General features: G+C 71.0%; 393 protein-coding genes and 5 pseudogenes (2 of these 398 running past the window's edge). 198 read left to right on the top strand and 200 right to left on the bottom strand.

The window, feature by feature from the left end:
* Nucleotides 1-385: the 5' portion of a Clp protease N-terminal domain-containing protein gene (locus ACZ7MX_RS03890; protein WP_472129034.1), read on the bottom strand. 380 nt of this gene lie to the left of the window's left edge; 385 of the gene's 765 nt are visible here — the first part of the coding sequence; it begins with the start codon at nt 383-385; its stop codon lies off the left edge, out of view.
* Nucleotides 386-547: 162 nt separating this feature from the next.
* Between ACZ7MX_RS03890 and ACZ7MX_RS03885 the strand changes: the two genes are divergently transcribed.
* Entirely contained in the window at nt 548-772 is a 225-nt protein-coding gene (locus tag ACZ7MX_RS03885) for a hypothetical protein (RefSeq protein WP_472129032.1), read from the top strand.
* Between the two features lie 126 nt (nt 773-898).
* Here ACZ7MX_RS03885 and ACZ7MX_RS03880 read toward each other — a convergent pair whose 3' ends face one another.
* Nucleotides 899-2518, bottom strand: coding sequence for a M4 family metallopeptidase (locus ACZ7MX_RS03880; RefSeq protein ID WP_472129030.1), 1620 nt, complete (start codon nt 2516-2518; stop codon nt 899-901).
* 426 nt (nt 2519-2944) lie between these two features.
* Between ACZ7MX_RS03880 and ACZ7MX_RS03875 the strand changes: the two genes are divergently transcribed.
* Nucleotides 2945-3406, top strand: a complete 462-nt coding sequence (locus tag ACZ7MX_RS03875) for an SRPBCC family protein (RefSeq protein WP_472129028.1) — start codon at nt 2945-2947, stop codon at nt 3404-3406.
* Nucleotides 3407-3430: 24 nt separating this feature from the next.
* Here ACZ7MX_RS03875 and ACZ7MX_RS03870 read toward each other — a convergent pair whose 3' ends face one another.
* Complete coding sequence (locus ACZ7MX_RS03870) at nt 3431-4171, bottom strand: class I SAM-dependent DNA methyltransferase (protein ID WP_472129298.1); 741 nt, start codon at nt 4169-4171, stop codon at nt 3431-3433.
* Nucleotides 4172-4315: 144 nt separating this feature from the next.
* Nucleotides 4316-5242: a hypothetical protein gene (locus tag ACZ7MX_RS03865; RefSeq protein ID WP_472129026.1), complete on the bottom strand. Its 927-nt coding sequence runs from the start codon at nt 5240-5242 to the stop codon at nt 4316-4318.
* A 388-nt stretch (nt 5243-5630) separates the two neighbouring features.
* On the opposite strand from ACZ7MX_RS03865, the gene ACZ7MX_RS03860 reads away from it, so the two are divergent.
* Complete coding sequence (locus ACZ7MX_RS03860) at nt 5631-5969, top strand: LppU/SCO3897 family protein (protein ID WP_472129025.1); 339 nt, start codon at nt 5631-5633, stop codon at nt 5967-5969.
* A gap of 78 nt (nt 5970-6047) precedes the next feature.
* On the opposite strand, the gene ACZ7MX_RS03855 is transcribed toward ACZ7MX_RS03860, so the two are convergent.
* Nucleotides 6048-6581 carry a hypothetical protein gene (locus ACZ7MX_RS03855; RefSeq protein ID WP_472129024.1) on the bottom strand — a complete coding sequence of 178 codons (534 nt, stop codon included), beginning with the start codon at nt 6579-6581 and terminating at the stop codon, nt 6048-6050.
* Complete coding sequence (locus tag ACZ7MX_RS03850) at nt 6578-7333, bottom strand: 2OG-Fe(II) oxygenase (protein ID WP_472129022.1); 756 nt, start codon at nt 7331-7333, stop codon at nt 6578-6580. Before ACZ7MX_RS03850 ends, ACZ7MX_RS03855 begins: the two co-directional genes overlap by 4 nt.
* Nucleotides 7334-7560: 227 nt before the next feature.
* Here ACZ7MX_RS03850 and ctaD (ACZ7MX_RS03845) point away from each other — a divergent pair, with 227 nt between their 5' ends.
* A complete protein-coding gene (gene ctaD / locus ACZ7MX_RS03845) occupies nt 7561-9282 on the top strand; it encodes an aa3-type cytochrome oxidase subunit I (protein ID WP_472129020.1) in 1722 nt (573 codons plus the stop codon).
* Nucleotides 9279-9668, top strand: a complete 390-nt coding sequence (gene ctaF, locus ACZ7MX_RS03840) for an aa3-type cytochrome oxidase subunit IV (RefSeq protein WP_472129019.1) — start codon at nt 9279-9281, stop codon at nt 9666-9668. Before ctaD (ACZ7MX_RS03845) ends, ctaF begins: the two co-directional genes overlap by 4 nt.
* Nucleotides 9669-9725: 57 nt before the next feature.
* Here ctaF and ACZ7MX_RS03835 read toward each other — a convergent pair whose 3' ends face one another.
* The 15 genes from ACZ7MX_RS03835 to ACZ7MX_RS03765 all read right to left on the bottom strand — a co-directional run bounded on the left by ACZ7MX_RS03835 (nt 9726) and on the right by ACZ7MX_RS03765 (nt 22121).
* Nucleotides 9726-10757 (bottom strand): NAD-dependent epimerase/dehydratase family protein, encoded by a 1032-nt coding sequence (locus tag ACZ7MX_RS03835; RefSeq protein WP_472129017.1) that lies wholly within the window; start codon nt 10755-10757, stop codon nt 9726-9728.
* A gap of 9 nt (nt 10758-10766) precedes the next feature.
* Nucleotides 10767-12419 carry a cytochrome bc1 complex cytochrome b subunit gene (gene qcrB / locus ACZ7MX_RS03830; protein ID WP_472129015.1) on the bottom strand — a complete coding sequence of 551 codons (1653 nt, stop codon included), beginning with the start codon at nt 12417-12419 and terminating at the stop codon, nt 10767-10769.
* 140 nt (nt 12420-12559) lie between these two features.
* The gene (locus ACZ7MX_RS03825; protein ID WP_472129013.1) at nt 12560-12976 is read right to left on the bottom strand and encodes a phage holin family protein; all 417 of its coding nucleotides are present in this window, start codon (nt 12974-12976) and stop codon (nt 12560-12562) included.
* 152 nt (nt 12977-13128) lie between these two features.
* Nucleotides 13129-13698: a hemerythrin domain-containing protein gene (locus tag ACZ7MX_RS03820; protein WP_472129011.1), complete on the bottom strand. Its 570-nt coding sequence runs from the start codon at nt 13696-13698 to the stop codon at nt 13129-13131.
* A gap of 3 nt (nt 13699-13701) precedes the next feature.
* Nucleotides 13702-14241, bottom strand: coding sequence for a YciE/YciF ferroxidase family protein (locus ACZ7MX_RS03815; protein ID WP_472129009.1), 540 nt, complete (start codon nt 14239-14241; stop codon nt 13702-13704).
* Between the two features lie 25 nt (nt 14242-14266).
* The gene (locus ACZ7MX_RS03810) at nt 14267-14398 is read right to left on the bottom strand and encodes a hypothetical protein (RefSeq protein WP_472129007.1); all 132 of its coding nucleotides are present in this window, start codon (nt 14396-14398) and stop codon (nt 14267-14269) included.
* Nucleotides 14395-15162, bottom strand: a complete 768-nt coding sequence (locus tag ACZ7MX_RS03805) for a hypothetical protein (RefSeq protein WP_472129005.1) — start codon at nt 15160-15162, stop codon at nt 14395-14397. The genes ACZ7MX_RS03810 and ACZ7MX_RS03805 overlap by 4 nt, the downstream gene beginning before the upstream one ends.
* On the bottom strand, nt 15159-16220 hold the full coding sequence (locus ACZ7MX_RS03800; protein ID WP_472129003.1) for a hypothetical protein: 1062 nt from the start codon (nt 16218-16220) through the stop codon (nt 15159-15161). Before ACZ7MX_RS03800 ends, ACZ7MX_RS03805 begins: the two co-directional genes overlap by 4 nt.
* The gene (locus tag ACZ7MX_RS03795; RefSeq protein WP_472129296.1) at nt 16208-16870 is read right to left on the bottom strand and encodes a DUF6084 family protein; all 663 of its coding nucleotides are present in this window, start codon (nt 16868-16870) and stop codon (nt 16208-16210) included. Before ACZ7MX_RS03795 ends, ACZ7MX_RS03800 begins: the two co-directional genes overlap by 13 nt.
* A 69-nt stretch (nt 16871-16939) precedes the next feature.
* Nucleotides 16940-17149, bottom strand: a complete 210-nt coding sequence (locus tag ACZ7MX_RS03790; RefSeq protein WP_472129001.1) for a hypothetical protein — start codon at nt 17147-17149, stop codon at nt 16940-16942.
* A gap of 18 nt (nt 17150-17167) precedes the next feature.
* Nucleotides 17168-17806 carry a DUF5947 family protein gene (locus ACZ7MX_RS03785; RefSeq protein ID WP_472129000.1) on the bottom strand — a complete coding sequence of 213 codons (639 nt, stop codon included), beginning with the start codon at nt 17804-17806 and terminating at the stop codon, nt 17168-17170.
* Nucleotides 17803-18336 (bottom strand): NifU family protein, encoded by a 534-nt coding sequence (locus ACZ7MX_RS03780; protein ID WP_472128998.1) that lies wholly within the window; start codon nt 18334-18336, stop codon nt 17803-17805. Before ACZ7MX_RS03780 ends, ACZ7MX_RS03785 begins: the two co-directional genes overlap by 4 nt.
* Before the next feature lie 8 nt (nt 18337-18344).
* Nucleotides 18345-20132: a nickel-dependent hydrogenase large subunit gene (locus ACZ7MX_RS03775; protein WP_472128996.1), complete on the bottom strand. Its 1788-nt coding sequence runs from the start codon at nt 20130-20132 to the stop codon at nt 18345-18347.
* A gap of 106 nt (nt 20133-20238) precedes the next feature.
* Complete coding sequence (locus ACZ7MX_RS03770) at nt 20239-21288, bottom strand: NADH-quinone oxidoreductase subunit B family protein (protein ID WP_472128995.1); 1050 nt, start codon at nt 21286-21288, stop codon at nt 20239-20241.
* A 344-nt stretch (nt 21289-21632) separates the two neighbouring features.
* Nucleotides 21633-22121: a TetR/AcrR family transcriptional regulator gene (locus ACZ7MX_RS03765; protein WP_030417210.1), complete on the bottom strand. Its 489-nt coding sequence runs from the start codon at nt 22119-22121 to the stop codon at nt 21633-21635.
* A 109-nt stretch (nt 22122-22230) separates the two neighbouring features.
* On the opposite strand from ACZ7MX_RS03765, the gene ACZ7MX_RS03760 reads away from it, so the two are divergent.
* Nucleotides 22231-23295: an FAD-dependent monooxygenase gene (locus ACZ7MX_RS03760; RefSeq protein WP_472128993.1), complete on the top strand. Its 1065-nt coding sequence runs from the start codon at nt 22231-22233 to the stop codon at nt 23293-23295.
* Nucleotides 23296-23529: 234 nt separating this feature from the next.
* Here the strand turns inward: ACZ7MX_RS03760 and ACZ7MX_RS03755 are convergent, their stop codons facing one another.
* Entirely contained in the window at nt 23530-24099 is a 570-nt protein-coding gene (locus tag ACZ7MX_RS03755; RefSeq protein ID WP_472128991.1) for a SixA phosphatase family protein, read from the bottom strand.
* Between the two features lie 402 nt (nt 24100-24501).
* On the opposite strand from ACZ7MX_RS03755, the gene ACZ7MX_RS03750 reads away from it, so the two are divergent.
* From ACZ7MX_RS03750 to ACZ7MX_RS03730, 5 genes are all read left to right on the top strand, one after another.
* Nucleotides 24502-24783 carry a hypothetical protein gene (locus ACZ7MX_RS03750; protein WP_472128989.1) on the top strand — a complete coding sequence of 94 codons (282 nt, stop codon included), beginning with the start codon at nt 24502-24504 and terminating at the stop codon, nt 24781-24783.
* Nucleotides 24784-24873: 90 nt separating this feature from the next.
* Nucleotides 24874-25029 carry a hypothetical protein gene (locus ACZ7MX_RS03745; protein ID WP_472128987.1) on the top strand — a complete coding sequence of 52 codons (156 nt, stop codon included), beginning with the start codon at nt 24874-24876 and terminating at the stop codon, nt 25027-25029.
* Nucleotides 25030-25299: 270 nt separating this feature from the next.
* Entirely contained in the window at nt 25300-26055 is a 756-nt protein-coding gene (locus tag ACZ7MX_RS03740) for a VC0807 family protein (protein ID WP_472128986.1), read from the top strand.
* 177 nt (nt 26056-26232) lie between these two features.
* Entirely contained in the window at nt 26233-27129 is an 897-nt protein-coding gene (locus ACZ7MX_RS03735) for a DMT family transporter (RefSeq protein WP_472128984.1), read from the top strand.
* Between the two features lie 286 nt (nt 27130-27415).
* Complete coding sequence (locus ACZ7MX_RS03730) at nt 27416-27688, top strand: hypothetical protein (protein WP_472128983.1); 273 nt, start codon at nt 27416-27418, stop codon at nt 27686-27688.
* Nucleotides 27689-28036: 348 nt separating this feature from the next.
* On the opposite strand, the gene ACZ7MX_RS03725 is transcribed toward ACZ7MX_RS03730, so the two are convergent.
* A complete protein-coding gene (locus tag ACZ7MX_RS03725) occupies nt 28037-28318 on the bottom strand; it encodes a DUF6355 family natural product biosynthesis protein (protein ID WP_472128981.1) in 282 nt (93 codons plus the stop codon).
* A 529-nt stretch (nt 28319-28847) separates the two neighbouring features.
* Between ACZ7MX_RS03725 and ACZ7MX_RS03720 the strand changes: the two genes are divergently transcribed.
* Both ACZ7MX_RS03720 and ACZ7MX_RS03715 read left to right on the top strand, forming a co-directional pair.
* Entirely contained in the window at nt 28848-29924 is a 1077-nt protein-coding gene (locus ACZ7MX_RS03720; RefSeq protein ID WP_472128979.1) for a mechanosensitive ion channel family protein, read from the top strand.
* A 250-nt stretch (nt 29925-30174) separates the two neighbouring features.
* Complete coding sequence (locus ACZ7MX_RS03715) at nt 30175-31086, top strand: NAD(P)H-binding protein (RefSeq protein WP_472128977.1); 912 nt, start codon at nt 30175-30177, stop codon at nt 31084-31086.
* Between the two features lie 27 nt (nt 31087-31113).
* Here ACZ7MX_RS03715 and ACZ7MX_RS03710 read toward each other — a convergent pair whose 3' ends face one another.
* A complete protein-coding gene (locus ACZ7MX_RS03710) occupies nt 31114-32616 on the bottom strand; it encodes a DUF4419 domain-containing protein (RefSeq protein WP_472128975.1) in 1503 nt (500 codons plus the stop codon).
* A 295-nt stretch (nt 32617-32911) separates the two neighbouring features.
* On the opposite strand from ACZ7MX_RS03710, the gene ACZ7MX_RS03705 reads away from it, so the two are divergent.
* Nucleotides 32912-33556, top strand: coding sequence for a DUF3159 domain-containing protein (locus ACZ7MX_RS03705; RefSeq protein ID WP_472128973.1), 645 nt, complete (start codon nt 32912-32914; stop codon nt 33554-33556).
* 92 nt (nt 33557-33648) lie between these two features.
* Nucleotides 33649-33921, top strand: a complete 273-nt coding sequence (locus ACZ7MX_RS03700) for a hypothetical protein (protein ID WP_472128971.1) — start codon at nt 33649-33651, stop codon at nt 33919-33921.
* Nucleotides 33922-33964: 43 nt separating this feature from the next.
* Here ACZ7MX_RS03700 and ACZ7MX_RS03695 read toward each other — a convergent pair whose 3' ends face one another.
* Nucleotides 33965-35254: a hypothetical protein gene (locus ACZ7MX_RS03695; protein ID WP_472128969.1), complete on the bottom strand. Its 1290-nt coding sequence runs from the start codon at nt 35252-35254 to the stop codon at nt 33965-33967.
* Nucleotides 35255-35409: 155 nt separating this feature from the next.
* Here ACZ7MX_RS03695 and ACZ7MX_RS03690 point away from each other — a divergent pair, with 155 nt between their 5' ends.
* Nucleotides 35410-36111, top strand: a complete 702-nt coding sequence (locus ACZ7MX_RS03690) for a Clp protease N-terminal domain-containing protein (RefSeq protein ID WP_472128968.1) — start codon at nt 35410-35412, stop codon at nt 36109-36111.
* 384 nt (nt 36112-36495) lie between these two features.
* Nucleotides 36496-37443 carry an EamA family transporter gene (locus tag ACZ7MX_RS03685; protein ID WP_472128966.1) on the top strand — a complete coding sequence of 316 codons (948 nt, stop codon included), beginning with the start codon at nt 36496-36498 and terminating at the stop codon, nt 37441-37443.
* A gap of 119 nt (nt 37444-37562) precedes the next feature.
* On the opposite strand, the gene ACZ7MX_RS03680 is transcribed toward ACZ7MX_RS03685, so the two are convergent.
* Together ACZ7MX_RS03680 and ACZ7MX_RS03675 are read right to left on the bottom strand one after the other, a co-directional pair.
* Nucleotides 37563-38441 (bottom strand): alpha/beta fold hydrolase, encoded by an 879-nt coding sequence (locus ACZ7MX_RS03680; protein ID WP_472128964.1) that lies wholly within the window; start codon nt 38439-38441, stop codon nt 37563-37565.
* Entirely contained in the window at nt 38438-38887 is a 450-nt protein-coding gene (locus tag ACZ7MX_RS03675; protein WP_472128962.1) for a helix-turn-helix domain-containing protein, read from the bottom strand. The genes ACZ7MX_RS03680 and ACZ7MX_RS03675 overlap by 4 nt, the downstream gene beginning before the upstream one ends.
* A gap of 260 nt (nt 38888-39147) precedes the next feature.
* Between ACZ7MX_RS03675 and ACZ7MX_RS03670 the strand changes: the two genes are divergently transcribed.
* Nucleotides 39148-39897, top strand: a complete 750-nt coding sequence (locus tag ACZ7MX_RS03670) for a hypothetical protein (protein ID WP_472128960.1) — start codon at nt 39148-39150, stop codon at nt 39895-39897.
* A gap of 25 nt (nt 39898-39922) precedes the next feature.
* Here ACZ7MX_RS03670 and ACZ7MX_RS03665 read toward each other — a convergent pair whose 3' ends face one another.
* The 5 genes from ACZ7MX_RS03665 to ACZ7MX_RS03645 form a co-directional block, all read right to left on the bottom strand.
* On the bottom strand, nt 39923-40501 hold the full coding sequence (locus ACZ7MX_RS03665; protein ID WP_472128958.1) for a GNAT family N-acetyltransferase: 579 nt from the start codon (nt 40499-40501) through the stop codon (nt 39923-39925).
* A 133-nt stretch (nt 40502-40634) separates the two neighbouring features.
* The gene (locus tag ACZ7MX_RS03660) at nt 40635-41468 is read right to left on the bottom strand and encodes a class I SAM-dependent methyltransferase (RefSeq protein WP_472128956.1); all 834 of its coding nucleotides are present in this window, start codon (nt 41466-41468) and stop codon (nt 40635-40637) included.
* 97 nt (nt 41469-41565) lie between these two features.
* Complete coding sequence (locus ACZ7MX_RS03655) at nt 41566-42987, bottom strand: MFS transporter (RefSeq protein WP_472128954.1); 1422 nt, start codon at nt 42985-42987, stop codon at nt 41566-41568.
* Nucleotides 42984-45389 carry a PEP/pyruvate-binding domain-containing protein gene (locus ACZ7MX_RS03650; RefSeq protein WP_472128952.1) on the bottom strand — a complete coding sequence of 802 codons (2406 nt, stop codon included), beginning with the start codon at nt 45387-45389 and terminating at the stop codon, nt 42984-42986. Before ACZ7MX_RS03650 ends, ACZ7MX_RS03655 begins: the two co-directional genes overlap by 4 nt.
* Nucleotides 45386-46882, bottom strand: coding sequence for an ATP-grasp domain-containing protein (locus ACZ7MX_RS03645; protein ID WP_472128950.1), 1497 nt, complete (start codon nt 46880-46882; stop codon nt 45386-45388). Before ACZ7MX_RS03645 ends, ACZ7MX_RS03650 begins: the two co-directional genes overlap by 4 nt.
* 341 nt (nt 46883-47223) lie before the next feature.
* Between ACZ7MX_RS03645 and ACZ7MX_RS03640 the strand changes: the two genes are divergently transcribed.
* Nucleotides 47224-48819 (top strand): helix-turn-helix transcriptional regulator, encoded by a 1596-nt coding sequence (locus tag ACZ7MX_RS03640; RefSeq protein ID WP_472128948.1) that lies wholly within the window; start codon nt 47224-47226, stop codon nt 48817-48819.
* Between the two features lie 191 nt (nt 48820-49010).
* Nucleotides 49011-49877, top strand: coding sequence for a dienelactone hydrolase family protein (locus tag ACZ7MX_RS03635; protein WP_472128946.1), 867 nt, complete (start codon nt 49011-49013; stop codon nt 49875-49877).
* Between the two features lie 60 nt (nt 49878-49937).
* Here the strand turns inward: ACZ7MX_RS03635 and ACZ7MX_RS03630 are convergent, their stop codons facing one another.
* Nucleotides 49938-50369, bottom strand: coding sequence for a VOC family protein (locus ACZ7MX_RS03630; protein WP_472128944.1), 432 nt, complete (start codon nt 50367-50369; stop codon nt 49938-49940).
* A gap of 468 nt (nt 50370-50837) precedes the next feature.
* On the opposite strand from ACZ7MX_RS03630, the gene ACZ7MX_RS03625 reads away from it, so the two are divergent.
* From ACZ7MX_RS03625 to ACZ7MX_RS03615, 3 genes are all read left to right on the top strand, one after another.
* A complete protein-coding gene (locus ACZ7MX_RS03625) occupies nt 50838-52286 on the top strand; it encodes a glyceraldehyde-3-phosphate dehydrogenase (RefSeq protein ID WP_472128942.1) in 1449 nt (482 codons plus the stop codon).
* 178 nt (nt 52287-52464) lie between these two features.
* Entirely contained in the window at nt 52465-53049 is a 585-nt protein-coding gene (gene lspA, locus ACZ7MX_RS03620) for a signal peptidase II (RefSeq protein WP_472128940.1), read from the top strand.
* A 225-nt stretch (nt 53050-53274) separates the two neighbouring features.
* On the top strand, nt 53275-55830 hold the full coding sequence (locus ACZ7MX_RS03615; protein ID WP_472128938.1) for a SpoIIE family protein phosphatase: 2556 nt from the start codon (nt 53275-53277) through the stop codon (nt 55828-55830).
* A 15-nt stretch (nt 55831-55845) separates the two neighbouring features.
* Here ACZ7MX_RS03615 and ACZ7MX_RS03610 read toward each other — a convergent pair whose 3' ends face one another.
* The gene (locus ACZ7MX_RS03610; RefSeq protein ID WP_472128936.1) at nt 55846-56238 is read right to left on the bottom strand and encodes a VOC family protein; all 393 of its coding nucleotides are present in this window, start codon (nt 56236-56238) and stop codon (nt 55846-55848) included.
* A 45-nt stretch (nt 56239-56283) separates the two neighbouring features.
* Nucleotides 56284-56766, bottom strand: a complete 483-nt coding sequence (locus ACZ7MX_RS03605; protein ID WP_472128934.1) for a hypothetical protein — start codon at nt 56764-56766, stop codon at nt 56284-56286.
* A gap of 154 nt (nt 56767-56920) precedes the next feature.
* Between ACZ7MX_RS03605 and ACZ7MX_RS03600 the strand changes: the two genes are divergently transcribed.
* From ACZ7MX_RS03600 to ACZ7MX_RS03590, 3 genes are read left to right on the top strand one after another with little or no spacing between them, the layout of a single operon-like run.
* Nucleotides 56921-58174 (top strand): sensor histidine kinase, encoded by a 1254-nt coding sequence (locus ACZ7MX_RS03600; RefSeq protein ID WP_472128932.1) that lies wholly within the window; start codon nt 56921-56923, stop codon nt 58172-58174.
* Nucleotides 58159-58806, top strand: a complete 648-nt coding sequence (locus tag ACZ7MX_RS03595) for a response regulator transcription factor (RefSeq protein ID WP_472128930.1) — start codon at nt 58159-58161, stop codon at nt 58804-58806. Before ACZ7MX_RS03600 ends, ACZ7MX_RS03595 begins: the two co-directional genes overlap by 16 nt.
* A gap of 54 nt (nt 58807-58860) precedes the next feature.
* Complete coding sequence (locus ACZ7MX_RS03590) at nt 58861-59742, top strand: STM4015 family protein (protein WP_472128928.1); 882 nt, start codon at nt 58861-58863, stop codon at nt 59740-59742.
* Nucleotides 59743-59760: 18 nt separating this feature from the next.
* On the opposite strand, the gene ACZ7MX_RS03585 is transcribed toward ACZ7MX_RS03590, so the two are convergent.
* Both ACZ7MX_RS03585 and ACZ7MX_RS03580 read right to left on the bottom strand, forming a co-directional pair.
* Entirely contained in the window at nt 59761-61404 is a 1644-nt protein-coding gene (locus ACZ7MX_RS03585; RefSeq protein ID WP_472128926.1) for a penicillin-binding transpeptidase domain-containing protein, read from the bottom strand.
* Between the two features lie 79 nt (nt 61405-61483).
* The gene (locus ACZ7MX_RS03580) at nt 61484-62464 is read right to left on the bottom strand and encodes a CE1 family esterase (RefSeq protein WP_472128924.1); all 981 of its coding nucleotides are present in this window, start codon (nt 62462-62464) and stop codon (nt 61484-61486) included.
* Nucleotides 62465-62549: 85 nt separating this feature from the next.
* Here ACZ7MX_RS03580 and ACZ7MX_RS03575 point away from each other — a divergent pair, with 85 nt between their 5' ends.
* The 3 genes from ACZ7MX_RS03575 (at nt 62550) to ACZ7MX_RS03565 (ending at nt 65798) form a co-directional block, all read left to right on the top strand.
* Nucleotides 62550-63530, top strand: coding sequence for a LysR family transcriptional regulator (locus ACZ7MX_RS03575; protein WP_472128922.1), 981 nt, complete (start codon nt 62550-62552; stop codon nt 63528-63530).
* Entirely contained in the window at nt 63527-64399 is an 873-nt protein-coding gene (locus ACZ7MX_RS03570; RefSeq protein WP_472128921.1) for a serine hydrolase, read from the top strand. Before ACZ7MX_RS03575 ends, ACZ7MX_RS03570 begins: the two co-directional genes overlap by 4 nt.
* Before the next feature lie 184 nt (nt 64400-64583).
* Nucleotides 64584-65798, top strand: coding sequence for a beta-ketoacyl-[acyl-carrier-protein] synthase family protein (locus tag ACZ7MX_RS03565; RefSeq protein ID WP_472128919.1), 1215 nt, complete (start codon nt 64584-64586; stop codon nt 65796-65798).
* A 51-nt stretch (nt 65799-65849) separates the two neighbouring features.
* On the opposite strand, the gene ACZ7MX_RS03560 is transcribed toward ACZ7MX_RS03565, so the two are convergent.
* The 3 genes from ACZ7MX_RS03560 to ACZ7MX_RS03550 all read right to left on the bottom strand — a co-directional run bounded on the left by ACZ7MX_RS03560 (nt 65850) and on the right by ACZ7MX_RS03550 (nt 70158).
* Nucleotides 65850-66932 carry a PP2C family protein-serine/threonine phosphatase gene (locus tag ACZ7MX_RS03560; protein ID WP_472129294.1) on the bottom strand — a complete coding sequence of 361 codons (1083 nt, stop codon included), beginning with the start codon at nt 66930-66932 and terminating at the stop codon, nt 65850-65852.
* 120 nt (nt 66933-67052) lie between these two features.
* Nucleotides 67053-67250 carry a hypothetical protein gene (locus ACZ7MX_RS03555; RefSeq protein ID WP_030797773.1) on the bottom strand — a complete coding sequence of 66 codons (198 nt, stop codon included), beginning with the start codon at nt 67248-67250 and terminating at the stop codon, nt 67053-67055.
* Nucleotides 67251-67356: 106 nt separating this feature from the next.
* Nucleotides 67357-70158 carry a winged helix-turn-helix domain-containing protein gene (locus tag ACZ7MX_RS03550; RefSeq protein ID WP_472128917.1) on the bottom strand — a complete coding sequence of 934 codons (2802 nt, stop codon included), beginning with the start codon at nt 70156-70158 and terminating at the stop codon, nt 67357-67359.
* Nucleotides 70159-70449: 291 nt separating this feature from the next.
* On the opposite strand from ACZ7MX_RS03550, the gene ACZ7MX_RS03545 reads away from it, so the two are divergent.
* On the top strand, nt 70450-72048 hold the full coding sequence (locus tag ACZ7MX_RS03545) for an MFS transporter (protein ID WP_472128915.1): 1599 nt from the start codon (nt 70450-70452) through the stop codon (nt 72046-72048).
* Here the strand turns inward: ACZ7MX_RS03545 and ACZ7MX_RS03540 are convergent.
* On the bottom strand, nt 72034-73365 hold the full coding sequence (locus tag ACZ7MX_RS03540) for a diacylglycerol/lipid kinase family protein (protein WP_472128913.1): 1332 nt from the start codon (nt 73363-73365) through the stop codon (nt 72034-72036). The genes ACZ7MX_RS03545 and ACZ7MX_RS03540 overlap by 15 nt on opposite strands.
* Before the next feature lie 239 nt (nt 73366-73604).
* On the opposite strand from ACZ7MX_RS03540, the gene ACZ7MX_RS03535 reads away from it, so the two are divergent.
* Both ACZ7MX_RS03535 and ACZ7MX_RS03530 read left to right on the top strand, forming a co-directional pair.
* A complete protein-coding gene (locus tag ACZ7MX_RS03535; RefSeq protein WP_472128911.1) occupies nt 73605-74597 on the top strand; it encodes a hypothetical protein in 993 nt (330 codons plus the stop codon).
* Entirely contained in the window at nt 74594-75994 is a 1401-nt protein-coding gene (locus tag ACZ7MX_RS03530) for a DUF2252 domain-containing protein (protein WP_472128909.1), read from the top strand. Before ACZ7MX_RS03535 ends, ACZ7MX_RS03530 begins: the two co-directional genes overlap by 4 nt.
* 27 nt (nt 75995-76021) lie before the next feature.
* Here ACZ7MX_RS03530 and ACZ7MX_RS03525 read toward each other — a convergent pair whose 3' ends face one another.
* Nucleotides 76022-77332, bottom strand: coding sequence for a cation:proton antiporter domain-containing protein (locus tag ACZ7MX_RS03525; protein WP_472128907.1), 1311 nt, complete (start codon nt 77330-77332; stop codon nt 76022-76024).
* 342 nt (nt 77333-77674) lie between these two features.
* Between ACZ7MX_RS03525 and ACZ7MX_RS03520 the strand changes: the two genes are divergently transcribed.
* Both ACZ7MX_RS03520 and ACZ7MX_RS03515 read left to right on the top strand, forming a co-directional pair.
* Nucleotides 77675-79117, top strand: a complete 1443-nt coding sequence (locus tag ACZ7MX_RS03520; protein WP_472128905.1) for a hypothetical protein — start codon at nt 77675-77677, stop codon at nt 79115-79117.
* 82 nt (nt 79118-79199) lie between these two features.
* Nucleotides 79200-79601 (top strand): SHOCT domain-containing protein, encoded by a 402-nt coding sequence (locus ACZ7MX_RS03515; RefSeq protein ID WP_472128904.1) that lies wholly within the window; start codon nt 79200-79202, stop codon nt 79599-79601.
* A gap of 23 nt (nt 79602-79624) precedes the next feature.
* On the opposite strand, the gene ACZ7MX_RS03510 is transcribed toward ACZ7MX_RS03515, so the two are convergent.
* The 4 genes from ACZ7MX_RS03510 to ACZ7MX_RS03495 all read right to left on the bottom strand — a co-directional run bounded on the left by ACZ7MX_RS03510 (nt 79625) and on the right by ACZ7MX_RS03495 (nt 82690).
* Nucleotides 79625-80497, bottom strand: coding sequence for a DUF4231 domain-containing protein (locus ACZ7MX_RS03510; protein ID WP_472128903.1), 873 nt, complete (start codon nt 80495-80497; stop codon nt 79625-79627).
* A gap of 167 nt (nt 80498-80664) precedes the next feature.
* A complete protein-coding gene (locus tag ACZ7MX_RS03505) occupies nt 80665-81276 on the bottom strand; it encodes a hypothetical protein (RefSeq protein WP_472128901.1) in 612 nt (203 codons plus the stop codon).
* Between the two features lie 66 nt (nt 81277-81342).
* On the bottom strand, nt 81343-81807 hold the full coding sequence (locus ACZ7MX_RS03500) for an SRPBCC family protein (protein ID WP_472128900.1): 465 nt from the start codon (nt 81805-81807) through the stop codon (nt 81343-81345).
* Nucleotides 81788-82690 carry an RNA polymerase sigma-70 factor gene (locus ACZ7MX_RS03495; RefSeq protein ID WP_472128898.1) on the bottom strand — a complete coding sequence of 301 codons (903 nt, stop codon included), beginning with the start codon at nt 82688-82690 and terminating at the stop codon, nt 81788-81790. Before ACZ7MX_RS03495 ends, ACZ7MX_RS03500 begins: the two co-directional genes overlap by 20 nt.
* A 223-nt stretch (nt 82691-82913) precedes the next feature.
* On the opposite strand from ACZ7MX_RS03495, the gene ACZ7MX_RS03490 reads away from it, so the two are divergent.
* Entirely contained in the window at nt 82914-83654 is a 741-nt protein-coding gene (locus ACZ7MX_RS03490) for a DUF6333 family protein (RefSeq protein ID WP_472128896.1), read from the top strand.
* A gap of 17 nt (nt 83655-83671) precedes the next feature.
* Here the strand turns inward: ACZ7MX_RS03490 and ACZ7MX_RS03485 are convergent, their stop codons facing one another.
* The 3 genes from ACZ7MX_RS03485 to ACZ7MX_RS03475 form a co-directional block, all read right to left on the bottom strand.
* On the bottom strand, nt 83672-86557 hold the full coding sequence (locus ACZ7MX_RS03485) for a BTAD domain-containing putative transcriptional regulator (protein ID WP_472128895.1): 2886 nt from the start codon (nt 86555-86557) through the stop codon (nt 83672-83674).
* Nucleotides 86558-86605: 48 nt separating this feature from the next.
* Entirely contained in the window at nt 86606-87394 is a 789-nt protein-coding gene (locus ACZ7MX_RS03480) for an SDR family NAD(P)-dependent oxidoreductase (protein ID WP_472128893.1), read from the bottom strand.
* 367 nt (nt 87395-87761) lie between these two features.
* A complete protein-coding gene (locus ACZ7MX_RS03475) occupies nt 87762-88169 on the bottom strand; it encodes a chaplin (protein ID WP_472128891.1) in 408 nt (135 codons plus the stop codon).
* A gap of 388 nt (nt 88170-88557) precedes the next feature.
* Here ACZ7MX_RS03475 and ACZ7MX_RS03470 point away from each other — a divergent pair, with 388 nt between their 5' ends.
* Entirely contained in the window at nt 88558-89544 is a 987-nt protein-coding gene (locus tag ACZ7MX_RS03470; RefSeq protein WP_472128889.1) for an LLM class flavin-dependent oxidoreductase, read from the top strand.
* A gap of 153 nt (nt 89545-89697) precedes the next feature.
* On the opposite strand, the gene ACZ7MX_RS03465 is transcribed toward ACZ7MX_RS03470, so the two are convergent.
* The 3 genes from ACZ7MX_RS03465 to ACZ7MX_RS03455 form a co-directional block, all read right to left on the bottom strand.
* Nucleotides 89698-90825 carry a tetratricopeptide repeat protein gene (locus ACZ7MX_RS03465; RefSeq protein ID WP_472128887.1) on the bottom strand — a complete coding sequence of 376 codons (1128 nt, stop codon included), beginning with the start codon at nt 90823-90825 and terminating at the stop codon, nt 89698-89700.
* Nucleotides 90822-92198: an ATP-binding protein gene (locus tag ACZ7MX_RS03460; RefSeq protein ID WP_472128885.1), complete on the bottom strand. Its 1377-nt coding sequence runs from the start codon at nt 92196-92198 to the stop codon at nt 90822-90824. Before ACZ7MX_RS03460 ends, ACZ7MX_RS03465 begins: the two co-directional genes overlap by 4 nt.
* 130 nt (nt 92199-92328) lie before the next feature.
* Nucleotides 92329-92745, bottom strand: coding sequence for a hypothetical protein (locus ACZ7MX_RS03455; protein WP_472128883.1), 417 nt, complete (start codon nt 92743-92745; stop codon nt 92329-92331).
* A gap of 189 nt (nt 92746-92934) precedes the next feature.
* Between ACZ7MX_RS03455 and ACZ7MX_RS03450 the strand changes: the two genes are divergently transcribed.
* The 4 genes from ACZ7MX_RS03450 (at nt 92935) to ACZ7MX_RS03435 (ending at nt 96677) form a co-directional block, all read left to right on the top strand.
* Entirely contained in the window at nt 92935-93654 is a 720-nt protein-coding gene (locus tag ACZ7MX_RS03450; protein ID WP_472128882.1) for a TetR/AcrR family transcriptional regulator, read from the top strand.
* A gap of 58 nt (nt 93655-93712) precedes the next feature.
* Nucleotides 93713-94951, top strand: a complete 1239-nt coding sequence (locus ACZ7MX_RS03445) for a cytochrome P450 (protein ID WP_472128880.1) — start codon at nt 93713-93715, stop codon at nt 94949-94951.
* 21 nt (nt 94952-94972) lie between these two features.
* Complete coding sequence (locus tag ACZ7MX_RS03440; RefSeq protein ID WP_472128879.1) at nt 94973-95500, top strand: hypothetical protein; 528 nt, start codon at nt 94973-94975, stop codon at nt 95498-95500.
* Between the two features lie 112 nt (nt 95501-95612).
* Entirely contained in the window at nt 95613-96677 is a 1065-nt protein-coding gene (locus ACZ7MX_RS03435; RefSeq protein WP_472128878.1) for an NAD(+)/NADH kinase, read from the top strand.
* Between the two features lie 77 nt (nt 96678-96754).
* Here ACZ7MX_RS03435 and ACZ7MX_RS03430 read toward each other — a convergent pair whose 3' ends face one another.
* From ACZ7MX_RS03430 to ACZ7MX_RS03420, 3 genes are all read right to left on the bottom strand, one after another.
* Entirely contained in the window at nt 96755-98128 is a 1374-nt protein-coding gene (locus tag ACZ7MX_RS03430) for a WD40 repeat domain-containing protein (protein ID WP_472128876.1), read from the bottom strand.
* Between the two features lie 28 nt (nt 98129-98156).
* The gene (locus ACZ7MX_RS03425) at nt 98157-99209 is read right to left on the bottom strand and encodes a WD40 repeat domain-containing protein (protein ID WP_472128874.1); all 1053 of its coding nucleotides are present in this window, start codon (nt 99207-99209) and stop codon (nt 98157-98159) included.
* 278 nt (nt 99210-99487) lie between these two features.
* On the bottom strand, nt 99488-99937 hold the full coding sequence (locus tag ACZ7MX_RS03420) for a GNAT family N-acetyltransferase (protein ID WP_472129292.1): 450 nt from the start codon (nt 99935-99937) through the stop codon (nt 99488-99490).
* A gap of 287 nt (nt 99938-100224) precedes the next feature.
* Between ACZ7MX_RS03420 and ACZ7MX_RS03415 the strand changes: the two genes are divergently transcribed.
* Nucleotides 100225-100836: a TetR/AcrR family transcriptional regulator gene (locus ACZ7MX_RS03415; RefSeq protein ID WP_472128872.1), complete on the top strand. Its 612-nt coding sequence runs from the start codon at nt 100225-100227 to the stop codon at nt 100834-100836.
* Between the two features lie 51 nt (nt 100837-100887).
* The gene (locus ACZ7MX_RS03410) at nt 100888-101715 is read left to right on the top strand and encodes an alpha/beta fold hydrolase (protein ID WP_472128870.1); all 828 of its coding nucleotides are present in this window, start codon (nt 100888-100890) and stop codon (nt 101713-101715) included.
* Between the two features lie 154 nt (nt 101716-101869).
* On the opposite strand, the gene ACZ7MX_RS03405 is transcribed toward ACZ7MX_RS03410, so the two are convergent.
* The gene (locus tag ACZ7MX_RS03405) at nt 101870-102229 is read right to left on the bottom strand and encodes a chaplin (RefSeq protein ID WP_472128868.1); all 360 of its coding nucleotides are present in this window, start codon (nt 102227-102229) and stop codon (nt 101870-101872) included.
* A 239-nt stretch (nt 102230-102468) separates the two neighbouring features.
* On the opposite strand from ACZ7MX_RS03405, the gene ACZ7MX_RS03400 reads away from it, so the two are divergent.
* Nucleotides 102469-103518, top strand: coding sequence for a bifunctional class I SAM-dependent methyltransferase/NUDIX hydrolase (locus tag ACZ7MX_RS03400; RefSeq protein ID WP_472128866.1), 1050 nt, complete (start codon nt 102469-102471; stop codon nt 103516-103518).
* A 32-nt stretch (nt 103519-103550) separates the two neighbouring features.
* Nucleotides 103551-104660, top strand: coding sequence for a hypothetical protein (locus ACZ7MX_RS03395; protein ID WP_472128864.1), 1110 nt, complete (start codon nt 103551-103553; stop codon nt 104658-104660).
* A 40-nt stretch (nt 104661-104700) separates the two neighbouring features.
* Here the strand turns inward: ACZ7MX_RS03395 and ACZ7MX_RS03390 are convergent, their stop codons facing one another.
* Nucleotides 104701-105804 carry a PP2C family protein-serine/threonine phosphatase gene (locus ACZ7MX_RS03390; RefSeq protein WP_472128862.1) on the bottom strand — a complete coding sequence of 368 codons (1104 nt, stop codon included), beginning with the start codon at nt 105802-105804 and terminating at the stop codon, nt 104701-104703.
* Nucleotides 105805-106064: 260 nt separating this feature from the next.
* The gene (locus ACZ7MX_RS03385; protein ID WP_472128860.1) at nt 106065-106811 is read right to left on the bottom strand and encodes an AraC family transcriptional regulator; all 747 of its coding nucleotides are present in this window, start codon (nt 106809-106811) and stop codon (nt 106065-106067) included.
* 54 nt (nt 106812-106865) lie between these two features.
* Here ACZ7MX_RS03385 and ACZ7MX_RS03380 point away from each other — a divergent pair, with 54 nt between their 5' ends.
* Nucleotides 106866-108194, top strand: coding sequence for an MFS transporter (locus ACZ7MX_RS03380; protein ID WP_472128859.1), 1329 nt, complete (start codon nt 106866-106868; stop codon nt 108192-108194).
* Between the two features lie 29 nt (nt 108195-108223).
* Nucleotides 108224-108985 carry a class I SAM-dependent methyltransferase gene (locus ACZ7MX_RS03375; RefSeq protein ID WP_472128858.1) on the top strand — a complete coding sequence of 254 codons (762 nt, stop codon included), beginning with the start codon at nt 108224-108226 and terminating at the stop codon, nt 108983-108985.
* Nucleotides 108986-109002: 17 nt separating this feature from the next.
* Here the strand turns inward: ACZ7MX_RS03375 and ACZ7MX_RS03370 are convergent, their stop codons facing one another.
* Nucleotides 109003-109596, bottom strand: coding sequence for a TetR/AcrR family transcriptional regulator (locus tag ACZ7MX_RS03370; RefSeq protein WP_472128857.1), 594 nt, complete (start codon nt 109594-109596; stop codon nt 109003-109005).
* Nucleotides 109597-109747: 151 nt separating this feature from the next.
* On the opposite strand from ACZ7MX_RS03370, the gene ACZ7MX_RS03365 reads away from it, so the two are divergent.
* Nucleotides 109748-110590 (top strand): class I SAM-dependent methyltransferase, encoded by an 843-nt coding sequence (locus tag ACZ7MX_RS03365; RefSeq protein WP_472128856.1) that lies wholly within the window; start codon nt 109748-109750, stop codon nt 110588-110590.
* Nucleotides 110591-110624: 34 nt separating this feature from the next.
* Here the strand turns inward: ACZ7MX_RS03365 and crcB are convergent, their stop codons facing one another.
* The 10 genes from crcB to ACZ7MX_RS03315 form a co-directional block, all read right to left on the bottom strand.
* Nucleotides 110625-110999: a fluoride efflux transporter CrcB gene (crcB, locus tag ACZ7MX_RS03360; RefSeq protein ID WP_472128855.1), complete on the bottom strand. Its 375-nt coding sequence runs from the start codon at nt 110997-110999 to the stop codon at nt 110625-110627.
* On the bottom strand, nt 110996-111349 hold the full coding sequence (locus ACZ7MX_RS03355) for a DUF190 domain-containing protein (protein ID WP_472128853.1): 354 nt from the start codon (nt 111347-111349) through the stop codon (nt 110996-110998). Before ACZ7MX_RS03355 ends, crcB begins: the two co-directional genes overlap by 4 nt.
* On the bottom strand, nt 111346-111810 hold the full coding sequence (locus ACZ7MX_RS03350) for a fluoride efflux transporter FluC (RefSeq protein ID WP_472129291.1): 465 nt from the start codon (nt 111808-111810) through the stop codon (nt 111346-111348). Before ACZ7MX_RS03350 ends, ACZ7MX_RS03355 begins: the two co-directional genes overlap by 4 nt.
* A gap of 220 nt (nt 111811-112030) precedes the next feature.
* Nucleotides 112031-112339 carry a hypothetical protein gene (locus tag ACZ7MX_RS03345; protein ID WP_472128851.1) on the bottom strand — a complete coding sequence of 103 codons (309 nt, stop codon included), beginning with the start codon at nt 112337-112339 and terminating at the stop codon, nt 112031-112033.
* Between the two features lie 99 nt (nt 112340-112438).
* Complete coding sequence (locus ACZ7MX_RS03340; protein WP_472128849.1) at nt 112439-113098, bottom strand: class F sortase; 660 nt, start codon at nt 113096-113098, stop codon at nt 112439-112441.
* A 142-nt stretch (nt 113099-113240) separates the two neighbouring features.
* The gene (locus ACZ7MX_RS03335; RefSeq protein ID WP_472128847.1) at nt 113241-113711 is read right to left on the bottom strand and encodes a hypothetical protein; all 471 of its coding nucleotides are present in this window, start codon (nt 113709-113711) and stop codon (nt 113241-113243) included.
* Nucleotides 113712-114007: 296 nt separating this feature from the next.
* The gene (locus ACZ7MX_RS03330; protein WP_472128846.1) at nt 114008-114685 is read right to left on the bottom strand and encodes a DUF5825 family protein; all 678 of its coding nucleotides are present in this window, start codon (nt 114683-114685) and stop codon (nt 114008-114010) included.
* A 50-nt stretch (nt 114686-114735) separates the two neighbouring features.
* On the bottom strand, nt 114736-116667 hold the full coding sequence (locus tag ACZ7MX_RS03325) for a RiPP maturation radical SAM C-methyltransferase (protein WP_472128844.1): 1932 nt from the start codon (nt 116665-116667) through the stop codon (nt 114736-114738).
* Nucleotides 116668-116913: 246 nt separating this feature from the next.
* Entirely contained in the window at nt 116914-118797 is a 1884-nt protein-coding gene (locus ACZ7MX_RS03320) for a S9 family peptidase (protein ID WP_472128842.1), read from the bottom strand.
* The gene (locus ACZ7MX_RS03315) at nt 118794-120149 is read right to left on the bottom strand and encodes an MFS transporter (RefSeq protein WP_472128841.1); all 1356 of its coding nucleotides are present in this window, start codon (nt 120147-120149) and stop codon (nt 118794-118796) included. The genes ACZ7MX_RS03320 and ACZ7MX_RS03315 overlap by 4 nt, the downstream gene beginning before the upstream one ends.
* A 358-nt stretch (nt 120150-120507) precedes the next feature.
* Between ACZ7MX_RS03315 and rox the strand changes: the two genes are divergently transcribed.
* Nucleotides 120508-121935 (top strand): rifampin monooxygenase, encoded by a 1428-nt coding sequence (gene rox / locus ACZ7MX_RS03310; RefSeq protein WP_472128839.1) that lies wholly within the window; start codon nt 120508-120510, stop codon nt 121933-121935.
* Nucleotides 121936-122050: 115 nt separating this feature from the next.
* Here rox and ACZ7MX_RS03305 read toward each other — a convergent pair whose 3' ends face one another.
* The 3 genes from ACZ7MX_RS03305 to ACZ7MX_RS03295 form a co-directional block, all read right to left on the bottom strand.
* On the bottom strand, nt 122051-124012 hold the full coding sequence (locus ACZ7MX_RS03305) for a collagenase (RefSeq protein WP_472128837.1): 1962 nt from the start codon (nt 124010-124012) through the stop codon (nt 122051-122053).
* A 184-nt stretch (nt 124013-124196) separates the two neighbouring features.
* Nucleotides 124197-125156, bottom strand: coding sequence for a LysR family transcriptional regulator (locus ACZ7MX_RS03300; RefSeq protein ID WP_472128835.1), 960 nt, complete (start codon nt 125154-125156; stop codon nt 124197-124199).
* A gap of 151 nt (nt 125157-125307) precedes the next feature.
* Nucleotides 125308-125808 (bottom strand): peptidylprolyl isomerase, encoded by a 501-nt coding sequence (locus tag ACZ7MX_RS03295; protein WP_472128833.1) that lies wholly within the window; start codon nt 125806-125808, stop codon nt 125308-125310.
* 1216 nt (nt 125809-127024) lie between these two features.
* On the opposite strand from ACZ7MX_RS03295, the gene ACZ7MX_RS03290 reads away from it, so the two are divergent.
* The 6 genes from ACZ7MX_RS03290 (at nt 127025) to ACZ7MX_RS03265 (ending at nt 169432) form a co-directional block, all read left to right on the top strand.
* Nucleotides 127025-128233: a cytochrome P450 gene (locus ACZ7MX_RS03290; RefSeq protein ID WP_472128831.1), complete on the top strand. Its 1209-nt coding sequence runs from the start codon at nt 127025-127027 to the stop codon at nt 128231-128233.
* 62 nt (nt 128234-128295) lie between these two features.
* On the top strand, nt 128296-129645 hold the full coding sequence (locus tag ACZ7MX_RS03285; protein ID WP_472128829.1) for a serine hydrolase domain-containing protein: 1350 nt from the start codon (nt 128296-128298) through the stop codon (nt 129643-129645).
* Between the two features lie 147 nt (nt 129646-129792).
* Nucleotides 129793-148413, top strand: coding sequence for a non-ribosomal peptide synthetase (locus ACZ7MX_RS03280; RefSeq protein ID WP_472128827.1), 18621 nt, complete (start codon nt 129793-129795; stop codon nt 148411-148413).
* Nucleotides 148414-148424: 11 nt separating this feature from the next.
* Nucleotides 148425-168473, top strand: coding sequence for a non-ribosomal peptide synthase/polyketide synthase (locus ACZ7MX_RS03275; protein WP_472128825.1), 20049 nt, complete (start codon nt 148425-148427; stop codon nt 168471-168473).
* A gap of 64 nt (nt 168474-168537) precedes the next feature.
* Nucleotides 168538-168741, top strand: a complete 204-nt coding sequence (locus tag ACZ7MX_RS03270) for an MbtH family protein (protein ID WP_472128823.1) — start codon at nt 168538-168540, stop codon at nt 168739-168741.
* A 145-nt stretch (nt 168742-168886) separates the two neighbouring features.
* Nucleotides 168887-169432 carry a GNAT family N-acetyltransferase gene (locus tag ACZ7MX_RS03265; RefSeq protein ID WP_472128821.1) on the top strand — a complete coding sequence of 182 codons (546 nt, stop codon included), beginning with the start codon at nt 168887-168889 and terminating at the stop codon, nt 169430-169432.
* A gap of 66 nt (nt 169433-169498) precedes the next feature.
* Here ACZ7MX_RS03265 and ACZ7MX_RS03260 read toward each other — a convergent pair whose 3' ends face one another.
* Entirely contained in the window at nt 169499-169888 is a 390-nt protein-coding gene (locus ACZ7MX_RS03260; RefSeq protein WP_472128819.1) for a VOC family protein, read from the bottom strand.
* Nucleotides 169889-170116: 228 nt separating this feature from the next.
* On the opposite strand from ACZ7MX_RS03260, the gene ACZ7MX_RS03255 reads away from it, so the two are divergent.
* Entirely contained in the window at nt 170117-170617 is a 501-nt protein-coding gene (locus ACZ7MX_RS03255; protein ID WP_472128817.1) for a hypothetical protein, read from the top strand.
* Between the two features lie 44 nt (nt 170618-170661).
* Here ACZ7MX_RS03255 and ACZ7MX_RS03250 read toward each other — a convergent pair whose 3' ends face one another.
* A complete protein-coding gene (locus ACZ7MX_RS03250; protein ID WP_472128815.1) occupies nt 170662-171468 on the bottom strand; it encodes an amidohydrolase family protein in 807 nt (268 codons plus the stop codon).
* A gap of 98 nt (nt 171469-171566) precedes the next feature.
* On the opposite strand from ACZ7MX_RS03250, the gene ACZ7MX_RS03245 reads away from it, so the two are divergent.
* Complete coding sequence (locus tag ACZ7MX_RS03245) at nt 171567-171968, top strand: MerR family transcriptional regulator (protein ID WP_472128813.1); 402 nt, start codon at nt 171567-171569, stop codon at nt 171966-171968.
* 37 nt (nt 171969-172005) lie between these two features.
* On the opposite strand, the gene ACZ7MX_RS03240 is transcribed toward ACZ7MX_RS03245, so the two are convergent.
* The gene (locus ACZ7MX_RS03240; protein ID WP_472128811.1) at nt 172006-172215 is read right to left on the bottom strand and encodes a hypothetical protein; all 210 of its coding nucleotides are present in this window, start codon (nt 172213-172215) and stop codon (nt 172006-172008) included.
* A 103-nt stretch (nt 172216-172318) separates the two neighbouring features.
* Here ACZ7MX_RS03240 and ACZ7MX_RS03235 point away from each other — a divergent pair, with 103 nt between their 5' ends.
* Nucleotides 172319-172453 (top strand): hypothetical protein, encoded by a 135-nt coding sequence (locus tag ACZ7MX_RS03235; RefSeq protein WP_467568373.1) that lies wholly within the window; start codon nt 172319-172321, stop codon nt 172451-172453.
* 57 nt (nt 172454-172510) lie between these two features.
* Here the strand turns inward: ACZ7MX_RS03235 and ACZ7MX_RS03230 are convergent, their stop codons facing one another.
* A complete protein-coding gene (locus tag ACZ7MX_RS03230) occupies nt 172511-173068 on the bottom strand; it encodes a TetR/AcrR family transcriptional regulator (RefSeq protein WP_472128809.1) in 558 nt (185 codons plus the stop codon).
* Nucleotides 173069-173158: 90 nt separating this feature from the next.
* Between ACZ7MX_RS03230 and ACZ7MX_RS03225 the strand changes: the two genes are divergently transcribed.
* The 6 genes from ACZ7MX_RS03225 (at nt 173159) to ACZ7MX_RS03200 (ending at nt 181518) form a co-directional block, all read left to right on the top strand.
* Complete coding sequence (locus ACZ7MX_RS03225) at nt 173159-174316, top strand: FAD-dependent monooxygenase (protein WP_472128807.1); 1158 nt, start codon at nt 173159-173161, stop codon at nt 174314-174316.
* A gap of 696 nt (nt 174317-175012) precedes the next feature.
* A complete protein-coding gene (sbnA, locus tag ACZ7MX_RS03220; protein WP_472128805.1) occupies nt 175013-175996 on the top strand; it encodes a 2,3-diaminopropionate biosynthesis protein SbnA in 984 nt (327 codons plus the stop codon).
* 17 nt (nt 175997-176013) lie between these two features.
* Complete coding sequence (sbnB, locus tag ACZ7MX_RS03215; RefSeq protein WP_472128803.1) at nt 176014-177015, top strand: 2,3-diaminopropionate biosynthesis protein SbnB; 1002 nt, start codon at nt 176014-176016, stop codon at nt 177013-177015.
* Entirely contained in the window at nt 177009-178952 is a 1944-nt protein-coding gene (locus tag ACZ7MX_RS03210) for an FAD/NAD(P)-binding protein (protein ID WP_472128801.1), read from the top strand. Before sbnB ends, ACZ7MX_RS03210 begins: the two co-directional genes overlap by 7 nt.
* Complete coding sequence (locus tag ACZ7MX_RS03205) at nt 178949-180151, top strand: trans-sulfuration enzyme family protein (protein WP_472128799.1); 1203 nt, start codon at nt 178949-178951, stop codon at nt 180149-180151. Before ACZ7MX_RS03210 ends, ACZ7MX_RS03205 begins: the two co-directional genes overlap by 4 nt.
* Nucleotides 180148-181518, top strand: a complete 1371-nt coding sequence (locus tag ACZ7MX_RS03200) for a benzoate/H(+) symporter BenE family transporter (RefSeq protein WP_472128797.1) — start codon at nt 180148-180150, stop codon at nt 181516-181518. The genes ACZ7MX_RS03205 and ACZ7MX_RS03200 overlap by 4 nt, the downstream gene beginning before the upstream one ends.
* 179 nt (nt 181519-181697) lie before the next feature.
* Here the strand turns inward: ACZ7MX_RS03200 and ACZ7MX_RS03195 are convergent, their stop codons facing one another.
* Nucleotides 181698-182693 carry an SMI1/KNR4 family protein gene (locus ACZ7MX_RS03195; RefSeq protein WP_472128795.1) on the bottom strand — a complete coding sequence of 332 codons (996 nt, stop codon included), beginning with the start codon at nt 182691-182693 and terminating at the stop codon, nt 181698-181700.
* Between the two features lie 157 nt (nt 182694-182850).
* On the opposite strand from ACZ7MX_RS03195, the gene ACZ7MX_RS03190 reads away from it, so the two are divergent.
* Nucleotides 182851-183813 (top strand): quinone oxidoreductase family protein, encoded by a 963-nt coding sequence (locus ACZ7MX_RS03190; protein WP_472128793.1) that lies wholly within the window; start codon nt 182851-182853, stop codon nt 183811-183813.
* A 5-nt stretch (nt 183814-183818) separates the two neighbouring features.
* On the opposite strand, the gene ACZ7MX_RS03185 is transcribed toward ACZ7MX_RS03190, so the two are convergent.
* Together ACZ7MX_RS03185 and ACZ7MX_RS03180 are read right to left on the bottom strand one after the other, a co-directional pair.
* Entirely contained in the window at nt 183819-184412 is a 594-nt protein-coding gene (locus tag ACZ7MX_RS03185) for a hypothetical protein (RefSeq protein ID WP_472128791.1), read from the bottom strand.
* Between the two features lie 99 nt (nt 184413-184511).
* Complete coding sequence (locus ACZ7MX_RS03180) at nt 184512-185180, bottom strand: sigma-70 family RNA polymerase sigma factor (protein WP_472128789.1); 669 nt, start codon at nt 185178-185180, stop codon at nt 184512-184514.
* A gap of 77 nt (nt 185181-185257) precedes the next feature.
* Between ACZ7MX_RS03180 and ACZ7MX_RS03175 the strand changes: the two genes are divergently transcribed.
* Together ACZ7MX_RS03175 and cpt are read left to right on the top strand one after the other, a co-directional pair.
* Nucleotides 185258-186097 (top strand): alpha/beta fold hydrolase, encoded by an 840-nt coding sequence (locus ACZ7MX_RS03175; RefSeq protein ID WP_472128787.1) that lies wholly within the window; start codon nt 185258-185260, stop codon nt 186095-186097.
* A 111-nt stretch (nt 186098-186208) separates the two neighbouring features.
* On the top strand, nt 186209-186742 hold the full coding sequence (cpt, locus tag ACZ7MX_RS03170) for a chloramphenicol phosphotransferase CPT (protein ID WP_472128785.1): 534 nt from the start codon (nt 186209-186211) through the stop codon (nt 186740-186742).
* A 119-nt stretch (nt 186743-186861) separates the two neighbouring features.
* Here the strand turns inward: cpt and ACZ7MX_RS03165 are convergent, their stop codons facing one another.
* Nucleotides 186862-187395 carry a CGNR zinc finger domain-containing protein gene (locus tag ACZ7MX_RS03165; RefSeq protein WP_472128783.1) on the bottom strand — a complete coding sequence of 178 codons (534 nt, stop codon included), beginning with the start codon at nt 187393-187395 and terminating at the stop codon, nt 186862-186864.
* A gap of 26 nt (nt 187396-187421) precedes the next feature.
* On the opposite strand from ACZ7MX_RS03165, the gene ACZ7MX_RS03160 reads away from it, so the two are divergent.
* Together ACZ7MX_RS03160 and ACZ7MX_RS03155 are read left to right on the top strand one after the other, a co-directional pair.
* Nucleotides 187422-187943 (top strand): GNAT family N-acetyltransferase, encoded by a 522-nt coding sequence (locus tag ACZ7MX_RS03160; RefSeq protein ID WP_472128781.1) that lies wholly within the window; start codon nt 187422-187424, stop codon nt 187941-187943.
* A gap of 133 nt (nt 187944-188076) precedes the next feature.
* Nucleotides 188077-189387, top strand: a complete 1311-nt coding sequence (locus ACZ7MX_RS03155; RefSeq protein ID WP_472128779.1) for an MFS transporter — start codon at nt 188077-188079, stop codon at nt 189385-189387.
* A gap of 96 nt (nt 189388-189483) precedes the next feature.
* Here the strand turns inward: ACZ7MX_RS03155 and ACZ7MX_RS03150 are convergent, their stop codons facing one another.
* Nucleotides 189484-189645, bottom strand: a complete 162-nt coding sequence (locus tag ACZ7MX_RS03150) for a hypothetical protein (RefSeq protein WP_472128777.1) — start codon at nt 189643-189645, stop codon at nt 189484-189486.
* Nucleotides 189646-190030: 385 nt separating this feature from the next.
* On the opposite strand from ACZ7MX_RS03150, the gene ACZ7MX_RS03145 reads away from it, so the two are divergent.
* Nucleotides 190031-190840, top strand: coding sequence for an SDR family oxidoreductase (locus ACZ7MX_RS03145; protein ID WP_472129289.1), 810 nt, complete (start codon nt 190031-190033; stop codon nt 190838-190840).
* Nucleotides 190841-190906: 66 nt separating this feature from the next.
* Here the strand turns inward: ACZ7MX_RS03145 and ACZ7MX_RS03140 are convergent, their stop codons facing one another.
* Nucleotides 190907-191221 (bottom strand): hypothetical protein, encoded by a 315-nt coding sequence (locus ACZ7MX_RS03140; protein WP_472128775.1) that lies wholly within the window; start codon nt 191219-191221, stop codon nt 190907-190909.
* 59 nt (nt 191222-191280) lie between these two features.
* Nucleotides 191281-191724 carry a MarR family winged helix-turn-helix transcriptional regulator gene (locus tag ACZ7MX_RS03135; RefSeq protein WP_472128773.1) on the bottom strand — a complete coding sequence of 148 codons (444 nt, stop codon included), beginning with the start codon at nt 191722-191724 and terminating at the stop codon, nt 191281-191283.
* Between the two features lie 247 nt (nt 191725-191971).
* On the opposite strand from ACZ7MX_RS03135, the gene ACZ7MX_RS03130 reads away from it, so the two are divergent.
* Nucleotides 191972-193015 carry an SMP-30/gluconolactonase/LRE family protein gene (locus tag ACZ7MX_RS03130; protein ID WP_472128771.1) on the top strand — a complete coding sequence of 348 codons (1044 nt, stop codon included), beginning with the start codon at nt 191972-191974 and terminating at the stop codon, nt 193013-193015.
* Nucleotides 193016-193071: 56 nt separating this feature from the next.
* Here the strand turns inward: ACZ7MX_RS03130 and ACZ7MX_RS03125 are convergent, their stop codons facing one another.
* The 8 genes from ACZ7MX_RS03125 to ACZ7MX_RS03090 all read right to left on the bottom strand — a co-directional run bounded on the left by ACZ7MX_RS03125 (nt 193072) and on the right by ACZ7MX_RS03090 (nt 208254).
* Nucleotides 193072-193650: a hypothetical protein gene (locus ACZ7MX_RS03125; RefSeq protein WP_472128769.1), complete on the bottom strand. Its 579-nt coding sequence runs from the start codon at nt 193648-193650 to the stop codon at nt 193072-193074.
* Between the two features lie 166 nt (nt 193651-193816).
* Nucleotides 193817-196801, bottom strand: coding sequence for a condensation domain-containing protein (locus ACZ7MX_RS03120; RefSeq protein WP_472128767.1), 2985 nt, complete (start codon nt 196799-196801; stop codon nt 193817-193819).
* Nucleotides 196791-198773, bottom strand: coding sequence for an amino acid adenylation domain-containing protein (locus tag ACZ7MX_RS03115; protein WP_472128765.1), 1983 nt, complete (start codon nt 198771-198773; stop codon nt 196791-196793). The genes ACZ7MX_RS03120 and ACZ7MX_RS03115 overlap by 11 nt, the downstream gene beginning before the upstream one ends.
* Nucleotide 198774: 1 nt before the next feature.
* The gene (locus ACZ7MX_RS03110; RefSeq protein WP_472128763.1) at nt 198775-200799 is read right to left on the bottom strand and encodes a non-ribosomal peptide synthetase; all 2025 of its coding nucleotides are present in this window, start codon (nt 200797-200799) and stop codon (nt 198775-198777) included.
* A complete protein-coding gene (locus ACZ7MX_RS03105; RefSeq protein WP_472128761.1) occupies nt 200799-204119 on the bottom strand; it encodes a non-ribosomal peptide synthetase in 3321 nt (1106 codons plus the stop codon). The genes ACZ7MX_RS03110 and ACZ7MX_RS03105 overlap by 1 nt, the downstream gene beginning before the upstream one ends.
* Nucleotides 204120-204306: 187 nt before the next feature.
* Nucleotides 204307-205668: a non-ribosomal peptide synthetase gene (locus ACZ7MX_RS03100; protein WP_472128759.1), complete on the bottom strand. Its 1362-nt coding sequence runs from the start codon at nt 205666-205668 to the stop codon at nt 204307-204309.
* Nucleotides 205669-205748: 80 nt separating this feature from the next.
* Nucleotides 205749-207089: an MFS transporter gene (locus tag ACZ7MX_RS03095; RefSeq protein WP_472128757.1), complete on the bottom strand. Its 1341-nt coding sequence runs from the start codon at nt 207087-207089 to the stop codon at nt 205749-205751.
* 286 nt (nt 207090-207375) lie between these two features.
* Nucleotides 207376-208254 carry a TetR/AcrR family transcriptional regulator gene (locus ACZ7MX_RS03090; RefSeq protein WP_472128755.1) on the bottom strand — a complete coding sequence of 293 codons (879 nt, stop codon included), beginning with the start codon at nt 208252-208254 and terminating at the stop codon, nt 207376-207378.
* Between the two features lie 88 nt (nt 208255-208342).
* Here ACZ7MX_RS03090 and ACZ7MX_RS03085 point away from each other — a divergent pair, with 88 nt between their 5' ends.
* Nucleotides 208343-209020, top strand: a complete 678-nt coding sequence (locus ACZ7MX_RS03085) for a hypothetical protein (protein ID WP_472128753.1) — start codon at nt 208343-208345, stop codon at nt 209018-209020.
* Between the two features lie 165 nt (nt 209021-209185).
* Here ACZ7MX_RS03085 and mmsB read toward each other — a convergent pair whose 3' ends face one another.
* From mmsB to ACZ7MX_RS03055, 6 genes are all read right to left on the bottom strand, one after another.
* Complete coding sequence (mmsB, locus tag ACZ7MX_RS03080; protein WP_472128751.1) at nt 209186-210406, bottom strand: multiple monosaccharide ABC transporter permease; 1221 nt, start codon at nt 210404-210406, stop codon at nt 209186-209188.
* Between the two features lie 9 nt (nt 210407-210415).
* Complete coding sequence (gene mmsA / locus ACZ7MX_RS03075) at nt 210416-212056, bottom strand: multiple monosaccharide ABC transporter ATP-binding protein (protein ID WP_472128749.1); 1641 nt, start codon at nt 212054-212056, stop codon at nt 210416-210418.
* The gene (gene chvE, locus ACZ7MX_RS03070) at nt 212053-213156 is read right to left on the bottom strand and encodes a multiple monosaccharide ABC transporter substrate-binding protein (RefSeq protein WP_472128747.1); all 1104 of its coding nucleotides are present in this window, start codon (nt 213154-213156) and stop codon (nt 212053-212055) included. Before chvE ends, mmsA begins: the two co-directional genes overlap by 4 nt.
* A gap of 4 nt (nt 213157-213160) precedes the next feature.
* Nucleotides 213161-214135, bottom strand: a complete 975-nt coding sequence (locus tag ACZ7MX_RS03065) for a hypothetical protein (RefSeq protein WP_472128745.1) — start codon at nt 214133-214135, stop codon at nt 213161-213163.
* Nucleotides 214136-214308: 173 nt separating this feature from the next.
* Nucleotides 214309-215391, bottom strand: coding sequence for a zinc-dependent alcohol dehydrogenase (locus ACZ7MX_RS03060; RefSeq protein WP_472128743.1), 1083 nt, complete (start codon nt 215389-215391; stop codon nt 214309-214311).
* A complete protein-coding gene (locus tag ACZ7MX_RS03055; RefSeq protein WP_472128741.1) occupies nt 215388-216542 on the bottom strand; it encodes a mandelate racemase/muconate lactonizing enzyme family protein in 1155 nt (384 codons plus the stop codon). The genes ACZ7MX_RS03060 and ACZ7MX_RS03055 overlap by 4 nt, the downstream gene beginning before the upstream one ends.
* Nucleotides 216543-216746: 204 nt before the next feature.
* Between ACZ7MX_RS03055 and ACZ7MX_RS03050 the strand changes: the two genes are divergently transcribed.
* The 3 genes from ACZ7MX_RS03050 (at nt 216747) to ACZ7MX_RS03040 (ending at nt 219689) form a co-directional block, all read left to right on the top strand.
* Nucleotides 216747-217523 carry an IclR family transcriptional regulator gene (locus ACZ7MX_RS03050; RefSeq protein ID WP_472128740.1) on the top strand — a complete coding sequence of 259 codons (777 nt, stop codon included), beginning with the start codon at nt 216747-216749 and terminating at the stop codon, nt 217521-217523.
* The gene (locus tag ACZ7MX_RS03045; protein WP_472128738.1) at nt 217520-218356 is read left to right on the top strand and encodes an SMP-30/gluconolactonase/LRE family protein; all 837 of its coding nucleotides are present in this window, start codon (nt 217520-217522) and stop codon (nt 218354-218356) included. The genes ACZ7MX_RS03050 and ACZ7MX_RS03045 overlap by 4 nt, the downstream gene beginning before the upstream one ends.
* A gap of 130 nt (nt 218357-218486) precedes the next feature.
* Nucleotides 218487-219689, top strand: a complete 1203-nt coding sequence (locus ACZ7MX_RS03040) for a CaiB/BaiF CoA transferase family protein (RefSeq protein WP_472128736.1) — start codon at nt 218487-218489, stop codon at nt 219687-219689.
* Between the two features lie 85 nt (nt 219690-219774).
* On the opposite strand, the gene ACZ7MX_RS03035 is transcribed toward ACZ7MX_RS03040, so the two are convergent.
* Nucleotides 219775-220608: a helix-turn-helix transcriptional regulator gene (locus ACZ7MX_RS03035; RefSeq protein WP_472128734.1), complete on the bottom strand. Its 834-nt coding sequence runs from the start codon at nt 220606-220608 to the stop codon at nt 219775-219777.
* 101 nt (nt 220609-220709) lie between these two features.
* Here ACZ7MX_RS03035 and ACZ7MX_RS03030 point away from each other — a divergent pair, with 101 nt between their 5' ends.
* From ACZ7MX_RS03030 to ACZ7MX_RS03010, 5 genes are all read left to right on the top strand, one after another.
* The gene (locus ACZ7MX_RS03030; protein WP_472128733.1) at nt 220710-221417 is read left to right on the top strand and encodes an SDR family NAD(P)-dependent oxidoreductase; all 708 of its coding nucleotides are present in this window, start codon (nt 220710-220712) and stop codon (nt 221415-221417) included.
* 137 nt (nt 221418-221554) lie between these two features.
* Nucleotides 221555-221704: a hypothetical protein gene (locus ACZ7MX_RS03025; protein WP_472128732.1), complete on the top strand. Its 150-nt coding sequence runs from the start codon at nt 221555-221557 to the stop codon at nt 221702-221704.
* A gap of 165 nt (nt 221705-221869) precedes the next feature.
* Complete coding sequence (locus ACZ7MX_RS03020) at nt 221870-222205, top strand: hypothetical protein (protein ID WP_472128730.1); 336 nt, start codon at nt 221870-221872, stop codon at nt 222203-222205.
* Nucleotides 222206-222365: 160 nt separating this feature from the next.
* Nucleotides 222366-223259, top strand: a complete 894-nt coding sequence (locus tag ACZ7MX_RS03015; RefSeq protein ID WP_472128728.1) for a DUF2268 domain-containing putative Zn-dependent protease — start codon at nt 222366-222368, stop codon at nt 223257-223259.
* A 79-nt stretch (nt 223260-223338) separates the two neighbouring features.
* Nucleotides 223339-224496: a winged helix DNA-binding domain-containing protein gene (locus tag ACZ7MX_RS03010; protein WP_472129287.1), complete on the top strand. Its 1158-nt coding sequence runs from the start codon at nt 223339-223341 to the stop codon at nt 224494-224496.
* 19 nt (nt 224497-224515) lie between these two features.
* Here ACZ7MX_RS03010 and ACZ7MX_RS03005 read toward each other — a convergent pair whose 3' ends face one another.
* On the bottom strand, nt 224516-225403 hold the full coding sequence (locus tag ACZ7MX_RS03005) for a LysR family transcriptional regulator (RefSeq protein WP_472128726.1): 888 nt from the start codon (nt 225401-225403) through the stop codon (nt 224516-224518).
* Between the two features lie 152 nt (nt 225404-225555).
* Between ACZ7MX_RS03005 and ACZ7MX_RS03000 the strand changes: the two genes are divergently transcribed.
* A complete protein-coding gene (locus tag ACZ7MX_RS03000) occupies nt 225556-225951 on the top strand; it encodes a tautomerase family protein (protein ID WP_472128724.1) in 396 nt (131 codons plus the stop codon).
* Nucleotides 225952-225970: 19 nt separating this feature from the next.
* Here the strand turns inward: ACZ7MX_RS03000 and ACZ7MX_RS02995 are convergent, their stop codons facing one another.
* From ACZ7MX_RS02995 to ACZ7MX_RS02985, 3 genes are read right to left on the bottom strand one after another with little or no spacing between them, the layout of a single operon-like run.
* Nucleotides 225971-226543 (bottom strand): TetR/AcrR family transcriptional regulator, encoded by a 573-nt coding sequence (locus tag ACZ7MX_RS02995; protein ID WP_472128723.1) that lies wholly within the window; start codon nt 226541-226543, stop codon nt 225971-225973.
* Between the two features lie 28 nt (nt 226544-226571).
* Nucleotides 226572-227999: an amidase gene (locus ACZ7MX_RS02990; RefSeq protein ID WP_472128721.1), complete on the bottom strand. Its 1428-nt coding sequence runs from the start codon at nt 227997-227999 to the stop codon at nt 226572-226574.
* Nucleotides 227983-228222 carry a hypothetical protein gene (locus ACZ7MX_RS02985; RefSeq protein ID WP_472128719.1) on the bottom strand — a complete coding sequence of 80 codons (240 nt, stop codon included), beginning with the start codon at nt 228220-228222 and terminating at the stop codon, nt 227983-227985. The genes ACZ7MX_RS02990 and ACZ7MX_RS02985 overlap by 17 nt, the downstream gene beginning before the upstream one ends.
* A 233-nt stretch (nt 228223-228455) precedes the next feature.
* Here ACZ7MX_RS02985 and ACZ7MX_RS02980 point away from each other — a divergent pair, with 233 nt between their 5' ends.
* The 5 genes from ACZ7MX_RS02980 (at nt 228456) to ACZ7MX_RS02960 (ending at nt 233488) form a co-directional block, all read left to right on the top strand.
* Nucleotides 228456-229382, top strand: coding sequence for an MBL fold metallo-hydrolase (locus ACZ7MX_RS02980; protein ID WP_472128717.1), 927 nt, complete (start codon nt 228456-228458; stop codon nt 229380-229382).
* Nucleotides 229383-229761: 379 nt separating this feature from the next.
* On the top strand, nt 229762-230928 hold the full coding sequence (locus ACZ7MX_RS02975; protein ID WP_472128716.1) for an MFS transporter: 1167 nt from the start codon (nt 229762-229764) through the stop codon (nt 230926-230928).
* A 178-nt stretch (nt 230929-231106) separates the two neighbouring features.
* Entirely contained in the window at nt 231107-232015 is a 909-nt protein-coding gene (locus ACZ7MX_RS02970) for a helix-turn-helix transcriptional regulator (RefSeq protein ID WP_472128714.1), read from the top strand.
* 103 nt (nt 232016-232118) lie between these two features.
* Entirely contained in the window at nt 232119-232925 is an 807-nt protein-coding gene (locus ACZ7MX_RS02965; protein ID WP_472128712.1) for an SDR family oxidoreductase, read from the top strand.
* A gap of 164 nt (nt 232926-233089) precedes the next feature.
* Nucleotides 233090-233488 (top strand): hypothetical protein, encoded by a 399-nt coding sequence (locus ACZ7MX_RS02960; protein WP_472128711.1) that lies wholly within the window; start codon nt 233090-233092, stop codon nt 233486-233488.
* 64 nt (nt 233489-233552) lie between these two features.
* Here the strand turns inward: ACZ7MX_RS02960 and ACZ7MX_RS02955 are convergent, their stop codons facing one another.
* Nucleotides 233553-235046: a hypothetical protein gene (locus ACZ7MX_RS02955; protein ID WP_472128709.1), complete on the bottom strand. Its 1494-nt coding sequence runs from the start codon at nt 235044-235046 to the stop codon at nt 233553-233555.
* A 332-nt stretch (nt 235047-235378) separates the two neighbouring features.
* Here ACZ7MX_RS02955 and ACZ7MX_RS02950 point away from each other — a divergent pair, with 332 nt between their 5' ends.
* The gene (locus ACZ7MX_RS02950; protein WP_472128707.1) at nt 235379-235972 is read left to right on the top strand and encodes a hypothetical protein; all 594 of its coding nucleotides are present in this window, start codon (nt 235379-235381) and stop codon (nt 235970-235972) included.
* A 42-nt stretch (nt 235973-236014) separates the two neighbouring features.
* Here ACZ7MX_RS02950 and ACZ7MX_RS02945 read toward each other — a convergent pair whose 3' ends face one another.
* The 3 genes from ACZ7MX_RS02945 to ACZ7MX_RS02935 form a co-directional block, all read right to left on the bottom strand.
* The gene (locus ACZ7MX_RS02945) at nt 236015-237142 is read right to left on the bottom strand and encodes a permease (RefSeq protein WP_472128705.1); all 1128 of its coding nucleotides are present in this window, start codon (nt 237140-237142) and stop codon (nt 236015-236017) included.
* 147 nt (nt 237143-237289) lie between these two features.
* Entirely contained in the window at nt 237290-238087 is a 798-nt protein-coding gene (locus tag ACZ7MX_RS02940; RefSeq protein WP_472128703.1) for an SOS response-associated peptidase, read from the bottom strand.
* 75 nt (nt 238088-238162) lie between these two features.
* Complete coding sequence (locus ACZ7MX_RS02935) at nt 238163-239011, bottom strand: MerR family transcriptional regulator (RefSeq protein WP_472128701.1); 849 nt, start codon at nt 239009-239011, stop codon at nt 238163-238165.
* A gap of 181 nt (nt 239012-239192) precedes the next feature.
* On the opposite strand from ACZ7MX_RS02935, the gene ACZ7MX_RS02930 reads away from it, so the two are divergent.
* Entirely contained in the window at nt 239193-240428 is a 1236-nt protein-coding gene (locus ACZ7MX_RS02930) for a macrolide family glycosyltransferase (RefSeq protein ID WP_472128699.1), read from the top strand.
* 274 nt (nt 240429-240702) lie between these two features.
* Here the strand turns inward: ACZ7MX_RS02930 and ACZ7MX_RS02925 are convergent, their stop codons facing one another.
* Complete coding sequence (locus tag ACZ7MX_RS02925; protein WP_472128697.1) at nt 240703-241233, bottom strand: hypothetical protein; 531 nt, start codon at nt 241231-241233, stop codon at nt 240703-240705.
* A 240-nt stretch (nt 241234-241473) separates the two neighbouring features.
* Here ACZ7MX_RS02925 and ACZ7MX_RS02920 point away from each other — a divergent pair, with 240 nt between their 5' ends.
* From ACZ7MX_RS02920 to ACZ7MX_RS02890, 7 genes and pseudogenes are all read left to right on the top strand, one after another.
* On the top strand, nt 241474-241884 hold the full coding sequence (locus ACZ7MX_RS02920) for a RidA family protein (protein WP_472128695.1): 411 nt from the start codon (nt 241474-241476) through the stop codon (nt 241882-241884).
* Between the two features lie 638 nt (nt 241885-242522).
* The gene (locus tag ACZ7MX_RS02915; protein WP_472128693.1) at nt 242523-244283 is read left to right on the top strand and encodes an ABC transporter ATP-binding protein; all 1761 of its coding nucleotides are present in this window, start codon (nt 242523-242525) and stop codon (nt 244281-244283) included.
* Nucleotides 244280-245800 carry a serine/threonine-protein kinase gene (locus ACZ7MX_RS02910; protein WP_472128691.1) on the top strand — a complete coding sequence of 507 codons (1521 nt, stop codon included), beginning with the start codon at nt 244280-244282 and terminating at the stop codon, nt 245798-245800. The genes ACZ7MX_RS02915 and ACZ7MX_RS02910 overlap by 4 nt, the downstream gene beginning before the upstream one ends.
* A gap of 134 nt (nt 245801-245934) precedes the next feature.
* Nucleotides 245935-246501, top strand: a pseudogene (locus ACZ7MX_RS02905) (RNA polymerase sigma factor); the annotation flags it as partial.
* Nucleotides 246502-246760: 259 nt separating this feature from the next.
* Nucleotides 246761-247510, top strand: a complete 750-nt coding sequence (locus tag ACZ7MX_RS02900) for a hypothetical protein (RefSeq protein ID WP_472128689.1) — start codon at nt 246761-246763, stop codon at nt 247508-247510.
* A gap of 205 nt (nt 247511-247715) precedes the next feature.
* A complete protein-coding gene (locus tag ACZ7MX_RS02895) occupies nt 247716-247910 on the top strand; it encodes a DUF1918 domain-containing protein (RefSeq protein WP_472129285.1) in 195 nt (64 codons plus the stop codon).
* Nucleotides 247911-248129: 219 nt separating this feature from the next.
* The gene (locus ACZ7MX_RS02890) at nt 248130-249149 is read left to right on the top strand and encodes a hypothetical protein (protein WP_472128687.1); all 1020 of its coding nucleotides are present in this window, start codon (nt 248130-248132) and stop codon (nt 249147-249149) included.
* 64 nt (nt 249150-249213) lie between these two features.
* Here ACZ7MX_RS02890 and ACZ7MX_RS02885 read toward each other — a convergent pair whose 3' ends face one another.
* A complete protein-coding gene (locus tag ACZ7MX_RS02885) occupies nt 249214-249645 on the bottom strand; it encodes a nuclear transport factor 2 family protein (protein ID WP_472128685.1) in 432 nt (143 codons plus the stop codon).
* 422 nt (nt 249646-250067) lie between these two features.
* Nucleotides 250068-251072, bottom strand: coding sequence for a zinc-dependent alcohol dehydrogenase family protein (locus ACZ7MX_RS02880; protein ID WP_472128683.1), 1005 nt, complete (start codon nt 251070-251072; stop codon nt 250068-250070).
* A gap of 214 nt (nt 251073-251286) precedes the next feature.
* On the opposite strand from ACZ7MX_RS02880, the gene ACZ7MX_RS02875 reads away from it, so the two are divergent.
* Together ACZ7MX_RS02875 and ACZ7MX_RS02870 are read left to right on the top strand one after the other, a co-directional pair.
* Entirely contained in the window at nt 251287-251625 is a 339-nt protein-coding gene (locus ACZ7MX_RS02875) for an ArsR/SmtB family transcription factor (protein ID WP_472128681.1), read from the top strand.
* A 223-nt stretch (nt 251626-251848) separates the two neighbouring features.
* Nucleotides 251849-252610, top strand: coding sequence for a hypothetical protein (locus ACZ7MX_RS02870; RefSeq protein WP_472128679.1), 762 nt, complete (start codon nt 251849-251851; stop codon nt 252608-252610).
* Nucleotides 252611-252630: 20 nt separating this feature from the next.
* On the opposite strand, the pseudogene ACZ7MX_RS02865 reads toward ACZ7MX_RS02870, so the two are convergent.
* The 7 genes and pseudogenes from ACZ7MX_RS02865 to ACZ7MX_RS02835 all read right to left on the bottom strand — a co-directional run.
* Nucleotides 252631-252786: pseudogene (locus ACZ7MX_RS02865) on the bottom strand (transposase); the annotation flags it as partial.
* Between the two features lie 54 nt (nt 252787-252840).
* Nucleotides 252841-254922: a hypothetical protein gene (locus ACZ7MX_RS02860; protein WP_472128677.1), complete on the bottom strand. Its 2082-nt coding sequence runs from the start codon at nt 254920-254922 to the stop codon at nt 252841-252843.
* Entirely contained in the window at nt 254919-255818 is a 900-nt protein-coding gene (locus ACZ7MX_RS02855) for a hypothetical protein (RefSeq protein WP_472128675.1), read from the bottom strand. The genes ACZ7MX_RS02860 and ACZ7MX_RS02855 overlap by 4 nt, the downstream gene beginning before the upstream one ends.
* A 184-nt stretch (nt 255819-256002) precedes the next feature.
* On the bottom strand, nt 256003-256269 hold the full coding sequence (locus ACZ7MX_RS02850) for a DUF3761 domain-containing protein (protein ID WP_472128673.1): 267 nt from the start codon (nt 256267-256269) through the stop codon (nt 256003-256005).
* A 449-nt stretch (nt 256270-256718) separates the two neighbouring features.
* Nucleotides 256719-257114 carry a nuclear transport factor 2 family protein gene (locus ACZ7MX_RS02845; protein WP_472128672.1) on the bottom strand — a complete coding sequence of 132 codons (396 nt, stop codon included), beginning with the start codon at nt 257112-257114 and terminating at the stop codon, nt 256719-256721.
* 304 nt (nt 257115-257418) lie between these two features.
* Nucleotides 257419-258363 (bottom strand): RNA polymerase sigma-70 factor, encoded by a 945-nt coding sequence (locus tag ACZ7MX_RS02840; RefSeq protein WP_472128671.1) that lies wholly within the window; start codon nt 258361-258363, stop codon nt 257419-257421.
* Nucleotides 258360-259661, bottom strand: a complete 1302-nt coding sequence (locus ACZ7MX_RS02835) for an NAD(P)/FAD-dependent oxidoreductase (RefSeq protein ID WP_472128669.1) — start codon at nt 259659-259661, stop codon at nt 258360-258362. Before ACZ7MX_RS02835 ends, ACZ7MX_RS02840 begins: the two co-directional genes overlap by 4 nt.
* A gap of 210 nt (nt 259662-259871) precedes the next feature.
* On the opposite strand from ACZ7MX_RS02835, the gene ACZ7MX_RS02830 reads away from it, so the two are divergent.
* The 4 genes from ACZ7MX_RS02830 (at nt 259872) to ACZ7MX_RS02815 (ending at nt 264254) form a co-directional block, all read left to right on the top strand.
* Nucleotides 259872-260684 carry a DUF6333 family protein gene (locus ACZ7MX_RS02830; protein ID WP_472128667.1) on the top strand — a complete coding sequence of 271 codons (813 nt, stop codon included), beginning with the start codon at nt 259872-259874 and terminating at the stop codon, nt 260682-260684.
* 147 nt (nt 260685-260831) lie between these two features.
* Complete coding sequence (locus ACZ7MX_RS02825) at nt 260832-261530, top strand: hypothetical protein (RefSeq protein ID WP_472128665.1); 699 nt, start codon at nt 260832-260834, stop codon at nt 261528-261530.
* Between the two features lie 298 nt (nt 261531-261828).
* Nucleotides 261829-263322, top strand: a complete 1494-nt coding sequence (locus ACZ7MX_RS02820) for an alpha/beta hydrolase family protein (protein ID WP_472128663.1) — start codon at nt 261829-261831, stop codon at nt 263320-263322.
* Nucleotides 263323-263420: 98 nt separating this feature from the next.
* Nucleotides 263421-264254: a PaaX family transcriptional regulator gene (locus ACZ7MX_RS02815; protein WP_472128661.1), complete on the top strand. Its 834-nt coding sequence runs from the start codon at nt 263421-263423 to the stop codon at nt 264252-264254.
* Here ACZ7MX_RS02815 and ACZ7MX_RS02810 read toward each other — a convergent pair.
* From ACZ7MX_RS02810 to ACZ7MX_RS02795, 4 genes are read right to left on the bottom strand one after another with little or no spacing between them, the layout of a single operon-like run.
* Nucleotides 264245-264700: a MaoC family dehydratase gene (locus ACZ7MX_RS02810; protein WP_472128659.1), complete on the bottom strand. Its 456-nt coding sequence runs from the start codon at nt 264698-264700 to the stop codon at nt 264245-264247. The two genes, ACZ7MX_RS02815 and ACZ7MX_RS02810, sit on opposite strands and share 10 nt — an antisense overlap.
* 27 nt (nt 264701-264727) lie before the next feature.
* Nucleotides 264728-266227, bottom strand: coding sequence for an o-succinylbenzoate--CoA ligase (gene menE / locus ACZ7MX_RS02805; RefSeq protein WP_472128657.1), 1500 nt, complete (start codon nt 266225-266227; stop codon nt 264728-264730).
* A gap of 10 nt (nt 266228-266237) precedes the next feature.
* On the bottom strand, nt 266238-267113 hold the full coding sequence (locus ACZ7MX_RS02800) for an amidohydrolase family protein (RefSeq protein ID WP_472129283.1): 876 nt from the start codon (nt 267111-267113) through the stop codon (nt 266238-266240).
* 11 nt (nt 267114-267124) lie between these two features.
* Nucleotides 267125-268042 carry an SDR family NAD(P)-dependent oxidoreductase gene (locus ACZ7MX_RS02795; RefSeq protein ID WP_472128656.1) on the bottom strand — a complete coding sequence of 306 codons (918 nt, stop codon included), beginning with the start codon at nt 268040-268042 and terminating at the stop codon, nt 267125-267127.
* Nucleotides 268043-268271: 229 nt separating this feature from the next.
* On the opposite strand from ACZ7MX_RS02795, the gene ACZ7MX_RS02790 reads away from it, so the two are divergent.
* Nucleotides 268272-268697, top strand: a complete 426-nt coding sequence (locus tag ACZ7MX_RS02790) for a MarR family winged helix-turn-helix transcriptional regulator (protein ID WP_472128654.1) — start codon at nt 268272-268274, stop codon at nt 268695-268697.
* Nucleotides 268698-268909: 212 nt separating this feature from the next.
* Here the strand turns inward: ACZ7MX_RS02790 and ACZ7MX_RS02785 are convergent, their stop codons facing one another.
* Nucleotides 268910-270175, bottom strand: a complete 1266-nt coding sequence (locus ACZ7MX_RS02785; RefSeq protein ID WP_472128652.1) for a hypothetical protein — start codon at nt 270173-270175, stop codon at nt 268910-268912.
* 235 nt (nt 270176-270410) lie between these two features.
* Between ACZ7MX_RS02785 and ACZ7MX_RS02780 the strand changes: the two genes are divergently transcribed.
* The 6 genes from ACZ7MX_RS02780 (at nt 270411) to fabV (ending at nt 282316) form a co-directional block, all read left to right on the top strand.
* Nucleotides 270411-271244, top strand: a complete 834-nt coding sequence (locus ACZ7MX_RS02780; protein ID WP_472128650.1) for a hypothetical protein — start codon at nt 270411-270413, stop codon at nt 271242-271244.
* Nucleotides 271245-271823: 579 nt separating this feature from the next.
* Nucleotides 271824-274802: a hypothetical protein gene (locus tag ACZ7MX_RS02775; RefSeq protein WP_472128648.1), complete on the top strand. Its 2979-nt coding sequence runs from the start codon at nt 271824-271826 to the stop codon at nt 274800-274802.
* 21 nt (nt 274803-274823) lie between these two features.
* On the top strand, nt 274824-279728 hold the full coding sequence (locus ACZ7MX_RS02770; protein ID WP_472128646.1) for a peptidoglycan-binding domain-containing protein: 4905 nt from the start codon (nt 274824-274826) through the stop codon (nt 279726-279728).
* A gap of 151 nt (nt 279729-279879) precedes the next feature.
* The gene (locus ACZ7MX_RS02765; RefSeq protein WP_472128644.1) at nt 279880-280296 is read left to right on the top strand and encodes a nuclear transport factor 2 family protein; all 417 of its coding nucleotides are present in this window, start codon (nt 279880-279882) and stop codon (nt 280294-280296) included.
* Nucleotides 280297-280373: 77 nt separating this feature from the next.
* Nucleotides 280374-280826: a hypothetical protein gene (locus ACZ7MX_RS02760; protein ID WP_472128642.1), complete on the top strand. Its 453-nt coding sequence runs from the start codon at nt 280374-280376 to the stop codon at nt 280824-280826.
* 272 nt (nt 280827-281098) lie between these two features.
* Entirely contained in the window at nt 281099-282316 is a 1218-nt protein-coding gene (gene fabV, locus ACZ7MX_RS02755; protein WP_472128640.1) for an enoyl-[acyl-carrier-protein] reductase FabV, read from the top strand.
* A gap of 33 nt (nt 282317-282349) precedes the next feature.
* On the opposite strand, the gene ACZ7MX_RS02750 is transcribed toward fabV, so the two are convergent.
* The gene (locus tag ACZ7MX_RS02750; protein WP_472128638.1) at nt 282350-283552 is read right to left on the bottom strand and encodes a carboxylate-amine ligase; all 1203 of its coding nucleotides are present in this window, start codon (nt 283550-283552) and stop codon (nt 282350-282352) included.
* 221 nt (nt 283553-283773) lie between these two features.
* Between ACZ7MX_RS02750 and ACZ7MX_RS02745 the strand changes: the two are divergent.
* Nucleotides 283774-284597, top strand: a pseudogene (locus ACZ7MX_RS02745) (PIG-L deacetylase family protein).
* A 251-nt stretch (nt 284598-284848) separates the two neighbouring features.
* Nucleotides 284849-285205, top strand: coding sequence for a hypothetical protein (locus ACZ7MX_RS02740; protein ID WP_472128636.1), 357 nt, complete (start codon nt 284849-284851; stop codon nt 285203-285205).
* 210 nt (nt 285206-285415) lie between these two features.
* On the opposite strand, the gene ACZ7MX_RS02735 is transcribed toward ACZ7MX_RS02740, so the two are convergent.
* Together ACZ7MX_RS02735 and ACZ7MX_RS02730 are read right to left on the bottom strand one after the other, a co-directional pair.
* Nucleotides 285416-285850: a hypothetical protein gene (locus ACZ7MX_RS02735; protein ID WP_472128634.1), complete on the bottom strand. Its 435-nt coding sequence runs from the start codon at nt 285848-285850 to the stop codon at nt 285416-285418.
* A gap of 514 nt (nt 285851-286364) precedes the next feature.
* The gene (locus ACZ7MX_RS02730) at nt 286365-287366 is read right to left on the bottom strand and encodes a GlxA family transcriptional regulator (RefSeq protein WP_472129281.1); all 1002 of its coding nucleotides are present in this window, start codon (nt 287364-287366) and stop codon (nt 286365-286367) included.
* A gap of 348 nt (nt 287367-287714) precedes the next feature.
* On the opposite strand from ACZ7MX_RS02730, the gene ACZ7MX_RS02725 reads away from it, so the two are divergent.
* Nucleotides 287715-288305 carry a cysteine hydrolase family protein gene (locus ACZ7MX_RS02725; protein WP_472128633.1) on the top strand — a complete coding sequence of 197 codons (591 nt, stop codon included), beginning with the start codon at nt 287715-287717 and terminating at the stop codon, nt 288303-288305.
* Nucleotides 288306-288466: 161 nt separating this feature from the next.
* Here ACZ7MX_RS02725 and ACZ7MX_RS02720 read toward each other — a convergent pair whose 3' ends face one another.
* Nucleotides 288467-289075, bottom strand: a complete 609-nt coding sequence (locus ACZ7MX_RS02720; RefSeq protein ID WP_472128631.1) for a GNAT family N-acetyltransferase — start codon at nt 289073-289075, stop codon at nt 288467-288469.
* 205 nt (nt 289076-289280) lie between these two features.
* Nucleotides 289281-289808, bottom strand: a complete 528-nt coding sequence (locus ACZ7MX_RS02715) for a TetR/AcrR family transcriptional regulator (protein ID WP_472129279.1) — start codon at nt 289806-289808, stop codon at nt 289281-289283.
* Between the two features lie 278 nt (nt 289809-290086).
* Here ACZ7MX_RS02715 and ACZ7MX_RS02710 point away from each other — a divergent pair, with 278 nt between their 5' ends.
* Nucleotides 290087-290908: an SDR family oxidoreductase gene (locus tag ACZ7MX_RS02710; RefSeq protein WP_472129277.1), complete on the top strand. Its 822-nt coding sequence runs from the start codon at nt 290087-290089 to the stop codon at nt 290906-290908.
* Between the two features lie 56 nt (nt 290909-290964).
* Here the strand turns inward: ACZ7MX_RS02710 and ACZ7MX_RS02705 are convergent, their stop codons facing one another.
* A complete protein-coding gene (locus ACZ7MX_RS02705; RefSeq protein ID WP_472128629.1) occupies nt 290965-291360 on the bottom strand; it encodes a VOC family protein in 396 nt (131 codons plus the stop codon).
* A gap of 245 nt (nt 291361-291605) precedes the next feature.
* On the opposite strand from ACZ7MX_RS02705, the gene ACZ7MX_RS02700 reads away from it, so the two are divergent.
* Nucleotides 291606-292292 carry a hypothetical protein gene (locus ACZ7MX_RS02700; RefSeq protein ID WP_472128627.1) on the top strand — a complete coding sequence of 229 codons (687 nt, stop codon included), beginning with the start codon at nt 291606-291608 and terminating at the stop codon, nt 292290-292292.
* A gap of 144 nt (nt 292293-292436) precedes the next feature.
* On the opposite strand, the gene ACZ7MX_RS02695 is transcribed toward ACZ7MX_RS02700, so the two are convergent.
* Nucleotides 292437-293090: a phosphotransferase-like protein gene (locus ACZ7MX_RS02695; protein WP_472128625.1), complete on the bottom strand. Its 654-nt coding sequence runs from the start codon at nt 293088-293090 to the stop codon at nt 292437-292439.
* A 331-nt stretch (nt 293091-293421) separates the two neighbouring features.
* Between ACZ7MX_RS02695 and ACZ7MX_RS02690 the strand changes: the two genes are divergently transcribed.
* Entirely contained in the window at nt 293422-293724 is a 303-nt protein-coding gene (locus ACZ7MX_RS02690) for a hypothetical protein (protein WP_472128624.1), read from the top strand.
* Nucleotides 293725-293896: 172 nt separating this feature from the next.
* On the opposite strand, the gene ACZ7MX_RS02685 is transcribed toward ACZ7MX_RS02690, so the two are convergent.
* The 4 genes from ACZ7MX_RS02685 to ACZ7MX_RS02670 all read right to left on the bottom strand — a co-directional run bounded on the left by ACZ7MX_RS02685 (nt 293897) and on the right by ACZ7MX_RS02670 (nt 297273).
* On the bottom strand, nt 293897-294772 hold the full coding sequence (locus tag ACZ7MX_RS02685; protein ID WP_472128622.1) for a barstar family protein: 876 nt from the start codon (nt 294770-294772) through the stop codon (nt 293897-293899).
* A gap of 73 nt (nt 294773-294845) precedes the next feature.
* Nucleotides 294846-295994: a hypothetical protein gene (locus ACZ7MX_RS02680; RefSeq protein WP_472128620.1), complete on the bottom strand. Its 1149-nt coding sequence runs from the start codon at nt 295992-295994 to the stop codon at nt 294846-294848.
* A 354-nt stretch (nt 295995-296348) separates the two neighbouring features.
* Nucleotides 296349-296663, bottom strand: a complete 315-nt coding sequence (locus ACZ7MX_RS02675) for a hypothetical protein (protein WP_472128618.1) — start codon at nt 296661-296663, stop codon at nt 296349-296351.
* Between the two features lie 139 nt (nt 296664-296802).
* On the bottom strand, nt 296803-297273 hold the full coding sequence (locus ACZ7MX_RS02670; RefSeq protein ID WP_472128616.1) for a DUF5959 family protein: 471 nt from the start codon (nt 297271-297273) through the stop codon (nt 296803-296805).
* Nucleotides 297274-297641: 368 nt separating this feature from the next.
* Between ACZ7MX_RS02670 and ACZ7MX_RS02665 the strand changes: the two genes are divergently transcribed.
* Nucleotides 297642-298676, top strand: coding sequence for an MDR/zinc-dependent alcohol dehydrogenase-like family protein (locus ACZ7MX_RS02665; protein ID WP_472128614.1), 1035 nt, complete (start codon nt 297642-297644; stop codon nt 298674-298676).
* Between the two features lie 212 nt (nt 298677-298888).
* Here the strand turns inward: ACZ7MX_RS02665 and ACZ7MX_RS02660 are convergent, their stop codons facing one another.
* The 3 genes from ACZ7MX_RS02660 to ACZ7MX_RS02650 form a co-directional block, all read right to left on the bottom strand.
* Nucleotides 298889-300220, bottom strand: coding sequence for an MFS transporter (locus ACZ7MX_RS02660; RefSeq protein ID WP_472128612.1), 1332 nt, complete (start codon nt 300218-300220; stop codon nt 298889-298891).
* 116 nt (nt 300221-300336) lie between these two features.
* Nucleotides 300337-301029: a helix-turn-helix domain-containing protein gene (locus ACZ7MX_RS02655; RefSeq protein WP_472129275.1), complete on the bottom strand. Its 693-nt coding sequence runs from the start codon at nt 301027-301029 to the stop codon at nt 300337-300339.
* 327 nt (nt 301030-301356) lie between these two features.
* Complete coding sequence (locus tag ACZ7MX_RS02650) at nt 301357-302226, bottom strand: MBL fold metallo-hydrolase (RefSeq protein WP_472128611.1); 870 nt, start codon at nt 302224-302226, stop codon at nt 301357-301359.
* Between the two features lie 626 nt (nt 302227-302852).
* Here ACZ7MX_RS02650 and ACZ7MX_RS02645 point away from each other — a divergent pair.
* The 5 genes from ACZ7MX_RS02645 (at nt 302853) to ACZ7MX_RS02625 (ending at nt 308144) form a co-directional block, all read left to right on the top strand.
* Entirely contained in the window at nt 302853-303791 is a 939-nt protein-coding gene (locus ACZ7MX_RS02645; RefSeq protein WP_472128609.1) for a hypothetical protein, read from the top strand.
* A 232-nt stretch (nt 303792-304023) separates the two neighbouring features.
* Complete coding sequence (locus ACZ7MX_RS02640) at nt 304024-304299, top strand: hypothetical protein (protein WP_472128607.1); 276 nt, start codon at nt 304024-304026, stop codon at nt 304297-304299.
* Nucleotides 304300-304618: 319 nt separating this feature from the next.
* Nucleotides 304619-306151 carry a phytoene desaturase family protein gene (gene crtI / locus ACZ7MX_RS02635; protein WP_472128605.1) on the top strand — a complete coding sequence of 511 codons (1533 nt, stop codon included), beginning with the start codon at nt 304619-304621 and terminating at the stop codon, nt 306149-306151.
* Nucleotides 306148-307137 carry a phytoene/squalene synthase family protein gene (locus ACZ7MX_RS02630; RefSeq protein WP_472128603.1) on the top strand — a complete coding sequence of 330 codons (990 nt, stop codon included), beginning with the start codon at nt 306148-306150 and terminating at the stop codon, nt 307135-307137. The genes crtI and ACZ7MX_RS02630 overlap by 4 nt, the downstream gene beginning before the upstream one ends.
* On the top strand, nt 307134-308144 hold the full coding sequence (locus tag ACZ7MX_RS02625) for a DUF5914 domain-containing protein (protein ID WP_472128601.1): 1011 nt from the start codon (nt 307134-307136) through the stop codon (nt 308142-308144). The genes ACZ7MX_RS02630 and ACZ7MX_RS02625 overlap by 4 nt, the downstream gene beginning before the upstream one ends.
* Nucleotides 308145-308216: 72 nt before the next feature.
* Here ACZ7MX_RS02625 and ACZ7MX_RS02620 read toward each other — a convergent pair whose 3' ends face one another.
* The gene (locus tag ACZ7MX_RS02620; RefSeq protein ID WP_472128599.1) at nt 308217-309785 is read right to left on the bottom strand and encodes an FAD-dependent oxidoreductase; all 1569 of its coding nucleotides are present in this window, start codon (nt 309783-309785) and stop codon (nt 308217-308219) included.
* A 28-nt stretch (nt 309786-309813) separates the two neighbouring features.
* On the bottom strand, nt 309814-311007 hold the full coding sequence (locus ACZ7MX_RS02615; protein WP_472128597.1) for a lycopene cyclase family protein: 1194 nt from the start codon (nt 311005-311007) through the stop codon (nt 309814-309816).
* 178 nt (nt 311008-311185) lie between these two features.
* Here ACZ7MX_RS02615 and ACZ7MX_RS02610 point away from each other — a divergent pair.
* Nucleotides 311186-311341: pseudogene (locus ACZ7MX_RS02610) on the top strand (cytochrome P450); the annotation flags it as partial.
* Between the two features lie 156 nt (nt 311342-311497).
* Nucleotides 311498-311980, top strand: a complete 483-nt coding sequence (locus tag ACZ7MX_RS02605) for a hypothetical protein (RefSeq protein WP_472128596.1) — start codon at nt 311498-311500, stop codon at nt 311978-311980.
* Between the two features lie 57 nt (nt 311981-312037).
* On the opposite strand, the gene ACZ7MX_RS02600 is transcribed toward ACZ7MX_RS02605, so the two are convergent.
* Entirely contained in the window at nt 312038-312475 is a 438-nt protein-coding gene (locus tag ACZ7MX_RS02600) for an Lrp/AsnC family transcriptional regulator (protein WP_472129273.1), read from the bottom strand.
* 100 nt (nt 312476-312575) lie between these two features.
* On the opposite strand from ACZ7MX_RS02600, the gene ACZ7MX_RS02595 reads away from it, so the two are divergent.
* The gene (locus ACZ7MX_RS02595; protein ID WP_472128594.1) at nt 312576-313493 is read left to right on the top strand and encodes an SMP-30/gluconolactonase/LRE family protein; all 918 of its coding nucleotides are present in this window, start codon (nt 312576-312578) and stop codon (nt 313491-313493) included.
* Nucleotides 313494-313498: 5 nt separating this feature from the next.
* On the opposite strand, the gene ACZ7MX_RS02590 is transcribed toward ACZ7MX_RS02595, so the two are convergent.
* Complete coding sequence (locus tag ACZ7MX_RS02590) at nt 313499-314155, bottom strand: response regulator (RefSeq protein ID WP_472129272.1); 657 nt, start codon at nt 314153-314155, stop codon at nt 313499-313501.
* A gap of 62 nt (nt 314156-314217) precedes the next feature.
* Complete coding sequence (locus tag ACZ7MX_RS02585) at nt 314218-315378, bottom strand: sensor histidine kinase (RefSeq protein WP_472128592.1); 1161 nt, start codon at nt 315376-315378, stop codon at nt 314218-314220.
* A gap of 190 nt (nt 315379-315568) precedes the next feature.
* Here ACZ7MX_RS02585 and ACZ7MX_RS02580 point away from each other — a divergent pair, with 190 nt between their 5' ends.
* The gene (locus ACZ7MX_RS02580) at nt 315569-316195 is read left to right on the top strand and encodes a hypothetical protein (RefSeq protein ID WP_472128590.1); all 627 of its coding nucleotides are present in this window, start codon (nt 315569-315571) and stop codon (nt 316193-316195) included.
* 68 nt (nt 316196-316263) lie between these two features.
* Here the strand turns inward: ACZ7MX_RS02580 and ACZ7MX_RS02575 are convergent, their stop codons facing one another.
* The 7 genes from ACZ7MX_RS02575 to katG form a co-directional block, all read right to left on the bottom strand.
* Nucleotides 316264-317184 carry a TauD/TfdA dioxygenase family protein gene (locus ACZ7MX_RS02575; RefSeq protein ID WP_472128588.1) on the bottom strand — a complete coding sequence of 307 codons (921 nt, stop codon included), beginning with the start codon at nt 317182-317184 and terminating at the stop codon, nt 316264-316266.
* An 83-nt stretch (nt 317185-317267) separates the two neighbouring features.
* Nucleotides 317268-318638, bottom strand: coding sequence for an LLM class flavin-dependent oxidoreductase (locus ACZ7MX_RS02570; RefSeq protein ID WP_472128587.1), 1371 nt, complete (start codon nt 318636-318638; stop codon nt 317268-317270).
* Between the two features lie 42 nt (nt 318639-318680).
* A complete protein-coding gene (locus ACZ7MX_RS02565; protein WP_472128585.1) occupies nt 318681-319697 on the bottom strand; it encodes an ABC transporter permease in 1017 nt (338 codons plus the stop codon).
* Nucleotides 319694-320560, bottom strand: a complete 867-nt coding sequence (locus tag ACZ7MX_RS02560; RefSeq protein WP_472128583.1) for an ABC transporter ATP-binding protein — start codon at nt 320558-320560, stop codon at nt 319694-319696. Before ACZ7MX_RS02560 ends, ACZ7MX_RS02565 begins: the two co-directional genes overlap by 4 nt.
* A 3-nt stretch (nt 320561-320563) precedes the next feature.
* Nucleotides 320564-321652, bottom strand: coding sequence for an ABC transporter substrate-binding protein (locus ACZ7MX_RS02555; RefSeq protein ID WP_472128581.1), 1089 nt, complete (start codon nt 321650-321652; stop codon nt 320564-320566).
* Nucleotides 321653-321959: 307 nt separating this feature from the next.
* A complete protein-coding gene (locus tag ACZ7MX_RS02550) occupies nt 321960-322043 on the bottom strand; it encodes a putative leader peptide (RefSeq protein WP_472129270.1) in 84 nt (27 codons plus the stop codon).
* Between the two features lie 234 nt (nt 322044-322277).
* Nucleotides 322278-324500 carry a catalase/peroxidase HPI gene (gene katG, locus ACZ7MX_RS02545; protein WP_472128580.1) on the bottom strand — a complete coding sequence of 741 codons (2223 nt, stop codon included), beginning with the start codon at nt 324498-324500 and terminating at the stop codon, nt 322278-322280.
* Nucleotides 324501-324556: 56 nt separating this feature from the next.
* Here katG and ACZ7MX_RS02540 point away from each other — a divergent pair, with 56 nt between their 5' ends.
* The 9 genes from ACZ7MX_RS02540 (at nt 324557) to ACZ7MX_RS02500 (ending at nt 331577) form a co-directional block, all read left to right on the top strand.
* The gene (locus ACZ7MX_RS02540; RefSeq protein WP_472128578.1) at nt 324557-324844 is read left to right on the top strand and encodes a hypothetical protein; all 288 of its coding nucleotides are present in this window, start codon (nt 324557-324559) and stop codon (nt 324842-324844) included.
* A 407-nt stretch (nt 324845-325251) separates the two neighbouring features.
* A complete protein-coding gene (locus ACZ7MX_RS02535; protein ID WP_472128576.1) occupies nt 325252-325668 on the top strand; it encodes a Fur family transcriptional regulator in 417 nt (138 codons plus the stop codon).
* 261 nt (nt 325669-325929) lie between these two features.
* Nucleotides 325930-326277 carry a DUF1330 domain-containing protein gene (locus ACZ7MX_RS02530; RefSeq protein ID WP_310724422.1) on the top strand — a complete coding sequence of 116 codons (348 nt, stop codon included), beginning with the start codon at nt 325930-325932 and terminating at the stop codon, nt 326275-326277.
* A 183-nt stretch (nt 326278-326460) separates the two neighbouring features.
* Nucleotides 326461-327039: a carboxymuconolactone decarboxylase family protein gene (locus ACZ7MX_RS02525; protein WP_472128574.1), complete on the top strand. Its 579-nt coding sequence runs from the start codon at nt 326461-326463 to the stop codon at nt 327037-327039.
* Nucleotides 327036-327887, top strand: coding sequence for an RNA polymerase sigma-70 factor (locus ACZ7MX_RS02520; RefSeq protein WP_472128572.1), 852 nt, complete (start codon nt 327036-327038; stop codon nt 327885-327887). The genes ACZ7MX_RS02525 and ACZ7MX_RS02520 overlap by 4 nt, the downstream gene beginning before the upstream one ends.
* A 95-nt stretch (nt 327888-327982) precedes the next feature.
* Nucleotides 327983-328870, top strand: coding sequence for a GNAT family N-acetyltransferase (locus ACZ7MX_RS02515; protein ID WP_472128570.1), 888 nt, complete (start codon nt 327983-327985; stop codon nt 328868-328870).
* 52 nt (nt 328871-328922) lie between these two features.
* Nucleotides 328923-329705, top strand: a complete 783-nt coding sequence (locus ACZ7MX_RS02510) for an aminotransferase class IV family protein (protein WP_472128568.1) — start codon at nt 328923-328925, stop codon at nt 329703-329705.
* Between the two features lie 103 nt (nt 329706-329808).
* Nucleotides 329809-330357 (top strand): nitrobindin family protein, encoded by a 549-nt coding sequence (locus ACZ7MX_RS02505; RefSeq protein WP_472128566.1) that lies wholly within the window; start codon nt 329809-329811, stop codon nt 330355-330357.
* Between the two features lie 77 nt (nt 330358-330434).
* A complete protein-coding gene (locus ACZ7MX_RS02500) occupies nt 330435-331577 on the top strand; it encodes a hypothetical protein (RefSeq protein WP_472128564.1) in 1143 nt (380 codons plus the stop codon).
* 51 nt (nt 331578-331628) lie between these two features.
* On the opposite strand, the gene ACZ7MX_RS02495 is transcribed toward ACZ7MX_RS02500, so the two are convergent.
* From ACZ7MX_RS02495 to argG, 3 genes are all read right to left on the bottom strand, one after another.
* Nucleotides 331629-332060 (bottom strand): GNAT family N-acetyltransferase, encoded by a 432-nt coding sequence (locus ACZ7MX_RS02495; protein WP_472128562.1) that lies wholly within the window; start codon nt 332058-332060, stop codon nt 331629-331631.
* A 39-nt stretch (nt 332061-332099) separates the two neighbouring features.
* Entirely contained in the window at nt 332100-332729 is a 630-nt protein-coding gene (locus tag ACZ7MX_RS02490) for a dihydrofolate reductase family protein (RefSeq protein WP_472128561.1), read from the bottom strand.
* A 144-nt stretch (nt 332730-332873) separates the two neighbouring features.
* Nucleotides 332874-334319, bottom strand: coding sequence for an argininosuccinate synthase (gene argG / locus ACZ7MX_RS02485; RefSeq protein WP_472128560.1), 1446 nt, complete (start codon nt 334317-334319; stop codon nt 332874-332876).
* Between the two features lie 162 nt (nt 334320-334481).
* On the opposite strand from argG, the gene ACZ7MX_RS02480 reads away from it, so the two are divergent.
* Nucleotides 334482-335159: a DUF899 family protein gene (locus ACZ7MX_RS02480; protein ID WP_472128559.1), complete on the top strand. Its 678-nt coding sequence runs from the start codon at nt 334482-334484 to the stop codon at nt 335157-335159.
* 137 nt (nt 335160-335296) lie between these two features.
* The gene (locus ACZ7MX_RS02475) at nt 335297-336589 is read left to right on the top strand and encodes a M20 metallopeptidase family protein (RefSeq protein WP_472128557.1); all 1293 of its coding nucleotides are present in this window, start codon (nt 335297-335299) and stop codon (nt 336587-336589) included.
* Between the two features lie 53 nt (nt 336590-336642).
* Here the strand turns inward: ACZ7MX_RS02475 and ACZ7MX_RS02470 are convergent, their stop codons facing one another.
* The 3 genes from ACZ7MX_RS02470 to ACZ7MX_RS02460 are packed head-to-tail and all read right to left on the bottom strand — an operon-like array spanning nt 336643 to nt 340068.
* Nucleotides 336643-337518: a geranyl diphosphate 2-C-methyltransferase gene (locus ACZ7MX_RS02470; RefSeq protein ID WP_472128555.1), complete on the bottom strand. Its 876-nt coding sequence runs from the start codon at nt 337516-337518 to the stop codon at nt 336643-336645.
* A 31-nt stretch (nt 337519-337549) separates the two neighbouring features.
* Complete coding sequence (locus tag ACZ7MX_RS02465; protein ID WP_472128553.1) at nt 337550-338608, bottom strand: family 2 encapsulin nanocompartment cargo protein terpene cyclase; 1059 nt, start codon at nt 338606-338608, stop codon at nt 337550-337552.
* A gap of 17 nt (nt 338609-338625) precedes the next feature.
* A complete protein-coding gene (locus ACZ7MX_RS02460; RefSeq protein ID WP_472128551.1) occupies nt 338626-340068 on the bottom strand; it encodes a family 2B encapsulin nanocompartment shell protein in 1443 nt (480 codons plus the stop codon).
* 279 nt (nt 340069-340347) lie between these two features.
* Here ACZ7MX_RS02460 and ACZ7MX_RS02455 point away from each other — a divergent pair, with 279 nt between their 5' ends.
* Together ACZ7MX_RS02455 and ACZ7MX_RS02450 are read left to right on the top strand one after the other, a co-directional pair.
* Complete coding sequence (locus ACZ7MX_RS02455) at nt 340348-340881, top strand: RNA polymerase sigma factor (RefSeq protein WP_472128550.1); 534 nt, start codon at nt 340348-340350, stop codon at nt 340879-340881.
* On the top strand, nt 340878-341333 hold the full coding sequence (locus tag ACZ7MX_RS02450) for a hypothetical protein (protein ID WP_472128548.1): 456 nt from the start codon (nt 340878-340880) through the stop codon (nt 341331-341333). The genes ACZ7MX_RS02455 and ACZ7MX_RS02450 overlap by 4 nt, the downstream gene beginning before the upstream one ends.
* Before the next feature lie 47 nt (nt 341334-341380).
* Here the strand turns inward: ACZ7MX_RS02450 and ACZ7MX_RS02445 are convergent, their stop codons facing one another.
* From ACZ7MX_RS02445 to ACZ7MX_RS02430, 4 genes are all read right to left on the bottom strand, one after another.
* Nucleotides 341381-342337: an alpha/beta fold hydrolase gene (locus tag ACZ7MX_RS02445; RefSeq protein ID WP_472128546.1), complete on the bottom strand. Its 957-nt coding sequence runs from the start codon at nt 342335-342337 to the stop codon at nt 341381-341383.
* A 118-nt stretch (nt 342338-342455) separates the two neighbouring features.
* Complete coding sequence (locus ACZ7MX_RS02440; protein ID WP_472128544.1) at nt 342456-343673, bottom strand: hypothetical protein; 1218 nt, start codon at nt 343671-343673, stop codon at nt 342456-342458.
* Nucleotides 343674-343791: 118 nt separating this feature from the next.
* Nucleotides 343792-344217 (bottom strand): pyridoxamine 5'-phosphate oxidase family protein, encoded by a 426-nt coding sequence (locus ACZ7MX_RS02435; RefSeq protein ID WP_472128542.1) that lies wholly within the window; start codon nt 344215-344217, stop codon nt 343792-343794.
* 88 nt (nt 344218-344305) lie between these two features.
* The gene (locus tag ACZ7MX_RS02430; protein ID WP_472128540.1) at nt 344306-345544 is read right to left on the bottom strand and encodes an MFS transporter; all 1239 of its coding nucleotides are present in this window, start codon (nt 345542-345544) and stop codon (nt 344306-344308) included.
* Between the two features lie 102 nt (nt 345545-345646).
* Here ACZ7MX_RS02430 and ACZ7MX_RS02425 point away from each other — a divergent pair, with 102 nt between their 5' ends.
* Together ACZ7MX_RS02425 and ACZ7MX_RS02420 are read left to right on the top strand one after the other, a co-directional pair.
* Entirely contained in the window at nt 345647-346063 is a 417-nt protein-coding gene (locus ACZ7MX_RS02425; protein WP_472128538.1) for an acyl-CoA thioesterase, read from the top strand.
* Nucleotides 346064-346546: 483 nt separating this feature from the next.
* Nucleotides 346547-346861: a hypothetical protein gene (locus ACZ7MX_RS02420; protein ID WP_472128536.1), complete on the top strand. Its 315-nt coding sequence runs from the start codon at nt 346547-346549 to the stop codon at nt 346859-346861.
* A gap of 199 nt (nt 346862-347060) precedes the next feature.
* On the opposite strand, the gene ACZ7MX_RS02415 is transcribed toward ACZ7MX_RS02420, so the two are convergent.
* The 4 genes from ACZ7MX_RS02415 to ACZ7MX_RS02400 form a co-directional block, all read right to left on the bottom strand.
* The gene (locus ACZ7MX_RS02415; protein WP_472128534.1) at nt 347061-347534 is read right to left on the bottom strand and encodes a carboxymuconolactone decarboxylase family protein; all 474 of its coding nucleotides are present in this window, start codon (nt 347532-347534) and stop codon (nt 347061-347063) included.
* Nucleotides 347535-347652: 118 nt separating this feature from the next.
* Complete coding sequence (locus ACZ7MX_RS02410) at nt 347653-349746, bottom strand: protein kinase domain-containing protein (RefSeq protein ID WP_472128532.1); 2094 nt, start codon at nt 349744-349746, stop codon at nt 347653-347655.
* A 36-nt stretch (nt 349747-349782) separates the two neighbouring features.
* The gene (locus ACZ7MX_RS02405; RefSeq protein ID WP_472128530.1) at nt 349783-351966 is read right to left on the bottom strand and encodes a protein kinase domain-containing protein; all 2184 of its coding nucleotides are present in this window, start codon (nt 351964-351966) and stop codon (nt 349783-349785) included.
* Nucleotides 351967-351970: 4 nt separating this feature from the next.
* Nucleotides 351971-352846 carry a protein kinase family protein gene (locus ACZ7MX_RS02400; protein ID WP_472128528.1) on the bottom strand — a complete coding sequence of 292 codons (876 nt, stop codon included), beginning with the start codon at nt 352844-352846 and terminating at the stop codon, nt 351971-351973.
* A 289-nt stretch (nt 352847-353135) separates the two neighbouring features.
* On the opposite strand from ACZ7MX_RS02400, the gene ACZ7MX_RS02395 reads away from it, so the two are divergent.
* Complete coding sequence (locus tag ACZ7MX_RS02395; protein ID WP_472128527.1) at nt 353136-353981, top strand: SDR family oxidoreductase; 846 nt, start codon at nt 353136-353138, stop codon at nt 353979-353981.
* A gap of 62 nt (nt 353982-354043) precedes the next feature.
* On the opposite strand, the gene ACZ7MX_RS02390 is transcribed toward ACZ7MX_RS02395, so the two are convergent.
* Together ACZ7MX_RS02390 and ACZ7MX_RS02385 are read right to left on the bottom strand one after the other, a co-directional pair.
* A complete protein-coding gene (locus tag ACZ7MX_RS02390; RefSeq protein WP_472128525.1) occupies nt 354044-355075 on the bottom strand; it encodes a D-alanine--D-alanine ligase family protein in 1032 nt (343 codons plus the stop codon).
* A gap of 80 nt (nt 355076-355155) precedes the next feature.
* Entirely contained in the window at nt 355156-355620 is a 465-nt protein-coding gene (locus ACZ7MX_RS02385) for a GNAT family N-acetyltransferase (protein WP_472128523.1), read from the bottom strand.
* A gap of 153 nt (nt 355621-355773) precedes the next feature.
* Here ACZ7MX_RS02385 and ACZ7MX_RS02380 point away from each other — a divergent pair, with 153 nt between their 5' ends.
* The 3 genes from ACZ7MX_RS02380 to ACZ7MX_RS02370 all read left to right on the top strand — a co-directional run bounded on the left by ACZ7MX_RS02380 (nt 355774) and on the right by ACZ7MX_RS02370 (nt 358649).
* Complete coding sequence (locus tag ACZ7MX_RS02380; RefSeq protein WP_472128521.1) at nt 355774-356505, top strand: DUF7873 family protein; 732 nt, start codon at nt 355774-355776, stop codon at nt 356503-356505.
* A gap of 661 nt (nt 356506-357166) precedes the next feature.
* Nucleotides 357167-357640 (top strand): carboxymuconolactone decarboxylase family protein, encoded by a 474-nt coding sequence (locus ACZ7MX_RS02375; RefSeq protein WP_472128519.1) that lies wholly within the window; start codon nt 357167-357169, stop codon nt 357638-357640.
* An 82-nt stretch (nt 357641-357722) separates the two neighbouring features.
* On the top strand, nt 357723-358649 hold the full coding sequence (locus tag ACZ7MX_RS02370) for an RNA polymerase sigma-70 factor (RefSeq protein WP_472128517.1): 927 nt from the start codon (nt 357723-357725) through the stop codon (nt 358647-358649).
* Between the two features lie 38 nt (nt 358650-358687).
* On the opposite strand, the gene ACZ7MX_RS02365 is transcribed toward ACZ7MX_RS02370, so the two are convergent.
* Nucleotides 358688-360073 carry an SMI1/KNR4 family protein gene (locus tag ACZ7MX_RS02365; protein ID WP_472129268.1) on the bottom strand — a complete coding sequence of 462 codons (1386 nt, stop codon included), beginning with the start codon at nt 360071-360073 and terminating at the stop codon, nt 358688-358690.
* A 70-nt stretch (nt 360074-360143) separates the two neighbouring features.
* The gene (locus tag ACZ7MX_RS02360) at nt 360144-360869 is read right to left on the bottom strand and encodes a DUF6333 family protein (protein WP_472128515.1); all 726 of its coding nucleotides are present in this window, start codon (nt 360867-360869) and stop codon (nt 360144-360146) included.
* A gap of 179 nt (nt 360870-361048) precedes the next feature.
* Here ACZ7MX_RS02360 and ACZ7MX_RS02355 point away from each other — a divergent pair, with 179 nt between their 5' ends.
* On the top strand, nt 361049-361780 hold the full coding sequence (locus ACZ7MX_RS02355) for a dienelactone hydrolase family protein (RefSeq protein ID WP_472128513.1): 732 nt from the start codon (nt 361049-361051) through the stop codon (nt 361778-361780).
* Between the two features lie 165 nt (nt 361781-361945).
* On the opposite strand, the gene ACZ7MX_RS02350 is transcribed toward ACZ7MX_RS02355, so the two are convergent.
* A complete protein-coding gene (locus ACZ7MX_RS02350) occupies nt 361946-362398 on the bottom strand; it encodes an Lrp/AsnC family transcriptional regulator (RefSeq protein WP_472128511.1) in 453 nt (150 codons plus the stop codon).
* A 115-nt stretch (nt 362399-362513) separates the two neighbouring features.
* On the opposite strand from ACZ7MX_RS02350, the gene ACZ7MX_RS02345 reads away from it, so the two are divergent.
* The 9 genes and pseudogenes from ACZ7MX_RS02345 (at nt 362514) to ACZ7MX_RS02305 (ending at nt 371585) form a co-directional block, all read left to right on the top strand.
* Nucleotides 362514-363146, top strand: coding sequence for a LysE family translocator (locus ACZ7MX_RS02345; protein ID WP_472128509.1), 633 nt, complete (start codon nt 362514-362516; stop codon nt 363144-363146).
* Nucleotides 363147-363198: 52 nt separating this feature from the next.
* Nucleotides 363199-363476: pseudogene (locus ACZ7MX_RS02340) on the top strand (PaaI family thioesterase); the annotation flags it as partial.
* A gap of 356 nt (nt 363477-363832) precedes the next feature.
* Entirely contained in the window at nt 363833-365539 is a 1707-nt protein-coding gene (locus tag ACZ7MX_RS02335) for a PucR family transcriptional regulator (protein ID WP_472128507.1), read from the top strand.
* 269 nt (nt 365540-365808) lie between these two features.
* The gene (locus ACZ7MX_RS02330; RefSeq protein WP_472129266.1) at nt 365809-366891 is read left to right on the top strand and encodes a M20 family metallopeptidase; all 1083 of its coding nucleotides are present in this window, start codon (nt 365809-365811) and stop codon (nt 366889-366891) included.
* The gene (locus ACZ7MX_RS02325; RefSeq protein WP_472128505.1) at nt 366888-367670 is read left to right on the top strand and encodes a GNAT family N-acetyltransferase; all 783 of its coding nucleotides are present in this window, start codon (nt 366888-366890) and stop codon (nt 367668-367670) included. Before ACZ7MX_RS02330 ends, ACZ7MX_RS02325 begins: the two co-directional genes overlap by 4 nt.
* A gap of 40 nt (nt 367671-367710) precedes the next feature.
* Nucleotides 367711-368820 carry an o-succinylbenzoate synthase gene (gene menC / locus ACZ7MX_RS02320; RefSeq protein WP_472128503.1) on the top strand — a complete coding sequence of 370 codons (1110 nt, stop codon included), beginning with the start codon at nt 367711-367713 and terminating at the stop codon, nt 368818-368820.
* Nucleotides 368821-369219: 399 nt separating this feature from the next.
* Nucleotides 369220-370155, top strand: a complete 936-nt coding sequence (locus ACZ7MX_RS02315; protein WP_472128501.1) for a ketopantoate reductase family protein — start codon at nt 369220-369222, stop codon at nt 370153-370155.
* Nucleotides 370155-370763: a DUF6817 domain-containing protein gene (locus tag ACZ7MX_RS02310; protein ID WP_472128499.1), complete on the top strand. Its 609-nt coding sequence runs from the start codon at nt 370155-370157 to the stop codon at nt 370761-370763. Before ACZ7MX_RS02315 ends, ACZ7MX_RS02310 begins: the two co-directional genes overlap by 1 nt.
* A gap of 66 nt (nt 370764-370829) precedes the next feature.
* Nucleotides 370830-371585, top strand: a complete 756-nt coding sequence (locus ACZ7MX_RS02305; RefSeq protein WP_472128497.1) for a VOC family protein — start codon at nt 370830-370832, stop codon at nt 371583-371585.
* Nucleotides 371586-371656: 71 nt separating this feature from the next.
* Here ACZ7MX_RS02305 and ACZ7MX_RS02300 read toward each other — a convergent pair whose 3' ends face one another.
* The 4 genes from ACZ7MX_RS02300 to helR form a co-directional block, all read right to left on the bottom strand.
* Nucleotides 371657-371968, bottom strand: a complete 312-nt coding sequence (locus tag ACZ7MX_RS02300) for a hypothetical protein (protein ID WP_472129264.1) — start codon at nt 371966-371968, stop codon at nt 371657-371659.
* A gap of 118 nt (nt 371969-372086) precedes the next feature.
* Nucleotides 372087-372611: a GNAT family N-acetyltransferase gene (locus ACZ7MX_RS02295; protein WP_472128495.1), complete on the bottom strand. Its 525-nt coding sequence runs from the start codon at nt 372609-372611 to the stop codon at nt 372087-372089.
* 675 nt (nt 372612-373286) lie between these two features.
* Nucleotides 373287-374111 carry a hypothetical protein gene (locus tag ACZ7MX_RS02290; RefSeq protein ID WP_472128493.1) on the bottom strand — a complete coding sequence of 275 codons (825 nt, stop codon included), beginning with the start codon at nt 374109-374111 and terminating at the stop codon, nt 373287-373289.
* A gap of 262 nt (nt 374112-374373) precedes the next feature.
* Complete coding sequence (gene helR, locus ACZ7MX_RS02285; RefSeq protein ID WP_472128491.1) at nt 374374-376548, bottom strand: RNA polymerase recycling motor ATPase HelR; 2175 nt, start codon at nt 376546-376548, stop codon at nt 374374-374376.
* 727 nt (nt 376549-377275) lie between these two features.
* Here helR and ACZ7MX_RS02280 point away from each other — a divergent pair.
* On the top strand, nt 377276-378877 hold the full coding sequence (locus ACZ7MX_RS02280; protein WP_472129262.1) for a CocE/NonD family hydrolase: 1602 nt from the start codon (nt 377276-377278) through the stop codon (nt 378875-378877).
* Nucleotides 378878-379057: 180 nt separating this feature from the next.
* Here the strand turns inward: ACZ7MX_RS02280 and ACZ7MX_RS02275 are convergent, their stop codons facing one another.
* From ACZ7MX_RS02275 to ACZ7MX_RS02265, 3 genes are all read right to left on the bottom strand, one after another.
* Complete coding sequence (locus ACZ7MX_RS02275; RefSeq protein WP_472128489.1) at nt 379058-379222, bottom strand: hypothetical protein; 165 nt, start codon at nt 379220-379222, stop codon at nt 379058-379060.
* A gap of 178 nt (nt 379223-379400) precedes the next feature.
* Nucleotides 379401-380138: an SDR family NAD(P)-dependent oxidoreductase gene (locus ACZ7MX_RS02270; protein WP_472128487.1), complete on the bottom strand. Its 738-nt coding sequence runs from the start codon at nt 380136-380138 to the stop codon at nt 379401-379403.
* A gap of 134 nt (nt 380139-380272) precedes the next feature.
* Nucleotides 380273-381787: a transferase gene (locus tag ACZ7MX_RS02265; protein WP_472128485.1), complete on the bottom strand. Its 1515-nt coding sequence runs from the start codon at nt 381785-381787 to the stop codon at nt 380273-380275.
* 501 nt (nt 381788-382288) lie between these two features.
* Between ACZ7MX_RS02265 and ACZ7MX_RS02260 the strand changes: the two genes are divergently transcribed.
* From ACZ7MX_RS02260 to ACZ7MX_RS02230, 7 genes are all read left to right on the top strand, one after another.
* Nucleotides 382289-382939 carry a hypothetical protein gene (locus ACZ7MX_RS02260; protein ID WP_472128483.1) on the top strand — a complete coding sequence of 217 codons (651 nt, stop codon included), beginning with the start codon at nt 382289-382291 and terminating at the stop codon, nt 382937-382939.
* A gap of 143 nt (nt 382940-383082) precedes the next feature.
* Nucleotides 383083-383826, top strand: a complete 744-nt coding sequence (locus tag ACZ7MX_RS02255) for an IPT/TIG domain-containing protein (RefSeq protein WP_472128481.1) — start codon at nt 383083-383085, stop codon at nt 383824-383826.
* A 177-nt stretch (nt 383827-384003) separates the two neighbouring features.
* Nucleotides 384004-385317, top strand: coding sequence for an IPT/TIG domain-containing protein (locus ACZ7MX_RS02250; protein WP_472128479.1), 1314 nt, complete (start codon nt 384004-384006; stop codon nt 385315-385317).
* Between the two features lie 23 nt (nt 385318-385340).
* Nucleotides 385341-386408 (top strand): class I SAM-dependent methyltransferase, encoded by a 1068-nt coding sequence (locus ACZ7MX_RS02245; protein WP_472128477.1) that lies wholly within the window; start codon nt 385341-385343, stop codon nt 386406-386408.
* 37 nt (nt 386409-386445) lie between these two features.
* Nucleotides 386446-387669: a glycosyltransferase gene (locus tag ACZ7MX_RS02240; RefSeq protein ID WP_472128475.1), complete on the top strand. Its 1224-nt coding sequence runs from the start codon at nt 386446-386448 to the stop codon at nt 387667-387669.
* A gap of 290 nt (nt 387670-387959) precedes the next feature.
* A complete protein-coding gene (locus tag ACZ7MX_RS02235) occupies nt 387960-388367 on the top strand; it encodes a hypothetical protein (RefSeq protein WP_472128473.1) in 408 nt (135 codons plus the stop codon).
* Nucleotides 388368-388782: 415 nt separating this feature from the next.
* Nucleotides 388783-389412 (top strand): IPT/TIG domain-containing protein, encoded by a 630-nt coding sequence (locus tag ACZ7MX_RS02230; protein ID WP_472128471.1) that lies wholly within the window; start codon nt 388783-388785, stop codon nt 389410-389412.
* 108 nt (nt 389413-389520) lie between these two features.
* Here the strand turns inward: ACZ7MX_RS02230 and ACZ7MX_RS02225 are convergent, their stop codons facing one another.
* On the bottom strand, nt 389521-390483 hold the full coding sequence (locus ACZ7MX_RS02225) for a tyrosine-type recombinase/integrase (protein WP_472128469.1): 963 nt from the start codon (nt 390481-390483) through the stop codon (nt 389521-389523).
* A gap of 760 nt (nt 390484-391243) precedes the next feature.
* Here ACZ7MX_RS02225 and ACZ7MX_RS02220 point away from each other — a divergent pair.
* From ACZ7MX_RS02220 to ACZ7MX_RS02205, 4 genes are all read left to right on the top strand, one after another.
* A complete protein-coding gene (locus ACZ7MX_RS02220; protein WP_472128467.1) occupies nt 391244-391549 on the top strand; it encodes a DUF5988 family protein in 306 nt (101 codons plus the stop codon).
* Between the two features lie 77 nt (nt 391550-391626).
* Nucleotides 391627-392958, top strand: coding sequence for a beta-ketoacyl synthase N-terminal-like domain-containing protein (locus ACZ7MX_RS02215; RefSeq protein WP_472128465.1), 1332 nt, complete (start codon nt 391627-391629; stop codon nt 392956-392958).
* Nucleotides 392959-392988: 30 nt separating this feature from the next.
* Nucleotides 392989-399330 carry an SDR family NAD(P)-dependent oxidoreductase gene (locus ACZ7MX_RS02210; RefSeq protein WP_472128463.1) on the top strand — a complete coding sequence of 2114 codons (6342 nt, stop codon included), beginning with the start codon at nt 392989-392991 and terminating at the stop codon, nt 399328-399330.
* Between the two features lie 323 nt (nt 399331-399653).
* A complete protein-coding gene (locus ACZ7MX_RS02205; protein WP_472128461.1) occupies nt 399654-400181 on the top strand; it encodes an ATP-binding protein in 528 nt (175 codons plus the stop codon).
* A gap of 146 nt (nt 400182-400327) precedes the next feature.
* Here the strand turns inward: ACZ7MX_RS02205 and ACZ7MX_RS02200 are convergent, their stop codons facing one another.
* From ACZ7MX_RS02200 to ACZ7MX_RS02180, 5 genes are all read right to left on the bottom strand, one after another.
* Nucleotides 400328-401740 (bottom strand): transcriptional regulator, encoded by a 1413-nt coding sequence (locus tag ACZ7MX_RS02200; RefSeq protein ID WP_472128460.1) that lies wholly within the window; start codon nt 401738-401740, stop codon nt 400328-400330.
* 832 nt (nt 401741-402572) lie between these two features.
* Nucleotides 402573-403010 carry a GNAT family N-acetyltransferase gene (locus ACZ7MX_RS02195; RefSeq protein ID WP_472128458.1) on the bottom strand — a complete coding sequence of 146 codons (438 nt, stop codon included), beginning with the start codon at nt 403008-403010 and terminating at the stop codon, nt 402573-402575.
* Nucleotides 403011-403145: 135 nt separating this feature from the next.
* A complete protein-coding gene (locus ACZ7MX_RS02190) occupies nt 403146-403709 on the bottom strand; it encodes an aminoglycoside adenylyltransferase domain-containing protein (protein ID WP_472128456.1) in 564 nt (187 codons plus the stop codon).
* 328 nt (nt 403710-404037) lie between these two features.
* A complete protein-coding gene (locus ACZ7MX_RS02185) occupies nt 404038-405126 on the bottom strand; it encodes an NAD(P)-dependent alcohol dehydrogenase (protein ID WP_472128454.1) in 1089 nt (362 codons plus the stop codon).
* A 113-nt stretch (nt 405127-405239) separates the two neighbouring features.
* Nucleotides 405240-405716 (bottom strand): DUF4334 domain-containing protein, encoded by a 477-nt coding sequence (locus ACZ7MX_RS02180; protein WP_472128453.1) that lies wholly within the window; start codon nt 405714-405716, stop codon nt 405240-405242.
* Between the two features lie 203 nt (nt 405717-405919).
* Between ACZ7MX_RS02180 and ACZ7MX_RS02175 the strand changes: the two genes are divergently transcribed.
* The 3 genes from ACZ7MX_RS02175 to ACZ7MX_RS02165 all read left to right on the top strand — a co-directional run bounded on the left by ACZ7MX_RS02175 (nt 405920) and on the right by ACZ7MX_RS02165 (nt 408112).
* Entirely contained in the window at nt 405920-406480 is a 561-nt protein-coding gene (locus ACZ7MX_RS02175; protein ID WP_472128451.1) for a hypothetical protein, read from the top strand.
* A gap of 221 nt (nt 406481-406701) precedes the next feature.
* Nucleotides 406702-407847: a carboxylate-amine ligase gene (locus ACZ7MX_RS02170; RefSeq protein ID WP_472128449.1), complete on the top strand. Its 1146-nt coding sequence runs from the start codon at nt 406702-406704 to the stop codon at nt 407845-407847.
* Between the two features lie 166 nt (nt 407848-408013).
* A complete protein-coding gene (locus ACZ7MX_RS02165) occupies nt 408014-408112 on the top strand; it encodes a KGG domain-containing protein (RefSeq protein WP_472128447.1) in 99 nt (32 codons plus the stop codon).
* 71 nt (nt 408113-408183) lie between these two features.
* On the opposite strand, the gene ACZ7MX_RS02160 is transcribed toward ACZ7MX_RS02165, so the two are convergent.
* Nucleotides 408184-409617: a carboxylesterase/lipase family protein gene (locus tag ACZ7MX_RS02160; protein ID WP_472128445.1), complete on the bottom strand. Its 1434-nt coding sequence runs from the start codon at nt 409615-409617 to the stop codon at nt 408184-408186.
* Between the two features lie 145 nt (nt 409618-409762).
* Here ACZ7MX_RS02160 and ACZ7MX_RS02155 point away from each other — a divergent pair, with 145 nt between their 5' ends.
* From ACZ7MX_RS02155 to ACZ7MX_RS02145, 3 genes are all read left to right on the top strand, one after another.
* Complete coding sequence (locus tag ACZ7MX_RS02155) at nt 409763-410557, top strand: restriction endonuclease (RefSeq protein ID WP_472128443.1); 795 nt, start codon at nt 409763-409765, stop codon at nt 410555-410557.
* A gap of 344 nt (nt 410558-410901) precedes the next feature.
* Entirely contained in the window at nt 410902-412503 is a 1602-nt protein-coding gene (locus ACZ7MX_RS02150; protein WP_472129260.1) for an FMN-binding glutamate synthase family protein, read from the top strand.
* Nucleotides 412504-412586: 83 nt separating this feature from the next.
* Nucleotides 412587-413468: an RNA polymerase sigma factor SigF gene (locus ACZ7MX_RS02145; protein WP_472128441.1), complete on the top strand. Its 882-nt coding sequence runs from the start codon at nt 412587-412589 to the stop codon at nt 413466-413468.
* A 142-nt stretch (nt 413469-413610) separates the two neighbouring features.
* Here the strand turns inward: ACZ7MX_RS02145 and ACZ7MX_RS02140 are convergent, their stop codons facing one another.
* The 4 genes from ACZ7MX_RS02140 to ACZ7MX_RS02125 form a co-directional block, all read right to left on the bottom strand.
* Nucleotides 413611-413784, bottom strand: coding sequence for a CsbD family protein (locus ACZ7MX_RS02140; protein ID WP_472128439.1), 174 nt, complete (start codon nt 413782-413784; stop codon nt 413611-413613).
* Nucleotides 413785-413909: 125 nt separating this feature from the next.
* Nucleotides 413910-414200, bottom strand: a complete 291-nt coding sequence (locus tag ACZ7MX_RS02135; RefSeq protein WP_472128437.1) for a DUF5133 domain-containing protein — start codon at nt 414198-414200, stop codon at nt 413910-413912.
* 216 nt (nt 414201-414416) lie between these two features.
* The gene (locus ACZ7MX_RS02130; RefSeq protein WP_030410393.1) at nt 414417-414587 is read right to left on the bottom strand and encodes a hypothetical protein; all 171 of its coding nucleotides are present in this window, start codon (nt 414585-414587) and stop codon (nt 414417-414419) included.
* A 216-nt stretch (nt 414588-414803) separates the two neighbouring features.
* The gene (locus ACZ7MX_RS02125) at nt 414804-415559 is read right to left on the bottom strand and encodes a class I SAM-dependent methyltransferase (protein ID WP_472128435.1); all 756 of its coding nucleotides are present in this window, start codon (nt 415557-415559) and stop codon (nt 414804-414806) included.
* 194 nt (nt 415560-415753) lie between these two features.
* Here ACZ7MX_RS02125 and ACZ7MX_RS02120 point away from each other — a divergent pair, with 194 nt between their 5' ends.
* Nucleotides 415754-416353, top strand: coding sequence for a TetR/AcrR family transcriptional regulator (locus ACZ7MX_RS02120; RefSeq protein WP_472128433.1), 600 nt, complete (start codon nt 415754-415756; stop codon nt 416351-416353).
* A 137-nt stretch (nt 416354-416490) separates the two neighbouring features.
* Here ACZ7MX_RS02120 and ACZ7MX_RS02115 read toward each other — a convergent pair whose 3' ends face one another.
* From ACZ7MX_RS02115 to ACZ7MX_RS02105, 3 genes are all read right to left on the bottom strand, one after another.
* Nucleotides 416491-416895: a VOC family protein gene (locus ACZ7MX_RS02115; protein WP_472128431.1), complete on the bottom strand. Its 405-nt coding sequence runs from the start codon at nt 416893-416895 to the stop codon at nt 416491-416493.
* A gap of 125 nt (nt 416896-417020) precedes the next feature.
* Nucleotides 417021-417659, bottom strand: a complete 639-nt coding sequence (locus ACZ7MX_RS02110; RefSeq protein WP_472128429.1) for a TetR/AcrR family transcriptional regulator — start codon at nt 417657-417659, stop codon at nt 417021-417023.
* Between the two features lie 9 nt (nt 417660-417668).
* Nucleotides 417669-418529 carry a HipA family kinase gene (locus tag ACZ7MX_RS02105; protein WP_472128427.1) on the bottom strand — a complete coding sequence of 287 codons (861 nt, stop codon included), beginning with the start codon at nt 418527-418529 and terminating at the stop codon, nt 417669-417671.
* Between the two features lie 128 nt (nt 418530-418657).
* Between ACZ7MX_RS02105 and ACZ7MX_RS02100 the strand changes: the two genes are divergently transcribed.
* Both ACZ7MX_RS02100 and ACZ7MX_RS02095 read left to right on the top strand, forming a co-directional pair.
* Complete coding sequence (locus ACZ7MX_RS02100) at nt 418658-418876, top strand: hypothetical protein (RefSeq protein WP_472128425.1); 219 nt, start codon at nt 418658-418660, stop codon at nt 418874-418876.
* A 109-nt stretch (nt 418877-418985) separates the two neighbouring features.
* The gene (locus ACZ7MX_RS02095; protein ID WP_472128423.1) at nt 418986-419393 is read left to right on the top strand and encodes a DUF3224 domain-containing protein; all 408 of its coding nucleotides are present in this window, start codon (nt 418986-418988) and stop codon (nt 419391-419393) included.
* An 86-nt stretch (nt 419394-419479) separates the two neighbouring features.
* Here ACZ7MX_RS02095 and ACZ7MX_RS02090 read toward each other — a convergent pair whose 3' ends face one another.
* Nucleotides 419480-421747 carry a WD40 repeat domain-containing protein gene (locus tag ACZ7MX_RS02090; protein WP_472128421.1) on the bottom strand — a complete coding sequence of 756 codons (2268 nt, stop codon included), beginning with the start codon at nt 421745-421747 and terminating at the stop codon, nt 419480-419482.
* A gap of 410 nt (nt 421748-422157) precedes the next feature.
* Between ACZ7MX_RS02090 and ACZ7MX_RS02085 the strand changes: the two genes are divergently transcribed.
* The 5 genes from ACZ7MX_RS02085 to ACZ7MX_RS02065 all read left to right on the top strand — a co-directional run bounded on the left by ACZ7MX_RS02085 (nt 422158) and on the right by ACZ7MX_RS02065 (nt 425520).
* Nucleotides 422158-422397 (top strand): hypothetical protein, encoded by a 240-nt coding sequence (locus tag ACZ7MX_RS02085; protein ID WP_472128419.1) that lies wholly within the window; start codon nt 422158-422160, stop codon nt 422395-422397.
* A gap of 341 nt (nt 422398-422738) precedes the next feature.
* Entirely contained in the window at nt 422739-423353 is a 615-nt protein-coding gene (locus ACZ7MX_RS02080; protein ID WP_472128417.1) for a DUF1326 domain-containing protein, read from the top strand.
* Nucleotides 423350-424108 carry a DUF2182 domain-containing protein gene (locus ACZ7MX_RS02075; protein ID WP_472128415.1) on the top strand — a complete coding sequence of 253 codons (759 nt, stop codon included), beginning with the start codon at nt 423350-423352 and terminating at the stop codon, nt 424106-424108. The genes ACZ7MX_RS02080 and ACZ7MX_RS02075 overlap by 4 nt, the downstream gene beginning before the upstream one ends.
* Before the next feature lie 292 nt (nt 424109-424400).
* Nucleotides 424401-424964: a ferritin-like domain-containing protein gene (locus ACZ7MX_RS02070; RefSeq protein ID WP_472128414.1), complete on the top strand. Its 564-nt coding sequence runs from the start codon at nt 424401-424403 to the stop codon at nt 424962-424964.
* Nucleotides 424965-425130: 166 nt separating this feature from the next.
* Nucleotides 425131-425520 (top strand): STAS domain-containing protein, encoded by a 390-nt coding sequence (locus ACZ7MX_RS02065; RefSeq protein ID WP_472128412.1) that lies wholly within the window; start codon nt 425131-425133, stop codon nt 425518-425520.
* A gap of 101 nt (nt 425521-425621) precedes the next feature.
* Here the strand turns inward: ACZ7MX_RS02065 and ACZ7MX_RS02060 are convergent, their stop codons facing one another.
* Nucleotides 425622-426092 carry a hypothetical protein gene (locus ACZ7MX_RS02060; RefSeq protein WP_472128410.1) on the bottom strand — a complete coding sequence of 157 codons (471 nt, stop codon included), beginning with the start codon at nt 426090-426092 and terminating at the stop codon, nt 425622-425624.
* A 214-nt stretch (nt 426093-426306) separates the two neighbouring features.
* Nucleotides 426307-427284: a quinone oxidoreductase family protein gene (locus ACZ7MX_RS02055; protein ID WP_472128408.1), complete on the bottom strand. Its 978-nt coding sequence runs from the start codon at nt 427282-427284 to the stop codon at nt 426307-426309.
* 161 nt (nt 427285-427445) lie between these two features.
* On the opposite strand from ACZ7MX_RS02055, the gene ACZ7MX_RS02050 reads away from it, so the two are divergent.
* Nucleotides 427446-427790 (top strand): ArsR/SmtB family transcription factor, encoded by a 345-nt coding sequence (locus ACZ7MX_RS02050; RefSeq protein ID WP_472128406.1) that lies wholly within the window; start codon nt 427446-427448, stop codon nt 427788-427790.
* A 47-nt stretch (nt 427791-427837) separates the two neighbouring features.
* Here ACZ7MX_RS02050 and ACZ7MX_RS02045 read toward each other — a convergent pair whose 3' ends face one another.
* The gene (locus ACZ7MX_RS02045) at nt 427838-428353 is read right to left on the bottom strand and encodes a GNAT family N-acetyltransferase (RefSeq protein WP_472128404.1); all 516 of its coding nucleotides are present in this window, start codon (nt 428351-428353) and stop codon (nt 427838-427840) included.
* A gap of 287 nt (nt 428354-428640) precedes the next feature.
* On the opposite strand from ACZ7MX_RS02045, the gene ACZ7MX_RS02040 reads away from it, so the two are divergent.
* On the top strand, nt 428641-431127 hold the full coding sequence (locus ACZ7MX_RS02040) for a HEAT repeat domain-containing protein (protein ID WP_472128402.1): 2487 nt from the start codon (nt 428641-428643) through the stop codon (nt 431125-431127).
* A 178-nt stretch (nt 431128-431305) separates the two neighbouring features.
* Here the strand turns inward: ACZ7MX_RS02040 and ACZ7MX_RS02035 are convergent, their stop codons facing one another.
* The gene (locus ACZ7MX_RS02035) at nt 431306-432019 is read right to left on the bottom strand and encodes an SDR family oxidoreductase (RefSeq protein ID WP_472128400.1); all 714 of its coding nucleotides are present in this window, start codon (nt 432017-432019) and stop codon (nt 431306-431308) included.
* Between the two features lie 112 nt (nt 432020-432131).
* On the opposite strand from ACZ7MX_RS02035, the gene ACZ7MX_RS02030 reads away from it, so the two are divergent.
* Complete coding sequence (locus ACZ7MX_RS02030; protein ID WP_472129258.1) at nt 432132-432971, top strand: helix-turn-helix domain-containing protein; 840 nt, start codon at nt 432132-432134, stop codon at nt 432969-432971.
* Between the two features lie 63 nt (nt 432972-433034).
* Here the strand turns inward: ACZ7MX_RS02030 and ACZ7MX_RS02025 are convergent, their stop codons facing one another.
* Entirely contained in the window at nt 433035-433592 is a 558-nt protein-coding gene (locus ACZ7MX_RS02025) for a DinB family protein (RefSeq protein ID WP_472128398.1), read from the bottom strand.
* A 345-nt stretch (nt 433593-433937) separates the two neighbouring features.
* On the opposite strand from ACZ7MX_RS02025, the gene ACZ7MX_RS02020 reads away from it, so the two are divergent.
* From ACZ7MX_RS02020 to ACZ7MX_RS02005, 4 genes are all read left to right on the top strand, one after another.
* Entirely contained in the window at nt 433938-434840 is a 903-nt protein-coding gene (locus tag ACZ7MX_RS02020; protein ID WP_472128397.1) for a GNAT family N-acetyltransferase, read from the top strand.
* Nucleotides 434841-435073: 233 nt separating this feature from the next.
* Nucleotides 435074-436063 carry a BtrH N-terminal domain-containing protein gene (locus tag ACZ7MX_RS02015; RefSeq protein ID WP_472128395.1) on the top strand — a complete coding sequence of 330 codons (990 nt, stop codon included), beginning with the start codon at nt 435074-435076 and terminating at the stop codon, nt 436061-436063.
* A gap of 219 nt (nt 436064-436282) precedes the next feature.
* A complete protein-coding gene (ctaD, locus tag ACZ7MX_RS02010) occupies nt 436283-438022 on the top strand; it encodes an aa3-type cytochrome oxidase subunit I (protein ID WP_472128394.1) in 1740 nt (579 codons plus the stop codon).
* Nucleotides 438019-438396: a hypothetical protein gene (locus tag ACZ7MX_RS02005; protein ID WP_472128392.1), complete on the top strand. Its 378-nt coding sequence runs from the start codon at nt 438019-438021 to the stop codon at nt 438394-438396. The genes ctaD (ACZ7MX_RS02010) and ACZ7MX_RS02005 overlap by 4 nt, the downstream gene beginning before the upstream one ends.
* A gap of 69 nt (nt 438397-438465) precedes the next feature.
* Here the strand turns inward: ACZ7MX_RS02005 and ACZ7MX_RS02000 are convergent, their stop codons facing one another.
* Nucleotides 438466-439137 carry a TetR/AcrR family transcriptional regulator gene (locus ACZ7MX_RS02000; RefSeq protein WP_472128390.1) on the bottom strand — a complete coding sequence of 224 codons (672 nt, stop codon included), beginning with the start codon at nt 439135-439137 and terminating at the stop codon, nt 438466-438468.
* A gap of 111 nt (nt 439138-439248) precedes the next feature.
* On the opposite strand from ACZ7MX_RS02000, the gene ACZ7MX_RS01995 reads away from it, so the two are divergent.
* The 3 genes from ACZ7MX_RS01995 (at nt 439249) to ACZ7MX_RS01985 (ending at nt 440740) form a co-directional block, all read left to right on the top strand.
* Nucleotides 439249-440142, top strand: coding sequence for an alpha/beta fold hydrolase (locus tag ACZ7MX_RS01995; RefSeq protein WP_472128388.1), 894 nt, complete (start codon nt 439249-439251; stop codon nt 440140-440142).
* 110 nt (nt 440143-440252) lie between these two features.
* On the top strand, nt 440253-440429 hold the full coding sequence (gene rpmF / locus ACZ7MX_RS01990; RefSeq protein ID WP_472128386.1) for a 50S ribosomal protein L32: 177 nt from the start codon (nt 440253-440255) through the stop codon (nt 440427-440429).
* Nucleotides 440426-440740 (top strand): GTP-binding protein, encoded by a 315-nt coding sequence (locus tag ACZ7MX_RS01985; protein WP_472129256.1) that lies wholly within the window; start codon nt 440426-440428, stop codon nt 440738-440740. The genes rpmF and ACZ7MX_RS01985 overlap by 4 nt, the downstream gene beginning before the upstream one ends.
* A 264-nt stretch (nt 440741-441004) precedes the next feature.
* Here ACZ7MX_RS01985 and ACZ7MX_RS01980 read toward each other — a convergent pair whose 3' ends face one another.
* Entirely contained in the window at nt 441005-441334 is a 330-nt protein-coding gene (locus tag ACZ7MX_RS01980; RefSeq protein ID WP_472128385.1) for a hypothetical protein, read from the bottom strand.
* 245 nt (nt 441335-441579) lie between these two features.
* The gene (locus ACZ7MX_RS01975; RefSeq protein WP_472128383.1) at nt 441580-442056 is read right to left on the bottom strand and encodes a MarR family winged helix-turn-helix transcriptional regulator; all 477 of its coding nucleotides are present in this window, start codon (nt 442054-442056) and stop codon (nt 441580-441582) included.
* A gap of 111 nt (nt 442057-442167) precedes the next feature.
* Between ACZ7MX_RS01975 and ACZ7MX_RS01970 the strand changes: the two genes are divergently transcribed.
* From ACZ7MX_RS01970 to ACZ7MX_RS01945, 6 genes are all read left to right on the top strand, one after another.
* The gene (locus ACZ7MX_RS01970) at nt 442168-442902 is read left to right on the top strand and encodes a dienelactone hydrolase family protein (protein WP_472129255.1); all 735 of its coding nucleotides are present in this window, start codon (nt 442168-442170) and stop codon (nt 442900-442902) included.
* A gap of 268 nt (nt 442903-443170) precedes the next feature.
* Nucleotides 443171-444904: an alpha/beta hydrolase gene (locus tag ACZ7MX_RS01965; protein WP_472128381.1), complete on the top strand. Its 1734-nt coding sequence runs from the start codon at nt 443171-443173 to the stop codon at nt 444902-444904.
* 132 nt (nt 444905-445036) lie between these two features.
* Complete coding sequence (locus tag ACZ7MX_RS01960) at nt 445037-445543, top strand: helix-turn-helix domain-containing protein (RefSeq protein WP_472128379.1); 507 nt, start codon at nt 445037-445039, stop codon at nt 445541-445543.
* 2 nt (nt 445544-445545) lie between these two features.
* Entirely contained in the window at nt 445546-446115 is a 570-nt protein-coding gene (locus ACZ7MX_RS01955) for a toxin (protein ID WP_472128377.1), read from the top strand.
* Entirely contained in the window at nt 446108-447298 is a 1191-nt protein-coding gene (locus ACZ7MX_RS01950; RefSeq protein ID WP_472128375.1) for an MAB_1171c family putative transporter, read from the top strand. The genes ACZ7MX_RS01955 and ACZ7MX_RS01950 overlap by 8 nt, the downstream gene beginning before the upstream one ends.
* The gene (locus ACZ7MX_RS01945; RefSeq protein ID WP_472128373.1) at nt 447295-448494 is read left to right on the top strand and encodes a cytochrome P450 family protein; all 1200 of its coding nucleotides are present in this window, start codon (nt 447295-447297) and stop codon (nt 448492-448494) included. The genes ACZ7MX_RS01950 and ACZ7MX_RS01945 overlap by 4 nt, the downstream gene beginning before the upstream one ends.
* Before the next feature lie 39 nt (nt 448495-448533).
* Here the strand turns inward: ACZ7MX_RS01945 and ACZ7MX_RS01940 are convergent, their stop codons facing one another.
* On the bottom strand, nt 448534-449418 hold the full coding sequence (locus ACZ7MX_RS01940; RefSeq protein ID WP_472128371.1) for a hypothetical protein: 885 nt from the start codon (nt 449416-449418) through the stop codon (nt 448534-448536).
* A 403-nt stretch (nt 449419-449821) separates the two neighbouring features.
* On the opposite strand from ACZ7MX_RS01940, the gene ACZ7MX_RS01935 reads away from it, so the two are divergent.
* Nucleotides 449822-450508: a CBS domain-containing protein gene (locus ACZ7MX_RS01935; RefSeq protein ID WP_472128369.1), complete on the top strand. Its 687-nt coding sequence runs from the start codon at nt 449822-449824 to the stop codon at nt 450506-450508.
* 48 nt (nt 450509-450556) lie between these two features.
* On the opposite strand, the gene ppk2 is transcribed toward ACZ7MX_RS01935, so the two are convergent.
* Complete coding sequence (ppk2, locus tag ACZ7MX_RS01930) at nt 450557-451375, bottom strand: polyphosphate kinase 2 (RefSeq protein ID WP_472128367.1); 819 nt, start codon at nt 451373-451375, stop codon at nt 450557-450559.
* A gap of 218 nt (nt 451376-451593) precedes the next feature.
* On the opposite strand from ppk2, the gene ACZ7MX_RS01925 reads away from it, so the two are divergent.
* Together ACZ7MX_RS01925 and ACZ7MX_RS01920 are read left to right on the top strand one after the other, a co-directional pair.
* A complete protein-coding gene (locus ACZ7MX_RS01925) occupies nt 451594-452277 on the top strand; it encodes a CBS domain-containing protein (RefSeq protein WP_472128365.1) in 684 nt (227 codons plus the stop codon).
* Nucleotides 452274-452891 (top strand): CBS domain-containing protein, encoded by a 618-nt coding sequence (locus tag ACZ7MX_RS01920; RefSeq protein ID WP_472128363.1) that lies wholly within the window; start codon nt 452274-452276, stop codon nt 452889-452891. The genes ACZ7MX_RS01925 and ACZ7MX_RS01920 overlap by 4 nt, the downstream gene beginning before the upstream one ends.
* A 45-nt stretch (nt 452892-452936) precedes the next feature.
* On the opposite strand, the gene ACZ7MX_RS01915 is transcribed toward ACZ7MX_RS01920, so the two are convergent.
* Nucleotides 452937-453512: an Rv1733c family protein gene (locus ACZ7MX_RS01915; RefSeq protein ID WP_472128361.1), complete on the bottom strand. Its 576-nt coding sequence runs from the start codon at nt 453510-453512 to the stop codon at nt 452937-452939.
* Nucleotides 453513-453675: 163 nt separating this feature from the next.
* On the opposite strand from ACZ7MX_RS01915, the gene ACZ7MX_RS01910 reads away from it, so the two are divergent.
* Nucleotides 453676-454383 carry a response regulator gene (locus ACZ7MX_RS01910; protein WP_472128359.1) on the top strand — a complete coding sequence of 236 codons (708 nt, stop codon included), beginning with the start codon at nt 453676-453678 and terminating at the stop codon, nt 454381-454383.
* A gap of 48 nt (nt 454384-454431) precedes the next feature.
* On the opposite strand, the gene ACZ7MX_RS01905 is transcribed toward ACZ7MX_RS01910, so the two are convergent.
* Nucleotides 454432-455309: the 3' portion of a sensor histidine kinase gene (locus ACZ7MX_RS01905; protein WP_472129253.1), read on the bottom strand. 841 nt of this gene lie beyond the right edge of the window; only the last 878 of its 1719 coding nucleotides appear in the window; the start codon falls outside the window, past its right edge — the gene reads right to left on this strand; the stop codon is at nt 454432-454434.

Here is a 455309-nt window from a genome sequence, read left to right as displayed (position 1 = left end):
CGAGGTGCACGGTGCCGATCTCACCGTTGCCCGCCGCATGGGCCTCCTTCTGGGAGGCCACCACGACGCTCCTCGCCCGCGGGGTGTACCGGCTGAAGCCCTGGCTCGGATCGAGGTCCGAGTCGCCCGACGTCTTCGGCACGAACCGCTTCTGCGCGGCCTGGCGGGTGACGCCCATGCTCTTGCCGATGTCCGTCCAGCTGGCGCCGGAGCGCCGGGCCTGGTCCACGAAGTGGCCGATGAGGTGATCGGCGATGTCGCCGAGGTGGTCAGCGGCGATCACCGCGTCGGTGAGCTGGTCGAGGGCGTCCGGGTGGGCCTTCTTGATGGCCTCGATCAGGTCGTCGAGGCGTACGGGATGGGTGGATCCGCCTGGATTCGTCATGTGACAACCGTAGGTTGACAGCAGGGAGAGTGTCAACCCGTGGTTGACGATGGCTGGATCCGGGACGAAATCGGGTCGCGCGAGGTCCGCGGAGGAGGTCACGATGGCGTGCGATGCCGGTCCGGGGCGACTCTCCCAGGACGGTGACGAAGGGGGCGATCGGTGTCGGGAGCGCGGGGTTTCGCGTACGAAGAGCGGGGTGACGGCGTCGTGGTGTGGCACCACGGGCGACGGGCGGCGGTGCTGCGAGGCGAGCGGGTCGCTCGGTTCCTGCGCGAAGTGGCCTCCGGTGACGCCCAGTTGGTGATGGCCCGGTGGACGGGCAACTACCGCCGGGGGAACGAACGGTCGGCGCGCCGTCATCCGCGCCATGCCGCCGGCCGCTGAGGCATTCGCCGGGCACCGACGAAAAGCGTCCCGGCGCCGACGCCGACCTCGATGTCCGTTCCTGCCCATCGAGGTCCGCGCGGTGCCGGGACGCCCTGGTGCCTGGTGCCCCGTGCCGGCTGGGGGCTACTTCACGTTCACGCCCGCCCAGGCGGCGCCCACTGCCTGGTACTCGGCGCTGGTCGTGCCGTACAGGTCACCGGCCGCCTGCAGGGTCGCGGTGCGCGCGGCCTGGTAGTTGGTGGTGGAGGTCATGTACGTGGTGAGGGCCTTGTACCAGATCTTCTCGGCCTTGTCCCGGCCGATGCCGGTGACCTTGGAGCCGTCAACGGTCGGGCTGTTGTAGCTGACGCCGTTGATGGTCTTGGCGCCGCTGCCCTCGGAGAGCAGGTAGAAGAAGTGGTTGGCGACGCCGGACGAGTAGTGCACGTCCTTGTTGCCGACCGTGCTCGACCAGTAGTCCGCCGACCCGCCGTCCTTGCTGGGCTTGTCCATGTAGCGCAGCGGGGTGCCGTCACCGTTGATGTCGATCTTCTCGCCGATGAGGTAGTCGCCCGGGTCGGCGGCGTTCTTGGCGTAGAACTCGGCCGAGGTGCCGAAGATGTCGGACGTCGCCTCGTTGAGACCGCCGGACTCACCGCTGTAGTTGAGGCCGGCGGTGGCCGCGGTGACGCCGTGGCTCATCTCGTGGGCGGCCACGTCGAGCGAGGTCAGCGGGTGGGTGTTCCCGCTGCCGTCGCCGTATGTCATGCAGAAGCAGCCGTCGTCCCAGAACGCGTTGACGTAGCTCCTGCCGTAGTGGACGCGGGAGTACGCGCCCTTGCCGTCGTTGCGGATGCCGTTGCGGCCGAAGGTGTTCTTGTAGAAGTCCCAGGTGACCGCCGCACCGTAGTGGGCGTCGACGCCGGCGGTCTGCCGGCCGCCGCCCCACACGTCGTCCGTGTCGGTGAACAGCGTCCCGGTGCCGGACGTCCGCTGGTTGAGGTCGTACGTCTTGTGGCCGCCGCGGGAGCCATCGGTGAGCTGGTAGGCGGTGCTGCCCTTCGTGGTGGTCAGCGGGACCGTGCCGCTGTAGGTGCTGGTACCGGTGCCGGTCTCGATCGCCTCGTCCTCGAACAGCTTCTTGCCGGTGGCCGCGTCCGTGATGACGTGCAGTGCGCTGGGGGTGCCGTCCTTCTGGGTGCCGGTGACGACGGTCTCGTACGCGAGGACCGGCTTGCCCGAGGCGGCCCAGATCACCTTGCGCGGCGTGCCGGAGGTGCCGGTCTTGGTGTCCTTCTTCGCCGCGGCAGCGCTGAGGGCGCTCTTCTTCGCGGCGGAGGGGGCGAGCGCGGCGGTCGTACTGGCCACGGATATCCGGGACTTGGTCGCCTTGGTGACGCTGCGGGTGCCGTTCTTGGCCTGGTGCACCACCAGGTCACCGCCCAGAACGGGCAGGCCGGCGTAGGTGCGGTCGTAGCGGGTGTGCACCGTGCCGTTCGCGTCCTTGATGACGTCCCGGACGACGAGCTTCTCCTTCGCGCCAAGGCCGATCTTGGCGGCGATCGTGGAGGCGCTGCTCTGCGCCTCCTGCAACGCGGAAACCCGCTGCGCTGCGGAGAGTTGGACCGCCGACGCGCCGGTCGCGCGGTCCGCCTGCGCACTGGCCGACCCGGCCTGGACGCCGACCGCGACCATCGCGGCGGAGGCGACCAGGGCGGCAGCGCGGAGGGTGTTCTTGCGGGGGGTGGACGAAGTCCGTCTCAACTCGGTCTCCCTTGTGAGGACCGCGGGGTCGCGGCCCAAGATGTGGGGCCGGGCAGCCGAGGGGTGGGGTGCCCGGTGGAGGAGTGAATCGACCGAAGATTGCCACGAGTTGAGATCGATTGACAGATGTTCAACAAGCAAGAAACTGCGAATTTACGAATCGGCCCGCTTGCTGACAGGTTTTGTCCCGCAGTGCGGCGTCTTGTGGACACCCGGCTGTGCTCGCGGCCTTCGTGGACCCACCCCCTGCTGCTCACACCCCCCACGTGCCGCAGCTCTCACGCCCACGACCGCCCGCAGAAGCAGAGCGCATCGGCACGCTTACCGACCGTGTGCCGCCCGAGGGAGGGCATTCCTGCACCTGCCAACCACGACGCAGCGCCCTAGGCTGAACGCCAAGGCACACGGTGAGGCGGTGGCGTGCCCATGGCACTACGGCACCAGCTGATCAGGACCCGGCGGGACACGGTGTGGGCAGTCCTGGCGGACGGTTCGCGCTACCAGGACTGGGTGGTGGGAACGGTCCATTCGCGCCCCAAGGACGACAACTGGCCACGGCTCGGCTCCGCCCTTGAGTACACGGTGCGGCTGGGGCCGTGGGAACTCGACGGCCAGACCATCGTCCGGTGCAGCGAGCCCCCGCGACGGCTCGAGCTGGAGATCGACAGTGGACGGCTCGGCACCGCACGCATCGCCCTGGAACTGCGCCCATGGGGCGAGCACACCGTGGTCATCGCCGACGAGCACCCGCTGACCGGTCCGAGCGGACGGCTGCACAATGCCGGCGTCGACATGCTGCTCCAGCTGCGCCACCGCCGCATGCTCGCCAACCTGGCCAAAGTGGCGGAAGACGCCGACCAGGGAGCGAACGAGGCGGGGGACAGGTAGCGCTGCCCGGCGGGAAGCGCGCGGTCAGTCGGCGGGCTTCTCCCATACGGAGACGTGGCGTTGGCTGTCGCTCGTGAAGGGCCCCTTCCCCCAACCGTCCCACCGCTCGCGCAGCCGCAGCCCCGCCAGCTGAGCCATCAGATCGAGTTCCGAGGGCCAGACGTAGCGGAAGGGGATCGACCGGTACTCCCCGCGGCCGTCGACGACGTCGATGTAGTTCGAGCTCATGGCCTGGGTGGCGACGTCGTAGAGATCGAAGGCCCAGTTGGTCGGGCTCACCTGGAAGGGCACGACGTTCTGGCCGGGGGGCAGCTTTCTCAGCTCCGGAACCCCGACCTCGATGACGAAACAGCCGCCCGGTTCGAGGTGGGCCGCGGCGTTGCGGAAGCAGGCCACCTGTGCCGCCTGGGTCGTCAGATTCATGATCGTGTTGAACACGAGATACGCGAGGGAGAACGTCCCCGGTACGCGCGTCGTCGCGAAGTCGCCGATCGTCACGTCGATCGCCTCGGCGCCCGGCTTGTCCCGCAGCCGCGCGACCATCGCCCGTGACATGTCGATACCGTGCACCGGAACCCCGCGGCGCGTCAGCGGCAGGGCGATCCGCCCCGTCCCGATGCCCAGCTCAAGGGCCCGGCCTTCACCGGCCAGACCCGCCAGCACGTCGACCGTTTCCGCCACGGCGTGCGGGGCGAACATGTCCCCCGAGGATGCGTCGTACTTCGCGGCGACCTGCTCTCCGAAGTACCCGTCCTTATCGTCCAGTTCATCCACCACACGACCGTACTGCGGAGCCGATTTCTCACGCTCCTCATTTTCGGCGGCCGGGCCGGGTCAGGGCCGGGCCGGGTCCTGGCCTCGGGCTCGGCCTCGGACTCGCTCCCGGCCCGGTGCGGGACCGCACAGGCGTCAGTCGCGCATCGGCCGGTCGAGGAGCGGGGTGAGCTCGGCATCGGTCGCCGGCCTGAGGGTCGTCAGCAGGTGCCGGGCCCCGGACAGACCGGTGCGGCCGCTGCCCTGGACGGTCACCGTGTGGACCAGCCCGTTGCGGCGCAACCGCAGTTCCCGCCGCTTGTAGTCGCCCTCATAGAGGACCAGTTGGCGGCCCTCCCCGTCGTTGGAGCAGTGGATCGTTTCGCCGAACGGGACGGGACAGCCGCGCGCATCGGCACGCCGGGTGTCGTGCCCGCTCCGCTCCACGGAGAGGTGCAGGTCCGGGGCGCCGGGGCGGGTGTAGGTCGCGCCGAAGGAGCTCTCGCTCGCTCCGACGTCTTCCAGCGCGTATCCGGAAGGAGGTTCACCGACCCGCAGCAGGGCGCGGTCGACACCGTTGGCGGTGAGCCACTCGGTGAGCGTGGGCGGCTGGGCGGCCTGCCAGGCGAGGTACGAGCCGCCGGCCGCGAGGAGGGCCGCGGCGACGAGCGTGGCCAGCCGGGTCCGGGCGCCCGGGAGGAAGCCGGCGGCGCCCAGCGCGTACCAGAGGCCGGCCCAGGGATGCAGCAGCACGCCGATGTGCAAGCCGTCGTCGCGCAGGTTCGCCGCGACGGCTGCCACCGCCCCCGCCGTGCCGCAGGCGTAGACGCCCGCCGCCCAGGCCCACCGTCCGCGCGCTCGGCGGGTGAGCGGCACGAACGCGCGGACGGAGGTGGCGAGGGCGGCGAGCGACGTCATGCCCAGGACCGGCCCGGCGACCAGGACGGCCACGAGCGCCGCGGTGCTCTCGGCGAAGAACGCGATCAGCACCGCCTGGAACTGGACGGCGGTCAGCACACACCCGACGAACGCGACGGCTGCGAGGTGGGCGAAGACGCTCCCCGCGGCAAGCTTCCGGACCATACTTCCTGATCACGCGGCGGCGGGCGCGGCGGTTCCGCACCGACGGGACTCAGGTCAGGTCCAGCCCGTCGGGTCACCGGAGGGTGGGTCGAGGACCGTGACCCCCTCGCCGCATCGTCGAACAGGCAGGGGCGTAGCCTGCCGTACCGAACATCGAACGGCGAGGGGGAACACTCTGTCCGCGTACACACCGCCGCCTCCCGGCGGTCCGTCCCCGCATGACCAGAACGGCCCGAACCCCTATGGTCCGCCGCCCGGACCGGCCCCCTACGGGCAGAGCGGCCCCGCCCCGTACGGGCCACCCGCAGCGGCCCCCTACGGCCAACCTGCGCCGCAGCAGTGGGGCCAGCAGCAATGGGCGCAGGTCCAGCCGCCGCCGGGCGCTCGCGTGTTCGTGCCGACCGGGCCGAATCCGCGGCAGTGGCTCAGACCGGTGATCGCGCTGGTCGTCGTGGCCGCTCTCGGCACGGTGTTCTGGCTGCTCAGCGACGGCAAGGAGCCGGCGAAGACCGCCCGTGAGGCCGGCGTCGGGGACTGCCTGGAGAACCGGGGCACGCACGCCAAGCCGGTGCTGTTCACCGTCAACTGCACCGATCCCAAAGCGGATTACAAGATCCGGTTCACGCCCGGGCCGCGCGGCGAGTGCCCCGCTGAATTCACCCAGTACGAGGAGAGGGGCGGCAGGCTCGGGGACACCACGCTCTGCCTGACCCACGTCGACCACTGACACTCCCCGGTCACTGGCACCTACCAGGCCTGACGCCCCAACAGGCGCCGGTCGGGGCGGCCGGCAGCTGTGCGTGCGTCACCGCTGGGCCTCGGTCGTCGTCGCCGGCGCGTAGTGGGTGGTCCAGCCCCGGCGCAGCTCCCAGGTGCCGCCGTCCCGCGAGGCGCCGCGCAGCCCGTGGACGGAGTCGGCGCCGGCGAGTTCGACGAGCCGGGGCGTGCCGAGGGAGGCGAAGCCGACGGTGCGGGTGGGATCCCATTCGGTGGAGCGGCGCAGGCGCCGGACCAGGTGGGCGACGCCGGCCGGCGCTCCGGCCAGCACCCAGGCGTCCGGGGACTGGGCGGTCAGCCGCCGGGCGGGGCGCAGCCACGAGGCCGCGTCCTCGGGCCAGTCGACGACCGCGAGGACGTCCTTGCCGAGCGTCTGCCAGGCCGCGGTGAACGCCTGCGCGGCGGCGCGGGAATGCCCGTCCCGGCCGTGGCCGACGGCGACGGAGCGGATCCGCGAGCGGTGTGCGGTCAGCAGCCCGATCAGGGCGGCAAGCTCCGCGTCGGTGTGCGGGGCGGGCAGGCCCTCCCTATACGGCCGGGGGCCGGTGGCGGGCTCGTTCATGACGCGTCGTGGAAGACGAGACCGAGCGTCCGTCGCACGCCGGAGCGGACCGTGCTCACGCCGTGCCGCATGGGCCCGACGGACCAGCCGCGGCGGGAGGCCACCGGCCGGTCGCGGGTGGTGAAGACCAGTGCGTGGCCCTGGGGGAGCGTGGTCGACGATCCGCGGGACTGGGCGCGTGGGCGCTGTTCGGTCATCAGGAACTCGCCGCCGGTGAAATCGACACCGGGTGCGTCGAGGCCGATGACGACCTGGAGCGGGAAGACCAGCTCGCCGAACACATCGCGGTGCAGCGCGTTCCAGTCGCCCGCGCCGTAACGCAGCAGGATCTGGGCGGACTTGGCCTGCCCGGCCCGGTGGCACGTCGCCAGCCACCCGCCCAGGTCGTCCGGCCACGGGGCGCTCCGCCCGAGCCTGCCGGCCCAGTCACGGGCGATCGGCAGCAGGTGCGGGTAGAACGCCTCGCGCAGTTCCCGGACGGCGTCCGGCAGGTCATGGGTGAAGTAGCGGTACTCGCCGGAGCCGAAGCGGTGGCGGGCCATGTCGACGGTGGTGCGGAACCGTTCGGCCTCGTCGTACAGGGCGGCGATCTCATGGCACTGGCCGGGGGCGAGCAGCGGTCCGGTCAGCGCGCTGCCGTACTCGTCGACCTCGTCGGTGAGGGCGTTCCAGTCGGCGGCGTCGACCCGTGCGGTGAGGCTGCCGTCCGGTCGGGTGGCGCCGGTCCCGGTAGGGGGCAGGGCGTCGGTCATCGTGGGGGTCCTTCGTTACGTGTGCGTGGTTCCAGGGACCAGCCTGCGAGGTGCACCGCACCGGGGCCGGCGGTATTCGGACGTGGTATCGGGATGACGTGCGGTGGGACCCGGCGCGCGGGTCTGGATGGTCGACAGGAGGTTTGGCTGCCAACGGTTGCGGCTACACAGTGAGGCGCGGTGTTGGGCCGGAACGCGCCGCCGGCCGCCAGTGTCTCGGAGGGGCGATGTCGCAGCTGGACCACGACCGGCGGCGGGAGCCGCTGGACGCCTCCCGGAATCCGCGCGTCAGGGCGGGCAGCAGGATCCGGAAGTACGTGACGACCACCGATCACAAGGTGATCGGCAACATGTATCTCGTCACGTCCTTCGGGTTCTTCCTGTTCGCCGGCATTCTGGCGATGCTGATGCGCGCGGAGCTGGCCAGGCCGGGTATGCAGATCGTCAGCAATCAGCAGTACAACCAGCTGTTCACCATTCACGGCACGGTCATGATGCTGCTTTTCGCGACCCCGACGTTCGCCGGGTTCGCCAATGCCGTCATGCCTCTGCAGATCGGCGCCCCCGACGTCGCCTTTCCCCGGCTCAATGCCCTGACGTACTGGCTCTTCCTCTTCGGCGGGCTGATGGTGGTGTCGGGTTTCGTCGTGCCGGGCGGTGCGGCGCCCTTCGGATGGTTCGCCTACGCGCCGCTGAACAGCGAGGTGTTCTCGCCGGGTGCGGGCGGTGACCTGTGGGCGGCGGGCCTGGTCGTCGCCGGTCTCAGCACCACCCTCGGTTCGGTCAATTTCATCGCCACCATCATCACGCTGCGCGCCCCCGGAATGACGATGTTCCGGATGCCGATCTTCACGTGGAACATCCTTTTCACCTCCATCCTGGCGCTGCTCGCCTTTCCCGTGCTCACCGCGGCACTCCTCGTGCTGCTGGCCGACCGCAGGATGGGTGCGCATGTCTATGACGCGGCCAATGGCGGGGCGCTGCTGTGGCAGCACCTTTTCTGGTTCTTCGGCCACCCCGAGGTCTATATCGTCGCGCTGCCGTTCTTCGGTGTGGTGACGGAGATCGTGCCGGTCTTCAGCCGCAAACCGGTCTTCGGGTACGTCGGCATGGTCGGCGCGACGATCGCCATCACCATGCTGTCCGCCACGGTGTGGGCGCACCACATGTTCGCCACGGGCGCGGTGTTGCTGCCGTTCTTCTCCCTGATGTCCTTCCTGATCGCGGCGCCGACCGGGGTGAAGTTCTTCAACTGGATCGGGACGATGTGGCGGGGCAGCCTGTCGTTCGAGACGCCGATGCTCTGGGCCGTGGGATTCATGGTGACCTTTCTCCTCGGGGGTCTCAGCGGCGTTCTGATCGCCTCACCGCCCATGGACTTCCATGTCACCGATACGTACTTCATCGTCGCGCACCTGCACTATGTGCTGTTCGGCACGATCGTCTTCGCGATGTTCGGCGGTTTCTATTTCTGGTGGCCGAAGTGGACCGGCCGGATGCTCGACGAGCGGCTGGGGAAGATTCACTTCTGGACGCTGTTCGTCGGCTTCCAGACCACCTTCCTCGTCCACCACTGGCTCGGCGAGATGGGCATGCCGCGCCGGTACGCCGACTATCTCGCCGCCGACGGCTTCACCCTGCTGAACACCATCTCCTCCATCGGTGCGTTCCTGCTGGGCCTGTCGACGCTGCCGTTCCTCTACAACGTCTGGAAAACCGCGAAGTACGCGCCCAGGGTGGAATCCGACGACCCATGGGGATTCGGGCGGTCGCTGGAGTGGGCCACTTCCTGTCCGCCGCCCCGCCACAACTTCGTGGCGCTTCCCCGGATCCGCTCCGACTCGCCCGCCTTCGACCTCCATCACCCCCAGTACCTCGAACAACTCGCCCCGGGTGAACGCGGCACGTCCGAACCGACCCCGGACACGTTCGGAGGCGAGCAGAAATGAAAGCCGAGGCATATCTCTTCGCGGGCGTGGCCCTTTTCTTCCTGCTCACCGACGCGGTGTACATCTGGTTCGCCCGGGAACCGGCCGGCATTGCCGCGCTCACGGTGTCCTGTTTCATGGCGGTCGTCATCTCGTTCTTCTGCGCCATGAACTACCGCCGCAAGGGCGAACGGCCGGAGGACCGGCAGGAATCGGAGATCCAGGAGCGCAGCGGCCCGCTGGATTTCTTCCCGCCGCACAGCGGCTATCCGATCGTGGTCGCGCTGGGTGCGGCACTGCTCGGACTCGGCCTGGTCTACGCGGTGTGGCTGCTCCTCATCGGGCTCGGCGTCACGGTGTCCGCCGTCTTCGGCATGGTCTTCGAATACGCCCGCCGCGACGACTGAGCGGCGTGGTGACTGAGCGGGCGGGACGACCGAGCGGGGCCGCCGAGCGTTCTCGCCTCATCGGGGCGGCCGTAGCGGCGCGGTGGGCAGGCCGGCGTGTTCCCGTAGGCCGCGCAGGAAGTCCTCGATGGCGTCCTGGGCGCTGCGCCGGGGAGCCCAGCCCAGTTCCTGCCGGGCCCGGGCGGTGTCCATCAGGGGCAGCCGCAGCACCGCGTCGAAGAGGTGCGGCGAGGCCGGCAGCAGGCGCAGATGCCAGGCAGCCGACAGCAGCGCACGCGGCGGTCCGGCCGGCAGCCGCACGACGCGGGCCCCCAGGAGGTCGCCCAGCAGCGCGGCGTCGACCACCGGCTCGGCGGCCAGGTTGAACGCCCCGGAGACCGGCCGCAGCACGGCCAGCCGGTAGGCGTCGGCGACGTCGTCGGCGTGCAGCACCTGGAACCGCAGACCGGGCAGGTCGGGCACCACGGGGAGAAGCCGCTTGGAGGCCAGGGCACGCGGCGGTGTGAAGCCCGCGAACAGTCTGCTCTGCGCGCAGGCCGCGGCCCGCTGGAAGATGAAGCCCGGCCGCAGCCGTACGACGCGGACCTGGGGATGCGCGGACGCGAAGCCGTCGAGGAAGCGCTCCAGATAGGCCTTCTCGCGGCAGTAGGCGGCATTCGGCCAGCCGTGCGTGGGCCACGACTCGTCGACCTGCCGGTCCTTGGGCCCGGGCGAGTAGGCGCCGACCGACGAGGCGTACACCAGCGCTCCGACACCGGCCGCGGCCGCCGCCTGGAAGACCCGGATGCTGCCCAGGACGTTGTTCCGCCAGGTGCGGACCGGGTCGCGGGTGGGCTGGAACAGCCAGGCGAGGTGAATCACCGCATCGGCGCCGGCGAAGTGCCCGGTCAGGTCGTCGTCGGTGACGTCCACGGCGGCCCACGTCGTCCTGGCGCAGGACCACTGCGGCCTGCGCCGCGCCAGCCCCAGCACCGACGCGACGGCGGGCTCGGCGCTGAGCGCCCGTACGACGCTCGTGCCCACGTTGCCGGTCGCACCGACGACCACGACGCGCAGCCCCGCGGCGTCCTGGGGAGCGTCGGCAGCCATGGCTTCCTCCTAGGGGGGTTCTTCCTCGCCCGCGCGGCCCGCGCCGGCCACCGGATCCATCGTCCTTCCGGAAATCTGCAGGCGCTCCTCCGCGGTGGTCGGCATGTCGACCCGGTCGCGGTAGTACCAGGCGCTCAGCGCGGCGCGCAGCCGCTGCCGTCGCGGTGCCCGCCCGCCCGGATGCTCCAGCGGCGCGGGCACGTCCCTCACCAGCAGGCGGTACCGCTGCTCGGTGCCGAGCGGACGGTGGCTCTCGCTGATTCCGCCGTAGACGTTCTGGCTGACCTGACCGGTCTCCTCGCCCTCCTCCAGCAGCTGACGGTCATGGGCCTGCAGGGCCAGGCAGAAGCGCTTGGTGACCAGGAACGCGAGGATCGGGCCGACGATCACCGCGATGCGGAAGATCCAGGTCAGCGCCTCGACCGACACCTCGAAGACCGCGGCGACCACGTCATTGCCGCCGGCCACCAGCAACACGGCGTAGAAGACGATCGCGGCGACCCCCAGGCCCGTACGGGTGGGACGGTCGCGCGGCCGGTCACAGAGGTGATGCTCCATCAGGTCACCCGTCACCCACTTCTCGAAGTACGGGTAGAGGTAGAGCACGAGGAAGAGCACACCGGGCAGCACCACCGCCGGGAGGAAGACGTTCCACATGATGGTGTGCCCCGCCACATTGGTCTCCCACGGGGGCATCAGCCGCAACGCCCCCTCGAGGAAGCCCACGTACCAGTCCGGCTGGGCGTCGGTGGACGCCTGGTCCGCCACGTAAGGGCCGTAGTCCCACACCGGGTTGATTTGGGCGACCGCCCCCAGCCAGGCCACCACCCCGGAGACCATCAGGAACAGACCGGTCGACTTGGCGGTGAACTGCGGGAACATCGGCTGCCCCACGGCGTTCCGGTTGGTCTTCCCCCGGCCCGACCAATGAGTGTGTTTCAGATAGACGACCATCACCAGATGCGCACCGAGCAGGGCGATCAGGATCCCCGGTACGAACAGCACATGCACGGTGTACAGCCGGGAAATCAGGATGTGGCCGGGGAACGAACCGCCCCACAGGAAATAGCTCAGGTACGTCCCGACGACGGGGATGGACAGCACGATGGTGTTCGCGGTGCGCAGCCCCGTGCCGGACAGCAGATCGTCGGGGAGGGAATAGCCGGCGAACCCCTCCAGCAGGGCGAGCAGGAAGAGCGTCACCCCGATCATCCAGTTGAATTCACGGGGACGGCGGAAGGCCCCGGTGAAGAACACCCGCAGCATGTGGACGCCCAGCGCGGCCACGAACACCAGGGCCGCCCAGTGGTGCATCTGCCGGATCAGCAGCCCGCCCCGGACATCGAAACTGATGTCCAGGGTCGACGCATAGGCGTCCGTCACCACGAGCCCGTCCAGAGGGTGGAACGCACCGTGATAGGTGCTCTGGCTCATGCTGGGTTCGAAATACAGCGTCAGATAGCTTCCGGTCAGCACCAGCACCACGAGGCTGTACAGCGCGATTTCACCCAGGAGGAAGGACCAGTGGTCCGGGAAGGCCTTGCGCAGCAGTTCCTTCGCCAGTTCCGAGACCGGGGCCCGGCGGTCCAGCGCGCTGTAGCTGGTGACGGCCGCCTGGCGGGTCTGCGCCGCAAGCCGGGCCTTCCGCTTCTGGAACAGCATGCTCCACTCCCTCTTCGCCCCTAGGGGTGCCTCCCTGGGCCCGGCGCCGCACCGACGAGCACGGACCCGGGTACCCGCCCCGCACGGAGCCAACCGATCCGGACCCGATGGCCGCCACCGGCGCACTCCGGCGTACGGGCTCAGTCGGCCGTCCGGTCGGGGACCATGTGCGCCAGCGCCTCACGCGAGGCGGCGCGGGCCTTCCGCAGCCGCCACCAGCCGAAGGAGGCGAACGCCGCGGCGCCCGAGGCGTAGCCGAGCCCCACGAGGGTGGCGGCCCGCTGCGGCGGCGGCCAGTGGCGTTCCGCCGCGCGCAGCAGGGCCTCATGGCCCGACAGCAGGGCCAGCGCGGCACAGACACCACCGGCGGTCAGGGCCAGGGAGCCCAGGCCCGTCTCACGGGCCGTTTCGGTCAGCTCGTTCCTGGCCCGGTCGAGCTCCGCCCGGACCAGGGCGGCCATCTCCTCGGACAACCGCCCCGCAGCCTCGGAGAACCTGCCCGCCGGGTCCGGCGGATCGGGCACGCCACCGTCTTGGTCCGGATGCTGCTCGGTCATGACACGAGCCCTTTCTCGACGCACACCACAAGCGCACCGCCTAGCCGTAACACCTCCACGGCACGGCCAAACGGGCCGGGCCCCGCCGCCACCCGCCTGGCGCGCCGCTTTCCGGCGCATGGCCGCCGCCCGGGCACCGGTCACTGACCGGGTCAGGAGCGCCGGGCACGGCCCCGCCGGGTGAAGAAGTCCCGTACGCCGTCCAGCAGACCGAGGCCGGGGCTCACCGCCCGGGTGGCCGGCGCGGAGTCCGGTGCGTGGGGCCGGGGGTGGGTCGGGGCGCTGTTCCTCGCCCGCCGGACCTTCTCGCCGAGCTCCCGCCGGGTGTCCGCGGGACAGGTGGCCTGCAGCCGGGGGAAGAGCCGTTGTTCCTCGTCGAGGATGTGGCTGGTCACCCGGGTCGACAGGGCCAGGACCAGGATGGTGAACTCCTCGTCCTGCGGCTCCCGCCGCTCCAGATCGTGCAGCAGCTCCTCGATGCGCTCGTGGTCGGACAGCTCCTTCTCGGCCCACCGCCGCCCGTGCGCCACGTGCTCCCGCACGGCCGGGTACAGATGCTCCTTCTCCGCGACGGAGTGCCGGACCAGGGCCGCGGACACCTGCTCGACGAGGGCCTTGCGGGCGGCACTTCCCGGTTCGGCGGCGCGGATGCGGTCGAACAGCCGCTGTACCGCGCGGTGATCGGCGGTGAGTTCCTCGATGACGTCCGGGGCAGGTCCCATCGGTCAGCGTTCCTTCGCGTAGGTGTGAGGAGGCTTCACCGGCGGCGCGGCCATGACGCCGGCGTGGCGCAGCGAGAGATCGGCCACCAGGTCCCACTTGGTGTCGATCAGCGCGGCGGCCGCCCGCTCCTCGGCGATGTGCTGCTCCAGCAGTCTCGCGGTCTGTTCGTCACCGTTGCGCACCGCGAGGTGGTGCAGCATCTCGTACCCCGCGAGCACCAGGTGGATGAGGGTGTAGGCGTCGCGGGCGTGCTTTCCGGCATGGTCGCGCCGGGTCCGGGCGAGCAGCGCATAGCCCGTCCCGACGAGCCGCAGGGTCAGGTCCTTCACGGTCGACGGCTCCTCGCGGTACGCGTGCAGCCGACTGCCGAGGGCGGTGATGTGCCGGCGGGTCACCTCACGGTGGGCCTCCAGCGGTTTTCTGAGTTCCGGGGCGTGGGTCGAGGCGATGAGGGAACCCAGGGCGGTGTCGATCAGCCGCTCCAGGGAGCGGGTTTCCTTGAGGTGACGCAGGTACTGGTCCTCTGCCGTTTTCTCGCTCATCGACGCACCGCCCTCGGATGGTCCTTCACATCATTTCCATCTTGATGTAGCGCACCGCGTCGGGCGCGCTGAAGGCGAGGGCGGTCAGCGCGGCGGCGGCCAGGGCGCCGACGGTGATGCGTACCACGATCGCGGGGATGAAGATGCCGTTCTTCATGGCGTGTTCTCCCTATGGGTGACGGGATTCCTGCGGGAAAGCGGTCTGTTGCACAGGCCGCCGAGGAGGTCTGCCAGCAGCTCCACGGCCTCCTCGACCGCCTGCCCGTTCCGGGCCGGGGAAGGCTCACAGGTCAGGACGAAGAGTGGGGGCAGAGGCGTCTGCCGGGCACGGGCCAGGCGCTCGGCGGCGGCCAGCAGGCGGAACGGCCCGGCCGACTCCGCCGCGCCCGCAGTTCCGTTGGCCGCCGTGGCGCCGCCGTACTCGATGAGGTCCAGGGTGCCGGCCGGTCTGCCGAGCGACGCCGTGCCTACCACGACCGCCGATCCGTAGCCGGCCAGGAGGCGGTGCGCCAGGTCGGCGCCGCGGATCCCGAAGTCGACGAGGTGCACCTCGTCGGGCAGCGGGAGTTCGCCCAGGGCGGTGAGGAGCGCGGAGCCGAAGGCGTCGTCGGCGGCGAAGGAGTCGCCGGTGGCGGCGACGAGGACGCGCGAATCGCCCGCGGGCCCGCCGACCGGTTCGACCTCCTCCGGTGCGAAGAAGAAACGGTGCCCCAGCCCGGTGGGAAAGTCCCGGCCCTCGTCGTCCACGAGGGTGACGACGAGATGCGTCTGCCCCTCGGAGTCCTCTTCGACGGCGTCGACCTCGGCCAGCCGGCCGGCCAGGGCCAGGTCGAAGATGTCGCTGCGGCGGCCGGGGCGCAGCCGTACCCGGCTCCCCGGCCGCAGGGGCCCCGGCCGCCCGGCGAGGCGGGGCCCGGTCATGCGTCTTCCTTGATCGTCCGGCGGCTCCGGATGGTGCCGCGCAGGGCGAGCAGGTCCTCGGGGGACAGCGCGGCGCAGCGATCGAGGATCTCCCGGGCCCGGGGATCGGTGGCGCGGGCCTCCCGCTGTTCCGCGGGCGTCAGGCTCAGCACGTTGAGGATGAGGAGGTGGTCGATCTCGCCGCCGTCGAAGAGGTCGCCGGGGCTCTCCGGCGCGACCGCGGGAAAATCGGAGAGGGTGACGGGCGACGAGAGGACCGTGGGGGACCGGTGGGGGTCGCGGTCCGCTGCGGGCGCGTCGCCGATCAGCACCGGCCAGGTGCCCTCGTTGCGGCAGCCGCCGGCCGCCTCCGCCAGTTCTGCCGGCGGGTCGGCGAGCGAGACGAAGCTGCCGTCGTGGGCGGTGAGCACGGTGTGGGTGGAGACGAACGCGTACGGGGCGAGCCTGTCGCGGCCCTCGCGCGGATCACCGGTGTGCGGGGGACACGGGGTGGTGTTGGTGAAGGTGACCGCCAGCCGGACGGTGTCCTCCGGCCCGCTGCCCGGACCCGGCTGGGCGTCGACCTCCACGGTGCCGTGCAGCCGCTTCCAACGGCGTACGAGCATGCCGGCGGCCCGCCCGTGCTCGTCGCGCAGCGGCTCCTCGTGCGCGCCGTCCGGCAGGTCGACGACGTCGAGGGTGCGCCCGTCCGAAGGCGACCAGACGGGCAGCACCCATTCGCGTTCCGCGGCCTCGTGCCAGGTGAGGTGGGTCTGGCCGGCGACGGTGAGGGTGTCGACCGGCCGGTGCTCCCCGTCGTCCCGGCGGTAGACCTGCCGCTCGACGACCTGGAGGAACCGCAGGCGGATCGTGACGGAGGTGCCGGGGGCGGTCTCCAGGAGGGTCTCGGTGCGCATCCGGGCCGGTTCGCCGAGGGCTTCCGCCTCGCCCTTCGGGTAGACGCCGCCGAACGTCCAGCGCTTGGTGTTCTTGAGCGCCGACCGCCGGTAGGGCCACAGCAGGTAGCCCTCGTACAGGCAGGTGCGCGCGATCTTCTCGACCGAGGCTAGGGGGTCCATGTCGCTTCCGTGGTCTGTGCGGGCCGGGGCAGGGCGGTGTCCAGGAGGGCGCTGACGGCCTGCTCGGCGTCGGTCAGGCCGTGTGACATCTGGTAGGCGCTGAGCCTGTCGTGGGTCCCGGGGGACAGGCGCAGCCAGGAAGTGGCGCCGTAGTAGCGGCTCATGAGGTCGTGCCAGAGTTCCGCGGGCAGTCGGCAGGCGGCCTCCTTGTCCCAGGGGATCTGGGCGGTGGCCAGCCGCCCGCCGGGGTCCGTGTGGAAGACGGTGCCGCGGAAGAGGAGGTTTAGGGGGACCTCGCCGTCGCGCACGGCGCGCAGATAGGTGACGACGGCGAGCCCGGCGTCGCCGCCGCACGGGATCGCGAGGTCGATCTCGGTCCGCTCGTCGAAGGGCGGGACCACGGATGTGACCTGCGCCCAGGACAACGGCTGCATGCTCGTGGCCCATTGGTCGGGCTGCCCGAACACCTGGGCCAGGGCGAGTGCTTCCGCGGGCGCGTAGCTCCGGCGCGCGGCATCGATCCGGACGGTGGTGGACAGCGAGAGGGACCGGACCGGGCCACCGCCGGTGCGGGCGACGGCCAGCTTGAGGACGAGGGTGGGCACCGCGGCGTGCGGCAGGGCGCTCACGCCGGTCACCGCGAACGCCAGGTCGGGCAGCCCACGGTGCGCCTCCCGCCCCGCTCACCGTCCGCCCGCCGCTCACTTGGGTGCTGCCGGTCATGCCGGTGACAGGTTGGGCATGCCGGGCAGGATGGGGTTCTTGGTCTTCGGATGGACCCCGGTGGACCGGCGCGAGGTCGACCTCCCGTACGGGAGGTGGCCGGGCTGGCGCTTGTAGTGGCCCTCGTGGTTGCCCTGGCGCACTCCGGGGACGTGGGCGGTGAAGTCCGGTCGTACCTGTCGCTTTCCGACGGTGATGTCAGTCATGGCTCTCCTCGGGTCCTGTTAGGCGTCCGGATCGACGGGGGTGAGGTGGTCGAAGAACTGCCGCACGTGCTGCCACACCTCGTCCCCGCCGGCCAGTCCGCTCCAGTGGGTGCGCAGCAGGGCGGCGAGCCGGTAGCAGTCGTCCAGCGGCACGATCCAGTGCTCCTGACTGCCGCCGGCCCGGTTGACCAGCAGCGCCTCGGTACGCGGAACGAGGGTGGCGAGGGCCGGCCGACCGGCTTCGATGCCGGCCCACACCCCGCGGTCCACGGGGGCGCGGATCACGCCCATCGGGCCGGGGTAGCCGGCGGTGATCTCGTCGTCGGGCGGGCCGCCGCGCAGGAAGAACGCGAGCCCGACCGGCACCCGCAGGGCGGCCCACTGCCGCGCATCGAGCCGCATGCCGTCCAGCCGCCGCCGGCGTTCGGAGATCAGCAGGTAGGGCCGGCGGCCGCCGCTGTGCCGGTCGGTGTCGAAGAGCAGCGCGCACGCCCGGCAGGTGCACAGCAGGGTGTCCGCGGTCGTGTCCAGCAGATGCCGGTGTTCCGCCGGAACGGGCTCCGCGCACAGCTCGCACCGGTCCTCGTCCCGCGGTTCCGGCAGCGGGCGGCGGGCCAGGTCCCGCAACGCCGAGGCGGTGGAGACCACGGTGCTCATGAGCGCGCCCCGCCCGTCCGGGCGCCGCCGCGCGACAGCGCCTCCACGGGGATCAGCGGGGGTTCGACGGTCGCCGCGGCCGCCTCCTCGATCTCCACCCGCTCGATCTCCGGCGCGGCCCAGGCCACCGCCTCCTGCACCGCCGTACGGAGCGCCTCGCCGGAGGACCCGCAGCCCCGGGCCCGTACCCGGACCCGGGCCAACGGCCCTTCCACCGCGCCGAGTTGGGCTTCGCCCAGGCCGCGCAGACCGGCGAGGGCCGTGCGGATGCGGTCCTCGACCGGTTCGGGGTGCAGCCCGTGCACGAGCAGCAGATGCCCGACGAGTTCGTCGTCCGCGACGGCCCGGGCGGTGTCCGCGCCGGCCAGCGCCATGACCCGGGCCAGGCATTCCCCGTAGAGCGCGACGAGTGCCTGGGCGGCCTCGGTCGCCCGGTCCCGCGCGGCCGGGTCGGACAGCGTCGAGAGCGAGGTCAGCAGCGTCTCGGTGCGGACCACGTGGTCCCGTGCCTGCCGGTCGTCCCAGGTCATGACGCTCCTCACGCCCGGTGGCCGAAGGTCGGGGAGTGGCTCTGCGTCAGGGTCCGGCCGTCGCCGAGGTACATGTGGACGCCGCACGGCAGACACGGGTCGAAGCTGCGGATCGTCCGCATGATGTCGATGCCCTTGAAGTCCTCCCGCCCGTTCTCCTCGAAGATCTGCAGCCCCTGCACCGCGTCCTCGTACGGGCCGGGGGTGCCGTAGGAGTCGCGGGGGCTGGCGTTCCACGGGGTCGGCGGGTACGGGTGGTAGTTGGCGATCTTCTTGTCCCGGATCACCAAGTGGTGCGAGAGCACGCCCCGTACGGCCTCGTGGAACCCGACCCCGATGGCCTCCTTGGGGACTTTGAAGTCCTCGAAGACCTTGGTGCGGCCGGCCCGGACCTCGTCCAGGGCCCGCTCGACGAAGTACAGCGCCATCCCGGCGGCGTAGGCCACGAAGTACATCCGGGCCCGGTCGCGCTCGATGGTGTTGGGGAACGGCGGTGGCGTCCATTCCAGCCGGACTTCCGGGCTGTTGGGCGTCTGCGGGAGGTCGATCTCCACGCTGTGGCCGGTCGAGCGCACGTAGGGCGTACGGACCTTGCCGGCGAGCGCCGTGGCCCACAGGCGGGCGATCGGTCCGCCGCCGGTGTCGAGCGCCAGGTGGTCGCCGGTTCGTTTGTCGAACCAGCGGGGGCTCATCACCCAGCTGTAGTTGCCGCCGTCGAGGTCCCGCTTCTGCGGCTTCGGCACGGTGGTCTGGTTCCACGGATGGCGCTGGTCGACGGGGTTGCCGAGGGGGTCCCGGTCGACGTACGTCTCCTCGCCCGTCCAGTCCTGGTAGTAGGAGCTGCCGAGCAGGATGCGCATGCCGAGGTTGATGTCGACGAGGTCGGTGGTGACCAGTTCGTTGTCCACGATGATGCCGGGGGTCACGAACATCGCGTTCCCCCAGGTGTTCATGGTCCGGTAGTCGTAGTCGACCACCTCGGGGTCCTGGAAGCAGCCCCAGCAGGCCAGCAGTGTGCGGCGGCGGCCCACCTCCTCGTAACCGGGCAGCGCCTCGTACCAGAAGTCGAAGACGTCGTCGTTCATGGCCACCGCGCGTTTGACGAAGTCCAGACAGCGGGTCAGCCGCACCAGGTAGTCCGTGAATACCTGTGGGGTGGCGACGGTGCCCACGCCACCCGGGTACAGCGTCGAGGGGTGGACGTGCCGGCCCTCCATCAGGCAACACATCTCCCGCGTCAGCCGGCTCATCTGGAGCGCCTCTTTGTACGTCTGCCCCTCGAAGGGGTTGAAGGCGCGCATGATGTCGGCGATGGTCTTGTGGCCGTGGGTGTCGGCGTGCGGGGCCGGGGTGCGTTCGGCTCGCTCCAGGACACCGGGGTTGGTCTCCTTCACCATGCGTTCGCAGAAGTCGACGAACACCATGTTGTCCTGGAAAATCGTGTGGTCGAACATGAATTCGGCGGCTTCGCCCAGGTTGATGATCCAGTCGGCGAGCGGGGGCGGCTTGACGCCGTAGGCCATCTGCTGGGCGTAGAGCGAGCAGGTGGCGTGGTTGTCGCCGCAGATGCCGCAGATCCGGCTGGTGATGAAATGCGCGTCGCGCGGATCCTTGCCCTTCATGAACACGCTGTAGCCGCGGAAGAGCGAGGAAGTGCTCCGGCATTCCACGACTTCCCGTGCCGCGAAGTCGATTTTGGTGTAGATGCCGAGGTTTCCGATGATGCGGGTAATGGGGTCGAAGGCGACCTCGGTGAGTTCGCGTCGCTCCGCATCGGTGTTCTGGACGGTCGCCACGGGGTTTCCTCTCGCGGATGGCGTGGTGGTCGTGGGGGCCTGCTGGGGCGTCGTGGGTCTCGTGCGCGTGCCGGACGTGCTGGACGTGGGCGTGCTGGGCGGGAAACTATTTACGTCCGGTCCAGTGCGGGTCGTAACCGCTGGTCAGCGCATCCTCGTTATGGCGCCACTTGGGCTCTTTGTTGGCGGTGATATTGGTGAGGGAACGCAAGGTGCGGATGAACGGCCCGTACACGCCCATCAGGGCGGAGGACACCGTGCCACCGGGCGGCTCGTCCATGAACGGCATGAATTTGTCCGGGAATCCCGGCATCGTGCAGCCGATGCAGATGCCGCCCACGTTGGGGCAGCCGCCCACCCCGTCCATCCAGCCGCGTTTGGTGACGTTGCAGTTGACCACCGGGCCCCAACAACCCACCTTTACCTGGCACTTGGGTGAGTTGTAGTCCTTCGCGAAATCCCCCTGCTCGTAATACGAGCCCCGGTCGCACCCCTCGTGCACGGTCTTGCCGAACAGCCAGGTGGGCCGGAGCTGCTCGTCCAGCGGAATGGGCGGAGCGAGCCCGGCGGCCTGGTGCAGGACCCACAGCAGGGTCTCCATGAAGTTGTCCGGCTGAACGGGGCAACCCGGGACGTTCACAATGGGCAAGCCGCCGGCCGACCGGAAGTCCCATCCCAGATAGTCGGCCAGTCCCATACACCCGGTCGGGTTACCCGCCATCGCATGGATGCCGCCGTACGTCGCACAGGTGCCGATGGCCACGACCGCCCACGCCTTGTGAGCAAGCCGGTCGATCCATTCGTTCACCGTGATGGGCTCGCCCGTCTCCGGATCATTGCCCATCGCCGACCAATAGCCGTCACCATTGATGTTCTCATTGGGAATGGAACCTTCGACGACGAAGATGAACGGCCCGAGCTCATCGCGGGCCGCCTGGTGAAAGGCCGCCATGAAATCGTCGCCGGTCTCGTAGGCCAGCACCTTGTTGTGCAGATGCACCTTCGGCAGACCGGGAATCGCGCCGAGCACCACGTCCTCCAGGCTGGGCAGCGTCGCCGCGGTGACCGAAACGGTGTCCCCGTCGCAGCTCATGCCCTCCGAGGTCCACAGGATGTGCACCTCGTCCAGGCCCGGCGTCATCGGTTCAAAGCCCATGGTTCGTCCCTTCGGCTGCCACCGGGGCCGACCGGCGGACTCCGAGAACCTCAACACCACCAAATTTCACATAGCTCGTAGATGGCCACAAATGGGGCGATATGTGTGGGTGGTGGTGGCGGGTGATGGCGCGTGATGGCGGTGGTGGCGGGGACGGTGGCGATGGGGGCGGGGAGGGTGCGTGTGAAGGGATGTGGGTGAAGGGGCGGGGCGATGGGGGGTGTAGGGGCGGAGGTGAAGCGGCGGGGGTGAAGGGGGGCTTCGAGGGGTGCCAATCCATGGGCCGGCCCATGACGGTCAGCCCATGGGCCGGCCAGCCCATGGGCCGGCCGGCCCCCGTGTCGTCAGTCCAGGGACGTCGAGCGCAGTTCCGCGATGACTTCCGCGCCCGACGGTGCGTTCTCCGGGTCCACCAGCCACTGCAGCATCAGACCGCTCAGCAGGGCGAGCGGTACCGAGCCGCCCAGCCCCTCCCGTGCCATGCGCTGCCCCTCGGCGAGGTGCGCGCGTACCTCCGGTGACCGCTCGGCCTGCACCGCAGCCTCCAACTGGGCCACCCACAGCGCCCGGTGGGTGGTGAAGCTGTCGATCAGTGCTTGCCAGCGCTGTTCCGGCGTGCCTTCGGGTGCGCGACTCGCGAGCTCGTCACCGAGTTCGTCCACGGCCTTCACGAGCGCCTGGGTGAGCAACGCGTCCCGAGAGCCGAAGTGGTAGCCGATGGCGGCGTGGCTGACACCGGCCGCTGCCGCGATGTCCCGGACCGTGGTCCGTGCCCAGCCGCGTTCGATCAGGCACTGCTTGGCGCCGGCGAGAAGGTCCTCTCGATTTCCCATGTCCGCAGGGTATCCGAGGGTTGTCCGCTTGGTTCATCCGCCTGGTTCATCCGCACGGTTTATCCAAATGGTTTGTCCATATGGTCAAATCCTGGCTATGGTCGGTCTCATGACTCACGCAACGGTTCTGATCTCGGGTGCGAGCGTGGCCGGACCCGCCCTCGCCTACTTCCTGCGCCGCGACGGGTACGACGTCACCGTGGTCGAACGCGCCCCGGACCTCCGGGACAGCGGATACGCGGTCGACTTCCGCGGCGCCGCGTTCGACGTGCTCGACGACCTGGGCATCCTCGCCGAGATGCGCGCCCACGAGACCAAGATGCGCGGCACCGCCCTGGTGGACGAGACCGGCACCGAGACCGGAATGTTGCCGGCCGAAGCCTTCGCCGGCGAACTAGAGGTACCGAAGCGCGACGTGACCCGGATCCTGCACCGGATCACCACGCACGACGTGGAGTACGTCTTCAACGACTCGATCAGCGCGCTCACCCAGCACGACTCCGGCGTCGCCGTTGAGTTCGAGCGCGGCGCGCCCCGCACCTTCGACCTCGTCATAGGCGCGGACGGGGTCTACTCGAAGGTCCGGCGGCTCGCGTTCGGCCCGCACGGCGACGTGGTGCGTCACCTCGGCCTCTCCGGCGCCGGCTTCAGCACCGCGAACTACCTCGGCCTCGACCACAGCGGGGTGCTCCAGCATGCACCGGACACGGCGATCTACGCGTTCAGCGCGGGCGACGCGGACCGGCTGACGGTCAGCCTCTCGTTCGCCACCCCGACGCCCGCGCTGGACCGGTGCGGCCGGGAAGAACAGCAGCAGGCGCTGCGCACCGCGTTCGCGGGACGCGGCTGGGAAGCTCCACGGCTGCTGGACGCCATGACCGAGGCCGACGACTTCTACTTCTCCTCGGCCTGCCAGATCCACCTGGACCGTTGGTCGCACGGCCGGGTCGCCCTGCTCGGCGACGCGGGCTACTGCGCAGCCCCCACCAGCGGTATGGGCACCTCCCAGGCTTTGATCGGCGCGCGGACACTGGCCCGACACCTGGCCGCGGCGAACGGCGACCACACGGCCGCCTTCGCCGCCTACGAGGCGGAGCTGCGGCCGTACGTGGCGCAGAACCAGGCGACGGGCGTGGAAGGGGCGGCAATGTTCGGGGGCGGTGGGGGCCGGTGATTGCTGGCGGGTGACTGCGGGCGGGGCCGGTGGGTGGTGTCGTTCGCCGGTGGCTGCGGTCGGCGGCTGCGGGCTGCGGGCTGCGGGCTGCGGGCTGCGGGCTGTGGACTGTGGACTGTTGGCCGTTGGCGGTCGCTGCTGGCGGGTGACTGCGGGCTGGTCACCGATGGTCGGTCGGTGGGTGATGAAGGGGGAGTGGAAGTAGAAGTAGAAGTGTGAGCTGAGCGTTCCGGGTCACTTCCCGGGAGCTTCGCCGCGCGGGACGGTGAACCCCGTGAGGGTGGCGGTCCCCGGCGCGAGGTCCGCCCAAGCGCCCGACAGGGCCAGGACCGCAACCCCGGAGGTCGGGAACTTCGCCCGCACCCGCGCCAACGCTCCCTCGCTCCCGCCCCCGTGTCCCTCCGCCTCTCCCTCTCCTTCTCCCTCTTCCGCCAGCGACAGCACCACGTCCTGAACGCCCGGCTGGTGACCGATCAGCAGCACCGTCCGCCGCTGCTCCGGAACCTCGCGCAACACATCGAGCAGCTCGGCAGCGCTCGCTCCGTACACCCGCGGCTCGAAGACCACCTCCGGTCGGCCACCGAGCTCCGGTGCGACCAGGTCCCAGGTCTCCTGGGTGCGGCGGGCCGTGGAGCACAGCACGAGGTCGGGTACGCACCCGTCCGCGAGCAGTTGGCGCCCGGCCGCCGGTGCATCCCTGCGGCCGCGCTTGGCCAGTGGACGCTCGTGATCAGGCACATCCGGCGGCCAGGCGGACTTGGCATGACGCAGGACCACCAGCCGGGCGGGAAAGGGCGACGTCATGGCTCCATTGTCCTCCGGGGCACGGTGGGCGCGAGCCTTGCACTCCGGTCCCTGTTCACGCTCACGCTGCTGTTCGCTGTTCGCTGCTCGTGGGGACGGGCGATACGTGGACCAGCGGCCGTTCGCGGGCTAAGTACGTGACCCCACCCAGATCAGCCCACCTGAGTAGGCGCCCCCTGGCAACCATGCTCCCCAGCCACGTTGACTCATCCCATGACCGACAATGCAACTGCTCTGCCGCCTCAACCTGCCCCCACCCCCTACGCGCCAGAGCCCGTTGCCCACCCCCATGCCGCACCTGCCACCGTGCCCGCGCCGCCCTACCCTGCCGTTCCCCTGCCCCATGCCGTCCCCGCCTCGGCGCGGCGGCTCCGTGATCCGTTGTGGTGGTGCCCACCGTTGGTGGCAGTCGGGGTGATCGGCGGTCTCTTCATGCCGGCCTTCACCCTCTACGCCTTCGCAACCATGGCCACGGATTCCTGCGGCCCGGACCAATGCCCGGCCAGCGTGACCATCCCCCTGATCAGCGCACCCTTCCTCTACGCGACCGGCGCATGCCTCGCCCTCTTCTCCTTCGCCTTCCCCTGGACCGTACGTTGGCGCAAGGCGCGGCTTTCGGTCGCTTGGATCGGTACCGCAGCCTCCGCCTCGGTCGTGCCGCTGCTTCTCTTCGTCATGGTCTGAAGCGCCGGTGAGTGTCGATGGCGGGTCGACACGGCCGCCACCTGACGTGACATCCCATCTCGTAACGTCACATCCCGAGGTGCGACCAAGGTGCACGAGACGCCATTGACCCGTACCGGCGCCGGTTTCGAGCACTGCGGGAGCGGCTACGTCCCCCTCCTCACCTGGACAGCCGTCCTCCTCGCCAACGCCCACACCGCGATGAAGTGTGCGCGACGCCGGAGCAGGACGCAGCAGATCCCCTGAGGCCGCCCCTCTGCCTGCCGCTGCAAGTGAGGGCCGTCGTCTCGCCGAACGTGTGCCGGCTGTCGGCCAGCAGGTCGAGGTCCACCCACCGGTTGAGGAGCACGGGTGGAGAGCCAGGACCGCTGGACCAACCCTGGGGCCGACGCCTCTCCACCCTCCCGACGCCTAACGTCGACGCATGTGGTCGTGAGCGATTGCGCTGCACGGCCAGACGGCCATCCAGCCACACACCTCGTCATCTTTGCTTCGTTCGGACCGCTGGGGGACCTCATGAACACCGTGGAGGACAGGAAAACCATCGAGGAGGCGAAGGCCATGGAAACCGTTGCCGGCACGGAAGCCACGGGAGGCGCGGTAGTCACGGAAGCCACGGGAGGCGCGGCAGTCACGAATGCGCACGGCACACACCGACGGCGTGCCTTCCTCATCCCGCTGATCGTCAACCTCCTCCTGCCATTCGTCGTGTACTACGTGCTACGCGCTCAGGACATCGCCCAGTGGCAGGCGCTGTTGCTGAGCGGTGCCCTTCCGGCGGCGCACGCAGTAGGCACCGCCGTGGTACGACGACGCGTCGAATTCTTCGACCTGCTGGTGGTCGCCCTGCTGGTGGTATCTGCCGTCACCTCACTGATCAGCGGCAGTCCACGGGTCCTGCTGCTGAAGGACGCCGCCATCCCCGCGGTCCTAGGGATATGGATCCTGAGCTCGCTGCTCGCGGCCCGGCCGTTGGCGTACCAGTTCGGACGCCGACTACGCGGTTCGGGTGCAGAGCAAGCGGCGGAACGCACCTGGCGCGAACAGCCGGACTTCCGTGCCGCGCTCCGCAGCCTCACGGTGCTGTGGGGAAGCGCGCAGCTGCTCGACGCCGCATTGAGCACCGTCGAGGCATTGACGCTGCCCGTCGACCTGGTGCCGGTCGTCGGCCGCTTCCAGTCCCTCGGCATCCTGGCTGCCACGGTGGCACTCACCGTGCGCCACAGCCGCGCCTTCCATCGGCGCTGCGGCATACCCCTCTTCGGCCCATGAGCAGCGGTCACCACGCCCTGGGCCGGGGAGGGACAGGTCGCTGACAGAGGGGAGTTTTCCGGCTGTGGTGTGGTCGTCTTCGTCATCTGGTGGCGTGCCGTGCTCCGCGCGTTGCGGATTGCTCTGCCACGGTTGCTGAGAGGGACCGATGGCCCAACGACCCGAGGGGATCGCACGGTGGCGGCTGTGTTGTCTGCGCTGTTCGCGCTGCTGGCGGCCGTGGGGAATGCCACGGGTACCGTGCTCCAGCGTGTGGCCGCACGTACCGTCCCGGCGGGTGATGCCTTCAGCCCCAGGCTGGTCCGGCACCTGGTGCGGAATCCGGCTTGGCTCGGCGGGATCGCCGTCGTGGTCGGCGCTGCGGCGTGCCAGGCGCTGGCCCTGGCGCTGGGGTCGCTCGTCCTGGTCCAGCCGATCCTGGTGACCGAACTTCCACTGGCGCTCGTGATCGCGTGCGCGCTGGCTCGCCGACGGCTTCCGGCGGCGGGCTGGGCCGGTTCCCTGAGTGTCGCCGTCGGGCTCGGTCTGGCGCTGGCCGCTGCCGCACCGTCCGGTGCGGGCACCGAGGTCTCGTCGGCCACGTGGGTGGTGACGCTGCTGGCCACCGTCGGTGCCATCACACTGTGCGCGTCGGCCGCGGCCCCCCGCCCGCGCGGGAAGGCCCGCGCGGCCCTCTTCAGCGCTGCCTCAGCGATCGGTTACGCCCTGACGGCGACATTGATGAAGTCCGCGACCGACACCTTCGACATGCACGGCCCGGGCGCCTTCTTCGCCTCCTGGCAGACCTACGGCTTCGTGGCAGCCGGCGCATGCGCGCTGTTTCTGCTGGCCAACGCCCTCGAATCGGGCCCGCTGGTGGTCTCCCAGCCCGTCCTCACCCTGGGAGAGGCCCTCGTCAGCCTGGCCCTGGGCATCGTGGTGTACGGGGACCGCGTACGCACCGGGTGGTGGCTGATTCCGGAGGCGATCGGGGCGGTGCTGGTCACTTGGGGTGTGCTCGTCCTGTCAAGGGTCCAGATGGAGGACGAGGGAGAAGGGCAGGGAGAGGGGGAGGGGGCGGGGGCGGGGGAGTAGGGACGTCCGCGGGATGCACCGCCACCTGACGGGTCTGCACGTACCTGTGCAGTCCTCGTACCTACCGCCGGCCCCGCCGGGGCCGCTGGCCGCGCGGGGGCCGGGGCCTGCGCGACCTGGATAACCTCGCTTACCGCTTACCGCTTACCGCTTACCGCTTACCGCTTACCGCTTACCGCTTACCGCTGAACGTTTACCGCTTACGCTCACCCCCACTGCCTGCGAGGCCGTCTCCCCGCCGCGGGCACCCGCTCGTAGTCCCGATCGGCCCCGTAGGGTTGCGGTCATGGGCAAGGGAACGGGGCGGTGGCCCGAGGGGGATTTGGACAGCGGTGTCGAGGACGCGACGCTGCTCATCCTGGAGTGGCTCGGTGAGCAGGGGATTGGGGCCATGATCCGCGTCGATGCGGAGCGCCTGCGGGAGGGCCGGCCAGCATGGACCTTCGCCGCCAGCGGTGGGCCGTTGCCGGCAATGAGAGCTGACGGCGCCTCGGCTGCCGAGTGCATGAGCCGGGCTCTGAGCCGACTGCGGGAGGCTGGGATCGCCGTCCCCTTCTGAGTCGGCGACCGCGGTACCCCGATTGGTGCGCTAGATGATTGTGCGGCGCCCTGCACTTCATCCGTTGGGTACACCACTTCATCCGTTGGGTAGTGCACCTCACCCTTTGGGTCCACGAACTCGCAGACCAGCACCACGAAGTTTCGTCCGCTCTCAAGTGTGCGCTGCGTATGGCATCTACGGCGGCAGCGGTATCCCCAAGTGCAGTGACGTCTACGGGGGCCACAGGGGCACGCAGTCCACGGCCTTGTCCCGCAGAGTGCGTACAAGCGGTAGAGGTAGAGGGAGAGGTAAAGGCAGAGGCTAGGTAAAGGGACGCCGCGCTGTCGGCGTGCAGCTCGTCGCTGGTCAGCAGGTGCGCCCCACGTAGTGTGCGCCCTGGATTCTGGAGGCGGAGCCCAGCCACGTACGGCCGGGGCCCACGCAGCGTTCGTAGTCGGGGGCCCAGGCGACTTCCACCTTGATCACGACGTTGGAACCGTTGCTGGTGCAGTGGCGGTAGTACGCATCACTGCCCGTCTTGTAGAAGCCACATGGTTCTTGGGCCAGGGCGATGGCTTGACCGGGCGCGGCGGCGACCGTTCCGCAAAAGGCGGCGGCACCGAGCATCAGAGCGGCAAAGTGGCGCATGGAACACCCGTCCTCAAGGCGCTGCTTGGTCCTTTTTGGTCTTTCACCCGACCCAAGGCGGCCCTTCTCAAAACACCAGTTGGTCCACCGCCGTGTCGGTCGATGTGTGCGGCTCCGCATGCCTCCCCCTCACGGAATCGTCCATGCACAGGACCGCACGTGTGGGTGACGGCAAAACGGGCCAGATCGGGGTTCGGAGCGTGGGGTGGGGTTCGTAGCGGGTGCACGCGTGACGAAGGCAGCGGACAGGGGTGGTTGGTTTCTCCTAGGGTGCCCGCTGTGTGCCACGTCGCGTGCGGCAGGATGGCTGATCGCGTCAGGACGACTACGTCTGCGGGACGTCTGCGTTTACGTTTGCGTCTCGTCTTCGTATGCGTCCACGTCCCGTCCATGTCCCGTCGACGTCTGTGGTCGGGTCCCCGGCGCGTTCGAAGTCCTAGAGACAAGCAGGTAAGAACCGAATGATGGAGCATCACATGCGATGCGTGGCAGTGGCCGGGCCGCAGTTCCCGGGAGTGGGGGTCGACCGGTGAACCGTGCTGTCACGCTGCATGACCTGATCCTTGCCGGTGCCGCGCTGGTTGCCGGTATCGTCGCCGGGCTGTTGTGCAAAGCGGTTTTGCGGTGGCTGGGAAAGCACGCGAGCAGAACGCGTTGGAGTGGCGACGATGTCATTGTCGATTCGCTGCGGTCCGTGGTGCCCTGGGCGGCGATATCTGGCGGTCTGGCGGCCGCGGCCGCTGCGTTGCCGCTGACACCTACGGTCGGACGGAACGTCAACCGGACGCTGACCGTGCTGCTCATCCTGGTCGTCACGCTGACCGCGGCCCGGATGATCACCCGACTCGTGAGGTCCCTGGCGCAGTCACGTTCCGGCGTGGCCGGATCGGCCACCATTTTCGCCAACATCACCCGCATCGTGGTGCTGGCAATGGGCGTTCTCGTCATCCTGCAGACCTTGGGCATTTCCATAGCCCCTCTGCTCACCGCGCTCGGTGTGGGTGGCCTGGCGGTCGCCCTGGCACTGCAGGACACCCTCGCCAATCTCTTCGCCGGCGTACACGTATTGGCTTCGAAGACCGTACAGCCCGGTGACTACATTCGGCTGAGCAGCGGGGAGGAGGGATACGTCGTCGACATCAACTGGCGTAACACCGTGGTGCGCCAGCTCTCCAACAATCTCGTGATCATCCCGAATGCCCAGCTGGCCGGCACCAACATGACCAACTTCACCCGACCGGAACAGCAGTTGTCGATCCTCGTCCAGGTGGGCGTCGGCTACGACAGTGATCTCGAACACGTCGAGCGGGTCACCATGGAGGTCGTCAAGGGCGTCATGACCGATGTCAGCGGCGCCGTTCCGGAACATGAACCGGCTGTTCGTTTCCACACCTTCGGAGACTCTCGGATCGGCCTTACGGTGATTCTGGGGGTGGGCGAATTCAGCGACCAGTACCGGATCAAGCATGAATTCATCAAGCGGCTCCACCAGCGGTACCAGGCGGAGGGCATCAGGATTCCCGCGCCGACACGGACGGTGGCACTGCAGCAGCCCGGAGACGTGGGGATTCCGCAGCAACGGGGCACGTCCGACCCGGTGCTGTAGGGCGTCGGTGAGGTGAGGTGAGGTGAGGTGAGGTGAGGTGAGGTGAGGTGAAGTGAGGCGGGGCGGGGCGGGGCCCTGCCTCACCTTCCTGATCACGGCTCAGAAGAATGACGGTAACCGTCGTCACGACCCTCGACATGCCGGTATCCGCCACTCTCTCCGCGGTGGTGGCTGGCCCCAGAACTCCGTTGCGCACTGTGGACGGCGACAAGTGGGCCAGACATCGACTGAAGAGGGAGTAGTGAGTGTGATGGACACGGATGCGGCGATGAACAGGGCGGCGGAGGGCATGGCAGAGCCCACCGTGCTGGTTACCGGTGCGACGGGGAACGTGGGCCGGCAGGTCGTCTCGCAGTTGTTGGTATCCGGTGTACGAGTACGCGCCCTGACGCGGCATCCGGACTCGGCTGGCCTGTCGTACGGCGGCGTCGACGTACGGGCCGGCGACCTGGCCGACCCACGCGGCCTGGAAGAGGCCCTGAAGGGCGTCGATCGGGCTTTCCTCATGTGGCCCTTCCACACGGCTGAGGCCGCGCCCGATGTCGTCGAGGCGCTACGGCGGCACGTGGAACACGTCGTCTTTCTCTCCTCGGGGGCCGTCCAGGACGGGCTGCCCCCCGAGCAACAGCGGCACCCGGTAGGCCGCTCCCACGCCGAGGTGGAGCGCCTCATCGAACGGTCGGGGCTGCGCTGGACCCATCTACGACCCAGCACCTTCGCCAGCAACACCCTCTGGTGGGCCGACCAGATCCGCGCCGGTGACGTGGTGCGCGGCGCTTTCGGAGCGGTTCCCATGGCTCTGCTGCACGAGGCCGACATCGCCGCCGTCGCCGTACGCGCCCTGACCGAGGACGGCCACGACAAGGCGGTCTACACACTGACCGGGCCCGAGGTCCTGACCCAGGTCGACCAGGTGCGCATCCTCGGTGAGGCCATCGGACGGCCTCTCCGGTGGGAGGAACTGTCGCGGGAGGCTGCCCGGCAGCAGCTGCTCGCGGACGACACCTTCCCCGATTCCTTCGTGGACACCCTGCTGGACGGGTACGCCGAGATGCTTGACGCCCCGCCTCCGGTCACGACCACGACGGTCGAGGAAGTCGCCGGGAGGCCGGCACGCACCTTGCGGCAGTGGGCGGTTGACCACGCCGCCGACTTCCGCTAGCCCACCCCGCCCCGGTGCCCCGCCCCGCTAGAGAGCGCGCAGTGCGTCGCCAAGGTCCGGGCCGTAGGAGGCCCAACACTGGATGTCTCCGGCGTCGGAGACCAGATCGCCCAGATGCCAGTCGCCGTCGCCGTCGTCATTCCCGTCGCCGGCGGCCCGGACTGCCCGGACCGCGCAGATGCCGTCGAGGTTGATCACGCAGTCGGCATGGAGGGGCCTGCCGTGGTGAGTAACGACGCCGACGGTGGTGAGCAGATGGGCTTGTGGGCAACCGGTGAGGCCCTGGACGTCCGCCAACGTCCAGGGCGCGGGCAGGCGCATGCCATACGGCCTGTCCTGCGGTTCGTCGTTGGGTTGGCCGCACGGTTGGCCGTCCGGTTGGCCGTACGGTTCGGTATGCGGTGCGTCGTACGGATCGGTGGCGGGCCTGGGTCGCTTGGGTGATGGGGACAACTCGGCGACTGCGTAGCCGAGTCGCGGACGGACCCACTCTTCCTCGCGCTCAATGCCGAGGACGCCTCCGAGGAATGCCATGTCCAATGTTCCCGTGGGGGTTTCCCAGCGGAACGGGACCTGGGAGACGTGGGAGGGGAATTCGTCCTCGGCGGTCGTGCCGGGCCCGAACGACTGCTTCGGGCGCGGCCCTTCGTCGGTGTATCGGTGGGCAAAGAAAGCGGTGATCCACCCGGTGACCCGGTCGCCGCCCGAGGCCGACTCCCATTTGTAGAGGGAACGCCAGAATTTCTGGTCGATCCCCCACCCTGAGGCCGTCGCCCAGATCGCGTCCAGCACCGGCTGCAGTGCCGTGAACCACGGCCGCAGCCCTTCGAACCAGTCCGCCAGTTCCCGCACCCGGGCCGCCAGCAGACGCCAGTCCCGGTCCGTGCCCTCCAGCCGGATCCGCGGAATGCCGCAGAGGGTTTGCCACCGAAAGCGGTAGTACGGGCTGACCACGTCCATCAGCGCCACCAGCATGGCCGTGGCGTCCGTGTCCGTGGTGGTGGAGAAGGTGGGCTGGAAGAGGTCGGCGACCTCGTCACCGATCCGGGCGCGCAGGGGCTTGTGGACCAGGTTGATCGAACGCTCCCAGTCCAGCGCGGCCAGGTCGTCCCGTACGGCGATGGTCTGCCGGTGTCCCGGCGTCTCCGTAAAGATTCCCTCGTACGTCTTCGGGTTCAGCCGGACGTGCACGGCCACCTCGTGCACGACTGCGTACCAGAGGAGGTCGGGGGAGAGGCTCAGGGGGAGGTGAGCGGTGAAGCAGGTGTGAAGGGCGCGGAGCAGGAGACTGGTGGTGGGTTCGGCGATGTCTGGGGCGTCAGTGGACCAGCCTATGAGGCGGTCGGTGCTGCGGTGGTGGAAGCATGCCGGCGGCTGATCGCGGAGCACCGCCCGTAGGAAGCCTTCATTGCCGAGTTCGGTGAGTTCCGCGGTGAGCCGGGCGGCCTCGTCGCCGGCTGCGTTTCTTTCTTTGTCTGGTGCGTCCTCTTCGCGTTCTTCGTCCAGCGGCAGGTCTATGTCACATGCCATCGGTCCCCCTCCGATTACGCCCCCAGAACGGCGGTCTGAACGGCCATAGGAATGGCGCTGTGAAGGGCGTCATGAACAGTAGCGTCGGCCAATGGCCACTTGCCGTAGTAACGGCCGGCCACGTTCCGTGGTCCGGCCACCCTTCCGCGGTCCGGCCGCCTTTTTTCTGTAGTACGGCCACCTTTCCGTAGTGGCGGGTCGGCGAGCCGAGGGGCCGTACGGGATGCGACTCCCGTCCGGGGAGCACAGCATGGCAGCAGGGACGCCGGACCGGAGGGCCGACCGGAGGTTTCGTATGACTCACCCTGACACGACGCCCAAGCCTGACGACGCGCCGTCGCCGAGCGACGCGCAACCTCCCGACGGCACACGCGGTGTCAATCTCTTCCTCGGCTTCGCCCCCTGGATCATTTTCGCCGTGGTGGCGAGCCCCAGCTCGTGGGGGCTTGCCGCGCTGGCCGCGCTCATCACGGCGATCGGGGCCAGCATCCCGGACATCAGGCGCCGCAGCTTGAAGATCCTGGACATCGCCGGCCTGCTCTTCTTCGCCGTCATCTGCATCCTGTCGCTGGTCCTCGACCGCCACGACCTGATCTGGCTGGAGACGTACGCCCAGACCCTGTCCGGCGCGGTCCTGGCCGCCGTCGCCTTCACGTCCCTCGCCTTCATGCCGTTCACCGAGCAGTACGCGCGGGAGTCCGTGCCCCGTGAGTACTGGGGAAGCCCACTCTTCCGGCATGTCAATCGGGTACTGACGGCGGTGTGGGGCGCGGTGTTCCTGCTGACGGCCCTGCTCGGCGTCCTCGCCCTGCACGTCACGTCAGGGGCGGACTGGTTGAACTGGATCATTCCGATCGCGTTGTTCGTGGGTGCGGTCCGCTTCACGAGGTGGTACCCGGATCAAGCACGGGCGCGAGCTCGGCAGGCAGCTGCCCGGTAGGCGTCGGGCGGCCTTCGAGTCATCGAGGCGGGCGCCGGGATTCACCCGTACGTGTGCTGCACCTCAATTCGAACATGTGATGCAATCTTCGTGTGACTCCTCCCTACGCCTTCCCTGACGATCTCGTGCAGGCTCAGCGCGCCTGGTACACCGCGTACCGCGAGCTTTCGCATGAGGAAAATCCGTCCCAGACCACGGTGCTGCGGCGCAGACTGCAGCAGTTGTCCGTGCGGATCGCCACGCACCCGTACTGGGCGAGCATCCCCGGCCGCGCACCGGCCGCACGCATGGCGCTCAAACAGCAGACCTGGGAGCTGGAGCTGGAGCTGGAGCGGGAGCCTGGGGCTGAGGAGGTCAGGCCGTGAAAAATGAGCGAGCCCCACCGTGCTCCCCTGGCGGGACGGGCCCCTACGAGGCTGACTCCGCACCCGCACCCGCACCCGCATTGGTATCCGCACCCGCGCGTGGGGGCGAGATGTGGGGGAGTCCCGGTTCTACCCGGCAGAGCCGGGCCGGTGCGCCGTCGCGGCGGATGTCTTCCTCAAGGAGTTCGGCCCAGTTCGGGCGCCAGTGGGCAGCTCGGCGTGCCATTTCGAGGCGGACGGTGTGGGGCAGGGTGGCGACGACTCCGCGTCTGGCCGGCCACCAGTCCGGGAGGCAGTCGTAGCCGCGCTCGATGGTGCGGTTGGCGGCAGTATCCGTATCCGTATCGGTGCCGGTTCCGGTGCCGGTGTTGGTGGTGGTCTTCGCGCCAGTGTTGGTGTCAGTGTTGGTGGTGGAATGGGTGTCGGGGACTGTTACGCGGATGTACAGCCAGCGGCCCCGTTCCGGGTCGGATTCCGCGTCTCGTAGGGCGGCCAGCAGGGTGGCTGCCTCGCCGAAGATGCGTCGGCCCAGTTCGTCCAGGAATCCGTCCGCACCGCGACCGTAATCGGTGTCCCCGGCGTCCACGAACGCAGCCGAGAGCACCGAACTCCCGGCCGCCTCAGCCCTGTTGGTGTGCAGCCAGGCGATCAGCCGTTCCTGTTCCGATGTGACCGGCGGTGCCGGGCGGTCGAGTTCGGTGGCCGCCTTCATCTCCACGGCGAGTACCGCGGCGTGCTGCTCGGGCAGCCAGCACGGGACCCTCCGGTCGGCGGGCTCGCCATGGCCGGCCGGCAATGCCGCGAACTCGTTCGGGAGGGTGGCCGTCCGTCGGTGCGCCGCCTCGCGCTCGCGTACGGCGGCCGGGTCCGCACCGTCGGCCACCAGGTCGGCGCAGACCTGCCGCACCTCGCTGTCGTCCGCCGGGACCATGCTGTGTACGCCGTCGTCGTGCACCTCGGCGGGGTATGGCGCCCGCCCCCACGCCCGGCCGTCCCACCAGTACACAAAGCCGATCTCTTCGCCGCCGGCGATGACCTCGTCGAGCCACTGCCATGGCAGCCAGGAAGGTCCGTCGGCCAGGAGGTCGAGGGGCGGGGACAGGCTGACGGTGTCGCTGTAGTCGTGGTCGATGCCGTAGAGGACGGCCCGTCCGTTCTCGACCCAGGACAGGGCCCACCAACCGTTCCCCACGTCCTCGGAACGCAGTCCGGCCTCGTCATAACGGTAGTTGTGCACGGGGAGCTGTTGCTCGGCACTCCAGGCGGCGAGGGTGGCGGCGTGGGACCAGAGGACGTCGGGCGCCGGGAGGTAGGAGGTTCCGTCCGTGGTCACCGCGCCGCACCGTTCGGAACGGGGGCGGGGAGGTGGGTGAGTGGAGGAGTGGAGGAGTGGGGGAGTGCTGGCATCGGGGCAGCGTACGCGACGTTGGGCGAGCAGGAAGGCAAGTGCGCATTGACAAATGGCAATTGTCAAGGCGTACTTGCCTCATGCCTCTTCCCGACTTGGATGACCTGATAGCGGAAGTAGACCGGACCTGCGATGCCGCGCACCGACCCGGCGGGCAGGAACAGCCGGACTGGCTCGCACTGCTCACGGTGGCGGCGAACCTGGCCGGTCAACTGCAAGCACTGGCGGACGACTTGGTCGAAGACTATGTCGAGCACTGCCGGATGCACGGAAGCTCGTGGACGGACATCGGGACGGCGCTCGGTGTGACCAGGCAGGCGGTGCAGCAGCGCTTTCACGCGCCCCACAAGCGCTACGGTCCCGAGACCATGACTGACGACCTACGCCAGGCCATGGTGCAGGTGAAGCAGGCCGCGGTGCATCACCGCAACAACTACATCGGGACGGAACACCTGCTCTGGGGCCTCACCGCGGAGGACAACACGGCTACGCGTCTGCTGCGGGCCGCAGACGTATCGCCCGAGGACGTGCACCGGGCCGTCGGGGCGCGACTGAGCATGGGGGCGTCGCAAGCGGCCGAGCGGATTGCCTGGACGCCTTACTCCCGTAAGGCCATGGCGATCGCGGAAGAGCGGGCCGAGGCGGCGGGTTCGGCGCGTATCGACTGTGACCAGTTGCTTCTGGGGCTCGCTCAGATCGGTCGGGGAGTGGCCGCAGGGGTGCTCAGTGATGCGGGAGTGGAGCTGGCGACACTCGATGAGTGTCTTCGTCGTTCCGGCTGAGCTGCCGTGGCGGACGCGGTGGACGTGGTGGACGCCGTGGGCTCCGGGGGCCTGCAAAGTCCCCGCAAAGAACCTGAGTCGGCTGTCTTCTCCACCCACGGAAAACTGACCGGTCAACGCCGCTGCAATGTGCGGCGCTGCTGCATAAACGCCAGGTCAACGGGCCTGGGAGGATGCGGATTTCGTTGAGTGGCGAGGGGTTGTGGGCGTGGTTTCGACGTGCCACATTTCACGTCGTCGCGACGCCGAGATTCTTCGCCTGACTGGATGCACCCGCTCGCGATGGGCGGTCGGCGCCCGCCTGGTGGACTGGCACCGGGGCGGACGGCGTATCGGCGGCGGGCATGGGCCGCAAGACCTGGCGCTGCCGGCCTGCCAACTGCCTTGTCTTCGGTCGTTCCGCATCTGGAGGAGGGCATCATCAGCCAGCTCGCCAGCCGCCGTGAGCATGCTGTGGCCCTGATCAGCCGGGGGCTGGGCGGAGTGCCGGCCCCCGGTCTGGTCGTGGGTGGTGTGCTCGGTCTGCAGTGCGGGGCCGCGCTGACCACTCGACTCTACCCCGTCGTGGGCCCGGCGGGGGTGGTGAGCCTGCGCCTGTGTCTGGCCGCCCTGGTCCTCACTGCCCTGTGGCGCCCTGGGCTGTGCTGGGATCGCACCACCCTCGGTGTCGCGGCGATCGCCGGAACCCTGCTCGCCGTCCACCACCTCAGCTACTACGAAGCGGTCGACCGTCTCCCTCTGGGCGCCGCCACCACGCTGGAGTTCCTCGGTCCGTTCGCCATCGCGCTGTTCGGCTCACGCCGGGTCGCCGACCTGCTGTGGGCGTGCCTGGCGGCGGTGGGTGTCGTGCTGCTCAGCCACTCCGGCATTCCGCTCGACGCAACGGGACTGGCCTGCGCCCTTCTCGCCGGATGCTGCTGGGGCGGCTACATCCTGGTCGGCAAGCGGCTCGCTGAACGGGTCCCGGACGGCCGCGGTCTGGCCCTTGCCGTCACCTGGGGCGCCCTCCTGAGCCTCCCGTACGGCATCGCCCAGGCGGGCAGCAGTCTCCTCGGCCCCACCACCCTCGCCCTGGCGGCCGCCGTCGCCCTCCTCTCCAGCGTCCTGCCGTACACCTTCCATCTCGAGGCCCTCCGCCGGCTGCCGCCCCGCGCCTTCGGCGTCCTCACCAGCCTCGAACCCGCCGTCGGTGCCCTCATCGGCCTCGTCGTCCTCGGCCAGCACCTGGCCGTCCCCCAATGGGCCGGCGTCCTGGCCGTAGCCCTGGCCTCCATCGGCGCCACCCGCACGCCGGAACGCTCCGGTCTTGAGAGGGGAGTTGGCAGCCCGTGAGGAGGGTGGTTTGAGTTGGGTGACGTGTGGGTTCCCTTCGGGGATGAGGTCGCCTGGGGTGGTGCCGTCGCGGTGGAGAGGGGGGTCGGTGTTGCCCGCCTGGCGCCCCACGAAGGGGGTCAGTCGGCGCGGAGGAAAGTGAGGACGGAGTCGGTCTGGTTGAGGAGGGCGTGACCGGCCTCGGGCAGGACGTTCACGGTCGCGTGGGGGAGGCACTGGCGTACGCGCCGGGCGGTGTCCTCGGAGTCGAAGAGGGTGTCGCGGCTGCCGACCGTGACCAGCGTGGGCATGGTCAGTCGGCGCAGCGCACTGTCGGGGAAGAGGGGGAGCCGCTCGGTGCGTGGCTTGAAGTGAGTGAAGGTCAGCACGACGTGGTCGAGGAGGTGTTGGACCTCGGGTGCTTCCAGGCCCGTACCGATCGCCACTGACCGGCGCACTCCCTGACGTCCCCACGCGCGCAGGAGTACGGCCTTGAACAGCCACGCCATCTTCTGCCTGCCCAGACCGCCGGGGCAGAGCAGGGCCAGGCGGGTCACTCGGTCCGGCCGGCGGGTGGCGTAGTCCAGTGCCACCCATCCGCCCAGGGAAGTGGCGACGATCGCCGTGCGGGCCACGCCCAGATGCTCCAACACCTCGTCCAGCCATAGTGCATGGGCGTCGGAGGACAAGGGCGGGCGGGAGGCGGCACTCAGACCCGGCTCGCCTATGAGGTCGAGGGCGTATGTCCGGAAGTGCTGGGACCAGGAGGCGATGTCGTCCTGCCACATCGTGGTGTTCGCTCCCGATCCGTGGAGCAGCAGTACGGGCGGCGCGTCCTTCGGACCGGAGACGAGGACGAAGGTTTCGCCTTCCCGGGTCGGTATCCGTACCTCCTCGGCGGGGACCGGCCAGGCTTGGAGCATCTCCCGGTAACGCTGCTGGATCTCCCTCGCGCCGGCTTCGGTCTTGTAGATCGTGGTGGTGCTGGCGTTCGTGTGCCTGTTGGTACTCGTGCTCATGTCCCGAGCACTCCTTCCACGTAGTCGAAAATCCGGGCCGTGTCGGCGAGACCGCCCAGGACGATGACCTTCATCCGGGCCCGTCCCTTGTCGTAGGCCGTCTCGATCCGCAGGGGCGCATGGCCCGGGCCGCGGTGGGTGGCCAGGCTCATCAGGAGGGCGGTCAAGCGGTCGGCCGTCTCGGGGGTGATCGCGTCGATCTCGACGATGCTGGAGACCTCGGTGTGCGGTTGCTGCTGTTCTTGCGGTCGCCGTCCGTCCGCGTCGCCCGGGGGCACGGGTGCCGGGCGGCCGGTGAAGGCTTCCAGGTCCTCGTGGGCGATGCGGTACTGCTTGCCGATGCGGACCGCGTGGAGACGTCCGTCCCGCACGTAGTTCCGGATGGTGCGGACATGCAGACCCAGGTGCTCCGCCACTTGTTCCACGGAGTAGAAACGGTCAGGCATGAAAGTACCTTAACTTTCCCTGTGCGTAAGCACAATGAGGAAGTTTAGGGAACGTAAGGGAAGGGAGGGGAGTGGGGGAGCGATGGAGAGTCGTTGGGGGTGACTGGGGGTGGCTGGGGGTGGTTGGGCGTGCTGGGGTCCCTTGCCTCGGTGCTCAGGGACTTCGGAGGCTTCAGGGGCTGTAAGCCATCTCAGTGGCCATGGAGGGAAGCCGGTGGCCGTGCGGCCGGTCGGGGATGAGGTGCCGCCACGATGGGGCGATGGAGGAGAGACGCTCTCTTGAGGCCACGTCGGGCAGGGTGCTGCGTACACCGCGGGCGGCCGGTGCGGCGGGAGTGCTGGCGGCGCTGCTGCTGGCCGCCGTACTCACGATCGTCCGCATCAGCCTGCCCTCCGCGATCCCGGCCCACGCGGGGGAGTGGCCGTCGCGCTCACCCCACCGGCAGGTCCTGGAAATCGCCCTGAGCCTGCTGCCGTTCGCCGGCATCTTCTTCCTGTGGTTCATGGGTGCCGTACGGGACTACGTCGGGCGCACGGAGCGGGGCACCGGCCCTCGGGCGAGCGCCGTCTCGGGAACTGCGGAAGGGGCCGACTCGGGAACTGCGGAAGGGCGGGCGGAGAACAGGTTCTTCGGGACGCTCTTCCTGTGCAGCGGGCTGATGTTCACCGCCTTGGTGCTCGCGGCGGGGGCCGCCGCCGGTGGCCTGCTCGCCATCACCGGCAACATCCCGGCTGGCGCGCAGGACCTATGGACCTACGGGCGGACGGCGCTCACCTTGCTCGCGAGCTACGCCATGCGGATGGCCGCGGTGTTCACGCTGTCCGCCACGACCATCGGACTCGCCTTGCGCGTCTTCCCGCGCTGGCTCGCTTGGCTCGGCTGCGCGGCCGCGCTTGTGCTGCTGTTCGTCGTCGGTACGGTCCCCTGGACCGAACTGGTCTTTCCCCTCTGGATGCTGGCCACCAGCACGTACATCCTGGGGGCCTCCTTCCGGCGGGGTGACGGATGAGTGAGCCGCGAGGGCTCCCGGCCCCTTAGCCTCCCCGTTTCGCCGCGCGCCACTCAGGGGCCAGTACCGACCAGACTTCGATGTCGTGCCGCTCGCCCCGGTAGAGGTAGCCCTCGCGCAGCACGCCCTCCTTGGTCATCCCCAGTCGCCTGGCCACCGCGATACTGGGTTCGTTGGCCGCCGAGACCAGCCACTCCACACGGTGGATGCCCCGCTCCTCGACGGCCCAGTCGATGAGCACGCGTACGGCACGGGTCACCAGCCCCTTGCCCACCGCCGACGGCTCCAGCCAGCAGCCCGCCTCGGCAGTGCCCTGCTGAACGTCCATGGTGCGGAAGAGGACCCCGCCGACCAGCCGGCCGTCCAGCCAGATGCCGCAGATGCGGCCGGTGTCGGCGGCGGCCTTCTCCGCGTACGAGTGGAGGTACGAGCGGCTCGTGTCCAGATCCACGATCAGGTCCGGCAGCCCGATGTACTGCCCGATGAACTCCCGCCCCCGGTCGATGTGGGCGAGGAATTCCCCGGCCTGCCACGGCTCCAGCGGACGCAGCACGGCGCGGTTGCCGCTGTTGGCAGCGTCGCCACTCAGGGGTATCGCGTACATCGGTCACCTTCCGCTCGGGCACTCGACCGCTCGGGCACTCGGACCGCTCGGACACTGGGCCACTCGGAGTGCCAGGGGCTGGAGTGCGGAGGGGCTGGCGTGTCGGGGAGGCCAGGGACTACTGCCACATTGCTCATGGGTGTGGTGAGGGTGTCGGGGAGGCGGGGTGCCGGGGTTTCCAGCCCCAGGCGGTGAGCATTCCGGGGGAGAGGGCGGCGGAGTGCGGGGAGGACAGGGCCTGGCGGGCCTGTTCGAGTAGGGGCTCGTCCATCTGGCCGGTGGCGAGGAGGGCGTCGTGGGTGCGCTGCCAAGTGTCCTCCCAGAAGCGGCTGATGGGGCTGCCGGGCAGCAGCGGGGGAACGTGGATTTCGGCGGCCACGGAGTGCAAGCCCTCCTCCAGCAGGAAGGAGGGGTAGTCGGGCACCCAGGAGATGTCCGTACCGATGGTCGTGCGCAGGGCCTGCCACATCGCGCGCATGACCTGGATGTACGGGGTGGCCGGGGCGGAGGAGGTCGTCAGGTCGACGGCGTCGCTGAGCACGAGGACGCCGCCCGGGGCGAGCAATGAGCTCAGCTGGTTGATCATGCGTCGCCACGGACGTAGGTGCATCAGTACGAAGCGGGCGTGGACCAGGTGGAAGCGGCCGGGGTCGAAGCCGGGCGCGGTGACGTCGGCGGTCTGGGCCACGAGCCCGGTCGGGGCATCGGCGGTGAGGAAGCGGGTGTCGCGGTCGATGGCCAGGACGGACGTGACATCCGCCGACTCCAGCAGCCACCGGGCGACGGTGCCGGTCCCGGCGCCTATGTCGAGGCAGTGCCAGCCGGGGCCGGCGCCCAGCGCCGTCAGCCGTGCGGTGCTCACCGCGTCGTAGGCGAGCGCTCCCAGGTCGATGCGGTCTGCCTCGCCGGCTTCCTCCGGGCGGAAGGCGTCTTCACCGTAGTGCCCGGCAGCCGGTCCGGAAGGCACAGCCGGTCCGGAAGGCACAGCCGGTCCAGCAGGCCCAGCTGGCCGTTCCGGCTGTCGCGCCCCTCCAGTACGCACCCCTCCAGTATGGGCGCGGGAGTCAGGGCTTTCCTGCTGTGGCGAGCGGACGGATCTCGTCGGTACGGCCCGTCTCCCCTTGGCCGCCCTCCGTGTGTACCCCGCCGTTCTCCGTACGGGCCCCGCCGTTCTCCGTACGGGTCCCGCCGTTCTCCGCACGGGCCCCGCCCTCCTGTGTACGGGCCTTGCCGTGACGTCGTAGGAGCAGGTGGAGGACGGCCAGCAGGACGGCGGTGGCCAGCGCGCTGTGCCACAGCAGGGCGTCCAGGCGGTGCGCCGAGAGGTACGCGCCTGCGGCGACGGCCGCCAGGGCGCACACCGCGCGGTCGACGAGGCTCTCGACCGACAGCAGGGTGGCGCGGGGTGCGCCCGCGGGGACCGCGTCGTTGACCAGCTTCCGCTGGAGGGGAGACGCGAGGCCGGTGGCGGCGGCGAACACGCAGAGCAGCGCGATGGTCGTCCACGGACCGCCGAGCGTGCTGCCCGCCAGAGCCGCCGCCATCGCGAGGCTGAGCAGCGACACCCATGCCACCGGGGAGAGCCGCGAGGTGAGCCATTGCGGACGGGCCGAGGCCACCGCCTCCGCGACGGTCATGGCGGCCAGCACGGTGCCGTGCGAGCTCTCTCCGATGCCGTGGTCGAGCAGTACCGGCTGGAAGAGATTGACCTGGCAGATACGGGCGAGGGTGAACAGGGCCACCCCCTGCACCATGACCAGGGCGAGCCAGGGCGTGCTGCGGACGGCGCGGAGGGCGACGGCCGCCTCGTGGCCCGTGGCGCGCTTGCGGCCCCCGGCGGGGTCGGCCGCGGCCTGGCGGGGCAGCAGTACGGCGCAGACCAGGGAGGCGCCCGCGCTGGCCGCGCTCAGGACGTACGGTGCGGAGTGCGCCAGGACCATCAGCGGACCCAGCAGCGGCCAGCACAGCACCTTCGCGGCGAGGCCGAGCGCGCGGGCCTGCCCCTCGGCCTTCAGATAGTGGGCGCCCGCGCCCTCGGCCCGCAGGCCCTCGTAGAGGTACGCACTGGCGGCGCCGGAGGTCAGGGAGCGGCCGGCGGCGATGAGCAGGAAGTGGACGAGGAAGCCGGTGTAGCTGGGGGCCCAGACCGGGGCGAGGTTGGCGGCGGTCATGACGATCGCGCCGGCCCGCAGGCAGTTGCGGGTGCCGATGCGGTCGGCGATCAGTCCGGTGGGGATCTCGAAGAGGCAGAACGCGGTGTAGTAGATGCTCTGGATGCCGAAGATCTGGCCGTCGGTGAGTCCCGCCTGCCGTTGGTAGGCGTAGAACACCGGCATCCACCAGAGCAGGTTGAACAGGAGCTGGAAGCCGTTGTTGAGGCGGATGATGCGGCGGGCCCGGGGCGACAGGGGCGGCGCGTCCGTCGTGGCGTTCGCGCGCCCGCCCGCACGACTGAGGCCCCGGGGGCCGGGGAGGTGGCGGCTCATCGGGCGGCGTAGGGGCGGATCTGGACCAGGTGGAAGTCGCCCTGATCGGTCATCAGCCACTCGATGTCCAACGGCCGGTCCACGTCAACGTCCACGTCCACGTGCACATCCACGTCCACATCCCTGTTCAGATCGGCGTTCCTGTGCGTGTTGAGGTCCGCGTTCAGGTCCATGTCTGGGCCGTCAGTGGGGGTTGTACCGCTGAAGTGGGACTGCAGCAGCCGACCGGTCAGGGCGAGGTCCGCCAGTCGTTCGCGGGTGGCGGCCGGCAGGTCCTCGGCGGACGAGCCCAGTGCGACGGTGCGGCCGCCGCCTTCGACCGTGTTGTACAGGTACTGCAGCGGCAGCGCGGTGCCGTCGACGACGTTCTCCGGGCTGCCGGACGAGCAGTTGAGGTAGACGTTGCGGAAGTCCGCACGCCGGGTCGGGTTGCAGGTCACCAGGACGCCGCCGAGGTCCGCGGGCTGGTAGCGCTGAATGATCACGCCCATGTAGGTGTCGTCGGGAGAGATGCCCGCCTGTTGGCGCAGCCGGACGCTGCGCGGCGAGAGCAGGGACGCCCACACCTGGCGTACCGCGGCGAGGAGTTCGTCCGCACCGTGCACCGCCGTGACCGAGTCGTACACCCCCGCCGCGGAGAACCCGGGCAGGTCCTCGGCGTTCGAGGACGAACGCACCACGAGCCGGCCGGGGGCACCGGACGGGTCGGAGGGCAGCGCTTGGGCGGCGGCCGTGATGGCACGGGCCACGTCGTCGGGCATCGGGGCGGCGTGCTGGATGAGGTGCTGTAGCCGCCGGCAGAGCGGGTCGATCGCGTCGATCGTGTGGACGGTCTCGCGCTCCAGGGCGGCCTTCAGCTCGCTGATGCCCTGCTGTATGGCGGGGGAGGAGGTGAGGAAGCGATGCTGCAGGGCGAACGGGAGGGCCATGCCGTCGGGAGCGGTGACCGTGGCGCGGACGAAGTCCCGTGCGGCGGCGCGGAGTTGTGCGCCTCGCGCGCCCTCCGAGAGGTCAGAAGGCCCAGGAAGGGCCGGAAGGCCGGACAGGCCCGGGCGGGCGGTGAGGCGGGCGGTGAGGTGGGCGTAGAGGTTGGCCCGCGGAGGCCGGGGGCGACCGTAGTACGCGGTCAGGTCGATGGTGCGGTCGGGCCCCTGGCCGGCGTGATCGGGCTGACCGGCCGGAATGTCCTCGCCACCGGCCAGGACGTGGTGCAGCTCCCCGAGGTTGGCCGCCTTGGTGCCGTAGCGGTTCCGGTCGGTGCGGCGCAGTTGGTGCAGGGGCAGTGCGGATATGTCGGCGTGCAGCAGCGGGGGTTCCAGCCGGATCCGGGGCGCCGGCCGCCGGTCGGACGCGCCCGGTGCCGATGCCTGGGGGAGCGCCGCAGACGACTGGGCAAGCAGGGGGGAGGGTGTGGAGTCCGGCGCCTGGTGGAGCGGCGCCAGCGCCTGAGGGAGCCGTACGAGGGTGATGTCGTCGTCATGCACCTCGTAGCGGACCCAGGCGCCCGCGAGTTCCTCCGCCTCGATGAGCTGGTCCAGGTCGCGGATGATGGCGTTGGGGATGCCCCAGCCGGACGCGAGGACGTTGGTGTGCGAGAGCGGGGTGGTGGGCGCGGTGTTGATGAAGCCGGCGACCCTCGGTACGTCGTCGGGCAGGCACGGCATGGCGACGATGTCGGACCCGCCGAGCGGGCCGGCACCGGCCGCGTACTCCTCGTACTCCCGTGGGGTGCGGAAGTGGCGCAGCCGGCCGACGGCCTCGCCGGGGTTGAGCGGGGTGCGGGTGCGGCTGCCGAACAGCTGGTGGCTGAGGATCCGCGGCACCCGGACGTCACTGATCGCGGCGAGGGCGTGCTCCTGGCCGTGGTTCGCGGGCTTCAGCAGCAGCGGCAGCCGGCTGTCGAGCCGGTGGCGCACGAACGTGTAGAACTCCTCCAGCATCGGGCCGCTCATGGTGTCGGCCTCGGTCGTCTCCAGGACGAGGAAGGGGCGTGCCTGGCGGCCGGTGGGCAGGTGGGTGCCCGCCTCCGCCCCCGCGCCCGCCGTGCCCGCACCCATGTCGGTGTGCAGGGAGAGCACGCCCAACAGGAACCTGCGCTCAGGGTCGGCGTAGACCGAGGCGTTGAACGCGTCCAGGCAGGCGTCGAGTTCCGCCAGCTCCATGCCCAGGACGCGGGTGGCGATGTAGTCGACGTGGAAGGGGTGGACGGCGGAGTCCAGCAGGTGCCAGGTGTTCTCGGCGCGGTCGACCACGACCTTCAGGTAGGGGTGGCCGGCCAGGGTGCCGCAGAGGGTGTGGAAGAGCGGGAGGGCCAGGTGCGCGCCGATGGTCGTACGGTCGACGACGGTCGAACGGTCGCCGGCGGTCGTGTGGTCGTGGGCGGTGGTCATGGTGAGGGTCATGAGCGCGCCTCCGCGGTCTCCGTCGTGCACTGCCGGTTCTTCTGGGCCTTCTCGGTCTTCTCGTGCCTCTCCTCGTGGGGGAGCACAGACCTCTCCTTCTGCGGGAGCGCCGAACCCTCCTTCTGCGGGAGCGCGGACCTCTCCTCCTCGGGGAGCACCGACGGCAATGCGTCCACCAGGGTCCGGAAGTCGTGGAGCACGGTTTCGGGGTCGGTGGCGGACAACAGGCACAGCGCCGCCATCGTGTTGGCGCCCGCGGCCGGGTCGTACACCGGGACCGTCGATCCGTCCGGGAGCGAGTTCTCGGCCACTACGGAGAGCCGGCTGCCGGCACTGAGCGGCACCGCGTCCCGTACGGTCGGGAAGTCCCACCGCCGCCGGTCCGGCCAGGCGTCACCGGCGCCGTCCACGGCCAGTACGACGAGGGAGCCGGCCGCGCCGCGCGCTTCCTGCGGGGTGAGGGCCCGTGCGGGCCAGGACACCGGGCGGCCCAGCAGATGGTCGACGAGCATGCCGATGAGGTCCAGGCCGAAGACCTCCTCGATCTGCGGCACGGTCATCGCCCCGCCGAACCGGGCGGCGGTCTCGATGACCCACATCCGGCCGTCGGCGCCGAGCTTGATCTCGGTGTGCGTACCGCAGTTCTCCAGCCCCAGCGCGTCGACGGCCTGGCGGGCGAGGGCCACCACGCGCTGCTGGGCGTCGGCCGGCAGCGCGGCCGGGGTGATGCCGGCGCGTTCGGTGAACGGTTCCACCGTCGGCATCCGGCCACTGAGGCAGACCGGTCGGAACACGCCGTCGACGACGACGCCCTCGACGCTGACGTAGTCTCCCCAGCCCGGCTGGTCGAACCAGCCGTCCGCGGTGCCCGGCACGATCTCCTCGACCAGGAAGTCGGCCCCGGCGTCGGCCACGTGCAGCTCCGCGTAGCCCAGTTCGGCGGATTCGGCCATCACCTCGCGGGCCCGCCGCCAGGCAGCCGGGACCTCCTCGGTGGAACGGATGATCCGGTGCGCGGTGGAGCCGGCGCTCCAGGCGGCCTTCAGCAGTACGGGGAGGCGGAGGGCGGCAGCCGCGTCCTGCAGCTCCCGCTCGTCGGCCACCGGGCAGAACCGCGGCTGGGCGATGCCCTGCCGGTCCCAGGTACGGCGCATCAGCCGCTTGTCACGGGCGAGTGCGCAGGAGGCGCCGGCGCCGGCCAGGCCGAGCTTCTCGCAGGCCTCGGCGACCGCGACGACGGCGTACTCGGAGAAGGTGATGACCGCGTCCGCGCCCACGGCCTGGGCCCGGGAGACGATCAGGGACACCAGGTCGCCCCGCTCGGGCCCGGTGGCGGTCCGTACGGACGCGCACCGGCGCTCGGCGGTGGCGGCGACGGTGGGCGGAAGCGTGCTGAGTGCCAGCAGGTGCACTGCCGACCGAGCGGCGACCCGTGACAGGGCATACCCCAAGGGCGGACCGCCCTTGGCATACACGAACAGCACCGTGCTCACTGAAATCCGACTCCTTCACAGGCGGGGAGCGGCCGTGGGAACGGCCGTTGAGGACGCGGCGGCTGACGCCTCGCCGCGGTACTTCCAGAGAACCAGCCGGACGGTGCCCGATCTGCCGTCACGGGCGCCGAACGCTCAGGCAAACGCCAGAGTTGTGCAGTTCGCCGAACGGCTGTGAAGGTTCTGTGATGCCGTATGGGACCCCGCGCCCACAGATCGGCCGAGAACCGGGCATACGGCGTAGTGGCGGGGGATACGCATGCCAGGGGCGAGCCGGCCCGGGACGCCAGGTGGCCGGACGCCCCGCCATCTCTCCGTCTCTTCGTCACAGAGAGGCCGTCGTGGACGAGACCGGTCTGAAGTCGCTGCTCCAACACCTCCCGGTGTCCTGGTGGGAGGCCGACCGCGAGCTACGGGTGATCGACAGTGGAGGAGGAGCCTTCGACGACACCCGCACCGCCCAGCGCTTCCTCGACACGGTCACGGGCCAGTGGCAGGCCCTCGACCAGCCCCAGGCCGCCCCTCGGTCGCAGCCCACGGACCAAGGGCGAACCAGCGACCCCTCACCGGCGACTGCCGCCTCACGGGCGACTGACGGCTCGCAGGCGACTGACGCCTCACGGGCCGCAGGCACATCACGAGCCACAGGCGCATCGCGGGCCACCGACGCATGGCGGACCGGCGACCACCGGCGGACCGGTAACCACTGGCGGGCGCGGTTCGACGGTCGGCTCTTCGACGTGAACTGGCCACTCGACCCATCCCGACAGGACCGCCTCCGCGGCATCGCCGTCGAGGTAACCCCGGAACCGCGCACGGAACCGGCCCCGGAACCGGCCACGGAACCGGCCCAGGAACGGTCCCCTGAGCCGGCTTCAGCCCCTGGCCGGGAGCCGACCCCGACCCCGACCCCGCCCCCGGCTCCCGCCCCTGCTTCCCCGCCCGCCACCACCCGCCGCTACGACGCCTTCGCCGACCTCGCCCCCGCCGCGGCCTTCATCCGTGACCCCAACGGCCTCTACGTATGGGCCAACCACGCCTACGCGCACCTCTACGGAACCACCCCCGAGCACGTCATCGGCAAGGACGTACGCCAGGTCGACGCCCCGGCCGACGCCGACCGGGTGCTCGCCCTGGACCAGGAGGTATTGGCCCGTGGCAAACCGGTGCGGCACACCCTCACCTACCACCGCGCGGACGGCACCACCGGCCACGCGGCCGGCCACCGCTTCCCGGTACGCGAGGGCACCCAGACCTGTGTGGCCGGTATCTACATCGACATCAGCGACCACACCCGCGCCCTCCACCAGCGCCAGCAGGCCGAGGAGAACCTGTACGCGCTGCGCGACCACAGCGGTCTGCCGTGCGCCCTGATCTCCGCCGGAGGAAGGATCCTCCAGGCCAGCGCGGCAGCCGCGGAACTCCTGCAGACCCGGCTCTCCGACCTCGTAGGCCGCCGGGCCCACACCCTGCTCGCGCCCGCCCCGGACTTACCCGCACTCCGGCGGAGCTGGCACGCCCTGATAGCCCGCCGCAGCCGGCGCATCGAGACCTCCACGGTCCTCGTCGACGGCCGCGGTCGCCAGCGCCGCGCCCAGCTGCACCTGACCACTGTGGGCCGGGGCCCGTCCCGCGCGGCCAGCGTCTGGGCAGTGATCACCCACCAGAGCCTCGCCCACGAACCCCATCCCCCGCTGACGGCTAGTCAGGTACGCATCCTCTCCCTCCTGGCCGCGGGCCGCAGCAACGCCGAGATCGCCACCTCGCTCCGCCTCTCCCGCCAAACCGTCGACTACCACCTCAGCCGCCTGCGCGACCTCCTCAACGCCCCCACCCGGTGCGCCCTGGTCGCCCGCGCCTACGTCCTCGGCATCCTCGCCCCCCAGTCCTGGCCACCCCGCTCGGCAACGGCAGGCCATCCGCAGAGCGCCACTTGAGGGCCAGGGGCGCGGCAACCCGGCCCGCAACCGCGCTGCCACGCCCCTCGCCCCCGCCATGAACCGCACCCCCGCCGTGATCCTCACCACTGCCGTGATGCTCACCGCTGCGCTCCCGCAGCGGGACCGGCATCATGATCCAACTCCCAAGGCATTCCGCGGCACGTGACCAGGACAGAATGGGGCACTCCATGGCAGCAGATCAGCACCCGACCGGCTTCGACCGCGACGCCTTCACCCACGACGGAGTCACCCGCGAGCTCCTGCGTCGCGGCACCGGTCCCGCGGTGATCGTGATGGCGGAGATACCGGGGATCACGCCCAAGGTGCTGCGCTTCGCGGAACGGGTGGCCGCCATCGGCTGCACCGCCGTCCTCCCGGTGCTCTTCGGCACGCCCGGCCGCCCCGCCGACTTCGCGGCCGGCCGCCGGCTCAAGTCCGCCACGTACCTGGCCTCTTCCCTGGGAAAGGTGTGCGTGAGCCGCGAATTCACCATGCTGGCCACCGGGAGGTCCTCCCCCGTGGTGACCTGGCTACGGGCTCTGGCCGCCCATGAGCACCAGCGCTGCGGCGGCCCCGGCGTCGGCGCCGTCGGCATGTGCCTCACCGGCGGCTTCGCCCTGGCCATGGCCGCCGACGAGCGCCTCGTGGCCCCCGTCCTGTCCCAGCCCTCGCTGCCCCTGCCCGTCACCAAGAGCCGCGCCGTCGGCATCGACATCTCCCGCGAGGACCTCGCCGCCGTCCGCACCCGCTGCGAACGCGACGGCCTACAGGTCATGGGGCTGCGCTTCCGCACGGACCGCTTGGTGCCGGGCGACCGGTTCGCCTTCCTCCGCCGCGAACTCGGCGACGCGTTCCTCGCGGTCGAACTCGACGACGCCGCCGCGAACCCCGACGCCGTGCTGCGGCCGCACTCCGTACTCACCGAGCACCTCATCGACGAACCGGGCCAGCCGACCCGCGCAGCACTGGACGGCGTGCTCGACCTGTTCCGCAACCGCTTGCTGGAGGGACACGACGCCACCCCCGCCGCCACCGCGGAAACGCCGGCCGGTTAGGCCGTGAACCGGCCCTGCCGGCCCGGGCGTTGACCCGGACCGGCAGGCGTGGCGACGACCCTACGGGCGGATGTAGGGCCGGGTCATGATCTCCATGTTGTGGCCGTCGGGGTCGGCGAAGTACGCGCCGCGGCCGCCGAAGAGGCGGTTTATCCGGCCGGGTTCGGTGTGGTGGGGGTCGGCGAAGTAGGTCACGCCGACCGTTTCGAGACGGTCGATCATGGCGTCGAACTGCGCGTCCGGCACGAGGAAGGCGTAGTGCTGCGGCTGGATCGGTTCGTCGCGCTTCTCGAAGTAGTCGAGTGTGACGCCGTTGCCGAGGTCGAGGGGAAGGAAGGGGCCGAACGGTGCGCTGACCTTGAGGCCCAGGATCGCGGCGAGGAACTCGGCCGACAGCCGGCGGTCGCTGGCGTAGACGGCGGTGTGGTTGAGCTGGGCGACGGCGGTCGCCGGCTCGGACGTGTGGGGGTGCTGGTTCGGGTCGTACGGCATGGTGGGGCGTTTCTCCGGGTCTTGGTAAGTGCTGGGAAGGGCGCCGCGTGGGGGCGCCGGAAGCGAGAAGACGCGGAGAAAGGGGGCGGGGCTCTTGCCCGCCTCGTGCTCACGCCGAGGCCGGGAGCCTCACTGTGGAATGGCCCATGGCCGACCCGGCAGTCACCCGGCTGACCTTAGTGATCATCGGCGTGCTGGAGCAACCGCGTTTTTCGGTCCGCGCGGTGTGGTGGTCCGTCGGGCCGGGGGAGGCGGGTCGCATCGGGTGCCGCCCGGGGCCGGGAGCGCGACCGGGTGGAGGGGGTGAATCGCCTCACAGCGCACTGTAGTTATGCGGCAAATGGGGACATTTCGCTCACCGGTGCGTCATGGGCGCCATGGCGGGGTGCCGTTCAGGTGGGACCGCTTGAATGATCAAAAAGTCGAGGGGTTAGCATATGAGCACCGCCTAGCTCGAAAGATAAACCTGTGACTGTCAACGACGACTCGTTCACCAACTGGATAAACCGCGAGGAGATCGCGGAGTCGATGATCCCGATCATCGGGAAGCTGCAGAGGGAGCGGGACGTCACGGTCCTGCTTCACAGCCGCTCCTTGGTGAACAAGTCGGTGGTCAGCATCCTCAAGACGCACCGGTTCGCCCGGCAGATCGCCGGTGAGGAGCTCTCGGTCACCGAGACGATGCCGTTCCTCCAGGCCCTCGCCGCGCTCGATCTCGGTCCTTCCCAGATCGACCTCGGCATGCTCGCCGCGATGTACAAGGCCGACGACCGCGGCCTCTCGGTGGCGGAGTTCACCGCCGAGGCCGTCGCCGGTGCCACGGGTGCCGACAAGATCGAGCGCTGCGCACCGCGGGACGTCGTCCTCTACGGGTTCGGCCGCATCGGCCGCCTCGTCGCGCGCCTGCTCATCGAGAAGGCCGGCTCGGGCAACGGCCTGCGGCTGCGCGCCATCGTCGTCCGCGGGGGCGGCGAGCAGGACCTCGTGAAGCGGGCCTCGCTGCTGCGCCGTGACTCCATCCACGGCCAGTTCCAGGGCACGATCACCGTCGACGAGGCGAACAGCACGATCATCGCCAACGGCAACGCGATCAGGGTGATCTACGCCAACGACCCCTCGGAGGTCGACTACACGGCGTACGGCATCAAGGACGCCATCCTCATCGACAACACCGGCAAGTGGCGCGACCGCGACGGCCTGTCGAAGCACCTGCGCCCCGGTGTCGAGAAGGTCGTCCTGACCGCCCCGGGCAAGGGCGACGTGCCGAACATCGTGCACGGCGTCAACCACGACACGATCAAGCCGGACGAGCAGATCCTGTCCTGCGCGTCCTGCACCACCAATGCGATCGTGCCGCCGCTGAAGGCGATGGACGACGAGTACGGCGTGCTGCGCGGCCACGTGGAGACCGTCCACTCGTTCACCAACGACCAGAACCTGCTGGACAACTACCACAAGGCCGACCGCCGCGGCCGCTCCGCGCCGCTCAACATGGTCATCACCGAGACCGGCGCCGCCTCGGCCGTCGCCAAGGCGCTGCCCGACCTCAAGGCGCCGATCACCGGCAGCTCGATCCGGGTGCCGGTGCCGGACGTCTCGATCGCGATCCTCAGCCTGCGGCTCGGCCGCGAGACCAGCCGCGAGGAGGTCCTCGAATACCTCCGCGGCGTCTCCCTGCACTCGCCGCTGAAGCGCCAGATCGACTTCACCACCGCCCCCGACGCCGTCTCCATGGACTTCGTCGGCTCGCGCCACGCCTCGATCGTGGACGCCGGCGCCACCAAGGTCGACGGCGACAACGCGATCCTCTACCTCTGGTACGACAACGAGTTCGGCTACTCGTGCCAGGTGATCCGCGTCGTCCAGCACGTCTCCGGGGTGGAGTACCCGACCTACCCGGTCCCGCCGGCGGTCTGATCCGGCGGACCGTCCGGTCGCACCTCTCCGCTCCCTCTGATCCGGCCTGTCTTCCGGTCTTCCGGAAGGCGGGCCGGAGGTGTTCGGGCCGGGCGGAGCGAGTCGCGGGGTATGCCCCGGCCCCGCGGGCGGCATGCGCGATCATGGGCGGGACATACAGACGTCGAGGGGACCGAAAGTGACGAATCCGGGGCGGGGCGCGGCGGCGGGTGACCGGGGCGAGCGCGGGGAAGCGGAAACCCACGGCAAACGGCGTATCCCGCTCCTCCTGGCGGTGGCGTGCCTGGCCTACGCGGTCGACCTGTTCAGCAAACTGGCCGTGGTGGCGAAGCTGGAACACCACGACCCGGTGAACGTGCTGGGTACCTGGCTGCAGCTGCGGGTGATACGCAATTCCGGTGCGGCGTTCGGAATGGGCGGGGCGAGTACCGTCGTCTTCACGGTGATCGCTGTGGCCGTCGCCCTGGCGATCGTTCGTCTGGCGCGCCGTCTCTACAGCGTCCCGTGGGCGATCGCCCTGGGTCTCCTGCTGGGCGGCGCACTGGGAAACCTGACGGACCGTCTCTTCCGGTCTCCCGGCCAACTCCGGGGCGCGGTGGTCGACTTCCTCTCCGTCCGCGGTTTCAGCGTGATGAACCTCGCCGACTGGGCGATCGTCTGCGGGGGCGTCCTGATCGTGTTCTTCACCTTCCGAGGGTGGGAACTGGGCCAACCCCGCGAAGAGTTGGCCGACAAGGGCCCCTCCGCGCCCGCGCAGCCCTGACACACGAAGCCCTGACACGCGCGGCCCTGCCGCGTGCAGCTCTGGCACCCGCTGCCCCGACGCCCACACGGACAAGCGGCCTCGTCGGCAGACGCTCGCCCAGGCACTGATCGGGCCGCCCGGTGCCTTCGGCCTCCCGATACCCCTCGCGCACCCCCGGTAGTCGACCCCTCGCATCGGGTCACCGTCTGGGCCGCCGGGCCCGCCTCTGCGCACACTGGAGGCATGGGCCGGTCGACCGTGCGCGAGGAGACGGCGGAGCGCGACGACCTGCTGGCGGCAGCCGCCGTCAAGGCCGTTCAGGGGGCGGGCGCCTACGCCGGCAGCGTCTTCCTGCGTTCCCGTGACCGCCGTTCCCTGGTGCTCGCCGCGACCTGCGGGGTGCCGCCGTCCCTGCTGGGCGGCTGGGGCCTCATTCCGGTGAGCAGCCCGATACCGGTCGCGGTCGCGTACGGCTCCGGGCGCACGGTCCACCTGGCCGACGCCGACGAGACCATGCGCCGCTTCCCCCAGCTCGCGGTGGCCCTGCCGTACGCCTTCGGCTCCTGCTCCGTGCCGGTGGGCGCGGGCGGGGAGACCTTCGGTGCGCTCGCGGTCGTATGGGCCGCGCCGCCCGGCAGCGACGGGCTGACCAAGACCCAGCGGCGCCATCTGCGGGCCGTCGCCAACCGCCTCGGCGCATCCCTGGCGGCCTTGCGGGACCGCACCGGCGACCCCTTGGAGGGCGATGCGGGCACGGCCCCGGTCGAGACGCCGTCCCCCTCCGCCCCGGCCGTGCGGGCCGGTCTGTTCGACTGGGACCTGGCCGCGGGCACCGTCACCGCGGACGGCGATTTCTGCGCGATCTTCGGCCTGGACCCCGAAACCTTCGACGCGCGGGCGGACACCCTGGCCTCGCGTCTCCATCCCGGTGACCGTGCCGCGTTCCGTGCCGCGGCCCGTACGGCGGCTGCCGAGGGACGGGTGGTGTCCCGGACCCTGCGGGTACGCGAGGGCGCGGGCGCCGGGCCGGGCGGTGGCGCGGAAGGCGGCGGGGAGGGTCACGGCAGCAGCGAGGGGTACCGCACCGTGGTGCTCTGGGGCCGGGTCCCCGATCTGCCGGACGAGCGGGCGCGCACCCACCTCGTCGGAGTGGTCATCGACGCACGGGCCGGCCGCGCGGCGGCCGCGGCGGTCGAGCGTCTGCGGGACGGACTGTTCTCCCTCACCCCCGACGGCCGGGTCAGTTACGCCAACCGCAGCCTGGAGCAGTTGCTGGACGTCAGCGACGAGGAGGTGGTCGGGCACTGCCTGTGGGACGCCCTGCCGTGGCTGTCCGACCCAGCGATCGAGTACCAGCACCGGTCCGCGATGGTCTCGCAGACGCCGACGTCCTTCCTCGTCTGCCGCCCGCCCGACCAGTGGCTCGCCTTCTCCCTCCACCCCGACCCGAGCGGCGTCACCGGCCGGGTCGTTCCCACCGGACGCCCTGACGCCGCCCCCGAACCCGCCGGGCCGCCCACCGCGACCGCACCGCCACAGCCGACCGCGCCGGCCCCCTCCACCACCGCGGCTGCCGCACCGGCCCGGCTGGGCGTCATGTACCACGTCCTGCAACTGGGCAGTGCGCTGACCGAGGCGGTCACCACGCACCAGGTTTGCGAAGTCGTCGCCGAGCAGCTCCTCCCGGCGTTCGGCGGCCAGCAACTCGCCCTCTACGCGGTCCGCGACGGCACGATGCAGCTGATCTTCCACACCGGCCACCACGAAGGCTTCCTCGACTGGCTGCACGGCATGCCGCTGCACGCGCCGCTGCCCGGCACGGAAACCCTGACCTCCGGCGTCCCGCTCTTCATCGAGTCACAGCAGAGCCTCTCCCAGGGCTACCCCGGCATCCCGGTCGGCGGGGTGAACTCCTGGGCGTACCTTCCACTGATCGCCTCCGGCCGCCCCGCCGGCACCTGCGTCCTGGGCTTCGACGAGATCCATCACTTCACGGCCAAGGACCGCAGCGTCCTCACCGCGCTCGCCGGCCTGATCGCCCAGGCCCTGGAACGCGCACGGCTCTACGACTCCGAATTCGCCCTCGCCCGCGGCCTCCAGCAGGCCCTGCTGCCGCACCGGCTCCCGGTCCTCCCCGACCTGCGGACGACGGCCCGCTACCTCCCCTGCACCAGCGGCATGGACATCGGCGGTGACTGGTACGACGTCATCCCGGCCGGCGAGGGCGTGTCCCTGGTCATCGGGGACGTCGAGGGACACAGCATCGCGGCGGCCGCCACCATGGCCCAACTCCGCAGCGCGGTACGGGCGTTCGTCGCGGTGGGGCACGCTCCCGGCGATGTCCTGGCGGGCGCCAACCGCACCCTCATCGACCTCGGCACCGGCCTCCTCGCCAGCTGCTGCTACCTCCATCTCGACCCCGCCGGCCACCGTGCCTGGGCCGTCCGGGCGGGTCACCCGCCGCCCCTGCTCCGCCATCCCGACGGGCACACCGACGTACTGGAACTGGAGACCGGCCCCCTCCTCGGCGTGGACCACTCCAGCGACTATCCGCAAACCCCCGTCGACCTGCCACCCGGCTCCACGCTCGCCCTCTACACCGACGGCCTGGTCGAGGAACGCGGCATCCCCATCGACGTGGGCATCGACCACCTCCGCGCCTCGATGGCCCACGCCCGCGCCGACTCCCTCGACGAACTCGCCGACCGCCTCCTCCATCACGCCCAGCGCTCCTCCTACCGCGCCGACGACATCGCCCTCCTGCTCACCGAATACCGACCGGCGGTGACGGGCCGATAGCCACGGAGGAGGCGTTCAGCCGCCGAGGTAGTGCGCGTGCCCGTCGTCGTCGACCTCGAACGGCCCGGGCGGAATGACGCAGAATTCGTTCCCCTCGGGATCGGCCATGACCAGGAACCCGCCCGCCGTGTACGCGTCGAGCCGCCGGCCGCCGAGCGCCTCGATCCGCGCCTGCTCGGCCGCCGGGTCCGCCGAGGCCAGGTCGAAGTGGAGGCGGTTCTTGCCGCCCTTGGGCTCGGCGACCTTCTGGAAGCCCATGCCCGGGCCCTCGCCACGGGCGAGCCAGACGTACGGGCCCGTTCTGGCCGCGACCGGTCTCCCGAGGAGCTCCGCCCAGAACGCGGCCAGCCGTTCCGGGTCCACACAGTCGATGATGAGGTCCTTGATCTTCGGATGAGTGCCTGCCATGCCTGGATCTTGGCAGGCACAACGGCGTTGTCAGAAGATCCGTTCCTAGGAGCTCTTGGGGAAGGCAGCCCGCAGTCGGGACCCGTTGCTGACGAAAGCGGCTGCGGCGAGGGGGAGGGCGGAGGCGGCCTGGCTCAGGGCGAACCACGGCGGACAGATGCCGGGGATCAGATCGATGCCGACGATCACGATCGGCATGAGGACGGAGAGGATGCGCACGCGGACGTATGCCCATCGGGTTCCGCGTGCGGCGAGGACGGTCATCCAGTAGATCACCGCGGCGCTCGCGAGCACTCCGCCCGATCGGCCCCACATGAACGAGGTCACCGGATGTCCCGTGCTCGCGAGGACGGCGACCGTGCTCAGGACGACGGTGCTGAGCGCACCGTAGGCCGCGACGAGGTTCTTCGCCGTGCCGAAGTCCCGCTGGGTGCGCGGATGCTGGAGGTGGCCCGCAGCGGCCGAGGGGTGGCCGGTGGTGCCCAGGGCGTGGGTGCTGGTGTCGTTCGTGCTTCGTGTCGTCGTCATGGTGTCGACGCTAGGGAGCCCATGAGCGGCGCGGTATGCGCCTGGACGTACGGGTGGGTGGGGTCAGACCCACTATCGGGCCGATCCGGCGGGGATCAGGCTGTGCGCAGCGCAGAGTGGAAGCACTGGCGTGGAGAAGCGACAAGGGACGGTCATGCGAAAACTGGGGTTGTGGGTGGCGGGTGCCGGGGTGGGGTTCGTCCGGGCGTGTGGGGTGGCGGCCGTCAGCATGCTGGTGCCGGCCGTGTGGGCCGCCGTCGTGCTGGGGGTCTGGTGGGCGGGGAACCCATGGGCGTGGACAGCGGTGTTCGTGTGGGCGGGCATCGGCACGTTCGCCGTGTCCAGGCCGTTCTCCCGGACGGTCCGCCACCTCGTCGCGAAGTGGACGGGCACCGTCATCCCCGCCGGATACCGGCAGGCCGAGCCGGTGGTGCGGATGTCCACCGGATACTGGTGGAACGGGTTCTCCTACCGGCGCAGCAGCCGGGACGCCCGCCAGGAGCAGCGCTGGCGGCTCTGGTGGAGCGATCCCGCGACCTGGCGCGACCTGCGGTTCATGGCGATCGCACCGCTCACCATCGGCGTGACCGCGGCCGTCCCGCCGGCCGGAGTCGCGGCGGCGGTCCTCGGCTTCGGCCGGTCGGAGCTCCCCCTGCGCCTGGCCGGGGTGCTCGGCCTGGTCCTGGCCGTCGCGACCGCCCCGTACGCCTGGCGCACCGTCGAGCCGGTGGCCGTCCGCTTCCTGCGCCCGTCGCCCGCGATGGCGCTGGCGGACCGGGTGGACGAGCTGACGGCCCAGCGCGCGGACACGACCATCGCGCAGGCCGCGGAGATCCGCCGGATCGAGCGGGACCTGCACGACGGTGCGCAGGCCCGCCTGGTCTCGCTCGGGCTCTCCCTGGCGACTGCGGAGAAGCTGATGGAAAGCGACCCCGACCGGGCCAAGGCACTGATGCGGGAGGCACGGGCCGGCGCCGCCACGTCACTGACCGAACTGCGCGAACTGGTCCGGGGCATCAACCCACCGGTGCTCAACGAGCGCGGGCTGATCGACGCCGTGCGCGCCCTCGCCCTGGACAGCCCGCTGGAAGCGGACGTCCACGCCGACCTCCGGCTCCGCCTGGACCCGCCGATCGAGTCCGCCGTCTACTTCGGTATCGCCGAACTGCTGACCAACGCGGTCAAGCACGCCCGGGCGACCCGGGCCCGGATCTCCCTCGCACGGGACGGCACCGGCCTCGTCGTCGAGGTGGAGGACGACGGCCGCGGCGGAGCCGGCGAGCGTGCGGGCGGGGGACTTGCGGGGCTGCGCCGCCGTCTCGCGGTCTTCGACGGCACCCTGGAGATCAGCAGTCCGGCAGGCGGCCCGACCTGCGCAAGAATGGTGGTGCCATGCGAATCGTTGTAGCCGAAGACCTCTACCTCCTGCGCGACGGGATGGTCCGCCTCATCGAGGCGTACGGACACCAGGTGGTGGCGACCGCGTCCACCGGACCCGAGACGCTCGATGCGCTGCTGACGTGGCGGCCGGATGTGGCCGTCGTCGACGTCCGCATGCCGCCGGCGCAGTCGGACGAGGGCCTGCGGGCGGCCCTTGCCGCCCGCCGCGAACTGCCCGGGCTGCCGGTCCTGGTCCTCTCCCAGCACGTGGAACAGCTGTATGCCCGCGAGCTGTTGGCCGACGGCGCCGGCGGCATCGGCTATTTCCTCAAGGAGAGCGTGTTCGACGCCGATCAATTCATCGATGCGCTGGAACGCGTGGCCGGCGGCGGGACGGCGATGGACCCGGCCGTCATCGCCAAACTGCTGTCCAGCGGCTCCTCGAACCGCCGCCTGGAACGGCTCACCGCACGCGAACATTCCGTGCTCGGCCTGATGGCGGAAGGACTGTCCAACCAGGCCATCGCCCAGCGGCTCTTCCTCAGCGACAGCGCCATCAGCAAGTACACCACCTCGATGTTCGGCAAACTCGGCATCACCGACGATGACCACAACAACCGCCGCGTCCTCGCGGTCCTGGCCTATCTGAACAAGGCGTGAACGGGAGCATTGATGTACGGGTATCGGCGCACCGGGGAATTCCACGGCCAACCGGTGACGGAATTCGATCCGGACGGTGCTGCCGATGCCGACCCGCAAGGACGGGCCTGGCATCTCAGCGCTGCGGTCTCCGGACCGCCCGAATTCCCCGAGGTCTTCGAGCGCTTCGTGCAGACCGTCGACACCACCCGGGTGACCACCCTGGTCCTGGGCTTCACGGGCTTCGACGGCCCGGCCGCCGCCACGCATCTGCTCGATGCCGCGGAGCGGTTCCCGCGGCTGCGGGCGCTGTTCCTCGGGGACGAACAGGACTTCTCCTGCATCTACCAGACCGACCTCACACCCGTCCTCGAACGCTTCCCCCTGCTGGAGAGGCTGGACGTGCGGGGAAAGCAGGGGTGGGAGCTGAGCCCGTTCCGCCATCCCGTGCTGAAGACCTTGCGGTGTGAGTCCTGCTGTCTGCCGTCCGGCGTGCTGCGGGCGGTGGCGGCCAGCGACCTGCCCGGGCTGGAACGTCTGGACCTCTGGCTCGGTGTCGATGACGGCGAGGGCGAGGTGGCCGACGCAGGCGACCTGGCGCCGATCCTCAGCGGTGAGCGGCTGCCCGCACTGCGGTCCCTCGGCCTGGAGAACAGCGACATCCAGGACGAGATCGCCGAGGAGATCGCGAAGGCCCCCGTCGTACCCCGGCTGCGGTCGCTGAGCCTGGCGTTGGGCACGCTCACCGACCGGGGCGCGGAAAGCCTGCTCACCGGCCGGCCGCTGACCCACCTGGAGCGGCTCGACCTGCATCACCACTTTCTCTCCGACGCCATGATGGAGCGGCTGCGGGCCGCCCACCCGACCACGGACATCGACCTCAGCGCGGCCCGCGGCGAACTCCACGGTCCCTTCGACGAGGCCTACAACCTGGTCGCGGACGGGCGGGACTTCTGAGCGGGGCGGCCGCTGCCGTCACGAGGGATCGGTGGGCACGGCGCTCAGCAGGTCGCGGATGACGGGACCGGCCGAGCCGCCGCCGGTCACTCCCTGTTCGACGACACAGGCAACGGCGACGTTGCCGCGGTGGGCCGCGAGCCAGCCGTTGTTGGGTTCGTCGTCGGAGACCTCGGCGGTGCCGGTCTTCGCGCCGATGTCGCCGGGCAGACCGGCCAGGATCCGCGCCGTGCCGTCCGTGACGGTGGTGCGCAGCATCGTGCGGAGTGGGGTGACGACCTTGCGGGGCAGCGGTGTGGTGGTCGTCGTGTCCCGGTTCCCGTGGGTGATCGAAGGCTGGTGGAAGGTGCCGGAGACCGCGGTGGCGGTGACCGACGCCATGATCAGCGGGTTGGCCTGGATCCTGCCCTGCCCGATCATCGAGGCGGCCTGTTCGGTCTCGTCGCGCGGCACCGGCACGGACCCGTCGTACGAGGCGATGCCCACGTGCCACTTCTGGCCGACGCCGAAGTACTTGCCGGCGACGTCGCCCAGTTCCCGGTCGCCGAGTTTGCCGCGCAGGCTGATGAAGGCGGTGTTGCAGGACTCGGTGAAGTCCTTCAGGAAGGTCGCGTTGCGGTGTTCGGAGGTCTCCACGTTGTGGAACTCCTTGCCCACTGTGAGGTACTTGGGACAGTCGACGACGTCGGAGGGGGCGACGGCGCCCTTGAGCAGCAGGGCGCTGCTGGTGACGATCTTCCATGTGGAGCCGGGCGCATAGGTGCCGGAGACGGCACGGTTGAAGCCGGACGACGGGGAGTTGGCCATCGCGAGAATCTCGCCGTTGTCGATCCGCAGGGCGACGAGCGAGGCGTTCCTGCCGTGGGCACCGGAGGCGAGGGCCTTCTCCGCGGCGGCCTGCCAGGTGGCGTCGAGCGTCGTGCGGACGGGCCGGTGGGCCGGCCGGTCGGGCTTCTTCGCGAAGGTGGCTTCCGTGCGTTCGACCTTCCCGGTGGTCCGGTCGACGAGCTGGATCGCCCCGCGCGCGCCGCCGCCCGTACCGGCGTCGAGCTGGTGCAGAACGGGGCCGAGCGAGGGGAACCTGGCGGCCGACAGGGACGCGCCCGTGCGGTCGGTGACGTCCGGGGCGGCGCCGGTGTCCTCGCGTTCGAGGTGGAACCTCTTGGTGCCGCTCAGCCGCGGATGGACGACCGACAGCGACCAGGCCACCTTCCAGCTGCCGTCGGACTGTTGACGGAGCGGCAGCTTCGACCGGTACGTCCAGGTGCCCAGGCCGGCTATGGGCATCGTGGCGGTGAACGGCACGTCGACGGTGTCGTCCGCGGACTGGGTGGGCGCCGCCGCGGCGGTCAGCGTGGGGCGGCGGATGTCGAGGCCGGCGGTGAAGTTGCGCAGCACTTCCTGCGCCGTGGCGGGGCTGGTGGTGCGGCCGGCCGCGTTCGGCAGGCGCCCGGCGGCCCAGTCGGCGAGGAACGCCCGCGCCTGGGCCAGGGCCGCGGGCTCGGGGTCGGTGGCGCCCCGGGCGAAGGGGCCGAGCCCGGCCGCGTAGGACCCGCCCACGACGACCGCGCTCACCACCGCCACCGAGGTCACGGTGCGGACCACGGGGCGCGGTCTGCGACGGCGGGTAGTGGCGGAGGCGGCGTAGCCGGATCGGGGCATCGGAAAGTCCTTGTCTGGCAGGGAGGTTGGTCGGTCGCGGCGTCTGGGCCGGTCGGCCGGGCGGGCCGGAGTCCGGGGTTCAGAGGTGGAAGAAATCGAGGATCGTGCGGGTCGCGTTCAGCGCGGTGCTGGTGCGTCCGAAGCCCGCCGGCGGCTTGATGCGCGAGCCCGGCCAGCTGTGTCCCGCGTTGTGCATGACGAGGAGTTGGACGGTCGCTCCGGGGGCCGCCAGGCGCCATACGGTGCGGTCGTAACCCGCGGCCTTGGTGGTCGAGGGGGCCGATGCGGTGGCCCCGCCCGCCGCCGCGAACGCCGCGGCGCTGTCGTGCGCCGACATGGTCGGGGTGACCGGTTCCTCGCCGGCGGGGGCCGGGGAGGGGTGGGGCATGCCGGCGAGCGGGCGCACGGGATCGTCGGCGCCGTAAATGATCATGAGGGGCACGGATCCGGTGGGCTTGACCGCGGCGTTCCCGGTGGGGAGTTCGCCGGACACCGCGGCCGCTCCCGCCAGCAGGCCGGGGCTCTGGGCCGCCACGCGCAGGGCCATCGAGCCGCCGTTGGAGAACCCGACGACGTAGACCCGCTTGGGGTCGGCCCGCTCCGTGCGCACCAGTTCGGCGATGAGGGCCTTGGTGAACCGCACGTCGAGGTCCGGATCCGGCCGCCGCGCGGTCGCCCGGGTGCCGGCTCCCCACAGCTTGTCCAGGCCCTCGGGGTAGGCGATCAGCATGCCGCGGGCCCTGGCGTCCTCGTCCAGGCGGGTCTGCTCGCGCAGGTACGAGGCGGTCGAGCCGCGGCCGTGGAAGGCGATGACCAGGGGCAGGGACCGGCCGTCGGGCACGGTGGGACGGTGCAGCTGGTACTCCCGCGTGCGGCCGTCCACCCGCAACTGCTGGTGGGCGGTGTCGGCCTTGGGGGCCGGGGAGTCGGCGGCCTTGGCGGGTGACTCCGGCCGCTCGGTCGTACCGCATCCGGCGAGGGCCGGTCCGAGCAGCAGGGCGAGGGCGAGGTACCAGGCGCGGGCGGGGCGGCCGCGGCGCGGCGTGGGGAAGGCATCCATGCCTTGAGGAGAGCAATGCCCACTGCATCCTGTCCAAGACCGATATCGATCTCGGATCAATCAATTGCCGATATGATCGCTGGCCATGGACCTGGTTCGGCATCTGGAGTGCTTCGTGGCTGTTGCAGAACAGTCACACTTCGGCCGTGCCGCGGCCCGGCTCGGCATCGCCCAGCCGCCGCTGTCGCAACGCATCCAGCGGCTGGAGCGGGAGCTGGGGGTCCGGCTGTTCGAGCGCACCAGCCGGCAGGTGACGATCACCGAAGCCGGCACGCTGCTGCTGGCGGAGGCCCGTGAACTCCTCGGCCGGTCCGAGGCGTTCATGGCCACCGCCCGCCGCATCCGGGACGGCGAGACCGGCCTGCTGCGCGCCGCCCTGCTGCCCGACCTCGCCGGCGAGACCGTCGCCGCGGTCCTGGCGGACTTCCCCCGGCGCCGTGCCGGCCTGGAACTGGAGCTGCACGAGCTGTCCACCGCTCAGCAACTCGCCCGGTTCGCCTCGCAGGACCTGGACGTCGGCGTCATCCACCACCCCTGCGACGTCGCCGGTCTGGAGCTGGGCCCGGTCCTGCGCCGGGAGTTGGGGGTGCTGCTGCCGCACAGCGCCGCCGCGGCCGCGCTCGACGAGGTGCCGCTCGCCTCGCTCACCGGCTACGACCTGATCCTCTTCCCCCGCACCAGCGCCCCGGCGCTGTACGACGACCTGCTGACCACCTGCGCCCGCAACGGCTTCACCCCCGCCGCCGTCCGGCACGGCCAGGGCGCGAGTTTCGTCCGCGGGCTGGTCCTGTCCGCCGGGGCGGTGGCCTTCGGCCCGTACGACACCCAGCCCGCGGACGTCCGCGACCCGGGCGCGGACACCGGGTCGGGGGTCGTGTGGCGTCCGCTCGCCGGTGCCCCGCTGGCCTGGCGGCACTCCGTGGCCTGGCCGAAGGGGCGTGGCGACGCCGCCGTGGGCGCGTTCGCGGACGCGGCCACGCAGGCGCTGCGCACGACCGCCGGCGCGCGGGCCGAGGTGCCCTCGCGACCGCTGCACCTTCGCCCGGCATCGGAGTACTGGCTGTGACCGACACCCCCGCCCGCATCCGGGCGGCCTTCGCCGAAGCCGGTGTCACCGGCTGGCTGCACGCCCTCGACATCGACTCCGGCGCACAACTCGATGCGGGCGCCGACCAGTTGGTCTGCACCGCCAGCGTCCACAAACTCTGTCTGCTCGTCACCCTGCACCAACTGGCCGCTACGGGCGCCCTGGACCTCGGCGAACACATCGAGTGCCCGCCGGCCGGCCGCACGCCGGGCCCCACCGGACTGGCCGCGATGCTCGACCCCGTCCGGATGTCCGTGCGCGATGTCGCGTACCTGATGATGGCGGTGAGCGACAACGCCGCCGCCGACCTCCTGCTGGGGCGCGTCGGCCTCGACGCCGTCAACCGCACCACGCGACGCCTCGGCCTCGCCGGCACGCACGCCGTCCACACCTTCGGCGAACTCTTCGCCACCATACGGGCGGACGCCGGCCCCAGTGGCGCACGAGCGCTGACCGACCCGCACGTCATCACCCGGCTCCGGGCCCTCGATCCGGCGCGCACCAACCACAGCACCCCGCGCGACATGACCCGCCTGCTCGGCGCCGTGTGGCGCGACGAGGCCTGCACCCCCGAGCACGGGACCGCCATCCGCCGCATCCTCGGCCTACAGGTCTGGCCGCACCGGATGGCCTCCGGCTTCCCCTTCGACGACGTGCACGTGGCGGGCAAGACCGGCAGTCTGCCGACCGTGCGCAACGAAGTCGGCGTCGTCGAGTACCCCGACGGCGGCCGCTACGCCGTCGCCGTCTTCACCCGCACCGCCCACACCGCCGCCACCCTGCCCGCGGCCGACGCCGTCATCGGCACGGCCGCCCGCATCGCCGTCGATGCCTTGCGGGCGCCGTAGCCGGCCTTCCTGCCGCCGCCTTCCCGTCCCGGTATTTGTCTGGACCTGCCTTGTTCGGTTTCCACAACTCCGGGGTCGTCGAATCGATCCCATTTCCCGATCTTTTCGCTGGTGGATCGCTGCCATGATCGAGACAGGTCGTTGCAGACCTTGTCAGTTTCCTATGGATTTTGGAGGAGCAGGGATGGCCGCGACGGATCAGGTGCTGGTGACCGGTGTCGGTGCGACCACACCCTTGGGCGGTGACGCGCCGTCGACCTGGTCGAACCTGCTGGCGGGGAAGTCCGGCGTGCGGGCCCTGAACGAGGAGTGGGCCGCGGACCTCCCGGTCCACATCGCCGCCGGGCTCTCCGACGACCCGGCGGCCGCGCTGTCCCGGGCCCAGGCGCGGAAGCTGGACCGCGTCGAGCAGATCGCCCTGGTCAGCGCGCGTGAAGCCTGGCAGGACGCCGGCGCCCCGGACGTCGACCCGGTACGGCTCGCCGTCGTCATCGGCACCGGGACCGGCGGCATGCTGACCACCCTCGGCCAGGACGACCTCTTCGAGAAGTCCGGCGCCCGCCGGCTCTCGCCGTTCGCCGTCCCCATGCTCATGCCCAACGGCCCCGCCGCCTGGGTGAGCATGGACCTCGGCGCCAAGGGCGGCGCCCGCACCCCGGTCAGCGCCTGCGCGTCGGGCGCCGAAGCACTGGCCATGGCGCTGGACCTGATACGTGCCGACCGGGCGGACGTGGTGGTGGCCGGCGGGGTGGAGGCATGCCTGCACCCCTTCACCCTCGCCGCCTTCGCCCAGATGAAGGCCCTCTCCCCGCAGCACGAGCACCCCGAGTGCGTCTCCCGGCCCTTCGACGCGGCCCGCAGCGGCTTCGTCATGGGCGAGGGCGGATGCGTGATGGTGCTGGAGCGCGCCGAGTTCGTCCGCGCCCGGAGGGCCCGCACCTACGGCACGCTGGCCGGGGCCGGCATCGGTTCGAGCGCGGACCACATCACGGCCTCCACCACGGAGGGCCAGGTCCACGCCATCGGCGCCGCGCTACGGGACGCCGGGGTGAGCCCCCGGGACATCGGCCATGTCCATGCGCACGCCACCTCCACCGAGTCCGGCGACCTGGCCGAGGCGCGGGCCATCGGCCTGGCCGTCGGGGACCACGCCCCGGTCACCGCGACCAAGTCGATGACCGGTCATATGCTCGGCGCCTCTGGCGCGGTGGGCGCCCTGTCGGCGCTGCTCACCCTCCGGGACGGCATCGCACCCGCCGTACGCAACCTCGAACGGCTCGATCCCCGGGTGGAGTTGGACGTGGTGCGGGGCGAGAACCGCACCGGCCGGTGGCACGCCGCGCTCGCCAACTCCTTCGGCTTCGGCGGCCACAACGTCAGTCTCGTGTTCACCGACTGATCCACCGGTCGACGGCCCGGCGGATCCCTCCGCCGCCGTCCCCGCCCGGTATCACCGGGTGCGGGGAGGGCGGCCCCGCCGGGTGACCACCAGGATGGCCATATCGTCCGCGCGCTCGCCCTCGGTCCACCGCCCGACGTCCTCCGTCAGGGCCGCCACCAGCTCCTCGGGGTCGTCGAACCGCCGGTGCAGACGCTCCGAGGAGACCGGGTCGTAGAACGTCCCGTGCCCGTCCCGCGCCTCCGTGACGCCGTCGGTCACCAGCAGCAACGAGGCCCCCGGGGGCAGCCGCACCCCGTCGACCGGCACGGCACCGGCCGGAGCGAGCTCACCCAGCCCCACCCCGAGGGGCAGTTGCGGGACGGCCGGGTCGAGCCGCACGATCCGGCCGTCGTGCACCAGGTACGGCGGTGGATGCCCGCGGTTCACCAGGCTCAGCGCCTCGCCGTCGGCGGAGACCTCGGCCAGCACGGCCGTGGTGAAGCCCTCCGTCGAGATGACCGGGCCGCTCCGGGCCGCCTCCCTGGCCAGCGCCTCGTCCATCCGCTGCGACAGCGCGGCCAGGGTGGGGGCGTACTCGGCCTCCTGGCGGAACGCGCCGATCGCGACGGCCACCGCGGCGACGGCCGCGATCCCCTTGCCCCGCACGTCCCCGATGATCATCCGCACCCCGAACGGCGTCTCCTGGACCGCGAAGAGATCGCCACCGATCCGCGCCTCGGCCTGCGCCGCCGTGTACCCCGCGGCCACGCACACCGGGCCGACCTCCCGCGGCGGGTCCGGGAGCACCGCCCGCTGGGCCGCCTCCGCGATGTCCCTGGCCCGCGCCAGATCGAGCCCCTGCCGCACCATGAGCCGGTTGACCACGAGGGCCAGCACACCGATCAAGCCGACCACCGCCAGATCGACCAGCAACGGCGTCGCCGGGCGTCCCCGTTCGACGTCCACCGCCACCGAGACCACGCAGGTGACGCACACGACGGCGAACGCGGAGCGGAAGGACAGCGTGGCACCCGCGATGAGCGGGGCGGCGGCCAGCAGCGGAAGCCCCGTGTACGGCTCGGGCGCCAAGAGATCCAGCAGCACACCGGCCCCCAGGACCAGCGCCGCCAGCATCCACGGCACCTTCGTCAGCGTGGGTTGCAGGCCGTTCACCGCGTCTCTCCTGCTGCCGGGCCGCGCTCGCAAACCGGAGGGTACGGGCCCGCTGCCCCGGACGTGGACGGGCAGGTCCCTCCTCCCGGGCAGGCTCCCTCATTCCGGCAGACGGCGCATCTCCTCGACGCGGAGGCCGAGGTCCTGGAAGCGGGCGAGGAGCCCGTACAGGTGGGCCTCGTCCGAGACCGTGCCGAAGAACAGCGTCTCCCGGCGGGCCGGTTCCGTCCGCAGTTCGGGGAACGCCTCGGACAGGAGACGCGAGACGTCGCCGGTCACGCGGAATTCGTAGCGCATGGTCGTATTGCTCCCCACCGCCGGGGCACGTTCAGCAGCAGCGTGCGGCCGGCGGCGGCCGATGCCACCACCCGGAACAGGTGGGACTCGGCGGACGGTCCCGGTCTCACAGCACGTGCAGTTCCCTGGCCCGTTCCACCGCGTCCCGGCGCCGGGAGACGCCCAGCTTGCGATAGACGCTGCGCAGGTGGGTCTTGACGGTGTTGACGGAGAGGCGGAGCTCGTCCGCGATCTCCTCGACGGTCATCATCCTCTGCACACACCCGAGCACCTCGCGTTCCCGGCCGCTGAGGGGAGCCACCGGGTACGGGAGGGCCGCGCCTCCCCGTGCGGTGAGCCAGGCGCCCCGGGCCGGTGCGGCGGCGGTGCCGTTGATGCCGCCCAGCAGATGGCGCAGCCAGGGGCCGGCGTCGATGAAGGGCCGGCGCAACCGCTCGGGCCGGGCGGCGTCCAGCGCGTCGACGAGCAGACGCTGAGCGGTCGTCCGGTCGCCCGCCAATACGGCGGCATGGGCGCGGACGAGCTGTGCGGCCACCCGGTCCGGCAGGCTCAACCCGGGGGAGCCGCACGCACGGTCCAGCAGCCGCCGGGCGCGGTCCGGGCGACCGGCGACGAGGTGGGTGCCGGCCAGGGCGATGAGGGGGGCCGGCCCGTCGGCGGGGATGTCGTGCACGGCGGCGACGGCGGCCCGGTGGTCCCCGCGGGCCAGTGCCACGACCGCGCGGGTGAGGGCGAGCCGCTGGGCGGGCCACCGCTCACCGGCGGCTCCCGGACCGGGGAGCGCGCCGAGGGCCGCCTCCCAGCGCCCGCAGGACAGTTCCAGGCGGGCCCGCAGCACGGCTGCCTCGGCGGCCAGAACCGGGTCGTCGGGCACGTCGGGGCAGGCAAGGGCCTGTTCGAGGCGGCGGTGCGCGGCCTCGCGGTCCTCGCGTTCGTCCCGTTGGAGCGCGACCGCGGCCAGGGCGAGGCAGCCGGCCCCCGAGTCCGGGCCGACGCCTTGTCCCTCGGTGAGGGCCAGGGCCCGCAGCGCATGGTCCTCCGCGGACGTCAGGGCGCCCTCGATGCTCTCGGCCAGCGCGAGCAGGCCCAGCGCCCGGTGGCGCAGCGGCAGGGTCGCTTCGGTCGTGCAGGCGTCGACGGCCTCGGCGCCGAGGCGGCGGGCCTCGCCGAGACGACCGGCACCGAGGAACGCCCGGGCGAGCCCGTGCAGCCGTAGCGCCTCGACCTCGGGATGCGCCCGGACCAGCCCGACCGGTAGCTGCCGCTGCAGGTCCGAGACGGCCTGGGCGGCTTCCTCGGCCGCCCTGAGCCGTCGGCCGTCTCCGCCGTCGCCGTTGCCGTCCCCGCGCCCGCCACCCTGTGGGCCGTGCTCACCGACCCTTCCGTGCTCGTCTCCGTGCTCGTCCCGCTCGCCGTCCCCCGGCCCGCACAGCAGCCGGAGGAGGACATGGGTGAGCGCGACCTCCGGGTCCGGCTGCGGGGCCTTCCTGTGCGGGTGCGGGTGCGGGTGCGGCCCGGCCGGGCGTCGCCCGCCCCACTCTCGTTCGGCCACGGCGAGGTGCGTACGGCAGCCGGCGCGGTCCTGTTGCGCCAGCCGGCACGCGGCGGCCACCAGGGCCGGTTCGGCTCCCGGCACGGAGGACGGCATACCGGCGAAGGCGCCCGCCACCCGCTCGGCCTCCGGCGTGGCGAGCAGGGACCCGACCAGCAGCTGACGGAGGGCGAGCGAGGCGGCGTACGGCCAGTCCCCGGCCTGTCCGGCGTGCTCCAGCGCCTCCGTGACACGGCCCGCACCGGCGAGCCAGCGGGCGGCACGGGCATGGAGGCGGGGAGCGAGATCGGGATGCCGGATCCGCAGCTGGGTGCGGAGCACCTCCGCGAACAGGGGGTGGACCCGGCACCAGGTGGTGCCGGGCACGGGCTCGACGAAGGCGTTCTCGCGCGTGAGCCGGGCCAGGATCGCCTCCGCGTCACCCGCGCCGCCGAGGGCGTTCGCCAGGTCCGGGTGCAGGCGGTCGAGCACGCTGGTGCGCAGCAGCAGGTCCGTCGTGGCGGCGGGCTGGGCGTCGAGCACCTCCGCGAGCAGATAGCCGGAGACGGCCTGCTCGGAGCTGACCAACGAGCGGACGAAGGCGGCCGGATCGTCCGTCCGGCCCATGGCCAGGGCGCACAGCCGCAACCCGGCGGCCCATCCCTCGGTGCGCCGCGTGAGGGCCGGTACGACGTCGTCCGGCGGTCTGAGACCGTGCCGGCGCAGCAGCACCGCCACCTCGTGCGGGGTGAAGGCCAGGTCGGCACCCCGGATCTCCGTGAGCCGGTCCTCGGCCCGGTAGCGGTGGAGCGGCAGCAAGGGCTCGACACGGCTGGTGATGACCAGTCGCCACAGCGGCCCGGCGTGGTCGAGGAGGAACTCCAGACCGGCCGGGACGCGCCGGCCCGCCACCTTCTCGAAACCGTCGAGGACGAGGACCACGGGCGCGGGCAGCCGCTCCGTCGCGGCGGCGAGCCGGGTCAGCAGGGAGGTGCCGGCGTCGCCGGGGGCGGACGGCATCCCGATGCCGTCGGGCAGCCGGGGGAGGGCCCGCCGCAGGGCCTCCACGACGTAGCTCCAGAAGACGCCCGGCGTGCGGTCGTTCGTGTCGAGCGTCAGCCAGGCAACCGGCCCGGGGGGCCCGCCGTCCCGCGCCCAGGCGGCGGCGAGCGTCGTCTTTCCGGTGCCGGCCGGCCCGGTGATCAGCGTCAGCGGCCCGGCCGCCCCCGCACCCAGCCCGTCGAGCAGCCGGTGCCTGGCGACGTGGGCCCGCGGGGCGGCGGGCACCGTCAGCTTGGCGTCGAGCAGGGGATCGCCGGACCAGGGCAGCGTCGTCCGCGAACCGGCGTCCGGGAGCGCGCGTCCGCTCGAAGCCATCCGATCACCACCGTGCGACGGGCCCGCGGCCCCGCCTTCGCACCCGTGCACCACACCGGGCCCGGCTGCTCGGCGAACGCGGCCCCGTCAGGTCCCTGCCCGCCCGTCATGTCCCCGCACGTCCATTTCGCCACCGCCGGCCGGTGATCGCACGACGGCTGCGCGGCGGCCCTGGCCGGGCGGGTGACACGCCCGTGGCCGGGCGACCGTCGGGCACCGGACGGCTCTAGGGTGCGATCAAGAGTCGCTCGCCCCTCATCGGGGAGCACCGGAACGCGGAGAGGTGCAGGCATGCAGCGATGGCGGGCCTTGATCGTGCTCGGGACGGCGCAGTTCCTGATGGTGCTGGACACCTCGGTGATGAACGTCTCCATCAGCAGGCTGGTCGAGGACTTCGACACCGAGGTCACCGCGATCCAGGCCGTCATCACCCTCTACACACTGGTCATGGCCGCCTTCATGATCACGGGCGGGAAGCTCGGCGACGCGTTCGGGCGCCGCCGGACCTTCACCGTGGGACTGATCGTCTACGCGGTCGGCTCCGCCCTCACCTCGCTGGCGCCGTCCCTATGGGTGCTGACCCTGGGCTGGTCCGTGATCGAGGGACTCGGTGCCACGCTCGTCCTCCCGGCCCTCGCGGCGCTCGTCGCCGGCGCGTACCGGGGCCGGGACCGGTCGGTCGCCTACGGCGTCATCGGTGGTCTGGCCGGAGCCGGCATCGCGGTGGGGCCGCTGCTCGGCGGATGGGTGACGACGTATCTGACCTGGCGGCTGGTGTTCGCCGGTGAGGTCGTGCTGGTCGTCGCCATGCTGTGCGTGATCCGGTGGATCCCGGACGCCCCGCCGGGGCCGCGCACCAAGCTGGACGTGGGGGGCGTCGCACTGTCCGCGGCCGGGCTCGCCCTCGTCGTCCTGGGCGTGCTGCAGAGCAGCTCCTGGGGATGGCTGAAACCGCGCAACCCGCCCTTCCTCCTGTTCGGCTTCGCCCCGACCCTGTTCGTCATCGCCGCCGGAGCCGCCGTGCTGTGGCTGTTCTGCCGGCGGGAGCGGCGACAGTACGAACACGGGCGGAACCCGCTGGTCCGGCTGTCCCTCTTCGCCATCCCACCGCTGCGCTCCGGCCTGACCATGCTGCTCTGCCAGAACCTCGTGCTGCTCGGTCTGTTCTTCGTCATCCCGCTGTACCTCCAGGTCGTCCAGGGCCTCAACGCCTTCGAGACCGGAGTCCGCCTGCTGCCGGTGTCGGTCGCCATGCTGCTGTCCGCCATGAGCGGCCCCCTCCTCGGCCGGATCGCGGCACCGCGCACGGTGGTGCGATGCGGTCTCCTCGTGCTCGTCGTGGCGGCCGGGTGGCTCCTCGCGACGATCGAGCCCCGGATCGACAACCTCTCCTTCGGCCTGGCGATGGCCGTCCTCGGCCTCGGCATGGGACTGCTCGCTTCGCAACTCGGCAACATCGTGCAGTCCAGCGTCGGGGAGGGCGAACGCAGCGAAGCGGGCGGCCTGCAGTACACCGCGCAGAACCTCGGGTCGTCCCTCGGCACCGCGCTCATCGGATCCCTGCTGATCGGCGCCCTGGTCAGTGCCTTCACCACGCAGATCGAGGACAACCCGAAGATCTCCGACGCGGCACGTCACGAGGCGGGCATCGCCATGGAGGCCGGGGTCAGCTTCGTGAGCACGGACCATGTGCGCGCGGCGGCGGAACGCACCGGGCTGCCGCCGTCCGAGACCGATGCGCTGGTCGACTCCTACGCCACGGCGCAGCTGAACAGCCTCAAGGCCGCCGTCCTGGCAGCCGCGGCCGTCCCGCTCGCCGCCTTCCCGTTCACCCGCCGACTGCCCGCCGAGCGACCGGCCAGGGAAGCCGCCCGCTCAGCCGGCGGCTGACCCACGGCCGGCGGGGAGGGCGAGCGTGCCGAGCCGCCGCCAGTCCAGCCGCGGCCGGGCCGGCGGGACGCCCGGACGGTGCCGGGGCACCCGGACCCGGAGCGCGGCCGGCTCCGAGACGCAGCGCACGGGGGTGGGAAGCGCCAGCGACTCGCCGTCGACCCCGACCCTCACCTCCGGCCGGTCGGCGTCGACCACGAGGGCCTCGGCGGTCAGCGAGACCAGCCCTTGCGCATGCCGGCCGCGCAGCAGACCGGCCGCCTGGACCGCACTGTCGACCGTCACGCTCACCATGCCCAGCACACCCCCGTCGAGCCGGTCGCGACGGCCCAGCCCGGCGCGATCACCGACCCGGTACGGGTTGTTGCTGACCAGCACGGCCTGGGGCCCGTCGACGCCGACGTCCCCGGCGCTGACCGACAGCCGGGGCCCGTGCTGGTGGGTCAGCACCTCCGGCAGCAGCCGCAGCAGCGTGCCGACCTTGTCGTCGCGGTACGCCGGGCTCTGCACGACCTCCGCATACGCACCGAAGGAGGCGTTGTTGACGAAGGCGCGTCCCCCGACCCGCCCGAGGTCCACCCGAACCTCCACCCCGTCGGTCAACGCCGCGAGACTCTGCGACGGGTCGTCCCGGTCGAGCCCCAGATCCAGCGCGAAATGGTTGCGCGTCCCCGCCGGGATCACCATGAACGGCACGTCGTGCTCCGCCGCCACCGCCGCCACCAGCGCCTGCGTCCCGTCACCGCCCGCCACACCGAGCAGGTCGGCACCACGGGCGAGGGCGTCGCGGGCGAGCCCGGCCACGTCATCGTGGCGGGCGGTGTCGAGCAGCAGTACCTCCGCGCCCAGCGCCTCCGCCTTCTCCCGCAACCCGAAACGCCCCACCTTGCCCCCACCGGAGCGCGGATTCATCAGGAGGAAGGCCCGCCCGGGCGGGGGGACCGCACGACCGGGGGACGCCCGCGCGACGGCATCCGCCCGCAGTGCGGCCCAGCCCGCGGCGGCGGCCAGCACCCACAGCCCCAACGAGACCAGCACGAGCCAGAGCAGGTGCGCCGCCACATACGACACGAGCACCGCCACCGGCGCCAGCACGGCCAGGACCAGCGCCACACCGCGCGCCACACCCCGGCGGGACAGTGCCCACCAGCCGGCCGCCGCCGAAACCACCAGCCCCGCCATCCCCATGGCGACCAGCACCAGGCTCCGCAGCCCCGCCACGGACAGCAGGAGCACCGCCGCGCCGGCGCTCGCCACGATCGCCAGCCGCGCGCTCCAGCGCTGCCCCGCCCGCCCGGGCGTGACGACACCTCGCATGGCCTCTCCTGGGCTCATGGGCCCCATGGTGGCGGCCCGATGGAGCCGCCACCGTCACCCGCAACGGGTGAGGCAGGCCGGACGGGCGGCCCGCACAGTGGCAGTGCCGCCGGGTGCAGGCCGTACCAGTGGCGGCGGACCGCACCAGCCGTCCCCCGCCGGGGCACCACCACAGCCCGGACCACCACGGCCGAGGAGGGGGCCCGGCGCCACGCAGACAGCGGAGGAACTGGAGCCGGATGAACGGCGGCAGACGGACCACCGACGGGTCGCGGCCGGCCCGGCCGGACGACTCGACGAGGGTGCAGGCCCAGGCGCTGTTGCCGATGATCTGGGCCGACCCCCGGCACATGCCCGAGCAGCTGGCCTTCTTCGCGGTGCGGCGGTTCGGTCCGCGGGCCGCGGCCGCCACGGAGCGGCGCAGGCAGCGCAAGCCTGAGGCCGGGGACGCCGAGCTCGCCGGGGACACCATCGCCCACGGAACGCGGCTGACCATCGCCGACGGCGCCGCGCTCGGCGGGCCCTTCGTGGTCCTCATGCCGGTCAGTTTCGTGGCGGCGCTGCTCGCCCAGGCGCACATGATCCTCGAACTGGCCGCGCTCGCCGGACAGGACCCCCGCAGCGAACGACGCGTGGCGGACCTGCTGGTCCTGCAGGACGTGTACCCGTCGACCGAGGCGGCCGAGGCCGCGCTGCCCGAGGTGCCGCGCCACCCGCAGGGCGGCCGGGGCCGGCTCCCCCGCCGGACGCGGTGGTCCCTGGTCGTCAGGATGGCGGCGATCCTCGGCATCACCGGGGGCGGCGAGAAGCCCGGCACACTCCAGCGGGTGATGTCGACGGCCCTGATCACGGCCCTCTTCCTCGTGGGCATGGTGGTGCCGTTGATCTGGGTGCCGGCACTCGCGTGGTTCTACCGGCAGAACAGCCTGCGGCTCGGTGCGAAAGCCGTGCAGTACTACACCCCGGGGGCCACCGGGGACCGGGTCCGGCACCGGCGTGGGATCACCCGGGTGCCCCGGGCGGCCGGCATCGCCGCCATCCTGCGCTTCCTCGCCCTCACCGTGGTGCCCTTCCTCGCCGCCGCCGCGGTCGTGCTGGCCGGCGTACGGGTCGTCGGCGGATTCTGGGGGACCGCCCTCCTCGTCCTCGTCGTGGCGTCCTTCCTGGCGGCCGGCGCCTGGTTCGTACGGCACCGGTCACGGCTGGCCGACGGAGGGAGGGACGGGCCGTGAGGACGGACGGATCCCTCCCGACACCGGCCGAACGCGCCAGGCGCGGCAAGGCGGTGCGCGAACGCCTGCCGCGCTCGTCCCACGCCGCATTCGAGCCCGGCCCGGACCGGCCCGACCCGGTCGAGACGCTCGACCGGCAGAGCGCCGGACGCGTGCCGGACCTCGTGCCCCTCCGCTACGGGCGGATGCTGGAGTCGCCGTTCGCCTTCTACCGCGGCGCCGCGGCCCTCATGGCCGCGGACCTCGGCACCCGCCCGTGTACCGGGATCGAGACCCAGCTGTGCGGTGACGCCCACCTGCTGAACTTCGGGCTCTACGCCTCGCCCGAGCGCCAGCTGGTCTTCGACCTCAACGACTTCGACGAGACCCTGCCCGGCCCGTGGGAGTGGGACGTCAAACGCCTGGCCGCCAGCATGGCGATCGCCGGCCGCGCCAACGGCTTCGCGGCCGAACAGCGCCGGGACGTCGTCCGTGCCACCGTCCGCTCCTACCGGCAGACGATGCGCGGCTTCGCCGGTATGCGCCACCTCGACGTGTGGTACGCCCGGTCCGGCACCGATGACCTGCGCGTGCTGTTCGCCGACCGGCTCGGCAAGCGGGGACGCCGCCGGTTCGCCCGGACGCTGGAGACCGCACACAGCCGCGATCACCTGCAGTCCTTCGAGCGGCTCACCGAGGTCGTCGACGGCACCCGGCGGATAGCCGCCGACCCGCCCCTGATCGTCCCGCTGGGCGACCTGATGACCGGAACCGACCGCGCCGCACTCGAAGGACACCTCCGCCTCCTCGTCGCACGCTACGGCCAGAGCCTCCCCGCCGACCGCCGGCACCTCCTCCGACAGTTCCGGATGGTCGACGCGGCCCGCAAGGTCGTGGGTGTCGGCAGTGTGGGCACCCGATGCTGGATCGTGCTGCTGCTCGGCAGGGACGCCGACGACCCCCTGTTCCTGCAGGCCAAGGAGGCCGGCCCGTCGGTCCTGGCGCCGTTCACGGACCCGACGGGGTACGCCAACGAAGGCCAACGCGTGGTGCACGGCCAGCAGTTGATGCAGTCCGTCAGCGACATCTTCCTCGGCTGGGAACGCGTTACCGGCATCGACGGGCGTCAACGCGACTTCTACGTACGGCAGTTGCACGACTGGAAGGGCAGCGCCCACACCGAGCGGATGCCGCCCGGCCGGATGCGGCTCTACGGCGAGCTGTGCGGCGCGACACTGGCCCGCGCCCACGCCCGGTCCGGCGACCGGATCGCCATCGCGGCCTACCTGGGCGGCAAGGACGTCTTCGACCGGGCCCTGGCCGAGTTCGCCGAAACCTACGCCGACCAGAACGAGCGCGACTTCCGGGCACTCGCCGAGGCCGTGCACCGCGGCCGGATCACCGCCCGGCCGGACTGACCGCCGGGGCCCGCCGGCGCGCCGTGGTCACTCGCTCTTCCACTCGGCCGGCCGGCGCTCGTCGAGCAGCCGGTCCGTCACGCTCTCGCGGAGCGACGGCCGGCGGGCCGCGGCTCCCTCGTACCACCGCCCGTACCGGTCCGCCAGGACGACGGACGAGAGCCCGTGCAGCAGGATGCTGAGCCCGACGGTGAGGGCGACCACGGTGCCCGTCGGCAGGGCCCCGGGTGCCGCCTCGGTCGCCACGAGCAGACCGAGGACGAGGGAGGGCAGACCGCGGGAACCGAACCAGGCGGTGTACCACACGGTGGGCGCACGCAGCCCGCTGCCCGCGAACGCGAGGAGGGTGGGCAGCAGCCGGACGACGGTCAGGCTCAACACCGCGTAGCCGACGGCGTGCCAGCTCAGACGCGTGAGCGCGGGGCCGAGCAGCACCGCGCCGAAGACCAGGAAGCTCAGCGCGGCCAGCAGCGCGGCCAGGTGCTCGACCGCATCAAGGGTGCCGTCCTCGCCGTCCCGACCGGTGCCGGGCCGGGCCGCCGGGCGCAGGGCCACCGAGAAGACGAAGCCCGCCACCCAGGCCGCGACGAAGGGACTGCCCTCCGTGACCGCCGCGAGCGCGCCCGCTCCGGTGGCGAGGGCCAGCGGAAGGATGCGTCGCCAGTCAGGAGTGATCCGGTCCGCGGCACGCGACCGGAGCAGCAGCCACCCACCGACGCCACCGACCGCCAGCCCCAGCGCGGGACTGAGCAGAAGCACCCGCTGGAGAGTCCCCAGTACTCCCTGGTGCGCGGCCGCCGTCCCGGGCAGCCCGGCGAGGAGGACGGCGAAGAGCGGCAGGACCAGGCACTCGTTCAGGCCGCACTCGGCGTTGAGCCCGTGCCGCACGACCGCGGGGATGCGCGGGGCGAACACCGCGCTCTTGCTCACGGACGCGTCGGTGGGCGCGAGGATCACGGCGACCAGCGCCACTTCCCAGCCGCTCAGCCCCGGCAGCAGTGCCCACGCCAGCAGGGCGCCGCCCACGATCGTCAACGGCAGTCCGACGGCGAGCAGACGGGCGGGGAAGAACCAGCCGCTGCGGATCTCCTCGGAGCGCACGGTGGCGGCGTCGGAGAACAGGACCAGCGCCAGGGCCGCCTCGACGAGGGTGAGCACCGGGCCGGCGTCGTGCTTCAGATCGAGCAGCCCGAGACCGACCGGACCGATGACCACGCCGGCCGCGGTGAACACCATCGGGGCCGATACCGAGAATGCGGCCAGTCGCCGGGAGACCAGAGCGTATCCGCCGGTGACGGCGGCTACCGCAGCGATGGCCCACCCGCCGTTTCCGCTCACCTGTGCTCCTTCGGCCGGGCGCGGCGGGTGCCGGGCCTCGGGCACCGTGGGCTCCGGCCCGCCTGTTCGCTCGCGGGTTTCGCGGTCGCACGGAGCGTAACGTCGGCAGCCCGCGCCGGGCCGCAGCACGGGCGGCGCCCGGCGGCCGAGTCCCCTGAGTGGAGGCGGCTGCCGCCCCGCCGGCAGCGCCAAGGCCACCTGGAACGGGTGATGGCCGCCCTGCCCGGACGCGGCAGCCTACGAGGGAATTCTGCTGGCCCGCGCCCCCGAGTTGCGGGCCGCGCCCGGGCGGGACCCCGTGCGGGCGCCTCAGGGCAAGGGCCGGCCAGGGAGGAGCCGCGCATGTCCACGTCCGCCACCCCCGGCCCGAACGGTCCCGACCGCCCGGAGGACCGCCGCCCCCTCAGCTCCGCCGAGCGCCACGAGTACGAGCGGCTCCGGCGCGCCTCGCACGTACAACACCGGAAGCTGCGCACCGCCAGCGCGGCCGTCCTCCTCGTCCTGGCCTTCCTGCTGGCTCCGCTCGGTGCCGTGGCCGCCTGGGCGCAGTCCCAGGTCTCCGACGCCCACCGTTACGTGCAGACCGTCGCCCCGCTGGCCCGTGAGCCGGCGATCCAGAACGCGGTGACCACGAGGCTGACCAACGACGTGGTCAAGGAGCTCGACGTCAAACGGGTCACCGACGCCCTCGCCAAGTCGCTCGCCCAGCGCAACGCGCCGCCCGTGGTGGTCAACCAGACCAGGCGACTGGGCGGCCCGCTGGAGAACGCGGTGACCGACGTGGTCCACAAAGTGGTCTACAAGGTGGTCACCAGCGAGGAGTTCGCGAAGGTCTGGGACGCCGCCAACCTGCGCGCCCATGCGGCCGTGGTCAAGGTCCTCACAGGCGAGGGCAACAGCGCGATCCAGGCCCGCGGCAACACCGTCGTCCTGAACATCGGGACCGTCGTGGACAAGGTCCAGCAACGGCTCATCGACCGCGGCTTCGACAAGGCCAAGTACATCCCCGACGTCGACCGGCAGGTCGTCCTGCTGAAGACGGACAAGCTCCAGCAGGCGCAGAACGCCATGATGGTGCTCGACATCGTCGGTGTCTGGCTGCCCGTGACGGTCCTGGTGCTGGTCGTGCTGGCGGTGTGGACGGCGCCGGCCCACCGGGCCACGCTGCTGACGGCGGGCGTCGGACTCGCCGTGCTGATGCTGCTGCTCGTGGTCGGGATCGCGTTCGCGCGCCGCCAGTACCTGGATTCGGTGCCCCCGAGCACCCAGACCCAGCAGGCCGCGGCAGCCGTCTTCGACACGCTGGTGCGCTTCCTGCGGAACAGCACCTGGACGGTGTTCGTGGTCGCCGTGATCACCGCGATCGCCGCCTACCTCTACGGACCCGGCCGCCCGGCCCGCGCGGTACGCTCCGGCACCGCCAGGGCCACGGGCGCGGCCGGCAGGCGGCTCGCCCACGTCGGCGTGCGCACCGGGGGAGTGGGCCGGTGGCTGGATGCCCACCGGGCCTGGACGACCGGGATCGTCATCGCGATCGGTGCGCTGGTCCTGGTGCTGTGGAACTACCCGACACCGGCCTCGGTCGCCCTCGTCCTCGGCATCGTCCTCGTCGTGCTGGTGCTGCTGGGCGTGCTCGCCGCAACCGGTACTCCGCCGTCCGCTGCCCCACCGGCACCAGCGCCGGCCGGCACCCCATCCGGCCCCGGCACCCGTGCGGACGACTCCCCACCCGGCCCCGGCCCCCGTGCGGACGACTCCCCGCCCGACCCGCCGGTTCGCCCGTAGCGGGTGATGCCGTCGGCGGCCGGCGGGCGCGACGGTGAGGGCGTACCACTGGTGTCTTTCGGCTGGTGATCAGGAGAGAGCGATGGAGTACTTGGCGTACGACTATCCGGTCCTCGGTGCCTTCTGGACCGTGATGTGGATCTTCCTGTGGATATGGTGGCTGGTCCTGCTGTTCCGGATCATCGTCGACATCTTCCGCGATCGGAAGATGAACGGCTGGGCGAAGGCCGGCTGGCTCATCTTCGTGATGCTCGTCCCGTTCCTCGGCGTGCTGGTCTACGTGATCGCGCGCGGCCGTGAGATGGGTGAACGCGAGATCAACCATGCGCGGGCGCAGCAGGAGGCCATGAACGCCTACATCCGGGACGTGGCGGGAGGCCCCGCCGAAGACGTGGACAGGCTGGCCAAACTCTCCGAGCTCAAGAGCAGGGGCGACATCACCGAGGCGGAATTCCAACGGGCGAAGGAAAAGATCCTGCACTAGAGGGCGGCCGCCGTGGCCGCCCTCTAGACCGCGCCGCGGGACGCCCGCCACATGGTGTGCTCCCGGCTGATGGCCTCCTCCGCGTCGGCCACCTCTTGCGCCCACCCTGACTCGTCGTGCACCGCGGTCAGCCGCTGGTGCACGATGCTCAGTTCGGTCGCCGCGAAGGTGTAGGCCCGGCCGAGCGACTCGTACTGCCGGACCGCGAACCACGCGGCCCCGGCGCCCAGCACCGCCGCCAGAACGCCGGGCAGGTCGAACGGGATGATTTTCAACAGGCGCAGTACGGCGGCGAGTACGCCCAGCCCCTCGATGGTGATCAGGCCGATCCGCCAGCGGCGGGCGAGGGTGATGTTCATGGTGGCCTTGGTCCCGTACCACTGCTGTTGATCGGCGATGCGTCCGGTGAGGTAGGCCTGTTTGCGGTCCGCGAACGGGCCCCGGCGCAGCTCGGCCATGACCTCGGTGGCGGCCATCGAGCCGACCGGGACCATGCTGTCGCTGGGCGCCTCCCGCAGCAGCAGTGCCAGGCGTTGGTGGAACCTGCGCTCCGCGGTGTCCGCGGGCAGGTCGGCGGGGAAGGGATCGCCGGCCACCGCGTACCGCCAGGACAGCGTCTTCGCCGACTCGGCCAGGGCACGCCCGTCGTACCAGGCCCGCTCCGGCCGCTCGGTCAGCATCCAGACCTCTAGATAGACGGTCGCCAGGAACGCCAGGAGCACCATCGCCACCGCCGCGTCCGCGCTCGACACCGCGCAGCCCGCGGCGGCGATCGCCAGCAGCAGCCGCCATTTCGTACCGGTCAGGTAACGCCGCTGCCCCGACAGGGAAGCGGTGTCGGCCGACCGGAACATCGCCGGGAAATCCTCGTCCCCGAGTGTGCGCACCTCGCCCATCCGCAGCCCGCCCCCCGCCCCGCAGAGTGAGTCCGACTTACCAGAGGAAGGTGAAGTCTAGAGGCGATCGGAGACGGCCGGGCGGGAACGCCGATCGTGGCCCGCGACGGCGCGACCTCCCTTCGCCGGAGGAGCCTTGCCGAACTGCCCGGTGAGTGGCCTCGCCGTCAGTGCGCGAAGGGCGGTTCGAAGCAACCCGACTCCGGGTACGGCCCGTTGACCTGCACCTGGTAGTTGGTCTTCTGCACGAACGCGGTGACGCAGGCGTCGTTGTGGACGCGGAGGCCGATACGGGCGCCTTCGTGCGTGACGTAACGGTCGCCCTCGAAGCGGGGTTCCATGCCCCGCACGTCGAGCTTCCCGCCGAACTGCTCGCCCTTGGAGCCGGTCCGCTGCTCCTCGTACCCGAGCGCGAGCATCGCCGAGCGGACGCTCTTGGGGTCCCACTTCCCCTGCTGCCAGAGGCGTTTGAGGACCGGCTCGATGCGGTGGGCCTCCCGCTGCGCGTCCTTCTCGCCGGCCGGGGACATCTCGCGGGACTGCCGGCCGGCGTTGTTCTCGTTGTAGTGCGGGGCTCCGTCGTGGGCCCCTGGTTCCACGTAGGGAGAGGCGCCGGGCCCGGGCGGGGTGGGGCGGGAGGCGGGACTCGCACCGGCGGATGTGCTCGGCGCACCGGCTGCGACGCGCTGCTGACCACAGGCCGTCAGGGGTAGCGCGGCGCCCAGGAGGAGAAGTGCGGCGGCGAGGCGTCTTCGCCCTTGCGGCGTGGAGAGTGACATGCGATCACTCTGCCACGACCGCCGACGGTGCGGCGGTCGTGGCCTCGGTCCCGGCACCAACGGTGGTCACACCCGGTTCCGTTGGGGCTGTGGGGTCAGCGCAGTGGTGGCGGCGCTGAGGATGTTGCCGAAGGCGCGGGTGAGGAGCGGCCGTACGAGGAGCCGGGTGAGCGGACGACCGAGCAACGGGAGGCGGATCTCGGCGCGGGTGGTCCAGCGCACCTCGGTGCCGCCGTCGACCTCGGTGAACGTCATCCGGCCGAGTTCGTGCCTCGACGGCGGCAGGCTGCGTTCGACGACGTACTCGGTGGCGTACGGCGGGTCGTAGTGCGTGATGCGCTCCCGGAACCAGCCCACCCACCAGAGATGACTGCGCACCGCGCCGACCCCGTAGGGCGCGCCCTCGCCGTGCCGGGTCAGCCGGCAACGCACCACCAAGGGCGAGCTCGTGTAGTGGGTGGTCGTGGTGAGCCAGGCGAAGACCTCGTCGATCGGGGCGTCGATGACGCGTTCAACGGTCACGGTTTCCACGGCTGGGTACTCCTCTGTCGAGTGGGCACACCGCATCCGCGCGGTGCAGCTTGTCCGGGTTGCGCATGCCGTAGAGGCCGGTGATCCGTCCGTCGTGGATCTCGAACGCCACCAGCCAGTCGAGCGTGTCGCCGGTGACGAACCGGGCCGCGGGCATGCCGTTGTACGTGGCCGGCTCGGCGCGGGACGTGGCGGCGCTGGTGCGGACCACGCCGAGGACGAACCGGGCGACGTCGGCGGGGCCGACGATCGGGCGGCGGGCGGCGGACACCTTTCCGCCACCATCGGAGAGCACCACGACATCGGGTGCCAACAGGTCCATCAGAACTTGCACTTCGCCGGTCGTCGCGGCGAGCAGGAACCGCTGGGCGATCTCCCGGCCGGCGACGGCATCGGGTGCGAAGCGGCGGCGCCGTGCGTGGACGTGCCCGCGTGCGCGGTGGGCGATCTGCCGGACGGTGACCTCGGTCTTGCCGATCGAGGCGGCGATCTCGCCGTGGGTGTAGCCGAACACGTCGTGCAGCACGAACACCGCCCGCTCGGTCGGGTTCAGCGTCTCCAGGACGAGCATCATGGCCATCGACACCGACTCGGCCAGGATCGCGTCCTCGCCCACCTCCGGTGCGGTGCGGAGGGGCTCGGGCAGCCAGGTGCCGACGTACTCCTCCCGCCGCGCCTTGACCGCGCGCAGGTGGTTCAGGGCCTGCCGGGTCACCGTACGGACCAGGTAGGCGCGCGGATGCTCGACCGCGGCCGGATCGACCGCGCGCCACCGCAGATAGCTCTCCTGGAGCACGTCCTCGGTGTCGGCCGCGCTGCCCAGCATCTCGTAGGCGAGGGTGAACAGCAGCGGACGGTGTGCGGTGAAGGCATCCTCAGCCATGGCCCGCCCCCACCGTGCGTACCCATCGACACCTCGGCATCACACCCGGCTCCTCTCTTCGGCTGCCCATCGAGACACTCCGCACCGGCAAACCGTGACAGCCCCCCGTTGTGATGCGCTTCACAGCTCGCGGAAGCCGTGCCGGTCACCACCCCGGTGCACCGCCCGGCGCCCAACTCACCGCGCCCCGACGCCCGTTCGCGGGAGCGTTAATGTGACGCCCATGACGGACTCCGGACTCACCGAATCCTCCTTCTGGGACCTCCCGCCGGACGCGGACGTCGTCCGGTACGGCGCATACGAGCTCACCCTCGTCCGGCCCGGAGTCCCCACGGACGCGACCGGTCTCCCGGCGCACGACCCGGTCGCGGCCCGCCGGTTCGCCGAGTCCTTCGGCACCATCGACGCGGTCCTCGAAGACCTGGGAACCGTCCCGGCGACGGATGACGCATTCGCCGGCACCCGCGCGGACCTGGAACTGGTCCGGGTCGGATGCTGGGGCGGCGTCACCGAGATCACCGACCCCGGTCTCGTGCAGTGCAACGGCAGCTATCCGGTCGAGAAGGAAGCGGAATCCCTCGCCGAGCGCTTCCCGGACGCGGTGATCATCGCCTCGTGCACGGTCGAGGACCGGCTGACCTACGGTGCCTACAAGATCATCCACCCCAGCGGGGTCCGGCTCTTCGCCGCCGGTCAGTACGCAGCAGGCCAGGAGTACTGGGACGCCGAAGGTTCACCGGCCGACGTGGCCGCCGCCTTCGGCATCACGGCAGCCGAACTGTCCGACGCCTATGTCGACCTGGACGCCGCCGCCCACGAATTCTCCTGGGAGGGCCTGTGCCGCCTCGCCCTCAAGAAGGTCGCGCCCCTCGACCACACCGGCCGCATCACCTCCCTCTTCCGCGTGCGGCACACCGAAGACGTCACCGGCCACATGGAAGAGATGTGGCTCGAAGAAGAGTGACACGCATGTCCGCGCTGTCATCCGCCGCTGACCGCCTCGACCCACGACTCGGGCAGTCCCAGGAAGCGCAGCGCGTCGGGCAGGGTCGCTCCGGGGACGGCGGCGGCCCGGGCGGCCCGTTGGTAGTGGGCCCGGGCCTCGGACCGGTCGCCGCGGGACTCTGCCGCGCGGCCGAGTCCGGCCAGCGCCCGGACCCGGTGGCCGAGCCCCTTGATCCAGTGCGGGTCGAGCTGCGCCAGGGCCTGTGCGTACAGCTCTTCCGCCGCGGTCGGATCCCCGGCCAGGAGGGCGAGGTCGCCGAATGCCCGCTGAGTGGCCGCCGCGGCCGAGGCGCTGCCGGCCCGTCGGGCGAACTCGGCGGCCTGGGCGTAATCGGCGCGCGCCGCGGCCGGGTCGGCGTCCATGCGGTGGTCGCCCCGGCTGACCAGCAGGTCGGCACAGTCTTCCCAGGCGCCCAACTGCTCGGCGAGGGCGAGGGCTTCTTCGGTGAGCGCGAGCGCCTCCTCGCGGGCGCCGCGCGCGCCCGCGAGACCGGCCAGCGCGTCCAGGGCCAGCGCGGCACCCCATCGCTCGCCCAGCGCGCGGAATCCTGCCACCGCGGTACGCAGTGCCGGATCGGCCTTCTCCCCCTGCCCGTTGCCGAGGAAGCCGAAGGCGGAGACGTAGTGCGCGACCGCGCGCACCCACGGCTCGGGCCGGTCGCATTGGGCGGAGACGAGGGCGAGGGCCGCGGGCCCGTCGCCGTCACCGGCGTTGTGCATCATCCAGAGCAGCAGAGCGGCCGGGTAGCGACCCGCCTCGGGGCCCGACCACGCCGCTGCCAGGGCCCTTCCGGCCGCGGTCCGGTGACGGCGCCACACCTCGCGGCCCGCCGGTCCGGACGCCGCGAGCAGCACACAGATCGCGTACGCCTCGCCGTGCCCGGCCGGTGGAGCGTCGCCCACGGCGTCGAGCAGCGCGACCGCCGGTGGCGCCAGCGCGCCGGAGACACCCCGGAACCACCCGTACGTCGAGGCCGAGGCGAGCAGCTCAGCGGCGGTCCCGGCCTCCCCGGCCGCCACCGCCCACTGCACGGCCGCGAGCAGATCGGAGTGCTCGGCCGCGAGGACGGCCAGCCACTGGAGCTGCTCCTGCCGGCGCAGCCACGGTTCGGCGTCGCGGGCCAGCTCCAGCAGCGTCCGGGCGTGTGCCCGCCGCACCGCCGCCGTTTCGCCCGCGGCCGCCAGCCGTTCGGTGGCGTAGGCGCGGATCGTCGCCAGCATCCGGTAGCGGCCGCCCGCCCACTCCAGCAGCGACTTGTCGGCCAACGACTCCAGCGTTTCCTCGTCGGTGTCACACACCCGCACCGCGGACGCGACGCTCGCCCCCTCGGCGAACACCGCGAAGCGCCGCGCGGCCCGCATCTCCGGCTCGGACAGCAGCTCCCAGCTCCAGGCGATCACCGAGCGCAACGTCCGGTGCCGCTCGTCCACCGTCCGGGCGCCACGCGCGGCCACGGCGAGCCGGTCGGGCAGCTGCGCCGCCAGCTCGTCGAGACCGACCGTGCGCAGCCGGGCCGCCGCGAGCTCGATGGCCAGCGGCAGGTTGTCCAGCGCCAGGCACACCCGCCGTACGGCCTGCGGGTCCGGCACGAACCCGCGCCGCACCGCGCGCGCCCGGGCGGTGAACAGCTCCACGGCCGCCCCGTCGTCGAGCGGCCGTACGGGATGGAGGTGCTCACCGATGACGCCCAGCGGCTCCCGGCTGGTCGCCAGCACCTTCAGCCGGGGAGACGCCGCCAGCAGGCGCGCCGCCAACGCGGCGATCTCCTCGACGAGATGCTCGCAGTTGTCCAGGACGAGCAGGAGCGCCCGCCCCGACAGTGCCGCGACCAGGCGCTCCAGCGGATCCCGGTCACCGGCCGCCACATGCAGTCCCCGCTCCCGCAGGCCGAGGGCGCGCAGCAGGGCCGGCGGTACGAGCGCGCCCTCGCGCAGCGCGCCCAGCTCCACGAAGCAGACCTGCTCGGTCTCCGTCGCGCAGACCTCCACCGCCAGCCGGGTCTTGCCGACACCACCCGGCCCGGTCAGCGTCACCAGCCGTGCCTCGCGCAGGAGTTGGGCGATCGCCGCCACCTCGCCGGCCCGGCCGACGAAGGCCGTCAGCGGGGCGGGCGGCGCGGTGGGGGAGGGGGACGGGTCGGACTTGAGCAGTTCGTGGTGCAGTCCGACGAGTTCGGCCGACGGATCGGTGCCCAGCTCGTCGACGAGGTGCCGCCTGGTTTCCTCGAACACCACCAGCGCCTCGGCCTGCCCGCCGTCGGCGAACAGCGCCCGCATCAGCAGCCCGGCCAGCCGTTCCCGGAGCGGATGACGGTCGTGGAGTTCACGCAACTCCGGTACGACGGCGCGGTGTTCGCCCAGCCGCAGCGCGGCCTCGATCCGGTCCTCGTGCACGGAGAGCCTGAGCTCCTCCAGCCGTGCGGCGGCGGCCCGGGCCGGCTCGCTGTCGGCGGCGTCGGCGAGCGCCGGTCCCCGCCACAGCTCCAACGCCTCGCGCAGCAGGGCGGCCGCCCGCTGTGCCTCGCCCTCCCGTAGCGCCGTCCGGCCCTGCTCCGCCAGCCGTTCGAACCGCCCGGCGTCGACGTCGTCGGCGGGGACGACGAGCCGGTAGCCCGCTCCGGTCCGCTCGATCGCCGCCGCCTCGCCCAGGGCCGAGCGCAGCCGGGAGATCTGGGACTGCAACGCGTGCGGCGACGGGGTGCCCTGCGGCCCGGTGCCGTCGGCCAGCCGGTCGGCCGGGACGACCTCGCCGGGCCGGACGAGCAGCAACGTGAGCAGTGCGCGCCGTGCGGGTCCGCCCAGGGAGACCTCCGCCCCGTCGTCGCCCCACATCAGCGTCCCGCCGAGGATTCCGAAGCGCATGGGGGTGATTATCCACAGCGCCTGCGGGTGGTGAGCCACCCGCACCGGTCAGACGATCGGGCCGAGGTACGTACCGCCGGAGACGTCGATGGTCCGGCCGGTGATCCACCGTCCCTGCGGTCCCGCCAGGAATCCGACGACGTCGGCCACGTCCTCGGGCTCGCCGAGGCGCCCCAGCGCGGTGACCGCCTCCAGCCCGGCGACCACCTCGGGCACGGACGTATAGGCGGCGGTCAGGTCGGTCCGCACCGCGCCCGGTGCGACCGTGTTCACCGTGATCCCGCGTCGGCCGAGCTCATTGGCCAGCGACGGGGCCAGGGACTCCAGTGCCGCCTTGGTCACGGTGTAGCCGATCTGCGTGGAGACGGCGAACCGGCTGGCCGTGGAGCCCATGTTGATGATGCGGCCGCCGTCGTTCAGCAGCGGCAGGGCCCGCTGGATGACGAAGAACGGTGCGGTGACGTTGACCGCGAGCAGCCGGTCCCATTCCTCACGGGTCACCTGCGCCACCGAATTCCCCGAAGAGATGCCCGCATTGTTGACCAGGATGTCCAGCCCCCGCCCCGCGAGCCCGGCCGTCAGCTCCTCGAACAGCCGGTCCACCGCGCCGTCGTCACCGAACCGGGCCCGCACGGCGAGGGCCCGTCCGCCCGCCCCCTCGATCCGGGCCACCGTCTCCCGGGCCGCCTCCTCGTTGTCCCCGTAGTGGACCGCGACCCACGCGCCCTCGGCAGCCAGCCGCAGCGCCACCGCCCGGCCGATGCCCCGGGACCCGCCCGTCACCAACGCCGTCCTACCCGTCAGTGCACCCGTCGTCGCACCCGTCATTGCAGCCATCGCAGCCATCGTCAGCCCCTCACTCGGCGGCCGGTCCGCTCTGTGGAACCGGCGATGCCCCCACACTGCCGACGCCGCCTCACCGCACACTCACCGTCCGCTCACCGGCCTGCGGCAAGGAAAGGGGAAACGCATCAGCCCGGGCACGCAGAATTGCCCGGGCGCACAAAGCTGCCCGGGCACCCCTGTGTGCCCGGGCGGAAAGAACTGCCCGGGCACACAAAAATGCCCGGGCCGGGCCGTCTCCTCCGGTGAAAGTGGAAGGGCTGTCGGAGGAAGCGACCCGGTCCGGGTGTTGTGCTACGGGCTTCAGTGATATCCCGGGTGGTGCTGTGACCGGGGGGCCACTCCCAGGACGGCTCCCGTTTTAGCTGGCCATGCCGCCGCCACCGGTGTGGATGCCACCGGACGGCTGGTGGTGGTGCTTCTTCTTCATGTGCTTCTTCTTCTTGTGGTGCTTCTTCTCGACGTGCTTGGCGTAGTGGTGGTGCTCGAAGTGACGGTGCTCGTCGTGGCGGAGAAGCACCAGGCGCCGGGACTCGTTGATGCAGGTGTTGCCGAAGGCCGGGTTCAGCAGGCCAACGATGTTGATCGTGTTGCCGCACAGGTTGATCGGAATGTGGATCGGGACCTGAAGGACGTTGCCTGACAAAATTCCCGGCGATCCGACCGCCTGGCCGGCCGCCTCACTGTCTGCGAACGCAGTCGACATGCCGCCCAGCGCAGTGCTTGCCGCAATAGCGGCAATAACAGTCACTCGCGTGAAGCGTGACATAGCAATTTCTCCCGATCGATCGCGGCGGCTCGCTACCGCCTCCTGTCACTTCTCTTCGGCAGTCGTGAGCTTCTGGTTAAGGGTTTGAGATCTTTTCACTCTTTCGATTCACCCTGAGTGCTCTACCTGGACGCGGGCGGCCAGTAATGCTCGCGTCCGCCGTAGGTCGGGGTGCTTGCCGGTACTCGCAGGGTTGACGGCGAAAACGGACGGGGAGGCAGGCTGGATCGATGGGTGGCGCCGCTGCGGCCCGGACGTCCGGGCCACAGCCGGCGGCGCCGCACGCGCGCAGGCCGGCGGTTTGATGCCCCAAGCGTCAGCGTCACTCATTGACGTCGAATCAGTAGATCGAGGCATCTCATCGAACACGCGTCCCTATGCTGAGGGCATGATCGATGTACGCCTTTCGGCGCTGGAAGTCGCGATGGTCCAAACGGGCACCCGGGCCGAGGAGACCCTGCGTGACACCGCCGCCTTCGCACGGGAAATGGAACGGCTGGGCTACCACCGGATCTGGTACGCCGAGCACCACCACTCCCCGGCCATCGGCGCCTTCCCACCCGTCGTGCTGACCGCGCACGCCGCCGCCTCGACCTCGACCATCCATCTCGGTTCGGGCGGAGTGCTGGCACCCAACCACGCCCCCCTCATGCTGGCCGAGCAGTTCGGAGCGCTGGCCGCCCTCCACCCGGACCGCATCGACCTGGGCATCGGCCGCGGCCCCGGCACCTTCGACGAGGCCATCGCCCGGGCGCTACGCCGCGGAGCAGGCCCGACGACGGACGCCGAGTACCACGACGACGTGGCCGCGACCCTGTCCTTCCTCGTCGACGAGGTCGCACTCGAACCGCTGCCGGAACCCTGGCTGCTGTCGTCCAGCACCGCGGGTGCCGCACTCGCCGCACGCCTCGGCCTGCCGATCGCCCTCGCCCACCACATCCGGCCGGACAACACCCGGGCGGCGGTGGAGCGTTACCGGGCGGAGTTCACCCCCTCACGCTGGAGCGAGCGCCCTCGGGTGCTGGTGTGCGTGGAGACGGTCTGCGCCGAAACGGAAGAAGAAGCCGCGTGGCGCATCGGGCCGATGAACGTCGTCAAGGCGGGCCTCCTCAAGGGCCGGAGCGAGATCCCCTTCCCCACGCCCGAGGAAGCGGCCACCCACCCCTTCACGGCACAGGAGCAGCAGGCCCTGGCCGGCTTCCGCGCCCAGCAAGCCGTCGGCACACCCGAGACCGTCCTGCGCCGGCTTGCCCAACTTGCCGAGGAGACCGGAGCGGACGAACTGATGCTGACCACACCGGTCTACGACCTCCGCGACCGCGTCCACTCCTACGAACTCATCAAGAAGTACACGGGGGCCACGACAGCACCGTAGGAACCGTGTGCCGCGGCGGAATCGCCTGCAGTCGCTCCCGCCCCGGCGGACGAACGGACGGCAGGCGCAGGACCCCAGTCATGGTGGAGAGACGCGTCCGAGACCCATCCGGTGCGGCGCGCCCTTCGTGCACGGACGAACGCCGCCGTCGCGTCAGCGGTTCCTGGGCCGGTCGAACCAGACCGTGGCGAGCGTCGGCGCGAGCCCTGCCCAGAAGAGCACCTGCGGCAACGGCCGTTCGGTCCAGGGGACTTCGGCGATCAGCAGGGCGCACAGCATGGCCCAGGCCGCCTGGGCCACCACGACGCGGGACCATCCGTGGCGGCGGATCAGCGAACGCACGTTGAGCCGGACGCCGGCGCGGCGGCGCCGGTAGCGCAGCAGTGCGCCGACCAGCCAGATGGCGGTCATCGGCACGAGGTACCACAGGCGCTGGCCGAGCGGCAGCGGCAACTCCCGCTGCACCTCGCCGTCGACGGCGAACAGGTCCACCATCGCCCCGGCGAGGCCGACGCAGAGCAGGGCGAGCCACCGCACCCCACGCAGCATGCGGTACGTCGCCCGGTCCAAACCGCGTTGCAGCTCGGCGGAGTCCGGTACGGCGGCCAGCCCGCCGGCGTACAGGTCGGCGGCCTGCGCGGCCCGGACGCCCGGGGCCTCGGCGGCCTGCCGGGTCTGCCGGGCCAGGGCCTCGGCGTGCGTGGGGTCGATCCGGAGGATGCCGCGGTTGAGTTGCTCGGCGAGCGTCCGGTTGCCCGAGAAGTCGGCGATCTGCTGGGCGACTTCGTGGGCGTAGACCTCCTCGGGGCCCAGTCGCAGTGCCTCCCTCGCCAGGTCGGCCGCCTCGCGCAGGACCTCGGCCATGTCCTCGTGCCGGAGTTCCTGGGCGCCGGTCGCCCGGGCGTGGCGGACCATGGACATACGGCTCACGGCGTCGGCGAGCATGGCGTAACCGAACCAGTGGTGCGGGTCGGCCCGGACCGCCTCGCGCAGTACGGGCTCCGCCTCGCGCCACGCCCTGTCGGGTATCCGGGTCAGTGCCCGAGCGTGCAGGATGAGCCCGCCGAATTCCCCGGGAGTCAGGGTGAGCGCCTCGGCAGCCGCGTCGAGGGCTCGTTCCGGCTGTCCGGTGTTCAGGTGGCAGTAGCCGATCTTGATCCAGGCGCCCGTGTCGTCGGGGTTTTCGGCCAGGTGCTGCGCGAGCAGGGCCAGGGCCTGGTCGTAGCGGTCGAAATCGATGAGCGCCTGGGCCTTCTCGACGGCCGGGTGCACAGTGGTCACAGCTTGCGCCTCTTCTTCAGATAGGCCACGAGGTCGTCGTACATCCCGCCGTCGTTCGCGTACATCGCCACATTGCGGGCGGCCGCGAACCACGGCTCCGTCGAAGGCGCGACCTGCCCCGCCGCGGACAGCAGGTCCGTCATCCCGATCATGCGCACGGTCCCGGTACGCGCCGAGTCCAGCAGCGCGTGCTCGGCCGCCGCCTCGCACACATGGGCCAGATCGGCGCCGGACAGCCCGGCCGTGGCCTTGACGAGCTTGCCGAGGTCGACGTTCTCGATGGGCCGCTCCCGGAGGTGGTAGCGGAGGATCGCCTCCCGGGCCGGCGCGTCGGGCGGCAGCACCAGCAAGGTCCGGTCCAGCCGGCCGGGCCGGCGCAGGGCGATGTCCACGTCCCAGGGCACGTTGGTGGCGGCGAGCACGAAAACGCCCTCGTTCGCCTCCGCCTCGACACCGTCCAGCTCGGTCAGCAACTGGTTGACGGTGTTGCGCATTCCGGCGCTCTGCGTGCGGCTGCGCTTGCCACCGAGCGCATCGAGTTCGTCGAGGAAGACCACGCACGGGGCCTGGCGGCGCGCCGTCTGGAAGAGCTCGTGCATATTGCGCTCGGAGTTGCCGATCCACATGTCGAGCACATCGCTGACCGATACGGACAGGAAGCTCGCCCCCAGCTCACCGGCGACGGCCCGCGCGATGAAGGTCTTGCCGCAGCCCGGCGGCCCGTACAGCAGAAGCCCGCCGCGCAGACTCTTGCCGTACAGGCGGCGCAGCTCCGGATTGCGCAACGGCGCCAGGAAGGCGGCCTCCAGCCGCTCCTTGACCTCCTGCATGCCGCCCACGTCGGCGAGCCGGACGGCTCCGGGTCGCTCCACGTCCCAGGCGGCCGCCTCCCCGGGATCACCGCTGCCGTCCACACTGAGCGGCGCCTCCACGAACCGGGGCGGAACCATGTCTCCCACCTGGTCCTCGGCGGCCTTCCAGTCAAAACCGGGGCGCGGGGCCGTGGTGGGTGTGGGTGTGGGAGGGGGATCGGAAGTGACGGTGGGGGAGAGGGGGGTGGAGGCGGAGTCCGCGGCGGGGCCGGTCGCGGGGGCCTGTACGGGCTCGGTCGGCGCCGGGGGCTGCGGTGGGTGGGGGAGTACAGCCTCGCCGGGGCCGGTTGCCGACGTGCCGGTCAGCGCACGGATCATCAACTCCCGTGCCTGGCCGTCACCGGGAGCGTGCTGCAGTGCCACCGCAACCTCGCCCACCGCGGCCTCGCCGAGGCCCGCGGTCAGCAGCAACTCGGCGAGGTGCAGCCGCAGGGGAACGTCATCGGGCGCCGCGGCAACGGCCGCACGCATGCTCTGTATCAGGGGTGATTCCGCCGACATGACCCACACTTTACGGAGCCGGTCACGGCGGCGACCGTGGGGGTGAGCCCGCCGACCGGGTGCGAGTGACGTAAATCGTCGTGCGGATCGAGTGACGTGGGCTACCGAGCCACACCGTGGCCCGACGGCATCAGACCTGGGCCCATCTGCCGTCCAGGTTGAACACATGGATCGGCGTCTCGAACTGCACGCTCCACGTTCCCATCAGAAACCCACCCAGGAACAGTTTCACGCGCTGGACGTCCAGAGCCGAGGTGGGTTCGGCCTCCGAGAACGTCCTCAGATTGGCATCGGGCTCCTGTGCGGGAATGGGGAAGTCCGAACTCTCCAGGATTCCGGCGTCCAACCGCTGGCTATCGTTGGAAGTTGAGATGCCGGTGACATCCGAACTGAAGAAGTTGAAAGCCGCGGCGAAGGTGCTGCCCAAGCCCGGGACCCCCGAATCCGTGAACTTCTGGAACGCGAACCGTACTTGGGGGCTTCCGTCGTTGTCCTCGATCTTCATCTCTACCGGGAAGAGTCCCACCTTGTCAGTCGGCACGAACATGATTCTCTCCCTCGACCAGTCCGCTCAGTCCGCCCAGTCCGTCCAGTCATTTTCATGGAACGCCCGATGGATCCGGTCCGCCAGTCGGACCGTCGGCCGGTCCTCGGTCGGGGCCCGCTCCCGACACTGCGCCCGCTCTGGATACTGTCCGCTATTGACATAGCGGTGGCTATTCGTAGTGTGGAGGGTATGAGCGCGGATGCCGACCACACACCGAAGCGCCGGCCGACCAGGGCGGAGGCCAAGGCCCGCACCAGGCAGCTGCTGCTGGACGCCGCGGCGCGCACGTACGCGCGCAAGGGGTTCGCCGCGGCTTCCGTGGAGGAGATCGCCGAGGCGGCGGGCTTCTCCATCGGCGCGGTCTATTCCAATTTCGGCAGCAAGGAGCGGCTCTTCGTCGAGCTGCTGAAGGAGCGTGCCAGCCAGCAGGTGTCCCGGGCGACCGAGATCGTGGCCGAGGCACAGCACGGCGATGATCCGGTCCCGGCACTCGGCCGGCTGCTGGCGAACGCCGCCGACAAGGACCCCGACTTTGCTCCGCTCCAGGCCGAGTTCTGGCTCTACGCGGTGCGCAATCCGCCGCTGTTGGAAACCCTTGCGGAGGAACTGCGCGGGCCCCGGGCCGAGTTGGCGAGCCTCATGGCTGAAGCGCTGCGCCACATCGGGGCCCCCGAGACCGTCTCCGCCGATGCGGTGGCCACCATCGCCATGGCGCTCTTCCAGGGACTGCTGCGCCAGCGCCGGATCGACTCCGCCAGCGTGCCGGACGAGCTGCTGGGCCAGGCGATGCGGTGGCTGTTCGCCGGCATCGCGGCCACCGGCACCACGGGCGCCGCCACGGCCGCCCCCACGAACGACGCCGCCCCCACGAACGACGCCGCCCCCACGAACGACGCCGCGCCCGCATAGACACCGGCCGCCGGCCCGCCCCCCCCGCTGACCGGCCCGAGGACGACGAGGAGAACCGATGACCCACGTCGACGCCACGGCCGCACTGCCGTCGTTGCAGGACCTGCTCGACCCGCGTCATCGGGCCGACCCCTACCCGCTCTACTCCCGCTGGCGCGCGCAGGCGCCGCTCGCGCGGCCAGCCGAGCAGCTGTGGGTGCTCACCCGGTACGAGGACTGCGCCGCGGTCCTGCGCGACGGACGGTTCGGGCACGCGGACACCGACGACCCCCGCTTCACCGGACGGGCCCGCCCGTCCCTCCAAGTCCTGGTCGATGACGACGGCCGCCCCGTGCGCGGCTTCCTGGGACTGAATCCGCCCAGCCACACACGGCTGCGCTCGCTGGTCTCCCAGGCGTTCACCAGGCGACGCGTGGAGCTTCTGGCGCCGCGGATCGAGGAGCTCACCGCCGAGTTGTTCACCGCCATGGAGAGCGCGCCGGGGCCGGTCGACCTCATCGAGGGACTGGCCACGCCCCTGCCCGTAGCGGTGATCAGCGAACTGCTCGGCGTGCCCGATGCCGACCGCCCCCGGATGCTGAGGTGGTCGCACGCGGTGGCGCGTGCCCTCGTCCCCGACTTCCTCCTCCCGCCCGGCGCCGCCGAAGAGGAGGCGCAGGCCCGCCGGGAGTTCACCGACTACCTGCGCGAACTCGTCGTCAAGCGTCGTCGCGCACCGGGTGACGACCTCCTCTCGGCGCTGGTCGGCGTGCACGACGGCGGCGACACCCTCACCGAGAACGAACTGCTGGCCACCTGCACGCTGTTGCTGATCGCCGGTCACGAAACCACCGTCAACCTGATCGGCAACGGCACTCTCGCCCTGCTCCGCCACCCCGACCAACTGGAGCGGCTGCGCAGTGACCCGGACCTGATCGACAACGCGGTCGAGGAGCTGCTGCGCTACGACTCGCCGGTCCAGCTCACCGTCCGTTTCGCCCTGCAGGACGCCGAGGTCGCCGGGGTCCCGGTCCCGGAGGGCACCACACTGCTGCTGCTCATCGGCGCGGCGAACCGTGACCCCGCGGCGTACGAGGACCCCGAGCGGCTGGACATCGGCCGCGCGCCCGTACGGCACCTCGCGTTCGGTCAGGGCATCCACTTCTGCCTCGGTGCTCCGCTCGCCCGCCTCGAAACGCGGATCGCTCTGCGGGCGCTGCTCCAGCGCGCCCCACAGGCCCGGCTGGCCGGCGAGCCCGAATGGAAGGACCACATCACCCTCCGCGGCCTGCGCCACCTTCCCCTCTCACTCGGCTGACGCCCCCTCCAGGAGGCAGCCATGCCCACCCCCACGCGTCACCCTCCGCCCGGCCCCCTCAGCAGCGCTCCGCGATCCCCTGCGCGAGCCACGGACCCTCGTAAGAGGGGGCATCCGACCAAGCCCTACCCGGCCTATCTCACCGCCGGACTCGTCATAGGCGTCGCCTGGGCGCTGAACGAGGGAACGCCGCCCCGGGAGCACGCCGCGAAGCTGCTGGTCCTCCTGTTCGTCGCCGCCCCGCTGTTGCACCTGGCCCGCCGACGCCGCGCGGCCCGACGTACAGATCACCGGCCCGTGCCACCACAGCCGCCGCGGGACCGGCCCCCGCACCACCGGCCCCCTCTGTCGTTCGTCCGGCTGGCCGTCGCCAAAATCGCCCTGCTGGCGCTCGCGCTCGCCGCCGTCCGGCTGCTGGACGACTCGCTCGCCCACCCCGACCGCGCCGTCGCCGTCGGACTGGCCGCCGTCGTCGGCATCCTCGGACCTCTCCTCCACCGCTTCCTGCTGATACGTGCGCCGGACGCCCTCCCATGCCCGAGAAGGTAGACAAAAGGCGTGAAATGTGACGTTATCGATCCATGGGTGGTGGTCGGTGTTCGGCAGTGCCTCCATGGTCACGCGCAGCCGAACAGGGGCACCCGGAGGGAAAGGACGCTGGGTGAGCGTGCAACGGGTGGGAGTCGTCGTCCACGGGGGTCGTCCGGGCGCCGTGGCGGCCGCCGATGTCGTCCGACGATGGTGTGCGCGTCAGGAGGTCGGCTGCGTCGCCATCGATGTGTGGGGTGAGGGCGAACAACGGCGGGATGCGGGGGAGGAGGTCGACGCTGCCGGCTGCCCCGATCTGGTCGTCACGCTAGGCGGAGACGGCACCTTCCTGCGCGGAGCCCGCCTGGCCGCCCAGAACGACGCGCTCGTCCTCGGCGTGGACCTGGGCACCCTCGGCTTCCTGACCGAGGTTCCGGCCGACGACGTCGAATGCGCGCTGGACACCATCCACCGCGGCCAGGCCGACGTCGAGACCCGCCTCATGCTGACGATGCGGGCGTCCTGCCCGCTGGAACTCCCCGACGGAATGGAGACGCTCCTGCGCTACGGGCGGGGCCCCGCGCTGCCGCCTCCACCGGTGCGCCCCGAGTGTGCCGTCGCCCTGGACTGGGGGGTGGCCCTGAACGTGACGGCCCTCAACGACATCGTGCTGGAGAAACTGGCACGCGACCGGCAGGTCGCCCTCGGCGTGTACCTCGCGGGCCGACTGCTCGCCTCTTACTCCGCCGACGCCGTCCTGGTCGCCACGCCCACCGGATCCACCGCCTACAGTTTCGCCGCCGGCGGCCCCGTCCTCTCCCCCCGGGCGGATGCGATCATCTTCACCCCCGTCGCCCCGCACATGACCTTCAACCGCTCGGTGGTCGCCGCCCCCGACGAAGCCGTCGCCCTCCGCGTCCTGAGGCACTCCGGCCGCGCGGCGGTGAGTGTCGACGGACAGTTGCGCGGTGTGCTGGATCCGGGGGACTGGATCGGTGTCTACGCGGCTCCCCGGCGCCTGCGCGTCGCGCGGCTGGGGCCCACCGACTTCTACGGGAGGCTGCGCGAGCGGATGCGCCTGACCGATGCCCCCGCAGCCGTCGACGCCGACGTCACCCCCATGTGGCCGCACACCACTCCGGCCCCCGATGACCTCGCCCACCTGCGCCTGCCACCCCTGCCCGCGGACGTCGACTGATCTGCGGCTCCGCAGAGCTGCCGACCTGCCGACCTGCCCACCGGCCCCGACGGCTCCGTGACCCGGCCCGCCTGGCGTCAGCCGATGGCGGCGGGCGGCTCGGGGGTGGCCAGGCCCGCGAGGAACCAGACCTCGATGGCCTCGTTGACGGTCACCATCGCGTGCCCGTCGGGTGTGAAGGACATGGTCTGCTGGTTCGGGTCCGCCCAGAGCGTCCGCGCGGTCGAGTCGAAGAGCACCGAGCCGTTGCCGGTCCGAACGAAGGCGCACGGACCGCGGTCGGTCCACACGGCGCGGGTGCCGGAACCGGCGAGGGCCGAATGTCTGCCGATCTTGACCGGGAAGTCCGTCGGCCGGATCAACTCGCCGACCGTGGGAGCGGGATCCAGGCTCATCAACTGGGCGGCGGGTGTGGAGTCGTCGGCCACAGCCCCCACCGCGAACACGGCGGTGCCCTCTGGGGAGATGGCGAGGGCGTGCAGCTGCCTGAGCCGGGTCGGGGCGGTGGCCAGTACGGCGCCGCTGTCGACCTCGCGGACCACCACACGGCCTTCCGGCGACGTGTGCGCCAGCAGCCGGCCGCTGGTGTCCAGTGCGACGGGTCCGAACGCCTCCTCCTCGGCCGGGACGGTGAGCACCACCCGGCCGGTATCCGCCTCCATAACGGCGACCCGGCCCGACACGCAGGTACCGGTGGCCACCCGACTGCCGTCGCCACTGAAACCGATCCGGACGGGGTCATCCATGCCGAGGCTCACCTCGTCCTCGAAGTCGTCCTCATCCTCGTACTCGTCCTCGTCCCCCTCCTCATCAGCGAAGTCCTCCTCGTCCTCCTCATCCTCGTCGTTCCGGTCGGAGGGCCCGGAGGACACCGGAAGGGCCCACAACTGCTCCCCGGTCGCGGCGGACCAGGCGTGCAGGCGGCCTTCGACGGACGTCACCACTGTCCGACCGTCCGGGCTGACCTGCATGTCGTGGGGCTCGTCGTGATAGTCGGCTCCGTGGAGGAACCAGGTCAGCCGGTCCTTCTCCACGGTGTCCCAGCGGACGATGTCGCCGCCGTTGTGGTGCCACTCGGCCGCCGCGCCCAACGCCACCCAGGACAGGTCGGAGGGCACCGCCACCGCGGTCGCCCCGTGGTAGAAGTACGCCTCGCCGAGCCCCGTCTCCTCGGCCTCCTCCGCGTCCTCGCCCACCTCACCCTCGCCCTCCGCAACACCAAGGCGTCCGAGGTGGCGCACGCCGGCGAGGGAGTGGTACGGACGCACGTCGCCCGCCGTCCACCGGGCCCACCAGTCGTCGGGCATCGGGCGCTGCTGCGCGGGCCAGGCCAGCACCCGCGGCCCGACGGCGGCCAGTCCCTCCTCGTCCAACTCGGCCAGGCGCAGGCAGACTTCGTGCCAGACCTGCTTGGTCGGGCGCGCCTTCAGCAGTTCGTCAAGGGAGCTCATCGCAACGGCGTCCTACGTGGTGCGGAGGTCAGGGAAGGGGGTGGGCGTGCACACCGTCGTCGGGCGAAGCGATCACCAGGTGCCGGCCGTCGGGCGTGAGCGTGGCGGCGATCCGCGGGCCGGGAACGTCCACCGCGAGGAGGGGGGAGCCGCCGGCAAGGTCCCAGACGGTGACGCGGTTCCGGTCCACGATCGGTACGCGCGGTTCGGCGCCGCACCATACGGGCCGCAGATTGACCCGGTCGACGCGTTGATCGGTCGGCAGGACGAGCGGATCCGGGTCGTCGGCCGGGTCGTTCAGGTCGACGACCGTGGCCACCGTTTGATTTGGGCGGGCGCCGACGACGGCGAGCGCGGCACCGTCCGGACGGAACGCCAGGCCGTTCGCCCACGGGATGCCGGTCCGGTGCTCGGCGTACGCCCCGCTGCCGATTCCCTGGCCGCTACCGATTTCCTGTCCGCTGCCGATCTCCTGGACGACGACACCCTCGTCCTCCGTCACGAACGAGCGGCGAGCGCGGCTGAAGGCCAGGCGGGAGCCATCGGCACTCAGGGCGACGGTTCCCTCGCCCACCACCCGGTCGTCGTACGCGAGGTCCTTGAACGTTTCGTGGATGTCATGGCGGACGCTGCAGGTCTGCGCGTCCCACACGACGACGTTCTGGGTGAACGCGTTGGCGGTGGCGAACCACCGTCCTCCGAATGCGACTTGGGCGAGCGGCAGGTCGTGCGATCCACCGCTCCCGGGCATGCCCAGCGGCCACCGCTCGCCGGTGCCGTCGAGCGCCCAGCGGTGGATGGAGTTGCCGCTGACCATGGCGGTCAGCGCCGATCCATCGGGGTCGAAGAGGAGATCCTGGACACGTCGCCGATCGGGCACGGCCAGCCGGGTCACGGCCCCGTCCGTCAGCACCAGCACCTCGCTGAACGCGCGGAACCACGGCGCGGCCGTCGCGATCGCCGTCCGGCTCAGGTCCGTGGTGACCGCGACCGCGGTGATCCGCTGGGGGACGGGCGAACGCGCGGGGAGGGGGTGCGGCGTCTCCAGGTCTTCGGGCGCAGCGAGCCGTCGGACCGACATGGCATCTCCGATCGGCCGTATTGATCAACAAGTCGCCGAAAGTATAGAGATCACCACTGACAATCTCAGGCCGTCACGGAATCCCGTCGTGAAGTGGACTGGCCCTCAGGAACGGAACCAGGTGCCCTGCCGGACGGCGCCCGGTTCCTGCCCAACAGGCATGGATACAGCGCCCGTTACCGGCTCAACCCCAACGGTCACCACCTCGGCCCCCGCCCGGGACGTCCTCGCGGCGGGCCTCCAGAGCACCAGCTCCAGGACCCGCACTTCTCTTCTCCTCACGTCCCGAGGGCGCCCGTGCCCGCACCCGGTCGTCGCACCATATGGACGTCGATCGGGTCCTGGGCCTCCATGGTGAACCCGTGACGCTCGTACAGCCGCCGGGCGGCGCTGCCTTGCAGGACGTGCAGGTGGACGGGCACGCCGTCGGCATCGGTCCGCTCCAACAGGGCCCGCAGCACAGCCGATCCGAGCCCCCGTCCCTGCAGGCCCGGCGCGAGATAGAAATGCTCCAGCCAGCGCCCGTCCTCGGCCGGGCGCACCGTGACGCAGCCCGCGAAGGCGTCATCGGCCACGATGACCGACGTGTACCGCGAGGAAAAGGAGTCCCGCAGTCGCTGCCGGACCCGGTGCTCGTCGAACCGCCCCAGCCGCTCCAGGTCCGGGCGCATCACCGTTGCCCGCAGCTCCGCGATGACCTCGACGTCCGCCGGCCGGGCGGAACGCAGCGCCCACTCCCTCGGACGGCCCGACGCGTTCGCCGGTCCCGGCACCGGGCTCGACCGCCCCGCCCGACCTGGCCGTATCTCGTCCGTCCTCGCCCTCGTCCCCATGGCCGGAGTATGTCAACCCGCCACCGCGAGGCCGCGCCGAATATCGTCCGCAGCAGCCTCCCTAACCATGCTAGCTTTCCACCTAGAGGCCCTAGGAAACGCGAACGGCCTGACCGCATCACGACCTGACGGAAACCGACCGGGTTTCAAGGCCTGGGCTGGGAACGGAAATTGGAGGCTGCATGGTGCGCGCGGGGGTCAATGCCGCCAGGCTGACGCGGGCGGCCGCGGAGCTGGCCGACGAGGTCGGAATGGACAAGGTCACGGTGTCCGCGCTCGCGCGGCACTTCGGCGTCAAGGACGCCAGCCTGTACTCGCACATCAAGAACCGGCGCGACCTGTGCGTCCGGGTGGCCCTGCTGGCGTCCGAGGAGATGACGGACCGGATCGCCGCGGCGGTGGCGGGCCGCTCCGGCAAGGCCGCGCTCGTCGCCTTCGCCAACGCCTACCGGAGCTACGCGCTGGAACACCCCGGACGTTACGCGGCGACCCAGATACAGCTCGATCCCGACGAGGTCGGCGACTCCACAGGATTGCGCCGCAGCGTCGAGCTCACCTACGGCATGCTGCGCGCCTACGACCTCACCGAGCCGGACCTGACCGACGCCGGCCGCCTGCTGCGCAGCACCTTCCACGGCTACATCCACCTGGAGTTGAGCGGCGGCTTCGGCCACCCGCGCGCCGTCCAGGAGTCCTGGTCCCGCTCCCTCGACGCACTGCATGTGCTCCTGGAGAACTGGCCGACCCAACCCGAATCGACCCAACCCGAATCGACCCGACCCGACCGGACCTGACCTGCCTGATCCGGCCCGACCTGGCCCGATCGATCCCGAGGGGGAACGACGATGAACGAGCCCACCACCGGCACCCTCGACGTGCCCGGTGCCACTCTCCATTACGAACGGCGCGGCCGCGGCCCGGTGCTGCTGCTGATACCCGGCGGCGCCGCGGACGCCGGACTGTACGCGGCCATGACCGACGATCTGGCCACCCGCTACACCGTGGTCTCCTACGACCCGCGCGGTCTGTCCCGCAGTCGCCTCCACGGTCCGCTCACCGACCAACGGGTCGAGGTCTGGAGCGACGACGCCCACCGGCTGCTGGAACTGCTCTCGCCGAACGAGGAGGCGTCCGTCCTCGGCAGCAGTTCAGGGGCCATCGTCGCCCTCGACCTGCTCGCTCGGCACCCCGAGCGGCTCCACCGGGTCGTCGCCCACGAACCGCCGCTGCTGGAGCTCCTCCCGGACCCCGCCCCGCACCGGGCGCTGTTCGCCGAGGTACGCGAGACGTTCCGCACCCAGGGCGTCGCCGCCGCGATGGCGCGCTTCAGCGAAGGGCTGGGAGGCCGGCCGGAGGACCGGGAATCGGTGACCGAACTACCGCCGGAGATCCAGGAGATGGCGCCGCGGATGCACGCCAACCTGCCGGTCTTCCTGGAGCACGTCCTGTGTCCGTTCTCGGGCTCTGTGCCCGACGTCGCCGCACTGCAGCGCGCCGCCGCCCGCCTGGTGCCGGCGGTCGGCCGGGATTCGCGTGCGCAGGAGGCGCTGTACGGGCCGGCCACCCGGCTCGCCGAACTGATCGGCGGAAAGGCCGTGGAATTCCCCGGCGGGCACGTCGGCTGCACCGAGCACCCGAAGGAGTTCGCCCGGCAACTCCTGGCCGTGCTCTGAAAGAACACCCGATACGCTCCGGAAAAGCACCGGGCCGCACCATGCCCTGCATGGTGCGGCCACGGAACGCCGCCCGAAGGCGGGCCGATCCCGCCGGGAAGAGTGGAAGGGCTATCGGAGGGGGACGGCCCGGGCCCGGTCGCGGTGGCGCCGGTTACTTGCTGTGGCTGTGGTGCTTGGAGCCGCTCTTGCCGTGGTGGCCCTTCTTGTGCTTCCCCTTGAAGTCGTGGTGGTGATCGTGCTTCACGACGCGGTGGATGATCAGCGCCCGCTCCGAACTGTTGAGGCAGTTGTTGCCGAAGGCCGGGTTCAACAGGCCCACAATGTCGACGGTGTTGCCACAGACGTTGATCGGAATGTGGATCGGGACCTGGATGAGGTTGCCCGACACCACCCCCGGGGAACCAACAGCGCCGCCGACCGCGTTGCTGTCGGCGAATGCAGCCGATGTACCGCACACAGCGGTGCCTGCCGCGAGAGCAGCCAGAGCGGTCATCCGCGTGATCCGTGACATACCGAACCTTCCGATTAATGCAAGCGACCCTTTGCCGCTTCCTGTTCTCCCCTTTCGGCATACACGTGCGCAAAGTGAGGCCGGTGGAGCACTTTTCACCCATTCGTGGCGGGAATGCGCACGGGGCGGTGAGGGCGATACCGATGTTTCCAGGGGACGTTCACTCAGACGTGCTGAGGTGAAGACTGGCGACAACGGATCGAGGAAGGGCCGACGGCGGCCGGAAGGTGGGAGGCGTTGTGGGATACACCGCACAGCACGAAGGGGATGCGCACTACGGCGACGGGAAGTCCTTCCGCCCCCTCGGTGACGTGGAACGGGCTCTGCTCCACGCCCTCGTGCCGGCACCGGACGGTGGCGGTCGGGCACTGGACGTGGGGTGCGGGCCCGGGGAGCTGGCCCGCCACCTGGCGGCCGACGGCTATGAGGTTGACGCGATCGACCACGCCCCGGCGGCCCTCCGGCTCGCCGCGGCCCAGCCGCCCGTACGAGCGGGGACGGGCGTGCGCTTCGTCCGGTGCGACATCGAGAGCGACGCGCTGGACGGGCTGCGCAGCGGGTACGACCTCATCACCCTGCGCCTGTCCCTGGCGTTCGTCCGGGACCGCACCCGCGTCCTGAATCGGCTGCGCGAACGCCTGCGTCCCGGTGGTGCCCTTGTCGTCATCACGCCCCTCGCCGATTCCGTACCCGACGACAGGCGCGAGACCGCCCTCGATGAGGCGGAGATCGCGCTGCTGACCGCCGGCTGGCGCACCGTCGAACGCCGGGACGTCGAAGGGCTCGCCGTCCTCGTGCTGCGTACTCCGGTTTCCTGGCCGGTGGCGTACGGCAACAAGGGGCGCCCGTCCCCGCACGCGCTGTCGGGAGCCGGCGTGGTGGTCACGGACGCGGCCGGCCGCGTGCTCCTCGGGCACTCCGTCCGAGGGGGCTGGGAGCTTCCGGGCGGGAAGAACGACGCGGACGAGTCGTTCACCGAGGCCGCCGTCCGGGAGTTGGCGGAGGAGACCGGGCTGCGGGCGGGGCTCGGCGACGCACGGCTGTTGGCGATCCTGATGGACTCCACCCACGGCATCCCGCGGCTGACCGCCGCCGTGCGGGTCACCGCCTTCACCGGCGAGCCGGTCGTACGGGAACCCCATCTGATCCGCCGCTGGGAGTGGCACGAGATCAACGACCTGCCGGCCCTGGCGTCCGGGCTGTTCACGCCGAGTGCGCAGGTGCTGGACACGGTCTGGCCCGGTCTCCTGCCCGACCTGCCGCCCGTGCACCGCCACCCCGTGGCTTAGTCGGCGCTCCGGGCGTACGACAGAATCGGCGTATGACGGATCGACACCTCACCCATGCCGGCGAACCGCTGGCCGAACTCGCCCTTCGTCTCCGCGCGGCCGAGACCGGAGGCTGGACCGAGGACGGCGCCCGCGCCCTCGTCGAGGGTCTGGGACGGCGTTGGGACGAGGTCGTGGGCCAGGCGTCGACGGGCGACGCCGGGACCCGCGAGGCGAAGGCGGGTGACCTGAGGTTGCGGCCCGTCGGGCCGGCCGAGGAGCGGTATGTCGAGAAGGAGACTTATCTCGAACTCGTGGCGAGCGTAACGACGACCGCGCCTCAAGCCGGCCCCGCAACCGCCACCGCACCCGAGCCCGACCCCGTGTGGCAGGCGGAGATGTTCCGTGCCGCGAAGGACGAACTCGACGACGTGCTCGGCGAGCCGTCGGCCATCGGCTCGTACGGGTCCACGGGTCCGTACTACGCCACCACGCCGGCCTGGGGTGCGCCGTTCCTGCGGTGGCGCGGGAGGCGGGACACCCTGGAACTGCGGGCGGGCAGCCGCGGGCCGGAGCTCGTCCTCGCGCCCACCGCCCCCGTCGAGAACTGGCTGTGGAGCCTCGGCCACGGCGAAGAGCACGCGATCAGCGGCTACTTCGGCAGCCGGCCGGGACCCGCCAACACCGGTCTGAGCCTGCCCGGCCGCTGGTCGGTACGGAGTTGGGAAACGCTGACCGACGCGCTGGCGGCCTTCTTCACCACCCTGCCCGCCGAGTTCGCCGCACTCGGCATCGCCCGGGTCATCCCGGTCTACGGCCGGGTCGGCGGCTCCGCACCGATCCTGTTCGACATCGACGCCGACCACCGCCTGATGCTGGCCTCCTATGCGGAACGCGATATCGACCCGGCATCGTTCGGCTGGGGCACCGTTGCCGAGCACCCCAGGAGCCGGGACACCTGGCAGGACGACCACGACCCGAGGTGGCGCTTCGACGCGGGCGGCCCAGGGGAGCCGCGGGGCCGGGCACTGGCGGAGATGGTCGTGGCGACGGCACGTGCGGAAGGCGTGGCGTCCCCGCACGACCTGCTGATCGGCGGCGAGGGCGAGGACCTCCGTCCGTACACGGTGCGGTTCTACGGTCTGGGGCTGGCCACCGTCTGATCCCCACCGCCCCGGTTCACCGGCTCACCGGTTCACCGACTCACCAGCGGGAGCCGTCGGTCCGGCTGAAGATTCCCACGCGGTGGCGGGGCCCGGGGACGGGCGTGCGCTGGATGGCGATGAGGGCCGCGTCGTCACCGAGGTGTCCGCTGCAGTGGGCGAGGAGGTCGCGGCGGATGTGGTGCAGGAGTGCCTCGGGATCGCACCTGGGCCAGCGGGCGACGCGCTGGGCGAGGGGGTAGAAGGTGCCGTGCCGGTCCCGGGCCTCGGTGACGCCGTCGGTGTACAGCAGCAGCGTGTCACCGAACTCGAAGGTGATCTCGTCCATGGGGTAGCTGCCCGCCCCCATTCCGCCCATGCCCAGTGGCGGAGCGGGGTGGGGGCTCGGGACGGGGCTGACGTGCCCCTGGCTCAGGAGCAGGGGCGGAGGGTGCCCGCAGTCGGTCATCCGGGTCGCGGGGCCCTCGTCGGGGATCTCCAGCAGCAGCGCGGTGATGAAGTGCTCGGGGATGTCGCGGTCCGATTCGATGAAGTCGGTCAGATAGCGGCAGACGCTGCGGTCGAGTGCGGCGGCGAGGGCGGGCAGCGTCAGGTTCTGGTGGGCCGTCTCGCGAAAGGCGCCGAGCAGCAGGGCGGACTCGCCGATGGCGGCCAGGCCCTTTCCCCGTACGTCACCGATGATCAGCCGGGTTCCGCCGGCGGTACGGGTCGCGGTGTACAGATCACCGCCGATCTCCGCCTCCTGCTCGGCGGCCAGATAGAACGAGGCGATGTGCAACGGGCCGATGCGGTGGGGGAGCGGACGGAGCAGCGCCTTCTGGGCGGCCTCGGCCACCGACCGTACCTTCGCCAGTTCCTGCCGGCGTCGTTCGCGCACCACGCAGAAGAACACGATCAGGGCCGACAGCGCGGCCAGGGCGAGCACCTGCACCATCACATTGCGTTCCGTGAAGAGCACGCCGAAGTGCAGCCCGATGTACGCCTGGGCCAGCACGGCCAGGAAGCCGACGAACCCGGTGAGCCAGGGGCCGGCGAACGAGGCGGTGAGCGCGGGAGCGACGACGAGCAGCGGCCCCAGATGGACATCGGCGGGGACCACGATGTCGACGACGGTGATCACCGCGATGAGCACAAGCGGAATCATGACCAGCGCATGACTGGCTTGCCACGGCTGCCGCAGATCGCCAAAGCGCCGCCGGAGGCCCACGCCTTCCACTCTGCACCCTGAGCGCCCGACGGACGAGTGCGCCGCGGGACGGCCGCGTCCGCCTTTCCGGCCGCGCATCGAGGCCGGCCGGCCGCGCGTCACTCTCGGTGATGCCGGGCGGCAGGCCCGGGGCACCGGCCGACACTCGACGGCCGACGGCCGGGTGGCGCACGGCGCTCCACCGCAGCCGGCGGGCCTCAGGAGCGACGGTTGTGGGTACCCGGCGTGTATCCGAAGGAGCGGCGGAAGACGTCGATGAAGGCGCTGGTGGAGGACCAGCCGCAGCGGTGGGCGACGGTGGTGACCGGGGTGTCGTCGGCCAGCATCCGCAGTGCGTGGTAGAGGCGGGACTGGGTGCGCCATTGCGGAAAGGTCATGCCGAGCTCCGCGCGGAAGAGGCGGCTGAGAGTGCGTTCGCCGGTGCCCGTCGCGGTGGCGAGGGCGGCCAGGCTGCGCGGTTCCGCGGGGTTGTCGTGGAGCAGCGCGCAGACGGCCGTCAGTCGCGGGTCGGTGGGGGAGGGCAGGTGCACGGGCTGCTGTGGCGAGGCCCGCAACTGGTCGCGCAGGACGGCGCGCAGGCGGCGGCGTTCGGGGCCGTTGTCGTCGGGGGCGGTGGTGTAGGCGCGGATCAGTTCGCGGAGCAGCGGGCTGACGGTCAGTACGGTGGGGGCGTCCAGGCGGAGCGGGTTGTCGGTGGCGGGCAGACCGACCAGGTGCAGGTCGAGGTGGCCGTGCGCGCGGTGGGCGTGCACCGTTCCCGCGGGCACCCAGAGGGCGCGGGTCCCGGGCGCGAACCAGGTGCCCGCGTCGGTGGTGACGGCCACGACACCGGAGCCCGCGTAGACGATCTGGTGGTCGTCGTGGCGGTGCGCGTCGATGATTTCTCCGGCGGCCAGCGACTGGACACGGGTGGGGGCTTCCGGCAGATGGCGGATTCTCGGCATGGGTTGGCAATTTATCGGAAGCGCGACATGCGGGGGTGTCGCGACGATCGACGAGTGACCACGACCCACCACCACACCACCGCGCCGCGCAGCACTTCCCTCACGCTCCTGGCCCTGAGCCACGCCTGCGTGGACGTCTACCAGGGAGCGGTCGCCGCACTGGTGCCGTTCTTCGTCTCCGAACGCGCCTACACCTACGCGGCGGCCTCCGGCATCGTGTTGGCCGCCTCGTTGTTGTCATCGGTGATACAGCCGCTGTTCGGGGCGCTCACCGACAGGTGGGCCCTGCCGTGGCTGCTGCCGGTGAGCACCGTGGTGGGCGGTGTCGGCGTCGCCCTGAGCGGCATCGTCGGCTCCTACGCCCTCACCCTGGCCGTGGTCGCCGTCTCCGGCATCGGCGTGGCCGCCTACCACCCCGAGGCGGCCCGCGTCGCACGCCATGCCAGTCGCGGCAGCCACACCGCGATGGGCTGGTTCTCCCTCGGCGGCAACCTCGGCTTCGCCGCCGCCCCGTTGATGGTCTCCGCCGTCATCGCCACGGGCGGCCTGCACGCCTCCCCGCTGCTGGCCGTCCCCGCCGTCGCCGGCGCCGCACTGTGCACGGCCGCCCTCCGGGCCCTGCGGGCCCGGGATGCGGGGGCGACGACGGCAGCCGGTGCTCGCGGCGGCGCGTCGGGACTTGCGGCGGCGACATCAACCGGCGTGCCTGAGGCTGCAGTTGGTGACCGGAAGTCCGTCGTCGGCAGTCCGGACGACGTGGTCGGCAGCCGTGACGACTGGGCCTCCTTCGGCAAACTGTCCGGAGCCATCGTCTGCCGCTCGGTCGTCTTCGTCGGCCTGAGCGCCTTCATCTCGCTCTACGTGCGCCAGCGCACCGGTGGAGGCGACGGCTCCGGTACCGCCGCCCTGTTCGTGCTCTACCTCGGCGGCGCGGTCGGCACGGTGGCCGGCGGCAAGCTCGCCGGCCACTACGGACGGATCCGGGTCGTCCAGTGGTCCTACGCGCTGACCGTCCTCGCCGTGGCCGGCGTCGTCTTCGTCCCCGGCCCGCTCCTCTACGTACTGGTCGCCCTCACCTCGGCCGGCCTGTACGTGCCCTTCTCCCTGCACGTCACCCTCGGCCAGGACTACCTGCCCCGGCGCGTCGGCACGGCCAGCGGCGTCACCCTGGGCCTGACCGTCAGCATCGGCGGCATCGCCAGCCCCCTCCTCGGCGCCCTCGCCGACGCGACCTCCCTCCGGACCGCCCTCACCCCCCTCATCGCCCTGCCCGCCCTCGGCTGGCTCCTCCTGCGCACCTTGCCCGAGCCCGTGATGCCGGAGGGGATCCCTGGTGCGTCATCCACCGGGACGGCGTCCCCAACAACGGCCGCGGGAAGCTGACTTCAGGGTGGTGGCGGCATGATGGGCGGATGACTGCCGTTTCGCGCGCCCGAGCATTCGACAAGGCCGCTGCCGCCTACGCGACGAGCCGCCCCTCGTACCCGCCGGCCCTCTTCGACGTCATCGAGGAGCTTCTGGGACGCCCCCTCGCAGGGGCCCGGGTCGCCGACGTCGGGGCGGGGACGGGTATGGCCACCGCGCTGTTGTCCGAGCGCGGTGCCGAGGTGATCGGCGTGGAGCCCGGTGAGGGGATGGCGGCCCAGTTCCGCGGTGCCCTTCCCGGCGTGCCGATCGTCCGGGGTGACGGCAATGCGCTGCCGCTGGCCGACGGCTCCCGCGATCTCCTCACGTACGCCCAAGCCTGGCAGTGGACCGATACCGACCGCTCCGTGCCGGAGGCACTGCGCGTGCTGTCCCCGGGTGGCGCGCTCGCGGTGTGGTGGAACACCCACGCCCTCGACGTGCCGTGGATCGCGGCGCAGCGCGAGCGGATCGCGCGCCACTGCGGGGTGACGTCCCCCGCCGGGACGCGGCTGAGTGACGGCGAGGCCACCCGGCTCGCGGGACTTGCGGGGCTCCAGGTCGCGCGGCGCCAACTGAGGTGGAGCCGTACCGTCCCCCTCGACACCCACCTCGCGAACATCGGCAGTCGTTCCGCGTTCCTCGTCCTCGGCGAAGCCCGCAACCGGGCCTTTCTCACGGACGAACGCGGTCGGCTGCGCGGCCTCTTCCCCGATGAGATGGTGACGGAGACCTACGTGGTCGACCTCCTGCTGGCCCGACGTCCCTGAACTGCCCTTTCGGCGCCTCAGCTGCCGGCGCCGCCGACGAGTTGGGCCACCAGCGCCTCGACCTGTTCCTGGGGGTCCGGTGTGCCGGCCCAGCCGGTCATCAGGAGGTGGTGGACGGACCCGACGACGGCGAGCGCGACCGCGTGGCTGTCGGTGTCGTTCGCCAGACGCCCGAGCTGCCGCTCGGCATCCAGGTACTCCGCGATCGCGTCCTGGATCGCACCGAAACCCGGAGCGCCCGCCGCCAGCGCCTGACGGACCGCCAGTGAGGCGGTGGGGCGGGTCATGGCGAGGCCGGCGACCGTCGGGTTCACGGACCTCAGCAGGGCGAGAGCGACCTTCCGGAGGTTCTCGGCCACGGTGGCGGTGCCCGCCTGGCCGGGGAGTCGTCCGGCCTGTCCTGCGATGCGCGCGAAGCGGTCCAGGACGAGCGCGGCGATGAACTCGTCCAGTCCCGCGAAATGCGCGTGCAGCAGCCCCTTGGCGCAACCCGCCTCGGTGGTGATCGCCCTGCTGGTCAGGGCGGACGGGCCGGCGCCGGCCAGGACGCGTTCCGCGGCGTCGAACAGCCGGTCGCGCACGTCGGGGATCGCTATTCCACGGGGTGACATGAGCCTCTCCTGAGGGTGGGCGGAACGCCGAACTGCCCGAAGGGGATTGCCAGTATGGGCGGTTGCCCATACTGTTTGGGCGCACGCCCATACTAATCCGACGGCAGGTCCGCGCCAGTGCACGGTTCACGCCCGGCAGCAGGAGGTACGCATGTCACGCGTCGTCAACGTCGAACAGGCCGCGGCCTGGAACGGTTACGAGGGCGCCTACTGGGCCGAGAACCAGGAGCGTTGGGACGCGGTGAACGGGGGCTTCAACGAGCCGCTGCTGACCGCCGCCGCGGTCGGCGAGGGTGACCGCGTCCTGGACGTCGGCTGCGGAACCGGGCAGACGACGAGACTGGCCGCGCGCCGGTCCCGTAGTGGCCAGGCCCTGGGCCTCGACCTGTCGGGACCGATGCTGGCGCGTGCCCGTGACACCGCCGAGCGCGAGGGGCTCGGCAACGTCCGCTTCGAAGAGGGCGACGCGCAGGCCCACGCCTTCACGCCGGAGACGTTCGACGTTGTCATCAGCCGCTTCGGGGTGATGTTCTTCGCCGATCCGGTGGCCGCCTTCACCCACCTGGGACGGGCGGTGCGGCCCGGCGGCCGGATGGCCTTCATCTGTAGTGCGGACCCCGGGGACAACGAGTGGCTCCAGGCGATCTCTGCACTGAGCGACCTCCTCCCCGTCGGGGACTTCGGCGCGCCGGGAGCTCCGGGCATGTTCTCCCTGGCGGACCCGGACCGCACCAGGGACGTGCTGTCCGCCGCCGGGTGGCAGCACGTCACCGCGGAGCGCGTACGGGTGGAGGGACGGTGGGGCCGTGACGCGGACGATGCGGCGGCCTTCCTGCTGGACTCCGGTCCGGGGCGCCACCTGACCAGCCAAGTTTCCCCAGAGGTTCAGGACCGCGCGCGGCAGAAGCTCACGGACATCCTGCGCGCCCACGAGGAGAACGGCGCGGTACGGCTCCGCAGCGGGGCGTGGTTGGTCACCGCCGCTCGGCCGTGATCCGGCTCGTGAAGGCCGGGACGACCCGGATGCCCTAACCCCAGAGGACCCGGGCCAGCGCAGCGCCGGTGAAGGCGGCGCCGAGGCCCACCACCACGCTCGCCACGACGTTGGCCAGGGCGAAGAAGCGGGCGCCGTCCTCCGCCAGCCGCAGCGTCTCGTACGAGAACGTGGAGTACGTGGTCAGGGCGCCGCAGAAGCCGGTGCCGAGCAGCAACTGCAGCTGGGAGGAGGCCGCCCCGGCCACGGTCGCTCCCGTGACCAGGCCCAGGATCAGCGAACCGACGACGTTCACGGTGAACGTGCCCCAGGGGAACAGGGTGTCGTGCCGGGCCTGCACGGCACGGTCGGTGAGGTAGCGCAGCGGGGCCCCGACCACTGCTCCGGCTATCACGAGCAGCCAGTTCACCGCTCCCGTCCCTCCTTGCTACGACCCGTGTAACGGATGACCTCGCACTCGTCGAGGATGACCAGCCCCTCACCGACGAGCTCGTCCAGTTGCGGGAGGAAGGCGCGGATCCGGTCCTCGGTGTCGACGATCACGACGGCCACCGGGAGGTCCTCGCTCAGCGACAGCAGGCGGGTGGTGTGGATCAGGGACGACGCCCCGAAGCCTTCGATGCCGCGGAAGACGGACGCGCCGGCCAGGCCGGCCCGATGGGCGCGGTGGACGATCTCGGTGAAGAGCGGCTTATGGTGCCAGGTGTCGTTCTCCCCGATGAAGACGGTGACGCGCAGGGCGGGGCCGGTGAGTCTCACTGCTGCCTCCACTCGACGATGCGGCGGGTCAAGGTGGCCGTGATCCAGACGGCGGCCAGCGCGGCGAGGGGGGTGAGCGCCAGGTACGCGAGCCCGGCGCCGGCCCCGCCCCGGGCCAGCAGGCGCTGGAGATCCACGGCGTAGGTGGAGAACGTCGTGAAGCCGCCGAGGACACCGGTGCCGAAGAACGGGCGCACGAGCCTGTGGGCTGCCCACACGTCGGTGATCACGACCATGAAGATACCCATGATCGCGCACCCGACGGCGTTGACGACCAGCGTCGTCCAGGGGAAACCGCCGGACGCCGTGGGCCACAGGAGAGCGGCCCCGTAGCGCGCGGCCGCTCCCACGCCCCCGCCGATCGCCACCGCCGCCACCACCGGGCCCTGCCGCGCCGGGAGGGTCTTGCGGCGGACGGGCTCGCGGAGGTCGAGGTCAGGATCGACGGGTTCGTTCAGCATCGAGGGGCGGGGCTTCGGCACGTACGTCTCCTACTCGCTGGGCATGGGTGGGATTGCCCACATGCGGGTCGCAAGTAGGGACCGTTGGCGGCATCGTCGCCGCGGTTGGGGGACGGCGGGCCCCACCGCCGTAACGATGAGCACAAGGCCACCGCCGCAGGCCAGCTTACCGTCCGGCCTGGGCGGGGGATCCGTGCGGCCGGCAGGCCGGCCGACCCCGCTACCGCGGGAAGAGCTCGTAGGAGAGCGTGTAATACGCGTCGTCCTCGGTGAACTTCATCTCCCCGACGCCGGAGAGCGGGACCTGCTCGCCGAGGAGGTCGTCGTCACCGATGTCGTCGCTCTCGTACAGGCGGACCGTGGCGACGTCGCCCTCGAAGTGGAAGGTCCGGTTGATGGTGACCTTGTCGTCCTCCCCCATGCGGGCGGAGTAGACCCGGTGCCCGTTGATCGTGAGGTAGATGTCGTCCTTACCGTTCCAGTCCTCCTGCTTGACGCACTCAAGATGGAAGAACTTCACCGCAGCCATGGGCTGCTCCCCTCGCATCGGTGGTGGGACCTGGTGCGGAGGATCCTGCCGGGAAAGGATCAACGGGCACTGAACGGAGGCGTTGAGGGCGCGGGCGGGTCAGGCGATGGCGGTCAGGCTGGCGAAGACGACGACGTTGCCGAGGTATTCGTGGTGGGTCCGGTCGTAACCGCCGCCGCAGGTGAGGACGCGGAGCTCGGGGTGTGCCGAGGCGCCGTAGACCTTCTGGTCGGGGAAGTGGGTGCCGCTGAAGACCTCCACGGCATACACCGTGAAGACCGCCGTGCGACGGTCCTTGCGGACCACGCGGATGGTGTCGCCCTTCTTCAACGCACCGAGCGAGTAGAAGACCGCGGGGCCGGTCTTGGTGTCGACGTGTCCGGTGATCAAGGCGGTTCCCGTGTCACCGGGGGTCACGCCGTCCTGGTACCAGCCGGCCAGATTGCGGTCGTCGGGAGGCGGGACGTCGAGATGCCGGTCGCGGTCCAGTCCGAGCCTCATCAACGGTGCGTCCACGCCGGTGCGCGGGATCCGCACGCGCACCGGTTCGGATTCCGGAAGCGGCACGGGGCCTGGGCGGCTCCCGGCTTCGGTGTCCGGTTGCCGGGTCAGCGTTTCGGCCCGCGAGGGCTGGGGCGGTGGGGCGGAGCGAGGGCTGTGCCATCCCCACACCAGGCAGGCGATGCCGGCGGTGGCCAGGAGGAGGGCCACGATGCGGGCGGTGCCACGGGGGAGGGACGCAGGCGCGATGCGTTTCACGAGGTGTCTTTCACGAGATGACGTTCCCAGGAGGACCGGCGCGGTGGGGTGGCTGCGGGACGGAGCCCTGCCCCCCGGGGCCCGGCGGCAGGTGCCACGACCGGGCGGTGGGGGCAGAGCTCCTGTGACCGGAGAATCCGGGTCAGCCGAGCTCTTCGTCGTCCCGGCGGCGCAGCAGCCACACCCCGGCCGCACCCGCGACCAGCGCCGCGGACGACGTCAGGGCCAGGTCCGAAGGACCCGACGTGGCACTCATGGCCCCGGAGCCGGCCTTCACCTTGCCGTGCGGCATGACCTTGGGGCGGGGCTTGGCGGGCATCGACTTCTTGGGCATGGACTTCTTGGGCTTCCCGCAGGTCCGGTTCGCCATGGAGGACGCGTCGTCGGACTTCATCCGGAGCCTGCCCAGGTGGTCGCGCTGCGACCGGTCCGGGTGTCCGCCCTGGTTGGTGAGGTCCCTGAGCTCCCTGTCGTAGGAGTCGTACATGGACTTGGCCTTCTTGGCCGTGGCCATCGCGCCGGAGCACGAGCCCTTGGCCGTCTCGGCATGTACGACCGGGCTGCTCAGGGCCAGCGCACCGCCGACGACCACGACACCGCAGAGAGCGGACATGGAACGCATGAGTTCCTCCAAGAGGGATGAGACTGCGGGAGGGCGTCTCCCACCTTCAGGACATGCGTTCTCCCTTCCGTCCGCCAGTTGGCCGAAGCGCGCACCGGGCCCGCGCCGAAGGCCCCGCCGAGGAGCCCGCGCGGCGGCGCGTACGGTGCCCCGGACCGGGGATGAGCAGGGGAATTCCCGGGGTGGGGAGGAGCCGGGAGAGCCCGCGCGGGATCGTCCCTACCGGTGGGTTGCCGCCCCGGCCAGGTGTCACCCGCATGGCCCCGCGAGACCCCGGGGCGGGCCGGTCAGATCGCCATCGCCTCCTGGATCCAGCGGTTCACCCGGTACGGCAGCCACCACAGCAACGGGCCGGTGCGGCTGACCAGGCGTTCGGTCAGGAAGTCGGCGGCGATGGCTTCCGGGACCGCGGACGTCGGCGCGCCGTAGGACAGCCGGGCGATCGCCTCGCGGTAGGCGGGCTCGTCGGCGGTGAAGCGGCGCAGGTCGCCCCACCGGCGGTCGCGGATCTGCACGAAACCGGGGCCCTGCCGCCACAGGCACTTGCAGAGGTAGTGCTCGTCGCGCCATTGCGTCAGTGCGGCCTCGGCATCGTCGGGCCCGGTCAGGACCGTGGGCGGCTGGAGGTGGCTGAGGTCACGCCAGGCGTCGTCGCCGGTGTCGGCGGGCAGCCGTAGGCGCCAGTGGACGAGTACGGCGTGCGCCGTGAGGTCGCGGATCAGGCACAGCCGGCGGACGGCGTGCGCGGCGGCGTCAGGGGATTCCACCGCCGTCAGGTCGATCTCGTCGGTGAACTGCACGCGGCGGGCGCCGAGTTCCCACAACTGCGCGGCCTGTGCGTCGGCGGGGCCGGTCAGGTCGAGCCGGCCCAGGCTCATTCCCGGCAGGGCGCACGCCTGCTCGTCGTAGTCGCGCCAGGCGTGCAGCGTCAGCGGTCGGTGGGTGGCGGTGAGGACGGGAGTCATGCGGTCTCCTGGGAAGTGCGAAGTGCTCGGCGGGAGCGGAGGGGCGGGGCTCAGGCGCGGGCGATGGCGGGGGCCTTCGCGCCGGGCTCCGGCCGCCCGGTGGCCGCCCCCTGGCTGTGCCGCATGAAGTCGAGCCGGAGCAGGTCCTCGTTGACCGCGGCGGGCGCGAGGTGGACGTACTGGCCGCCGTCGGTGAAGACCAGTCCGAGCGTCACCCAGTGCTGGAGCAGGGCGTGCACGGTGGCGGCGTCGACGGTGTGCTCGGGCAGGCGCGCAGCGAGCTTGCGGGCCAGCGCGGCCGGTGCGTGCGGCTGGTCGAGGAGGCGGAAGGCCTCGGTCTCGACCGGGTCGGTGAGTTCCCGGGTGCCCCAGTCGAAGGCGTGCCGGCGGCTGACGAGCACGATCCGGTCACCGAGGTCGGCATGGGTGAGCCTGCTGTCCACGTGGCGTTTCTTCCAGGCGGCCAGTGCCTCGTTGAGCGCGGTGACGGTGGGCTCGCCGATACCGCGTTCCGGAGCCTCGAAGACGTAGGCCAGATCAAGGAGTTCGCTCTCGGGCAGGTCGTACGTGAAGCGGTAGTGCTCCTCGGGGCGCAGCCCGGTGAAGCCGAGCTCGGGCTGGTTGAAGTACGGGCTGAAGCGCTCGATGGCGATCCGCGCGGACAGGTCGACCGGCGGGTTGAGGTGTTCCAGGGCCGGGATCTGGGCGATGACCGGCTCGTAGTCGGCGGCGGTCTCGCCGGGGAAGCCGTGCAGGTAGTTCCAGGAGACGGAGAGCCCGGTCTCGGCCCCGTCGCGGAGCATGCGGACGTTCTGGCAGCCGCTGACCCCCTTGTCCATCAGGTCGAGCACCCGGCTGTTCAGGCTCTCGATGCCCGGCTGGACGTAGATCATGCCCGCGTCGGCGAGGGTGCGCAGTTGCGGCCGGCGCATATTGGCCTTGATCTCGATGTGCATCCGCAGGTCGTAGCCGCTGTCGATGATGCGCGGCAGGACGGTGCCGAGGTAGCCCATGTCGAGGATGTTGTCGACGACGTACATGTCGAGGACGCGGTGCCGGCGCGCCAGGTCCATGATCTCGGTGTAGAAGGTGTCCGGGCTCTTGCTGCGGAACTGCATGAACGAGCCGTTGAGGCCGCAGAAGGTGCAGTGGTGCTTCTCGCCCCACCAGCAGCCGCGCGCCCCTTCGACGACGAGTTTGGGCTCCACCCAGTTACGGGCGACACAGGAGGCCAGGCGCTCGAAGTAGCCGCTGTAGTCGGGCGGCAGGATGGCCGCGGGCGGCAACGGGCTGGTGCTCATCGGGTTGGCGGTGCTCGTGCCGTCGGCGCCGCGGTGGCACAGCCCGGGAACGGCCGCCGGGTCCGTGCCCTCGTCGAGCGCGGTCAGCAGCTGGGGGAAGGCGGCCTCGCCCTCGCCGCGGACCACGAAGTCGAGGAAGGGGAAGTTGCGGTGGGCGGCGGCGCCCTGCTCGGCGTCGCAGTTGGCACCGCCCATGACGGTCCGGATGTGCGGCGCGAGCCGTTTGACGTACTTGGCGGCGGCGAGCGCGGCGGTGTTCTGCTGGAAGGTGGAGGTGAAGCCGACGACATCGGGCCCCGCGGCCACGATCCGCTCGGCGATCTCCTGGACGAACTCCGGTACCACCCGGTGCAGTTCGTGCGACATGCGCAGCCGTCCGGCCTTCAGTTTGCCGCGCATCGCGGCGCTGAATTCCGCCGTGCGCCACTCGGGATCGTCGTAGAGCGCGGACGAGAACACCCAGTCGCCGCACCCCATGAAGTACGAGGAGAGCGCGTAGAACTGGTAGTCGTCACCGGTGAAGTCGGTGCGCCGGGTGATCCAGTCGGTGAACTCCAGGTTGGCGTGCAGCACGTCGGCCTGTCCCGTGGTGCGTTCGTCGACGCTGCGTCGGAGGATGCCGAGCGCCAGGGACGGCAGATCGATCGGGGACCAGGGCATGTTGACCAGCAGGACGCGCATGTCGGCTCCTCGTGGGCGGTGACGGGGACGTGAGGTGGCCGGCGGGTGCGAGCGGGCCGGCGGGGCGAGGTGGCCGGCCGGCCCGGTGGTGTACCGGGCCGGCCGGGGAGGTCACTCCTCCTCGGTGTCTTCCGCGGTACGGAACGGGACGGTCACCGTGATGCCGATGCCCGGCTTGCGGTTCTCCTCGTCACCCGCGAGCGGGTCGTTGTGGATGATGTCCTTCTGCATGGCTGACTCTCCTTGTCAGTGAACGGAGTTCGGGTCGTGCGATCCGGGAGCACCGGATGGGCCGGTGCTTCCGGATACCCCGCTCTCGGGGAAGCGGGGAGCTTGGTGGGCCGCCGGGGCCGGGCGCAGGTGCCGGTCGAGGAAGTCCAGGGCGCGCCGCAGGACGGCCATGTGGTCGGCGCCGGTGTATCCGTCGTGTCCGGTCTCCAGCCACATCGACTCGTGCGCGATGCCGGCCGTCCGCAGTGCGGTGAGATAGCTGCGGACCTGGCCGGGCGGGCACTTGGCGTCGAGGCTCGCGGCGACCACCAGTACCGGGTCCCGGACGTCGGCGGCGTAGTGCAGCGGCGAACTGCGCCGGTAGCGGTCGGGCACGGTCTCGGGGGTGCCGCCGAACAGCCGCTCGTCCAGGGCGCGTAACGCGGGGGTGCCGGCACGGTACGCCGCCGCGCAGTCGGCGACCGGTTTGACGGCGACGCCCGCCCGCCACAGCCCGGGCCGGGTGCCGAGCGCCAGCAGGGTCAGATAGCCGCCCCAGGAGCTGCCCCACAGGCCGAGGGCGTCCTCGCGCGCCAGGCCGCGGCGCAGCAGATCGGCACGTACCGCGACCAGGTCGGCGACCTGGGCGAGTCCGACGCCCTCGGCGTACGCGGTGTGCCAGCGGGGTCCGTAGCCGGTGGAACCGCGGTAGTTGACCCGGGCGACCGCGAAGCCGGAGGCGACCAGGGAGTGCACCTGCGGGTCGTAGGCGTCGCGGTCGTGGTCGGCGGGACCGCCGTGGACGAGGAAGACCAGCGGGGGCGGTGGACCGGGCGCCGGGTCCGGTCGGCTCAGCAGGGTGTGCACCGGGCCGTCCGGGCCGGGCGTCCACAGGTCGCGGTGCCGGCCGGGTACGGGTGCGGGCAGGCCGCCGAGCGTGGGCAGCCGGGTGCCGGCGGTGGAGCGCAGCCGCGGGGGAGTGGTGGTGTCGGTCCAGAGGTAGTGCACGTCGTCGCCCGGGTGCGGGGCGGCGTCCAGCAGGGTGCCGGGTGGCGTGGGCACCGTGGTGAGGGTGCACCGGTCGAGGTCGGCGGTGGCGAGGGTGGAGCGGCCGTGCCGGTCCTGCCGGACGAGGACCCGGCGTCCCTCGGGGTACCAGCGCGCCGTGATCTCGGTGTCGAAGCAGCACCAGGGGTGGCTCCGCAGTCCGGTGCCGGGACGCCAACCGGCAAGCAGATAGCCCTCGTTGGCCTCTTGTACGAGCAGCAGCTCGTCGTCCGCCGCCGCCCCCGGGGCGAAGCCGAGCGCCCACAGCCGCCCGCGCCTTCCGGACAGTCGGGCGACCTCCGCCACCTCCCCACCGGAGCAGCCCACGAGGGTGACCGCCCGATCGGAGCCGGCCGGTCCCGACACCGCCAGCAGCCGGCCCGTGGGCGAGATGCCCGTGAGCAGTGCGGGGCCGTCGACGGTCAGCACCGGACGGCCCGGTCCGCCCGCGGGGCCGAGGTGCACGGTCGTCCGGCGGCCGTCGCCCAGGCCGATCGCCGCCGTCCCGGTGTCGTTGACGGCGAGGCCGTGCGGCAGTCCCGGTCGGAGACCGGCCAGGCCCGGGACGGCCGGCCCGCCGTCGAAATCCTGGAAGTACCACCGCCCCCGCCCGCTCCGGTCCTCCGCGAACCACCACACCCGGGCGTCCGCGTCGACCGCGCAGTGCAGCGTCCCGTCGCGGCTGTCGGTGACCCGGCGGGCGGTGCCCGTACGGGCGTCCCAGGTGAAGATCTCGCACCGGCCGTCGGCGTCCGCGGCGAGCGCCATCCGCGCCGGGTCGCGCGGGCAGACCTCGGGGAGCGCCGGCCGGTAGACCTGGAAGCCCGTCCCGGGGGCCTGGAGCGGGCGGGCGTGTGCCGCGGACGCGTTCATGCCCGCTCCTTCGGGGCGGCGGGGGATTCCTGCGGGCCGAGGCGCGACGCCGCCGCGTCGCGACGGGACGCCGGGGCGTAGTGCGCGTACAGCGCGAGTCCGGCCAGCACCACGGCGCAGCCGGTGGAGGTGGCGACGGCCCCGGCCTGTTCGGTGACCAGCCCGGCGACCGCCGGCGCCACGACCGCGGCCGTACCCGACGCGGTGGCCAGCACGGCCCCGGTACGGGCCTGCAGTTCGGGCGGGACCACGTGGAGGACGCGGGCCTGGAGCGCAACGGTGGCGAGCGGGGTCAGCGCACACAGCAGACCGAAGAGGAGGCCGAACTGCCAGGCGTCGCGGGCCACCGCCAGGGCCGCGGCGGGCGGCACCAGCAGCCAGGACACCGTCCCCAGCACCTGCGTCGCGGAGCGCCGGGCGGCCAGGCGGGGCGCGGCGAGCGCACCGGCAAGACCGGCCGCCCCGGCCAGCGCGAGGACCAGACCCAGCGGAGCCGCAGCCCGGCCGTGGTCCTGCAGGGCGAAGACCGCGGTGTAATACAGCGCGGCGAGCACGGCGTTGACGGTCGCGATCCATATCAGCGCCAGCCGGAGAAAGGGCTCCCGGCGTACCACGCCGAGTCCCGCCCCGGCTTCGGCGGCCGGCGCCCACCAGGGCCGGGAGGGTCCGCCGGCCGTCGGGCGTTGGGTGTGCTGCGGCGACAGCCCGGCCCGCATGCCCGCGACGCAGGCCGCGGCGACGACGTACGACACCGCGTCCAGGGCGAACGGCAGCCAGCGGCCGGCGTGGAAGAGCAGTCCGCCCAGTGCGGGCCCCAGGACCAGGGCGGCCCGTTCTCCCGCCTGTAATCGCGACAGGACGCGGCGGTGGTCGGCGGGGGCGCACACCAGGGCGACGGTGCCGAGGGACGCCGTCTCGTAGCAGGCGGTCGCCGACCGTTCGACGAGCACGAGGGCGAGGAGCACGGCCAGCGGGGCCGAGCCGGACCATGCCGCTGCGGTGACGGCGGTCATCGAAGCAGCAGACATCACCGCGGAGCCGACCATGACACGCTTGCGCGCCCCGCGATCGGCGGGGACGGCGGCGAGCGGGCCGAGCAGCAGGGTCGCTGCCGCGGAGAGGCCCGCGACGGCGCCGACCTCGGCGGGCGAGTGGCCCAGGCTCAGCAGCAGCAACGGCAGGACGAGCCCGGACGCCTGGCTGCCCAGCGCGTCGGAGGTGCCGGCCCACCAGAAGAGCCGGATGTCGCGACGGGCAAACGGCGCACGGCCGGTGAGGACGCCCGGCCCGGAGCCCTGCGGTAAGTCGTACGGGGAGTCGCCTGTTGAGGGCCCCGCCGGTCTTCGTTCCATGCGAAGCCACCCCACGTCTGTGCGCCGATCGTGAAGATCGACACACGTTTAGGTCAACTTGCGAAGGAAATGTGCTCGAAGCGTGCCGGAGCTTAGCCACACCGTGACGCAGGCCACAAGGCCCCGAAGGGGGAGTCTTGGCGGTGCTGATCCGCCGCGCCGCACGGAGGTCGTCCGTCTGCAGCGGACGGCAGAAGAGGGGCGCAGAAAACAGCGGCGCAAACAAGAAAGGCAAGGAGCGCAACCGCTCCCTGCCACTCCCAACATATAGCGCACGGGGGGCCTTGCGGCAAGGCCCCCATCGTGCCGCACAATCCTCGTCTCAAGGCCATGACCTGCGGAAACAGACGGGGATTTCATGATCGACGTGATCGTTGCCGGCGCCGGACCGACCGGCTTGATGCTGGCCGCCGAATTGCGGCTGCACGGTGTGCAGGTGGTCGTGCTGGAGAAGGAGGCGGAGCCGACCGGCTTCGTCCGCGCGCTCGGCATGCACGCCCGCACCATCGAGGTGATGGATCAGCGCGGTCTGCTGGACCGGTTCCTCGCACACGGTCAGAAGCACGAGGTCGGCGGCTTCTTCGCCGGCATCGGCTCGACGTGGCCCACCCACCTCGACACCACGCATGCGTACGTCCTCGGCATCCCGCAGACCACCACCGACCGCCTGCTGGAAGAGCGGGCCGTGGAGCTCGGCGCCGAGATCCGGCGCGGCCGCGAACTGGTCGGGCTGAGCCAGGACGAGGACGGGGTGACGGTCGAGCTGGCCGACCGGACGCAGCTGCGCGCCCGCTACCTCGTCGGCTGTGACGGCGGCCGCAGCACGGTGCGCAGGCTGCTCGGCGTCGACTTCCCCGGCGAGCCCACCAGGACCGAGACGCTGATCGGCGAGATGGAGGTGGGCGTGCCACCGGAGACGGTGGCCGCCGTGGTGGCCGAGGTCCGCAAGACCCAGAAGCGGTTCGGCCTCATGCCCTTCGGCCAGGGGGTGTACCGCGTCGTCGTGCCCGCCGAGGGGGTGGCCGAGGACCGCACGGTCCCGCCGACCCTGGAGGAGTTCCGGAAGCAGCTGCGGACGGTGGCCGGCACCGACTTCGGCGTGCACTCACCGAGCCGGCTCTCCCGCTTCGGCGACGCCACCCGGCTGGCCGAGCGCTACCGGGTCGGCCGGGTGCTGCTGGCCGGCGACGCGGCCCACATCCATCCGCCGACCGGTGGGCAGGGGCTCAACCTCGGCGTCCAGGACGCGTTCAACCTCGGTTGGAAACTGGCCGCCCAGGTGGGTGGTTGGGCACCGGAGGGGCTGCTGGACAGCTACCACACCGAACGGCACCCGGTGGCCGCCGAGGTCCTGGACAACACCCGTGCGCAGATTCAGCTGATGTCCACCGAGCCAGGGCCGCAGGCGGTGCGCCGGCTGCTGTCGCAACTGATCGAGTTCGAGAACGTGAACCGGTACCTGATCGAGAAGATCATCGCGATCGGGGTCCGCTACGACTTCGGTGACGGTCACGAACTGCTCGGCCGGCGGCTGCGGGACGTGAAGCTGGAGCAGGGGCGCCTCTACGAGCTGATGCGCGGCGGCCGCGGACTGCTGCTCGACCGGACCGGCAAGCTTTCGGTGGCGGGCTGGGCGGACCGGGTCGACCACGTCGTCGGCACCAGCGAGGAACTGGACGTGCCCGCGGTGCTGTTGCGGCCGGACGGCCATGTGGCGTGGGTCGGTGACGACCAGCAGGAGCTGGTCCGACACCTGCCCACGTGGTTCGGCACCGCCGGCGGTTGAGAGCGCGGCCGCGGCCGGAAGGGCGGACCGTGAGCAGCCCCTCCCGGCCGACTCCGTCGTGGGTCGGCCGGGAGGGGCGCCGGCATGCTCCGCGCAGCGGGAGGTGCCGCGTCGGTCAGAGGTGCTTCGCCTTGGCGGCGCAGCCGCCGGAGGCGCACGCGGTGAGCCAGGAGTCGAAGTCGGCGTCGTAGCGGGTGCCGATGGTGTCGTGGTAGACGGCGTAGCCGGCCTTGTAGTCGCCGGTGCGGAAGTGGCCCAGCATGGTGGCGACGTCGTCGGGGTGCTTCTCGATCATGTAGCGCGCCGCGAGGTAGCCCCAGGGGTAGGTCCGGGTCACGTCGCTGTTGTCGTAGGTGCTCTCGAAGAGTGTGCTCAGCTTGTAGGTGTGCTTCCCGGCCTCACGGACCGCCTCGTCGTCGGTGATCTTGCGGTAGCCGTACGAGACGTACTCGGCGAAGCCCTCGATCCACCAGACGTCCGGAACCGCCGTCTGCTGGCCGAAGTCGCCCTTCATGTCGTCGCGGGCGTCTATGTAGTGCGTGTACTCGTGGTTGAGGTTCCAGATCCGGGCCGGGAAACCGTTGTCGTCGCTCCTCTGGTACATGATGGACATGGGCTTGTTGTCCGGCTTGGTGGGATCCCCGATCATGGTGATGCCGCCGTTGTTGGTGTCGACGCCGAAGATGGCCCCGGCGTAGGTCTGATAGTCCCCGCGACTGCCGAACACCACGAGCTGCACGGTCGATTCGTACTGGCCGGGGATCGGGCCGTTGTTCTTCACCAGGTCGTGGACGTACGCGTCCTGGCGCAGGACACTGGCGCAGGTGGCATCGAGCTCCGCGGAGGTCAGTGCCTGGGTCTTGATGGTGTGGGTGGCATCGCACTCGTGGGTGACCGGCAGCGCCGCCTTGGTCAGCTGGTCGGACAGCTCGCAGACACCGAAGTACGAGCAGTTGTCCTTGTCGTAGGCGTCCGCCTGGGAGGCGACGGTGACCCACAGGGGCGCCGTCGGGCCGGTGATCTTCGAGGCGCCCAGCAGGCCCTTCATGAACGGCCGGACCTTGTCCCGCAGGGCCGGGTGCTCGACGTAGCGCGCGACATTCATCCCGGCGTTGGAGTCGAGGTAGGAATGCGCGGTGCCCAGCAGGTCCAGGTGGGCGAGCGCGAACTTGTTGAGGGTGTCGATGATGCTCGGGTCGGCGGTGACCGCCTTGACGTAGTCGGGGTTCCAGTTGCCGCGCCACAGCGGGGTGTAGACGTTGTTGACGGCGGCCAGCATGCTGGGGATCTTGTCGTAGGAGCTGTTGTAGCCGCTGAGCAGCTGCTTGTAGGTGCCCAGGTAGCGGCCTTGCTCGTTGGCGCTGTCGGTGAGGATGACGACCTCGCTCAGGACGTCGCCGTTGCCCGAAGTGACGTCCTTGGAGTGCGAGTTGGCGAAGAACGCGTCCAGGCTGCCCTCGCTGGCCGCTGCCAGGTTCCGGCCGTAGTCGCCGACGTCGTCCGGATGATTGGACTGCACGTAGTAGCCGGCGCGCAGGAACAGCACGAGCTGCAACACGTTGTTCGCGTTGTCGCCGGGGTAGGCCGTGGCGCCGCTCTTGAAGGCGTTGGCCACGGTGACCATCTGGTCCTCGCGGAAGACCTTGCGGGCGTCTTCGCCGGTGATGCTGAACAGCGTGTTGACGCACTCCGTGGTCGAGGCCTGGACGAACGCGACCAGTTCCGACCCGGTGCGGCTGCCGAAGTCGCCCGGGCTGCAGGAGCCCTTGGGGCCCGGCTTGCGGGTGTGGTGACGTCCCGCACCGGTCGAAGAAATGGGGGGCTTCTTCGCGCTGAGCGGGGGGAGTTGGGGGACGCTGAGGGGGTGGCGCTGCAGCGCGGGCCGTTCGTTCGCGCCGACGGTCGGACCGGTCGGCGGTACGGAGTGGGGGGTGGCGCTCCGGGAGGCGGACACGGCCTGGTCCGGGGCGGCCGACGGGGGTGGTGCCGCCAGTGCCGGTGCGGCCAGGAGACCGGCCAGGGTGGCGCAGGCGGCCAGGGCGGTCAGGTATCTGGGCAGGGGGAAGCGGTAGCGCATCCATGCTCCTTCGTGGGGGGTCAGATGCGCCTCGAACAGGGCTGAGGCGCGGCTCGCACCTTCTCAGCGGCACGCCGGCCGCGACAATACGGTGTGACATAGCACATGGCACACCCTCGGCATAACCTTCGGACCCAGGGACCCCAGGAACCCCAGCGGCCCAACAGGAGTTGGGGCCGTCCGGCTACGGTCTGGTCGTCACGTTCCAGGTGCGCGAGGCCCAGGAGCGGAAGTGCGGTGACTGGGCGATGAGCGCGCGGTACGCCGCGGCTGCGGAGGTGAAGAGGGTGTCCGCGACCTCGTCGGCGGGGCTTCCGCGCCGCCAGGCCAGCACGTAACGGCACCACAGGGGCGTGCCGGCCAGCGGTTTGACGAGAACACCGGGGATCGGCCGGAACGTCGCCTGCACGATGGACGCCCCCAGTCCTTCGGCGATCATGTTCTGCAACTGCTGCTGGTCGCCGAGGAATTCATGCACCGCCGCCGGGGTGAAGCCGGCCGCGTCGCAGGCCGCGTAGAAGACTCCCGGCCAGCCCGCGCCGTCGTCCGGGGTGAGGAACCACGGGTCGTCGGCCAGGTCGGCGAGTGCCACCTCCTGGCAGTGCCGGAGCCGGTGCCCGGACGGCAGGGCGACGAAGTTCGGCTCGGTGACGATCCCGCGGTGCGTCACGGCGGCGGAGTGCCGCAGCTCGCGTCCGGGGTAGTCCGCGGCGATCGCGGCGTCCACCTCGCCGCGCTCCAGGAGTTCGACGATCTCCGAGGACGGATACACGCTGCTCACCGTGAGCGCGAGATCGGACAGCCGGCTGCGCAGCCGGACGAGCATCCCGGCGAGGACCGGCGAGTTGGTCGCCGCGAGGCGGAGCGGCCGGCCGGCGCCGGTGCCCGCGGTCGGCAGGCGCCCGATCGCGGCCGCACGGGCCAGGACGTCACGGGCCTGCGCCAGGACCTCCGTGCCGTACCGCGTCAGCTCGACGCCCGAGGGGTGCCGCTCGAAGAGCGGTCGGCCGAAGTACCGCTCTATCCGCCGGAGTTGGGTGCTCATCGCGGGCTGCGAATACCCCAGTTCCGAGGCCGCCCGGCCCACGCTCCCGGCATCGGCGATCGCGCACAGCACCCTCAGGTGCCGAAGCTCCAACTCCATGCCCGCGCTCCTCCCGTCCGTGTGGAAGCCACCTCATCGCGCTCCGGGCGCCGGCGCCAGAGCCGAGAACGACCTGCCGGCCGTCGGACGGGCGGAAAGGCCGAGCGCCCCTGCGGGAGGGGCGCTCGGGCTCGATCTTTCGGGGGGAGGGCTACTGGCCCACCACGCCCGACTTGGCGATGACGATGTCGGCGCTCGTGGCACCGCTGCGCGAGCCCAGGGCCTCGATCTTCTTCACGACGTCCATGCCCTCGACGACCTCGCCGAAGACGACGTGCTTGTTGTCGAGCCAGTCCGTGACGATGGTGGTGATGAAGAACTGCGAACCGTTGGTGTTCGGGCCCGCGTTGGCCATCGACAGCTGACCGGGCTTGGTGTGCTTGAGCTGGAAGTTCTCGTCGGCGAACTTCTCGCCGTAGATGCTCTTGCCGCCGGTCCCGTCGCCGGCCGTGAAGTCACCGCCCTGGAGCATGAAGGCCGGGATGACCCGGTGGAAGCCGGAGCCCTCGTAGCCGAAGCCGTGCTGGCCGGTGGCGAGCTCGCGGAAGTTCCGTGCGGTCTTGGGGACCACGTCGTCGAACAGGGTGAAGACGATCCGGCCGGCCGGCTCGCCGTCGATGGTGATGTCGAAGTACACGTCGTTGTTGCTCATGGTGGCATCTTCACATCCCGCCGCTCCAGGCCGCGCGCGGGGCCCACCCTGACGCGGTGGGCGACCCCTCCGGACGCCGTCCTGCGGCGAACCGTGCCTCGCCAGGGCATTCCGGTAAACCCGGCCGCGTGCCCACTACTCCGGCGTACGCCTCCTGGCAATGCATGCAATTCGGCCATGAATAGGCCGTCGAAAGTCAGACATCGGGTGCAGCCTCTCTCTGGCTGGACGGGCACTGCAGAATCTGCCCCGTGAGGAACTGTGCTCGCGTACACTTCCGGCCCGCCGGGGAAGCCCGATGGGGCTGCCGGTCTGCGGTCTCGTTCGAACGGGCGGACGATTCACTCGTCCCATGTGCAACGGAGACCTCCGGGGTTGGCGGGCGTTAAAGTAAATGAGGGTAAAAGTTACCCTCGGTTAGTCTTGGTGGGGGTTGCTAGCGCGTGACCGGGGGTGAGACTGTGGCCAAGTTGAACTGGCGCAAAAAGCTTCTACAGCACGGATCGCGGAGAATGCCGAACGGTACTTGCCGGTAATACGTACGCTTCTCTCGTTCCTCTTTTCGGGTGTCGCCGGCTCGTATGCAATGGGCCGGGACGTGCTGCGGGGAGTCTCGTGCGCGTCGGTTGTCAGCAGCTCTTATGTGGGGGGTCTGTGATAGCGAGCCGGGCCATGGTGCATACGCCTCCGGGCGTCCTCGCGGGGACGCGGAGCGGGGAAAAGACCCCGCGGATGTCCGCATCGCATTGGATGTGTGCGTCGAGGCGGAGGGGGTACACGGCGTGGCCTGGACGGTATCTCGTCGGCTGTCCGCGCCCGGGCGCATATGCGGCCGTCGCGGGTGGCCCATGGCACCGCCCGACCCGCACATCCGCATAATCCCGTCGGCCACCGGGCCGGGGCGCTGACGGGCGCGTACGGTGCGCCATTTCCGTCGGTGCCACCGGTGACATCGTGAATACCGCTACCGCCGTTCCGGCTGCGGTCATTTCGCCATGGGCGGCACGGCGCGGAGCGCATGCATAACGACAACTCGGCAGCAGCAACAGGATCTGGAGTTGGTGACAGTGAGTTCCTCGACTTCCTCATGCCGTTCGGAAAGGTGCTTATCCGGCGGTATACCCGGCTGCCGGCCGATAGGGGTACCGCCCGCGCGCGGGGAACGCTCCATTTCCTGCCCCGCCACCCGTTTCCGTCCGGCCTTCAGGGAGAAGCGGTGACCAGTCAGCAGGTGAGCCAGGCGCCCTTCGCCTTCGACGCGCTCGTCGACCGGTGGAGAACCCGGCGGGAGGCCGGCCCGGTCCGTTACGACGAGGACCAGAAGCTGTGGCAGGTGGCGGATCACCGCGGGGTGACCGCCGTGCTCGCCGACCCGGCGACGTACTCCTCCGACTTCTCGGGCCTGGTCCCGACCCAGGAGGATTTCGAGACCTTCCGCCGGGGGAACTTCGTCGGGATGGACCCGCCGGCGCACCGCACCCTGCGGACCCTGGTCAGCCAGGCGTTCACCCCGCGCGTGGTGGCCGGGCTGGAACCGAGGATCGAGGCCATCACCGGGGAGCTGCTGGACGCCGTGGCGGACCGCGACCGGTTCGACCTGGCGGACGCGCTGGCCTACCCGCTGCCGATCATCGTGATCGCCGAGCTGCTGGGCGTGCCGGTCAGCGACCGCGGGATGTTCCAGGACTGGGCGACCACCCTCTTCGCCGGGGACGGCATCGGTGAAGCGCTGGACATGGCCGATGTGGAGCAGGCGCTGGACGCCATCGCGCCGACCGTCCGCGAGATGAACGGCTACTTCCTGGACCACATCCGGCAGCAACGGAAGGCCCCGGGCGACGGGTTGATCGGCCGGCTGCTGGCGGCCGAGGTGGACGGCACCCGGCTGGCGGACCAGGAGATCGTGGGATTCGTGGCCCTGCTGCTGGTGGCCGGGCACATCACCACGACCGCCCTGCTGGGGAACGCCGTGGTGAGCTTCGACCGGTACCCGGAGGCCGCCGCGCTGCTGCGGGCCGAGCCCGGCCGGCTGCCGGACGCCATCGAGGAGGTGCTGCGCTGGCTCCCGCCCTTCCCCGAACTGGGCCGCCGCACCACCCGTGAGGTCGAGCTCGCCGGCCATGTCGTCCCCGCGAACTCCGTCGTGATGGCGAACCTGGCCACCGCCAACCGCGATGCCGACCGGTTCGCCGACCCCGACGTCTTCGACGTGACCCGCAGCCCCAATCCCCACCTGACCTTCGGGCACGGCATCCACTTCTGCTTCGGTGCCCCCCTGGCCAGGCTGGAGGCCCGGATCGCGCTCCGGCAGCTGATGGATCGTTTCTCCGCTCTGGCGATCCCTTGTCGCGACGAGGTCGAGCTGCAGAATCCGGCCGTCATCGTCAGCGTGCGCCGCCTGCCGGTGGAGGTGCAGCGGCGATAGCCCCGCCCGGCGGGCCCGCGCATCACCCCTCCTTCGTCCCCGATTACGGGAGTTCCCTTCTCATGCCCTACGCCACGCCTGCTCCGGTCACGACCAGGCAGCCGACGCAGATACGACGCCTCTTACAGGAGCGTCTCGACACCCTCGCCCGCGCCCACCAGGTGCCGGGAGCCCAACTCGCGGTGCATACGGGCGGGGTGACGTACGCGGTGCACACGGGTGTCGCGGACGTCACCACCGGGGAGCCGGTGGGCAGCGGCACCGCGGTGCCGCTGGGGTCCGTCACCAAGGTCTACACCGCGGCCGTGGTCATGCTGCTCGTCGCCGACGGCGACCTGTCGCTGACCGACCCCGTCGGCACGTACGTACCGGAGCTGGCGCGGTTGCCGCGGATGACCGTGCGGCAGCTGCTCAGCCACACTGCCGGTCTCCCGACCGGACCCGACTCGGACGACGCGGCGGCGCTGACCCCGGCCCGCTATCTGTCCGGCCACGCCACCGACACCGTGTGCCCGCCCGGCAGCGGCTTCTCCTACTCCAACGCCGGATACGTCGCCGCCGGACGGCTGATCGAAGAGGTGACCGGCATGTCCTGGCAGGAGGCCGTACGCGCCTTCCTCCTCGAACCCCTGGGCACCGCCCCGGCCTTCCTCACCGGCCCCGCACCGGTCAGACCGGTGGCGCGCGGCCATTCCGCGAACGCCCTCACCGGCCGCGTCCGCCCGGTGCAGCAGACCCTGGCACCGGTGGAGGCACCGGCCGGCGCGCTGCTGGCCAGTGCGCTCGATCTGGTCGCACTGGGGCGGGTGTTGACCGGTGACGGCCCCCGTACGGTGCTCACGGAGGAGGACGCCGAGGAGATGCGCCGCCCCGTCCCCGGCGCCCACCCCGGGGTGCTCGCGGACGCCTGGGGCCTGGGTCTGGCGCTCTTCCAGGACGGCGGGCCGCAGTGGTGCGGTCACGACGGCAACGCCCAGGGCACGTCCTGCTTCCTGCGGGCCGAACCGGACCGCGGCGATGTCGTCGCCTTCACCAGCAACGCCAACAGCGGCACCGCCCTGTGGCACGAACTGGCCGACGACCTCGACCGGATCGCCGGCGTGAGCGTCCCGCCCGCCCCCGGCCCGCGCGACGGCACCCCCGTCCGCGCACTTCCCCAGTGCGCCGGGACGTACCGCAACGGCACCGTCGACTACCGCGTCACGGCCGACGAACGGGGCTCCCTGACCCTGTCCGTCAACGGCGACAGCCCCGCCCCGCTGGTCTGCCACCCGGACCTGAGCTGCGACCTGGTGGACCCCGCCACCGGCCGCCGGCTGCCCGGCGGACGCTTCCTGCGCGATCCGGACACCGGCGCCATCGACCGGCTCCAGATCTCCGGCCGGATGGCCCGCCGCACCGACCTCGGCTGACCGCTACCGGCCCGGCGGTTCCGCGCGCCTCCCCCTTCGTGCGCCGGACCCGCCCGTACTACCCCCCCACCCGTCCGGGACCGCTCACCCGGGCCGCTCGGCGCACCGCTGCACCCTTTCCGTCCCCGCCTCGAAGGACTGACCTCCATGCCGGACCAGCCCCAGAACTCCGTACCCGCGTCCGCGCCAGCGCAGGACCGGACCGTTTCGCAGGTTCCCGGGGCCGACCCGGTCCGTCCGGTGCCGCGCTCCCCGCTCGGTGAGCTGTTCGCGGCGTGGGTCGCCCGCACCCCCGAGGCGCCCGCCGTGACGGACGGCCGGCGGACCTGGTCCTACCGCGAGGCCGACGCCTGGGCCAACCGCCTCGCGCACGAGCTGATCGCGCAGGGCGTGGGCCCGGAGCGCACGGTGGCGCTGGTGCTGCCGCGCTCGGTCGAACTGATCGTGGCGGAACTCGCGGTGGCCAAGGCCGGCGGTGCCTTCCTGCCGGTCGACCCGGCGTACCCCGCCGAACGCCGGGAACTGCTGCTGTCCGACGCCGCGCCGGCGGTGGTCCTCGACGACCCGGCCCGGATCCGGCGTGCGACCGGCCCGGAACACGCCCCGCAGGACACCGACCGGCTCGCCCCGCTGCGCCCCGGGCACCCGGCCTACGTCATCTACACCTCCGGCTCGACCGGCGCCCCCAAGGGTGTGGTGGTGACCCATACCGGACTGGGTGCCTTCACCGCCGCGGCGCAGGAACGATACGCCGTCGGACCGGGCGACCGGGTGCTGCAGTTCTCCTCGCCCAGCTTCGACGCCGCCGTCCTGGAGCTGTGCATCTCCCTGCTGTCGGGCGCGACCCTGGTCATCCCGCCGGACGGCCCGTGGCTGGGCGACGAACTCGCCGAGGTGCTGCGGGACCACCGGATCAGCCATGCGCTGATCCCGCCCGCGGCGCTCGGCACGCTGCCCGGCCCGGCGGACGGCAATCCGCTGCCCGACCTGCGCACCCTGATCGTGGGGGCCGAGGCCTGCCCGGCCGACCTGGCCGATCGCTGGGCGGCGGGCCGCCGGCTGATCAACTCCTACGGCCCCACCGAGGCCACGGTGGTCGCCTCCTGGACCGGACCGCTGGCCGTCGGCGCCGGCACCCCGCCGATCGGCCGGCCGCTGCCCCGCACCCAGGTCCACCTGCTCGACGCGGCGATGCGGCCGGTGCCCACCGGGACCGCCGGCGAGCTGTACGTCGGCGGCGAAGGAGTGGCCCGCGGCTACCTCGGCCGCCCGGGCCTGACCGCCGCGCGCTTCGTCGCCGATCCGTACGGGCCGGCCGGCAGCAGGCTCTACCGCACCGGCGACCTGGCGCGCCGGAACACCGACGGTGAGCTGGAGTTCCTCGGGCGGACCGACCACCAGGTCAAGATCCGCGGCTTCCGCGTCGAACTCGGCGAGATCGAGGCCGCGTTGGCGCGTCAGGACGGGGTGGGCGAGGCCGTCGTCGTGGTGCGCGAGGACGAGCCCGGACGGCAGCGGCTGGTCGGCTACGTCACGGCCGGCGACCCGGCCGCGCCCCCGCCGCCCGGGACGCTGCGGACGGCACTCGCCCGCACCCTGCCGGCCCACATGGTCCCGTCCGCCGTCGTCGTCCTGGACGCCCTCCCGCTCACCGCGCACCACAAGGTCGACCGGCGCGCCCTGCCCGCACCCGGCCCGCTGCACGGCACCGGCCACACCCCGCCCCGCACGCCCGCCGAGCGGACCGTCGCCGGCATCTGGTCCGACGTCCTGGGCATCCACCCCGTCGGCGCCGACGACGACTTCTTCGCCCTCGGGGGCGACTCCGTGGTCGCCGTCCGCGCGCTGTCCCGCATCCGGGACGAACGGGCCGTCCGGCTGACCGTCCGCGACCTGTTCACCGCCCGGACGGTGGCCGGGCTGGCCGCCCTCCTCGACGCGGCGGAACCGCACGACCCGTCGGGACCGGTCACCGCGGCCCCGCGCACCGGCCCGCTGCCGCTCTCCCGCGCCCAGCAGCGCCTGTGGTTCCTCGACGACCTCACCCCGGGCGGCACCGAGTACCACACCGGCGTGGGGTTACGGCTGCACGGCCCGCTGGACACCGGTGCGCTCGGCCGCACCCTGGACCGGCTCGCCGCCCGCCACGACGCCCTGCGCACCACCTTCACGACGGTCGACGGGCGCGTGGTGCAGCGGGTCGACGGCCCCGCATCCCTCCCGCTGCGTACCGCCGACCTGCGCACCGTGCCGGCCGCCCGGCGCCCCGAGGAGACCGAGCGCCTGCTCACCGAGGAACTGCAGCGCGCCTACGACCTGGACCGGGGACCGCTCACCCGGGCCCTGCTGATCCAGCTGGACGAGGACGAGCACCTGCTGCTCCTGGCCCAGCACCACATCGTCACCGACGGCTGGTCGGTCGGCCTCCTGGTCCGCGAACTGGCCGCGCTCTACGCCGCGGAGGTCGAGGGAACGCCCGACGGCCTGCCCCAACCCGCCCTGCAGTACCCGGACTTCGCGATCTGGGAGCAGGGCCGGCCGGCCCCGGAGCGGCAGGCCGACGACCTCGCGTACTGGAAACGGCAGCTGGCCGGCCTGCCGCAGCTGGACCTGCCCGCCGACCGGCCCCGGCCGCCGGTGCGCACCACGGCGGGTGCCGCACACCGGCACGAGCTGCCCGCCGACCTCACCGACCGCCTGTCCCGGCTCGCCCGGGCCAAGGGCACCACCCTGTTCACCCTGTTCTCCGGCGCGGCCGCGGTGCTGTTCTCCCGCTACACCGGCCAGCGGGACATCGTCTTCGGCACCGTCACCAACGGCCGCGACCGCCGGGAACTGGAGGAGGTGGCCGGCTTCTTCGTCAACACCGTGGTGCTGCGCAGCGACGTCGACGGCAGTGCCACCGTCGACCGCTTCCTGGACACCATGCGGGGGACGCTGCTGGACGCCTTCGCCCACGACGGGGCGCCCTTCGACCGGGTCGTCGAGGAGCTCGCGCCGCCCCGCGACCCCAGCCGCACGCCGCTGGTGCAGGTCCTCGTCGTCCAGCAGACCGCCATGGTGCCTCCCGGGCGGGCCGGCGGCGTCCGGATCGACGAGCACCCCCTGCCGCGCCCGGCCGCCCGCTTCGACCTGGTGCTGGAGTTCCTGCCGCGCGGCGACGGGTCGTTCGGGCTGACCGTCGAGTACAACACCGACCTGTTCGACGCCCCGACCGTGGCCCGGCTGGCCCGCCATCTGCACCTCCTGCTGGAGGGCATGGCCGACGGCCCGCACCGGACCGTCGCCGAACTGCCGCTGCTCACCGACGACGAGCGGCGCACCATGCTCGACGCCTGGAACACCCCGCAGGCGCCCGGCCGCGAGACGACGCTGCCGGCGCTCTTCGAGGAGCAGACCGCCCGTACCCCCGACCGCACCGCCGTGGTCTGCGGGGAGACCCGGCTCAGCTACGCCGAGGTGAACCGGCGCGCCAACCGGCTGGCCCGGCTGCTGGCCGGGCGCGGAGTCGGTCCCGAGTCCCTGGTGGCGCTGGCCCTGCCGCGCTCGGCCGACCTGGTCACCGTCCTGTGGGCGGTGCTCAAGGCGGGCGCCGGCTACCTCCCGGTGGACCCCGGCTACCCGGCCGACCGCATCCGCTTCATGCTCGCCGACGCCCGCCCGGCCGTGGTCCTCACCACCCGCGAGACGGCCGGCTGCCTGCCCGACGGCACCGAGGCGCTGGTACTGGACGAGCCCGGCACCGCCGACGCGCTCGCCGCCCGCCCCGCACACGACCTGACCGACGCCGAACGGGTCCGGCCGCTGGACCCCGGCCACCCCGCCTACGTCATCTACACCTCCGGCTCGACCGGCCGGCCCAAGGGCGTGCTGGTCACCCACCGCAGCGTGGCGGACCTGGCGGCCTGGGCGGGGGAGCGGTTCGGCCCGCAGCGGCTGGCGCACGTGGTGGCCTCCACCTCGCTCAACTTCGACGTGTCGGTCTTCGAACTGCTCTGCCCGCTGCTCTCCGGCGGCAGCATCGACGTGGTGCCCGACCTGCCGGCCCTCGCCGACGGACCGTCCGAGGGCGCTCCGCGGCAGGCCGGGCTGATCAGCGGCGTGCCCTCGGTGCTGTCCCGGATGCTCACCCGGGACGCCGCCGTACGGGCCGGCACCGTGGTCCTGGCCGGCGAGGCACTGCCCGCGCAGACCGTACGGGAGATCCGCCGGACCATGCCGGCCTGCGAGATCGCCAACATCTACGGCCCGACCGAGGCCACCGTGTACGCCACGGCGTGGTTCGCCGGCGACGGCACCCCCGAGCAGGCCCCGCCGATCGGCCGGCCGGTCGCCCGGACCCGCGCCTACGTCCTCGACGCCCGGCTACGGCCCCAACCCCCAGGTGTAGCAGGGGAGTTGTACCTCGGGGGCGGCGGGCTGGCCCGGGGCTACCTCCGCCGGCCCGGCCTCACCGCCGCCCGGTTCGTCGCCGACCCGTTCGCCGGGCCGGGCAGCCGGATGTACCGCACCGGCGACCTGGCGCGGTGGACCGCCGACGGCGAGCTGGAGTACCTCGGCCGGGCCGACCACCAGGTCAAGGTGCGGGGCTTCCGGATCGAGCTGGGCGAGGTCGAGGAGGCGCTGCTGGCCTGCGACAACGTCGCTGAGGCCGCCGCCACCACCCGGGAGGGCGACGGCCACAAGCGGCTGATCGGCTATGTCGTCCCGGCGCCCGGAACCCACGCCGACCCGGACGCGATCCGCCGCGCGCTCGGCCGCCGGCTGCCCGACTACATGGTGCCCGCCGCGATCGTCGTCCTGCCGACGATGCCGCTCAACCCCAACGGCAAGCTGGACCGCGACCGGCTGCCCGCCCCGGACTGGTCCGCCGAGGCCACGACCGACTACGTGGCCCCGCGCACCGCCACCGAGCGGGCACTGGCCGCGGTCTGGGCCGAGGTGCTGCGGGTGGAACGGGTCGGCGTCGACGACAACTTCTTCACGCTGGGCGGCGACTCGATCCTCAGCATCCAGGTGGTCGCCCAGGCGCGGCAGGCCGGCCTGGCCGTGACCTCACGCGACGTCTACCGGCACCAGACGGTCGGCGCGCTCGCCCAGTGCCTGGACGCCGCCGACCGCCCCGCCGAGCCCGCCCGTGCCGACGAGGCCGCCACCGGCGACGCCCCGCTCACCCCGATCCAGCACTGGCTCTTCGAGAGCGACGCCGAGCGGGCCGGCCACTTCGGTCAGACGCTCTCCGTCGAACTCCCCGACGACCACGACCCGTTGGCGCTGGAGCAGGCCCTGCGGGACGTGGTCGCCCACCACGACGCGCTCCGTTCGCGCTTCGACCGCGACCACGACGGCCGCCGCCGGCAGCACATCGACGCCGAACCGCCCCACCTCGTCCTGCACCGGCACACCGGGCCCGACGACGACGCACCCCACCTGGGCCCGTTCGACCTCGCCCGGGGGCCGCTGCTGCGCGCCGTCCTGCACGACCGCACGGACCACCGCCCCGCCGTCCTCCACCTGACCGTTCACCACCTGGTCGTCGACGGCGTCTCCTGGCGGCTGCTGCTGACGGACCTGGACCACGCCTACCGGGCCCGCCGCGAGGGCGCACCCGCCGCCCTGCCGCCGAAGTCCACCCCGCTGCGCCACTGGGCGCGACGGCTGACCGCATACGCGCACTCCGGTGGCTTCGACGACGAGGCCGGCTACTGGACGGAGCTGGCCGCCGGCTGCGACCCCGCGCTGCCGACCGACCTCGACGGTCCCAACACCTATGCCTCGGCCCGCTCGGTGACCGTCCGCCTCACTCCCAAGACCACCGCCGTCCTGCTGCACACCCTCCCCGCCGCCTACCGCACCCAGGTCAACGACGTGCTGCTGAGCGCGCTGGGCCGGACGCTGCGCGACTGGACCGGCCGCGACCGGACCCCGGTGGACCTGGAGGGCCACGGCCGCGAGGAGCTCTTCGAGGACGTCGACCTCAGCCGTACGGTCGGCTGGTTCACCACCCGCTACCCGGTCGCCCTGACCGTGGCGCCGGACGCGGACTGGGGCACCGTGCTCAAGTCCGTCAAGGAACAGTTGCGCGCGGTGCCCCGCCGCGGCCTCGGCCACGGCGTCCACCGTCATCTGCGCGGCACGGCCGGCCTGCCCGACGCACCGGCCGCCGGCCTCAGCTTCAACTACCTGGGCCAGTTCGGCCTGCCCGGCGGTGAGGGCGGCCTCTACCGCGGCCTGCACCGCGGACTGTCACTGGACGCCGACCCGGCCGCGGCACGGCCGCACGCACTGGAAGTCGTCGGCCAACTCGACGGTGACGCCCTGGAATTCACCTGGTTCTACTCGGCGAACCTGCACCACGAGGAGACCGTCGCCCAGCTCGCCGGGCGGTTCGCCGGGGCGCTGGAGGAGATCGCCCGGCATGGTGCCCGGCCCGGGGCGGGCGGACGCACCCCGTCCGACTTCCCGCTGGCCGACCTCGACCAGCCCACCGTGGACCGGCTGGTGGGACACGGCGGGACCGTCGAGGACATCCACCCGCTCACCCCCACCCAGGCCGGCATGCTCTTCCACCGGCTGTCCCAGGACGACCAGAGCGTCTACCACCAGCAGCTCACCTTCGTGCTCGACGGCGTGCCCGACCCGCAGGCGCTGGCCGCGGCCTGGCAGCGGGTGACCGACCGGACCACGGTGCTGCGCGGTCATGTGGTCTGGCACGACGTGCCCGAGCCGCTGTTCGTCGTCGCCCGCCGCGCCGAGGTGCCGGTCACCCACCTGGACTGGCGCGGCCTCACGGACGGCGAACGGCAGCAGCGGCTGCGGGACCTCACGGACCGGGACCGGCGGCGCGGCATCGACCTGGACACCGCCCCGCTGCAACGCCTGACCCTGGCCCGGCTGTCCGCCACCGAAGTGCAGGTCGTGTGGTCCTTCCACCACCTGATACTCGACGGCTGGAGCCTGTTCCAGGTGCTGTCCGACGTCTTCCGCTGCCACGCGCTGCTGCGCGACCCGGCCGCCGGCGACGACGGCACCGCCACGGACACCGGCCTGCCGGCCCGCCGGCCGTTCCGTGATTACGTCGCCTGGCTGCGCGACCGCGACCGGGCCGAGGCCGAACGGCACTGGCAGGACCGCCTCGCCGGGTTCGACGAACCCACCGCGCTGCCCTACGACCGCGAACCCACCGAGACCCACCGCGCGGAGTCCTCCGCGGCGGTACGGGTCACCCTTCCCGCCGCCACCTCCCGCCGTCTGGACGACCTGGCCCGCAGCGCCGGCCTGACCGTCAACACCCTCGTCCAGGGCGCCTGGGCGCTGCTGCTGGCCCGCCGGACCGGCCGGCCGGACGTCGTCTTCGGCACCACCGTCTCCGGACGGCCGCCCGAGCTGCCCGGCGTCGAGGCGATGAACGGCCTGTTCATCGCGACCGTCCCGACCCGGCTGACGGTCCCCGCCGACGGCACCGTGCGGGACTGGCTGCGCCGGGTGCAGGAGATCCAGACCGACGACCGGCGCTTCGACCACGTACCGCTCGCCCGGCTCAAGGCCCTCACCGAACTCCCCGAGCAGGTCCGGCTGTTCGACAGCATCGTGGTGTTCGAGAACTATCCCGTGGGCGACGACCTCGCCGCCGCGCACGGCCTGCGGCTGACCGGACTCGACGGCATCGAGACCACCAACTACCCCCTCAGCCTCGTCGCCTACCCCGGCCCCGAAATGGCCCTGCGGCTGGGCTACGACCCGGAGCTGTTCGACGCCGCCACGGTCGAGCGGATGGCCGAGTACCTCACCGTGCTGCTGACGGAGATGGCCACCGACGCCGAGCGCCCGCCCGCGCGGCTGCCGGTCCTCGGCGCCGCCCGCCGCCGGCAGGTGCTGGAGGAGTGGAACGACACCGCCACCGCACTCCCCGAGGACACCGTCGCCGGACTGTTCGCCGCCCAGGTCCGGCGCACCCCCGACGCCCCCGCCCTGGACACCGGCGACGAAATCCTGAGTTACCGCGAACTCGACGCGCGCGCCGCGGAGTTGGCCCAGCGGCTGCTCGCCCTCGGGGTGCGCCCCGAGCGCCCCGTCGCCGTCCTCATGGACCGTTCGGCCGCTCTGGTCGTCGCCCAGCTGGCGCTCGCCCGGACCGGCGGGGTGTACGTCCCGCTGGACGGCCGCGCACCCGAGCAGCGGCTGCGGCAGGTGCTGGCGGAGAGCACCGCGGACCTGGTCCTCACCGACGCCGCCTGGCAGGACACCGCCGCGGCGGTGGCACCCGGCGGGCGCACCCTGCTGGTGACCGGCGGGTCCGGCGACCTGGCCCCGGTCGGCCTGCCCGCACCCGCGGTCCACCCGGACCATGTGCTCCAGCTGATGTTCACCTCCGGGTCCACCGGGCGGCCCAAGGGCGTCGCGGTGCGCCACCGGGACGTCGTGGCGCTCGCCGCGGACCGCGCCTTCGCCGGACACGACCGGGTCCTGCTGCACTCCCCGCAGGCCTTCGACGCGGCCACCTACGAGCTGTGGGTGCCGCTGCTGCGCGGCGGGCGGGTCGTCCTGGCGCCGCCCGCGGACGTGGACGCCACCACGGTCCGCCGGGCCCTCACCGAACAGGGCGTGACCTGCCTCTGGCTGACCGCCGGGCTGTTCCGGCTGCTGGCCCAGGAGGACCCCGGCTGCCTGCGCGGCGCGCGGGAGGTGTGGACCGGGGGCGAGGCCGTACCGGGCGGGGCCGTGCGCCGCGTCCTGGCGGCCTGCCCGGACCTCACCGTGGTCGACGGCTACGGCCCCACCGAGACGACGACCTTCGCCACCCGGCGGGTCTTCCGGACCGGCGACCCGCTGCCCGCCACCCTCCCCATCGGACGCCCGCTGGACAACACCCGGGTCTACGTCCTCGACGGCGCCCTGCAGCCCCAGCCGCCGGGCATCCCCGGCGAGCTGTACATCGCCGGGGCCGGACTCGCCCGCGGCTACCACGGCCGGCCCGGCGCCACCGCGGAACGCTATCTCGCCGACCCCTTCGGCCCGCCCGGCAGCCGGATGTACCGCACCGGTGACCTCGTGCGCTGGAGCCCGGACGGCGAACTGCACTTCGTCGGACGGGCCGACGACCAGATCAAGATCCGCGGCTTCCGCGTCGAACCGGCCGAGATCGCCGACCGGCTCATCCGCCACGACGCCGTCGCCGAGGCCGTGGTGGCCGTCCCCGCGGACGGCGGCCGCAAGCGGCTGGTCGCCTACCTCGTGCCCGCCGCCGGCGCGAGCCTGCCACCGGCGGACGAACTGCGCGCCGCGCTCGCCGCCGAACTGCCCGACTACATGGTCCCGGCCGCGTTCGTCACCCTGGACGCGCTGCCGCTCACCGCCAACGGCAAGGTCGACCACCGCCGGCTGCCGGCCCCCGACCCGTCCGCGGCCGGTGCCGGGGACCACGTGGCGCCCCGCACCGGGACCGAGCGGATCCTCGCCGGGATCTGGTGCACCCTGCTGGGCGTGGAACGGGTCGGTGTCCACCACAACTTCTTCACGCTGGGCGGCGACTCCATCCTCAGCATCCAGGTCGTCTCGCGCGCCCGGAAGGCGGGGCTGACCCTCACGCCCCGGGACGTGTTCCGGCACCCGACCGTCGCGGCCCTGGCGGCCGCCACCGGCTCCGCCGCGCCCGTCACCGGCACCGGCCCGGTCGACGGGGACGTCGACCTCACCCCCATCCAGCACTGGTTCCTCGACGCCGACCCGCAGCGCCCCGGGTACTTCAACCAGTCCGTCGTCATCGACCTGGCCGAGGAGCCCGACCCGGAGGCGCTGGAGACGGCACTGCACGCGCTGTGGCGTCACCACGACGCGCTGCGGGCCCGCTTCGAACGGCGCCCGGACGGCACCTGGCACCAGTACTGCCCCGGCCCGGACGCACCGGACCCGCAACTGCTGCGGACCCACCACCTGACCGGGCGCACCGCCGAAGAGTGCACCGCCGAGGCCGACGCGGCCATGGCCGAGGCCGACGGCGGCTTCCGGCTCACGGACGGCCCGCTGCTCGCCGCCCGGCTCTTCGTCGGAGGACAACTCGCGTCACCAAGACTCTTTCTGACGGCGCATCACCTAGTGATCGACGGCGTCTCCTGGCGGGTCCTGCTGGAGGACCTGGAGACCGCATACCGCCAGGCACGCACCGGCGAGCCGGTCCGCCTGCCCGCCCGTACCACCTCCGTACAGGAGTGGGCCCGGCGGCTGCGGGCCCACACCGAAGCCGGCGGATTCCGCGGCGAGAGGGCCCACTGGGACGCGGTGGCCGAACACTGCGCGGCCCCGCTGCCGGTCGACGCCGACAGCGGCAACACCATCGCCGACCTGCGCTCGGTCACCGTCCGCCTGGACCCGCGGGACACCGCCGACCTGCTGCACAAGGTGCCCGGCGCCTACCGCACGCAGATCAACGACGTCCTGCTCACCGCACTCGGCCGGGTGCTGGCCGACTGGACCGGCCGCCGCACCGTCGCCATCGGCCTGGAGGGCCACGGCCGCGAGGACCACCTCTTCGACGGCGTCGACCTGTCCCGCACGGTCGGCTGGTTCACCAGCCTGTTCCCGGTCGCCCTCGACGTACCGGCCGGCGGCTGGGCCGAGGCGCTCAAAGCGGTCAAGGAGCAGCTGCGCGCGGTCCCCGGCCGGGGCCTCGGCCACGGCGCGCTGCGCCACCTCACGCCCACCGCGGGGATCGCCGACGGACCCCTGCCGCCGATCAGCTTCAACTACCTGGGCCGGTTCGACTGGTCCGCCGACGGCGGCGGGCTGATCCGCGCGGTACGCGGCGGACTCGGCGGCGCCGCCGCACCCGAGTCCGTACGGCCGCACCTGCTCGACGTCGTGGGCCGGGTCGAGGACGGCAGCCTGGAACTCACCTGGCACTACAGCCGCGGCGTGCACCGCGAGGAGACGGTCACCGCCCTGGCCGAGGGCATGCGCACCGCGCTGACCGAGCTCATCGCGCACTGCGCCGCACCGGGCGCCGGCGGCCGCACCCCCTCCGACTTCCCGCTGGCCCGCCTCGACCAGGCGGCCGTGGACCGGGTCGTGGCGGACGGCCGCAGCGTGGAGGACGTCTACCCGCTGACCCCGATGCAGGCCGGCATGCTCTTCCACGGCCTGATGGACCCGTCCTCCGACGCCTACTTCAACCAGGTCCAGCTGCTGCTGACCGGCGTCACCGACCCCGCGGCGCTGGCCACGGCCTGGCAGCACACCGCCGACGCCAACCCCATGCTCCGCACCCGACTGGTGTGGCAGGAGACCCCCGAACCGCTGCAGATCGTCCAGACCCGGGCCACCGTCCCCGTCACCCACCACGACTGGACCGGCCGCAGCACCGAGCGGTGCGAGGAAGCCCTGACCGCCCTGCTCGCCGAGGACCGGGCGGCCGGCCTCGACCTCACCACCGCACCCCTGATGCGGCTGACGCTCATCAGGCTCTCCGCCGACCAGGTCCGTCTCGTGTGGACCTTCCACCACATCCTGCTCGACGGCTGGAGCGCGGCCCAGGTCGTCGACGAGGTCTTCGAGCGCTACGCCGCACTCACCGCCGGCCGCCGCCCCGAGATCCCCTCGCGCGCCCCGTTCGCCGGCTATCTGCGCTGGCTGGCGGAGCAGGACGACACCCACGCCGAGCAGTACTGGCGCCGCACCCTGGCCGGCTTCACCGCGCCCACCGAACTGCCCCGCGACCGCACGCCGTTGGAGGCCCACCGCAGCGCGTCCTCGGACACCGTGCACCTCACGCTGGACGCGGCGGCCTCCGCACGGCTGCGGGAGACCGCGCAGCGGGCCGGCCTCACCATGAACACCGTGCTCCAGGGCGCCTGGGGCCTGCTGCTCGGCCGCTACGGCAACACCGACGACGTGGTCTTCGGCAGCACCGTCTCCGGCCGGCCCGCCGACCTGCCCGGCGTGGAATCCATGGTCGGCGTGTTCATCAACACCCTGCCGACCCGGGTGCGGATCGACGCCGACCGTCCGCTGCTGGACTGGCTGCGCGAGGTGCAGACCGCCCAGTCGGAGTCCCGCCGGCACGACTTCGTCTCCCTGGCCCAACTCCAGAACTGGAGCGAACTCCCTGGCGGCGTCGGCCTGTTCGACAGCATCGTGGTCTTCGAGAACTACCCGTTCGACCGCGACGCCCTCGCCCGGCACGGCCTGCGCGTGGCCCAGCAACGCGAGCTGGAGCCGACCAGCTACCCGCTCAGCGTGGTCGTCGCCCCCGGCGAGCGCCTCACCATCGCCCTGGACTACGACCCGGCCGCCTTCGACGCCGCCACCGTCGAGCGGCTCGGCGGCTGCCTGCGCGTGCTGCTCACCGAGATGGCCGCCGACCCGGAGCGGCGGCTCGCGGACCTGCCGCTGCTCACCGCGGAGGAGAGCGACCGCCTCCTCGACCGGTCCGGCACCCTACCCGCCGCGACGCCGCAGCGGGTACTGCCGGAGGTCTTCGCGGAACAGGCGGCCCGCACCCCCGACGCCCCGGCCGTGGTGGCCGGGACCGAACGCCTCACCTACCGGGAACTCAACGCCCGGGCCAACCGGTTGGCCCGGCTGCTGATCGCCTCGGGCGCCGGCCCGGAACGGTTCGTCGCCCTCGCACTGCCGCGCACCGCCGACCTGCCCGTGGCCCTGCTGGCCGTCCTCAAGAGCGGCGCCGGCTACCTGCCGGTCGACCCGGCGTACCCGGCCGAGCGGATCTCCTTCCTCTTCGACGACGTCCGCCCGGACATCCTCCTGACCACCACCGACCTCGCCGCCCGCCTGCCCGACGGGCCCACCGTCCGCCTCGCACTGGACGACCCCGCGCTGGCCGGCCGCCTCGCGGAGCAGTCCGCCACCGACCCCACCGACGCCGAACGGGCCGGCACCCTGCTGCCCGCCCACCCCGCCTACGTCATCCACACCTCGGGCTCCACCGGCCGCCCCAAGGGCGTGGTCGTCACCCACGGCTCGGTGGTGGCACTGGCCGACTGGGCGGCCAGCGCGTTCGGCAGCCGGGGCCTGTCCCACGTCGTCGCCTCGACCTCGCTCAACTTCGACGTCTCGGTCTTCGAGCTGCTCTGCCCGCTGCTCTGCGGCGGCTGCATCGACCTGGTACCGGACCTGCTGGCGCTGGCCGAACGCACCGAGCCCTGGACCGCGAGCCTGCTCAGCGCCGTGCCCTCCGCCCTCGGCCGGCTGCTCGCCGAGGACACCGTCCACGTCACCGCGGACACCGTGGTCCTCGCCGGCGAAGGGCTCGCCGCCCGCACCGTCCGCGACGTCCGCGCGGCCGTCCCCGGCTGCACGGTCGCCAACATCTACGGCCCCACCGAGGCCACCGTCTACGCCACCGCCTGGACCTGCGACCCCGCGGACCCGGACCGCACCCCGCCCATCGGCAGCCCCGTCGGCGGCGCCCGCGCCTACGTCCTCGACGCCCGGCTGCGACCGGTACCCGTCGGCGTACCCGGCGAGCTCTACCTCGCCGGAACCGGCGTGGCCCGCGGCTACTTCGCCCGGCCCGGCCTGACCGCCCGCCGGTTCCTCCCGGACCCGTACGGCCCCGCGGGCGCCCGGATGTACCGCACCGGTGACCTCGTACGCCGGGACGCCGACGGCCAGTTGGTGTACCTCGGACGGACCGACGACCAGGTCAAGGTGCGCGGCTTCCGGATCGAACTCGGCGAGGTCGAGGCGGCGCTGACCCGCCACCCCGACGTGGCCGAGGCCGCCGCGCGGGTCGTCGAGACCGACGGCCACAAGCGCCTGATCGGCTACGCCGTCGGCCGGGGCGGGACCCGCCCCGACCCCGTCGCGGTCCGCGCCTTCCTCGCCGCGCGCCTGCCCGACCACCTCGTCCCCGCGGTCGTCGTCCCCCTGGACCGGCTGCCGCTGGGCACCACCGGCAAGCTCGACCGGCGCGCCCTGCCCGCCCCCGACTGGACCGCCCCCACCGGCGGCCAGGTGGCTCCGCGCACCGACACGGAACGGACGCTGGCCGCCATCTGGGCCCAGGTGCTGGGCGTGGACACGGTCGGCGTGGAGGACAACTACTTCACCCTCGGCGGCGACTCGATCCTCAGCATCCAGATCGTCTCCGCGGCCCGCCGCGCCGGCCTCGACCTGGCACCCCGGCACCTGTTCGTCCACCAGACCGTCGCCGCCCTGGCCGCCGCCGTCGGGCAACTGCCGGCCCCGGCGACCCCCACCGACCGGGGCCCGGTGGTGGGCGAGGTGCCGCTCACCCCCGTCCAGCACTGGCTGTTCGAGACCCTGCCCGGCACCGCGGCGCACTTCACCCAGTCGCTCTCCTACGAACTCGCCGCCGACACCGACGAGGCCGCGCTGCGCACCGCGCTGGCCGCGGTGCTGGAACACCACGACGCGCTGCGCTCCCGGTACGAACCGGCCGCCGACGGCCGGTGGCGGCAGCACACCGAAGCCCCCGGCGCGGCGCCCGCACTGGAGGTCCGCGACCTGCCCGGCCGGGACCCGAAGGACCGGGCCGCGGCACTGCGCGCCCTGTCCCATGAGCTCTGCGCGGGCTTCGACCTGGCCCACGGCCCGCTGCTCAAGAGCGTGCTGTGCCGCCCGGCCGACGACGAGGAGGCCCGCCCGGTGCTGCTGCTGGCCGCGCACCACCTGGTCGTGGACGCGGTGTCCTGGCGCATCCTGCTGGAGGACCTCGACACCGCCTACCGCGCGGTGCGCGCCGGGGGCCGGGCCGGGCTCGGGCCCCGGACGACCTCCTTCCGCGACTGGGCGCAGCGCCTCCGGGACCACACCGCGGCCGGCGGCTTCGACGACGAACTCCCGTACTGGGCAAGGACGCACGCCCCCGCCGCCCTGCCCACCGACCGCACCGGCCGCAACACCGCCGCCTCCGAGGACACCGTGACCGTCCGCCTGGAGGCCGAGGAGACCCGCCGGCTGCTCCAGGACGTCCCCGACGCCTACCGGACCCGGATCAACGACGTCCTGCTGTGCGCCCTGGGCCGCGTACTGGCCCGCTGGACCGGGCACGACCGGGTGCTGGTCGGGCTGGAGGGCCACGGCCGTGAGGAGATCTTCGACGACGTCGACCTGTCCCGCACCGTCGGCTGGTTCACCACCATGTTCCCGGTCGCGCTGGACGTGCCGCCCGGCGCCGGGCTCGCCACCGCCCTGAAGTCGGTGAAGGAGGGACTGCGCGCACTGCCCCGGCACGGCCTCGGCCACGGCGCACTGCGCCACCTCCGCGCCCCCGCCGCCCCGGGCCTCCCGGACACCCCGCAGATCGGCTTCAACTACCTCGGCCAGCAGGACTGGCACGCCTCCGCGGGCGACGGCCTGCTGCACGCGCCCCACGGTCCGCTGGAGGGCGGCATGGACCCGGCGGCCGAACGGCCCCAGCTGATCGACGTGGTCGGCCGGGTTGCGGACAAACGGCTGGAGTTCACCTGGTCGTACTCGACCGAGCGGCACCTGCGGTCCACCGTGGCCCGGCTGGCCGAGGAGATGGCCGCCGAACTGCGGGACATCGTCCGGCACTGCGCCGAACCGGGCGCCGGCGGCCGTACGCCCTCCGACTTCCCGCTGGCCCGCCTCGACCAGCACACCGTCGACCGGCTGGCCGGCAACGGCCGGGACGTCACCGACCTCTACCCGCTGACCCCCACCCAGACCGGCATGGTCTTCCACGGCCTCGACGCCCCCGAGGAGGGCCTCTACGTCGAACAGGCCACCTTCGTCGTGGACGGTGTGCGCGACCCGCGGCGGCTGGCCGCGGCCTGGCAGCACGTCGTCGACCGCACCCCCGTCCTGCGCACCGCGGTGCTGCTGCACGAGGCGCCCGTCCCGCTGCAGGCCGTGCACCGCACCGTCACCCTGCCGGTGACCGAGCTGGACTGGAGCGACCTGCCGCCGGTCGAGCGGGCGGCCGCGCTGGAACGGCTGCTCGCCGAGGACCGGGCCCGCGGCATGGCCCTGGACCGGCCGCCGCTGCTGCGGCTCACCCTCATCCGGCTCGCCCCGGCCGAGGTGCGGGTCGTATGGACCTTCCACCACGTCCTGCTCGACGGCTGGAGCGTCTTCCAGGTGCTCGCGGACGTCTTCGCCTGCCACGCCGCGCTCACCGCCGGCACCGAGCCCCGGCTGCCGGACCGCAGACCGTTCGCGGACCACGTCGCCTGGCTCGCCGCCCAGGACCCGGCCCCGGCCGAGGCGCACTGGCGCCGGGCACTGGCCGGGCTCACCGCCCCCACCCCGCTGCCCTACGACCGGCGCCCGGCACCGGGCGCCGCCACCCGCTCCGGCACCTGGCTGTCACTCCACCTCGACGAGGAACACACCGCGGCCCTGGCGGACTTCGCCCGGCGCCACCACCTCACCCTCAACACCGTCGTCCAGGGCGCCTGGGGCCTGCTGCTCTCCCGCTGGAGCGGGGAACGGGACGTCTGCTTCGGCTCGACGGTCTCCGGCCGGCCCGCCGGCCTGCCCGGCGCCGACGCCATCCCGGGCCTGTTCATCACCACCCTGCCGGTACGCCTCGACGTCAGCGGCGACACGCCCCCGGAAAAGTGGCTGCGCGGCGTCCAGGCCGCACAGGCCGACGCCCGCGGATATGAGCATGTCGCGCTGTCGGACCTGCACGACTGGAGCGAACTCGCCGCCGGAACCCCGCTGTTCGACAGCCTGGTGGTCTTCGAGAACTACCCGATCACCACCACGGCCGCCACCGCGCACGGCCTCCAGGTGCGCGATCTGCACGCGCTGGAGGCCACCAACTACCCGCTGACCGTAGTGGTGTCGCCCGGTGACCGGCTGACCGTCGAACTCGGCTACGACCCGCGGTACTTCGAGGAGGTCACCGCCGGGTCCCTGGCCGGACAGCTCGTGCACACCCTCGGCGCACTGGCCGGTCCCGGCGCGGCCTCGCTGGACGGGATCGACGTGCTGCCGCCGGAGGAGCGGGCCCGGCTGACCGGACGGCCCCACGGCGCGGCGGTACCGCCGGCCACCCTGGCCGCGCTGATCGAGGCCGCGGTGGACCGGTGGCCGGACCAGTCCGCCTTGGAAGAGCCCGAACTACACCTCACCTACGCCGAATTGGAGAGACACGCCAACCGGCTCGCACACCGCCTGATCGCCCGCGGAACCGGCCCCGGCGACCTCGTCGCCCTGGTGCTGCCCCGCTCGGCCGACATGGTCGTCGCCCAACTGGCCACCGCCAAGGCGGGCGCCGCCTACCTGCCCGTCGACCCCGGCTACCCGGACGAGCGGATCGCCCTGATGCTGCGCGACGCGGCACCCGCCGTCACCCTGCGGGCCCCGGACGTCCAGGACCTGCTGGCGGCCGGCCCGGACGACACCCCGTCCCACCGCCCCACCGACCACGACCGGACCCGCCCGCTCGACCTCGACGACCCGGCCTACGTCATCTACACCTCCGGGTCCACCGGCACCCCCAAGGGCGTCGTCGTCACCCACCGCGGACTGGCCGGCTTCGCCGCCGCCGAGGCCGACCACTACCAGGTCCGGCCCGGGGACCGGGTACTGGCCTTCGCCACGCCCAGCTTCGACGCCTCCGTGCTGGAGCTGTGCATGGCACTGCCAGCCGGCGCCTGCCTGGTGGTACCGCCGCCCGGCCCACTGCTCGGCGTGCAACTCGCCGACGTACTGCGGACCGCCCGCATCACCCACACCCTGCTGCCGCCCGCCGCGCTCGCCACCGTGCCGCCGGACACCCCCGGCACCCTGCCGGACCTGCGCACCCTGATCGTCGGCGCGGACACCTGCGGCCCCGAACTGGCCGCCCGCTGGGCCCCGCACCACCGGATGATCAACTCCTACGGGCCCACCGAGACCACCGTCGTCGCCACCTGGTCCGGTCCGCTGCGCGCCGACGGCGGCACGCCCCCGATCGGCCGCCCGCTGCCCGCCACCGGTGTCTACGTCCTCGACGCCCGGCTCCGGCCGGTCGCCGACGGCGTCCCCGGGGAACTGTGGATCAGCGGCCCCTCCCTGGCCCGCGGCTACCTGGGCCGCCCCGGCCTGACCGCCGCACGCTTCCTCGCCGACCCCTACGGCCCGCCGGGCACCCGCATGTACCGCACCGGCGACCTGGTGCGCCGCGACGCCCACGGCGACCTGCACCACCTCGGCCGCACCGACCACCAGATCAAACTGCGCGGCCACCGCATCGAGGCGGGCGAGGTCGAGGCCGCGCTCGCCCGCCACCCGGCCGTCCGCGACGCCGTGGTGACCCTGCGGGAGGACGAACCCGGACAGCCACGGCTGGTGGCCCATCTGCTCGCCGCACCCGGGGCCGACACCCCCACCGGGCCGGAACTACGGGCGTTCGCCGCGCGTACGCTGCCCGCCCACATGGTCCCCGCCGCCTACGCCGTCCTGGAACGCTTCCCGCTCACCGAGAACGGCAAGACCGACCGCGCCGCCCTGCCCGCGCCGGAACCGGAACCCGACGGGCCCGCCGGGCACACCGCCCCGCGCACCCCCACCGAAGAGGTCCTCGCCGAGATCTGGGCCCAAGTGCTGGAGACGGCGCTGGGCGTCGAGGACGACTTCTTCGCCCTCGGCGGCGACTCCCTGCGCAGCCTGCACATCGCCGCCCGCGCCAACGAGACCTTCGGCGTGGCCCTGACCCCCCGGGACGTCCTGGCCTCCCGCACCGTCGCCGCCCTCGCGGAGCTGGTGGAGGAGCACGTCCTGCGCGAACTCGAAGACGCCGCACGCGGCGACCACGACCCCGACGAACGGTGAGGACCGACGACATGACGTCTTCGAAGGAAGGCCGCGCCGCGGCCCTGCCGCAGGACCTCCAGGAAGCCCTGCGCCGTCGTCTCGCCGGCAAGGCCGGCGGCCCGGCGGCCGGCGCCCGGCCCGCGATCCCCCGCGCGGACCGGTCCGGGCCGCTGCCGCTGTCCTTCGCCCAGCAGCGGCTGTGGTTCCTCGACCAGCTGCGGCCCGGCGACGCCCGCTACAACAGCGCGGTCGCGCTGCGGCTCACCGGCGGCCTGGACCGGGCCGCGCTCTCCCGGGCGCTGGACGCCGTGGTCGAACGCCACGAGGCACTGCGCACCACGTTCGACGACCACGACGGCCGGCCCGTACAGACCGTGCAGCCTCCGGCCCCGGTGCCGCTGCCGCTGCGGGACCTCGCGGACGAGCCGGACCGCGCGTCCGGGGATGGCGCGGAGACGGCGCTCGACGCGCTGCTGCTCGCCGAGTACTCCCGCCCGTTCGACCTGCGCACCGGGCCGCTCCTGCGCGCCCTGCTGATACGCACCGCCGCCGACCAGCACGTCCTGCTGCTCACCGCGCACCACATCGTCACCGACGGCTGGTCGATGGGCGTGCTGCTGGAGGAACTCTGCACGCTGCACGACGCCTTCGCCGCGGGGGAGCCGCCCGCCCTGGCGCCGGTGGCGACGCAGTACCCCGACTTCGCCGTGTGGCAGCGCGGCCGGCTGTCCGGCGCCCTGCTCCAGGAGCAGCTGTCCTACTGGACCAAGCAACTGGACGGAGCGGTACCGCTGGATCTGCCGCTCGACCACCCCCGCGACGGGGCGGAACCGGCCGGCGGCGCGGTGCACACCTTCCACGTCCCGGCACGGACCACGGCCCGCCTCAGGAAGGTGGCGGCCGACCAGCACACCACCCTCTTCACCGCGCTGATCGCCGGCTGCCAGGCGCTGTTCGCCCGCTGGTCCGGCCAGGACGACATCACCCTCGGATCCCTGACCCCCGGGCGCGGCCGCACCGAACTGGAGCGCGCGGTCGGCTTCTTCGTCAACACGGTCGTGCTGCGCTGCCCCGTCGACACCGCCCGCCCCTACCGCGACCTGCTGGACACCGCGGCCGCCACCGTCCTCGACGCCTTCGCGCACGACGACACCCCCTTCGAACGGCTGGTGGAGGCGGTCGGCACGACCCGGGAAGCCGGCCGCAACCCGCTCTTCGACGTCATGGTCCTGCTCCACCCCGCCCCGCCCGCAGCCGCCGGCCTGCGCGGACTGACCGCCGAGAACGTCACCGTGCCCCGCCGCTCGGCGACCTTCGACCTCAGCGTGGAATTCGTGCCCGACGGGGACGGCCTGACCGGACTGCTGGAGTACCGCACCGACCTCTTCGACGCCCCGACCGTGACGCGGATGGCCGAGCAACTGGTCCTGCTGCTCGACGGGGTGGCCGCCGAACCCGACCGGCCGCTGGGCGAGCTGCCGCTGCTCGCCGCGGACGACCGGCGGCGGCTGACCACCGAGTGGAACGACACCGCCCTGCCCGTCGCCCCCGCCACCTACCCCGGCGTCTTCGAGGACCGGGCCGCCCGCACCCCGCACCACACGGCACTGGTCGCCGGCGGCACCACCCTGGACTACGCCGAACTCAACGCCCGCGCCAACCGGCTCGCCCACCACCTCATCCGCCGGGGCGCCGGCCCCGAACGGCTCGTCGCGCTGCGGCTGCCGCGCACCGCGGACATGATCGTGGCCCTCCTCGCCGTCCTCAAGTCCGGCGCCGGCTACCTGCCCATCGACCCCGAACTGCCCACCGAACGCGTGGAGTTCCTGCTCGCCGACGCCCGGCCGATGCTGGTGCTCGACGAGCCCGCGCTGCGCGCGGTACCCGGCGACATGCCGGCGACGAACCCCACCGACGCCGACCGCCGCACCCCGCTGCACCCCGGCCACACCGCCTACGTCATCTACACCTCCGGCTCGACCGGCCGCCCCAAGGGCGTCGCCGTCGAGCACCGGTCCCTGATGAACCTGCTGGCCGCCCACCGGCACGGCTTCGTCGCCGAGGCCGGCGGCGGACCGCTGCGGGTCGCCCTGACCGCGTCGTTCTCCTTCGACACCTCGCTGGAGGGCGTCCTGCTGATGGCCGACGGCCATCAACTGCACCTCGTCGACGAGACCACCCGGCTCGACCCGGCCGCGCTGGTCGAGTACGTCGTCACCCATCGCCTCGACTTCCTCGACCTCACCCCCTCCTACCTGCGGCAACTGCTGCCCGCAGGACTGCTCGGCGACCCCCGCCACCGGCCCCGGGTGCTGATGCTCGGCGGCGAGGCCGTCGGCCCCGCGCTGTGGCGGGAGCTGGCCGCGCTGCCCGACACCGCCGCGTACAACTTCTACGGCCCCACCGAGTGCACCGTCGACGCACTGGCCGGCCGCATCACCGGCGCCGGACGCCCCGTGGTGGGCCGGCCGCTCGCCAACGTGCGCGCCTACGTCCTCGACGACCGGCTGCAGCCGGTACCGCCCGGCGTCGGCGGCGAGCTGTACCTCGCGGGCGCCCAGGTCGCCCGCGGCTATCTGCACCGCCCCGGCCTGACCGCCGCCCGCTTCACCGCCGACCCCTACGGGCCGCCCGGCAGCCGGATGTACCGCACCGGCGACCTCGCCCGCTGGACGGCCGACGGACGGATCGACTACCTCGGCCGCGCCGACGACCAGGTCAAGATCCGCGGCCACCGCATCGAACCCGGTGAGATCGAGGCGGCCCTGCTGGCCCTGCCGGACGTCGCCGAGGCGGCCGTCCTCGCCGTCGACACCGGCCAGGGCCACGCCCGACTGGCCGCCTACGTGGCGCCCTCGGCCACCGGACGGCCCACCCCGTCCGCCCTGCGCGACGCCCTCGCCCGCACCCTGCCCCGCCACCTGGTGCCCGCCGCCTTCGTCGTCCTCGACGCCCTGCCGCTCAACAGCAGCGGCAAACTGGACCGGCGCGCCCTGCCCGCCCCCGACCTCGACGCGGCCCCGCGCGAGCGGGAGTTCGTCGCACCGCGCACCCCGGCCGAGCGCGAGCTGGCCGCCATCTGGTCCGAGGTCCTCGGCCTCGCCCGGGTGGGCGTGACGGACAACTTCTTCGAGCTGGGTGGCGACTCGATCCTCAGCATCCAGGCGGTCTCCCGGGCCCGCGCCGCCGGCTGGCAGCTGACCTCCCGGGACGTCTTCCGGCACCAGACCGTCGCCGACCTCGCCGCCGCGGTCACCCCGCGCACCGCCCCGGCCACCGCGCCCCGGCCGCAGCACGACGCCGGCCCGGCCCCGCTCACCCCCATCCAGGAGTGGTTCTTCGCCACCCACGGGCCGCAGCGGCACTTCACCATGTCGATGCTGCTCGACCTGCCGCGCGACCTCGACCGGGCCGCCCTGGAACAGGCCCTGCACGCCCTCGCCGCACACCACCCCGCGCTGCGCACCCGCTTCGTCCGCACCGGCGACACCTGGCGCCAGCACCCCGGAGCCCCCGTGGCACCCGGCCTGCTGACCTGCCACGACCTGTCCGGCACCAGCGGCACCGCCCGGGACACCGCCCGCACCGAGGCGGCCGACGCCGCCCGCGCCGCCCTGGACCCGGCCGCCGGCACCCTGCTGCGCGCCGCCCTGTTCCTGCCCGGCCCGGACGAGCGCCCCCAGCTGTTCCTGACGGCCCATCACCTGGCCGTCGACAGCGTCTCCTGGCGCATCCTCCTCGCCGACCTGGAAACCGCGTACCGCCAGGCCGCCGCCGGCCAGCAGGTCCAACTGGAGCCCACCGGCACGCCGTTCACCACCTGGGCGGCCACCCTCGTCCACCATGTCCGGAACGGCGGCCTCGACGACGACCTCGCCTACTGGAGCGCGCAGACCGCCGTACCCCGCACCCCGCTGCCGGTGGACCGCGCCGGCACCCCGGTCGCGGGGTCGATCCGCACCGTGCGTGCCCGCCTCGACCGCGACACCACCGAGGCCCTGCTCCGCCGGGTCCCCGGCGTGTACCGCACCCAGGTCAACGACGTCCTGCTGAGCGCACTGGGCCGGGTCCTCGCCGACTGGACGGGCACCGACCGGGTGACGGTGGCACTGGAGGGCCACGGCCGCGAGGACCTCCCTGCCGAGGGCGACCCGGCCGCCGCCGACGCCCCCGACCTGTCCCGGACCGTCGGCTGGTTCACCACCCAGTACCCGGTCACCCTCACCCCGGCCGGACCGGCGGCCGACCCGGACTGGGGCGGCACGCTCAAGGCGGTCAAGGAACAGCTGCGGGCCGTCCCGCGCCGCGGCCTCGGCTACGAGGCGCTGGCCCGCCTCGGCTCACCCGACCCGGCCGCCCGCGCCCTGCGCGACCGGCCGCTGCCCGAGGTCTGCTTCACCTACCACGGCCAGTGGGAGGCCCCGCAGGACGCCGACTTCGCGCCCGCCGGCCCGGCCCCCGGCCGCGACCTGGCCGCCGACGCGCGGCTCGACCACCTGCTGGACGTCTCCGCCGTAGTGGCCGACGGCGTGCTGGAACTGACCTGGCACTACAGCGACCAGGTGCACCACGAACACACGGTCCGCGAGCTGGCCGACGGCACGGTCCGCGCCCTGGCCGGGATCGTCGCCCACTGCGCCCGGCCCGAGGCCGGCGGCCGCACCCCGTCCGACTTCCCCCTCGCCGGACTGGACCAGGCCGGCCTCGACCGCCTCATCGGCGACGGCCGCGACATCGAAGACCTCTACCCCCTGACGCCCCTCCAGGAGGGCATGCTCTTCCACCGCCTCATCGGCGGGGACGACGGGGCGGGCGGCGGTGGTGACGTCTACCTCGACCAGGCCGCCCTGCTCCTCGACGGGGTGACCGAACCGGAGACCTTCGCCCGGGCCTGGCAGCGGGTGGCCGACCGGACCCCCGTCCTGCGCACCTCCGTCGTCTGGGACGGCGTACCGGCACCGCTCCAGATCGTGCACCGCCGGGCCACCGTGCCGGTCGTCCACCTGGACTGGCGCGACCTTGACGACGCCACCCGCACGGACCGGCTGGCCCGCCTCCGCGCCGACGACCTGGCGCAGGGCCTCGATCTCGGCACCGCACCGCTGATGCGCCTCACCCTCATCCGGCTGCCCGGCGGGCAATTGCGGCTGCTGTGGACCTCGCACCATCTGATCCTGGACGGCTGGAGCCTGGCGCAGGTGCTGACCGAGGTGTGCGAGGAGTATGCCGCCCTCACCACCGGCCGGGACACCACACCGCCGGTCCGCCGCCCCTTCGCCGACCACGTCCGTTGGCTCGCCACCCGCGACGGCCGCGCCGCCGAGGAGCACTGGCGCACGGTCCTCGCCGGCTTCGCCACCCCGACCCCGCTGCCCTGCGACCGCCCGCCGCGCGAGGCCCACCGCGCCCGCTCCGCCGACGTCCTGGCCGCCGGACTGACCCCCGAGCGGTCCCGCGCGCTGGAGGACGCCGCCCGGCGCAGCGGCCTGACCCTCAACACCGTGGTGCAGGGCGCCTGGGCCCTGCTGCTGGCGCGCTACAGCGGGGAGCCGGACGTGGTGTTCGGCACCACCGTCTCCGGCCGCCCCGACGAACTGCCCGGCGTCGAAGCCATGGTGGGCATGTTCATCAACACCCTGCCCACCCGGGTACGCGTCGAAGGACACCGCACGGCCGCCGACTGGCTGCGGGACCTCCAGGACGCCCAGTCCGAGTCCCGCCGCTTCGAGACGGTCTCGCTGGCCCAGCTGACCTCGCTCAGCGACGTACCGGCCGGCACCGCCCTCTTCGACAGCATGGTCGCCTTCGAGAACTACCCCTTCGACGAGGCCCGGACCTCCGGCGCCGGCGTGCGCATCCTGGACGTCTCCTCCCTGGACGCCACCAACTTCCCGCTGGTGCTCCGCGCCCACCACGGCGACCGCCTCGGCTTCGACCTCGCCTACGACCCCGCCCTCTTCGACGAGGACACCGTCCGCTCCCTCGCCGACCGGCTGTGCCTGCTGCTCGACGAGATCGCCGCCGACCCCGAACGGCCGCTGCGCGACCTGGCCTGGACGACCGCCGAGGAACGCCGGCGGATGCTGGTGGACTGGAACGGCTCCGCGCACGGCCGGCCCGACCGGACGCTGGTCGACCTGTTCGAGGCCCAGGCGGCACGCACCCCCGACGCCCCCGCCGTGACCTGCTCGGGCGACACCCTCAGTTACCTCCAACTCAACGACCAGGCCCAGCGGTTGGCGCACCGGCTGGCCGCGTCCGGAGCCGGCCCCGAGCGCTTCGTGGCGCTCGCCCTGCCCCGCTCGACGGACCTGCTCGTGGCGCTCGTGGCGGTGCTCAAGACCGGCGCGGCCTACGTACCCGTCGACCCGGACCTTCCCGGCGACCGCATCGCCCACCTGCTCGCCGACGCCACCCCCGCCCTGCTGGTCACCACCACCGCGGTCGCCGGGCGGCTGGGCGGCAACGCCGTGCCGCGCCTCCTCCTCGACGACCCCGAGGTCCGCGCCGACCTGGCCCGGCGCCCCGCCACCGGCCTCGCGCCGGAGCACCGCCCGCTGCCGGAGAGCCCCGCCTACGTCATCTACACCTCGGGCTCCACCGGCCGGCCCAAGGGCGTGGTCGTCCCGCACGCCAACGTGGTGCGGCTGTTCTCCACCACCCGCGACCGGTTCGGCTTCGACGCGCACGACGTGTGGACCCTGTTCCACTCCTACGCCTTCGACTTCTCCGTGTGGGAGATCTGGGGCGCCCTGCTGCACGGCGGACGCCTGGTCGTCGTCCCGCACGACATCGCCCGGTCCCCGGCGGACCTCCTCCGCCTGCTGGCGGACGAGCGGGTCACCGTGCTCAACCAGACGCCCTCCGCGTTCTACCCGCTGATGCGCGCCGACGCCGAACACCCCGAAATCGGCCGCGAGTTGAATCTCCGCTACGTCATCTTCGGCGGCGAGGCCCTCGACCTCGGCCGGCTCACCGACTGGTACGAGCGGCACCCGGACACCGCCCCGGCCCTGGTCAACATGTACGGCATCACCGAGACCACCGTGCACGTCACCCACGCACCGCTCGACCGCGCCACGGTGACCGGGGCCACCGGCAGCGCCATCGGCTCCGGCCTGCCCGACCTGCGGCTCCATGTGCTCGACGCCGACCTGGCCCCGGTGCCGCCCGGCGCCGTCGGCGAACTGTACGTGGCCGGCGAGGGCCTGGCCCGCGGCTATCTCCACCGCCCCGGCCTGACCGCCGCACGGTTCGTCGCCAACCCCTTCGGGCCGCCCGGCACCCGGATGTACCGCACCGGCGACCGCGTCCGGTGGCGGCGCGACGGCACGCTCACGTACCTGGGCCGGGCCGACCAGCAGGTCAAGATCCGTGGCTTCCGCATCGAACCCGGCGAGATCGAGGCCGCGCTGAACGCCCACCCCGCGATCGGCGCGTCCGTGGTCTCCGTGCGCGAGGACACCCCCGGCGTACGGCGGCTGGTCGCCCATGTCGTCGGCACCGGCCGGCAGGCCCCGCCGTCCGCCGCAGCCCTCCGCGCCCACCTGGAACGGACCCTGCCCGCCCATATGGTCCCCGCGGCCTATGTGGCCCTGGACGCGCTGCCGCTGACCGTCAACGGCAAGCTCGACCACCGGGCGCTGCCCGCCCCCGGCCCGGACGGGTTCGCCGCCGGCGAGCGGCACACCGCCCCGCGCACCGCGGCGGAACGGCTGGTCGCCGGCGTCTGGGCCGAGGTCCTGGACACCGACGAGATCGGCGTCGAGGACAGCTTCTTCGCGCTGGGCGGCGACTCGATCCTCGCCATCCGCGTCACCTCCCGGCTGCGCGCCGCCTTCGGCGTGGACGTCTCGCCGCGGCTGCTGTTCACCCGGCCGACGGTGGCCGCCCTGGCCGCCGCACTGCCCGACCCGGCCGCGGACCGCCGGCCACCGGCCGACCCGATCCCGCCGGCCGACCGCGACAGCGCCCTCCCGCTGTCGTTCGCCCAGCAACGCCTGTGGTTCCTCGACCACTTCGAGCCCGGCAGCACCGAATACCTCACCTTCTTCGTGCTGCGCCTGCGCGGCCGGCTCGACGCGGCCGCACTGCACACCGCCCTGGACGGCCTGGTGGCCCGGCACGAACCGCTGCGCACCACCTTCGCCGAGCAGGACGGCCGCGCCCGCCAGCACGTCCACCCGCCCCGCCCGGTGGACCTGCCGACGCACGACCTGTCCGCCGTACCGGCCGACGCGCGCCCGGGCGCCCTCGACGAACTGCTCACCCACGAGGCCGCCACCCCCTTCGACCTGGGCCGCGGGCCGCTGCTGCGCACCCGGCTGATCCGCCTCGCCGCGGACGAGCACGTACTGACCCTGGCCCTGCACCACATCGTCACCGACGGCTGGTCCACCGCCGTCCTCGGCCGGGACCTGGGCGAGCTGTACGCCGCGGCCCTGCAGGACCGCTGGCCCGACCTGCCCCCGCTGCCCGTCCAGTACGCCGACTACGCCGCCTGGCAACGCGCCCGCTCCGCCGACGCCGAGCAGCAACTCGACTACTGGCGCGAGCAGTTGGCGGACATCACCCCGCTGGAGCTGCCCACCGACCGGCCCCGGCCCGCGGTGCGCACCAAGAACGGCGCACTGCTGGAGTTCTCGCTGCCCGCCGCGCTGACCGAACGGCTGCGGGAGACCGGCCGGCGCGCCGACGCCACCCTCTACATGACCCTGCTCGCGGCCTGCCAGGTCCTCCTCGCCCGCTGGGCCGGCCAGGAGGACATCGCCGTCGGCACCGTGACCGCCGGCCGCGAACGCCCCGAACTGGAGCACCTGGTCGGCATGTTCGTGAACACCCTCGTGCTGCGCAGCCGGGTGCGCGCCGAGGAGCCGTTCGACGCGCTGCTCTCGCGGGTGCGCGGCACCGTGCTGGACGCCTTCGGCCACCAGGACGTGCCGTTCGAGCGGGTCGTCGACGCGCTCCAGCCGGAACGGGACACCAGCCGCACCCCGCTGTTCCAGGTCATGGTCGCCCTGCACAACCTGGGCGGCAGGGCGCCGCAGCTGCCCGGACTGGACGTCGAGACGGTCCAGCCGCCGGTCCGGAACGCCACCTTCGACCTCGGCCTCGACTTCGTCGAGCAGGACGGCGGCGGCCTCACCGCCTTCGTCGAGTACCACACCGACCTGTTCGACCGGGACACCGTCGAGCGGCTGACCGGCCGGCTGCGCCTGCTGCTGGAAGCGGTCGCCGACGACCCCGGGCGCCCGGTGGGCGCTCTGCCGCTGCTGTCCGACGCGGAGCGCCACCAGGTGCTGGAGGAGTGGCAGGGCGCCGCGCTGCCCGTTCCGGACGCCACGTTCCCGGAGCTGTTCGAGGCCCAGGTGGCCCGTACCCCGCACGCCACCGCACTGGTGGCGCGGGACGCCACCCTCGACTTCGCGGAGCTCAACACCCGCGCCAACCGGCTGGCCCACCACCTCATCTCGCTCGGGGTCGGCCCCGAGCGGGTGGTCGCCGTCCAACTCCCGCGCACCACCGAGATGTTCGTGGCCCTGCTGGCCGTCCTCAAGGCCGGCGGCACCCAGCTGTCCGTCGACCCGGAGCTGCCCCCGGACCGGGTGGCGTACCTCCTCGCGGACGCCGCACCGCAGACCGTCCTCACCCCCGACGCGCTGCGCGACGCCCCGCTGGACCGGCAGCCCACCCACAACCCCACCGACGCCGACCGCATCGCCCCGCTGTACCCCGCCCACACCGCCTACCTCACCTACACCTCCGGCTCCACCGGCCGCCCCAAGGGCGTCGCCGTCGAACACCGCCAGCTCGTCAACCTCTGCCACGACCACCGCGAAGGGCTGGTCGTCCCGCACACCACCGACGGCACCCCGCTGCGCGCCGCGCTGAGCGCCGCCTTCTCCTTCGACACCTCCTGGGAGGGCCCGCTGCTGCTGGCCCTCGGACAGCAGGTGCACCTGATCGACGAGGACGTACGGCTCGACCCGGCCGCGTTCGTCGCCGAGATCGCCGCCCACCGCCTGGACTGCCTCAACGTGACGCCGTCCTTCCTGCACGAGCTGCTGGCCGCCGGGCTGTTCACCGCCGACGGCCACCGCCCCCGGATCGTCCTGATCGGCGGCGAGGCCGTCGGCACCGCCGCCTGGCAGCAGCTCCGCGCGCTGCCCGGCGTCACCGCGTACAACATCTACGGCCCCACCGAATGCACCGTCGACGCCGTCTACGGACGCTTCACCGACCACGCCACCCACCCGGTCATCGGACGGCCCGGCCGCAACCTGCGCGCCTACGTGCTCGACGGCGCGCTGCGGCCCGTACCGGTCGGTGTGCCCGGTGAGCTGTACCTGGCCGGCGCGCAGGTCACCCGCGGCTACCGGGGCCGGCCGGGTCTGACCGCCGGGCGCTTCGTCGCCGACCCGTTCGGCCCGCCCGGCACCCGGATGTACCGCACCGGCGACCGTGCCCGTCGGCACTCCGACGGACTCCTGGAATTCCTCGGCCGCACCGACGACCAGGTCAAGATCCGCGGCTTCCGCATCGAGCCCGGCGAGGTCGAGGCGGCCCTCCTCGACCACCCCGAGGTGGGCGACGCCGTCGTCGCGGCCCGCACCCAGGCCGGCCGCACGATGCTGGTGGCCTACGTCGTGCCGAGCGGCACCCGGCAGCCCGCCGCCGACGAACTCCGCGTCCACCTGCGCCGTACGCTGCCCGACTACATGGTCCCCGCGGCCTTCGTCCCGCTCGCGCGGGTGCCCCGGACCAGCAGCGGCAAGACCGACCGGCGCGCCCTGCCCGCACCCCCGCTCCAGCCGGACACCGACACCCCGTACGTGGCCCCGCGCACCGCCACCGAAACCCTGCTCGCCGGCATCTGGGCCGAGGTGCTCGGCACGCCCCGGATCGGCGTCGAGGACAACTTCTTCGCCCTCGGCGGCGACTCGATCCTCAGCATCCAGATCGTCTCGCGGGCCCGCCAGGCCGGACTCGCCCTCACCTCCAAGGACGTCTTCCGCCACCAGACGGTCGCCGAACTCGCCCTGCGCACCGGCTCGGTGGCCGCCCCGCCGGCCGAGGCCGCCCCGCCGGCCGGACCGGCGCCGCTCACGCCCATCCAGCGCTGGTACCTCGACGGCCGCCGGCCCGGCGACCGGCTGCACTTCACGATGACCCAGCGGCTGGAACTGGCCCGCGGCACCGACCCGGAGGCCCTGCGCCGCGCCGTCGACGCCCTGATCGCCCACCACCCGGCACTGCGCACCCGGTTCCGCCACACCGACGGCACCTGGCACCAGGAGGTGCTGCCCGCCGCACCCGGGGACGTCTTCGCGCACCACGACCTGACCGGCCTCGACGACCGCGCGCAGGAGGACGCCGTCCAGCGCGCGGCCACCGACGCCCAGACCTCCCTGGACCCCACCGAGGGCCGCGTGGTGCGCGCCCTCCTCTTCGACCGCGGCCCCGTACGTCCGCCCCAACTCCTGCTCACCGCACACCACTTGGTGATCGACGGGGTGTCCTGGCGCATCCTGCTGGCCGACCTGGAGGCCGCCTACCGCACCACCTCCGCCGGCCGCCCGGCCGCCCTGCCCCCGGCGAGCACCGGCTACACACAGTGGGCCGACCGCCTGCAACGGCACACCCGCTCCGGCGCCTTCGCGGGCGACCTGCCGTACTGGACCCGGGTCTGCGGCACGCCCCACACCCTCCCCGTCGACCGGCCCGACACCCAACCGCAGGGCGCCGCCGCCACCGTGACCGTCCACCTGGGCCGGGACGCGACCGACGCCCTGCTGCGCCAGGTACCGGACGTCTACCGCACCCAGGTCAACGACGTGCTGCTCAGCGCCCTCGGCCGCACCCTGAGCCGCTGGAGCGGCCGGGACACCGTCCTCCTCGGCATCGAGGGCCACGGCCGCGAGGACCTCTTCGACGACCTGGACCTGTCCCGCACCGTCGGCTGGTTCACCGCGGAATTCCCGCTCGCCCTGACCGTCGACCCGGACGCCGACTGGCGCGACACCGTCCGGTCCGTCAAGGAACAACTGCGGGCCGTCCCGCGGCGCGGACTGAGCTACGGCGCGCTGCGCCACCTCGCCCCGGACGCCCCGCTGCCCGCCGCGCCCCGGCCGCGCATCGGCTTCAACTACCACGGCCGGTGGGACGTCGCCGCCGCGGACCGGCCGGCGGACGACGGGCTCTACCGCGCCGCCCTGCCGCCCGCCGGACAGGACACCGACCCCGCCGAGGAACGCGCCTATCTGCTGGACGTGACCGGCGTGGTCCAGGACGGCCGGCTCGAACTGGGCTGGACCTACCCGCCCGCCGTCTACGACGAGTCCACCGTGCGCCGCCTCGCCGAGGACACCCTCGCGGCGCTGGCCGAGATCGTCGCGCACTGCGCCCGCCCGGACACCGGCGGCCGCACCCCCTCCGACTTCCCGCTCGCCGGACTCGACCAGCACCAGGTGGACCTGCTCGCCGGCGACGGCCGCGACGTGGCGGACATCCATCCGCTGACCCCGCTCCAGGCCGGCATGCTCTTCCACCAACTCGTCGACGACGCAGGCGCCTACTTCGACCAGATGGCGGTCCGGATCGCCGGCATCGCCGACCCGGACGCCTTCGCCGCGGCCTGGCAGCGGGTCGCCGACCACACCCCGGCCCTGCGCAGCAGCGTCCACTGGCACGGCCTGCCACACCCCGTCCAGGTCGTCCACCGGCACGCCGTGCTGCCCGTCACCCACCACGACTGGCGGGGGCTGACGCCCGGCGAACGCGACCGGGCGCTGGAGAAGCTGCTCGCCGAGGAACGCGCCACCGGCGTGGACCTCACCCGCGCCCCGCTCAGCCGGATCGCGGTGGCCGCGCTCCCCGGCGACGAGATCGTCCTGGTGTGGTCCTCGCACCACCTGATGCTCGACGGGTGGAGCACCGGCCAGATCTTCACCGACGTGTGCGCGCAGTACGCCGCCGCGGCCCGCGGCGCCACCGTCCGCCCGCCGGCCCGCCGCCCGTTCCGGGACTTCCTCCAGTGGCTGGCGGACCAGGACGAGGAGCAGGCCGAGCGGCACTGGGCCGAAGCACTGGCCGGCTGCACCGCCCGCACCCCGCTGCCGTACGACCGGCGGCCCACCGAGGCGCACCGCGCCCGGGCGACCGACAGCGTCGCCGTCGAACTGACCCCCGAGGTCTCCGACCGGCTGCGCACCATGGCCAAACGCCACGGGCTCACCGTCAACACCGTCGTCCAGGGCGCCTGGGCGCTGCTGCTGGCCCGCTCCGGCGGCCGCCGCGACGTGGTGTTCGGCACCACCGTCTCCGGCCGCCCGGCCGAGCTCGCCGGTGTGGCGTCCATGGTCGGCATGTTCATCAACACCGTCCCGACCCGGGCCCGGATCGACGGCGCCCGGACCGTACCGGACTGGCTGCGCGACCTCCAGGAGCAGCAGAGCGACTCCCGCCGCTACGACTTCGTCTCCCTCGCCCGCATCCAGGCACTGAGCGAACTGCCCGCGGGAGAGCCGCTGTTCGACAGCATGGTGGTCTTCGAGAACTATCCCTTCGACGAGACCGCCGCGGCCGGCGCCGGCATCCGCATCACCGACGTGCGCGCCGACGACGCCCCCACCTTCCCGCTGTGCCTGCGCGCCTACCTCGCCGACCGCCTCGGCTTCGGCCTCGCCTACGACCCGGCGCTGTTCGACCGCACCACCGTGGAACGCACCGCGGACCGGCTGCGGGCCCTGCTCACCGCCGTCGCCGACGGCACCGCCCGCACCGTGGACGACCTCGACCCGCTCACCGACGCCGACCGCGCACTGCTGCACCGGTGGAACACCCCGGCACGCCAGGCGCCGGCCGGTTCACCGGTGGCCGGCTTCGCCGAGCAGGTGCGCCGCACCCCGGACGCCCTCGCCGTCACCGACCACGAACAGGAGGTGACGTACCGTCAACTCGACGACTGGGCGGACAAGGTGGCCCATCGTCTGCGTGCCGCGGGGCTGCCCGCCGAGGGCCGGGTGGCGCTGCTCATGGAGCGTTCGGTGGCGCTGGTCGTCGCCCAGCTCGCGGTCCTCAAGGTCGGCGGCGCCTACGTCCCGGTGGACGTCCGCGCCCCCGAGGAGCGCCGCCGCACCCTGCTCCGGCAGGCGGGGGTCACGGTGCAGCTGACCGACCGGGACGTGACCGACGCCCGCACCGACGGCCCGGCCGGCCCACCGCCGGCACCGGCCACCGACCCCGACCGCCTCGCCTACGTGATGTTCACCTCCGGATCGACCGGTGAGCCCAAGGCCGTCGGCGTGCGCCACCGCGACGTGGCCGCGCTCGCCACCGACAGCCGCTTCCAGGGCCCCGTCTGCGCGCGGGTTCTGCTGCACTCTCCGGTGGCGTTCGACGCCGCCACCTTCGAGGTCTGGGCGCCGCTGCTGAACGGCGGCCGCATCGTGGTCGCCCCGCCGGGCGCCGTCGACGCGGCCCTGCTGCGGCGGCTGGCCGGCGGGGGAGAGGTGACCGCGCTGTGGCTGACGGCCGGGCTGTTCCGGCTCCTCGCGCAGGACGCGCCGGACTGCTTCGCGGGGCTCGGCCAGGTGTGGACCGGCGGCGACGTGGTCCCGGCCGCGGCCGTGCGCCGGGTCCTCGACGCCTGCCCCGGCCTGACCGTCGTGGACGGCTACGGCCCGACCGAGACCACCACCTTCGCCACCGCCCACGCCATGACCGACGCCGCCGCGGTAGCCGACCCGGTGCCCATCGGACGGCCGCTCGACGACATGCGGGTGCACGTCCTCGACGCCCGGCTGCGGCCCGTACCGCCCGGCACGGCCGGCGAGCTCTACCTGGCCGGCGAGGGCGTCGCCCGCGGCTATCTCGGCCGGCCGGGAGCGACCGCCGAACGCTTCGTCGCCGACCCGTCCGGCCCGCCCGGAGCCCGCATGTACCGCACCGGCGACCTCGCCCGACGGCACCCCAACGGCACCGTCGAGTTCCTCGGCCGCGCCGACGACCAGGTCAAGATCCGCGGCTTCCGCGTCGAACCCGGCGAGGTCGAGGGCGCCCTCGCCGCCCACCCGGCCGTCGCGGACGTGGCCGTGGTGGCCCGCGAAGGACGGTCCGGCGCGAAACAGCTCGTCGCCTACGTGGTCGGACACGACGGACTCGACCCCGACGCGCTGCACGCCCACGCCCGCCGCACCCTGCCCGACTACCTCGTGCCCACCGCCGTCGTCCCGCTGGATGCCCTGCCGCTGAGCACCAACGGCAAGGTCGACCGGGCTGCCCTGCCGGCGCCCGACGCCGCCACCGGCCGGGCGGAAGCCGTCGCACCGCGCACCGACGCCGAACGCCGCACCGCCGCCATCTGGGCCGACGTCCTCGGCGTGCCCGAGGTCGGCGTGACGGACGACTTCTTCGCCCTCGGCGGCGACTCCATCCTCAGCATCCGGCTCACCTCGCGGCTGGCCGAGGCGTTCGGCACCGAGCTGACCCCGCGGGCGGTGTTCGCCCACCCGACCCCGGCCGCCCTCGCCGCCCTGCTCACCGCGCCCGAACAGCCCACCGGCCGGCCGGGCCCCGCCCTGGTCCCGGTCGGCCGCGACACCCCGCTGCCGCAGTCCTTCGCCCAGCAACGCCTGTGGTTCCTGGACTCGTTCGCGCCGGAGAGCACCGAGTACCTCACCCCGCTCGCACTGCGGCTGCGCGGCCGGCTGGACACCACCGCGCTCGCCGCCGCGCTGACCGCACTGGCGGCCCGGCACGAGTCGCTGCGCACCACCTTCGACTCCGTCGACGGCCAGGGCGTCCAGATCGTCCACCCGCCGCAGGACGTCCCGCTGCCGCTGCACGACCTGACGGAACTGCCGCCCGGCGACCGCCCGGCGCGGCTGGCGCAGCTGCTCGCCGACGAGCGCACCCGCCCCTTCGACCTGCGCCGCGGGCCCCTGCTGCGGGCCGGGCTGATCCGGCTCGCGGACGACCACCACGTCCTGACCCTGACCCTGCACCACATCGTCACCGACGGCTGGTCGACCGGGATCCTCACCGGCGACCTGGCCCACCTCTACCGCGCCGCGCTGACCGGCACCCCGGCCACGCTGCCGCCACTGCCCGTGCAGTACGCCGACGTCGCCCAGTGGCAGCGCACCGCGCTCACCGGCCCGGCCGCCGAGGACCAACTGCGCTGGTGGAAGGAGCGGCTGACCGGCATCGAACCGCTCCAACTGCCCACCGACCGGCCCCGGCCGCCGGTCCGCACCCGGCACGGCGCCACGACCGGACTCGTCCTGCCGCCGGAAACCGCCCGCCGGCTCACCGAGTTCGGCCGGAGCCGGCAGACCACCCTGTTCATGACCCTCGTCGCCGCGGTCCAGACGCTCCTCGCCCGGCTCTCCGGACAGCGGGACATCGCCGTCGGCACCGTCACCTCGGGCCGCGAACGCCCGGAGACCCAGCGGCTGATCGGCTTCTTCGTCAACACCCTGGTGCTGCGGTCCACCGTCGAACCGGAGCGGTCCTTCCCGGACTTCCTCGCCGAGGTCCGCGACACCGTGCTGGACGCCTTCGCGCACCAGGACGTGCCGTTCGAGCGGGTGGTGGACGAGGTCCAGCCGGACCGCGACACCAGCCGCACCCCGCTCTTCCAGGCCATGGTGGTGCTGCAGAACGCCCCGGGCGCACCGATGGACCTGCCCGGCCTCCAGGTCAGCGACATCGAGCCCGAGCGGGAAGAGGCGCCCTTCGACGTCACCCTGGAGTTCGCCGAGGCGGATTCCGGCGCCCTGCACGGGCTGCTCACCTACCACACCGACCTGTTCGACGCGGACACCGCACACCGGATGGCCGACCAGCTCACCACCCTGCTCACCGCCCTCGCCGACGATCCCGAACGTCCCCTCGGCGCGCTCCCGCTGGCGCCCGCCGAGGACCTGCGGCGCCTGCTCACCGACCGGCACGGCGACGCCCCCCAGGTCCCGCCGGCCACCCTGCCCGAGCTGTTCGCCCGGCAGGTCACCCGGCGCCCCGACGCCCCCGCCGTCGCCGACGGCGACCGCGTGCTGACCTACGCCGAGCTGGACACCGCCGCCAACCGCCTCGCCCACCGGCTGATCTCCCGCGGGGTCGGCCCCGAGCGCCTGGTCGCGCTGGCGCTGCCACGCGGATGCGACATGGTCGTGGCGCAACTGGCGGTGGCGAAGGCCGGCGGCGCGTTCCTGCCCGTCGACCCCGCCTACCCGGCCGAACGACGGGAGTTCATGGTCCGCGACTCCGCGGCGGCCCTGGTCCTCGACGACCCGGCGGACGTGTGGTGCCCCGACGGCCCCACCACCGCCCCCACCGACGCGGACCGCCTCGCCGCCCTCGCCACCGACCACCCCGCCTACGTCATCTACACCTCCGGCTCCACCGGCACCCCCAAGGCCGTGGTCGTCACGCACACCGGACTCGCCGGCTTCGCCGCTGCCGCCGCCGACCGCTACGACGTCCACCCCGGCGACCGGGTCCTCCAGTTCGCCTCGCCCAGCTTCGACGCCTCCGTCCTGGAGCTGTGCATCTCCCTGCTCGCCGGCGCCACCCTGATCGCGGGGGAGGAGGGACCGCTGGTCGGCGACCGGCTCGCCCAGGTGCTCGCCGACCGGCGGATCACCCACACCCTGATCCCGCCCGCCGCACTCGCCACCGTCCCGCCCGAAACCGCACGCGCCCTCCCGGACCTGCGCACCCTCATCGTCGGCGCCGAGGCCTGCCCGGCCGACCTCGTCGACCACTGGGCCCCGGGCCGCCGCATGATCAACTCCTACGGCCCCACCGAAGCCACCGTGGTGGCCACCTGGACCGGCCCCCTCACCCCCGGAGCGGGCGCCCCGCCCATCGGCCGCCCCATCGACGGCACCCGCGTCTACGTCCTGGACGGCGCCCTGCGCCCCGTACCGGTCGGCGTCACCGGCGAGCTGTACGTGGCCGGCGCCGGACTCGCCCGCGGCTACCTGGCCCGCCCCGGACTGACCGCCGCCCGCTTCCCGGCCGACCCCTACGGCCCGCCCGGCAGCCGGATGTACCGCACCGGAGACCTGGTGCGGTGGGGCGCCGACGGCCAACTGCGCTACGCCGGACGCACCGACGACCAGGTCAAGGTCCGCGGCTACCGCATCGAACCCGGCGAGATCGAAAGCGCACTGCGGCGCGCCCCGCAGGTCCGGGACGCCGCTGTCGTGGTCCGCACCAGCGGCACCTCGGGCGCCGAGCCCCCCGCCCCCGGCCGGCTGGTCGCCTACGTCGTCCCCACCGACGGGCCACCGGAGGCCCTGGACGTCCAGGAACTGCGCACCGGCCTCGCCCACACCCTCCCGCCCCACATGGTGCCGTCGGTGTTCGTCCCGCTGACGGAGCTGCCGCTGACCCCCAACGGCAAGACCGACCGCCGGGCCCTTCCCGCACCCGCCCCGTCCACCGTCCCCACCGCCCACCACGTCGCTCCGCGCACGGACACCGAACGCCGCATCGCCCGGATCTGGGCCGAGGTCCTCGGCCTCGACACCGTGGGCGCCGACGACAACTTCTTCGCCCTCGGCGGCGACTCCATCCTCAGCATGCAGGTCGTCTCACGACTGCGCCGCACCGGACTGCACCTCGCGACCAAGGACCTGTTCACCCATCAAACGGTCGCCGAACTCGCCACCGTGGTGACCACCGGACCCGACCGGACCGACGACGGCCCGGTCACCGGCGACCTGCCCCTCACCCCCATCCAGCACTGGTTCCTGACCACCCCCCGCGCCAACCACCACCACTTCAACCAGTCCGCCCTGCTCGAACTCGACGGCGCACCCGACCCCACCGCACTGGAAACGGCACTCACCGCACTCCTCACCCACCACGACGCCCTCCGCCTGCGCTTCACCGAACAGGACGGCCGCTGGCACCAGCACAACCCGCCCCCGCCCGCCGCCCCGGACCGCCTCCTCTCCCACCACGACCTGACCGGCCTCACCCCCGACCGGACCGACACCGTCCTCCGCACCACCGCCGACACCCTGCACACCGGCTTCGACATCGGCCGCGGCCCGCTGCTCCGCGCCGCACTCTTCACCGGCGGCCAGGACCGGCCCGCCTATCTGCTCCTGGTGGCCCACCACCTCGTCATCGACGCGGTGTCCTGGCGGATCCTCCTGGACGACCTGGACACCGCCTACCACCAGGCCGCCCAGGGCCACCCGGTCACGCTCGGCGCCCGCACCACCTCCTTCCGCGACTGGGCACGCGGCCTCGCCGCACACGTCGCCGCGGGCGCCCTGGACCACGAACTCCCGTACTGGGAAGAGGCATTGGCCTCCGCCCCGCTCCCCGTGGACCACACCCCGGAGCCCGCCGGCGCCGCCGAAACCAGGACCCTGACCCTCAGCCTGGACGAGCCCGACACCACCGCACTCCTCCGGGCCGCCCCCACCGCCTACCGCACCCGCATCAACGACGTCCTGCTCGCCGCCCTCGCCCTCGCCCTGGCCCGCTGGACCGACCGGGACCGGGTCTCCGTGGACCTCGAAGGGCACGGCCGGGAGGACGTCCTGGACGGCGTCGACCTCTCCCGCACCGTCGGCTGGTTCACCACCGTCCATCCGGTCGGCCTGCACATCCCCGACCGCGCCGACCTCGGCCCCACCCGGGACTGGCGCGCCCTGGTCAAGTCGGTCCGACGGCAACTGCGCACCGTCCCCGGCAACGGCCTCGGCTTCGGCGCCCTGCGCACCTACGGCACCCCGGACATCCGACGACGCCTGGAGCGCACCGGACACGGCCAACTCGTCTTCAACTACCTTGGCCAATGGGACTCCCGCCGCACGGGCAGCGACACCGGCGGCGGCCTGATCCGCACCGAACACGGCAGCTTCGGCCAGGACCACGACCCCCGAGACCCCGGCTCCCACCTCCTGGAGGCGGTCGGTGCCGTCCAGAACGGCCGCCTCACCTTCACCTGGCACTACCGCCCCGACACCCACGAGGAGACCACCGTCCGCGCTGTCGCCGAGGACTTCACCGAGGCCCTCCACCAGATAGCCCGGCACGCCCGTAACAGCCTCTGAACCGCACCCACCGGCAGAATCCTTCAACCCACCTCAACTCAGCTCACCACCAAGGAGAATCGACATGGACGAGAACGCCCGCTACCAGGTCCTGCGCAACGATGAGGACCAGTACTCGCTCTGGCTCGCCGACCTGGAGGTCCCCGCCGGCTGGCACGCCGTCGGCAAGGAGGGCACCCAGGACGAGTGCTCCGCCTACGTCGACGAGGTCTGGACCGACATGCGCCCCCGCAGCCTCCGCGAGCGCATGGAGAACGCCGGCGCCTGACCACCCGTCACCGGCAGCCGTGGGGCGCGGCACCCGCCGCGCCCCACGCCGTCCGGATGACCCGTCCCCCCACACCCCGCACCCCTCGGATATCGCTATGTGGCCCTTCGCCCGCGGCCCTCCCGTCGAGACAAGGACGTCTGCCATGACCCCGACCCTGCGTACCGCCCGACTGCTCTTCCTCCCCTACCGTCCCGAGGACGAGAACGTCTTCGTCGAGCTCCTCAGCGACGAAGTGGTCTGTCGCTGGATGGGCCAGGAGAGATGCTCCGAAGCGGAGATCCGCACCATCTACCGCTCGATCCTCACCGACGTCTACGGCAAGAACCTCTTCGACGTATGGGGCGTGTGGTCCGACGGCGACTACATCGGCCACGCCGAGATCAAGAAGACCGGCAACGTCGACGGCCACGAGGCCATCGCCGCCCTGGTCAGAAAGCACTGGGGCCGGGGCCTCGGCCGCGAACTCGTCCAGGGCCTGCTGACCTACGCCGCGGACACCCTCGGCCTCAAGGAGGTCTACGGCATGGTCGGCGCCGAGAACACCGCCAGTCTCGCCCTCTGCGAACGGCTCGGCTTCCGCCACGTACGCGACGTCGTCTCGGACACCGGAGGCGTCACCAAGATGCTGGTGGTGTCCACGGTCCAGGACACCCCGGAACCCTCCCCGAGCGGCCACCTGACCCGTTGAGCCCCACGCCGGGCAGGTCGCCGAAGGCCGCACCCCGCGCCGGGGTGCGGCCTCCGGCTCAGCTGCCTACGCGGCCCACCCGCCGTACGGCACGGTGATCAGCTCCATCGCATGACCCGCCGGGTCCAGGAAATACACGCCCCGGCCACCGTCGTTGTGGTTGATCGAGCCGGGCTGTCGCTGGTGCGGATCGGCCCAGTGCTCGATGCCCAGCTGCTTGATCTGCGCGTACGCCCGGTCGAACTCCTCCTCGGAGATCAGGAAGGCGTAGTGCTGCGGGGTGATTCTGTCCGCGGGGATCGTGGCGAAATCCAGCGTGACGCCGTTGCTCAGACCGACGGCGAGGAACGGGCCCCATTCCGCGGTGATGGCAAGGCCCAGCAGTTCCGCGAAGAAGGCGGCGGACTCCCGGTTGTCCCGGGCGTGGATGATCGTGTGGTTCAACTCGACCGACAAGGAATGCCTCCGAAGGCATCTCCCGACACCTCCATGCCTCACCCAGCCAGTAACCGACACGCGATGTCGCCGCAGAGCGTAACCGACCTCCTGGCGGAGCGCATCGGTCTTCCTGCGGCCCCGGCGTGCGGATCTGCTCGTTCCGGCAAAGGCTGGAGGGAGAGAGCCGCGGCGGTGGCCGCTCAGCGCCCGCTGCCCGTGGGCACCGCGCCCCAGTGAGGAGGACCCATGGACGCGTCCCGGCCCGGATACACCGCAGAGCTGCTGAGGCATTTCGCCGATCTCCGTGACGGTACGCACGAGCGCGCAGTTTCCCGTGAGGACAAGGAGCGTCTCTTCGCCCGGACGGTCGAGCTCCTCGACCCGTACGCGCGGCAGGCACTCGGCGAGATCAACGAGGACCTGCTCCTGGGCACCGGAGAGATCCTGGCCACCGGGATGCGGACGGACGACGCGGGCGCCGATGCGGTCTGGTCCCTCACCTGGCCCGAGCAGCGGGACGCCGGCGTCAGCCCGATCGTGCTGCACGCCTTCTTCGGCGCCGCGTTCCACCATCCGCACCTGCGCGGTGGCCCCTTGCGCGACTGGCCGCTCAACGTCTTCACCGAGGAGCAGGCCGCCGCCAAGCTGTCGGCCCTGCGCGAGATCGCGGCCGCGGAGCTCCACAACATCGTCTTCGAACGGGACTACCGGATCATCCCGGCCACGGTGCAGGAGCACGCCCACTGAGCACCCCCACCGAGCGCGCCGCCTGAGCGCCCCCACTACGTGGGTCACTCCAGGCCCAGCAGCTCCGCCAGATTCCCGCCCAGCGCCCGCTCCCGGACCTCGCCGGGCGGCGTGACCCGCTCCACGGTGGCGCGGGACAGCACGGGGTCGCCGTACGGGGCGTCGGAGCCGAAGAGGGTGCGGGTGGGGAGTGCCTGGATGGCCAGGCGGACGGCGAAGACGATGTTCGCCGTGGACAGTTCCAGGTAAACGTTGGGTGTGACCTGGGCCAGTTCGATCGCTGCCATCCAGTGCGCCCCGGCCAGTTGGCTGATCACCAACGGCACCTTCGGGTAGCGGTCCGCCAGTCCCGCCAGGGTCCGCACGTCCGCCGCGGTCGTGGGCGGGTAGCCGTGGACGACCACGGGGAGCCCGCCGTGGTCGTGGGCCGCCCGGAGCACCGGCTCGACCAGCGCCGCCCGGTCCGGGGGCGGGGTGAGCTCCCCGATGCCGTGCAGTCCGCGGCCGGCCACTTCCCGCGCCACCCACGCCGCGGTCCCGGCCTCATCGAGGCCCAGGGGCACCGAGCCGAAGCCCAGGAAGCGGGTGGGGTGGGCGGCCAGCGCCTCGTCCAGCTCCCGCCACGCCGCGGCGTACCCGTCGTCACCGGCCGGGGCCGTACGACCGTCGGTGCCGCCGCTCAGCGCGCGTTCCAGGACGCCCATCTCGTGACGGAGGGAGGCCAGGTCCGTGGCCCGTTCCGGGTGCGGACGGGTGGGGAAGAGGACCGTCCGCTCCACGCCCGCGTCGTCCAGCGCGGCCAGGTGGAGGTCCAGCGGGTCGTGGACATGGCTGTGGGCATCGATGATCATGTGCGCCTTCCCGGGGTGCGGGCCACCGGCGGAATGCGGGCGGCGGGGCCAGTGTTGATCCCTGACACCGTGGGAAGGTCAAGCGAGAGGGGGAGGCCGTGCTGATCGGGGAGCTGGCCGAGCGGACCGGGACCAGCGAGCGGCTGCTGCGCTACTACGAGCGGGCCGGGCTGCTGCGGCCCGAGCGGCTGGCCAACGGCTACCGGGCCTACGCGGACTCCGACGCCGTCGCCGTACGCCGCATCCGTGCCCTCCTCGCGGCCGGGCTGCCCACCCGGGTCATCCGTCAGGTGCTGCCCTGCACCACCGGCACGGCCGCCGTCCAGCCCTGCCCCGGCGTGCTCGACGCGCTCCGGGAACAGCTGCGCGCCCTCGACCAGCGGTCCGCCGAGCTCGCGGCGGCCCGTGCGGCGCTGCGGGAGACGCTCGCGGGCGCGGAGGGTCGCCGCGGGGACGAACGGACGACACCACCCGGTGAGCGGACGGCACCACCGCGGTGAAGCCCACTCAGCCCTCGGCCCGTGAGCCGATGGTCCCTCACTCGTCGTCTTCGGCCCGGCGCTCGCCCTCCGCCTGGGAAGGCTGGGTCCGCATCGTCTCGGGGTGCTGCGGCTGGCCCGGATCCATGTCCTCCTCCAGCCGTTCGCCCTCGGCCTGCGACGGAGTCGTGTATTCGTCGTACTGGCTCATGGCCGCCTCCGCGTACTGGCTCGTGGCCGCCACTGCGGTCGGAACGCCTGCCTCCATCGAGCGTAACCCTTCCGGTGACCGGCGGCCCGTGCTGGCCGGTGACCCTCGCCACCGGCACCCCGCCGCACACTCCGGGCAAGGCGAGGAGGAGAATCGAGCCATGGCAAACAGCGCAGGGGCCAAGGCAGTTGTGATCGGAATCGCCGCACTCGGCGTGGTCGCGGCGCTCGCCGTGCTGTGGGTGCTCAGCATCTTCGGGGCGCTCTTCTTCGGCTGGGAGCCCCTCGGGCCGTGAGCGGCTGAGCGGGGGCGGCCGGGCAGCGTCCTCCCCGCGACCGCTTCCCTGGCGGGGCTACCGCAACGCGGCGGCGATCAGCCCCCGGATCTCCTCCTCCAGTACGCCCCCGCCGACCGGCAGACGGTCGAAGACCAGCCCGTCCACGCAGGCCAGCAGGGTGAGCGTGCGGCCTTCGGCATCGGCCACGCCCTGCGCGGCCAGGAAGTCGCGCACGGTGTCCCGTCCGGCGTTCTCCCGCGGCACCAGGATCTCGCGCAGCTCAGGATGGCGTGCGCTTTCCAGGACGCACGCATAGCGCGCGAGGGACCGCTGCCGCCCTTCGCCCGTGAGCCGCTGCTCGACGAACCCGGCGATCTGCCCGGCCAGTTCGTCGGCATCGCGCGGCGCGGGCGTCTCGTCCCCCGCTCTCTGCAGCTCCGCCTGGTCGCGTACGACGAGCCGCCGGACCAGCGCGGTGAGCAGCGCCTGCCGGGTGCGGTAGTACGCGGAGGTGGTGCCCGGCGGCAGGTCCGCCGCGCGGTCCACGGCCCGGTGGGTCAGTCCCCGCATCCCGGCCTCGGCGAGCACCTCGATGGCGGCGTCGGCGAGAACGGTACGTCGATCTGTGGTCACCCCTCCTTTCTACACCTGTAGAGGTGCGGGGTACGATCTTCTACATCTGTAGAAGCCTGCGGAAGCTGACAGAAGACAGAGGGGGCCGTCGTGGGGAACAGTGCAGTGGTGGTCGGCGGAGGCATCGGCGGGCTGGCCGCGGCGATCGGCCTGCGCCGGATCGGCTGGGACGTGACCGTCGTCGAACGCGCCCCCGTCCTCGACGACGCCGGTGCGGGCATCTCCCTGCACGCCAACGGCATCCGAGCCCTGGACGCCCTCGGGGTCGGCGCAGCGGTTCGCGCCGCCGCACGGCCGCAGTACGTCGGCGGCACCCGTACGCCGGACGGAGGCCGGCTGGCCCGTATGGACGGCGTCGCGCTGGAGCGTGAACTGGGCACCCCGATCGTCGGCATCCCGCGCGCCGCGCTCCACCGGGCGCTCCGCGAGGCCCTGCCGCCGGAGTCTCTCCACATCGGCGCCGAAGTGACCTCCGTGGACCGCTCCGACCCGGCCCGGGTGCGGATACCGCTGGGGGAGACCCGCCTCGAAGCGGATCTGGTCGTGGCCGCCGACGGCATCAACAGCCGGCTGCGCGGCCAGCTCTTCCCCGGCCACCCCGGCCCGGCGTACAGCGGCTCGACCGTACTGCGTGCCATCACCGAGCACCCGGTCGAGCTGCGCACCGACTTCGAACTGACCTGGGGCCCGGGCGCCGAGTTCGGCCACATCGCCTTCACGGACGGCCGCGCCGAGTGGCATGCGGTCCTCAACTCGCCCGCCGGCGTGCGGTTTTCCGACCCGCTCGCAGAGCTGCGCCGCCGATTCGCCGACTGGCACGACCCGATTCCGGCGCTGCTGGACGCCACCCGTCCCGAGGCCGTCCTGCACCACGACATCAACGAACTGGCCACCCCCCTGCCCACCTACGCCGTGGGCCGCATCGCCCTGCTCGGCGACGCGGCCCACGCCATGACCCCGAACCTCGGCCAGGGCGCCTGCCAGGCGCTGGAGGACGCGGCCACACTCGCCGCCGCCTTGGCCGCCGAACCCCGTGTCGAGGCGGCGCTGACCCGCTACGACGCGGAACGCCGCCCCCGCAGCCAGTCCGTCGCCCGCGCAGCCCGCCAGGCCGGCCGGATGGGCCAGCAACTGACCCACCCCTTGGCCATCGCCCTGCGCAATACCGCACTCCGCCTCGCCCCGTCCCGCGCCACCGTCCGCACCGCCCTGCGCCATGCCGACTGGACGCCGCCGCGACTGCACTGACGGGGACGTACGGATGCGCTGACGCGGTACGTACCGAAGGCGAACTGGCCAGGCGCACCGGTCTCACGGTCAAGACCATCCGCTTCTCCTCCGACCGCGGCATCGTGACGCCGACCGACCGCAGCCCGGCCGGCTGACGAGGATCTCGCAGCAGCCGTGGTACCGGCCGTTGTTCACGGCGTCGTGGACGTGGTGCAACGGCCACAGGAAGGTCCGGCCGTCGACGACGAGGCGTCGGGCGGCCTTTTCACTGCGCGGCACCGGCAGAGGGTAGCCGCATCCGGGTGCCGGCTCGCCGGCGGACAACCCGTAAATGGAGACTGGAAATCCATTTTCGTTATGTGTGGGAGTGCGACGGAGGATGTGGCGTGGGACGCGTGGGAAGCGCCTCCGATCTGCACATTGCCACTCCCTTCAAAATGTTGAGTTCTGAAGCATATTTGGAATGCCGAATTCCGGACGGGTCGGAACCTGGTGAAACGCCCCTAGTCGAAAAAATGTCCTGTACGAACCGTGCTGGCGTGTGGCACCATTTGAGCGTCGCGGACTCGGGGGACAAGTAGGCGACAAACGGGGGGAAACCATCTTCTGCATGTCTGCGTATTGACCGGGCGCAGTGAGCACGCCCATGGGTTCTCGCAATTTCGGCCTCGGTCGCGCAATCTGCGTGCCCGCACTCAACAGTGTTGGATTTCCGTGATAGCAGAAGACATTTATGATCTGGTATTGGATGACTTGTTCATCCGGGCCGATCATCTCGTACCTGGAAGTTCAGTCTTTCTCAAACTAGAGGGCCTCAATCCGGCAGGCTCGGTCAAGCTCAAGACGGCCATCGCGCTGGTGGCCCAGGCCGAGGACTCGGGGCGTGAATTTCCGCGTACCCGCCTCATCGAATCGACCTCGGGGAATCTCGGCGTGGCCCTCGCCATGGTCTGTGCGGCCAAGGGGTACCGCCTGACCTGTGTGACGGACCCCAATGCCAACGCGCAGTCCGTGCGGCTGATGCAGGCGCTCGGCGCAGAGGTCGTCGTCATCGACATCCGCGACGGCAACGGCGGATATCTGCAGTCCCGCATCAACTACATCCACGACCGCCTGGCATGCGAACCCGACGCGTACTGGCTGAACCAGTACGCGAATCCGGCCGGCCCCCAGGTGCACCGTGACCGCACCGGACGCTCCATCCTGGACGAGATCGGCCACGTCGACTACGCCTTCATCGGGGCCGGCACGACCGGGACCCTGATGGGGTGTGCGGAGTACTTCCGGCAGCACAGCCCGGCCACCCGGATCATCGCCGTCGACGCCGTCGGCTCGGTGTCCTTCGGTGGCCCACCCGCCCGGCGCCACATCCCCGGACTCGGTACCAGTCGGCGTCCCGAAATCCTCGACGAGCGCCATATCGACGAAGTCGTGATGGTGTCCGAAGCGGATGCCGTGGAAATGTGCCGGATGCTGGCCGAGGAACGCGGGCTGCTGCTCGGCGGATCCAGCGGGACGGTGCTGTCCGCGGTACGGGCCAAGGCCAAGGAAATCCCCGAGGGAAGCGTCGTGGTCGCCCTTTCACCGGACTTCGGTGAACGCTACCTGGAGACGATCTACAACGACTCCTGGGTGGCCGCCCGTTGGCCCGAACTCATCTGCTCGGAAATTTCGGAAGTTTCTCAGGCCGGCGCCTGAGGAGAGGTGTGTTTTTCATGTTCGACTTCGACGTGGTGGCGGGCGAGACCGTACGCGAGATCCTGAGCGACCAACGGGCCGAGGTCCTCGGCATCGTCAGCCAGGCATATCGCAGCCATGAGGCCGGGGAAAGCATCAACCCCGACAGCTATTTCCTCCGGTTTCCGGAGAAGCCCGACTCCCGGATCATCGCGCTGCCCGCCTACCTCGGCGCCGACGTCCAGCTCGCGGGCATCAAGTGGATCGCCAGCTTCCCCAAGAACACCCAGGTCGGGAAGCCCCGCGCCTCGGCCGTGCTCATCCTCAACGACTATGAGACCGGCTACCCGATCGCCTGCCTGGAAGCCGCCAACATCAGCGCCGCCCGCACCGCCGCGTCCGCCGCCGTGGCCGCAACCACCCTGCGCCCGGGCGGCTTCGAGGGCACGCGGATCGCGATCGTCGGCGGCGGTGTCATCGCCCGCAACATCTGCGACTACCTCCACGCCGCAGGCGCAGCCCCGGACGCCTACCTCGTGCACGACCTCCACCAGGAGTCGGGCCAGGCCCTCGTCGACCATCTGCGCACCACCCAGCAGCGCCCCGCCTCCTTCACCGCCGACCTCGGTACGGCGCTGGAGGCCGAGACCGTGGTCTTCGCCACCACCGCACTGGAGCCGTACGTCACCACGCCGTTCAAGCCGGGCCAGCTCGTGCTGAACATCTCGCTGCGGGACCTCGCGCCCGAGGTGGTGCTGGCGGCGGACAACGTCCTCGACGACGTCGACCACTGCCTGAAGGCCAACACCTCACCGCACCTCGCGGAGCAGCTGACCGGCTCGCGGGACTTCGTGACCGGCACGCTCGCCGGCGTCCTGAACGGCGAGGTGACGGTGTCCGAGGAACGGCCGGTGATCTTCTCGCCGTTCGGCCTCGGCGTCCTCGACCTGGCCGTCGGCGCGTACGTCCTGCGCCAGGCCCGGGAAGCCGGCTCGGCCATCGCGGTTCCCAACTTCTTCGGGGAGACCAGCCGGTGGTAGCCACGGAGCAGTACACCGCACACGCACAGCGTGCGGGGGCCCCGTCGGCCACCCCGGCCGGCTCCTGGGACGCCGAACGGCCCGCCACCCTCGCGATCGTCGGGGCCGGATCGCGCGGACTGGGCCTCGTGGAGCGGCTCGTCAGCCAGTGCCTGGCGGAGCCCTTCCCGGTCACCGTCCACCTCGTGGACCCCCAGCCCCTCGGCCCCGGCTTCCACCTCCGCGACCAGCCCGACCACCTCCTGCTCAACACCGTGTGCGCGCAGATCACCGCCTTCGCTGACGGCGAGATGGTGGACGGCCCCACGCCCATCGCCGGCCCTTCCCTCCACACCTGGTGCCAGGAGAGGGACCTGCGACTGGGCGCGGACGGCTGCACCGTACGGGCGGGGGAGGGGCGGCAGATCCGGCCGAACGACTTCCTGCCCCGCAGGCTGCTGAGCGAATACCTCACCTGGGCGGCCGAACGCATCGTCGCCGCCGCACCGCCCTGCTTCGTCCTGATACGGCACGCCACCACGGCCACCGACATCCGACCCGGCGAAGACGGCGGCGAGGTCGTGCTCCTCGACGACGGCACCCACCTGGAGGCCGACGCGGTCTTCGTGACCGTCGGACACCACACCCTCCACCTCCCGGTCGCCTCCCGGCCCGAACCGCCCGCCGGACCCGGCCTGATCACCCGCCCCTACCCGCTGCCCACCGCCCTGGACAGCATCGGCCCCGGCGACGACGTCGCCGTGCTGGGCATGGGGCTGACCGCCATGGACGTGATCGCCAGCCTGACGCTGGGCCGCGGTGGCCGACACGAACCGGCGGACGACGGCGGGCGGCTGCGTTACGTACCCAGCGGCCGCGAGCCGCGGATCGTGCTGGTCAACCGCTCCGGGCTGCCCTCGCGCAGCCGGCCGCACCTCAACCCGGGCCGGACCCGCTCCGCGGCCCTGGCCCTGACCACGGACCGGATCGCGACCCTGCGCCGGCAGCGTGCGGACGGACGGCTCAACTTCCTCGACGACGTACTGCCGTTGGTGGAAGCCGAGATGGAACTGACCTACTACCGCACCGTCCTGGCCGGCAGGACGGGCGACGCCGCGGGCGCGGGCGCCGAGTTCGCCCACCGGGTGGCCACCTCGGGCGTCGACCGGGCGCTGGCCGCCGCACGGGAGGAGTTCGGGCCGTACCCGCTGCACGGCGTGCTGACCGAGGAGCCCGCCGACCGGCAGTGGGCCGACACGGAGGCGTACGCCGAGTGGTTCGCCGCCCGGGTCGCGGAGGACCTGGCCGAGGCCCGCGAGGGGCTGGGCGCCAGCCCCGTCAAGGAAGCCCTGGAAGTGCTGCGCGACCACCGCGACGCCCTCCGGGCCGTCATCGACCCGCCGGGCGTCGACGACCCTTCCTTGGACCACTTCTTCGGTGAGTTCAACTCCGCCGTCAACCGCCTGGTGATCGGCCCGCAGCTGGACCGGTCGGCGGAACTGCTGTCGCTGCTGGACGCCGGCGTCCTCCGGCTCGGCCCCGGACCGCGCCCGAAGGTCATCGCGCCGAGCGGCCAGGGCCCCTGGCGCCTGGAGTCCACCTGCCTGGCCGGCCCGGAGAGCGTCGAGGTCGGACACGTCGTACACGCCCATGTCGCCGAGCCGAGCGCGGACCGGCTGCCCGCCTCGCTGCTGGGCCGGCTCGTCGCGGCCGGCCGCGTCTCCACCCTGGCCCGGCGCGGCACCCGGGTCACCGGACTCCACGTCACCCGCGAGGGACAAGGCATCGGCCCCGCCGGGGAGATACGGCCCACGCTGTTCTTCCTCGGCCCGCACACCGAGGGGTCCAGCTACTACAACCACTACGTCCCCTCGCCCGGCGCACCGTCCCGCGCGTTGAAGGACGCCGAACTCGCCCTCCGTACCGCCCTGCCGGCCCTGACCAAGAGGACATCATGAGCAACCGCGAGACCTACACTCCCTGGACCCGGGAGTACCGCATCGAGACCCGGGCCGCGCAGGGCGACGGCTGGCGCTGCCCGACCACCGGTGCCGTGCCGCCGCCGGTGAGCATGGGGGCGACCTACGCCCGCGACGACCAGTACCGCACCCCGGCCGGCCTCGCCTACCTGCGCGACCAGGGCACCCCGGGCTACGAACAGGTCGAGAACGTCGTCGCCGGGCTGGAGGGCGGCTCCGACGCGCTGGTGTTCTCCTCCGGCATGGCCGCCGCCACCGCCGTCTTCCAGGTCCTGCCCGCCGGGGCCCGGGTCGTGGTGCCGCAGACCATGTACTTCGGCCTCACCAAGTGGCTGCTGGAGTTCGGCACGCAGCGCGGCCTGGAGGTCGTACGCGTCCCGATGGACGATCTGGACGCGGTGGCCCAGGCGGTCGAGGCGGCGCCGACCGCCCTGCTGTGGGCGGAATCCCCGGCCAACCCCACCTGGCTGGTCACCGACCTCGAAGCCTGCGCCGACATCGCCCACCGGGCCGGCGCGCTGTTCGGCGTGGACAACACCGTCCCCACGCCGGTGCACACCCGGCCGTTCGAGCTCGGCGCCGACCTGATCATGCACTCCGGCACGAAGTACCTGAACGGCCACAACGACGTGGTGGCCGGTCTCCTCGTGGCCGCGCCGGACCTGACCGAGGAGCGCCAGGCGCTCTGGGAGCGGCTGCGCCTGCACCGCAGGCTGACCGGCCCGATCCTCGGCCCGTGGGAGACGTACCTGCTGCTCCGCGGCATACGGACGCTCTTCCCGCGCATGCGCCAGATATCGGCCTCCGCCATGACCCTGGCCGAGCACTTCTCCGCCCACCCCCTGGTCAGCCGGGTCGCCTACCCGGGCCTGCCCACCGACCCGGGGCACAAGGTCGCCTCCCGGCAGATGACCGGCGGCTACAGCGGCATGCTCTCGCTGCACATCGCCGGGGACTGGACGCGTTCGCTGCGCGCGGCCGAACATTGCGAACTGTTCATTCGCGCCACATCCCTGGGTGGGGTGGAAAGCCTGATCGAACACCGCTACACATTCGAGGGACCGGACAGCACATCACCCAAGGACATGCTCCGGCTGTCCATCGGCGTCGAGGACCCGGCCGACCTCATCGCCGATCTGGAGCAGGCACTGGAACGCGCCGCGAAGGACGCCCCGTGAGCTCAGACACCAGCAACACCAGCACCACCGACAGCACCACCACAAGTACCAGCACCACCGGCAACACCAGCACAAGCACCAGCACCCCGACCGGGGAGAGCACCGGCACGACGGGCAGTGGCAGCCCGGCACCCACGGAATCCGGCCAACCTGCCGCCCGTCGGGGCCTGGTGGGTGACCTCTCGCTGTCCGCGGTCCTCGCCGGGTTCGTGGCGGTCGTGGTCTCGTACTCCGGCCCGCTGGTCATCGTGCTCGCCGCCGCCACGGCCGGCCACCTGAACCAGGCGCAGACCGGCTCCTGGGTCTGGGCCATCTCCATAGGCAGCGGCCTGACCTGCATCGGGCTCAGCCTGCGCACGAAGATGCCGGTCATCACCGCCTGGTCGACGCCCGGCGCGGCCCTGCTGGTCACCAGCCTGGGCGCCTACTCGTACCCGGAAGCCATCGGCGCCTTCCTCGTCACCGGTGTCGTGATCACCCTGGTCGGGCTGACCGGGGTGTTCGGGTGGCTCATCCGGCAGGTCCCCACGGCCGTGGTGTCGGCCATGCTCGCGGGCATCCTGTTCTCCTTCGGCACCGGTGTCTTCACCTCCCTGAAGACCGCGCCGTGGATCGCCGGGCCCGTCCTGCTGGCCTATCTGCTCGGCAAGCGGTGGCTGCCGCGTTACGCCGTGCTGATCGCGCTGGCCACCGGCGTGGTGTGCAGCGCCGTCACCTCGCGCCTGCACATCAACCTGCACAGCATCGAGCTGGCCCGCCCCGTGCTGACCACTCCCGAGTTCTCGGTCGCCTCGCTCATCGGCATTGCGGTGCCCATGATCCTGGCCACTCTGGCCTCGCAGAACGCCCCTGGAATGGCGGTCCTCACCGCGTCCGGATACCGGCCCAAGGACCGGCTGCTGATCGGCTCGACCGGTCTGGTGTCCACGCTGCTCGCCCCGTTCGGGTCGCACGCCATCAACCTCGCGGCCATCACCGCGGCGATCTGCACCGGACCCGAGTCCCACCGCGACCCCAAGCGCCGCTACGTCGCCGGCGTCGCGTGCGGAGCGTTCTACCTCCTGATCGGCGCCTTCGGCACCACCCTCGTGGTCTTCTTCGCGGGCCTGCCCAAGGAACTGGTCGCCGCCATCGCCGGCGTCGCCCTGCTCGGGGCGCTGGCCGGCGGCCTGACCGGAGCGGTCACCGAGGAGAAGGACCGCGAGGCCGCCCTGATCACCTTCCTCACCACCGCCTCGGGAGTCACCCTCCTCGGCGTGGGCTCGGCCTTCTGGGGCCTGGTCTTCGGCGTCGTGTCGCACCTCGTCCTCACCCGCTGGCGCACCACCCGCGCCGGTACGAAGACCCCGCAGCCCGCTGCCAAGTAACCGCACAGCACAGGCGATTACCGACCCGCCACACCTTCAGCGGCCGCTCCGACCACCCGGTCGGGGCGGCCGCTGCCGTGTGTCCAACCCGCGCCCCGGCCGGCGAAGGCCCTTCGCTCGGGTCGGGGGTCCTTCGGCTTTCCGTCTAGTCCTCAGCTTCGGTCTGGTCCTCGGTCCCGCTACTCGCCGTTACTCCCGCTACTCCCGTAACTCTCGAACCAGTGGGTGTCGAAATAGCGGGCCGTGTTGAAGGGGTGCTGCCGGTCGGTGAGCATGCGGTAGATGAATTCGGTGGTCGTTCCGTCGAAGCGGACCCAGGAGTCGTGGGTGTCTTCCGTGATGAGGATGGGCCACCGGTCGGGGTCGGTGCCCTCGGTGAGCCAGAAGAACGCATCGGCCTGTTCGCTGCTCGCCCACTGCAGGAGCCCGCCGGGCGCGGGGTACAGCTCGTACGGTTCCCATAGGCCGCTGCTTCTCGCGCTTGCCCACTCGCTCAGCCACGCGGTCCGCCGGACGATGTCAGTGCTCTTGAAGCAGGAACCGGGTGTATGGGGTTGGAGGTAGCCGTCGAAGGCGCCGTCCCCGAAGATGCCGACGAGGCGTTTGTAGTCACTGGGCAGGGGAGTCCCGAGGCGGGCCTCGGTCTCCGCCCAGTCGACCGTATGCCTCCCGGAGGCGTCCCATCCGGTCACGGCCACGACCCCGTCCACCCAGGAAGAGCCCTCCGGTACGTCCGCGGCCGGATCCTGCCCCTCCGCGACCAGCACCACGGGCCGTATGCCGTCGTCGAAACGGGCGCTACCGCAGCCGATCCACCGGCTCCCGTGCGCCCAGGCGCGCATCTCGACGAGCCGTTCACCGAACGGGGCCAGGAGCGGCAGCCCCGTCCGCCGGGTGACGGTCGGATCGGTGTACCCGTCCATCGCCAGACTGCGCGGCCGCCCGTAGCGTCCACTGAGCGCCTCTTGGAGGGCGGAGAGGTCGGGCCGGTGCGAAGGGTCCGGAGAGTTCGGGAAGCCCGCAGGGTTCACCGGCCCCGACGGCACCGCCAGACAGACGTGTCCCGTAGGGTGCCCGGCCTCTTCACACACCAGCTCGCCGGTGCCCGGCCAGGCCAGGCGGTGGACGGCCGAGAGGAGTGCTTCCTGACCGGCCTGTTCGTCGCATGCGTTCATGACAGGCATTGAAGCGGACGCCACTGACAGCGGTGCCGGCCGGCGGCTTCGGGCTTCGGCGCGTGGGCTGCTGAACGAGGTCTCTCGTGGCCGATGGCAGCTCGCAATGAGTGACACTGAGGCGAGGCGTGATGATCGGTACGGCGAGAGGTGTGGCATGCGCGCGATGCAGTACGAGCGGTTCGGCGGCCCCGAGGTCCTGCGGGAGGCCGATGTGCCGGACCCCGTGGCAGGGCCGGGCGAGAGCCTCGTGGAGGTGGCGGCTGCCGGCGTCAACTTCGGTGACATCAAGCAGCTCGCCGGCGAGCACACCGAGGGCCCGTACGCACCCAAGGGGCCGTTACCGCGCATCCCCGGCATGGAGGTCGTCGGCCGCACCGCGGACGGCCGACGGGTGCTGGGCTATGTGACACAGGGCGGATACGCCGCGAAGACGGTCGTCGCCGACCGAGACCTCGTCGCGCTGCCGGACGGCGTGAGCGCCGGCGAGGCCCTGGCACTGCTCGTCCAGGGGCTGACGGCGTGGCATCTGCTGCGCTCGGTCGCCCGGATACGGCCCGGCGAGAGCGTGGTGGTGCATGCCGCCGCAGGCGGGACGGGCAGCCTCGCCGTGCAACTGGCCCGGGAGTTCGGAGCCGGGCGCATCATCGCCACGGCGTCCTCCGACGAGAAGCGCGCCTTCGCCCTGGAACGGGGCGCGGACGCGGCGATCGACGGTGGCGCGGAGGGCTACCGGGAGCGCGTCCTTGACGCCAATCACGGACGCCCGGTCGACATCATCCTGGACGCCATCGGCGGCCCCGTCCTCGACGCCGCACTGGACGCACTCGGATACCTGGGACGCCTGGTGACGTACGGCGCCTCCTCCCGGCAGGCCGCCGCTGCCATCGACCCCGGACGGCTCGCGGTGGACAGCATCACCGTCGCCGGCTTCTGGCTCATCCCGCTGATCGCCGCGAAGGGAGCCGGTGGCCCGGCACTTGAGGAACTGCTCGACCTCGCCGCGCGGCGCCGCCTGCGGCCGCTGGTCGGTGCCGCATACGACCTCGGGCACGCCCGCGAGGCCCACGAGGACCTCTTGGCCCGCCGCACCAAGGGCAAGCTGATCCTTTCCCCTTGAGACCGTTACGCCGCGAGTGACGTGCCGATCGGCTGGTCCGTGGCCGCCCGGCGGCGGTACAGCGGCGCGAAGGAGACCAGCAGGAGTGCGGCCCCGAGCGGTATGAGGTCCTTGTCGGCGAAGGGCAGTGTGGTGTCGATGAGGACGAGGAGGGGGGCCCATGGCTTGAGGATGCGCCGGACGGCGAGTTGGGCGACGAGGACGAGCTGGCCGACGAAGAAGAGCAGGGGCCCGTAGTCGTAGAACACCGGAAGCACTCCGGGTATCGCCTGGATACGGGCGAACATCTCCTGCATGGCGCCGTGGTCGGCAGAGAGGAACCCCACTGCGAGGTCGATGAGGAACTGCCCCGCGACGGCGACGGCTCCCGCTGCGCCGGTCCAAAGACCCACCGTGGCCAGCCGGTTGCGACCCGCCCACGCGCGCATCATGCCGAAGCCTCGAACGAAGAAGACGAGCCCGCCGAGGAAACACAGGTGGCCGGCGGTCCATGCCGCGCCCGGTCCGCGGCTGCCGTCGAGGCCGTCGATGATGCGGAGCACGCCGTACGCGCCCGTCAGGAGAGGGGCGGTGAGGAATGCGATGCGTGGTGAAGTCATGATCAAAAAGTACGGACTCGGCACCCTGAGCCACATCAGGTACCGACCCTGACGCATCCCCGAGATCCACCCCTGAGGTCGCTTGCGAGGCGGCCGCGTTCAGACATCACCCCGGAGCCGGTCACGCTGGATCTGACAGGCGAGGGTCCGCCGCGCGGAGGGCGATGCGGAGGCCGATGCGGCGGGCGGTGCGCTGGGGTTGGCGGCGCCTGCGGCAGACGGGACCTTCGCGGGGACGTCGAGCGCCCGGCTGATCTGGTCGTAGGCGTCCCGATGGCTGCCGGGCAGGATCGACCGGTGCAGCCTCAGGTCCTCCTCGACGAGGCGGCGCAGCTCATCGACGTTTTGGGGGGTGAATCGCTTGCGCCCTCGAGCGAGGGCGTTGACGTAGCGGGTGCAGCGCGCGGCGTCGTGGCAGGTCTCCGAGATCTCCTCGGCGAGGCCCCACAGACGCCCTTCGAGCCAAGGGGCGTCGCGCTGGTCGAGGGAGAGGTCCATCGGGGGCGGTGGGTCGCCCCTCCTCGACTTCGCCACCTGCTTGGACACGGCGGGCTGGCTCATCTCGGTGAGCTGCGCGATCTTGTCCTGGGTCCAGCCCAGGCCGGCGAACATCTTGATCATTTCGGTGCGCAGCTTCCGCATCTCCTCGCCCGCACGGATGACCTCGTTCATGCCGGCGAGCATCCGCGCGGCCTGCTCCTCGGTGAGCGTCTGCGAGGCCCGGTGCGCGCCGTCGTCGTTCGGGTCCCTGGTGTCGTTGCCTCCCACAACTCGGTTATACACCTTCCCGGTTCGTCGCCATAACCCGGTTGTACAACCGGGTTATGGCTGTCACGATGCGCGTCATGTCTCTTACCTTCTCTGCGCCCGATGGCACCCAGCTCGCCTACCGCATCCAGGGCGAGGGCCGCCCGGTGGTCTGCCTCCCGGGCGGTCCCGTGGATTCCCGCTATCTCGGCGACCTCGGCGGCCTGCCGGCGCACCACCAGGTGATCTTCCTGGACCTCCGCGGCACCGGTGGGTCCGCGATTCCCGAGGACCCTTCCACCTACCGCTGCGACCGCCTCGTCGACGATGTGGAGGCCCTCCGCAGACACCTCGGACTCGCCCGGATCGATCTGCTGGGTCATTCCGGCGGCGCGAACCTCGCGACGCACTACGCGGCCCGCTATCCGGACCGCGTCAGCAAGCTCGCTCTGATCGCCCCCGGTACTCGCGCCGTCGGCATCGCGATCAACGGCCAGACCCGACGTGAGCTGGCGCAACTACGGCAAGGCGAGCCGTGGTTCCCGTCGGCCTTCGCCGCCCTGGAGGCGATCACCGAGGGCACGGGCAGCGACTGGGAGGCCATCGCCCCCTTCTTCTACGGCCGGTGGGACACCGCCGCGCAGCACCACTACGCGGCCAGCCTGCCGAGCAACCAGGAAGCCGTCGCTCTCTTCGCGGCCGAGGGCGCCTTCACCCCGGAGGCCACACGTGCGGCACTCGCCGCCTACGAGGGCCCCGCCCTGCTGCTCGCGGGAGAACTCGACCTGAACAGCCCGCCACAGGCGGTCGCGGAGTTCGCGGGGCTGTTGCCCGACGCCACGCTCTCCGTGCAGCCGGGAGCGGGCCACTACCCCTGGCTCGACGACGCCGCCCGGTTCGTGGCGACCACTGCGGCGTTCCTGAAGCAAGCCGCCTGATCACCTTCCTGAGGCGGCCCGTGCGCCTGTTGTCCCGGTGCGAACGGGCCGCGGAGCAGTGTGTGCCGATATTCGTTTCCTGCCGTGGGGGTAGCGCCCTACTGTGGCGCGGTGACGACTCAGATGATCATTCTCAACGGTGGTTCCAGTTCGGGGAAGTCCGGGATCGTACGGTGTCTACAGTCCGTATTGCCGGACCCGTGGCTGGCGTTCGGGTGCGACTCGTTCGTCGACGCCCTGCCCGCGAGGATGCAGGCGTCGGACGGGGGGATCGTGTTCGCGGCGGACGGCGGGGTGAGCGTCGGGGCGGATTTCCGGGCACTGGAGGCGGCCTGGACGGAGGGCATCGTGGCGATGGCCCGGGCGGGCGCCAGGATCATCGTCGATGACGTCTTCCTCGGCGGACCGGCCTCCCAGCAGCGGTGGCGGAAGGCACTTGGCGAACTGGGCGTGCTGTGGGTCGGTGTCAGGTGTGAGAGTGCGGTCGCTGCGGCACGGGAGGTCGCACGAGGAGACCGCATCCAGGGGATGGCCGCGGCGCAGGCGGACGCGGTTCACCAGGGAGTGCGCTACGACCTGGAGGTGGACACCACGCATACCGAGTCTCTGGCGTGTGCGCGAACCATCGCCGCCCACGTCAGCTGATCGCCGGATCGGAGCCCCCGGCCCTCCCTCCTGTGCGGGTGGCGGTCGTGGCCAATTCCCGGTCTGCGGCATTGCGTTGTGCGGGCGACCGTGAGCTTTGGCACTGAACTCCGCCTATCTCACGGTCTGCTCACCACCTGGCGCGCGCGGTGCCGGCGTACCGCGTCGCGGTTGGTGCACCGCGGGGAGCAGTAGCGCTGCCGCCCGGTGGGGGAGGTGTCGGCGAAGATCAGGGCGCACTCGGTCACGGCGCACCGTCGGAGCCGGTGCATGCCCCGCCCCACCAGATGCAGCGCGGTGCCCACGGAGATGAGGGCGAACAGCAAGGAGCCGAGCGGCTGGTCGGCGTCGCGGTAGTGCAGGTGCCAGCCACTGCCCGCGTGGTCGGTCAGCCGCGGGTGGGCGGCGGTCGCCCTCAGCATCTCGTTGAGCCGCGCGGCGCGCTCACGCTCGTCGTCGGAGGCGTCGACGACCTTCTCCCATGCCTCCAGTGCGACGCCGACACGCTCCACGTCCCATGGCGTCACGGGAAGTTCGAGCACCAGCCCGGCGGCGCGGCAGCGGTCGGCGAGCTCCTCCGGGCTCGTCGGGCGCCGGTTGGCCAGGTCCGCGGCCAGGTTCACGGCATCCTCGCCGTAAGGGTTGAGGTGCATAAGACCATTACATCATCGTGCTCGGCATGGCACATCACATGCACCACCCACGCCACCAACCCGACACCGGACACGCCGGCGAGGTGCGTCGGGCACGGCAGGACGACATCGCGGAACTGGTACGCCTGCGGGCCCTGCTGTTCGAGACGCTGGGCGGGGAATTCTTCAACCCCTCCTCCGCGGACGATGATTGGCGATCCGGCCTGGCCGAGGTGCTGGCGGAGAAGCTGGCCGCGACGGACCTCGTACGGATCCTCGTCGTGGAGGGCGACGACGGGCTCGCCGCCTGCGGTATCGGTACCGTCGAGCGGTGGTTCCCCGGCCCGCACAACCGCAACGGTTCGGTCGGGCATGTGATCGGCGTGGTCACCGACCCGGCGTACCGTCGGCGCGGGCACAGTCGCGCGATCATGCAGGGCCTGCTCGACTGGTTCCGGGAGCGCGAGGTCTCCCGGGTGGACCTGTACGCCTCGGTCGACGGTGAACCGCTCTACCGCGCGCTGGGTTTCGTCGACCACCCCGACCCGTCGCTGTACTGGCGACCGTGAGAGGTGGTCGGCCATGACATCCCTGGATCCTCGACAGCCTGGGCGCGCAGGGCGACCACACCCCCGTCTGCCTCACCCGCCTCCGCATCGGCCTCGGCCGTCTCGGCGATGCGTCACCCCGGGCCCCGGGCCGATGACCGCTGACCCGCCGACGCGCCGCGCAGGGCGGTACCGCTGGATCGTCCTCGGCATCGCCACCTTCACCCAGGCCGCCTCCGCCTTCTTCGTGCAGGGCATCGGGGCGATGGGCATCGACCTGCAACGGGAACTGCACCTGAGTACGGCCCAGTTGGGCCTGCTGCTTTCCGCGGCTCAACTACTGCCGCTGGTCGGGCTGTTGGTGGCAGGAGAACTGCTGGACCGCTACAACGAGCGCTGGGTCGTCGGGATCGGCGGCTGCGTCGTCGCCGCGGGTCTGCTCGTGGGGAGTGCGGCGCCGGGATATCTGTCACTGCTGCTCGTACTGCTGGTGGTCGGCGCCGGCTACAGCACGGTTCAGCCCGGCGGGAGCAAGTCGGTGGCGTCCTGGTTCGACGCGTCCCGGCGAGGGCTCGCGATGGGCATCCGGCAGGCCGGGCTGCCGCTGGGGGCGGCGCTGGCCTCCGCCGTACTGCCCCTGCTCGCCGCCGTTGCCGGCTGGCGGGCGACACTCGTGGCCGGTGGCCTGGTCGCCCTGCTGGGAGCCGGCGTTTTCCTGGGCTTCTACCGGCAGCCGCCCACCCGAGCCGCCCCGCAGGAGGAAGGCCCGTCGGCTTCTCGCAGCCCGTCGGCCCTGCCCCGGTGGTCGTCCTCGCTCAGGGTGCAGTGGGGTGCTCGGCTGCGGATGCTGCGCGAACCGGCCATGGTGCGGATCATGCTCTCCGGAGCCAGCCTGATTTCGGTGCAGACGGGCGTGGGAATCCTGACCATGCTGCATCTCCACGAGCGGGCGTCCGTGGGGGCCGGCGCGGCGGCCCTCGTCCTGGTGGCCGCGCAGGGGGCGGGCGCGGTCGGACGGATCTTCCTCGCGTGGTGGAGCGACCGACGGAGGCCCGGTCGCCACCTGCCCGGTCGCTACATCTCTGGTCGTTACGTCTCCGTCGTGACCTGCATGATCGCCGTGATCGCGGGACTGATCCTGCTGATGACGCCCGTGGGGAGCTCACCCGTGGCGGCCTGCGCGGTGTTTGTCTGGCTCGGGTTCTTCGGTCTCGGCTGGTACGGCCCGTGGGTCGCCTACGTGACCGAATCAGCCCCGCCGGACAAGACGGGCTTCGCTCTCGGCCTGGCCATGTCCGTCAACCAGGTCGCCATCGTGGTGATGCCGCCCGTCCTCGGTCTGCTCAAGGACGGCACGGGCAGCTTCACGCCGGTCTGGGGTCTGCTCTCCCTGCTGACCGCTGTCGCCCTGATGCTCACGGCCCGCGGTGAACGTCGGGCGGCGGGACAGTCGGGAAAGCCGTAGCGGTCGGCGTACTCCTGCGGTGGGGCGGAACCGCGCGATATGACGCACGCCGTCGTACCCGGCCGGAGTCTCCGGCTCCGGCCGGGAGACGGCGCTTCACCGTTTCGGTGCTCGCTTCGGCTTCTTGCCGCGTACCGACGGCTGATCCGCGTTCACTTCCTCGGCGCTTCGGTCGCGCTCGTCCTTGGGCGGCTGCCGCTTCAGGGCCTGGCCCGATTCTTCCTGGTGTTCCTGCCGTTGTTTGCGCTTCTCGGCCATGCTGACTGACTCCTGAGGTGCGACGACGAGCCGGAATGTGGTCTCCACCACCGCTGTCCATCACCGCACGCCGCAGGGGGACGGGCAACTCGGTGACCGCCATTCCGACCACCGTTCCGGCTCCGCTGTGTGCCCCGCCCTTGCTCGACAGGGTTGTGCCGCGCCTCGCCGGGCAGCCGCCTGAAAGCCCGGCGGATTGCTGAGGCATTGACGGACCGTTCACGTTCCGGTCCGTACGCGCAGGACGAACGGGAGACCACACCTGACGAGCCTGACGAGGAGAGGGAGACCACCGGTGACCACCACTTCGGCAAGCACGTCCGCAACCACTTCGGCAAGCACCCCCACGACCACCTCGGCAAGCACGTCCGCCAAGTCCCGCCAGCTGGCGTCCCTTCCTCTCCTGAAGGGGCAGAAGGCGCTGGTCACCGGTGCCAACTCCGGGATCGGCAGGGCGACCGCCGTTGCGCTGGGGCGGGTGGGGGCCGATGTCGTGGTCAATTACGTCGCAGGCCGCGAAGCCGCCGATGAGGTCGTCCGGGAGATCGAGGGCTTCGGGGTGCGGGCGTATGCGCATGAGGCGGACGTGTCCCAGGAGGACGAGGTCAGCGCGATGTTCGCGCGCATGGCCGAGGAGTTCGGCACCATCGACGTCCTCGTGGCCAACGCCGGGCTGCAGCGGGACGCGCCCAGCACCGACATGACCCTCGACCAGTGGAAGAAGGTCCTCGACGTCAATCTCGCCGGACAGTTCCTGTGCGCCCGTGAGGCGGCCAGGGAATTCCGGCGCCGCGGGGTGGTCCCGGAGGTCTCCTCCTCCGCGGGGAAGATCATCTGCATGAGCTCGGTCCACCAGGTCATCCCCTGGGCGGGCCACGTGAACTACGCGGCCTCCAAGGGCGGCGTACTGATGATGATGGCGACCCTGGCCCAGGAGCTCGCACCCCACCGGATCAGGGTCAATGCGGTGGCCCCCGGAGCCATCCGTACGCCCATCAACCGCAGCGCCTGGGAAACTCCCGAGGCCGAGGAGGAACTGCTGCGCCTGATTCCCTACCGGCGGGTCGGCGACCCCGAGGACATCGCCAACGCCGTCGCCGTACTCGCCTCCGACCTCATGGATTACGTCGTCGGCAGCACCCTGTACGTGGACGGCGGGATGACCCTCTTCCCCGGCTTCGCCACGGGAGGATGACCGGGCGACGGAGCGCGGGCCGCCTTTGCCCCGGGGCGACGCACGGTGCGCGCGGTGGTGGCGGTGTCACCACGGCAGCCGCTCATCGTTGATCGTCCAGTCGTCGCCCAGCTCCTGCCGCAGAGCCTTGAGTGCCGCGTCCGACTGCTGGTCGAAGAGCTCCCGGTCTGCGTCGGACCACGGGGACGGGCCGGCCGGGTCCTTCCAGTCCAGGGAGGACTGGAACCACTCGCACAGCCGCGTGAGTTCGGCGCGGGAGGCCGAGCTGATCGGCAAACGTTGCAGGTCGGTGGGGTAGCCGTAGGGGCTCTTGAGCTCGTGGGGCCACAGCGGGGTGTGCGGGACGCCGGCTTCGAAGAAGTAGCGCAGGTGCTTGGACATGCTGCAGCCTCTCACGACGGAGGGGAGGTCCCGCCCTCGTTTTTTCGCCCGGGGTCCCGTCAGTCCGGGCGTACGGAGTCGAGGAGGGTGGCGCAGCGGCCGAGCAGGGCCACCAGCGTTGCCCGCTCCTCGTCCGTGAACTCCGCGGCCAGTGCGCGCTCGACGCGGATGGCGCGTGCGTCGGCGTCGTTCATCACCGCCCGGCCCTGGTCGGTGAGCCGGGTTTCCAGGACGTTCCGGTGCCACTCGTGCGGGGTGCGCTCGATGAGACCGCGCTCCTGGAGGTTCTTGAGCACCGTGTTCATGGTCGGCGGCGTCACCCCGCAGGACCGCGCCAGTGCGGCCGCGGAGATCCCGGGGTTCTCGGAGAGGTAGAGCAGGGCCGCGTACTGCGGAACCGTCAGACCGGCCGGCTTGAGCGCCGCGTGCTTGGCGCTCTGGAGCGCCCGCTCGGCGAGCTTGAGGGAGGATCCGAGGCGCTCGGAAGCGGGCATGGACGTCATCTCCGCATCGTAATGGCTGTGCCGAGGGGGAGACTCCCACGGTTGGGTGAGGGTCTACATGTGGGTGAGGATCTGTACGCGGATATGAACCTTGACGAGCATTAGAGTTCTAATCTAGGTTCGTGTTCATCGCCGGTGGGGGCTCTGCGGTCCCCGTTCCGCGCGTTTTCCGGTTCCTGACTTCTTGCGCCGGATCCCTGTCTGCTATCGAGAGGCACTCACGTTGTCCCGAGAGGCATCCACCTTCTTGTCCCGCACCAACCGGCGCCGGCGTCATCTGCTGGGCGCCGCAGCCCTGGCCCTGACGGCCGCCTCCGCCTCCGTCACCGTCGCCGCCACGGCCCGGGCGGACGTGCCCGCCTCGCACCCGGCCGCCGCCCGGCAGGACGCCCATGCACGGGTTTCCGCCGCGTACGACCTGCCGGGTGACCGCGTCTACCCCGAGGGCATCGCCGCCGACCCGGTGAGCGGTGACCTCTACGTCGGCTCGTACGCGACCGGCGCCGTGTACAAGGCGACGCCCGGTCACCGCACCGCCGCACTCTTCCTGCCGGCCGGTACCGACGGACGTACCACCGCCAACGGCCTCAAGGTCGACCGGGCCGGTCATCTCTGGGTGACCGATTCGACGGCCGGTGTCGCCGTGTATGACCTGCGGAGCCGCGCGCTCATCGCGCGGTTCGACGTCACGGGGCCGGCCAAGTCCTTCGTGAACGACCTCGCGATCACGCCTGAGGGGACCGCGTATCTGACGGACAGCTACCGGTCCGTGCTCTACCGGGTCACACCGCGGCAACTGGCAGCGGCCGCGGCGCACGGCCGACGGGCCGAGCTGACCACCGCGTACGACCTGACCGACGCGCTCGGCCCGCGCCCGGCGGACGCCGTCACGCTGAACGGCATCGCGGCCGATCGCTCAGGCCGCTATCTGCTGACCGTCGACATGACCGCCGGGACGCTGTACCGCGTCGACCTGCGCTCCGGGGCGGTGCGCCGGGTCGCGCTGCACGGCGGGAACGTCCTGCACGGCGACGGTCTGGAGCTGCGCGGCAATACGTTGTGGGTCGTCCACAACGTCACCAACACGATCAGCCGCTGGCACGTCTTCGACGACGGCGCGTCGGCGCGCCTGGAGCGCAAGGTCACCGACGAGGCGCTGCAGATCCCGACCACCATGGTGCGCAGCCACGGGCGCACGCTCGTCGTGCGGTCCCAGTTCGACAAGGGCGGCCCCATGGGGCCGGGAACGCCGCAGATACCGTTCACCGTGGCGACGGTGAACGGTATCTGAAGCGGAAGCCCGAGGTGGGCGCCGGCCGGGCCTGCGGCCGGCGCCGGGCCGCGGGCTCAGGGGTGCCAGATCTCCTTGATGCTGTTGATCTGGCCTTCGGAGTCCACGGTGATGTCGTAGATGTTCCCGGAGCAGGTGTAGGGCGGCTTCACGGCGCTCTGGTTCGTCATGCAGTCGCCGGCGTGCATCCACAGCTGGCCGACCGGAACCGACTTCGTGCGGCCGGGCCCGGTGGACAGTTCCGCCTTGACGTCTGCGGCGAAGAGGTAGTACTTGGCCTTGCCCTGACCGTGGTAGATCCAGTCGTTGGGCGTGCAGACCGGCTTGGCGTCCTTGGCGGACAGGGAGCCCTTCGACGGGGGCACGGCGGGCTCGACCCTCTTGTGCCCGGCCGGCAGCTTCGGCGGCGTGCCGCAGTCGCCGGGGCCGTCGGCCTGGTCCGAGGCCTTGTCGCTCGGGGCCTTGTCGCTCGGGGCCGGCTTCTTCGACGGCTGGGCGGAGGCGCTGGAGCCGCCGGAACCGTGGGAGCCGGCGCTGTCGCCGTAGGGGTCGTCCTCCGGGCCGCAGGCGGTGAGGCCGACGCCGAGCGTGGCGACGAGCGCAAGTGTGCTGACGAGTCGTTGAGTTGGCTTCATACCGCAAGTCCCCCGTGCTGCGCAGAATGACGTGATCATGATTGATCGGGAGAGTTCTACACCAGGGAGTGGTGCGAGAGCCAATCGCGGGGACGGTGTCTGCCGGAACCCGCACACCACCCGGCGGACTCCTCCGGTCACGTCCGGAGGAGTCCGCGCCTCGCGGTCATGTCCGGCTGGGCTGCCGGTCCTCGGACGGGGTGATCATTGCGGCGAGGACGGAACGGAGGTCTTCGCCGGGTAGCGGGCGCAGGGGGCGCGCCAGGCGGTCGGAGTGGTAGTGCCAGTGGTGGTTGAGGTCGGGGTGGATGTCGTCCGATTCTTCGAAGTCGGCCGGGGCGCCGAGGAGTTGGGAGAGTTCGGTGCCGAGGTCGTGCCAGGTGACATGGCCGCTGACGGCGTTGGCCACGCCGTGTACGGGGGCGTCCAGGCAGGAGACCACCGCTCGGGCCAGCGCCGCGGCGTGTACCCAGGCAGCGCCGTACCAGTCGTGGCCGCCGGCGCCCGGGCGGGGGACGGCCAGCGGCCGGCCCTCGCGGATGGCCTGGTAGAGGACCCCCGTGGCGCCCCAGCGCAGCTGGTCGCGGAGCCGGTCGTGCGGGCCCCAGACGAGCGGGGAACGGACCGCGCTCGCGCCGCCCCGCCCCGCGGTGCCGGCCGCCCGGAGCAGCCGCGCCTCACAGTCGAGCTTCGCCCGGCCGTAGGGGCTCAGCGGTTCGTGCGAGGGGGACTCCTCGGCCACGTGGCCGCCGTCGGGATGCCCGTACGCGTCCACGCTGCTGACGAAGACGAACGGGCCCCGCGACCAGGCGTCCACCATGGCGTCCATCGCCGCCACATCCACCTCGGGACGGGTGAAGGTGCAGGCCGCGTGGATGACGGCGTCCGCGTCCTCGACGGCCTTGCGCAGCCCGTCGAGGTCGGTGAGGTCGCCCTCGATGACCTCCACGCCGTCCGCCGCGACCAGGTGCGCGGATTCGGGACGGGCCAGGGCCAGTACGGGGCGTCCCTGGGCGGCGAGTTCCCGCACGAGGAAGCTGCCGACGCCACCGGTGGCGCCGGTGACCAGTACGGTGCCCTCCCGCGCCCGGCCCGTCCGCAGTGCCGGCTGTCCCGGGCGGGTGGACGGTCGGAGGGATGCGGCGGCGCGTTCCGCCGCCCGTGCGTCGAGCAGGGCGGAGACCGCGCGGGGAGTGCGGGCCTGCATGATGTCCAGGCCGGTCAGGGGCAGGGTCAGCGCGCGACGCAGGCGTTCGGCGAGCTGCACGGCGACGAGCGAGTGGCCCCCGAGGGCGAAGAAGTCGTCGTCCGGGGCGGGCGTGCGGCCCAGGAGCGCCGCGAAACCCTCGCGTACGGCGTCGGCGTGCGGCCCTTCGGGTGCGGGCAGCGCGGGGAGGCCGGGCAGATGCGCCGGGTCCACCGTGCCGTCGGCGGCGCGGGGGAGGACGTCGAGCAGGGTGACGGCGGCCGGGACGAGGCCGGGCGCCAGGCGCTCCCGCAGATGGACGCGGAGCTCGGCGGGCGACGGGCCGCCGATCTCCCGCAGGACCGCGTAGGCGAGCAGCGGGCCTCCGGCAGGGGAGACCACCGTGGCGTCGGAGAGGTCGGGGTGGCAACGCAGGAGCCGCTCGGCCGGATGCGCGTCGCTTTCCTGCAAAGTGTCCAGGGCAGAAGGGAGTTGAACGCCGGCGCCCTTGGCGAGTTGGGAGAGCGGCAGGTCGCTCGGGGTGCCCGCGAGCGCGGTGAGGACGGCCGCGTAGGTCGCGCCGAAGGCGGTGGCCGCCTCCTCGTCCAGTGCGGCGCGGCGGTACTGGACCAGGGCGGCCGGCCGATCGGTGTCCACCAGGCCGAAGGAGAGGTCGAACTTGGCCTCGCCCACGCCGACGTCGACGTACTCCGCGTCCGTCCCGGGCAGGCGCAGCGTCGTCGGCGTGCCGAGGACGTCCGCGGTCACCCGCACCAGGGACGTACCGTCCGCACCGCGGGCGGCGGCACCGATCCGGTCCACGATGCGGTCGAACGGCACGTCGGCGTGCTGCTGGGCATCGAGCAGGGCGGCACGCACCCGCGTCAGCAGCGTGCTGAAGGCCGGGTCGCCGGAGGTGTCGACGCGCAGCGGGAGGGTGTTGACGCACAGCCCGACCAGTCCGCGCATGGCCGTTCCCCGGCGGTGCGTACCGGCGATGCCGATCACCAGGTCGTCCTGCCCGGTACAGCGGTGCAGGGCGGCGAACGCGGCGGTGAGCGCCACGGTGAACGGCGTGGCGTGGTGCCGCCGGCCCAGCTCGCGCAGGGCGGCCGGTACCTCCGGGGCGAGGGGCGTGGTGTGTGACCCGGTGGGCCGGGCGGTGAGGTCGGCGGGCGGCTGGTTGGGGGCGGGGAGGCGAGGGGGAGCGGCGCCTTCGAGGAGGGCGTGCCAGTGGCGCAGCCCCTCGTCGAGGCCGTCGGCCGCGGCTCGGTGTTCCTGCCGGGCGAAGTCGGCGTACTGGGGCGGTTGGGCCTGCGGCTGTGGCTTTGACAGCGGCAGTGCGGGTGGCTGGGCGGGGTCGGCCCCGGGTGCCGGAGCGGCGGCTTCCCGAGGTCGGGCGGCGGTCTCGTACAGTGCGGCGAGTTCCTCCGCCACGATCTCCAGGGACGGTCCGTCGAGCGAGATGTGATGGAACGTCAGGAGCACGGTGTGGTCCTGCGGGCCGTGTCGCAGGACGAGTGCGCGGGGCACGGTCCCCGCGGCGAGGTCGAACGGGCGGCGGGCCTCCGCCGCCAGCAGCGGCGGGGCGTCCGCCGGGTCGGCCGGGACCACCGGCACCGCGAACGACCCGGGTGCCGGCAACACCTCCTGGCACGGCTCGCCGTCCCGCTCCACGTAACGGGTGCGCAGGATCTCGTGCCGGCGGACGAGCTCGGTCAGCGCGGAGGCCAACGCCTCGACGTCGAGCGGGCCGCGCAGCCGGGTGGCGAACGGCACGCTGTACGAGGCGCCGTCATGGCCGAGCCGGTCCATCAGCCACATGCGGTGCTGGGCGCGGGAGAGCGGTGCCGGGCCGCGGTCGGCGGAATCGGGGCGGGCGGCGGGACGGGCCGCGGCGCGTTCCCGTGCCCGGCGCAGCAGCTCCTCCTGGAAGGAAGGGGCGGCGGGGCGGTCAGTGGCCATCGGTGTCCTCCGGGGCGTGCGGGTGAAGATCACCGTGCGCGGCGAGCAACGCCCGCTCGACCAGGGCGGCCTGGCCGGCCACGGTGGGGGAGCCGAAGAAGTCGGCGAGCGACAGTTCCACGCCGAGTTCCTCGCGGAGGTCGTCGGTGACGGCGAGCGCGAGCAGCGAGTGGCCGCCGAGAGCGAGGAAGTCGGCGTCCGGGCGGGTCACTTCGCAGCCGAGGGAACGGCTCCAGACGTCGGCGACGGCCTGCTCCAGTGGCATCAGCGGTCCGTCCGGGGCCGACGTCGGCTGCCCGTCCGGCTCATCTGAACCACCTGAGACAGCTGAACCACCTGAATCATCAATTCCCTTCGGGGTGAGCAGGTCGGCCAGTGCGCGGCGGTCGACCTTGCCGGAGGGGTTGAGCGGCAGGTCGACGACGACGGTCAGTTCGTCGGGTACCAGATGGGCGGGCAGGGCCGCGGCCAGCCGGTCGCGCAGGGCGTCCGGCCGGGGGACGGGACCGGGTGCGGCGACGACGAAGGCGACCAGCCTGGCGTCGTCCGGGGCGGGGCGGTGCACGGTGACGGCCGCATCGGCCACCTCCGGCTGCTCCCGCAGCGCGTACTCGACCTCCCCCGGCTCGATCCGGAAGCCGCGCACCTTCACCTGGTCGTCCGTGCGGCCGTGGTAGTCGAGCACACCGTCCGGGCGTCGGGAGACCAGATCGCCGGTGCGGTAGAGGCGGCCCCGGTGGGGGTGGGTGGTGAAGCGTTCGGCGGTCAGCTCCGGACGGCCGGTGTAGCCCAGCGACAGCCGACTGCCGCCGACCCACAGTTCGCCGCGCTCGCCGTCCGGGACGGGCCGGCCGGCCTCGTCCAGGACGTGCGCGGTGGCTCCGGCGATGGGACGGCCGATCGGTATCTGTCCGGCGCAGTCGGCGGCGGTGACCCGGTGAGCGGTGGCGAACGTCGTCGTCTCCGTCGGCCCGTAGCCGTTGACCAGCTCCAGCCAGGGGAACGCCCGCAGCACCTCACGGGCATGGTGCGCGGCGAGCGCCTCGCCGCCGACCACGACCGTGCGCAGCGGCGCGAAGATCCGGGAGCGGCGCACCGCCAGCTGGTGGAAGAGCGCGGTGGTGAAGAAGGCCACCGTGACGCCGTGCCGCTCCGCCTGCCGGGCCAGGTCCTCCAGCGAGGGCCGCTCGACGGTGCACACCACGACGCCGGCGCCGTTGGCAAGGGCGCTCCACACCTCGAAGGTCGACGCGTCGAAGGTCAGCGGCGAATGGAACAGCACCCGGTCGCGGGGCGTCAGGGTGAGGTACGCCGGGTCGCTGACCAGCTCGGCTATCGCGCGGTGGGCGATCGCCACGCCCTTGGGGCGACCGGTGGAGCCGGAGGTGAACATGATGAACGCGGCGGCGTCGGGGAGGGGCCCGTCGGCCTGGGTGCCCTCCGCCTGCGGCTCGTCAAGCCGCACCTCTTCCACCTGCGGTTCTTCCGCCTGCGGTTCTTCCGCCTGTGGCCCGTCGGGCAGGGCAAGGGTCGGGCCGGCCGGAGCGGTGGATTCCAGCAGCTTGGCGTCGCCGACGGTCAGCGTCACGCCGGCCTCCGCGGCCAGCGCCTCGCTCCGCGGGCGCGGATGCGCCGGATCGAGCGGTACGCACACCGCGCCGGCCCACCACAGCGCGAGCTGGGTGATGACGGTACGGGCCGAGCGGGGCGTCAGCAACGCCACGGCGTCACCCCGGCGGACTCCCCGCCGGCGCAGATGCCCGGCGAGCGCACGGGCGGCGCGGACCAGCTCCGCGTACGTCAGCGTGGTGTCGCCGTCCGCCACGGCCAGGGCGTCCGGGGTGCGTTCGGCGTGCCGCGCCACGAGGGCCGGGAGGCTGGTCGGAGCGGGCTCGCTCGACCTGGGGCTTTCGGTGGGCACGGGCCCTTCCTTCCAGGTGTCGTCGGGGTGCGGAGACAGCGGGACGGTCATCTCAGTCCCGCCCCGGCTTCGGGTCCGCGTCCGCAGCTGCCAGGCGGGCGTCCACCAGGGCCGCCACGGCGCGCAGATCGGGCTGACGGAGCAGCTCCGGAGCGCGCAGCCGTACGCCGGTCTCCTGCTGGATGGCGGTCAGCAGACGGGCGGCGATCAGCGAGGTGCCGCCCGCCGCGGTGAAGTTCTCGGCCAACGTGGTCTCCGGCCGGGCCAGCAGATCGCGCACCGTGCCGAGCACCAGCCGTTCCCCGGGGGTGGACCCGTCGGGGAGCACCTCGGACTCGGACGGCGCCGCCGGGTGGGACGAAACGGGGCGGGCCGAACCGGGGCCGGGCGGTACCGGCGAGGCGCCCTCCTCGGCCGCCCGGCGCACCAACTCCGCCCGGTCCACCTTGCCGTTGGCGTCCAGGGGGAAGGCGTCGACGATGCGTACGGCCGAGGGGACGGCCTGCTCGGGGAGCCAGGCCCGGACCGCCGTCAGCAAACCCTCCGCCGTCGGGGCGGCGCCGCCGGCCGGCCGTACGTACGCCACCAGGCGAGTGCGGCCGTCGGGCGTCCGGGGTGCGACGACGACGGCGCTGCGCACCGCCGGGTCCTGCTCGAACGCGGCCGCCACCTCCGCCGGTTCGATCCGCACGCCGCTGATCTTGACCTGGTCGTCGAGGCGTCCGAGGAACTCCAGCAGCCCGTCGGCCCTCATCCGCACCCGGTCCCCGGTGCGGTACAGCCGGTCCACGCCGGGCGGCAGGGCGAGGCCCGCGGGCGGGGTGGTGAAGCGGCGCGCGGTCAGGTCGGGGTCCAGGTAGCCCAGCGCCAGGCACCGTCCGCCGAGACGCAACTCGCCCTCGGCACCGCGGGGTACGGGGCGGCCGTCGTCGTCGGTGACCACCACGGTCACGCCCGGCACCGGCCCGCCGATCGGCGGCGCGCTCTCCCCGTCCGCCGTCCGGGCGGCGTCCGTGCCGCGCATGGCGAACGAGGTGGCGAGGACGGTGGCCTCGGCGGGGCCGTAGGCGTTGTGGACGGTAGCCGTCACGTCCGCGGCCGGACGGCGGCGCAACCGGTCACCGCCGACCATGAGGTGACGGAGCGTCAGCCCGCTGGGCCAAGGGCGGTCGAGGAGGGGCTCGATCATCGGGGTGGCCCCGATCGACACCGATACCTCGGCCTCGCGCCACCAGTCGGTGAGCACCTCCGAGTCCCAGCGGACCTCGTCCGGGGCGGGTACCAGCGCGGCGCCGGACGTCAGTCCGGCCCACAGTTCCAGCACGTGCGGGTCGAAGGCGACGCCGATGAGCAGGGAGTGGCGGTCGCCCGGGGCCAGACCGGTTTCCGTGCGGTACCAGTCGAGCAGGGTGCCGAGGGCCGCCTCGGCGACCGCGACCGCCTTGGGACGGCCGGTGGAACCGGAGGTGAGGACGGCGTAGAACGCCTCGGCGGGCGCGCGACGGGCTCCCGCGCCGGGTCCGTCAGCGAACGCCGCGACGGCCTTCGCGGGGGCATTGGCACCCTTCACCGGCAGGGGCAGCACCACCTGGTCGACCGGTCCCGCCCCGCTCCGTTCCCCCTGCCCGGACGTCCGGAAACGGGGCGGCAGCAGCGCCGGATCGCCGATCAGGCAGGCCACGTCCAGGTCCTGGGTGACGGTCTCGACACGGCGTTCACCGGGCTGCGGGCCGAGCGGCAGGTAGACCGCGCCGAGACGGGCGAGCGCGACGGCGGTCACCACCAGCGCGGCCGAACGGTCCAGGCAGACGCCGACCAGGTCGCCGGGCCGGACCCGGTCGCGGAGCGCGTCCGCCACCGCGTCGGCGGCGGTGCCGATCTCCCGGTACGTCCAGGTGTGCGCGCCGTCGAGCACCGCGGGTGCCTCGGGCGAACGGGCGGTCCACTCCGCGAAGCGGGAGAGCACCCCGGCCGGGGCGCCGGCCGCGGGCGGGGCGCCGTGGGCGATGCTCAGCGGGCCGTCCTGGGCCCGGGAGGTCTGGGGGGCCTGGAGGGTCGGGGTCGAGGTCGGGTGCATCACGCCTCCGTCGCAGTGGTCGCAGCAGTCACAGGGGTCACGACAGGGGTGCCCGTGGTGGTCGTAGGAGCCGCGGCCGTCGTGGACGCGGCGGCGAACGCCGCGAGGGCGCCGGCCTGGTCGGCGAGTACCGGGTTGCGGAACAGCAGCCGCAACGGCGGGCGCTCGCCCAGGTGGGGCTCCAGCCAGGCGGCCAGCTGCGCGGCGAGCAGCGAATGACCGCCGACGTGGAAGAAGTGCGAGGTCGCGTCGAAGCGGCGGTGGTCCAGGACCTCCTGCCAGCCGTCGGCGAGCAGTGCCGTCAGCGGGTCGTCGGACACCGGGCCGGTGGCGTCGCCCTCCCCGGCCGCGGAAGCCACCGCGGCCACCGGAACCGTCGGCTCCGGTGCCGCGGCCCTACGGGACAGCGCCACCCGGTCCGGCTTGCCGCCGGCCAGCCTCGGCAGCACGTCCAGCCGCGCCCACCGCCCCGGCACCAGAGCGGCCGGCAGCCGGCGGCTCAACTCCGTGTGCAGGGCCTGCTCGTCCCACTCCGCGCCCGGTGTGCCCGTCGTGGCCGGGCCGGTGTTCTCCAGGAAGCCGACGAGCCGGGGCCCGCCGGGCGCCTCGCGGTCCAGGACGACGGCGCAGGACCGGCCGCCGAGCACGGCCGAGGCGGCGGACTCCACCTCCTCCAGCTCGATGCGGTAACCGCGCAGCTTGACCTGGTTGTCCCGGCGGCCCAGGAAGTAGAGCAGCCCGTCGCGGCCCCGGTAGCCGAGGTCGCCGGTGAGGTAGACCCGTTCCCCGCCGAGCGCGTCGACCGTGACGAACCGGGCGGCGGTGGCCTCCGGGTTGCCGACGTACCCCTCGGCGAGTCCGGCCCCGGCGATCGCCAGCTCGCCGACCGCGCCGTCCGGCAGCGGACGGCGCCCGGCGTCCAGGACGTGGATCCGCTCGCCGGGCAGTTCGGTGCCCAACGGGATCTCCGCGCCCTCGGCCAGGCCGTCGCGGGTGATTTCGTGGACGGTGGAGCTGATGGCGGCCTCCGTCACGCCGTAGACATTGAGCACCGTGGCGTCGGTGTCGGCGAGGAAGGCGTGCATCACCTCGGCCGGGAGGCGCTCCCCGCCGAGGACCAGCAGCCGGGGGGCCCACCGGCCGTCGCGCAGGGCGGGGGCCATGTCGTCACGGGTGGCGAGGAAGTAACTGGTGGGCAGGTTCGCCACGGTGACCCTGGCGGTGGTCAGCAGCTCGGTCAGCTCGGCCCCGGTCGGCACCTCGTACTCGGGCACGACCAGGCACGCCCCGGCGTGCAGCGACGGCAGCACCTCCTCCAGCGCCACGTCGAACGACGGCTGGGCGAATAGCAGCGCCCGGTCGCCGGGCGCCAGGCCGAACCGCTCGGCCGCGCCGGTCAGATGGTTCGCCAGCGCCGCCCGTCCGACGGCCACGGGCTTGGGCACACCCGTCGAGCCCGAGGTGTGGATGATGTACGAGGCGCCGGGCACCACCTCCGCCTTCCGGGCCCGGGGAAGGACCGGCGCGTCGACCGGGGCCACCGGAAGACCGGCAGGGACGGAGGGGGCCGAGAAGCCGGCCGGGCCGGTGGCCGGGGCCTCGGCGGGGGTCAGTACCAGGGCCGGGGAGAGCCGCTCCAGCAGAAGCTCCAGACGCGCCGGCGGGTCGGACGGCGACAGCGGGCAGTACACCGCTCCGCTCCGCAGGCACGCCAGCAGCGTCACGACCGAGTCGAGGCCGCGCGGCAGCACCGCGGCCACCGGCTGACCGGCCGTCACCCCCGCGGCGCGCAGCCGCTCCACCAGCGAGTCCACCTGCGCGTCGAGGTCGCCGTAGGTGATCCGGCGGGCGCCGACGAGCAGCGCCGGCAGCGACGGGTCATGGGCGGCGGCGGGGTCCAGCGGATCACGGGCGGCGCCGTCCTGGGCGGCCGGTGCGAGGGGCGTGCCCGCCGAGGCCGGGACCGGCTCGGGAGCCGACGGCAGCGCCAGGTCGGCGAGGACGGTGCCGGGGGCGTCGAGGTAGGCCCGCAGCAGGTCGAGGAACCGCCCGGCGAGCAGCTTCGCCACGTCCTCCCCGAACATGTCGGCGTCGTAGTCCCACACCAGCGTCATGCCCGGCGCACCGTGCCGCGGGGTGACCCCGCGCCGGTCGTCCGGCAGCAGCACCACGTCCAGGTCGAAGCGTGTGGTGCCGGTGTTGAAGCCCTCGAACAGCGTGATGTCCAGACCGGGCACGTCGATCTCGGGCAGCTCCGCGTCGTGGGCGCTGAACATGACGCTGAACAGCGGGTTGTCCGCACCCGAGGTGTGCAGACCGAGCGCCCGGGTCAGCTCCTGGACCGGCACCTCCTGGTGCGGCAGCGCACGGATCAGGGTGTCGGTCACCTCGTCCATGGAGTCCTCGGCCGGTGCGTCCGGATCCAGCCGGAGCGGGAGCGGGATCGTGTTCACGAACATCCCGACCGCGTCCTCGAACCCGCGCGGGCGGTTGCCGACCGCGGTGCCGATGACCATCTGCGTGCGGCCGCTGTGCCGGCGCAGCAGCTCGGCGAAGAGCCCCAGCAGCGCGGCGAACGGCGTCAGACCGCGCGCACGGGCGTGCTCCCGCAGCCGGCCGGCCAGGTCGGCGCCGATCGACTGGCGCAGCTGCCCGCCGTGGTGGCGGCGCCGCGACCCCGGCCGGGTCAGCCCGGGCAGCGGCATGTCGTAGGAGAAGTCGCGCAGTTCCCCGGCCCAGAACTCAAGGCCGGCCCGCCGCTCCTCGTCATCCCCGGCAGCGCTCTCCCGCTGCACCCGGACGTGCTCGGCATACGAGGACGCGGCGGGCAACTCGACCGGCTCGCCCAGGACATGGCCCCGGTAGACGGTGAAGACGTCGCGCAGCAGGATCGCGAAGGAGTGGCCGTCGTGGATCAGATGGTGCTCGACGTGGATGAGCCGGTGCCGGTCCTCCGCCAGCCGGACCAGCGTCCAGCGCAGCAGCGGCGCCTGATAGGTGTCGAGCGGGGTCTCCGCCTCGGTGCGCAGCAGCTCCTCGAAGGCCCGGTCGGGGTCGTCCGCCCCGCTCAGGTCCACCGTCCGCAGCCGCGGCGCACAGTTCTCGGCGACCCGCTGGCCGGGCATCGCGCCGGGGACGGCGACGAGTTCCAGCCGCAGACCGGGGTGCCGGTCGAGGACGGCGGCGAGCCCGCGGCGCAGGGCCTCGGCGTCGAGGGTGCCCCACAGATCGAGTGCGGCGGTGAAGTTGTACGCGCGGCTGCCCGGCTGCACCTGTTCGTGCAGCCAGACGATCTCCTGCGAGGAGGAGAGCGGAAGCATGGGCGGTCCTTGATGTGTGGTCGGATCGGAAGTGGCGTGGCCGGGCATGGTCGGGCCGGCCGCGTAGTGCGCAGGCCGGGCCGCGGATCACCCGGCCGGCCATGAGGTGGCTTCAGGAGCGAGGGGGCAGACGAGGAAAGAAGGGAAGAAGGGCAAGGAGGGAAGGGCGGGGAGGGAGGCGGCCGGTTCAGCCGGCCGCGGCAGCCGGGGCACCCAAGGCACCGGTCAGCGCGGCGAACGCGTCCTCGGCCGTCCCGTCGGAATGCACCGCGCGGTCCCACACCATGCGCAGCCGCAGTTCCGGTCCCTGGGTGACGGACACCGCGAAGGGGCCGCGTACCGCTCTGCCGTCGATGTGGATCTCCCGGCCGGTGACACCGCCGAGCCGGAGCGGGGGCCGCCGCCGGGCGTCGTCCACGGTCAACAGCCCGTCGAGACCGCCCCGCCAGCCGGACCCGGCGGCCCGTGCCGCGTGCACCACCGCGTCGAACGGCGTGCCGGCGTGGTCCAGATCGTCCCACCACGCGCCGGCCGTCTCCTCCGGCGTCACCGGGCCGGTGCCGGTCGCGGTGGGGAAGACCACGGTGTTGAGGAAGCAGCCGAGCACCGGTGCGGCGCCGGCGGGACGGCCGCCCCACGGATAGCCGAGCGGCACCACGTGGCCCTTCCCGTACAGCACCTCCGCGGCGGCGCGGCAGGCGTCGAGCAGTTGGGGGAAGGAGGTACCGGTCTCCGGCGCGGGTATCCGCCGCTCGGCCGAACCGCTCGGCAGCCCGTCCCGCGCCGGGCCCTGCGGCCCGTTCGCGGGCCGCGTCCGTTCGCACACCGCGCGGAGCCGGTCGCCCCAGTACGCCATCGCGGCCGGCGAACCCGCCCGTTCCTCCGCGGCCAACTGTAGGAGTACGGCCTCCCGGTAGGCGTCCAGCTCGGCGGCGGCGTCGGCGGGCGACGGGCCGTCCGCCGCGCGGCCCGCGGCGTAGGCGGCGCCCAGTTCCTCGACGATCCGGTTCAGCGACTGGCCGTCGCACGCGGTGTGCTCCAGCACCACGGCGAGCACTTCCCGTGGCCCTTCGGCACCCGGTCCGTCCGGTCCGTCCGGCCCCTCCGCGCCGTCCAGGCCGTCCGCTGCCAGGAACAGCCGCAGCGGTGCCCCCTGCGGGGCCCAGTCGTGCAGGACCCGCCGCAGCGCGGCCGCCGCGTCCTCCCCCGGCGCGCGGGAGACCCGCGTCACCGGCACCTCCGGCGACCCCGGTCGGAGCACCGGGGTACCCCGCAGCACCTCAGGACGGGCGCGCAACACGGGATGCAGTACGGCGAGGCGCCGGGCCGCCGCGGCGAGGCGCGCGAGGTCCACCGTGCCGCGCGGGAAGGAGAAGAACATCGGCACCAGATCGGGCCGCCCGGCCGGGTCCATGGCCCGTATGAGGACGAAGCGCCGCTGAGCACCGGTGACCGGCAGCAGGGCCGGTGCCCCGTCGCCGGCGGCACCCCCGACGCCGTCGTCGAGCCGGCGGAAGCGGGCCAGGTACTGGCTCGTGATGCTGTGCACGGAAGCCTCTCTGGGCAGGGAGAAGTGAGGTGGGGAGGGAGGCGGGGAGAACGGGGACGAGGGCTCGGGCACGGCGCGCGCTAACCGCGCCCGGCGGCCTCGACCCGCTGGCCGGCACCGGCACCGGCATCGGCGCCCTCGTCCGGCTTCTCAGCGGTGTCACTCAACTCAACATCGGCCGACGGGAGTTCACGCATCCTCCGCAGCGGCGAGAGCAGCAGCGGCAGCGGTACGACGAGGAATCCCGCCGCGCACCACACCAGCGCCGCACGGGCGCCGTACGCATCGGCCAGGGCACCGCCGACCAGCGCCCCGAGGGGCAGCGTGCCCCACATCACGAACCGCAGGGTGGCGTTCATCCGGCCGAGCAGCCCGGGCGGGCAGACCGTCTGCCGGAAGCTGACCTGGGCGACGTTGTAGACGACCGCCCCGAAGAAGACCACGCCGGAGCCGAGCGCGAACAACGAGGCGCCCGCGCCGCGCCCGGACAGCGGCCACAGCACCGCGAACGGCCCGGTGACCAGGGCGGACAGCCAGATGATCCGGGCCCGGCCGAGCCGCGCGGCGAGCGGGCCGGCACACAGGGCGCCCGCCAGGCCGCCGAGCGCGGCGGCGGACAGCACCAGGCCGACCGCCGCGGGCGCCAGCCCCAGCTCCCGTACCAGGAAGACGGACTGGGTGGCCATCAGCATGGCGGAGAAGAGGTTGGCCAGCCCGGTGGCCAGGGCGATCACCCGAAGCAGGCGGTGGCCGAACACGAAGCGCAGCCCCTCGCCGACGTCCTTGCGGAGCGAGGCCCCCGGAACGCGTTCCGGGAGGCTCTCCGGCCGCTTGATGCGCCACAGGAAGAGCGCGGAGAGCGCATAGCCGCAGGCGTCCGCCACGATGGCCAACGGCGCGCCGAGCAGCTGCACCAGGCCGCCGCCCAGCCCGGGGCCCGCGACCTGGGCCGAGGAACGGACGGTCTCCAGCGCTCCGTTGCCGGCGACCAGCTGCTCCTTGGGCAGCAGTTGCGGTACGAAGCTCTGGTGGGCGACGTCGAAGAAGACCGTCGCCACACCGGTGACCAGGGCGACGACGTACAGCTGGGCCATCGTCAGCACCCCGGCGACGGCGGCCAGGGGGATGCTCGCCATGGCCACGGCCCGCACCACATCGGCACGGATCAGCAGCGGCAGCTTCCGCATCCGGTCGACCCAGGCTCCCGCGGGCAGGCCGACCAGCAGGAACGCGGCGGTCTCGGCCGCGGTGAGCAAACCCACCTGGAACGCGGGCGCGTGGAGCTGGAGTACTGCGACGAGGGGCAGCGCGACCAGGGTGACCTGGGAGCCGAAGAGTCCGGCCGCGGCTCCGGTGAGGAGCAGGCGGAACTCGGGCATGCGCAGCGGGCCGCTTGTGGCGGCTCGGGGTCTGACGGGCATGACGATGACATTCGGGGACCCGGCGATCTCCGGTCAACACGAGGAGCGCAGTTTCAGACGGTTTTCTTCACCAATTACGCACACGCGCCGGAAATTTTCCGCCAGATTCTGGCAACGACGGGATGTCCGGCGTCTGTGCGGCCCTGGTGCATGGGCAGGTCCGGTCGGGCCGGTGGCGGATCAGGGTCCCTCCGGTCTGCACGCAACGTCACGAGTCGGAATCTGACCGAAAACCGCACTCGATGTCCCTTTATGAACGGAACCCCTCGCTTCACCCGCTATGCGGTCACCGTCCCCGCTCGCGGAGCTCGCGGTGATCGGCGACAGCCTCACCGGCGACGAGATCGCCGCTACCTTCGCCCAGGTCGCGGGCACCCCCAGCGCCTACCTCCCGATGCCGCATGACGACCTGCGCGCCGCCGTCCCCGACTTCAGCCACGACTACGTGGCGATGTTCCGGTTCTTCGCCGACCGTGATCTCTACGCCCGAGATGCGCGGCGAGACCCTACACCTGCGACGCGTCGGCTGCGGCGGGGGAGTCCCCCCGATGAGGGTGACGACAGCTCGGCACAGCAGGTGCACGCTGCGCCGGAACTTCTCGTCCTGGCTCAGTCGGGGCATCTGTGTGAGCAGGAGCGGGAAGCGCGCATGCAGGTCCGCGTAGACCTCTTCGGTGACGGGGGCCATCTGTGCCCCGCTCTGTTCCTGGAGGGCGAAGCCGGTGAGGTGGCTGAGCAGGGTGTCGGCGGCGGTGCCGGCGTGTTCGGCGGGGACGCCTGCGTCGAGGAGGGTGTGCAGGAGACGTTCCATCAAGGACAGCCCGCCGGTGCTGAGCATCCTGGGGCTGTCGACCAGCAGGAGCGCTCCACCCGGGTGCTTGAGCAGGGCTTGGCGCAGGGTGGTGGCCTGGGCCTCGATCCGGTCCTGCCAGGTCGCCCCGGGCGGCAGGGCGGCCAGCGCGGTGCTGCCGTCGTCGTAAGCCTGTTGGCAGACCCGGTCGGCCATCAGGGCGAGCAGGTCGTCCTTGCTGCGCACGTGGTAGTAGAGGCTGCCCGCGTGCGCCCCGAGCCGGTCGGCCACCTGGCGCATGGACAGGGCGTGGTAACCGACCTCGGCGAACGTGGCCATACCGGCATCGATGATCCGCTCCTTGGTGAGCTTCATCCTCTTACCGTAAAGCTTTTCCAACGCTGTTCGAAAGCTGTGCTAGCCTCCGGCCGACCATTTCGAACGGTGTTGCAGGGGGCGGGACATGGACGGGCTGCTGTTCAACGTGACCACGGCCGCGTTGATGGTGATGATCATCAACAGCGGGCTCGGCGCGGTCGGACGTGACACGCTGCGCGGGCGCCCCGTCCCGTGGGCCGCGATCGCCCTGACCACCCTCGCGGTGGCCGGTGTGGTCCTTCAGCTGTGCTGGTCGGGCGCGATGGCCGCCCTCGACAACGACCCCGCCAAGAGCGGCTGGTGGCGGGAGCTCACCTCGGTCTTCCTGCAGAACGGCGGCCCGGGCGGCGCCATCTGGAACATCGCGACCCTGGCCATCGTGGCCGCGCTCGCGCAGTGGCTCTGGGGCGGCACGCTGACCCTGGTCTTCTTCGCCGCCGGCATCCTCCTGCCGGAGCACCTCGACGCGCTGCTCGGAATCGGCGGCGGCCCCAGCACGGACCCGCGCAACTTCGCCGGCAGTTCGGGCGCGACCTACTTCCTGGGCGCCACCCTGGCCCTGGTTCTCCTGACCCGCACCCGCGTCAAGAAGCAGCAGGCCCTCGCGATCGCCGTCCCGGTGCTCGGCCTGGCGATGTGGCTCGCGCAGGAGAACGGCCACGGCCTGGTCACCGTGTACGGCTTCGCGCTCGGTGCGCCGGCCTGGGCGGTACGCCGCTTCCTGGGCCGCACGGAGACCGGGCCGTCGCCGCACTCCGCGTAACGGGCGGCCGGGCGAAGGCGATCGGCGTCAGCGCACGGTGAGCACGATCTTCCCCGTGACGCGGCCGGTCTCGCTGAGCTCATGGGCCTGGCGGCCTCCTCCAAGGGCAGTGCCTGGTCCACGACCCGCCGGCACCGGTGCGGTGAGCACGCCCCCGGAAGGTCCCTAACGCCCCGCCCTGCGCTTGTTCCAGACGTCGAAGCCGACCGCGGCGAGCAGTACGAGGCCCTTGATGACCTGCTGGTAGTCGGTGCCGATGCCGACCAGCGACATGCCGTTGTTGAGGACACCGAGGACCAGGCCGCCGATGACCGCACCCATGACCGTGCCGACGCCGCCACTCATGGAGGCGCCGCCGATGAACGAGGCGGCGATGGCCTCGAGTTCGAAGTTCAGGCCGGCCTGCGGGGTACCCGCGTTCAGCCGGGCCGCGTAGACGCAACCGGCGAGCGCCGCCAGGACACCCATGGTGACGAAGACGGCGAACGTGATGCGCTTGTCCTTGACGCCGGACAGCTGTGCGGCCGCCTTGTTGCCGCCGAGGGCGTACACATGCCGTCCGACGACCGCGTTGCGCATCACATGACCGAGGGCGAGCAGCAGGCCGCCCATCACCAGCATCACGACCGGCACGCCGTGGAAACTGGCCAGCGTCAGGGTGAAGGCCCCGACGGCGGCGGTGAGCGCGGTGCATCTGGCCACCCACAGGCCGGTCGGCAACACGTCCAGCGCCAGGGCGAGTTGGCGGGTGCGCTGCCGTCCTTCCCGTAGCAGGAGGAGCACGACGGCGCAGAGGCCCAGCGCGAGGGTGGGGTTGTGGTACTGCGTGTACGGGCCCACTTCCGGGAGGAAGCCCTTGGCGAGGTCCTGGAAGCCGTCCGGGAACGGCGCCAGGGACTGCCCCTCCAGCACGATCTGCGTCGCGCCGCGGAACAGCAGCATGCCGGCCAGCGTCACGATGAACGACGGGATCCCGAGGTACGCGATGAAGAAGCCCTGCCAGGCCCCCGCGACCGCCCCGATCAGCAGCGAGAGGAGCAGGGCGGGCACCCAGGGCAGGTCGTGCTTGACCATCAGAACCGCGGCCATCGCGCCGACGAAGGCGACCAGCGAACCGACGGACAGGTCGATATGGCCCGCGACGATGACGATCATCATGCCCATGGCCAGGATGAGGATGTAGCTGTTCTGCTGGATCAGGTTGGAGACGTTGTTCGGCAGCAGCAGCGTGCCGTCGGTCCAGATCTGGAACAGCACGACGAGGAAGACCAGGGCGATGAGCATGCCGTACTGGCGCAGGTTGGCCCGGGCACTGCGGAACAGCAGCGCCATGGCCGGTGCCGACGCGGGCGGGTCCTCGGGGGGAGTGCTCGTGGTGGTGGTCATGGCGGGGCCTCAGCTCCCGTTCCTGGTCGTACGGGGCATGGTCATATGGCGCATCAGTACTTCCTGGGTGGCCTCTGCCCGGGAGACCTCACCGGTCAGCCGGCCCTCGGCCATGGTGTAGATCCGGTCGCACATCCCGAGCAGTTCGGGCAGCTCGGAGGAGAGGAAGAGCACCGCCTTGCCGCGGGCCGCGAGTTCGCCGATCACGGTGTAGATCTCGTACTTCGCGCCGACGTCGATGCCGCGCGTCGGCTCGTCGAGGATCAGCACCTGCGGGTCGGCGTGGATCCACCTGCTCAGCACGACCTTCTGCTGGTTGCCGCCGGACAGTCGGCCCACCTGCTCGGCGACCGTGGGGGTCTTGATGGTGAGGGCCGTGCGGTAGTGCTCGGCGACCCGGCGTTCGTGGTGTTCGTCCACGAAGCCGCGCATGCCGTGCCGCCGGCCGGCGTCGTGGCGCCGCATGCGGGGGAGCGAGGCCAGGGAGATGTTGCGCTGCACGGTGTCGAGGAGGTTCAGGCCGTAGCGCTTGCGGTCCTCGGTGACGTAGGCGAGACCCGCGGCGATGGCCGCCGGTACGGTTCTGGTGTCGACCTCGCGGCCGCCGACGGCCACCGTGCCGCGGACGTACTGCCCGTAGGAGCGCCCGAAGACGGACATCGCGAGTTCGGTGCGGCCCGCGCCCATCAGCCCGGCGATGCCGACGATCTCGCCGCGGCGCACGGTGAGCGACACCTCGTCGACGACCGTGCGCCGAGGGTCGACCGGATGCCGTACGGTCCAGCCACCGACGGCGAGCGCCACCTGGCCGGCGTCCTCGCCCTGGTAGGGAGTGCGGTCGGGGAAGCGGTGGTCGAGGTCGCGGCCGACCATGCCCTGGATGAGGCGTTCCTCGGACAATTCCGGTGCAGCAGAAGGCGTATGACGTACCGTCAGCGTCTCGACGGTCCGGCCGTCGCGCAGGATGGTCACCGAGTCGGCGATCGCCCGGATCTCGTGGAGTTTGTGGGAGATGACGATGCCGGCCACGCCCTGTGCGCGCAGCTGGCGGATCAGTTCGAGCAGCTGAGCGCTGTCCTGGTCGTTGAGCGCCGCCGTGGGTTCGTCCAGGATGAGCAGCTTCACCTCCTTCGACAGGGCCTTGGCGATCTCCACCAGCTGCTGCTGTCCCACGCCCAGCTCCGCGACCGGCGTCTGCGGCCTTTCGCGCAGCCCGACCCGCTCCAGCAGCCGGCTCGCCTCGCGGTAGGTGGCGTTCCAGTCGAGGGTGCCGCGGGCCGATCGCCGTTCGTTGCCGAGGAAGATGTTCTCGGCGATCGACAGCTGCGGCACCAGCGCCAGCTCCTGGTGGATGATGACGATGCCGCGCTGTTCACTGGCCCGGATGTCCTTGAAGGCCACCGGCTCGCCCTCGAAGCGGATCTCGCCCCCGTAACTGCCGTGCGGATGCACCCCGCTGAGGACCTTCATCAAGGTGGACTTCCCGGCGCCGTTCTCCCCGCAGACGGCGTGGATCTCGCCGGCCCGCACGGTCAGATGCACATCGGAGAGCGCGGTGACGCCGGGGAAGCTCTTGGTGATGGCGCGCATCTCCAGGACGGGGCGCGGCCGCTCGGCCGTCGGCCGCGGCTCACCGTCGGGCCGGGTCACCGCAGCTGTCCCGCGGTGAAGTACCCCTCGCGGACGAGGAGGTCGGTATTCCCCTTGTCGATGTTCACCGGCTTCAGCAGATACGCGGGCACGGTCTTCTTCCCGTTGTCGTAGTCGGTCGTGTTGTTGACCTCGGGTTTTCGGCCGTGGAGTACGGCATCGCCCATCTGCACGGCACGTGCGGCGAGTTTGCGGGTGTCCTTGAAGACCGTCTGCGTCTGCTCGCCGTGGATGATGGACTTCACCGAAGCCAGTTCCGCGTCCTGCCCGGTGACGATCGGCAGGTCCGCGCCCCGGTAACCGGCGCTCTTGAGGGCGGAGATGATGCCCAGCGAGATGCCGTCGTACGGGGACAGCACCGCGTCGACCTTTTCCTCGCCGTAGTTCTTGCTGATCAGGTCGTCCATCCGCTTCTGCGCGGTACCGCCGTCCCAGCGCAACGTGGTGGCCTGGTTCATCCTCGTCTGCTTGCTGCCGACCACCAGTTGCCCGCTGCGCAGGTACGGCGTGAGGGCGTCGAGGGCACCGTGCCAGAAGTAGCGGGTGTTGTTGTCGTCGGGCGAACCCGCGAACAGTTCGATGTGGTAGCTCTTGCCCGCGTGGCTGCGGGGCCTGCCCAATTTCAGCTTGTCGACGAGGTACTGCCCCTGGAGGCGGCCGACGCGTTCGTTGTCGAAGGACGCGTAGTAGTCGACGTTCTTCGTGCCCATGATCAGCCGGTCGTACGCGATCACGGGGATGCCCGCGTCGTGCGCGCGCTGCAGTACGTCGGTGAGCGCCGAACCGTCGATGGCGGCGACCACCAGCAGCCGGTGCCCCTCGGTGATCATGTTCTCCAGCTGGGCGACCTGGTTCTCGACCTTGTCGTCGCCGTACTGCAGGTCCGCCTGGTACCCGGCCCTGCGGAACTGCTCCGCCATGTTCCGGCCGTCGGCTATCCAGCGCTCCGACGCCTTGGTGGGCATGGCGATGCCGATGGTGCCGCCCGCGCCGCGGTCGGGACGGTAGCGGCTGCCGCCCCTGGCCTCCTGGCCGCAGGCGGTCAGCGAGACGGCGAGCAGGGCGGCGCTCGCGGTGACGAGGAGGGTGCGGGAGCGCATGGGATCAGTCCCTTTCCGGTACGGGGAAGCGGTGCAGCCGGCCCGGGAGGCGGGCGCCCGGTGGTGACATCCCGCCGTCCGCGCCGTGCCGGGCCAGCAGGTCCAGGACCAGGCGTCCGCGCCGGACCCGTTCCCGGGCGGTGGCGAGGGCGTGCTCGCGCACGTGCGCGCCGTAGGGATAGATGCCGGACGCGTTGCTCAGGCCGAACTTGAGGTACAAGGGCGCGCCGCGCCGGATCAGCTCGGCCGTCTCGTACATCCGCACATAGCCACCGAGGTCGTCGGGCGCCTCGACGTACAGGTCCATCGGGGCACCGCTCACCCGCCGGATCTCGGTGAGGTGCTCCGCGGTCAGGTCGGAGGGCACGTTGAGGGAGTCGGCGCCGAGACGCTCGTACACGGCGAACGAGGCGGGATTGACCGGCCCGGAGAGGGCGGACACCTTGAAGGTGGTGTCGGCGGGCAGGTGCCGGGCCGCCCGCAGCCGGTGCAGCGTCCACAGCACGCCCTCGTCCGCCACCAGCAGACAGCGCACCCCCAACTCCGCGGCACGCAGGGCGTCTTCGACACATCCCGCGAGGCCGTCATGGCCGCGGGCGCGCAGACCCGCACCGCCGGAGCAGGTGCGGGTGGAGCCACCGATGTCCCAGGTGCCGCGCGGACCGGTGAACAGGCACAGCTCGATGCCGCGCGTGGCGCACGCCCCGGCCATCTCGGTGATCTCACCGTCGGTGAGCATCCACACACCGCTGCCCTGACTGATCCGGTGCACCGGCACAGCGAGGCGGGTGCTCTCCGCCAGCACGACGGACAGCGCCTCCGGGCCCTCCACCGACGGGATCTCGGTCCGCCAGACGCCGCCGTCGGGAAAGGTGTGCGGTGAGGCGTCCGCGGGGTCGGCCGGGGGAGAGGGATGGCCGATGCGGGCGAGGGCGTCGGCGCCGGGGCGACGAGATGCTGACTCTGATGGGGCGGTCACGAGGCTCCCATGGTCGAGTGTTCGGTATGTCGGACGGCGTTCGGAGTAATGGGTGTGCGGCTGCCTTTGGGGATGTGCGAAGGAGCGTGGGGTGCGGTGGTACGGGGGCGGGCGCTGCTCCCGTACCACCGCACGTCTCAGGAGGGCGGCAGCACCTCAAGCACGGCAGTGACTCAGGGCCGCAGCAGCACTTTCCCCGTCCCCGGGTCGCCGTCGCCCACCAGCGCAATGGCCTCGGCGAACCCTTCCAGGGGGAACTCATGGGTGATGAGCGGTGCCGGGTCGAGCAGTCCCCGGCCGAAGGCGCGCACGGCGTACGACCAGGCCGACGACGGCGCCCCGAAGATGCTGCGGATCTCCAGCTGGCTGAGGGACAGGTGCACCGGGTCGATCCCGGCCGCGCCCGGCGGGAACATCCCGGTCAGCACCACCCGGCCGCCCCGGCGGGCCAGCAGGCAGGACGAGGCCGCGGTCGAGCGCGCTCCGGCGGTCTCCACGACCAGGTCGAAGCAGCCGTTGCGCTTCGTCGCCTGCTCGGGCGTGCACACCGCGGTCGCGTCGAACCGCAGCGCCTGGGCACGGCGCCCGGACCGCGGATCGACCACCACGAGCTCGGTGGGTTCCGCCGCGGCCAGCAGCTGCACCGCGAGCAGCCCGAGCGTGCCCGCACCGACCACCGCGATCCGCTCACCGGGCCGCGGCCGCCCGGCCCGCACCGCCGCGGCGACCACCGCGGCCGGTTCCAGCAGCGCGGCGGCCCGCAGATCGGCGTCGTCGGGCAGCGGATGCAACAGCGCTGCGGGCACGGTGAGATGGTCCGCGAACCCGCCCGGCTCGGTGAACCCGGTCTCGGCGTACCCGCTGGTGCACAGGCTGGTCTCGCCGGCCCGGCAGCGCTCACACCCCCGGCACGCCCGGAAGCCCTCGGCCACCGTCTTGCGCCCCACCAGCGCCGGATCGACCCCCGCGCCGACCGCCGCCACCGTGCCCGACCACTCATGACCGGGCACGACGGGGTAGTGGACGTACCCGGCGTCGCGCCGGCCGTCATAGAGCTCGCGATCGCTCAGGCAGATCCCGGCGGCCGCGACCCGCACCAGCACCTCATCCGGCCCGGGCTCGGGCACCGTGCCGTGCACCAGCCGGTGGTGCCGGGGCCGCTCGACGACGATCGAGCGGCTGACCTCCGCCCCGTGGTCCCGCCCCACCGCATCCCCGTCCGCCCGGCTGTCCGGGCCGCCGCCCGCTCGGCTCATCGCGGCCGCCTCTGCTCCCAGCCCTCGGCCCAGAGGTCGAAGCGTGCCTGCTGCTGCGGGAATTCGGCCGCGGCGTCCGGATCGAACTCGACGCCGAGCCCGGGCGCGTGCGACACCGCGAAGCAACCGGTCTCCGGATCCACGTACGGCGCACCCCGCACCACCTTGGTGATCTCCGCGTCCGCGAAGTCGTTGAAGTGCTCCAGGACCTTGAAGTTCGGGGTGCAGGACGCGAGTTGGAGCGAGGCCGCGGTCAGCACCGCACCGCCGACGTTGTGCGGGGCCACCAGCACGTAATGGGTCTCGGCGGTCGCGGCGAGCTTGCGGGCTTCGAGGATGCCGCCGATGTGCCCGAGGTCCGGCTGGATGATGTCGGCGGCCTGCGTCTCGAACAGCTCCCGGAACTCGATCCGGTCGTGGATGCGTTCACCGGTGGCCACCGGCAGCTCCACCTTGTCCGCGACCTTCTTCAGGGCCTTGAGGTTCTCCGGCGGCACCGGCTCCTCCAGCCAGGCGGGCCGGAAGGGCGCCATTTCGCGGGCCAGCCGGACCGCCGTGGCCGGGCTGAACCGGCCGTGCATCTCCAGCATCAGCTCGGTGTCCGGGCCGATGGCGTCCCGTACCGCCTCGATCAACGACACGGAGTGCCGGGTCTGTTGGTGGTCCAGCTCTAAGTGGCCGGTCCCGAACGGGTCGATCTTCAGGGCCCGGTAGCCGCGCGCCACCACCTCCTGCGCCGCCTTGTGGTACGCCTCCGGGGTGCGCTCGGTGGTGTACCAGCCGTTGGCGTACGCCATGACGCGATCGGTGACCCGGCCGCCGAGGAGCTGCCACACCGGAACCCCGAGCGCCTTGCCCTTGATGTCCCAACAGGCCATCTCCACACAGGCGATCCCGGACATCACGATCTCGCCGGCCCGCCCGTAATCCCCGTACTTCATGCGCCGGACCAGATCCTCGACCGCGAACGGATCCGACCCGCGGAGGTGGTTCGCCTCGGCCTCCCGCAGATAGCCGAGCAGGGCATCGGTGCGGCCGAGCATCCTGGTCTCGCCGACCCCCGTCAGCCCCTCGTCGGTGTGGACGAGTACGTAGGTGAGATTGCGCCAGGGGGTTCCGACGACGTGTGTGCTGATTCCCGTGATCCGCACGGCAATTGCCCTCCATGTCGTTCGAAATTTCGTCACTCGTTCGAAATGGTGGCGTGACCGTAGTCAGGTCCCGACGGGGGTGTCAATGGGTTGCGCAGCGGCCGGCCCGTCACCACCATTGCCCGGCGAACCCCGCTGTGCATAGCCTGCGTTCGGCATACCGGTCGGCGACCGGCTCCTCGAACGAAACGGGTGGTGAGGCACATGGGACGGCTGGTCCCCGCGGTGACCAGGGCGCTCGACATCCTTGAGCTGTTCCTGGAAGGCGACGGAACCCTCTCCGCGCCCGACATCACCCGCAAGCTGCGGCTGCCGCGCACCACCGTGCACGAGCTGGTCACCACCCTCGCCGCCCGCTCGTACCTGGTGCCCGCTCCCGGCCGGCCCGGCTCCTACCGGCTCGGCGTCCGCACCTACCAGCTCGGCAGCCGCTACGCGGAACAGCTCGACCTCGCCGCCGAAGGCCAGCAGGTGGCCCGCGAGGTGGCCGAGACCTGCGACGAGACCGTGCACGTCGCGATCCTGGAGGACCTCGACGTCATCTACATCGCCAAGGTCGACTCGATCCACGCCGTGCGCATGGTCTCGGCCGCCGGCCGCCGGCTCCCCGCCCATTGCACCGCGGTCGGCAAGATGCTGCTCGCCGCCCTGCCTGCCGACGAACTGGAGCTCCGCATCGAGGAAGCCGGCGAACTCGACGCGATGACGCACCACAGCATCACCGACCCCGAGGCACTCCGCTCCGCGCTCGCCGTTGTCCGCGAGCGTGGCATCGCCATCGAGCACCGCGAGTCCAACCCGGACGTGAACTGCGTGGCCGCACCCGTACGGGACGGCACGGGCCGGGTCGTCGCCGCGCTGTCCATCTCCGTACCCGTGATCCGCTGGAGCGAGGAACGCGAGGCCGAGCTCGCGGAACTGGCCGCCAAGGGCGCGAGCGACCTGTCCGTACGCCTGGGCCATCGCGGTGGCCACCGATGAGGGCCGAGGTCGCGGTCCGCGCTTCGGCCACGCTCGGTGAGGGCCCCACCTGGGACCCGGCGACGGACCGCCTGATCTGGGTGGACATCCTCGGCTCCCGCATCCACACCTACCACCCGGCCACCGGACGGCGCACCGTGATGGCCACCGAACAGCACGTCGGCGCGGCCGAACCGCGCGCGGCCGGCGGCCTGGTGGTCAACCTGCGGGACGGTATCGCCCGCTACGACGCCGACGGGCAGTTCTCCTGGCTCGTCCGCGACCCCGTCCCCGGCCGCCGCGGCAACGACGCCGTCGTCGCGCCCGACGGTTCGCTGTGGGCGGGCACCATGCGCTACGACGAGGCCGCGGGCGGCGGCACGCTCACCCGCATCGCCCCCGACGGTGAGACGCAGGTGATCTTCCCGTCCGTCACCGTCAGCAACGGCCTCGCCTGGAGCCCGGACGGCACCCGCCTCTACTACATCGACTCCCCGACCCGCCGTATCGACGTCTGCCGTATGAACGGCCAACTCCCCGCAGAACGCCGCCCGTTGGTGGTCATCGAGCCCGACGCCGGCTACCCCGACGGTCTGACCGTCGACGCCGACGGCTGCCTCTGGGTCGCCCTCTGGGACGGCGGCCAGATCCGCCGCTACACCCCCCACGGCCACCTGGACCGCACCCTCCCGCTCCCCGTCCCCCGCCCCACCGCCTGCTGCTTCGGCGGCCCGTCGCTACGCGACCTGTTCATCACCACGGCCGGATCCGGCTCCGCCCACCCCCTGGCGGGCTCCGTCCTGGTGCTCCCGGAAGCGGGCCAGGGCATACCGGGGGTGCCGTTCAGAGGCTGAACCGGCCGCCGGGAAGCCCCTTTCGGACGAGGCGTCGCGACCCCGCCCACCGGCCGCGCCGATGCCTTGAGCTCACTCCGCAGCCCCGGCAGACCCCCGCCGCATTCCTACCCCCTGGAGGCCACACCCCATGACCGAGCTCCCCGAAGGCGGGCTGCCGCTGGCCGGCATCACCGTCGTCAGCGTCGAGCAGGCGGTGGCGGCGCCCTACGCCACCCGCCAGCTGGCCGATCTCGGCGCGCGCGTCATCAAGGTGGAACGCCCGGGCGGGGGCGACTTCGCCCGGCGCTACGACACCACGGTGCACGGCGAGTCCAGCTACTTCGTGTGGCTCAACCGGTCCAAGGAGTCCGTGACGCTCGACCTGAAGTCGGACCGGGGCCGGCAGGTCCTGGAACAACTCCTGAGCGGTGCCGATGTGTTCGTACAGAACCTGGCCCCCGGCGCGGCCGCCAGGATGGGCCTGGGGGCGGATGCCCTCGCCGAGCGCTTCCCGTCCCTCATCCGCTGCTCCGTCTCCGGCTACGGCACCAGCGGGCCGTGGGCCGGCCGCAAGGCGTACGACCTGCTGGTGCAGTGCCAGACGGGGCTGGTCTCCCTGACGGGCACCGCCGAGGAATCCGCGCGGGTGGGGGTCTCGATCGCCGACATCGCCGCCGGCATGTACGCGTACTCGGGCATCCTCACCGCCCTCTTCACCCGGGCCACCACCGGCGTCGCCCGCGCCGTGGAGGTCTCCCTGTTCGAGGCGCTGGCCGAGTGGATGGGGCAGCCCGCGTACTACACGCGTCACGGCGGCACCCAACCCCCGCGCATCGGTACCCAGCACGCCACCATCGCCCCGTACGGTGCCTACACCGCGGCGGACGGCAAAGACGTACTCTTCTCGATCCAGAACGAGCGGGAATGGGCCGCCCTGTGCGAGCAGTTCCTGCGTCGGCCCGGACTCGTCGACGATCCGCGCTTCGTCACCGGCTCCGACCGTGTGGCCCACCGCGACGAGCTGAACGCGATCGTGGCCGAGCGGTTCGGCGAGCTGGACAGCGGCGAGGTGATGAAGCTGCTGGACGAGGCGGGCATCGCCAACGCCGGCGTCAACGACGTCCAGGAATTCCTGGCCCACCCCGTGCTCAGCGCCCGGAACCGCTGGCGTGACATACGCATCCCCGGGGGAGCCGTGGTGCCCGCGCTACTGCCCCCGGCGGACCTGACCGGCACCGCCCCCCGCATGGACGCCGTACCCGCCGCCGGCGAGCACACCGAGCGCGTCCTGACGGAACTGGGGTACCGCACGACCGACATCGCCGCCCTGCGGACCGACGGCGTCATCTGACCCCCCGGTCGGCGCAGGTGTGAAGCCCGAGGACACCCCGCCGAGCCACCGGCGGGAATCCGCGGCCGTCACCACCCCACCCTCGTCACTCCCCGACCATCGTCTGGGTGCCCAGAACGCCGAGGAGTTCCAGCCGTTCGGCGTCCTCGGTGCCGGGCTCGGCCGTGTAGACCATGATGCGCAGGTCGCTGCCGGCGACGCTCAGCACGTCGCAATCCAGCGTCATGGTGCCCACTTCCGGGTGGTCGATGGTCTTGCGCGACGCCTCATGCCGGCCGACGGCCCCCGAGTCCCACAACTCGGCGAACCGGTCACTCTTCGCGCGGAGCTCCGCGACCAGCCGCCGTAGCCGCCGGTCCGCCGGATACCGGCGCACGGCCGCCCGCAGGTCGGCGACCACAGCGGTCTCCAGCGCGCGCCGGGACTGCGCGGTGTGGCGGATCCGACCGCCCGACCCGAGGAACGCGCGCCAGGCGCCGTTGCGCTCCCGGCCCTGCCGCTCGCCCATCAGCGCCGTGTACAGCGGGTTGGCCAGCAGCAGCGTCCACGACGCGTCGGACACCGCGACCGGCGTCCCGGTCAGCCTGTCCAGCATCCGGTGCACGCTCGGCGTGATGTACGCGGGCACCGTGCCCTGCCCCGGCGGCACCAGACCGGCGACGTGGAACAGGTGGTCGCGCTCGGCTCCGGACAACCGCAGGGCCCGTCCCAGAGCCTCGACGACCTGTTCCGAGGGGTGGGTCGCCCGGCCCTGTTCCAGACGGGTGACGTAGTCGACCGAGATCCCGGCCAGCATCGCCAGCTCCTCACGGCGCAGCCCGGCCGCGCGCCGGTGGCCACCTCCGGGGAGCCCCGCCGCCTCCGGGGAGGCACGGTCGCGCCAGCGCCGCACCGTCCGCCCGAACTCCGTACTCGCCATGCCCCCACTGTGCACCGCGCCACCCGGATCGTCCTGGTACTGACAGTCCCAGGAAGACGGGACGCCTGGCTGCTCGCGGCCCGCCGCCGCAGCCTGGAGTCATGACGACCACACTCATCACCGGAGCGAACAAGGGCCTCGGCTTCGAGACCGCCCGCCGCCTCATCGCCGCAGGTCACACCGTCTACGTCGGCAGCCGGGACGCCGCCCGCGGCCGCCGGGCCGCCGAACGGCTGGGCGCGCGGACCGTCCAGCTCGACGTCACCGACGACGCGTCCGTGGCGGCCGCGGCCCGGACCCTGAAGGCCCAGGGAGGGCTGGACGTACTGATCAACAACGCGGGCATCGAGACCCGGGACGCCGACAACAACGTGCCCGGCGCCGCGGAGATCACCGCCGACGTGATGCGGCAGACCTTCGACACGAACGTCTTCGGCACGGTGCGCGTCACCCACGCGTTGCTCCCGCTGCTGCGCCGCTCACCGGCCCCGGTCATCGTCAACGTCAGCAGCGGCCTGGCCTCGCTGACCCGGGTCAGCGACCCGAGCAGCCCTGCGTACGCCTACCCGGGCGTCGCCTACCCGACGTCGAAAGCCGCGGTCAACATGATCACCATCCAGTTCGCGAAGGCGTTCCCGGACATGCGGATCAACGCGGTCGAGCCCGGCTTCACCAAGACCGACCTGAACGGCAACACCGGCACCCAGAGCGTGGAACAGGGCGCCGAGATCATCGTGCGCATGGCCCAGGTGACGCCCGACGGCCTCACCGGCGGCTACTTCGACGCGGCGGGCACACTGCCTTGGTGAGTGAGGTCCGACACGCCATCTCCCGTACTCCACCGCGTACTTGATCCTCCTTCCGTAAGGTTGACGTGGCCGTACCACTGACTTCTTCCCTTGGAGGATCGATGACAGCGGAGAGTCTCAGCCGCTTAACCTCTCGTGTGGCGCAGTTCGTGCTCCACGGGCGCCGGCCCCGGCTCGACCACCCCGACTCCCACCGGGCCGCCCGGCCCAACCAGCACGCGGGCCTGCTCTACCACTACCGTCCTTCGTCCCCGACGGGAGGCGGCGGCCTGCAGGGACCGCTCTGACGGCCGGCCGCCCTCCGGCCCGCTCGACCGGGGGCACGGGCCGCGTTGCCGCCGGTCCGCGCTCTCGGGTTCGATGACCGGATGATGCGCCACTCGCCAGCAGGAACCCCACGAACCGCGAAGACGTCCGGCAGATGCGCCGGAGGCTGTCTGACCGTGGGGCTGATGGTGCTCAGCACCCTGCTGATCCTGGTGAGCTTCGCGGCCACCACCGAGATCGACTCACCCGACGCCTTCCCGGGGATCAAGGACAACCGCAGCGGCCTCGTGCTGGTGATCCTGATCCTCGGGCTGGCAGCGCTGCTCGGGGCGGCGGCGACCGCCCTGCGCCTCTCCCGCACAGCGCTGCCCACCGCCACAGTCAGCCTGGCCTGCGCCCTCCTGCTCGCCGCGGCCGGCTATCGCGCCTACACCCTCGCCCCGATGCTCACGTGCTGGGGCCACGAGTCCCTGGCCCACAGTCCGGACGGCTCCTACACCTGCCACGACCGCAGGATGTGACCGCAGGGGCCGCTGTCGAGGACTCCGTGGCACGTGCGTGGCATGCCTGCAAAACCCTGACGGCTGCGTAAACCGGCTCCTGCACACGCTCATCCGCCAACTCAACGCCAACTCCACGACGCTTGACCCTCCGGTAACCGGAGGCTCTACGGTCCGAGACATGAAGATTCTTGTTCACGACACCGCGTCCGCCATGATCGACCTCCTGCAGCGGCCGCTGGAGGAGCGGCCCGAGGCGCTGGGGGAGATGCTGGCTCCGCTGCAGGAAGTGCTGGCTTCCGTCATGGGGGACGTGGATGTGGTGCAGATGCACAGCCAGATGGGCAGTGGGTTCCGGCTCGATCGGGAGGACGCGCGGTATCTGCCCGCCGTGCGGCAGATGCAGGACGCGAGGGTGTGGGAGCGGATCGAGGAGTCGCTCACGGCGGCGTGGCAGGAGATCAGCGGGGCGGTGCCAGGGATCAAGCACGCCGAGACCGTGCATGTCTTCCTGGTGCTGGGAAATCCCGATGATGAACACCTGACGGTGCGGAGTGGCGGCTACTTCGGGCTGGGAGGGATACCGGGGGCGATCCAGTTGGTGATGTGGCCCACCGAGACGAGCCTGCAGAAGATCGGCCACGCCGCCGCACACGAGCTCCACCACAACGTGCGCTACGCCAACGTGGTCTGGAACCCGGCGGACGTCACGGTCGGGGAGCACGTCGTCGCCGAGGGGCTGGCCGAGGCGTTCGTGAAGGAGTTGGCCGGGGAGGAGGCCATGGGGCCGTGGGCGACGGCGCTGAGCGGTGCCGGGCTGGACCGCGCGTACGAGAAGATCACTGCCGATATCGATGTCGCCGGGATGCAGAACCTGACCGGATATGTGCTGGGCGATGCCACGGCGCGGCTGTTGGGGCAACCCACCGTGGGGCTGCCGGACTTCGCCGGGTACGGGGTCGGACTGCGGATCGTGGAGGCGCACCGGGCGGCTTCCGGCCTGACCGCCGCCCAAAGCGTCGCCCTGCCGGCGCGTGAGGTACTCCGCAATGCGGGTGTGGCGACCAGTGCGTGAGCGTGAGGCGGAATAGCGGCGTGGAGTAGGGGAGCGGTGGCGGCCGGGGGCCGGGCACGGCACAATTCCGGCCGTGAAGATCACCGTTACCGCGCGCGAACTCAACCGGGCCACTTTGAGCCGCCAACTGCTGCTCGATCGGCAGCAGTTGGAGGCCGTGGAGGTCATTCGCCGGGTGGTCGCGCTGCAGGCCCAGCACGCGGCCTCGCCGTATCTCGCGCTGTGGAACCGGATCGACGGGTTCAAGGCGGAGGAGGCGGATGACGCGTTCGCCCGGGGCACGGCCGTCAAGGCGACCCTGCTGCGGATGACCCTGCACGCGGTCCACGCCGATGACTACCAGCTCTTCCGCGAGGCGATGCAGCCGACGCTGTACGCCGCGCGGCTCGGCTACCACTTCGCCGCCACGGGGCTCACTCCCGCCGACGGCGAAGCGCTGGTCCCGGAGGCGTTGACGTTCGCCGATCGGGCCCGCACCGCCGCCGAGATGGAGACCTGGGTGGAGCAGCAGGTCGGGGCGGAGCGGAAGGCGGGAGCGTGGTGGGGCCTGCGGGCCTACGCACCGCTGCTGCACGTCCCGACGGGCGGACCGTGGTCGTTCGGCACCCGGCCGTCGTACGTCGCGGCGCGCACCGGCCCCGTACCCACGGGACGGGAGACGAGGGCGGAAGCGCTGACCACCCTCGTGCTGCGCTATCTGGCGGGGTTCGGGCCGGCGTCGGTGGCGGACGTGGCGCAGTTCGCCACGGTCCAGCGCACGCCGATCCGCCAGGTGCTCACCGCCCTCGACGCCCTCGGCGGCGCCGTCGAGAGACTCGAAGGTGCCGATGGCACCGCGCTGTTCGACCTCCCCGGCGCCCCGCGCCCGCCCGCGGACACGCCGGCCCCGCCCCGGCTGATGGCGATGTGGGACAGCGTCCTGCTCGCCTACGCGGACCGCAGCCGCGTGATACCCCCGGCCTACCGCCGGCTGGTCATCCGCACCAACGGCGACGTGCTGCCCACGCTGCTGGTCGACGGGTACGTCGCCGGCGTGTGGCGCCCGGTCGACGGAGGCATAGAGGCGACGGCGTTCCATGCCCTCCCGCCCGCAGCATGGGAGGGGCTCGCCGCGGAGGCACGCTCGTTGACGGCTCTGCTGGCCGATCGCGACACCGGGGTCTATCGCCGGTTCGACCACTGGTGGGCCAAGCTCGCGCTGCCCGATGAGGCAGAGGTACGGGTGTTGCCGGGTTAGGGGAGGCCGGAGGCAACTCCTAGGCGTTCGACCGGGACGTGGTGTGGGCCAGGTGGTGGGCGGCCGACTCCGCCAGGGTGCGGAGCGCGGGGTGCCAGGGGCGGGCCCGCGGGCCGGTCAGCACGAGGCGGCGCGAGGTCTCGGGCGCCAGCGGCAGCAGGACCAGGTCCGGGGGGACGAAGGTGCGGGAGACCTCGGAAAGGATCGTCACGCCGATGCCTGCCTGCACCATGCTGATCAGGGTCGCCAGGTCCCGTACCCGGTGAGTCGGGTCGAAGCGCAGCCCGGCCAGTTGGTGGATCGTACGGATGCGGGCCTCGCATCCGTTGGGTGAGATCAGGAAGTGGTCGTCCTCCAGGTCGCGGATGTCCACGGCCGGCTCGCCCGCCAGCGGGTGGTCCCGGGGCAACAGGGCTCGGTAACCGTCCACGGCGAGCTGGATGCCGGGCCCGGGCTCCGGGTCGATCAGGACGGCGGCATCGGCCGTTCCGTCGTCCAGCCAGGTGGTGACCTCGCTGCTGTCCCCCTCGAAGACCCGGACGGTGATCCGTGGTTGATCCTCGCGCCAGTGCCGGAGCAGGCGGGGGACCAGCCCTTGGCAGACCGTGGGCGTGGCGGCCAGCCGGACGATACCGGCCATGGCCTCGGTGGCACTGGCCGCGATCTCTTCCACGGACCGGGCCGCGGACACCGCGAGGCGGGCGTGCGGCAGGACCCGTTCGCCGAGCGCGGTGGTACGGGCGGGGGTGGCCCGGACCAGCAGCGGGGCGGCCAGTTCGCGTTCCAGTGAGGCGACGGCGTGCGACACCGCCGACTGGCTCAGGCCCAGCTCGGCGGCGGCCGCACTGAAGCCGCCGGCGTCCACGACGGCGAGAAAGGCCCGTAGTTGGGGAAGGTTCACGGTCATGCGTCGGCCTCATATGCGTATGACAGCTATGCGTTGGATCTATCGTGCCAGGTCGGGAACGCTGGCTACGTGCCACGCCGGCGCCGGCAAGAGCCCGGCACCAGGCGCAGAACACCTGGCCACAGAGCCCAGACGAAGCAGAGAGGCATGCCATGCCGTACTTCCGGGTCACCGTTCCCGACCCCGACCTTCCGACCGACGTCCAGCGCGCCCTCGCCGAGGGGCTGACCCAGCTGGCGGTGTCGGTCCTGAACAAGTCCAGCGCGCGCACCATCGTCCAGATCAACCTGGTTCCGGCCGGCAGCTATTTCGTCGACGGCAGGCCGCTGAGTGGCCACCGGGACGCACATGTGGAGGGCAGTCTCACCCTGGGCACCAACAGTGCCGCGGAGAAGGCGGACTTCATCGCCCGGGCCGGCGAACTGCTGTCGGAGATCCTCGGCCCACTGCCCCGGGCCGGCGTCGCGCTGCACGAACTGCACCCCGAGAGCTACGGCTACAACAAGGTCACGCAATTCGACTTCTACCGCCGGCCGGCAGGGGCGTAGCCGGCACCTCGGTGCCCGGTCAGGGCAGCGGCATGAGCCGGTAGAGGACGGTGGCGACCAGGTCGCGGGCATACTGCGGGTCGAGGAGGCCCGGGCGGAAGAGGATGCGGTACATCAGGGGCGCCACGACGTGGTCCATCACGGTGTCGGTGTCCGGCACGTGCTCACCGCGCTGCGCGGCCCGGGTGAGGAGGGTGTCGACCTGGTCGACGGCGTAGGCCGAGCACTGCCCGGAGTTACTGCCGTCCGGATCGCCGGCCAGGGTGTCGTGGATGTACGAACGGCCCGCCGGGGACGACATCTCCTCCAGGAACGCGGCGGCCCAGTGCTCCAGGTCCGCGCGGAGGTTCCCGTGGTCGGCCGGAGGCGCCTCGGGCCGCAGCCGTTCCACCGCCACGTCCGACAGCAGCTCCTGGAGGTCTCCCCAGCGACGGTAGAGGGTCGACGGAGTGACGCCGGCCCGCGCGGCGATCTGGGGGATGGTGAGGTCGCCGCGCCCCTGCTCGGCCTGGAGTTCGCGCACCGCCGCGTGCACGGACTGCTGGACGCGGGCACTACGGCCTCCAGGCCGGGCAGCTGGTTTGGGACTCATGCCCCCAGCTTAACGCAAAATCGTTGCATCAGGGGGCGAGGGTGGGCTGGGAAACGGGGGTGGGGGCGGAGGCGGGCGTCTGCCGACCGGCTGCCCGGCCGAAGAGGGTGACGGGCGGGTGCGCCGTCTCGTAGGCGCGTCCGGCGCGCAGCAGCGTGGCCTCGCCGAACGCCCGGCCGATGAGCTGCATGCCGATGGGCAGCCCCGCGCTGTCCAGGCCGACGGGCAGGGAGAGCGACGGCAGGCCCGTGAGGTTCGCCGGCGCCGAAAGCCTCACGTACGCGTCGGACACGCTCTCGGCGCCCCCGGTGGCCGGCCAGCTGACCTCCTGCTGGTCACGGTGGACGGCCGTGCAGGGCACGGTCGGCGCGGCGATGAGGTCGGCCTCCTCGAACAGCCGCGCCCAGGACCGCTGCATCAGGGCACGGGCCCGCTGGGCGCGCAGGTAGTCGGTCGCCGGTACCAGCCCGCCCGCCTCCAGCAGCACGCGGACGTCGGATCCGTACAGCTCCGGGGAGGTGCGCAGGGTCTGTTCGTGCGAGGCGGTGGCCTCGGGCACCATGACGCCCCACTGGGTGGCCTGGACGTATTCGGTCATCGGAAGGTCGATCTCCGTCAACTCGGCGCCCAGTGCACCGAGTTGCCCGATGGCCCGGCGGACGGCCGCCGCCACCTCGGGTGCGACGCGATCGAAGTAGTAGTTGCGGGGGACGGCGACGCGCAGGCCGGCCAGACTCCCGTCCGCGCGGGAGGGTTCCTCCGTGGGGTCGTGACCGGTGAGGGCGGCGAGTACGAGTTCCGCGTCGCGCACCGTGCGGGTGATCGGGCCGACGTGGTCCAGGGACCAGGACAGCGGCGTGACGCCGTCCACGGGGACGAGCCCGTAGGTGGGCTTGAGTCCCACGACGCCGTTCAGGGCGGAGGGGACGCGGATCGAGCCGCCGGTGTCCGTCCCCAGGGCGAAGGTCGCCTCACCTGCCGCGACCGCCACCGCCGAGCCGCCGCTGGAGCCGCCGGCCACGCGGTCGGCGGCCCAGGCGTTCCGCGTCTGAGGGGTCGTCAGTCCGTAGGCGAATTCATGGGTGTGCGTCTTGCCCAGCAATACCGCCCCGGCGCTGCGGAGGCGCGCCGCGACGGCGCTGTCCTTGAGGGCCGTGTGGTGCGCGCGTACCCGGGAACTGGCCGTCGTCGGCAGCCCGGCAACGTCGATGAGGTCCTTCAGGCCCATCGGGATGCCGTGCAGCGGTCCGCGGTGCCGGCCCGCCGCGATGTCCCGTTCTGCCTGCGCGGCGGCCTTCCGGGCGTCGTCCGCGCGAACGGTGACGTAGGCCCCGAGGTCCTCCTCCACCTCCGCGATGCGCGCCAGGACCGAGTCGGTCAGTTCCACCGGTGAGAGCTCGCGAGCGGCGATCGCCTGCGCCGCGTCGGCGAGCGACAGTTCATACGGCAAGCGCATCTGCCTGCTCCTCTCCTGGGGTGAGCGCCGCGGTGCGGCCGAGGGGTGGCTGTGCGATGGCCGGGGCCGCGTCCGACAGGTCCAGTTCGCGGAGCGGGCGCAGGACATGCTGGATGTGGTTCGCCGTGGCTGCGATCACGTCGAGCCGCCCGGGTTCCACGGGCAGGCCGGCCCGCAGGGCCCAACGGGCCGCCTCCTGCGGGGAGAGATCTTCGGTGGTCATTGCGGAACGTTCCTTCCTGGATCGTGCATCTGTATCGGCGTGTGGTGGGGGTGTGAGTGCGTAGGGGCGAGAGTGCGTAGGGGGCAAAGTGGGTGAAGCGGGCCGGGGTTGCACGCGACGATCGCTACCGACTGGCCGCTAAGGCTGAATGTTTGCGTTAGTGGACCGTACGGCATACCGTGCCACTAACGCAAAGAAACTGCTTTAGTCGCAGAGGGTCGAGGAGAGACGCGATGCATCAGTTCATGCCGCCCCCGCACGCCATCACCCACGGATCCGGGCCCACCTGGGCCGTCGGCGATCTGCTGGTGCACCGCGTCGACGAGACGGAACTCCCCCCGCCGACCGGTGCCTGGCTGCTGCCCGAGGCCACTCCCGAGGTGGTGGGTGACGCCCGCTGGCTGCGACCCGACTTCGCCACGACCGACGGTGCGTTGCGGCTGGCCAGCCACAGCTTCGCCGTCGAGGCGAACGGTTTGCGGGTGCTGGTCGACACCGGCGTCGGCAACGGCAAGACCCGCGCCAACCCGGCCTGGGATCACCTGAACACCACCTACCTCCAGCGACTCACTGCAGCGGGCTTCGCGCCCGAAAGTGTCGACCTGGTCATCCTGACGCATCTGCACACCGATCATGTCGGCTGGAACACCGTTGACAGCAACGGGAGTTGGGTGCCCACCTTCCCCAACGCCCGATATCTGGTCGCGCGCACCGAGTGGGACTACTGGGCCGGTGTCGAGATGGACGAGCCGCGTCGGCAGATGTTCCGGGACTCGGTGCACCCGGTGCGGGACGCCGGGCTGCTCGACCTGGTCGACGTCCCGGACACCGGCAGCGAAGTGGCCCCCGGTATTCGCCTGCGGCCCACGCCTGGTCATACGCCAGGCCAGGTCGCGGTGGAACTCCGCAGCGGCGCCCGCTCGGCCGTCATCACCGGTGACTGCGTCCACCACCCCGTGCAGCTGCACCGGCCGGGCATCACCAGCTGCGTGGACATCGACCCCGCACAGGCGATCCGCAGCCGCCGAGAACTGATCGCCTCGGTCGCCGACACGGAAACCCTGCTCCTCGGCAGCCACTTCCCGCCGCCGACCGCGGGCCTCGTCACCGCGGAGGAGGGCACTTACCGGCTGCGGCCCGTCCCCGGGGTTTCGGCCTGACCCTTCGCGGGTGCGGCAGTGTGACCGGCCGACTGGACCAACGAGCTGCCGGCACGTATCGACGCAGCCCATAAATGAGTTGGTCGACCGTCCGACCACGCCCATACGCTGGGCGGGACGACAGCCTCGACGCAGAAGGGGACACGTTGCAGCCGGCATTACGTGCCGCAGGTGGTGAACGGGCGAGCCGACGGCCTCGTAACGCCCACGCCACCTGGTGGCCCTTGGTCCGAAGACCATAGCCGCACCGCAGAGCCTGCCGACCCCGGCACGGTTCCGCTCAGCGTGCCCGCATTCCCTTCTTCCCATCAGGTCCGTCCCTCTTGAGGCCATGAACCACCACAGACAACAACACAGACATCTGCCTGCCCTTTTGGTCGTGACGCTCATCGGCACGATCATGGAACTCGACATGTCCGTGCCCAGCTTCCCGGACATCGCCAAGAGCCTCACGGCATCCCAATCCTCCGTACAGCTGACGATCACCTACAACTTCTTCGGCTACTGCCTCGGCGCCCTGGTCTACGGCCCGCTCTCCGACCGGTTCGGCCGGCGCAAGGTCATGCTGATCGGCAACACGATCATGCTGGCCGGCGCACTGGGCTGCGCCATCGCTCCGAACATCGAGTTCCTGCTCGCCTCCCGGCTCGTCCAGGGCGTCGGCGCCAGCACCTCCGTGGTCCTGGTCTTCGTCATCATCGGCGACGTCTACCAAGGCACCGAGCTGTTCAAGATGTTCGGGCTCACCAACGCCGCGATGTCCACCTTCATGACGGTGGCGCCCGCGCTCGGCGGACTCATCAACCGCACGATCGGCTGGCGCGGCAACTACGCCACCGTCTGCGGCATCACCCTAGTCTCCCTGCTGCTGATGGCATGCTTCCTGCCCGAGACCAAGGGCGAACCGATCAAAGTGACGGCGCGTCAAGTTATATCGGGCTACCGCAAGTTGGTGTCGAGCAAGGAGTTCCTCGCGGCCTCGCTCGTACCCAGCCTGCTGTTCGCCGCCTACATGGTGTTCATCGCGTCCAGCTCGTTCCTCTACACCGACACCTACGGGCTGTCCACGATCGGCTTCGCCGGCCATCTGCTGATCATCGTGGCCTCGTTCGCGGTGACCAGCCTGTTCGCCTCGAAGCTCATCGGGGTGCTGGGCGGCCCGGAGCGCACGGTGGTCCACAGCATCGCCGCCACCGTCCTCGGCATCGCCCTGTTCCTGGTGTTCGGCCAGGGCGCATGGGCGACCACCGGCCCCATCGCCGTCTTCTGCGTCGGCTTCGCCGCGGTCTACCCGGTCATCTTTGGACGCTCCCTGGCGGTCTTCCCGGAGCTCCAGGGTGCCGCGTCCTCGCTGAACATGAGCGGACGAGCGCTACTGGTGACGCTGCTCACCGGCGTCGCCAGCAGCCTGTTCACCGGTGACTCCATCGTGACCGCCGGAGTGATGGCCGTCGCCGTGGTCATCGCCGCGCCCCTGGCCTTCGTGAAGCCGAAGCGGAGCACCACGGGTCAGAGGGAAACGGAGTCGGTGCCCGAGGCCGGCTGACAACTGCGTCTGCTCTGCTCCTCACCTTCCTCCGCACGGCGGCGCCCACCGGCAGCCGCCGTGCGGAGCCGTGTGATGTGCTGGAGCAGGGGGATCCCGGCGAGGAGCGAAAGGGTAGGAGTATCGCGCCCACTCTCCGGGGTCGTGCGCCCCCGCCTTCCGTCCTAGCCTCGTTGCCATGGAGATCGAAACGGAGAACCTCCTCGGGCGATTCCTGCGGGCCCGGCGCGAGCTGCTCCGGCCCGAGGACCTGGGCCTACCGGCCGGCGCCCGCCGACGGGTGGCCGGGCTGCGACGCGAGGAGGTGGCGCGGCTCGCCGGTGTGAGCACCGACTACTACATACGGCTGGAACAGGGCCGCGAGTGTCACCCCTCGGCCCAGGTGGTCGACGCACTGGCCCGGGCCCTGGAGCTGGAGGACGACGCGGCCGCGCACCTGCACCGGCTCGCCCGCCCCTCCGCCCGACGCCGACGGCCCGCCCGGCGCGGGCAGGTCAGTCCTCACCTGCTGCGCATGATGGCGGCCTGGCCGCACACCCCCGCCGTGGTCCTGGACCACTGCCTGACCGTACTGGCCGCCAACGCACTTGGGGAGGCCCTGTTCGACGGCCACACTTACAGCGGTGACCTGGTCCGGCTCGTCTTCCTCGACCCGGACGCCCGCGACCTCTACCCCGACTGGGACCAGGTGGCGGCCAACACGGTCGCCGGTCTGCGCGCGGCCGTCGACACCGAATACGACGACCCCCGCCTCATCGAGGTGGTCGGCGAACTGTCGGTCGAGAACGAGACCTTCCGACACCTGTGGGCCCGACACGACATCCGCCGGAAGACCCACGAGACCAAACGCTTCCACCACCCCCTGGTCGGCGAACTCGCCCTGCACTACGAGTCGTTGACCGTGAACAGCGCCCCCGGCCAGCAACTGGTCGTTTATCAGGCCGCCCCGGGCAGCCGCTCCGAGGAGGCCCTCTCCTTGCTGGGCAGCCTCACCGCCGCTCCCGCCGCTGCCACTGACGCCGTGGCCGATCCTGCCGTCGAGTCTGTGGCCGAGTCGGCCGTCGACGTGGATCCGCGCACGCGCTGATTCCGTTTTCCTCCCGCGCATCGGCCCTTGATGACTACCGCCGATGCGCCATGCCGCCGTGCCCACCCACCCACCGCTCCACCGCCCCCGTTCAGGAGAACGCATGCCCGCGCCACAAACCCAAGCCGCCCTGGCCACGCCGGAAGCCACCACCGAGCCCGTGCCGGGCGCAGCCCCGGGGCCCACCCGCTCCAAAGTCATCCTCATCACCGGCGCGAGCAGCGGCATCGGCCGCGCCACCGCGCAACGCCTGGCCCGCGAGGGACACCACGTGGTCCTCGGCGCCCGCCGCGAGGACCGGCTGATCGAGGTCGCGCAGGAGATCGAGGCCGCTGGCGGCAAGGCCGATGTGTGCCGCCTCGACGTGACCGACCGGGCGGCCGTCACCGCCTTCGTGAACGCCGCCGCCGAACGGCACGGCCGGATCGACGTCATCATCAACAACGCCGGAATCATGCCGCTCTCCCGCCTCGACGCCCTCCAGGCCGATGACTGGGACCGCATGATCGACGTGAACGTTCGCGGCCTCCTCCACGGGATCGCCGCCACCTTGCCCCACTTCCAACGCCAGGGCAGCGGCCACTTCCTCACCGTCGCCTCGATCGGCGCCCACCAGGTGGTGCCCACGGGTGCCGTCTATTGCGCCACGAAGTACGCCGCCTGGGCCCTCACCGAGGGCCTCCGTCTGGAACTCGACCCGAGCATCCGGGTCACCACGGTCTCCCCAGGCGTCGTGGAATCCGAACTGGCCGACTCGATCACCGACGAGGCCGCGCGGGAGGCGATGCGGGCATACCGCGCGGACTCCATCCCGCCGAGCTCCATCGCCGACGCCATCTCCTACGCGATCGGCCAGCCACCCGGCGTGGACGTCAACGAAATCGTCGTCCGCCCGGCCAGACAACGCTGACCGGCACCACCGAGGGCGACCAGGACCCACCACTCGCCACCGCCCTTCCGGCCCGCAGCGTCAGGCGGTGCCGTCGGCCGCACCACCAGTTGTAGGTGGGGCCTGATCGGGTACGCGCACCGGCGGAACGGTTTCCCTGTAGGCAAAGGAGGCGGGAGACGACGATGAGGGACTCAGAGGCCAGCGTGCAGGCCCGTCAGCAGGCGGCCCAGGTCCAGGTGGAGATCACCGACTGCCGGGCCGAGGACGCACATGAGGTGTTCGGCGCGCTGAACGCGCTGTTCACCTCCAACCGGGCGACCGAGGACGTGCCTCGGGGCTCACCCGGAGTGCGGCCGACGGTATGGGCAGCGTCCGTTGACGTATCGGAGGCCCCTGCCGAGGTGGGGCCGGGCCGGCTGACCGAGCCGGTGACGGTCACCTTGCAGGGCGGCTACCGGGCGGTGCACCGCCTGCACGCGGGGCTGTCCCGCACGTTCGCCGTCCAGGAGGTCGGCTCGTCCTCCGGTGATCAGGAGAAGGAGGTGCAACTCCGGTTGCGCACACGGCCGGTGCCTTCGTAGGCCGCCGGCCGGGACGTTCGCGGAGGCCGTGGCGGGTACGTGCCGTGCCTGGAGGTCCGATCGTTCAGCGCAGTTCCAGGCCGAGCTGCTTCTCCAGTACGGTCGCCTGTTCAGGCGTGGCGAAAAGGTAATACGTGTCGTAGTTGCTGTCCCGGATGCGTACGAAGTGGACTAGGTAGAACCGGCGTGGGTCGTCATCGGGGTCGGGATCGACGTGCCCGATGAACTCCATGATCGCCAGATGGTCCAGGTAGTCATCCGACTCATGCTCGGTCTGTTGGGTCACCAGAACGCCGTTGCGCTTGAACTCCAGGACCTCGCCGAGCTTCTCGTCCTCGCGCAGTCGGACGTCGGTGATGGTGACCGCGCCCTCGGTGAGCGCCTCGGCGCCCGCAAGGATCCACGCGTAGCTCTCTTCGAGGTCGTCCACATCGTCCCCGTGGGCCGATATCGCCACACCGAACGCTTCGAGCGTGTCCGGCACTTCATGGGGTGGCAGCTCATGGTGGGCGAAGTCGGCGTACTCGGCGAGGACGCGGTCGACCTTCTCCTGCGACACCATGCCCATCCGCGCCAGCAGCGTTCCCACGTGCGCGTACGTGGTCGCCCTGAACCAGATGAGCACGTCCCGGAGGCTGTCCTCCTCAAGGAACAGGTCCCGCAGGCACCCCAGCGGGATCGCCGCGCCCCCGACCCGCTTGTCCGGCTGATCGATGAACGGCACTTCGGTCCATGGGCTCTCCCGCGACCCCGGGGCCCCCGCCCCGGCGTCCGGATCGAACGGGATGTACTGCCACACCGCCCCCTTGACCTGGCGGATCACCTCGCCCAGGTACCAGCAGGCGCCCTGCACGAACGGCTCGTCCCGGGCCGCATCGAACTCCTCCACCGTGGCGAACCGTTGCCGCACCACGGTTTCCAGCCAGTCCAACGTGTCGGGGTGGAAATTCCACCTCCATGCTCCGTTGAACGCGTCGTCGGCCCAGGCGGAGAGCGCTTTGCTCCGCTCGTCCAGCCAGGCGGTCAGTGCCGGATCCTCAGGCATCGGCACCGTGGGGTCCACGCGCGGTGTGTGCTCCTTGACGGGCTTCCACCCCGGAACCGCCTCCTGCAGCGCGGACACCGCTTCCCGCAGCCGCTCCACCTCATGGGCGAACGCGGTACCGGTACGGACCCGGAGGGCATGCGCTATCAGCAACCGGGGTGCGATGGGCGAGAGTTGGAGATCCGGGTCCGGCCAGACGACCGGCTGACCCGGACGGTCGTCGACCGGCCGAGTGTTCCAGCCCCAACCACCGCCCGCTATGCCGAGCAGGACCTCGCCGAGATAGGCCATCGCAGCTTCCACGAACTCCGCCCGCTTCTCGGGCTCTTGAACGGAGTCGTGGTGCTCCAGCAGGCGAGCCTCCAAGGTCTCCAGCGACTCGGGGGAGTAGTCGAAGGGAACGCTCCTGCCGAGGAGTACCTTCTCCAACAACAGCAGTTGATACGGCAGATCGCCGATCCACTGCTGAAGCAGCTCCTGCGGGGAGTTTTCCGGCTGTGTCTCAGGCACCATGCGGACACTGTAGGGGCGACCACTGACAGCGACCGTTCTCGCAGACGAAGGCCCGCCCGAGGTGACCGAAGCCGGCCACTGAGCCGTCCACCGCCCAGGCACGGAATGCAGACATACCAGGCATGGGCGTAAGGGGCTGCGAGGTCAGAGTGGTACCCCGCTCGCAGGTCAGGCGCCGGGCGCGGCTGCCGACAGGTCAGATATCGGCCATGTCTCGGTGCGGCCACGCTTTGGGTGACGCGGCACCCCTCCGGCCCTCTGATATTGACCGAAACCCATGGCCTTAGGTAAGCCTTACCTTCGTTATTTGTTCTTCTCGCCTGGAGCTCGACGTGCCATCGCTGTCCGCAACCACCACCGCCGCCGCAGATCACCCCCCACGGCTGCGGCTGCACGATTCGTGGTGGGCCGTCGGCGCCGCGGGCCTGCTGGCCGTCCTCACCCTCACCTCCTGCCTGTGGGCCTCCGCCCATCTGCACCCCGACCCGGCTCTGCACACGGCGGCACTCTTCGTCCACCTGGCTGCCATGGCGCTGGGGTTCGGCGCGGTCTTGGTGATCGACTACTACGGCCTGCTGTGGCTCACCGGCAGATGCACCCTCGCCGAAGCGCTCACCACGGCCGACCGGCTCCACGTGCCGGTCTGGGCGGGCCTCGCGGGCCTGGTCGGCAGCGGGGCCCTGCTCCACCCCGACCTCGGCTCCGCCCTCACCCGCACCAAGCTGGCCCTCGTCCTCGTTCTCACCCTCAACGGCCTACAGGCCCGGGTCCTCGCCCGGCACCTGGCCCGCCCTACGGCAACCGCGCACCCTGAGGCACCGGCGCCGAGGTCGCGGACTCTGTGGTGGGGCGCCGCCACCGCGGCGGTGTCTCAAATGTGCTGGTGGGGAGCGGTCGCCATAGGGTTCCTCAACAGCCGGCACTGAGCGGCGATGCCGTTCGAGGGAGCTCCACCCGTCCCAGCATCGTCAGCCGCCCATCATGCGGAGCATGTCGCGTCCGCCGGTACGGAAGAAGCGGATGAGGAGGGCGGTGGCCAGGAGGAGGAAGGCGATGTTGAGCCAGGTGGTGTAGTTCCAAGTGACGCCCTCCATAGGGACCTTGGCGTCGGACTGGTCGGGGATGAGGCCGAGGCCACCGAAGGCGAACTCGACGGTGTAGCCGGCGATGACGGTCGCGAGGTAGAAGGTGCCGAGGAGGAAGAGGGCCATCCTGGCGCCGTAGTACTTCCGGTAGATGTTGAGGATCGGCAGGATCAGTAGGTCCGCGAAGATGAAGGCGACCACGCCGCCGAAGCTGATGCCGCCCTTCCACAGCACGACCGCGAGCGGGACGTTGCCGATCGAGCAGACGAACGAGGCGATCGCGACCAGCGGGCCGATGACGGGCCCCCACAGTTTGGCGGCCAGTGGGTGGCCTTCGAAGAAGAAGCTGCGCCAGAACGCGTCCGGTACCCAGGCGGCGATGGCACCGGCGATGAGCAGGCCGAGCACCAGGTCCCGGACGATCGCCGCCCACTCCATGACGAACACATGACTCGTGGCGGTGAGGCCCTCACCGGACAGCAGCCGTCGGGCGAAGGAGCCTTCGCGCCGGACGGACATGTCCATCGCCGCGTGGCCCTCCATCGAGCCGGACAGGCCGCGTTCGGCCTGCCCGCGCGCCCGCCGCAGGAGTCCGTCAGGTAGCAGCAGGCGGAACAGCGCGGCCAGCACGACGATCATGACGGGCCCGCCGACGAACTCCGCGGCCGTGAATTGCCAGCCCATGAGCAGTGCGAGGATGACCCCGAGCTCGATGACCAGGTTGGTGGAGGCGATCTCGAAGGCCATGGCGGCGGTGAAGTGCGCGCCCTTGCGGAACAGGGAGCGAGCCAGCGCGACGGCGGCGTAGGAGCACGAGGAGGACGCCGCGCCCAGGCCGGCGGCGAGCGCGAGGGTACGGGCCCGGTCATCGCCCAGCAGTGAGACCACGGTGGATTTGCGGACGACTGCCTGGACCACGGCGGACAGGGCGAAGCCCAGGATCAGGGCCCAGGTGATCTCCCAGGTCATGGAACCGGCGATCGACAGCGCATGCAGTACGGAGTGGACCATCCCTGAAGCCTTCCCGCGGCAGTACGGGACGGGGGTGATCGACACGGCTGACGTAACGGGTGGCGGGTCGCGGGTGCCGGAAGGAGTGCGCCGGGTGGCGGGTCGCCGGGACGGCCTTCGCCCAGGCAGATTCTGGCCCGAAGACCGTCACGTACCCGAGCGGTCCCCACTGCCCGAGCCGTTCCCGCCGCCCGAGCCGCCCGGGCCACTCCGGTCGTCCGGTGCGTCCTCCAGCAGATGGGGGCCGTTGTTGCGGACGTCGTTGACGGCGGGGGAGACCGCGCGGGCGTTGAGGTGGCCGTCGGCGGGGGTGGTCAGGAGGGCACGTAGCTCTTCGGGGTCCTGGTGGGTCGGGTCGAGCCAGGCGTCGTAGTGGGCGGGGGCGATGGCCAGCGGCATGCGAGGGTGCACCCGGCCGGCCGCATCGGTGGCCTCGGTGGTGATGATGGTGCAGGTCGTCCACCACGCCGCCGGATCGTCGTCGGCCACGTCCGGGTCGCGCCAGAACTCGTACAGTCCCGCCATCGCCATCGGCTGCCCGTCCTCGGGGCTGATGAAGTAGGGCTGCTTGCGCGGCTTGGCCCTCCCCTCCATGGGGACCGCCTGCCACTCGTAGAAGCCGTCCGCGGGCAGCAGGCAGCGGCGCTTGGCGAAGGCGCGGCGGTAGGCCGGCTTCTCGTGTACGGTCTCCATCCGCGCATTGATCATCTTCGCGCCGACGTCCACGCTCTTCGCCCAGGACGGCACCAGCCCCCACCGCAGCGCCCGCAGCTGCCGCGCCACCTCGCCCGTCCCCCGATCAGGGCGCTCCAGCACCGCCCACACGTCATCGGTGGGCGCGACGTTCCAGCTCGGCGCCAGCAGCTGCTCCGGGTTCCACCGGCTGACGTGAAACAGCCCGGCCAGATCCTGCGGGCTGCGCGTGGCAACGTATCGACCGCACATACCTCCACTGTGGCATGTGTGACTCGATGAGGTGTGTGCTAACGGTTGTGGCGTTTGGTCCTTACCGTTGAGCGATCACTCCCAGGTCGCGGATTCCGGGTCGACGCCGTGGGTCTCGGCATTGGCGAAGATGATGTCGCGCAGCCAGACGGTCAGACCCGGGGCGAGCGCGTCGTAGTACTCGGCATAGCCGGGTTCGCTGACGTACAACCGTCCGATGCACGACTGCCTCGCGTGCGGACAGTCGAAGTACGTGGAGATCAGCGCGCGGTGTCGTTCTGCGAGGGCATTCGCCTCGGCGGAACCCGGGGCGACGCCGGCCCGGCACGCAGCGGCGAGGTCTGCATTCAGGGTTTCCGTCGCGACCGCGACCCGTTTCCAGTCCTCGGGTGTCATTTCGGCGGCCCGCTCGGCGTATTGCGCCCACTGCGCGCTCTCACCCCAACGTTCCTCGGCCTCCTCCACCGAGGCGGGCTGCCAGTCGGCACCGAAGATTTCGACCTGCTGCTCCGGAGTCAACCGCATCCCCGTCTTGGACGCCTCCAGCATGCGATCGACCGCGTCGACCATCTTCTGCAGGCGGGAAATGCGCTCCACGAGTTGTGACCGCTGCCGGCGCAGGTGGTCGCGCGCATGGGTGTCGGGGTCGTCCAGGATCCGTCCGATGTCGGCGAGCGGAATCCCCAGCTCCCGATAGACCAGGACCCGGTGGATACGGGCGACATCGTCGCCGGAGTAGACCCGATAGCCGGCCCAGGTGCGGCCGCTCGGGCGGACGAGTCCGATCTCGTCCCAGTGGTGCAGCGTCTTCACGCTGACCCCGACCAGCGCGGCCGTCCGGCCAACGGTGAGACCCTCGGGGCCAATCGGTTCGGCGCCTTCCGCGAGGAGGGCCGATTCCCACTCGTGGGCATCGCTCTGCATCGACTCAGCGTCTCACGTCATCGAAAGCGAACCCTAGCCAGGCACCACGACGCGACCCGGAGCGCCCGGAGGCCACCACCCTTGCTCACGGCGCCCTGCATCCACGACCGACCACTTGGCCGGCTGATCGCCCATCCGCCCCCGCGCTGGCGGAAGTTGCCGCCTCGGTAGAATGTGCGATATGCCGAAACACCTGTTATTCGTGACCCTTGCCGGGCACGGGCATGTCAACCCCACCCTCCCGCTCGTCGAGGAACTCGTGCGGCGGGGACATCGAGTGGACTACGCCACCAGCGCGGAACACTCCGAAGCGGTCATCCGGGCGGGCGCGCGCTGGGTGGAGCTGCCGTCGTGGGAAATGCTGACGCCGCCCCGCGAGTTCGGTCCCGCCGAGATCGCGAGCTTCATGCGCAACCTGTTCACGGCAATGCGCTCGGCCTACCCCGTACTGCACGAGCACTGCCTCAACGAGTTGCCGGACGCGATCTGCTACGACGCGATGAACTGGTCGGCCCGCGTCGTCGCCGAGAAGCTGGGCATTCCCGTCGTGCGCTGCATACCCAACTTCGCCTCCAACGAGACGTTTTCGCTCTTCGCCAACTTCATGGAAAGCCACGGCGGCGGCGACCACACCGACTCGAACGCCACCACCGACGCCAACGTCAACACCGACTCCAACGCCCACATCAATCCCTTCACCGCGGCCCTCGGCCCCGAGTGCGCGGAATTCTCCGCCGAACACGGTGTTGAACTCGACCCGGCACAGCTCATGGATGTGACGGAGAAGCTCAACCTGGTGTTCATTCCGAGGGAGTTCCAGCCGGCGGGGGACTCCTTCGACGAACGCTTCCACTTCATCGGCCCCTCGCTGGGCAGCCGCGAGCAGGACGAACCGTGGTCGCCCGCCGACCCCGACGCCCCCGTGCTGTTCATCTCGCTGGGTACGGTCTTCAACGACCGTCCCGAGTTCTACCGCGCATGCATCGAGGCATTCGGTCAGGGCCCGTACCAAGTGGCCATGACCGTGGGCAATGTGGACCTCGCCGAACTCGGCGATATTCCGCCCACCATCGACGTGCGCCCCCGCTTTCCGCAACCGGCCGTACTCCGTCATGCGGACGCCTTCGTCTCCCACACCGGCATGAACTCCACGATGGAGGCGCTGTATTACGGGGTCGGTCTGATCGCCGTCCCGCAGATGCCCGAGCAGGCCGCCAATGCCGGGCGCGTGCAGGAACTGGGGCTCGGTGAGCAACTGGACGCTGCGACGGTGACGGCTGAGTCGTTGCGCGCCGCGGTCACCCGCGTCGCCTCCGACCCCACGGTACGCGCCAACCTCGACCGGATGCGCAAGATCGTCCGGGAGAGCGGCGGCGCCGCCCGCGGCGCGGACGTGATCGAGGACTATCTGCGCTGACCGCACCGCTGATCACCGCAGATCACGGCTGACATCTACTGGCAACCATTGACCGCTACGGCATGAACTGGCCGGGCCGCCGGACCAACTGGCCCGCTGTTCAGGTCGGTTGAGGTCCTGCCGTCGGTCGAGGGCGGGAGTGTGCAACGGGCGACATCTCCAGCGCCCGTTGCACATCCCGCCCTCCAGGGTGGAGCCCCTCGCTCTCATCCGCCTGCCCTGTCCGGCGTTCAGCTATGCGCCTTGGTTTGGACAAGGGGGAGGAGGCACTACCTCAGACGGGGACGGGCTCCGCGCCGGGTGCTCGGTCGAGTTGCTCCAGGCGCTTGATCAGGCGGCGTACCAGGAGCAGTGGGAGCACCCCGAACACGCCGAACGACATGTCGATGACCGACCACCAGAAGGGGATCCCCCGGACCGGCCCGCAGATGAGGGCGAGCGGGAGGATTCCGGCGCAGGCGATCATGCCGAACTCGATGACCCAGATGTTGCGCACGGGATCGCGGTACGGCCCGTAGAAGGCGACGGCGATGACGAGGTGGGCGAAGGCCAGCCAGTCGGTGCCGTACAGCACGAACGGGTACTTCGCGTCGGTGGCGTCGAGGCCGTCGCGGACGCGCTCGATCCAGTCGGCGAACCCCGGGAGCGTCTCGCCGACGGACGAGGCCCAGGACGTCAGTGCGCCATGGGCCAGGTGCAGCTCGGTGACGAGGGGAAAGGCCGTGAGCCCGCTCAACACCAGGCAGATGATGAAGATGACCAGCCACACGCGTATGCGCCGTAGTAGCGCTCTTCGCTCGCTCATGCCCGGAGCGTACGCCGGGGTTTACCGCGCCTTTACCCCGCCCTGGTGGGTCCGTTGGCGACTGCGTACGGGATGATGGTGGCGGTCTGCCCGGCGGTCGAGCGTCGTGGTGGTAGCTGGCTCTCGTCGTGCGGTCGGTCGGTTCCGACGACGGTCAGCAGGCCGGGAAAATGCGTCGAAGTTGGAATCGATCTTTGACAGGGTCATGGGCGCCTTGCACACGCCGCGAAAGGAATGTCCGTGCCTCGTGCCGTCACATTGATCCGTTCCGCCTCCCTGTCCGATGTCGCCGAGTACGCCTACGCGGCCACGGCCCCCGCTGAGTCCCGGCTGATCTTCCTCGCCGGGGCGTGCCCGTTGAACGAGGACGGTTCCACCGCGGCGGTCGGGGACGTCGCCGGGCAGGCGGCCAAGGCCGTCGAGAACCTGCGGACCGCGCTGGCCGACGCGGGGGCGGAGTTGCACGACGTCATCAGCACCCGCGTTCTGGTCGCCTCCGACCGCCAGGAGGATCTGGTCGCGGCCTGGGAGGTGGTCCGGGACGCGTTCGGTGACCACGACGTACCCAGCACGCTGATGGGCGTCACCGTGCTCGGCTACCACGACCAGCTCGTGGAGATCGAGGCCGTCGCCGCCGTCCTCGATTCCTGAAGCGCCGGCGCAAGAAGGCCGCAAGGGCCTGGTGACCGCTGTGCCCGTTGCCCGATGCGGTGGCCGATGTGCCTGGTGGCCGATGCCCGGCGACCGATGTCAGGCGCCGGTTGAATCCTTTTTCAACTTTTCCCCGTATACGTGATTGATGGATGGTTCGAGGGGGGTTTTGCGGAGGGGGACTGAGAAGGGAAGAGCATGGGAGTCCTCGAAAACCTGGCTCCCGCGCTGAGCCACAGCCGTCGTGACCGCTCGACGACGGGCAGGCGCAGGGACACGGACGAAGACGACCACGATCGCCGTCGGCGTCGGCGTCGGCACCGGCGTCACGGAGGACACCGTGGTCACGACAGGGGTTACTGATGAAGGTAGGTGCCTGAAACACTCCTGCTGACTGTCGGCGGCCGGGCCCTGGCCCGGCCGCATCAGTCGGTGCGGTTGAGGCGTGAGGTGCTATGAGCAGCGCGCGGCCGATCGCTTCCTCCCCCAACGGCGCGCAAGGCGAAGGCGCGGGGAAGGGGAAGGCGCGCCCTGCGGAGCGTCCTTCCGAGCATCCTTCCCCACGCCCTACCCTGCGCTCTCCCGACGAATCCACGGCGGACGGAACCACCGGCGGCATTGTCGAGCCCGCTCCGCCGGTGGCCCTGCGGGACATATTCCGGCGCTTCTGGCCGTACACGCGGGGCGGCCGGCGCTGGCTGGTGGTGATCCTGGCCTTCGTCGTGCTGGGTCCCGTCGTCGACGCGGCCGAGATCTGGCTTTTCAAGATCGTCATCGACGACATGCTGGTCCCCCGCAATCTGCACCTCCTCCTGCCGATCGCCCTCGCCTACCTCGCGTTCACGTTCTTCGCCGGCGTCCTCGCCTTCGCCGACGAGGTGACCTCCACCTGGGTCAGTGAACGCTTCCTGCTGGCCCTGCGCTCCGATCTCTTCCGCCACGTCGAAGGTCTGTCACTGGGATTCTTCGAGCGGCGGCGGCTCGGGGACGTGCTCTCCCGCGTGACCGGGGATGTCGACGCGGTGGAGACGTTCCTGCTCTCCGGGATCGTCAACGCGATCGCCCAGGTGATGCGGCTCGGGATCTTCCTCGGCGTGCTGTTCTACCTCCAGTGGGAGCTGACCCTCCTCGCCCTCGTCATCGCGCCGCTGTTCTGGTGGACCGCCCGACGCTTCTCCCGGCGGGTCAAGGCCGCCTCGCGGGAGCGGCGGCGCCGCAGCGGCTCGGTCAGCGCGGTCACCGAAGAGGCCCTCGGCAACATCGTCCTCGTCCAGGCGTACAACCGGCAGCGGTGGGAGCACGGCAGGTTCGAGCGTGAGAACCTCGGCCGGTTCCGGGCGGCCATGGCGTCGGCCCGTATCGGTGCGGTGTACGCCACGGTCATCGACGTCATCGAGCTGGCCGGCGCGCTGCTCGTGATGGGCCTGGGCACTTGGGAGCTGGCCCAGGGCCGCCTCACCCTGGGCGGCCTGATGGTGTTCCTCACCCTGCTGAGCAGGCTCTACAGCCCGATCCGCGGCATGTCGGGCCTCAGCAACACCTTCTACTCGGCGTCCGCCGCCGCAGAGCGGATCATCGAACTGCTCGACCAGCGGCCCCAGGTCGTCCAGGCCACGACCCCTCGGGAGCTCGGGTCCGCGCGCGGTGAGATCCGGTTCGACGACGTCTCCTTCCGGTACCCGGGGACGACCAGGCCGGCCCTCTCCCGGGTCTCCTTCAGCGTCGCCCCGGGCGAGACCCTGGCACTGGTGGGGGCGAGCGGAGCCGGGAAGTCGACCGTCGCCAAGCTGCTGCTCCGCTTCTACGACCCGGACCACGGAACCGTCCGCCTCGACGGGAACGATCTTCGCGAGCTGCGCCTGGACGACCTGCGGAACAACGTCGCCGTACTGCTCCAGGAGACCTTGGTCTTCCACGGCACGGTGCGCGACAACATCGCCTACGGCCGCCCCGACGCGAGCGAGGACGACATCGTCGCCGCAGCTCACGCCGCGGACGCACACCACTTCATCAGCCGACTTCCCGAGGGCTACGACACCGTCGTGGGCCAGCGCGGCCGGCTGCTCTCCGGCGGACAGCGGCAGCGCCTCGCCATCGCCCGCGCCATGATCCGTAACGCTCCCCTCCTCATCCTCGACGAGCCGACCACCGGCCTCGACGCGGAATCAGGCCGGCGCATCCTCGAACCGCTGCGTCTGTTGATGAGCGGACGCACCACGATCCTCATCTCCCACAACCTGCTCACGGTCCGCGACGCCACCCAGATCGTGCTTCTTGAGGACGGCCGCATCGCCGACCACGGCACGCACGACCAATTGCTCAGCCGCAGCGCGTCGTATGCCCGGCTCTACCGGCTGCACGGGCCCGGCGACCCACCGATGGCCGAGGTGCTGCGATGAGCCGTACGCCAGCCCCCAAGACACCGCCGCTGACGGCCGGAAGCACGGTGGCCCCGGGCTACGAGGTCCTCGCCCCCCTCTGCCGCACCGGTTGGCTGGACCTCTACGACGCCTGGAGCCAGGAGCGGGAGTGCCGATGCGTCGTGAAAGTGCTGCGCCCGGACCGCCAAGGCGAGCAGAGGCTGCGCGAGCGACTGCTGCAAGAGGGCCACTGGCTCCAGACCTTCACCCACCCACACCTGGTCCGCGCCTACGAAACGGGCGAAACCCCGGAACCGTACGTCGTATTGGAGACCCTCACCGGCGAGACCCTGGCCCACCTCGTCGATCGCCGACAGCGCCGCCTGGCCACCCACGACCTCGCCCTGCTCGGCCTGCACCTGTGCTCGGCGCTCCACTACCTGCACGGCAAGGGCCTGCTGCACCTGGACATCAAGCCGTCCAACATCGTGGTCGGCTGCCGGCGCGCAAAGGTCCTCGACCTGAGCATCGCCCGCCCACCCGGCCCCGCCCCGCCGGGCCTCGGCACCTTCAGCTACCTCGCCCCCGAGCAGGCACGCGGCGGAATGCTCACCCCCGCGACCGACATCTGGGGCCTCGGCAGCACGCTGTACGAGGCCGCCACGGGCGACGTCCCCTTCGCCGAGACCGAGACCGAGATGGAGACCGGCACAGGCATCGACCCCGACCCCGACACCGGCACCGACACAGACACCGGCTCCGGCACCGGCACCGACACAGACACCGATCGGTACCCCCAGCTCGACGGACGCGCCCCGTCCGTCAGCACACGCCGGCGACTGCCCCGCACCCTCGCCGCCGCGATCGACGGCTGCTTGTCCCCCGACCCTGGCGCCCGGCCCTCACTGGCCCAACTCGCAGCGGCACTGGACGGTGTGCTGCCGCACGGTCGGCGCGGAGCGCCGGTCCAGGCATCGCCGACGATCATGAACCATTCACCAGTCTCGTTACGTACACCAGGCACCAGACACCGGACACGGACACCGGCCACAGACACCGGCCACAGACACAGACACAGACACCAGACACCAGACACCGAACACGGACACAGGCGCCTCCGGGAGGTCCCGATGCCTTCTCGCCCAGTTGAGGCTTCGCTGAGGGGGGTTGCCGCCGGCTGCGCGCTCCTCAGTGCCGTCGCTCATCTCCTCATCGTCCCCGAACATCTCAAAGAAGTGCCGTACATGGGAATCCTGTTCCTCATCGGCAGTGTGGCGCTTCTCGTCGCTGCGGCAGGTCTTGCGCGGCGGAACCCCGTACCGGCGTGGCTGCTCGGCACATTGGTCAGCGGTGGCATGGTTCTCGGCTTCGCGTTGTCCCGTACCGTGGGGTTGCCCAACTACCAGGAAGAAGGCTGGGACCCTCCGTACGGCGTCCTGTGCATGGTCGCCGAAGTGGCCTTCATCGTCACCTTCGTCGCCTGGTGCGGCGTCGAGAAGACGCGGACCCCGCCCGCTGAGGTCACCCACCCCACCGCGTCCGTGCACGCTGGGTAGCCACAGCCGTAGTCGTAACCGCTCCGGCATGTCGTGACCGCGCCAACGGAGCCGTTACCCCGAGAGAGAATGAATGCGTGGTCTTCCGTAACCGCCGGGCAATCCCCTGGCCGGGGCGGACCGTATCCAAGGGTATGCAGAAGTTGCAGCTCCCGGTCGGACGCATCCCCGACGAGGCGCTGCTGGCTGGCCTGGCCACGGGTGATCCGGAGCTCGCCGTCACGTTCGTACGGCGATTCCAGCACACGGTCTTCGGCGTCGCGCTCGCGGTGACCCGCGATCCGCAGCTCGCCGAGGACATCGCCCAGCAGACCTTCGAGCGTGCGTGGCGGCATGCGCAGGTCTACGACTCACGCCGCGGATCGGTGACGACCTGGTTGACGACCATCGCCCACAACCTCGCCATCGACGCCGTCCGGTCGCGTCGGCCGGAGCCGGTGGCCCCCGAAGACCTCGACGCGCTCCTCGGCGCGATGACCGACACCCCCGAGGAACGGGCGCTCGCAGACGAGGCGTCGGCCGCCCTACGGGCCGCGGTGGCGCAGTTGCCGGGCGAGCAGGCCCGTGCCCTGGTGATGGCGGGCATCTACGGGATGACCGCGCAGCAGGTCGCCGACCGGGAACACATCCCCTTGGGCACCGCCAAGACGCGGATCCGCACCGCCATGGGCAAACTGCGGACCACTCTCACCGCGCCGGATCCCGCCCCTCCGCACCTGACACCTTCCGAATCCACGAATTCCCCGCCCCCCGCCCACCCGCCGCACCCCGGAGCTGCGAACCCCGCGCACCCGACCCACCCCACGCATCCGAATTCCGCGCCTGCGAATCCCGCCGATCCGCATCCCGCTGACCCGCGTCCCGCTGATCCGCGTCCCGCTGATCCGCACCCCGCTGATCCGCACCCCGCCGATCCGGATCGCGCGTCTCCGAAGCGAGGCGGCCATGAATGAGGCGGCCATGAACAAGGACCTGACCTGCGAACAGCTCCACGAGACCGGTGCCGAGCTGGCCCTTGGCGTGCTCTCGGGCCGGGAGCGGGCCCAGGCGGCCGCTCACCTGGACCGTTGCGCGGACTGCCGGGAGTACATCGAGCAGCTCGCACTCGTCGGCGACGGACTGCTGTCCCTCCTGCCCGGCAGTGAGCCGTCGGCCGGCTTCGAAACCCGGGTGGCGCGGCGGCTGACCCAGGCGCAGGCCGCACGTGACGGACGCGAGACCGCACGCGGCGCCGCGCTGCGGCCCACGCGGGGGCGCAGAGGCGTACGGCTACGGGTCGCATCCGCGGCGGCCGTAGTCGCGCTGGGCTTCGGGTTCGGCGGCTGGGCCGTCGGCACGGCCATCGAAAACCTGGCCGCGGGCCCTGCACCGCCCGTCCAGACCGCGGAGGGAATGCTACGGGCGAACCTGACCGCAGACGGTACGGACCATCGCCAACCGGTCGGCGAAATCTACGTCCACCCCGGACCGCGCGGCTGGGTCTTCATGTCCGTCGATCTTGCCGATGCCGGCATCCGGTACAGCGGAAAGGTCATCTGCACCCTGGAGCGTACCGATGGCACCACCGTCCGGCTCGGCACCTTCAGCCTCCGCGGCGGCTACGCCTACTGGGGTGCCCCGACCTCGGTGAACCCCTCCACGCTCGCGGGCGCCCGCCTGACCGCGACCGACGGCCACGTCCTTGCCACCGCCCACTTCACCGGGCGGTGATCACCCCCGTCGGAGCAGCTTGCCCCGGGGCAACAGACGTCGCAGCCCACCAGAGAACGTGACGCGAGAAAGCGACGCGAGAACAGGACGCGACAACGTGACGCGAAAAAGTGACGCTGCGTCCGATCCGGTGACACCGTGCATAGCGGAGTGCTGCTACGGGGATGCCATGCGGGCCGGAACCGGTCTTCAGAAAGGCATGATCATGCAGGTCAGCGTAGGGGACAGGCTGCTTATTCACGGGCGCATCGTCGGGCAGCGCGACCGGACAGCCGAGGTCATCGAGGTACTGGGAACAAACGGCAGCCCGCCGTACCGGGTGCGCTTCGAGGACGGCCACGAAACCATCATGTCCCCTGGCCCGGACACCGTGGTCCGGCCTTTCGCAACCGAAGCCTGAGGCCGTCGAGCCGTCGAGCCGTCGAGCCGTCGAGGCGCTGAGGCGTTGAGGCGCTGAGCCGTCGAGATGCTGAGGCGTCGAGCCGTTGAGCCGTCGGTCGGTCGGCTGAGCGGTTTGCGCACGAGGCTCGGGTGAGGGTCGTGGGCCGGGTAAGGTAGCGCTCTTCGGGCGGTGTGATCCCCTGGAGTCCCCAAGGCGCTCCTCATGAACCTTCGGCCCATGACTGCCCGTTCCGACGTCGCGATACGCAGCGTTTGGCGGCTGCCCGCCATCGATGCCGTGCGAGGGTGGCGGGCCCTGTGGTGGAACGTAGGGCCCGCCGGGGAACTGGCGGTCCTGTTGGTTCACCGGAGGTATCTGAACCGCTCTCGCTATGTCAAGGGATGGATCGGGTGGGGGCCGGAAGTCCCGTTCAGTGGCGAGCTGGTCACCGTCACGGCACAGGGAGAGCGGCGCACGCCCTTGGAGAACATCCCGATCCGCCCCAGCCACCTGGTCCTGCTTCCGGAATCACGACTCCTCGTGGCCGCCGGCGGCACCTTCAGGACCAAGACCGAGGAGGGGGCGGCCGAGGGCGCCTGGGTTCCCAACGCCGTGGTGTTGTCGCCCTCAGGGGCACCCGAAGGCGAATTCTGCATCGGCGATGACCTCTCCACTCTGGTCGCCGACCGTCATGGGGGAATCTGGGCAGCCTACGGAGACGAGGGCATCTACGGCGGCCACCCGGAGTCAGCGGCCGGTATGGCCGGCTGGAATGCCGAGGGCCATGCCGTATGGGCCCCCGAAGGGCGGCTCCCCGCCCACCCGTTGCAAGGCTGTACCGCCGCCACCGAGGGCGAACGGGTGTGGCTGGTGTGGTACTCGGGCGGCGGACACGGTGCCGGCACGTATCTGACCCGGATCACCCCCTCCACCGGCGAAGTGACCAGCTACCGCAGCCCTGTCCCCAACCCGGACGGGTTCGCCGTCCGCGGCCATCGCGCCGTGCTGACCGTCCGCAACCACCACCAGCGGTCCGTCGAACTCATCCGCGCCGAGCTCGACGACACCACCGGTTCCACCGGCCTTACCTGCTCCCATGACCCCAACGGCGCCAACGGCCCCAACACCCCGACATGGACGGTGACCAGCCGTCGTAAGCTCCGCGTGCCCGGCCGGGTCGTCATGCGCTGCGGCCAAGGCCGCGACGGCGTCCTGTGGCTCCGTACGGGGGACACCTGGCTGCGCATAGAGGCGTGAACACATGGCCCTACATGACCGATTGCCCCGCGAGCAGCCTCAGACGCCTTCGCTCCAGTCGAGGTCAAGCCAAGTTGTCGCCCCAGCCGCCCTGAACCATCGTTTGGAACGCCCACTTTCCGTCCCGCCTGATCAGGATGTCGGCGTACCGCAGCTGTTGGGTCTCGCCCTGGACCGTCATGGTCGAGTCCGTGAAGACCACGGCGATGGCGGGGGAGAGGAAGACGGGCGTTCGCGTCGACTCGAACCCGATGTCCTCGCTCCCGTCCCCCATGACATGCGTCATCGTCGCGACGAACTGCTCGCGGTCCCACTGGGCCGAACTGCCGTTGCCGGCTGCGTCGTCACTCACGAGGTTGAGGGGGAAGACCGCCATCTCGGCCATCCGCTCGATGTTGCGCTTCGCGCTCTGGGCGTCGTACTCGGCGAACCAGGCGTCCAGGCTCGCACGGTCCTCGGTGGTGGGGACATAGCCGGTCGGGGGCAGAACGGTCACGCTGGCTCCTCTTCAAGGCTTTCGAGCACTCGTCGCGTACGGGCGCACGGAGAGCTCGTCAAGTTTGACTACGAGTTTGGGAGGGTAAATCGCGTTGGCCATCTAGTCAAACTTGATTAGCTGTTTTTGTCGGGGAGGGGGAAGCGGTCGTGGGTCCAAGAGCCCGCACGTGAAGGCCTCCGGCCGGCCGAAGAACCGGCCTTCCACGGGGACTTGGGTGGGCGTGCAGGTGGACGTGCACGTGGACGTGGGCGTGCACGTGGACGGGGCGTGATGCGCCTGCGGACCGCGGGCGGCCCGGGTGCGACTGGCAGGAGCCGTAAGGCGGTAGTCCCCTACGGCTCCAGCCCGTCAGAGTCCGTCGGGAGTCCGTCAGGAGCTCTTCGAGACCTGCAGAGGTCTTCCGAGAGCTTCAGTAAGTCTCAGTGGTCGACGGTGACGACGATCTTGCCTACCTGAGCGCCCGCTTCCATGTACCGGTGGGCTTCGACGACGTCGTCCAGGGGGAAGGTGCGGTCCACCAGTGGCCGGAACGCACCGGTGCGCAGGCCGGAGGAGACGAACGCCACAGCGCGGCGCAGGCGTTCCGGGTCGGCGGTCGTCTCCTGGGTGACGGTGTAGGTGCGCATGTTCAGGGCCGGCATGCCGAGTTCGAACCCGGGGTACGGGGTCGGCTCGCCGCTCAGTGCGCCGTACAGGAAGAGCGTGCCGTCGGGGGCGACCGCCTTGGCCAGGTCCACCACACCGGGACCGGCGATGGCGTCGAAGACGAACTCGGCGCCCCGGCCACCGGTCAGGTCGAGCACTCGCGCGGCGACATCCTCCTCGTCGGTGACGATCACGTCGGCCGCTCCCGCCTTGAGCAGCGCGTCCTTCTTGGTGCCGGTGCGGGTGGTCGCGATGGGTACCGCCCCGACGCGGTGGGCGATCTGGATCGCGGCGAGCCCGACACTGCTGGAGGCCGCGGTCAGTACGACCGTGTCCCCGGCTCGCATCCCGCCGACCTCCACCAGCGCCCCGTACGCGGTCAGGTACGGCATCCACACCGCGGCGCCCCCGACTGCGTCGAGCTCGTCGGGGCGGTGCACCACCGCGGACGCGGGGACGAGCGAGTGCTCGGCGTAGACGCCGTAGTCGTTCATCGAGAACGCGGGCACCACGCTGACCGGCTGGCCGACCTCGAATCCCTTCACGTTCGCACCGACGGCCTCGACCATGCCTGCGGCCTCGGTGCCGAGCCGGGCGGGGAACTCCTTTACGGGTTCGATGTAGTTGCCGTCGCGGAACAGCACCTCGGCACGGTTGAGGCCGATCGCGTCGACGCGGATCAGCAGCTCACCCTGGCCGGGTTCACCGATCTCCACGTCCTCCAGCCGCAGGACCTCCGGGCCCCCGTGCTCATGGAACCGCACTGCTCTGGACTTCATACATCCCCCTATCCATAGACCCATCGACGTGAGTGGCGACAGGTGTGAGCCGGCGGCAGACGTGAGTTGGCGAGGCAATGGCCGCGAACGCGCCGCCGCATGGCCTCACTTAAACGGAAGGTACGATAGCTGTCAAACTTCGATGTGCATCGTACTTTGATGAGTGCCATACTTTGGTGTGCGTCACGGCACGGGCATGGGAGGTCAACGCGCAATGGCAGAAGCACGACGAAGCGGGCAGGAGCGGGTTCCACCCCACCCGGACATCCAGGAGATCAGCCTTCAGCAGGTGCTTGAGGCTCTGGTCGACCCGATACGCCGCCGGATCGTCCGTGAGTTGTACGCCGCTCGCCGGGAGCTCGCCTGCGGCACGATCGACCTGCCGGTCAGCAAATCCACCGCCACCCACCACTTCCACGTCCTGCGCGAGGCCGGCCTCATCAGGCAGTACTACGCGGGTACTTCCCGCATGAACGCGCTACGCAGCGACGAGTTCGAGCAAGCCTTCCCGGGGCTTCTCCGCGTCCTCATGGAACAGCCCGAGCGGGAATGAAGAAGCCGGGAGCACGCGGCGACCACGTCACGGTCGTCGGCTCAGGCTCAGGGTGTGTCGCTTGATCCGCGATCTCGTGGGCGCGGTCACACGGTTTCGGCCATGTATGTCTGGATATTGTACCTTACGTCCACGGGTCACCCATGGCACCATCTCGCTGTCGTCAGGAGTCGCGATGGCGAGCTAAAGGACTCCGGATCGCCCGTGCGTGCCCACTCAGTAGATGCCCTTGGAGGCGGTAGTGGCGTTGTTGACGCGGTACCCGAACAATGAGGCGATCCAGAGCAAGTTGCGGCACTTCGGTGTCAATCCGGATATCACGCATTGGTCGATCGATCCCAACAGGATTGATCCGGGGCAGTGGGAGCCCTGGGAGATTGACGCCGGTCGTCGTAGGCACTTTGCCGGCACCCTTGGTAGGCCGAAGCTGATGGAGTACATCTACGGCTTCCCGACTGCGCTGACCGCCGCGGTGGTGAACTCAACGCAGGATCCGATTGAGCGGACTTTGACCGGTGAGAAGACGATCGGAACCGAGACCAGCCTTTCGATTTCGACGACGATCGAGGCTGGCTTCTTCGGCAGCGTCTCCCTCTCGGTGACCACTGCCTTTTCCCAGACCTGGAAGAAGGAGGAGAAGTTCACCGACTCGATCAGGGTGACGATTCGCCCCGGGCGCATGATGTGGCTGGAACTCGTTCCGGTCATGCGCCGGATCGACGGTGACTTCGTCCACTTCAGGAGGTGGCACACGGAGACGAGGACCAATGTGTGGCAGTTCTCGGGGGTCGTCGAGGCTCCTGGCTTGGAGGGTGGCTTGAAGGACGTGGTCAACGTCCGTGACGAACCCGTCTCCAAGGAGATGGCCGCCCTTTTTCAGGCGGCCTCAGTGTCCGACAGCGGAGACATCACCACAGACGGCGCGCTGGTGACCCTGCCAGGAGACATGGCTGCTTCATTGACGGAGGAGGCCCGGGAGTCCTAAGGACTGCCCGACGAGTTAACCGGCAGATCACGCCACGGGACACCGGTCCGCCGCCGGAAGGGAATGCCGTTGATCACCCTGCGATGGCTCTTCCCACGACCACCTCTTCCCACGTTCTTCGGCACGTGCGACTCCAGCCGAGCCCACTCCTGATCGGTCAGAGCGCCCCGCCCCACACCGGCCGGAACGATGTGAACGCTGAACTGGTCCCACGACCCATCGGACAGTGCCTAGTCGTCGTCTTCCCCGTCTTCCTCGCCGTCTTCGTGGTCCCCGTCGTCATCCTCATCGTCGTAGTAGTCCTCACGTTCGGCGAGGTGGTCGTAGAGCTCGTCGACGAGCGGGGACTCGTCGGCCCACCAAGGGGTGCGGGCGGACTCATCGGAGCCGCCGGTGACCAGTGAGGGGTCGACGGCGTCCATCCACGGATACGCCTCTTCCTCGTCGAGTTCCTCGGCCTCGACCTCGTCGATCCGGCGGATCATGGGGACGGGCACGGTCGACTGCTGGTGCTTCACCATCCAGGTGTTGCGGAAGAAGTCGAACTGAAGGTGATAGCAGTCGTCCGACTCGCTGAAGACGATCGGCGGGACCAGGAAGTGCGCCGCGCCGACCGTGGCCGCAACGTCGATGTAGTTGTCGGGCGTTCCACCGGAATTCCAGCACGCGGCGAAGTTCACGGGCGTCAGCGGCTCTTTGCCGAGGATGTGTATCTGATTGCCCCGGATCACGAACTTTTCCGGGTCGAGGACCACGTCTTCCCCGAGCATCAGGATCGGTGCCGGCATGATGTGCGCCTTGGCGAAGGTCTGAGCACGCTCGTAGAGATCGACGATCTCATCGGAACGCGTGGCGTCGAACCTGCCGAAGTCGTGGAACGGGCAGCACACGTTGTCCGTTTCTTCCCCGTCCGGGAAGAAGGCCGACTTGTCGAACGACGAGACGGGCGAGTGTGACGGTATCTGCGACCCTGACGGGTGGGGAGAGTCCGACGTGTGTGCAGAGTTCGGCGAAGCCGATGACTCGGCTGACGTCGTTGACTCGGCGTGCTTGGTCTTGAGGAAGGCGGGGATCCATGTGCCGTCCGCGCCTTCGGCCGTGATCACGGACGTGTCGCACAGATCGCGGAACGCCGTGTCGCCGATCTTGCAATTGAAGTAGTCGAGCAGCGTGATCGCGGCGCATTCGGCCAGCGAGAGGGTGTCGCTCTTCGGGAACCAGAAGTCGTAGCCGTTCGCGAGGAAGTGTACGCCGCGGAACTGTTTGTGGACGAAGGGCTCGTCGGTCTCACCGGGGGTGAGGCCGTTCCAATGGGCTGCGGCGACCTGGTTGTAGTAGGTGTCGGCATGGCGGGCGAGCTCGGGAGCGAAGACGCTTTCGCCGGTCCAGTAGCAGGCCTTGCTGAACAGCGCGCCGATCTCCGGATCGTGCGTGACGTCCGGCTCGCTGAAGACGAGTTCGGTACGCAGGAAGACCTTGCGGCCGTCACGGTAGGGCGCGCCCTCGTGCTCGTACCGCTGATCGAAGATCACGCAGGTCAGCGGCTCGATCTCGGAAACTGCCGGCCCGCCGACGAGATCCAGGGCGGGATCGGCGGAGCCCCCGGTGAGGTAGAGCAGCACCGTGTGGCGGGAGACGTGACCGCGGGCGGCGTCGTAGTAGGGCGTATCACGGTGGTGGTGGAAGTTGCTGTCGCCGGGCTCGAAGCGATTGCAGCGGAATACGGGATTCACATGCGAGAAGCCGTCGAGCACCGCCTCCGGCATCGCGGCCGACACTGCCTTGGTGAGCGCCTCGGCGAGCAGCGCCGAGTGGAAGATGAAGCGTTCGCCGCCGCGCGAGGAGGCATTGAGCGGCGGGACGTAGAGGTTGAGTGAGTCGAGCCGTTCCAGACCGGTGCGGGCGGCCTCCGGCAGTCGCAACGACAGTGCGTACGCGTCCGGCCCGAGCTCGACGGGCTCGGCGAGCTCCAGGTCCAGGGGGACGTCCGCAAACAGGTGGTCCAGCGGAACGATGTTCTCGAACGTACGGAACGACAGCTCGCGGGGATCGACGAAGACGGCGGCCAGGTGCGGCGCGCCCTCGCTGGGCCGGGCGAACAGCTCACGCACCTCGGCGTCTATGCGCTCGGCGTCGACGAAGCGCACCGACTTGTGGCGCGCGGTGGGGTGCCAGGAGACCGACAGGCCGTCGAGCGTCGCGGCGGGCTCGGTGTCGGTCGCGTCGACCTCGGAGCGGTAGCGGGCGACCTCTTCCTCGGTGGCCCCACCGGTCGAGAGGGCGAAGAAACGGTCGCGGAGTTCGGCGCTCACACGCTCCTCCAGTAGCTGCGCAGGGTGGTCGGGAGCTGAGGGGCGGAGGCGAGCTTCCGCACGCCCGCCTCGGAGACGTCGTCGCGGTACAGCAGAAGACGCTTGAGGGAGCCGATGAACGGTGCCGACAGGAGGGCGTCAACGCCGTCCTCGCCGATGTGGTTGTACCGGAGGTCGAGCTCGGTGAGGTTCGGGAAACCCGTCAGCGAGCGCACGCCCTCCGCGGTGACCGCGTTGCACTGGAGGTGCAGCCGCCGGACCGCCGCGAAGTGCGGGGATGCGGTGAGGGCCGCCAGGCCGGAGTCGCCGATGGCGCAGTACCGCAGGTCCAGCGTCTCGATCCGACCGTTCCCGGTCGCGGCCGCGAGGGCCTCGGCACCGGGGTCACCGATGCGGAAGTACGAGAGGTCGAGGGCGACGAGCCGGCCGAGGCCGAGGCTCGCGAGACCGTCCGCCTCGACGGGCGGTGGCATGAGCGGACCGTTCTCGCCCCAGTGCTCCTCTTCGTGGCCCCACTCCTCGCCCTCCGGGTCATCACCCGTCTTGATCCGCAATGCGGTCACGAAGCGGCCGCGCAGGGCCCTCGCTATCAACTCCGGTGCCTCGTCGGACCATTCGACGGCGACCTTCGTGGCGAACCCGTGCCGACGCGCCTCGACGGTCACTTCCGACGGCAACTCCGCGTCCCAGCTGTCTTGGTGTCCGTCGGACAACTGCCGTATTTCGAAGGCCAGTTGCTTGCGCTCGGCGGCGCCTGCCACGCACGCGCGTTGTTCCCACTCGATCAACTTCCCCCGTGCATCGCCCTGTTCGTGTAGCGCGTCGGCGTAGGCGCGCCATGCGGCGACATCGTCGGGATGCTCTCGCAGTCTCTGTTCCAGAGCCGTGGCTTCCATGTGGATCACCCTAGAGCCGGCCACTGACAATCGAGTTCACGCGGTCGGCCTACGGCTCTGGAGCGGAAGTTCCCGCCCGCAAGGAAGGCGAGGACTCCGCCGTCCACACACGTCGCCGCCCCGTCCGCAGGGCAGACGGGGCGGCACGTCACCACGTAACTGTGGCTCCGTAACTGTGACTACCTCACTTCCACCAGTACTTCACACCGCGGTGGTGCGAGCAGGTGCCGCTGGAGTGGCGCGAGTAGGAATGGCTGTAGTCCTTGCAGCGCGCGGTCTCGTAGCGGTCCGCCGGCTTCTTGCCGGCCTTCCACCCGCATACCCCGGTGGTGTGGTGCACGCACCTGTGCGCGGTGTTCGTGCGCGGCAGCGTCGTCGACGCTTCCGCCGTGCTGGCGACCCCGAGGACCAGGGCAACGGCAGCCGCAGCGGCGGCTATACGGCTCTTCAAGAATTCCCCCCACAGGAATGGTGCTACATGGCGTTCTTTTTCGGCCGTATCGTACATAGGCGTGGAAGTCCGCCACCTGCGGTACGGAAGAAATCACGGCCGGATCGTCGGCTTCGGCTTCGAGTTCGATTCTGATTTCGATTCGAGGAGGTGGCCGATCTCGTCCGCCCCGTCTCCACTGCGCGGCGTGCGACCAGCCGCCCATGCTGTGCGCGACGAGCACCACGGCTGCCTCCCCGGATCGCGTGCCCTACCTCCTCAGCCCCGTCCTCTTGCCTGCCGAGCCGCCGGCTTCCTGACGGTGACCGCGACGGAACTCGCCTTCTCCGCCCAGGCCAGGTCATGCCAGGCCAGGCCAGGTCATGCGAGGTCAGGCCAGGTCATGCGAGGTCAGGCCAGGTCATGCCAGGCCAGGCCAGGTCATGCGAGGTCAGGCTGGTCAGGCCCGGTCAGGTTGTGGAGAAGAAGGTGCTCATGCCGTCGATGTCCGAGAGGTAGCTGTCGATGGCGGTGATACGTCCGGATCGGATGGTGAGCACGGTCGCAAGGTGTTCGTCGAGCTCGCGGCCGTCTGGGGCGGTCGCGGTGTTGCGGAGGGAGAGGGCCGCACCGTGTGCGCCGATGAGCACGTGCAGCAACTCGGTCCGCACTCCCCGATCCGCGATCTGCCGGGCCCGCTCCACGGCCAGGTCCGCGCCGTGAAGGGTGCCGGAGATGGTGCCGGTTCCCGGCATGGACCAGGTGATCTCGTCGGCGAGCAGATCACGCAGTGCCTGCCAGTCACGGTCCTTGAAAGCGGCGAGGAACCGTTCGGCGATCGTGGGATCGGTGGTGTTCGTGGACATGGGTCTGGCATCTCCTGTTTCTTCACCGAGCGCTGCCGGCGGCGGGTCGGAGCAACGGCGCACTCGCGGTGGTTCAGCAAGGTGGCGTGGTCGAGCCTAGGCCGCGGCGCCCGGTGGTGTGGGACGGCAGAGTGGTGCTCTCGACACCCGGCAACTGGGGTCGATGGGCCGCCTGTTGTTGTGCGGCGATGCACGAGCACCACTGCGTAGCGCCACCGGCCCCTCCTCCCGGTCGCCCGCGTCGGCTGGGTACCGGTGGTGCCCAGCTGGACGACCGGGAGTGGGTGGCTGGCACGCTCCGGACTTACCGGGTGGCGACGTTGTGCGGGGTGCCGTCCGCGATGGCCCGGAGTTTGTCCGGGTTGGCGACATTGTGGAGGGCGGTGATGCGGCTTTCGGCGTCAAAATCGAAGGTGACCGTGGCGATCACGCGGTCCGGTCCGCTGAACACCAGACCCGGGCCGCCGTTGATCTCGACCAGTTCGGCGTGCATATCGGCAGGCTCGATGCCCTGGTACGTAACGGTGCCGATGGCGGCGAACCAGGAGGCCACGGTTGGCGCGCCCACCACCGGGCGCAGGGCCTGGCGGACCTTGCCGCCGCCGTCGGTCCACAGCGTGACGTCCGGAGACAGCAACTCCATCAGGGTGTTGAGGTCCCCACCCGTCGCGGCCGCGAAGAACTTCTCGGTGACCTCGCGCTGCCGCGACCGGTCCGCGGCGAAGCGCGGCCGCCGGGCCTCCACGTGCTCGCGCGCACGGTGTGCGGTCTGCCGCACCGCGGCCTCGGAACGCTCCACCGCCTCCGCGATCTCGGCATGGCTGAAGCCGAAGACCTCCTTCAGCACGAACACCGCGCGCTCCAGCGGGCTCAGCGTCTCCAGCACCACCAGCATCGCCATCGACACCGACTCGGCGTTCATGACGGAATCGGCGGTGTCGCCGACAGTGAGGATGGGCTCCGGAAGCCACGGCCCCACATACGTCTCCCGTTTGTGCCGGGTCGAGCGCAGTCGTTCCAGCGCCAGATTCGACACGATCCGCGTGAGGTACGCCTTGGGGTCGGCCACCTGCGAGCGGTCGGCCGCCGACCATTTGATCCAGGCCTCCTGCACCGCGTCCTCGGCGTCCGCCGCCGTGCCGAGGATGCGGTAGGCCACCGAGAACAGCAGGTTGCGATGCTGGTGGTACACCTGTTGGTCCGGGTCCGGCTGCTGCTTCGGTGCGGGGCACGGGGGCGGGTAGGTCATCGCGCCTCCCGTATGCGGGTGAAGCGGCCGCCGCGCGGCCAGAACGCGCCCGAGGCGGGCATCTTCTTCATGCGGCCGTAGGTCGGCCAGGGGGAAGCACTCACCGTCTCCTTATACCGGGCCGCCAGACGTCCGGTCAGATGGAGCCGTCGGGGGCTGTCATCGGGGTGCGTGAACTGCACGACCGCCTCGTGCCGGCCCAGACTCACCGGCGTGTGGTAATAGCCGAAACGGAACGGCTTGGGTTGCTTGCCCTTCAGTGCGCGGACAATGGACACCGCCGCGTGCACGCCCGTCGGCATGCCGCCCTGGCAGGTGCCGTGCATGACCCCGTAACCCTGGCGGATCGCCGCCGCGTCGCCAACGGCGTAGACATCCGGGTGCGACACCGACCGCAGCGCGACGTCGGTGACGATACGGCCGCGCGCGTCGACCGTCAGGCCGGCGGTGGCCGCCAGCGGCGACACCCGGGTCCCGCTGGTCCACAGGACCGCGGTGGCTTCGATGCTCTCCCCACCCGCCAGCTCGACCGCGTCCGGCAGGACCTCCACCACCTCGACCCCGCTGCGCACCCGGACGCCAAGGCGGTCGAGTGCGGCCTGCAGATAGGCCCTGGCCTTCGGGTTCATGGCCGCACCGGGTTCCTGCCGGCCCAGCAGTACGACGTTCAGCTCCGGGTGCTGCTCGGCGATCTCCGCGGCCGCCTCGATACCGGTCAGTCCGCTGCCGGCGATCACCACCGTGCCGCTGCCGAGCTGCGCCAGCCGGTTGGCCAGCACCTCGGCGTCCTGGGCGCAGTCGAGGGTGTACGCGTGCTCCTCGACGCCCGGCACCGCCGCGGTGTCGGCCACGCTCCCCAACCCGTAAACCAGCGTGTCATAGGGCAGCACCTGGTCGTCATCGACCCGGACGGTCCGGGTGTCCGCGTCCACCGCCGTCACCCAGCCGCGCACGAAGCGCACGCCGGTGCCCTCCAGCATCTCCTGGATGCTCAGCTCGGCGAGCTGCTGCCCGGTCGCCGTCATGTGCATCCGCAGCCGCTCGGTGAACCGCTCTTGCGCATTCACCAGCGTCACCTGCACGTCCTCGCGCCGCGCGACCCGAGCCCCGAGCTGGATGGCGGCAGCCATGCCTGCGTACCCCGCTCCCAGGATGAGGACGCGGTGGGCGGGCGCCTGATGACTGGCTGCTTGATGGTTGGCCGCCTGATGGTTGGCCGGCTGATGGTTGGCCGTTCGACGAGTGGTCGACCGGCTGGTGATCGCCACATCGGCTCCGGCTTCGTGCTGTGCGCTCATCTTCTCGCCTTCCTTCACTTTCCCCGCCCGCTTGCTGACGACCACCAGATGCAAGCTCGCCGTCCCTTCGTGACACGGGGCCGGCGTGATGCGCGACACAGTCGAAAGGTTGCGGGCGACGAGGGGCTGGGAGGGGCGGAGAGACGGTGGCTCGGGCGCCCGAAGTGCGTTGTCAGTGCCGGGAGTTAGGCTCCGATCATGGTGAGTGAGATGAGCCGCATGCAGCATGAACGGCCCGGAGGAGACCCCGAGCCGGGGGTCAGGGACAGGACCGAGAACGGGACACAGGGCGGGGCGCAGGACGGGTCCCAGGAGGTGAGGCCGAAGGCGGGCAGCCATGCCGTGCTGACCCTGCGTTTTCCGCCGTTCCCATCTCCGGACGAGGCCGACGAGTCGGCCATGGTGCCGCACGACCCGGTGCGTGCCCGCCAGGTCGTTGAGGAGCTGGGCACCGTGGAGGAGGTTCTGGAGCAGCTGCCGGACCGCCTCATCGCGGACTTTCGCGATCCGGAGGTGCGCGCCGACCTGGAACTGGTCGCGGTCGGATGGTGGGGCAACGCCGTCCACATCACCGATCCGGCCCTCGGCGGTGACTTCCTTACGTATGCCATGACGGAGGAGGTCCGCAGGCAGCGTGCACGGCACCCGGAGGCCCGGATCGTCGGGTCGGTCGAAATGGACTACGGGAACAGCTTCCTCGAAGACGTGGTGGTCCTGCCCGGCGGCGTGGAGGCGTACGCCGCGGGATGGGACTGCGACGACGCATGGGATTTCGCCGGCGACCCGGAAGAGGTGCTGCGCGCCATAGGCATCGACCGCGAGGCGGCAGCGGAAGCGGGCTTCGACCTCGATGAGGACCCTTGCGACCGTGTCTGGTCCGATCTCGGGGTCCTCGCCCTTTGGGGGCTCCCCGGCGGCCCCGGCGTCGGCCCCGGTGCCGGAGGCCGGCGGGTTTCCGTGTTCCGCGTTCGTCGCACGTCGACCGCCGCATCCGAGCTGGAGGAGGCGTGGTTCGGGCGCTGACCCGGATGCCCCTGGACGAAAGGGAGTTGAACGGATGGCCCATGCCCCAACGGACGCTGGCTGGAGAGACGATTTCGGCCGGCGCGGTGCTTCCGTAGGTTCATTGCGACCACCACAAGCATCACTTCCGCAACGGGAGGAACCCTTATGCCCACCCGCACCGCGAGCCGCCGCCTCGCCGCCGCAGCCATAGCCGTCGGCGCCTCCGCAGCGATCCTCGCTCCCACTGCGCATGCCGCTGACGCCTCTGAGGCCGTCGCGAAGAAGCCCGCCAAGCTCACCGTGGCGTCCTACCAGGCGTACCTGAAGAAGCAGAAGACGCCCGAGGCGAAGAAGGCCCTCAAGGGGTTCAGCGCACTGACCAAGGGGCAGCAGGCGACCTTCGTCCAGGACCTCCAGAACCGCAAGATCTACGAGGCTCTCCTCGGTCAGGTGGAGGGCCGGATCGGGCAGCCGCGCACGGTCATCGACCCGCACAACAGCGAGGTGCGTTTCGTCACCACGGCCTCCACTGCCGTGGGTAAGGACAAGCGCCGCACCACCACCGTCCGTTTCACCGTGACCGAGGAGATCTTCAAGATCCCGGTCACCGCCGAGACCATCAGCATCGCCTATCCGACCACTGGCAACGGCCCGAAGCGAGCCACCGCCACCGCCAAGGTCTCCAATGTCAATGCGGCCATAGCGGTTACCCACAACCGCGTCAGCGTCAAGGGCTACGGTGCCCAGACCTACTGGTCCGCCGAGCCGCAGGTGGCGTCCTTCGGCAAGGCCGCCTACAAGAAGGAGCACGTCCTCGGTTCCAAGGTCACCTACCGGGCCAGCCTGACGAACAACGAGGACTGATCCGCGACCGAGCTCTCGGACCCCGGGAACGGTCACTTCCCGGGGACCGCCGCTTCCTGAGGAACGGTCACTTCCTCGGGAACGGTCGGTCACTTCTCCCGGCACGGTCACTGTGAGGCCCAGGCTGCTGTGTCCTGGGCCTCACGCAGGGGAGCGCGATGGAGTGACGTTAGGCAGTTCGTTGACGGCTGCAGCTCCATTGCCTACCGTCGGTTCTCCGTAGCCAGCCGACCATGGAGTCCTCATGACATCGCCAGGCCCCGGACATCGCGCTCACCCCACCCCCTACCCCCGAACCGTGACCGCAGTGCTCGGCTGCTGTACCGCGCTGGCGGTGACCGCCGGCTGCGGGGCCCCCGACGGCGCGGAGACCGGGCGGGCCGGAGCCCCCAAGGCGTCCGACAGCGCCGCCCCCACGGGGCACGCTGCCCATGCCCAGCACTACACAGGTGAGCTCGCGGACGGGGCCAACTGGGTCGCTGATGTGCCCCAGGACTTCAACGGCACGTTGATGCTGTTCTCGCACGGTTACGGACCGCTCCGGGCGCGGAACGCCCCCGACCCGAAGACCCGAGAGGCGCTCCTCAAGCGGGGCTATGCGCTGGTCGGCTCCTCGTATTCGGGTAGCTCGCGCTGGGCACTGAATGTGGCCGTGAAGGACCAGTTCGACACCCTCAGCGCGGTCAGGAAGAGGGTCGCCGCGGTGCGCGCGCCGAAACGGATCCTTGCCTGGGGGGAGTCGATGGGCGGGCTGATCAACTCGCTCATCGCGCAGCAGGGCCGGGGCCGTGTCGACGGTGCGCTCTCCGCCTGCGGCATCGTGGCGGGAGGTCTCGACTTCAACGAGTACCAAACGGATGGCGATTACGCGATCAACCAACTCCTCGTCCCCAACGGCTCCGGAAGTTCCGGCAGCTCCGGCGGCTCCGGCAGCTCCGGAAGTTCCGGCGGCTCCGGACGTTCCGGAAAACAGATCAAGGTCAGCGGCTTTTCCTCCGACGAGGAAGCCGCCGCCTCCGGGAAGGCCCTCGTGGCCGCCGTCCAGGGCGCCCAGTCAACAGCACAGGGACGCGCGCGTACGGCACTGGTCGCGGCCCTGCACAACCAGCCCAACTGGTTCAGCGGCCGGCAGCCGCCCGAGGCCCATGACTATGAGGCGCGCGAGAAGCAGCAGGCCGAGGGGCTCGTGAAGATGTCCCTCCCCTTCACCCTCGGGGCGCGCTATCAGGTGGAGAAGGCCCAGGGCGGCCCCGTCTACTCCAACACCGGTGTCGACTACGCCCGGTTGCTCCGCCACAGCCGGGATCTTTCCCAGGTCCAGGCCCTCTACAAGAAGGCGGACCTCGACCTGGACAAGGACCTCGCCAAGCTCACACGCAACGCCCACACCGAGGCGGACCCGGACGCCGTACGGAACATGGAGCGCACCGCCGTGCCCTCCGGCCACCTCGCCGTGCCGAACCTCACCCTGCACACCACGGACGACCCGCTGAACCCGGCGCCTCAGGAGAGCGAGTACGCCCGGACGGTGCGCGACGCGGGCGACGGCAGCATGCTGCGCCAGACGTATGTGCACGCCACCGGCCACTGCACCTTCAAGCCCGCCAATTGGCTCGCCGTCCTGAAGGCCCTTGAGCACCGCCTCGACACCGGCAGGTGGGGCGCGGCCACCGAGCCGCGGAAGCTCAATGAGGCCGCGGGGGAGGCGGGGGAGGGCAGCTACCCCTCGTTCCTCCGCTACACCGCTCCGGAGCTGGTCGGTGCCCGGGGACGTCACGCGGCGGCACACTGATCCGTGAGGTGAACGCGGACGGGGAAGCGGACGTGAACGCGCACGGGAAGGCGAACCGCCAGGTCACGCAAGGATCGGAGGGGGCTACGGTGGACCGCGTGAACACGGACGAGTCGCTGCGGCCCCAGTCCCTCATGCTGACGTTCCTGGGCGACCAGGTGCTGGGGCGGGACGTCTGCGTGTACTCCGGCAGCGTCATCGACGTCTTGGCCCGCGCCGGGATCGGTGAGCAGGCGACACGTTCGACGCTGACCCGCATGGTGAACCGCGGCCTGCTGCGCCGCCAGCGTGAGGGCCGCCGGATGTACTTCGGGCTGACCGGGCACGCGGCGGCCGTGCTGCGCGACGGCGAACGGCGCATCTGGCAGACCGGCGCGGTCAACCGGGAGTGGGACGGCACCTGGACCCTGCTGGGTTTCTCGCTGCCCGAGTCCTGGCAGCGCCAGCGCCACGACCTGCGCGCGAAGCTCACCTGGAGCGGCTTCGGACCGCTGTTCAGCGGACTGTGGATCGCACCCGGCGAGGTGGACGTGTCCTCGCTGGTGGCCGAGCTCGGCCTGGCCGCCCATGTGAAGACCTTCCGGGCGCACGCCGACACCGGCATGGACATCGGCGCGATGATCGAGGAGACCTGGGAACTGGCCGAACTGGCCGGATACTACGAGGGGTTCGTCCGGCGCTGGCAGCCGTGGGAGACGAGACAGCCGGGGCCCCCTCTCGCAGCGCTCGCCCTCCGGCTGCGGCTGCAGGCCGAGTGGCTGCAGATCATCCGCCGGGACCCGCGTCTGCCGGTCCGGCACCTGCCGGACGACTGGCCGGCCGAGCCGGCCGAGAGGACGTTCCGGGCGGTGTACGACCGGCTCGCGCCGCTCGCCCGGGACGCCTCGGAACGCCTTCTCGACCTCGTACCCGTACGCCCCGATCAGGCGTAGAAGCGGGACAGGCTCTGCAGTACGGCCGCAGGCTTGGTCCCGCCCTCGATCTCGATCGTGCCGTCGACGGTGATCTGTATACCGCCGGCCACGTCTTCCACCTCGGCCAGCCTTCCGGCCAGCCGGATGCGGGAGCCGGCCGTCACCGGCGCGGGGAAACGCACCTTGTTGAGGCCGTAGTTGACCTTCGTCGTGACGCCTTGGACGTCCAGCAGCTCGGTGAACAGCGGGATGAAGAGGGAGAGGGTGAGGTAGCCGTGGGCGATCGGGGCGCCGAAGGGGCCCGCGGCGGCCTTCTCCGGGTCCACGTGGATCCACTGGTGATCGCCGGTGGCGTCGGCGAAGGTGTGGATCCGCTCCTGGGTGACCGCGATCCACTCGCTGGTGCCGAGGTCGCTGCCGGCGAGCTTCTTCAGCTCGTCGATACCGTTGACGGTGATGCTCATAAGTGGCCTGTTCCTTGGGGGAGTTGGTCAGTTGCCGTAGCGGGTGCGCAGCCGGGATTTCAGGAGTTTTCCGGAGGCGGTGCGCGGGAGTTCGTCGGCGATCACCACCGACTTGGGGATCTTGTACTTGGCGAGTCGCCCGGCCAGCGAGGCCAGCACCTCGTCCGGGTCCAGTGCGAGGCCCTCTGTGGGTACGACGACCGCGCGGGGCACCTCGCCCCACTTCTCGTCCGGGACGCCGATCACGGCGCACTCGGCGATGCCGGGGTGGGCGAGCAGCAGGTCCTCGATTTCGGCGGGGTAGATGTTCTCCCCGCCGGAGATGATCATGTCCTTGATGCGGTCGACGATGTACACGTACCCGTCCGCGTCCACCCGGGCCGCGTCCCCACTGCGGAACCAGCCGTCGGCGAAAGAGGCGGCCGTCTCCTCGGGCAGGCCCCAGTAGCCGGGCATGACGTGCGGCCCGCGGACGACGACCTCACCGGTCTCGCCGACGTCGACCGGCGTGAGGTTCGGGCGGACCACCCGGACGTCGCTGAAGAAGTGCGGCACACCGGCCGACCCCGCCTTGTCGCCCGCGCGCTCGGCGTCCAGGAACAGCGTCCCGGGCGCCGCCTCGGTCATCCCGTAGCCCTGGAGGAAGGTCAGCCCCCGCTCCTGATAGCGGGCGATCAGCGGCGTCGGCACCGGGGAGCCGCCGCAGTTGAGGATCCGCAAGCTGGACAGGTCCGCGTCCGCCCAGCGCGGATGGCGTGCCATCCGGTCGAACATGGCCGGTACGGCGAACAGGAAAGTGATCCGGTGCCGTTCGATCAGGTCGAGAGTGTCCTCCGGGTCGAACGCCTCGACGAGCACGCAGGTGCCGCCCTTCAGCAGTACCGGAAGGGTGAGCATGTTCAGGCCGGCCGTGTGGAACAACGGCGCCGAGACCAGGGCCCGTTCGTCGGCGGTCAGATCGGTGTCGACCAGGACGTTGAGCGCGTTCCAGGTCAGGTTGCCGTGGGTGAGCATCGCGCCCTTGGGGCGGCCGGTCGTCCCCGAGGTGTACATGATGAGGCTGGTGTCGTCGGCGCCGACCGGCTCGTCGATCGGCGCCGCGGGGGCCGTGGCGAGCAACTCCTCGTATTCCGCGCCGACGTCGATGGGCGTCCGTACGTCCGTGTCCCGCGACAGCTCGTCGACCAGCCCGGCGTGGGCGGGGCCGTGGACGAGGGCCTTGGCGCCGGAGTCGGCGAGCTGGTAGGCGAGTTCGGGCCCGGCGAGACGGGTGTTGAGCGGGACGAAGACCGCGCCGAGGATGCCCGCCGCGAACAGTGTCTCCAGGTAGGACGGGTGGTTGGGGCCGAGGTAGGCGATCCGGTCGCCCCGCCGGATGCCGCGCTGGCGCAGCGCGTGCGCGAGGCGGGTGGTGCGCTCGTGCAGTTGGGCGTACGTGGTCGCGGAGTCGCCGTGGAGCAAGGCGGTACGGTGCGGGGTCTTGCGGGCCCGGCGTGCGGGCCACGACCCCAGTCCCTCGTTGCGCATCGACGGCCCCTTACGGCGTGGTCAGCCCGAGCAGGCGGGCGGCGTTCTCCTTGAGGATCTTCGGCTTCACCTCGTCCTTGACCGGCAGCTTCGCGAAGTCGGCGAGCCAGCGATCGGGAGTCAGGACGGGGAAGTCGGAACCGAAGAGGACCTTGTCCTTCAGCAGCGTGTTCGCGTACTGCACGAGCTGCGGCGGGAAGTACTTCGGCGACCAGCCGGACAGGTCGATGTGCACGCCCGGCTTGTGGGTGGCGACGGCGAGGGCCTCGTCCTGCCAGGGGAAGGACGGGTGCGCCAGGATGATCTTGAGGTGTGGGAAGTCGGCGGCGACGTCGTCGACGTGCAGGGGGTTGGAGTACTTGAGGCGGATCCCGCCTCCGCCGGGAACGCCGGCGCCGATGCCGGTCTGGCCCGTGTGGAAGAGCGCGATCGTGCCTGTCTCTTCGATGACCTCGTACAACTCATAGGCGAGAGCGCGGTCGTTGGGGAAGAAGCCCTGGATGCTGGGGTGGAACTTGAAGCCCTTCACCCCGTACTCCTCGACCAGGCGGCGGGCCTGCCGCACGCCCGCCCGGCCGCGGAAGGGGTCGATGGAGGCGAAGGGGATGAGCACGTCCGCGTTGGCGGCGGCCGCCTCGGCGACCTCCTCGTTGGGGACCGGGGGCGTCCCGGTCGCGGACTGGGCGTCCACCGTGAAGATCACGGCGGCCATCTTCCGCTCGCGGTAGTAGGCGGCCGTCTCCTCCAACGTCGGCTTCCGCTTGCCCTCGACCTTGAAGTAGGCGGCGGAGGCGTCGTGCAGACCGTCGTCCAGTGAGGAGCGGCCCTGGGAGGAGACCTCGGCGTGGGTGTGGACGTCGATCGCGACGAGTTCTTCGAGCTGCATCGAGGGGGTCATCACGCCTCCGGGAACGCGGGCGCCGGGATGCCGACCGACTGCAGCTCGGCGCCGACCGAGGTGGGGAAGACGTCGGCCAGGGCGTCCGGGGTCCAGCCGCCCTCGGCGTACGCCGCCCTGATCTCCTGCGGATGCGACCAGAGTGCGACCTTGTCGCCGCCGATGCCGATGGCCTGGCCGGTGATGCCGCGGGCCGCCTCGGAGGCGAGGAAGGGGACGAGGGCCGCACAGTCCTCGGGCGTGCCGAAGCCCTCGCCCTTCCGCAGGAAGTCCGGCAGCCGCTCGCCGTTCTTCATGGCCTGGATGTACGGGGCGAAGGCCGGGATGGTGTCGGTCATGGCGGTGGCGGCCACCGGCACGATCGCGTTGACGGTGATGTGGGCCCTGGCCAGCTCCATCGACCAGGTACGGGCCATGGCGGCGATACCGGCCTTGGCGGCGGCGTAGTTCGTCTGTCCGAAGTTGCCGCGCTGGCCGGCCGGGGAGCCGACCAGGATCAGCGTGCCGCCCTCGCCCTGCTCGCGCATGCGGACGGCGGCGGCCCGGGCGCAGGTGAAGGTGCCCTTGAGGTGGGTGGTGAGCACCGCGTCGAAGTCCTCGTCGGTCATCTTCCACAGGACCTTGTCGCGCAGGATGCCCGCATTGGTGACCAGGACGTCCAGCCGCCCGAACTCGTTCACGGCACGCGCTACCAGGCGGTCCGCGGCCTCGGCGGTGCCGACCGGCACCACGTCGGCGACGGCCGTGCCGCCCGCCTCGGTGAGGGACTTCACGGCCGCTTCCGCCGCGTCCTCGTCGACGTCGTTGACGACGACGGAGGCGCCGTGCGCGGCCAGCGCCTGAGCGTAGGCGAGTCCGAGGCCCCGGCCGCTGCCGGTGACGACGGCGACCTTGCCGGTGAGATCGATGGTGGGCACGTACGAATCCCTTCGTAGGGGCGCCTGTACGGCGCTCGGGGTGCGACGTCGAGATCGAAGGTAAGAACAATGATTGTTGACGTCAATAGTTGTTGCCGACCGACGCGATGCGTCACACTGTGACCAGCACTCACCACCCGCCCCTGCCGGGGCCCTGACCCGGGAGCCCGTCATCGCCCGCCAGCCGCGCACCAAGACCCCCGTCCCGATCGACGCGCACGAGCCATGGATGCGCGGACTGCACGCGGACACGGGCTATCTCCTGTACCGGCTGGGGCTGCGTTCCGGGCAGCTCTTCAACGCCTTCCTCCAGGAGTCGGGCGTGCGCCTGCGGCACTACGCGCTGCTGCGCTTCCTCGCGACCTCAAAGGGGGCTCTGCAGCGCGAGCTGAGCGCCCGGCTGGGCTATGACCCCAGCGCGATCGTCGGTCTCGTCGACGATCTGGAGAAGCTGGGCTTCGTGGAGCGCCGGCCCGCCCCCGACGACCGGCGCAGCCGGATCGTCGTGCTGACGGAGGAGGGCCGCGCGTTCCTCCGCGACACCGACGCATCAGGTCTGCGCGTGACGAACGAACTGCTGGATCCGCTCAAGCCGGCCGAGCGGAAGACGCTGCATGCGCTGCTGCTGCGGATCGCGGAGGCGGGGCTGGAGTAACGCGGCACGGTTGTCGTGCGCGGAAAGCCCCGCTGTGGCCCGCCCGATGGGCAAGGTGCCCTGCGGCCGGTACCGCACCCCTGCGGCGGTACCGGCCCGACCAGCAGTGGTCGTGCGGGGCAGGCTCCCCTCCTGTCCGAGCCGGGCGGCAGGTGCTCGATGAGTGCCGCATGAGTGCCGCGTTCACAGCCGGCGCCGCCTGAGCGCCGCGTTCAGAGCTGGGGCCGGGCGGCACCGAACCGGGTGTCCTCGCCCAGCGCGGTCTCCTGGGCGAACGCGGCGTACGAGCTCGGGTTCACCAGGGCGTCGGAGGTCGGGATGGTGCTGTAGCGGGGCATGGTGACGCCGCCGATCACCGCCTGACCCTGTTGCACCCCGGCGACCACCTCGCCCGACCACTCCGGCACGTCGATGCCGGCGTCGAAGCGGAAGTGGCTCGCCTCGTGGATCAGCGCCGCCGCCCGGCCGTTGGGCCCATGGAAGGTCGAGAACTCGTTCCCGAGCTCGGTCAGTACGCCGGGCGTGGTCACTGCCGGGAACCCCAGGTCCGCGGTCCACTTGAACCGGTCCGGAAGCTCGTTGAGCCGCTCGCGGATCTGCCGGAGCCGGTCGCGGACCGTGTTCACCACGGTCGCGTCCGGGGATCCGGTCATGAAGTGATGGGCGAACGCCGTCAGGGTGGCGGGATCGAGCGGCGTGGCGGCCGCCGCCGTTTCGGCCGCGTCGATCCAGGCCAGACCGAGTTCGATGGCGGGTCCGGCGTCGAGCAGGGGGAAGAGGCCGTTCCACTGCCCGACGACGTCGGCCGGATCGGTGACGGTGTTGTCGACGACCTCCCCGTTGAAGTCGTAACGGCAGTAGACCGGCGCATTCACCACGATGCCACCGCTGGAGGTCCGTCGGCCGTCCCTGTTCACCATGGTGGTGACGGTCCGGAAGAGGTACGCCTTGGTGCCGAAGCCCCGCAGGCCGGTGATCTCGCCGTCCAGGTCGTGGGTGAAGTCGCCGCTGGTGTGCCAGTTCGGGCCGATCGGCTTCGGGTAGCCGGCCGAGGCCGCGTTGGCCGGCCAGTCGAAGCGCATGTAGTCCGCGCCGTGGAAGAAGTAGGCGAAGCCGCTCTTCATCCCGCCGCCGGGGAAGACGGCGTCGAGCGTGGTCCAGTCGGACGGCAGGAACCAGTTGGCCGCCGTCGAGGCGGGGTCGCCGTCCGGTTGCAGCCCGACCAGCTTGATCCGCTGGTAGTTGCCGCCTTGGAAGACGTACTCGAAGTCACTGAAGGCTTGTTGGCCGAGCAGCGCGCCGTCCAGGTCGCGGTCGAACGGCGCGGGGAACAACGGCTGCACCGGCGCACCCGCGGTGACCACGTGGTCCGCCGCCCAGTCGTAACCCACCGACCAGCCGCCGGCGAAGACGATGCTCAGGCTCGGGTTGGCGTCCGGCGTGGGCAGCGCGCCGGCGATGCGAACGGTGGAGGACATAGCGATCCGCCTGGGGGAGGGGCAGGGTGAGGGGGCCGGGGACGTCGTCCAGACACGGGCGGCACGACGGCTCCCTTCCACGCTAGCCCCCCGACCACCGGCCCGCACCCGGGCGCCGGCTGCGGTCGCCGACAACTCGACGGGGTGTCACCGTGGTTGAGAGGTCGGAGTCGGGCTCGGACGCCGTCCGGCGTCCGCCGGCACCAGAAATTCACGGGCACCAAGGGGGCCGACCATGCCACCTCGTAAGAAGGTCAAGCCGCAGAAGAAGCAGTCGCTCAAACAGAAGGTGGCGACCGTCGCCGGTGAGGCGCGGGACAGCGCGGCCGCGGTGGCCGCCGCCGCCGTCGCGGTGGGCAAGATCCAGCCCCAGACGGCACCGGTGGCCGGCCCGGTGGCCGTGGTCGCGGGCACCCTCGTCGTGTTCTTCACGGTCGTCCAGAAGCTGGCCGGAGACCCGCCGCGCGACGACTTCGACCAGGTGTGGGTGAGCGAGGCGGCGGTCGACGAGTCGGCCCTGCCCGACGAGGAGCCGCAGCGCACCGTCGTGCGGTTCGCCGCCCAGCAGACGGTCCTGGCGGACAACCTGACCGCACTGGTGACCTCGCTGGAGCGCTACGACGGCGCGGTGGACGCCGGCGACGACGATGCGGCGGACACCCAGGCCGATGCCGTGCAGCGGAACGCCGACGCGGCGGCCGCCGCCCAGCAGACCCTCCAGGACCTGGCCTCCGGTCTCAACAATGCCTGGAGGGACTACACCGGCCAGCACACCCCGGACTTCGGTTCGGTGACGCTCGATGACTTCAAGCAGTGGTTCCTGGACCACTGGGGCGACCCGCCCGACAACCCCGCGCAGTCGCCCTCGTCGTCGCTCCAGAGCCTGATCGCGGTCGTCACCGGAGCGGCTGACGACGTGTTGTCCCCGTTCGACGTCGGGATGCCGCACCCCATCCTGGAGGCCGACGAGGTCCCGGGCGAGACCGCGTCGCTGATCGGGGACGCGTACCCGGCCGCCCTCGCCGATGCGGCGACGGAGCTGTCCGGCTTGGTCGGCGAGGAGGAGTGATATCGGCTCGGCGGCTGTCGCCCACCCCGGTGGCGCCGGTACGCCACCGGAGTAAGCATGGAAGAGAGGCGAAGGTGCCTGTGCACCTCGCCCCTGGCACGGTCTCTGCACACCTTCATGGGCTCGGGTGAGGCGTTCCTCATGTCGTTCCATTCCCGCCGTCCCGTCTCCCTGTGGCTCGGGGCGGAGCTGCGAAACCATCCTGATGACGGCCAGCCCGACGGCCACGGCAACGACCACGGCGGCGAGCGCGGCGACCGTGCCGGCGGCGGCGGAGGGTTCGGGGGCGGGGGCGGCGGCTTCGGGGGAGGCGGTGGATTCGGGGGTGGCGGTTTCGGCGGGGGCTTCGGGGGCGGGGGCTTCGGTGGGGGCGGTGGGGGTCCTGGTTTCGGTGGGGGGCCCGGTGGTGGCTTCGGCGGCGGTGGCTTCGGCGGCGGTGGCTTCGGCGGCGGTGGTGGAGGTCCTGGTGGCGGCTTCGGTGGGGGCACGGGCTCCGGTACCGGGCGGCCTCCCACACATGAGCCTCCACCACACCAGCCTCCACCCCATGAGGACGACGTCGCGGAGGGACCGTTCCGGGTGGTGCGACCCGCGGACATGCTGGTCGTCGACATCACACTCATGGGGCTGCACTTCGACGACCATCGCCACCGCCTCGTGCGGGCCCCCGACACACCGAACGCGTTCATCCTCGTCGGGCTGCCTCCCCAGCACGTGGCGGAAGAGGTGCCCGACGACCTGAACAGGGTGACTGCTCCCATGCAAGCAGTCACCGCCGGCTCCACCCGGCTGGCCTTCTCGGTGCCGGCGGACATCAAGGAGCTGGAGCTGTCGCTGGACGGCTTGCTCGACTGGGAGCGCCTGGTGCCGCTCAGGGTGCCGGACGACCCACCAACCCCGGACACGCCGGGATCGACGTTCTTCCAGGGCGTTCCCAGAAGCATCATCGAGTTTCCCACCCGGCTGTTGATCAGCTACGACCAGCCCGTGGACTGGTTGGGCGGTCCCCAACCCCAACAAGCCGACGGGCGCACCGCGTTGTGGCACGTCCGGCTGCATCCTGCACCGGACGGCGCCGGGCTCGGTGCATCGGACGGCGGCGTGAAGTTGCGGGCCTTCGCCATGGTCACGAACGGGGGGAGGCTGCCACCGGGCGCGCCGTACGTAGACGTTGTCCTGCAGGACCTCGTCACCCTCACCAGCCGCATACCGTTGCCCGGAAAAGGGGGGCCGCTCGAAGTCCACAGTGACCCCTTGCGCGCGGAACAGTTCCTCCTCACGCCCATGGGTACCTCGGCCCATCTGCACGGCGCCTGGGAGCCGCTGGTGGATCCTGCCGCCCTCGCCCGCTACAAGGAGGTCGATCAGCGTGTCCCGGGCCTGGTGGCGTACGACCACATCACAGGGCTGGGGCGTGACCAGTACGTCCGCATCGTCTGGCACGGCCACTTGTGCACGGGCCATGAGGCCCTGCACATGCAGGAGTACAAGCGGCTCTTCATCGCGCGTCCGGACGATGGAATCGTGGCCTACCTGCAGCGGGAGGACCGCATCATCGTCAAGCAGCCGGAGGTGACGTACGGAGCAGCCACCGGCTTCCAGCATGAGGGACGCGAGATGCCGTTCAAGGTGCTGCGCATCACCGACCGCGTCACTCCGGTGATCATTCCGCCCGACGTCCCTCCCAATCCTCCGTTGCCCCCTGAACAGGACAAGCCGGACGTCAAGGCTTTCTGGGTTCGTCTCAAGGAATCCGGCAAGGACCACGAATTCACCCTGATCGGCACGGATTCCGAGGGCCGCAAGGTGAGCTTCACCATGCCGCTGGTGTTCGTGCCCGACGGACTGTCCAATGAACAGCAGCAGTTGAAGGACCTCTACGATCCGGAGAAGGAAAAATCACCCGACGATAAGCCCGGCAAGCCCAGCAAGATGGACCAGCGCCAGAGACGGGAGCTCCACGGCCAGGTCATGGCCATGGCGCAGCCCCCCGACGGCGCCCCCGGCAGCACCAGCCACGCAGTCGGCTTCCTGACCTTCCGGCTCGGCCCGGAAGGTGCGCCCGTAGTGGGCCAACCCTGTGTGGCGGCCGCGGAGGTCCGGGTCCCCGCCGTGGAGCAGTTCACCCCGAACGCCGGCAATCTCAAGGTCCAGTTCAACGACACGTTTCTGCAGCAGAAGATGGAGGGGCATCCGGCCGGGGCGTACCTGGATCTGACGACCCCGCTCAACCTCACCTTCGGGGCGCAGCAGGCGGGCGGACTCTCCAGCCCCAACGCCGCGGTGAAGCTGATCACCAGCCGGGCGGGCGTCCTCCCCGACATCTTCAAGTCGGACCAGGCCACCGACGCGATCACCGATGCGGATGCTGTCAAGGCCATCAAAGACGCCTTCGGCGGGGCGCAGTTGCTCGGCATCGACCTCAGCCAGTACCTGAATCTGAAGAAGCTGGTCAAGGAACAACTCGGCACACTGCGGAAGCTGGGTGACGACGAGATCGCGAAGATACTCGGAGACGCGAACCGTCTGCTGCCCGCGCCCGTGCTGCGCATGCGCGACCTGGCGGACGGACAGGGCAAGGAACTGCGGTATGTCTGGAAGCCGCCGCTGGACCCGCCGCCCGGGGGTTCCCCGCCCCTGATCGACGTGTCCAAGGCGTCGCTGGTCCTGGACGCCCGGACCGTGCGTTCGACGGACGCCGTCGCCAAATCCACGGTGGAGGGGAGCCTGAGCCACTTCGCGTTGGATTTCCTGGGTATGGCCCGAGTGGACTTCGAGAAGCTGAAGTTCAAGACCGGTCCGGGGCAGAAGCCCGACGTGGCGGCCTCCGGTGTGGAGCTGACGTTCCGCGGTCCGATGGAGTTCGTCAACACCCTCCGCAGCGCCCTGCCCGCCGATGTCTTCGGCGCCGGCGCGTTCATCGACGTCCAGACCACCGGCATCCGTGCCGGGTACAAGCTCGCCATTCCCACCATCCCCCTCGGCGTCTTCAACCTGGCCAACCTCACCCTGTCGGCCGAGCTGGCGATCCCCTTCGACGGCAAGCCGGTCTCGTTCCGCTTCTCGGTCTGCGAGCAGAAGCACCCCTTCAACGTCACGGTCTCGCTGTTCGGCGGCGGCGGCTACTTCTCCCTGCTGGTCGACGCCAGCGGCGTACAGGAGGTCGAGGGTGCCATCGAGTTCGGCGGCGCCGCGGCGTTGGATCTCGGGGTCGCGAGCGGCGGGGTCTCCATCATGGCGGGCATCCGCTTCATGCTCGCCAAGAACGACGTGAAGTTGTCCGGCTACCTGCGGTGCAACGGCTTCCTGACGGTGCTGGGCATCGTCACGGTGTCCGTCGAGTTCTATCTGGAGCTCACGTACGAGAAGAAGGGCAAGCAGTCGATCGTCCGTGGCCGAGGCACCCTCACGGTCAGCGTACGGATCGCCTTCTTCAGCAAGTCCGTCTCGCTGGAACTGGAGCGGACCTTCGCCGGTGCGCCGGTCGACCCGACCTTCGCGCAATGTTTCTCGAAGGAGCAGGACTGGCCGGAATACTGCGCGGCGTTCGCCGCGTGAGCGAGCCGCGTGGAGACGACCATGGACTTCGAACAGCAGATCAACTGGACCGTTCTCCCCGGCGGGATGACGGCCGACGGTACGCAGGTGAAGGTGTCGGTGTTCATCGCGCCGCGGCTGCTGGGGCCCGCCCCGCCCGACCCACCGGACCCGACGAAACGCCTCACGCTGGACTCGCACTTCCCCGATTTCCTCCGCTGGCCGGAGAAGATCGCGAACGCCACCTTTGACTTTGCCACCGGCGCGGGCACCCGTGAGCCCTCCACCTCCACCGAGACGGACGAGGAGCCCGACACGACACCCGCCCCCTCGACGCCCTTCGTCACCGGGGTGAAGCCGCACGGCCCGCTTCCCAATGCGCACTTGTGGCAGAGCCTCTTCGGTACCGGCACGCCGCTCGATCCCTACGTCTTCGAACGGCATACGGACCAGGCATGCGAGACCTACTCCGCCAAGGAGGTCAGCACCTTCACCAAGGAAAAGTACGCCGAAGCGGCCGTGAAATCACCCGAGGTACCACTCCCCACCAGCGACCTGGTGATGCCACCGAGCGACGGCTCCACGGACGGCGGATCGACCAACGGCGGCCCGACGGACGGAAGTTCAACGAACGGCGGCTCCCCGAGCGACGGCTCAGGGACCTCCGCGGGCACCGGTGACGTGGGTCCCAAGGACGAGCCCACAGCGGTCGGTGACACCACCGCGGACGACCAACCACCGATGCCTTCGGCGCTCCAGAGCCTGCACAGCTTCCACACGATCCCCATGCCGGAGGGACCGCCCACCGTCGCCGGCGAAGAACCGCCGCCACCGCCACGACCCGAGAAGCACGATCCCGACTTCCACCAGATGCTCACCTGGCTCGGCGACCACCCCACCCTGCTGCGGCAACTCGGACTCGTCCTGGACTTCCGCCTGCCGGCCAACCTGGTCCCCGTCTCGTCGGGCCAGCTGTTCCTGAAGGCCATCCCCCATTGGGATCCCCAACTGGGAAAGGAGGCGTCGCACGACGTGTCGCCCCGCACGCGATACGTCTTCCTGCCGGACCGCCGTGCCTTCGCTCCCCGGGCCGCGGCACCCACCGACGGCCCGCTGACGCCACCCGCCGGCGGCCTGGTGGAACTGCGGGGGAACTTCACTCTCGAACCGGCCGACATCGACGCCGCCGCAGGCAAAATGGTCGGGCCCGCCCAGGACGCCACCGGACTCGCCACGGTGCGGACCCACGGGATCGCGCTGGTCAGGGACAATCGCGTGGACAGCCTCCGGCAGGATTTCGCCCGAGCCGCCGAGCATGACAAGGCGTTCACCCAGGTGGTCGCGCAGCAGAAGGAACAAAGTGCGACACCCGACCCGCAGCATCCGGGAGCCGCCCCGCACGCCGCGGGCGACGAAGTGCCCACCCCCGAACTGTTCGCCGAGAACCTGGTGCGCGGCCACCGGCTGGACATCTGGGACGAGACCCGACGGCAGTGGTTCTCGCTGCACGAGCGCGAGGTGGAATACCGGAAGCCGCGCGGCGGACCGCTCCTGCTCACGGCCTCCGACGAGGGCTTCTTCCAGGCCCACCTGCTCAGACCACCCCCTGAGGCGATGCACCCCGACCACCTCTACGTGCCCGAGCAACTGGTCACCTGGGACGGCTGGTCACTGTCCGCGCCCCGGCCGGGCCTGGTGCTGGACACCGATACGGGCTCGGTCGACGAGGACCGGCACCCCAACCAGCCGGTACCGCTCAACAACGAGGCGCAGACGAAACTGCCGTTGGAAATCACACCGAAAGTGCGGCCCGGCACGCTGCCCAGGCTGCGGTTCGGCCACGAGTACCGGGTACGCATGCGCACCGTCGACCTGGCGGGCAACGGGCTCGAGAAGAAGGAGGCCGACGCCCTGGTCGACCTGACGGACAACGGAACGGACGGGGCGGCCGCCGATGGCCCGAAGGACCGAGAGGCCCTGCTGCTCCCCAAGGACGCGGGGCTACTGACCTTCCAGAGATTCGAGTCCGTTTTGGCACCCGCTGTGGTGGCCAGATTCCGGTCCGGGGAAGGCGCTTCGGACTACCGGCTGGTGATCCGCAGCAGCCCGGGGGCCGGCCCGCCGCCGGCCACTTCCGGGACGCCGCAGATCACCGTCCACCGGGCCAATGTCCAGCCCGGCATGACCAATGACGAGGTGCGTGTCGTCCAGCAGGCCCTCATCGCCCAGGGACATTCCATCCCGGCCGGCCCGACCGGATTCTTCGGAGAGCAGACCAGGGCTGCCTATGCCGACGAGCAAAAGGCCCAGGGCTTCACGGGCAGCGACGCCGACGGCGTACCCGGCTGCACGACTCTCATCGCACTCGGCCGCAAGAGCGGCTTCGCCGTCCTGGACTGCCACGACGCTGGCACCGACACCGGCACGGGAACCGGCACCGCGGCCGGCACCGGAGCCGGAATGACGGCGGAGCAGTACGCCGCGGACTTCAACCGGTCGCCGCTGGTCACCTCGGGAGGCCACGATCCGTACCGGGGTACCGACGAACGCCATGTGGTGGCACCGAAGGCGTCGCTGCGCTGCATCGAGTGGCATGGACTCCTGGACAAGGCCATCGGATCCACGGACCCGAACGTACAGAACGCCGTCTACGACCTGGCCGTACGGGAGAGCGGCTCGCTGAGCGACCCGTCCCAGCCGGATGTCGAAGTGAAGACGATCAAGTCACCGGCGGCGGACCCCAACAACCCGGCGAACACCGTTCTGCACACGGGCGAGCAGGTCGAACTGCCCTATCTCCCCGATCCGTTGTCCACGGGTGCCGTCTTCCTGGACCTGCCCGGCATGGCTGAGGGGAAGCCCTTCCCGGTTGCCTGGGACGGCGATGTCTGGCACCGCCCGCGCTCCCTCAGGCTGCGGCTGGCCGAGGGCACCGCGCCGCCGCGCTTCGACGAGGCGTCCCGGGTGCTGACCGTCTTCCTGCCGAAGGGCGCCGTGGCGACCGTCCGGGTGTGCTCCAGGATCGACTTCGAAGAAAAGATCATGGGCCTGGCCGGGTGGTGCCGGGATCAGCAGGAATCGGCACCGAGGCTCGCGATGGAGGGGGAGGGGGAAGTGGCGGCGAGGAGGGCGGCGGCAGCGCGGCGCACCGACGACGTGCTGGCACTGGCCGCCGCCAGCCGGCACTGGATGTTCACCCCCTGGCAGGAACTCACACTGGTGCACGCGGTTCAACAGCCGCTGAAATCACCGGTGTTGACGCTCGTACAACCACCGCCGGCGACCCGGCGTCCGCTCGGAGCGACCGCCCAGCACCTGTCCGGGGCCATCGCACTGGACGAGGACAGTACGGACCGGGTCGACCTGATCGCCGAGTGGACCGAGGTACGGGACGCCGGCCCCGAGGGCCGCGACACCCGCGAGATGACCGCCCCGGTCTTCGACGTGTTGACGGCGTGGGCGGCGAGCCAGAAGGGCGTCCCGGGCGCCGAACCCGCCCTCCTCCAGGACGGCGTCCTGACCTTCAATACCGAGGCGGCGGAGGAGAAGGCCAAGGCGGACGCCAAGGACGCGGTGGCGCACCCGGACAAGCACCCCAACCCACCCGGCCCGCCCCACCCCGGCAAGCACGAGTTCGGCGACACCAAACACCGGGTGGTGCGCTACCACCCGGTGGCCAGCAGCAAGTTCGCCGACTACTTCCCGGCGGAGTTCGCCATGCCGGACAAGAACGCCGGGTCCGCCACGCCGGACAAGAACGTGCTGACCGTGGCGGGGCAGCCGCAGGAGTTCTCCGTGCCGAGCAGCGCACGCCCCACAGCACCGCGACTCCAGTACTGCGTGCCCACCCTCACCCTGGAGGAGATCAAAGGACCGCCCGGTGTCATCGTCCACCGCCGGCACGGTCGCGGAATCCGGGTCTACCTGGACCGTCCCTGGTACTCCTCCGGAGACGGCGAACTGCTCGGCGTGGTTCTCGGCAGGCCGCCGGGAGGCGACCCCACGTCCGTACGGGACTCCTGGGTCACCCTGATGGGCCGCGACCCCATCCACCGTTCCGCTCCGGTCGTGGCCCCGACCCCGGAGATGTTCACCAATGCGGTGAAGCGGTCCCCGGAGCTCCCTCTCAATCCCCCCTCGACGGACCCCCCCTCGACGGATCCTCCTTCGATCGCCCTCCCCGTAGTGGTCGTCGGCTTCACCCCGCAGTTCGAAGAGGCCGCACAGAAGCCCGGCGAAACGCCCGTGCCGAAGCCCGGCGATGACCCAGACAAGGTCGGCCGCTGGTTCTGTGACCTGGACCTGGACACCGGGGACACCTGTCTGCCCTTCGTGCGGCTCGCCCTGGTCCGCTACCAGCCGGATTCCGTCTCCGGAGCCGAGATCTCCAAGGTCGTCCTCGCCGACCTGGTGCGTACCCTGCCCGACCGCGAGTTGCGGGTCACGCTCGGCGACCCGCTCTCGGTCAGCGTCAGCGGCCCTTCCTGGGACCCCACCGGCTCCCAGCCGCCACGGATCACCGCCACGCTGCAACGCCGCAACAGCCTGGTCGACGACGACGACCTCGGCTGGGTGACCCTCGACGACACCACCACCCCACTCACCTCGGTCGACGCGGAGTCCTCCCACACGCCCTTCTACACGGGCCAGATCCCGCTACCGCCCGGACGGCGCGGGCCGCTGCGTCTGCTGGTCCTCGAAACCGAGGGCATCCGCCCCGACGTCCCCACGTCGCTCACGACGCCGGGCCCGGTGATCTACTGCGACACCGTCGAACTCCCGCCGAGGCCGGGCGGTCCGGGCGACGACCACGACCACGGCGACGGTCACGATCACGGTGGGCCGGGTGACCACGATCACGACCACGGCGGGCCGGGTGACCACGGCCACGACCACGGTGGGCCGGGTGACCACGGTGGCGGATTCGGCGGGTTCCGTCACGGCTGACCTGGGGTTCCTTACCTGCGAGGTAATCGACTCTCCCCACCGCATCGCGCAGGCTGATCACTACATGACTGGTCACGACATGACTGATGCCTGCATGACTGGTGCCTGCACGACTGATCACTGCATCACTGGAGAGAGGAACCCCCCGAACATGACGACCACCACCACCGAGCGCACCCGGGCTGTCGTGGAGGAGTATCTTCGCCGTGCCGCCGGCGGCGACCCCGAGCACATCGCTGCCGTCTACGCGGAGAAGGTCGACTGGATGGTGGCCGAGAACCCGCAGGTGCCCTGGATCCGCCCCCGTTCCACCCGTGCGGACGTCGCGGGCCACTGGATCGAACTGGCCGCGCACACGGTCCCGGGCGAGGGTGCCTTCTCCATCGACGCGATCGTGGTGGAGGGCACGGACGCAGTGCTGACAGGCCACCTCTCGGGGACGGTTCGGGCCACCGGGAAGACCTTCGAAGGGCCCTTCGCCCTGCGGTTGTCCGTGGAAGACGGCCTGATCACCCGGCACCATGTCTACGAGAACAGCCTCTCGGTCGCCGCGGCCTGCACCCCCTGAGGAGCCTCCCGTACGGCGTGCCGGACCAGAGGCCACACCGGGTTGGTGGTGGCGAAGCCGATGGTGATACTCCCCGCATGAGCAGAATCGCTGAAGTGATCGTGCTGGCGCAGGACGCGGACGAGGTCATGGAGCCGCTGACGCGGTACGACGACTCCCGTACCTGGAAGGGCGTCTTCCACGAGATGTCCCCGGGCGGCAACTACGGGTTCGGCTGGGGCGCGGAGTTCGTGCGGGTGCGCAGCAGATCCGGATTGCTGAAACATCTGGAGTCCTTGCCGTGGCCCCGACCGGAGACGGTGCAGGTCTTGATACACGACGAGGAGGACGACTGCTTCGGGTTGTGGATGATCCACGACGGGAAGCTGGTCGAGATCCCCCTCCCGCGGACCCGGCGGGGCTACTGGAGCGGGCCGCACGACGACGTGTACGCACCGGACCCCGGCGCCCTTTACCGCACGGACTGCCGTCCCATCGAATGGCCGGAGGAGAGCGAGGGCGCCGACCGGTCCCGGCCGTCGGCCTGGTGAGGGAGCGAGGCGCGGGGCCCGGGCCGGGCCCCGCGCCACCTCTGTCTTCCCGCGAGTGTGCGAAGGGCTGCTGGACGCGGTCCGCGCGAAGTAGTGGAAAAGCTCCAATCCAAGATCGCGAACCCTGTGCCCGTCGAGGTAACGGTCCGATGCGGTGCGGGTGGAGACTTGCCCAAGGTGCGCCGACCGGGCTCGGCGCCGCCGCCACCTTCACCTCCGCGTGCTTGACCTCCGCATGCTTCACGTCCGAATGACCTAAGGACTGACTGATCGTGACCGAACGCGTCATCACCCCACGTCATCGCGGCTTCCTCTTCCTCGACTCCCACCCGGCAGGCTGCCGGCGCCTGGTCGAGGACATGTGGCAGGCCGCCGTGCCCGGCCCCGCCGCGACGCCGACGGGGGACGGTCCGGTGGCGCTGGTCATCGGTTCGTCCGCCGGATACGGGCTCGCCGCCACCATCGCCGGCCTCCGGCGGGCCGGGATCCGCGGCATCGGGGTCTGCTTCGAGAAGGGCCCGAGCGAACGGCGTACCGCGACGGCCGGCTGGTACCGCACCGCCGCGACCGCCGAACTCGCCACCCAGGCGGGGCGCGACATGGTCTTCCTGAACGGCGATGGCTTCGCCGACGAGATGAAGGACCAGGTCGCCGACCTCCTCAAGCAGCGGTTCGGCGGCCGCCTGGACCACCTGGTCTACTCCGTCGCCGCGCCCCGCCGCACCGACCCCGACACCGGGACCCTCTACGCCTCCGTACTCAAGCCGATCGGCCAGGCCCACCGGACCAAGACGCTGGTCTTCGACGACCAGGGCGCGGGCGAGATCAAGGAGGTCGAGACCCAGCCGGCCGCGGGCGACGACATCGAGCAGACCGTCGCGGTGATGGGCGGCGCCGACTGGGAGCGGTGGATCGACCACCTCGCCGACCGTGGCCTGCTCGCGGACGGGTTCACCACCGCGGCACTGTCCTACATCGGATCCCCGCTGACCGCCGCGATCTACCGCCACGGCACCATCGGCACCGCCAAGGCCCACCTGGAGGCCACCGCCCGCACCCTGACCGAGCGCCTGGAAAAGCTCGTCGGCGGCCGTGCGGTGACCTCCGTCAACGGCGCCGCCGTCACCCAGTCCTCCACCGCCATCCCCGGCATCGCCCTCTACGTCGGGCTGCTCCGCGGCGTCCTCGGCGAGGGAGTGGTACCGCCGCTCGCCCAGCTGACCGACCTGTGGGACCAGCTCACCGGCGCCCGCCCCCTCGACCTGGACGACGACGGCCGGGTACGCCTCGACACCTGGGAGCTGGCTCCCGACGTCCAGACCGCCGTCGCCGAACGCTGGCAGGCCGCCACCACCGACACCATCGCCCAACTCGCCGACCTCGACTGGTTCCACGGCGAGGTCCAGCGCCTGTACGGCTTCGCCGTCCCCGGCGTCGACTACACCGCACCCGTCGCCACCGACGTCCCCTGGCCCCGCCACGCGTCCTGAACCCGGCAGCGGCCGGTGGGCCGGTGCACGCGTTCACCGATAGGTCGGTGGCGGTGTCGTGGCGGCGATCAGGTGGTCGACGACGTCGGGCAGGCTGTGACGGCGCTGATAGGTGACGCGTTGGCGGTCGGCACCATTGCCCACGGCCCGCAGCCGTGACCACCCGGAGCGCACCAACCCGAGATCGCCGTATGCGCGCAGCGCGGGCCGGATCCACGTCAGGAGCCGGTCCACCCGGGCCGCGGCCGGGACCAGGCGGCTGGTGGGCAGATCGACGCTCTGCCCGGCCAGGCCGTCGCGCGCGGCACGCCAGCATGCCGCGCGCAGCAGCTCCGGCTGCGGACGCGGTACCGGTTCAGCTGCGTCGATGGCCTTCAGCGAGGTCGCGACCATGGCCCTGACGATGGCCGAGAACAGTACGGTCTCGTCAGCGGTGGCGGCCGCGTCGGCCACCCGGATCTCCAGGGTCGGCACATGACTGGAGGGCCGGATGTCCCAGTACAGACCGCCTCGGTCCATGACCGCTCCCACCTCGATGGCGCGCCCGACGAGGTCGTGGAAATGGGCCGGAGAATCGAAGTACGGCGGCGGACCGGAGACCGGCCAGCGCGCCAAGGTCATCACGCGCCAACTGGCATAGCCGGTGTCCCTGCCGTGCCAGTACGGCGAGTTGGCCGTCAGGGCGATGAGGGCCGGGATCCAGGGCCGCAGATGATTGCTGACCTGGAGCGCCTGGCCCAGGTCCGCGATTCCCACATGAATGTGACAGGCGCAGGCGGTCTGCTCGTCGTCCAGGGCACGGAAGGTCGCGACGCTCTGCGCGTACCTGGCCCCGTCCGAGATGGGCGGCGGAATCGACTGCCCGAGAACGGGCGAACCGCTGGAGACCACGCGCAACCCTTGACGCCCGGCGGCATCGGCGACAACGGCCCGCATCGACCGGATCTGCTCCCCGAGGTTCCGTACCACGGCGTGCGGTTCGGTACGTGCCTCCACCTGATAACACGTCAATTCGGTGCCGACCCGGTCCCCGAGTCCGGAAGAGGACGCCTGCGCCACCACCTTCTGGCCCAGCGGGCTCACTTCCCGGGTCACCGGATCGACCAGGAGATATTCCTCCTCCACCCCCAGGGTCAGCGGGGCATCGGTGGCAGGTGCGGCAGAAGGCCGGCCGCGGCCGGCGGGGACGGGAAGGTGGCGATTCGCGTTCGCAGGGCGGTCAGCTTCGCTCTCCACGCGACCATAGTGCATGACGGTCGAGTCAACTCCACCTGCTTAGGCGGGAGTTAGCCACTCTGGCGACATCAAGCCCCGTGCCGTGTCGGGGACGTGTCCGACTCGTCGACGTCAAGTGCCGCCATGCGGAGGGGCGAGGCGGGGATGATGGGCCAGGCGGGGATGACGGGCCCTCCGGCGGCCCGTGATCCGACTCTCCCGTACTGGAAGGTGGTCCCTTGATGTCGAAGTCGAGGTCGAGGTTGGTACCGAGCCTGCTGGGGGTCTTTGCCCATCCTGACGACGAATCGTTGTCGGCGGGCGGAGTGCTCGCCCGGCATGCGGCGGCGGGAGCGCGTACTGGAGTCGTCACGGCGACCTGGGACGCGGGCACCCGGCGGGCCGCGGAGTTGGCCGAGGCACTGCGCATCCTTGGTGCAGGTGAGCCGCGGATGCTCGGCTTCGCCGATGCGCGCGTACCGCAGTCGGCGCCGGGCAGCGTGCCCTTCATCGAGGCGCCGCTCGACGAAGCCGTGCGGCGGTTGGTGGCGCACCTCCGGGACTTCCGCCCGGAGGTGGTGGTCACGCATGACGCCTACGGTGGGTTGCCCGGGCATCCGGACCATGTGCACACCCACCGGGTGACCGTGCTCGCGGTCCAGGCGGCCGGGCTCGACCAGCTCTACCGGGAGCCGGCGAACCCTGGCAGCCGAGCGCGCTCTACCTGGCCACCCACCCGCGTTCCGTGGTGCCGGCGTTGACGGAGGTGGTCGGGGTGCGCAAGGCGGTGTACAGCGTTCCGGACGACCAGATCACCGCGGCCGTGGACGTCGGCCCCTGGCTGGAGCAGAAGGTCGCTGCCGTCCTGGCCCATCGCAGCGAGGTGGCTCGGGGAGCCCTGCCGGGTGTGATCGCCGGGCTCCCGGCGGACGGCAGGGAGCGACTGCTGTCCACCGAGTGGTACATCCGCCACAGCCCTGCGCCTGTAGTGGCAGCTCAGGCAGGGGGCAGCCCGGGCCCGGCGCAGTGGACGTTCTTGGCCGGCACGGAGCCGTCGACGAGGTAGGGGTGCGTGTCAGCAGTAAGGCTGCATGACCTCGGTGGCCAGTCAGGTTGGCTCGTCCTGTGCCTTTCGTAGCGAAAAAGCAGGTGAAGGAACCAGCTGTCAGTGGCTACCGTGGGCCACCGTGCAATTCCCGGTCCGGTGAAGACGTCGGTGAAGATGTCGGGGAAGACCTCTGTGAGGACACCGGAGAATCCACGGGGTGAAGACACCGGTGAAGATACCGGGGATGACAATAGAGAAGGCTTGAGGCAATGAGGACGCGCACCCTGAGGTTCGGCTTGTACGCGGATGAGCAGGGGCTGGCCTGGGTCAGGGGAATCATCGGCGAAGCTGTCGGTTCCCGGAGCGTCCGGATCCTCGGCGAGGCCGTCCACCACACGCTTCCCGGGAGCGATATCACGACCGCCGACATGTACGACCTGCTGGCAGACCAGTGGGCCTGGGAACACCCCGGTCAGAACAGCGAAACGCGGGAACTGGTCGAGCTACGTGTCCAGTTGGCGTGCTCCTTGCGGACCTGGCGCGCGATCCGCAAGACGGTACTCAAGACCATGTGCCCGGAAGGCACAGCACCGCACGCCTGCCGTGTTCCCTGGTTTGCCGCCTGAGCAAGAGCACCGCCCGACAGAAAAGGCACGGCCTCGGGATGGTGGCAGTAATCGGAACGCTAACCGTCGACTCACCCTCGCATGGGCTGACAGTGCGCTCTGCACACTGCGCTCTGCACACTGTGTTCTGCACACTGTGTTCTGCACACTGTGTTCTGTGCACTGTGTTCTGCATCCGCGGCGTGACAGCCCGCTGTGCCCCGAGTGCTATCAGCCTGCCGGGATTTCCTCCACCCAGGCGACCGGCTCGGCTGCCTCGGGACGGTCGATATCGCCGAAGCGGACTTCCACACGGTGTTCCGAACGCGGCATGGTGAACAGCACAGCACGCCAGTCGGACGGCACTTCTGGGCCGTTGTGGGGAATGCTCTGGACGGCCGCCGTGGCCGGCACATACAGGAAGTAACTGCCTTCCCCAGTACGTGCTGCGGCCGAGGTCAGACGGAACAGCGCCCGCCCGTCCCACGTGTCGGAGAAGTTGCGTTCGACGTTGCACAGCAGGAACGAGCCCGCCGTCGACGGTGAGCAAGTGAGGGGCTGGCGAGCCGGGTCGGCGGCCACGGCGGGTTCGACAGCCGCTGACACGGTCAGCAGGGCGGTAAGCCCAGCCACCAACAGGGACGCGCTGCGACGAAATGCACTCATGTACGTCTCCTCCTCGGGATACAGGCATAAGCATGCGGCCATGCGGCTATAAGCATGCGGCCATGCGGCCATAGGCATGTGGCCATAGGCGTGTGGCTATAAGCCTGCAGGCATCGGCTTGCAGACATGAGCATGTGGGCCTCAGCCTAGGCGAGCTCCTTTAAGCGTCGGCCAATTTGGGCCAGCGTTCCCTCGGGTGCCGGAGCGAGAATGGCCGACGCGTTATCACGATCCCACCGAGCCGTTGATGTCCCGTTAAATTCTCCGGCATAGAGTCGCCTTGCGTGCGTAGGGCGCGCAAGGGACTGGTGGGTCCCTAAGGCCGTTCTGGGTGGGGCCCGTGCTCCCGCCCAGAACGGTTCCGGCGCGCGGACCAAGCGGCATGGCAGGCCCGGCCCGGGCGCCCGCTCCTGTGGCCCGTGCGTGCGCCGGACCACACCCCCCCGACAATTCGGTCACCTCAACGGTGCCCGCGCCGCCCCCCACAAGACGTGCCTATACGTGGCGACACGGATCACCAGCGCCGCGCTTCGCGACTGTCAGGTCCGCTAACCGGTATGCGGAAGCGATTGCGGTACTCCGTCGGTGTCGTGTTGAGCTTGCGGCGGAATGCCCGGATGAGCGTGTCGGTCGTATGGAAGCCGCAGGCGGATGCGATGCGTTCGAGGGTGTCATCCGTGGACTCGAGTCGGTTTCGGGCCACTTCGACGCGGGCTGATTCGAGGTAGGCAGCCGGCGTCATGCCGAGTTCGGTCTTGAAGATCCGGGTCAGCTGGCGTTCGCTCACATGGGCGTGGTCGGCGAGATCGGCGACGGTGAGGGGTTCGGCGAGGTTCTGCGTGATGTGGTGGCGGAGATCGTCCATGCGTCGCGTGGTGGAGACGGGTTCGATCGGGACGCTGAACTGGCTCTGGCCGCTCGGGCGCTTCAGGTACATGACGAGCTGCCGGGCGACGCGAAGGGCGATGGTCTCGCCGAAGTCCTCGGCGACAAGGGCGAGGGAGAGATCCAGGCAGGCGGTGATGCCCGCGCCGGTCCACACGTTCTGATCGCGGATGAAGATCGGGTCGGCGTCGACCTCGATCGACGGGTGGTCGGCGGCGAGTTGCTGCGCGGTCGACCAGTGGGTCGTGGCGCGCCTTCCGTCCAGGAGCCCGGCGGCTGCGAGGATATGCGCTCCCACACAAACGGAGGCGATGCGCCGCGTCCGGCCGGCGAGCGTCCGCACCCACTGGACCACCGTGGGATCGGTGAGGGCCCGTACGCGGCGCTGATCGTCGACCTCGACCGAGCCCGGAACCATCAGGGTGTCGATGCTCCTCGCCGACGCCTCCTCGAAGGTGATGTCCGGGAGGACGCGCACCCCGGCCGAGGTGGTGACGGGGTCCATGGTTTCGGCGGCCAGCACGACGTGGTAGCCCGCCGCGTCGCCCGTCTCCCGTTGCAGCAGCGCGAAGACCTCCGGGGGACCGGTGACGTCCAGCAGGTCGACGCCGTCGAAGAGGAGGACGACGATGAGTCGTTTGACGCTGCTGCTGCTGCTGCTGCTGCCGCCGCTGGTGTTACTGCTGTTGCTATTGCGCAAGCTGCTTGAGCTGTTCAAGGGGTCTCCGCCGGGTCGGCAACGGTGAGGCGATGCGCTGGCAGGCGAAGCAATGCCAGGCGCTGCGATACGAGGCGCTGCGATAGGAGGGAAACGAGGTGAGGTGAGGCGATGCGATGCGAGGTGAACGAGGTGAGGCAGGCGATGTCTGTATCTGCAAGTTACATGACATTGCCGCCATGCGGGGCGGCTCCGTAGCGTGGGCTGTGCCATCGCGCGGCGGCCCGAAAACTTCGACACCCACCCCGAGAAAGTGCAGCAATGTCTACGACAACTCTGCGGGAACTCAGCGGATTCGATCAGACGCCGGCCTCGCTGGCCGCTGCGACACTGATCCTGATCGACTACCAAAACACTTACACCCGTGGGGCGTTGGAGCTGGCGGGTTGGCAGGAAGCTCTCGACTCCGGGGCCACACTACTGGCCCGAGCCCGGAACGCGGGGGCGAAGATCATCCACGTCATCAACGACGCCGGCGAGGGAACTCCGTACGACATCCGTTCAGAAATCGGCCAGATCCACCCACGTGTGGCGCCCGTCGAGGGCGAGCCCGTCGTCGTCAAGGCCACGCCCAACGCGTTCCATGACACCGATCTGGGTGACCACGTCGATGCCGCCGGGAACACGGACGTCATCATCGCCGGGTTCATGACCCACATGTGCGTGGCCTTCACCGCCGCCGGCGCGTTCCTGCGCGGCAACCGGCCCACCGTCGTCGCCGACGCCTGCGCGACACGGCCCCTGCAAACGCCGGTGGCCGACGTGTCCGCCGCACAGCTCCACCACGGCGCGCTTGCGACGATCGCCGACCTGTACGGCGTCGTCGTCCCGTCCAGCTCGTCGTTGAGCTGAGGAAGAGGGGCGGGTGCCGGCGCCGCGCCGGGCGTCGTCCCCGGTGGCCCGCCCCCCCGTGGCCCGCCCCCCCCGGTGGCCCGCCGCCCTCCTGGACGGCGGGCCTCCCCACGTACGCACACATACGGTCAACAGCGTCAGGTGCAGGCGAAGGTGCAGGTTCAAGTGGAGGTGGAGCTGGAGGTGGATGCGGAGGCGGAAGTGCAGGGGCTCGGTGAGGGCGAGGTCCGGATCTGGATCTGCAGGCGCCAGATGACGTCGATGCCCGTCTCGTGCGGGGTCTCGGGCCCGTCCGGCAGTAGGACGCGCTCGGTTTCGGTGAAGCCCAGACGCCGGGCGACGGCCCCACTGGCGGGGTTGGCCTCGTCGTGATGGATCTCGATGCGGTCGATGCCAGGCAGTCGGCGTCCCGCGGCGACCAGGGCGCCAGCGGCCATGGTGGCCAAGCCCTTCCCCGTCCACTCAGGGTGGAGCCAATAGCCGATCTCCAGCCCGCCCGGCCCGATCCGGCGCATCAGACTGCAGCTGCCGACCTCCACACCGCCCGAGGTGATCGCGTAGCAGTACGTCTGTCCCGCCGCCCACTCCTCCTCGCACCGGGTCAGGAACTCTTCGCCCTGCTTCCGGTTGTGGCTGGCCGCGAAGGGCATCCAGGGGAGCAAGTGGTCACGTGACTCGTTGACCAACCGGTCCAGGATCTCGATGTCGTGCGTGCGCCAACGGCGCAGCTCGACCTGGTCCGAGCGCAGGATGGCAGAGGGACGGTCCATGCTCCGAGATCCTGACCGAGTCACGTCACATCAACAACGCATTTACCATTCACCTCGACCGACGTGGACTTGCTCAGCACACTCCTACTCGCCCTGAGCGGAGGGACGGCTACGGCATCCGCCAGAAGATGGCCGCCCCCACCATCTCCTTGAACGCCGCTTTGTCCCACCGTCAGAGGGTCCCCGTTCGGAGAGTGCCCACCGTTCAGAGGGTGTCCAGCCACGCGATCAAGCGCTCGCCTTCCTTCACCATGATCTGCGGGTCCCGCAGCGCGTTGGTCAGCAGGGACATCCCTTGGTACGCGCCCACCAGGGTCAACGCGAGTCCCTCGGGATCGGGCAGGCCCAGCTCCCGGAACTGGCTCGCCACCCAGTCCAGCAGCAGCCGGATGACCTTGCCCGCCTCCTTGTCCAGCCCGCCCTCTGCGCGCTTGTCCAGCTCGATGGCGAGCGTCCCGGTGGGGCAGCCATAGCGTGCCGCGAGGTCACGTTGCCCGACCCAGCCCCGTACGAGGGACTTGAGCCGCTCACGCGGATCGGGCAGCCGGTCCAGCTCGCCGGTGAGGGTCTCCAGCTGACGTGAGTGTTCGGTGAGCGCCGCGGCGACCAGTTCGTCCTTGGTCTTGAAGTAGTAGTAGACGTTGCCCACTTGGACGTCGGCGGCGCGCGCGATGTCGGCGATGGTGGTGCGTTCGGCGCCCTGCTGGTGCACCACTTGGGCGGCGGCGGCCATCAGACGCTGCCGCTTGGCACCGGCGTTCTTCGCTCTCGCACTCTGTGAGTTGGTCACCCGACTAACTATAGGTCGGGAGGTGTGCTACGTTCTCCCCAGTGAGTCAGTCAACTAACTAACTACGAACTACCGACTGGCCAACTAACGAGTTAACTAACTCGCTGCTGGGGGCGTGCTGAGTGCCTACCTGAGTCAGTCACCTACTCACTCAGTTGCTCACTAACCTGCTTTCTTGCTTACTCGCCTACTTACTCGCTTACTCACCTATGGGGGTCGTCGTGATCGTCGTTACGGGCGCTACGGGCAATGTGGGACGGACGCTGGTACGGATGCTGGTCGAGGCGGGTGAACGGGTCACGGCTGTGGCTCGCCACATCACCGAGGCTGATGTTCCTCAGGGCGTGCGCGTGGTCGCCGCAGACCTGGGGGACGTCGAGAGCTCGCGGCCCGCGCTTGACGGGGCGGAGGCGGTGTTTCTCCTGGTGGCCGGGGAGGATCCGCAAGGGATCGTGGAGGCGGCCAAGTCTGCGGGGGTTCACAGGCTCGTTCTGCTGTCCAGTCAGGGTGCGGGGACCCGGCCGGATGTCTACGCGCATGCGGGCAGGTTCGAGGTGGCGGTGCGCGGATCGGGATTGGAATGGACCATCCTGCGCTCCGGCGGCATGGCATCGAACGCCCTCGCCTGGGCGGAGCCGGTCCGGCTCCATCGCACCGCTGCCGCTCCGTTCGGCGATGTCGGTCTGCCCTTCATCGACCCGGACGACGTCGCCGCGGTCGGCGCCGCCGCTCTGCGTGAGCAGGGGCATGACGGCGCGACGTACCACCTCACCGGACCGGCGCCGGTCACCCCACGCGAACGCGCGGCGGCACTCGCCGAGGCGCTGGGGGAACCGGTCCGCTTCGTGGAACAGACCCGTGAGGAGGCCCATGCGCAGATGGCACAATTCATGCCGCTGCCGGTCGTCGAGGGCACACTGGCGATTCTGGGCGAGCCGACCCCGGAGGAGCGGCAGGTCAGTCCGGACGTGGAGCGGACACTCGGGCGGCCCCCGCACGGCTTCCACGAGTGGGCCGCGCGGAACGCCGCAGCCTTCCGGTAGATCAGAAGTTCCCCCACCCCAGACCGCAAGCAACAGGCCACACGGCGCGGGCGTCATCAGCTGCCGGAAGCCGCGCGGTCGCGGTCGCCCCATACCTGCAGGTAGTGCGGGTTGTGCATCACGCCGAGGATATTGCCGAACGGGTCGAGAACGGCGCCGGCCCGGAAGTCGCCGTAGTCGCGCAACGGCTCATGTTCCCGTGCGCCGAGCTTCATGAGTCGGGCCATCTCCGCGTCCACATCGTCCACGTGCCAGTACGCGACCACGCCGGCAGGCGCGGAGGGAGTCCGCGAGATACCGAACTCCTGCAGGTGGTCACCGAGCCGGAACTCGATGTATTCATCGCGTACGAAGTACGGCTCCACGCCGAGGACTTCGGTGTACCAAGTACGGGCGGCGTCCAGACTGTCAGCGTGATAGCGGATGGTGGCAAGGCCGCGGAATGTCGTCATGCAGCTCAGTCTGGCGCGGATCTAGGACGAGTACTGTCCTAGATTGGATCTCTCCAGGCTTGGCTTGGCTTGGCTGGGATTGGATGGGCTGCGCTGTTCTCCTCCGGTTCCTGCGGGAGGGCTGAGCACCCGTTGCCGGAACGCATAAGCAGCGCCAAGCAGTGAGGAAGGTTTGGGCAGCCCTTCAGAGGGAGTGGATGGTCGAACCTTAGAGTGAGCGGATGGTTGAACGTGATGTGAGGGGCGTGCAGGCAGCGCTGTCTGCCCATGCGATTGAGGTGGGAACCGAGCCGCTGAACCGGCCGATGCGGAACTCCGTGGGTGGCTGGCCCTTCCTCGACGACGGGCAGGAGTGGCCCGAGTGCTTTTGTGGGGAGCGGATGGCCCTGTTTTTCCAGTTGGACATTCCCTCCGAGACGGAGCATTTCGGTGGAGACCATCTGCTGGTTTTCCACTGCCGGGCGCACAACGACGCGTCCGAACCCGAGTTCTCCGACGGCCGGCTCGTACCCCGGTACTGGGACGCTCCGCAGCCGCCGTACCCGCGTCCGTTCTGGCGCGTGCTGCTCCAGAGCCGTGCTGCGCTGCCGGTCGCGGAGGCCGAACCGTCCGTGCGCGCTCTGCCGTTGACGCTCCGGCCCTTCACGGACACTCCCGAAGAGCAGGGGCCTGGAGCCCAGTCCTTCAAGGTGGGTGGTACGCCCTCCTGGGCCCAGTACCCCGAGTACTACACGTGCGCGTGCGGCGCGGACTTGGTGTACGTCTGCCAGGTGCCGGAAGGGATGGAGTTCGCCGTCCATCCCGGGCTACCGGAGCAGCCTTACAGCGTGCGAGCCGACACCTACAACCTCTTCCTCGCGAACGAGGTCTATCTGCTGGCGTGCCCGGCCCACTGCGACCCGGCGGCGGCCTGGCCGGTGAACCAGAACTGAATCCCGGTGGACGATTGCCTTGATGCCTTGATGCCTTGATGCCTTGGTGCCTTGGTGCCTTGGTGCCCCGTGCCCTGATGTCCTTGACTGCCCTTGATGGCCCTGGCTGTCCTTGGCCAGACTGGGTGCGCATCCTGCCGCCGGTCATGTGGGGTTCCGCAGCGTCTGCCGAAGCCTTTCGAAGGCGGTGGGCCGCAGTCGGCCTGGAACGAAGTCACGGATGCGACGGGCGCATTCCTCGGGGGAGTGGAGGCCACTGTCCACGTCGAGGTCGTGCAGTTCGTGGGAGTGCACCTGGTCGTACTGCATGGCGGCCAGTCCCAGGTGCCGGTCGCCGCGTTCGCGCTCGCGGCGCTCCAACTCGGGCAGCGGACAGCGCACCGCGATCAGGAGGGTGTCTTCGGGCACCAGCACATCGAGGAGGTCCAGCAGCCGCCAGCGACGGCTGAGCGGATAGTCGACGATGAGGTTGTTGCCGCCGGCAGCCATACCGGCGACCGCACGGTGAAAGCCCTTGCAGGTGCGGTCGATCTCGGCCTGGAGGTCCTCGTCGGATATCGGGCCCTTGCAGCGCATTGCGTGGAAGGCGTCAACGGGCAGGTGGAACCACGTGCCGTCGAGCATGTCGAGAAGTGCCTGGGCGATGCTCGACTTGCCTGAGCTGGACGTACCGTTGAGCAGGATGACTTTGCCGCCGGCCGGGGTGTCGGGAATGCGTGCGTGGACCGGGTCGGCCGTGCCTGGAGTAGCTGGTTCCCGAGCGGCGGTTGTCACGTTGGCGTCGTTGTGGTCTGCCATGTCGCCGTCCCTCGTGTGGAGTTGACCTCAGCTGGTTCGTGCCTGTACTTGCTGTGGAGCGTGGGTGTGTCTGAGTGTGTCTGGGTGTGATCATGGCATGTGTCTCGTGCCACCGACGCGGCCGGTGTAGTTCCTGATGCTGGCACCCTCGCCGGCGCGGTGCTCCAAGGTGCCCTGACCAGACGGTCGTCGAGGCCGTGCACGCACGCCGTCACGGGTCCACTCGGGCGGTGCTATCTCGTGCACGTGTTCCCAGGAAATCGCCAGCACACCGTGGCTGGATCCGGTGGGCGCTCTGGCATATCTGCGGCCGGCCCGGGATCGTTGTGACATGAACGATGAATGCCCCGATACGGGCGAACTGCGGGACACGGTCCGCGAGCTGGCCGAGGCGTTGGAGACGATGTTGAATCTCCTCAAGGCAGACGCGGTACCCAGGACTCCCGAGGCTCAGCGTCTGATCAGGCAGGCCCTCCCCACGCTGGAATCCGACGACCTGCTCACGAATCCGCCCCCCGCAGGTGAGCTGCTTGCCCAGGCCATTGCCATCAACAAGATGACCACCGCTGCGCGGGAGCAGATCCTTGATGATGAGGTCGCTGCCTCTCCCGTGCCGGATCACCCTCCGCTGTAACGGGGACGGGGCTTGTAGCTGAGGTGATGCGTGCCGGGGCCCTGCCCATTCCCGGGCCCCTGCCCGTTCCCCTGACCGTGCCTGCCCCTGCCCGTCGGGCTGTCTTCGGCAGGCACTGCGGCATAACACCACCGTTCGCGAACGAGCGGACCGGTCTCCCTGTGGCTTGTCCTCACTTCAGAACCACCTCGACGCCACGCTCTTCGAAGATGTCCAAGAGAAGTGCGAACAGAGTGGCGGCGCCCTCGGTAGCGTCCTCGCGGTTGCCCTCGGTGGTGTCCTCGGCATTGTCCTCCTGAACCGCGGGATGGTTGACCAGATGGTTCCGGGCGACGGTGGAGTGCTGCCATTCCAGGGTGAACGGAGGAGTGGCGCCCCAACGTCCTCTGAGGCAGTCGTCCACGGCATCGAGATTCCACCCGAAATACCCGCCCGGGCCGTTGATCGCCTCACCGAGGGCGCAAGAGAAACTGTCCACGTCCACGAGGTGCCGACCGTCCAACGTGAATACCATCCCCGCCGGGGCATCCGGAATTCCGCGGCGTTGGTAGCGGTGCGACCCCAGAGCAACTGACAGCCATGCGCGTCGGCCAGCACCATCGAGTTCCTGCCACAGGCCCGTACGGGTCAGTCGACTTGCACGGATCGACTCCCAGACCCAGCCCGAACCGGGCATGGCCTGGTCGCACCACATGCGCATCGTGACGTCGACCAAACCCGCCCCCGAAGGTGAAGGCCGGACGGAGGCCACGGTGACGTCGTTGACGAAGTAGGACCCCATGCTGACGCCTTCGGCATCGAGCACATCCAGATACGCGTTTCCCGCTACCGTGCGACGCCCACCGACATGGTCCAGGGAGGCCAATAGCCCACCCTGCGGCGCACTCCCCACGAATTCAACCCGGCGCCAGCCTTCCTCCTCCAAGGGAGAAAAGAACCCCCTGGCGTCTTGCGCAAAGCCCCAGAAGTCGTTCTCGTCTTCCTCGCTGGTGAGGGCGTAATTCTTCCCTTGGGCCAACTGGTCCGCGCTTCCTACTGAGTTCTTCACAATTGACCGATCCTACAGAGCCCGAGACGCGGACATCGACGAGCTGACCAATTGTCGTAGAGAGGGGGAAGCCCTATGCGTCGTCGGTGCGCCCGGCGTTGGCGGAGGTGTGGTGTTCGTCCGCACAGGTGTGGTCTTCGTCTGCAGAAGTGTGGTGTTCCTCGATGCGCTTGTGCTGCCCGGAGCTGGTCTTCGTGGGGGGAGAGGAAGACGGGCTGACCAGCGCGCCGAGGGCAAAAGGGGCGTCACGCCGGGCAATGGCGATGAGGACGGTGTGGTCACCGTCCCGGCATTCGATGACGGCTGCGTCGTACTTGAAGGCCTGCTTCCAGAACGGGGGGTCATCGGGACGAAGCGCTCGGACGTGCTGCACGACCAGCGTCTCCGGAAGCGTTCTGCGGGCGACGCGCCCATCCGGATCCGGTGTGGTTGCCGGCCGGCCCTCACCCACCACCAAGTGGTCGAAGCCGTCCACGCTGTAGGGAACGTCTCCGAGTACGGCCGCGCGCATGCACCGCTTGTCGGTCGGCGGAACCGGAACGATGCTGCTGACGGTCGCGGCAGCGCGGTTCGTGCGTCGCTGCTGGCACCAGGCACACAGCGCGCCCAGTCCCGCGGCCGGCAGCACAGCGGCTGCCGTGATCAGGAGGGCGCCCGGTACGTCGCGGCCGACCATGCTCCCGAGAATGCCGACGCAACTCACCACGGTCCCTGTCACCATAGCCATGGTGAGCTGCCAGAGCCTGTTGTGCGTTGTGGAGGTGTAGCGGCAGCGGTGCCACCAGACGAGCCACCACACCATCAGCGCGAAGGGCAGCAGAAAGAGGCCGGCGCCCAGCGGGAAGCGCCAGTTGCCCTCCGGAGACTCCCAGGTCTCCTGAGCGGCGGCACCGAACCGCACGGTGCGGATCTCACCCCGCCAATACGTCAGCTTCACCTCGTCACCGGCGCGCACGGTGTCGTAGACCGGTTCCGACCCGGCCATCTGCACACGCCGCACACGCCCGTCGGTGTCTGTGCCTCGTTCGGTAACCAGGAGCCAGTAGTGGACGGTCTTGCCGCTGGGCTCGTCCTCCGTGCCCTTGACGGTCGCCGGAACCGTCGTCGTGCACGCATCCGACCGGGAGCCGGCCGGGCAGGGGGGCGCCGCGGCATACGCGTCCCTCTCCGCCAACTCGACCGGCACCACGGCGAACAGCCCTGCCGACAACAGAAGGAGCACCAGACCAAAGCCGACGGACAGCAACAACCCCCACCCGCGCCGAGCCCCTGATATCCCCGGCTCCTGTGGCTCCTGTGGCTCCTGTGGCTCCCGTGATTCCCGGTTTCCCATCCCCGCCGCCCCCTTCGTGCCGCCCCCATGCGCCCTGAACGGTCGCCTCGTCCACATTGTGCGCCTGCAGCCTTCACCTGGATGCTCCGGGTGTCGCTCAATAATCCATAGGCCAGCAACCACCGGCGGCAAGCAGCCGAGCAGCCGAACAGCCATGCAGTGACTACACCGCATCGCCCGGCAATTCACCGCACCGCACCGCACTGCGCCGCAAGGCACTGCACTGCACTGCCGTGGGCCGGCTTATGAGACGAGCGCGGCCAGTCTGTGCAGACGACCGTAATACGCGTGCTCGTCGACATCGGTGAGCAGAGGCAGGACGTTGTTCAGGTCCGCCATGCAGAGGCGCAGGACCCGGTGCCGCTCCGCATCGAGAGAACCCTCGCCGTTGCGCCAGGCGGACACGCACCCCGCGATGTCCGCGTCGAGCAACACCATGTCGATTCCCGCCAGTTCCACACCGCGCAGACGGGCGGGGAAATCCGCGTCCAGATGCTCCTGCCACAAACGCGCTACGGCCGCTTCACGCTCGTTCTCTCTCTTCATGCGGATCATCATCCTCCCGAGCGTCTGGCGAAGTGGTGTTGGGCGTGGGAATGGGTGACGGATCTCCGGTGTCGGACCTTGGGTATGGGACGTGGGGTGGTGTGGGATGTTGGATTGGGATGGTGGTGGGGACGAGCAACTCCCGAGATGTTTACTTCCTGCGGCTCGGGCTCCACTCGTAGGACATGGGAGCCGTCTCGATGACCTCACTCGGCCAGACCTGCCGCACTCGGTCCAGCCGGGCTCGGTGGTCCTGGATCCAGTCCTCCTGTGGCCGGATCCAGAAGAACGTGGAGAGCCGGTCGGGGTCATGGATGGTCACCCCCACTGACTCGTCCTCGTTGAGTTGAATGCCCAGCTCAAGGCCCCGCCCGCCGCCTAGTCCCGCGTTGGCACGGGGTACCAGCCGTTCCAGCTCCTCTTCCCAAGTGGAGAGGTCCTGCGGGAAGAGATAAAGCTCAAGGCGTGCGTCAAGGAAGCTGGTGGACACCAGGACATCGGCGCGCAAGGTGTCGTGACCAGTCAGTACGCCGGGCTGGGAGCGTCCAGTGATACGAACGATGCACCGGTTGCCGTCGGTGTCCGCAAGGTGAATCAGGTCGACCGGTTCCGGCTCTCCCATAGTGCGCCTCCGTAAGGCCTTGGCTGGTGCGAGTAGCGTGCATCCTCCCCCACGAGCCGCGTACGAGCGAAGGCACCCCCAATGACCCATTCGCTGAGCTCAGCCGAGCCGAGCCGAGCCGAGCCGAGCTGCGATGGAAAGTCAGGGGATCTGTTCAGGACCAGGCGGAGGGTGCGTGTCACGACGACTTGGGCCGGCCCTGCAGGAGGGTGGTGGGCCCGGTACTGGGATGAAGCGTGGTCTGGTTGCGGTCCGGGGGCGCGTTCACGATGGCGTGATGCCACGTCGGGTGGCTGCTACGAGGGTGAGAGGGAAGCGAGGCCGTCAAAAAAATGCGAGCCGCAGTTCTGAAGGAGTTCGGGGCGCCGTTGACGATCGAGACCGTGCCCGATCCCGTGGTGGGGACGGGCGAGGTAGTGGTGGATGTCGTGGCGGCCGGCGTGTTGCCCTACGCCGCCGAGGTGTTCCGCGGGGAACGCCAGTATCTGCTCACGCTGCCGGTGATACCCGGAACCGGAGCGGTGGGCCGGGTGCGTGCCGTGAGTCCGGACTCGACGCGGCTGCGCGTCGGTGACTGGGTGCTGTGTGATCCGACCATTCGCGCACGGGACGACGCGCTGACCCCGGACATCACACTCCAGGGCCTGAGCGCCCGCGGGGAGGGCGGCCTGCGCTTGCAGGCACACTTCGGGCACGGCTCGTTCGCCGAGCAACTGTTGGTCCCGACCGAGAATGTCTTTCCCCTCGGTACGGTCGATGCGATCGATGCGGCGGACGCGGGCCGGTGGTGTGCACTGCCGGTCCTTCTCGTGCCGTACGGCGGGCTGCTCGCCGCCGGACTGCAGGCCGGCCAGACCGTACTGATCAGCGGTGCCACCGGCAATTTTGGGAGCGCCGCCGTCGCGGTCGCGCTGGCCATGGGCGCGGGCAGCGTCGTCGCGCCGGGGCGGAACGAAACGATGCTCGGTGAGCTGGAGCACCGCTTCGGGCCCCGTATCAGGACCGTGCGGTTGTCGGGTGATGAGGAGGCGGACCGCGAGCGGATGCGCGCGGCGGCGCCCGGGCCGATCGACGTCGTATTGGACCTGCTACCGCCCTCGGCCCCCACGACCGCGGTACGGGCGGCGGTGATGACGGTCCGCGAGCACGGGACGGTGGTGCTCATGGGAGGCGTCGGCATGCTGGGAGGTGACGACCTCGCACTGCCGTATCCGTGGCTCATGAGGAACAACATCACCCTCCGCGGCCAGTGGCTGTCCCCCGCCACGCCAACCCCCAACTCATCCAACTGGCGAGGTCCGGACCACTGGACCTGCGCCAGTTCGACGTCACCGTCTTCGACCTTGCCGACGCCAACGCGGCCTTGCGACACGCCGCTGTCGAGGGCGGACGCTTCAGCCTGACGGTCATTCGACCGGGAGGGAAATGGTGAGTGAGGTCGGGTGACCTTCGCCCAACGCAGCGCACACAACATACCCAGCGCACACAACACACACAGCGCACGCAGTGCATGCATCGCAGGATGGGAGGGCAGAGGCGCAAATTCCAGGCCCCATGCCTCAGGCCGCGGGACCCGGGTCCCAGGGCTCGGGAGTTAGGGCTCACGCCTGAAACCTCAGGGCTCAGGGATTGAGCTTCTCAGTGTGTCGGCAGGGTTGTGCGGCCTACGCGACTGGTCCATCTCGCGCCATTCCGGTCGTAGGGCGGTGAGCGTCGTCGTCAGGAAGTACGCCACGCCACCGATCAGCAGCGCCGGCACGAGACCGATGGAGGTTGCCGCCGCTCCGGCGATGAGCCCACCGAGGGGGATGCCGGCCCAGGCCAGCGAGTCGCCCAGTGCGCTGACCCGGCCGAGGAGATGGCGGGGGACCCGTTCGAAGGAGAGGGCGCCCAGGATGGGGTTGAGGAAGCCCGCCCCGAGCCCGCCGACGGCGAAGACGGTCAGGACTACCCACATCGGTGCGTGGGAGGCCAGGACGAGGAAGCGCGGCGGCCCGGCGAGCAGGAACCCGGCGAAGAAGACGATCCGGCGCCGCATTCTGTGCGCGATCGTCGCGGCCACCAGGCTCCCGACGATGGCGGCGACTCCTCCCACGCTGCTGTTCAGACCGATGACCGCCGGGCCGTTGCCGGACTGCCTTGCCCATACCGGCAGGAGAACCGTGGTGAACGCCGAGTCCAGCAGGTTGGTGATCGCGACCATGACGATGATGGTGAGGAGCAGCGGTTGGCTGCGCAGGAAGGCAAAGCCTTCACCGAATCGCCGCCAGTAGCCGGGCCGAGAGTCCCCGGCTTGCGATTCCTCCGCTTGCACGTCCCCGGCTTGTGACTCCGGAGCAAGCGAGAATCCGGCTTGTGCGTCCCCGGCCGGTGAGTTCTTGTGGGTCGACGGGGCCTTGGCGACAGCGTGCCCAATTCCGCGGGGCAGCGCGAGGGCGATGATCAGCGATCCGAGCGCGAAGCAGACGGCGTTGAGGGCGAGGCCCGTCAGGGGGCTGAACAGTGCGACGAGGGTACCGCCGGCAGCGGGACCTATGGTGGCGGCGAGCCGCTCGGTCACGCCGGTGAGGCCAGCGGCCCGCCCCAGCGGTATCCGGCTGCGTTCGGCCGCCTGCGGAACCATGACCTCCTTGGCCAGGTCACCCGGTCCACGCGCGGCGCCGATCAGCGCGACGAGACCAAGGAGCAAGGGGAGGGAGAGCAGATCGAGGGCGTGCAGAAGCGGTACGGCAGCGGCGGCGGTCGCGCTGGCCAGATCGGTGGTCCAGGAGATGGTCCGTGGCCCGGCTCGGTCGATCAGCGGCCCGGACAGTGCCTTGACCAGGACGTAGGGCGTCATCTCGCAAAATGCGACCAGCCCGGTCTGGGTGGCGCTGCCGGTGGTGACGAGTACGAACCAGGGGAGCGCGATGGCCGAGATCCGGGTGCCGGTCAACGACACCGCCATCGCCGCGAGTAACCCGCCCAGCGGCCGTAACCTCCGCCTGCTGGATGTCTGGCCGGACCCATTGGATATGTCGCCATGTCTGCCCGATGTCTCGTGGGCACCGAGGAGTTCTTCGCTCACGGCGTCTCTGCTCCCGTCGGCCTCTCGGAACCGGGATTTCCTGCCGGGCCGGCGGCTGAGTCCAACTCGGGGAGGAGGTGCAGGATGACGGAGACCCGCTCGGCGTCCTCGGGGGCCAGGGCCGCTTCCGGCGGCGTATCCCGTCGATAGCGGGTGACCACCGCCCGCAGCTCCTCATGCAGGGCCGCAGCTTCCGCGGGCGTCAGTCGCAGGGGCCAGTCACTCATGTCGAACGTCTCGCGCCAGGTACGGGGCATCGTCTGCAGCTCGTTAAGCACTCGCTGGGCGCGCAGCGCGTACGTGCCCGCCACCGACTGCAGATAGGTCATCGCCGCCTCAGGCTCCCGGGCGGCCAGGTCAGGGTCGTTGAACCAGGTCGACTGATGGACCGAACGCCACCACCGTTCCCGCGCGTTCCCGCGCTCTGCGTCTTCCTCGACGAACCCTGCCGCAGCGAGCTGACGCAGGTGATAGCTGGCCGTACCGGAGTTGACGCCCAGCCGCTCCGCGAGCCGAGTGGCCGTCGACGGGCCGTTCTTGCGCAACAGCCCCACCAACTGCACCCGCACCGGATGTGCCAATGCGCGTAGCCCCTTCGCGTCCAGAACGGCAGCGTCCGCTTCAGCCTCAGGGAGACCGTACGGGCCCTGGATCGCGCTTGAACCTGAACTTGAGCCTGAGTCAGTCATGTTGAGCACGGTAAACCGCCTACAACCATTTGCAAAGACTTCTTCGCGAAGAGATGTTGGCGATGCCGGTGGATGGTGAGCGTTGGGGATCATCGGCTGAGCGGAGCGAAGGCATCGGCGTCATCGTGCGGCGCTATGGGCGTGACGGACGGAGACATCGGAAGTAATGCCTTACGGGGGGAGTCAGCGCCTTACTAGCCCGAAGGCAACGCCTTACGGTTCGAGATGACTGCTGGCTGGCTCGTTGTGCTGCGCGGTCCTTGGCCCCGCGGTCCTGGTGGCCCGTAACCCACTGGCCCCGCGCTAGTCCGCTGGCCGGGCGTTCGTTCACCAGCGGACGGCGGTGAAGTCGATCGGTTGGGGACGGAGTAGGCGAGTGCGTTCTGTGAGTGCTTGCAGGCGCTGGGACATCTCGTCGGCGGGGAGGTGGTGGCGGTCGCCGTGGCCGGGGAGGACCCATTCGAATCGCAGCTGTGGGGCCGTTCTGGCAAGGGAGTTGGCCAATTCCTCGATGGAGTACCAGGTCACGCTCTCGGCTACCTCCAGATCGCCGGTGGTGCGGGACCAGTAGAAGCTGTCTCCGCTGAAGCAGTACCGGTCGTCGGCTAGGTAGAGCACGCTGCCTCGGGTGTGGCCGGGCAGGGGGTGAGCGGTGACCCCCTCGCCGATTTCGACGGGTTCGAGGCCGCGGATCACCTGGTCCGCCGCCGGTGCTGCGTCGAGGTCGCCCTCGTGGATCCACAGCCGGGCGCCGAAGTGGTCCGCGTAGCGGCGGCCGTGGGCGACGTGGTCGCGGTGGGTGAGCAGTACGTCGGTGACGGGCCCCAACGCGGTGTACCGGGCTGCGAGTTCACGGCTCCAGCGCGGGGTGTCGATCATCATGACCGAGCCGGAGGGCCGCAGGAGGAGGTAGGAGTTGGCGCCGGCGGTGTGCTGGGAGTTGTGGCCGCAGATCAGGACGCCGTCGTCCAGCGCCATCGGGAAGGGGTCGAGGGACCGGTCGGGCCGCCCGGACGCCGGGCGGATCGAGCGGGTGGGGCAGGCGAAGACGGCGGCGTGTAAGCGTCGGGTCTCTGCCTCGTCGCGAGGCTGGCGCATGATCTGCGACGTGCCGTCGGCTTCGGTGATCAGGTCGGGTGCGAACTGTCGGGCGACGTCGCAGTTGGTGCAGCGGTCGTCGACGTACCAGTCGTCCATGGCAAGGCTCCTTCCGGTGAACGGACCCGAACCGGGCCGCCTTTTCAGGATGACCGTGTGCAGCCGATATCGGTAGGTCCTGCCGATCTTGTACTTCCGGTTCCGAACCGCTCTCACGACGCGATCGAGGGGGAGGGGTTTGATGATATTTGTGCTGTCTGTGCTGTCTGTGCTGTCTGTGCTGTCTATGGTGTTTCTGGCGTTTGCTGCTTCTGGTTTTTGTGGTCTCGGTGTGGGATCGGTTCGCGCTCGATGGCGACGCGCGGGAAGAGTTCGAGAGCGACCGGTCCTGGTCGGCCACCCATGTCAGTGAAATTCCGGGGTTTGGCGGGGTTTGCGGGAACCCGGCTCCGCCGGGGCGCCTCCTCTTCCTCAGAGGCGCATAGCTGATGCGTCCGCGTTCGATGTGGGGGCGAGATATGACACGTACAGCGCAACGGTCTGTAGGAGCGCGGCGGACGGCAGTGGGTACGGCGGTGGCCGCTGCGGCCGGACTGGCTCTGGTGGTGGGGGGCGCGGCTCCCGGGCAGGCCGCGCCCGTTCAGGTGGCTGGTGCGGCACAGTCCACGTCCGTGGCGAGCTGCGGCGCTGCGGTGACAGCGTCCAAGAACGCCCCTGGAGCCGGGATGACGCCCGTAGCCCGGACGACGTCCGCAGAGCCGAGTGCGTCCGCGGCACGGGTGACGTCCGCGGGGCGGGCGGAAGCAGCCGATCCGGTTGCCGGGGCCACCGGGAGGGCGGGGGAGAAGATCTCGTACAGTCTCGCCTCGGAGGCGCCGGTCGGGTTGTGGACGTCCTCCGGGGTGACCCTGCGTACGCCGGTCTCCAAGGGCACCGTCCGCCTGGACGTCACCACGCACGGCTTCAGCGCCGCCTCCCTCATGATCCAGCGCTACGTTCCCAAGACCCACCGCTGGGTCGACCTGGACCAACGGCCGGTCGGTAGCGACCATCCGGAGAAGGGCACGTTCACCTTCCCCGTTTCGGTGGCGGCGAGCGCCGGCCACCCCGCCACGGTGGCCCTGCGCGTACAGGACATCGACCGGCCCGGCCGCCTGACCGTGGCCGCCTCGGTCAACGACGGACACGGCCACACCTACCGCGCGCCGGCCAGGAGCGCCGTTGTCGACCGGCCGACGACCACGATCACGGACTGGCCGCGCGGCACCGCACTGGCCCGTGGTGGCGCGGCGAAGGAGTTCACCCTCGCGGTCAAGAACACCACCAAGCGGGCCTACCCGGCACTGAACGCCGGCTACTTCGCGTACGGCCAGGGCAGCGGGCGTGCCGTGGAGCCGAAGGACCTGGTGCTCCAGCAGTACGTGCCCGGTCACGGCTGGCAGCGCGTCTCGCTGCTGCCCGGTGGCTGCGACCCCGGTATGGGCGCCCAGCTCATCTCGACCGCCAAGACGCCGCTGGCGCCGGGCGCCACCGCCGTCTACCGCCTGCGCCTGGCGGTCGCGGACTCCGCTCCCGTGGTCAAGGTGGACGCGGGTGTGTCGGTGGGCACCGGTGACACGTCCTTCTTCTACCGGACGTTGCCGTTCGAGATTCGCGCCAAGTAGCGCCCTGGGTACGTGACGTCTGCGCGTCAGCTCGCCCCGGTGGTCGTCGGCATCGTGCCGGCGGCCTGCCGGGCGAGCGCGGTGCGGCGGGAGCACCGTGACGTGCCCGTGGCGGCCCGCCGTGGGTGGGACCGTTGTCCGTATTGCTGGAGTCTGTCACTGCGGTAGCAGTCGGATAACTTCTGCGTTCAGCGGTGTACCGGGGCAGGAGGCCCAGGTAGGTTCAGCGCCCATGACAGAGGACGTCGCGAACATCGACCGGCAGCAGCTGATGGTGGAGGCGCTCCAGGAATTCGCGGCGCGCACTGACGAGCAGCTGGACTGGACCCTGGGGCTGGTCCGGCACCGGCTCGGGGCCGCCCGCCGATTGGGGGTCCCGGTGCCCGAGGACCTGGCCAGCAGGGTGGCGCGGCTGTGCGAGAAGCGGAACTTGCCGCTCGATGAGCAGGAGCAGCAGGAGCAGCGAGAGCAGCGGGAGCGGCAGGAGCAGCGGGGGCAGCGGGACTGAGCCCGGCGACGGCGCTGCCGCCGCGCCGACCGGCGGTTTTGCTGGTGTGTCCGGGGGCGGTTACGGCGATTTCGGCGTGGGGCGTGGTCAAGTGAAGGCTGGCCCCGGCCACGCCCCCGTGGCGCGTCCAGGGGCGCAGGCGGGGCTGTGACGTGCCGGAACGCGGTGCGCCTGCCCCTTGGCCGGCGAGACCGTGAGGAGGTGCGATGCGCCGTAGTGGCGGGACCGCACCCTGCGCGCCAGCCTGTGCTGCGCGGGCTGACAGTGGTGACGGTGAGGGTGAGGGTGACGGTGCTGGTGTGGGTGGAGGCGGAGTCCGGTGAGGACGCTGCCGGGGCCCACCGATCATGTGGTGGTGGTCGGGGCCGGGCTCTCCGGATTGTCCGCGGCGCTGCATCTGCTCGGTGCGGGCCGCCGGGTGACCGTCGTCGAGCGGGCCGGGCTGCCGGGCGGGCGGGCCGGGCGGGTCGACCGCGGCGGCTATCGCATCGACACCGGACCCACCGTGCTGACCATGCCGGACCTGATCGAGGAGGCGTTCGCCGCCGTCGGTGAGCGGCTTTCGGACCGGCTGGTGCTGCAGCAGCTGCACCCGGCGTACCGCGCCCGGTTCGCCGACGGCAGCGAGCTGGACGTGCACACCGAGCCTCAGGCCATGGAGGCCGAGGTGGAGCGGTTCGCCGGCCCCCGCGCGGCGCACGGCTACCGGCGGCTGCGGCGCTGGCTGGAGCAGGTGTACCAGGCCCAGCACCGCCGCTTCATCGACAGCAACTTCGACTCGCCGCTGCACCTGCTGCACCCGGACCTGGCGCGGCTGGCCGCGCTCGGCGGATTCGGCCGGCTCGACGACCGCATCGGCCGCTTCCTGACCGATCCGCGGCTGCGCAGGGTCTTCTCGTTCCAGGCGCTGTACGCGGGGGTGCCGCCCGCCCGGGCCCTGGCCGCGTACGCCGTCATCGCCTACATGGACACGGTCGCCGGGGTGTACTTCCCGCGCGGCGGTATGCATGCGCTGCCGCAGGCGATGGCCGACGCCGCCGCTGCTGCCGGTGCGGCATTCCGCTATGGCACGCCCGTCACCCGGCTGGAACGCGCCGGCGGCCGGATCAGCGCGGTGGTCACCGCGGACGAGCGGATCGCCTGCGACGCGGTGGTGCTCACCCCCGACCTCCCGGTCAGCTACCGCCTGCTCGGCCGGTGGCCCCGGCGTCCGGTCCGGCTGCGCCACGCGCCGTCCGCCGTGGTCCTGCACGCGGGCGGCGCACGGACCTGGCCGGGCACCGCGCACCACACGCTCTCCTTCGGCGCGGCCTGGGAGCGCACCTTCGACGAACTCACCCGCCGCGGACACCTGATGAGCGATCCCTCGCTGCTGGTGACCCGCCCCACCGCCTCGGACCCGGCACTCGCACCGCCCGGCCGCCACCTGCACTACGTCCTGGCGCCGTGCCCCAACACCGAGACCGGACCGGGCGCGGAGAGCTGGCCCGCGCTCGCTCCCCGGTACCGGGACAGTCTGCTGTCGCTGCTGGAGCGCCGCGGGTTCACCGGGCTCGCCACCGCCGAGGACCTGGGCACGGTCACGCCGGCCGACTGGGCGGCGCAGGGACTGGCCGCCGGTACGCCGTTCTCGGCCGCGCACACCTTCGCGCAGACCGGCCCGTTCCGCCCGCGCAATCTCGTGCGCGGTACCGAGAACGCCGTGCTGGCGGGGTGCGGCACGACCCCCGGCGTCGGTGTCCCGACCGTGCTGATCTCGGGCAAGCTGGCCGCCGCCCGGGTGACCGGGCTCCGCCCGCCGCGTTCGCGCGCCGGCGCGTCCCGGACCGGCGAACGGACCGTACCGGCATGACGGAGCGCGAACTGACCGCGGCGGGCATCACCGACCCCCGGCTGCGCGCCGATTACGCCCACTGCCGCCGGCTCAACGCCCGGCACGGCAGAACGTACTTCCTGGCCACCCGGCTGCTGCCGGCCGACCGGCGACCGGCCGTGCACGCGCTCTACGGATTCGCCCGCCACGCCGACGACCTCGTCGACGACCCGGTGACCGGCAGCAGCACCGCCGACCGCGCGCGGGCGCTCTCCGTGCTGCACCGGACCCTGCAGGACGGTCTGCGCGGCGAACCGAGCCCGGAGCCGGTCGTCCGGGCGGTGGCGCACACCGCCGCCGCGTACGGCATCGACCACGCCCACTTCGCCGACTTCCTGACGTCGATGCGGATGGACCTGGTCGTCACGGACTACCCGACCTACGCGGACCTGCGGTCCTACATGCACGGCTCGGCGGCGGTGATCGGCCTGCAGATACTGCCCGTGCTGGGCACCGTCGTCCCCCGCCGGGAAGCCGCCCCGCACGCCGCCGCGCTCGGCGTCGCCTTCCAGCTGACCAACTTCCTGCGGGACGTCGGGGAGGACCTCGACCGGGGGCGCGTCTATCTGCCCGCCGATCTGCTGGCGGCGCACGGTGTCGACCGCGCACTGCTGCGGTGGAGTCGGGACACCGGCCGCCCGGACCCGCGTATCACCGGGGCGCTGGCGGCCGCGGCCGAGCTCACCCGCGGCGTCTACCGCGAGGCGGCCCCTGGCCTCGCCATGCTCGACCCGGTCTCGCGCCCGTGCATGCGCACCGCCTTCGTGCTCTACGGCGCCATCCTCGACGCGGTGCGCGAGGACGGGTACGCCGTGCTGCACCGGCGTGCGGTGGTCTCCCGCTGGCGCCGCGCGGCCACCGCACTGGGCGGGCTGGCCCGGTCCGTCGCGGCCCGGCTGACCGCCCCGCCGCCCGCCGTACCGCGGGAACGGATGCCGCAGCCGGCGCAGAAGGAGAGCGCATGAGCCCGCGCGCCGGTCATCGGCCACGAGTCCCGCTGCGGCTGCGCAGGCCACAGCGGTGGGAGCGGCAGCGGCCCACCTGGCGGGACGCCCGGCCGGCCGTCATCGACGGGGCGCTGAAAAGGGCGCTCGCCCGACCGTCGGGCAACTGGTTCGTACTCGGCGCGGCCCGTGACATCGGGCCCGGGAAGCCGTTCGGCCGGACGGTGGCCGGCGTCGAGGTGGTCGCCTGGCGCGATGCCACCGGGCGCCTGGTGGCCGGGCCGGGGGCCTGCCCGCACCTCGGGGCGCCGCTGGCGGAGGGCGCCGTGCACTGCGGCACGCTCCGCTGCCGCTGGCACGGACTGGCCCTGGACGGTGCCGCGTTCGCCGGCTGGGAACCGTTCCCCGCCCATGACGACGGAGTGCTCGCCTGGGTCCGGCTGGACGCGGCCGGCGGCGAACGGTCCCTGCCGCGGCCGGTGATCCCGCCCCGGCCCGGACCGGCCGGCACGCTCGTCGCCGTGCACACGGCCGTGGGCGAGTGCGAACCGGAGGACGTGGTGGCCAACCGGCTGGACCCCTGGCACGGGGCGTGGTTCCACCCCTACTCGTTCGTGGACCTCAGGGTGGTCGGCGCACCGACGGAGGCCGGTACCGAGGGCCCGGACGAGTTCCTGGTCGAGGTCTCCTTCAAGGTCGCCGGGCGCGCGGTCGTTCCGGTGACGGCACGCTTCACCGCACCGGAGCCGCGCACGGTGGTGATGCACCTCGTCGACGGCGAGGGGGCGGGGTCGGTGGTCGAGACCCATGCCACGCCACTGGCCCCGGACGACCGCGGCCGGCCGCGCACCGCGGTGGTCGAAGCGGTGCTGGCCCGCTCCGACCGGCCCGGGTTCGCGCTGGCCCGCGCCGCGGCTCCGCTCGTGCGCCCGTTGATGCGGGCGGTCGCCGGCCGGCTGTGGCGGGACGATCTCGCGTACGCCGAGCGCCGTTGGCAGCTGCGCCACAGCGGCCGCTGGCCGGGCTGACCGGAACGCCGGCCCGACGGCCCGGATACGACGTCCGCGCGGCGGACCGCTGCGGGCTCCCGTAGCGACCGGTCAGCGTCCGGCGCGTCCGGCCGCCCACCGCAGCGCCGCCACCCGGCCCTTGTCCGGCACGGTCCACAGGGGGTGACCGCGCACGCCCCAGCGGGCCAACAGGGCATTGGCCGCCAGGAACCCGGTGGTCGCCGCGCGCTCCATCAGCGCCACCGGAAGCGCCGTGCGCACCAGGTCGCCGGCGATCACCACCCGGGGGTCGGGAGTATGGACGGTGGGCCGGTCGGCATAGCCGCCCACCGCGAACAGCGGACAGTCGGCCCGCCACTCGTGGCGCTGGTCGACGATCCGCACCCCGCGGGTCTCCGGGTAGACGGTGTGCAACTGCTCGACCAGACGGCGCTGTTCGTATGTCCGGTCGGCGTCCGGCCGCACCGCGTAGGCGTGCAGTTCGAGGACGGAACCGCCGGTGCGGCCGGACCAGCGGGCGGCCTCGCCCTCCCAGCGCTCCAGCACGCTGATGTTGTCCAGCGAACCGAAGCCGCTGGTGCCCAGGAAGCCGGGGCGGTCGGAGGACACCCGCCGTTCCAGCCACAGCCGGGACACCAGGAACGGCGGCGCGGTGAGCAGCCGCCCGATGCGCGCCCGCCACGCGGCGTCCCCCAGCCCGTCGGACGCCGCCACGATCCGCCGCAGACCGCCGGTGTCGACGGCGAGCACCACGGCGTCGTACCGGTGCGCCCCGCTGCCCGCGGCCACGCGCACCCGGTCGCCTCCCCCCGGCTCGACGCATTCCACCGGCGTGCCCGTCCGCAGCCGTACGCCGTGCCCTTCCAGGTACCGGGCGAGCGGGGCCCACAGCGCCTGCGGGTACGGCTCCGCGGGCACGTCGAACAGCAGCCCCTCACTCGACCCGAGGAAGTAGATGTGGAACATCAACGCCATCTCCGCAGCGGACAGTTGGCGAGGATCGGCGAAGAAGCTCCGGGAGAACACCTCGAACGCGAGGTGGCGCGCGGCCTGGGGGAAGCCGATGCGGGCCAGCAGATCCCAGGCGCTGGTCCCGTCGAACCGCTGGTAGATCTGCGGCACCCGGACGTCGAGCAGCGGCAGGGCCGCGCCGGGGCGCATCCGGGCCAGGTCCCGCCAGGCGAAGGTGGGGCTGAGGGCCATGAAGCCGAGGGCGCTCCAGGGCGGTGTGCGCGGCACGCGGGCGAAGCTGTCGCGGGTGCCCGAGCGGTGCAGCAGCGGATAGTCCGGGAGCCGTCGCAGCGCTCGCAGTCCCGGGTCGATGCGCCGCAGCAGCCCCCGCAGGTTGTAGTACTGGGGGAAGAAGGCGTGGAATCCCCGGCTCATGGTCGCCGCCGAGCCGTCGGCGAGCCGCACCGGCCAGCCCGCCAGCCGGCCCCCGAGGACGCGTTCGCGCTCGTACAGCGTCACCCGCACCCCGCGCTCGGCCAGCGCCGTCGCGGCCGCCAGACCGGCGATGCCGCCGCCGACCACCGCCACCGCAGGCGGTCCGTCGGCCGCCGCCCGCGCGGCACCCGGGGGTCCGTGCAGCACCCGCGCGCGGCGGTCGCGGCCGCGCCGGGCGGCCGTGGCGGACGACGGCACGTACCGAGCGTTCATGGTTCCCTCCGGGTACGGGCCGCCCCGGTCACCACGGGGCGGACTTTCGGGGCAGCAGGGGGAGTTCGGCGACGGTACGGAGCATGGGGAGCACGGGCGTGCGCAACCCGATGGTCAGGTCCTCCCAGAGCCGGGAGCGACCGTCGAGGAACCGCAGCAGTCGCTCGGTCGGCACCGCGCCGAACAGGTCGCTGAAGAACGCGGCACCGTCCACCCGTCCGCTGTCCAGCCCGCGCAGCAGCACGGCGTCCAGTGCGCGGGCCCAACGGCTGTGCACCGGCGGCGGCAGGGGCGTCCCGGGCCGCCGGAGCGCGGCGGCGAGGCCCGCGGTCTGGCGCTGCACCGCGGCGAAGGTGTATCCGGTCGACGGGCGGGTGGCGCCGCCGGCGGTCCCGATGCGGAACACCGAACGCCCCGCCCGGTGCGGAAACCGGCCGTCGGTCATCGGGATGACGCCCTGTTCCCCGCCGGTGATCTCGAACGGGCCGAGCTTGCGCACCTCGTCGGTGTAGTGGCGCAACGCCCTTTCGTAGTCGGCGTCGGCCAGCGGCCGTCGGGAGAACTGGGTGTACTCCACCAGCGCCGTGTGCGGGTCCAGCGGCAGGACGTACCCGAAGGCGAGGCCGTGGGCCGGCTGCGGAACGCGGAAGTCCATCCAGTCCGCCACCTCCGGCTCGAACACTGCATTGCGGGTACGGACGAACCAGCCCCGGAAGTGCTGCCGCAACGTGGTGCGGGCCGGCGGAAGCAGGGGCCCCGGGCGGGAGTCGAAGGCCCAGCGGGCCCGCAGCATCACCGGGCGCCCGGCAGCATCGCACCCCCGCACCTCGGCGCCGTCGGCGGTGTCGCGCACCGCCGCCACCGTCGCCTCGACGCGCCGCACGGCGGGGCCCCCGGCCAGCCGGGCCTCGACGGCGGCGGCGAAATCGCCCGACCGCAGCATCTTGTACCGCAGCGGCGCGGGCCGCCCCACCCGCTCCGTGCCGTCGGGTCCGTACACCCGCAGAGCGTCCCATTCGGCGGTCAGCGCCCGGTCGAAGTCGCCGCCCGGCGCCTCCCAGAAACACCAGGTGCGTTCCGGCGGTCTACGCGGTCCCGGCGGGGCGTCCACCAACACCACGGTCGGCCGATGCGCTCCGGCACCCGGCCCGTCGCACAGCCGGTAGGCCAGCGACAGCCCTGCCGCTCCCGCCCCGACGATGACCACATCCGCGTCCCGCACACCCGTCCTTCCCGCCCGGCCGCCCAGCACCCATGGCGCCCGCCGGCGCCCGCAGTGATCCTTCCGCAGCCGGGCCGGGGACGACGGCCGCCACGCGCGGCGAGGCGGGGGAATGCCGTGGGTGGGGCGCGGAGGGTCCCTGCCACCCCCACCGAACCGTCCCCGGAGATACCGGGCCGCCCGCATCGAGATGCGGGCCGGTTTCGACGGACTGCTGCGTCGCTTCCCGACCCTCGAACTCGCCGTCCCCGCCGACGAGGTGAAACCCAGGACCGATATGAACATCTACGGCGTCCACGAACTGCCGGCCACCTGGACCGAAACGCCCCGGTAGAGGGCAGCGTCCTTCGCCACGCCAGCCGGTGCCCCCTTCCGGTTGCCGGTTCGGCCGCCGGCAGGCCGGTGACGACGCCGCCGTCGCGTGCCGGCTCGGTAGATGCGTACCGTTCGTGCCGGTGGGAGCCGAACGAACCGGGCCAGGTGGCGATCGATGAACGAGCGGGACAATCAGGCGGACGGCCTGCGCGTACGCACAGGTGCCGAACGCCACGACGCCGTGGAGACGGGGGAGACCGGTGTGCGGGCAGCCGAGCTGCGTGTGGCGCTCGACGGCATCTTGAGCATCCGCCGTCTCGCCAACTCCGGTCCCGAGCCGCAGGCGCGTCCCGCCGAGTGGGAGCGGCGCCGGCTGCTGCGCACGGTGTGCCTGCTCCTGGAGGCCGAAGGCATGGCGCCGTCAGCCGTCGGCGAGGACGGCGAACCGGCGCGGACCGGCTACCGCGTGAGTGAAGAGGAGCGGGCGGGGCTGGTGGTGGTGCGGTGGGTCGGGCCGCGGGGCAGTGGTGCCCGCTACCAGGAGCAGGAGAGCCTCCTGCGGTGCCGGCAGGTACTGCGGGACTGGGGCTTCGAGGCCCTGGAAGTCCGCGGTCCGGGCGGGCGCCGCCATCTGGAGGTGGAGGCCGGCCGGGGGTGAGGCCGAACGCGGGCCGGGCGGCCCTGCGTCACGAGCAACCGCCCGGCCCCGTGGCAATCACTCGGCGCTGACCGGCCGTTCGAAGAAGGTCTCCAGCACGACCGTGGCCTGAGTCCCGCTCACGCCCTCGATCGCGTAGAGCCGCCGTAGGACGTGCTGCAACTGCTCCGTGGTGGCCGTGCGCACCTTGACGAGCACGGAGGCGGCGCCCGCGATGATGTGCGCTTCCTGAATCTCGGGGATGGCGGCGAAGGATGCGGCCGCGTCCCCCATCCAGGCCGACGAGTCGACCATGACGAAGGCGAGCACGCCCTGCCCGAGGGCGGCCGGATCGACGTCCACGGTGGTGTGGCGGATGACGCCACGCTCGCGGAGCTTGCGTACGCGCTCGTGCGCCGCGCCGGCCGACAGGCCGACCGCCTTGCCGAGCGCGGCGTAAGCCTGGCCGGCGTCGCGCTGAAGCTCCGCGATCAGCGCCCGGTCGATGTCGTCCACGATTCCCTGATGGATCATCCCCATGCCGCCACCATATCTGGTTCGGGCGCATTAGTATCACTGCGAATGTGGTTCGGCCGTAGCAGTCGAAGGGATAACCATGTCTGGCGAGTTGTACCCCACTCCATACGAGGTTCTGGACGAGCGCTTCCGTACCGGGAGGTGCGCCAACGGCGATGCGCGGCTCGAGCGGTTGCACGCGGACTGCCGCTGGGCCGAGGGGCCGCTCTATCTGCCTGCCTGGCGGCAGCTGATCTGGAGCGACATCCCCAACGACCGGCTGCTGCGCTGGGACGAGTCGACCGGCGCGATCGGGGTCTTCCGTTCCCCGGCCGGACACATCAACGGCAACACCCTCGACCGCGAGGGCCGGCTGGTGAGCTGCGAGCAGGGCAACCGCCGGGTCACCCGCACCGAACCCGACGGCCGCGTCACCGTGCTCGCCGACCGCTTCGAGGGCAAGCGCCTCAACAGCCCGAACGACGCCGTCGTACGCTCCGACGACTCGGTCTGGTTCACCGACCCGGACTTCGGGATCACCAGTGACTACGAGGGGCACCGCGCCGAGAGCGAGCTCGGCAGCCGCGACGTCTACCGGATCGACCCCGTCACGGGCGGGGTCCAGCGGGTCGCGGACGGTTTCGGCGGACCGAACGGCCTGGTCTTCTCGCCGGACGAACGGCAGTTGTACGTCGCCGACACGCTGGCCCGGCACATCCGCGTCTTCGACGTCCGAGAGGACGGCACCCTCTCGGACGGCAAGGTCTTCGCGGAGCGCGCCGACGGCGGCTTCGACAACATCCGCTTCGACGACGGGGGGCGGCTGTGGGCCGCCGCGTTCGACGACGGCGTGCACTGCTACCACCCCGACGGCACCCTCATCGGAAGGCTCCGCGTACCCGAGCCGGTCTCCAACATCGCCTTCGGCGGTCCCAAGAACAACCGGCTGTTCATCACGGCCACCACCTCGCTGTATTCGCTCGTGATGGCGGTGACGGGCCTGCCCCGGGTGCTGTGACGGCCCTACGGCCCGGCGTACGGGGCGTTGCGCGTCTGCCAGGACCAGGCCGCGATGCCCACGCGGTTCCGTACCTTCAACTTGGCCTGGATGTTGGCGATGTGCGTCTTGGCGGTGCCCGCGGAGATGAAGAGGCGCGCGGCGACCTCGGCGTTCGTCAGCCCCTCCGCCACAAGGCGGGCGATCTCCGCCTCGCGCGAGGTGAGGGGCGAGGGCTCGGGCGCCGGGGGAGGGGCGGGGGTGGCCAGGGCCTGCAGGAGGCGGACGGTGAGTTGGGGGCTGATCAGGAGGTCACCGGCCATGGCGGCTCGTACGCCCTCGATCAGCAGGCCGGGGCCCGAGCGTTTGAGGAGGAAGCCGCAGGCGCCGTCGCGCAGAGCCGTACGGACGTAGTCGTCGTGGTCGAAAGTGGTGACCACCAGGACGCGGGGCGGGTCGGGGGTGGCCGGGCCGGTCAGGCGACGGGTCACCTCCAAGCCGTCGAGGACCGGCATGCGGATGTCGGCGATGACCAGGTCGGGCCGGAGCTCGTGAGCCAGGTCGACGGCCGTGCCACCGTCCGCCGCCTCGCCGACGACGGTCATGTCCGGCTGCGAGTCGAGGATCAGCCGGAATCCGCTGCGTACGTCGGCCTGATCGTCGGCGAGGAGAATGCGGGTGATGCGGGGGGTGTGGGGGACGCGGGGGATGGGGCTGGGGGCGGATGCGTGGGTGGGCGGGGTGGTCACTTCGGCTCCTTCGGCTTGCCGGGCGCCTTCGGCTCTTCGGACTCCTTCGCGGGGGCGGCCGGCAGCGGCAGGACGGCCGTGAGGCGCCAGCCGCCCTCGTCGAGCGGTCCGGCAGTGAGGCTGCCGCCCCGTGCCCGGACGTCTTCGGTGAGGGCAGCGATCCCGCGCCCGCCCCGGCGGCGCAGGGCGGTGGGGCGGTGACTGGAGGGTGTGCCTGGCTCGTTGGTCACGCACAGTTCCACGCCTGTGGGGGTGGGCGACAAACGGACCTCGGCGCGGGGCGTTCGGGGGGCGTGCCGGTGGATGTTGGTGAGCGCCTCGGCCACGATGCGGTAGGCCAACGCGCCCGCCTCCGGGGCGGCGAGAGCGAAGGCGTCCGCTGCGCTCGACGGCAGCTGGCGGCGGACGTCCGTACCGCTCAGTGCGGTGAAGTCGTCCAGCAGAGTGGTGAGTTGGGCGATGCCCGGTGGGTGGTGCGACGTGCTCGGCGGTTCCTGGTCGTCGTCCAGCAAGTGCATCGTGCGGTCCATCGCCTCCAGGGCGTTCAGGCCCGCCTTCTCGATCCGCTCCAGGGCCAGCACAGCCTGTCCGGGATCGGTCGGGGCCAGAAAACGGGCCGCCTGGGCCTGTACGACGATGCCGCTGACGTCGTGCGCCACGAAGTCATGAAGGTCACGGGAGAGCTGGAGCCGTTGGGCGCGCCGGGCCGCTGCGACCGCGGCAAGCCGGCGCTGTTCCACCTGGCGTGGATAGGCGCCGAGGGCTGCCGCGGCGAGCGCCGGGAGCAGCCAGAACGACGCCGCGCCCGCACGTTCGAGGAAACTGGCGTCGACCAGTGGGACGGGCCAGGCGGCTACCGCGAGGGCGGCGAGGGGGACCGCGATGCGCAGTTCCCGTCGGGGCGACCAGCGGGCGACCGCCGCGATGAGGGGCAGCAGCACGATCGCGTCCATGAGCCTCAGGGACGCGCCGGTATGCGTGGGGGCAGCCGCGGTGGTCGCCAGGGACAGCAGCGCGCAGGCCACCGTGGGGCGGGCCAGTCGGGTGTGCGCGGCGGTGCGGCGGCGGGCCAGCAGCCAGGTCACGGTGGCTGCTGCCGCGAGTGCCGGCAGGCAGCCAAGTATCAACTGCGGCACGGCTGGTGTCGTCTCCCCCATGGTGATCAGCGTACGAGGCGTGATCCTGCCTGGCATCTCTGCCGAACGGCAGAGCCACGCCGCGGGCGGTCCGGATTTATCTGCCGGACGGCCGATGGGCGGGGGTGGTGGGTCCGGGTGAAGCTGGTTCTCGTTCGGTGCAGACCGACCAGTAGCCCATCAACCTGCTTCTCCATAAGGGGAGTTCGCCATGCGTTTTGTCTCTCTCGGTGCCGTGGGCGCCGCCGCTGTGCTCGCCGGGATCACCGCGGCGGGGCCCGCGACCGGCGACGCGCCCGCCGCCCGGAGACCCGCTGAGAAGTCCAGCAAGGTCGCGAGCGTCCACGGTGCAGGACGCATCGCGTACGTCTACTCGCCCCACGACGACATCCGCTTCACCGTCGACGCGGAGGCAGCGCCCTTCACCCGCGGTCTGCCGGGATTGCCGTTGCCCGGACTTCCCACCGACGCCAAGGGCACCGTGACCATCAAGCACTACTCACCGGCCCACCACGTCACCGGCTGGTCGAAGGCGAAGGTCGACTGCCTGGTCACCGGGGGCGGCACGGCGACGCTCACCGCGGTCGTGCAGGAGTCGAACGTCGGGACGACAGGCAAGCGGATCGGTCTCAGCATCCAGCAGGGGCGCGGCGCCGGACCGGACCGCCTCGGCTTCGGCTGGGACATCGTGAACTTCGAACCCCGCGCCAAGGACAAGAAGGACCTGGAGTCCCCTACCGGCACCTGCATGGCTCCCGCCCCCTTCGCGCCGGTCATCAAGGGCGCCTTCACCGTGCGGCACCAGGAACTCCCGCCGTTGCCTACGAAGCGAGGGTGACGGGGGTGCGGACGCCGGGGCGCACACCGCAGGCCGCGGTGTGCGCCCCGGCGGGCGGGGTCGGCGGGTCAGGCCGCGGCGGGTGTGTAGTGGGTGGCGTCGTCGCCTTCGAGGGTGTGGCTGAGTGTGCCGTCGATGCCGGCCGGGACATCACCGGCGACGGTCACCCGGTGCAGCAGACGCGGCAGGTCGCCGTAGTCGTCGGGGGCGTAGTGCTGGGTGATGCGGTTGTCGAACAGCACGAGGTCGCCGGGAGTCCAGGCCACGCGCACGATGTTCTCGGGGCGGGTGACGTAGGACTGGAACAGGCGCAGCAGGTCGCGGGAATCGGACGGGCCGAGGCCCACGATGCTCTGCGCGAAGCCGCCGATGAACAGCCCCCGCTCCCCGGACTCGGGGTGCACGCGTACCAGGGGGTGCGCGGTGCGGTACTTCCGTGAGACGAACTGCCGGCGGTGCTCGGCGGCCTTGTCGTTCTTCGGGGCGGCGTAGTCGTAGTCGTTGGTGTGGACCGCCCACAGCTTGTCGGCCAGCTCGCGCAGGGGCTCCGGCAGATCCTGGTACGCGGCGGCCGTGTTGGCGATGAGCGTGTTGCCACCGTAGGGCGGGACCACGATGCTGCGGAGCGTGGACGCCTTCGGGGGCGTACGGACGAAGGTGACATCGGTGTGCCACCGGTTGGCGCGGATGCCCTCGTCGCCGTCGACGGGCAGGATGTTCGGCTGTCCGTCGACGGACGGGACGGTGGGGTGCGCGGTGGTGAGCTCGCCGAAGAGGGCGGCGAAGCGGAGCTGACCGGCGTCGTCGAGCCGCTGACTGCGGAAGACCAGCGCCTTGTGTTCCAGGAGCGCGGAGTTGATCTCGGTGACGAGGGCGGGCTCAAGGTCGGCGGCGAGGTCCACACCGGTGATCTCGGCGCCGATGCGTCCCCCGATCCGGCGGATGTCGAAGCCTGTGCTGTTGCTGTTGCTGTTTGTGTTGGTGGTCATGGTTGGCGGTTCTCCGTTCAGGAGGTGTCGGGCAGGAGGGGTGCAGGAATGTGCGTCGGTGGTAGGTGAGTTGAGGGGTGTGTTCAGGGAGCGTGGCGCGTCGGGGTGGCGGCGGCGGTGGCCGGCCGGTTGGCGGGGCGGGGCAGGCCGTAGTGCTCGCGCAGGGTGCGTCCGGCGTATTCGGTACGGAACAGACCGCGCCGTTGGAGGACGGGCACGACGTGGTCGACGAAGTCCTCCAGGCCGCCCGGCAGATGGGGCGGCATGATGTTGAAGCCGTCGGCAGCGCCGTGGGTGAACCACTCCTGAAGCTGGTCGGCGATCTGCTCGGGCGTCCCGACGACGACCCGGTGGCCGCGTCCGCCGCCGAGGCGGGCGATGAGTTCGCGCAGGGTGAGGCCGTCGCGGCGGGCGAGTTCGGCGACGAGGGTGAAACGGCTCTTGTTCCCGTTGATGTCCCGTTCCTCGGGCAGTTCGGGCAGCGGCCCGTCCAGCGGCAGTCCGGTCAGATCGGTGCCGAGCATCCCTGACAGCTGGGCGAGCCCGTACTCGGGCACCTGAAGCTCCGTCAGCTCGCGGTCCAGCGCCTGCGCCTCGGCCTCCGTCGATCCGATGACCGGGCAGATGCCGGGCAGGACCTTCAGCTCGTCCTCGGACCGGTCGTGGCGGGCCAGCCGGGACTTGAGGTCCTTGTAGAACGCCTGGGCGTCGGCGAGGGTCTGCTGGGCCGTGAACACGGCCTCCGCGTACTCGGCCGCGAACTCCTTCCCGTCCTCCGACGAACCGGCCTGCACCAGCAGCGGGTGGCCCTGCGGACTGCGCGGCACGTTCAGCGGGCCCTGCACCCCGAAGTACGCCCCGCGGTGGTTGATCTCCCGCACCCGGTCGGTGTCGGCGTAGACACCGCGCTCACGGTCGAGCAGGATCGCGTCGTCCTCCCAGCTGTCCCACAGCTTGGTCGCGACCTCGACGAACTCCCGCGCCCGCGCGTAGCGCAGCCGGTGTTCCAGGTGCTCCTCCTGTCCGAAGTTGCGGGCCTCGTTCACGGTGCCCGAGGTGACGATGTTCCAGCCGGCCCGGCCGCCGCTGATGTGGTCCAGGGAGGCGAACTTGCGGGCGGTGTGGAACGGCTCGTTGAAGGTGGTCGACACCGTGGCGATCAGCCCGATGTGCTCGGTGACCGCGGCCAGCGCGGACAGCAGGGTGAGCGGTTCGAAGCCGCCGAGGGCGTTGTGGCGGACCTTTCCCCACAGGGCCAGGCCGTCGGCGAAGAAGATCGAGTCGAGCCGGCCGCGCTCGGCGGTCTGGGCGAGCTGTTGGAAGTAGCGCAGGTCCGTGACGCGTTCCGGCTGCGTACGCGGGTGCCGCCAGGCGGCGTCGTGGTGGCCGGCGTTCATCAGGAAGGCGTTGAGATGCAGCCGGCGGTGGGTGGCGGGACGGGTGGTGGAAGGCATGGGGGCTCCTCGGAGCGGGACGGATGCCGGGGTGGGGCCGGGTCAGCCGACGGCGGGGACGCGCCAGGAGCTGAGTCGCCGCTCCACGGTCACCAGGACCTGGTTGAAGGCCACGCCGATGGCGGAGATGGTGAGGATCCCGGCGTACATCTGCGGGATCGCGAAGTTGAACTGCGAGGAGTTGATGAGGTAGCCCAGACCTGCCTTGGCGCCGATCATCTCGGCGGCGACCAGCACCAGGATCGACGCCGCTCCGGCCAGGCGGATACCGGTGAACATGACCGGTACCGAGGACGGCAGGATGACCTTCTGGAACAGGCGCGGCGCGGACAGATCCATCGACCTGGCCAGCCGGAGCAGCGTCGGGTCGACGTTGCGTACGGCGCTGATGGTGTTGAGCAGGATCGGCCAGGTGCACGCGTACACCACGATGGAGATCTTCGAGGTCTCGCCGATCCCCAGCAGCAGGACGAACACCGGCAGCAGGGCCAGCGCGGCCGTGTTGCGGAACACCTCCAGCAGCGGACCGAGCAGGTCGGCGACCGGCCGGTACCAGCCGATCAGCAGACCGAGCGGCACGGCGACGGCCACCGCCAGCCCGAACCCGCTGAACGACCGCGCCAGGCTGGCGCCCGTGTGGTCGGCCAGCTGACCGTCGGTTGCCAACTCCCACCAGGCCCCGGCGACCTCGCTGAACGGCGGCAGGAACGTCCGGTCGACCAGACCGAGCCGAGGCGCGGCCTCCCACAGAAGCAGCAGGGCGACGACCGCGGCGGATTTGACGGCGCCCTTCAGCAGGAGGGACGGCAGTCGACGCACCGCCCGGCGCAGGCTCTCCGCAGAGCGGGAGCGGGAGCGGGGTGGCACGCCCGGTGGCGGTTCGGGGGAGTGCGCGGGCGCGGGCGGGGAGGGGGCCCGGGTGCTCGTACCGGTCGTGCGGGACGCGGTCGCCGTACCGGTTGCCGCGCCGCCGAGGGAACGGGCGCTGCTGGTGCTGGTGCTGGTCTCGGTGTTTGTGTTGGTGCCGGTTGCGGCGTTCGTGCCGAGTGCGGGGCTCATACGAAGACCTCCTCCTTCTCCAACTGCTGGGCCCTGGCGACCTCGTCGTGCAGCAGCGACCAGATCTCGTGCCGGTACCGTGCGAACTCGGGACTGGACCGCAGGTCGTCCGTCTCCGTGCGCGAGTCCAAGGCGATCGGCACGACCTGCTTGATCCGGCCGGGCCGGGAGGTCATGACGGCGACCCGCTGCCCCAGATAGACGGCCTCCTCGATCCCGTGCGTGATGAAGACGATCGTCTTTCCGGTGCGCTCCCAGATCCGCAGCAGTTCGTTCTGCAGCGACTCCCTGGTCTGGGCGTCCAGTGCGGCGAACGGCTCGTCCATCAGCAGCACGTCGGGGTCGTAGGCGAGGCTGCGGGCGATCGCGACCCGCTGCCGCATCCCGCCCGACAGCTCCTGCGGATGGCGGTTCTCGAACCCGGACAGACCGACCAGGTCCAGGAACTCCCTGGCCCGTGCGGTGCGTTCGCGCCGTGGCACCCCGGTGGCCTCCAGGCCGAACTCGACATTGCCGAGCGCCGTGCGCCAGGGCAGCAGGGCGTACTGCTGGAAGACGATGCCGCGGTCCAGTCCCGGGCCGGTGACGGGCCGGCCGTCCAGCAGGATCCGCCCGCTGGTCGGGCGGACGAGACCACCGAGCAGATCCAGCAGGGTCGACTTCCCGCAACCGCTGGGTCCGACCAGGACCACGAACTCGCCCGCCGCGATCTCCAGGTCGATCCCGTCGAGGGCGGTGAACCGGGACGCCCGCCGTGCCCCCGCGCGGTCCGCACCCGCCCGGCCCTTCCTCGCCCGGTCCTTGACGACGAAGTCCTTCCGTACGCCCTCGAACGCGATCTTGGGTGTGATCGATGCGGTCATGGCTCAACTCCCGCTTTTCGAAGGAGAGGAGGACGGCGAGGGAGTCCCGGAACCGCCCGCCTTATGGGCCTTGGACCGATTGGCGTTGAACTCGTTCGTGTAGAGCTCGGACACCGTCACCTGGCCCTTCTGGATGTCGCCGCGCTTGGCCAGCCAATCGACCCAGAGCTGGAGTTCCTTACCGGTGATACGGCCGGCCGTCTCGGCCACGCCCCACGATTTCCAGTACTGCAGCGGGGCGACGTCCTCATTGCGCCCGCGCTTCTTCACAATGTCCGTCATGCGGGCGACGACTTCTTTGCGCGGGGTGGCGCGGGACCACTCGATGGCCCGCCCCACCCCGGTGACGAAGGTCCGGGCCGTGTCCGGGTTCTGCTGGAGAAAGCGGTCCGTCATCACATACGTGCCGGCACTGAAGGCGCCGAGCAGCCCGTAGTCACTGAACAACTGGCGAATTCCGCCCTTCGCCAGGGCCTTGTCCCGCAGAATGCCGCCGAGCACGGCCACCTCGATCTGGCGCTGACGCAGGCTCTGCTCGGTGTTGACGGGCGGCACCACCAGCGGTTCGACCTTGCCGGCCTGTTCCCGGGACAGACCGCCCCGCTCCAAATAGATGTCGAGCAGTGCCTCGGCATGCGCGCCGAGGGTGTTCATCCCGACCTTCTTGCCGATCAGGTCACGGGCCGAACGGATCGGGCTGTCGTCGAGTACGTAGTACCCGTTGTACGCGTCCTTGTCGGCGCCGTAGTAGCTGATGACGGCCTTGATGGGCGCCTTGTGCGCGGCCAGTTTGACGACCGCGCCGTTGAACGCCCCGCCGAAGTCGATCTGGCCGGTGGCCGCGGACTGGATGTCCTGCGGGCCGCTGGTGGTGTTGCCGATCCACTTCAGCTTGATGTCTTCCAGGTAGCCGAGATCAGCGGCCAGTTCCGGCAAGGTGACCTGGCCGGCCCAGCCCTGGTACCGGAGCGTCTTGGTCTGCCCCCGACCGGAAGACGCACCGGTCGCCGTCGTGCCGCAACTCACCGCGGCCGCCGACATTCCGAGCAGAGTGAGGAATTGTCGTCGGGTCGATGCGTTCCACGTGGTCATGGGAAAGTCCTGTTCGGGAGGGGAAACGCCTACAGTGCGCGGCGATGTGCGCGAGCGCGCAGCACAAACACCGGTCAGTGGAAAGGAAACCTCGTCACGAATTACCTGTGATCAACCCGCCGTGCACGACACGACGACATATCCGCCATTCGCGGAAGACGCATTAACGGAACCCGCATTCACGGAAGCCGCGAGAAATGCGACACGTCACGTCACGGCATCGCACGGCATGGCACGTCACAGCAGGGCTTGGCACGCCCTGGGATTCGTGGAACGAGTCAGGAGAGGGCCCGGTCGGCAGGGCCGGCTAGCAACCAGCGGCACAGATGGCGCTGGCCTGACGTCGCAGATCGACGTGCAGACGCGCGGCGAATTCCTCGGACTGGCTCACACCCGAGAGGTTGGCAGCGAAAACCGGCCACGTCAACGGCTCTTCCGAAGGCGTCTCACATACCGAATTCGCTGTCACACGCGTGAAGCACGGCGTTCACAGCACGGCCGCGGAGAGGCCCATTCCCCCCGAAATGTACGCTCCCTCGAAAGGTAGGTTCCCCCGAAAAGCAGGACGTCCGGGCCGGCCCCCGTGGGCCGACCCGGACGTCACCTCAGGTCACTCGATGCGTGATCAGGCCAGATCGAACCGGTCCAGGTTCGACACCTTGACCCATGCCGCGACGAAGTCGTTCACGAACTTCTCCTTCGCGTCGTCGCTCGCGTAGACCTCGGCGAGCGCCCGCAGCTCGGAGTTCGAGCCGAAGACGAGGTCGGCGCGGGTGCCGGTCCACTTGACCTCGCCGGTCGCGTCGTCGCGGCCCTCGAAGGTGTTCTGGTCCTCCGAGATCGCCTGCCACGTCGTGCCCAGGTCGAGCAGGTTGACGAAGAAGTCGTTCGTCAGGGTGCCCGGGGTGTCGGTGAAGACGCCGTGCGAGGTCTGCTGGTGGTTCGCGCCCAGGACGCGCAGGCCGCCGACGAGGACGGTCAGCTCGGGGGCGCTCAGGTCCAGCAGGTTCGCCTTGTCGAGCAGGAGGTATTCGGCCGGCAGGCGGTTGCCCTTGCCCAGGTAGTTGCGGAAGCCGTCGGCGGTGGGCTCCAGCGCGGCGAAGGACTCCGCGTCGGTGTGCTCCTCCGTCGCGTCCACGCGGCCGGGCGCGAAAGGCACCTCGACGTCGTAACCGGCGTCCTTGGCGGCCTTCTCCACGGCGGCGGCGCCACCGAGGACGATCAGGTCGGCCAGTGAGACCTTCTTGGCGCCGGACGAGGCGTTGAACTCCTGCTGGATGCCCTCAAGGGTACGCAGCACCAGCGCCAGCTGGTCGGGGTCGTTGGCCTCCCAGCTGCGCTGCGGCTCCAGGCGGATACGGCCACCGTTGGCGCCGCCGCGCTTGTCGCTGGCACGGAAGGTCGAGGCCGACGCCCACGCGGTGGACACCAGCTGCGCGACGGTCAGCCCCGAGCCGAGGAGCTTGGCCTTGAGGGCCGCGATGTCCTCGGCGTCGATGACCTCGCCCTCGGCCTCCGGCAGCGGGTCCTGCCACAGCAGGGTCTCCGCCGGGACCTCTGGACCGAGGTACAGCGACTTCGGTCCCAGGTCGCGGTGGGTCAGCTTGTACCAGGCACGGGCGAAGGCGTCCGCGAACTCGTCCGGGTTCTCGTAGAAGCGCCGCGAGATCTGCTCGTAGACCGGGTCGAAGCGCAGCGACAGGTCGGTGGTGAGCATCGTCGGGAGCTTCTTCTTCGACGGGTCGTGCGCGTCGGGGATGATCGCCTCGGCGTTCTTCGCCACCCACTGGTGGGCGCCGGCCGGGCTCTTGGTCAGCTCGTAGTCGTACTCGAAGAGGTTCTTGAAGAAGCCGTTGCCCCACTGGGTCGGCGTCGCGGTCCAGGTGACCTCCAGGCCGCTGGTGATCGCGTCGCCGCCCTTGCCGGTGCCGTAGGTGTTCGCCCAGCCCAGGCCCTGCGCCTCGATCGGGGCGGCCTCCGGGTCGGGGCCGACGTTCTCGGCCGGGCCGGCGCCGTGGGTCTTGCCGAAGGTGTGACCACCGGCGATCAGGGCGACGGTCTCCTCGTCGTTCATCGCCATCCGGCGGAACGTCTCACGGATGTCGCGGGCCGCGGCGATCGGGTCCGGGGTGCCGTTCGGGCCCTCGGGGTTGACGTAGATCAGACCCATCTGCACCGCGCCGAGCGGGTTCTCCAGCTCACGGTCGCCGGTGTAGCGCTGGTCGTCGAGCCAGACCTTCTCGGGACCCCAGTACACGTCCTCCTCGGACTCCCACACGTCCTCGCGGCCACCGGCGAAGCCGAACGTCGTGAAGCCCATGGACTCCAGGGCGACGTTGCCGGCGAGGATCATGAGGTCGGCCCAGGACAGGTTCTTGCCGTACTTCTTCTTGACCGGCCACAGCAGACGGCGGGCCTTGTCGAGGTTGCCGTTGTCCGGCCAGCTGTTGAGCGGGGCGAAGCGCTGCTGTCCGGCGCCGGCGCCGCCGCGGCCGTCGCTGATGCGGTAGGTGCCCGCGCTGTGCCAGGCCATCCGGATCATGAACGGGCCGTAGTGGCCGAAGTCGGCCGGCCACCAGTCCTTGGAGTCCGTCAGCAACTCGGCGATGTCCCGTTTCACGGCCGGGAGGTCGAGGCTCTTGAACGCCTCGGCATAGTCGAAGTCCGCACCGAGCGGGTTGGCCACGGCGGGATTCTTGGCGAGGATCTTCAGATTGAGCCGCTCCGGCCACCACTGGGCGTTGCCACCCCCCTGGGTCGGGTGCAGGGCGCGCCCGTGCGCAACCGGGCAGCCGCCTGCCTCCTCGGGCTTCGGGTCCGTGACGATCGCGTCGTGGTTCTCAGACATGGGAATCCTTCCGAACGGGGCAGATCACCGAACTGGGCAGATCACGGTGCTCAGGAATGACGGACGGGAAAACAGCCGGGGCGGCGGGCCCCGGGGTGACCAGCCTCAACGAACGAGAGGACGTGGTCGCCGGAGACGGTCGGCCACAACGCCACACCGACCGTGTGGTGGACATCAGCGACGACACCGCAGGACCGGCACGCGCCGTGGTGGCGGCCGTCGCGCACAGAACCCCCGCACCGGACCGGCCGGCCGACCGGCCCGACGCCGGGACGGCCTCTGCCTGGGCAGGGAACCCGCACCGGCACCGGCCGCGCGCCCGCGAACGGCGCATTCCCGCTTGAAGGGGCCGACCTGCTTCAGCCGGACCTGCTCCTCGACCAGCGCCGGGCCGCCGGCCTCCGCCTGCCCGCTGTCCTGGCTGTCCGCGGCCAGGGCACCGGAGGCGGTGGTGAGCGGACCCGTCCCATCAACCGTCACGGGCTTTCCCTGCTGTTGTCCTGTCCCTTGGCTGTCGCCAGAACCGATCCTACGATGGACCAAGTCCAAGTCAATACAACAGCCAGACCCGTACGGAATCATTCGCCGGAAGACGCACAGTCCGAAGGTGCGTGTCCGAAGACGCATCGTCCGGAGGAGCGCTGTCCGGAGGAGCGCCGTCCGAAGAGACACCGCCCGGAAGGCGCACAGCCTGTAAGACGAACGGCCGTAGGACGCACAGTCCGGAAGACGCACAGTAAGGCTGGTGGTCATGAGCGACCTGCTGGACCGGCTCCGCCAACGAGGCTGGCGGATGACTGCCCAGCGCCGGGTAGTCGCCGAGGTACTCGACGGCGAACACGTCCACCTCACCGCGGACGAGGTGCTCGCCCGCGCCACCGTCCGGCTGCCGGAGATCTCCCGCGCGACCGTCTACAACACCCTCGGCGAGCTCGTCTCGCTCGGCGAGGTGGCCGAGGTGGCCACCGACGGCCGCGCCAAGCGCTACGACCCCAACGCCCACCGCCCCCATCAGCACTTGGTCTGCTCGAACTGCGGCGCCATCCGGGACGTCCACCCCGCCGGCGACCCCCTGGCCGACCTGCCCGCCTCCGAACGCTTCGGCTTCACCGTCTCCGAGGTCGAGATGACCTACCGCGGCCTGTGCCCTGACTGCAGCCAAGCCTGAGCGGCTGGTACTGGGCGCAGGCGGGCGGCGTACGTTCGGGTGCCGGGTGCCGGGTGCCGGGTGCCGGGTGCCGGGTGCCGGGTGCCGGGTGCCGTAGCCGGCACCGCGCTTGCCGAACAGCGGCCGCACGGCAGGGAGTTGTCGTCACGGCCCTCGCGTTCAGGCGTTCCGGCCAGGCAGCTTCTCGAAAACGTCTTCGAGGTCGCCCGGCTGCGTGCCATGATCGCGACGTATCCCAACCGTACCCACGGGGAGGTTTTCATGCCTGCTTACGTCATAGGCCATCTCCAGGAGGCCGTACCGCACGCGGAGATCGCTGAGTACATCGAGCGGATCACCGCGACCTTCGCACCGCACGGCGGTCGCTTTCTGGTGCACGCGGCGCAGCACGAGGTGAAGGAGGGCAGCTGGCCCGGGCACGTCGTGGTGATCAGTTTTCCCGGCATGGCCGAGGCACGGGCCTGGTGGGACTCGCCCGCCTACCAGGAGATCGCACCGCTGCGTTCGCGGCACATCGAGGGCGACATCATCCTGGTCGAGGGCGTGCCCGAGGGGTATGACCCCCGCACTACCGCCAAGGCCCTGCGGGAGTCGATTCCCGCTGAATAGCGGCGCGTTGAGCCGCGCCGCGGGCCACCGGCCACCGGGCCACCGGGATCAGCAGTTGCGTGAGGGTGATCCCGGGGCGCACGGCGCCCACTGAGCAACGCTCAACCTCCGTTGTCACATCCGAGCGTGCGGCGGTGTCTTCATGGCGTACCGGCAGACATACACACCTACAGGGAGAACACCATGTCGCCACGCGTTCCGAAGGCAGAGCTTCCCACCGAGCTCCGCGAGAACATGATCAAGCAGCTCGGCGCCGTGCCCGAGCCCGTCGAGGTGGTGTGGCACAGCCCCAAGGTCGGCACGTCCAACCTGGAGTTCTCGGCCAAGCTGGCTGAGTGGGATGTGGCCGATGAGGGCCTCAAGTCGTTCGCGCACATGGCCGTCGCGGCGCAGGTCGGCTGCAGCTGGTGCCTTGATGTCGGCTACTTCCAGGCGCAGAACCAGAACCTGGACCTGACCAAGGCGAGCCAGGTGCCGCGCTGGCGGGAGTCGGAGGTGTTCACGCCGCTGGAGCGGGACGTCCTTGAGTATGCCGAGGCCATGACGCACACGCCGCCGACCGTCACCGACGAGCTGTACGCGGGTCTGCTGGACCGGCTCGGCCCGGCGGCGATGGTCGAGCTCACCGCGTACATCGCCTTCGTCAACATGGCGACCAGGAACAACATCGCGAACGGGGTGACCTCGCAGGGCTTCTCCGAAGCCTGCGAGGTTCCGTTGGCCACCGGTCCGGTGCGCTCCGGCGCGGCATCGACGGCATGACCGAGGACCCGTTCGTCGCCCACCGCACCCTGCTCTTCACGGTCGCCTACGAGATGCTCGGGTCGGCGGCCGATGCGGAGGACGTGCTGCAGGATTCCTGGCTGCGGTGGGCCGACGTCGACCAGTCACAGGTGAACGACCCGCGGGGGTACCTCGTCCGGGTCGTCACCCGGCAGGCGCTCAACCGTCTGCGGACGCTGTCGCGCCGCCGTGAGGAATACGTCGGCGAGTGGCTGCCGGAACCGCTGCTGACCAGCCCTGATGTCGCCGAGGACGTCGAACTCGCGGAGAGCGTCTCGATCGCGATGCTGACCGTGCTGGAAACGCTCGGGCCGGCGGAGCGGGCGGTGTTCGTGCTCCGGGAGGTCTTCGACCTGCCGTACGGCGAGATCGCCGAGGCCGTCGGAAAGTCCACGGCCGCCGTGCGGCAGATCGCCCGGCGGGCCCGCGAGCATGTGGCGGCCCGGCGGCCGCGGGTGCGGGTGAGCCGGTCGGAGCAGCAGGCCGTGGTGGAGCGGTTCCTGGCCGCCTTGCGCACCGGGCAGGTCCGGGAGCTGCTGGAGGTCATGGCGCCGGACGTGGTCCTGATCGCCGACGGTGGCGGGCTCGCCGCCGCCGCGCGGGCCCCGATCCACGGGGCCGAGCTGGTGGCGACGCTGCTCGCGCGCCCCGGTCGCGCGGTGTCGGCCGTGTGGCTCAACGGCGCACCCGCGGGCCGGATCGAGATCGACGGCCGACTGGCCGCGGTGAGCCTCGTGGTGGAGGACGGACGGGTCACCCGGATCCACGCGGTGGCCAACCCGCAGAAGCTGACGCGGTTGGACGAGCCGGCCGAACTCGCCAGATAGCTCGCTGCTGTTGTGGCGCACGGGTGTTCCGGGCGGTGAGAATCGCCCGGAACACCCATGGGCGCACAGCTTGCCCCCCTCACGACGGAGATCCCTTGTCGCTTCACCTCACCCCCCTGACCGACCCCGAAGACGGGCAGTACAGCCGGCGTCTTGCCTGGCTCGCGTCCGACGCCGACGCCATACCGGTCGGGACGGCTTTTCTCCGCCTGTTCACCGCCGCGGGGCAGGACCATCTGGCCGAACTTGCCATACGGGTCCATCCGGTGGAGCGACGCAACAACGTCGGTTCCCGGCTGCTCGACGTCGCTGTGGCGGCCGCTCGGGACCACGCCCGACGCAGCGTCATCGCACAGGCCGACGCCGGATCGCCCGGCGACTCCTTCCTGTCGGCCCGGGGCTTCCGCAAGGTCCTCACCCTGCGGTTCACCCGCTTGTCCCTGGCAGACGTGGACAGCGCTGCGCTGGCGGAGGCCGTCGCACGTCCGCACCCCGGCTACCGGCTGGTTTCCTGGCTCGGGACCGTCCCCGACGACCTCGCCCAGACCTTCGCCGCCTCGCGCCGCGCCATGGACGACATGCCCATGGACGACACCGACTACGGCACGGTGGTCTGGGACGTGGACCGGGTCCGAGCCGCCGCCCGGGCGGTCGCTGAGCGCGGCGACCAGCTGCACACCGTCGCCGCCATCGCCGAGTCCGACGGCTCGATCGCCGGCTTCACGGAACTGGTCGTCCCCGGGAGCGGCAAGGGCGACGGCCAGCACTACGGAACCGGCGTACTTCCCGAGCACCGCGGACACGGCCTCGGCCGATGGATGAAGGCGGAGTCGATCAGGTATGCCCTCGGGCACCATCCGGACCTGGGCGGCCTGTTGACCGACACCGCCGACAGCAATACGCACATGAGGCACATCAACGAGGCCCTCGGTTATGTGCTCACGCACGAGGTCCTTCAGTACCAGCTCGATCTGGCAGGCTGAACGCGGGCGGAGGGAAACCTTCCTGAGGGGGTGTGCTGCCATGCTGTGGGGCATGGCGCATCTCGACGGAAAGCCCGTGACCACCGATGACGTGCTCCCGCTGGCGTTGACGGGCTACGGACACTTCACGACCATGCGGGCCGACGCCGACCACCGGATCCGTGGCCTGTCCCTGCACATGGACCGCCTCGTACGGGACTGCCGCACGGTCTGGGGCGCCGCTCTGGACACCGGCCGCGTCCGGCAGTTCGTCCGCCAGGCACTGGAGGGGCAGCGCGGTCCGTGCGTGGTCCGCGTGACGGTCTACGATCCCGCGGTGGCCGTCGGTCACCCGGCGGCCGCCGATCGGCCCCAGGTGCTGGTGACCGTACGCCCGGCCGGGGCGATGCCCCCGCCGCCGCTGCGGGCGAGGAGCGTCCCCTACGAGCGCGACCTCCCCCAGGTCAAGCACTGCGGACTGTTCGGCGCCCTGCACCTCCGCCGCGCGGCACAGCTCGCCGGCTTCGACGACGCCCTGTTCGTCGGGCCCGACGGATGCGTCAGCGAAGGGGCCACCTGGAACGTCGGCTTCATCGCTGCCGACGGCACCGTGGTGTGGCCGCAGGCCCCCGTGCTGCCCGGCATCACCATGAAGCTCCTGCAACAACAGGTCGAGCACCGGATCACCCCCCTCACTCTGGACCGGGCGAAGGGGATGCGGGCGGCGTTCGCCACCAACACGAGCATCGGCGTCCGGGCGTTGACGGCGATCGACGAGGCCCCGCTGGCCGTCGAGGACCCGGTGCTGAGCACGCTGCGCGAGGCATACCTGTCGATCCCCGGCGAGGAGCCGTAGGGGCGCGGACACGAGGGCGAGCGCCGACGTCCGGCTCACGGCCGGCTCACCGGCCCTAGGCTTCCACCGGCACCGACCTCCCCACTCATCAGGAGCGCACCTCATGTCCGACCCCGCCCCGAAGCACCCGTACCCCGACGCGTTCCGGCCGGACGAAACGCCCGCCCCCCACGCCCTGCTCGCGCCGCTGACCGGGCTCCTGGGCACCTGGGTCGGCCGGGGGCGCGGCGGATACCCGACGCTGGACGAGGAGTTCACGTACGCGCAGGAGGTCACCTTCAGCCACGACGGGCGTCCCTTCCTCCGCTACGAGGCACGTGCCTGGCTCCTCGACACGGACGACGCCCCGCTCCGGCCGGCCGCCCGCGAGAGCGGCTGGTGGCGGCTGCAGCCGGAGGGACGCGTGGAGGCATTGATCACCCAGCCCACCGGGATCGCGGAGATCCTGGTCGGCCGTGCGGGCGACGGCACGCTCGACCTCACCACCCATCAGGTGGCGCTCGCGCCGACCGCGAAGGAGGTCACCGCGACCCGCCGCCGCTACGACCTGACGGACCAGGACACCCTCACCTTCGTCCACGACCTCGCGGCGGTCGGCCAGCCGCTGCAACACCACCTTGCGGCCGAGCTCCGGCGCGTCGACAAGGGCTAGGTCACTGATCCTCCGATCAGCGGGTTTCCGCCCGTTGACCGCAGGCAACCAACTTCGGCAAGCGGACATCTCTCCGTGTGACCGACCGACTGGGGGAGACGATGAACTGGTCCAGGCTGATGGGCGTGCTGGCAGCCGGCCTTGTGCTGGGCGGGTGCGGCACATCCGCGAGCACGACCGAAGGGGCGCAGAGCCCGGGGGCGTCCGCGCACACCCCGCACAAGACGGACGCCCACCACACCGCGGACCACCGCAACGGCAACAGCCGGTGCACGACCCCCACCGGCAAGCCCACGTTGACCGTGGGGGGCAATCTCGAAGCCCGCCCCGGGCAACTGGTCACCCTGGAGCTCAACGGCGTCAGCTGCAAGTCGGTGAACGCCCCGGTGATGGCCCGGTCGTCCGCTTTCCGCGGTCCCGTACGGCTGCGCTGGCGGGACGGCTCCTTCGGGGCCACGCTCTCCCTCCCGATGACGGCCAAGCCGGGCCGGCACCCGCTGTCGGTCAGCGTCGCGGGCCGCACCCTCGCCCACGACAAGATCCAGGTCGTGCGGTCCCGGCGCCCGTCGTTCGAGCTCAATCAGGCGTCGGAGGCGGCCCGCCCCGGCGCGCCGGTGTGGTTGTACCTCGACGACCTGTACCCCGGTGAGCGGGGCACCCACTTCACCGTACGGTCCGCAGCCCTGCCGCGGCCCGTACGTCTCGTCCACGACAAGCTCGACTTCTACAACCCCCGCACCTTCCAGGCCCGGCCCGAGCTCAAGGCCGGCCTGGCGGACGGCACCTACACCTTCGAACTGCTCGGCCCGCACGGCCGGCACCTCATGAAGAAGCGCCTGACCGTCCGCGCGTCCCGCCCCGGCGACGCCGATTACCTCGGCAAGGCGTACGGCCCCAACCTGTACGCCCCGGGCACCTACGCCGACAGCCCTCACCGGCACAGCATCCGGGTCGCCCGTGGCGGAAAGGTCGAGGTCATGTGGCACGACGTGACCCCGGACCCGGGCGAGGAGACGCGTCTGACCGCCACCTCCCCGGCGTTCACCCACGTGGTCCACCTCCGTTCCGACGACAGCAAGTCCGCCGACGGCGACGACCCGCGCTTCCTCAACACGGCCACCATCCGCACCGACATCAAGCCGGGCCGCTATCCGGTGACGGTCATCGCCCACCACGGCCGCGTCAAGAAGGTCGGCCATGTGATCGTGACGGCTCGGTAGGCGGGGTGATGGGGGTGGCCCGGCCGTGCTTCCGGCCCGGCCGCCTGCCGGTCAACTCCCGCCCACGAAGCGGTACATGCCCACCGAATCGTGTGCGGCGGTGTCGGCGAAACCGAACTTCTCGTAAAGGAAGCGCGCGGGGCCGTCCGCGATCAAAGAGACGTACGCGGTGGCCGGCGCCCGGTTCTCCAGCTCCTCGGTGAGCGCGGCCATGATGCGCTTGCCGAGTCCTTGCCCCTGGTGAGCGGGGTGCACGCAGATATCGACGATCTGGAACGCGGTACCCCCGTCCCCGATGATCCGCCCCATGCCGATGGGCTCGCCCTCGTGGTGAAGGACGACGCCGTACCACGTGTGGGGGAGGGCGAGCGCGACGGCCTCGGGGGCCCGGTCGGAGAGGCCGGCATCGGTCCGCAGGCGGCGGAAGACTTCGACGGAGGGCACGCCCGCCCGCAGCTCGTAAGGGTCACTTATGCTATCCATGCCTTACATGCTAGAGGTGGCCGGGGGCCGTGGGAACCCTCACCCCTGCTCGTCCAGCATGAACGAGCCGTACTCCGGTGTGCCCGCTCGCTCGTAGGCGCAGTACCGCACTCCCGCGCCGGTGGTGCGGCATTCCGTGAGCGTCCAGGCGACAGGCGTGGCGCCCTCGCCGAAGAGCCGCTTGCCGGTGCCGAGGATCACGGGGTTCACGAGCAGCCGGTACTCGTCGACGAGGTCGTGCTGCTGCAGGGTGTGGATCAGGTCGCAGCTGCCCTGTGTCATGATCACGCCGTCGAGCTGTTCCTTGAGTTGCGCGACGGACCCTGCGGCCTCGCCCTTCAGCAGGTGGGAGTTGTGCCACTCCAGGCTGTCGCGGGTGCGTGAGGCGACGTACTTGGGCATGGAGTTGAGCTTGACGGCGATCGGGTCGTTCCGGTCGGTGACCCGGGGCCAGTGGGCGGCGAAGATGTCGTAGGTCTTCCGGCCCAGCAGGAGGTGGTCGGCGGTCCGCTCGAAGATCCCCGTCATGAGGCCCATGAAGTCCTCGTCGACGTAGGGGACCTGCCAGCCGCCGTGCGCGAATCCTTTGTCGACGTCCTCGTTCGGCCCGCCGGGGGCCTGCATCACGCCGTCCAGGGTGACGAACGCGGTGACGATCAGTCTGCTCATGCTGCCGCCTTTCGGGTACGGAAGCCGCGTGCACCCGGAATGCCTCCCGGGCCGGCGAGCCCTCTCACGTACCACCATGACGCAGACGACAGCGGCCGGCTCGGCGCCATGGGCGCTGAGCCGGCCGCTTGGGGGCTTGTCCGTTCAGTCCGTGCCGGACTCCATCGCGGCGCGGTCCAGCCACTCGTCGTCGCCGGAGACCTCGCCGCGGGAGGCGATGGCCTCGGCGCCGCCCTCCGGCAGGCTGCCGATCAGCCCGGTCGCGGCCGCCTGCGCGGCGCCGACGGCGGGGTTGGCGGTGCCGATCAGGCCGAGCCCGGCGTACTGCTCCAGCTTGGCGCGCGAGTCGGCGATGTCGAGGTTGCGCATGGTGAGCTGGCCGATCCGGTCCACCGGGCCGAACGCGGAGTCCTCGGTGCGCTCCATGGACAGCTTGTCCGGGTGGTAGCTGAACGCCGGGCCGGTCGTGTCGAGGATCGAGTAGTCCTCGCCGCGCCGCAGCCGCAGGGTCACCTCGCCGGTGACGGCCGCGCCGACCCAGCGCTGCAGCGACTCGCGCACCATCAGCGCCTGCGGGTCCAGCCACCGGCCCTCGTACATGAGGCGACCGAGCCGCCGGCCCTCGTTGTGGTACTGCGCGAGGGTGTCCTCGTTGTGGATCGCGTTGACCAGGCGCTCGTACGCGGCGTGCAGCAGGGCCATGCCGGGCGCCTCGTAGATGCCGCGGCTCTTGGCCTCGATGATCCGGTTCTCGATCTGGTCGGACATGCCCATGCCGTGGCGGCCGCCGATGGCGTTGGCCTCCATCACCAGGTCGACGGCGGAGGCGAACTCCTTGCCGTTGATCGTCACCGGGCGGCCCTGGTCGAAGCCGATCGTCACGTCCTCGGTGGGGATCTCGACCGACGGGTCCCAGAACCGCACGCCCATGATCGGCTCCACGGTCTCCACGCCGGTGTCGAGGTGCTCCAGCGTCTTCGCCTCGTGGGTGGCGCCCCAGATGTTGGCGTCGGTGGAGTACGCCTTCTCCGTACTGTCGCGGTACGGCAGGTCGTGGGCGAGCAGCCACTCCGACATTTCCTTGCGGCCGCCGAGCTCGGTCACGAAGTTCGCGTCCAGCCAGGGCTTGTAGATCCGCAGGTGGGGGTTGGCGAGCAGTCCGTACCGGTAGAACCGCTCGATGTCGTTGCCCTTGAAGGTCGAGCCGTCGCCCCAGATCTGGACGTCGTCCTCCAGCATCGCCCGGACCAGCAGGGTGCCCGTGACGGCACGGCCGAGCGGCGTCGTGTTGAAGTAGACCCGCCCGCCCGAGCGGATGTGGAACGCCCCGCAGGTCAGGGCGGCCAGACCCTCCTCGACCAGCGCCGCGCGGCAGTCGACCAGGCGCGCGATCTCGGCACCGTAGGTCTTCGCGCGGCCGGGCACCGAAGCGATGTCGGGCTCGTCGTACTGGCCGATGTCGGCGGTGTAGGTGCACGGGACGGCGCCCTTGTCACGCATCCACGCGACGGCGACGGAGGTGTCGAGGCCGCCCGAGAAGGCGATGCCGACGCGCTCGCCGGCGGGGAGGGAGGTGAGGACCTTGGACATGGAAAGAGTATGCAGCATCTCGCATGATCATGCAAAGGGGAGATGGTCGGCCGTGTCTCAGCAGTCACCTTCCCGTGCTGTGGCTGCCTCGCGAGCCCCCGCGCGGGAGCGGACAATGGTGGCCGGGGCAGCAGCTCCCCGCCGGTCGTGGAGGAGGCAGCGATGCGTCACACCCAGCTGACCGAGTCGGAGGCCTACACCGACGCACGTGAGGAGCTGCGGCAGGCCGAGATCGAGCTGATGCGCCACCGCGAACGCGTCGCCGAGCTGCGCCGCCGCCTGCCGCCCGGGCCCGTCGTCGACGACTACGCCTTCGAGGAAGGCCCCGCCGACCTGCACGCCGACGACGTACCCGGGCGGACCGTCCGGCTGAGCGAGCTGTTCACCCGGCCCGGGCGGGACCTCGTCATCTACCACTTCATGTACGGCAAGCGGCAGACCGAGCCGTGTCCCATGTGCACCATGTGGCTCGACGGGTTCAACGGCGTCGCCCGCCACCTCCGGCAGAACATCGACCTCGCCGTGGTCGCCGCGGCCGACCTGCCCACACTCCGCGCGCACGCCCGCGACCGGCAGTGGACGAACCTGCGGCTGCTGAGCGCCGGCTCCAGCTCCTTCAAATACGACCTCGGCAGCGAGGACGCCGAGGGCAACCAGGATTCGACGGTGTCGGTCTTCACCCGGGACGGCAACGGGGACGTGCGCCACTTCTACTCGGCGCACCCCCGGATGGCCGAGGACATCGACCAGCGCGGTATCGACCTGCTCTGCCCGGTGTGGCACTTCCTCGACCTCACCCGGCACGGCCGGGGCGACTGGTTCGCCGCACTCAGCTACTAGACGCACCAGTCCAGGCCCCATGGGGGGCTACCCCCACTCCTCCGCGGTGGCCCGCAGGATGGGCAACAGACCTGTGGGCGGCGATCGTTGTGCCAACGGATCTTCTCGCAGAGGACACAGGGGGAACAGTGACGACCGTGGACCGTCCCGTGGAGCGCGCTCTCGCGCGGCGTACGCTGCTGGCCGGAGCGGCGGCAGCCGGTGCGGGAATCGTGTGGGGAACCGGGGGGAGCGCCGTCGCCGAGGGCAGCGGACGCCCGTTGGAACAACCTGCGGTGGACGCCGAGGTGGCACGCCGGGAGCGTGGGCTGGTCGAGCTGCGACGGGACCTCCACCGGCACCCCGAGGCGCCGGGTCAGGAGCAGCGCACCGCCGGTGTGGTGGCGCGGGAGCTGCGGGCGGCCGGGCTGACCGTCACCACGGGACTGGGCGGCCACGGCGTCGTCGGCGTCCTGCGGGGCTCACGTCCGGGCCGGACCGTCGCGTACCGGGCGGACATGGACGCGGTGCCGCCCGAGGGCATCGTCGGGGGCGGGGCGGCAGTGGCCCACGCCTGCGGCCACGACCTCCACACCACCGTGGCGATCGGTGTGGCACAGGTCCTGGCGCGGCTGCGGCAGCAGTGGGAAGGAACGGTGGTGTTCCTCTTCCAGCCCGCCGAGGAGGCGTTGGCCGGGGCCCGCGCACTGATCGACGCCGGAGTGCTGGAGCACCCCCGCGTCCAGGAGATCCACGCGCTGCACTGCGGGCCGTTCCCGGTGGGGCAGTTCGCGGTGACGCCGGGATACGGGCTGCCGGGTCAGGACCACGCGGAGGTGAGCATCTCCGGGCCGGACGCGCCCGAGGCCGCACGGAGACTGGCGGCCGAGATCGGCGCGCTGGCCACGGTGACTCCGCCGCAGACGCCCGCGGAGCTGGAGCGGATGGTCGCCGATGTCCAGACGCCCGACGGACCGCTCGCCCGGTTCGTGGCCGTCCGGGCCAAAGCCCAGGAAACCGGAGGTCAGGAAGCCAAGGTGAGCGCCTCCTACCGGTGCTGGCCGCAGGAGCGGTACGTGGAGGTGCGCGAGGACATCCGCCGGCTGGCCAAGCCGTACACCGGAGCCGGCGTGACCTTCCCCGCCGAGCCGTTCCCGGCCATGGTCTGCCCGGAACGCGAGACCCGCACGCTCGCCCGCCACCTTCGCCGCACACTGGGCCGGGACGCGGTCACCGAACTCCACGCCGCCTTCCCCTTCAACGGCGAGGACTTCGCCCTCTATCTGGACCGCGTCCCCGGCACCTACACCTTCCTCGGCGTCCGGGCCCCCGGCGCGCCCCTCACGGCCAGCTATCCCCACTACGCCGACTTCACCCCGGACGAGCGTGCCATCGGCGTCGGTGTACGGGCGATGGCGGGCTGGCTCGCCCGGCGGACCCGACGGGCGTAGGCGCGGTGGAGGCGGCTCCGGGGGCTGCACCGTGCGGCGCAGCCCCCGGAGACTCACACCCGGTCGGCGGCGATCAGCAAGTACTGGAAGCTGCCGTTGCGGTAGGCGTTGAGGAAGGTGTCCTCGATGCCGGTGACCAGGTGGTCGGCCTGGCGGCGGAGTTCCCAATAGGGAAGGGCGGTCTCCGTGAGGTCCTGGACGTGCACGGGGACCAGCCGGTTGCGGGCCATGGCGCGGAAGTACGCCGACCGGGGGTGGATGTCGCAGATGTAGTGGGCGTTGATGAGGGACACCTCACGGGAGGCCCGCCCGTAGGCGTCGTTGTAGCAGCCGGTGATCACGACGTAGCGACCACCGCGCCGCAGCAGCCGTGCGTGTTCCGCGAAGAGCAGGTCCAGCTCGACGTACATGCTCGACTCGTTGTTCCAGGACGCCGCGTACGCGCCGGAGGTGAAGCCGGTGTCGAGCATGTTGCGGTGGTGGTAGCGCACCTTGTCGTCGATACCGCGCTGGCGGGCCTGCCCGTTGGCGAAGTCGGCCTGTTTGGCGGAGATCGTGGCCCCGTCCGTGTGGCACCCGTAGCGGAGGTGCGCCACCACACTGCCGCCGCCGCGACCGCAGCCGGCGTCGAAGGCGCGGTCGGTGGGGGAGAGGTCGCCGAGGTGGGAGGCGAGGAGTTCGGCCTGAGCGTGTTCCAGCCGGTGCAGTTCGCCGGTGATCCGCTCCCGGCGGCGGTCGGGGTCCGACTCCTCCAGTACCGACCAGTCGGCGTCCCCGATGCCGTAATGGTGGTGGTACAGGTCGTCGATCTTGCCGAGTTCGAGGTTGACCGGGTTTTCCTCGGCGTTCCAGTAGTCCGCGACGCGGGACTGGTACGTGGACTGGGTCGGCACCGGCGTGTGTGCGGTTTCGGCGTGAGCGAGGGTCAACGTGGCTCCTTGCGAGGGTGCGCGGATCGGTCTACCAGTAATTCGGCAGGTGATAGCGGTCGGTGTTCGTGGCGTGCCACTCGTGGTTGCCGGAGACCCAGTCGGCCAGGCTCCGGACGTACCGTTCGAGGAGGGGCGAGAGGGTGGCCAGCGGGGCCGACTCCGTCTCGAACGCCTCCATGATCTGGTTGTGGATCTCGACGCTCTTGAGGTAGGCGGCCTTGAGGCCCCGTTGGTCGTTGGCGGCCACGACTTGCGGCAGGTTCAGATGGGTCGGGTCACTGGCCAGTTCCTTGGTGAAGGAGTACAGGTCGTTGACGATGGTGGTGGCGTTGCAGGCCAGAGCGGTGACCCGCTGGACCTCGGGGCGGGCGTAGAGCGGTTCGGGCAGTTCGTAGCCGTCCACGGCGTCCACGATGGACAGGCAGGGCCGGAAGTTGTTGAACTGCCGCATCACCAGGTACTCCCAGACCCGCGGTACGTGCCGCGTCTCGGCCCAGGACGCCTCGGCGAGATACCCGAGGTGCAACCGGGCCATGTCATGGACGAACCGGTCGGTCTGACTGGGGGTGGCGAAGGCCGCGTAGTCCTTCAGCGCCCAGTGGTACGAGCGCAAGGGGCCGTCGGCCTGCACGCCGCCGGCCCACTCCTCCTCCGTTTCGGAGGTGCCGTGGAACGGGTCGAGGGCCGACTGGGCCATGATCAGTCGTCCGCCCAGGCCGCGGCGTGCACCGCCCCTGCCCTCGTCCTCCTCGCAGTAGCAGCTGTCGACGAGGTTCTCGGCCAGCAGCAACTCACCCGCGACGGTGAGGCGTTCGAGATCCGCCGCACCGGGATGCTGGAGGACGACGGCCCGGCCGAACTGGAACTGCGCGAAATCCCCCGTCCACTGCGCGGGGAAGAGGTCCAGCCGGCGGGCCCATGCCTCCAGTCTGCGGTCGACCTCCTTGACCTTTTCCGGGTCGGCGGGGGTGGCGGGCTGATACTTCAACCCGGGGACGGCTCCGCCGCGTCGGGCCCGCGAGGAGCCGGCGAGGCTCGGCGGACCGGGCAACGAGAAGGCGGCGGCGGTGTTGGGGGGCGTGCTCATGGTCGTACTCCACCTGGTCAGTCGGTGCTCCGGCCGATCTGGACGTTCTCCAGGACTCCGGCTGCGTCGGGCACGAGGATGGCCACCGAGTAGTAGGCGGTGATGAGGTAACGGATGACGGCGGCCTGGTCGATGCCCATGAAACGGACGTTCAGCCCGGGCTGGAACTCCTCGGGGAGGCCGGTCTGGTACAGGCCGACGACTCCCTGGTCCGCCTCTCCGGTGCGCAGCGCGAGGATGCTGCTGGTGTTCGTGTCGCTGATCGGGATCTTGCCGCACGGGAAGATCGGGACGCCGCGCCAAGCGGGAACCTGGTGCCCGTTGACGTCCGCCGTACCCGGTACCAGGCCGCGTTTGTTGCACTGCCGGAAGAAGGCGGCGATCGCCTTCGGGTGGGCCAGGAACAGCCGGGTCTTGCGGCGCATGGCCAGCAGGTCGTCCATGTCGTCGGGGGTGGGCGGGCCCTTGTAGGTACTGATGCGCTGGCCGTAGTCGGTGTTGTGCAGCAGCCCGAACTCCCGGTTGTTGACCAGTTCCCACTCCTGGCGCTCGCGGATCTCCTCCACGGTGAGCCGGATCTGCTGCTGTGTCTGGTCCATCGGGTCGTTGTAGAGATCGGCGACCCGGCTGTGGACCCGGAGGATGGTCTGGGTCAGGGAGAGTTCGTACTCGCGCGGGGTGAGGTCGTAGTCGACGAAGCCGCCGGACAGCGTCGGCTCCCCGACGTGCCCCGCCTGTACCGGGACGTCCGCCTCGCCCTTGCGGTTCGTGGGGCGCTGCTGCCGCTCCGCGTACGCCGTCAGATGTGCGGCCAGGGACGGCACCCGGTCGGTGAACTCCCGGATCACGTCCCAGGGAAGCGCCATCAGCACGCCGGCAGTTTCGGCCCGGACCGAGCTCTGCCACCGCGGATCGGGCCGGCCGACCGCCTCGTCGCCCATCTGGTCGCCGTCCGTGACGACGCCGAGGACTTCCTCCTCGCCGTACTTGCCGGCGGTGTAGCGGGTGAACCGGCCGTGGACGACGAGGTACGCCTCGGTGGCCGGCTGTCCTGCCTCGAAGAGGGTCTGACCGGCCCGGATCTCCCGGACGTGGAAGCGGCCGGCGATCTCCTTGAGGACCTCGATGTCGTCATAACCGCGCAGGACGGGCAGCTCGGTGAGGGTCTGGGGGATCACCTTGATGTCGTCCGCGCCGTTCTGCTCGAACTGGACACGGCCCCGGCCCACACGGAGTTGCAGACGCCGGTTGACCCGGTAGGTGCCGCCCTTGACGTCCACCCACGGCAGCATCTTCAGCAGCCACCGCGAGGTGATGGCCTGCATCTGCGGCTCGGACTTGGTGGTGGTCGCCAGTTGGCGCGCGGCCTGTGTGCTCAGGCTGGTGAGCGCACTGTCCGCGGGTGGTTCGAGATCGGGCTCTTCGGTAGCGGGACCGGTGACGCTGTCCGGTACGGACACTTTCCCTCCCGGGACGTGAACAGAAGTGAGCAGAACGGCCGGTGGTGACCGGGATGGCCGTGTGCAGGAACAAGCCAAACAGGACGAAGAACGGGTGGGTACGGCGCGAAAGGGGGCGACCTCCGCATTCAGGAGGCACAAACCTCAAAACGAGGCAATCGGAGCGCATTCCTGCCTCCGCACGCCCTCCGGCCGCTGCATGATCCAGGAATACCGGCGCCGGGACCGGTCACCTCCAGCCACCGCCCGCCCGTAGCCGTCGCGGTACGGTGTCCCGCGATGGATGACGACGTGCGGCCCTGGGACGCGGCGGCGCCGCTCGTACGGGCCGCGCAGCGCGGCGATGCCCTCGCCATGGACGACCTGCTCAAGCTGGTGACGCCGTACGTCACGCGGTTGTGCGGCTCGATCGCCCCGCGCGACACCGCGGACGCCGTGCAGGAATCCCTTCTCGCGGTGTTCCGGGGGCTGCGCGGGCTGCGGGATCCCCAGGCGTTCTACGGGTGGGTGCGTGCGGTCACGGTGCGGGAGGCCGCCCGGGTGGCCCGCCGCACCGCGAGCGAGACGCCTGCCGATCCCCAGGAGATCGGCCGGCTGCGGGACCTGCTCCCTGGCGTCGGAGCCGAACTCACCACGGAGGTACGGGACTTGCTTGCCCGACTGCCTGTCCAGCACCGCACCGTACTCGTACTGCGGGAGCTGGAAGGCCTGGACGAGCGGACGACGGCCGCGCTGATCGGCGTACCGGAGGGCACCGTGAAATCACGGCTGAGCCGGGCCCGTTCCTCCTTCCGGAAGGCGTGGACGCGGTGACCGCCCCCGACCAGGTCGCCCGGCTGCGCGTACTGGCCGCCGGACTGCGCGCCCCGCTGTACGCCGAGGCGCGGATCGCCCTGCCCTTCGACCGGGTGTGGGCGGTCATCGGCGACCTGGAGGGCGAGCTGCCCCATCTGATCTCCTTCGTCCGGGAGTTCAGGGTCCCGCCCGGTGACAGCGAGCGCAAAGCGGCGCAGGCCGAGGACGTCCTCGGCCTGCGCGGCCCGTTCGAGGTGCGGCTGAGCACCGGATGGTGCCTGATGCAGTCCCGCCTGGTGACGATGGGCATCGCCGCCGAGCCGGACGGCGCCGGGACGCGGCTCGCCGTGTGCGGGGCGGCGCGTCCCGCCGCCATGGGCCCGGTGCAGCGCGTCTACCGCAGCCTGCTCGGCAAACGACGCACACGCGCCTTCTTCCGCGCGGTGGAGCACCGCGCCGCCCTGCGCTGACCTCCTGGCAGGTTCTGCTGCCATGGGAGGCCGGTCAACTGGCGCTGTCAGGGGGTGGGTTCACCCGGGACCGCCACCCGCTCCTCTTCTCCGCTCCTGCCCTTCGCTCCGGTCCTCCGGTCCTCTCCTGCGGTCCTGGCGATGAGCTCCCGCAGGGCCTCGGCCACCAGCACGGGCCGCTCCTCGTGCAGATGGTGTCCGGCGCCCGGCACGGTCCTGACGGTCAGGTCCTCCGCGTGGGGATCACCGCGCAGCAGGGCCGGCGGGACCACCGGGTCCTGCTCGCCGACCAGCACGAACGTCGGGACGGTCAGCCGCCGCCGACGGTGGGTGCCCCGGAAGCCCGCCGGGATGTCCCGTACGACGTACTGCCAGAACATCGCCTGCCCGGCGTGCGCCGAGGTCTGTGCCGCCGCCGTGAACTCCGTGAGATCCGTGTCCCGCCAAGCCCTCGGGTCGGCGACCGCGCGCCGCAGCAGGTACCGGGTGAAGGCCGGCCAGTGCCGCAGGACCAGCCGTCCGACCACCGGATACTCAAGGAAGGCGGTGAACCACATCCGCCACAGATTCGGCAGGACGTCGCGGTGACGGGTCCACGGGTGCGCCATGTTCAGCGCCAGGAAGGCGCGGAAGCGCCCCGGTGCCCGCTGGCAGAGCCGGAAGCCCACCCCGGCACCCCAGTTGTGCCCGACCAGCGTCACCCGGTCGAGGTTCAGCTCGTCGAGCAGCGCGAGTACGTCGTCGCCGAGCCCGTCCGTGTCGTAACCGCGCCTGGTCTGCTCCGACCAGCCGAAGCCGCGCAGATCCACGCAGATCAGCCGGTGATCGTGGGCGAGCAGCGGAACGAGCGCGCGCCACGCGTACCAGTGCTGCGGGAAGCCGTGCAGCAGCACCACGGGCTCGCCGCTGCCGAACTCGGCGATATGCAGCCGTGCCCCACGGACCGTCACCCACCGGTGCTCGGCCCCTTCGAGTGGGGGCAGGGGGCGGTCGCTGCTGATCATGTGGGAATCCCTTCGCCGGATGCGAGAAGTCGCTTACACCCGCCAGGAGGCGGCCGCCCCCGCGAAAGTTCCCTCGTATTTCTGCGTCCGCACGGTTCTCGTGGGCCGCCCTGTCGTACTAGGCGCCGGCGAGGTCCTGGCCGGGTTCCTGGCGGGGTCCCTGGTCGGGATCCTGGCCGGGTTCCTGGGCAGAGGCCGTGGCGTCGGCGGTCTTCGTTCGGCCCCCGGCCAGCCGTAGCGTCACGGCAGCCACCACTCCCGCCACCAGGCCGAAGGTCAGTGCGGCCGGGACGCCGCCGCCGATGCCGGCGGCCAGGTGCAGCAGCCCCCAGCGCAGACCGGTCCCGTCCGTCGCCATCCGCAGCAGCTGGCTCGCCAGCAGGCCGAGCACGGTGGCGCACACGGCGCCGACCGCCATCGCCGGGACGGTGGCGCGGGTGAGCAGTCCGGGCAGCCGCCGCAGTGCCCACCACACCACGGCGAGCAGCAGCACGTCGGCGGCGCGATACAGCAGCCAGTCGCCGAGCGGCGTCCCCGCCGGGCCGGTCCAGGCACCGAGCAGCAGCCACTCACGCAGGAGGTCGCCCGGTTCCGAGAACAGCCCGAACCTCGGGGAGATCGACTGGAGGGCGGCGGCGACCGACTGGTACGAGAGGACCACCAGGGACAGGGCGATCACCGCGGTTCCGGCGGTGGCGGCCAGGCGGGCGGCGCGCGCCGGGACGTCCACCGGCGGCAGCGGATCGTCTCCGTTGGCGGCGACCCGTGCAGCGAGCACGGTCGCCACCGCCGCGACCAGCGCGGTCACCACCAGGATCTGCCGCCCGGCGCCGATCTCGCTCGCCAGGTGGGGCAGGAAGCGAAAACTTCCGTGCCCTCCTGCGCCAAGCATCCACGGCGCCGAGACGGTCACCGCCAGGGTCCCGGCCACCACGCCCCACGCCCACATCGCGAGCAGCGCGGCCGCCGTCCGGCCGCGGCCGCCCACCGGTGGCAGCCGGCGGACCAGGAGCAGCGCCCCGAGCAGGAAGAAGGCGAAGACCGTACCGAACCGGATCTGCAGCGCCGTGGTGTACAGCGAGAGGTAGCCGGCACCGCCGATCGGGGCCGCGTCCCCGGCCCCGCCGGACGGCTCGCCGCCGAGCTGGGCCGAGGACGGGGGGTCGTACGACCAGGGGGCGAGCCACTGCTCCAGCTCGGCGGTGGCCGGGCCGCCGATGACGTGGGTGGCGCCCGGCAGGTGCAGTGCATGCGCGCTCGTCCCCGCCCACCACAGAAGCGCCGTGAGCACCACCGCTCCGGCCAGTGCCGGTATCGCCGCGCGCCGGTATGTCATGTGTTCCCCCGTCTTGGTCGCGCATCGCGCGAATCCCCACTTCCTGAGGGAATTTACGGGGTGTCGATCACATACGGATCACGGCCGTACGCCGGTGGGCCCGGGCGGGCCGATGCAGTCAGAAGGACCCCAGGTCGGCGGAGACCCAGTGTTCAGGCTGCATGTAGAGGGCGATGTGCGCACCGAGCTGAGCCCGGTCGTATTCCACGAAGGCGGCGACCTTGTCCTGAGGGAGGTAGCGCGCGGCCATCTCCCAGGACAGCTCGCGGCTGTCCGGTTCCGTCCGGATCACCGGCCCCTCCACCGAGACGTAGCGCACCGTCGGCTCGGTCCGCTGCACCATCAGGCTGAAACGCCCCGCAGCCCGGATCGCTCGCGCCTTCCGGGAATCAGGCCCGGTACGCACCCACAGCTCACCGCCCGGCGTGTACTGGTACCAGATGGGAACCGTCAGCGGTGCGCGGTCCGGCCGTTCGACCACCGACAGCGCACCGATATGAGGTTCCGCCAGAAACCGTTCCCGTTCTCCCATCGACAAGGTCATGCGGCCGACCATAACCCGGCCGACAGCTCCCCGAGTGGAAACCCGTCCCCGGGCGACACGAGGAGGTCGGCGTCGGGTCGCTGTGCCGTCAACTGCCGTCGGCGCGCCGGGCGGGGAAGCCGTGTGTGCGGGCGGCCAGTACGACGATGAGGACCGGGACGAGGAGGACCAGGACGGTCCAGGGGAAGGCATCGGCTCCGACGGCCTGCAGGAGGAGGCCGCCGATGATGCCGCCGGCGGCCATGGCCGCGTTCCACAGGGTCACCAGCATGGCCTGGGCGGCATCAGCCGCCCCACCACCGGCCTGGCCCGCGGCAGTCTGCAACAGGGTGGGGACGCCGCCCCAGCCCAGGCCCCACAGAGCGGCGGCGACGTACACCAGCGCGTGGACGCCGGAGAACGCGCCCAGGACCGCGGCGGCGACGCCGACCAGCACGGCGCTGGCGAGGGTCAAGGTGCGCAAGTGGCCGTGGATGAAGGTGCCGACGATCCAGATGCCGGCCAACGAGGCGATGCCGAAGACCAGCAGAGCCGCGTCGGTCCGGCTGCCGAGGCCGATGTGGTGGAGGAAGGTGGCGATATAGGCGTAGAGGACGGTGTGCGCCAGGACGAAGACGAGGGTGACGAACAGCACCGGGGCCACCCCCGGGACACGCAGCGTCCGGCGCACGGGGATCTTGCCACCGGCCCTCCGGCCCGGGTAGTCGGGCACGGTAACGGTGATCCAGACCAGTAGCACCAGGGTCAGGGCGGTCATGGCGAGGAAGGCAGCCTGCCAGGAGACCACCTGTCCCAGGAAGGTGCCGGCCGGGACGCCGAGGGACAACGCGACGGGGATGCCCGCCATGGCGATCGCGATGGCCCGGCCCTCCTGGTGAGGGGCGACCATCCGGCGTGCGTAACCGGCCAGCAGGGCCCAGGCCAGCCCGGCGGCCACGCCGGCGAGGAACCGGGCGACGAGGGTCAGCGGGTAGTTCGCCGACAGCGCGGTAACGGTGTTGGCGACGGCGAAACCGGCCATGGCCGTCAGCAACAGGCGCTTGCGGCGCCAGCCGGCGGTGGCGGCGGACAGTGGGATCGCGGTGAGCACCGTGCCGAGCGCGTAGATGGTCACCGTCTGGCCGGTGGCCGATTCGCTCGCGTGCAGGCCGGCGCTCATCGCGGGCAGCAGTCCGGCAGGCAGGGTCTCGGTGAGACTGGTGAGGAACACCGCAATGGCCAGGGCGAGCAGCGCTCCCATTGGCAAGCGGTTGTGCTTAGTTGATGGTCCGTCAGTTTTCGGTGCCGTGGATATGGCGGGGTCAGGGGGTAGCTGGGTGCTTCGCATGAAGGGATGTTGAAACCTTCCCATTAGTGTGAAGGTCAAGTCCCGCTTGCACGCGGGCGGATCCGTCCGGGCTGCCTGCTGCCGGTGGCTACGATCTCGCCCATGACCAAGCTCTTCACGCACCGGCTGCGGGTGCGCTACAGCGAGTGTGACCAGCAAAACGTGGTGTTCAACGGTCACTATCTCTTCTATTACGACGTTGCCGTTACGGAGTTGTGGCGCGAAGTCGCGGGGGGCTATGCATCCATGCTCGCGGAGGGTGCCGATCTGGTGGTGGGAGAAGCGCGCATTCGCTATCTCCAGGGGGCGCGTTTCGATGAGGTGCTCGACATCGAGATGCCCCTCACCCATCTGGGAACGACGAGCATGATCGTGTGCCCGAGATTCAAGGTCGGCGAACGGCTCATCGCAGAAGGAGAAGTGCGGCATGTGTTCACCGATGCCGTGGCCGGCGGCAAAAAAGAGATGCCCCGCGTAATCCGGGAAGCCTTCCAGCCCTACCTCTCAGCCGGGGAATAGCGCCTGGGCGGACGCCAGTTGGTGCTCCGGGCATTGGCCTGTTCTCGTCGGGCCGGTCCGGTCCGGTTGCGGCCCGGCCGATGACCGTTGCGATGTCTGTGGGCAGAGCCGGAGCCGGAGCCAGAGCCCGCAAGTATCTGCTCGGCTTCCGGCTCGCTCTCCCCTGGCCTATGACAACTGCAAGTGCGCCTCGATGACTGGGGTGTTGGGATGAGTGGTTTGCGCATACGGAGCGACTGGGCAAGGCGGGAGCGGTGGTGACTTGTGATCCCATTTACGGCTTCCCAGGGCGGGACAGCCCCTATGCTGTCACCTCGCAATGACTCTACGTGGTGAGTTTTTGGGGGGAATGTGAAGAGGGCAGCGTTAGCACTGCTTGCCTGTGGGCTCGGCTCGGTGCTCTTGGTGGGATGTGGAGGTGACACAGAAGTCGACCAGTCATCGGCCGAGATCGCCGATGCCGTCAGGGACCTGCAAGGCGCCATGACGAAGGAAACGGCGGCAGTCAAAGCGGGCGACGCACGTCAGGAGACCGAGAACGTGCAGCACGTCGCGCAGGTCGATCACGATCGGCTCGTGCAGCTGGCGGAGCGAGCGCCGGCGGACACACAGAACTTTGCCGACGCCGCCGAGACGTGGGCCAAGGCCGTGTTGTCGGACCGTAGCGCCGTCATCGCGGGGGCACGCGCGGATACCGGTAAGGCGGCGATGCTCAATATCCGCCTGGCCGCCAGGAAAGTGGACTCCGAAGCAGCACGGTTGGACATCACGCCGTGGCACAAGCTCGACCAGTACTGACCAGGCACGGCGCCAGGCACGGGGGCCTGAAGGGGGCTGGTCGCGCGAGCGGAGGTGTCGGCGCTCCGCGTCCAGCCCCCGGCCGAAGCGGCCGACGACCAGCAGCGCGGGCCCTCGCCCGACGGACCGGCCGCCGACCTGCTCTCCCCGGCGAACTCCGCTGCCTCGGACCCGACCACCGAGGCGCGGAGTGCCTTTCCTAGGCGAACTGGCCCGGCTGGTAGTCGCCGGCGGGCTGCTGGACGATGACATTCAGGCGGTTGAAGGTGTTGATCAGGGCGATGGCGCACACCAGCGCGGCGAGCTGCTCCTCGTCGTAGTGCTTGGCGGCCTGTGCCCAGGCATCGTCCGTGACACCGCCGGCCGCGTCGGCGATGCGGGTGCCCTGCTCCGCCAGCTCCAGGGCGGCGCGCTCGGCGTCGGTGAACACCGTGGCCTCCCGCCAGGCCGCGACCAGGTTGAGGCGCGTGGCGGTCTCCCCGGCGTGCGCGGCGTCCTTGGTGTGCATGTCGGTGCAGAAACCGCAGCCATTGATCTGACTGGCGCGGAGCTTCACCAGTTCCTGCGTCGCGGCCGGTAGCGTCGACTCCGCGAGCACCTTGCCCGCAGCGACGAGGTGCTTCCCGACCTTGGCCGCGATCGGGCTGGCGAAGAGATTCAACCGAGCTTCCATGGTGCACTCCTGTGCCGTCGTTGAGTGGTGACACCTCTTTGACGGAACAGCTCCCGCACGTTGTGACACGAAGGAATGTGACGCGCGTCTCCTGTCGCGTCGTGGCGCGGGCCCGGGTCTAAAACACCTGAAGCGCCAGCAGTGTCGTGCGGTTGAGGACGAAGAGGCGGTTCCCACTGGCGGCGATGGTGCGGGAGCCGCCGCCGGCGAGGGCGTATGTCTGAGGCTGGTTCTCGCCGGAGCGCGGCAGGCCGGTCACCCCGGTCTCGTCGCTCTCCACCACCCAGACACTGTTTCCCTGCACGACCGGTGGCCGCCACGGCGGGACGACGCCGGCGACCATCCTCGGGTCGGCGGCCTGGCTGCCGTCGGAGTGCAGGGTGCGCAGCGCATCGCAGTCCAGTGCGTAGACCACTCCGCCGGCCACGGTGGGCGGCCCCCACCCGGCGACGCCCTGTCTGGGCGGTCGCAGGGGATTCAGGGCCCACAGCTCGCGACCGCCGGCCACCTCCACCGCCGCCAGGCTGGTGCCGCCGAGATACACGGTGGTCCCGTCGATGGCCGGCCGCAGCGGCCCTTCGGCCTGGCCCTTGCGGACCCAGGCGCGGGCCCCGTCCTCGGCACGGACCGCGGCCACGTCCCCGGTCTCCGTGCAGAGCACCAGATGGCCGGCGCCGAGTGCGGCGGCGGGGTGGCCGCCCGACAGCGGCAGCGGTGGCTGCTTGGTCCACCGCACCTTCCCGTCGGTTCCCACACAGCGCAGGCGGCCGTCGGACGTCAGCAGGTAGACGGCGTGGGCATCCGCGGCCAGCAGGGCACCCACCGCCGCGTCCACCGTCCACCGGGGGGACCCGGTGGCGGCCACCCAGGTGCGCAGTGTGCCCTCGCCGTCGGCCGTGGCCACCAGCCGGTCGCCGATCGACAGATAGCCGGCGTCCGCCTTGGCGTCGCCGACCCGCCACCGTTCCCGGCCGTCGGTGACCCGGCGCGCCGCGATGCCGCCGCCGGAGGCCGCGAACACCACCACATCGCGCACCGGCAGCGGAGCCGGCGATCCGGCGTCGGCCACGCCCTGGAGGGGCCCCCACAGCAGTTTCGGGGTGCCTTCGGCGGAGCCGAGCGGCGCGGCCCGCACCTTGGCGGGCGGCGGGATGTCGAAGGGGTCGGTCGGGGTGTCCGTACGGTCACCACGGCTGAGCCACCAGGCCGTGCCGCCGCCCGCCGCCAGCAGGGCCCCACCACCGACGGCCGCGGCCAGCAGCCGCCGCCGGGGGAGGCCGGGGGCGACACCGGTGGCACCCCCGGAGGTGGGGGAGGGGGCGATCGAACGGGCCGTCAGGCGTCGTGCCGTTGCTTCCCGTTGACGGATCTCCTCGCCCAACCGGCCCGATTTCCAGAGCCGTTCGGGCTGGCGCGGCGCCGCAGCGGCTTCCGCGACCTGGGTGGGCAGGGGGCGTGCCGCCGGGTCCTTCGAGAAGCAGGGCGCGATCAGATACCGCAAGCCCTCGGGAACGGCCTCCAGGTCGGGGCTGCCGTGCACGACCTCGTACAGGACGGCCGTGACCTCGGCGCCGGTGTAGGCCGGCCGCCCGCCCGCGGCGAAGGCGAGGACGGCGCCGAGGGAGAAGACGTCGGCCGCCGGCCCGACGCGCTGCCCGAGGACCTGCTCCGGTGCGCCGTAGCCGGGGGTGACCGGGATCTGGCCGGTGCGGGTGAGGGTCAGGCCGTGCTCGGGGCGGGCGATACCGAAGTCGATCAGACGCGGGCCGCGCGAGGTGAGGACGACGTTGGGGGGCTTCACGTCCCGGTGGACCAGCCCCGTGGCGTGCACGTCCTGGAGCGTGCGGGCCAGTGACCGCGCCAGTTCCCGCACGGCGGAGTCGTCGAGCGGCCCGAAGCGGTCGACGGCGTCGTCCAGCGTCGGGCCGGCCAGGAACTCCGTGGCGATCCACGGCCTGCCGCCCTCCAGTTCGGCGGCCAGTACGCGTGCCACGCCCTCACTGGTCACCGCCTGCGCGGTCCGCGCCTCCCGGAGGAAGCGGTCGGCCAGGTGCCCGTCGTGGGCGAGCTCCGGCAGCAGGACCTTCACCGCGGCGGGGCGTCCGGAGGCGTCGACTCCGAAGTACACCTTGCCCATGCCGCCCTCGCCGAGGACGCCATGGAGGCGATAGGGGCCCAGGCGCAGCGGATCTCCCTGGCCGAGGGGTTTCACAGGCGGTCGTCTCCAGGATCGGGAACGGGCAGGACGTCAGGCGAGCGGGAGGGCGATGGTCCGCTGCTCCTGGCGGACGTACAGGTGGCCGCCCTTGGCGTCGGCGGACAGGACGAGGGGTGTGGTCTCGTACGTCCAGACGGCCTTGCGGGCGCGCAGGTCGATGGCGCGGAGGCCCTTGTCGTCGGCGCAGTACGCGTACCGCTTTCCGACCGCCGGGGCCACGTTCCGGCTGTTCTTCCTGCCGGACAGCCCCTTCTCCTGCCAGTTCAGCGTGCCGGAGAGGGCGTCGACGGCGATCAGTCCCTGGTCCGCCTCGGTGCAGTAGAGGACTCCGTCGTGCAGGACCGGCGCGCCGTACCGACGCTCCTCGCCCGCGCTGTCGCCGACGTCGCGCCCCTTCCCGAAGAGCCACTCGAGCCCGCCGTCGGACAGCCGGCGGGCGGTGAGGCTTTCGGCGCCGAAGTAGAGGTTCCGGTCGTCGGTGACCAGCCGCGACGGCGGGGTGGTTCCGGCGAACGTCTCGGACATCTCCCACAGTTGGCGTCCGTGGCCCTTGTCGTGCGCGGAGAGGCCGATGAACTTCGAGCCCTCGCTCGGGCTCCCGCACAGCACCACGCGGGACCCCACCACGGCACCGCACAGCACCGCCGGGAAACCCTCGACCTGCGGTCCGTCCACCGGGCTGCGCCAGCGCTCCTTGCCCTTTTTGAGGTCGGCCGCGACCAGGTACCAGCGCTTGCCGGAGGCGGCCTTGGCCACCAGGTACGCGATGCCGTCGGCCACGCACAGCAGCTGGTTGTACTGCTCCTTGCCGGTGAACGCGGACAGTTCCAGCAGGGGCTTGCCCAGCTGGCCGTCGATCTGCGAGACCTCGCACACCGCCAGCGCCGCCCCCGCCTCCTGGTCCCGCAGGGCGTACACCCGGGTTCCGTCGGTGGCCGACCGCCAGGTGTCGGCGACGTTCGCCTGCCACGTGCCCTTGCCCGACTCGGCGTTGATGCCGCACAGCACGATTCCGGCGCGCATGACCAGATTGCGGCCCACCCGCGTCACCTCGCCCCCGGAGTCGGGGCAGCGGATGGTGGTGCTCCAGAGCTGGGTCGGCGGCTTCGGCCGGTCGACGGCGTCCTTCTTCGTGCCACCGCCCCCTTCGTCGCCGGAGCCCCCGAACAGGGCCCAGCCCCCGCCGCCCAGGAGGCCGCCACCCAGGAGGGCGCCCCCGGCCACGGTCAGCAGCCGCCGCCGCGAGACGCCCGGCGCGGGGGCGGCCCCGGTCTGCGGCGTCTCGGTGGGCACCGGTGGGAGCAGGCGGTGCGGCGGCTCGCGCCACACCTCGTCGCTGCGGCGGGCGATCTCCCGCAGGACCGCGTCGGGCAGCAGGTCCGCGAAGCCGCCGCGGTCACCGGGGGTGACCCCGGCGCCGCCCAGTGCCGTACGCAGCTCGGTGGTGGACGGGCGGTGCGCGGGATCCTTGGCCAGGCAGCGGACGAGCAGGGGCCGCAGCGACTCGGGAACCCCGCCGAGGTCCGGCTCGCCGTACCGGACCCGGTACAGCAGGTCGGTGGGGGCCCCGCCGCCGAACGGACCGGCGCCGGTGGCGGCGAAGACCAGCACTCCGGCCAGCGCGAACACATCGCCGGCGGCGGCGTGTTCCAGGCCCGCGGCCTGCTCGGGTGACATGAACGCCGGCGTTCCCACGGCGCTGCCGACGTGTGTCAGATGCTCGTCGCCGAAGGCCCGGGCGATGCCGAAGTCGATGATCCGCGGGCCCTGCGCCGTCACCAGGATGTTGGACGGCTTCAGGTCGCGGTGCACCACCTCCGACCGGTGCAGCTGCTCCAGGCCGGCGGCGAGGGCCGCGCCGAGGGCGCGCACGGCCGGCTCGGGCAGCGGCCCGCCCGCCTCGACGGCCGCGTCCAGTGGCGGGCCGAGCACGTACTCCGTCGCTAGCCACGGGGTGGGTGCCTGGGGATCGGCGTCGACGACCACCGCACCGTGATCGGAGCCGATGACGCGTGCCGCGTCGGTCTCCAGCCGGAAGCGGGTCCGCAGCGTGGTGTCCGCGGCGAGACGGGTGTGCAGCGTTTTCACCGCGACGGTGCGTCCGCCTGCCGAACGGGCCAGGTAGACGGTGCCCATGCCGCCTCCGCCGAGGCGGGCGAGGATCCGGAACGGCCCGACGGTGTGCGGGTCGTCGTGGAGAAGGGGGGAGATCATGACTTCAGTGCCCTTGGGTGGGGAGTGCGGCGGCGAGGACCTCCGCCGACTGACGGGACAACGCCTCGACGATCCGGCCGGGCAGCGACATCGGCTCCGTGGAGCCGGTCAGCGCGCCGTATGCCGCGCCCGGCAGCAACTCCGCCAGCACGCTTGCCGGTTCGGGGCGGCCTTGCGGATCGCGCGAACGGCACGCCGTGATGATGTCCCGCAGGCCGGCGGGGATCTCCTGCCGCTCGGGCACGGTGTGCCCGGTCGCCGCGTACGCCAGCACGGCACCCAGCGCGTAGACGTCCGCAGCCCGGTCCACCGGGCCACCCGCCGCCAGCTCGGGGGCGAGACAGCCGGTCTCCAGCCCGGTTGTCTGCGGGGGCGAGGCGGCCCCTGCCACCGGGTTCGCGCGGGTCGCACCGAAGCAGCCCAGCAGCGGCCCGCAGGCGGTCAGCAGCACGCCCGCCGGGCAGAGCCCGCCGTGCACGATGCCCAGGACATGGGCCGAGGCCAGGGCTTCGGCCAGCGTGCCGCCGAGGGCACGGACCAACGGTTCCGGCAGCGGACCGCCGTACGCGGCCAGGACGGCGGGCAGCGGCAGGGCGGGCCGGTACGGGGAGGAGTACCACGGGAAGGCCGGCGTCCCGCCGAGCTGGCCGACCGGCCAGAAGCCGGGCTGGGTCAGCCGGGCCGCCTGCTGCGCCTCGGCCGCCCACCGCGCCGGGTCACCGCCGGGCGACGGCAGGAACGCCAGCACGGTGTGCCCGCCGTCAGCGCTACGGGCCAGATAGCGACGCTCGGGTACGCCTCGGCTGCCGTCGGCGTCGAGACGCGCCAACGTCAGAAATTCCCCGATCCGCGCAGGATCGTCCTGCCGCAGCCTCTCCACTCGTTTCTCCCCCGTCAGGCTCGATACGGACGTGAGCCTATATACGGCGGGCACGGGGGCCGGAAGGGGGGCCGCATCGGGGACGACGGACGGCACATGGCGTCCGAAGTGCGCATTTTTGCCCGGGAGGGCGAGCGGGATGGTCACTGAGAGGCTGGGCCCGGTCGCGCACTGCCGACCGACCGTCCGGGGCCCGCCAGTTGTCGCTGCGCCCCCATCGCCCGCCGGTCGCCGGGACGGTGTGTTCCACTCTTCGCGTACTCCCTGCTACCGCCTCAAGGAGGCACGGATGATTCTGGTGACCGGCGCGAGTGGGAATGTCGGAACGGCGCTGCTCGCTCGTCTTTCTGCCGACGGTGTGGCCGTGCGTGCGGCCTACCGGGATCCGCACACCACGGCTCAGGTGATCGCGTCGGGCGGTCAGGCCGTGACGCTCGATCTGGCCCGGCCGGAAACGCTCGGACCGGCACTCGAAGGCGTCGGGTCCGTATTCCTCCTCGGCGCGACGGGCCCGGACCAGACGGCACATGAACTCAACATGGTGGAAGCCGCCCGGGCGGCGGGAGTCCGGGTGGTGAAGCTGTCGGTCTGGCGGGCCGACGAAGGGCTCTCGCCGATCGCCCGGCTGCATCGGCCCGTCGAACAGGCACTGGTCACGTCCGGGCTCCCCTGGACGATCCTGCGCCCCAACTTCTATCTGCAGAACTTCCTGAACCAGCCGTCCATCCGAGCGGCCGGGGAGTTCAGCCTGCCCCTGATCACCGCACCCATAAGCTTCATCGACGTCGGCGATATCGCCGCTGTCGCTGCGCGGGTTCTCACCACTGACGGCCACGACGGCTGCGTCCATGACCTCACCGGACCCGAGGCACTGACGTACGCGGAAGCGGCGGACGTGTTCTCCGATGTCCTCGGCAAGCCGGTGCGCTATGTGGGACTGCCCGACGACGCAGCGCGTGCGGCGATGCTGGGCCGTGGGCTGCCGGAGTTCTACGCCGATGCCCTGATCGAAGTTGCCCGCGCCTTCCGCGACGGTGGTGCCGAGACCGTCACTTCCACCGTTGCCGACCTCACCGGCCGCGAAGCCCTCGGATTCGCCGATTTCGTCCGCCGGAACCGCCACGTTTTCGTTTGACCGCGGGCGCATCGTCCTGGGGCCGATCGGTGGGGCGCGAAGGAGTCCGCCCGCAGGGATGCTCAGCGCGGTGAAAGGTCCGTGATGCGCTGAATCAGGTCGGGGTAGGTCCAGCCTGCCGCTGTCGCCGCGAGCGGCAGCAGGCTCGCCGCTGTCAGACCCGGAAGCGCGTTCACTTCGAGGCACATCGGCTCGCCGTCGGCGTCGCAGCGGAAGTCGGTACGTGAGTACGCGTTGCCGCCGAAGCCGAGGGCCTGATGGGCGTGCAGGGCCAACTCCTGGAGGCGGGCGGCGAATTCGGCCGGTACCGGTGCCGGACACACTTCGCCGACCGCCCCGGACTGATACTTGGCCGTGTAGTCGAACACCGACGTCGTCAGCTCGATCTCGACCACGGGGAGGACCTCGCCGCCGACCACGGCCACGGTGAACTCCCGCCCGGAAAGGAACGGCTCCACGATCAGCTCCGCGTCACCGGAGCGCGTCTCGGCTGCCACCTGTGCCAGTTGCGGGAGCGAGTCGACGTAGTGGACCGACACACTCGAACCGTCCGCAACCGGCTTGACCACCACCGGACCCGCCGCCACCAGCCGCTTCACGGACGGCGGCAGGTCACCTGCCGCAGGCCGCCACAACGCCCGCTCGGTCACCGGGACACCTGCCGCGGCCAGTACCGCCTGCGTGCGCCCCTTGTGCCACGCCGCCGCGCAAGCCGCGCTGCCCGCGCCGGTGAACCGTACGCCCGCCCTCTCCAGCAGCGCCTGCACATGCCCGTCCTCGCCCCAGCCGCCGTGCAGCGCCAGGAACACCAACTCCGCACCGCGCAGCAGCTCCAGGACGGGGCCGCCGGTCAACGCGGCATGCATCCGCCGCCTCAACCGAGGCAGGTCTGCGGGGGACGGCGGTTCCTTGCCCACCGCGCACCCGTCGACCGCGTCGCCGGGTCGCAGCGGCCCGGCCAGGACCGGCACAGCGGCGGCCGGGTCGACCAGCACCACCTCGTGCCCCCGCTCAAGCAAGGCCCCGGCGACCGACCGGCCCGAAGCCAGCGAGACATCCCGCTCCGAGCTCTCCCCGCCACACAAGATCACCACGCGCACAGCTGACTTCCTCGCCCTTCTTCGGCCCGGCTCGCCTCACGGAGAGCCGGCTGGTCCGGTCGGATCACATCCGGTCAATCGGCCCTGCGGCCGGTTGATTCCTGGCCCTGCGCAGGGTCCAGGATCATCAGTTGTTCGGGGTTCGGGACGGCGGCGAATCCGACCTTCGCGTAGATCCCGTGAGCATCGAGCGTCGCGAGCATGACGCGCTTGAGCCGGTACGGGGCAAGGTGGTCGCGGACGGTGGCGGCAAGCCAGGTGGCGAGCCCCTTCCCGCGGTGCGCGGGAGCGACATAGACATCGCAGAGCCAGGCGAAGGTTGCCCGGTCGGTGACGACACGTGCGTAAGCGACCTGGGAGCCCGCGGCGTCATGGACGGCGAAGTTGAGGGAGTTGCGCACCGACTGCTCGACCGTTTCCCGGCTGCGGCCCAGCGCCCAGAACGCGTCGGTCGAGAGCCAGCGGTGTATCAGGCCGATGTCGAGGCGGTCGGGGTCCGTGGAGAGCTGGTATCCGTCTTCCCTGCTGCTGTTGACCATGGGGAGCCAGCGTAGTGGCAGAACTTGGTTTTTCCAAGGAGTAGCTTGGAGGTTCCAAGTGCCGGTTGCGGCGGACAGGGTGCCCGGCGGTCGAAAAACGTTCGGGAGTGCGCGGTCCGTGAGATATGTTTCTGCTGTTCGAAGGGGGACGAAGTGGCGAAGCTGAACCAGATCATCGCTGTCGAAAAGGGTGTCAAGAGCAAGTCGCTCCAGGACATCACCGCGGCGCACCACAAGGTGCAGAAGCCCGCACTGCTGGCCGGTATCTCGCGTACGTATCAGCCCAAGGACGAAGAGGGCGAACAGCTGCCGCCCGAGTCCACGCGGGTGCAGGTCCAGGCGGAGGACGTACTGCGCGAGATGTCGGCGTCGCTGACCCGCCTGTTCGACGTGACGGCCACCAAGGACTGGGCCAACTGCACGGCCCGTGCCGATGTCACGGTCGACGGGCGGACGATCCTCGCCGAAGTCCCGGTCAGCTACCTGTTGTTCCTGGAGAAGCAGCTCACGGACCTGCATGCCTTCGTCAAGAAGCTGCCGGTGCTGGACGCCGCCGAGTCCTGGTCCCTCGACCCGTCCACGGACTGGTGGAAGACGGACCCGGTCCGCACGATCCGTACGAAGAAGGTCCCCCGCAACCACGTCAAGGCGGAGGCGACCGACAAGCACCCGGCGCAGGTCGAGGTGTACTACGAAGACGTGCCGATCGGTTACTGGACGACGGTGAAGTTCTCCGGAGCCCTGCCGGCGCGCCGGGTGAACGAGCTGTTGGAGCGGGTCGAGAAGCTCCAGCAGGCCGTGAAGTTCGCCCGCGAGGAGGCCAACAGCGTCGAGGTCACCGACCAGCGCGTCGCCGACGCGGTGTTCGGCTACCTCTTCGGCTGACGGCGGCCGCAGGTAGCATCCATGATCGCCCCCGCGTGCGAGCGCGGGGGTGCGCAACAAGCACGGGCCGGATTGAGGACCGGTCCGTGTGAGGAGCGCAAGCTGAAACTGAAGTTCAGCCTGAAGACGCGGGTCACAGTGAAGGTTCGAGTCCTTCCCCCGGCACCACGGGCCGGGGTAGCCCAACATGGCAGAGGCACTCCCGCATCAATCTCAGACTCTCGCTCCAGCTTCAGCATTGCCGCCGATCGCCGGATCGACCGAGGACGGACGAACGCCGTCGGATGCGAGTTCGAATCTCGCCTGCACCTCTCCACGGTGCGGTAGTTCAAAGGAAGAACACGACGGCCTGATGACTGATCCGTCCTCTTAAACGCCGCCGGCGTGCGCAATTGGGTGGCACCCCAGGGGCCCGGGAGCTGGATACGACTCCCGGGCTCCGCCACGTTCTGCGTCCCCTGTCTGTGGGGTGCCTGGTGCCTGGTGCTGCCTTGTCGGCGTCAATGAAGGCGAAGTCGATGGCGGGCTCTTCCGGCAGGGCTCGAAGGGGGTCGATGCGCGTCTGCGGCGGGGAGATGCAGGTCACATTCGTCCATGTCACAGGGCGTGGGGCTACCCCGTCTCAAGGGTGTAGTCACTGATGACCGCAGAGGAGCACACCATGGACGCGCGACTGAACTTCTTCGCCGGCCCGATCGCCGGGAAGGCCCTCAAGCACGTCATGTCGGCCGGCAAGGCCGTCAAGGACGGGCCGCTGCCCGCCGCGACGCAGGAGCTCGTGGCGCTGCGCGTAAGCCAGATCAACGGCTGCGCCGTCTGCATCGACATGCACACCAAGGAGGCCGCCGCGGCCGGCGAGACCTCGGTGCGCCTGCATCTGGTCGCGGCGTGGCGGGAGGCCACGGTCTTCACCGAGGCCGAGCGTGCCGCACTGCAGCTGGCGGAGGAGGGAACCCGGGTGGCGGATGCGGCCGGTGGGGTCAGCGATGAGGTGTGGGCGAATGCCGCCAAGCACTACGACGAGGAGCAGCTCACCGCCCTGGTACTCCTGGTCTCCTTCATGAACATGGTGAACCGGCTGAACGTCATCTCCCAGCAGCCGGCCGGCAACTACGAGCCGGGGCAGTTCCACTGATCGGCGCGGGGGTGAGGGGCTCGGGGTCCGACGGGCGGACCCTGAGCCCAATGGGAGTAATCCAACGGGGAGTTGAGTGGACGTGAGCAAGGTCGAGGAGTTCGAGGAGCTACGGCCCCTGCTGTTTTCGATCGCGTACCGCATTCTGGGCAGCGTGGGGGAGGCCGAGGATGCGGTGCAGGAGGCGTGGCTGCGCTTTGACGGCTCGGCGACGCGGCCCCTGTCGACCAAGGCCTTTCTGTCGGCCACCGTGACGCGGATCTCGATCGATGTGCTGCGTTCCGCACGGGTGCGACGCGAGGAGTACGTAGGCCCGTGGTTTCCCGAGCCGCTGCTCAGCGATCCGTATCAGGATCCGGCACGGTCGGTGGAGCTGGCCGACTCGGTGTCGATGGCGGCGCTGCTGCTGTTGGAGCGGCTGAGCCCGCTGGAGCGGGCGGTGTTCGTGCTGCGGGAGGTGTTCGGCTTTCGGTTCGACGAGATCGCCGCGGCGGTGGGGCGGTCGGAGGCGGCGTGCCGGCAGCTGCTGGTGCGGGCGCGGCGGCATATGGAGGCCGGCCGGCCGCGGTTCGAAGCGGCCCGCGAGGAGCGGGAGGAACTGGCGTCGCGGTTCCTCGACGCGCTCCGCGAGGGTGATGTCGCCGGTCTGCAGGACCTGCTCGCCGCCGACGTATCGCTGGTCGGCGACGGTGGGGGCAAGGCCCCGCAGCTGGCCAGGGCCGTCATGGGCGCCGAGAGCGTGGCCCGGCTGCTCGCCTCCGTCTTCCCCCGGATGGCCCGGATCGACGTGACGTGCGAGCCGCACGAGATCAACGGCCAGCCGGGCGCGATCTTCCGCGACCGGGACGGCAAGGTGCTCAACACCATGGCGCTCGATGTGCTCGACGGGCAGATCCAGACCATCCGTTCGGTGATCAACCCCGACAAGCTCGGCCACATCGGGCCGGTCGCCGACGCCTGGGCCATCGACCGGGAGGTGAAGCAGAGCCGTCGGCGACAGCAGCACTGACTCTCTCGCTCGCGAGAACTCAGGGCGCCCAGGGGCCACTACGACATGACGCCGAGATCGCCTTCGAGGAGGGTCCGGGTGATCGGGGGACGGTCCCAGAGGGCGAGGAGCTCATTGGCGAGGGCCACGATCGACAGCGGGTGCCGACCGCCCTTGCTGTGCACCTCGATGGCGGCGGCCGACAGGCTGCGGGGGACGGCATCGGCATCGAGGAGGACCCGCCACTCCTCCGGGCCGAGCTTCAGGAACTCCAGTCCGGTCAACTTGGCGATCTCCAGGGGGTCGGCGAGGGTGCCCGGGTAGGCGGTGAGGGTGCGCAGACGGGGCAGCCCGATGACGGGGGCGAGGCTGAGCGGCTCGCTGTCCCATACGCCGATGCTCAGCACCTCCAACCCGGCGTGCCCGGCGGCCTGCACGCTGCTCAGACTCCGGATGTTGACACTGGCCACGACCGGCGGCCGGTCCGTGCGATGACTGACGCGCTCTGGCTCGGGTCCGTTCAGCACCAAGTCGGTGAGGGAGTCGGCGACCAGGTCGGCGCCGATGTTCTCCTCATGGCTGAGGATGATGATCTGCCCTGTGTGTCCGCGCGGGCCGGGCGTCAGGTCGACCGCGATCCGGTCACCACCGCCGTTGTCGCCGAAGACGATCCAGCCCGGCGAGCCGACGACCCCCTGCACCGCGGCGTCGGACCCGGTGACGACCGCCTCCATGGCGCCGAACTCCCAACGGCAGGGACGAGAGGCGGCGTCGGCGATGTACAGGTCATCCAGGGGGAACAGTTCGCAACCGACCGCCTGGGCCTCCCGCTCCGCCGCTTCGTGGTCGTCGCCCCAGTCCTCCCACTTCGCCCGCGTGACCCGGTAGAGGACCTTGAGCTCGGCGGGCAACGCGACGCCGAGACGCGCTTCCGTGGCGGCGAGCTCTTCCTCGGTCGCGCCGATGGCATCGGGGACGCGCTCGCGAAGCGTGCGTTCCAGCAGCGCCAGATCCACGGAAGGGGCCGGTACCGCAGCGGGTGCCGGTTCGGGCAGCCGACGCCAGGGCTCGGGGACCGCGTCCTCCACCAGGAGGAGGGAACCCGGATGGGGACCGAGGCCGGCCTCCACCGCGGGGCTGGAACCGATCAGGTGGAGCGCGGCGCGCCCGTTCGGCGAGATGTCCGCGACGAACGAAACGTCGCCCCTGCCGGCGCTCGCGAGCGCGCTTTGGACCCGCTTCACCGCGCGGAACTGGTCCTGCATGTCCGCGACCTGGGCGGCTTGTCCGGGCGGCGGGAACCGTCGCTGCAGGGGCAGACTCCACGAGTGCGCGCCGATCCGGCCCGCCACATGGCCACCCGGGGCGGCAAGGCTCTCCATGTTGGCGGCCCGCAGGAGCCGCAGTACGGGCTCCCAGGTCGCGAAGTCGTCTATCGCAGGTATCGAGGGCACGGTGTCCTCCGGTCGTTCCGATGAGGCATGTTCAGCTGCTGAGGGAGTGCGGCTGAGCAGGTCAGCTGCCGATGAAGTAGAGCTTCTCCATGTGGTGGGTGGAGCTCTCGGTGTGGCGGACCCTGAGCACGGAAGTCTCCAGGTGCGTCCAGGGCCACGGGTCGGCCTCCCCCAAGGCCAGGCCGACGAAGGCGGACCACTCCACTTCCTCCGGCTCGGCGTCCAGGTCGACGTCGATTTCCTCCAGCATGTCGCCGGTGACGCCGAGGGCAGCCACGACCGCGTGCGGGTCGCCGGTCAACTCCCAGGGGTCCATCCCGGGCCAACCGGAGGCATGGAACATCGTGCCGTCAGGAAGCCACACGATGTCCTCGGTGTGGGACTCGCCGCAGTCCACCTCCACCCGGCCGACGATCCGCGCATCCGGATAGCGCTCGCGCAGCCGGCCCACCTCGTACAGCAGCGGGGTGTTGTTGCCGTCGTCGCCGAGTGCGGGATCGCTGATCCCCAGTACGGGGCCCCATGCCCCGACCTGTATCTGGTCGAGGTCGGACCGCTCGCTGAGGTACAGGGGCGGGTGCGCGGGCCGGATCCCGACCTCTTCCAGCACCTCCTCGACGGTGCCGAAGGACCGGGCGAACTCCCGTGCCCGGGCAGGGTCGTTGGCCGGGAGGGAGTGCGCGGTCGCCGTGCGGAACGGCGGTTGCAGAAGGGTGATATCGCATCTGCCCATGCCGCCGCGGACCATGCGGTCCGCAGGAGTGGTCCAGTGACTGCGGTTGGTCATGTGCGACACCGTAGTCCGGGCCACTGACAGCGCACCTGCGGACCGTCGGTCGAGAACGACGGCCACGATCTCACCGAGTGCAGCGAGGCGTATCCGGGTGTTTTCCCATGTCCCGTGTGACGGACGGGGCGTGAGCCTAGTATTGCGGCGACATTCAGCGATCGAGGCACGGGGGACTGATGACTGGTCAGTGGGAGAGACTCGGCGAAGCCGGTGGCATCGAGGCGTATGTGCACCGCCCGGTGGGCGAGGTACGGGGCGCGGTGGTGGTCTGCTCCGAGCTGTACGGAGTGAACGCCTATGTTCGCGACACCTGCGCGGAGTTGGCGTCGGCCGGGTACGTGGCGCTGGCACCCGACTACTACTGGCGCCATGCTCGCCGTACCGCGCTCGGGTACTCGGCCGAGGAGCGCGAGGACGGTCTGGTGCTGATGCGCGCACTGGACCGGGACGAGTTGGTGGCTGACGCCTCGGCGGCACTGACGGCGGCGCGCGCCGAAGCCGGGGAACGGGGCGTGGCCTTCCTCGGGCTGAGTATGGGCGGGCACATCGCGCTACGGGCGGCGACCGAGCTGAGTTTCGAGCTGGCCGCCGTCTTCTATCCGGGGTGGCTGCTGAACAGCGGCTTTCCGCTGGTCGGGCCGGTGCCTCCGGTGGAGACCAGCGAGCGGATCGCCGCGGGCGGCGCCTTCCTGCTGGGTTTCCGTGGCGAGTTGGACCACATCATCCCGGCCGAGGAGTGGGAGCAGGCCGAGCAGCGGCTCACCGAGGCCAAGGTGCCGCACGAATGGGTGACGTACCCCGGTGCCCGGCACGGCTTCGCCTGCGCAGACCGCCCGGAGGATTACGAGCCGCAGGCCGGCGCCGATGCCTGGCGGAAGGTGTACGCCGCCTTGGCATCGCACCTCTAGGGATCCCGGTCGGAAAAAGGTCGTGACTGGATTCCTCCGCCCGAAACGGACCAGTCACGCCCTTTCCCCACACGCCCTTTCCCCACACGATCTTTCCCATCACGACCTCTCCCGTCACGACCTCTCCCGTCACCAGACCGGGGCTGCACCTCGCGCAGGGGCCGGTTACTCGGGCAGCGGTCGGTCGTCGACGACGTGCTTCATCACCAGGGTGGAGGTCAGCCGCTGGACGCCCGGCAGCTTGGCCAGCTGCTCGTCGTAGAGCTGCTGGTAGGCGGCCAGATCGGTGGTGGCGACGCGCAGCAGGTAGTCGGGTTCACCGAAGAGGCGCTGGGCCTGGAGGACGTGCGGGATGGCGGTCACGGCCTCTTCGAAGGCCGTGACGGTGTCGCGGTCCTCCCAGCGCAGGGTGGCGAAGACGAGGGCTTCGAAGTTCAGGCCGATGGCAGCCGGGTCGACGACGGCGCGGTAGCCGCGGATGGCCCCTTCGCGTTCGAGGTCGCGCAGGCGGCGGTGGCAGGGCGAGACGCTCAGCTGCACGCGGGCGGCCAGCTCGGTGACGGTCAGGCGGCCGTCCTGCTGGAGCTCGGTAAGAATTTTCCGGTCGAGGGCATCCATGGAGAAGATTCTCCCTCACAGGGCACGATCATGGGGTAAGAACGGAAACACTTTCGGGCATGTCCGGCCTAGCCTTCCCTCTCAGAACAAGGTGCGTGAGAGGGAAGAACGATCAATGAACACGACGACGCTGGCGGCATTTCTGGCGGTGGATCTGCTGTTGGTGGTCACTCCGGGCGCGGACTGGGCCTACGCGATCTCGGCGGGGCTGCGGGACCGGTCGGTCGTACCCGCGGTCGCCGGGCTGATAGCCGGATACGCGGGATACACGCTGCTCGCCGTGGCGGGCCTGGTGATGATCGTGGCGAGCTCGGCGACCGTGCTCACCGCACTGACCGTCGCGGGGGCCGTCTACCTGATCTGGCTGGGCTGGGGCGTCCTGTCGCGGCCGGGGGCCCTGGGCGCGTCCACGGAGACGATGGCCTCCTCGTCGATGGCCTCCTCGCGCGGACGGATCATGCTCAAGGGTGTCGGGACCAGCGGCCTGAACCCCAAGGCGCTGTTGCTGTACTTCTCGCTGTTTCCGCAGTTCATCGACCCCGCGGGCGGCTGGCCCGTCGCGGCGCAGACCGGACTGCTCGGCGCACTTCACATGACGGTCTGCGCCCTCGTCTACCTCTCCGTCGGCGTCCTGGCCCGCACCGTCCTGAAGGCCCGTCCTTCGGCGGCCCGGGCGGTCACCCGGGCCTCCGGTGCCATGATGATCGTCATCGGCGGGTTCCTGCTGGCGGAACGCCTCGTCGGCTGACGAACCTGCCCCGCGCTCGTACGCACACCGGGATGTCCGGGAATCCCTGTGCTGTCCCGGCCGCGTGCACCTCGTGCTCCCTGCCCGCCCCGAAGTGACCCAGCAGCACGGCTACTTCCACGCCGGTGCCACCAGTGCCGTAGCGGACAGCGCCGGCGCTACGCGGCCTTCACGGTGTTCCCCGAGGACACCGATGTGCTCACCGTCGAGTACCGGATCAACCTCTTGTCGCCTGCCGTCGGCGACCACATCGAGGCCGTCGGGACGGTCCTGAAGTCCGGACGCACCCTGACCGTGTGCCGGCCGGAGGTGTTCGGCGTCCGGGACGACCGGAGGGACTCGTCGCCAAGCGAACAGTTCGCCGAGGGCACCCCGGAACCAGGCCCCGACGTCCGGTGCCTCGACGGTCGCCGTGACCGCCGCCGCCTGGACCGTGCCGACGCTGGGCAGCTCGATCCTCGGAGCCTCGGCGGATTCCGGTGGCGTCAGCAGGTCGTGCAACGCCGCGACCGCGCGCTGGGGGCGGCCGAGTTCTTCCTCCAGCCGGCGCAGGCGCGCGCTGAGGTGCTGGTGGCGGCCCGTGACACCGGGTTCGTTCCCCGATACGGACTTCCTCACCTATCCTCGTCCGCACGCACCAAGCCGGGGGCTCGGAACGGTCCTAACCTGCGGAGATGATCAGGCACATGTCCACGCACCCCGCCCGAAGCTTGAGCCGGGTGCTCAAGGACTTCGGCTCCACCCTCCTGGACCTGGAGTACGGCGACGCCGAGGCGGCCGGGGAGATCGGCGGCGTCGGCATCCACGATCCGTACGACGAGCAGCACTACCCGCAGCGTGCCATCGTGCTCGGCGTCGGGGTCCATGGAGCTGAGCAGACCTGCCGTCTCCTGCGGGACCTCGCCGCGCATCGGGCCGCGGCCCTGGTGGTCCGGGGCCCGGTCGAGGAGGCGGATGAGCTCGCACAGGTCGTGTCGCAGACCGGTGTGGCGCTGCTGACCCTGACCCGCGGAGCGTCCTGGGCCCAGCTGGCGGCGATGCTGCGCACGCTGCTGGCCGAAGGCGACGTCGGCGAAGCGGGAGCACACACGCTCGGGGGCGTGCCGTCCGGCGACCTCTTCGCGCTGGCGAACGCCATCGCCACCCTGCTGGACGCCCCGGTCACCATCGAGGACCGCCGCTCGCGGATCCTGGCCTTCTCCGGCCGGCAGGGCGAGGCGGACACCGCCCGGGTGGAGAGCATCCTGGCGCGGCAGGTGCCCGAGCGCTACCTGCGGGTCCATGAGGAGGACGGGGTCTTCAAGGAGCTGTACCGCAGCGAGGGCCCGGTGCACATCCCTCCGCCGACCGTCGGTGACGAGCTCGCGCTGCCCCGGGTGGCGATCGCGGTGCGCGCGGGGGACGAGATCCTGGGGTCGGTGTGGGCGGCGCTGCGGCAACCGCTCACGCCCGAGCGCGACCAGGCGTTCCGGGAGGCGGCCAAGCTCGCCGCGCTCCACATGCTCCGGTTCCGTGCGGGGACCGACGCCGAGAACCGACTGCGCGCCGACCTCGTCACGACCGCCCTGGAGGGTGGGGGAGGGGCGGTCCACGCGCTCGGCCGGCTGGGCCTGGTGACCGAACCCACCCTGGTCATGGCCATGGGACTGGCCCGCGGCGACGGCGAGGACCATGCCCACCTCACCGCCGAGCGCCAGCGTCTCACGAGCGCCCTGGCCGTCCACCTCACCGCCGTCCAGCCCCGTTCCGCGGTCGCACTTCTGGGAGACGTGGCGTACGCCCTCTTCCCGGTGACCGGGGACTCGGCCCACGCCCGGGAGCGCGCCGTGCAGGTGGCGGCGAACTTTCTCCAGCGGACCGGTGACCGGGCCGGTGCCGTCATCGGGATCGGCTCGGTTGCGCAGGAGCCCGCCGCCCTTCCGCGCTCACGGGCCAACGCCGACCGGGCGCTCCGCGTACTGCTCAGCGGCGAGAGCGCCCAGCGCGTCGCCTCGATCGCCGATGTGTACGTCGACGCCCTCCTCCTTGAGATGCGGGACCTCGCGATCGCCAACCGCGACGAGCTCTCCGGCCCGCTCGCCCGGCTGGCGGCCTACGACACCAAGCACAACGCCCACCTCGTCGAGACGCTGCGGGCGTGGCTGGACGCCTTCGGAGACGTCATCGCCGCCTCAGCGAGTGTCTTCGTCCACCCCAATACGTTCCGCTACCGCATCCGCCGGGTGGCCGAGGTGGGACAGCTGGACCTACAGGACCCGTCCGCCCGCTTCGCCGCGATGCTCCAACTCCGCCTGATGCGCCCCGCCGTGAGCGGAGAGGCGCGCGCCGGAGGCACGGGCCCCACTCCCCCTGCCTGCCCCCCTCCCGCTTCCTCGGCCGGCGAGGCGTCGTAGGCCCCGCTCGTACGCCTGCGCGCATTTTTCGAGAGCTGCCCGGCGTTTCGAGAGGTGCCCGGTGAGCCGTCCGACCCGCAGGGCACCGCCGTTCTCCACGGCTTCGGTCGTGGGCACGAACCGGCTCCTCAGTTTGTCACCGGGCTACCAACCCGGCCCTGGTCAGCGTGCCTAGCGTGGCGGTCATCCCACCCAGGAGGACTCACATGCCGGTTGACCATGATCCTTCCCTCTCCGCGCCGGCGGACCGTCCGGCGGGCCTCGACGCCATGCTCGCCGACCTCGAAGAACTCGTGACCTGCGAGTCCTACTCCGCCGATCACGCGGCCGTGGCCCGCAGTGCCCAGGTCGTCGCCGCGCAGGGCAGCAGGCTGCTCGGCGCCCCCGCGCAGACATGGGTGATCGACGGTGTCACCCACGTCCAATGGACCTTCGGAGCGCCGCGCCTCCTGCTCCTCGGCCATCACGACACCGTCTGGCCGATCGGCTCCCTCAAGACCCACCCCTGGTCGGTGGAGCAGGGCATCGCCCGCGGCCCCGGCGTCTTCGACATGAAGGCCGGTCTGGTCCAGATGTTCCACGCCCTGGCCTCGCTCCCGTCCCTCGACGGCCTCTGCGTACTGGTCACCGGCGACGAAGAGGTCGGCTCGGACACCTCCCGCCAGCTCATCGAGGACCTCGCGCGTCAGTGCGCGGCCACCCTCGTCCTCGAACCCTCGGCCCCGGGAGGCGCGTTGAAGACCAGCCGCAAGGGCGTCTCCGCCTACGACATCACGGTGCACGGCCGGGCCGCCCACTCCGGGCTGGAGCCGGAGAAGGGCGTGAACGCGGCCACCGAACTCGCCCACCAGGTCCTCGCCCTGCAGCACCTCGCCGACGGCGTCACCGCGCGCACCGGGCCCGGCACGACCGTTACCCCGACACTGATGTCGGCCGGCACCGCGAGCAACACCGTGCCCGCACGGGCCGAATTGCACGTGGACGTCCGCGTTCCCAACGCCGCGGCGCAGGAAGCGGTCGACCAGCTCATCCGGACCCTGCAGCCGCAGACCAACGGCGCCCGTCTGCAGGTCGACGGCGGCCCCAACCGGCCGCCCCTGGAAGCCGACGCCTCCCGTGAACTGTTCGCCCTGGCCACCGAACAGGCCACGCAGCTCGGCCTCGGCCCGCTGCGGCAAGCGGCCGTCGGCGGAGCATCGGACGGCAATTACACCGCCGGAGCCGGCTGCCCCACCCTCGACGGACTCGGCGCCGTCGGCGACGGCGCGCACGCCGACCACGAACACGTCCTCACCGCCGCCATGCCGGGCCGCGCCCGGCTGCTGGCCCACCTCGTCGGAGCACTGCGATGAACGGACCCGAGATCCGCGAACTCCACGCCATGGAGGAGTTCACCACCGCCAGTCATCTCTACGCCGGCATCTGGGGAACGGACACCGCCGGCCCGCCCGTCTCCGCCGAGGTCATGCGCGCCCTGTCGCACGCCGGCAACTACGTGGCCGGGGCGTACGAGGACGGCCGGCTGGTCGGCGCTTCCGTCGCCTTCTTTGGCGACCCCATAGCCACCACCCTGCACTCCCACATCACCGGCGCCTCCATGGGCCGCGGCATCGGCCTGGCCCTCAAACAGCACCAGCGCCAATGGGCGCTCGCCCGCGGACTGAAGCGCATCACCTGGACCTACGACCCGCTCATCCGCCGCAACGCCTACTTCAACCTCGTCAAACTCGGCGCCCGCCCCGAGGAGTACCTGACCTCCTTCTACGGCGCCATGGACGACGCCATCAACGGCGGTGACGAGTCCGACCGCGTCCTCACCGCCTGGGACCTGACCGCACCCACCGAAGCCCCCGACCCGGGCACCGCATCCGGAGGGCTCGCCGGCGCGGCGCACGCCCTGCGGAACCGCGGCGGCCGCCCCGAAACCGCACCGGCCGACGCCGCCACCGTCCTCGTCGACCTGCCTGACGACATCGAGGCCCTCCGGCGGCAGGACCCGGGCGCCGCCCGCGCCTGGCGACTGGCCGTCCGGCACACCCTGGGTGGCCTGCTCGCCGAAGGCGCCCGCGTCATCGGTTTCCACGACCGACGCAGCTACGTCGTCCGTCGCACCCCCACCTCCGCCGCCTGACCCCCTCACACTTTCCACCCCCAACAGGAGTCACCTGACCATGAAGATCAAGATCTCCGGCATCGAACTGCGCCGGATCGCGATGCCGCTCGTCGCACCGTTCCGCACCTCCTTCGGCGTCGAGACCAGCCGCGACGTACTGGTGGTCCGCGTCGTCACCCCCGACGGTGAGGGCTGGGCCGAATGCGCGGCCATGTCCGAGCCCCGCTACTGCTCCGAGTACGTCGACGGCGCACAGGACGTCCTGCGCAAGTTCCTCATCCCCGCCCTGCCCAAGGACGGCGTGGATGCTGCCGCCGTAGGACGGATACTGGAGCCCTTCACCGGCCACCACATGGCGAAGTCCGCACTGGAGACCGCGGTCCTGGACGCCCAACTCCGCGTCGCGGGCGAGTCCTTCGGCTCCTACCTCGGCGCCGCCCGGGACCGCGTGCCCTGCGGCGTCTCGGTCGGCATCATGAACTTCGTCCCGGAACTGCTCGACGCCGTCGACCGCTACGTCGCCGAGGGCTACGTCCGCATCAAGCTGAAGATCGAACCCGGCTGGGACATCGAGCCGGTCCGCGCCGTCCGCGAACGCTTCGGCGACGACCTCCTCCTCCAGGTCGACGCCAACGCCGCCTACACCCTCGTGGACGCCCAGCACCTGGCCAAGCTCGACGCCTTCGACCTGCTGCTGATCGAACAGCCCCTCGCCAACGACGACATGGTCCAGCACGCCCAGCTCGCCAAAATCCTGCGCACCCCGATCTGCCTGGACGAATCCATCGAGTCCGCCGCCCACGCCGCGGCCGCGATCTCCCTCGGCGCCTGCTCCATCATCAACGTCAAACCGGCCCGGGTCGGCGGCTACCTGGAAGCCCGCCGCATCCACGACCTCGCCCGCGCCCACGGCATCCCCGTCTGGTGCGGCGGCATGCTCGAAACCGGCATCGGCCGCGCCGCCAACGTCGCCCTCGCCGCCCTCCCCGGCTTCACCCTCCCCGGCGACACCTCCGGCTCCCATCGCTACTTCGCCACCGACATCACGCCCCCCTTCGTCCTCACCGATGGCCACCTCGACGTCCCCACCGGCCCGGGCCTCGGCATCGAGCCGCTCACCGAACTCCTCGACGAGGTCACGACCGCAAGGGAATGGGTAACCCTCTAAACGACAGTCAAGGCGGCCCGGCCCCCTCACCCGTGCCGGTCAACTTCCCGGGCGGGCAACGACGTTGAGGTGGGACGGCCTGGCGAGTCACAGCGACCCCCAAGCTCTTGCTTGGGGGTCGCCTAGTAAACCCCTGGATTGGCTTGGGTTTCGGTGAGGCTTGATCATCGTTGCAGGGCCCAGGGCGGCAACCCGCCCGCTGCTGTCGCGTGATCCGGACGCGCGAAAGTACGGCGGGTGCCGACCCGCAACGTGCCGAAACGGAGCCACCGTCGCCACCCCCACGGATGGCCCCGGCCCAACCAGTCCGCGGCCGCCTCGACCACACCGACCGCCCCCACCACACCGACCACGCCGCCTACGCCGATTCACCTCGGTCTCGCAAGGACAGGAGCACACGTGAGCACAACCAACCCAAGGGTGGCCGTCCTCGGACCCGGCGGCGTCGGCGGTCTGATCGGCGCACTGCTCGCCCGTGACGGACACCGCGTCCTCTGCCTGGCCGGCGAGCGGACCGCAGCCACCCTGCGGCGGGACGGCCTGCGCGTCGAGAGCACCCAGTACGGGAACTTCACCGCAGCGGTGGAGGCTGATACCTGTCTGCGCGAGCCGGTGGACGCCCTCTTCGTCACGGTCAAACAGACTGCCTTGGACGAGGCGCTGGAGCGGGTCCCGGCCGACAGCCTCGGCGACGCGTCGGTGGTCCCGTTGCTCAACGGCCTCGACCACCTCCCGGTACTCCGCCGGCGCTACCCCTCGGCCAGCGTCGTCGCAGGGACGATCAGGGTCGAGGCCACCCGCACGGCACCCGGCCGCATCGTCCACACCAGCCTCTTCGCCCACCTCGAACTCGCAGCACCGCTCGACGGGTCCGGGGTACCCCTCGACGAGCCCGCGGCGCCACTCGACCGGCTCGCGGACTGTCTGCGGCAGGTCGGTCTCGGGGTGCGGCTGCGCATCGACGAGACCGCGATGATCTGGGACAAGCTCGCCTTCCTCGCCCCGTTCGCCCTGCTCACCACCCGCTACGGGGCGGACCTCGGAGCCGTCCGCAGTGAGTGGAGAACGGAACTGGTCGCCGTGCTCGACGAGATCACCGCCGTGGCGCGGGCCGCCGGCGCGCCGATGACCGTCGAAGCCCTGCTGTCGTTCTTCGACGGCGCCCCGCAGGCCATGAAGTCCTCGATGCAGCGCGACGCCGAGGCCGGACGTCCGCTCGAACTCGACGCCATCGGGGGAGCGGTGCTGCGGGCCGGCGTCGCCCACGGCGTCGAAACCCCTGTCATGGCCCGCCTGGTGGCAGAGGTGGCCCGCACCGCACACGAGGTGGCGTAATGCAGCGCACCGACCCGTTGGACGACGGCCCGTCGGTAAGCGGCTCGGGGCGTGGGACGGCGTGGCCAGACATCGAGGACTTCCTGCGCGCCCGCGGCGCCGGCCGGATGCCCCATCCCGGAGGAACACTCCTGCACCACCTGAGTCGCGTCGCGCAACTACTGGGCGAGTGGGGCGCCGACCCGACCGTGCAGGTCGCCGGGCTGTGCCACGCGGCGTACGGAACCGACGGGTTCGCCCCCACCCTGCTGGACGTCACCGAGCGCCCGGTCCTGGCCCAACTGATCGGCGAACGGGCAGAAGCGCTGGTCCACCTCTACGCCAGCTGCGACCGCGAAGTCGTCTATCCACGGTTGGGGCCCGAACGCCCGATCCGCTTCCGCAACCGCTTCACCGGCCAGGAACACACCCCGCCGGAGCCGGACGTCCGTGCCTTCCTCGAGATCACCGCCGCCAACGAACTCGACGTGTTGACACACAACACCGACTTGGCCCAGCGCTACGGCCCGTCCCTCTACCGGTTGTTCGCCCGCTCGTACGACCTGCTGTCCGCCGCGGCCCGGGACGCCTGCGAGCATCACCTCGGCCGGTACGCGGACGGGGTGTAGCCACTCGTGTCGTCCAACTACCCTCGTCTGAACCATAACTGATGGGCCGACAGGAGAAGACCTCGCATGTCAACGAAGCTGACCACGATCGTCATCGAGGCGTCGGACCCACTGCGCCTGGCCCGCTTCTGGGCACAGGCCCTGGAATGGGAACCCACCGCCGACGGCCTGATCACCGACGGTCCGAACGCCGACGGCACGGGTATCCGTCCGCGCGGCGCGGGCGACGTCGGTCTGCTGTTCGTCCCCTCGGTGCGGCCGAAGACCGCGAAGAACCGGGTACACCTCGATCTCGCGGGCGACGCGGACGAAGTGCGGCGCCTGCTCGCCCTGGGTGCCACCTGCCTGGACATCGGACAGGGCGCGGTCCCGTGGGAGGTGCTCGCCGACCCGGAAGGCAACGAATTCTGCGTCCTGCCCAGGGCAGATTCCCACGGACGGCTCGCCCAGATATGCCAGGACGCCGCCGACCCGAGCAGCCAGGGCCGGTTCTGGGCGGAGGCGAGCGGCTGGTCCATCGTGGACGAGGGTGACTGGGGCGTCAGTCTCAGTTCGGCAGTGGCGGACGGCCCCACGCTGGTCATGGGCCCGCCAGTGGCACCCAAGGCGGGCCCGAACCGCATGCAGCTGGCCCTCACGGCCGGCGCCGACAGCGACCCCGCCGGTGAAGTGAACCGCCTGCTGGCCGCCGGCGCCTCACCCGTGGACGTCGGAAGGGAAGACGCCGGCAGGAACGAGTCACGCCGACAGCTGCTCGCCGACCCGGAAGGGAATGAGTTCCTCCTTCTCGGCCCCTCGCAAACCGAGCAACCGGGCGCTTGACGCACAAGACGATGCAGTCGTCCGGTCACGACGCAGTCAGCGGAGCAACCCCCTGCCCCAAGAGAACCGACCTAGCCATCCTCCCGGCCGGGAAGTGGCGCTCCCTGGAGAAAGGCCCGATAGGCGTCTGCGGCATCGTCCTCTATGGCCGGGCCTTCCGGTCCGTAGCGGGTGTCGCTCCGGTCGCGTTTCGGCCCTGAGATCCAGAAATCCTCATGGGTTTCGGCGTCGTAGAAGTTCGCGGCGGACAAGCCGAGGCCGGTAGCCCGCCGCAAGGTCCGCCCTTGGAAGTAGGCCGTTTTCCAGGTCTTGGAGAAGTCCACCCACCCGATCCACGAGGGACCGCGATCGGTGTCGTAGCCCGTTTTGAGCTGCACGAACATGATTCTGCGAGGCATGGGCCCAGCTTGGCCGATCGTCCTGCTCCAGCACACCGATTTGCCGCCGGGCCGGTGTCGATCGACTTCCGGCACTCCACCGGCAGATCCACCACTGACCGGCTCAGCGGAGTTCGCTCGCCAGCAGGCCCATGGTGAACATGTCGTACCACTTGCCGTCACGGCGGAAGATCTGACGAAGTCGGCCTTCCTCGACGAAGCCGACCTTCTCGTAAACCCTGCGCGCGGCTTGGTTCTCCGTGACCACGGTCAGCGTCACCTTGTGCAGGCGCATGTCCTCGAAGCCGTAGCGGCACATGGTCCGTACCGCATCAGTGGCGTAGCCCTTGCCCCAATGCGACTTCTCGCCCAGGTAGATATCGAGTTTCGCGATGCCTTTCTCCGGCTCCGCGTCCTGCAGCATGACCAGGCCGATGAGCGTGTCGTCGGCGAGCGCCTCGATGCCGAGGAGCACGTTGCCGTAAGCGTTGCGGGGGCGATCCTCCAGTGACTTGCGGACCTGCTCGACCGAGTGGGCATAGGTGTCGTCCATCCACCGCATGACCTCGGGGTCGTGATTCCAGCGCCACAGCGCCTCGGCGTCCGCCGGGCCCATCGCCCGCAGCCTGACCAGTTCTCCGAGTGGCACGCCACCGACCCCTTACACACCCCGTGACCCTGTGATGAACCCCGAAGTCGTACCACGGCCAAGATCGCTTGCTCAATGGGTTTGCCGGCCGGCGACCAGCGGAGCGTCGTGCTCACCAGTGAGCCGTGACGGTGGCGGGCATCAGGGAGCGTGCGGCGCCCAGGTCGTTGGGGCGACAGCGCGGCAAGTCAGCCGATTGATCAGCCGATTGACCTTCCCCTTGGGGAAGGCCGGAGCATCAGCGGCATGCGCTCCCAGATGCCTTTCTTCCGCCACCAGGAACTCATACGCCAGGCCGGCGAACACCGGCTGGCTCAGAAGGTCCGGAACAGTCGCCCTCGGGCTGCCGTGACCGGCAAGCGGCTCCCCTCTCCCCGGCACTTGCTGTCCTGGCTCCGAGGATCCAAGGCCACGGTCCGCACGCCTCAGCTGTGCCTCACAGGCATGGCAACCTGCCAGGACGCTTCGGCGCTGCAACAGCAACGGCCCCACGCGCCCACGTCGAACCCACAGGAGGAGGCCCCCAGGTGAGCAGCTCTGCTCCGCCTCCTCCAGCTGTCGTCATCCTGCACCGAGGCTTCCCGCCTCCGCTCCCCGCCCTGTCGCGGGTGAAGCGCAGTGCCGTCACGGCTCCTGAAAAGGCAGGAGACCCGGCTGCCTGGCAGGTGTGTGGAGTCAGACCGCCGCGTACGTGCCCCGCCCCGGACGCGTTACCAGCTTCTGCTGCTTCGCGACACGATCGAGGGTGTTGCGAACCGATTCGATCTGCCCCGGCGTGGCCTCCCGTCCCAGAGCCGCGTTGATCTCACGGGCCCGCATCGGCGCGCTCGCATTCCTGAGCACGGTGAGCGCAGCATCAATGAGCTTGCCCGCGCCCTCGTCAGTCGGCTCGGCGGTGGCGGCGGCCCGCTTCGAAGCCACCTTCTTCGCCTTCGGCTTTGCGGCGGCGGCAGTCTTCTTGGACGCCTGGTTCGGCTTGTCCGCCTGGTTCGGCTTGTCCGGCGTCGCCTTCTTTGCCGTCGCCTTCTTGGTGCTGCGCTTCTTGGCGGGGCCGGCGTTGGTGGCGCTGGACTTGGCGGTGCTGCGCTTGGTGGTGCTGCGCTTGGCGGTGCTGGACTTGGGGCGCGCAGAGCCTGCGGAACGAGGCTGGGGCACGACAGACGCCGTTTGCCCCGGCTCATCGGCCGCTTCAGGCGCGGCAGCCGCGTCGGGCTCGGGCGAGTCCTGGCCGGTGGCGTCTGCCGGTTCGACTGCGGCAGGCTCCTCGGTCGGAAGGGCCGGTGAGGCGGCGGCGGGCGAGGACTGGCCGACGGGAGCAGCGGCGCCGGTCAGGACGCGCAGGTGCTCCAGGGCCTCGCGGGTGGACCTGACGCGTTGGACAACCCCTTCGAGTTGCTCGCGCAACAGCCTTTCCTGCTCATCAAGTCCCGGCAGGGTGCTTTCGAGGTTTTCGATGGTCTGAACGAGAACGGAATCAGTCATGGGAACGGAGTCAGTCATATGCTTCCTCACCTCACAGCGATGGGCGTGATCGCACGACACCGTACCGTCCCAACAGTCACAAGGCACGAGATGAGGCGGTGGTCTTTCGTGCGGGCAGTGGGATGAGCGGTGTCGGCGATGTCTGCAGTGTCACAGACTACGAGTGGCTTCCCCGGAATTTCGCTGCCAATCACCGACCTTGCTCACCACCGGGTCGGGACCCGCTTTTCCGGGGGAGCGAAGAGCCCACCTGCCGTGGGCGGTCGCCAGGCGGCCGGCCTCAGGCGCTCGTGAGGATGACGAGTTGCTGGGTCGCTCGGGTCATCGCGACGTAGCGGTCGACCGCCCCTTCGATGCCCTCGCCGAACTCCTCCGGGTTGACGAGGACGACCAGGTCGAACTCCAGCCCCTTCGACAGCTCCGGGGTCAGCGACCGGACGCGGGACCTCGTCCGCAAGGTGGGAGCGCCGATGACGCAGGCGATCCCGTCGGCGTGTGCGGCGAGCCAGGCGTCGAGGAGGGAGTCCAGATCGGATGCGGATCCGTGGCGGACGGGAATGCCGTTGCTGCGGATGGAGGTCGGCACGTTGGCATCGGGGAGTGCGGTGCGGATGACCGGCTCGGCTTCCGTCATGACTTCCTCCGGCGTGCGGTAGTTGATGCTCAGGGAAGCGAGGTTGATCCGGTCGAGGCCGATCCGTTCGAGCCGTTCGTGCCAGGTCTCCGTGAACCCGTGCCTGGCCTGGGCGCGGTCCCCGACGATGGTGAAGCTCCGGGACGGGCAGCGCAGCAGCAGAATCTGCCACTCGGCGTCGGTCAGTTCCTGCGCCTCGTCCACGACGATATGCGCGAACGGGCCGGCGAGCCGGTCCAGGTCGGTCGTGGGCAGTTCGGACTCGTCGACCAGGCTGACCTGGGCGTCCGCGCCGCGCAGCATCCTCACCAGGCCCTCGCCGTCGTCACCGTCCGCACCAGAGTCGGCCGCGGCCTCGATCAGGTTGTCGACGACCTGTGCCATGCGCTCGCGCTGGGCGGCGAGGATGGCTTCGTGCCGGCGCTTGCGCCGGGCCACCTCCGGGTCGCCGAGCCGCTGCCGTGCCGCGTCCAGGAGCGGCAGGTCGGGCACCGTCCAGGCCTGGGGGGCGTCCTTGCGCTGCAGCTTGCGGATCTCGTCGCGGCTGAGCCAGGGAGCGCACATCCGGAGGTAGGCGGGTACCGACCACAGGTCGCCGACGAGGTCGGCCGCTTCGAGCAGCGGCCACGCGCGGTTGAGGGTGGTGACCAGCTCTTCGTCGTGCGCCAGCGACCTCCGGAAAAGGTCGGGCGAGACGTCGGCGTCGAGCTTGTCCAGCAGGATGGTGACCAGTTCCGCCCAGATCTGCTCGCGCGCCTCGTTGTGCGGAGTGCCTGGTTCTGGTGCGTCGAACGCCTCGGCCCAGTCCTCGGCACTCAGCCAGATGTCGGACCAGTCGGTCGTGACCGTCATCCCCTCCGCGGGCGGCTCCTCGTAGAACCTGACGGCCGTCTCGATCGCCTTCACCATGTCCGCGGAGGACTTCAGGCGGGCCACGTCCGGGTCGGCCTCAAGGGTTGCGGCGGCTCCCTCGGTGACGAGGTCCCGCAGGGTGGCCGTCTGCACGCCCTCCTCTCCGAGACTGGGCAGGACGTCGGCGACGTAGGCCAGGTAGGGCCGGTGCGGTCCGACGAACAGCACCCCACCCCGGCGGTGCTGACTGAGGCGAGGGTCGGAGTAGAGGAGGTAGGCGGAGCGGTGCAGGGCGACGACGGTCTTGCCGGTACCCGGACCGCCGTCCACGACGAGAGCGCCACGGGACCCCGCGCGGATGATGGCGTCCTGGTCGGCCTGGATGGTGCCGAGCACATCGCGCATCCTTGCCGAGCGGTTGCTGCCCAGACTGGCGATGAAGGCCGACTGGTCGTCGAGCGCGGCGCGTCGTTCCAGCCCGTCAGCGGTGAATACCTCGTCCCAGTAGTCGCTGATCCGCCCGCGGGTCCAGCGATACCTGCGGCGGCTGGCCAGACCCATCGGGTTGGCGTGGGTGGCTCCGAAGAACGGCTCGGCGGCGGGGGAGCGCCAGTCGACCAGCAGTCGACGGCCGGTGCTGTCGGTGAGACCAAGTCGTCCTATGTACACGGGCTCGGGGTGGTCCGCGCTGACCATGTGCCCGAGGCACAGGTCCAAACCGAAACGACGCAGGGCACGCAGGCGAGCGGTCAGCCGGTGGATCTCCGCGTCCCGGTCCATCGCCTGCCGGCCCGTGCCGCCGGGCGCCTTGCGCTCGGCATCGAGGCGGTCGGACAGCTCGGCGATCGTCTGCTCAAGACTCTCCGCAAGGGCCGCGAAGTGCTGCTCGTCGCCGGCGATCAGTGTCGGGTCGGCCTTGGGGGAGAGGCGGTCGGGAAGGTCAAACACGCTGGTGGTCAGCGGGTTCACGGCATTGGCTCCGATCTGCGGTCGCTTCGCTCGCGACCATTGCGCGCGGCAAGGAGTCTGGAACTGGTGTGACGGACTGCTGGCCGTGACGCCACGACCCCACGACGCCGTGACGCCTTGAGACCATGACGCCATGGAGCTTCGGCCGGTGATTCTGCGGCACGATGGCGGCCTTGCCGCAAGGCCCCCCGTGCGCTATATGTTGAGAGTGGCAAGGAGTGGGTGACCTCCTTGCCTTTGTCTTTGCCTTACCGCGGCCGGCAGTAACCGCAGCAGCCTTGCCCGCCGAATCGAACAGCTCGGCACGTCATGGGGTATCGAACTCACCGAACCCCACGGCCTGATGTGCGCCAGGCTCGCCCTCGCCGCATGGCGGCTGCTCAACGACCGAGGAAGACCAACCTCCCAGCCTCGCTCTTCTCCAGACGCTTGAGGCACTCACACCCCCACCCCCAGCCCCACTGACATTCACACCCTCACCCGCATCGCACTGCCGGCGATGTTCGTCGAGGTCGACGCAGGAAACACACCTGTCCCGCCCCATCCTTCGACCGTGCGGAGGCACTTCAGTCGTGCGTAAGCCCTTGCCAAGGTCGCCCGGACACCCTCTATCCTCGTACACTGTACGTAATAAAGGAGGGGGAACATGTCCTCACGCATGCCCGACACCATGGCCAGGCCGTCCTGGGTGCCGCCTACCAAAAAGCCGCCGCTGTCCTCACGGATGATGAGGGCGACGTGGCGCCGTCTCCCGGCCAAACTGCATGACGCCGGATGGGAGCCGGGGCTGGTGGTGCCGGCCACCGACGGCACTCCGCTGATCACGGACCACTACTTCCCGCGGGCCGAGGGCGACTTCCCCACCCTTCTGGTGCGCTCGCCGTACGGCAGGGGCCTGCCGTGGTCCCCCATGTACGGCATGCTCTTCGCCGAGCAGGGCTTCCACGTGGTCCTGCAGAGCTGCCGCGGCACCGGCGGCTCAGGCGGTGAGTTCGATCCGTGGCGCGACGAGGCCGCCGACGGCCAGGCCACGGTGACCTGGTTGCGCGAGCAGCCCTGGTTCAACGGAACCCTGGGGACGGTCGGCCCCAGTTACCTGGGATACGTGCAGTGGGCCCTCGCCGCGGACCCGCCACCGGAGCTGAAGGCGATGGTGGTGCAGATGGGCTTGCACGATCCTTGCGCCTTCTTCTACACGGACGGTGTGCTCCACCTGGAGAACGCCCTGACTGTCGGCGCAGGCATGACGTATCAGCACCAGGGGATCGCGCCGCTGCTGAAAGCGAGCCTGCGTCTGCACAGACGCCTGCGCGACATCACCACCGCGCGGCCGCTGCGTGGCGCACATGTGGCTGCCCTGGGCGAAATACCCTGGCTGGACGACGTGTTGACACACCCGGATGCCGATGACGCGTACTGGCACGGCACCTCGGTGGCCCAGTCGGCGGATCGACTGAAGGTGCCCACCAGCCTGGTCGGCGGGTGGCACGACGTGCTGCTCGACCAGAACCTCGAACTGTACGGCCGACTGCGCAGGGCCGGCTGCGAGACCGCCCTGCTCGTCGGCCCCTGGACCCACACCTCCGCGGTGCAACAAGGGTGGCCCGAGGTGTTCGCCGAGAGCCTCGCCTGGCTGCGCGCCCACCTGAACGACGATCCCTCCGGCCTCCGCCCCACAAGGGTGCGGGTGCACGTGGGCGGCGAAGACGGGTGGCGGGACATCGATGACTGGCCGCCGGCCCCGGCCGTCACGCCGTGGTTTCCCCTCGCGCAGGGCTATCTCACCCAGCAGGCACCCACGGACTCCGCACCACTGACGTCGTTCCGCTACGACCCGGGGGACCCCACCCCGTCCGTCGGCGGCCCGCTGCTCTCCCGCACCGCCGGCGCTCGCGACAACGGCACCCTGGAGGCACGCGACGACGTACTGACGTTCACCGGCCCCCCGCTCACCGAGCCCGTGGACATCCTTGGCCCGGTCTCGGCACGGTTGACCCTCTCCACGGACACCGGCCACGCCGACGTCTTCACCCGCCTGTGCGACGTGGACCCGCAAGGCCGCTCCGTGAACATCTGTGACGGGCTGGGCCGGCTCCGGACCGGCGAACAGACGCCCTCGCAGGTCACCGTGCCGATGAGCTCCACCGCCCACCGCTTCCCCGTCGGTCACCGCATACGGTGGCAGATCAGCGGCGGCGCCCATCCGCGCTACGTCCGTAACCTCGGCACCGGGGAATCGCCGTTGGACACCACCGCTTTCGCACCGGTGCGCATCACGCTCCACACGGACTCGGCATTGATGCTGCCCCGCGGCTTCGGACCCACATAATGCTCCATCCCTACGGAGACGGCTGACGAGCCGGGCCGTCCGGCCCGGCTCACTCGCCACGCTTGAGGCCGGTGTGACGCAGAGGGAAGAGCTGGGCAGCGGCTTCATGCCGCAATCCACCCCAGACCTCGCTGCACGCCCTGCCGAACCTGCGGCAGGAACCGGGGTGGGTTGCGCCGGTCATCGCCTTGGCTGAACAAGCCGCTGGGTCTGCGACGCGGTGATGCGCCTGATGAGGAGAATCAGCAGGACACCGGCGGCTGCATCGAGCACCATGCTCAGGGTGGACAGTTTCGCGGCGCTCAGCAGACTCTCCTCGGTGATCTCTGCTTTGCGGCGCCTCATACGTCCCCCGTTTCCTCCTTTGGGGGGCGTACGAGGCGTATGAGGAGCTCGGGGGGTCGTGTGACGTACCGGCCCGTGGATTCGGGAAGTGCCGTTCGCGAGCGTCGGGATGTTGCGGGCCAGCAGGTCAGTCGTCAGGTGCGGAACCGCACATGCGCCACCGCACGCGCAGGCAAGGTCAGCGGCCGAGCACGGCGCCACCGTTGCTGTTGAGGAACTCGCCAGTGATGTAGCGGGCCTCCGGCGAGGCCAGGAAGGCAACGGCTGCGGCGATGTCTTCCGGCTCCCCGACCCTGCCGACCAGGGTCTGGACCCGGCGCCTGGCGAGTTCTTCGTCGTCGGCCGGTGCGCCGAAGAACTCGGTGCCGGAGACGTAACCGGGCAGCACGACATTGGCTGTCGCACCGTACGGTCCCAACTGCTGTGCAAGCGTGTGGTTCCAGGCCATCAGGGCCGCCTTGGCGGCTCCGTAGGCACCGTTGCCCCGCAGGGCGGCGACGGAGCCGATGGTGACGACGCGGCCGCCGGGCCGGGCCAGGCGCGGCAGCAACGCCTCGGTGAGCAGGACGGCCGGCAGGACGTTGCCGTCGAAGACCCGACGCCATTGCTCGGCGACCTCCTTGAGGCCCCCGTCCTGCACGGGTCCGCCGCGTCCGCCCGCGTTGTTCACCAGCACATCGACGTCTGCCGGAAGCTCCTCCAGCACCCGCTCGACATCCTCCGGCACAGCGAGGTCGCCCGCGACTGCCCGCACGGGATGAGCGCCCCCGATCTCGCGTGCCGCCGCCTGCAGAACCTCTGCCCGCCGCCCCAGCACGGTGACCCGGTCGCCCTGCCGGGCGAACCGCTCGGCGACGGCCCGACCGATGCCGGTGCCGCCCCCACTGACCACGACGACCCGCCCCGCTCCACCCATCAGGCCCCTCCCGTTCTGCCACGTCGCTCACCAGCCTGGCACCAACGCCTGGGCCGCCGGCCGGAACGCGAGGCAGTACCGAGGTGATCTCCGCCACGGCTGCCCGACCGTGGACGAGCCATAGGGCGGTTCTGTCAGGGGTCGAAGAGTTGCAGTGCCCGGAACACCAGCCAGGACAGCAGGGCCAGGGCCACGACCAGCGCGAAGCCCTTCCACAATGCCGTCTGCATGGCGATGACGCCCTTCCAGACCAACATCCGTCTACGGACCCCTACCGACGCCAGAGCGGCCTTCATGGTGCGGACCACCTGGTGCGCGGGCATGCTCAGGGGGATCATCCACGCCCGACCGGCCTTTCGCACGCAGGTCGCGAGGGACGCGAGCCCGCCTCGGCGGGTCGTGGTGCCGGGCAGGGCCCCCACCGGGTGCACCTTGGGCGTCCCCTCGGTGTCGAAGGCGATGACGGCGGAGATCCAGGAGTCGCCCGCGATCACCTCGTCCAGTCGGGACGGCGTCGGCAGATGCTCGTCCAGCCGCGCGGCCACGTCCGGCTGCCCGCCGGGCGCCAGCAGTACCAGCTTGCGTGCGGGCTGAGTGGCGCGGGCCTGCTCGACCTCCCACCACAGCCCCTCGCCCAACCCCAGTCCCAGCACGATGAGTTGGGACAGTTCCATCAGCCGCAGGACCACGGGCTGCCAGTCGTCCGGCGGAAGATAGAACCGTGCCGCACCCAGGCGCGGCAGCGGCTCCCCGGGTTTGCCCACCGCAATGACCGGGCCGAAGGCGCTCAACGCCCCCGCGAGCTGCTCCTCCCGCGAATGGATATTGACCGGCGCCCCGTCGTCGACCGAGGCGGCCGTGTCGTCGTCGGCGAAGCTCCGCAGGTAGAGCACGGGCTTACGGCCGTCGGCCAGCAACGTCTGGGCCGCACTGCGCGCCGAGCGGGGGCGGCAGTGGCGCAGGAGCAGGACACCGCCGCCCAGCGCCCCCAGGCCACCGAGCAGCAAGAGCACCTGGGTCTCCAGCGGCATCGTGTAGCCCCGCTGCTCCGACATGGCGACCGCGACGGAGCCCGTCGCGAACAGCGCGTATCCGGCCCAGCTGCCCGCCAGGAACACCGGTCGCCGCCACCGCGGTTGAGGCGGGACGAACTGGCTGACCACCTCAACGATCTCCGCGGCGCCGGACCGGCGACGTTGTCGCAGCCGGAGCACCGGCACCAGAAGCGCCCCGGCGGGCACCGCCCAGTACAGCGCGACCGCGGTCGACGAACTGAGTTCCCGGTCGAGCCGCGCCTGCTCCCGTTCGATCTCCGTCGCCAGCCCTGCGACCTCCTTGCGGGCCAGGGAAAAACTGCCCTGCTCGGCGTGGTCGGCGGCGGAGGAGAGCGTGGACCGACTTCTCCCCGACGGGGCGTTCTGGCTGAACCATGCGTCGATCCGCCGGATTTCAGCGCGTGCGGACTCCTCTCCGTCGGCGTAGCGGTCCAGCGCGGCGACGAACGCCGCGGCCTGCGTCGGAGCCTCTTGGAAACGGTCACGGGCGCGCAGGTCCAGACATGCGGTGACCGCCACGTGCAACGCGATGTAGAGCGTGACGGCCGCGATCGCCATGACCAGTCGGGCGATCGCCCGTAAGCCGGAGGACACCTCAACCCCCTTGATCCCCTTGGCGGATCACCGCCGTCAGGCGCAGATTGCGTCCAGTGGTACCACCTCGGCCCCCAGTCCGTCGCTGGTTTCCGGTCACAGCCCTGAAGTAAGGGGCTCCGGGCGCCCCTGCCCGGGGATCGGGTCGACGTAAGAGCGCGCTCATGTCGCGCGCCCGGTCACGCAACCTTCGCGCGCGGCCATTCGGATGACGCTTCTCCGGAGACATTGCCGGTCCCGTCACCCTGGTGGGTTACTTGGTGCGTCCAATCCGGTGAGCCGCCCATCTTCTCCGGGGGAGCAAGTGACGGCGGTCTCTGTTCGCTTGCCGGTTTGGAGCCCCAGCCCCGCACCGGTCCCACGACGGCGATCCCTTACAGGTTCCCTCGGCAGGGGACCTGCGTCGTCCACCTGTGCTTCGTGTCAGCAGGGTGGGAGCAGCGGCTCGCATGACCGCTTGGGGGCGTCATGCCAACTGCCCGTGTTCTTCGGTCGGCACTCGTGGTCTGTTCCCTGACCGCGGGTCTGATGGCCGTACCGGTCACCGCCCATGCTCAGATCCCTGTTCTGTGCAGCGAAAGCGCGCTGGTGGCCGCCGTCAATGCGGCGAACGCGGCAGGCGGCGAAACCCTGGCGCTGACTCCGTTCTGCACCTACTCGCTCACCACTGCTCACGGCAGTGCGTCGGACGGGCCGGTCGGGCTGCCACCCATCACCACCTCGATCACCATGGCGGGGCTGGGAACGGTCATCGCCCGCGACCCGTCAGCACCGGCCTTCCGGGTGCTGGAGGTCCAGGGCGACGCGAACGTTCCGGGAACCAACGGCCAGCTCACACTGGCCGCGATCACCATCCGGGGCGGCAACGCGCCCGCTCCCTACCCCGGCGGCGGCATCACCGACCGAGGCGGTGCGGTGACCCTGGTGTCCAGTTCGGTCACTGGCAACAGCGCCGTGGCCGGCGGCGGCATCTACGTCGACAACGGAGCGGTGTCCCTGACGGCCAGCAGCGTCACCGGAAACTCCGCCACTGCCGCCGGTGGCGGCATCTACCGCAACTCCGGCGTGGTGAGCCTGCTGGTCAGCGACGTCAGCCGGAACGCCCCCAACAACTGCGCTCCCGCGGGGAGCGTCCCGGGCTGCGCGGACTGACGGCACGGCCCGACCGGCACCACCCGACGGCCGAACGGCACCACCGGCTCGCTGCGGCATCGGCGCGGCGCACCGCCGTGCACACCGATCACCCGGCCCCCCGGGGCCATCCACCCGTTCCTCCATGACGAGAAGAGGCAATCATGCCCCTCAGCCCCAACCAAGGCTCCACCGGCGGTGGGACAACCGTCACCATCACCGGTACCAACCTCGCCGGAGCCACTGCCGTCCACTTCGGCACGAAGCTGGGCACGATCACGGCCAACACCGCCACCTCGGTCACGGTCCTCTCCCCCTCCGGGACGGGTACGGTCAACGTCACGGTGACCACACCCGGCGGGACCAGCAACCCGCTGCCCTTCTTCTACGTGGGGGCGCCGTTCAAGTCGAGCCTGAGTCCGGTCTCCGGCCCCACCGCGGGCGGCGATACCGTCACCATCACCGGCACCGGGTTGTCCACTGCCACCTCCGTCGCCTTCGGCGCGTCCTCCGCCACGCCGACCGTGGTCAACGACAGCCAGCTCACGGTCACCGTGCCGGCCGGCGCGGCGGCAGGGTCGGTCGGTGTCAGCGTGACCACTGCGGGCGGCACCAACAACGGGCTGTCGTACACCTACGTCGACACTCCCGCCATCACCTCCCTGACGCCGACGGCCGGGCCGACTTCCGGCGGGACCGCGGTGACCATCACCGGAACCCAGCTGACCACCACACAGGCGGTCTCCTTCGGTGGTGCCCCGGCGTCGTTCGACGTCATCAACGACACCACCATTTCGGCCGTCACCCCGCCCGGCGCCGCCGGCGCCGTGGACGTAACGGTCGTCACCACAGGCGGAGCAGCAACCGCTGCGGGCGCCTTCACCTACACCGCAGGGCCCGGCATCTGACGTACGGGTCGCTGAGCCTGGTCCCCCCGGCCAGGCGCGCGGGGGCCTCCCCGGATCCCCCCAACCCTCACCGGGCAGGCCCCCGCGCATTCCCTTCGCTGAAGACACCGGACCAGCCTTCCTCGCAACGGGCCCGGCGCCCGCACCGACCGTCACATTCTCGAAGGAGCGGACCCCTTGAACGCATCCCATGACCTGCCGAAGAGGTCCTCCGCCCTGGCCGTGCCCCCGCCCACCGTCCTCTCCGTGTCGCCCGGTTCGGGGTCCGTCGCGGGAGGGACGAGCGTGACGGTGACCGGCACGAACTTCTCCGGAGCCAGCAATGTGCGCTTCGGGGCGAACGCGGCGTTGTCCTTCACGGTCAACTCCGATACCCGGATCACCGCCGTCGCGCCGCCCGGGACCGGAACGGTTCAGGTGACCGTCACCACCCCCGCCGGCATCAGCTCGCAGTTCGTCACGTACGCGTACACGCAGGTGGCCGGGCCGGTGCTGAGTTCCGTGATCCCGCAGTCCGGTCCGGTTGCGGGTGGGACGACGGTGACGTTGACGGGGTCGGGCCTGTCCAATGCGACGGCGGTGCGGTTCGGTTCGGCGGTTGCGTCCTCGTTCACGGTGGTCTCCGACACACAGGTCACGGCGGTGGCCCCGGCGGGTTCGGGCACCGTGCAGATCACGGTGACCACGCCGGGCGGGACGAGCAATGGGGTGGCGTACGCGTACGGGGCGGTGCCCACCGTCAGCAGCGTGAGCCCGAACCAGGGCCCCGTGTTCGGTGGGAACACCGTGATCCTGACCGGCAGCAACTTCTCGGGAGCGACTGCGGTCACCTTCGGCACCACAACAGCCACCAGCTTCACGGTCGACTCCCCGACCCGGATCACCGCTGTCGTCCCCCCGGGAGCGGCCGGAGCGGTACAGATCACCGTCACCGGTCCCGGCGGCACGAGTGCCCCCGGCGCCACCTACTTCTACCTCGCCGTTCCGATCCTCACCGGCGTCACGCCGGCGTCAGGGCCTCTGGGCGGCGGCACCGGCGTGACGTTGACGGGCAGCCACTTCCTCAACGCGACGGCGGTTCGTTTCGGAGCCGCGGCAGCCTCCTTCACGGTCGTCTCGGACACCCGGATCACCGCAATCGCGCCGCCGGCCTCCACTGCCGGTGCGGTCCAGGTGACCGTCACCACTCCTGGCGGAACCGGCGGAGACCTCACCTACGAGTACCTCGCGGCGCCCGTAGTGACGGCGCTGAGCCCGGCAGCAGGGCCCGTGTCCGGTGGTGCCATCGTCACGCTGACCGGCAGTGGCTTCGCCCGGACGACATCGGTGCGCTTCGGCACTGTGACCGCCGCGTTCACCGTGGTCTCCGACACCGCGCTCACCGCCGTGGCCCCGCCCGGACCACCAGGGCCGGTCGGCATCACCGTCACCACCCCAGGCGGTACCAGCCCCGCCCTGACCTACTCCCGAGTACCTCCCCCCACCATCTGAGCCCGTCATGCAAGAGGTGACGCATGAGGAAGACGAAAGAGCGAAGCGAGAGGGTCGCCGCCCTCCGGGCCGATTACCGCAGCGAACTGGCCCAAGGCCTGGAGCGGTTCTTCGAACCCCGGCGAAGAGTGTGCCCCTGGTGCGCCTCCGACCGCCTGCGCCAGCGCCTGCGCAGCACCGATCACCTCCAGCAGAAACCGGGGGTCTTCGTGCTCGATCAGTGCTGCAGCTGCGGGCACGTCTTCCAGAATCCCAGGCTCAACGCACAGGGGCTGGAGTTCTACTACCGTGACTGCTACGACGGCCTGGGACAGGCGACGATGGCGCGACTGGCCTCCTCGCCCCTCGCGAACAGGCTCTACCGGGCACGCGCCCGCGCGGTGCTGCCCCACGGCCGCCCGGTCCTGTGGCTGGACGTGGGAACCGGCCAGGGCCACTTCTGCGCCGTGGCCCGAAAAATTCATCCGAACACCGAGTTCCATGGGCTCGACCAGGGCGAGGGCGTGCTGCGCGCCGGACGCGAGGGCCGCATCGCACGGGCCTACCGAGGCTCCTTCACCGAACTGAGCCAGCGGCTCGCCGGACGGTACGACGCGGTGAGCATGTACCACTACCTCGAACACACTCCGGCACCGCGAAGAGAACTGGCCGCAGCGCACCGGGCGCTCCGCGTGGGCGGCCATCTCCTGATCGAGGTCCCCGACCCCCAGTCCCTCTCCGCCCGTCTGCTCGGCCGCTGGTGGGGTCCTTGGCTGCAGCCCCAGCACCTGCATCTCCTTCCGCTGGCGAACCTCTGCGAGGCGTTGGACGAGCACGGATTCACGGTGGTGTCCGTCGACCGGCGCGAGCCACACGTACCCACCGACCTCACCTCTGCGGCGGCCAACCTGCTCAAGGCCGTTCTGCCGCCCGAGGACGTGCCCTGGAGGCCCAGGAGACCGGGCCCGCTCAGTCGCTGGTTCCGCAGGGCGATGCTGCTGCAGACCGCACCCAACCTGGTGGTCCTTTTCGCCCTGGACCTGCTGTTGGCGCCCCTCATCCGCCGCACCCGCCTGTCCAACGCCTACCGGGTGATCGCGCGCCGTATCTGATCAAGCGCAACACGCCTGCCAATGAAGGGAGTTGGCCATGCGTGTACTCATTGCTTCCGCAGGTTCGCACGGGGACGTGGCCCCGTACACCGGCCTGGGGACGCGTCTGACGGCAGCCGGGCACGAGGTGGTGCTGGCGACGCACGAACGCTCCGCCGCGCTGGTCCGCAGCTGTGGACTCGGCTTTCTTCCATTGCCGCTCGACCGGGGTGCGACGACCGGCCCCGGCACGCGGCGCACACCGCCCAAGGCCGGCCTCTCCGCGGGCGAACAGCTCCGCATAGTACGGGAGTTGGGGCCGATGATGGCTGATGCGCTGGCGGATGCCTGCGCGGCCGGTGCGGAGCTCCTGCTGTTCTCCAGCGGCCTGGCACCCTTGGCACTGGTGGCAGCGGCAGGAGTGGGGCTGCCCAGTATGGGAGTCTTCCTGCAACCGCTGGCCCCCACCCGGGAGTTCCCCCCGGTCGTTTCGGGCCTCCCGTCGTTGGGGCCGCTGGGCAACCGGGCGGCAGGCCAATGCGCCCAGTCGTTGCTGGTCCGCCTCTACGCACCGGCGGCGCGCCATCTGCGGCGACGGCTGCACGTGACGGCGCACGCCGTCGAGCGGAGGCGGGCCGCCTCTCCCGTGTACCACGGTTTCAGCCCCAGGGTCGTACCGCGACCTTCCGACTGGCGGCCGGGCATGGACGTGGTCGGGTACTGGTGGCCGGCCGAGGACCCTGAGTGGACACCGGATCCCGGACTGGCCGATTTCCTGCGGGCCGGACCGCCGCCGGTCTACGTGGGCTTCGGCAGCATGAACCTCGGAGACTCGGAGGACCTCGGGCGTCTGGTGGCACGTGCCTTGCGACTGGCCGGGGTACGCGGTGTGGTGCAGGCGGGCCGGGCCGGTCTGTCGCTCCACGGGGACGATGTGCTGACGATCGGTGCCGTTCCGCACGCACAGCTGTTTCCGCAGGTGTCCGCGGTGATACACCACGCGGGAGCAGGCACCACGGCGGCCGGCCTGCGGGCGGGGGTACCGGCGGTGCCGGTGCCGGTGATGCTGGACCAGCCGTTCTGGGCGTCCCGTTTGCGGGCCCTCGGTGTCAGTCCCGGTGTGCTGCCGGTGCGGCGACTCTCCGCGGAGAGACTGGCGGAGGCCGTGCGGCGCGCCGTACGCGATCCCTGGTACCGCCACCGTGCGCGGCGCCTGTCCGCGCTGATCGCAGCGGAGGACGGCGCCGGACGGGTGCTGGCAGCCGTCGACCACAACGACTGAACCATGGCGTTTTTCCCCGGCGTTGAGGCTTAGGCCAAACGGGTGCCTTGTGGTCGGAACCGTTACCTGGGCCGGCCCGCGTTGGTTTACTGGCTCCATCCGAACCGGCGGGCCGCCCATCCCTTCCCCGGGAAAGTCGGCGTCCTGACGCCCGCCCGCTCGCGCTCCCAACAGGCAAGCCCTTGGCGGCCGTTGCCCGCTTTCCCACAGGCCCTTGGAAGGGACCCGGTGTTCCTCCGGCACCCTCATCCTCGCCGCTCGGCGAGGACGACACCTGTAGGGAGTTCCCCATGAACCGTGTCCGTATCGCTGCCGCCACCGGCACGTCCGCCGTTGCGATAGCTCTCGCCCTGGGCGTTGCCCCCATGGCCTCGGCCGCGCCCGCCCATGCCGCCGTCTCGGCCTGCGTGTCCGACCTCCAGGCCGCCCAGAACTCCAACAACGCGGCCATTGCGGCGGACCAGGCCAACAACACCAACGCCGCCCGCACCCACAACCTGGGCACCACTACCTCGCTGCTCTCGGCGGCGGTCGACTGCCTCGGGCAGCCCTCGGTGGTGACGGCCAACGTACTCACCGCCACGACAAGTAACCTCTCCGCGACGGTGTTCAACGTGCTGGGGGCTTCGGCCGCCGCCCTGAATGCGGAGCAATCGACTGCCGCAGCTATCACCAGCGCTCTGGCCAACGCAAGCTGACCTTTTCCGTACACAGGTGGGGGCCCGGGCCGCACGCCCGGGCCCCCACCGCGCTTTCCCCCGGGTTGTCATTCCGCGGAATTGCGCGCTGCGCCGAACGAGTGGGCCGATGTCAAGGACATTGCCCCGCTGAAAACCCTTCTGGGTTACTGGGGGATGCCTGGTCGGTGGGCCGTCCATCCCCCTCGGGCTTCAGTGGTCGGTCCGCCCACCAGCCCCCTGCGTGCAGGGCTGGGACGGAAAACCCGACAGCGTGACGGCCCTCGCACCTCGCGAGTGTGAACAGGCCCTCTGCGCGCCGCCGGTGTTCTCCTCCGGTACGGCCGGCTGCTGCCAGTGCCCGGACTACGAGCTCGTGAACCGCATCGTCGCGAGCCGAGCCGGGCGACAATCCGCAGACAGCAGGAGGACCTCCATGTGCACATGCACGAACCAGCCGAATCCGCAGGCGGCCCAGGCGCTGCTCCCGTCTCTCCAGCCCCCTCAGCTTCAGCCCCCGCACCTCAATTTTCCGGGCCTCGGCCCGGTTCTGATCGCGCTGCTGCCCAACTCGGGACCCGTCGACGGTGGTAACACGGTGACGCTGTTCGGACTGGGCCTGGCCGGAACGACCAGCGTGCTGTTCGGGGACGACGAGGCGACCATCGTCGGGCAGGACCCCTTCGGGCTGACCGTCACGGTGCAGCCCCCGCCGCACGACGCCGGTGCCGTGCAGGTCACCGCCACGAACGCGGTGGGCACCACCAACCCGGTGACGTACGTCTACGTCGAGCAGCCCCCGCTGCCCGAGCCGCAGGCGACCGCGATCATCCCCGTCTCCGGTCCGACCGGGGGCGGCACCCTGTTCACCATCATCGGCTCCGGACTGCAGAACGGGAGCGTGACGTTCGGGGACAACTCCGCGACCGTCCTGGGAGCCGACCCCTCCGGCACGTTCCTGTTCGGCATCACTCCGGCCGGACCCGACGGCGGCGGCAACGTCCCGGTCGTGGTGACCACACCGGGAGGCAGCGCCACTGTCCCCGGCGGGTTCACCTACCTGTGAGGTAGGGGATTTCCCCAGGGCAGCGCCCCGGGCGTGGTGTCCTCGTCGTCCGGCCCCCGTCCCCCTCGGGACGGGGGCCGGGCCTTCGTGGGGGCACCACGCGGCGTCCTAGCGCACGGGGCCGGCGCTCGGCGGGAGGTAGCGCCGGACCTCGTCCGGCGAAGGGCGTCCGGCGACGTCGTGCAACTCGGACACCGACATCCCGGCGTCCGCCATCCACGTCAGTCCGGTGGGCCGTAGATCGTTGCGCAGCAGGAACTCGTGCCCCAGCTCCACGACGACGTCGTCCCAATTCGTTGCCTCCCTCAGCAGCGGGGTGGAAAAGCGGCCACCGGACGGTGCGGTGAACAGTCGGGTTTGCGGTGCTTGGCGGGCTGCCTGCAACCGTCGGGCCAGCAGCATCCGTGCCGCGGGACGCAGCGGCACCGCTCGCCGGCTCCGGTTGCGGCACGCGCATTCGGTCAGGCCGTCCGGCACGAAGACGGTGTGCCGGCTCACGTTCCAGGTCCAGGTCGCCGGGTCGATGTCCTGGGCGCGCAGGGCGGACACCTCACTGAAGCGGGTGCCCGTCCAGGCGGTGAAGCGCACGATGTCGCCCCAGCCCTGGTAGCCGTCCGAGGACTGCTGGACGAGCCTGGCCGCCAGGAGGTCGAGCGCCGCCGGGTCGGGCAGCGCCAGCGACCGCGGCGTGGTGCGTTCGCGCTGGGCACGCTGGTATTCCCGCTGCCAGCCGGCGATGCGCGCGGGATTGGCGTCGAGGACCTCATCGTGCACGGCCTGTTCGAGGACCCGCACCAGCACCGCCAGGCTGTTCTTCACCGTCGACAGCCCGTATTCGTCCGCGATCCAGCAGTGCAGCGCCCGCTTGACGTCCCGTCGGGTCATCCTCCGTACCGGGATGTGCCCCAGGCTCGGGAGGACACGCAGCCGCCATCCGGCCTCGTACGGACACATGGTGAGGGGCTCCAGCCCGTGCATCGCGGCCGCCCACCGATATCTCCCGTACTCGGCGAGTGACATCGTGCGGCTGTCGACCGTGCGGGAAGGCCGCGGCGGGAAAACAATCGTCATTCTCCAATTACCCTTGTCTGATGGGGTGTTGTCGGGCCGTGCTGGGATGGCGGGAATTATTCGTACGTGGTGAAGGCGACGCCCGGCCGTGGGTACTTCAGAAAGATGTGCTATGCCGCGTCACAGGTCGGCGGTACCGCCTTGGTAACGTCCTGAGGCAACCGATTTCGTCGTGGCCGAGCTCCCTGCGCGCGAATCCGCAGCGGCGAGTTGGCGGTGGCGCACGTCATCTTTTCGCCGCAGCGCTGGAGGAGGCATGGCGGCGCTACATCGGTCATGAGTGAATTAAAAGCACCCCGCAATGCCGGTGCGCAAGTTGGTCGGTGCGAATTTGCAGTTCTACGCGCTGCTCCGAATGGGTGGCCTTATCGGTTGACTGTTGTAGCGCACCCTGGGCGCATGGATAACTATTCGCATCCAACCGGTGGGCCGCCCACCCTCTCCGGGGAGCGGCATCCGGCCTACTCGTGCACCCGGCCCAGTGCCTGGTTACGGGTCAGACCGTTGCCGTATGGGCGTCCCCGGCGGAGGGTCTTGGATCCGTCAGCCGGCGTCGGTTTTTCCGGCGCCGGCTGATCGGCCCCCCACCGCCGAGCGAGGGGCGCCATGCGATCGACTTCCGCGTGGTGACCGTCCCCAAGTCCACCACGAGCGCAGCGGCCACCGCCTTCGCCGCTGTCGAACCCCCCTCACCGGCGCAGCCCCGCCGGTATCGACAGGCCCGGCCTTCGTCGCCCCTCCGGGAGCCGCCGCCCGCGCGGTGACCTCCACGCAGGTTCCCCCACCGCATCTCTGCATCGCCATCGGCCGTAAATCCGGCTGCGAACCAGAAAACCTGCGAAAAACCCCGGAGTGGACCATGCCACGAAAAAGCATCGTGATTCTCGTCGACGAGGCCGGGGGAACGGCCCTCCCCCAGAACTCGCGTGAAGAAGCCCGGGATCCGGTCCGGCTCGTGCGCGGCAGCGGCTACGAGCGTTTCGAATTCTACGGCGAATACGCGGAGCTGGACGGCGAGCAAGTGCCCGTGTACCGCTGGCATTACCGCACGTCCATTGCCGAGTAGGCATCGCGCGCCCCGGCGAAGAAACCAAGTCACAGAGGACGGCACATGACGATCCTCGTGAGGGACGGAGTCCTGCCATGAAACAAGCCGTGTACCCCGAAGACCACGACACCGGCCGCCGGGCCGTGGTGACCGGGGTCGGGTTCTGTCTGCCCGGCCCGACGAAACCGGTCTTCACGGCCGAAGAGGCGTGGGACGTGGCCGCAAACGGCCGGTCGTGCCTGACGTACGACGAGGTCTACTACGGTGCCGTCGGCCTGACCCAGGAAATGTTTGACGAACACTTCCCGGACCTTCCGCCGTTCTTCTCCCGCCACTACACCCCGGCACACCAATACGGCCTTCTTTCGCTGGCGCACGCCTGCGAGGACGCCGGACTGAATTTCCGGGACGGAGAACTCAGCGATGCCGCCATTCTGGTCGGACGCGGGGGAGTGGACGCCAACATCGACAGTTATCTGTCGGTGCTCCGCGCCGATCCCGCGACGACCAGCGCGCCGGAAGCCATGGAACTGTTCGTCGCGGCCCAACAGGCGGTGACGCCTTCGGACGTGGCCCTGGTCCAGTCCGCGCTGGTCCGCTCCAACGGTCCCACCTACACCGTCTCGTGCGGCTGCGCATCGTCCGCCGTACAGATCGGCAACGCCCGGCAGATGATCACCCGGGGTGAGGCCGACATCGCCGTCGTGACCGGCGTCGACGTCTTCAACATGCACCTCATCCAGAACATCCAGCGGCTGCTGCACGGCGCCCAGCAGACCTACGACTCGGTGCGGACGCCGGGGATGCCGCAGCAGGTGCCGTCCTTCCTCTCCCTCATGCGCCCCTACGACCGCCGGGCGAGCTGCATCAACCACGGCGAGGGCTCGGCCACCGTGATCATCGAGAGCTGGGACCACGCAGTCAGACGCGGTGCGCACATCTACGGCCAGGTGCTCTCCACCGCCATGGCCCGCGACGGCCTGGCCAACCCGCTCGCCTGCGACGAGACCGGCGGCGAACTGGTCGCCGCCGTCCACCGCTGCCTCGGCGACCGCTGGGACCTGGGCAACGTGCCGTACGTCCACGGCGGCAGCGACGGCAACATCGTCGTCACCGCCTTCGAGGCCGCCGCCATCAAGGAGTTGTACGGGGCCGACAACCCTCCCCTGATGACCTCGCAGGAGGGCTGCTTCGGCCACAACGGCGCCCCGGCGGGCTGCACGGGGGTCGCCCTGACGCTCATGATGATCGAGCGAGGGCAGGTCTGCCCCACCGCCAACTGCGAGGAACCCGCCGACGGCCTCACCTTCGACCCCGTCCCCGGGGTCCGGCCCCGCCCGCTCGACTTCGACTACGCGCTGACCTTCAACTACCAGGTCGGCGGGGTCAAGAACGCCATCCTCCTCGGCAGCACCCAGGTCGTGTGACCGCGGACCACGCCTACGTACGGAGACCCGATGAGCAACCACACGCTTCCTCCGGCCGCCACGCCGCAGACCCCGACCGGCACCGAGCGCATCGCCGTGATCGGCATGGGATGCCGGCTTCCCGGCGACACCCCTTCGCCCGCAGCCCTGTGGCGCCTGCTGTCCGAAGGCCGGGACGCGGTCGGCGACTTTCCCCCCGAACGCCGGCGCCTCGTCCAGGGTGACTCGCTCGGCCGCGGAGATCCCGCGGCACCGGCCTTCCTGCCGGGCGGCTACCTGCGCGAGGTGGCGGGCTTCGACGCCGCCTTCTTCGGCGTCGCAGGCGGGGAGGCCGATGTCCTCGACCCCCAGCACCGCCTGCTGCTGGAAGTCACCTGGGAGGCGCTGGAACACGCCGGCCTTCCGCCGGAGCGGGTGCACGGCACCCCGACCGCCGTCTTCACCGGCATCAGCTACGGCGACTACATGGACCACCTGACCGGGACGCCCCGGGAACTCGAAGGGTCGATCCTGACCAACGGCCACTGCGTGGCGGCCGGCCGAGTCTCCTACCTCCTGGGAGTGCACGGATCGAGCGTGGCCCTGGACACCGCCTGCTCCTCCTCGCTGGTGGCCGTGCACATGGCGCGCCAGGCACTGTGCGCCGGCGAGTGCGACCTGGCACTGGCCGGCGGCGTCACCCTGACCTTCCAGCCCCGCATCACCCGCTCCTTCGCACGGATGGGCATGCTCTCCGCCAGCGGGCGCTGCCGCACCTTCGACGCCGGAGCCGACGGCTTCGTCCGCGGCGAGGGCTGCGGCGTGGTGGTGCTCAAACGCCTCAGCGACGCCGTTCGGGACGGCGATCGCGTACTGGCCGTGATCCGCGGGTCCGCGACGAACCAGGACGGTTCGTCCGACGGACTGGCCGCACCGTCGGCCGCCGCCCAGCGCGCCCTCTACCGGGAAGCCCTCGCACGCGCCGGGATCGACCCCCAGGACGTCGGGATGGTCGAGACCCACGGCACGGGCACCCCGGTGGGTGACCCCATCGAGTTCGCCGGACTGGCCGACGTCTACGGGGACGGCCCCGGCCGCTGCGCCCTGACCTCGGTGAAGACCAACGTCGGACATCTGGAACCGGCCGCCGGGGTCACCGGGCTGATCAAGGCCGTGCTGTGCCTGCAGCGCGGCGCCATCCCGGCGAACCTGCACTTCCGGCAGTGGAACCCGGCCATCTCCGCGGCCGACACCCGCTTCTTCGTGCCCACCGAGCTGACCGCCTGGCCCCTCCCGACGCCGGCCCGGCTGGCGGCGGTGTCCTCCTTCGGCTTCTCCGGAACCAACGCCCACGTACTGCTGGAGCAGGCCCCGAACACTTCGGCGCCCCGACGCCACGAAGAGCCGGCGCCCACGGCGCCCGACGTCTTCCTCGTACCGGCCGGCTCCCCGGACGTGCTGCCGGCCGCGGCCGGCAGGCTCGCCGAGTGGGTGTCCGGTGAGGGCGCGAACGTACCGCTGCGGGACCTCGCGCACACCCTGGCCCTGCGGCGCTGCACCGGCCATGGCCGGCTGGGGGTCGTGGCGTCCGGGCGCCGCGAACTCCTCGGCGCGCTCCGGGCGTTCGCCGACGGGCAGCGCCACCCCGCGGTGGTGACCGGGGCGGTGGGCGCGGCGGTGGAGCGGCAACCGGTCTGGGTGTTCTCCGGCCAGGGCTCCCAATGGTCCGGAATGGGACGCGGCCTGCTGAAGAGCGAACCGGCCTTCCGTGAGGCGTTGAGCGAGGTCGGCGAACTCATCCGGGCCCAGAGCAAGGTCTCCGTGGTCGACGTCATCCGGAAGGGCAAGCCCGTCAAGGGCTGTGGCGAGGTGCAGCCGGTGCTGTTCGCGCTCCAGATCGCCCTCGCCGCGACCTGGCGCTCGTACGGGGTCGAACCCGCCGCGGTCATCGGCCACTCCATGGGCGAGGTCGCGGCGGCTGTGGTGGCCGGGGCACTGACGCTCGCCGAAGGGGTCCGGGTGATCTGCCGCCGCTCCGGCCTGCTCAGTGACATCGCGGGCACCGGCAGCATGATGAGCGTGGGACTGAGCGCCGATGCGGTCCGCGAGGAACTCGCGGACGGCGCGGCCGAGACCGTGTCCGTCGCCGTGCTGTCCTCACCGGACACGACCGTGGTGGCCGGACGCACCACGGAGGTGAGCCGACTGGCCGCCGCCTGGGAGGCCCGGGGGATCCCGGTCTTCCCGATCGCCGTGGACGTCGCCTCCCACTGCCCGCTGGTCGACCCGGTCCTCCCCGCACTGCGCTCGGCGCTGGCCGGGCTGACGCCGCGGCCGCCCGCGGTGCGGTTCTACTCGACCGTGGTGGAGGCGGGCGCCACCCCGTCCTTCGACGCCGACTACTGGTGCGACAACCTGCGCCGACCCGTGCGGTTCGCCGAGGCGGTGGCCGCCGCCGCGGCCGACCGGCACCAGGTCTACGTCGAGCTCTCGCCCCATCCCGTCGTCACCCACTCCGTCGAGCGGAGCCTTTCCGGGCTGGTCACCTCCTCGGCCGTGCTGCCCACGCTCCGCCGCGAGGAGGACGAACCGACCACGCTGCGCACCCAGCTCGCCGCACTGCACTGCGCCGGAGTCCCGGTGAACTGGCGGCGCCTGTACGACGGCGGCAACCTCGTCGACGCCCCCACCCTCACCTTCGACCGGCGCCACCACTGGGCCGAGGCCGCCCGCCGCACCGCGCCCACCGGCCCGGGCGACTCCCTCCTGCCCGGCCGGCACTCCGAGGTGCCGGGCGAGCCCGTACGCCATTGCTGGCGCGCCGACGCCGGCACCGACGCACTGCCCTGGCTCGCCGACCACCGGGTCCACGGCGACCCGGTCATGCCCGGCGCCGCCCACTGCAGCATCGCGCTCACGGCGGCCGCCGAGGCCTTCGGGACCGCCCCGCACGAAGTCGACATCACCGACGTGCACTTCGAGCAACTGCTGCGACTCGCCCCGCACACCGACCTCAGCACCGTCGTGACCATGGCAGCGTCCGACCGGGCACACTGCGAGATCCTCGCGCGGGGCGACGACGGCGACTGGGAGCGGCAGGCCGACGCGGTGCTGCACCGGCTGACCGTACGACCGGACACCCGGCCCCGGCCCATCGAGGCCCTCACGGTGCGCCATCCGGTCCGGCTGGACCCGGGCGACCTGTACCGGAACCTGCGCCGGCGCGGCCTGGAGCACGGCCCGGCCTTCACCGGCATCACCGAACTGCGCACCGAACGCCATCACAGCAGCTATCTCGCCAAGGTCACCCTCCCGGCCCGGGCGAAGGACCCCGCACCCGGCCTCGCGGTCCATCCCGTGCTGCTCGACCTCTGCGCCCAGCTCGCGGTGGCACCGCTGATGCACGAGGACGACAGCGCCCCCGTGCTGCCCGTCGCCGTGCAGGCGGTACGCGTCCTGGGCGATGCCGCACGGGCCGAGTACTGCCACGCGCACATCAGCGAGAACGCGCCGGACAGCGTGGTCGCCGACGTCCGGCTGCTGGACGGCGACGGCGCGGTCGTGCTCGCCGTCAACGGCCTGCGCTTCACACGGCGGGCCGCACGCAGCGCGCCGGCGGCCGATGACTGGCTGCTGGAGATCGACTGGCAGTCCTCCCCGAGGTCGCTCACCGACGCCGGCCAGGCACCGGGCAGCTGGTTCCTCGTCGGGGAGGCGGACGGATCGGCCCGGGTACTGGCCGCCGCGCTGCGCACCCGCTGCGCCCGCACCGGCGTCTGGGACCGGCCGCTGGACGACACGCCCCTCGACACCCTCCGCAACTCCCTCAGCGAACGCCTGGCCGCCGGACTCCAGCCGCCGCGCGGCGTGGTGCTGGTGTGCGGCCGGCAGAGCGGTGCCGAACCGACCGAGGAATCGTTGCGCCGCACCCGAAGACTGCTCGCCGTCCTGCAGGCCATCACCGCGAGCGCGTCGTCACCGCGGCTGTACGTCATCACCCAGGGCGCCCGGGACGTGCTGCCGGACGACACCGTGGACATCGGGCAGAGCAGCCTGCGGGGACTGGTGCGGGTCGGTGCCCTGGAGCACCCGGAACTGCACCCGACGCTGGTGGACGCCGACTCCCGGAACGCCGACCCCGCCGACGTGGCCGAGGAGTTGCTGGCCGACGCCGGCGACGACGAGGTCGCGCTGCGCTCCGGCGACCGGTGGGTGGCCCGGCTGCGGCGTGCCCCGGCCGAGCAGGAACGTCCGCTGACCCCGTGCGCCGTGCAGTACGGCGTGGACGGGTTCCGGCTGCGTGCGGCCAGGCTCGGCGATCTGTCGAGCCTGGAGTACGCCGTGGTCCGGCGGCGCCCACCGCAGCGCGGTGAGGTCGAGGTACGGGTCACCGCGGCGGGCCTGAACTTCCGGGACGTGCTGACGGCGTTGGGCCTGCTCCCCGGCGACGAGGACGTCCGCTACCGCATCGGGTTCGAGTGCTCCGGTGTCGTCAGCGCGGTGGGCGCCGGCGTGGACCATGTGCAGGTCGGGGACGAGGTGGTCGCCATCGACCTGCGGGGCGGCGCGTTCGGCTCGTTCCTGACCGTCCCGGCCGAGGGGGTGGCGCCGATCCCCGCCGGTCTCGGGCAGGTCACCGCGGCGGGGCTGCCGGTCGCCTTCGTGACGGCCTGGTACGCCCTGCGGCACGTCGCGCGCCTCGCGGCCGGGGAGCGGGTGCTGATCCACTCGGCCACCGGCGGCACCGGGCTCGCGGCGATCGCGGTGGCCCGCTCGCTGGGGGCCGATGTGCTGGCCACGGCCGGCAGCGAGGAAAAACGCCGCTACCTCCACGGCATGGGCATCCGGCACGTCATGGACTCCCGCTCCCTGGAGTTCGGGGAGAAGGTCCGCGAGGCGACCGGCGACGGTGTCGACGTCGTACTCAACTCACTCTCCGGCGCGGCGATCCGCACCGGACTGGAGACCCTCCGTCCGTTCGGCCGGTTCGTGGAGCTCGGGGTGCGCGACATCCTGTCCGACGCCCCGCTGGGGATGCTGCCCCTGCGCCACAACGTCACCTTCCGGACCGTCGACCTGATCGAGTTGCGCCGCCACCGTCCCAACGCCTTCGCCCGCGTATGGCAGGAGGTCCTCGACGAGTTCGAAGCCGGCCGGCTCACACCGCTGCACTGCACCGAATACCCGCTGTCCGAAGCGACCACGGCCTTCCGGACCATGGCCGCCGCCGACCACATCGGCAAGGTCGTGCTGGCCGTGCCGCACGCCGGCCGGGCCCGCGCCGCACTGCCCGAGATGGGGCTGCCGGTCCGGAAGGGCGGTGCCTACATCGTCACCGGCGGACTGCGCGGCCTGGGGCTGGCCACCGCACGGTGGCTCGCCGCGAACGGCGCCGGTCATCTCGTCCTCAACGGGCGTTCCGCGCCCTCCCCGGACGCCGCACGGCAGATCGCCGACCTGGGCAAGGACACCACCAAGGTGTCGGTGGTCCTCGGCGACATCGCCGAACCGGGCACCGCGGAGCGGTTGGTGACGACCGCGGCGACCGGGGGCTTCCCGCTGCACGGGGTGGTGCACTGCGCCATGGTCCTGGACGACGCCGCCCTCCCCAACGTCACCGACGAACAGCTGGAACGGATCTGGCTGCCGAAGGCCGCGGGTGCCTGGCGGCTGCACCACGCCACAGAGGGGTGCCCGCTGGACTGGTTCGCGGCGTTCTCCTCGATGGCCTCCCTGCTCGGCAACGCCGGCCAGGGCGCCTACGCCGCGGCGAACTCCTGGCTCGACGGCTTCGCGGCCTGGCGCTCCGCCCGCGGCTTGCCCACCCTGGCGGTGAACTGGGGCCCCTGGGGCGAGACGGGCGTCGCCACCGACTTCGGCCGGCGCGGCTACCACACCATCCCCACCGATCAGGGCATGGCCGCGCTGGAGGCCCTGCTGTCCCGACGGCGTGTGCAGACCGGTGTGCTCCCCGGGCCGTCGGACACCTGGCTCCCATCCACGGGCCGGCACCTCCCCTTCTTCAGCGCGGTCTCGACCGAGCGGCCCGCCAAGGGGACCGAAGCCAACGGGACCGAAGCCCCTGAGGAGCCCGGGGAGTTGCGCGCCTGGCTCAGCGCTCTGCCCACCGGCCTGGCGCGCAGAGCAGCACTGGAGGAGCGGCTGGCGGACCACGTCCGGGCGGTGTTGCGCCTGGGTGACGGCACCGTCGACCCGCAGATCCCGCTGAAATCCCTGGGATTCGACTCCCTCCTGGCCATGGAGATGCGGGTGCGCATCGAGCGGACCTTCGCCGTCTCGGTGTCCCGGAACTTCGTGTGGCAGCACCCCACATTGGCCGATCTCGCGGTGGGCGTCGCGGACCTTCTGGGGCTGGAACTGACCGCCACATAACGCGGCATGGAACGCTCTCTCCCGTTCGGCGGATACCTCGACGGTATCCGCCGAACGCGGTGCTGTCCGGCGACGATTATTCAGTTACGGCACCAATTACTCTCTATTCCCGCCACTCCCGCACAACGTTTTCTTGCGGTGATAGTATTTCGCTTCCCCATGTCTCCGCACCCCTTTTTGCGCCTCACGATGCGCCTTCCGGAACGCCCTCCGTACTGTTTCAATGAATGTGGAAAAGCAGCTGAGGAATCCCGGGCGTTATTCCGCCTGAGGGTTCCCCAATGGGTACGGGGGTCCGAGAGGAACCTGAGAAAGGGGTAGTCGTGTTACCCATCATGAAAGAGGCCGACATTGAACTGACGGCCCACCAGGTCGAGAACTGGCCCGAAGCGAAGGCCACGGTCATGTCGCCCGATCACTGGCGTTGCGGCAAGCAGACCGCATTCAGCCTGCCACCACTGGAACGCTCGGTGCCGGTCTGCCGCGCCCTGGCCCGTGCCTGGCTCGACGGGCAGCAGATCCAGGCCGACGACACCCGCTACCTCATCCTGCTCACCCTGTCCGAACTCGTCACCAACGCCATCCAGCACTCCGGCGCCCTCCGCGTCACGTGCCGACTACGCAGATCCGCGCAGCAGGTACACATCGAGGTCCACGACGGCGGTGGGCTCCCGTGGGTGGTGCGCAGACGCTACCCGGACCACGGCCAGGAAAACGGCCGCGGCCTGGAACTCGTCGCCAAGTCCTGCCTGCAGTGGGGCCGCCGGACGGAGACCGACGACGGCTGCACGGTCTGGGCAACGGTGCCGCTGTCCACCTGCGCGCCCGTCGCCTGCCTCCCGCAGCCGTGAGCCGCACATGACCGGCACCTCCCGCTGCCCGCTCCCCGTGTTCCGCGCACCGGCCGCGTCGGTCGACGGCCAGACAGGTTCGATTCCCTCTCTCCCCTCCGGAGCGGGACGATCTGCCTGGCTGCCGGCGCCGGTTCCCGGGCCCGTCAATCGCTGGACGCACGCTGCGTGGGCAGATGTGCCTCGCACTCCTGCACCAGCACGGCGAACTCACTGGCAGGTTTGGTATCTCGGTAGGGACGGAGCCCCGCCAGAAACTGCTCCAGATACTTCCTGCCCAGCGCCGACCGCAGCTGCCGCAGCAGACCCACGGCCTCTTCGGCCACCCGGCACGCCTCCTCCACCTCACCGGCCTGCACCTGCGCCGACGCCAGCAGCAGCAGATCGATCGCCCGCCGGCGCACCCGCGTCCGCGGGTGCCGGGCGAGCGCCTCGGCGGCCCGGCGGGCGGCCTGCCGGGGCTGCTGCAGATCGCGGTGGCAGTGCGCCAACTCGTCGGCCAGGTAGGCCCGGTCGAAATGCGCCAGCCATTCAGGCGCGTCAACCGGATCCGCGTGTGCCATCGCCTCCAGGGCCTTGTCCCTGAGCATCCCGCAGGTCCGCGAATCGCCGAGCAGCGCGTATCCGCGGGCCTCGGCCACGTAGAACAGCGCCTGCGCGGCCGGTGGCGCCTGCCCCCGCGTCCCTTCCTGGGCGGCCCGTGCGAGCTGCACCGCTTCCCGGGCACAGCCCGCGTCCACCGCGAGCCGGCTCAGCCCGGCTGCCAGCACATAACCGCCGTAGCACCTCTCGTCCGCCGCCTGCGCGAGCCGCAGCGCCTGGATGTAGTACCGCTGCGCCAGACCGGGCCGGCCGGTGTCCATCGCGGTGTACCCGGCGAGCTCGGTCAACCGGGCGGCAGCGGCGAACAACTGGCGTCCGGTGGTCTCGCTGTAGCTCCCGGCGAACAACCCCGACAGCACGCTGTTCAGACACGACACCACCACCGGCCGCACATAGCCGCCCCCCACCCTGTGGTCGAGCTCCTCCAGCGCCCGGGTCGTCATCCGCACCATCTCGACCTCCTCCAACCCCGCGCGCGGCCCCAGCCGGCGGCTCTGCGCCACTTCCGGGTCGACGGCACTGATCAGCCAGTCCCGCGTCGGTTCGACCAACGCCGCGGTGCCCATGGTCGTACCGGACAACGCCTCACTCGACTCCGCATCCATCTGCCACAGCTCGCGGACCTGGCCCAGCGCATCCTTCACATCGGCGGCGAAGTGCAACCCGACCCCACAGGTCACGCTGTTGCCGTTGGCCATTCCGATCTGGTCGGTCGAGACCGTCCGCCCGAGCCTGCTGCTCAGCGCTTCGGCGATAATGGCAGGGACCCGGCCCCGCGGCTGCTGGCCTCGCAGCCACCGGCTCACGGACGTCTTGTCGTACCGGAGATCGAGCCCCTGCTCGCGCCCCAGCACGTTCACCTGCCGGGCGAGAGCGGAGTTGGACACCGCCGCCTCCTGGATGAGCGACCGCAGCCGCTGATTGCTCTGACGCGCGAACGCAGGTCGGGCGGCCATGACGTGCCTCCAAGCACATGCTGACAACGTTTTACGTTGGCATATCCAGTGTTATGGGACTGCAAAGGTCATTACCCAACAACCGGGAATGATCCGTCATGACTCCAGTCAAGTCACCACCACAGCATCGCGCACAGTAGTGCGGGCGCAGACCAGAGCGCCGGGAGCCGCCGGGTGACGTTCGTCCGCTCCCTCGCACCCGGCGAACGCCCCGCGCCGGCCCCGCACCACCACACAACCGCCCACACCCACCTCCACGATCCCTCCCCCTCCCCACCCCGCGAGCGCACCCCGCCCGGCCGAGCCCCCACGGCACGAGGCCGGCCCACTTCACGCCAGGCTCAGCACCGCCGCACGCCCCAACTACCGGCCCACGCCCCCCACTGCGGCAGCCACATCCGCCCACCGACACCAGCCCCCGCGCGGGGCCCAGGAGCGCCGAGCTCCACCCGCACGCCTGCCAACACGCCCGCGCCGTCACCCACGCCCCACACAGCCGTACGACCCCTCGCCCCAGCCGGGCCGACGAAGCCCCCTCGTCCAGACCTACGCTCCCCGAACAGGCACACCAGGTCGCTCGCCCAGCGCGTGCACCGGGTTCCACGAGGCCAACAGAGCAGCACTCACCGCCGTCGGTAACCGCCGCGCAAGCGCGGAGCCCTTGCCGCGAAGAAGATCTGGAATCGCAGCGGCGCCCTCGCGCCCTGCTCGGTAGGAATCGATCGCCGTAATCGATCGCCGTCGCCGAGACAGGAATGGGAGGACGCAGAGCAAGCACTCGGTGATCGGCTTCCTGGAGTCCGGCTGCCCGACTGACAACTACGACCTCATGTCAGATGTAGCGGCGGAAGCCTTGGGCGCGGGCCTTGAATCCGCACGCCTCGTAGAAGGTGTGGACGTACTCCTCGTCCGCTGCCAGGAGCTGCACCTTGTAGCAGCCTGCCGCTTCACCCAGCTGCATCGCCGCCTCCATCAGTCGGCGGCCGACGCCGAGTCGTTGGAACGAGCTGGCTACCACGACGTTCTCCACGAACAGGATCGCCCGACCACCGCGGCTGAGGTTCGGCATGACGAGGCAATCCGCCGTTCCCGCCACGCTGCCGTCAGCTTCGGCCACCAGGACGGTCCGCCCCTGCTGCCCCGATATGGCGGCCCAGATCGCCTCTGCAGATGCCTGGGGCAACGGCGCGTCGTCCGGATTCAGTTCGCTGTACAGAGTCAGCACCGCTGACCGGTCCGCTTCGACTGCTGGTCGCACAGTGATCTTCATACGCTGAGCCTAGAAGGGCACAAGGGCCCTACGACAACACAGCTGTCGGACCCATCAGGAAGGACGCCCCTCACCCTGCTGCCACGGCGGGTCTCCGAGCGCAGCGCGATTATTCTGGGCGGCATCTGACGACCGCTAGGGATTGAGGCCCAAGCCTGCCTCGATGGCCATCTCGGCGAAGGCGATGGTCTCGCGCACGCGTGCGGTCGGGGCAGTGGCGTAAGCGGAGGTGGTTGCAGAGCCGGTGCGGATTCGGAGGGCTTCGTTGACGATCGGATGCCAGCGCTCGCTGAACGCGGTCAGAGCGTACTGTCCAGCACCGCCCTTGGACGTGAGCCGATCGGTGGCCAGCAGATGATGCAGGCGGGCGACACCCAGCACGAACCACTCGGTCACCCACTCCGCACGCTCGATCGGCGAGTCAGCAACCAACCTTTCCCCGGCGCGAAGCCTGTCGAGCGGCGGACGCCAGTACTCGCCCAGGTTGGTGTGCGAATAGGCACGGAGCGCCGCGCGGCCGGTCCAGACGTCGGCTGCCGTCAATCGCGCACCACGCAGCACGACGGCGTGCTCGGCGAGCTCGTGCCAGGTGACCGGGTTGAGGCCATGACGGCCTGCCGGCTGGAAGTGCCACTCGCCGACACACGGTACGTCCGGTGCAATCACCCGGCGGGGTAGCCAGATCCGCGCGGGTGACATGGAGTCCGTCAAAAAAGGGCGTCGGATGACGACTGCTCAGCTCGGCGAAAGTCTCGCTGAGCATTTTCAGGGACTCTTCTGTGCGACGCTCGCTCACCACCGCCAAAAAGTCGATGTCGCTGCGCCCGGGACGGAAGTCGCCCAAGGCGAGGGAACCATGCAGATACAGTCCCTCGACGAGACCGGGCGCGGCCCGGTCGATCAACTCCAGGTAGGTGTCGACCGCACGGTGGACCTCTTCGGGAAGTGACGAGACCAGTGAGCGCATAGCGGCCACGTTAGGCGAACGCGCGTTCATGCGCCGGGACTTACCGACTCTTGGAACTGGTCAATCGAACGTGAGGACGGGCTTGATGACCTCACCGGACGCCGCGGCGCGCGCGGCCGTCTCCATCTCGCTGAAGGGGTACCGGGTGATCAGCTTCTCTACGGGGAGCCGTCCTTGCGCGTGGAGGGCGATGAGGTGAGGGATGAACTTCTGGGGAACCGCATCCCCCTCGATGACGCCCCGCAGCTGGATGCCCTTGGTCATCACGGTCATGATGTCGAACTCGGCCGTCTTGCCGATACCCACCAGCGCCAGCGTCCCCCGCGGGCGCAAGGATGCGATGGCCTGGGAGATCACGGCGGACTGGCCGGTGGTGTCGAGGGCGTGGTGCGGCCCACCCTGCGTGGCGTCGTGGACCGCTGCCGCCACATCGTCCACGTCGGCCGGGTCGAGTGCTGCGACGGCGCCGAGGTCCTGTGCCACCGCGCGCCGGGAAGCGACCGGATCAACGGCGACCACCAAGGCGCCCTGAGCGACCGCCGCCATGACCGCGCTCAGGCCCACACTTCCGGCGCCGAAGACCACCAGCGACGAACCGGCGGTCGGCTGCAGGACGTTGAGGACCGTACCGGCACCGGTCTGCACTCCGCATCCGAGCGGGGCGGCGAGAACCGGGTCGAGGTCGGCGGGAATCTTGACGCAGTTGCTCTCATAGGCAAGTGCGTGGGTGGCAAAACTGCTCTGGCCGAAGAAGCTGCCGAAGACCGGCGAACCGTTCCGGGACAGGGGTGTGCTGTTGTCGGTCCTGGTACCGCTGGCGTTGAGGGCGTGGATGCCTGCCTGGCAGTACGCGGACCGACCGGAGGCGCAGTTGTCGCAGGTGCTACAGCTGCGGTAGCTCAGACACACGCTGTCTCCGGGGGCGACGGTCGTCACGGCCGAACCGACGGCTTCGACGAGGCCGGCGCCCTCGTGGCCGAACACCATGGGAAGGCGTGGCCAGACCTGCCGGGTGCTGAGATCGGTGTGGCAGATCCCCGCCGCCGTGATCCGTACCAGAATCTCGTCCGGCCGCGGCTCGTCGATGTCGACGTCGCGCAGGGTGAAGGGACCGCCGACGGACTCCACCAGAGCTGCCTGAATGCGCATGGGCTGGTTCCCCTGAACTATCGGTCGTCGTCGCACGGGGCGACGGAAGTGAAGGACTGGTCGGCGCGCCGGGCGCGATCAGTCGCAGGTCCGTGGTGGTACAGGTGGGGGAGTCAGCTGAGCTCCCGCTCCAGGACGAAGTAGAAGTGGCGACCCTGAGAGTCCAGGACACCGCGCCCGTTCATCACGCCCATCAGGGTGTCGTCATCGATCCGCTTGAAATGATCAAGGATCGGCCGGCCGTCGTAGACCATGGTGGCCGTCGACTCCCCACGGAACTCGACCATCCACAGGCTGGCCTCGCCGCCGCCCAGCTCGGTGTGGGAGAACAACTCCCCCTTGTCGTCACGACAGATCAGCGGTTGCACCTCGGAAGCGGAGTGGAAGCGCTTGCCGTGCCACTTGGCCTGCTCCAGCATGTCCTCCACGTGATGTCCGGTGAGAAAAGCGGACCCCTTCCACGAGCCGAGGATCTCCTCCGGCCGCACGGTCTCCAGCGCCGCCCACAGTTGGTCCAACTCGTCGGCGGTCACGCGTTCGCCGGCCGCTCGAATGACGGCGATACGTGCGCGGGCCTGCTCGATGTCCATCCGGACTCCTCTCTGAGATACGCCATGACAGTAACCTCACCCGCTACGCGACGGGCGCGACGGCTTCGTCATGTGGGCGTGGCGGCACGGATCACGCCAACTTCCGCTGTTCCGCAGGAAGTTGTGTACATCCGTTGACGGTCGGATCGGTGCCGCTCAACGATGTGGGCTCGCCTTCCCCCACCTCTGTCCCAGGAGGCAGCATGCAACACTCCCGAGCGGTAGCCGTTGGCACTCTCATCCTGCTCACCTGCGCCGCCGCAGGCGCCCACGCCGCGGAGCCCCGGGCCAAGGCCCCCACTGCCGTGTCCTGGTGCGAGAAGCAGGGTGGCACCGCGCAGAAGGAGGTTCCCTATTACACCAAGACCGGCACGCAGATGGTCCAGCTGGGCGGTGAGCGGGTGATGTGTACGTTCACCGCCCAGGACGGCTCCCGGATCATGATCGCGGCCGACTCACTGGCCGCCGACAAACCCACCCTGGCGGCCCTCGCCTACGTGCATGCGCCGAAGGACCCCGGAGGCAAGCCGGGCAATCCGTCCCTCGCCTACTGTCAGACCCTCAACGGCACGGCGATGTACGGCCCGAAGCCGACCGACGGCGGTGGCTGGGCGGCACCCGGCGAAACGCATCCGGACAGGGCCGTCGCCGCCTGCATGTTCGGCGACGGATCGCTGATCGACGCCTGGGGACTCAAGTACAAGGAAGGTGGCGTCATACGGGGTGCCGACCTCACCAAGAAATTCCGCGCCGCCATCCCGTGAGCCCGCGATCCACCTGGGCGCTGTAGTGGGAGACCTGGGTCCGCAACCCAAGGCTGTTCGCTTCAGCCAGCCAGCCAGCCAGCCAGCCAGCCAGCCAGCCAGCCAGCCAGCCAGCCAGCCAGCCAGCCAGTCAGCCGTCCGGTGGGTCGTATGCGCCGCTCGGCTGACAGGCATCGCGTGTGCCGGACGACAGGACGGAGAGTTCGCGGGATGCTGGGGAAGTGACCGATGAGTCCCATGCCACGCCCCCTGCCGCGAACACCGGTGACCTGCCCACGATCGGCGTGGAGGAGGAGTTTTTCCTCGTTGACCCTCATACGCGCGCTGCCGTCCCCGCCGGCCCTGGGGTCGCTTCTCGTGCGGCTCGCGTAGTCGGTGATCTCGTCGCGAATGAGTTTGCGGAGTGCCAGGTGGAGGGGCGTACCCCGCCGTGCCGGACCGCGGGTGAGCTGCGCGGGGAACTTGAACGGGTGCGCCAGGCGCTGGTCACCGCGGCGCGTGCCGAAGGTTCGTGCCTGTGCGCCTCGGGCACCCCGGTGCTCAGGCATGGTGGCCCGCCGCGAGTGGGCGACCACCCGCGTTACCGGGCCGGGCGGGAGCAGTACCGCGGCATGCTGGACGACTTCGTTATCAGCGCGCTCCATGTCCATGTCCACCTCCCTGACCGGGAACTGGCCGTGCTGACCGGTAATCATCTGCGGCCCTGGCTGCCTTTCTTCCTTGCGTTGAGTGCCAACTCCCCGTTTTTCGAAGGGCGTGATACCGGCTACGCCAGCTGGCGCTCGGTCATCCGAGGCCGCTTCCCATGCCTGGGGCCGCCGCCGTTTGCGGGCTCGTTGGAGGAGCATGAGCGGCTCGCCGTGTTGATCGCCGAGACGGAGGCAATGCTGGAACCAGGCATGCCGTTCTGGGACGTGCGCCCCAATCCCCGGCTGCCCACGGTGGAGATCCGGTCCATGGACGTGCTGCAGGACGTCGACGACACCATCGCGGTCGCCGTGCTGCTCCGTGCGCTGGTCGTCACCGCAGTGGAAAGGGTACGGCGCGGTGACCCCGGCCCTCGTTGGGACGGTGAGGTGCTGCGAGCCGCTTGTTGGCGTGCTGCTCGGGATGGCTGGAACGGCGCCGGCTTCGACGCCCTGACCGGGCAGGTTCGTCCGGTGACGGAAGTTGCTGAACAGTTGGTGCGGCATGTGCGCCCGGTGCTGGAGCAGTACGGGGGCCTGGAGGAGGTCACAGCGCTCTTCCCGCGGCTGGCGGCCCGCGGCGACGGGGCGAGCCGGCAGCGGTCCTGGGGCAGGAGTGGAGCCGGGCCCGCGGGGGTGGTGGACCGGCTCGTACTGGCCACGGCAGGCGTCCCGGCGTGAGCGACGGAACCAGCCGGAACAGGGGGCCGCAGGTATCCCGCGTGCTGACCGCGGTGAGACCGCTGACGCTGCTCCAAAGGATCTGCATGTTGCCGCATGGGCCCCATCGACTCGGGCACCCGCGCGTGTGCAAGGAACAAAGCACCACGAGAAGGAGGAATCGGCCATGGCTGCGACCAACAACTCGGGCAACTTCGCCAACGACCGCGAGCGTGCTGCCGAAGCCGGCCAGAAGGGCGGCCGCGAGAGCGGTGGGCAGCGATAGCTGGCCGAACAAGGAGGGGCCGGGCAAGGTTCAGCTTGCCCGGCCCCTGCGTCGCGCGCCCCCAGCAGTGCTTATGCGGTGGTGCCGGGTTCCCAGATTCGTCGGGAGGCTTCCAGGGGGAAGGCGGTGTCGGTGGGTGGGAGGTTCCAGAGTCTGGTGGTCCGCTGGTCCAGGGTGAAGCGTGGCCATCCTGGGTCGCCGGTGGACGCGAAGGAGGTCCAGGCAGTGCGCAGCTGACGGGAGAGGTCGGTGAAGCCGGGGGGCGGTGGCGAGCCCAGGAACCGGGTGGCGTACCGGCTGGTGGGATTGCCGAAGGTGAACGGGACGTCGATGCCGTGGGCGGCCCCGAGGGTGGGACTTTGCCAGGTGAAGTCGTACAGCCAGGTGCGGCCACCGGCATGTGCATGGGCCCGGGCGACCCGGGTGGTCGGCATCCGGACGAGTGCGTCGGACAACATGACCGTGAACAGGTCGGTGTCGGTGAGCCCGGGGTGGCTCCGGCGGTAGGCGGCCGCCGCCTGTTTGCCGAGGCCGATCGCCTCGGCGACCAGTCCCAGGTCGATTCCCTCTGGGGAGTCCGGGACCGGGCCCTGGCCTTGGTATTCGTCGTGGGTGAAACCGCAGATCAGGTCGACATCGTGGCCCGCGCCCGCTTCCAGGGCGGTCCAGGGCTGCCCGGTCACCAGATCCCCGTCGATGACGGGACCGAAGGCGGTGAAGCCGGCTTCGCGGCCGCGTAGCGGCGCGTCCTGGACCGCCAGGAGTGCCTGGGGCGCCAGGCATGCCAACGCGTCCCGTGTCGCCGGGACGCCCACGGCCTGCGCGATCGTGGCGGTGACCGTCTCGGCCTCCGCCCGGGTGCGGACCCGTGCCGGGATGCTCTGGGCAATCGCACGTCGGAACAGGCCCCGGGCTGCCGGTGCGGCCATGAGGAGGACGGCGGAGGCGGCTCCGGCGGACTGGCCGAAGACAGTCACGTTGCCGGCGTCGCCACCGAAGGCGGCGATGTTGTCCCGGACCCATTCCAGGGCGGCGACCTGGTCACGCAGCCCACGGTTGTCCGGGACGCCGGGCAGATGGGCGAAGCCCTCGAAGCCAACCCGGTAGTTGAAGGTCACCACGACCACTCCCGAGTCGGCGAGCGTGGTCGCGTCGTAGTGAGGCATGCTCGCCGATCCGTGTTTCCACAGACCCCCGTAGATCCACACCATGACGGGCAGGCCGGCCGCACTCGGGTCAGGCGTCCAGACGTTCACCGTCAGGCAGTCCAGCCCGTCGCCGGGCTGCCACATCGCCGGAGCCCGCGGCGCCGGGGCCCGCTGCGGAGGCGCGGCACCGAATGCGCGCGCGTCCCGGGTCCCGTCCCATCCCGGGGGCGGGGCAGGGGGAAGGAACCTCAGGGGGCCCTCGGGCGGCGCGGCGAAGGGAATGCCCTGGAAGCACGCGATCCCGTCCCGGCCGGTCCCGCGGACCTTGCCCGCGGACGTCACCACCACTGGATTCATGTGGTCCTCCCAAGCCAAGCGGTTCTCCTGGCCACGACAGGCCGGCGAGCGAGGGCCGGGCAGCCCACCTCCGTGAGGAGCCCCGAGTTGGGGGCACAAGATCCAAAGAATCTTCGTCGACCATTGGGAGAGGCAAAAACAGACCATGGTGACCCCCATACGCCGGCCGAGGCCCCCGCGCCGCCGGCCTGTCTTCAGTCTGCGGCAGCTGACCCTCTCGTTCGGGCTCCTCGCGATCGCCGTCACCGGAGTGGGCCTGACCGTGCAGAAGGCCATGGCCTCCGCAAGTGCGCACCCTGGCCCCGCGGTTGTCGTCGGGCTGGTCGTCGTCGGGGCGCTGGTGTTGCTGCTGCGTCGGGGACGGCGCCGGCGGGCCGCCGCCCGGCGGGTGCCGGGCGGGCGGACGTGCGCGGCCTGTGGGGGAGTGGCCGGGGAACGTGTGCTCGTACCCCTGGGGGAGACCGTCGGACCGAGCGCGGTGGAGGAACTCGACGCGCCGGCGGCGGAAGATGCCTGCCCCCGCCCGGTGGTGGACGTCGACCCTCGCCCGCCGGAGATCGACGACTACGCCGCAATGGACGCCGACGCGTTCGAGGAGGCGGTGGCCGGCCTGTGCGCGCGCGACGGCTGCGAGGACGTCCGGGTGGTCGGCGGCGCCAACGACCTCGGCGCGGACGTGGTGGCCGTGGCCCCCGACGGCCGTAGCGTCGTCATCCAGTGCAAGCGCTACGGCGCGGACAACAAGGTGGGCTCCCAGGAACTGCAGCGCTTCGGCGGCACCTGCTTCACCGTCCACGGCGCCGATGTTGCCGCCGTCGTCACCACCAGCGCCTTCACCGATCCGGCGCGGGAATACGCCGAACAGTGCGCCATCCTCTGCTTCGACCAGGACGACCTCGTCGGCTGGGCGTCCGGTACCGGTCCGGCGCCGTGGGAGTGAGCGCATGGCCGGACAGGCAGCGGAGCGCCGCACCCGGCGCGCCCGTACGGAGTGCCGGTCGTCGAGCCCATCCGGCCCATGGCGGGATGTCCAGCACACCTGCGAGCGAGATGCTCCCGCGGTACGTCGACCGGCAAGCCCACGACCAGCACGACTCCGACTGAAGCGGGGGCGGGCGGGTAAACGGCCAGCGTTGATCCAACGGCCCGGCCCCGCCCGCCCGTTCCCCGGCATCCGTCGCGATGCGGGGCCGTCGCCCTACTTCTGGGGAGCTGATGGTGACCACCCACGCTGGCGTCAGCGGTTCGCGGGCCGGCTCCGGCGGACGGCCGGGCGGCGCGCGCATGCGTCCCTTCGCCCACCTGCTCCGGTGGCTCTCGGTGGCGGCGCTGCTCGTAGTCGCCGTTGGACTCGTCGCGGCGGCGGTGCTGGCGTCGCCCTGGTGGTGGCCGCCGGCGCTGGTCTTCCTCGCCCTCGGCGGGGTCGGCGCCGCTGACCTGGCGCAGCGCCGGCACTCGGTGCTGCGCAACTACCCGGTCATCGGACATCTGCGGTTCGCGCTGGAGACGATCAGGCCGGAGCTGCAGCAGTACTTCATCGAGCGCAACTTCGACGGCCGGCCCTTCGACCGCGATGTGCGCAGCCTCATCTACGAGCGGGCCAAGGGCACCGAGGCGGAGGAGCCGTTCGGCACCGAACGTGACGTCTATGCCGCCGGTTACGAGTTCATGGTGCCGTCGATGGCCCCCAAGCCGGTTCCCGACCGGCACCCCACGGTCCGGCTCGGCGGCCCGGACTGCACCCGGCCGTACGACATGGCGCTGCTGAACGTCTCGGCGATGAGCTTCGGCTCGCTGTCCGCCCACGCGATCCTCGCCCTGAACCGCGGTGCCGCCCTCGGCGGCTTCGCCCACGACACCGGGGAGGGCGGTCTGTCCGAGTACCACCTGCGGCACGGTGGCGATCTCGTCTGGGAAATCGGGACCGGATACTTCGGCTGCCGGACCGCGCAGGGCGCCTTCTCACCGTCCGAGTTCGCCGACAAGGCGGCGCACGACAGCATCAAGTGCGTCTCGCTGAAGCTGTCCCAGGGCGCGAAGCCGGGCATCGGCGGCGTCCTGCCCGGCGACAAGGTGAGCGCGGAGATCGCCCGGGTCCGGGAGGTGCCCGAAGGACGGACGGTGACCTCCCCGCCCTACCACCGGACCTTCTCCACCCCGCGCGAACTCGTCCGCTTCCTCGCGCGGATGCGCGCACTGGCGGGTGGCAAACCCACCGGCTTCAAGCTCTGCGTCGGCTCCCGACGGCAGTTCCTCGCGGTCTGCAAGGCCATGGTCCAGGAGGGCGTCACCCCGGACTTCATCATCGTCGACGGCGCCGAGGGCGGCACCGGGGCCGCCCCTCTGGAGTTCGCCGACCACCTGGGCGCTCCGCTGACCGAGGGCCTGATCACCGTGCACAACGCCCTGGTCGGCTGCGGACTGCGGGACCGGATCAAGATCGGCGCGAGCGGCAAGGTGGCCACCGGCGCGGACATGGTCAAGCGCATGATCCAGGGCGCCGACTTCACCAACGCGGCACGCGCCATGATGATGGCCGTCGGCTGCATACAGGCCCAGCGATGCCACACCAACACCTGTCCCGTCGGGGTGGCCACCCAGGACCCGCACCGGGCCCGGGCGCTGGACGTGGCGGACAAGTCCGCGCGCGTGCACCGGTTCCAGAAGGCGACGGTGGACAGCGCCCTGAAGATCATGGGCTCCATGGGTGTCCAGCACCCCGACGAACTCCGCCCCCACATGCTGCGCCGCCGCCTCGACCCGCTCACCGTCCGCTCGTACGAGGAGCTGTACGAGTGGCTCTCCCCGGGCGAGCTGCTGGCCGTTCCCCCGCAGGACTGGGCCGCGGACTGGGCGGCGGCCGACCCCGACTGCTTCACCGTCTGACCTCACAAAAGATGTACATGCTCGGTGGCAGTCGGGGCAGGAGCTCCCTCGACCGGGGCCTTACGAAGAGGGAGGAGTCACTCATGAGCGTCAGCAGCGCGAGGGCGGAGACCACGCAGGACATCGGCGTCGTCGACGGACCGACCGCGGTACCCGCTCCGCCCGCCGAGTTGCCCCTGATCGAGTCGCCCGAGAACCTCGCCCCCGGCGACGCCCGGGACCTGACCCATCTGTTCTTCGAGCAGTTGGAGAAGCTGGAGGAGGGCACGCCCGAGTACCAGTACGCGCGCAACACGCTCATCGAGATGAACCTCTCGCTGGTGCGTTACGCGGCCCGGCGGTTCCGCAACCGCGGCGATGATCTCGAGGACATCATGCAGGTCGGCACGATCGGCCTGATCAAGGCCATCGACCGCTACGACCTGTCGCGCAACGTGGAGTTCACCACGCTCGCCATCCCGTACATCACGGGCGAGATGAAGCGCTTCTTCCGCGACACCACCTGGGACGTACGGGTGCCCCGGCGGCTGCAGGAGTTGCGGGTCGACCTCGCCCGCGCCAATGAGCACCTCGCCAACGAGCTGGGCCGGGACCCCAAGGTCTCCGAATTGGCGGCTCATCTGGACATTTCAGAGGAAGAGGTCATGGAGGGGCAGGTCGCCGCCAACGGCTACAGCGCCTCGTCCATCGACGTCACCATCGGGGACGAAGGCAATGACGTGCCGCTCGCGGACCTCCTCGGTGACTACGACGAGGAGATGTTCCTCTTCGAGGACCTGCACACGCTCAAGCCGCTGCTGGACCGGCTGGAGGACCGCGACCGCCGGCTACTGGAACTCCGCTTCGGCCAGGAGATGACCCAGGCCGAGATAGGCGAAATCCTGGGCATCTCCCAGATGCATGTCTCTCGTCTGCTCAACCGCTGCCTGGGCCAGCTGCGCACCGCCATGCTCCGCACGGACTGACGCGGATACACCAACGCCTGTCGGGTGCGGGCCAGTTCACTTGGGAACGGATCCGCACCCGACAGGCGCGAGGATTGTGCGGTGCTCAGTTTCTCAGCACTCAGTGCTGCTCAGCGTTTCTTAGTGCTCACTTTCTCAGCGCTCAGTCGTCAAGGGCGTCCTTGGCCTTTTCCTTCGCGCTCCGCAGGTCGCCCTTGGATTCCCTGGCCGAGCCCTCGGCTTCCGCGCGCTCGTTCCCCACGGCGCGACCCGCCGCCTTCTCCGCCTTTCCGGTGACCTGCTCGGCCTTCGCCTTGGCCTTTTCCTCTGCGCTCATCGCGATCTCCCTTCATCGATCCGATCGACCTCATCGAACTCATCGTTCGTGATGCATCGATGATTTAGTTTCCGTGCCCGCGGGCCGTCATATCTCTCTGGTGTCCGTTGCGGGGACGATAATTCCTATCGATCCGGTCGGAGACCAAAAACAGCTAAGAGTCTTGAGATGGCGAGTGGCAGCACCGACGGGGCGCCCGGTGCGTACGCCGACTCCGCCAGATCCGCTTCGAGTTGTTCGGCGGCAAAAGCCAGGGCGGCTTCGACGGTCCGGGTTCCGGTGGAGACGCAGAGCGTGTAGGCGAGGTCCTCCGTGCGGCGCCTGGTCTCCGTCGAACTCCGCGCCGAGCTCAGGGCACGAAGTTCCTCGTACTGCTTCACAAGATCCCGCAGTATTGCCGGATGGGGCTTCAGCACAGCAGTTCCTCTCTCGTGGAGATCGACTTCGAGTGCCGTTTACCCGCGAAGACGTGCTTCACCGCCGTACTTCACCGCCGTTTTCGGTCCATGTTGGCCGGAACGGATCGGAAATGTCTGTGCAGGGACACATGCCCGACGGCCAAAGGGTTGGGCCCCGGCACCAAGAGTGCCGGGGCCCAACCCTTTCACTGGACTTTCACTGGGAACCACTCGTCACCAGCGATACCAGCGACCCCGCTTTCCGGTAGGTCCGGCCGAGCGTACAACAAAGCCCAGCAACCACACCGCGAGCACGATCACGGCCACGATCCACAGGGCCTTGAGCGCGAATCCGGCGCCGAAAAGAAGCAGGGCAAGAAGCAGAACCAGAAGAAGGGGGACCATAGTTATCAACCTCCAAAAACCGTGTGCCCGCACTCTCCGCCGCCACACCTTTCCTTTCACGTATTTCTTATGTGGCGGGTGCCAGGCACCCGTTGAGCGGCGCGGACGCAGAAGCGCTCGTCGCCGTCGTGGGTGGGGACCTCGATCCGGAGGGGGAGTGGTGAGGAGATGTCGGAGCTGGACCGGGCGGTACTGGCGGTACCGGCCGGTCCAGCTTCAGGTGCGCTTCGCGGTGACTGCCACCGTGGCGTAGTGCATCGTGAAGCTGCCTCCCGCGGCGTCGATCGCGGCGCCGACGCCTGCCGACACCTCCTCCAGCTGGGCTCGCGGGAGTCGCGTGAAGGCCCCCTGGGTGGGCAGTTGGTCCAGCCACTCGTCCCGTGCGTAGAGCTGTTCCCAGTCGAATCGCCACAGCTCGGGGTCGGTGAAGCTGCCCACTTTGCGCAGGCCATCGGCTGCCTTGGTGCACAGCGCCGTGTAGCCGTCCACGGCCGGCGTCGTCGCTTGCCGGGCAGCGAGCGAGTCGGGCATCACCCGGCGGTAGACCTCGGAGAAGGCTTCGGCCACTTCGGGCGAGGGCTGGCCCGCGTTCCAGAACAGGGCCAGCAGACCGTGGGAGTGCAGTGCCTGCGCCGCCTTGGTGGCGCCGGCGACCGGGTCCACCCAGTGCCAGGTCTGGCCGGAGACGACAGCGTCGAACGTCCGGCCGGCTGGGTCCCAGTCCTCGAAGGACGCCACCTCGACGTCGAGCCCGCGCTGCCGGGCCAGGTCGGCCATCCGCGCGTCGACGTCGACGCCCAGCACCCGGGAGCCGGCCGCTTCGAACTGCCGGGCCACGATGCCGGTTCCGCAGCCGACGTCGAGGACGTCCGGGCCGGGGCTGGCGGCGACGATGCGGTCCACCAGGGCTTGGGGGTAGCGGGGCCGAGCCCGGTCGTACCGTTCGGCGTCCGAACCGAAGGACTCCGCCACCTGGCGGAGGTCATGGGTCGGCTGTTGTTGGTTCGTGCGTTGCCGGGTCGCGTGGTGTCGGGTTGCGTGGAGGGAACGAGGGGCTCGCTCCGGCGGTAGAGTGGGCATGTGCCCACTATGAGTGGGCACATGCCCACTCGTCAATGATGGACACGGACCGATACAAGCCGATCAAGAGAAGAGGGAGATGCCTGGTGCCCACCGGAGTAGCCATCCGCGACGTACGCGATCAACTGTTCAGTGCCGCCGAGCGCGTTCTGCTCCGAGCCGGGCCGAGCGCGCTGACCAGCCGGGCGGTCACCGCGGAGGCGGGCTGCGCCAAGGGCGTGCTGCACCGGCACTTCGCCGACTTCGACGCCTTCCTCGCCGAGCTCGTACTGGACCGCGTCGCCCGCATCGACGACCAGGCGACGGCCCTGCGCGAGTCCGCCGGAACCGGCACCGTCGCCGACAACCTCACCCGGGCATTGATGGACCTGTTCGGGTCGGTCGCGGTGGCGCTCATCAGCCTCGTCACCTCCCGGGACGAGCTACGCGCCCAACTGCGCAAGGCCAGGCCCACCGGCGTCCCCGTCCTGACCGATGCCGCGTCCGGAATCGCTGCCTATCTCACCGCCGAGCGGGAACTCGGGCGCCTGACCGCAGACGCCGACGTGGACACGCTCGCACCGACGCTGATCGGGGCCGTGCACATGCTGTTCGCCGACCGGCACAGCACTCCGCCGGAGGCCGGCGCCGTCCGCAAGGTCGTGACCGCGGTCGTTGCCGGCGTCCAGCGAGAACCGCTGCGATGAGGAGCTTGGCAGTGGGCGGCGTGACAGGGGATCGCACCTCGGCAAGCGGCTATCGCGCCTGGGGAAGGGGCTGTCGCACCTTGGGAAGGGCTGAGGGGCGGTTGCCGGCTCGGCGGTTGGGGACCCGCCCCGGGCCGTCACCGCAAATACGCGGTTCCGTGCCCCTCAAGGGCGGCCAGGACGAAGGGATGTCCTGCGGGATCCGCATATCGCCGGATGTCGAACGACCCGCCGTTGTCCCGCGTCTCCAAGGGCCGCGCACCGAGGTCGATCGCCTCACGCTCCGCCTGGTCCATGTCGTCCTGGGGGACCACGAAGTGCAGATGTGCCTGCTGCGAGGTGTCCGGCCGAGGCCAGCTCGGCGGCGCGGCGCCGTGGTCCCGTCGGACGACGATGCGGACGCCCGCGGACTCGACGATCTCTATGTAGTCCGGATGGCTGCCGACGCGTGACGTGCCGCCGAGGAATCGGGCGTAGAACTCGGCCAGTTCCTCAGGTTCGGCAGCGTCCAGCACCAGTACGCTGCTTTTGGCGACGGCCATTCTGGATCCCTCCCTCCGGGGCAGGCCCTCGCCCGCCGTACCCGTCGGATACCCGGGGACCGCCCCGTCACGCAACTGCGGACGGCGGGTGTCTGACACTGCCGGCGTCCGGCACCACGGGCGTCTCACTCCTTGCGGGTGGCGTAGTCGAGGGCCGGTTCGCTCAGCATCTGCTCGACCACGTCGAGGAGTTCGAGGGCGGCTTCGGCGATGCCGGCGGGCTTCTCGCCTGCCACGATGCGTCGGCCGATCTCGCTGTAGACCAGCGAGTGGAACCAGCCGATCTGGCTGGCCACCACGCGCGGTGTCTGGTCCCCGGGTGGGGCGCCGGTCTCCTCGGCCAGGACCGCGGCGAGCGCATCGGTCATCTGCCGGCCGAGGTCCTCCAGTCGGGCGGTGAGCGTGGGGGCCGCCCGCATCATCTCGAAGACCGGGGCGAATCCCGTGCTCAAGCCGATCTTGCGGTCGCGGCGCCGTAGTTCGTCGCGGAGTCCGGCGAGCACGGCCCGCGCGGCGGACTCGCCCGGCTGCCGGGCGCGCACCATGTCGGCGAGCCGCTGCGGAGATGCCTCGTCCGGCGGGAGGACGAGGTCTTCCTTGGACTCGTAGTAGTTGTAGAGGGTGTTGACCGACACCTCCGCGGCCGCCGCTACCTCGGCGATGGTGACGTGGTCGAAGCCCCGCGCCACGAACAGGCCGATGGCTGTCTCGGAGATGCGCTGCCGCGTCTGCCGCTTCTTGCGCTCCCGCAGCCCGTCGCCCATGGCGGGAGTCTAACCGCCCTCCTGTTTTGCAGTGCATTGCAGCGTTGTCGCCGGCTGCGGGCACGGGTCCGATGGCGGCGCGTGGCCGTTGAGGAGCCACCGGTCGGACAGCTGGGCCCGTGCGGCGAGGTGGCGGACGTACGCCGCGCGGACCTCGTCCGGTCCGGAGAACCCCGGCTCACCGGCCAGCCAGACGTCCGGGACCGCGGCGACGACCTGGCGGAGCAGCTCCGGCGTGACCCGGTGTGCGAGGTCGGCGTCCGCAGCCCCCAGGTCGAGGTGGTGCGAGCCCAGAGCGTGCCACCGGAGGTCGTAAGCCCTGCCGGCCGCGTCCGCGGCGTCCGCCCAGCGGTGGTGGAAGACCAGGGCGGCGCCGTGGTCGATCAGCCACAGGCGGGGCGGGCGGTGGCCGGAGGTCGGCCAGGTCAGGAGGTTGGGGCTGTGCACCGTGCGGTCCACGTTGGCGGTGAACGCATCGAGCCAGACGATGCGGGCGGCCTCCGCCGGGTCGACGTCCAGCGCGCCCGGCGTGAAGTCGGCGGCACCCGGCAGGTGGTCAACTCCGAGGTTGAGTCCCGCACTGGCGCGCAGGAGGTCCTGTACCTCCTGGTGCGGCTCCTCCCGGGCGACCGCGGGATCGAACCGCACCAGCACCAACTCGGGCGTGCGGAAGCCCAGTTGGCGGGCGAGTTCGCCGACGATCACCTCGGCGACGAGCGCCTTGCGCCCCTGCGCGGAGCCGGTGAACTTGACGACGTACGTCCCCAGGTCGTCGGTCTCGACGATGCCGGGGACGGATCCGCCGCCGCGCAACGGGGTCACGTAGCGGACGGCCGTGACCGTGCGCAGTGCGTCCGAGGATGTCGCCATGCGTTCCCGCCCCTGCTCCCGTACTCGCGGTTGGCAACCGGCCGAACCGAATCCAAAAAAAACTGAAGTGCACTGCAAATATACAGTCCACTAAGGTTTTGTGGGACGCTTCGACAGGAGGACGAACGATGGACATGAACGAGCCCGGCGGGCGGGACGCGGCGGTGCGGCGCGCCAACGCGGCCCTGCAGACGTACACGCTCTCCGGCGACGGCTGGCGCCGCAGCCCCGGCGAGACCCTCCAGCAGGTCCTCACCGACCTGCTGTGCTGGTGCGACGACACCCAACGCGACTTCGACGCGGCCCTGGAACGTGCCCGGGTCCGGCATACCGGGGGACTCACCTAAGCGCGCGTGGGCACAAGGCGCTCCCGCTGGACGGGTAGGGGGTGCGGTGCGGCACATCACGACCGGACTGCTCGGCGCCGATGTCAGTGGTGCGGAATACGCTCCGGGCATGCGAGCCTCAGGAACATTCACCGTTGCGGACTTCACCCCGGCACCGGTACCGAGCCCCATGGTCGAGACGGCACTGCCCGTTGGCGTCGCCACGATGGAGAAGCAGTACGAGGGCGAGGTCGCCGGGCGCTCCGCCACCCTGTTCACCGCCGCGTTCGACCAGTCCACCGGAACCGGGACGTATGTCGCCATGGAGTCGTTCGAAGGGACGCTCCACGGGCAGGCGGGCACCTTCAATTTCGCGCACTCCGCGACGACCTTGGGCGAAGGGAGGCAGGGTGAGTTCTTCGTGATCGTGCCGGCGAGTGGGACGGGCGCGTTGACGGGGATCACCGGGACGGGCGGCGTCGCAGTCGACGCGGACGGCACTCATCGCATCTGGTTCGACTACGAAGTCGGCCAGTAGTCCGGGACGCATTGAACCCGAGTCGCAGCGGGATGCAGCCCCACGGTGCGGCCCACGAGGCTCGGGTTCACCGTCGTCTCAGGCACTCACGACGTCTGCGGCGTGTCCGGTCCGGGCTTCCGGTGGTGAGGGACCGTCCACAGCCGTACCCTTCGGTCGTCGGAAGCGGTGGCGACCAGTGAGCTGTCCGGTGAGAACGCGACCGCGCGCACGGTGTCGCAGTGGCCCGTGAGCTCCGCGCCGACCCCGTCACCCCCGTCCGTCCGCAGCAACCACACGGAGCGCTCCTCGCCTCCGACGGCCAGCCATTGCTGATCCGGTGAGAAAGCAAGTGCCTTCGGTGCGAGGATCTTCGGTACCCGGCTGCCGGTGATCACCGTCCAGGTGCGGTGGCGGGTCTGGAGGTTGCAGAGCCGCACTCCCTCCATCAAGCCACCCAGTGCGAGGACCCTGCCGTCCGGCGAGAGGGCCATGGCAGTGACGGAGGGCCCGGCACTGAGCAACGGCTGCAGGCTGTTGTGGGCCGGGGTCAGTTCCCATGCGGCCATGTCCCACAGCCACGCCCTGTTGCCGCGCTCGACGGCAACGAGGAGCCCACCGGGAGAGATCGCCAATGACTCGATCGGGCTTCCGTGGCCGATGAGCGGTTCCCGAACGGCCTTCTGCGTGGCGGGAGCCCACAGGCGTACCGCGCTGTCGGTGCCGCCCGTCGCCAGCACCTTGCCGTCGTGGGAGAACGCCGCTGCCCTGATCGAGCCGGTGGGGGCAGGCAGCTCACCCACGAGTTCATGGGTCGCGGTGTCCCACAGCTGGACGGGCCTGCCGGTGTGAACGGCGGCCAACAAGCGGCTGTCCGGCGAGAAGACCAACGACCGGGCCATTCCGCCGCGTTGGGTGAGCCGGGTACCGATGGGCTCTCGGGTGAGGGGGTCCCACAGGTGCACCGATCCGTCCTCTGCTCCGGTGGCCAGGAGACGGCCGTCCGGCGAGAACACCACCGCTCGGACGCTGTGCGGGCAGTGAAGCGGAGGCAGTGCGACGTGGTGGCCGTGCCGCAGGGCGTGGTGCACCGCGCTCGTGGCAAGCGGTTCCGCCGGCTGTGGGTGGTCGTCTCCGGCAGGAGTGGGGGTGCGGGGGATCGTGGGGCGGGCGGCTGTCGGGAGTGCGAAAGCCCGCCGGCCGTGCAGAGCCTTGCCGAGGAGTTCCACGGTGAAGTTCCTCAGCTGGACGTCTCCGTCGGCGCCGGCAGTAGCGACGAACGTGCCGTCAGGGGAAAAGGCGACCGCGAAGATCGGGCCCTCGTGCAGTTCTGCGACGAACGGCCCCGTATCGTCCTCCTGGGCCCATACCCGTAGCGTGCCGTCATGGCTCCCCGCCGCCACCAGACGCGAGCTCCCGGGAAGCATCGCCACTGCGTAGACGGCGCTGCCGGGCGGACTCAAGGTCGTCACCTCGGCGTCGTCGTCCTGTCTGGTGTTTTTCACGTACACCGCCCCGCTCGCGTGCCCGACGGCGAGGGTGAACGCCTGGTCGGCCATCGCGAATACCGGGCCGTATCGCGCCAGGAATCGGGTGGGCTCGTCCGAGTCCTGGGTCCACCACTTCACCGAGCCGTTGGCGTCACCGGCCGCAAGACCGGAGCCGGGCGTTGCCAGCGCGATGATCGGGGTGTCATGTCCGTCGAGCGGTGTGCCGTACGGCTTGAGCGAGTACGTGAGCCACTGCCGGACGGTGCCGTCGGCGCCGGCCGCGACCACCTGGCTTCCGTTGCCTCGAAACCTGACGGCGTGGACCGGACCGTCGTGGCCCGTCAGGGGGTCGCCGACCGGCGCGCGCGAGTAGGTGTCCCACAGGCGCACCGAGCCGTCAGCGCCGCACGTCGCCATGCACCGCCCGTCCTGCGAGAAGTGCACCCCGTAGACCGGCCCCACATGCCCGGTGAGCGGGGCGCCGAGCGGCTTGGCGTCGCCTCCGCCGCGCGCGGTGGCGGTGTCCCAGAGCTGAACTGTCCCGTCCGCGCCGCCGGCGGCCAAGCAGCGCCCGTCCGGGGAGAAAGCCAGGCAGTAGACAGCGCGGCTGCCGTCGACGATCGGCAGGCCGTACTTGTCGCGCAGGCGCAGGGGTGGCGCAGGCGTCGAGTCCCCTTCAGGGCGTTCCCGAGCCATGACGGCGTCGGGGTCCGGCCGTTCGGAAGAGACCGGCGTGCGGAGGGCGGTACTCCGGCGCCTCGACTGCAGCGCGGTCGCAGCTGTCCACCGCGTGCGCCATTCCTCCAGCTCCGGGGCTCTGCGGTCGGGCGGAGGACATTCCTCACCGTACTCGTCCCAGGACAGCAGGGTTCGCACGATGAGCATGAGGGTGTCCATCCTGACGGGCCTGCCGTTGAAAGCGGCGCTCTGGGTCCCGAGAGGTAACGAGGCCCCCTCGCCGAACAACTTCTTCGCGCGCGCTTCGATCTTGCGTAGCGGTGGTCGGCCCCGCTGCGCTTTCAGCCGTGTCAGCCGCGTCCCCAAGTCCGCGAGTGCCTCTTCGTAGCTGCCTTCCGCCACGTGCTGGTCGACCACGTTCTTCCCCCCGCTGCGTCCCGGAACAGCAGGGTAGGGCTCCTCCGACGAACGGGTGTGAACTTTCCTGAACAAGCCTGAACGCGAAAGTGTTCGACTGAACGCGGCCGTTGCTGAACGGTTGTACCGAGCTGATCAGCGCTTTGCGGGTTCGTTCGATCGATGCCGGTCATGGCGGTTCTCGGGGCCAGAGTTGAGGCATGTCGAACGCGAACCACTCTCCCTCTGTCCCTGTGCCTCCCACCGACCGGGCCGAGTCCGGGCCGGAGGCGCCGTTCCTGTCCGTACACACCACCGTCGTGCTGCTGGCTGCCGTCGTCATCGGGATCGTCGTCGGTTGTCTGACGGCTCTCGCCGGGACGCCGGTCGCGGCAGCAGTCGTCGCCGGGATGGCGGCGGCCGGCGCCAGCATCCCGGTCCTGCGCTCCCTCATCCGGTGACAACGCGCCGAGCGCGAGGGAGAGCGACGTGGGTCTGCTCCTCGTCCGTCGACGAGCAGACCCGCGGGATCAGCTCGGCGGTGGAGGAAACGCGCCGATACGAGCAGTGGCGTAGCTCCGCGAGTGCTGTGATCAAGCGAATCGGTGCTTACCTGAGCCAGTGATCACCTGAGCCGGTGCTTACCCGAGTGGGTGCTGACCTGCGTCGGTGATCGCATGGCAGTGGCTCTGCGCGACGCAGAACCGTCGGGAATAGCATGGAAGAGAGCGACACCGGGACGGGGCGCACAGCCCGATGCATTCCCTTCGCGGCGGGGACGCGAAAACAGGGAGGAAGAGCCATGTCCTGGAAACTGACCGGCACGTACCTGGAAAGCTGCAATTGCGACGTGGTGTGCCCCTGCACCACCTCGGGCCTTACCGCTCCGGCCGACCACGAGCGCTGCCAGGTGACCTTCGCGTTCCATGTGGACAACGGGAACGTGGACGGCGTGGACGTGTCCGACCGCAGCGTCGCCGTCTTCGTCGACGGGCCCCGGGTGATGGCCGAGGGGGACTGGCAGGTGGCGTTGTACATCGATGCTTCGGCCGACGACGGTCAGGCGGAGGCGCTGGGCAAGGTCTTCTCCGGCCAGGCAGGCGGGCCGATGTCGGTGCTCACTCCGCTCATCGGCGGGGTCCTCGGCGTGCAGCGCGTTCCCATCGACTACCGCGACGACGGCCGCCGCCACGCCGCACGGGTGGGCGACGCCATCGACATCGAGATCGAGGACCAGGTCGCCCCGCAGTTCGGTGAGGACGGTCCGGTGATGGGCCTGACCGGCATGTTCCACCCGGCAAGCAGCACGTTGACGATCGCCCGGTCCACCCGGGCGACGGGCGCGGGCGTGTACGGCCGGTCCTGGGACTTCACCGGCGGCAACGGACACTACGCGCCCTTCACGTGGGCGGCGTGAACGACAGACCGGTTACCGCCGGCCGCACGGTGGGCTCCTCCGGGCTGCTGCTGGTCGCGGCGGCCGCCGCTTGGGTCTGGGTGGTGACGCGCTGGGGCGGCACGCCGGCGATGCCCGGCACCATGGGACTGGGCCTGCCCGCCTTCCTGGCCGTGTGGACGCTGATGATGGCCGCGATGATGCTGCCCGCCACGGCGCCCGTCGCCGCGCTGTACGCACGTACCCTCACCGCGCACCGGGCGCCGCGCATGGGCGTCTTCACGGTCGCCTACCTGCTCGTCTGGGCCGCGGCCGGACTGCCGGCCTACGCCCTGGCCGTCGGCCTGGGCCGGGCGGCGAGCCTCCCCGCCGGGGTGGGGACGACAGCAGCCGCGGCCGTGTTCGCGGTCAGCGGCGTCTACCAGCTGACGCCCCTCAAAGACCGCTGCCTGGCGAGGTGCCGCTCACCGCTCGGACTGATGCTGCGCTACGCCTCGTACCCGGGGCGCTCGCGTGATCTGCGCGCCGGGGCGCACCACGGAGCCTTCTGTCTGGGCTGCTGCTGGTCGCTGATGGTGCTGCTGGCGGCGTTCGGTCTGATGAACCTGTGGGCCATGGTGATCCTGGCCGCCGTGATCACCGCCGAGAAGCTCGTTCCGGTCGGCCGCCTGGTGGCCCGTGCCGTGGGGATCGCCTCGCTCGCACTGGCCGTCGCCGTGATCTGGGTTCCGGCGCTGGCCCCGGGCCTGACCGGCGGCGGTATGACGGGGATGTGAGGGTGCCCCGCCCCGGCCGAGGGCTCGCGCCCGCCTGCCCGTCCGCAAGCGCGGCCGCGGCGGCCCACCAGGCAGTCACCGCATCCCCAACTCCCGCGTGACCCGGTCGAAGAACCAGGAATAGCGCCTGATCATCGGGGCAGGCGATGCATCGGCACAGATCAAGCACGACATCCGACATACGTTCTTCCGGTTCGCGGTATCGCAGTGCCTGGATTTCCCAGCAGGGTGGTGGGCGTTCCTCCGGGAGCACGGTGACGGGTTCGGACGGAGAGGTGGACCGGAGAAGGCCATGGCTGAATTCCTCACGGACATCGAAACCATCCGCGAGCGAGCGCGCCGGGAGATCGAGAAGGGCCCGATCACGGATGCCTACGGCGCGGACCTGGAGCGGGTTCTCCAGGTGCTCAACGAGGCCCTGGCCACGGAGATCGTCTGCACGCTCCGGTACAAGCGGCATTACTACACGGCGTCCGGGCTGTATTCGGAACCCGTCGCGGCCGAGTTTCTGGAACACGCCGCGGAGGAACAGCAGCACGCCGACAAACTGGCCCAGCGCATCGCCCAGCTCGGTGGTGAACCGGATTTTGATCCCGACACCCTGACGAAGCGTTCGCACGCCGGTTACGACGCCAGTACCGACCTGGTCGAGATGATCAAGGAGGACTTGGTTGCCGAACGCGTGGCCGTGGCCTCCTACACGGAGATCGCCCAGTGGCTGGGCGACGGCGATCCGACGACCCGCAGGGTCTTCGAGGAACTCCTCGCACAGGAGGAAGAACACGCCGACGACCTGCGGGGCCTGCTGGAGCGGATCCCCCGGAACACCACGAGCGAACTGCCCGACCGGACCTGACCGGGTGTTCGGTGTCCTCTCGGCGAGCCAGGACACGGCACATGCGCGAGGCCACAGTGCAGGAGCAAGACCACCGCGCATGCCCGAGGACACAGCGCATGACCAAGGACCCAGCGCATGCGCGAGGACACAGTGCATTGCCGACCACAGTGAGGGAGCCCCACACATGCCTGATTCCGATGCGTTGAGCGTGGAAGTCACCGTCATCGACGAGCGGACCGCGATGGTCGCGGTGCGCGGTGAGCTCGACACCGACACCGGTATCGCCCTGCACCACCAGCTCGCCAATCAACTCGCGCACGGCCGGCGGTATCTCGTGCTGGACCTGCGGGAGGTTCCGTTCATGGATTCCTCGGGGCTGAACGTCATCATCAGGGCGCACAATGACACCCGGCAGGTCGGTGGGAGTGTGCACCTGGCCGCCGTGTCACCGACCGTCCGGCGACTGCTCGACCTGACGGGGATCAGCTTCACCACGCCGGTCCGGGACACTCCGGAGGAAGCACTGTTCGAGCTCGCCGCCGCGTCCCTGCCGGAGTCCACTCCGCCCTCCTGAGCGCACCCGCCGGGATTCCGGAGGCACGGAACAGGGCCGTCCGGCCCGGCCGGTGCTGGTCAGTAGTTTCTGCTCCGTAGTTGCTGGTCAGTAGTGGTTGGTCAGTAGTTGGCGAGCGCCACCACGACGATGATGACCGCGGGAATCGCCAGGCCGGCCAGCACACAGCCGCAGCCCTTCGCCGTAGAGCTGATGGCCTCCCGCGCCTCGCTCCGGCGGGCCGCGTGCTCCGCCGTCTGCACCGGGCGGAGGGCCCGCCAGAGGGTCCGGGTGATCCAGTACGGGCTGGTGATCACGTAGAAGACGCACACCGCCGCGTAATACAACGCCTCAAAAATCTGCGCGACGAAGGCAACCACGGCCAGTACCGGAAGCATCAGCAGGATCATCCCGGCCGACTTGCCGGCGGACCAGGCGTCCCAACTGGGCTTCTTCACCGGTGATTTGGGGATCTTCCGCTGCCTGCCGGTGGCTGTTTCAGCGGTGGTGGCGGGCGCGTCCGCGGGGGCCGCGGGAGGGCCCGTCGGTCGGTCGTCGTACGGGCCCGCAGGGGAGTCACTTGTCTTGCTCACGTCGGAAAGGTACCGAGGGTGCGGCTGCGGCCACGAGTCGGCTCCGGCTGCTCCTGCGGAGGTGAGCCGACTGCCGGCGACGCCGAGCCCGCCGGAGCCCTGGGACGCCCGTGGGAACTGCGCCTACTTCCCCTCGTCAGGCTTGGAGGGCGTAGGTATGGGTGGCCACCATCGCCAACGCGATCCACGCGGCGCCCGCTCGGCTGTGCCGGGCTCAGTCGGTCGTGCGCAGCAGCAGCTTGCCCGTGGAGGTGCGCCCGCCCATCAGCCGGTGGGCCTCGGCCGCCTCCGACAGGGGGAACTCCGCGGTGATCGGGAGTGCCACGGTGCCGTCGATGACGGAGCGGAAGGCCCGCTCAGCCAGCGAGCGCAGCGCCTCGGGCGCCGACTGCGCGAGCGCCAGGATGGAGAAGCCCGCGACGGAACGGCCTTGCGCGTAGAGCTCGGGCTGTCCGACCTGCCACGGCTCGGCCCCGCCGGCGTTGCCGAAGGAGACCAGGCGGCCGAAGACGGCCAGTGCGTCGAGCCCGCGGCGGAGGGTATCGCCGCCCACCGGGTCGAGTACCAGGTCGACGCCCCTGCCGTGGGTGACGCGGCGGACGTCGTCGGAGAAGGTGTCGGCGGTGAACACCTCGTCGTAGCCGTGCTTGAGGGCGTGCCCGGCCTTGGCCGTGGAGGAGACCACGCCGTACACAGCAGCCGCGCCGGCCGCCCGGGCCAGTTGTCCGGCCACGGTGCCGATGCCTCCTGCCGCGCCGTGCACCAGCACGCTCTCTCCGGCGCGCAGGCGCCCCACCTCGTGGAGCAGGGCATGCGCTGTCGGCAATACGGTGGGGAGCGCGGCTGCGGTCCGTAGGTCCAGGCCGTCGGGAAGCGGAAAGACAGTGGTGGCTTCGGCGAGCACCACCTCCGCGTAGGCGCCGCTGTTGACAAGCGCGACGACCTCTTGTCCCGGGCGCAGCCCCTCGACGCCGTGGCCGACGGCCCGGATCCGTCCGGAGACCTCCAGGCCGGGCCGGAAGGGCAGCGAGGTCACCCGGTACCCCTCGGCGCGTGCCTTGAGGTCCGCGAAGTTCACGCCGGCATAGGCGGCATCGATGGTGACCTGGCCCGGCCCCGGCGAGGGCGGTTCGGCCTGCACGACCTTGAGTACCTCGGGGCCGCCGTACTGCTGGAACTCGATTGCACGCATGGGTGGGACGCATCCTTCGACAGAGTGTTCAATGGAAAGCGAACACTGGCACTGTACGATGCTCATCGAACACTCGGCAAGCGGCAGCGGCAGCGCGATCGCCTCGGCCGGGCCCCACAGGTGTCCGGCGACGACGCGACGCGCACGGTGAGGAGAGGGATATGGCGAACCAGACGGAGGGCGGCAGTCACCGCGCGGCGCCGGTGCACACCGATCCCGAGGACGTTTCCCTCCTGACCGCGTTGTCCGCGCTCGCCGACGCCGTGCGTCTGACGCTGGTCCGCGAGCTGGCGGGCTCCGCCGACTGGACCCGCAGCTGCGGCAGCTTCGACGTACCGGTCGGCAAAGCCGCACTCAGTCACCACTTCTCGGTCCTGCGCGGCGCCGGACTGGTCGAACAGCGCGACGTGGGCCCCAAGCGGGTCAACCGACTGCGCCGGGAGGAGTTCGACGCGCGCTTCCCCGGGCTGCTCGATCTGATCCTCCGCGCCGACGACACCGACTGAGCAATCGGCGACCGGGTGGGTCGGCGGCAGGCCGCCGACCCACGGGGTCATCGCTCCTGAGAATTCAGCTTCCTGACCCTGAAGCGGGCCACGTTCTCCTCGGTGGTCCAGCGCTGGAAGCCGGCCTTTTCCAGTACGCGGACGGAGGCCGGGTTCGGCAACTCCACGCTGGCGACCACGGTATGGACGCCGGGCGCGGTGAGCGCGAAGGCGGCGAGCGCACGCGTGGCCTCAGGGGCGTAGCCCCGGCCGCGGCGGGAGGCCACGATGCCGTAGCCGATTTCGAGGGCCCCCTCGTTGGGCGGCCAGAACAGGCCGATGGAGCCCACCACCAGGCCGCCGGCACGCTCGATGATCAGGCGGTGGCCGTGTTCGCCGAGCCAGCCGGGGTGCTGGTCGAGGAGGCCCGCGATGACACGGTCGCCTTCGGCGGGGAAGTCGTCGGCCCAATGGGGCGACCTGGTGCCGTCGAGCGCTGCGGTGGCCTCGGCCGCGGTCCAGGGCCGGAGAACGAGACGGTCGGTGGTCAGCTCAGCATGGGCTGAGGCGGTGCAGGAATTCACGTGTCACTCCTGGTTGGGGGGAACGACCCGGACCGCGTTCTGCTCACGCGGCGGGCCGGAGAAGGGCATGCTGAAGAGAGCCGTCGGCGGCCATATTCATCAACCTCCCTTGTCCCGTGATCACGCGCTTCCTGCGCCGCGCGACAGTAACCACGTCACCCAGGCGAGGGCAAGGCTTTTTTGGCGGGGCGACAGACAACAGGGGCCGCGTCAGCGGTGGGTGGCGCGGTCTCGTTCCCCGGGCCCGGGAGGCCCACCGCCTCGTCGCGCTGTTAGCTTTCTGCGACATGAACGACGTGGATTGGGCCGAGCTGACGCACGCGTACGGAACCGCCGAGGACGTCCCCGGCCTTCTGCACGACCTGCGGTCCGACGACGCCGTGACCCGCGAGCGCGCGCTGGACGCGCTGTACGGGGGCGTGCACCACCAGGGGGACGTGTACGACTCGTCGCTCGCGTGCATACCCCACCTCCTGGCCCTCGCCCAGGAGCCGGACGCGCCCGACCGGGGCCCCGTCATCGGCCTGCTGACCAGCATCGGCGCCACCGCGCACGCCGCCGCCGAGGAGGCCGGGGACAGCATGCCCGACCCGGAGGCGGCGCTCGCCGAGGCGGCTGCCGCCGGGTGGGAGCCGGACGAGTGGTGGGAGGAGTACGCGTGCGCCCACGGACTGCTCGCCGGGCGGGCGCTGGCCGCCGCGGTGCCGTCGATGGTGCGGCTGCTCACGGACGCCGACCCGGACGTGCGGGCGGCGGCGGCCACGTTCCTCGTGCGGTGCGCCGACGAGCCCGAGCCGTTGCTGCCCGCGCTGACCGGGTGTCTGCGCGCCGAGCCCGACCCGGCCACCCGGCAGTCGCTCGTCGAGGACGTGGCCGACCTGCTCGGCCGGCTCACCGACCGCGAGGCCGGCCGCGGAGCCGGGTCCGGCGCGCGGACCGGGCACGTCCAGGCGGCGGTCGACCTGCTGCGCCGCCTCGCCACCGGGCCGCAGCCGGACGACACCACGACCGGCCGCCACTCCGGAGCGGCCCGCGCCGGGGAGCCGCCGGCCCTCGCGGAGGCGTCCGACCTCGCGGACGCGTGCGACCTCGCGAAGACATCGGACCGCGCGGAGACATCGGCCCTCAGGGAGGACCCGGCCACCGTCCTCACCGCGCTCACCGCCCTCGCGGCACACGCCCCCGACGCGCTGCCACCGAACGTCGCCGACCGGGCCATCGCGGCCCTCGACCGGGCGAGCGGTCGGCCGGCGCCGGCCCCGGAAAGCGGCCCGGACTCCGGCACGATGCTCTCCTACCTGCGCGACCTGCGGGCGCAGGCCTACCCCGAGGACATCGAGGCGCGGCTGGTGGACGCCCTACACGACCTCCATGGAGCGCTCGGCAGCCGATTGCACGACCGCCACCGGCTGGTGCTGCACGATCTGCGGCGTACCGCGCCCTGCGTGCGCGGGGACGTTTTCGACCGGGTGAGGGAGCTCTACGGCGGCTGGCGCGTGCCCAAGCCGGAAGCGGCGGAGGCGGCGGCACTCCTCGGTGGGGTGCTCGCGGCGTACGCCGAGACCATGGCGGCGCAAACCGAGGAGGGCACGCCCGAGTGCGGCACGTCCGAGGACGCCGGGACCGCAGCCACCTCCGGTTCGGACGCACGCGTCAGCGCCGCCACCGCTGCCGCCGCGGCCGAGGAACTGCGGTGCTGCTGCCTGCCGTTGACCGACGACATCCTGGACGCCGCCCACCGCATCGCCGACGCTTCCGGCTACCGCACCGGACACGGATGGGAGCGGGACGCCGGCGGCGAGTGCCTCCAGCTCCTGGTGGCCGCCGGGGACGAGCGGGGCGCCCGGCTGCTCGGGGAGTTGCTGTACGGCAGGGCGCTCCCTGAGGGGCTGCCCGGCTGGTGCCGGGACCTCGGCACGCACGCAGCCGGGATGCTGCCGGAGTTGGGGGCCCGCCTGCAGCAAATCGCCGAGCGAACGGCGGAGGAACCGGGGGACGACAGCGCTCTGGACGAGGCCGCCCGCCTGCTGTCCGCGCTGCGGTCGACGGGCTTTGCGGAATCCGCCGGCGTGATCGCACCCTTCCTCGACGCACTGGCCGAGCAGGCGGAGGAGCAGGGGACCGGACTGCACCGAGCCGGAATCCTCCTGCTCGCGTCACCGGACGGCCTCGGTCCCGACGCCGCCGACCACACGGCGCTGCTGTGCCGCCTCCTCGCCGACCCCTCCCCGTACGCCCGGGTCGGTGCCGCCCGGGCGCTGTGGCACGCCGGACAGGACGCGACGGAGATACTGCCGGTGCTCACCGCCGTCGTCGAGAACACCGCCGGGAACACCAGGGACTGGCACGCCGGCCACGAGGCGCTGGAGCTGGCTGCGGTGATGGGACTCGCGGCGACCCCACTGGCGCCCGCCGTCCGGGCCTGCCTCGACGCGCCGCATGCCGGCACGCTCACCGCCGCCCGCGCGGCGCTGGCCCTCCGAGCGATCACCGCGGGCACGGGCAACGCGGCGGACCGGACCGCCGCGGACACCGCGCTGCTCACGGCGTGGCAGGCCGATCGCTCGGTCCGCTCCGTCATCGCCGCCGGACTCCATCGCGAGGACCCGGCCGCGCCACTGCCGCCCGGACTGGCCGCCCTCCTACGCGACGAGCTGGCCGACCCACGTCGCCTGGACAACCCGGGCCGGCCCACCCGCACGCGCTTCCGCCACAACACCGCTGAGGACGAAACGCTTTGCGCCCGGGCCACCGCCCTCCTCGCCCGCACATGAGGCTCGCCTCATCGCTCACGGCACGTCTCGGCGGATCACCCGAGGGCGTCCCAGAACGCGCAGTGGTGGTGGCCTGGGGTGTGCTGGTGGGGACGAGCCGCCCGGATCGAACAGGTAGGGCCACACGCTCGTCTGCGGCACCGCCGACCGCCGGACGGGCGGCGGCGCCGGTGCGCGTTCACAGGAGGCGGTGGCCGCCATCGACATGCAGGACCGTCCCGGTGACGAATCCGTTGTGCATCACCGAGACGAATGCCTGGGCGATGTCGTCGGGCGTGCCGATACGCCGGACCGGGAGCCGCCCGGCCAGTTCGGCGAACGCCGCCTGCTTGTCCATGCCGAGTTGGTCCCAGATGGGGGTGTCCACCCAGCCCGGTGAAACGACGTTGACCCGCACCGGGGCCAGTTCGATCGCCAGCCCGTAAGTCAGCGAGGCGAGCGCGCCGTTGGCAGCGGCCACGATGGTGTTGGAACCGTTCGGCCGGTAGGCGTTGATGCCCGAGGTGTACGTGATCGAGCCGGTCACCCGCCCGGCTGCGTGTTTGCCCACGAGCCACGCGCCGAGCAGCTTGGTGTCCACAACGGACCTCGCGGTGGCCGAGGTGACCTCGGCGGTCCGGCCGTATGCCCCGCTCGCGTCCATCGCGGTGACCGCCACATGCTCCACCCGCCCCACTCCGGCGAACAGTTCGGCGACCTCCTCTTCGCGCCCGATGTCCGCCCGTACCGTGCCGACCTTCCCCCGCGCGGTTCGCTCCAGCTCCGCCCGAGCCGCGCCGAGCCGGTCTGCGGACCGGCCGACGATCGTTACGTCCATGCCCTCGGCCAGCAGGGTCCGGGCCAGGGCCAGGCCCATGCCGGAGCTGCCTCCGATGATGAGTGCGTCAGTCATGAGCCGAGGTTCCGCCGTCCGCTGCCGGGCCGGGAAGGCCGTGCGGTTCCTGGGTGCGATACGGCCACCCAGGAACGGACCACCCGATGGCACACTCGACGGCGTGAACGCGATGGCTGAGTTCCTTCGGATCCGGCGCGGGCGGATCGGCCCGGCCGACGTCGGTCTGCCTACCGGGCCGGGCATCCGTCGGGCCCCCGGCCTCCGCCGCGAGGAGCTGGCCGCGCTCGCCGGGGTCAGCATGGACTACTACACCCGCATCGAACAGGGCAGGGAGACCGCGCCCAGCGACGCGGTGCTCAACGCACTGGCCCGCGCCCTGCGGCTCACCGACGACGAGCACGCTCACCTGCTCGCCCTGGCCGACCGCGCCGCCGGGCGCACGCCGCGGCGCCGGCCGGTCGACCCGCAGCCCGTACGCCCCGGTCTGAGACTGCTGCTGGAATCGCTCCGGCCCGGCCCGGCGTACGTACTCAGCGACGTCAACGACGTGTTGGCCGCCAACCCGGAGGGCCTGGCCCTGATGCCGGGACTCGACGACTGGCCTCCCGCCCAGCGCAACACGATCCGGTACACCTTCCTGCACCCTGCCGCGCGGACGGTCTTCGCCGACTGGGACCGAGTGGCCGGCAACTGCGTGGCGCACCTTCACACCGCCGAGGTGACCGCACCCGAGCGCACTGCCGCCCTGATCACCGAAATGTGCGCGGCCAGCAGCGAGTTCGCCGCGCTGTGGCGCCGGCACGACGTCCGGGTCAAGCGCGGCGGCCGGACCGCGTTCCAGCATCCGGTCATCGGCCCGCTCACCCTGGCCAACGAGATACTCGGCGTCGCCGGCGACGGCCAACGCATGCTCGTCTACCAGGCCGCGCCCGGCACCGCCGAACACGACGCGCTGCTCCTGCTGGCCATGACCAGCGAGCAGGTGGGAGCGCGTGACCAGCGGGGCTGAGTCAAGGCGTGAGCGTTCCCGCCATGGGCCAAGTCAGGCGCCATCCGTCCCCGCCGCTCCGCGCTAGCCCATGCTCTTGGCGCCATCCATGGACTCGCGGATGATGTCGGCGTGGCCGGCGTGCTGAGCGGTCTCGGCGATGATGTGCATCAGTACCCGGCGGGCCGACCACTGGGCGCCGGACTCGAACCACGGGGCCTTCGGCAGCGGCCAGGCGGCCCCCAGGTCGGGCAGAGTGGCTACCACGTCATCGGTCCGGCGGGCCACTTCCGCGTAGTCGTCCAGCACACCGGCCAGCGTCTCACCGGGCAGCAGCCGGAAGGTGTCTGCATGACTGGCCCAGTCGGCCTCAGTCATCGCCGTGAAGTCCGGCATCGCGGAGGGACCGTTCAGGATGAAGGCGACCCAGTTCTTCTCGACCGCGGTGACGTGTTTGACCAGACCGCCCAGGCACAGTTCGCTGGCGGTGGTCCGCAGCCCGGCCTGCTCGTCGGTCAGGTCACGGGTGGTGAAGCGGAGGAAGCCCCGGTGCTTGGCCAGTGCCTCAAGCCATTCGGCGCGCTCGCCGCTGACGGCCGGACGCTCTGCCTGGTCACGGATGGCCGGTTCGTTGCCGCTCATGGTCTCTGCCTTTCGGGCGTTTCTGTTCCGTCGGTCAGGACCACGCTAAAGCTCATATAGGTCAGTCTCTGTCCTCGATCGCTCATCGCTCATGGGACAACCGATCGCGCGTGGCAATGCGTGCCGCAGCACCCGGGGACAGCCCCAACTACGCGGCAGCGAACCGTAGGTGGAAATCGATGGACGTCGAGGAGCGACCTCGCCTAGGCTGAGCGCACGCCCATGATCACAAGGAAGGAGGCGAGAGCGATGCTGATCGCGACAACCGTGCGCTCCCGCCCCGTCCACCGGGCGTTGCTGGTCTGATTCGGGAGCGCGTCACTCTCCCGAAGGACTCTTTCTTCCATGACTGAACTGGTCATTCGTCCGCTCACCGCGGGCGAGACACCCCTGTTCGCCTCGCTGCCCGACCCGGGCCTGGTCGGCCGCGCCGTCCTCGGCGACGCCTACCGCATGATCGCCGACGGCGGCCAGTACCGGCCCGAATGGACCTGGGTCGCCCTGCGCGACGGCGTCGTGGTCGCCCGCGCAGCCTGGTGGGGCAAGCCGGAGGACGAAAAGCCCCTCGCCCTCGATTGGTTCGACTTCACGGATACCGAGGCCGCTGTCCAACTGCTGCGCACCGCACCGCTTCACGCCGAGTACAGCCTGCTGCTGCCGCCGGACTGGCGTGAGAGGCCGGACGTGCGGGCGGCAGCGGAGGCCCGAACGGCCGCAGCGGAGGCGGCCGGCCTGCGGAAGCTGGTCGAGCGCTACCGCTACAGCTGGACCTCTGACCGTGCGCTGCCCGAGCGCACCGGGCGCCTGGTGTACCGGCCGGAGCCGGACGACGACGTCCTGCGGGGCGTGGTGCGCCGGATCCAGGAGGGTTCGTTGGACGCCCATGACGTGAACGACATCGCCACGTACGGCAGGGACGGCGCCGTCGAGGAGCTTTTGAGGATCCTCAGCTGGATGCCCTCCCCGCGCGACTGGTGGCGCTTGGCCTACACCCCGGCCGGCGAACTGGCGGGGCTCCATGTCCCCGCCCACAACCCCTCGGGCCCCTGTATCGGCTTCATCGGGGTCGTGCCTGAGCAGCGTGGCAACGGCTATGCGCACGACCTCCTGATCGAGTGCACACACGACCTGGTGGCGCGGGGCGCGACGCGCATCGCGGCCGCCACCGACCGGTCGAACCTTCCGATGGCGGCCCATTTCGCGAGGGTCGGCTACCCGATCAGCGAGGAACGCATCGACTTCGTCTGACCGCACTGGGCCGGGCCGGACCGGACGAAGCAGGCGATCGCGTACCACGGGGGCCTCGACGAGCGTGAACTCCTAAGTGCGGACCAGGAGTTGTGGCCGTTGTTGTCGGCGATCTACACCTGACGCCCCGATCGCCGCTGCGACCATGTGTTCCGGGCCGTTCCTCCGCGGAGCGGCCCGGAAATCCAGCCGAAAGAGGACCGGCTGATCATCCTCGTTCCGGAAGGCAAGGCATGAGCACGGTAAGAGACATCGATGCCCGCGGTGGGCAGCACTGTGAGACCACAGCTCTGGGAGTACTGCTACGGCACCAAGGACTCGATCTGTCCGAGCCCATGCTCTTCGGCCTCGGCTCCGGCCTGTCCTTCATCTACTGGGACAGCAAGAACATGGGCTTCCCCTTCCTCGGGGGACGGGTCAAGCCCTTCGACCTCACCAGAACCCTGGCCGCCGGACTCGGGCTGCACCTCCTGGTCCAGGAGACCACCTCGCCGCGCAGGGCTTGGGAGAACGTGGCGGTCCCCATCGACGCCGGCCACCCCGTCGGGCTCCAGCTCGACTGCTTCCACCTGGACTACTTCGCCTCGAAGGTGCACTTCGGCGGCCATGTCGTCGCCATGTACGGCTACGACGACCACGCCGCCTACCTGGTGGACACCGACCAGCAAGGCGGAGCGGTGTCCACCAGCCTGACCAGCCTCGCCCAGGCGAGGGCCGCGCGGGGCCCGATGACCGCCAGGCACCGCTCCTTCACCCTCACCGCTCCGAGGGACCTGCCCTCCCCACAGGGCCGGATCATTCCCGCCATCACCACCTGCGCCGACGCCTTCCTCAACCCGCCCATCGCCAACCTCGGCCACCGGGGCATCGAGAAGGCCGGCAAGCTGGTACGCACATGGCTCCGGCGGACCGACGACCCGCAGCGGGATCTCCCGCAGGCCGCGCTTTTGATGGAGAAGGCCGGCACCGGCGGCGCCCTGTTCCGTAACCTCTACCGCGACTTCCTCGCCGAGTGCACCGAACTGCTCGACAGCAGCCATCTGCGCACCGGCCTGGGGCTGTACACCGAGGCGGCCACCCTGTGGACGGAGGTGGCAGCCCTGATCAGCAGGGCTGGTGCATCGGGTGAGACAGCATTCCTCCTGCAAGCCGGCACGATCCTTGGCGATCTGTCGCGCATGGAACGCGAGGCCATGCAAGCGCTGAGCCGCCTGGAGGCGTGAGGCATCGAGCGCACCTACCGGGCCCGCGGTCCGCACCGCCTTCGCCATCCCTGGCACCGCCTCGTTGTGCGACGACCACGTCCGACTACTCCAGTCAGGGCATGACTGCATCCCATTGGCGGCGTTTCGACCGCCGGAGACGGCTGTCCGGCTCCTGCCGCGGCCAGGATGGCGACTGACTGGCGAGCCAACCGCGAGCATCGGGAGAGAGACCCACCAGTGAGCATCCGCAATGAACCCCACGGTGCCGCGGCAGCCGAGGACTCGTACGAGAACGAAATTCCGGTCAAGGGCAAGGAGCCGGGCAACGTCGTGGTCAGGTGGCTGACGACCACCGACCACAAGACCATCGGCACCCTGTACCTGGCGACGTCCTTTGCGTTTTTCCTCATCGGCGGGCTGATGGCGCTGGTGATGCGCGCCGAGCTGGCCCGGCCGGGCCTGCAGATCGTGTCGAACGAGCAGTTCAACCAGGCGTTCACGATGCACGGCACGGTGATGCTGCTGATGTTCGCGACGCCGCTGTTCGCCGGCTTCACCAACTGGATCATGCCGCTGCAGATCGGCGCGCCCGACGTGGCGTTCCCACGGCTGAACATGTTCGCCTACTGGCTCTACCTGTTCGGCTCAACGATCGCGGTCGGCAGCTTCCTCACCCCCCAGGGCGCGGCCGACTTCGGCTGGTTCGCCTACACACCGTTGTCCGACGCGACCCACACCCCGGGTGTCGGCGCCGACATGTGGATCATGGGTCTGGCCTTCTCCGGCTTCGGCACCATCCTCGGTGCGGTCAACTTCATCACCACGATCATCTGCATGCGGGCCCCGGGCCTGACCATGTTCCGGATGCCGATCTTCACCTGGAACGTGCTGCTGACCGGTGTGCTGGTCCTGCTGGCCTTCCCGGTCCTGGCGGCCGCGCTGCTGGCACTGGAGGCGGACCGCAAATTCGGCGCCCACGTCTACGACCCGGCCAACGGCGGCCCGTTGCTGTGGCAGCACCTCTTCTGGTTCTTCGGACACCCGGAGGTGTACATCATCGCCCTGCCGTTCTTCGGCATCGTCACCGAGGTCATCCCGGTGTTCGCCCGCAAGCCGATCTTCGGCTACATCGGGCTGGTCGCCGCGACCATCTCGATCGCCGGCCTGTCGGCCACGGTGTGGGCGCACCACATGTACGTCACCGGTGGCGTGCTGCTGCCGTTCTTCTCCTTCATGACGTTCCTGATCGCCGTTCCGACCGGCGTGAAGTTCTTCAACTGGATCGGCACGATGTGGAAGGGCTCACTGTCCTTCGAGACACCGATGCTCTGGGCGGTCGGCTTTCTCGTCACCTTTCTCTTCGGTGGTCTGACCGGCGTCATCCTGGCCTCCCCGCCGATGGACTTCCATGTGTCCGACTCGTACTTCGTGGTGGCCCACTTCCACTACGTGGTCTTCGGGACGGTGGTGTTCGCGATGTTCTCCGGCTTCCATTTCTGGTGGCCGAAGTTCACCGGCAAGATGCTCGACGAGCGGCTGGGAAAGATCACGTTCTGGACGCTGTTCGTGGGCTTCCACGGCACCTTCCTCGTCCAGCACTGGCTCGGTGCCGAGGGCATGCCGCGTCGTTACGCCGACTACCTGGCGGCGGACGGCTTCACCGGCCTGAACACGGTCTCGACGATCAGCTCGTTCCTGCTGGGCCTGTCGATGCTGCCGTTCCTCTACAACGTCTGGAAGACCGCGAAGTACGGCGTGCCGGTGGGCGTCGACGACCCGTGGGGCTACGGCCGTTCGCTGGAATGGGCGACCTCCTGCCCGCCGCCGCGGCACAACTTCCTCACCCTGCCGCGGATCCGCAGCGAATCCCCGGCGTTCGACCTGCACCACCCCGAGATCGCCGAACAGGACCACGCGGCGTACCTCGGCAAACGTGACGCAGTGGAAGCGCCCGGGCATGAAGGCGACCGGCCGTGACCTCCCCGAGTCGTTCAGGGGCACCGTCGGACCGGCAGAGCGCCGCACTCGCCAGCGAGGTCGAGGGCTATCTCCTTGCGCAAGCGGAGCGCGAGCAGGCACGGCGCGAGGCCGCAGCCCTCTGCGCGCGCCTGACCTGGCTCACGGCGGGTCAGGCCGAAGATCTCGCCCGCCATTACACCGAGCAGCGCCTCGGTCTGACACGCCAGGCGCTCCAGGTCACCGCCGACCGGGCCAAGCGCCTGCGCGGCGAATACGAGGCCCGCTACGCCGCATTGCGCCGCGCCTTGCTCAGGCGGCATGCCGCCTGTGCCTGCCTGTTGTTCCTCTGTTCCACGGCGGCCGGTGCGGCGGCTCGCCTGCTGGACACCTGACCGGACCTGACCTGACCTGACCGGACCTTGCCTGGATGGGACCAGTACCAGGCACCGACTGTGGCGGAGTCAGCCCAGCACGCCGGTCAGGGCGCGGACGACGACGACGTCGAACCGGTCGTGGGGGTTGTCGTCGGCCGTAGAAGCGGCGAGCAAGTCGGTGATGCGGGGGTGGCTTCCCGCGGCGGCAACGTGGTGCAGGTAGGCGGACCGGCGCGTGGCGCTGCTGTCCGTGGCCGCCCTTTCGTTCTGGACGAAGAGCGCGGTCAAGCCGCTGATGAGGGCGAATGCCTCAAGTTTGCGGGTGGGGTCGGCCGGGTGGTCGGCGAGCACGTCGAGCACGTGCTCCAGTAGGTCGATCCCGTGGGGGCCGAGGGTGGGACGGCCCATCACCATGGCGGGTAGCCACGGGTGGCGGCGCATGATCTGCCGGGCCTGACGGGCGAGGGTGAGCAGGTCGGCCTGCCAGTCGCCGCTGGGAGCGGGAAGGTGGTATTCGCTTGCGGTGCTGTCGGTCATCAGGTCGAGCAGCTCGTCGCGGGTGGCCACGTAGCGGTAGAGCGAGGCAGCGCCGGTCCCCAGGATCGATGCGACGCGGCGCATGGAGACGGCCTCCAGGCCCTCCCGGTCGGCCAGTTCCACCGCGGCGGCGGTGATTTCGGCACGGCTGCGCTCGGCCCGGCGTCCGACCGGCGCTTGCTCCGGCCGCATCCAGATCACCGGCTCCTGCTGTTCTGCCACTGCCACCTCCCGCGTTGCCATCAGCCTACCTATCGCATACGTTGTTCGCATACGGCGTTCGCGAACAACGTATGCGAATGGCGAAACGGTATGGGTAAGGGGAGGGACGCGATGCCGCGCTTCGCGCACAACGACGAGATACGGATCGCCTTCGAGGACCTGGGTGGTGCGGGTGGTGATCCGCTGCTGCTGGTCATGGGACTGGGAGCCTCACGGTTCTGGTGGCCGGACGGCTTGGTGGCCGAACTGGTCGGCCGCGGTTTCCATGTCGTGGCCTACGACCAGCGCGACGCCGGCGAATCCAGTCACCTGCCCAACCGGCGCGTCGGCCCGCCGGTCAAGGCCCTGCTGCAGCGCAAGGTTCCGGCCTACAGCGCCGAGGACCTCACGGACGACGCGGTCGCCGTGCTCGACGCCCTCGGCTGGGAAGGCGCCCACCTCTTCGGCCACTCGATGGGCGGGCTCGTCGCACAGCGCACCGCGATCCGCCACCCGAAGCGCGTACTCAGCCTGGCCACCTCCTCGGCGGTCCCCAGCGACACAAAGGGCCTGGGCGTCCTGCGTTACCTGCGCCTGGCATGCCTGCCCCGCTTCGCCCGGCTCCACCACCCCCAGACCCCTCAGGGCAACCTGGACCTGGCCGTGGCCATCGCCCGCCTCCTGGCCGCGCCCGGCCAGCACATCGACGAGCGGGATGTGCGCGAGTTCGTGGACAAGGAGGCGGCGCACCAGGTCGCCAGCTTCCACGACCAGGTGGCGCAGAGCCGCCAGATCGGCGCGAAGTGGCAGGGCGGCCGGCTCGCCCGTATCGCCGCGCCGACCCTCGTACTGCACGGTGAGGGTGACCCGCTCCTGCGCGTGGCGGCCGCGCGCGACATCGCCGCCGCCATCCCCGGAGCCCAACTGCGCACCCTGCCTGGGGTCGGCCACTTCCTCGCCCGCGACGTCTGGGCCACCTACGCCGACGCACTGCGCGCGCTCGCCGACCGCGCCGCCGATAGGTAACCGCAGATCAATGGGGGTGCAGGCAGGTAGTCGACGGCAGAGCTTTTGCGCACGACAATCATTTTCATATAGCTTCGGTGCTCCACCTCGTCTCCCGAAAGGTCTCCACCGTGGCCGTACCCAAGCGCAAGATGTCCCGCAGCAACACCCGCCACCGCCGCGCGCAGTGGAAGGCGAGCACTCCGGAGCTCGCCCCGATCCACGTCGACGGCGTCGCGTACCAGGTGCCCCGACGCCTCGTCCGCGCCTACGAACGTGGGCTGTTGCCGCTGCCTGAGAAGAACTGACGGAGCGGGGTCTCGACCAGTACGAGGACGACGAGCGCACGGTCAGCGATCTGCTGAGGGGCCAGGTCGAGTTCGCCGACGTCATCGTTCTCAACAAGCTCGACCTGATGACTGACAGGGAAGTCGACCGGCTGCGAGCCACGCTGTCCCGGCTGGGCCCCACCACCGAGATCGTGCCTGCCAGCCACGCGGGCGGATCGAACGACCAGCGTTCTCGGGACCGGACGCTTCGACGTGGAGAAGGCTCAGCAGGCCCCGGGCTGGGTCGTCGAACGGGCAGGGACGCCCGGGGCGGTGCCCGGACGGTGTAGGGGCGCGCATATCCGTATCCGTGGACGGTGCGCTGGGCGGGCGGTAATCGTCCGTCCAGCGCACCGTTTCGCGCGCCACGACGAGGCAGGTATCGATGGCCTCGTCGGTGCGGCCGAGGAGCCCCGGCCGGGCTCCGGTCCCGGGTGGTGTCCGCTTCAGGAAGGGAAGACCGTCGACTCACTGTGGTGATTCTTTCGACGCTCGCCCCTGCACCATCCGGGCCGGAGCTTCACACGGCCCGGCCGTGGGCCGTCGGGCAGGACTTAGCGGCCGCGGCCTCTTCCCCGGCCGCCGCCCAGGTCATTGATCAGGTCGCCGTCGACGGTGCTGCTGTTCAGGCGCTGGTCGAAGCGAGCGTAGTGCTTGTGGGCGTCGGTGAACCTGTACCTTGCGTTGTCGATGAAAAGGAACGTGCGGCAGTCATTGCGGCTCGGGAAGAGCAGACTGAACGACGGGGCGCCGCACTGGCGATGAGCCAGCCCGAACGGGTCGTACCCTGACCGCCCGCCTTCAGCACTCGCCGCGCCGACTGCCGACAACACCAGCGCGCCCGCGCCAAGAGCCACCGAAACGATCCGACCGATTTTTCTCACGGTGCTGTTTCCTCCTGATGCTCGTCCCGATCTTGTGCCGGGTTCGTCGCGGTAACGACCACGTCTCCTGAAGATCACGCGGGGATACTCCATCCAGCCCGCGGCTGAGCGGGCGAGATCGCGACCGGGGCCGGACGGACCCCTCGCTCGCGGGGCACTCCGTGGCATGCCCGGATGGGCGCTGACCTGCGCGGATCATGACTCGCTGTGGGCCGGCGGGGTGTATCCCGGTCCGCCACCCGAGGTCAGGAGGTCCGGGTGTGATGGTCCAGCAGGCGGGTGAGCAGCTGCACGAACTGGTCGCGTTCGGCCGGAGACAGCGGCGCGAGCAGTTCGTCGTGGAGGTCGTCCAGGACCTTGTCGAGGCGGCGTAGGTGACGGCGGCCTCGGGGGGAGATCGTGATGATGTTGCGGCGCTGGTCGTCGGGATCCGCCGCCCGCTCGACGAGATGACGTTCGGCCAGTTCGTTGAGCACGCTGACCATGTCGCTGCGGTAGATGCCGCTGCGCCGGCTCAGCGTCGCCTGGCTTCCGGGTCCGTACTCCTGCAGTGAGGCGAGCACGGCGTAGTGCCACTTGCGGGCGTCGGCCTGGGCCAGCCCTTCGTTGATCAGCCGGTCCGACCGAGTGGTCAGCTGCGACAACAGTCGGCTCGCCCGTCGACGCAGTCTGTCGGGCGTCGTGGGCGCGCCGTCGTCGGGCCGGTCTTCGGCTCTGCTCATGGCCCCATTTTAGCCATTGTGTTAGTGCCACTAACGATGTACGTTCCACTCGTACCAGCATCGTTAGTGGCACTAACGTTTGTTGGCGATTTCCAGGAAGGAAGATCCGCCATTCCCACCAAGACAGTGCAGATTCCCACCCCTGACGGTCAGGCCGACGCTTTCGCCGCCTTCCCTGACGGTGATGAGCGGCACCCCGGGGTGCTGATGTACGCGGACGGCTTCGGCATCCGGCCCGTGCTGCGGGAGATGGCCCGCGAACTGGCCGGGCACGGCTACTACGTGCTCGTCCCCAACTTCTTCTACCGGCACGGCCCGGCGCCGGTGGTCGAGCTTCCCGCGTACATCGGAGAAGAGGTCCGGCCCGCGCTCGTCGCCCAGCTGATGCCCTTGCTCGAGGCGCACACCACCGAACGCACCCTGAGCGACGCCGACGCCTACCTCAGGTTCCTCACCGCCCAGCCCGAGGTCGGCGCCGGACCGGTCGCGGTGACCGGCTACTGCATAGGCGCCCTGTTGGCGATGCGCACCGCGGCGGCCCACCCCGGCCAGGTGGCCGCCGTTGCCGGATTCCACGGCCCCGTGGGCGCCGATGGGCCCGACAGCTTCTCCACACTCACCGCCCAGGTCCACTTCGGCCACGCCGAGACCGACCTGACGCCCGAGGACCTCGGCGAGCTCAACCAGGCCCTGGATGCCGCGGGTGTCGACCACACCTCCGAGATCTACCCCGGCACCGTCCACGGCTTCACCATGTCCGACACCGACGCGTTCAGCGCCTCCGGGCTGCGGCGCCACTGGGACTGCCTGCTTCCCCTCCTGGACCGCACCCTGGCCAACGGCTGAGGTTCCGGCCCGGAAACCCCACCTGGTCATGCGCCGCACGCGCGGGTACCTGGTGACTGTCTCCTCAACGTCGAGCCGGCGTACGGCGGTTCGCTGCCGTTCCGCCCTACGGTTCGTCGTTCGTGTCCTGCCCCCGGACTGGGCCATTCGGGGGTGCTGACGCGCGCCCGCTGCCGAATCGTAGTGTCGTGGACACGGGCGTGTGTCGAGATTCGGGGCCCGGTGGTCTCGGGCGCTCCGCCACGGAGAAGGACGGACGGAGATGGCCATGCCCCTCATATCCCGGTTCGCAGCGCGCCGCCGACGTGGTGCCGCTGCCCTGGCCGCGTTGGTGACCTGCTCGAACGTACTGATCGGGCAGGACCTCGCCGCGGCCGACGGAATACCCACACCTTCGGTGCCCGCCCCGCAGTTGGACTGGCGTCCCTGCGTGCGCGGCAGCGAGTTCGACTGTGCGACCGCGACGGTACCCCTGGACTACGGCCACCCGGATGGCCGAGCCATCGAGCTGGCGGTCATCAAACGGAAGGCAACCGGTCCCGGACGGCGCATCGGCACCCTGTTCTTCAACCCCGGCGGCCCCGGCGGGCCCGGAACGGTGCAGATGCCACAGAGCTACCGGGCCTTCCCGCGCGAGGTGCGGGAGCGGTTCGACATCGTCAGCTGGGATCCCCGCGGCGTCGGCAACAGCACCGCCGTGAACTGCTTCGCCAGTCCCCGGGAAGCCGCCGACTGGAGGGCGAGCAAAGCCGCGGGCTTCCCGGTGGGCGCGAAGGAGCGGACGGCCTTCATCGCCGCGTACGAGGATCTGGCCCGGCGCTGTCAGCGGCGTGACCCCGAGCTCCTGCGCCATGTGTCGACCGCCGACACCGCTCGCGACCTCGACCGGCTCCGCCGAGCCGTGGGGGAGGCACAACTCACCTACCAGGGGATCTCCTACGGCACGATCCTGGGCGCCACCTACGCCAACCTCTTCCCCGGCAAGGTCCGCGCCATGGTCCTCGACAGCAACATCGATCCACATGCCTGGACCCATGACGCCTCCGACCAGGCACCCCGGCTCACCACCTTCCTGCGCATGGGCACGGACCGCAGCGCGGCGGCGACCCTGGACCAGTTCCTCACCCTGTGCGGATCCGCCACCACCACGCGCTGCCCCTTCTCCGCCGGCGGCGCGCAGCCGACCCGGGACAAGTTCGACCAGCTGATGCGGCGGCTGCGGAAGCATCCCGTGGGCACGTGGACCTACGCGGGCACGGTCGGCGACGTGGTCAGCAGCCTCTACGTCGTTCATCCCGGATGGACGGAGCTCGCCCGGATACTGCAGGACCTGTGGCAGGGCCGCGTCCCAGGACGGTCCCCCCTCCCACCCGCACCACCGGTCCCGCATCCGCATCCGTACCTGGGCGAGGAACAGGCCACTGCGGTGGTGTGCGCCGAGAGCCCCAACCCGCGCGACCCCGACGCCTATCGCGCCCTGGAGGAGGCAAGCGCCGCGCGTGCCGGCGACGCCGGACGCTTCTGGACGTGGGCCACCGCGGGGTGCGCCCCCTGGCCCGCCGTTGCGGCGAACCCCTATCGCGGCCCGTGGAACAAGCCGACGGCACACCCGGTCCTGGTGGTCGGCACCACCTACGACCCCTCCACCCCGTACAAGGACGCACAGGCCATGGCCAGGGAACTGGCCAACGCCCGCCTGCTCACCCACAACGGGTACGGGCACACCGCGCTGATCAACCCCAGCAGCTGCGTCAAGACCCATGAGAGCCGCTACTTGATCGACGGTCTCCTCCCACCGGCCGGAACGACCTGCCGACCGGACACGCCGCCCTTCTCCCGCTCCGCGCCCAAGCCGATCGGCGGCGTCGCCACCGGCGGCGGCGGAATGCTGCGCTTGCGTGCCGTCGAGCGGCTTTCAGCCACGCCCCAGCTGGCTTTCCGTCAAACCGTCGGTGTGCTGCCCGGGAGACACCGTGGGAAGCGGTCCACCGGCGCGCGCTGACGCGCAGCAGGCAGTGCCGGTTCGTGCACGTCCTTCCTCCGCGACCGCCTTCGGGAGCTCGGCGCCCCCTGCGGAGGGCACCTTCGGTACGTGTCACCCTGTAGCGCAGGTGTTGTCGGAGGGGGATGAGGGTTGGATCACCAAGAGTTCGCCAATTCAGCAGAGGCGTCGGCCGGTCTTGACGAGACCATGCAGGCCACGAAGACCGCCATTGCCCGAAGGCTGCGGTACATCCGCCAGCAGCATCCTGAGGGTCCCTTCACCATGGCCGGGTTGGCGGAACGTGCCGGGATCTCCAAGCGGACGCTGGCGTCGGCCGAGTCCGTGGACGGGACGAATCTGACCGTCGAGACCCTCGTCAAAGTGGCGTACAGTCTCGGGATCTCCCGCGTGGGCTATTTCCTGGACGACCAGGTCTTCGACCAGGTCAACTCGGAACTGGAGTGGCTGAAGAAGATGCGCAGCCAACGGGTGGAGAGCGTCGCCCTGCGGCAGTCGGCGCCCGTGGGACCGCCGGCCGCTTCCTCCCTCAACGAGCTGAGCCACCTCATCACGCATCTGGTCAGCACTGCCGAGGCGGCCCGCGCGACCCTTGAGGACTTGCCCAGGCAGGACCTCCCTGACGACACCCAGTCGTGATAGTGGTGCGCTGGCGACGCAAAGGCGGCGACCTGCAGGCGATATGGCTGCGTGAGCAGTGCGAACGACGGGTCGACGCGCTGGGGCTGCCCACCCGCAAGAAGCTGTCGGTCGATGCGTTGTGCGAGCACCTCAGCCAGCTCTCCGGGCGTCCCATCCAGCTCATGCCCTTCCCGCTGCCGCTGGGAAGCCCGGACGGCCTGTGGGTCTCCGCGGCAGGGGCGGAGTACGTCATCTACGAGCAGCGGCTCGCACCGATCCACCAGCAGCAGGTCGTCCTCCACGAACTGGGGCACCTCATCTGCGACCACGAAGCCGCCCCCGTGCTCACCCCCGAGGCATCCCGGCTCCTCCTTCCCTCGCTCGATCCTGACCTGATCCGGCGGACGCTCGGACGGGAGCACTCGCAGTCATCGGCCGAAGTGGAGGCCGAGTACATCGGCACGCTGATCGGCCGCCGCATCGGCACCTGGACGACGGAGCACGTCCGGCCGGTCCCCCCTGAGATGCAAGAACTCGCAGCCCGGCTCAGCGCGCTGGACAACCCCGCCTTCCGAGGGAGCAATGAATAGCGTTCTCTATCCCCTGTGCGCCGCAATAGCCTTCCTGGCACTCCTCTACAAGCTTCGAGTGCTGCGCACCGACCGTTCTGTCACCCAGGTCGCCCTCGTCGGCAACTTCTTCTTCCTGTTCGTCACGTACACCGTCTCCACACCCGTCGTATGGGTGGCGACGAGCGAGGCCGTGGGCGTCGTCAACTTCTCCGGCCTGCTGACGCAGAGCTGCGTCATTCTGCTGACTGCCTGTCAGCAGGTCGTCCTGCTGCACCTGAGTCATGAAGCCCCCACCGCCTGGCGCAAGGCGAGGCCGCGCCTGATCGCGCTCGCACTGGTCCTGGCCGGCATGGTGGGCCTGTTCGTCGCGGCCACCAGCCGAGGCGAGAAGCCCGACGACTTCGCCCTCGACAGTGCCCAGTACTACCCCGCCTACCTCACCATCTACCTGCTGGCGTACGCGGCGAACCAAGTGGACGTCGGCCTGCTGGGCTGGCGCTACGCGAAGATCGCCCCGCATCCCTGGATGCGCCGCGGACTGTATCTCATCGCGGCGACCCTGCCCTTCGCGCTCACCTATACCGGCTGCCGTGCGGCGGACGTCGTCGCCGCACAGTTCGACGTGAGCGGACAGGCATGGGAACCGCTCGCCCAGGTCGCCGTCACGATCGCCACCCTCACCAAGACACTGGGCTGGGTGCTCCCGGACTGGGGCCGCAGCCTCAGCGACCTCTGGCAGCGGATCGACGACCGCCGGGCCTACCGTGACCTGGCACCCCTGCACCGGGAGGTCACCGGACACGTGCCGGAGCCCGTTCTGCACCTGGAGCCCGACACGGATCTGCGCACCCGTCTCTACCGTCGCCTCGTCGAGATCCGCGACGCCCAGTGGGCCCTTCGCACCTGGACTCCCGCAGCCGTCGCCGAAGCCGCGGAGCAACGCGGCCGATCAGCCGGACTGGCCGACACCGACCTGGCGGCCACGATCGAGGCCGCACAGCTCAAGGCCGCCCTGCGGGCCCGGGCCGCCCAACGGCAGCCGGTGCCACACACCCTCTCGCCGCGGGTGGCCGAACCGGAAGACCTGGCCGCGGAACTGGCCTTCCAACGCAAGATGGCCCAGGCGTTCGCGACCTCCCCCGTCGTCGCCGCCGTGGCCGCAGACTTCGTGCCCAGCCCGTCCGTCCAGGAGACGTCATGACCCGGCAGATGCCGTCGCCGGCCCTCAGCCAGCCGTTCGACCAGGCTTTCTTCAACGATCCGTATCCCGTCTACGCACGGCTGCGGGCGGAGGGTCCGGTGCACCAAGTCACGCTTCCCGACGGCTCCTCCGCCTGGCTGGTCACCCGCGAACGCGACGTGCGGGCGGCTCTGACCGATCTGCGGCTGTCGGTGAACAAGGCCCACTCCACCACCGGTTACCAGGGCTTCTCGCTGCCGGCCGCCCTGGACCGCAATCTCCTCAACATCGACCCGGACGACCATCTGCGCCTGCGCCGCCTGGTCTCCAAGGGCTTCACCCCACGTCATGTCGAACGGCTGCGGGAGCGGGTCGCCGCCGCCGCGGAAGACCTCGCCGACCACCTCGCCGCGTTGGGACAGGGGGATCTGGTCAGCGAGTTCGCCAACCCGCTTCCTCTCGTCGTCATCGGCGACCTGCTGGACGTGCCCCCTGCCGACCGCCGCCCGTTCTCCGCCTGGGTCAGCGCGATGTTCGCCCCCCAGCACCCCGGCCACACCGCCGAAGCCATCGACCGTATCCACCACTTCCTGCTCGACCTCATCGCCACCCGACGCGCGCATCCGGGCGACGATCTGCTCTCCGCGCTGATCGACGCCCGTGACGACGGCGACCGGCTCAGCGAGGACGAACTGGTGTCGCTGGCCTTCCTCATCCTCATGGCCGGCAGCGAGAACGCCCAACACCTCATCAGCAGCGGCCTGTTGGCACTGCTGCGTCACCCCGAACAGCTGGCGCTGCTGCGCTCCCGGCCGGACCTGATGCCCGGGGCGGTCGAGGAGATCCTCCGCTTCGCCCACCCCAACCAGATGGCCATCCGCCGTTTTCCCACCGAGCCGATCGAGATCGGCGGCGTGCCCATCCCCTGCGGCGAGACGGTGCTGCTCTGCCTCGCCTCCGCCAACCGCGACCCGGACCGCTATGGAGAGCCGGACCGATTCGACATCCGCCGGGCGGACGTGGCGCACCTCGCCCTCGGTCACGGACTCCACTACTGCCTGGGAGCCGCCCTGGCCAGGCTGGAGATCGGCACCGCCCTGGCCACCCTGCTCCGGCGGTTCCCGAACGTGCAACTCGCCGTGCCCGCCGAGTCGTTGCAGTGGCGGGCCTCGTTCCGGTCGCATGCGCTCAGGGAACTGCCCGTACGCATCGGATGAAGCGGTAGCCGCCCTCCCCAGCCGTCGCGGATCGTCTCGTCAGTAGCCCGGCGTCTCGTCGTACGCGGAGCGGAACCCGGCGCAAGCCACCACGGTCGAGGACAGGCCGAGGCTCTCGTACGACAGGTACTGCATGGAGCGACGAATGATCCGTTCGGCTTCCTTGCGGGCAGGCCCGAGTCTGCTGCGCCAGACCAACTCCTCGGCGATCCCGTACGCCCAGGCGCCGAACCATGCGGCCTGCTGCGCGCACTGCAGCACCAGCGCACTGCTGTAGGTGTCGTACGCCCGCAGGAGCTGGGAGGAGAGGGCGGCGTCCGGGTGCTGGGCGTGCGGGCGCTCGTGTAACGGCGGGACATGCTGTCCGTCGAGGAAGCGGGCGACACGGGAGTACAGCAACTCGACTCCCTCCGCGACGTGTTGGACGCTTCCCCCGCTCGGAGCCGACTCCTCCCAGAGCTCTTCGAGCGGATCCCGAGCCCCGAGCGAAGGCTGCAGGACGGAAGGGCTGTCCGCACAGCTGTCGGCCGGCGAGAAGCCGAGCTGCCCCTCCGCCAGGTACTCGCAGGTCTCCGCCTCATCGCTCGCGAGCTCTTCCCTTGCCGCGGCATCGTGGACGACGTGCTCGTGGCGCAGCTGGGACCAGGTGGCGCGCGGGGCGCTCGGCCCGGTGAGTTGGCGCCAGACGGGGTTGATGTCCCAGGAGTAGCCGGTCACCCGCTCCACGTGCCCTGAGGCGCGGGTGGCGAACACGGAGAAGCGGCCGGTGAAGTCGTCCTGCACCTGGGTGTAGAGGCTCTCTCCGACCTGCCAGGCCCCTCCCAGGCGGAACGGAACGGGCTGTGCGCCGGCTGCCGTTCTCCCGGCGGCGGGGGGAAGGAGGACGTGGAGCGTGTTGCTGACCGGCTGGTGTGCCGGGGTCACGAGGAAAGGGAGCCGCTGGCGTGAGCTCCTGGAGAGAGAACTGTTCCGATCAGTGCCCATGCCGGCTCCTTGGCGCGGGACGGCACGGTGTCTCACCGATGGACGGAGTAGCGGCACGAGCGATGACGAACAATGGTCAACCCCCTCTGGCCCACTTACAGGGCCTCTGCGGCGAGACGATAGGCACACACGCACCGCGGTGCAACTTGCTGCCGACTAGGTGCAATGAAATGCAACACCGTGATGTGTCTCCGCGGCGCGGGAGTTGAGCCCCGCGGCTCGCGCAGCCGGCCGAACGGCAGGGGAAAGGGCCGGACGGCCCCTGTCCGAACAGAGCCGTGCTTTGAAGGCTGGAGGTGTCATGGCGGTCGTGGGCCGTCGGTCCGGTTACCGAGGAGGCACCATGCTGAACGCTCCGCACATCGTCAGTGACGTGATGACCGAGACCGTGGCCGCGGTCGACCGCCGGGCGCGGTTCAAGGAGATCGTGGAGACCATGGAACGGTGGAAGGTCAGCGCCCTTCCCGTCCTCGCGGGGGAGGGGCGGGTGGTCGGGGTGGTCTCCGAGGCCGATCTGCTGCCGAAGGAGGAGTTCCGTGAGTCGGACCCGGAGCGGCTGGAGCAGTTGCGGCGGGTCGACGACGTCCGGCGGGCGGAAGCGGTGACGGCGGGGGAGCTGATGAGCACCCCCGCGCTGACCGTGTCGGCCAACGCCACGTTGTCCCAGGCCGCGCGGATCATGGCGCGCGAGTCCGTCAAACGGCTGCCGGTGGTGGACGGGCACGGCGTGCTGCGCGGCATCGTCAGCCGCGCCGACCTGCTGAAGGTCTTTCTGCGTTCGGACGAGGAACTGGCGGAGGAGGTCCGCCGGAACGTCCTGAGCGAGCTGTTCGCGCCCCCGGCCCAAGGTCTGCAGGTCGAGGTCGCCGACGGCGTGGTCACCCTCAGTGGGCGAGTCCGGGACACCTCTCTCATTCCGGTGATCGCACGCCTGGTGCGGTCCGTCGAAGGGGTGGTGGACGTGGCGTTCGACGTCACCGGGCCGGCGTCCGTGCGGCCCGATGCGCGGGCCGGGGAACGACGGGTCTGACCGCGCAGGGCAGCGGACGGCGGATCGGCAGGAAGGGCAGCCGAGCCGTCACTCCAGCCCGGCCGCATGATCGGGGACGTAGTGCTGGAGGTCGCGGGGCGGGCGTTGGTAGCCGGTGTTCGGTGGCCGGGGCGGAAGGTCGAGCTCCGGCGGGGAGACGTGGTGGTAGGGCACCGTGGACAGCAGGTGGGCGATCATGTTCAGCCGGGCGCGGTGCTTGTCGTCGCTCTCGACGACGTACCACGGCGCCTCGGCGATGTCCGTGTGCACGAACATCTCGTCCTTGGCCCGTGAGTACTCCTCCCAGCGGGTCAGCGACTCCAGATCCATGGCGGACAGCTTCCAGCGCCGGGTGGGGTCCTTCAGCCGCCGCCGGAACCGTTGCTCCTGGACCTCGTCGCTGACCGAGAACCAGTACTTCCGCAGCAGGATCCCGTCCTCCACCAGCATGCGCTCGAAGACCGGGCACTGCCGAAGGAAGCGCTGGTGCTCGGCGGGCGTGCAGAACCCCATGACCCGCTCGACGCCGGCGCGGTTGTACCAACTGCGGTCGAAGAGCACGATCTCACCGGCTGCCGGCAGGTGCTCCGTATAGCGCTGGAAGTACCACTGGGTGCGTTCGCGTTCGGTGGGCCTGGGCAGTGCCACGATCCGCGCGACCCGCGGGTTGAGGTACTGGGTGACCCGCTTGATGGCGCTTCCCTTGCCGGCCGCATCGCGTCCCTCGAAGACCACGACGAGGCGCGCACCCTCGTGACGCACCCACTCCTGCAGCGCCACCAGCTCGGTCTGCAGGCGGTACAGCTCCTGCTCGTAGACCGACCGGGACAGCTTGGCGCGGTCCTTGTCACCTCGCTCCTTCGCCATGGGACGACGGTACGAGGAAACGCCGGTGCCCGGCTCGGGCAGATGGACTGAACGGAGGCGGGGCATCCGGCTCGGGGCGCGGCACGGGGGCGTAGCGCATCCGGGATCGGCCGGCCGGCACGGTGGGGGCCGGACGGCCCCTGCCCGGCGAGGGCGGACGGCAGCAGGCTGGAGGTGTGACACGGCCGTGCCTCTGCGGTCCGTATCGAGGAGGCGTCATGGAGCACTCTCCGCACACCGTCAGCGATGTCATGACGCGGACCGTGGTGGCCGTCGGGCAGGAGGCGCGGTTCAAGGAGATCGTCGAGACCATGGAGCGGTGGAAGGTCGGTGCGCTGCCCGTGCTGGCCGGGGAGGGGCGGGTGATCGGCGTCGTCTCCGAGGCCGACCTGTTGCCGAAGGAAGAGTTCCGGGGCAGCGCGCCCAGCCGTCTCGAACAGGCCCGGCGGTCGGACGATGTGCGCAAGGCCGGTGGTGTGACGGCCCGGGACCTGATGAGTGCTCCCGCCCTGACGGTGCATCCCGGCGACACCCTCGCCCAGGCGGCGCGGACGATGGCGCACAAGTCGGTGAAGCGGCTTCCCGTGGTCGATGGCGCGGGGTTGCTGCAGGGGATCGTGAGCCGTTCCGACCTGCTGAAGGTCTTTCTGCGTTCGGACGAGGAACTGGCGGCGGAGGTGCGTGCCGACGTCATCGACCGGCTGTTCACGGACGCCGCCGAAGACGTGGAAGCCGTGGTCACCGACGGTGTGGTCACGCTCAGGGGAAGTTTCGCCGCGGCCTCGCTGCTGCCCGTCGCGGCCCGGTTGGTGCGGGCGGTGGAAGGCGTGGTGGACGTGACGCTCGACGTCACGGCCATGACTCCGGCCCCGACGGAGCCGCCCGCGGCGGGGCCGAGATGAAGCAGCGACGGGTCGGCAGCGTGATGACGGATGACGTCGTCAGTGCGCGGCGTGACACCTCGACCGAGGACATCGCGCGGTGGCTGGCGGAGTACGACATCAACGGGCTGCCCGTGGTGGACGCCGAGGACCGGGTGATCGGCGTCATCTCCGGGACGGACCTGGCGCGCGGGCGGGGTGCGGGGGCCGGCGCCGTCGTGCTCACAGCCGGTGCGGTGATGTCCGCTCCCGCTCGCACGGTCCGCGCCGACGACTCCGTCGTCCGTGCGGCCCGCCTCATGTGTGCGTGCGGCGTCGAACGGCTCCCCGTGGTGGACGAGGAGGCCCGTCTGGTGGGCATGGTCACCAGACGGGACGTGCTGCAGATCTTCGCCCGGCAGGATGCGGACATCCGCCAGGAGGTGCTCGACCAGATCGTGGTGCGGACGCTGTGGTTGGGGCAACAGAGCGTGGACGTCGTGGTCCACGACGGGGTGGTGACCCTCAGCGGGCACCTGGAGAGCAGCGGCGCGGTGGCCGTCGCGGTGCAGATGACCCGGCAGGTGGACGGTGTCACGGCGGTGGTCAATCGGCTGACCTCGGCGCGGGAGGCGCCGTACCGCCGGCCTGGGTAGCAGCCCGGCGGGCGCTCAGCGGAACCGTCGGCACCTGGCCCTGGCTCATGCCTGCCGGTGCCGTCCCTGGGCGTCTGCTTCCGCCCAGTCCTTCTCCCACTGGGTGTAACGCCGATGGTTCAGCAGGACGACCCCGGCCTTGTCCGCGCCGATCAGCAGCAGACCGGTGGTGGACGCGGCCACGATGCCGACCGCGATGCTCTGGACGACGGCGTCTCCGGGAGTGACCGGGTCCGTGAGCAGGGAGCCGTGCCGGTCGACCCGTGCGGTGGTCCGGTCGCCGGCCCGCAGGCCGCTTGGCACGGCCGTCACTCCGGTCCGCACCGTGCCGTCCCGGGCCGTCCACCGCACCGTGGCATGGACCCGGCCGGCCGTGCCGCCCGGGGAATCCACACCGATGACGGTGGGGGCGTCTTCCGTGAGGACGGCGGACACCGGCACCGACGCGTGGCTCTGCTGCTCGGCCGCGTGGCTCACGACGCCGGCGGCCACCACCCCGGTGGCCGGGGCCAGTACCGCGACGAGCACCCCCGTGACCAGGAGCAGCCAGGACTCCGCCACGTCCGTGCCGCGCTTGAGCGGGTTACGCAGCCACAACCAGCGGATCTTCGTCAGAGGCATGGCACACCTCTCTCGCCTTGCCCTTCGAGCGTGGCACACCCGGTGGGCGCGGGCGAGGGCCGAACGGACTTGTCGGGAGGCGGCCGGGCCTGGCGCGGCCCTCGGGGGTGATTCACGATGGGGGTAGGCGGCGTCGGCCCGTACCACCAGCCCGGAGGACGCCATGAGCGAGGCAGACGGCTTCTCACCGCAGCGGCCGATCCGTGTGTTCCTCGTGGACGATCACGAGGTGGTCCGTCGGGGCGTCGAGGACCTGCTGGATGCCGAACCGGACATCGAGGTGGTGGGCGACGCGGGCACGGCGAGCCATGCGCTGGCCCGCGGACCCGCGCTGAGGCCGGACGTGGCGGTGCTCGACGTGCGGCTGCCGGACGGTGACGGGGTGTCCGTCTGCCGGGAGCTGCGCTCGCACATGCCGGGGCTGGCCTGTCTGATGCTCACCTCGTTCGACGACGACGAGGCGCTGCTGGACGCGATCATGGCCGGTGCGGCCGGTTACGTCCTGAAGGAGATCAAGGGTGCGGATCTCGTCGCCGCGGTGCGCACGATCGCCTCCGGACGCTCGATGCTCGACCCGGCGACGACCGCGCGGCTGATGAGCACGCTGCGCGGCGAGGACGCCGACGAGCGGTCCGAAGCCGGTGCGCTGTCGAGCCTCTCGCCCCGGGAGACGGAGATCCTCGGCCTGATCGGCGAAGGGCTGACGAACCGTCAGATCGGCAAGCGGCTCTACCTTTCGGAGAAGACCGTCAAGAACCACATCTCCCGCATGCTCGCCAAGCTCGGCGTGGAGCGGCGCATCCAGGCGGCCGTCCTCGCCACCCAGGCCGCCCCCACCCCGGACCGGGGGCCCGGCCGACAGCACGGCTGAGGCGGCACGGCCGGGACCCGCCAGGCGGCCGAGGCGTGCGGGAGCGCGTCACCCCGCGGGCAGCGGGACCTGCCACACCAGCCGGGCGCCACCCCCCACCGGTGTCTCGACGGCCATCGCGCCCCCCAGACTCTCGGCCCGCTCGGCCAGGTTGCGCAAACCGCTGCGCCGGCCGTCCGCCGGGATGCCCACCCCGTTGTCCTGGACGGTCAGGGTCAGCGTCCGGTCGCGGAGGACCAGGGACACGGCCGCAGCCCCGGCGTGCGCATGCCGCGCGGTATTGCTCAACGCCTCGTCGAGTACGGCCAGTACCTGCACCGAAATCTCCGCAGGCACCTCGGTGTCCAGGAGACCTTCCATACGGAGCGACGGTGCGAAGCCCAGGGCCCGCGCGGCCCTTTCCACGGCGCTGACCGTGCGGGCCCGCAGGCCCTGGGAGACACGGGCGGACTCGTGGGCGCGGAGCCCGAAGATGGTGGAACGAATGATTTTGATCGTCTCGTCCAGATCGTCGACCGCCCGCAACAGCCGCTCACCGGCCTCGGGATGATCGACGAAACGCAGCGCGCTCTGCAGCGTCATGCCCGTGGCGAAGAGGCGCTGGATGGCCAGATCGTGCAGGTCGCGCGCGATGCGTTCATGGTCCTTGAGCAGAGCCAGCTGTTCGGCGGCCCGGCGCTGGTCGGCCATCTCCATGGCGAGGGCTCCCTGGCCCGCGAACGTCAGGAGCGGTGTGGTCTCCGGCTCGGTGAACGGATCGCGGCCGCGGACCCGGGCCAGCAGCAACGCCCCCCGCACCCGGTCGCCGGTGATCATCGGCACGGCGATCGCGGGCCCCAGACCGCTCCAGCGGGGCGGACCGGCCGTGATCCTCCGGTCGTGCTCGACATCGAGGCTGGTCAGTGAGCGTCCGGTGCGGAGCGCCG

The organism is Streptomyces sp. NPDC107765, assembly GCF_055657085.1.
This window is presented reverse-complemented; position numbering and strand designations above follow the sequence as displayed.

Excerpts from the sequence above, each read along its gene's own strand:
- ACZ7MX_RS03875 (WP_472129028.1), top strand. The coding sequence starts at position 2,945 with ATGGCACTACGGCACCAGCTGATCAGGACCCGGCGGGACACGGTGTGG.
- ACZ7MX_RS03865 (WP_472129026.1), bottom strand. The coding sequence starts at position 5,242 with ATGGTCCGGAAGCTTGCCGCGGGGAGCGTCTTCGCCCACCTCGCAGCC.
- ACZ7MX_RS03855 (WP_472129024.1), bottom strand. The coding sequence starts at position 6,581 with ATGAACGAGCCCGCCACCGGCCCCCGGCCGTATAGGGAGGGCCTGCCC.
- ACZ7MX_RS03850 (WP_472129022.1), bottom strand. The coding sequence starts at position 7,333 with ATGACCGACGCCCTGCCCCCTACCGGGACCGGCGCCACCCGACCGGAC.
- ctaD (WP_472129020.1), top strand. The coding sequence starts at position 7,561 with ATGTCGCAGCTGGACCACGACCGGCGGCGGGAGCCGCTGGACGCCTCC.
- ctaF (WP_472129019.1), top strand. The coding sequence starts at position 9,279 with ATGAAAGCCGAGGCATATCTCTTCGCGGGCGTGGCCCTTTTCTTCCTG.
- ACZ7MX_RS03835 (WP_472129017.1), bottom strand. The coding sequence starts at position 10,757 with ATGGCTGCCGACGCTCCCCAGGACGCCGCGGGGCTGCGCGTCGTGGTC.
- qcrB (WP_472129015.1), bottom strand. The coding sequence starts at position 12,419 with ATGCTGTTCCAGAAGCGGAAGGCCCGGCTTGCGGCGCAGACCCGCCAG.
- ACZ7MX_RS03825 (WP_472129013.1), bottom strand. The coding sequence starts at position 12,976 with ATGACCGAGCAGCATCCGGACCAAGACGGTGGCGTGCCCGATCCGCCG.
- ACZ7MX_RS03820 (WP_472129011.1), bottom strand. The coding sequence starts at position 13,698 with ATGGGACCTGCCCCGGACGTCATCGAGGAACTCACCGCCGATCACCGC.
- ACZ7MX_RS03815 (WP_472129009.1), bottom strand. The coding sequence starts at position 14,241 with ATGAGCGAGAAAACGGCAGAGGACCAGTACCTGCGTCACCTCAAGGAA.
- ACZ7MX_RS03810 (WP_472129007.1), bottom strand. The coding sequence starts at position 14,398 with ATGAAGAACGGCATCTTCATCCCCGCGATCGTGGTACGCATCACCGTC.
- ACZ7MX_RS03805 (WP_472129005.1), bottom strand. The coding sequence starts at position 15,162 with ATGACCGGGCCCCGCCTCGCCGGGCGGCCGGGGCCCCTGCGGCCGGGG.
- ACZ7MX_RS03800 (WP_472129003.1), bottom strand. The coding sequence starts at position 16,220 with ATGGACCCCCTAGCCTCGGTCGAGAAGATCGCGCGCACCTGCCTGTAC.
- ACZ7MX_RS03790 (WP_472129001.1), bottom strand. The coding sequence starts at position 17,149 with ATGACTGACATCACCGTCGGAAAGCGACAGGTACGACCGGACTTCACC.
- ACZ7MX_RS03785 (WP_472129000.1), bottom strand. The coding sequence starts at position 17,806 with ATGAGCACCGTGGTCTCCACCGCCTCGGCGTTGCGGGACCTGGCCCGC.
- ACZ7MX_RS03780 (WP_472128998.1), bottom strand. The coding sequence starts at position 18,336 with ATGACCTGGGACGACCGGCAGGCACGGGACCACGTGGTCCGCACCGAG.
- ACZ7MX_RS03770 (WP_472128995.1), bottom strand. The coding sequence starts at position 21,288 with ATGGGCTTTGAACCGATGACGCCGGGCCTGGACGAGGTGCACATCCTG.
- ACZ7MX_RS03765 (WP_030417210.1), bottom strand. The coding sequence starts at position 22,121 with ATGGGAAATCGAGAGGACCTTCTCGCCGGCGCCAAGCAGTGCCTGATC.
- ACZ7MX_RS03760 (WP_472128993.1), top strand. The coding sequence starts at position 22,231 with ATGACTCACGCAACGGTTCTGATCTCGGGTGCGAGCGTGGCCGGACCC.
- ACZ7MX_RS03755 (WP_472128991.1), bottom strand. The coding sequence starts at position 24,099 with ATGACGTCGCCCTTTCCCGCCCGGCTGGTGGTCCTGCGTCATGCCAAG.
- ACZ7MX_RS03740 (WP_472128986.1), top strand. The coding sequence starts at position 25,300 with ATGAACACCGTGGAGGACAGGAAAACCATCGAGGAGGCGAAGGCCATG.
- ACZ7MX_RS03730 (WP_472128983.1), top strand. The coding sequence starts at position 27,416 with ATGGGCAAGGGAACGGGGCGGTGGCCCGAGGGGGATTTGGACAGCGGT.
- ACZ7MX_RS03725 (WP_472128981.1), bottom strand. The coding sequence starts at position 28,318 with ATGCGCCACTTTGCCGCTCTGATGCTCGGTGCCGCCGCCTTTTGCGGA.
- ACZ7MX_RS03715 (WP_472128977.1), top strand. The coding sequence starts at position 30,175 with ATGGACACGGATGCGGCGATGAACAGGGCGGCGGAGGGCATGGCAGAG.
- ACZ7MX_RS03710 (WP_472128975.1), bottom strand. The coding sequence starts at position 32,616 with ATGGCATGTGACATAGACCTGCCGCTGGACGAAGAACGCGAAGAGGAC.
- ACZ7MX_RS03705 (WP_472128973.1), top strand. The coding sequence starts at position 32,912 with ATGACTCACCCTGACACGACGCCCAAGCCTGACGACGCGCCGTCGCCG.
- ACZ7MX_RS03690 (WP_472128968.1), top strand. The coding sequence starts at position 35,410 with ATGCCTCTTCCCGACTTGGATGACCTGATAGCGGAAGTAGACCGGACC.
- ACZ7MX_RS03680 (WP_472128964.1), bottom strand. The coding sequence starts at position 38,441 with ATGAGCACGAGTACCAACAGGCACACGAACGCCAGCACCACCACGATC.
- ACZ7MX_RS03675 (WP_472128962.1), bottom strand. The coding sequence starts at position 38,887 with ATGCCTGACCGTTTCTACTCCGTGGAACAAGTGGCGGAGCACCTGGGT.
- ACZ7MX_RS03670 (WP_472128960.1), top strand. The coding sequence starts at position 39,148 with ATGGAGGAGAGACGCTCTCTTGAGGCCACGTCGGGCAGGGTGCTGCGT.
- ACZ7MX_RS03665 (WP_472128958.1), bottom strand. The coding sequence starts at position 40,501 with ATGTACGCGATACCCCTGAGTGGCGACGCTGCCAACAGCGGCAACCGC.
- ACZ7MX_RS03655 (WP_472128954.1), bottom strand. The coding sequence starts at position 42,987 with ATGAGCCGCCACCTCCCCGGCCCCCGGGGCCTCAGTCGTGCGGGCGGG.
- ACZ7MX_RS03650 (WP_472128952.1), bottom strand. The coding sequence starts at position 45,389 with ATGACCCTCACCATGACCACCGCCCACGACCACACGACCGCCGGCGAC.
- ACZ7MX_RS03635 (WP_472128946.1), top strand. The coding sequence starts at position 49,011 with ATGGCAGCAGATCAGCACCCGACCGGCTTCGACCGCGACGCCTTCACC.
- ACZ7MX_RS03630 (WP_472128944.1), bottom strand. The coding sequence starts at position 50,369 with ATGCCGTACGACCCGAACCAGCACCCCCACACGTCCGAGCCGGCGACC.
- ACZ7MX_RS03615 (WP_472128938.1), top strand. The coding sequence starts at position 53,275 with ATGGGCCGGTCGACCGTGCGCGAGGAGACGGCGGAGCGCGACGACCTG.
- ACZ7MX_RS03610 (WP_472128936.1), bottom strand. The coding sequence starts at position 56,238 with ATGGCAGGCACTCATCCGAAGATCAAGGACCTCATCATCGACTGTGTG.
- ACZ7MX_RS03605 (WP_472128934.1), bottom strand. The coding sequence starts at position 56,766 with ATGACGACGACACGAAGCACGAACGACACCAGCACCCACGCCCTGGGC.
- ACZ7MX_RS03600 (WP_472128932.1), top strand. The coding sequence starts at position 56,921 with ATGCGAAAACTGGGGTTGTGGGTGGCGGGTGCCGGGGTGGGGTTCGTC.
- ACZ7MX_RS03595 (WP_472128930.1), top strand. The coding sequence starts at position 58,159 with ATGCGAATCGTTGTAGCCGAAGACCTCTACCTCCTGCGCGACGGGATG.
- ACZ7MX_RS03585 (WP_472128926.1), bottom strand. The coding sequence starts at position 61,404 with ATGCCCCGATCCGGCTACGCCGCCTCCGCCACTACCCGCCGTCGCAGA.
- ACZ7MX_RS03580 (WP_472128924.1), bottom strand. The coding sequence starts at position 62,464 with ATGGATGCCTTCCCCACGCCGCGCCGCGGCCGCCCCGCCCGCGCCTGG.
- ACZ7MX_RS03575 (WP_472128922.1), top strand. The coding sequence starts at position 62,550 with ATGGACCTGGTTCGGCATCTGGAGTGCTTCGTGGCTGTTGCAGAACAG.
- ACZ7MX_RS03565 (WP_472128919.1), top strand. The coding sequence starts at position 64,584 with ATGGCCGCGACGGATCAGGTGCTGGTGACCGGTGTCGGTGCGACCACA.
- ACZ7MX_RS03555 (WP_030797773.1), bottom strand. The coding sequence starts at position 67,250 with ATGCGCTACGAATTCCGCGTGACCGGCGACGTCTCGCGTCTCCTGTCC.
- ACZ7MX_RS03550 (WP_472128917.1), bottom strand. The coding sequence starts at position 70,158 with ATGGCTTCGAGCGGACGCGCGCTCCCGGACGCCGGTTCGCGGACGACG.
- ACZ7MX_RS03545 (WP_472128915.1), top strand. The coding sequence starts at position 70,450 with ATGCAGCGATGGCGGGCCTTGATCGTGCTCGGGACGGCGCAGTTCCTG.
- ACZ7MX_RS03540 (WP_472128913.1), bottom strand. The coding sequence starts at position 73,365 with ATGCGAGGTGTCGTCACGCCCGGGCGGGCGGGGCAGCGCTGGAGCGCG.
- ACZ7MX_RS03535 (WP_472128911.1), top strand. The coding sequence starts at position 73,605 with ATGAACGGCGGCAGACGGACCACCGACGGGTCGCGGCCGGCCCGGCCG.
- ACZ7MX_RS03520 (WP_472128905.1), top strand. The coding sequence starts at position 77,675 with ATGTCCACGTCCGCCACCCCCGGCCCGAACGGTCCCGACCGCCCGGAG.
- ACZ7MX_RS03515 (WP_472128904.1), top strand. The coding sequence starts at position 79,200 with ATGGAGTACTTGGCGTACGACTATCCGGTCCTCGGTGCCTTCTGGACC.
- ACZ7MX_RS03510 (WP_472128903.1), bottom strand. The coding sequence starts at position 80,497 with ATGGGCGAGGTGCGCACACTCGGGGACGAGGATTTCCCGGCGATGTTC.
- ACZ7MX_RS03505 (WP_472128901.1), bottom strand. The coding sequence starts at position 81,276 with ATGTCACTCTCCACGCCGCAAGGGCGAAGACGCCTCGCCGCCGCACTT.
- ACZ7MX_RS03495 (WP_472128898.1), bottom strand. The coding sequence starts at position 82,690 with ATGGCTGAGGATGCCTTCACCGCACACCGTCCGCTGCTGTTCACCCTC.
- ACZ7MX_RS03490 (WP_472128896.1), top strand. The coding sequence starts at position 82,914 with ATGACGGACTCCGGACTCACCGAATCCTCCTTCTGGGACCTCCCGCCG.
- ACZ7MX_RS03485 (WP_472128895.1), bottom strand. The coding sequence starts at position 86,557 with ATGCGCTTCGGAATCCTCGGCGGGACGCTGATGTGGGGCGACGACGGG.
- ACZ7MX_RS03480 (WP_472128893.1), bottom strand. The coding sequence starts at position 87,394 with ATGGCTGCAATGACGGGTGCGACGACGGGTGCACTGACGGGTAGGACG.
- ACZ7MX_RS03475 (WP_472128891.1), bottom strand. The coding sequence starts at position 88,169 with ATGTCACGCTTCACGCGAGTGACTGTTATTGCCGCTATTGCGGCAAGC.
- ACZ7MX_RS03470 (WP_472128889.1), top strand. The coding sequence starts at position 88,558 with ATGATCGATGTACGCCTTTCGGCGCTGGAAGTCGCGATGGTCCAAACG.
- ACZ7MX_RS03460 (WP_472128885.1), bottom strand. The coding sequence starts at position 92,198 with ATGTCGGCGGAATCACCCCTGATACAGAGCATGCGTGCGGCCGTTGCC.
- ACZ7MX_RS03455 (WP_472128883.1), bottom strand. The coding sequence starts at position 92,745 with ATGTTCGTGCCGACTGACAAGGTGGGACTCTTCCCGGTAGAGATGAAG.
- ACZ7MX_RS03450 (WP_472128882.1), top strand. The coding sequence starts at position 92,935 with ATGAGCGCGGATGCCGACCACACACCGAAGCGCCGGCCGACCAGGGCG.
- ACZ7MX_RS03445 (WP_472128880.1), top strand. The coding sequence starts at position 93,713 with ATGACCCACGTCGACGCCACGGCCGCACTGCCGTCGTTGCAGGACCTG.
- ACZ7MX_RS03440 (WP_472128879.1), top strand. The coding sequence starts at position 94,973 with ATGCCCACCCCCACGCGTCACCCTCCGCCCGGCCCCCTCAGCAGCGCT.
- ACZ7MX_RS03430 (WP_472128876.1), bottom strand. The coding sequence starts at position 98,128 with ATGAGCTCCCTTGACGAACTGCTGAAGGCGCGCCCGACCAAGCAGGTC.
- ACZ7MX_RS03425 (WP_472128874.1), bottom strand. The coding sequence starts at position 99,209 with ATGTCGGTCCGACGGCTCGCTGCGCCCGAAGACCTGGAGACGCCGCAC.
- ACZ7MX_RS03415 (WP_472128872.1), top strand. The coding sequence starts at position 100,225 with ATGGTGCGCGCGGGGGTCAATGCCGCCAGGCTGACGCGGGCGGCCGCG.
- ACZ7MX_RS03410 (WP_472128870.1), top strand. The coding sequence starts at position 100,888 with ATGAACGAGCCCACCACCGGCACCCTCGACGTGCCCGGTGCCACTCTC.
- ACZ7MX_RS03405 (WP_472128868.1), bottom strand. The coding sequence starts at position 102,229 with ATGTCACGGATCACGCGGATGACCGCTCTGGCTGCTCTCGCGGCAGGC.
- ACZ7MX_RS03395 (WP_472128864.1), top strand. The coding sequence starts at position 103,551 with ATGACGGATCGACACCTCACCCATGCCGGCGAACCGCTGGCCGAACTC.
- ACZ7MX_RS03390 (WP_472128862.1), bottom strand. The coding sequence starts at position 105,804 with ATGATTCCGCTTGTGCTCATCGCGGTGATCACCGTCGTCGACATCGTG.
- ACZ7MX_RS03385 (WP_472128860.1), bottom strand. The coding sequence starts at position 106,811 with ATGCCGAGAATCCGCCATCTGCCGGAAGCCCCCACCCGTGTCCAGTCG.
- ACZ7MX_RS03375 (WP_472128858.1), top strand. The coding sequence starts at position 108,224 with ATGACTGCCGTTTCGCGCGCCCGAGCATTCGACAAGGCCGCTGCCGCC.
- ACZ7MX_RS03370 (WP_472128857.1), bottom strand. The coding sequence starts at position 109,596 with ATGTCACCCCGTGGAATAGCGATCCCCGACGTGCGCGACCGGCTGTTC.
- ACZ7MX_RS03365 (WP_472128856.1), top strand. The coding sequence starts at position 109,748 with ATGTCACGCGTCGTCAACGTCGAACAGGCCGCGGCCTGGAACGGTTAC.
- ACZ7MX_RS03350 (WP_472129291.1), bottom strand. The coding sequence starts at position 111,810 with ATGCTGAACGAACCCGTCGATCCTGACCTCGACCTCCGCGAGCCCGTC.
- ACZ7MX_RS03345 (WP_472128851.1), bottom strand. The coding sequence starts at position 112,339 with ATGGCTGCGGTGAAGTTCTTCCATCTTGAGTGCGTCAAGCAGGAGGAC.
- ACZ7MX_RS03335 (WP_472128847.1), bottom strand. The coding sequence starts at position 113,711 with ATGTCCGCTCTCTGCGGTGTCGTGGTCGTCGGCGGTGCGCTGGCCCTG.
- ACZ7MX_RS03330 (WP_472128846.1), bottom strand. The coding sequence starts at position 114,685 with ATGACTCCCGTCCTCACCGCCACCCACCGACCGCTGACGCTGCACGCC.
- ACZ7MX_RS03325 (WP_472128844.1), bottom strand. The coding sequence starts at position 116,667 with ATGCGCGTCCTGCTGGTCAACATGCCCTGGTCCCCGATCGATCTGCCG.
- ACZ7MX_RS03320 (WP_472128842.1), bottom strand. The coding sequence starts at position 118,797 with ATGAACGCGTCCGCGGCACACGCCCGCCCGCTCCAGGCCCCCGGGACG.
- ACZ7MX_RS03315 (WP_472128841.1), bottom strand. The coding sequence starts at position 120,149 with ATGGAACGAAGACCGGCGGGGCCCTCAACAGGCGACTCCCCGTACGAC.
- rox (WP_472128839.1), top strand. The coding sequence starts at position 120,508 with ATGATCGACGTGATCGTTGCCGGCGCCGGACCGACCGGCTTGATGCTG.
- ACZ7MX_RS03305 (WP_472128837.1), bottom strand. The coding sequence starts at position 124,012 with ATGCGCTACCGCTTCCCCCTGCCCAGATACCTGACCGCCCTGGCCGCC.
- ACZ7MX_RS03300 (WP_472128835.1), bottom strand. The coding sequence starts at position 125,156 with ATGGAGTTGGAGCTTCGGCACCTGAGGGTGCTGTGCGCGATCGCCGAT.
- ACZ7MX_RS03295 (WP_472128833.1), bottom strand. The coding sequence starts at position 125,808 with ATGAGCAACAACGACGTGTACTTCGACATCACCATCGACGGCGAGCCG.
- ACZ7MX_RS03285 (WP_472128829.1), top strand. The coding sequence starts at position 128,296 with ATGCCCTACGCCACGCCTGCTCCGGTCACGACCAGGCAGCCGACGCAG.
- ACZ7MX_RS03280 (WP_472128827.1), top strand. The coding sequence starts at position 129,793 with ATGCCGGACCAGCCCCAGAACTCCGTACCCGCGTCCGCGCCAGCGCAG.
- ACZ7MX_RS03275 (WP_472128825.1), top strand. The coding sequence starts at position 148,425 with ATGACGTCTTCGAAGGAAGGCCGCGCCGCGGCCCTGCCGCAGGACCTC.
- ACZ7MX_RS03270 (WP_472128823.1), top strand. The coding sequence starts at position 168,538 with ATGGACGAGAACGCCCGCTACCAGGTCCTGCGCAACGATGAGGACCAG.
- ACZ7MX_RS03265 (WP_472128821.1), top strand. The coding sequence starts at position 168,887 with ATGACCCCGACCCTGCGTACCGCCCGACTGCTCTTCCTCCCCTACCGT.
- ACZ7MX_RS03255 (WP_472128817.1), top strand. The coding sequence starts at position 170,117 with ATGGACGCGTCCCGGCCCGGATACACCGCAGAGCTGCTGAGGCATTTC.
- ACZ7MX_RS03250 (WP_472128815.1), bottom strand. The coding sequence starts at position 171,468 with ATGATCATCGATGCCCACAGCCATGTCCACGACCCGCTGGACCTCCAC.
- ACZ7MX_RS03240 (WP_472128811.1), bottom strand. The coding sequence starts at position 172,215 with ATGGAGGCAGGCGTTCCGACCGCAGTGGCGGCCACGAGCCAGTACGCG.
- ACZ7MX_RS03235 (WP_467568373.1), top strand. The coding sequence starts at position 172,319 with ATGGCAAACAGCGCAGGGGCCAAGGCAGTTGTGATCGGAATCGCCGCA.
- sbnB (WP_472128803.1), top strand. The coding sequence starts at position 176,014 with ATGTTCGACTTCGACGTGGTGGCGGGCGAGACCGTACGCGAGATCCTG.
- ACZ7MX_RS03205 (WP_472128799.1), top strand. The coding sequence starts at position 178,949 with ATGAGCAACCGCGAGACCTACACTCCCTGGACCCGGGAGTACCGCATC.
- ACZ7MX_RS03195 (WP_472128795.1), bottom strand. The coding sequence starts at position 182,693 with ATGAACGCATGCGACGAACAGGCCGGTCAGGAAGCACTCCTCTCGGCC.
- ACZ7MX_RS03190 (WP_472128793.1), top strand. The coding sequence starts at position 182,851 with ATGCGCGCGATGCAGTACGAGCGGTTCGGCGGCCCCGAGGTCCTGCGG.
- ACZ7MX_RS03185 (WP_472128791.1), bottom strand. The coding sequence starts at position 184,412 with ATGACTTCACCACGCATCGCATTCCTCACCGCCCCTCTCCTGACGGGC.
- ACZ7MX_RS03175 (WP_472128787.1), top strand. The coding sequence starts at position 185,258 with ATGTCTCTTACCTTCTCTGCGCCCGATGGCACCCAGCTCGCCTACCGC.
- ACZ7MX_RS03165 (WP_472128783.1), bottom strand. The coding sequence starts at position 187,395 with ATGCACCTCAACCCTTACGGCGAGGATGCCGTGAACCTGGCCGCGGAC.
- ACZ7MX_RS03160 (WP_472128781.1), top strand. The coding sequence starts at position 187,422 with ATGGCACATCACATGCACCACCCACGCCACCAACCCGACACCGGACAC.
- ACZ7MX_RS03155 (WP_472128779.1), top strand. The coding sequence starts at position 188,077 with ATGACCGCTGACCCGCCGACGCGCCGCGCAGGGCGGTACCGCTGGATC.
- ACZ7MX_RS03150 (WP_472128777.1), bottom strand. The coding sequence starts at position 189,645 with ATGGCCGAGAAGCGCAAACAACGGCAGGAACACCAGGAAGAATCGGGC.
- ACZ7MX_RS03140 (WP_472128775.1), bottom strand. The coding sequence starts at position 191,221 with ATGTCCAAGCACCTGCGCTACTTCTTCGAAGCCGGCGTCCCGCACACC.
- ACZ7MX_RS03135 (WP_472128773.1), bottom strand. The coding sequence starts at position 191,724 with ATGACGTCCATGCCCGCTTCCGAGCGCCTCGGATCCTCCCTCAAGCTC.
- ACZ7MX_RS03125 (WP_472128769.1), bottom strand. The coding sequence starts at position 193,650 with ATGAAGCCAACTCAACGACTCGTCAGCACACTTGCGCTCGTCGCCACG.
- ACZ7MX_RS03120 (WP_472128767.1), bottom strand. The coding sequence starts at position 196,801 with ATGGCCACTGACCGCCCCGCCGCCCCTTCCTTCCAGGAGGAGCTGCTG.
- ACZ7MX_RS03115 (WP_472128765.1), bottom strand. The coding sequence starts at position 198,773 with ATGACCGTCCCGCTGTCTCCGCACCCCGACGACACCTGGAAGGAAGGG.
- ACZ7MX_RS03110 (WP_472128763.1), bottom strand. The coding sequence starts at position 200,799 with ATGCACCCGACCTCGACCCCGACCCTCCAGGCCCCCCAGACCTCCCGG.
- ACZ7MX_RS03105 (WP_472128761.1), bottom strand. The coding sequence starts at position 204,119 with ATGCTTCCGCTCTCCTCCTCGCAGGAGATCGTCTGGCTGCACGAACAG.
- ACZ7MX_RS03095 (WP_472128757.1), bottom strand. The coding sequence starts at position 207,089 with ATGCCCGTCAGACCCCGAGCCGCCACAAGCGGCCCGCTGCGCATGCCC.
- ACZ7MX_RS03090 (WP_472128755.1), bottom strand. The coding sequence starts at position 208,254 with ATGAAGCTCACCAAGGAGCGGATCATCGATGCCGGTATGGCCACGTTC.
- ACZ7MX_RS03085 (WP_472128753.1), top strand. The coding sequence starts at position 208,343 with ATGGACGGGCTGCTGTTCAACGTGACCACGGCCGCGTTGATGGTGATG.
- mmsB (WP_472128751.1), bottom strand. The coding sequence starts at position 210,406 with ATGACCACCACCACGAGCACTCCCCCCGAGGACCCGCCCGCGTCGGCA.
- chvE (WP_472128747.1), bottom strand. The coding sequence starts at position 213,156 with ATGCGCTCCCGCACCCTCCTCGTCACCGCGAGCGCCGCCCTGCTCGCC.
- ACZ7MX_RS03060 (WP_472128743.1), bottom strand. The coding sequence starts at position 215,391 with ATGAGCCGAGCGGGCGGCGGCCCGGACAGCCGGGCGGACGGGGATGCG.
- ACZ7MX_RS03050 (WP_472128740.1), top strand. The coding sequence starts at position 216,747 with ATGGGACGGCTGGTCCCCGCGGTGACCAGGGCGCTCGACATCCTTGAG.
- ACZ7MX_RS03045 (WP_472128738.1), top strand. The coding sequence starts at position 217,520 with ATGAGGGCCGAGGTCGCGGTCCGCGCTTCGGCCACGCTCGGTGAGGGC.
- ACZ7MX_RS03040 (WP_472128736.1), top strand. The coding sequence starts at position 218,487 with ATGACCGAGCTCCCCGAAGGCGGGCTGCCGCTGGCCGGCATCACCGTC.
- ACZ7MX_RS03035 (WP_472128734.1), bottom strand. The coding sequence starts at position 220,608 with ATGGCGAGTACGGAGTTCGGGCGGACGGTGCGGCGCTGGCGCGACCGT.
- ACZ7MX_RS03030 (WP_472128733.1), top strand. The coding sequence starts at position 220,710 with ATGACGACCACACTCATCACCGGAGCGAACAAGGGCCTCGGCTTCGAG.
- ACZ7MX_RS03020 (WP_472128730.1), top strand. The coding sequence starts at position 221,870 with ATGGTGCTCAGCACCCTGCTGATCCTGGTGAGCTTCGCGGCCACCACC.
- ACZ7MX_RS03015 (WP_472128728.1), top strand. The coding sequence starts at position 222,366 with ATGAAGATTCTTGTTCACGACACCGCGTCCGCCATGATCGACCTCCTG.
- ACZ7MX_RS03005 (WP_472128726.1), bottom strand. The coding sequence starts at position 225,403 with ATGACCGTGAACCTTCCCCAACTACGGGCCTTTCTCGCCGTCGTGGAC.
- ACZ7MX_RS03000 (WP_472128724.1), top strand. The coding sequence starts at position 225,556 with ATGCCGTACTTCCGGGTCACCGTTCCCGACCCCGACCTTCCGACCGAC.
- ACZ7MX_RS02995 (WP_472128723.1), bottom strand. The coding sequence starts at position 226,543 with ATGAGTCCCAAACCAGCTGCCCGGCCTGGAGGCCGTAGTGCCCGCGTC.
- ACZ7MX_RS02990 (WP_472128721.1), bottom strand. The coding sequence starts at position 227,999 with ATGCGCTTGCCGTATGAACTGTCGCTCGCCGACGCGGCGCAGGCGATC.
- ACZ7MX_RS02985 (WP_472128719.1), bottom strand. The coding sequence starts at position 228,222 with ATGACCACCGAAGATCTCTCCCCGCAGGAGGCGGCCCGTTGGGCCCTG.
- ACZ7MX_RS02980 (WP_472128717.1), top strand. The coding sequence starts at position 228,456 with ATGCATCAGTTCATGCCGCCCCCGCACGCCATCACCCACGGATCCGGG.
- ACZ7MX_RS02970 (WP_472128714.1), top strand. The coding sequence starts at position 231,107 with ATGGAGATCGAAACGGAGAACCTCCTCGGGCGATTCCTGCGGGCCCGG.
- ACZ7MX_RS02965 (WP_472128712.1), top strand. The coding sequence starts at position 232,119 with ATGCCCGCGCCACAAACCCAAGCCGCCCTGGCCACGCCGGAAGCCACC.
- ACZ7MX_RS02960 (WP_472128711.1), top strand. The coding sequence starts at position 233,090 with ATGAGGGACTCAGAGGCCAGCGTGCAGGCCCGTCAGCAGGCGGCCCAG.
- ACZ7MX_RS02955 (WP_472128709.1), bottom strand. The coding sequence starts at position 235,046 with ATGGTGCCTGAGACACAGCCGGAAAACTCCCCGCAGGAGCTGCTTCAG.
- ACZ7MX_RS02945 (WP_472128705.1), bottom strand. The coding sequence starts at position 237,142 with ATGGTCCACTCCGTACTGCATGCGCTGTCGATCGCCGGTTCCATGACC.
- ACZ7MX_RS02940 (WP_472128703.1), bottom strand. The coding sequence starts at position 238,087 with ATGTGCGGTCGATACGTTGCCACGCGCAGCCCGCAGGATCTGGCCGGG.
- ACZ7MX_RS02935 (WP_472128701.1), bottom strand. The coding sequence starts at position 239,011 with ATGCAGAGCGATGCCCACGAGTGGGAATCGGCCCTCCTCGCGGAAGGC.
- ACZ7MX_RS02930 (WP_472128699.1), top strand. The coding sequence starts at position 239,193 with ATGCCGAAACACCTGTTATTCGTGACCCTTGCCGGGCACGGGCATGTC.
- ACZ7MX_RS02925 (WP_472128697.1), bottom strand. The coding sequence starts at position 241,233 with ATGAGCGAGCGAAGAGCGCTACTACGGCGCATACGCGTGTGGCTGGTC.
- ACZ7MX_RS02910 (WP_472128691.1), top strand. The coding sequence starts at position 244,280 with ATGAGCCGTACGCCAGCCCCCAAGACACCGCCGCTGACGGCCGGAAGC.
- ACZ7MX_RS02900 (WP_472128689.1), top strand. The coding sequence starts at position 246,761 with ATGAACAAGGACCTGACCTGCGAACAGCTCCACGAGACCGGTGCCGAG.
- ACZ7MX_RS02895 (WP_472129285.1), top strand. The coding sequence starts at position 247,716 with ATGCAGGTCAGCGTAGGGGACAGGCTGCTTATTCACGGGCGCATCGTC.
- ACZ7MX_RS02890 (WP_472128687.1), top strand. The coding sequence starts at position 248,130 with ATGACTGCCCGTTCCGACGTCGCGATACGCAGCGTTTGGCGGCTGCCC.
- ACZ7MX_RS02880 (WP_472128683.1), bottom strand. The coding sequence starts at position 251,072 with ATGAAGTCCAGAGCAGTGCGGTTCCATGAGCACGGGGGCCCGGAGGTC.
- ACZ7MX_RS02875 (WP_472128681.1), top strand. The coding sequence starts at position 251,287 with ATGGCAGAAGCACGACGAAGCGGGCAGGAGCGGGTTCCACCCCACCCG.
- ACZ7MX_RS02870 (WP_472128679.1), top strand. The coding sequence starts at position 251,849 with ATGCCCTTGGAGGCGGTAGTGGCGTTGTTGACGCGGTACCCGAACAAT.
- ACZ7MX_RS02855 (WP_472128675.1), bottom strand. The coding sequence starts at position 255,818 with ATGGAAGCCACGGCTCTGGAACAGAGACTGCGAGAGCATCCCGACGAT.
- ACZ7MX_RS02845 (WP_472128672.1), bottom strand. The coding sequence starts at position 257,114 with ATGTCCACGAACACCACCGATCCCACGATCGCCGAACGGTTCCTCGCC.
- ACZ7MX_RS02840 (WP_472128671.1), bottom strand. The coding sequence starts at position 258,363 with ATGACCTACCCGCCCCCGTGCCCCGCACCGAAGCAGCAGCCGGACCCG.
- ACZ7MX_RS02835 (WP_472128669.1), bottom strand. The coding sequence starts at position 259,661 with ATGAGCGCACAGCACGAAGCCGGAGCCGATGTGGCGATCACCAGCCGG.
- ACZ7MX_RS02830 (WP_472128667.1), top strand. The coding sequence starts at position 259,872 with ATGAGCCGCATGCAGCATGAACGGCCCGGAGGAGACCCCGAGCCGGGG.
- ACZ7MX_RS02825 (WP_472128665.1), top strand. The coding sequence starts at position 260,832 with ATGCCCACCCGCACCGCGAGCCGCCGCCTCGCCGCCGCAGCCATAGCC.
- ACZ7MX_RS02810 (WP_472128659.1), bottom strand. The coding sequence starts at position 264,700 with ATGAGCATCACCGTCAACGGTATCGACGAGCTGAAGAAGCTCGCCGGC.
- menE (WP_472128657.1), bottom strand. The coding sequence starts at position 266,227 with ATGCGCAACGAGGGACTGGGGTCGTGGCCCGCACGCCGGGCCCGCAAG.
- ACZ7MX_RS02800 (WP_472129283.1), bottom strand. The coding sequence starts at position 267,113 with ATGCAGCTCGAAGAACTCGTCGCGATCGACGTCCACACCCACGCCGAG.
- ACZ7MX_RS02790 (WP_472128654.1), top strand. The coding sequence starts at position 268,272 with ATGCGCGGACTGCACGCGGACACGGGCTATCTCCTGTACCGGCTGGGG.
- ACZ7MX_RS02785 (WP_472128652.1), bottom strand. The coding sequence starts at position 270,175 with ATGTCCTCCACCGTTCGCATCGCCGGCGCGCTGCCCACGCCGGACGCC.
- ACZ7MX_RS02780 (WP_472128650.1), top strand. The coding sequence starts at position 270,411 with ATGCCACCTCGTAAGAAGGTCAAGCCGCAGAAGAAGCAGTCGCTCAAA.
- ACZ7MX_RS02770 (WP_472128646.1), top strand. The coding sequence starts at position 274,824 with ATGGACTTCGAACAGCAGATCAACTGGACCGTTCTCCCCGGCGGGATG.
- ACZ7MX_RS02765 (WP_472128644.1), top strand. The coding sequence starts at position 279,880 with ATGACGACCACCACCACCGAGCGCACCCGGGCTGTCGTGGAGGAGTAT.
- ACZ7MX_RS02760 (WP_472128642.1), top strand. The coding sequence starts at position 280,374 with ATGAGCAGAATCGCTGAAGTGATCGTGCTGGCGCAGGACGCGGACGAG.
- ACZ7MX_RS02740 (WP_472128636.1), top strand. The coding sequence starts at position 284,849 with ATGAGGACGCGCACCCTGAGGTTCGGCTTGTACGCGGATGAGCAGGGG.
- ACZ7MX_RS02735 (WP_472128634.1), bottom strand. The coding sequence starts at position 285,850 with ATGAGTGCATTTCGTCGCAGCGCGTCCCTGTTGGTGGCTGGGCTTACC.
- ACZ7MX_RS02725 (WP_472128633.1), top strand. The coding sequence starts at position 287,715 with ATGTCTACGACAACTCTGCGGGAACTCAGCGGATTCGATCAGACGCCG.
- ACZ7MX_RS02720 (WP_472128631.1), bottom strand. The coding sequence starts at position 289,075 with ATGGACCGTCCCTCTGCCATCCTGCGCTCGGACCAGGTCGAGCTGCGC.
- ACZ7MX_RS02715 (WP_472129279.1), bottom strand. The coding sequence starts at position 289,808 with ATGGCCGCCGCCGCCCAAGTGGTGCACCAGCAGGGCGCCGAACGCACC.
- ACZ7MX_RS02705 (WP_472128629.1), bottom strand. The coding sequence starts at position 291,360 with ATGACGACATTCCGCGGCCTTGCCACCATCCGCTATCACGCTGACAGT.
- ACZ7MX_RS02695 (WP_472128625.1), bottom strand. The coding sequence starts at position 293,090 with ATGGCAGACCACAACGACGCCAACGTGACAACCGCCGCTCGGGAACCA.
- ACZ7MX_RS02690 (WP_472128624.1), top strand. The coding sequence starts at position 293,422 with ATGAACGATGAATGCCCCGATACGGGCGAACTGCGGGACACGGTCCGC.
- ACZ7MX_RS02675 (WP_472128618.1), bottom strand. The coding sequence starts at position 296,663 with ATGATGATCCGCATGAAGAGAGAGAACGAGCGTGAAGCGGCCGTAGCG.
- ACZ7MX_RS02670 (WP_472128616.1), bottom strand. The coding sequence starts at position 297,273 with ATGGGAGAGCCGGAACCGGTCGACCTGATTCACCTTGCGGACACCGAC.
- ACZ7MX_RS02660 (WP_472128612.1), bottom strand. The coding sequence starts at position 300,220 with ATGGCGGTGTCGTTGACCGGCACCCGGATCTCGGCCATCGCGCTCCCC.
- ACZ7MX_RS02655 (WP_472129275.1), bottom strand. The coding sequence starts at position 301,029 with ATGACTGACTCAGGCTCAAGTTCAGGTTCAAGCGCGATCCAGGGCCCG.
- ACZ7MX_RS02650 (WP_472128611.1), bottom strand. The coding sequence starts at position 302,226 with ATGGACGACTGGTACGTCGACGACCGCTGCACCAACTGCGACGTCGCC.
- ACZ7MX_RS02645 (WP_472128609.1), top strand. The coding sequence starts at position 302,853 with ATGACGCCCGTAGCCCGGACGACGTCCGCAGAGCCGAGTGCGTCCGCG.
- ACZ7MX_RS02640 (WP_472128607.1), top strand. The coding sequence starts at position 304,024 with ATGACAGAGGACGTCGCGAACATCGACCGGCAGCAGCTGATGGTGGAG.
- ACZ7MX_RS02630 (WP_472128603.1), top strand. The coding sequence starts at position 306,148 with ATGACGGAGCGCGAACTGACCGCGGCGGGCATCACCGACCCCCGGCTG.
- ACZ7MX_RS02625 (WP_472128601.1), top strand. The coding sequence starts at position 307,134 with ATGAGCCCGCGCGCCGGTCATCGGCCACGAGTCCCGCTGCGGCTGCGC.
- ACZ7MX_RS02620 (WP_472128599.1), bottom strand. The coding sequence starts at position 309,785 with ATGAACGCTCGGTACGTGCCGTCGTCCGCCACGGCCGCCCGGCGCGGC.
- ACZ7MX_RS02605 (WP_472128596.1), top strand. The coding sequence starts at position 311,498 with ATGAACGAGCGGGACAATCAGGCGGACGGCCTGCGCGTACGCACAGGT.
- ACZ7MX_RS02595 (WP_472128594.1), top strand. The coding sequence starts at position 312,576 with ATGTCTGGCGAGTTGTACCCCACTCCATACGAGGTTCTGGACGAGCGC.
- ACZ7MX_RS02585 (WP_472128592.1), bottom strand. The coding sequence starts at position 315,378 with ATGGGGGAGACGACACCAGCCGTGCCGCAGTTGATACTTGGCTGCCTG.
- ACZ7MX_RS02580 (WP_472128590.1), top strand. The coding sequence starts at position 315,569 with ATGCGTTTTGTCTCTCTCGGTGCCGTGGGCGCCGCCGCTGTGCTCGCC.
- ACZ7MX_RS02575 (WP_472128588.1), bottom strand. The coding sequence starts at position 317,184 with ATGACCACCAACACAAACAGCAACAGCAACAGCACAGGCTTCGACATC.
- ACZ7MX_RS02570 (WP_472128587.1), bottom strand. The coding sequence starts at position 318,638 with ATGCCTTCCACCACCCGTCCCGCCACCCACCGCCGGCTGCATCTCAAC.
- ACZ7MX_RS02565 (WP_472128585.1), bottom strand. The coding sequence starts at position 319,697 with ATGAGCCCCGCACTCGGCACGAACGCCGCAACCGGCACCAACACAAAC.
- ACZ7MX_RS02560 (WP_472128583.1), bottom strand. The coding sequence starts at position 320,560 with ATGACCGCATCGATCACACCCAAGATCGCGTTCGAGGGCGTACGGAAG.
- ACZ7MX_RS02555 (WP_472128581.1), bottom strand. The coding sequence starts at position 321,652 with ATGACCACGTGGAACGCATCGACCCGACGACAATTCCTCACTCTGCTC.
- katG (WP_472128580.1), bottom strand. The coding sequence starts at position 324,500 with ATGTCTGAGAACCACGACGCGATCGTCACGGACCCGAAGCCCGAGGAG.
- ACZ7MX_RS02540 (WP_472128578.1), top strand. The coding sequence starts at position 324,557 with ATGACGGACGGGAAAACAGCCGGGGCGGCGGGCCCCGGGGTGACCAGC.
- ACZ7MX_RS02535 (WP_472128576.1), top strand. The coding sequence starts at position 325,252 with ATGAGCGACCTGCTGGACCGGCTCCGCCAACGAGGCTGGCGGATGACT.
- ACZ7MX_RS02530 (WP_310724422.1), top strand. The coding sequence starts at position 325,930 with ATGCCTGCTTACGTCATAGGCCATCTCCAGGAGGCCGTACCGCACGCG.
- ACZ7MX_RS02525 (WP_472128574.1), top strand. The coding sequence starts at position 326,461 with ATGTCGCCACGCGTTCCGAAGGCAGAGCTTCCCACCGAGCTCCGCGAG.
- ACZ7MX_RS02520 (WP_472128572.1), top strand. The coding sequence starts at position 327,036 with ATGACCGAGGACCCGTTCGTCGCCCACCGCACCCTGCTCTTCACGGTC.
- ACZ7MX_RS02510 (WP_472128568.1), top strand. The coding sequence starts at position 328,923 with ATGGCGCATCTCGACGGAAAGCCCGTGACCACCGATGACGTGCTCCCG.
- ACZ7MX_RS02505 (WP_472128566.1), top strand. The coding sequence starts at position 329,809 with ATGTCCGACCCCGCCCCGAAGCACCCGTACCCCGACGCGTTCCGGCCG.
- ACZ7MX_RS02495 (WP_472128562.1), bottom strand. The coding sequence starts at position 332,060 with ATGGATAGCATAAGTGACCCTTACGAGCTGCGGGCGGGCGTGCCCTCC.
- ACZ7MX_RS02490 (WP_472128561.1), bottom strand. The coding sequence starts at position 332,729 with ATGAGCAGACTGATCGTCACCGCGTTCGTCACCCTGGACGGCGTGATG.
- argG (WP_472128560.1), bottom strand. The coding sequence starts at position 334,319 with ATGTCCAAGGTCCTCACCTCCCTCCCCGCCGGCGAGCGCGTCGGCATC.
- ACZ7MX_RS02480 (WP_472128559.1), top strand. The coding sequence starts at position 334,482 with ATGCGTCACACCCAGCTGACCGAGTCGGAGGCCTACACCGACGCACGT.
- ACZ7MX_RS02465 (WP_472128553.1), bottom strand. The coding sequence starts at position 338,608 with ATGAGCACGCCCCCCAACACCGCCGCCGCCTTCTCGTTGCCCGGTCCG.
- ACZ7MX_RS02455 (WP_472128550.1), top strand. The coding sequence starts at position 340,348 with ATGGATGACGACGTGCGGCCCTGGGACGCGGCGGCGCCGCTCGTACGG.
- ACZ7MX_RS02445 (WP_472128546.1), bottom strand. The coding sequence starts at position 342,337 with ATGATCAGCAGCGACCGCCCCCTGCCCCCACTCGAAGGGGCCGAGCAC.
- ACZ7MX_RS02440 (WP_472128544.1), bottom strand. The coding sequence starts at position 343,673 with ATGACATACCGGCGCGCGGCGATACCGGCACTGGCCGGAGCGGTGGTG.
- ACZ7MX_RS02435 (WP_472128542.1), bottom strand. The coding sequence starts at position 344,217 with ATGACCTTGTCGATGGGAGAACGGGAACGGTTTCTGGCGGAACCTCAT.
- ACZ7MX_RS02430 (WP_472128540.1), bottom strand. The coding sequence starts at position 345,544 with ATGCGAAGCACCCAGCTACCCCCTGACCCCGCCATATCCACGGCACCG.
- ACZ7MX_RS02425 (WP_472128538.1), top strand. The coding sequence starts at position 345,647 with ATGACCAAGCTCTTCACGCACCGGCTGCGGGTGCGCTACAGCGAGTGT.
- ACZ7MX_RS02420 (WP_472128536.1), top strand. The coding sequence starts at position 346,547 with ATGACGAAGGAAACGGCGGCAGTCAAAGCGGGCGACGCACGTCAGGAG.
- ACZ7MX_RS02415 (WP_472128534.1), bottom strand. The coding sequence starts at position 347,534 with ATGGAAGCTCGGTTGAATCTCTTCGCCAGCCCGATCGCGGCCAAGGTC.
- ACZ7MX_RS02405 (WP_472128530.1), bottom strand. The coding sequence starts at position 351,966 with ATGATCTCCCCCCTTCTCCACGACGACCCGCACACCGTCGGGCCGTTC.
- ACZ7MX_RS02395 (WP_472128527.1), top strand. The coding sequence starts at position 353,136 with ATGATTCTGGTGACCGGCGCGAGTGGGAATGTCGGAACGGCGCTGCTC.
- ACZ7MX_RS02385 (WP_472128523.1), bottom strand. The coding sequence starts at position 355,620 with ATGGTCAACAGCAGCAGGGAAGACGGATACCAGCTCTCCACGGACCCC.
- ACZ7MX_RS02375 (WP_472128519.1), top strand. The coding sequence starts at position 357,167 with ATGGACGCGCGACTGAACTTCTTCGCCGGCCCGATCGCCGGGAAGGCC.
- ACZ7MX_RS02360 (WP_472128515.1), bottom strand. The coding sequence starts at position 360,869 with ATGACCAACCGCAGTCACTGGACCACTCCTGCGGACCGCATGGTCCGC.
- ACZ7MX_RS02355 (WP_472128513.1), top strand. The coding sequence starts at position 361,049 with ATGACTGGTCAGTGGGAGAGACTCGGCGAAGCCGGTGGCATCGAGGCG.
- ACZ7MX_RS02350 (WP_472128511.1), bottom strand. The coding sequence starts at position 362,398 with ATGGATGCCCTCGACCGGAAAATTCTTACCGAGCTCCAGCAGGACGGC.
- ACZ7MX_RS02345 (WP_472128509.1), top strand. The coding sequence starts at position 362,514 with ATGAACACGACGACGCTGGCGGCATTTCTGGCGGTGGATCTGCTGTTG.
- ACZ7MX_RS02335 (WP_472128507.1), top strand. The coding sequence starts at position 363,833 with ATGTCCACGCACCCCGCCCGAAGCTTGAGCCGGGTGCTCAAGGACTTC.
- ACZ7MX_RS02330 (WP_472129266.1), top strand. The coding sequence starts at position 365,809 with ATGCTCGCCGACCTCGAAGAACTCGTGACCTGCGAGTCCTACTCCGCC.
- ACZ7MX_RS02325 (WP_472128505.1), top strand. The coding sequence starts at position 366,888 with ATGAACGGACCCGAGATCCGCGAACTCCACGCCATGGAGGAGTTCACC.
- menC (WP_472128503.1), top strand. The coding sequence starts at position 367,711 with ATGAAGATCAAGATCTCCGGCATCGAACTGCGCCGGATCGCGATGCCG.
- ACZ7MX_RS02310 (WP_472128499.1), top strand. The coding sequence starts at position 370,155 with ATGCAGCGCACCGACCCGTTGGACGACGGCCCGTCGGTAAGCGGCTCG.
- ACZ7MX_RS02305 (WP_472128497.1), top strand. The coding sequence starts at position 370,830 with ATGTCAACGAAGCTGACCACGATCGTCATCGAGGCGTCGGACCCACTG.
- ACZ7MX_RS02300 (WP_472129264.1), bottom strand. The coding sequence starts at position 371,968 with ATGTTCGTGCAGCTCAAAACGGGCTACGACACCGATCGCGGTCCCTCG.
- ACZ7MX_RS02290 (WP_472128493.1), bottom strand. The coding sequence starts at position 374,111 with ATGACTGACTCCGTTCCCATGACTGATTCCGTTCTCGTTCAGACCATC.
- ACZ7MX_RS02280 (WP_472129262.1), top strand. The coding sequence starts at position 377,276 with ATGAGGGCGACGTGGCGCCGTCTCCCGGCCAAACTGCATGACGCCGGA.
- ACZ7MX_RS02275 (WP_472128489.1), bottom strand. The coding sequence starts at position 379,222 with ATGAGGCGCCGCAAAGCAGAGATCACCGAGGAGAGTCTGCTGAGCGCC.
- ACZ7MX_RS02270 (WP_472128487.1), bottom strand. The coding sequence starts at position 380,138 with ATGGGTGGAGCGGGGCGGGTCGTCGTGGTCAGTGGGGGCGGCACCGGC.
- ACZ7MX_RS02255 (WP_472128481.1), top strand. The coding sequence starts at position 383,083 with ATGCCCCTCAGCCCCAACCAAGGCTCCACCGGCGGTGGGACAACCGTC.
- ACZ7MX_RS02245 (WP_472128477.1), top strand. The coding sequence starts at position 385,341 with ATGAGGAAGACGAAAGAGCGAAGCGAGAGGGTCGCCGCCCTCCGGGCC.
- ACZ7MX_RS02240 (WP_472128475.1), top strand. The coding sequence starts at position 386,446 with ATGCGTGTACTCATTGCTTCCGCAGGTTCGCACGGGGACGTGGCCCCG.
- ACZ7MX_RS02235 (WP_472128473.1), top strand. The coding sequence starts at position 387,960 with ATGAACCGTGTCCGTATCGCTGCCGCCACCGGCACGTCCGCCGTTGCG.
- ACZ7MX_RS02230 (WP_472128471.1), top strand. The coding sequence starts at position 388,783 with ATGTGCACATGCACGAACCAGCCGAATCCGCAGGCGGCCCAGGCGCTG.
- ACZ7MX_RS02225 (WP_472128469.1), bottom strand. The coding sequence starts at position 390,483 with ATGACGATTGTTTTCCCGCCGCGGCCTTCCCGCACGGTCGACAGCCGC.
- ACZ7MX_RS02215 (WP_472128465.1), top strand. The coding sequence starts at position 391,627 with ATGAAACAAGCCGTGTACCCCGAAGACCACGACACCGGCCGCCGGGCC.
- ACZ7MX_RS02210 (WP_472128463.1), top strand. The coding sequence starts at position 392,989 with ATGAGCAACCACACGCTTCCTCCGGCCGCCACGCCGCAGACCCCGACC.
- ACZ7MX_RS02200 (WP_472128460.1), bottom strand. The coding sequence starts at position 401,740 with ATGGCCGCCCGACCTGCGTTCGCGCGTCAGAGCAATCAGCGGCTGCGG.
- ACZ7MX_RS02195 (WP_472128458.1), bottom strand. The coding sequence starts at position 403,010 with ATGAAGATCACTGTGCGACCAGCAGTCGAAGCGGACCGGTCAGCGGTG.
- ACZ7MX_RS02190 (WP_472128456.1), bottom strand. The coding sequence starts at position 403,709 with ATGTCACCCGCGCGGATCTGGCTACCCCGCCGGGTGATTGCACCGGAC.
- ACZ7MX_RS02185 (WP_472128454.1), bottom strand. The coding sequence starts at position 405,126 with ATGCGCATTCAGGCAGCTCTGGTGGAGTCCGTCGGCGGTCCCTTCACC.
- ACZ7MX_RS02180 (WP_472128453.1), bottom strand. The coding sequence starts at position 405,716 with ATGGACATCGAGCAGGCCCGCGCACGTATCGCCGTCATTCGAGCGGCC.
- ACZ7MX_RS02175 (WP_472128451.1), top strand. The coding sequence starts at position 405,920 with ATGCAACACTCCCGAGCGGTAGCCGTTGGCACTCTCATCCTGCTCACC.
- ACZ7MX_RS02165 (WP_472128447.1), top strand. The coding sequence starts at position 408,014 with ATGGCTGCGACCAACAACTCGGGCAACTTCGCCAACGACCGCGAGCGT.
- ACZ7MX_RS02160 (WP_472128445.1), bottom strand. The coding sequence starts at position 409,617 with ATGAATCCAGTGGTGGTGACGTCCGCGGGCAAGGTCCGCGGGACCGGC.
- ACZ7MX_RS02155 (WP_472128443.1), top strand. The coding sequence starts at position 409,763 with ATGGTGACCCCCATACGCCGGCCGAGGCCCCCGCGCCGCCGGCCTGTC.
- ACZ7MX_RS02150 (WP_472129260.1), top strand. The coding sequence starts at position 410,902 with ATGCGTCCCTTCGCCCACCTGCTCCGGTGGCTCTCGGTGGCGGCGCTG.
- ACZ7MX_RS02145 (WP_472128441.1), top strand. The coding sequence starts at position 412,587 with ATGAGCGTCAGCAGCGCGAGGGCGGAGACCACGCAGGACATCGGCGTC.
- ACZ7MX_RS02140 (WP_472128439.1), bottom strand. The coding sequence starts at position 413,784 with ATGAGCGCAGAGGAAAAGGCCAAGGCGAAGGCCGAGCAGGTCACCGGA.
- ACZ7MX_RS02130 (WP_030410393.1), bottom strand. The coding sequence starts at position 414,587 with ATGGTCCCCCTTCTTCTGGTTCTGCTTCTTGCCCTGCTTCTTTTCGGC.
- ACZ7MX_RS02115 (WP_472128431.1), bottom strand. The coding sequence starts at position 416,895 with ATGGCCGTCGCCAAAAGCAGCGTACTGGTGCTGGACGCTGCCGAACCT.
- ACZ7MX_RS02110 (WP_472128429.1), bottom strand. The coding sequence starts at position 417,659 with ATGGGCGACGGGCTGCGGGAGCGCAAGAAGCGGCAGACGCGGCAGCGC.
- ACZ7MX_RS02105 (WP_472128427.1), bottom strand. The coding sequence starts at position 418,529 with ATGGCGACATCCTCGGACGCACTGCGCACGGTCACGGCCGTCCGCTAC.
- ACZ7MX_RS02100 (WP_472128425.1), top strand. The coding sequence starts at position 418,658 with ATGGACATGAACGAGCCCGGCGGGCGGGACGCGGCGGTGCGGCGCGCC.
- ACZ7MX_RS02095 (WP_472128423.1), top strand. The coding sequence starts at position 418,986 with ATGCGAGCCTCAGGAACATTCACCGTTGCGGACTTCACCCCGGCACCG.
- ACZ7MX_RS02090 (WP_472128421.1), bottom strand. The coding sequence starts at position 421,747 with ATGCTCATCGTGCGAACCCTGCTGTCCTGGGACGAGTACGGTGAGGAA.
- ACZ7MX_RS02085 (WP_472128419.1), top strand. The coding sequence starts at position 422,158 with ATGTCGAACGCGAACCACTCTCCCTCTGTCCCTGTGCCTCCCACCGAC.
- ACZ7MX_RS02080 (WP_472128417.1), top strand. The coding sequence starts at position 422,739 with ATGTCCTGGAAACTGACCGGCACGTACCTGGAAAGCTGCAATTGCGAC.
- ACZ7MX_RS02070 (WP_472128414.1), top strand. The coding sequence starts at position 424,401 with ATGGCTGAATTCCTCACGGACATCGAAACCATCCGCGAGCGAGCGCGC.
- ACZ7MX_RS02065 (WP_472128412.1), top strand. The coding sequence starts at position 425,131 with ATGCCTGATTCCGATGCGTTGAGCGTGGAAGTCACCGTCATCGACGAG.
- ACZ7MX_RS02055 (WP_472128408.1), bottom strand. The coding sequence starts at position 427,284 with ATGCGTGCAATCGAGTTCCAGCAGTACGGCGGCCCCGAGGTACTCAAG.
- ACZ7MX_RS02050 (WP_472128406.1), top strand. The coding sequence starts at position 427,446 with ATGGCGAACCAGACGGAGGGCGGCAGTCACCGCGCGGCGCCGGTGCAC.
- ACZ7MX_RS02040 (WP_472128402.1), top strand. The coding sequence starts at position 428,641 with ATGAACGACGTGGATTGGGCCGAGCTGACGCACGCGTACGGAACCGCC.
- ACZ7MX_RS02035 (WP_472128400.1), bottom strand. The coding sequence starts at position 432,019 with ATGACTGACGCACTCATCATCGGAGGCAGCTCCGGCATGGGCCTGGCC.
- ACZ7MX_RS02030 (WP_472129258.1), top strand. The coding sequence starts at position 432,132 with ATGGCTGAGTTCCTTCGGATCCGGCGCGGGCGGATCGGCCCGGCCGAC.
- ACZ7MX_RS02025 (WP_472128398.1), bottom strand. The coding sequence starts at position 433,592 with ATGAGCGGCAACGAACCGGCCATCCGTGACCAGGCAGAGCGTCCGGCC.
- ACZ7MX_RS02020 (WP_472128397.1), top strand. The coding sequence starts at position 433,938 with ATGACTGAACTGGTCATTCGTCCGCTCACCGCGGGCGAGACACCCCTG.
- ACZ7MX_RS02015 (WP_472128395.1), top strand. The coding sequence starts at position 435,074 with ATGAGCACGGTAAGAGACATCGATGCCCGCGGTGGGCAGCACTGTGAG.
- ACZ7MX_RS01995 (WP_472128388.1), top strand. The coding sequence starts at position 439,249 with ATGCCGCGCTTCGCGCACAACGACGAGATACGGATCGCCTTCGAGGAC.
- ACZ7MX_RS01975 (WP_472128383.1), bottom strand. The coding sequence starts at position 442,056 with ATGAGCAGAGCCGAAGACCGGCCCGACGACGGCGCGCCCACGACGCCC.
- ACZ7MX_RS01965 (WP_472128381.1), top strand. The coding sequence starts at position 443,171 with ATGCCCCTCATATCCCGGTTCGCAGCGCGCCGCCGACGTGGTGCCGCT.
- ACZ7MX_RS01950 (WP_472128375.1), top strand. The coding sequence starts at position 446,108 with ATGAATAGCGTTCTCTATCCCCTGTGCGCCGCAATAGCCTTCCTGGCA.
- ACZ7MX_RS01945 (WP_472128373.1), top strand. The coding sequence starts at position 447,295 with ATGACCCGGCAGATGCCGTCGCCGGCCCTCAGCCAGCCGTTCGACCAG.
- ACZ7MX_RS01935 (WP_472128369.1), top strand. The coding sequence starts at position 449,822 with ATGCTGAACGCTCCGCACATCGTCAGTGACGTGATGACCGAGACCGTG.
- ppk2 (WP_472128367.1), bottom strand. The coding sequence starts at position 451,375 with ATGGCGAAGGAGCGAGGTGACAAGGACCGCGCCAAGCTGTCCCGGTCG.
- ACZ7MX_RS01925 (WP_472128365.1), top strand. The coding sequence starts at position 451,594 with ATGGAGCACTCTCCGCACACCGTCAGCGATGTCATGACGCGGACCGTG.
- ACZ7MX_RS01920 (WP_472128363.1), top strand. The coding sequence starts at position 452,274 with ATGAAGCAGCGACGGGTCGGCAGCGTGATGACGGATGACGTCGTCAGT.
- ACZ7MX_RS01915 (WP_472128361.1), bottom strand. The coding sequence starts at position 453,512 with ATGCCTCTGACGAAGATCCGCTGGTTGTGGCTGCGTAACCCGCTCAAG.
- ACZ7MX_RS01910 (WP_472128359.1), top strand. The coding sequence starts at position 453,676 with ATGAGCGAGGCAGACGGCTTCTCACCGCAGCGGCCGATCCGTGTGTTC.